440 protein-coding genes, 8 tRNA genes, 3 pseudogenes and 1 riboswitch (2 of these 452 cut by a window edge) are annotated in these 454,381 nt (G+C 66.3%); of the genes and pseudogenes, 164 read left to right on the forward strand and 287 right to left on the reverse strand.

The genetic code is table 11. The features are described 5' to 3' along the window. The 7 genes from F1C58_RS13090 to F1C58_RS13120 form a co-directional block, all read right to left on the reverse strand. Positions 1-533, reverse strand: the beginning of a protein-coding gene (locus tag F1C58_RS13090; RefSeq protein WP_219731976.1) for an ABC transporter ATP-binding protein. 559 nt of this gene lie to the left of the window's left edge; 533 of the gene's 1,092 nt are visible here — the first part of the coding sequence; it begins with the start codon at positions 531-533; the stop codon falls past the left edge of the window. Beyond that, positions 530-2,074 carry an ABC transporter permease gene (locus tag F1C58_RS13095; protein WP_370543660.1) on the reverse strand — a complete coding sequence of 515 codons (1,545 nt, stop codon included), beginning with the start codon at positions 2,072-2,074 and terminating at the stop codon, positions 530-532. The genes F1C58_RS13090 and F1C58_RS13095 overlap by 4 nt, the downstream gene beginning before the upstream one ends. 24 nt (positions 2,075-2,098) lie before the next feature. Next, a complete protein-coding gene (locus tag F1C58_RS13100; protein ID WP_185201512.1) occupies positions 2,099-3,145 on the reverse strand; it encodes an iron ABC transporter substrate-binding protein in 1,047 nt (348 codons plus the stop codon). 66 nt (positions 3,146-3,211) lie between these two features. After that, positions 3,212-4,789, reverse strand: coding sequence for a long-chain fatty acid--CoA ligase (locus F1C58_RS13105; protein ID WP_185201513.1), 1,578 nt, complete (start codon positions 4,787-4,789; stop codon positions 3,212-3,214). A gap of 132 nt (positions 4,790-4,921) precedes the next feature. Beyond that, positions 4,922-5,344, reverse strand: coding sequence for a GNAT family N-acetyltransferase (locus tag F1C58_RS13110; RefSeq protein ID WP_185201514.1), 423 nt, complete (start codon positions 5,342-5,344; stop codon positions 4,922-4,924). 92 nt (positions 5,345-5,436) lie between these two features. Continuing rightward, a complete protein-coding gene (locus tag F1C58_RS13115; protein ID WP_185201515.1) occupies positions 5,437-6,429 on the reverse strand; it encodes a ribonucleotide-diphosphate reductase subunit beta in 993 nt (330 codons plus the stop codon). Between the two features lie 212 nt (positions 6,430-6,641). Beyond that, positions 6,642-9,182, reverse strand: coding sequence for a ribonucleoside-diphosphate reductase subunit alpha (locus tag F1C58_RS13120; RefSeq protein WP_185201516.1), 2,541 nt, complete (start codon positions 9,180-9,182; stop codon positions 6,642-6,644). Between the two features lie 293 nt (positions 9,183-9,475). Between F1C58_RS13120 and F1C58_RS13125 the strand changes: the two genes are divergently transcribed. Beyond that, complete coding sequence (locus F1C58_RS13125; RefSeq protein ID WP_185201517.1) at positions 9,476-10,687, forward strand: MFS transporter; 1,212 nt, start codon at positions 9,476-9,478, stop codon at positions 10,685-10,687. 105 nt (positions 10,688-10,792) lie between these two features. Here F1C58_RS13125 and F1C58_RS13130 read toward each other — a convergent pair whose 3' ends face one another. Further along, on the reverse strand, positions 10,793-11,287 hold the full coding sequence (locus F1C58_RS13130; RefSeq protein WP_219731977.1) for an NAD(P)H-dependent oxidoreductase: 495 nt from the start codon (positions 11,285-11,287) through the stop codon (positions 10,793-10,795). A gap of 182 nt (positions 11,288-11,469) precedes the next feature. On the opposite strand from F1C58_RS13130, the gene F1C58_RS13135 reads away from it, so the two are divergent. Then, a complete protein-coding gene (locus F1C58_RS13135) occupies positions 11,470-12,297 on the forward strand; it encodes an aldo/keto reductase (protein WP_185201518.1) in 828 nt (275 codons plus the stop codon). A 25-nt stretch (positions 12,298-12,322) separates the two neighbouring features. On the opposite strand, the gene F1C58_RS13140 is transcribed toward F1C58_RS13135, so the two are convergent. After that, the gene (locus tag F1C58_RS13140) at positions 12,323-13,321 is read right to left on the reverse strand and encodes an aldo/keto reductase (protein WP_185201519.1); all 999 of its coding nucleotides are present in this window, start codon (positions 13,319-13,321) and stop codon (positions 12,323-12,325) included. A gap of 156 nt (positions 13,322-13,477) precedes the next feature. Continuing rightward, a complete protein-coding gene (locus F1C58_RS13145) occupies positions 13,478-13,693 on the reverse strand; it encodes a hypothetical protein (RefSeq protein WP_185201520.1) in 216 nt (71 codons plus the stop codon). 157 nt (positions 13,694-13,850) lie between these two features. On the opposite strand from F1C58_RS13145, the gene F1C58_RS13150 reads away from it, so the two are divergent. Continuing rightward, positions 13,851-14,702 (forward strand): DUF4349 domain-containing protein, encoded by an 852-nt coding sequence (locus tag F1C58_RS13150; protein WP_185201521.1) that lies wholly within the window; start codon positions 13,851-13,853, stop codon positions 14,700-14,702. 111 nt (positions 14,703-14,813) lie between these two features. Here F1C58_RS13150 and F1C58_RS13155 read toward each other — a convergent pair whose 3' ends face one another. From F1C58_RS13155 to galU, 6 genes are all read right to left on the reverse strand, one after another. Then, positions 14,814-16,382 carry a transporter gene (locus tag F1C58_RS13155; RefSeq protein ID WP_185201522.1) on the reverse strand — a complete coding sequence of 523 codons (1,569 nt, stop codon included), beginning with the start codon at positions 16,380-16,382 and terminating at the stop codon, positions 14,814-14,816. Further along, positions 16,364-17,167, reverse strand: coding sequence for an ABC transporter ATP-binding protein (locus F1C58_RS13160; RefSeq protein WP_255461113.1), 804 nt, complete (start codon positions 17,165-17,167; stop codon positions 16,364-16,366). The genes F1C58_RS13155 and F1C58_RS13160 overlap by 19 nt, the downstream gene beginning before the upstream one ends. A 117-nt stretch (positions 17,168-17,284) precedes the next feature. Next, positions 17,285-17,357 (reverse strand) — tRNA-Ala (locus F1C58_RS13165). 170 nt (positions 17,358-17,527) lie between these two features. Then, complete coding sequence (locus F1C58_RS13170) at positions 17,528-18,436, reverse strand: hypothetical protein (RefSeq protein WP_185201524.1); 909 nt, start codon at positions 18,434-18,436, stop codon at positions 17,528-17,530. A gap of 38 nt (positions 18,437-18,474) precedes the next feature. Continuing rightward, on the reverse strand, positions 18,475-19,131 hold the full coding sequence (locus F1C58_RS13175; RefSeq protein WP_185201525.1) for a GNAT family N-acetyltransferase: 657 nt from the start codon (positions 19,129-19,131) through the stop codon (positions 18,475-18,477). 75 nt (positions 19,132-19,206) lie between these two features. Further along, positions 19,207-20,100, reverse strand: a complete 894-nt coding sequence (galU, locus tag F1C58_RS13180) for a UTP--glucose-1-phosphate uridylyltransferase GalU (RefSeq protein ID WP_185201526.1) — start codon at positions 20,098-20,100, stop codon at positions 19,207-19,209. Between the two features lie 83 nt (positions 20,101-20,183). Between galU and F1C58_RS13185 the strand changes: the two genes are divergently transcribed. Further along, positions 20,184-20,762 (forward strand): 5-formyltetrahydrofolate cyclo-ligase, encoded by a 579-nt coding sequence (locus F1C58_RS13185; RefSeq protein ID WP_185201527.1) that lies wholly within the window; start codon positions 20,184-20,186, stop codon positions 20,760-20,762. Positions 20,763-20,788: 26 nt separating this feature from the next. Further along, a pseudogene (locus F1C58_RS17110) lies at positions 20,789-20,884 on the forward strand (FmdB family zinc ribbon protein); the annotation flags it as partial. Positions 20,885-20,946: 62 nt separating this feature from the next. On the opposite strand, the gene F1C58_RS17115 reads toward F1C58_RS17110, so the two are convergent. Beyond that, entirely contained in the window at positions 20,947-21,186 is a 240-nt protein-coding gene (locus F1C58_RS17115) for a hypothetical protein (protein ID WP_370543724.1), read from the reverse strand. On the opposite strand from F1C58_RS17115, the gene mscL reads away from it, so the two are divergent. Beyond that, positions 21,176-21,682: a large conductance mechanosensitive channel protein MscL gene (mscL, locus tag F1C58_RS13195; protein ID WP_185201529.1), complete on the forward strand. Its 507-nt coding sequence runs from the start codon at positions 21,176-21,178 to the stop codon at positions 21,680-21,682. The two genes, F1C58_RS17115 and mscL, sit on opposite strands and share 11 nt — an antisense overlap. A 305-nt stretch (positions 21,683-21,987) precedes the next feature. On the opposite strand, the gene F1C58_RS13200 is transcribed toward mscL, so the two are convergent. Then, positions 21,988-25,764: an ATP-binding protein gene (locus F1C58_RS13200; protein WP_185201530.1), complete on the reverse strand. Its 3,777-nt coding sequence runs from the start codon at positions 25,762-25,764 to the stop codon at positions 21,988-21,990. Between the two features lie 111 nt (positions 25,765-25,875). On the opposite strand from F1C58_RS13200, the gene F1C58_RS13205 reads away from it, so the two are divergent. Then, a complete protein-coding gene (locus F1C58_RS13205) occupies positions 25,876-27,183 on the forward strand; it encodes a hypothetical protein (protein ID WP_185201531.1) in 1,308 nt (435 codons plus the stop codon). A gap of 46 nt (positions 27,184-27,229) precedes the next feature. Here the strand turns inward: F1C58_RS13205 and F1C58_RS13210 are convergent, their stop codons facing one another. Beyond that, the gene (locus tag F1C58_RS13210; RefSeq protein ID WP_185201532.1) at positions 27,230-28,477 is read right to left on the reverse strand and encodes an aminotransferase class I/II-fold pyridoxal phosphate-dependent enzyme; all 1,248 of its coding nucleotides are present in this window, start codon (positions 28,475-28,477) and stop codon (positions 27,230-27,232) included. A gap of 60 nt (positions 28,478-28,537) precedes the next feature. Between F1C58_RS13210 and F1C58_RS13215 the strand changes: the two genes are divergently transcribed. Then, positions 28,538-29,701, forward strand: a complete 1,164-nt coding sequence (locus F1C58_RS13215) for an MFS transporter (protein ID WP_185201533.1) — start codon at positions 28,538-28,540, stop codon at positions 29,699-29,701. A gap of 177 nt (positions 29,702-29,878) precedes the next feature. Further along, complete coding sequence (locus F1C58_RS13220; protein WP_185201534.1) at positions 29,879-30,523, forward strand: C40 family peptidase; 645 nt, start codon at positions 29,879-29,881, stop codon at positions 30,521-30,523. Positions 30,524-30,639: 116 nt separating this feature from the next. Here F1C58_RS13220 and F1C58_RS13225 read toward each other — a convergent pair whose 3' ends face one another. Beyond that, a complete protein-coding gene (locus F1C58_RS13225) occupies positions 30,640-31,446 on the reverse strand; it encodes a thymidylate synthase (RefSeq protein ID WP_185201535.1) in 807 nt (268 codons plus the stop codon). A 105-nt stretch (positions 31,447-31,551) separates the two neighbouring features. On the opposite strand from F1C58_RS13225, the gene F1C58_RS13230 reads away from it, so the two are divergent. Beyond that, the gene (locus F1C58_RS13230; protein ID WP_185201536.1) at positions 31,552-31,971 is read left to right on the forward strand and encodes a pyridoxamine 5'-phosphate oxidase family protein; all 420 of its coding nucleotides are present in this window, start codon (positions 31,552-31,554) and stop codon (positions 31,969-31,971) included. On the opposite strand, the gene F1C58_RS13235 is transcribed toward F1C58_RS13230, so the two are convergent. Genes F1C58_RS13235 through F1C58_RS13245 form a run of 3 tightly spaced genes read right to left on the reverse strand, consistent with a single transcriptional unit; the run spans position 31,946 to position 34,789 of the window. Then, positions 31,946-34,213, reverse strand: a complete 2,268-nt coding sequence (locus F1C58_RS13235; protein WP_185201537.1) for a cation-translocating P-type ATPase — start codon at positions 34,211-34,213, stop codon at positions 31,946-31,948. The genes F1C58_RS13230 and F1C58_RS13235 overlap by 26 nt on opposite strands. Before the next feature lie 2 nt (positions 34,214-34,215). Further along, positions 34,216-34,449 (reverse strand): heavy-metal-associated domain-containing protein, encoded by a 234-nt coding sequence (locus tag F1C58_RS13240; protein WP_185201538.1) that lies wholly within the window; start codon positions 34,447-34,449, stop codon positions 34,216-34,218. A gap of 58 nt (positions 34,450-34,507) precedes the next feature. Further along, positions 34,508-34,789 carry a metal-sensitive transcriptional regulator gene (locus tag F1C58_RS13245; protein ID WP_185201539.1) on the reverse strand — a complete coding sequence of 94 codons (282 nt, stop codon included), beginning with the start codon at positions 34,787-34,789 and terminating at the stop codon, positions 34,508-34,510. Positions 34,790-34,940: 151 nt separating this feature from the next. Here F1C58_RS13245 and F1C58_RS13250 point away from each other — a divergent pair, with 151 nt between their 5' ends. The 3 genes from F1C58_RS13250 to F1C58_RS13260 all read left to right on the forward strand — a co-directional run bounded on the left by F1C58_RS13250 (position 34,941) and on the right by F1C58_RS13260 (position 37,771). Further along, a complete protein-coding gene (locus F1C58_RS13250) occupies positions 34,941-35,405 on the forward strand; it encodes a nitroreductase/quinone reductase family protein (RefSeq protein ID WP_185201540.1) in 465 nt (154 codons plus the stop codon). Between the two features lie 103 nt (positions 35,406-35,508). Next, the gene (locus F1C58_RS13255) at positions 35,509-36,063 is read left to right on the forward strand and encodes a PadR family transcriptional regulator (RefSeq protein ID WP_185201541.1); all 555 of its coding nucleotides are present in this window, start codon (positions 35,509-35,511) and stop codon (positions 36,061-36,063) included. A 4-nt stretch (positions 36,064-36,067) separates the two neighbouring features. Beyond that, complete coding sequence (locus tag F1C58_RS13260; protein ID WP_185201542.1) at positions 36,068-37,771, forward strand: AarF/ABC1/UbiB kinase family protein; 1,704 nt, start codon at positions 36,068-36,070, stop codon at positions 37,769-37,771. A 54-nt stretch (positions 37,772-37,825) separates the two neighbouring features. On the opposite strand, the gene F1C58_RS13265 is transcribed toward F1C58_RS13260, so the two are convergent. The 3 genes from F1C58_RS13265 to F1C58_RS13275 form a co-directional block, all read right to left on the reverse strand. Beyond that, entirely contained in the window at positions 37,826-38,917 is a 1,092-nt protein-coding gene (locus F1C58_RS13265) for a nuclease-related domain-containing protein (RefSeq protein ID WP_185201543.1), read from the reverse strand. 304 nt (positions 38,918-39,221) lie between these two features. Then, positions 39,222-40,508 carry an SLC13 family permease gene (locus F1C58_RS13270; RefSeq protein ID WP_185201544.1) on the reverse strand — a complete coding sequence of 429 codons (1,287 nt, stop codon included), beginning with the start codon at positions 40,506-40,508 and terminating at the stop codon, positions 39,222-39,224. Next, positions 40,505-40,993 carry a hypothetical protein gene (locus F1C58_RS13275; protein WP_185201545.1) on the reverse strand — a complete coding sequence of 163 codons (489 nt, stop codon included), beginning with the start codon at positions 40,991-40,993 and terminating at the stop codon, positions 40,505-40,507. The genes F1C58_RS13270 and F1C58_RS13275 overlap by 4 nt, the downstream gene beginning before the upstream one ends. A gap of 213 nt (positions 40,994-41,206) precedes the next feature. Between F1C58_RS13275 and F1C58_RS13280 the strand changes: the two genes are divergently transcribed. Beyond that, the gene (locus F1C58_RS13280; RefSeq protein ID WP_185201546.1) at positions 41,207-42,136 is read left to right on the forward strand and encodes a LysR family transcriptional regulator; all 930 of its coding nucleotides are present in this window, start codon (positions 41,207-41,209) and stop codon (positions 42,134-42,136) included. On the opposite strand, the gene F1C58_RS13285 is transcribed toward F1C58_RS13280, so the two are convergent. Continuing rightward, complete coding sequence (locus F1C58_RS13285; RefSeq protein ID WP_185201547.1) at positions 42,079-42,939, reverse strand: aldo/keto reductase; 861 nt, start codon at positions 42,937-42,939, stop codon at positions 42,079-42,081. The two genes, F1C58_RS13280 and F1C58_RS13285, sit on opposite strands and share 58 nt — an antisense overlap. A 31-nt stretch (positions 42,940-42,970) precedes the next feature. Beyond that, entirely contained in the window at positions 42,971-43,942 is a 972-nt protein-coding gene (locus tag F1C58_RS13290; RefSeq protein ID WP_185201548.1) for an aldo/keto reductase, read from the reverse strand. Between the two features lie 118 nt (positions 43,943-44,060). Here F1C58_RS13290 and F1C58_RS13295 point away from each other — a divergent pair, with 118 nt between their 5' ends. The 5 genes from F1C58_RS13295 to F1C58_RS13315 all read left to right on the forward strand — a co-directional run bounded on the left by F1C58_RS13295 (position 44,061) and on the right by F1C58_RS13315 (position 48,873). Then, positions 44,061-46,514 carry a LuxR C-terminal-related transcriptional regulator gene (locus F1C58_RS13295; protein WP_185201549.1) on the forward strand — a complete coding sequence of 818 codons (2,454 nt, stop codon included), beginning with the start codon at positions 44,061-44,063 and terminating at the stop codon, positions 46,512-46,514. Between the two features lie 54 nt (positions 46,515-46,568). Further along, positions 46,569-47,207: a hypothetical protein gene (locus tag F1C58_RS13300; RefSeq protein ID WP_185201550.1), complete on the forward strand. Its 639-nt coding sequence runs from the start codon at positions 46,569-46,571 to the stop codon at positions 47,205-47,207. 3 nt (positions 47,208-47,210) lie between these two features. Next, a complete protein-coding gene (locus F1C58_RS13305) occupies positions 47,211-47,420 on the forward strand; it encodes a hypothetical protein (RefSeq protein WP_185201551.1) in 210 nt (69 codons plus the stop codon). After that, positions 47,417-48,091 (forward strand): DUF2306 domain-containing protein, encoded by a 675-nt coding sequence (locus tag F1C58_RS13310; RefSeq protein WP_185201552.1) that lies wholly within the window; start codon positions 47,417-47,419, stop codon positions 48,089-48,091. Before F1C58_RS13305 ends, F1C58_RS13310 begins: the two co-directional genes overlap by 4 nt. Before the next feature lie 65 nt (positions 48,092-48,156). Further along, entirely contained in the window at positions 48,157-48,873 is a 717-nt protein-coding gene (locus F1C58_RS13315; RefSeq protein ID WP_185201553.1) for a DUF4389 domain-containing protein, read from the forward strand. A gap of 123 nt (positions 48,874-48,996) precedes the next feature. On the opposite strand, the gene F1C58_RS13320 is transcribed toward F1C58_RS13315, so the two are convergent. The 3 genes from F1C58_RS13320 to F1C58_RS13330 all read right to left on the reverse strand — a co-directional run bounded on the left by F1C58_RS13320 (position 48,997) and on the right by F1C58_RS13330 (position 50,663). Continuing rightward, a tRNA-Arg gene (locus tag F1C58_RS13320) sits at positions 48,997-49,068 on the reverse strand. A 66-nt stretch (positions 49,069-49,134) separates the two neighbouring features. Beyond that, positions 49,135-49,629 (reverse strand): HNH endonuclease, encoded by a 495-nt coding sequence (locus F1C58_RS13325; RefSeq protein ID WP_185201554.1) that lies wholly within the window; start codon positions 49,627-49,629, stop codon positions 49,135-49,137. Positions 49,630-49,970: 341 nt separating this feature from the next. Next, the gene (locus F1C58_RS13330) at positions 49,971-50,663 is read right to left on the reverse strand and encodes a metal-dependent transcriptional regulator (protein ID WP_185201555.1); all 693 of its coding nucleotides are present in this window, start codon (positions 50,661-50,663) and stop codon (positions 49,971-49,973) included. A gap of 95 nt (positions 50,664-50,758) precedes the next feature. On the opposite strand from F1C58_RS13330, the gene serC reads away from it, so the two are divergent. Both serC and F1C58_RS13340 read left to right on the forward strand, forming a co-directional pair. Next, positions 50,759-51,871: a phosphoserine transaminase gene (gene serC, locus F1C58_RS13335; RefSeq protein ID WP_185201556.1), complete on the forward strand. Its 1,113-nt coding sequence runs from the start codon at positions 50,759-50,761 to the stop codon at positions 51,869-51,871. A 2-nt stretch (positions 51,872-51,873) separates the two neighbouring features. After that, positions 51,874-52,107, forward strand: a complete 234-nt coding sequence (locus F1C58_RS13340; RefSeq protein ID WP_185201557.1) for a DUF2530 domain-containing protein — start codon at positions 51,874-51,876, stop codon at positions 52,105-52,107. A gap of 52 nt (positions 52,108-52,159) precedes the next feature. Here F1C58_RS13340 and F1C58_RS13345 read toward each other — a convergent pair whose 3' ends face one another. Then, the gene (locus F1C58_RS13345; RefSeq protein ID WP_255461114.1) at positions 52,160-52,801 is read right to left on the reverse strand and encodes a DUF3027 domain-containing protein; all 642 of its coding nucleotides are present in this window, start codon (positions 52,799-52,801) and stop codon (positions 52,160-52,162) included. Positions 52,802-52,838: 37 nt separating this feature from the next. After that, positions 52,839-53,219 carry a cold-shock protein gene (locus tag F1C58_RS13350; RefSeq protein WP_185201559.1) on the reverse strand — a complete coding sequence of 127 codons (381 nt, stop codon included), beginning with the start codon at positions 53,217-53,219 and terminating at the stop codon, positions 52,839-52,841. A gap of 86 nt (positions 53,220-53,305) precedes the next feature. On the opposite strand from F1C58_RS13350, the gene F1C58_RS13355 reads away from it, so the two are divergent. From F1C58_RS13355 to F1C58_RS13375, 5 genes are all read left to right on the forward strand, one after another. Beyond that, positions 53,306-53,599 carry a hypothetical protein gene (locus tag F1C58_RS13355; protein ID WP_185201560.1) on the forward strand — a complete coding sequence of 98 codons (294 nt, stop codon included), beginning with the start codon at positions 53,306-53,308 and terminating at the stop codon, positions 53,597-53,599. 77 nt (positions 53,600-53,676) lie between these two features. Further along, positions 53,677-55,548: a helicase-associated domain-containing protein gene (locus F1C58_RS13360; RefSeq protein ID WP_185201561.1), complete on the forward strand. Its 1,872-nt coding sequence runs from the start codon at positions 53,677-53,679 to the stop codon at positions 55,546-55,548. A 210-nt stretch (positions 55,549-55,758) separates the two neighbouring features. After that, positions 55,759-56,118 (forward strand): PadR family transcriptional regulator, encoded by a 360-nt coding sequence (locus F1C58_RS13365; RefSeq protein ID WP_185201562.1) that lies wholly within the window; start codon positions 55,759-55,761, stop codon positions 56,116-56,118. Next, complete coding sequence (locus F1C58_RS13370; protein ID WP_185201563.1) at positions 56,115-57,173, forward strand: hypothetical protein; 1,059 nt, start codon at positions 56,115-56,117, stop codon at positions 57,171-57,173. Before F1C58_RS13365 ends, F1C58_RS13370 begins: the two co-directional genes overlap by 4 nt. 175 nt (positions 57,174-57,348) lie before the next feature. Further along, positions 57,349-59,016: a DNA repair helicase XPB gene (locus tag F1C58_RS13375; RefSeq protein ID WP_255461115.1), complete on the forward strand. Its 1,668-nt coding sequence runs from the start codon at positions 57,349-57,351 to the stop codon at positions 59,014-59,016. A 161-nt stretch (positions 59,017-59,177) separates the two neighbouring features. On the opposite strand, the gene F1C58_RS13380 is transcribed toward F1C58_RS13375, so the two are convergent. Both F1C58_RS13380 and folP (F1C58_RS13385) read right to left on the reverse strand, forming a co-directional pair. Further along, complete coding sequence (locus tag F1C58_RS13380; RefSeq protein ID WP_185201564.1) at positions 59,178-59,924, reverse strand: pyrimidine reductase family protein; 747 nt, start codon at positions 59,922-59,924, stop codon at positions 59,178-59,180. Continuing rightward, on the reverse strand, positions 59,924-60,784 hold the full coding sequence (gene folP / locus F1C58_RS13385) for a dihydropteroate synthase (RefSeq protein WP_255461387.1): 861 nt from the start codon (positions 60,782-60,784) through the stop codon (positions 59,924-59,926). The genes F1C58_RS13380 and folP (F1C58_RS13385) overlap by 1 nt, the downstream gene beginning before the upstream one ends. 105 nt (positions 60,785-60,889) lie before the next feature. Between folP (F1C58_RS13385) and F1C58_RS13390 the strand changes: the two genes are divergently transcribed. From F1C58_RS13390 to F1C58_RS13400, 3 genes are all read left to right on the forward strand, one after another. Further along, positions 60,890-61,582 carry a response regulator transcription factor gene (locus F1C58_RS13390; RefSeq protein WP_185201565.1) on the forward strand — a complete coding sequence of 231 codons (693 nt, stop codon included), beginning with the start codon at positions 60,890-60,892 and terminating at the stop codon, positions 61,580-61,582. A gap of 67 nt (positions 61,583-61,649) precedes the next feature. Beyond that, entirely contained in the window at positions 61,650-63,302 is a 1,653-nt protein-coding gene (locus tag F1C58_RS13395; RefSeq protein WP_185201566.1) for a cell wall metabolism sensor histidine kinase WalK, read from the forward strand. An 87-nt stretch (positions 63,303-63,389) separates the two neighbouring features. After that, complete coding sequence (locus tag F1C58_RS13400) at positions 63,390-63,680, forward strand: WXG100 family type VII secretion target (protein ID WP_185201567.1); 291 nt, start codon at positions 63,390-63,392, stop codon at positions 63,678-63,680. A 1,337-nt stretch (positions 63,681-65,017) separates the two neighbouring features. On the opposite strand, the gene groL is transcribed toward F1C58_RS13400, so the two are convergent. The 7 genes from groL to F1C58_RS13435 all read right to left on the reverse strand — a co-directional run bounded on the left by groL (position 65,018) and on the right by F1C58_RS13435 (position 70,602). Further along, the gene (groL, locus tag F1C58_RS13405; protein ID WP_185201568.1) at positions 65,018-66,646 is read right to left on the reverse strand and encodes a chaperonin GroEL; all 1,629 of its coding nucleotides are present in this window, start codon (positions 66,644-66,646) and stop codon (positions 65,018-65,020) included. Positions 66,647-66,771: 125 nt separating this feature from the next. Beyond that, positions 66,772-67,812, reverse strand: coding sequence for a DUF3048 domain-containing protein (locus tag F1C58_RS13410; protein ID WP_185201569.1), 1,041 nt, complete (start codon positions 67,810-67,812; stop codon positions 66,772-66,774). 47 nt (positions 67,813-67,859) lie between these two features. Continuing rightward, positions 67,860-68,066, reverse strand: coding sequence for a cold-shock protein (locus F1C58_RS13415; RefSeq protein ID WP_185201570.1), 207 nt, complete (start codon positions 68,064-68,066; stop codon positions 67,860-67,862). Positions 68,067-68,182: 116 nt separating this feature from the next. Then, on the reverse strand, positions 68,183-68,752 hold the full coding sequence (locus F1C58_RS13420) for a LytR C-terminal domain-containing protein (protein WP_185201571.1): 570 nt from the start codon (positions 68,750-68,752) through the stop codon (positions 68,183-68,185). A 21-nt stretch (positions 68,753-68,773) separates the two neighbouring features. Beyond that, positions 68,774-69,088 (reverse strand): DUF3263 domain-containing protein, encoded by a 315-nt coding sequence (locus tag F1C58_RS13425; protein WP_185201572.1) that lies wholly within the window; start codon positions 69,086-69,088, stop codon positions 68,774-68,776. Positions 69,089-69,180: 92 nt separating this feature from the next. Further along, positions 69,181-70,143: a DUF2332 domain-containing protein gene (locus F1C58_RS13430; protein WP_185201573.1), complete on the reverse strand. Its 963-nt coding sequence runs from the start codon at positions 70,141-70,143 to the stop codon at positions 69,181-69,183. Next, positions 70,144-70,602, reverse strand: coding sequence for a GNAT family N-acetyltransferase (locus tag F1C58_RS13435; protein WP_255461116.1), 459 nt, complete (start codon positions 70,600-70,602; stop codon positions 70,144-70,146). It abuts the gene before it with no gap. 70 nt (positions 70,603-70,672) lie between these two features. On the opposite strand from F1C58_RS13435, the gene msrB reads away from it, so the two are divergent. Both msrB and F1C58_RS13445 read left to right on the forward strand, forming a co-directional pair. After that, positions 70,673-71,095: a peptide-methionine (R)-S-oxide reductase MsrB gene (gene msrB / locus F1C58_RS13440; RefSeq protein WP_185201574.1), complete on the forward strand. Its 423-nt coding sequence runs from the start codon at positions 70,673-70,675 to the stop codon at positions 71,093-71,095. 7 nt (positions 71,096-71,102) lie between these two features. Then, positions 71,103-71,648, forward strand: a complete 546-nt coding sequence (locus F1C58_RS13445; RefSeq protein ID WP_185201575.1) for a nitroreductase family protein — start codon at positions 71,103-71,105, stop codon at positions 71,646-71,648. Here F1C58_RS13445 and F1C58_RS13450 read toward each other — a convergent pair. Continuing rightward, positions 71,635-72,609, reverse strand: coding sequence for a DMT family transporter (locus tag F1C58_RS13450; RefSeq protein ID WP_185201576.1), 975 nt, complete (start codon positions 72,607-72,609; stop codon positions 71,635-71,637). The two genes, F1C58_RS13445 and F1C58_RS13450, sit on opposite strands and share 14 nt — an antisense overlap. A 64-nt stretch (positions 72,610-72,673) precedes the next feature. Between F1C58_RS13450 and F1C58_RS13455 the strand changes: the two genes are divergently transcribed. Continuing rightward, positions 72,674-72,750 (forward strand) — tRNA-Thr (locus F1C58_RS13455). Between the two features lie 69 nt (positions 72,751-72,819). On the opposite strand, the gene F1C58_RS13460 is transcribed toward F1C58_RS13455, so the two are convergent. After that, positions 72,820-73,158: a YciI family protein gene (locus F1C58_RS13460; RefSeq protein ID WP_185201577.1), complete on the reverse strand. Its 339-nt coding sequence runs from the start codon at positions 73,156-73,158 to the stop codon at positions 72,820-72,822. 95 nt (positions 73,159-73,253) lie between these two features. Here F1C58_RS13460 and F1C58_RS13465 point away from each other — a divergent pair, with 95 nt between their 5' ends. From F1C58_RS13465 to F1C58_RS13485, 5 genes are all read left to right on the forward strand, one after another. After that, positions 73,254-73,970, forward strand: coding sequence for a hypothetical protein (locus F1C58_RS13465; protein WP_185201578.1), 717 nt, complete (start codon positions 73,254-73,256; stop codon positions 73,968-73,970). Positions 73,971-74,075: 105 nt separating this feature from the next. Beyond that, positions 74,076-74,558 carry a histidine kinase gene (locus F1C58_RS13470; RefSeq protein WP_185201579.1) on the forward strand — a complete coding sequence of 161 codons (483 nt, stop codon included), beginning with the start codon at positions 74,076-74,078 and terminating at the stop codon, positions 74,556-74,558. An 88-nt stretch (positions 74,559-74,646) separates the two neighbouring features. Further along, a complete protein-coding gene (locus F1C58_RS13475; RefSeq protein ID WP_185201580.1) occupies positions 74,647-75,492 on the forward strand; it encodes a DUF4097 family beta strand repeat-containing protein in 846 nt (281 codons plus the stop codon). 31 nt (positions 75,493-75,523) lie between these two features. Beyond that, positions 75,524-76,459: an ATP-binding cassette domain-containing protein gene (locus F1C58_RS13480; RefSeq protein WP_185201581.1), complete on the forward strand. Its 936-nt coding sequence runs from the start codon at positions 75,524-75,526 to the stop codon at positions 76,457-76,459. Beyond that, the gene (locus F1C58_RS13485) at positions 76,456-77,268 is read left to right on the forward strand and encodes an ABC transporter permease (protein ID WP_185201582.1); all 813 of its coding nucleotides are present in this window, start codon (positions 76,456-76,458) and stop codon (positions 77,266-77,268) included. The genes F1C58_RS13480 and F1C58_RS13485 overlap by 4 nt, the downstream gene beginning before the upstream one ends. Positions 77,269-77,274: 6 nt before the next feature. Here F1C58_RS13485 and F1C58_RS13490 read toward each other — a convergent pair whose 3' ends face one another. The 4 genes from F1C58_RS13490 to F1C58_RS13505 all read right to left on the reverse strand — a co-directional run bounded on the left by F1C58_RS13490 (position 77,275) and on the right by F1C58_RS13505 (position 81,829). Continuing rightward, a complete protein-coding gene (locus tag F1C58_RS13490; protein ID WP_185201583.1) occupies positions 77,275-77,712 on the reverse strand; it encodes a BLUF domain-containing protein in 438 nt (145 codons plus the stop codon). Between the two features lie 109 nt (positions 77,713-77,821). Next, on the reverse strand, positions 77,822-78,616 hold the full coding sequence (locus tag F1C58_RS13495) for a ferritin-like domain-containing protein (protein WP_185201584.1): 795 nt from the start codon (positions 78,614-78,616) through the stop codon (positions 77,822-77,824). Between the two features lie 25 nt (positions 78,617-78,641). Beyond that, complete coding sequence (locus F1C58_RS13500; RefSeq protein ID WP_370543662.1) at positions 78,642-80,966, reverse strand: SDR family oxidoreductase; 2,325 nt, start codon at positions 80,964-80,966, stop codon at positions 78,642-78,644. Further along, complete coding sequence (locus tag F1C58_RS13505; protein WP_185201585.1) at positions 80,963-81,829, reverse strand: hypothetical protein; 867 nt, start codon at positions 81,827-81,829, stop codon at positions 80,963-80,965. The genes F1C58_RS13500 and F1C58_RS13505 overlap by 4 nt, the downstream gene beginning before the upstream one ends. Before the next feature lie 74 nt (positions 81,830-81,903). On the opposite strand from F1C58_RS13505, the gene F1C58_RS13510 reads away from it, so the two are divergent. From F1C58_RS13510 to F1C58_RS13520, 3 genes are all read left to right on the forward strand, one after another. Continuing rightward, entirely contained in the window at positions 81,904-82,683 is a 780-nt protein-coding gene (locus F1C58_RS13510; RefSeq protein WP_185201586.1) for an SDR family oxidoreductase, read from the forward strand. 89 nt (positions 82,684-82,772) lie between these two features. Next, a complete protein-coding gene (locus F1C58_RS13515) occupies positions 82,773-83,432 on the forward strand; it encodes a 1-acyl-sn-glycerol-3-phosphate acyltransferase (RefSeq protein ID WP_255461117.1) in 660 nt (219 codons plus the stop codon). A 33-nt stretch (positions 83,433-83,465) separates the two neighbouring features. Then, positions 83,466-85,160 carry an FAD-binding oxidoreductase gene (locus F1C58_RS13520; RefSeq protein ID WP_219731978.1) on the forward strand — a complete coding sequence of 565 codons (1,695 nt, stop codon included), beginning with the start codon at positions 83,466-83,468 and terminating at the stop codon, positions 85,158-85,160. 113 nt (positions 85,161-85,273) lie between these two features. Here F1C58_RS13520 and F1C58_RS13525 read toward each other — a convergent pair whose 3' ends face one another. Next, the gene (locus F1C58_RS13525) at positions 85,274-86,197 is read right to left on the reverse strand and encodes a thioredoxin domain-containing protein (RefSeq protein WP_185201588.1); all 924 of its coding nucleotides are present in this window, start codon (positions 86,195-86,197) and stop codon (positions 85,274-85,276) included. Positions 86,198-86,437: 240 nt separating this feature from the next. Between F1C58_RS13525 and F1C58_RS13530 the strand changes: the two genes are divergently transcribed. Together F1C58_RS13530 and F1C58_RS13535 are read left to right on the forward strand one after the other, a co-directional pair. Continuing rightward, positions 86,438-87,532, forward strand: a complete 1,095-nt coding sequence (locus F1C58_RS13530) for an ABC transporter ATP-binding protein (RefSeq protein ID WP_185201589.1) — start codon at positions 86,438-86,440, stop codon at positions 87,530-87,532. Positions 87,533-87,619: 87 nt separating this feature from the next. Next, positions 87,620-88,897, forward strand: a complete 1,278-nt coding sequence (locus F1C58_RS13535; protein WP_185201590.1) for a DUF4032 domain-containing protein — start codon at positions 87,620-87,622, stop codon at positions 88,895-88,897. Between the two features lie 16 nt (positions 88,898-88,913). Here F1C58_RS13535 and rlmB read toward each other — a convergent pair whose 3' ends face one another. Genes rlmB through F1C58_RS13555 form a run of 4 tightly spaced genes read right to left on the reverse strand, consistent with a single transcriptional unit; the run spans position 88,914 to position 93,024 of the window. Next, positions 88,914-89,936: a 23S rRNA (guanosine(2251)-2'-O)-methyltransferase RlmB gene (gene rlmB / locus F1C58_RS13540; RefSeq protein WP_185201591.1), complete on the reverse strand. Its 1,023-nt coding sequence runs from the start codon at positions 89,934-89,936 to the stop codon at positions 88,914-88,916. Continuing rightward, entirely contained in the window at positions 89,936-91,351 is a 1,416-nt protein-coding gene (gene cysS, locus F1C58_RS13545) for a cysteine--tRNA ligase (RefSeq protein ID WP_185201592.1), read from the reverse strand. Before cysS ends, rlmB begins: the two co-directional genes overlap by 1 nt. A gap of 10 nt (positions 91,352-91,361) precedes the next feature. Next, the gene (gene ispD, locus F1C58_RS13550; RefSeq protein ID WP_255461118.1) at positions 91,362-92,552 is read right to left on the reverse strand and encodes a 2-C-methyl-D-erythritol 4-phosphate cytidylyltransferase; all 1,191 of its coding nucleotides are present in this window, start codon (positions 92,550-92,552) and stop codon (positions 91,362-91,364) included. Continuing rightward, complete coding sequence (locus F1C58_RS13555; RefSeq protein WP_185201594.1) at positions 92,542-93,024, reverse strand: CarD family transcriptional regulator; 483 nt, start codon at positions 93,022-93,024, stop codon at positions 92,542-92,544. The genes ispD and F1C58_RS13555 overlap by 11 nt, the downstream gene beginning before the upstream one ends. A 161-nt stretch (positions 93,025-93,185) precedes the next feature. Here F1C58_RS13555 and F1C58_RS13560 point away from each other — a divergent pair, with 161 nt between their 5' ends. Beyond that, a complete protein-coding gene (locus tag F1C58_RS13560; protein ID WP_185201595.1) occupies positions 93,186-93,746 on the forward strand; it encodes a hypothetical protein in 561 nt (186 codons plus the stop codon). A gap of 54 nt (positions 93,747-93,800) precedes the next feature. Here F1C58_RS13560 and F1C58_RS13565 read toward each other — a convergent pair whose 3' ends face one another. Both F1C58_RS13565 and F1C58_RS13570 read right to left on the reverse strand, forming a co-directional pair. Beyond that, positions 93,801-94,478, reverse strand: coding sequence for a response regulator transcription factor (locus F1C58_RS13565; protein WP_185201596.1), 678 nt, complete (start codon positions 94,476-94,478; stop codon positions 93,801-93,803). A gap of 1 nt (position 94,479) precedes the next feature. Next, the gene (locus F1C58_RS13570; RefSeq protein ID WP_185201597.1) at positions 94,480-95,631 is read right to left on the reverse strand and encodes a cell wall metabolism sensor histidine kinase WalK; all 1,152 of its coding nucleotides are present in this window, start codon (positions 95,629-95,631) and stop codon (positions 94,480-94,482) included. A gap of 169 nt (positions 95,632-95,800) precedes the next feature. On the opposite strand from F1C58_RS13570, the gene phoU reads away from it, so the two are divergent. Next, positions 95,801-96,454: a phosphate signaling complex protein PhoU gene (gene phoU / locus F1C58_RS13575; protein WP_185201598.1), complete on the forward strand. Its 654-nt coding sequence runs from the start codon at positions 95,801-95,803 to the stop codon at positions 96,452-96,454. Between the two features lie 50 nt (positions 96,455-96,504). Here phoU and F1C58_RS13580 read toward each other — a convergent pair whose 3' ends face one another. Next, positions 96,505-97,248, reverse strand: a complete 744-nt coding sequence (locus F1C58_RS13580) for a phosphoglyceromutase (RefSeq protein WP_185201599.1) — start codon at positions 97,246-97,248, stop codon at positions 96,505-96,507. Positions 97,249-97,280: 32 nt separating this feature from the next. Here F1C58_RS13580 and F1C58_RS13585 point away from each other — a divergent pair, with 32 nt between their 5' ends. Further along, positions 97,281-98,066 carry a class I SAM-dependent methyltransferase gene (locus F1C58_RS13585; protein ID WP_185201600.1) on the forward strand — a complete coding sequence of 262 codons (786 nt, stop codon included), beginning with the start codon at positions 97,281-97,283 and terminating at the stop codon, positions 98,064-98,066. A 12-nt stretch (positions 98,067-98,078) separates the two neighbouring features. On the opposite strand, the gene F1C58_RS13590 is transcribed toward F1C58_RS13585, so the two are convergent. From F1C58_RS13590 to F1C58_RS13605, 4 genes are all read right to left on the reverse strand, one after another. Further along, complete coding sequence (locus F1C58_RS13590) at positions 98,079-99,146, reverse strand: aromatic acid exporter family protein (RefSeq protein WP_185201601.1); 1,068 nt, start codon at positions 99,144-99,146, stop codon at positions 98,079-98,081. A gap of 43 nt (positions 99,147-99,189) precedes the next feature. Further along, positions 99,190-100,269: a folate-binding protein YgfZ gene (locus F1C58_RS13595; protein WP_185201602.1), complete on the reverse strand. Its 1,080-nt coding sequence runs from the start codon at positions 100,267-100,269 to the stop codon at positions 99,190-99,192. Further along, positions 100,262-100,858, reverse strand: a complete 597-nt coding sequence (locus tag F1C58_RS13600) for an FABP family protein (protein ID WP_185201603.1) — start codon at positions 100,856-100,858, stop codon at positions 100,262-100,264. The genes F1C58_RS13595 and F1C58_RS13600 overlap by 8 nt, the downstream gene beginning before the upstream one ends. Positions 100,859-100,990: 132 nt before the next feature. Continuing rightward, on the reverse strand, positions 100,991-101,281 hold the full coding sequence (locus tag F1C58_RS13605) for a hypothetical protein (RefSeq protein WP_185201604.1): 291 nt from the start codon (positions 101,279-101,281) through the stop codon (positions 100,991-100,993). A 78-nt stretch (positions 101,282-101,359) separates the two neighbouring features. On the opposite strand from F1C58_RS13605, the gene F1C58_RS13610 reads away from it, so the two are divergent. From F1C58_RS13610 to pstB, 8 genes are all read left to right on the forward strand, one after another. Next, the gene (locus F1C58_RS13610) at positions 101,360-102,052 is read left to right on the forward strand and encodes a response regulator transcription factor (RefSeq protein WP_185201605.1); all 693 of its coding nucleotides are present in this window, start codon (positions 101,360-101,362) and stop codon (positions 102,050-102,052) included. Further along, entirely contained in the window at positions 102,030-102,830 is an 801-nt protein-coding gene (mshD, locus tag F1C58_RS13615) for a mycothiol synthase (RefSeq protein ID WP_185201606.1), read from the forward strand. The genes F1C58_RS13610 and mshD overlap by 23 nt, the downstream gene beginning before the upstream one ends. 64 nt (positions 102,831-102,894) lie before the next feature. Next, complete coding sequence (locus tag F1C58_RS13620; protein ID WP_185201607.1) at positions 102,895-105,072, forward strand: RNA degradosome polyphosphate kinase; 2,178 nt, start codon at positions 102,895-102,897, stop codon at positions 105,070-105,072. Next, positions 105,069-106,019, forward strand: a complete 951-nt coding sequence (locus F1C58_RS13625) for an NUDIX hydrolase (protein WP_185201608.1) — start codon at positions 105,069-105,071, stop codon at positions 106,017-106,019. The genes F1C58_RS13620 and F1C58_RS13625 overlap by 4 nt, the downstream gene beginning before the upstream one ends. Before the next feature lie 171 nt (positions 106,020-106,190). Further along, on the forward strand, positions 106,191-107,315 hold the full coding sequence (gene pstS / locus F1C58_RS13630; RefSeq protein WP_185201609.1) for a phosphate ABC transporter substrate-binding protein PstS: 1,125 nt from the start codon (positions 106,191-106,193) through the stop codon (positions 107,313-107,315). 91 nt (positions 107,316-107,406) lie between these two features. Further along, positions 107,407-108,537 (forward strand): phosphate ABC transporter permease subunit PstC, encoded by a 1,131-nt coding sequence (gene pstC, locus F1C58_RS13635; RefSeq protein ID WP_370543663.1) that lies wholly within the window; start codon positions 107,407-107,409, stop codon positions 108,535-108,537. Next, positions 108,534-109,640: a phosphate ABC transporter permease PstA gene (pstA, locus tag F1C58_RS13640; protein ID WP_185201610.1), complete on the forward strand. Its 1,107-nt coding sequence runs from the start codon at positions 108,534-108,536 to the stop codon at positions 109,638-109,640. Before pstC ends, pstA begins: the two co-directional genes overlap by 4 nt. Positions 109,641-109,670: 30 nt before the next feature. Then, complete coding sequence (gene pstB, locus F1C58_RS13645) at positions 109,671-110,450, forward strand: phosphate ABC transporter ATP-binding protein PstB (protein WP_185201611.1); 780 nt, start codon at positions 109,671-109,673, stop codon at positions 110,448-110,450. A 142-nt stretch (positions 110,451-110,592) separates the two neighbouring features. Here the strand turns inward: pstB and F1C58_RS13650 are convergent, their stop codons facing one another. The 3 genes from F1C58_RS13650 to F1C58_RS13660 form a co-directional block, all read right to left on the reverse strand. Further along, complete coding sequence (locus F1C58_RS13650) at positions 110,593-111,423, reverse strand: anti-sigma factor domain-containing protein (RefSeq protein WP_185201612.1); 831 nt, start codon at positions 111,421-111,423, stop codon at positions 110,593-110,595. After that, positions 111,420-112,025, reverse strand: coding sequence for a sigma-70 family RNA polymerase sigma factor (locus tag F1C58_RS13655; protein WP_185201613.1), 606 nt, complete (start codon positions 112,023-112,025; stop codon positions 111,420-111,422). Before F1C58_RS13655 ends, F1C58_RS13650 begins: the two co-directional genes overlap by 4 nt. Before the next feature lie 413 nt (positions 112,026-112,438). After that, the gene (locus F1C58_RS13660) at positions 112,439-113,068 is read right to left on the reverse strand and encodes a DNA-directed RNA polymerase subunit beta (protein ID WP_185201614.1); all 630 of its coding nucleotides are present in this window, start codon (positions 113,066-113,068) and stop codon (positions 112,439-112,441) included. Between the two features lie 79 nt (positions 113,069-113,147). Here F1C58_RS13660 and F1C58_RS13665 point away from each other — a divergent pair. From F1C58_RS13665 to F1C58_RS13675, 3 genes are all read left to right on the forward strand, one after another. Next, a tRNA-Lys gene (locus F1C58_RS13665) sits at positions 113,148-113,220 on the forward strand. A 150-nt stretch (positions 113,221-113,370) separates the two neighbouring features. Further along, complete coding sequence (locus F1C58_RS13670; RefSeq protein WP_219731979.1) at positions 113,371-114,594, forward strand: cation:proton antiporter; 1,224 nt, start codon at positions 113,371-113,373, stop codon at positions 114,592-114,594. 65 nt (positions 114,595-114,659) lie between these two features. Next, complete coding sequence (locus tag F1C58_RS13675) at positions 114,660-115,313, forward strand: TOPRIM nucleotidyl transferase/hydrolase domain-containing protein (RefSeq protein ID WP_185201615.1); 654 nt, start codon at positions 114,660-114,662, stop codon at positions 115,311-115,313. A gap of 39 nt (positions 115,314-115,352) precedes the next feature. On the opposite strand, the gene sigK is transcribed toward F1C58_RS13675, so the two are convergent. From sigK to F1C58_RS13690, 3 genes are all read right to left on the reverse strand, one after another. Further along, on the reverse strand, positions 115,353-115,964 hold the full coding sequence (sigK, locus tag F1C58_RS13680) for an ECF RNA polymerase sigma factor SigK (protein ID WP_185201616.1): 612 nt from the start codon (positions 115,962-115,964) through the stop codon (positions 115,353-115,355). 199 nt (positions 115,965-116,163) lie between these two features. Further along, a complete protein-coding gene (locus F1C58_RS13685; RefSeq protein WP_185201617.1) occupies positions 116,164-117,603 on the reverse strand; it encodes a diguanylate cyclase in 1,440 nt (479 codons plus the stop codon). Continuing rightward, a complete protein-coding gene (locus F1C58_RS13690) occupies positions 117,600-118,418 on the reverse strand; it encodes an alpha/beta fold hydrolase (protein ID WP_185201618.1) in 819 nt (272 codons plus the stop codon). The genes F1C58_RS13685 and F1C58_RS13690 overlap by 4 nt, the downstream gene beginning before the upstream one ends. Before the next feature lie 245 nt (positions 118,419-118,663). Here F1C58_RS13690 and F1C58_RS13695 point away from each other — a divergent pair, with 245 nt between their 5' ends. Then, positions 118,664-119,473: an EAL domain-containing protein gene (locus F1C58_RS13695; RefSeq protein WP_185201619.1), complete on the forward strand. Its 810-nt coding sequence runs from the start codon at positions 118,664-118,666 to the stop codon at positions 119,471-119,473. On the opposite strand, the gene F1C58_RS13700 is transcribed toward F1C58_RS13695, so the two are convergent. Beyond that, the gene (locus tag F1C58_RS13700) at positions 119,470-119,736 is read right to left on the reverse strand and encodes a hypothetical protein (RefSeq protein WP_255461119.1); all 267 of its coding nucleotides are present in this window, start codon (positions 119,734-119,736) and stop codon (positions 119,470-119,472) included. The genes F1C58_RS13695 and F1C58_RS13700 overlap by 4 nt on opposite strands. A 145-nt stretch (positions 119,737-119,881) precedes the next feature. Here F1C58_RS13700 and F1C58_RS13705 point away from each other — a divergent pair, with 145 nt between their 5' ends. Together F1C58_RS13705 and F1C58_RS13710 are read left to right on the forward strand one after the other, a co-directional pair. Further along, positions 119,882-120,199 carry a hypothetical protein gene (locus F1C58_RS13705; protein ID WP_185201621.1) on the forward strand — a complete coding sequence of 106 codons (318 nt, stop codon included), beginning with the start codon at positions 119,882-119,884 and terminating at the stop codon, positions 120,197-120,199. Positions 120,200-120,267: 68 nt separating this feature from the next. Next, positions 120,268-120,882: a Pr6Pr family membrane protein gene (locus F1C58_RS13710; protein ID WP_185201622.1), complete on the forward strand. Its 615-nt coding sequence runs from the start codon at positions 120,268-120,270 to the stop codon at positions 120,880-120,882. A gap of 27 nt (positions 120,883-120,909) precedes the next feature. Here the strand turns inward: F1C58_RS13710 and F1C58_RS13715 are convergent, their stop codons facing one another. The 3 genes from F1C58_RS13715 to F1C58_RS13725 all read right to left on the reverse strand — a co-directional run bounded on the left by F1C58_RS13715 (position 120,910) and on the right by F1C58_RS13725 (position 123,931). Then, positions 120,910-121,989, reverse strand: coding sequence for a VIT1/CCC1 transporter family protein (locus tag F1C58_RS13715; RefSeq protein WP_185201623.1), 1,080 nt, complete (start codon positions 121,987-121,989; stop codon positions 120,910-120,912). A gap of 181 nt (positions 121,990-122,170) precedes the next feature. Further along, positions 122,171-123,109, reverse strand: a complete 939-nt coding sequence (locus tag F1C58_RS13720; protein ID WP_185201624.1) for an aldose 1-epimerase family protein — start codon at positions 123,107-123,109, stop codon at positions 122,171-122,173. Positions 123,110-123,118: 9 nt separating this feature from the next. Continuing rightward, positions 123,119-123,931, reverse strand: coding sequence for a DeoR/GlpR family DNA-binding transcription regulator (locus F1C58_RS13725; RefSeq protein ID WP_185201625.1), 813 nt, complete (start codon positions 123,929-123,931; stop codon positions 123,119-123,121). Positions 123,932-124,026: 95 nt separating this feature from the next. Here F1C58_RS13725 and galT point away from each other — a divergent pair, with 95 nt between their 5' ends. From galT to F1C58_RS13740, 3 genes are read left to right on the forward strand one after another with little or no spacing between them, the layout of a single operon-like run. Beyond that, positions 124,027-125,133, forward strand: a complete 1,107-nt coding sequence (gene galT, locus F1C58_RS13730; protein ID WP_185201626.1) for a galactose-1-phosphate uridylyltransferase — start codon at positions 124,027-124,029, stop codon at positions 125,131-125,133. A gap of 5 nt (positions 125,134-125,138) precedes the next feature. Further along, positions 125,139-126,296: a galactokinase gene (gene galK, locus F1C58_RS13735; protein WP_185204163.1), complete on the forward strand. Its 1,158-nt coding sequence runs from the start codon at positions 125,139-125,141 to the stop codon at positions 126,294-126,296. 25 nt (positions 126,297-126,321) lie between these two features. Next, the gene (locus F1C58_RS13740; RefSeq protein ID WP_185201627.1) at positions 126,322-127,074 is read left to right on the forward strand and encodes a hypothetical protein; all 753 of its coding nucleotides are present in this window, start codon (positions 126,322-126,324) and stop codon (positions 127,072-127,074) included. An 11-nt stretch (positions 127,075-127,085) separates the two neighbouring features. Here F1C58_RS13740 and F1C58_RS13745 read toward each other — a convergent pair whose 3' ends face one another. From F1C58_RS13745 to F1C58_RS13760, 4 genes are all read right to left on the reverse strand, one after another. Further along, positions 127,086-127,703, reverse strand: coding sequence for a pyridoxamine 5'-phosphate oxidase family protein (locus F1C58_RS13745; RefSeq protein WP_185201628.1), 618 nt, complete (start codon positions 127,701-127,703; stop codon positions 127,086-127,088). A gap of 29 nt (positions 127,704-127,732) precedes the next feature. Further along, positions 127,733-128,608: a bifunctional methylenetetrahydrofolate dehydrogenase/methenyltetrahydrofolate cyclohydrolase gene (locus tag F1C58_RS13750; RefSeq protein ID WP_185201629.1), complete on the reverse strand. Its 876-nt coding sequence runs from the start codon at positions 128,606-128,608 to the stop codon at positions 127,733-127,735. A 76-nt stretch (positions 128,609-128,684) separates the two neighbouring features. Then, positions 128,685-129,971 carry a serine hydroxymethyltransferase gene (gene glyA / locus F1C58_RS13755; RefSeq protein WP_219731980.1) on the reverse strand — a complete coding sequence of 429 codons (1,287 nt, stop codon included), beginning with the start codon at positions 129,969-129,971 and terminating at the stop codon, positions 128,685-128,687. A 45-nt stretch (positions 129,972-130,016) separates the two neighbouring features. Then, positions 130,017-130,102: riboswitch (ZMP/ZTP riboswitch) on the reverse strand. Positions 130,103-130,274: 172 nt separating this feature from the next. Beyond that, entirely contained in the window at positions 130,275-131,528 is a 1,254-nt protein-coding gene (locus F1C58_RS13760; RefSeq protein ID WP_185201630.1) for an MFS transporter, read from the reverse strand. Between the two features lie 134 nt (positions 131,529-131,662). Here F1C58_RS13760 and purU point away from each other — a divergent pair, with 134 nt between their 5' ends. The 3 genes from purU to pdxH all read left to right on the forward strand — a co-directional run bounded on the left by purU (position 131,663) and on the right by pdxH (position 134,138). Beyond that, positions 131,663-132,523, forward strand: coding sequence for a formyltetrahydrofolate deformylase (gene purU / locus F1C58_RS13765; protein ID WP_185201631.1), 861 nt, complete (start codon positions 131,663-131,665; stop codon positions 132,521-132,523). A gap of 49 nt (positions 132,524-132,572) precedes the next feature. After that, entirely contained in the window at positions 132,573-133,385 is an 813-nt protein-coding gene (gene ppk2, locus F1C58_RS13770; RefSeq protein ID WP_255461120.1) for a polyphosphate kinase 2, read from the forward strand. 114 nt (positions 133,386-133,499) lie between these two features. Next, a complete protein-coding gene (pdxH, locus tag F1C58_RS13775) occupies positions 133,500-134,138 on the forward strand; it encodes a pyridoxamine 5'-phosphate oxidase (RefSeq protein ID WP_185201633.1) in 639 nt (212 codons plus the stop codon). On the opposite strand, the gene F1C58_RS13780 is transcribed toward pdxH, so the two are convergent. The 5 genes from F1C58_RS13780 to F1C58_RS13800 are packed head-to-tail and all read right to left on the reverse strand — an operon-like array spanning position 134,135 to position 138,810. Continuing rightward, complete coding sequence (locus tag F1C58_RS13780; RefSeq protein ID WP_185201634.1) at positions 134,135-135,049, reverse strand: PfkB family carbohydrate kinase; 915 nt, start codon at positions 135,047-135,049, stop codon at positions 134,135-134,137. The genes pdxH and F1C58_RS13780 overlap by 4 nt on opposite strands. Continuing rightward, positions 135,046-136,035 (reverse strand): ADP-ribosylglycohydrolase family protein, encoded by a 990-nt coding sequence (locus F1C58_RS13785; RefSeq protein ID WP_255461121.1) that lies wholly within the window; start codon positions 136,033-136,035, stop codon positions 135,046-135,048. The genes F1C58_RS13780 and F1C58_RS13785 overlap by 4 nt, the downstream gene beginning before the upstream one ends. Further along, positions 136,032-136,757 carry a GntR family transcriptional regulator gene (locus tag F1C58_RS13790; RefSeq protein WP_185201635.1) on the reverse strand — a complete coding sequence of 242 codons (726 nt, stop codon included), beginning with the start codon at positions 136,755-136,757 and terminating at the stop codon, positions 136,032-136,034. The genes F1C58_RS13785 and F1C58_RS13790 overlap by 4 nt, the downstream gene beginning before the upstream one ends. Continuing rightward, positions 136,757-137,296 (reverse strand): cysteine hydrolase family protein, encoded by a 540-nt coding sequence (locus F1C58_RS13795; protein ID WP_185201636.1) that lies wholly within the window; start codon positions 137,294-137,296, stop codon positions 136,757-136,759. Before F1C58_RS13795 ends, F1C58_RS13790 begins: the two co-directional genes overlap by 1 nt. Then, positions 137,293-138,810, reverse strand: coding sequence for a cytosine permease (locus F1C58_RS13800; protein WP_185201637.1), 1,518 nt, complete (start codon positions 138,808-138,810; stop codon positions 137,293-137,295). Before F1C58_RS13800 ends, F1C58_RS13795 begins: the two co-directional genes overlap by 4 nt. Before the next feature lie 86 nt (positions 138,811-138,896). Here F1C58_RS13800 and F1C58_RS13805 point away from each other — a divergent pair, with 86 nt between their 5' ends. Together F1C58_RS13805 and nagA are read left to right on the forward strand one after the other, a co-directional pair. Next, positions 138,897-139,289 carry a YrdB family protein gene (locus F1C58_RS13805; RefSeq protein ID WP_255461123.1) on the forward strand — a complete coding sequence of 131 codons (393 nt, stop codon included), beginning with the start codon at positions 138,897-138,899 and terminating at the stop codon, positions 139,287-139,289. After that, a complete protein-coding gene (nagA, locus tag F1C58_RS13810) occupies positions 139,286-140,419 on the forward strand; it encodes an N-acetylglucosamine-6-phosphate deacetylase (protein ID WP_185201639.1) in 1,134 nt (377 codons plus the stop codon). Before F1C58_RS13805 ends, nagA begins: the two co-directional genes overlap by 4 nt. 63 nt (positions 140,420-140,482) lie before the next feature. On the opposite strand, the gene F1C58_RS13815 is transcribed toward nagA, so the two are convergent. From F1C58_RS13815 to F1C58_RS13840, 6 genes are all read right to left on the reverse strand, one after another. Then, a complete protein-coding gene (locus F1C58_RS13815) occupies positions 140,483-141,253 on the reverse strand; it encodes a glucosamine-6-phosphate deaminase (protein ID WP_185201640.1) in 771 nt (256 codons plus the stop codon). After that, positions 141,246-142,241 (reverse strand): ROK family protein, encoded by a 996-nt coding sequence (locus tag F1C58_RS13820; RefSeq protein WP_185201641.1) that lies wholly within the window; start codon positions 142,239-142,241, stop codon positions 141,246-141,248. The genes F1C58_RS13815 and F1C58_RS13820 overlap by 8 nt, the downstream gene beginning before the upstream one ends. Then, the gene (gene nagZ, locus F1C58_RS13825; RefSeq protein WP_255461125.1) at positions 142,238-143,689 is read right to left on the reverse strand and encodes a beta-N-acetylhexosaminidase; all 1,452 of its coding nucleotides are present in this window, start codon (positions 143,687-143,689) and stop codon (positions 142,238-142,240) included. The genes F1C58_RS13820 and nagZ overlap by 4 nt, the downstream gene beginning before the upstream one ends. Positions 143,690-143,762: 73 nt before the next feature. Then, entirely contained in the window at positions 143,763-144,968 is a 1,206-nt protein-coding gene (locus F1C58_RS13830) for an ROK family transcriptional regulator (RefSeq protein ID WP_185201643.1), read from the reverse strand. Between the two features lie 58 nt (positions 144,969-145,026). Further along, entirely contained in the window at positions 145,027-148,617 is a 3,591-nt protein-coding gene (locus F1C58_RS13835; RefSeq protein ID WP_255461126.1) for a S8 family serine peptidase, read from the reverse strand. A gap of 274 nt (positions 148,618-148,891) precedes the next feature. Beyond that, the gene (locus F1C58_RS13840) at positions 148,892-150,055 is read right to left on the reverse strand and encodes an NADP-dependent isocitrate dehydrogenase (RefSeq protein ID WP_370543718.1); all 1,164 of its coding nucleotides are present in this window, start codon (positions 150,053-150,055) and stop codon (positions 148,892-148,894) included. A 209-nt stretch (positions 150,056-150,264) separates the two neighbouring features. On the opposite strand from F1C58_RS13840, the gene F1C58_RS13845 reads away from it, so the two are divergent. Both F1C58_RS13845 and F1C58_RS13850 read left to right on the forward strand, forming a co-directional pair. Beyond that, on the forward strand, positions 150,265-150,717 hold the full coding sequence (locus F1C58_RS13845; RefSeq protein ID WP_185201645.1) for a GNAT family N-acetyltransferase: 453 nt from the start codon (positions 150,265-150,267) through the stop codon (positions 150,715-150,717). 217 nt (positions 150,718-150,934) lie between these two features. Then, positions 150,935-151,240 carry an MGMT family protein gene (locus F1C58_RS13850; RefSeq protein ID WP_185201646.1) on the forward strand — a complete coding sequence of 102 codons (306 nt, stop codon included), beginning with the start codon at positions 150,935-150,937 and terminating at the stop codon, positions 151,238-151,240. A 705-nt stretch (positions 151,241-151,945) separates the two neighbouring features. Here the strand turns inward: F1C58_RS13850 and F1C58_RS13855 are convergent. The 12 genes from F1C58_RS13855 to F1C58_RS13910 form a co-directional block, all read right to left on the reverse strand. Next, complete coding sequence (locus tag F1C58_RS13855; protein WP_185201647.1) at positions 151,946-153,760, reverse strand: ABC transporter ATP-binding protein; 1,815 nt, start codon at positions 153,758-153,760, stop codon at positions 151,946-151,948. Next, positions 153,757-155,475 carry an ABC transporter ATP-binding protein gene (locus F1C58_RS13860; protein WP_185204167.1) on the reverse strand — a complete coding sequence of 573 codons (1,719 nt, stop codon included), beginning with the start codon at positions 155,473-155,475 and terminating at the stop codon, positions 153,757-153,759. The genes F1C58_RS13855 and F1C58_RS13860 overlap by 4 nt, the downstream gene beginning before the upstream one ends. Before the next feature lie 532 nt (positions 155,476-156,007). Continuing rightward, entirely contained in the window at positions 156,008-157,207 is a 1,200-nt protein-coding gene (gene ddaH, locus F1C58_RS17035) for a dimethylargininase (protein WP_185201648.1), read from the reverse strand. Between the two features lie 933 nt (positions 157,208-158,140). After that, complete coding sequence (gene purH, locus F1C58_RS13870; protein ID WP_185201649.1) at positions 158,141-159,745, reverse strand: bifunctional phosphoribosylaminoimidazolecarboxamide formyltransferase/IMP cyclohydrolase; 1,605 nt, start codon at positions 159,743-159,745, stop codon at positions 158,141-158,143. Further along, positions 159,742-160,380 carry a phosphoribosylglycinamide formyltransferase gene (gene purN, locus F1C58_RS13875; protein ID WP_185201650.1) on the reverse strand — a complete coding sequence of 213 codons (639 nt, stop codon included), beginning with the start codon at positions 160,378-160,380 and terminating at the stop codon, positions 159,742-159,744. The genes purH and purN overlap by 4 nt, the downstream gene beginning before the upstream one ends. A 51-nt stretch (positions 160,381-160,431) precedes the next feature. Continuing rightward, positions 160,432-161,649, reverse strand: a complete 1,218-nt coding sequence (locus tag F1C58_RS13880) for a DUF6350 family protein (protein ID WP_185201651.1) — start codon at positions 161,647-161,649, stop codon at positions 160,432-160,434. Between the two features lie 89 nt (positions 161,650-161,738). Beyond that, positions 161,739-162,491, reverse strand: a complete 753-nt coding sequence (gene dhaM / locus F1C58_RS13885; RefSeq protein WP_185201652.1) for a dihydroxyacetone kinase phosphoryl donor subunit DhaM — start codon at positions 162,489-162,491, stop codon at positions 161,739-161,741. After that, positions 162,488-163,126 carry a dihydroxyacetone kinase subunit DhaL gene (gene dhaL, locus F1C58_RS13890; RefSeq protein ID WP_185201653.1) on the reverse strand — a complete coding sequence of 213 codons (639 nt, stop codon included), beginning with the start codon at positions 163,124-163,126 and terminating at the stop codon, positions 162,488-162,490. Before dhaL ends, dhaM begins: the two co-directional genes overlap by 4 nt. Positions 163,127-163,131: 5 nt before the next feature. Continuing rightward, the gene (gene dhaK, locus F1C58_RS13895) at positions 163,132-164,130 is read right to left on the reverse strand and encodes a dihydroxyacetone kinase subunit DhaK (RefSeq protein WP_185201654.1); all 999 of its coding nucleotides are present in this window, start codon (positions 164,128-164,130) and stop codon (positions 163,132-163,134) included. Between the two features lie 286 nt (positions 164,131-164,416). Further along, the gene (sucD, locus tag F1C58_RS13900; RefSeq protein ID WP_185201655.1) at positions 164,417-165,301 is read right to left on the reverse strand and encodes a succinate--CoA ligase subunit alpha; all 885 of its coding nucleotides are present in this window, start codon (positions 165,299-165,301) and stop codon (positions 164,417-164,419) included. A gap of 14 nt (positions 165,302-165,315) precedes the next feature. Continuing rightward, positions 165,316-166,479 carry an ADP-forming succinate--CoA ligase subunit beta gene (sucC, locus tag F1C58_RS13905; protein WP_185201656.1) on the reverse strand — a complete coding sequence of 388 codons (1,164 nt, stop codon included), beginning with the start codon at positions 166,477-166,479 and terminating at the stop codon, positions 165,316-165,318. A gap of 175 nt (positions 166,480-166,654) precedes the next feature. Then, the gene (locus F1C58_RS13910) at positions 166,655-168,070 is read right to left on the reverse strand and encodes an RNB domain-containing ribonuclease (RefSeq protein WP_185201657.1); all 1,416 of its coding nucleotides are present in this window, start codon (positions 168,068-168,070) and stop codon (positions 166,655-166,657) included. 51 nt (positions 168,071-168,121) lie between these two features. On the opposite strand from F1C58_RS13910, the gene F1C58_RS13915 reads away from it, so the two are divergent. Beyond that, entirely contained in the window at positions 168,122-168,874 is a 753-nt protein-coding gene (locus F1C58_RS13915; protein WP_185201658.1) for an oxygenase MpaB family protein, read from the forward strand. A 139-nt stretch (positions 168,875-169,013) separates the two neighbouring features. Here the strand turns inward: F1C58_RS13915 and F1C58_RS13920 are convergent, their stop codons facing one another. Continuing rightward, on the reverse strand, positions 169,014-170,087 hold the full coding sequence (locus F1C58_RS13920) for an alkene reductase (RefSeq protein ID WP_185201659.1): 1,074 nt from the start codon (positions 170,085-170,087) through the stop codon (positions 169,014-169,016). A gap of 103 nt (positions 170,088-170,190) precedes the next feature. Here F1C58_RS13920 and F1C58_RS13925 point away from each other — a divergent pair, with 103 nt between their 5' ends. Beyond that, positions 170,191-171,633 (forward strand): AAA family ATPase, encoded by a 1,443-nt coding sequence (locus tag F1C58_RS13925; RefSeq protein WP_185201660.1) that lies wholly within the window; start codon positions 170,191-170,193, stop codon positions 171,631-171,633. Positions 171,634-171,777: 144 nt separating this feature from the next. On the opposite strand, the gene F1C58_RS13930 is transcribed toward F1C58_RS13925, so the two are convergent. Continuing rightward, on the reverse strand, positions 171,778-174,216 hold the full coding sequence (locus tag F1C58_RS13930) for an ATP-dependent helicase (protein WP_185201661.1): 2,439 nt from the start codon (positions 174,214-174,216) through the stop codon (positions 171,778-171,780). Positions 174,217-174,326: 110 nt separating this feature from the next. On the opposite strand from F1C58_RS13930, the gene F1C58_RS13935 reads away from it, so the two are divergent. Continuing rightward, the gene (locus F1C58_RS13935) at positions 174,327-175,748 is read left to right on the forward strand and encodes an NAD(P)/FAD-dependent oxidoreductase (RefSeq protein ID WP_255461127.1); all 1,422 of its coding nucleotides are present in this window, start codon (positions 174,327-174,329) and stop codon (positions 175,746-175,748) included. Here the strand turns inward: F1C58_RS13935 and F1C58_RS13940 are convergent. Continuing rightward, entirely contained in the window at positions 175,742-176,119 is a 378-nt protein-coding gene (locus F1C58_RS13940) for a hypothetical protein (RefSeq protein WP_185201662.1), read from the reverse strand. The two genes, F1C58_RS13935 and F1C58_RS13940, sit on opposite strands and share 7 nt — an antisense overlap. A 60-nt stretch (positions 176,120-176,179) precedes the next feature. After that, positions 176,180-177,196, reverse strand: a complete 1,017-nt coding sequence (locus tag F1C58_RS13945) for a glycerophosphodiester phosphodiesterase family protein (protein WP_255461128.1) — start codon at positions 177,194-177,196, stop codon at positions 176,180-176,182. A 58-nt stretch (positions 177,197-177,254) separates the two neighbouring features. Here F1C58_RS13945 and F1C58_RS13950 point away from each other — a divergent pair, with 58 nt between their 5' ends. The 4 genes from F1C58_RS13950 (at position 177,255) to F1C58_RS13965 (ending at position 179,617) form a co-directional block, all read left to right on the forward strand. Then, a complete protein-coding gene (locus F1C58_RS13950) occupies positions 177,255-177,536 on the forward strand; it encodes a zinc-ribbon domain-containing protein (RefSeq protein WP_185201664.1) in 282 nt (93 codons plus the stop codon). Between the two features lie 4 nt (positions 177,537-177,540). Next, a complete protein-coding gene (locus tag F1C58_RS13955) occupies positions 177,541-178,038 on the forward strand; it encodes a hypothetical protein (protein WP_185201665.1) in 498 nt (165 codons plus the stop codon). A 49-nt stretch (positions 178,039-178,087) separates the two neighbouring features. Next, positions 178,088-178,918: a Bax inhibitor-1/YccA family protein gene (locus F1C58_RS13960; protein WP_185201666.1), complete on the forward strand. Its 831-nt coding sequence runs from the start codon at positions 178,088-178,090 to the stop codon at positions 178,916-178,918. A gap of 186 nt (positions 178,919-179,104) precedes the next feature. Then, on the forward strand, positions 179,105-179,617 hold the full coding sequence (locus F1C58_RS13965) for a MarR family winged helix-turn-helix transcriptional regulator (RefSeq protein WP_185201667.1): 513 nt from the start codon (positions 179,105-179,107) through the stop codon (positions 179,615-179,617). Between the two features lie 2 nt (positions 179,618-179,619). On the opposite strand, the gene guaA is transcribed toward F1C58_RS13965, so the two are convergent. The 9 genes from guaA to guaB form a co-directional block, all read right to left on the reverse strand. Beyond that, the gene (gene guaA / locus F1C58_RS13970) at positions 179,620-181,206 is read right to left on the reverse strand and encodes a glutamine-hydrolyzing GMP synthase (RefSeq protein ID WP_185204169.1); all 1,587 of its coding nucleotides are present in this window, start codon (positions 181,204-181,206) and stop codon (positions 179,620-179,622) included. Beyond that, positions 181,202-181,657: a DUF3817 domain-containing protein gene (locus F1C58_RS13975; protein WP_185201668.1), complete on the reverse strand. Its 456-nt coding sequence runs from the start codon at positions 181,655-181,657 to the stop codon at positions 181,202-181,204. The genes guaA and F1C58_RS13975 overlap by 5 nt, the downstream gene beginning before the upstream one ends. A 4-nt stretch (positions 181,658-181,661) precedes the next feature. Continuing rightward, positions 181,662-182,489, reverse strand: coding sequence for an SURF1 family cytochrome oxidase biogenesis protein (locus F1C58_RS13980; RefSeq protein ID WP_185201669.1), 828 nt, complete (start codon positions 182,487-182,489; stop codon positions 181,662-181,664). 4 nt (positions 182,490-182,493) lie between these two features. After that, entirely contained in the window at positions 182,494-183,846 is a 1,353-nt protein-coding gene (locus F1C58_RS13985) for a cation:proton antiporter (protein ID WP_185201670.1), read from the reverse strand. A gap of 2 nt (positions 183,847-183,848) precedes the next feature. Beyond that, complete coding sequence (locus tag F1C58_RS13990; RefSeq protein WP_185201671.1) at positions 183,849-184,400, reverse strand: cation:proton antiporter regulatory subunit; 552 nt, start codon at positions 184,398-184,400, stop codon at positions 183,849-183,851. A 96-nt stretch (positions 184,401-184,496) separates the two neighbouring features. Then, complete coding sequence (locus F1C58_RS13995) at positions 184,497-186,227, reverse strand: glycerol-3-phosphate dehydrogenase/oxidase (protein ID WP_185201672.1); 1,731 nt, start codon at positions 186,225-186,227, stop codon at positions 184,497-184,499. 34 nt (positions 186,228-186,261) lie between these two features. Next, on the reverse strand, positions 186,262-187,380 hold the full coding sequence (locus F1C58_RS14000; RefSeq protein ID WP_255461129.1) for a GuaB3 family IMP dehydrogenase-related protein: 1,119 nt from the start codon (positions 187,378-187,380) through the stop codon (positions 186,262-186,264). A 145-nt stretch (positions 187,381-187,525) separates the two neighbouring features. Continuing rightward, complete coding sequence (locus F1C58_RS14005; protein WP_185201674.1) at positions 187,526-188,488, reverse strand: hypothetical protein; 963 nt, start codon at positions 188,486-188,488, stop codon at positions 187,526-187,528. Between the two features lie 216 nt (positions 188,489-188,704). Continuing rightward, positions 188,705-190,207, reverse strand: coding sequence for an IMP dehydrogenase (gene guaB, locus F1C58_RS14010; RefSeq protein ID WP_185201675.1), 1,503 nt, complete (start codon positions 190,205-190,207; stop codon positions 188,705-188,707). A 239-nt stretch (positions 190,208-190,446) separates the two neighbouring features. On the opposite strand from guaB, the gene F1C58_RS14015 reads away from it, so the two are divergent. From F1C58_RS14015 to F1C58_RS14030, 4 genes are read left to right on the forward strand one after another with little or no spacing between them, the layout of a single operon-like run. After that, positions 190,447-191,826 (forward strand): branched-chain amino acid ABC transporter permease, encoded by a 1,380-nt coding sequence (locus tag F1C58_RS14015; RefSeq protein WP_255461130.1) that lies wholly within the window; start codon positions 190,447-190,449, stop codon positions 191,824-191,826. Positions 191,827-191,842: 16 nt separating this feature from the next. After that, positions 191,843-192,817, forward strand: coding sequence for a branched-chain amino acid ABC transporter permease (locus F1C58_RS14020; protein WP_185201676.1), 975 nt, complete (start codon positions 191,843-191,845; stop codon positions 192,815-192,817). Then, positions 192,798-193,796, forward strand: coding sequence for an ABC transporter ATP-binding protein (locus tag F1C58_RS14025; protein ID WP_185201677.1), 999 nt, complete (start codon positions 192,798-192,800; stop codon positions 193,794-193,796). The genes F1C58_RS14020 and F1C58_RS14025 overlap by 20 nt, the downstream gene beginning before the upstream one ends. After that, entirely contained in the window at positions 193,793-194,542 is a 750-nt protein-coding gene (locus tag F1C58_RS14030) for an ABC transporter ATP-binding protein (protein WP_185201678.1), read from the forward strand. Before F1C58_RS14025 ends, F1C58_RS14030 begins: the two co-directional genes overlap by 4 nt. A 280-nt stretch (positions 194,543-194,822) precedes the next feature. On the opposite strand, the gene F1C58_RS14035 is transcribed toward F1C58_RS14030, so the two are convergent. The 4 genes from F1C58_RS14035 to groES all read right to left on the reverse strand — a co-directional run bounded on the left by F1C58_RS14035 (position 194,823) and on the right by groES (position 198,922). Continuing rightward, positions 194,823-196,094, reverse strand: a complete 1,272-nt coding sequence (locus F1C58_RS14035; RefSeq protein ID WP_185201679.1) for an ABC transporter substrate-binding protein — start codon at positions 196,092-196,094, stop codon at positions 194,823-194,825. Between the two features lie 212 nt (positions 196,095-196,306). Beyond that, positions 196,307-197,569, reverse strand: coding sequence for an ABC transporter substrate-binding protein (locus F1C58_RS14040; protein WP_185201680.1), 1,263 nt, complete (start codon positions 197,567-197,569; stop codon positions 196,307-196,309). A 45-nt stretch (positions 197,570-197,614) separates the two neighbouring features. Next, complete coding sequence (gene rarD / locus F1C58_RS14045) at positions 197,615-198,550, reverse strand: EamA family transporter RarD (RefSeq protein WP_370543665.1); 936 nt, start codon at positions 198,548-198,550, stop codon at positions 197,615-197,617. A 75-nt stretch (positions 198,551-198,625) separates the two neighbouring features. Then, complete coding sequence (groES, locus tag F1C58_RS14050; RefSeq protein WP_185201682.1) at positions 198,626-198,922, reverse strand: co-chaperone GroES; 297 nt, start codon at positions 198,920-198,922, stop codon at positions 198,626-198,628. Positions 198,923-199,057: 135 nt separating this feature from the next. Between groES and F1C58_RS14055 the strand changes: the two genes are divergently transcribed. Continuing rightward, positions 199,058-200,257, forward strand: a complete 1,200-nt coding sequence (locus F1C58_RS14055; RefSeq protein WP_185201683.1) for a class I SAM-dependent methyltransferase — start codon at positions 199,058-199,060, stop codon at positions 200,255-200,257. A gap of 85 nt (positions 200,258-200,342) precedes the next feature. Here F1C58_RS14055 and F1C58_RS14060 read toward each other — a convergent pair whose 3' ends face one another. The 8 genes from F1C58_RS14060 to glmS all read right to left on the reverse strand — a co-directional run bounded on the left by F1C58_RS14060 (position 200,343) and on the right by glmS (position 206,915). Next, on the reverse strand, positions 200,343-200,795 hold the full coding sequence (locus tag F1C58_RS14060; RefSeq protein ID WP_185201684.1) for a hypothetical protein: 453 nt from the start codon (positions 200,793-200,795) through the stop codon (positions 200,343-200,345). 99 nt (positions 200,796-200,894) lie between these two features. Next, positions 200,895-201,947, reverse strand: a complete 1,053-nt coding sequence (tsaD, locus tag F1C58_RS14065) for a tRNA (adenosine(37)-N6)-threonylcarbamoyltransferase complex transferase subunit TsaD (RefSeq protein ID WP_185201685.1) — start codon at positions 201,945-201,947, stop codon at positions 200,895-200,897. Beyond that, complete coding sequence (gene rimI / locus F1C58_RS14070; RefSeq protein ID WP_255461132.1) at positions 201,944-202,435, reverse strand: ribosomal protein S18-alanine N-acetyltransferase; 492 nt, start codon at positions 202,433-202,435, stop codon at positions 201,944-201,946. Before rimI ends, tsaD begins: the two co-directional genes overlap by 4 nt. Next, positions 202,436-203,068 carry a tRNA (adenosine(37)-N6)-threonylcarbamoyltransferase complex dimerization subunit type 1 TsaB gene (gene tsaB / locus F1C58_RS14075; RefSeq protein WP_185201686.1) on the reverse strand — a complete coding sequence of 211 codons (633 nt, stop codon included), beginning with the start codon at positions 203,066-203,068 and terminating at the stop codon, positions 202,436-202,438. After that, positions 203,068-203,547 (reverse strand): tRNA (adenosine(37)-N6)-threonylcarbamoyltransferase complex ATPase subunit type 1 TsaE, encoded by a 480-nt coding sequence (gene tsaE / locus F1C58_RS14080; protein WP_219731981.1) that lies wholly within the window; start codon positions 203,545-203,547, stop codon positions 203,068-203,070. Before tsaE ends, tsaB begins: the two co-directional genes overlap by 1 nt. After that, positions 203,531-204,640, reverse strand: a complete 1,110-nt coding sequence (alr, locus tag F1C58_RS14085) for an alanine racemase (RefSeq protein ID WP_185201687.1) — start codon at positions 204,638-204,640, stop codon at positions 203,531-203,533. The genes tsaE and alr overlap by 17 nt, the downstream gene beginning before the upstream one ends. Then, entirely contained in the window at positions 204,637-205,014 is a 378-nt protein-coding gene (locus F1C58_RS14090) for a holo-ACP synthase (RefSeq protein WP_185201688.1), read from the reverse strand. The genes alr and F1C58_RS14090 overlap by 4 nt, the downstream gene beginning before the upstream one ends. 44 nt (positions 205,015-205,058) lie before the next feature. Then, entirely contained in the window at positions 205,059-206,915 is a 1,857-nt protein-coding gene (gene glmS, locus F1C58_RS14095) for a glutamine--fructose-6-phosphate transaminase (isomerizing) (RefSeq protein WP_185201689.1), read from the reverse strand. A 79-nt stretch (positions 206,916-206,994) separates the two neighbouring features. Between glmS and coaA the strand changes: the two genes are divergently transcribed. Then, entirely contained in the window at positions 206,995-207,960 is a 966-nt protein-coding gene (gene coaA, locus F1C58_RS14100) for a type I pantothenate kinase (RefSeq protein WP_185201690.1), read from the forward strand. A gap of 472 nt (positions 207,961-208,432) precedes the next feature. Here the strand turns inward: coaA and glmM are convergent, their stop codons facing one another. From glmM to F1C58_RS14120, 4 genes are all read right to left on the reverse strand, one after another. After that, positions 208,433-209,794 (reverse strand): phosphoglucosamine mutase, encoded by a 1,362-nt coding sequence (gene glmM, locus F1C58_RS14105; RefSeq protein WP_185201691.1) that lies wholly within the window; start codon positions 209,792-209,794, stop codon positions 208,433-208,435. A 24-nt stretch (positions 209,795-209,818) separates the two neighbouring features. Then, positions 209,819-210,307 (reverse strand): 30S ribosomal protein S9, encoded by a 489-nt coding sequence (rpsI, locus tag F1C58_RS14110; RefSeq protein WP_185201692.1) that lies wholly within the window; start codon positions 210,305-210,307, stop codon positions 209,819-209,821. A 32-nt stretch (positions 210,308-210,339) separates the two neighbouring features. Continuing rightward, the gene (rplM, locus tag F1C58_RS14115; protein WP_185201693.1) at positions 210,340-210,786 is read right to left on the reverse strand and encodes a 50S ribosomal protein L13; all 447 of its coding nucleotides are present in this window, start codon (positions 210,784-210,786) and stop codon (positions 210,340-210,342) included. 168 nt (positions 210,787-210,954) lie between these two features. After that, positions 210,955-211,866: a tRNA pseudouridine(38-40) synthase TruA gene (locus tag F1C58_RS14120; protein WP_185204173.1), complete on the reverse strand. Its 912-nt coding sequence runs from the start codon at positions 211,864-211,866 to the stop codon at positions 210,955-210,957. 139 nt (positions 211,867-212,005) lie between these two features. On the opposite strand from F1C58_RS14120, the gene F1C58_RS14125 reads away from it, so the two are divergent. After that, complete coding sequence (locus F1C58_RS14125) at positions 212,006-213,886, forward strand: acyltransferase family protein (RefSeq protein WP_185201694.1); 1,881 nt, start codon at positions 212,006-212,008, stop codon at positions 213,884-213,886. Positions 213,887-213,898: 12 nt separating this feature from the next. Here the strand turns inward: F1C58_RS14125 and ligD are convergent, their stop codons facing one another. The 69 genes and pseudogenes from ligD to F1C58_RS14470 all read right to left on the reverse strand — a co-directional run bounded on the left by ligD (position 213,899) and on the right by F1C58_RS14470 (position 275,190). Then, entirely contained in the window at positions 213,899-214,924 is a 1,026-nt protein-coding gene (ligD, locus tag F1C58_RS14130; RefSeq protein WP_185201695.1) for a non-homologous end-joining DNA ligase, read from the reverse strand. Between the two features lie 86 nt (positions 214,925-215,010). Further along, the gene (rplQ, locus tag F1C58_RS14135) at positions 215,011-215,559 is read right to left on the reverse strand and encodes a 50S ribosomal protein L17 (RefSeq protein WP_185201696.1); all 549 of its coding nucleotides are present in this window, start codon (positions 215,557-215,559) and stop codon (positions 215,011-215,013) included. A gap of 40 nt (positions 215,560-215,599) precedes the next feature. Next, on the reverse strand, positions 215,600-216,595 hold the full coding sequence (locus F1C58_RS14140) for a DNA-directed RNA polymerase subunit alpha (RefSeq protein ID WP_185201697.1): 996 nt from the start codon (positions 216,593-216,595) through the stop codon (positions 215,600-215,602). Between the two features lie 223 nt (positions 216,596-216,818). Beyond that, the gene (gene rpsK, locus F1C58_RS14145; protein ID WP_161885428.1) at positions 216,819-217,217 is read right to left on the reverse strand and encodes a 30S ribosomal protein S11; all 399 of its coding nucleotides are present in this window, start codon (positions 217,215-217,217) and stop codon (positions 216,819-216,821) included. 42 nt (positions 217,218-217,259) lie between these two features. Further along, complete coding sequence (gene rpsM, locus F1C58_RS14150; protein WP_185201698.1) at positions 217,260-217,634, reverse strand: 30S ribosomal protein S13; 375 nt, start codon at positions 217,632-217,634, stop codon at positions 217,260-217,262. A 162-nt stretch (positions 217,635-217,796) separates the two neighbouring features. Beyond that, complete coding sequence (rpmJ, locus tag F1C58_RS14155; protein WP_185201699.1) at positions 217,797-217,913, reverse strand: 50S ribosomal protein L36; 117 nt, start codon at positions 217,911-217,913, stop codon at positions 217,797-217,799. Between the two features lie 85 nt (positions 217,914-217,998). Beyond that, the gene (gene infA / locus F1C58_RS14160; RefSeq protein ID WP_022883252.1) at positions 217,999-218,220 is read right to left on the reverse strand and encodes a translation initiation factor IF-1; all 222 of its coding nucleotides are present in this window, start codon (positions 218,218-218,220) and stop codon (positions 217,999-218,001) included. A 289-nt stretch (positions 218,221-218,509) separates the two neighbouring features. Further along, positions 218,510-219,292: a type I methionyl aminopeptidase gene (gene map, locus F1C58_RS14165; RefSeq protein ID WP_370543719.1), complete on the reverse strand. Its 783-nt coding sequence runs from the start codon at positions 219,290-219,292 to the stop codon at positions 218,510-218,512. A 44-nt stretch (positions 219,293-219,336) separates the two neighbouring features. Beyond that, positions 219,337-219,927, reverse strand: a complete 591-nt coding sequence (locus F1C58_RS14170; RefSeq protein WP_185201701.1) for an adenylate kinase — start codon at positions 219,925-219,927, stop codon at positions 219,337-219,339. Next, positions 219,924-221,249, reverse strand: a complete 1,326-nt coding sequence (gene secY, locus F1C58_RS14175) for a preprotein translocase subunit SecY (protein WP_185201702.1) — start codon at positions 221,247-221,249, stop codon at positions 219,924-219,926. Before secY ends, F1C58_RS14170 begins: the two co-directional genes overlap by 4 nt. Positions 221,250-221,353: 104 nt before the next feature. Further along, positions 221,354-221,962, reverse strand: coding sequence for a 50S ribosomal protein L15 (gene rplO / locus F1C58_RS14180; protein ID WP_185201703.1), 609 nt, complete (start codon positions 221,960-221,962; stop codon positions 221,354-221,356). Beyond that, entirely contained in the window at positions 221,962-222,147 is a 186-nt protein-coding gene (rpmD, locus tag F1C58_RS14185) for a 50S ribosomal protein L30 (protein ID WP_097060176.1), read from the reverse strand. The genes rplO and rpmD overlap by 1 nt, the downstream gene beginning before the upstream one ends. Beyond that, positions 222,147-222,809 carry a 30S ribosomal protein S5 gene (gene rpsE / locus F1C58_RS14190; RefSeq protein ID WP_185204175.1) on the reverse strand — a complete coding sequence of 221 codons (663 nt, stop codon included), beginning with the start codon at positions 222,807-222,809 and terminating at the stop codon, positions 222,147-222,149. Before rpsE ends, rpmD begins: the two co-directional genes overlap by 1 nt. A gap of 32 nt (positions 222,810-222,841) precedes the next feature. Continuing rightward, entirely contained in the window at positions 222,842-223,213 is a 372-nt protein-coding gene (gene rplR, locus F1C58_RS14195) for a 50S ribosomal protein L18 (protein ID WP_185204174.1), read from the reverse strand. A 2-nt stretch (positions 223,214-223,215) separates the two neighbouring features. After that, positions 223,216-223,752 carry a 50S ribosomal protein L6 gene (gene rplF / locus F1C58_RS14200; RefSeq protein ID WP_185201704.1) on the reverse strand — a complete coding sequence of 179 codons (537 nt, stop codon included), beginning with the start codon at positions 223,750-223,752 and terminating at the stop codon, positions 223,216-223,218. Positions 223,753-223,758: 6 nt separating this feature from the next. After that, the gene (rpsH, locus tag F1C58_RS14205) at positions 223,759-224,157 is read right to left on the reverse strand and encodes a 30S ribosomal protein S8 (RefSeq protein WP_185201705.1); all 399 of its coding nucleotides are present in this window, start codon (positions 224,155-224,157) and stop codon (positions 223,759-223,761) included. A gap of 75 nt (positions 224,158-224,232) precedes the next feature. Then, positions 224,233-224,823 (reverse strand): 50S ribosomal protein L5, encoded by a 591-nt coding sequence (gene rplE / locus F1C58_RS14210; RefSeq protein WP_185201706.1) that lies wholly within the window; start codon positions 224,821-224,823, stop codon positions 224,233-224,235. A gap of 275 nt (positions 224,824-225,098) precedes the next feature. Continuing rightward, a pseudogene (rplX, locus tag F1C58_RS14215) lies at positions 225,099-225,434 on the reverse strand (50S ribosomal protein L24); the annotation flags it as partial. Between the two features lie 2 nt (positions 225,435-225,436). Further along, positions 225,437-225,805 carry a 50S ribosomal protein L14 gene (gene rplN, locus F1C58_RS14220; protein WP_185201707.1) on the reverse strand — a complete coding sequence of 123 codons (369 nt, stop codon included), beginning with the start codon at positions 225,803-225,805 and terminating at the stop codon, positions 225,437-225,439. A 32-nt stretch (positions 225,806-225,837) separates the two neighbouring features. Then, entirely contained in the window at positions 225,838-226,134 is a 297-nt protein-coding gene (rpsQ, locus tag F1C58_RS14225; RefSeq protein ID WP_185201708.1) for a 30S ribosomal protein S17, read from the reverse strand. Continuing rightward, the gene (gene rpmC / locus F1C58_RS14230; RefSeq protein WP_185201709.1) at positions 226,134-226,457 is read right to left on the reverse strand and encodes a 50S ribosomal protein L29; all 324 of its coding nucleotides are present in this window, start codon (positions 226,455-226,457) and stop codon (positions 226,134-226,136) included. Before rpmC ends, rpsQ begins: the two co-directional genes overlap by 1 nt. Then, positions 226,457-226,876, reverse strand: coding sequence for a 50S ribosomal protein L16 (gene rplP, locus F1C58_RS14235; RefSeq protein ID WP_147783470.1), 420 nt, complete (start codon positions 226,874-226,876; stop codon positions 226,457-226,459). Before rplP ends, rpmC begins: the two co-directional genes overlap by 1 nt. Before the next feature lie 4 nt (positions 226,877-226,880). Further along, complete coding sequence (rpsC, locus tag F1C58_RS14240) at positions 226,881-227,690, reverse strand: 30S ribosomal protein S3 (protein ID WP_185201710.1); 810 nt, start codon at positions 227,688-227,690, stop codon at positions 226,881-226,883. Then, positions 227,690-228,103, reverse strand: a complete 414-nt coding sequence (gene rplV, locus F1C58_RS14245) for a 50S ribosomal protein L22 (protein WP_185201711.1) — start codon at positions 228,101-228,103, stop codon at positions 227,690-227,692. Before rplV ends, rpsC begins: the two co-directional genes overlap by 1 nt. A 25-nt stretch (positions 228,104-228,128) precedes the next feature. Then, positions 228,129-228,410, reverse strand: coding sequence for a 30S ribosomal protein S19 (rpsS, locus tag F1C58_RS14250; RefSeq protein ID WP_185201712.1), 282 nt, complete (start codon positions 228,408-228,410; stop codon positions 228,129-228,131). A 12-nt stretch (positions 228,411-228,422) separates the two neighbouring features. Continuing rightward, the gene (gene rplB, locus F1C58_RS14255; protein ID WP_185201713.1) at positions 228,423-229,262 is read right to left on the reverse strand and encodes a 50S ribosomal protein L2; all 840 of its coding nucleotides are present in this window, start codon (positions 229,260-229,262) and stop codon (positions 228,423-228,425) included. Between the two features lie 19 nt (positions 229,263-229,281). After that, on the reverse strand, positions 229,282-229,584 hold the full coding sequence (rplW, locus tag F1C58_RS14260) for a 50S ribosomal protein L23 (RefSeq protein ID WP_185201714.1): 303 nt from the start codon (positions 229,582-229,584) through the stop codon (positions 229,282-229,284). After that, positions 229,581-230,312, reverse strand: a complete 732-nt coding sequence (gene rplD / locus F1C58_RS14265; protein ID WP_185201715.1) for a 50S ribosomal protein L4 — start codon at positions 230,310-230,312, stop codon at positions 229,581-229,583. Before rplD ends, rplW begins: the two co-directional genes overlap by 4 nt. A 4-nt stretch (positions 230,313-230,316) precedes the next feature. After that, positions 230,317-230,967: a 50S ribosomal protein L3 gene (rplC, locus tag F1C58_RS14270; protein WP_185201716.1), complete on the reverse strand. Its 651-nt coding sequence runs from the start codon at positions 230,965-230,967 to the stop codon at positions 230,317-230,319. Between the two features lie 8 nt (positions 230,968-230,975). Next, complete coding sequence (gene rpsJ, locus F1C58_RS14275) at positions 230,976-231,284, reverse strand: 30S ribosomal protein S10 (protein ID WP_147783478.1); 309 nt, start codon at positions 231,282-231,284, stop codon at positions 230,976-230,978. A 430-nt stretch (positions 231,285-231,714) separates the two neighbouring features. Next, positions 231,715-232,401 (reverse strand): YoaK family protein, encoded by a 687-nt coding sequence (locus F1C58_RS14280; protein ID WP_185201717.1) that lies wholly within the window; start codon positions 232,399-232,401, stop codon positions 231,715-231,717. Between the two features lie 41 nt (positions 232,402-232,442). Continuing rightward, complete coding sequence (locus F1C58_RS14285) at positions 232,443-232,652, reverse strand: antitoxin (RefSeq protein ID WP_185201718.1); 210 nt, start codon at positions 232,650-232,652, stop codon at positions 232,443-232,445. An 87-nt stretch (positions 232,653-232,739) separates the two neighbouring features. Continuing rightward, positions 232,740-233,708 carry a DNA topoisomerase IB gene (locus tag F1C58_RS14290; protein ID WP_185201719.1) on the reverse strand — a complete coding sequence of 323 codons (969 nt, stop codon included), beginning with the start codon at positions 233,706-233,708 and terminating at the stop codon, positions 232,740-232,742. A 314-nt stretch (positions 233,709-234,022) separates the two neighbouring features. Continuing rightward, positions 234,023-235,216 (reverse strand): elongation factor Tu, encoded by a 1,194-nt coding sequence (gene tuf / locus F1C58_RS14295; RefSeq protein WP_185201720.1) that lies wholly within the window; start codon positions 235,214-235,216, stop codon positions 234,023-234,025. Between the two features lie 108 nt (positions 235,217-235,324). Next, the gene (gene fusA, locus F1C58_RS14300) at positions 235,325-237,442 is read right to left on the reverse strand and encodes an elongation factor G (protein ID WP_185201721.1); all 2,118 of its coding nucleotides are present in this window, start codon (positions 237,440-237,442) and stop codon (positions 235,325-235,327) included. 119 nt (positions 237,443-237,561) lie between these two features. Then, positions 237,562-238,032 carry a 30S ribosomal protein S7 gene (rpsG, locus tag F1C58_RS14305; protein WP_185201722.1) on the reverse strand — a complete coding sequence of 157 codons (471 nt, stop codon included), beginning with the start codon at positions 238,030-238,032 and terminating at the stop codon, positions 237,562-237,564. Further along, a complete protein-coding gene (gene rpsL, locus F1C58_RS14310; RefSeq protein ID WP_130981949.1) occupies positions 238,032-238,406 on the reverse strand; it encodes a 30S ribosomal protein S12 in 375 nt (124 codons plus the stop codon). Before rpsL ends, rpsG begins: the two co-directional genes overlap by 1 nt. A 296-nt stretch (positions 238,407-238,702) precedes the next feature. Next, positions 238,703-239,185: a hypothetical protein gene (locus F1C58_RS14315; RefSeq protein WP_185201723.1), complete on the reverse strand. Its 483-nt coding sequence runs from the start codon at positions 239,183-239,185 to the stop codon at positions 238,703-238,705. Next, positions 239,182-239,823, reverse strand: coding sequence for a hypothetical protein (locus F1C58_RS14320; RefSeq protein ID WP_185201724.1), 642 nt, complete (start codon positions 239,821-239,823; stop codon positions 239,182-239,184). Before F1C58_RS14320 ends, F1C58_RS14315 begins: the two co-directional genes overlap by 4 nt. After that, positions 239,820-240,338 (reverse strand): hypothetical protein, encoded by a 519-nt coding sequence (locus tag F1C58_RS14325; protein ID WP_185201725.1) that lies wholly within the window; start codon positions 240,336-240,338, stop codon positions 239,820-239,822. Before F1C58_RS14325 ends, F1C58_RS14320 begins: the two co-directional genes overlap by 4 nt. A gap of 5 nt (positions 240,339-240,343) precedes the next feature. Further along, the gene (locus F1C58_RS14330; protein ID WP_185201726.1) at positions 240,344-241,000 is read right to left on the reverse strand and encodes a hypothetical protein; all 657 of its coding nucleotides are present in this window, start codon (positions 240,998-241,000) and stop codon (positions 240,344-240,346) included. Positions 241,001-241,050: 50 nt separating this feature from the next. Next, positions 241,051-242,195 (reverse strand): IS3 family transposase gene (locus tag F1C58_RS14335; protein ID WP_185200817.1). Its coding sequence is split into 2 segments (ribosomal slippage): positions 241,051-241,916 and positions 241,916-242,195, totalling 1,146 coding nucleotides; the frame shifts between segments, so codons are not numbered across the junction. A gap of 36 nt (positions 242,196-242,231) precedes the next feature. After that, complete coding sequence (locus tag F1C58_RS14340) at positions 242,232-243,287, reverse strand: hypothetical protein (RefSeq protein WP_185201727.1); 1,056 nt, start codon at positions 243,285-243,287, stop codon at positions 242,232-242,234. After that, complete coding sequence (locus F1C58_RS14345; RefSeq protein ID WP_185201728.1) at positions 243,287-243,604, reverse strand: hypothetical protein; 318 nt, start codon at positions 243,602-243,604, stop codon at positions 243,287-243,289. Before F1C58_RS14345 ends, F1C58_RS14340 begins: the two co-directional genes overlap by 1 nt. Before the next feature lie 105 nt (positions 243,605-243,709). After that, positions 243,710-244,006, reverse strand: a complete 297-nt coding sequence (locus F1C58_RS14350) for a WXG100 family type VII secretion target (RefSeq protein ID WP_185201729.1) — start codon at positions 244,004-244,006, stop codon at positions 243,710-243,712. A 178-nt stretch (positions 244,007-244,184) separates the two neighbouring features. Further along, entirely contained in the window at positions 244,185-244,481 is a 297-nt protein-coding gene (locus tag F1C58_RS14355; RefSeq protein ID WP_185201729.1) for a WXG100 family type VII secretion target, read from the reverse strand. Positions 244,482-244,720: 239 nt separating this feature from the next. Continuing rightward, entirely contained in the window at positions 244,721-245,620 is a 900-nt protein-coding gene (locus tag F1C58_RS14360; RefSeq protein WP_185201730.1) for a hypothetical protein, read from the reverse strand. Between the two features lie 25 nt (positions 245,621-245,645). Beyond that, complete coding sequence (locus tag F1C58_RS14365; protein WP_185201731.1) at positions 245,646-246,248, reverse strand: hypothetical protein; 603 nt, start codon at positions 246,246-246,248, stop codon at positions 245,646-245,648. After that, positions 246,245-246,799: a hypothetical protein gene (locus F1C58_RS14370; RefSeq protein WP_185201732.1), complete on the reverse strand. Its 555-nt coding sequence runs from the start codon at positions 246,797-246,799 to the stop codon at positions 246,245-246,247. Before F1C58_RS14370 ends, F1C58_RS14365 begins: the two co-directional genes overlap by 4 nt. Before the next feature lie 114 nt (positions 246,800-246,913). Beyond that, positions 246,914-248,302, reverse strand: coding sequence for a putative T7SS-secreted protein (locus tag F1C58_RS14375; RefSeq protein WP_185201733.1), 1,389 nt, complete (start codon positions 248,300-248,302; stop codon positions 246,914-246,916). Continuing rightward, positions 248,299-248,661, reverse strand: coding sequence for a hypothetical protein (locus F1C58_RS14380; RefSeq protein WP_185201734.1), 363 nt, complete (start codon positions 248,659-248,661; stop codon positions 248,299-248,301). Before F1C58_RS14380 ends, F1C58_RS14375 begins: the two co-directional genes overlap by 4 nt. A 117-nt stretch (positions 248,662-248,778) precedes the next feature. Beyond that, on the reverse strand, positions 248,779-253,269 hold the full coding sequence (locus F1C58_RS14385) for an FtsK/SpoIIIE domain-containing protein (RefSeq protein ID WP_185201735.1): 4,491 nt from the start codon (positions 253,267-253,269) through the stop codon (positions 248,779-248,781). A 66-nt stretch (positions 253,270-253,335) separates the two neighbouring features. Next, complete coding sequence (locus F1C58_RS14390) at positions 253,336-253,830, reverse strand: DUF6121 family protein (RefSeq protein ID WP_185201736.1); 495 nt, start codon at positions 253,828-253,830, stop codon at positions 253,336-253,338. Between the two features lie 9 nt (positions 253,831-253,839). Further along, the gene (locus tag F1C58_RS14395) at positions 253,840-254,709 is read right to left on the reverse strand and encodes a hypothetical protein (RefSeq protein ID WP_185201737.1); all 870 of its coding nucleotides are present in this window, start codon (positions 254,707-254,709) and stop codon (positions 253,840-253,842) included. Between the two features lie 100 nt (positions 254,710-254,809). Further along, positions 254,810-255,508 (reverse strand): hypothetical protein, encoded by a 699-nt coding sequence (locus F1C58_RS14400; protein ID WP_185201738.1) that lies wholly within the window; start codon positions 255,506-255,508, stop codon positions 254,810-254,812. Continuing rightward, positions 255,505-256,191 (reverse strand): hypothetical protein, encoded by a 687-nt coding sequence (locus F1C58_RS14405; protein WP_185201739.1) that lies wholly within the window; start codon positions 256,189-256,191, stop codon positions 255,505-255,507. The genes F1C58_RS14400 and F1C58_RS14405 overlap by 4 nt, the downstream gene beginning before the upstream one ends. After that, the gene (gene pilM, locus F1C58_RS14410) at positions 256,188-257,240 is read right to left on the reverse strand and encodes a type IV pilus assembly protein PilM (RefSeq protein WP_185201740.1); all 1,053 of its coding nucleotides are present in this window, start codon (positions 257,238-257,240) and stop codon (positions 256,188-256,190) included. Before pilM ends, F1C58_RS14405 begins: the two co-directional genes overlap by 4 nt. Before the next feature lie 24 nt (positions 257,241-257,264). Further along, positions 257,265-258,098 (reverse strand): A24 family peptidase, encoded by an 834-nt coding sequence (locus F1C58_RS14415; protein WP_185201741.1) that lies wholly within the window; start codon positions 258,096-258,098, stop codon positions 257,265-257,267. After that, complete coding sequence (locus F1C58_RS14420) at positions 258,095-259,672, reverse strand: hypothetical protein (RefSeq protein WP_185201742.1); 1,578 nt, start codon at positions 259,670-259,672, stop codon at positions 258,095-258,097. The genes F1C58_RS14415 and F1C58_RS14420 overlap by 4 nt, the downstream gene beginning before the upstream one ends. Beyond that, positions 259,669-260,316, reverse strand: coding sequence for a prepilin-type N-terminal cleavage/methylation domain-containing protein (locus F1C58_RS14425; protein WP_185201743.1), 648 nt, complete (start codon positions 260,314-260,316; stop codon positions 259,669-259,671). The genes F1C58_RS14420 and F1C58_RS14425 overlap by 4 nt, the downstream gene beginning before the upstream one ends. Next, positions 260,309-260,905: a type II secretion system protein gene (locus tag F1C58_RS14430; protein ID WP_185201744.1), complete on the reverse strand. Its 597-nt coding sequence runs from the start codon at positions 260,903-260,905 to the stop codon at positions 260,309-260,311. The genes F1C58_RS14425 and F1C58_RS14430 overlap by 8 nt, the downstream gene beginning before the upstream one ends. Before the next feature lie 156 nt (positions 260,906-261,061). Further along, positions 261,062-261,472 (reverse strand): prepilin-type N-terminal cleavage/methylation domain-containing protein, encoded by a 411-nt coding sequence (locus F1C58_RS17120; RefSeq protein WP_219731982.1) that lies wholly within the window; start codon positions 261,470-261,472, stop codon positions 261,062-261,064. A 224-nt stretch (positions 261,473-261,696) separates the two neighbouring features. After that, complete coding sequence (locus F1C58_RS17040; protein ID WP_185201745.1) at positions 261,697-262,110, reverse strand: type IV pilin protein; 414 nt, start codon at positions 262,108-262,110, stop codon at positions 261,697-261,699. A 30-nt stretch (positions 262,111-262,140) separates the two neighbouring features. After that, a complete protein-coding gene (locus tag F1C58_RS14445; RefSeq protein ID WP_185201746.1) occupies positions 262,141-263,364 on the reverse strand; it encodes a type II secretion system F family protein in 1,224 nt (407 codons plus the stop codon). Then, a complete protein-coding gene (locus tag F1C58_RS14450) occupies positions 263,364-265,145 on the reverse strand; it encodes a type IV pilus twitching motility protein PilT (protein WP_255461134.1) in 1,782 nt (593 codons plus the stop codon). The genes F1C58_RS14445 and F1C58_RS14450 overlap by 1 nt, the downstream gene beginning before the upstream one ends. A gap of 64 nt (positions 265,146-265,209) precedes the next feature. After that, positions 265,210-266,880, reverse strand: coding sequence for a GspE/PulE family protein (locus F1C58_RS14455; protein ID WP_185201747.1), 1,671 nt, complete (start codon positions 266,878-266,880; stop codon positions 265,210-265,212). Positions 266,881-267,065: 185 nt separating this feature from the next. Next, positions 267,066-270,947: a DNA-directed RNA polymerase subunit beta' gene (locus tag F1C58_RS14460; RefSeq protein ID WP_185201748.1), complete on the reverse strand. Its 3,882-nt coding sequence runs from the start codon at positions 270,945-270,947 to the stop codon at positions 267,066-267,068. A 69-nt stretch (positions 270,948-271,016) separates the two neighbouring features. After that, positions 271,017-274,526, reverse strand: a complete 3,510-nt coding sequence (gene rpoB, locus F1C58_RS14465) for a DNA-directed RNA polymerase subunit beta (RefSeq protein WP_185201749.1) — start codon at positions 274,524-274,526, stop codon at positions 271,017-271,019. Positions 274,527-274,830: 304 nt separating this feature from the next. After that, positions 274,831-275,190, reverse strand: coding sequence for a group 1 truncated hemoglobin (locus tag F1C58_RS14470; RefSeq protein ID WP_185201750.1), 360 nt, complete (start codon positions 275,188-275,190; stop codon positions 274,831-274,833). Between the two features lie 133 nt (positions 275,191-275,323). Here F1C58_RS14470 and F1C58_RS14475 point away from each other — a divergent pair, with 133 nt between their 5' ends. From F1C58_RS14475 to F1C58_RS14490, 4 genes are read left to right on the forward strand one after another with little or no spacing between them, the layout of a single operon-like run. Continuing rightward, positions 275,324-276,187, forward strand: a complete 864-nt coding sequence (locus F1C58_RS14475) for a spermidine synthase (RefSeq protein WP_185201751.1) — start codon at positions 275,324-275,326, stop codon at positions 276,185-276,187. Between the two features lie 36 nt (positions 276,188-276,223). Then, positions 276,224-277,345 (forward strand): sorbosone dehydrogenase family protein, encoded by a 1,122-nt coding sequence (locus F1C58_RS14480; protein WP_185201752.1) that lies wholly within the window; start codon positions 276,224-276,226, stop codon positions 277,343-277,345. A gap of 10 nt (positions 277,346-277,355) precedes the next feature. Next, positions 277,356-277,868, forward strand: coding sequence for a hypothetical protein (locus F1C58_RS14485; protein ID WP_185201753.1), 513 nt, complete (start codon positions 277,356-277,358; stop codon positions 277,866-277,868). Then, on the forward strand, positions 277,861-278,325 hold the full coding sequence (locus tag F1C58_RS14490) for a SprT-like domain-containing protein (protein WP_185201754.1): 465 nt from the start codon (positions 277,861-277,863) through the stop codon (positions 278,323-278,325). The genes F1C58_RS14485 and F1C58_RS14490 overlap by 8 nt, the downstream gene beginning before the upstream one ends. Before the next feature lie 29 nt (positions 278,326-278,354). Here F1C58_RS14490 and F1C58_RS14495 read toward each other — a convergent pair whose 3' ends face one another. Continuing rightward, positions 278,355-278,765: an SRPBCC domain-containing protein gene (locus tag F1C58_RS14495; RefSeq protein WP_185201755.1), complete on the reverse strand. Its 411-nt coding sequence runs from the start codon at positions 278,763-278,765 to the stop codon at positions 278,355-278,357. 49 nt (positions 278,766-278,814) lie between these two features. Here F1C58_RS14495 and F1C58_RS14500 point away from each other — a divergent pair, with 49 nt between their 5' ends. After that, the gene (locus tag F1C58_RS14500; protein ID WP_255461135.1) at positions 278,815-279,423 is read left to right on the forward strand and encodes a CGNR zinc finger domain-containing protein; all 609 of its coding nucleotides are present in this window, start codon (positions 278,815-278,817) and stop codon (positions 279,421-279,423) included. A gap of 6 nt (positions 279,424-279,429) precedes the next feature. On the opposite strand, the gene F1C58_RS14505 is transcribed toward F1C58_RS14500, so the two are convergent. Continuing rightward, the gene (locus F1C58_RS14505; RefSeq protein WP_185201756.1) at positions 279,430-279,735 is read right to left on the reverse strand and encodes a DUF427 domain-containing protein; all 306 of its coding nucleotides are present in this window, start codon (positions 279,733-279,735) and stop codon (positions 279,430-279,432) included. Positions 279,736-279,824: 89 nt separating this feature from the next. Between F1C58_RS14505 and F1C58_RS14510 the strand changes: the two genes are divergently transcribed. From F1C58_RS14510 to F1C58_RS14525, 4 genes are all read left to right on the forward strand, one after another. Further along, positions 279,825-280,304, forward strand: coding sequence for a hypothetical protein (locus F1C58_RS14510; RefSeq protein WP_185201757.1), 480 nt, complete (start codon positions 279,825-279,827; stop codon positions 280,302-280,304). Continuing rightward, complete coding sequence (locus F1C58_RS14515) at positions 280,301-281,131, forward strand: SDR family NAD(P)-dependent oxidoreductase (RefSeq protein WP_185201758.1); 831 nt, start codon at positions 280,301-280,303, stop codon at positions 281,129-281,131. Before F1C58_RS14510 ends, F1C58_RS14515 begins: the two co-directional genes overlap by 4 nt. Before the next feature lie 2 nt (positions 281,132-281,133). Next, the gene (locus tag F1C58_RS14520; protein WP_255461136.1) at positions 281,134-281,754 is read left to right on the forward strand and encodes a DUF1684 domain-containing protein; all 621 of its coding nucleotides are present in this window, start codon (positions 281,134-281,136) and stop codon (positions 281,752-281,754) included. Positions 281,755-281,965: 211 nt separating this feature from the next. Continuing rightward, positions 281,966-283,507, forward strand: coding sequence for a DEAD/DEAH box helicase (locus F1C58_RS14525; protein ID WP_185201760.1), 1,542 nt, complete (start codon positions 281,966-281,968; stop codon positions 283,505-283,507). Between the two features lie 148 nt (positions 283,508-283,655). Here F1C58_RS14525 and F1C58_RS14530 read toward each other — a convergent pair whose 3' ends face one another. Both F1C58_RS14530 and F1C58_RS14535 read right to left on the reverse strand, forming a co-directional pair. Next, a complete protein-coding gene (locus F1C58_RS14530; protein ID WP_185201761.1) occupies positions 283,656-284,195 on the reverse strand; it encodes an NUDIX hydrolase family protein in 540 nt (179 codons plus the stop codon). A gap of 52 nt (positions 284,196-284,247) precedes the next feature. Beyond that, a complete protein-coding gene (locus tag F1C58_RS14535) occupies positions 284,248-284,637 on the reverse strand; it encodes a DUF5684 domain-containing protein (protein ID WP_185201762.1) in 390 nt (129 codons plus the stop codon). A gap of 93 nt (positions 284,638-284,730) precedes the next feature. Here F1C58_RS14535 and F1C58_RS14540 point away from each other — a divergent pair, with 93 nt between their 5' ends. From F1C58_RS14540 to F1C58_RS14550, 3 genes are all read left to right on the forward strand, one after another. Beyond that, entirely contained in the window at positions 284,731-289,332 is a 4,602-nt protein-coding gene (locus F1C58_RS14540; protein WP_185201763.1) for an ATP-dependent helicase, read from the forward strand. A 33-nt stretch (positions 289,333-289,365) separates the two neighbouring features. Then, on the forward strand, positions 289,366-290,142 hold the full coding sequence (locus tag F1C58_RS14545; protein WP_185201764.1) for an Fpg/Nei family DNA glycosylase: 777 nt from the start codon (positions 289,366-289,368) through the stop codon (positions 290,140-290,142). A gap of 61 nt (positions 290,143-290,203) precedes the next feature. Further along, entirely contained in the window at positions 290,204-290,749 is a 546-nt protein-coding gene (locus F1C58_RS14550; protein ID WP_185201765.1) for a hypothetical protein, read from the forward strand. A 6-nt stretch (positions 290,750-290,755) separates the two neighbouring features. On the opposite strand, the gene F1C58_RS14555 is transcribed toward F1C58_RS14550, so the two are convergent. Then, entirely contained in the window at positions 290,756-291,205 is a 450-nt protein-coding gene (locus F1C58_RS14555) for a hypothetical protein (RefSeq protein ID WP_185201766.1), read from the reverse strand. A 147-nt stretch (positions 291,206-291,352) separates the two neighbouring features. Here F1C58_RS14555 and F1C58_RS14560 point away from each other — a divergent pair, with 147 nt between their 5' ends. Both F1C58_RS14560 and F1C58_RS14565 read left to right on the forward strand, forming a co-directional pair. After that, positions 291,353-292,141 carry a hypothetical protein gene (locus tag F1C58_RS14560; protein WP_185201767.1) on the forward strand — a complete coding sequence of 263 codons (789 nt, stop codon included), beginning with the start codon at positions 291,353-291,355 and terminating at the stop codon, positions 292,139-292,141. 44 nt (positions 292,142-292,185) lie between these two features. Next, on the forward strand, positions 292,186-292,815 hold the full coding sequence (locus tag F1C58_RS14565) for a DedA family protein (RefSeq protein ID WP_185201768.1): 630 nt from the start codon (positions 292,186-292,188) through the stop codon (positions 292,813-292,815). Between the two features lie 376 nt (positions 292,816-293,191). Here F1C58_RS14565 and F1C58_RS14570 read toward each other — a convergent pair whose 3' ends face one another. Continuing rightward, positions 293,192-293,833 (reverse strand): LysR family substrate-binding domain-containing protein, encoded by a 642-nt coding sequence (locus F1C58_RS14570; RefSeq protein ID WP_185201769.1) that lies wholly within the window; start codon positions 293,831-293,833, stop codon positions 293,192-293,194. A 69-nt stretch (positions 293,834-293,902) separates the two neighbouring features. Between F1C58_RS14570 and F1C58_RS14575 the strand changes: the two genes are divergently transcribed. Then, positions 293,903-294,310 (forward strand): DUF5997 family protein, encoded by a 408-nt coding sequence (locus tag F1C58_RS14575; RefSeq protein WP_185201770.1) that lies wholly within the window; start codon positions 293,903-293,905, stop codon positions 294,308-294,310. A gap of 113 nt (positions 294,311-294,423) precedes the next feature. Here F1C58_RS14575 and F1C58_RS14580 read toward each other — a convergent pair whose 3' ends face one another. The 6 genes from F1C58_RS14580 to F1C58_RS14605 form a co-directional block, all read right to left on the reverse strand. Continuing rightward, entirely contained in the window at positions 294,424-295,956 is a 1,533-nt protein-coding gene (locus F1C58_RS14580; RefSeq protein ID WP_185201771.1) for an FAD-binding oxidoreductase, read from the reverse strand. Positions 295,957-295,981: 25 nt separating this feature from the next. Continuing rightward, entirely contained in the window at positions 295,982-297,028 is a 1,047-nt protein-coding gene (locus F1C58_RS14585; RefSeq protein ID WP_219731983.1) for a medium chain dehydrogenase/reductase family protein, read from the reverse strand. A gap of 79 nt (positions 297,029-297,107) precedes the next feature. Beyond that, entirely contained in the window at positions 297,108-297,689 is a 582-nt protein-coding gene (locus F1C58_RS14590) for a TetR/AcrR family transcriptional regulator (protein WP_185201773.1), read from the reverse strand. A gap of 101 nt (positions 297,690-297,790) precedes the next feature. Beyond that, positions 297,791-298,432, reverse strand: coding sequence for an alpha/beta hydrolase (locus F1C58_RS14595; RefSeq protein WP_185201774.1), 642 nt, complete (start codon positions 298,430-298,432; stop codon positions 297,791-297,793). 4 nt (positions 298,433-298,436) lie between these two features. Continuing rightward, positions 298,437-299,414 carry a ring-cleaving dioxygenase gene (locus F1C58_RS14600; protein ID WP_185201775.1) on the reverse strand — a complete coding sequence of 326 codons (978 nt, stop codon included), beginning with the start codon at positions 299,412-299,414 and terminating at the stop codon, positions 298,437-298,439. Positions 299,415-299,477: 63 nt separating this feature from the next. Next, positions 299,478-299,636, reverse strand: a complete 159-nt coding sequence (locus F1C58_RS14605) for a hypothetical protein (protein ID WP_185201776.1) — start codon at positions 299,634-299,636, stop codon at positions 299,478-299,480. 161 nt (positions 299,637-299,797) lie between these two features. Here F1C58_RS14605 and F1C58_RS14610 point away from each other — a divergent pair, with 161 nt between their 5' ends. Continuing rightward, complete coding sequence (locus tag F1C58_RS14610; protein ID WP_255461137.1) at positions 299,798-300,115, forward strand: DUF4342 domain-containing protein; 318 nt, start codon at positions 299,798-299,800, stop codon at positions 300,113-300,115. Between the two features lie 150 nt (positions 300,116-300,265). On the opposite strand, the gene F1C58_RS14615 is transcribed toward F1C58_RS14610, so the two are convergent. Next, positions 300,266-300,907, reverse strand: coding sequence for a response regulator transcription factor (locus F1C58_RS14615; RefSeq protein ID WP_255461138.1), 642 nt, complete (start codon positions 300,905-300,907; stop codon positions 300,266-300,268). A gap of 206 nt (positions 300,908-301,113) precedes the next feature. Here F1C58_RS14615 and F1C58_RS14620 point away from each other — a divergent pair, with 206 nt between their 5' ends. The 7 genes from F1C58_RS14620 (at position 301,114) to F1C58_RS14650 (ending at position 306,674) form a co-directional block, all read left to right on the forward strand. Continuing rightward, positions 301,114-302,661 carry a GAF domain-containing sensor histidine kinase gene (locus F1C58_RS14620; RefSeq protein ID WP_185201778.1) on the forward strand — a complete coding sequence of 516 codons (1,548 nt, stop codon included), beginning with the start codon at positions 301,114-301,116 and terminating at the stop codon, positions 302,659-302,661. Between the two features lie 164 nt (positions 302,662-302,825). Further along, entirely contained in the window at positions 302,826-303,554 is a 729-nt protein-coding gene (locus tag F1C58_RS14625; RefSeq protein WP_185201779.1) for an alpha/beta fold hydrolase, read from the forward strand. Positions 303,555-303,605: 51 nt separating this feature from the next. Beyond that, a complete protein-coding gene (locus F1C58_RS14630) occupies positions 303,606-303,968 on the forward strand; it encodes a RidA family protein (RefSeq protein ID WP_255461139.1) in 363 nt (120 codons plus the stop codon). 5 nt (positions 303,969-303,973) lie between these two features. Continuing rightward, entirely contained in the window at positions 303,974-304,345 is a 372-nt protein-coding gene (locus F1C58_RS14635) for a cupin domain-containing protein (RefSeq protein ID WP_185201781.1), read from the forward strand. A 10-nt stretch (positions 304,346-304,355) separates the two neighbouring features. Beyond that, on the forward strand, positions 304,356-305,276 hold the full coding sequence (locus tag F1C58_RS14640) for an alpha/beta fold hydrolase (RefSeq protein ID WP_185204180.1): 921 nt from the start codon (positions 304,356-304,358) through the stop codon (positions 305,274-305,276). A gap of 83 nt (positions 305,277-305,359) precedes the next feature. Beyond that, on the forward strand, positions 305,360-306,283 hold the full coding sequence (locus tag F1C58_RS14645) for a transporter (protein WP_370543668.1): 924 nt from the start codon (positions 305,360-305,362) through the stop codon (positions 306,281-306,283). Positions 306,284-306,311: 28 nt separating this feature from the next. Continuing rightward, positions 306,312-306,674, forward strand: coding sequence for a nuclear transport factor 2 family protein (locus F1C58_RS14650; RefSeq protein WP_185201783.1), 363 nt, complete (start codon positions 306,312-306,314; stop codon positions 306,672-306,674). 153 nt (positions 306,675-306,827) lie between these two features. Here the strand turns inward: F1C58_RS14650 and F1C58_RS14655 are convergent. After that, positions 306,828-306,917: transfer RNA gene (locus F1C58_RS14655), tRNA-Ser, on the reverse strand. 60 nt (positions 306,918-306,977) lie between these two features. Here F1C58_RS14655 and F1C58_RS14660 point away from each other — a divergent pair. Both F1C58_RS14660 and radA read left to right on the forward strand, forming a co-directional pair. Further along, positions 306,978-307,754, forward strand: coding sequence for an SGNH/GDSL hydrolase family protein (locus F1C58_RS14660; RefSeq protein ID WP_185201784.1), 777 nt, complete (start codon positions 306,978-306,980; stop codon positions 307,752-307,754). Positions 307,755-307,764: 10 nt separating this feature from the next. Further along, on the forward strand, positions 307,765-309,123 hold the full coding sequence (radA, locus tag F1C58_RS14665; RefSeq protein WP_185201785.1) for a DNA repair protein RadA: 1,359 nt from the start codon (positions 307,765-307,767) through the stop codon (positions 309,121-309,123). Positions 309,124-309,125: 2 nt separating this feature from the next. Here radA and mmuM read toward each other — a convergent pair whose 3' ends face one another. The 6 genes from mmuM to F1C58_RS14695 form a co-directional block, all read right to left on the reverse strand. Then, the gene (gene mmuM / locus F1C58_RS14670; protein WP_185201786.1) at positions 309,126-310,040 is read right to left on the reverse strand and encodes a homocysteine S-methyltransferase; all 915 of its coding nucleotides are present in this window, start codon (positions 310,038-310,040) and stop codon (positions 309,126-309,128) included. Positions 310,041-310,070: 30 nt separating this feature from the next. After that, entirely contained in the window at positions 310,071-310,688 is a 618-nt protein-coding gene (locus F1C58_RS14675) for a hypothetical protein (RefSeq protein WP_185201787.1), read from the reverse strand. 70 nt (positions 310,689-310,758) lie between these two features. Next, positions 310,759-313,359, reverse strand: coding sequence for an ExeM/NucH family extracellular endonuclease (locus F1C58_RS14680; protein WP_255461141.1), 2,601 nt, complete (start codon positions 313,357-313,359; stop codon positions 310,759-310,761). A gap of 138 nt (positions 313,360-313,497) precedes the next feature. Further along, positions 313,498-313,998, reverse strand: a complete 501-nt coding sequence (locus F1C58_RS14685; protein ID WP_185201789.1) for an amino-acid N-acetyltransferase — start codon at positions 313,996-313,998, stop codon at positions 313,498-313,500. Positions 313,999-314,061: 63 nt separating this feature from the next. Continuing rightward, entirely contained in the window at positions 314,062-316,548 is a 2,487-nt protein-coding gene (locus F1C58_RS14690) for an ATP-dependent Clp protease ATP-binding subunit (protein WP_185201790.1), read from the reverse strand. Between the two features lie 102 nt (positions 316,549-316,650). Next, on the reverse strand, positions 316,651-317,667 hold the full coding sequence (locus tag F1C58_RS14695; RefSeq protein ID WP_185201791.1) for a cation transporter: 1,017 nt from the start codon (positions 317,665-317,667) through the stop codon (positions 316,651-316,653). A gap of 160 nt (positions 317,668-317,827) precedes the next feature. On the opposite strand from F1C58_RS14695, the gene F1C58_RS14700 reads away from it, so the two are divergent. The 8 genes from F1C58_RS14700 to F1C58_RS14735 all read left to right on the forward strand — a co-directional run bounded on the left by F1C58_RS14700 (position 317,828) and on the right by F1C58_RS14735 (position 323,640). Beyond that, a complete protein-coding gene (locus tag F1C58_RS14700; protein ID WP_185201792.1) occupies positions 317,828-318,466 on the forward strand; it encodes a hypothetical protein in 639 nt (212 codons plus the stop codon). Next, positions 318,466-319,233 carry a hypothetical protein gene (locus tag F1C58_RS14705; RefSeq protein WP_185201793.1) on the forward strand — a complete coding sequence of 256 codons (768 nt, stop codon included), beginning with the start codon at positions 318,466-318,468 and terminating at the stop codon, positions 319,231-319,233. Before F1C58_RS14700 ends, F1C58_RS14705 begins: the two co-directional genes overlap by 1 nt. After that, a complete protein-coding gene (locus F1C58_RS14710) occupies positions 319,233-319,445 on the forward strand; it encodes a helix-turn-helix transcriptional regulator (protein WP_185201794.1) in 213 nt (70 codons plus the stop codon). The genes F1C58_RS14705 and F1C58_RS14710 overlap by 1 nt, the downstream gene beginning before the upstream one ends. 173 nt (positions 319,446-319,618) lie before the next feature. Next, entirely contained in the window at positions 319,619-320,248 is a 630-nt protein-coding gene (locus F1C58_RS14715; RefSeq protein ID WP_185201795.1) for a TetR/AcrR family transcriptional regulator, read from the forward strand. After that, a complete protein-coding gene (locus F1C58_RS14720) occupies positions 320,245-321,873 on the forward strand; it encodes an MDR family MFS transporter (protein ID WP_185201796.1) in 1,629 nt (542 codons plus the stop codon). The genes F1C58_RS14715 and F1C58_RS14720 overlap by 4 nt, the downstream gene beginning before the upstream one ends. A gap of 146 nt (positions 321,874-322,019) precedes the next feature. Then, the gene (locus F1C58_RS14725) at positions 322,020-322,208 is read left to right on the forward strand and encodes a helix-turn-helix transcriptional regulator (protein ID WP_185201797.1); all 189 of its coding nucleotides are present in this window, start codon (positions 322,020-322,022) and stop codon (positions 322,206-322,208) included. Further along, the gene (locus F1C58_RS14730; RefSeq protein WP_185201798.1) at positions 322,201-322,629 is read left to right on the forward strand and encodes a hypothetical protein; all 429 of its coding nucleotides are present in this window, start codon (positions 322,201-322,203) and stop codon (positions 322,627-322,629) included. Before F1C58_RS14725 ends, F1C58_RS14730 begins: the two co-directional genes overlap by 8 nt. Positions 322,630-322,647: 18 nt before the next feature. After that, complete coding sequence (locus F1C58_RS14735) at positions 322,648-323,640, forward strand: pirin family protein (protein WP_185201799.1); 993 nt, start codon at positions 322,648-322,650, stop codon at positions 323,638-323,640. On the opposite strand, the gene F1C58_RS14740 is transcribed toward F1C58_RS14735, so the two are convergent. From F1C58_RS14740 to tilS, 15 genes are all read right to left on the reverse strand, one after another. Further along, positions 323,624-323,827 (reverse strand): hypothetical protein, encoded by a 204-nt coding sequence (locus tag F1C58_RS14740; RefSeq protein WP_370543669.1) that lies wholly within the window; start codon positions 323,825-323,827, stop codon positions 323,624-323,626. The two genes, F1C58_RS14735 and F1C58_RS14740, sit on opposite strands and share 17 nt — an antisense overlap. A 33-nt stretch (positions 323,828-323,860) precedes the next feature. Continuing rightward, a complete protein-coding gene (locus F1C58_RS17010) occupies positions 323,861-323,989 on the reverse strand; it encodes a hypothetical protein (protein WP_255461142.1) in 129 nt (42 codons plus the stop codon). Then, positions 323,989-325,503, reverse strand: coding sequence for a lysine--tRNA ligase (gene lysS / locus F1C58_RS14745; protein ID WP_185201800.1), 1,515 nt, complete (start codon positions 325,501-325,503; stop codon positions 323,989-323,991). Before lysS ends, F1C58_RS17010 begins: the two co-directional genes overlap by 1 nt. Before the next feature lie 199 nt (positions 325,504-325,702). Continuing rightward, on the reverse strand, positions 325,703-326,566 hold the full coding sequence (panC, locus tag F1C58_RS14750; protein WP_185201801.1) for a pantoate--beta-alanine ligase: 864 nt from the start codon (positions 326,564-326,566) through the stop codon (positions 325,703-325,705). A 25-nt stretch (positions 326,567-326,591) separates the two neighbouring features. Next, a complete protein-coding gene (locus F1C58_RS14755) occupies positions 326,592-327,317 on the reverse strand; it encodes a Rossmann-like and DUF2520 domain-containing protein (RefSeq protein WP_185201802.1) in 726 nt (241 codons plus the stop codon). Next, positions 327,314-328,867, reverse strand: coding sequence for a PH domain-containing protein (locus tag F1C58_RS14760; protein WP_185201803.1), 1,554 nt, complete (start codon positions 328,865-328,867; stop codon positions 327,314-327,316). Before F1C58_RS14760 ends, F1C58_RS14755 begins: the two co-directional genes overlap by 4 nt. Continuing rightward, on the reverse strand, positions 328,864-329,343 hold the full coding sequence (locus F1C58_RS14765) for a PH domain-containing protein (protein WP_185201804.1): 480 nt from the start codon (positions 329,341-329,343) through the stop codon (positions 328,864-328,866). The genes F1C58_RS14760 and F1C58_RS14765 overlap by 4 nt, the downstream gene beginning before the upstream one ends. 10 nt (positions 329,344-329,353) lie before the next feature. Next, positions 329,354-329,836 carry a DUF3180 domain-containing protein gene (locus F1C58_RS14770; protein ID WP_185201805.1) on the reverse strand — a complete coding sequence of 161 codons (483 nt, stop codon included), beginning with the start codon at positions 329,834-329,836 and terminating at the stop codon, positions 329,354-329,356. A 30-nt stretch (positions 329,837-329,866) separates the two neighbouring features. Then, positions 329,867-330,379: a 2-amino-4-hydroxy-6-hydroxymethyldihydropteridine diphosphokinase gene (gene folK, locus F1C58_RS14775; RefSeq protein WP_255461143.1), complete on the reverse strand. Its 513-nt coding sequence runs from the start codon at positions 330,377-330,379 to the stop codon at positions 329,867-329,869. An 11-nt stretch (positions 330,380-330,390) separates the two neighbouring features. Further along, complete coding sequence (gene folB, locus F1C58_RS14780; RefSeq protein ID WP_185201807.1) at positions 330,391-330,786, reverse strand: dihydroneopterin aldolase; 396 nt, start codon at positions 330,784-330,786, stop codon at positions 330,391-330,393. Further along, the gene (gene folP / locus F1C58_RS14785; protein ID WP_255461144.1) at positions 330,783-331,634 is read right to left on the reverse strand and encodes a dihydropteroate synthase; all 852 of its coding nucleotides are present in this window, start codon (positions 331,632-331,634) and stop codon (positions 330,783-330,785) included. The genes folB and folP (F1C58_RS14785) overlap by 4 nt, the downstream gene beginning before the upstream one ends. Further along, positions 331,631-332,209 carry a GTP cyclohydrolase I FolE gene (gene folE / locus F1C58_RS14790; protein ID WP_185201808.1) on the reverse strand — a complete coding sequence of 193 codons (579 nt, stop codon included), beginning with the start codon at positions 332,207-332,209 and terminating at the stop codon, positions 331,631-331,633. The genes folP (F1C58_RS14785) and folE overlap by 4 nt, the downstream gene beginning before the upstream one ends. A gap of 35 nt (positions 332,210-332,244) precedes the next feature. Next, the gene (gene ftsH, locus F1C58_RS14795) at positions 332,245-334,242 is read right to left on the reverse strand and encodes an ATP-dependent zinc metalloprotease FtsH (RefSeq protein WP_185201809.1); all 1,998 of its coding nucleotides are present in this window, start codon (positions 334,240-334,242) and stop codon (positions 332,245-332,247) included. Positions 334,243-334,399: 157 nt separating this feature from the next. Beyond that, positions 334,400-334,951, reverse strand: a complete 552-nt coding sequence (gene hpt, locus F1C58_RS14800) for a hypoxanthine phosphoribosyltransferase (protein ID WP_185201810.1) — start codon at positions 334,949-334,951, stop codon at positions 334,400-334,402. Positions 334,952-334,963: 12 nt separating this feature from the next. After that, positions 334,964-336,049 (reverse strand): tRNA lysidine(34) synthetase TilS, encoded by a 1,086-nt coding sequence (gene tilS, locus F1C58_RS14805; RefSeq protein WP_185201811.1) that lies wholly within the window; start codon positions 336,047-336,049, stop codon positions 334,964-334,966. 45 nt (positions 336,050-336,094) lie between these two features. Here tilS and F1C58_RS14810 point away from each other — a divergent pair, with 45 nt between their 5' ends. Next, complete coding sequence (locus F1C58_RS14810; protein WP_185201812.1) at positions 336,095-336,589, forward strand: inorganic diphosphatase; 495 nt, start codon at positions 336,095-336,097, stop codon at positions 336,587-336,589. 75 nt (positions 336,590-336,664) lie between these two features. Here the strand turns inward: F1C58_RS14810 and F1C58_RS14815 are convergent, their stop codons facing one another. The 3 genes from F1C58_RS14815 to F1C58_RS14825 form a co-directional block, all read right to left on the reverse strand. Then, complete coding sequence (locus F1C58_RS14815; protein WP_185201813.1) at positions 336,665-338,029, reverse strand: M23 family metallopeptidase; 1,365 nt, start codon at positions 338,027-338,029, stop codon at positions 336,665-336,667. Positions 338,030-338,176: 147 nt separating this feature from the next. After that, positions 338,177-339,457: a M23 family metallopeptidase gene (locus F1C58_RS14820; protein WP_185201814.1), complete on the reverse strand. Its 1,281-nt coding sequence runs from the start codon at positions 339,455-339,457 to the stop codon at positions 338,177-338,179. A gap of 224 nt (positions 339,458-339,681) precedes the next feature. Further along, the gene (locus F1C58_RS14825) at positions 339,682-340,929 is read right to left on the reverse strand and encodes a M23 family metallopeptidase (protein ID WP_185201815.1); all 1,248 of its coding nucleotides are present in this window, start codon (positions 340,927-340,929) and stop codon (positions 339,682-339,684) included. Between the two features lie 180 nt (positions 340,930-341,109). Here F1C58_RS14825 and F1C58_RS14830 point away from each other — a divergent pair. From F1C58_RS14830 to F1C58_RS14845, 4 genes are all read left to right on the forward strand, one after another. Continuing rightward, a tRNA-Glu gene (locus tag F1C58_RS14830) sits at positions 341,110-341,182 on the forward strand. Positions 341,183-341,214: 32 nt separating this feature from the next. Next, positions 341,215-341,288, forward strand: a tRNA-Asp gene (locus F1C58_RS14835). A gap of 61 nt (positions 341,289-341,349) precedes the next feature. Then, positions 341,350-341,422, forward strand: a tRNA-Phe gene (locus tag F1C58_RS14840). A gap of 114 nt (positions 341,423-341,536) precedes the next feature. Beyond that, positions 341,537-342,178: a bifunctional 2-polyprenyl-6-hydroxyphenol methylase/3-demethylubiquinol 3-O-methyltransferase UbiG gene (locus F1C58_RS14845; RefSeq protein ID WP_185201816.1), complete on the forward strand. Its 642-nt coding sequence runs from the start codon at positions 341,537-341,539 to the stop codon at positions 342,176-342,178. A 32-nt stretch (positions 342,179-342,210) separates the two neighbouring features. Here F1C58_RS14845 and F1C58_RS14850 read toward each other — a convergent pair whose 3' ends face one another. Beyond that, positions 342,211-343,104 (reverse strand): LysR family transcriptional regulator ArgP, encoded by an 894-nt coding sequence (locus F1C58_RS14850; protein WP_185201817.1) that lies wholly within the window; start codon positions 343,102-343,104, stop codon positions 342,211-342,213. 68 nt (positions 343,105-343,172) lie between these two features. On the opposite strand from F1C58_RS14850, the gene F1C58_RS14855 reads away from it, so the two are divergent. Both F1C58_RS14855 and F1C58_RS14860 read left to right on the forward strand, forming a co-directional pair. Further along, positions 343,173-343,808, forward strand: a complete 636-nt coding sequence (locus F1C58_RS14855) for a LysE/ArgO family amino acid transporter (RefSeq protein ID WP_185201818.1) — start codon at positions 343,173-343,175, stop codon at positions 343,806-343,808. A 46-nt stretch (positions 343,809-343,854) separates the two neighbouring features. Then, complete coding sequence (locus F1C58_RS14860; protein WP_185201819.1) at positions 343,855-344,553, forward strand: SOS response-associated peptidase; 699 nt, start codon at positions 343,855-343,857, stop codon at positions 344,551-344,553. Between the two features lie 3 nt (positions 344,554-344,556). Here F1C58_RS14860 and F1C58_RS14865 read toward each other — a convergent pair whose 3' ends face one another. Beyond that, positions 344,557-345,438, reverse strand: coding sequence for a neutral zinc metallopeptidase (locus F1C58_RS14865; RefSeq protein ID WP_185201820.1), 882 nt, complete (start codon positions 345,436-345,438; stop codon positions 344,557-344,559). A 32-nt stretch (positions 345,439-345,470) separates the two neighbouring features. After that, the gene (locus F1C58_RS14870; RefSeq protein WP_185201821.1) at positions 345,471-347,543 is read right to left on the reverse strand and encodes an acyl-CoA dehydrogenase; all 2,073 of its coding nucleotides are present in this window, start codon (positions 347,541-347,543) and stop codon (positions 345,471-345,473) included. Between the two features lie 189 nt (positions 347,544-347,732). Between F1C58_RS14870 and trxA the strand changes: the two genes are divergently transcribed. After that, positions 347,733-348,110, forward strand: coding sequence for a thioredoxin (gene trxA, locus F1C58_RS14875; protein WP_185201822.1), 378 nt, complete (start codon positions 347,733-347,735; stop codon positions 348,108-348,110). Between the two features lie 26 nt (positions 348,111-348,136). Here trxA and F1C58_RS14880 read toward each other — a convergent pair whose 3' ends face one another. Then, entirely contained in the window at positions 348,137-348,571 is a 435-nt protein-coding gene (locus tag F1C58_RS14880; protein ID WP_185201823.1) for a MarR family winged helix-turn-helix transcriptional regulator, read from the reverse strand. Between the two features lie 75 nt (positions 348,572-348,646). Between F1C58_RS14880 and F1C58_RS14885 the strand changes: the two genes are divergently transcribed. The 4 genes from F1C58_RS14885 to F1C58_RS14900 all read left to right on the forward strand — a co-directional run bounded on the left by F1C58_RS14885 (position 348,647) and on the right by F1C58_RS14900 (position 354,125). Beyond that, positions 348,647-349,456: a TspO/MBR family protein gene (locus F1C58_RS14885; RefSeq protein WP_255461145.1), complete on the forward strand. Its 810-nt coding sequence runs from the start codon at positions 348,647-348,649 to the stop codon at positions 349,454-349,456. Beyond that, positions 349,453-351,087 carry an MFS transporter gene (locus tag F1C58_RS14890; protein ID WP_185201825.1) on the forward strand — a complete coding sequence of 545 codons (1,635 nt, stop codon included), beginning with the start codon at positions 349,453-349,455 and terminating at the stop codon, positions 351,085-351,087. The genes F1C58_RS14885 and F1C58_RS14890 overlap by 4 nt, the downstream gene beginning before the upstream one ends. Before the next feature lie 495 nt (positions 351,088-351,582). Continuing rightward, the gene (locus F1C58_RS14895) at positions 351,583-352,917 is read left to right on the forward strand and encodes a sugar transferase (RefSeq protein WP_370543670.1); all 1,335 of its coding nucleotides are present in this window, start codon (positions 351,583-351,585) and stop codon (positions 352,915-352,917) included. 38 nt (positions 352,918-352,955) lie between these two features. After that, positions 352,956-354,125, forward strand: a complete 1,170-nt coding sequence (locus tag F1C58_RS14900) for a glycosyltransferase family 4 protein (RefSeq protein ID WP_219731984.1) — start codon at positions 352,956-352,958, stop codon at positions 354,123-354,125. Positions 354,126-354,185: 60 nt separating this feature from the next. Here F1C58_RS14900 and F1C58_RS14905 read toward each other — a convergent pair whose 3' ends face one another. Genes F1C58_RS14905 through F1C58_RS14915 form a run of 3 tightly spaced genes read right to left on the reverse strand, consistent with a single transcriptional unit; the run spans position 354,186 to position 357,309 of the window. Continuing rightward, the gene (locus tag F1C58_RS14905) at positions 354,186-355,073 is read right to left on the reverse strand and encodes a hypothetical protein (protein WP_219731985.1); all 888 of its coding nucleotides are present in this window, start codon (positions 355,071-355,073) and stop codon (positions 354,186-354,188) included. Then, positions 355,070-356,131 carry a Gfo/Idh/MocA family protein gene (locus F1C58_RS14910; RefSeq protein WP_219731986.1) on the reverse strand — a complete coding sequence of 354 codons (1,062 nt, stop codon included), beginning with the start codon at positions 356,129-356,131 and terminating at the stop codon, positions 355,070-355,072. The genes F1C58_RS14905 and F1C58_RS14910 overlap by 4 nt, the downstream gene beginning before the upstream one ends. 29 nt (positions 356,132-356,160) lie before the next feature. Further along, positions 356,161-357,309 carry a DUF1972 domain-containing protein gene (locus F1C58_RS14915; protein WP_255461146.1) on the reverse strand — a complete coding sequence of 383 codons (1,149 nt, stop codon included), beginning with the start codon at positions 357,307-357,309 and terminating at the stop codon, positions 356,161-356,163. 1,026 nt (positions 357,310-358,335) lie between these two features. Between F1C58_RS14915 and F1C58_RS14920 the strand changes: the two genes are divergently transcribed. Next, complete coding sequence (locus F1C58_RS14920) at positions 358,336-359,505, forward strand: hypothetical protein (RefSeq protein ID WP_219731987.1); 1,170 nt, start codon at positions 358,336-358,338, stop codon at positions 359,503-359,505. Here F1C58_RS14920 and F1C58_RS14925 read toward each other — a convergent pair. Then, positions 359,412-360,646, reverse strand: a protein-coding gene (locus tag F1C58_RS14925) for an IS3 family transposase (RefSeq protein ID WP_185201831.1) whose coding sequence is annotated in 2 segments (ribosomal slippage) — positions 359,412-360,337 and positions 360,337-360,646 — 1,236 coding nt in all. Because the reading frame shifts where the segments join, the coding sequence is not laid out codon by codon here. The two genes, F1C58_RS14920 and F1C58_RS14925, sit on opposite strands and share 94 nt — an antisense overlap. Positions 360,647-360,742: 96 nt before the next feature. Here F1C58_RS14925 and F1C58_RS14930 point away from each other — a divergent pair. From F1C58_RS14930 to F1C58_RS14940, 3 genes are all read left to right on the forward strand, one after another. After that, the gene (locus tag F1C58_RS14930) at positions 360,743-362,941 is read left to right on the forward strand and encodes a LamG-like jellyroll fold domain-containing protein (RefSeq protein ID WP_185201832.1); all 2,199 of its coding nucleotides are present in this window, start codon (positions 360,743-360,745) and stop codon (positions 362,939-362,941) included. Between the two features lie 326 nt (positions 362,942-363,267). Beyond that, the gene (locus tag F1C58_RS14935; protein ID WP_219731988.1) at positions 363,268-368,970 is read left to right on the forward strand and encodes a PKD domain-containing protein; all 5,703 of its coding nucleotides are present in this window, start codon (positions 363,268-363,270) and stop codon (positions 368,968-368,970) included. Positions 368,971-369,055: 85 nt separating this feature from the next. Then, positions 369,056-370,267, forward strand: a complete 1,212-nt coding sequence (locus F1C58_RS14940; protein WP_185201834.1) for a hypothetical protein — start codon at positions 369,056-369,058, stop codon at positions 370,265-370,267. On the opposite strand, the gene F1C58_RS14945 is transcribed toward F1C58_RS14940, so the two are convergent. Then, entirely contained in the window at positions 370,264-371,784 is a 1,521-nt protein-coding gene (locus F1C58_RS14945; protein ID WP_185201835.1) for a right-handed parallel beta-helix repeat-containing protein, read from the reverse strand. The genes F1C58_RS14940 and F1C58_RS14945 overlap by 4 nt on opposite strands. Before the next feature lie 535 nt (positions 371,785-372,319). Between F1C58_RS14945 and F1C58_RS14950 the strand changes: the two genes are divergently transcribed. Together F1C58_RS14950 and F1C58_RS14955 are read left to right on the forward strand one after the other, a co-directional pair. Further along, positions 372,320-373,984 (forward strand): hypothetical protein, encoded by a 1,665-nt coding sequence (locus F1C58_RS14950; protein WP_185201836.1) that lies wholly within the window; start codon positions 372,320-372,322, stop codon positions 373,982-373,984. Then, positions 373,984-375,246: an O-antigen ligase gene (locus tag F1C58_RS14955; protein ID WP_255461389.1), complete on the forward strand. Its 1,263-nt coding sequence runs from the start codon at positions 373,984-373,986 to the stop codon at positions 375,244-375,246. The genes F1C58_RS14950 and F1C58_RS14955 overlap by 1 nt, the downstream gene beginning before the upstream one ends. 224 nt (positions 375,247-375,470) lie before the next feature. Here F1C58_RS14955 and F1C58_RS17125 read toward each other — a convergent pair. The 9 genes and pseudogenes from F1C58_RS17125 to F1C58_RS15000 form a co-directional block, all read right to left on the reverse strand. Next, positions 375,471-376,061: pseudogene (locus tag F1C58_RS17125) on the reverse strand (hypothetical protein); the annotation flags it as partial. 95 nt (positions 376,062-376,156) lie between these two features. Beyond that, the gene (locus F1C58_RS14965) at positions 376,157-376,948 is read right to left on the reverse strand and encodes a sulfotransferase domain-containing protein (RefSeq protein ID WP_185201839.1); all 792 of its coding nucleotides are present in this window, start codon (positions 376,946-376,948) and stop codon (positions 376,157-376,159) included. Positions 376,949-377,065: 117 nt separating this feature from the next. Continuing rightward, positions 377,066-378,310, reverse strand: coding sequence for a sulfate adenylyltransferase subunit CysN (cysN, locus tag F1C58_RS14970; RefSeq protein WP_185201840.1), 1,245 nt, complete (start codon positions 378,308-378,310; stop codon positions 377,066-377,068). Beyond that, on the reverse strand, positions 378,310-379,236 hold the full coding sequence (gene cysD / locus F1C58_RS14975; protein WP_219732084.1) for a sulfate adenylyltransferase subunit CysD: 927 nt from the start codon (positions 379,234-379,236) through the stop codon (positions 378,310-378,312). The genes cysN and cysD overlap by 1 nt, the downstream gene beginning before the upstream one ends. Continuing rightward, on the reverse strand, positions 379,223-379,954 hold the full coding sequence (locus tag F1C58_RS14980) for a 3'(2'),5'-bisphosphate nucleotidase CysQ (protein ID WP_370543671.1): 732 nt from the start codon (positions 379,952-379,954) through the stop codon (positions 379,223-379,225). Before F1C58_RS14980 ends, cysD begins: the two co-directional genes overlap by 14 nt. Before the next feature lie 129 nt (positions 379,955-380,083). Beyond that, a complete protein-coding gene (locus F1C58_RS14985) occupies positions 380,084-380,578 on the reverse strand; it encodes an Rrf2 family transcriptional regulator (RefSeq protein WP_255461148.1) in 495 nt (164 codons plus the stop codon). A 4-nt stretch (positions 380,579-380,582) separates the two neighbouring features. Next, positions 380,583-381,440, reverse strand: a complete 858-nt coding sequence (locus F1C58_RS14990) for an ABC transporter permease (protein WP_185201842.1) — start codon at positions 381,438-381,440, stop codon at positions 380,583-380,585. After that, positions 381,433-382,218, reverse strand: coding sequence for an ABC transporter ATP-binding protein (locus F1C58_RS14995; RefSeq protein WP_185201843.1), 786 nt, complete (start codon positions 382,216-382,218; stop codon positions 381,433-381,435). Before F1C58_RS14995 ends, F1C58_RS14990 begins: the two co-directional genes overlap by 8 nt. Beyond that, positions 382,215-383,303 carry an aliphatic sulfonate ABC transporter substrate-binding protein gene (locus F1C58_RS15000; RefSeq protein WP_185201844.1) on the reverse strand — a complete coding sequence of 363 codons (1,089 nt, stop codon included), beginning with the start codon at positions 383,301-383,303 and terminating at the stop codon, positions 382,215-382,217. Before F1C58_RS15000 ends, F1C58_RS14995 begins: the two co-directional genes overlap by 4 nt. Positions 383,304-383,419: 116 nt before the next feature. On the opposite strand from F1C58_RS15000, the gene F1C58_RS15005 reads away from it, so the two are divergent. Both F1C58_RS15005 and cysC read left to right on the forward strand, forming a co-directional pair. Then, the gene (locus F1C58_RS15005; protein WP_185201845.1) at positions 383,420-384,403 is read left to right on the forward strand and encodes a sulfite exporter TauE/SafE family protein; all 984 of its coding nucleotides are present in this window, start codon (positions 383,420-383,422) and stop codon (positions 384,401-384,403) included. Further along, positions 384,400-385,605 carry an adenylyl-sulfate kinase gene (cysC, locus tag F1C58_RS17015; RefSeq protein WP_255461149.1) on the forward strand — a complete coding sequence of 402 codons (1,206 nt, stop codon included), beginning with the start codon at positions 384,400-384,402 and terminating at the stop codon, positions 385,603-385,605. Before F1C58_RS15005 ends, cysC begins: the two co-directional genes overlap by 4 nt. Here cysC and pip read toward each other — a convergent pair. Further along, complete coding sequence (gene pip / locus F1C58_RS15015; RefSeq protein WP_185201846.1) at positions 385,602-386,558, reverse strand: prolyl aminopeptidase; 957 nt, start codon at positions 386,556-386,558, stop codon at positions 385,602-385,604. The two genes, cysC and pip, sit on opposite strands and share 4 nt — an antisense overlap. 312 nt (positions 386,559-386,870) lie before the next feature. Between pip and F1C58_RS15020 the strand changes: the two genes are divergently transcribed. Both F1C58_RS15020 and F1C58_RS15025 read left to right on the forward strand, forming a co-directional pair. Further along, positions 386,871-387,581, forward strand: a complete 711-nt coding sequence (locus F1C58_RS15020) for a hypothetical protein (protein WP_185201847.1) — start codon at positions 386,871-386,873, stop codon at positions 387,579-387,581. Between the two features lie 112 nt (positions 387,582-387,693). After that, a complete protein-coding gene (locus F1C58_RS15025) occupies positions 387,694-388,041 on the forward strand; it encodes a LysR family transcriptional regulator (RefSeq protein WP_185201848.1) in 348 nt (115 codons plus the stop codon). 458 nt (positions 388,042-388,499) lie between these two features. Here F1C58_RS15025 and recQ read toward each other — a convergent pair whose 3' ends face one another. The 3 genes from recQ to F1C58_RS15040 form a co-directional block, all read right to left on the reverse strand. Continuing rightward, a complete protein-coding gene (gene recQ, locus F1C58_RS15030; protein WP_219731989.1) occupies positions 388,500-390,437 on the reverse strand; it encodes a DNA helicase RecQ in 1,938 nt (645 codons plus the stop codon). Between the two features lie 43 nt (positions 390,438-390,480). Then, positions 390,481-391,449, reverse strand: coding sequence for a CPBP family intramembrane glutamic endopeptidase (locus F1C58_RS15035; RefSeq protein ID WP_185201849.1), 969 nt, complete (start codon positions 391,447-391,449; stop codon positions 390,481-390,483). A gap of 84 nt (positions 391,450-391,533) precedes the next feature. After that, positions 391,534-394,032: a 5'-nucleotidase C-terminal domain-containing protein gene (locus F1C58_RS15040; protein ID WP_185201850.1), complete on the reverse strand. Its 2,499-nt coding sequence runs from the start codon at positions 394,030-394,032 to the stop codon at positions 391,534-391,536. A 171-nt stretch (positions 394,033-394,203) separates the two neighbouring features. Here F1C58_RS15040 and F1C58_RS15045 point away from each other — a divergent pair, with 171 nt between their 5' ends. Both F1C58_RS15045 and F1C58_RS15050 read left to right on the forward strand, forming a co-directional pair. Beyond that, positions 394,204-395,070 (forward strand): EamA family transporter, encoded by an 867-nt coding sequence (locus tag F1C58_RS15045; RefSeq protein ID WP_185201851.1) that lies wholly within the window; start codon positions 394,204-394,206, stop codon positions 395,068-395,070. 9 nt (positions 395,071-395,079) lie between these two features. Continuing rightward, the gene (locus tag F1C58_RS15050) at positions 395,080-395,934 is read left to right on the forward strand and encodes a DMT family transporter (RefSeq protein ID WP_185201852.1); all 855 of its coding nucleotides are present in this window, start codon (positions 395,080-395,082) and stop codon (positions 395,932-395,934) included. 79 nt (positions 395,935-396,013) lie between these two features. Here the strand turns inward: F1C58_RS15050 and F1C58_RS15055 are convergent, their stop codons facing one another. From F1C58_RS15055 to F1C58_RS15065, 3 genes are all read right to left on the reverse strand, one after another. Next, positions 396,014-396,877: a hypothetical protein gene (locus F1C58_RS15055; RefSeq protein ID WP_185201853.1), complete on the reverse strand. Its 864-nt coding sequence runs from the start codon at positions 396,875-396,877 to the stop codon at positions 396,014-396,016. A gap of 377 nt (positions 396,878-397,254) precedes the next feature. Next, positions 397,255-398,118, reverse strand: a complete 864-nt coding sequence (locus F1C58_RS15060) for a hypothetical protein (RefSeq protein ID WP_185201854.1) — start codon at positions 398,116-398,118, stop codon at positions 397,255-397,257. Between the two features lie 152 nt (positions 398,119-398,270). Further along, on the reverse strand, positions 398,271-400,373 hold the full coding sequence (locus tag F1C58_RS15065; protein ID WP_185201855.1) for a DEAD/DEAH box helicase: 2,103 nt from the start codon (positions 400,371-400,373) through the stop codon (positions 398,271-398,273). 274 nt (positions 400,374-400,647) lie between these two features. Between F1C58_RS15065 and F1C58_RS15070 the strand changes: the two genes are divergently transcribed. Beyond that, positions 400,648-401,607, forward strand: coding sequence for an alpha/beta hydrolase (locus F1C58_RS15070; protein WP_185201856.1), 960 nt, complete (start codon positions 400,648-400,650; stop codon positions 401,605-401,607). A gap of 2 nt (positions 401,608-401,609) precedes the next feature. On the opposite strand, the gene F1C58_RS15075 is transcribed toward F1C58_RS15070, so the two are convergent. From F1C58_RS15075 to F1C58_RS15085, 3 genes are all read right to left on the reverse strand, one after another. Further along, positions 401,610-402,008, reverse strand: a complete 399-nt coding sequence (locus F1C58_RS15075; protein WP_255461150.1) for an NUDIX domain-containing protein — start codon at positions 402,006-402,008, stop codon at positions 401,610-401,612. Positions 402,009-402,085: 77 nt separating this feature from the next. Then, complete coding sequence (locus tag F1C58_RS15080) at positions 402,086-405,199, reverse strand: efflux RND transporter permease subunit (protein WP_185201857.1); 3,114 nt, start codon at positions 405,197-405,199, stop codon at positions 402,086-402,088. A 116-nt stretch (positions 405,200-405,315) separates the two neighbouring features. Beyond that, positions 405,316-406,734, reverse strand: a complete 1,419-nt coding sequence (locus F1C58_RS15085) for a PLP-dependent aminotransferase family protein (RefSeq protein WP_185201858.1) — start codon at positions 406,732-406,734, stop codon at positions 405,316-405,318. Positions 406,735-406,798: 64 nt separating this feature from the next. On the opposite strand from F1C58_RS15085, the gene F1C58_RS15090 reads away from it, so the two are divergent. Then, complete coding sequence (locus F1C58_RS15090) at positions 406,799-407,509, forward strand: YitT family protein (RefSeq protein ID WP_370543720.1); 711 nt, start codon at positions 406,799-406,801, stop codon at positions 407,507-407,509. Positions 407,510-407,535: 26 nt separating this feature from the next. On the opposite strand, the gene F1C58_RS15095 is transcribed toward F1C58_RS15090, so the two are convergent. Continuing rightward, entirely contained in the window at positions 407,536-408,297 is a 762-nt protein-coding gene (locus F1C58_RS15095; RefSeq protein WP_185201859.1) for a MerR family transcriptional regulator, read from the reverse strand. Between the two features lie 191 nt (positions 408,298-408,488). Here F1C58_RS15095 and F1C58_RS15100 point away from each other — a divergent pair, with 191 nt between their 5' ends. The 3 genes from F1C58_RS15100 to F1C58_RS15110 are packed head-to-tail and all read left to right on the forward strand — an operon-like array spanning position 408,489 to position 411,462. Then, positions 408,489-410,648 carry an APC family permease gene (locus tag F1C58_RS15100; RefSeq protein WP_255461151.1) on the forward strand — a complete coding sequence of 720 codons (2,160 nt, stop codon included), beginning with the start codon at positions 408,489-408,491 and terminating at the stop codon, positions 410,646-410,648. A 5-nt stretch (positions 410,649-410,653) separates the two neighbouring features. Next, the gene (locus F1C58_RS15105; protein ID WP_185201860.1) at positions 410,654-411,070 is read left to right on the forward strand and encodes a CrcB family protein; all 417 of its coding nucleotides are present in this window, start codon (positions 410,654-410,656) and stop codon (positions 411,068-411,070) included. Then, a complete protein-coding gene (locus tag F1C58_RS15110) occupies positions 411,067-411,462 on the forward strand; it encodes a CrcB family protein (protein WP_185201861.1) in 396 nt (131 codons plus the stop codon). The genes F1C58_RS15105 and F1C58_RS15110 overlap by 4 nt, the downstream gene beginning before the upstream one ends. Before the next feature lie 82 nt (positions 411,463-411,544). Here F1C58_RS15110 and F1C58_RS15115 read toward each other — a convergent pair whose 3' ends face one another. Further along, complete coding sequence (locus tag F1C58_RS15115) at positions 411,545-412,591, reverse strand: LacI family DNA-binding transcriptional regulator (protein WP_185201862.1); 1,047 nt, start codon at positions 412,589-412,591, stop codon at positions 411,545-411,547. A 381-nt stretch (positions 412,592-412,972) separates the two neighbouring features. Here F1C58_RS15115 and F1C58_RS15120 point away from each other — a divergent pair, with 381 nt between their 5' ends. The 4 genes from F1C58_RS15120 to F1C58_RS15135 all read left to right on the forward strand — a co-directional run bounded on the left by F1C58_RS15120 (position 412,973) and on the right by F1C58_RS15135 (position 418,423). Then, on the forward strand, positions 412,973-414,226 hold the full coding sequence (locus F1C58_RS15120; RefSeq protein WP_185201863.1) for an extracellular solute-binding protein: 1,254 nt from the start codon (positions 412,973-412,975) through the stop codon (positions 414,224-414,226). A 5-nt stretch (positions 414,227-414,231) separates the two neighbouring features. Next, complete coding sequence (locus F1C58_RS15125; RefSeq protein WP_185201864.1) at positions 414,232-415,446, forward strand: carbohydrate ABC transporter permease; 1,215 nt, start codon at positions 414,232-414,234, stop codon at positions 415,444-415,446. A gap of 5 nt (positions 415,447-415,451) precedes the next feature. Beyond that, positions 415,452-416,318 (forward strand): carbohydrate ABC transporter permease, encoded by an 867-nt coding sequence (locus tag F1C58_RS15130; RefSeq protein WP_370543721.1) that lies wholly within the window; start codon positions 415,452-415,454, stop codon positions 416,316-416,318. A gap of 62 nt (positions 416,319-416,380) precedes the next feature. Next, the gene (locus F1C58_RS15135; protein ID WP_185201866.1) at positions 416,381-418,423 is read left to right on the forward strand and encodes a glycogen debranching N-terminal domain-containing protein; all 2,043 of its coding nucleotides are present in this window, start codon (positions 416,381-416,383) and stop codon (positions 418,421-418,423) included. A gap of 217 nt (positions 418,424-418,640) precedes the next feature. On the opposite strand, the gene F1C58_RS15140 is transcribed toward F1C58_RS15135, so the two are convergent. Both F1C58_RS15140 and F1C58_RS15145 read right to left on the reverse strand, forming a co-directional pair. Next, on the reverse strand, positions 418,641-419,210 hold the full coding sequence (locus tag F1C58_RS15140; protein ID WP_185201867.1) for an HdeD family acid-resistance protein: 570 nt from the start codon (positions 419,208-419,210) through the stop codon (positions 418,641-418,643). Positions 419,211-419,273: 63 nt separating this feature from the next. Next, positions 419,274-420,368, reverse strand: coding sequence for an NAD(P)-binding domain-containing protein (locus F1C58_RS15145; protein WP_185201868.1), 1,095 nt, complete (start codon positions 420,366-420,368; stop codon positions 419,274-419,276). A 168-nt stretch (positions 420,369-420,536) separates the two neighbouring features. On the opposite strand from F1C58_RS15145, the gene F1C58_RS15150 reads away from it, so the two are divergent. Continuing rightward, the gene (locus F1C58_RS15150; protein ID WP_185201869.1) at positions 420,537-420,782 is read left to right on the forward strand and encodes a DUF3073 domain-containing protein; all 246 of its coding nucleotides are present in this window, start codon (positions 420,537-420,539) and stop codon (positions 420,780-420,782) included. Positions 420,783-421,327: 545 nt separating this feature from the next. Here F1C58_RS15150 and purM read toward each other — a convergent pair. Continuing rightward, complete coding sequence (gene purM / locus F1C58_RS15155; RefSeq protein WP_185201870.1) at positions 421,328-422,422, reverse strand: phosphoribosylformylglycinamidine cyclo-ligase; 1,095 nt, start codon at positions 422,420-422,422, stop codon at positions 421,328-421,330. 74 nt (positions 422,423-422,496) lie between these two features. On the opposite strand from purM, the gene purF reads away from it, so the two are divergent. Then, complete coding sequence (gene purF / locus F1C58_RS15160) at positions 422,497-423,954, forward strand: amidophosphoribosyltransferase (RefSeq protein WP_185201871.1); 1,458 nt, start codon at positions 422,497-422,499, stop codon at positions 423,952-423,954. Here purF and F1C58_RS15165 read toward each other — a convergent pair. The 7 genes from F1C58_RS15165 to F1C58_RS15195 are packed head-to-tail and all read right to left on the reverse strand — an operon-like array spanning position 423,947 to position 428,231. Continuing rightward, on the reverse strand, positions 423,947-424,897 hold the full coding sequence (locus tag F1C58_RS15165) for a hypothetical protein (protein WP_185201872.1): 951 nt from the start codon (positions 424,895-424,897) through the stop codon (positions 423,947-423,949). The two genes, purF and F1C58_RS15165, sit on opposite strands and share 8 nt — an antisense overlap. 16 nt (positions 424,898-424,913) lie before the next feature. After that, a complete protein-coding gene (locus tag F1C58_RS15170) occupies positions 424,914-425,516 on the reverse strand; it encodes a MerR family transcriptional regulator (protein WP_219731991.1) in 603 nt (200 codons plus the stop codon). 35 nt (positions 425,517-425,551) lie between these two features. Then, positions 425,552-425,989, reverse strand: coding sequence for a hypothetical protein (locus F1C58_RS15175; RefSeq protein WP_185201874.1), 438 nt, complete (start codon positions 425,987-425,989; stop codon positions 425,552-425,554). Beyond that, positions 425,986-426,384, reverse strand: coding sequence for a sterol carrier family protein (locus F1C58_RS15180; RefSeq protein WP_185201875.1), 399 nt, complete (start codon positions 426,382-426,384; stop codon positions 425,986-425,988). Before F1C58_RS15180 ends, F1C58_RS15175 begins: the two co-directional genes overlap by 4 nt. Positions 426,385-426,414: 30 nt before the next feature. Then, positions 426,415-426,903 carry a nucleoside deaminase gene (locus tag F1C58_RS15185; RefSeq protein ID WP_185201876.1) on the reverse strand — a complete coding sequence of 163 codons (489 nt, stop codon included), beginning with the start codon at positions 426,901-426,903 and terminating at the stop codon, positions 426,415-426,417. A 20-nt stretch (positions 426,904-426,923) separates the two neighbouring features. After that, complete coding sequence (locus F1C58_RS15190) at positions 426,924-427,805, reverse strand: EamA family transporter (RefSeq protein ID WP_185201877.1); 882 nt, start codon at positions 427,803-427,805, stop codon at positions 426,924-426,926. Positions 427,806-427,838: 33 nt separating this feature from the next. Continuing rightward, positions 427,839-428,231 carry a DUF2256 and DUF3253 domain-containing protein gene (locus F1C58_RS15195; protein WP_185201878.1) on the reverse strand — a complete coding sequence of 131 codons (393 nt, stop codon included), beginning with the start codon at positions 428,229-428,231 and terminating at the stop codon, positions 427,839-427,841. Positions 428,232-428,301: 70 nt separating this feature from the next. Between F1C58_RS15195 and purD the strand changes: the two genes are divergently transcribed. The 6 genes from purD (at position 428,302) to F1C58_RS15225 (ending at position 432,945) form a co-directional block, all read left to right on the forward strand. Further along, the gene (purD, locus tag F1C58_RS15200) at positions 428,302-429,552 is read left to right on the forward strand and encodes a phosphoribosylamine--glycine ligase (RefSeq protein WP_185201879.1); all 1,251 of its coding nucleotides are present in this window, start codon (positions 428,302-428,304) and stop codon (positions 429,550-429,552) included. Positions 429,553-429,681: 129 nt separating this feature from the next. Beyond that, positions 429,682-430,590 carry a phosphoribosylaminoimidazolesuccinocarboxamide synthase gene (locus F1C58_RS15205; RefSeq protein WP_185201880.1) on the forward strand — a complete coding sequence of 303 codons (909 nt, stop codon included), beginning with the start codon at positions 429,682-429,684 and terminating at the stop codon, positions 430,588-430,590. Continuing rightward, positions 430,587-431,081, forward strand: a complete 495-nt coding sequence (locus F1C58_RS15210; protein WP_185201881.1) for a GNAT family N-acetyltransferase — start codon at positions 430,587-430,589, stop codon at positions 431,079-431,081. Before F1C58_RS15205 ends, F1C58_RS15210 begins: the two co-directional genes overlap by 4 nt. After that, positions 431,078-431,476: a hypothetical protein gene (locus tag F1C58_RS15215; protein WP_185201882.1), complete on the forward strand. Its 399-nt coding sequence runs from the start codon at positions 431,078-431,080 to the stop codon at positions 431,474-431,476. Before F1C58_RS15210 ends, F1C58_RS15215 begins: the two co-directional genes overlap by 4 nt. Before the next feature lie 58 nt (positions 431,477-431,534). Further along, positions 431,535-432,002 (forward strand): DUF1003 domain-containing protein, encoded by a 468-nt coding sequence (locus F1C58_RS15220; RefSeq protein ID WP_185201883.1) that lies wholly within the window; start codon positions 431,535-431,537, stop codon positions 432,000-432,002. 73 nt (positions 432,003-432,075) lie between these two features. Next, a complete protein-coding gene (locus F1C58_RS15225) occupies positions 432,076-432,945 on the forward strand; it encodes a VOC family protein (protein ID WP_255461152.1) in 870 nt (289 codons plus the stop codon). Positions 432,946-432,949: 4 nt separating this feature from the next. Here the strand turns inward: F1C58_RS15225 and F1C58_RS15230 are convergent, their stop codons facing one another. From F1C58_RS15230 to F1C58_RS15245, 4 genes are all read right to left on the reverse strand, one after another. Further along, on the reverse strand, positions 432,950-433,798 hold the full coding sequence (locus F1C58_RS15230; RefSeq protein WP_185201884.1) for an anti-sigma factor domain-containing protein: 849 nt from the start codon (positions 433,796-433,798) through the stop codon (positions 432,950-432,952). Next, positions 433,791-434,348, reverse strand: coding sequence for a sigma-70 family RNA polymerase sigma factor (locus F1C58_RS15235; RefSeq protein WP_255461153.1), 558 nt, complete (start codon positions 434,346-434,348; stop codon positions 433,791-433,793). The genes F1C58_RS15230 and F1C58_RS15235 overlap by 8 nt, the downstream gene beginning before the upstream one ends. A gap of 109 nt (positions 434,349-434,457) precedes the next feature. After that, entirely contained in the window at positions 434,458-435,111 is a 654-nt protein-coding gene (locus F1C58_RS15240; RefSeq protein WP_255461390.1) for a class F sortase, read from the reverse strand. A 34-nt stretch (positions 435,112-435,145) separates the two neighbouring features. Continuing rightward, positions 435,146-435,982, reverse strand: a complete 837-nt coding sequence (locus F1C58_RS15245) for a DUF4397 domain-containing protein (protein WP_370543672.1) — start codon at positions 435,980-435,982, stop codon at positions 435,146-435,148. A 137-nt stretch (positions 435,983-436,119) separates the two neighbouring features. Between F1C58_RS15245 and F1C58_RS15250 the strand changes: the two genes are divergently transcribed. Continuing rightward, positions 436,120-436,884, forward strand: coding sequence for an SGNH/GDSL hydrolase family protein (locus tag F1C58_RS15250; RefSeq protein WP_255461391.1), 765 nt, complete (start codon positions 436,120-436,122; stop codon positions 436,882-436,884). On the opposite strand, the gene F1C58_RS15255 is transcribed toward F1C58_RS15250, so the two are convergent. Continuing rightward, a complete protein-coding gene (locus F1C58_RS15255; RefSeq protein ID WP_185201888.1) occupies positions 436,870-437,997 on the reverse strand; it encodes an AI-2E family transporter in 1,128 nt (375 codons plus the stop codon). The genes F1C58_RS15250 and F1C58_RS15255 overlap by 15 nt on opposite strands. Before the next feature lie 114 nt (positions 437,998-438,111). Between F1C58_RS15255 and purS the strand changes: the two genes are divergently transcribed. Both purS and purQ read left to right on the forward strand, forming a co-directional pair. Then, positions 438,112-438,372, forward strand: coding sequence for a phosphoribosylformylglycinamidine synthase subunit PurS (gene purS, locus F1C58_RS15260; protein ID WP_185201889.1), 261 nt, complete (start codon positions 438,112-438,114; stop codon positions 438,370-438,372). Further along, positions 438,369-439,067 carry a phosphoribosylformylglycinamidine synthase subunit PurQ gene (gene purQ, locus F1C58_RS15265; RefSeq protein ID WP_185201890.1) on the forward strand — a complete coding sequence of 233 codons (699 nt, stop codon included), beginning with the start codon at positions 438,369-438,371 and terminating at the stop codon, positions 439,065-439,067. The genes purS and purQ overlap by 4 nt, the downstream gene beginning before the upstream one ends. A 5-nt stretch (positions 439,068-439,072) precedes the next feature. Here the strand turns inward: purQ and F1C58_RS15270 are convergent, their stop codons facing one another. Further along, positions 439,073-440,233 (reverse strand): mechanosensitive ion channel family protein, encoded by a 1,161-nt coding sequence (locus tag F1C58_RS15270; protein WP_185201891.1) that lies wholly within the window; start codon positions 440,231-440,233, stop codon positions 439,073-439,075. A 97-nt stretch (positions 440,234-440,330) separates the two neighbouring features. Here F1C58_RS15270 and F1C58_RS15275 point away from each other — a divergent pair, with 97 nt between their 5' ends. Continuing rightward, entirely contained in the window at positions 440,331-440,708 is a 378-nt protein-coding gene (locus tag F1C58_RS15275; protein ID WP_185201892.1) for a hypothetical protein, read from the forward strand. 68 nt (positions 440,709-440,776) lie between these two features. Continuing rightward, positions 440,777-443,080 (forward strand): phosphoribosylformylglycinamidine synthase subunit PurL, encoded by a 2,304-nt coding sequence (gene purL / locus F1C58_RS15280; RefSeq protein WP_185201893.1) that lies wholly within the window; start codon positions 440,777-440,779, stop codon positions 443,078-443,080. Between the two features lie 567 nt (positions 443,081-443,647). Here purL and F1C58_RS15285 read toward each other — a convergent pair. After that, complete coding sequence (locus F1C58_RS15285; protein ID WP_185201894.1) at positions 443,648-443,815, reverse strand: hypothetical protein; 168 nt, start codon at positions 443,813-443,815, stop codon at positions 443,648-443,650. 105 nt (positions 443,816-443,920) lie between these two features. Between F1C58_RS15285 and F1C58_RS15290 the strand changes: the two genes are divergently transcribed. After that, entirely contained in the window at positions 443,921-444,508 is a 588-nt protein-coding gene (locus F1C58_RS15290) for a hypothetical protein (protein ID WP_185201895.1), read from the forward strand. Between the two features lie 486 nt (positions 444,509-444,994). Here F1C58_RS15290 and F1C58_RS15295 read toward each other — a convergent pair whose 3' ends face one another. From F1C58_RS15295 to F1C58_RS15310, 4 genes are all read right to left on the reverse strand, one after another. Next, positions 444,995-445,912 carry an SDR family NAD(P)-dependent oxidoreductase gene (locus tag F1C58_RS15295; protein WP_185201896.1) on the reverse strand — a complete coding sequence of 306 codons (918 nt, stop codon included), beginning with the start codon at positions 445,910-445,912 and terminating at the stop codon, positions 444,995-444,997. Next, positions 445,909-446,229 (reverse strand): chorismate mutase, encoded by a 321-nt coding sequence (locus F1C58_RS15300; protein WP_185201897.1) that lies wholly within the window; start codon positions 446,227-446,229, stop codon positions 445,909-445,911. Before F1C58_RS15300 ends, F1C58_RS15295 begins: the two co-directional genes overlap by 4 nt. A 47-nt stretch (positions 446,230-446,276) precedes the next feature. Continuing rightward, positions 446,277-446,696 carry an organic hydroperoxide resistance protein gene (locus F1C58_RS15305; protein WP_185201898.1) on the reverse strand — a complete coding sequence of 140 codons (420 nt, stop codon included), beginning with the start codon at positions 446,694-446,696 and terminating at the stop codon, positions 446,277-446,279. 99 nt (positions 446,697-446,795) lie between these two features. Continuing rightward, positions 446,796-447,443, reverse strand: coding sequence for a GNAT family N-acetyltransferase (locus F1C58_RS15310; protein ID WP_185201899.1), 648 nt, complete (start codon positions 447,441-447,443; stop codon positions 446,796-446,798). A 72-nt stretch (positions 447,444-447,515) separates the two neighbouring features. Here F1C58_RS15310 and F1C58_RS15315 point away from each other — a divergent pair, with 72 nt between their 5' ends. After that, complete coding sequence (locus F1C58_RS15315) at positions 447,516-448,124, forward strand: maleylpyruvate isomerase family mycothiol-dependent enzyme (RefSeq protein ID WP_185201900.1); 609 nt, start codon at positions 447,516-447,518, stop codon at positions 448,122-448,124. A gap of 24 nt (positions 448,125-448,148) precedes the next feature. Here F1C58_RS15315 and F1C58_RS15320 read toward each other — a convergent pair whose 3' ends face one another. The 3 genes in view from F1C58_RS15320 to F1C58_RS17045 are tightly spaced (at most 55 nt apart) and all read right to left on the reverse strand, a layout consistent with a single transcriptional unit that may run on beyond the window. Then, complete coding sequence (locus F1C58_RS15320; protein ID WP_185201901.1) at positions 448,149-448,901, reverse strand: hypothetical protein; 753 nt, start codon at positions 448,899-448,901, stop codon at positions 448,149-448,151. Between the two features lie 3 nt (positions 448,902-448,904). Continuing rightward, positions 448,905-450,191: an adenylosuccinate synthase gene (locus F1C58_RS15325; protein ID WP_185201902.1), complete on the reverse strand. Its 1,287-nt coding sequence runs from the start codon at positions 450,189-450,191 to the stop codon at positions 448,905-448,907. 55 nt (positions 450,192-450,246) lie between these two features. Further along, positions 450,247-454,381, reverse strand: partial view of an Ig-like domain-containing protein gene (locus F1C58_RS17045; RefSeq protein ID WP_185201903.1) — the 3' end only. 11,756 nt of this gene lie beyond the right edge of the window; the window shows 4,135 of its 15,891 coding nt (coding positions 11,757-15,891); the start codon falls outside the window, past its right edge; it ends in the stop codon at positions 450,247-450,249.

A 454,381-nucleotide genomic window follows, 5' to 3' on the forward strand; every position in this document is an offset into this window, starting at 1 on the left:
GGCTCGTCGAGAAGCATGATGCCCGGCTTTCGCGCCATCGCGCGAGCGAGGGCGACCCGCTGCTGCTGCCCTCCCGAGAGCTCATCCGGGCGACGCGAGGCGAGGGAGGGGTCGAGGGAGACCAGATCGAGCAGCTCCGCCACGATCGCCCTGCGATCCCCACGCTCGTGTCGGTCGAGCCCGAAGGACACGTTCTGGCCGACCGTGAGGTGGGGGAACAGCGCGCCGTCCTGAGCGACGTGACCGATACCGCGGCGATGAGCGGGAACCGCGACGTCGGGCCCGGCAACGATGTCGGGCCCGATCCGGATGCTGCCGGCATCCGGGAAGTCGAAGCCGCTCAGCAGCCGGAGCAGGGTGGTCTTTCCCGACCCGGAGGAGCCCACGATCACGGTCTTCGACCCCGCAGGCACATCGAGATCGATGGACTCGAGCACCGGGGTCGCGCCATAGCGCTTGCCGATTCCCCGTATCTGAATGGCACTGTTCTGAATGGCACTGTTCCCAATCGAGGGCGAGGATGAACCGCTCACAGGCTGTTCACCGCCGTTCGGTCTGATCGGGATCTCGCGAAGAGCAGGTAGGTGACCGGCAACGAGAGCAGGATCATGAGACTGGCATACGGCGCCGCCCCCACATAATCGATGTCGTTGACACGCGACCAGAACTGGATAGCGAGGGTGCGCGTGCCGTTCGGCGCCAGCAGCAGGGTGGAGGTCAGCTCCGTGACGATCCCGAGGAAGACCAGCGCCGATCCGGCGAGAGCAGAGGGCATGACGAACCGCAGCGTGACGGTGAAGAAGGCGAGCAGCGGCGGGCGACCGAGCGAACGCGCGGCCTCCTCGAGCCCGGGCGGCACCTGGGCCAGTCCGGAGCGGAGGTTCACAATGGCCCGCGGCAAAAACATCAGGAGGTAGACCACGACCACCAGCGCGGCGGTCTGGTAGAGGGCGGGCACCAGGCGGATGGCGACGGTCACGAAGGCGAGAGCCGTCACGAGCCCGGGGAGCGAGCTGGTGACGTAGTTGATCGATTCCAGGATGCGCGCGACGCGACTGGGGAAACGTACCGCGAGGAGCGCGATCGGAAAGGCGAGCAGGCAGGTGACCACCGCGCCGATGAGCCCGTAGCCGATCGTCTGGCCCAGAGCCGTGAGGAGGTATCGATCGGTCCAGGCGGCGAGCCCCCCGGAGACCAGCCACCGTCCGACACTCGCGAAGGGCACGGCGACGGAGAGAGCGACGAGAAGCCCCAGGAAGAGGTAGGCGACCGGTGCCCACGCGCCGAGAGCAGATCGCTCGGCGGGGCGAGCCGATCCCGAGCCGATGCGGGCGTAGCGAGCTCCTCCGCGCGCTCCGGACTCCCCCACCAGGAGCACGAGGCAGCACAGCACGAGCACGCCGGCGAGGGCGTTCGCTGCCGGTCCGTTGAAGGTGGAACGGAATTGGTCGACGATGGCCGTGGTGAACGTGTCGAAGCGGATCAGGGCGAAGGCCCCGTATTCCGACAGCAGATGGAGCCCGATGATGAGCGATCCGCCCAGGATGGGCAGCCGCAGTTGTGGAAGAACCACGCGGAAGAAGACCCCGACCGGCGCGACGCCGAGAGAACGGGCGGATTCCTCGACGGCGGGGTCGAGGCGCCGAAGGGCTGCGACCGTCGGGAGGTAGACGAGCGGGAAGTAGGAGAGGCCGGCCACGAGCACTCCGGACCACAGCCCGTTGAGCGAGGGAACGGCGCTCACCCAGCCGTAACTGTTGACGAAGGCGGGGATGGCGAGGGGAACAACGAGCAGGACGGCGAAGACCCGGGAGCCGGCGAGTCTGGTGCGCTCCACCAGCCACGCGGCGGCCACACCCGCGAGAGCACACAGCGGCACGGTGATGACGACGAGTCCCGCGGTGTTGGCGAGGAGTTCGCCCACCCGCGCCCGGAAGATGAGCGCGGACAGCGTTGGCCCCCCGGTGAAGATGGCCGTGACCGCGACATAGCCGAGCGGCACGAGGCCCAACAGCGAAACCCCGGCGGCCATCGCGCTGATGGCACCGGGGGTGCGCTGTCGGAGTCGAGTCACCGGCCGAGTCTATTCAGCGCAGCTTCAGAGAAGCCCGGCCGCGGTCATGAGGTCGGTGACCTTGCGACTGTCGAGCTTCGAAGGATCGAGCACCGGGGCATCCAGGTCGACCAGCGGCACGAGCGCCTTGTTGGCGGCGACGTCACTGGCGACCGGGTACTCGAATGAGCTTCCGGTCTGCAGGATGGTCTGGCCGGTCTTTCCGGTGATGAACTTCAGTAAGGCTTGGGCCGCCACCGGGTTCTTCGCCGTCTTCAGCACTCCCCCGCCGGAGGTGCTCACGAAAGCACCGGGGTCCGAGTTCTTGAAGTAGTAGAGCTTGGTGTTGTCGCTGTTCTCGCCGGTGCCGGACTGGTCGCCGAACCAGTAGTAGTGATAGATCACTCCGGCCGGGATCTCTCCCGCGTTGACCGCCTTCATCACCGCGCTGTTGCCCTTGTACGCCGTGGCGTTCTCTTTCATCGATGCGAGCCAGGCGGCTGTGGCCTTCTCCCCCTTCAACGCGAGGAGTGCACTCACGATGGCCTGGAAGTCCGCGCCCGATGGCGAGGCGGCCCACCGCCCCTTCCACTTCGCGTCCGCGAGGTCGAGCAGCGATGCGGGCAGCTGGCTCTCGGAGAGCAACGACGGGTTGTAGACGAAGACCGTGCTGCGCGCGGCGATCCCGGTCCAGTGACCCGAGGAAGGACGGTACGCCTCGGGTACCTGGGCGAGAGTAGCGGCGTCCACCGCGGCGAAGAGCTTCGCATTGTCGACGAGGCTCATCGCCGGGGAGTTCTCGGTGAGGAAGACGTCGGCCGGCGAGGCGTTGCCCTCTTGCACCAGCTGGTTGCCGAGCTCGGAGTCGTCACCGTTGCGCAGCGTGACGGTGACGCCGGTCTGCTTCGTGAATTCGTCGGCCCAGGCCTGCGTGAGCTCTTCGTGCTGCGCGTTGTAGACCGTGATCGCCCCGCTGGGCTTCGCGCCGGGTGTGAAACTGGTGGACGGCGTTGCCGTCGAGCACCCGGCGAGAGTGATCGCGGCCACGAGGGCGAGCGCAGCGACGCCGACCCATTTCGGGGTGGTGATCATGGGGAGGCTCCTCAGGTAAAGACAGGTTCTGTCCGCAGAACCTTTAGGTAAGCCTACCCTAAGCGATCAAGGCTGAGAGCTGACCGCCACTTCCCCCTCGGCCTCGTAGATGGCCACCAGTTCGCGCTTGAGCACCTTGCCGCTCGGACCGAGGGGAAGGGTCTCTACGATCTCCACCCGACGGGGGTACTTGTAGGCGGCCAGCTTCTCTTTCGCGTACTCCGCGAGGGCGGCGGTGTCGACATCCGCTCCGGGCGCCAGCACCACCGCGGCCATGATCTCCTGGCCGTGCGTCTCGTGGGCGACGCCGAATACCGCCGCACTCGAGACCGCCGGATGCGCCACCAGCACCTCTTCGACCTCCCGCGGGTAGACGTTGTAGCCGTTCCGCAGAATCATGTCCTTCTTGCGGTCGACGATCCAGAGATAGCCGTCCGCGTCCTTGGTGCCGAGGTCGCCGGTGCGGAACCAGCCGTCAACGATGGCCTTCGCCGACTCCTCGGGCAGGTTGAGGTAGCCCTTCATGAGGTTGTGCCCGCGGATCACGATCTCGCCGAGCTCGTCGATAGGCAGCAGTTCGATGGAGTCTTCCGTCTCCGCCCGCGCGATCTCCACATCCACTCCCCAGATCGGGGTGCCGATGCTTCCCGCGCGGGGCGTTCGCCCCACATGGTTGAAGCTCGCGACGGGTGAGGTCTCGGTGAGTCCGTAGCCCTCGTAGATCTCCACGCCGAATTCGGCGCGGAATCGTTCGATCACGGCGAGCGGGAGCGAAGCTCCGCCGGAGACCGCGTAGCGCAGCTTCGGGCGCTCGGCGGTCTTCTTCGCGGCCTCGAGCAGTGCGATGTACATGGTCGGAACGCCCATCATGATGGTGCATCCCGAGTCGATGAGCAGGCGAAGGGCGGAGTCCCCGTCGAACTTCGGCAGCAGCACGATCTTCGCCCCGGCGCGTAGTCCAGTGTTGAGCGTGCACGTCTGGCCGAAGGTGTGGAAGAGGGGAAGGCCGCCGAAGACCGTGTCTTCCGCGGTCATGTCGAAGGTGGTGAGCAACAGGGTGTTGGTCTGCTCGACGAGCGCGAAGTGGCTGCCCATCGCCCCCTTCGGTTTACCCGTCGTGCCGCTCGTGTAGAGGATCGTCGCCGTGTCGGAGGGCTGGCGGGGGGTGTAGGTGCGGATCGGTTCCGCCTCCGCGGCGAGCTTCTCCAGCTGCAGGATGCCCTCGACCGGCTCGGGCGCGAGCACCGACAGCACGGGGATTCCGGCTTGCGCTGCTCCCTTCGCTCCCTGTGCGAGAAGCGGCGCTGCGCAGGTGAGCATGGTGGCTCCCGAGTCGCGGAGCACGTATTCGATCTCGTCAGCCTTGAGGAGGGCGTGGATCGGCACGACGATGCCGCCGATGCTGAGGATCGCGAAGTAGGCGCGGGCGAAGTCGGCGACATTCGGAATGAGGATGGCGACCGCGTCTGCCTCGCTTACGCCCTGGCCGAGCAGGGCTCCGGCGTAGGAACGGGTCTCACTCCACAGTTCGGCGTAGGTGAGCTCCTGGCCGCCGACGACGAGCGCAACATTGTCGGGGGTGCGTTCGGCGGATTCCTTGAGGATCGCGGCGACGGAGAGGGTGGAGTAGCTCGGGTCGGTCATGGTGTTCCTGTCATCGTCGACTGGGTGCGCTCGCCTGCGAGCGCTCTTTCGCACGGTACGCCAGAGAATGCGTAAACATCAACTTGAGCACACTCGGTACAGCAAACGTGCAGCGAGGTGAGGTGGGGCAAGCTACAGCGCTTTGGCGTAGCAGAGCGCGTTCGACATCGATTCGAACGGCGGGTACGGAGCGGTGAGCACATAGCCGAGGCTCTCGTATAGGCCGATCGCGGCCCCCTGCAAGGTGCCGGTCTGCAGGATCAGCGTCGTCGATCCGAGCTCCCGGCCGGCGGCCTCCAGGTCGAGCATGAGCGCTCGCGAGATGCCCCTGCCGCGATAGGACTCGTGAATAAAGACTTTCTTGATCTCGAGGATGGCGAGGTCGTCGGAGTCCGCCGGAAAGGGCCGGAGCCCCGCCTGGCCGACGGGCACCTCGCCGCACAGGGCGAGGATCGTGGCGACGATCGTCTCCGGGTCCACCGCGAATGCGGCGGAGAGAGCTCGGGCGATCTCCGGAGGATAGTGGTCCATCGTCGAGCCGTAGAGAGCGGTCATCTCCTCTTCCATGATGTCCCGCAGCGCAGAAGCGCGCGGGTCGACCCAGTCGACCCGCGCGATCCTCAGCAGTTCCTTGGGACCGAAAGCGGCTACTTCGCGCCCACAGTCGCCGAGGCGTTCGACTCGTACGACGTGTTGGTCGACTCGAAGAAATTGACCAGCTGGAGGGTGTCGTTCGCGGTCGCCATCCACTTGGCCGGGTTTGTCACGTTGTACTCGGCTTCGAAGCCGAGCTCCTCGAGACGACGATCCGCCAGGTACTTGACGTACTGGTTGATGTAGTTGGCGTTGAGACCGAGGATGCCACCCGGGAGCAGGTCGCGGTTGTACTGCTCCTCGAGCTCCACCGCATCCAGGATCATCTGCTTGATCTCGGCCGCGAACTCCTCAGTCTGCAGGTCGGGGTTCTCCTCGAGCACGGTCAGGATGAGGTTGATGCCGAACTTGAGGTGAAGGGACTCGTCGCGCACGACCCAGTCCATGAGGGACCCGAAGTTGCGCAGCAGGTTGCGCTGGCGGAACGACAGCGCGACCATGAAGCCAGAGTAGAACCAGAGGCCTTCGAGGATCACGTTGTACGCCACGAGGTTGCGTACGAAGTCCTTCTTGCCCTCCGTGGTGGTGATGTCGAGAGTGTTCTCCGTCATGCGACGGATGTACTTGATCTCGAACTCTTCCTTCTTCGCCATCGAGGGGATGTCGACGTGCGAGTTGTACGCCGCCTCGCGGTCGATCGGGAAGGTCTCGAGCACGTACTCGAACGACATGCAGTGGTTGGCCTCTTCCCACATCTGCTTCGCAAGGTAGATGCTGCACTCCGCCGCGTTCACGTAGGGGTACACGCCGAAGGCGAGCGCCTTGTTCACGAGCAGCTCGTTCGGGTTGAAGTAGCTCATGAGGAAGGTGACCGCGTGGCGCTCTTCATCCGTCATCTTCTTGAAGTCGGCGATGTCCTCGCCGAGCTGGATCTCGTTCGGAAACCAGGTGTTCGCGACGGCCTGGTCGTACAGGTCCATCGCCCACTGGTAACGGATCGGTTTGAGGAGCAGCCCCTCTTGCAGGCCGGTTCCGAGAATTCCCATGTGCTCTACTTCTTCCTGTCGCTGTGTGTGGTGATGCTGTCGTGCTTCTGCAATCGCTGATCGAGTGGGGCGCTCAGCGCCCTTCCCGAGATCGGCCCGTCGAAACCGGCCCGTCGAGATCCGCCCGCCTACTGGCAGCTCTCGCACTGCAGGTCGTCCATCGGATCGACCGGAACTTCGTATTCGAATACCTGGGTGTCGTAGTTCACTGTCTACTCTCCTGACTTGGGAGCGAGCCCACCGAAGCCGAAGCCGCGCTTGGGTGCCGGAGCCTCAGAAGTCGGGCTCGCCGGAGCGGAGGCGATCGGCGCGACGCGGGCGGACTCTACGGCCGGAGCGGCAGCCGGTCCCGCAGAGCCGAAGCCCTTACGCACAGCCCCGCCTGCTCCGCTGCCGATCTGCTCCGACTTGTTCACCTTCACGGTCGACTGCTCGGCCGTATGGCGCGGCTTCATGTGCAGGTAGTAGGTGGTCTTGACGCCACGCTCCCACGCCCCCATGTAGATATCCATCATGTCGCCGAGGTCACGCGTCTCGAGGTACATGTTGCGGCTGATCGACTGGTCGACCCACTTCTGGGCCCGTGCCGCCACCTCGAGGAAGGAGTACGGCGAGAGCTGGAAGCTCGTCTTGTAGGTGGCCTTGATGTGATCCGGAATGGCCTCGATGCCCTGGATATCGCCCTGGCTGCGCAGGATCGACTCACGGGTGGAGTCCCAGATGCCGAGCTCCTGAAGGTCGGACACGAGGTTGCGGTTCACCTCGAGGAACTTGCCGTTGGAGGTCGCGCGGCTGAAGATCTGCGAGAACTGCGGGTCGAGACCCGGAGTCGTGCCGGCGACGAGACCGATGGATGCGGTGGGCGCGATCGCCATGAGCGTCGCGTTGCGCATGCCGCCCTTCACCTTGGTGCGCAGAGCATCCCAGTCGAGCCGCGTGGTGCGGTTGACCTCGATGCTCGTGCCGCGGTCGGCCTCGGTGAGCGCGATCGAGTCGAACGGCACGAGGCCCTTCGACCAGCCCGATCCTTCGAAGTTCGCGTAGGACCCGCGCTCCTGCGCCAGGTTGGCGCTCTCGTCGATCGCCGCATAGGAGACGTGCTCCATGATCTCGTCGATCAGGTCGTAGGCCTCTTCGCTCTCGTAGCTGAATCCGAGACGCTCCACGACATCCGTGAAACCCATCACACCCAGTCCGACGGCGCGGTTCTGCTGGTTCGAGAAGTCCGCCTCCTTCACGGAGGAACGGGTGATGTCGATGAGGTTGTCGAGCTGCCGCACGGCGAGGCGAGCGCTCTCTTCGATCTTCGCCCAGTTCATCGCGAGCACCTGACCCTCGCCGGTCAGCGAGTCGAGGTGGCGCGACAGGTTGATCGACACCAGGTTGCAGACGGAGACGTTGTCCTCATCCTGCGGGAGGGTGATCTCGGTGCAGAGGTTGGAGAGGTGGATCGTTCCCGTGTTGTTGTTGAGCGCACGGAGGTTGATCGTGTCTTTCCAGCACAGCCACGGGTGGCTGGTGGTCTGCAGGGAGATGAGGATCGACTTGAACTGCTCGCGAGCGGTGATCTTCTTGAACATGTGCATCTCGCCGGCTTCGGCCTTGGCGACGTACTCGTTGTACTTCGCCGAGAATTCCTTGCCGTAGAGCTCGTTGAGATCCTGCACCTCGAGCGGGTCGAAGAGGTACCAGTCGTCGTCATTCTGCACGCGCTTCATGAACTCGTCCGAGATCCAGACGGCGGTGTTCGCGGTGCGGGTGCGGCGATACGGGTCTCCGGAGTTCTGGCGCAGGTCGAGGAACTCGGGGAAGTCGAGGTGCCAGTTCTCCATGTAGAAGCAGAGGGCGCCGAACTTCTTGCCACCGCGACTCACCGCCCGCAGGATCGAGTCGATCGTGTGCATGAACGGGATCGGCCCGGTCGAGGTGGTGTTGTTCGAGCGGATCGGCGAACCCTGGGCGCGCAGCTTGGTGACACTGAGGCCGATGCCGCCGGTGCCCTTGGTGAGCCACATCACATCGCGGGTGGTCTTCGCGATGTGCTCCATGTCATCCTGCATCTCCATGACGAAGCAGTTGGCGAGCTGAGGGTAGATGGTGCCCGCGTTGACGAGGGTCGAGCCCGCAGCGATGTATTCGAGGCTCGACATCTTCTCGTAGAACGCGATGGCGTGTTCGGTGGGGTTTGCCTCGTTGAGCGAGAGGCCCATGGCGATGCGCATCCAGAAGTACTGGGGAACCTCGAGGGCGTCGCCGTTGCGTCCCTTGATGCCGTAGCGGTTGTTGAGGGTGACGACGCCGATGTACTTGAGCAACTCGTCATGCGATGGCTCGAGCGCGTTGGCCAGTGCGTCGAGGTCGAAGAGCTGAGTGAGTCGGGAGTCGAGGAGAAGTTCCTCGACGCCACGGGTGACGTTCGCGGCGAAGTGGCTGGCGTGGAGGGCCTTCAGCTCTTCTGCAGTCTCGTAGTCGCCGAGAACGCGCTTGTAGATGGTCTTCAGCAGCAGTCGCGCGGCCACCGTGTCGAATGCCGGGTCGTCCTTGACGTTCTGCAGGGCGACCTGGATGACCGCCTCGTCGAGCTGCTGGGTGGTGATGCCGTCGAACAGGGTCAGCTCCAGCTCACTGGCGATCTGCGTGACCCAGGTGATGTTCTCGTCGAGACCGGCACTGGCGTGCTCGATCGCGAGGTTGATCTTGTTCGCGTCGTACGGCTCTCGCTGCCCATTGCGCTTGACTACGGTGATTGCCACGTTTGCTTCCCCTCGTGCGCCCCTCAGCGGGGCCGAAATAGTGTGCGGAAACCGTAATTTCACGCTCCTCGACCGATGACATCGATGAGCGGGGGTTCCGCGGTTTGACCACTATATAGCGGGCCTCCGACAAAACGGTAACCCCATATGTAGTGGGCGTGTCGTCCACAGCTTGTGGATAAGTTCGCCGGTTTTTGCACAGGCTGTGCACAATCCGCCGGGTCTCGATTGCGACACTATCGCCGACATCCGACCCCGGCGGATCGGCGCCCAACCGATAGGCTTGAAGCCTTGTGAAGACCTACCTGAGCCTCCTGAAAACGCGCGGTGTCGCGCGCATCATGGCGGCCCAGTTGGTGGCGCGATTCCCCAATGGAATGCTCTCCCTCGCATTCCTTCTCCACATCGAGCACATCTCCGGCACCTACTTCGCGGCGGGCCTCGTGCTGGCCGCCACCAGCATCGGCCAGGCGATCGCCGGGCCTCTGACCAGCCGCTGGATGGGCGTGTGGGGGATGCGCCGCGTGCTCATCCTCACGATGATCGTGTGCGCGACCGCCGTCGGCACCATCGCCCTCGCGCCCGCACTTCCGATCGGGCTCTATATGGCGATCGGATTCGTCGGAGGACTCAGCACTCCCCCGATCCAGCCGGCGGTGCGCACCATCTACCCCAAGATGGTCAACTCCCGCCAGCTCACGCCGCTGTTCTCGCTCGATGCGTCCGCGCAGGAGGTGATCTGGGTGCTCGGACCGGTGATCACGACCTTCCTCGCGATCCAGGTGAGCACCGTGCTCGCGATTCTCGTCGCCCTCGCTTTCCTGGTCGGCGGGGGCATCTGGTTCATCTCCTCCCCCGAAGTCGGGCGCGTGCGAATCCCCCGGAGCAAGCGCAATCTCGGAGCGGTGCTGAAGAAGCCCGCGGTGCTGCTCGCGACCACCACCGGGTTCCTTCTGGTCGGCGCCTGCGCCGCGGTCGAGGCCGGGGTGGTATCGGCATTCGGAGACAGCGGATCCGAGGCCGGCCTCGTGCTCGGCCTCTTCGCCGTCGGATCCCTCATCGGCGGACTCGCCCTCGGGCACATCCCCATCGGCCCCTGGGCACTCGCCCGTCGCCTGTTCGCGATCTTCGTCGGGATGTCGCTCGCCGCGGTATCCCTCAACTTCTGGTGGCTCGCCGTCACTCTGCTGGTCGCGGGCATCGGCATCGCTCCCGCCCTCGCGGTGATGTTCGCCATCGTGTCGTCGAGCGTGCGATTCAGCGAGACCGCCGAAGCCTACGGCTGGGTGGGCACCGGCCAGCTCATCGGGGCCGCGATCGGTTCCGCCGTGGCCGGGTTCATGATCGACCGTTTCGATGCCCCCGGCGCATTCTGGGTCGCTGCCGCGTTTGCCGGCTTCGGATTCCTCATCCCCACCATCTTCCATCGGGCGCACCCCGACCTCCGCGGCCGCGACGCCAGCCCCATTCCCGACACGGAACCGATTGCGACCCATCCCGGCTAGCTTCTCGAGGCGCTCGCTTCCCGGCACAGGGCGTGCCCGGAGGAGAGATCCGGGCGACGGCTCCGCAGGGACCTGACGTGGGGGATGACCAGCGCGAGGAGCTGTTCAGCCCTGCAGAGGCGTGAGCGTTGTGGCGAGAAGCGCGGTTTCGTCGAGAAGCTTGCCGAGGACGGCGACCTCTTTGTCGCTCGGCGAAAAGGCCTCGTCGACGATGAGTCGGGAGGCGAAGGGGATCTCCACCGCGGCGCCGACCCGCACCATCCCCAGACAGCTGACGACGGTCTCGAGCGCGGTTACCCCCCGGGTGCCGGCCGAAACGCCGCCGTAGCTGACGAAGGCCACCGGCTTGCGCCACCACTCCGCGGCGAGATAGTCCAGCGCGTTCTTGAGCGCGGGCGAGAAACTGTGGTTGTACTCGGGAGTCACGAGCACGATCGCATCGACGGCATCGACCCGGGCACTCCAGTCGAGAGTGTGCTGCTTCGTGTAGGCGCGGAGCCGGGGATGGTTCGGCTCATCCATGAAGGGAAGACCGAGTTCGACGAGGTCCACGAAATCCACCTCGAAGTCCCCCGGTCGAGTGCGCTGTGACGCACCCATTCGGCGATCGGCAGACCGATGCGACCCGGTCGCACACTGCCGACGATGATCATGAGCTTCAGCATTGTTCTCCCACCGGTCGTCGCCTCGAGCTTCGGGGCTTCTCTCATTCTGCAACCGATCTCGCGGTAAACAGTGGTGAGGCCCAGCCCCGCTCGGCGACAGTCTTCGATAATGGGACGATGACTGCAACGACCTCGCCCCTTCTCACCATGAACGACGGCCGCGGCATCCCGCAACTCGGCCTCGGCGTGTACAAGGTGGCGGATGCGGAAGCGGCGCGCGTCGTGGAGCTCGCCATCGACGCGGGCTACCGTCACGTCGACACCGCGACCCTGTACAACAACGAGCGCGGCGTCGGTGACGGGGTGCGTGCCTCCGGGGTGCCACGAGACGAGATCTTCGTCACCACGAAGGTGTGGGATGACGACCACGGATTCGACAACACCCGCCGCGCCTTTGACACGAGCCTCGAGTTGCTCGGGTTCGACTACGTCGACCTGTACCTCATCCACTGGCCGGTGCCGTCGAAGGACCTTTTCGTGGAGACCTGGCGCGCGCTCGAGGCCATCAAGGCCGACGGCCGGGCACTCTCGATCGGCGTCTCGAACTTCGCACCGCACCACCTCGACCGGCTGCTCGCGGAGACCGAGACGGTTCCGGCGATCAACCAGGTGGAGCTGCACCCCTGGCTGCCCCAGCGCGAGGTGCGCGACTTCGACACGAGCCACGGCATCCTCACCGAGGCGTGGTCGCCCCTTGCCCGCGGGCGACTGATCGGCGACCGGGTGCTCGACGCGATTGCGGCGAAGCACGAGCGCAGCGCCGCTCAGGTGGTGATCCGCTGGCATCTCCAGCTGGGCAACGTGGTGATCCCGAAGTCGGTGACCGCCAGTCGCATCACGGAGAACTTCGAGGTGTTCGACTTCGAACTGGATGCGGCGGATCTCGCGGCGATCGCGGGGCTGGAGTCCGGCGTGCGCACCGGGATGGAACCGGACGCACACTGAGGTCCCGGTGCGGAAGCCCGCTGCCTCACCAGCGATCGTGGATGGCCGCGCGGAACTCACGGTCGTACAGCGCCGTCACGGCGGCAGTGAAGGCCGGGCTCAACTCCGGCACCGAACCGGCCTCGGCGTTGCTCACGGCCTGGGACACATTGCGCGCTCCGGGAATGACCGCACTCACGCCCTCGAGCTGCGCGACCCAGGCGAGGGCGATCTGCGCGGTGCTGAAGCCCGACGCCGCGGCCTCACCGGGCAGAAGTGCGGCGAATTCCTTCGCGGCGGCAACTCCCCGTTCGAAGTCGACTCCCGAGAAGGTCTCTCCCACGTCGAACGCGGAACCGTCACGGTTGTAGTTGCGGTGGTCGTTCGCCGCGAAGGTCGTGTCGGCGGTGTACTTGCCGCTCAGCAGCCCGGAGGCGAGCGGAACCCGGGCGATGACGCCGACGCCGGCCGCGATGGCGGCGGGCAGCACGGCATCCAGCGGCTTCAGCCGGAAGGCATTGAGGATGATCTGCACCGTGGCGACGTTAGGCCGGGCGATGGCCGTAAGTGCCTCATCAGCCGTCTCGACGCTCACGCCGTAGGCGGAGATCGCCCCCTCGGCCACGAGGGTGTCGAGGTCGTCAAAGACCCGATCCGTCGAGAAGACGGCGGTGGGCGGGCAGTGGAGCTGCACGAGATCGAGTGTGTCGGTGCGCAGGTTCGTGCGGGAGCGGTCGGTCCACTCGCGGAACTTCGCGAGGGTGAAGTTGGCCGGGTCCTGGGCCTCTCGTCGACCTATCTTGGTCGCGACAGTGATCGAGTGCCCCTGTCGCTCGGCGAGGTATCCGCCGATCAGCTGTTCACTGCGTCCATCGCCGTAGACGTCCGCCGTATCGAAGAGGGTGACTCCGGCCTCGACGGATGCATCGAGCACGGCGCGGGCATCAGCCTCGGTCACCTCGCCCCAGTCGGCGCCGAGCTGCCAGGTGCCGAGGGCGATGGCGGAGACGGAGCGGTGGGTGCGGCCGAGGGTGCGAGTGTCCATCACTCCAGCCTAGGTCGCCCCCGCCGCGCTCCGCGCAGCGTGATCGCGAATCTCAGTCGCGCAGCGTGATCGCGAATCTCAGTCGCGCAGCGTGATCGCGAATCTCAGCCGTGCAGCGTGATCGCGAATCTCAGCCGCGCAGTTGGGACGCGCAAGTCAGTCGCGCAGTTCTTCCTTGTACTCGTTCTTCGCCTTGGTGGCGTCGCGATCGGCTTCGGCCTTGGAGACCTCACCCTCGGCGCGCTTGACTTCACCCTCGGCTTTCACCTCGTCGACGCGATCGCTCACGCGCTCCTTGGTGTCGTCGGCCCACTCGCCGACCTTCTTACCGGTCGCTTCGGCGGCATCCTTGGCATTGTCCAACAGGCCCATGATTTCTCCTTCGTCTGGGGTTGATTTCACGGTAATCCCCGCCGCGGCACCCTCATGCGACTCCCACACGATTCCCAGAATCGCGTCCCGTGCTGACGAACGAATCGGCAAAAACGTTGGGTGGCGGCTCGCCGGAACCGCGTTCTAGCGTGAGGACATGAGGCGAATCCTGGTCACGACAGTCCTGCTCGTCGCTGCACTCGGTCTCGCGGGATGCACCGCTTCCGCCGGATCCGTGCAGTCCGACAGTCCGGGTGATTCGATCGCGCGCGCTCCGGTGACGGCGCCGGAGAAGGCCACCGGTACCGTCGAAACGGCATCCACGGCGACATCCCCCCGCTCGGCGGTCACGACCGGCACGCTCTCGATCACCGTCGATGAGCCATCGGTCTCGGCAGAGAAGGCCGTGACGATCACGGACGGGGCCGGGGGCCATGTCGACGGGCGGACCGAGCACCCCACGACGGACGGCGTGCCGGGATCCGCCCAGCTGGTGTTGCGCATCCCGTCCGCCGGGCTGGATGCGGCGCTCACGGAATTGAAGAAGCTGGGGCGAGTGGAGAACGTGTCGCTGTCGACCCAGGATGTCACGGGCCAGTCCCAAGACCTGGCGGCGCGCATCACCGCTCTGAGCGCCTCGGTCGACCGACTCGTCGAGCTCATGTCCCGCGCCACCACCACCGCCGACCTCGTCTCCATCGAGACTGCGCTCTCCGACCGGCAGGCCAACCTCGAGAGCCTGCAGGCCCAGAAACGTGGTCTCGACGATCAGGTGGACCTGGCCACGCTCACCGTGGATCTCGGCACGGCCAGCACCGCTCCCGTGCGCCCTCCCGCTACGTTCGTCTCGGGCCTCATCGCCGGCTGGGGCTCGTTGGCAGCCTTCCTCTCCGGACTGCTCGTGGTGCTGGGAGTCGCGCTCCCCTGGATCGCTTGCGCGGCGATCCTCTGCGCATTGGTCGTGTACGTCGTGCGCCGTCGACGCACTCGCGTCGTCTCGCACTCGTGAGCGAGCGCCGGGATGCCTCAGTGCATCTACCTCAGTGCATCTACCTCAGTGCATCTACCTCAGTGCATCTACCTCAGTGCATCTACCTCAGTGCATCTATCCGTGCTGCCGTCAGTGCTGACGGGCGAGGTGCTCCAGTAGTTCCGGTGCCGCCCGGTCCAGTTGGGCACCGCCGAGACGGATGCCGAGCACCATCAGTGCGGAACCGAGGGCTATGCCGACCACGAGCCCGATCCAGCCCAGGAGGGCGACCCCGGTCACCGCTCCGACCACGGCGAGAACGAGTTCGGGAAGCACCAGGAGCCCGAGCACACCCCACGTGGCGAAGGTGGTGAGCGCCGTCGTGAACCCGGCCCCGGGTGCCGCCTTGAACGGGTTGTCGCCCGGTCCCGGCACCGGGATGACGATGCGGGCAGAGGAATAGCTCGAGACGCCGAGTCCGCTGAGGAAGATACCGATGGAGAGCCCGAGCAGGCCGGGGAGCACCGACCAGGATCCGCTGATCCAGACCGAACCGATGCTGAAGACGATCACGATCGGCAAACCGAAGCTGGCGAGGGCGGCGGCCCTGCCGAGGCGGTCATCCCTGCCACGGATGCCGGACGAGATCTGCGTCGCGAAGGCGGTGCCCTCGTACGACAGGTCGGAGAAGATGGACAGCGACAGCAGCAGGGCCACGATCGGACCGACAGAGTGCAGGAGGTCGAGCGCCCCGTTGCGGCTGTAGAAGAACATCAGGGCCGGGATGAGCGGCACGACGAGCAACTGGCGGGCGTATCGAGGGTCCCGGATCCAGTAGGTGAGCGATCGGGCCGCGACCGCCCCGGCCGGCGTCGCCGGAAAGCGGCCGAGCCAGCCGAGCTTGCCGCTGCCGCGGCTTCGCGAGGTGGTGTGGGCCGGCGTGATGAGGGCGAGAGCGAGGCTGCGGCGCCAGAGCAGGAGGAGCAGCGCAAGGATGGCGACACCGATGAGGAGGTGGAGGGCTGCGTCGCGGGGATTTCCCAGCGCGAGATCCGATGGCACGGCCCAGAGAGCACCGAGGGGCGTCCAGGCGAGGGCGTTCGCGAGGCCAGGGAGGGCATCAGTGGCCGTGCGGATGCCGGAGGAGAGCGACACGATGATTGGTCCGAGCAGGATGAGCGGGATGATCGCCAGGAATCCCGCTGCCTCTCGAAAGCGGCGACCAGAGGTGAAGGTGGAACTGAGCGTGGTGACCGCCCGCGAGCCGACGATGCAGGTCGCCGCAGCGATGACCGCGCAGAGGGCCGCGACCAACGCGATCAGCGGATGCTGCCACCACGTGCCAGCGGTCGCCAGCGACGCGAGCATGGTGACGATCCCGGGCACCCCCACGAGCCCGCTCAGGGCGAGTCCGAGCAGCAGGGTGTTCAACGGAATCGGGAAGGTCACGAGCCGGGCGGGTTCGAGGGTCTGGTCGATGCCGGAGGCCAGGAGGGGGATGAGCACCCAGCCGAGCACGAGGGCAGAGCCAGCGAGCACGACGACGGTGCGAGCGATCTCCACCGGCACTCCGCTGAGCGCCACGAGCCCGATCGTGCTGCCGAACAGGATGCCGATGCCGTACAGCGCGCCGAAAATCACCGCGACGAGCTGCCAGGTGCTGCGCAGCAGGGAGTTCTTCAGAACGAGGAGGCGAAGCCTCAGGAGATTCGCAACCACTCGGGGCCTTCCGCGTGGTGTCGCCCGCCGACGAGTTCGACAAACCGGTCTTCCAGCGTCGATCCGCCTCGGACCTCGTCGACAGTTCCCGCCGCAAGCACCCTCCCCGCCGAGATCACCGCGACGTGGTCGCACATGCGCTGCACGAGATCCATGGCGTGACTCGACACGATGACGGTGCCGCCGGATGAGACGTAGCCCTGAAGGATGTCGCGGATGTTCGCCGCCGAGACGGGGTCGACCGACTCGAATGGCTCATCGAGCACCAGCAGTCGGGGCGCGTGCACGAGCGCGCAGGCCAGGGCGATCTTCTTGGTCATGCCCGCCGAGTAATCGACGACGAGGGTCCCGCTCGCCCCCTGCAGGTCGAGCAGCCGGAGCAGGTCGTCCACCCGTTCCGCGACGGTCGACCGGTCCATTCCCGTGAGGAGTCCGGAGTAGGTGACGAGTTGCTCCCCGGTGAGGCGATCGAACAGGCGCACTCCGTCGGAGAGCACCCCGACGAGACGCTTTGCCTCGATGAGGTTGCGCCAGACGTCCACCCCGTGCAGTGTGATGGTGCCGGCATCCGGTCTCAACAGCCCGGTGGCCATCGACAGGGTCGTGGTCTTTCCGGCACCGTTCGGGCCGACGAGGCCGTAGAAGGAGCCGGTGGGAACATCCAGGCTGAGGTCGTCGACCGCGTTCTTCTCGCCGAAACGCTTGTAGAGGCCGCGGATGCTCAGGGCCGCCTGCGGGGAGCCGATAACGGTCTGGGGCGGGGTCTCGGGCGAGTTCTCTGGCACGAGCGCCACCCTAGCCGACGGTGCCGCCAAGGGCCGGTGCGCGGCACCCGGCGCACGAAAAACTCCCCGCGAACATCGGCGGAGATGCCGTGCTGCGGGGAGTTTCTGCGGTACCGGTGGACCCTAGGAGATTCGAACTCCTGACCTCCTCGATGCGAACGAGGCGCGCTACCAACTGCGCCAAGGGCCCGTACTGCGTTGCTACGTTATCACTTTCGCGGCGTGCATCGGCGCAGTGCGCTCTCCTCTGCGTGCCAAGCGAGCGTCGCCGGACCCGCAGCGGAACTCGACCGGGCGATAACGGCGCCGAGATGCCGGAGTCAGCACCGATAATGCCGGTTCGGCAAGGGATCCAGGGAGCTAGGCGCGACGGCGGCGCAACACGGCGTCGAGGTCGGTGTGCGTTTCCGGCTGCTCGTCGACGAAACCCATTCGGGCGAATCGGCTCGGAACCGTGCTGGCAGCGGGCCTGATCGGAGTGACCTCCGGAGCCTCGTGCGCCTCACGCAGGCGGCGCTCGGCATCCGCTGCGGCCTGGCGCAGTTCGGCGGCGGCTTCGAGCGACGCGACGAGCGACCTCTCCGGAGCGGGACGGGACATGTACAGCGGCTTCGGCACGGGAACCGGTGTCCAGGTCGTCTGCACCGGAGCCGGGGCCACGACCACCGCACGCGGGGCTTCGACGACGACGACGGGCCGGGAGCGCAGGCTGCGAGCGAGCGCGGCCCGGGTTCGGCCGACGGATGCCATCTGCCCGAGCATCCCGATGCTGCCCGCCGTCACGGCGGCGCCGACGGCCAGGAGCATCCAGGAGCCGGAGGCGAGAAGCTGAACGACGCCGAAGCCGGAGGCGATGAGGGCGGCGAACAGCACCGCAGAGGTGATCGCCCGCGACCGTCGAAGGCGACGCGAAGCCGGAGAGCTGGCCGCGACATCCGCGGCGATAGCGGGCTGGGTCTCGGCAAGCCGGCGGGCGGCGGCTCGCGCGACCGCGGCATCCTGCGCCTCGGCGATGGCCGCGGTGCGCTGCAGTTGCTTCTTGAGCACTCGCTCCTGCTGGGCGGCACTGCGAGCGGTCGTCTCGGCACGAACCTCGAGCGGCACCTCCGAGGTCTCGGCCATGATGCGCAGGGTCTGCTGGAGGCGGAGAGCGTTGCGCTCGGTCGCCAGATACTCCCGACGCTGCAGCCAGGTGGGCACGAGGTAGGCGAGCCAGAGCACGGCGGCGAGGGCGATGATCACGCCCGACCCGACTCCCTCAGCACCCATAGCCCTACGGTACGAGGGCTTGGCCGATTAACCCTCGATTACCGAGGGTGTGTTCCGCGCTGGAGGGACGCATCCCAGTCGGCTCGGGGCACGATTCCTGCCCCCTCTGGCACGCGCCCGTCGAGCCAGCGCCTCAACACCCCGGAGGGGAGCTCCTCGGCGACGAGGGCGAAACAGAAATGATCACGCCAGTCGCCATTGATGTGGATGTAGCGCCGCCGAAGCCCCTCGTACCGGAAGCCCAGCTTCTCGACCACGCGCAGACTCGGGGCATTCTCCGGACGGATGCAGATCTCCATGCGATGCAGACCCACCTGGAAGAAGGCGTAGTCGCTGGCCAGCGCGACCGCCGTCGGTGTCACTCCTTTGCCGGCGAAGCGTTCCGATACCCAGTACCCGATGGTCGCAGAGGAGAGGGATCCGTAGGTGATCCCCGAAACGTTGAGCTGGCCGGCGAACTCGCCATCGTGTTCGATGGCGAAGGGCAGTCCGAAGCCGGCACGCGCGTTCGCCTGGAGGCTGCGGATGCTGGAGCGCACATCGAAGCTCATCGCCCCGTGCGGGTTGGTCGCTTCCCATTTGCGCAGCCAGCCGCGGTTCTCGAGCAGTTCGCGTTCGAGCACTCGTGCGTCGCGCAGACGGATGGGGCGGATTGTCGTCTTGCCCTCACGGAGGGTAGGGATCGGAGTCGCCACCGCATCAGTCTAGAGCCGGGCCGGGCCCGGTCTCGATACGGCCGTGGACGGCCGACCCGACCACCCGGGCAGCAGCTACTCGAGGGTGCTTGCGAAGTCCTTGAGCCACGGGCGCAGATCCGGACCGAGGTCGTCACGGTCGACCGCGAGCTGCACGATGGCCTTGATGTAGTCGAGCCGATCCCCGGTGTCGTAGCGGCGACCACGGAAGACGACGCCGTACACGCCGCCCGCGATGCTCGGGTTGGCCGCGAGCGTCTGGAGCGCATCCGTGAGCTGGATCTCGCCGCCCTTGCCTGCAGGAGTGTGCTCGAGGATGTCGAAGATCTCGGGCTGCAGAACGTAGCGACCGATGATCGCGTAGTTGGAAGGGGCCTTCTCGCGGGTGGGCTTCTCGACCAGTCCGGTGATCCGCACGACATCCTCGTCGTCGGTGGCCTCGACGGTGGCGATTCCATACATGTGCACTTGCGCGGGGTCGACCTCGAGCAGTGCGACGATCGTGGCGTTGCGCTTGCCCTGCTCTTCGAGCATGCGAGAGAGCAAGACGTCCCGGTCGTCGATGATGTCGTCGCCGAGCAACACGGCGAAGGGCTCGTGGCCCACGTGCATCCGGGCGCGAAGCACCGCGTGTCCGAGTCCCTTGGGGTCGCCCTGGCGCACGTAATGCACCTCGGCGAGATCGGTCGCGTAGTTCACTTTGCGGAGGCGCTCGATGTCGCCCTTCATGAGCAGAGTGGCCTCGAGCTCGCCCACGCGGTCGAAGTGGTTCTCGAGCGCATTCTTGTTTCGACCCGTGATCATCAGTACATCGGTGAGGCCGGCCGCGACAGCCTCCTCCACCACATACTGGATCGCCGGCTTGTCGACGACGGGCAGCATCTCCTTGGGCATCGCTTTCGTCGCGGGCAGGAATCGTGTTCCCAGACCCGCGGCGGGGATGACAGCTTTAGTGATTGTGAAGGCCATGGCGCCAAGGGTATACGACCACCATTTCGAGGGCGTTAACTCGACTCGGACCATAGACTTGGGCGCGTGAACGGGGTAGCGGAGTGACAGGAGACGAGAGCCACCAGAAGCGCGCCCTTCGGGCCGAGCTTCGGGAGCGGCGGCGCATCATGACGACCCGCGAGCGTGAACAGACCACCAGTCAACTGTGCGACCACCTCATCGAGCTGGCCACGCGACTGGGGGTGAGCTCGGTGGCGGCCTACCTTCCGACGACGGAGGAGCCGAACATCCGGCCGTTCCTCAACTGGGCCGATGTGCAGAAGATCCGCATCCTCTACCCGATCTCCCGCGATGACGGTCTGCTCGACTGGACAGCCGGCGACGGCGACACGGAGATCGAAGGCCTGTTCGGCATGCCGGAGCCGGTGGGCGAGCTGCTCGGACCCATTGCCATCAATGACGTCGACCTGATCCTCGTGCCGGCGGCATCCGTCGATCGCACCGGGATGCGCATGGGATGGGGTCGCGGCTACTTCGATCGCACCCTCGGATCCATGGAGAAGTGTCCGCCGGTCTATGCTGTGATCTTCGACAGGGAGTTGGTCGACAGTGTGCCGAGCGAGGTGCACGACAAGCGCGTGGACGGTGTGGTCACCCCCAGCGCCATCGTCAGCTTCTGACTTCCCCCCAACGACTGAGGACCTCCGTGCCCACCTATTCCTATCGCTGTGCGAACTGCGACTACGCGTTCGACCAGTACCAGTCGTTCACGGATGACTCGCTGACCGTCTGCCCGAACTGCGGCCAGTCCCAGCTGCGCAAGGTGTTCAACTCCATCGGCGTGAGCTTCACCGGCTCCGGTTTCTATCGCAACGACAGCCGGGCGGAGAACTCGAAATCCGCCTCGGGTTCGTCGAACTCGTCGTCATCCTCGCCATCGGAGTCGTCCTCTGCGACGAAATCCGATGCTCCCGCCGCGAAGTCCGAAAAAAGTAGCTCGAAGAGTGAAACAAAAGCGCCGAAATCCCCCGCCCCGAAATCCGGCACGGTATCTTCGAATTCCCCCACCGGTCCCGCCGGTTCGTAGCTCTCGATGAGAGACAACAGAGGAGTGCCCGTGCTCAAAGGCTTCAAAGAATTCATTCTCCGCGGTAACGTGATCGACCTCGCGGTCGGTATCATCATCGGCGCGGCGTTCACCGCCATCGTCACCGCCCTGGTGTCGAGTATCTTCAACCCGATCATCGGGGTGCTGTTCAACGCATCAGATCTGACGAAGGCGTTCCAGGTCACCATTCCCGCAATCGGCGGGGGCAAGCCGGGAGTGATCGCATTCGGCGCGGTGCTCGCCGCGATCATCCAGTTCCTGATCATCGCTTTCGTGGTCTACTTCGCGATCGTTCTGCCCATCAACCACCTGGGCAAGATCGCCTTCGCCAAGCAGAAGCAGGAGGAGGAGGCCACCCCGGCCGACCTGCCGCCGACCGAGACCGAGCTGCTCATCCAGATCCGCGACCTCCTCGCCGGACGCCCGTCACCCGAGGGCGACCACACACTGCCCGCGACCGCACCGACCGGTGGAGCGCACGCGGCCCCGTAACGATTCGCCCGGGTTTCTCTCTCGCAGATCCGGGTCGTTGCGGTCACAAGGGGTCGGCACACCGACCCGGAGTGCACGCGATGGCCCGGATCTCGTGCGTTGGCGGAACAGGTGATGCCCCGGTCGAGGATCAGTGCGTCTGACCCCAGTGGGGCGGCTTGTCTGCCTTCAGTCGTTCATCGTTCTCGTTCTCCGCATGGCGGGGAGGTTCCTTCTGCGGGTTCGGATCCGAACCGGCGATCGCCTCGGTCGTCACCCGACGGCGCGGGCGCTCCCGCGGGGTAGGGGCGTCGTGCTTTCCCACGTCAGCCCTGCTGTGCCGCGCCACCGGCCGCGCCGACGATCGGGATGGGCTGGGTCTCCGGAGCGAGGGAGGACGCGCCGAGCATCGTCACGATGCGGTCGGCGACGACATCCGGCTCGCTGAACAGTTCGAAGGCGTGAACGCGCAGGTAGTGCCATCCGAGGCGGCGCAGCATCTCGGGGCGCAGCCGCAGCGACTCTCGAAGGCTCGAGCCGTGCAGCACCGAGTCCGTCTCGATGGTGAGGCACATGCCCTGGTGGGATGCCACGAGCCCGAGCTTGCCGCGGTGACCGAGGGCCACGCGCAGGCCGCGGAGCTGTAGGCGCCTGGCGAGATCGACGAGCATCGGCTCGCTGTCGTCCGAGGATGTTCCGAGCGCGTTGCGAGCCGTCACGTCGGTGAGGATCTCCGCGAGGGCGATCGCGCCGAAGTGCATGCGATCCTCGTCGATGTCCTGCGCTTCGAAGCAGGTGACGATCACCATCGATCGGCGGGCGCGGGTCATCGCGACCGCGAGTAGCCGCTCTCCGCCCGGGCGACCGAGGGCGCCGAAGTCCGAGAGCACCCGACCGTGTGGCGTCCGTCCGTAACCGATGGAGAAGATCACGCGGTCGCGGCTCTGAGCGACGGCCTGTTCGATGGTCGTCACCGTGAAGGGCTCCGGGCGGTCGCCGAGCACGAAGTCGCTGAGCTCGGGACGACCGGAGGTGGCCGCGAGCACTGCCTGCTGCACGCGAACCGCATGGCGGGCGCTGGCGGTGATCACCATGAGGGATTCGTGCGGGCGCGTCGCCGCATGTTCGATGACGAGTTCGACCGCGCGATTGACCTCGGCATCGACGCTCTCGACGCCGCCGGACTCCGGATCGGGCATGCCCGATCCGTCGGCAAGGAAGTCGAGGCGGATGCTCCCGTGCCCGAGGAAGCTGCCCGCCCAGGGGAACGACTCGATCTTGCCTGCATAGAAGCGGCGGTTGACCAGTTCCGCGAGGTCCTCCCCGCCGGCGCGGTAGCTGCGGGTGAGAGCGAGGGTGGGCAGCATGGACGACAGGCGTGCGAGCGCAGAATCGGCGTGGAGGGCGTCGAGCGCTTCGGCGTCGAGCTGTGCGGCGTCGACGGCGCCGGCCAACCCGACCGTGAACGGCGACGGCGTCTGGGTGACCGGATCACCGAAGGCGACGGTCTGCTTGCCACGGCGGATGGCGCCCAGGTTCTCAGCGAGCGTCGTGGCGCCGGCGTCCACAAGCACGACGGTGTCGAACGCCAGAGTGTCGGTGATCCCGGCCACCTCGTAGGGGGACGCGAGCCAGACCGGCGCGATCGTTCGCGAGAGATGCGGGGCGGCCTCCTGCAGGTCTCGGGCATCCACCGCTCCCCCGCGCAGGGCGGTCTTGAGCGCGCTCGCCTCGTCGGGCCAGTCCACCAGACCGATGTTCCAGTTCTCCGCGAGCTGCCAGGCCAGCAACTGGGCACTACCGGCGGCGTGCGCCTCGTCGACGAGCCGGAAGTCCGCCTCGAGACGGTCGAGCACCGAGGTATTCGCGTTGAGCAGGGCGCGATCGGCCTCGAGAAGGGACTCGAGTGCCGACTGCCACCAGGCGAGTTCGAGTTCGGCGGCGACCTGCTCGTCGGGTACGTGGCGCGAGGCGAGGTCGTCGAGAAGCGGGTCGAGCTGGAGGTGACGCAGGGTCGCGAGCAACTCGGCGCGCTCCTGGAGGTTGTTCAGCACGTCCGACTCCGCCGCGAGTGCGGCGACCCGCTCGGTGAGGATGTGGATCGGCAAGTGGATCAGCTGCGTCTCGCGCGTCACTGCACCGAGCGGCTCATCGAGGAATTCGAGGTCCTGCGCCACCTGCTGGTAGGCCACCTGGACGTCCGCGATGCCGACGGGTACCTCCGGCGTGACTCCCGCCGCGACGAAGCGCTGCCACAGGATGCGCTGCTGCTGGATGTGCTGAAGGCTCTCGTTGATGTCTCCGATGTGAACGCCGGGACGCACGTACTCCCGCGCGAGCTTCTTGAGGCGACGGCGATTGGCCGAGGACATCTCCGGGGAATCCTTGCGGGAGGAGGTCGCCGCGATCAGCTCGCTGAGCGATCGGTCGAACACCACGGGCAGGAACCGGTCGAGGGTGTCACGGATGTCGATGAGCAGCCGAAGGTAGATGCCGAGTTCGTTGATCGTCTCGAACGGCCGCATGCGCGTGCCGGAGATGAGGTCGCTGGCCCGTTCGACCAGTCGAGGCAACTCGGTGTGATGGAGCTGCTTGGCGATGGCGTGGGCGCGCGACGCCGCTTCGCTCGTCGCGAAGCTGGCTCCGTACCAGGGCGAATCACCCGGGCCATAGCGGAACTCGCCGAGGCCGGCAGCCTCGACCATGGCACGGGCCGCGCCGGCGCGGTCATCCGCCATCAGCTCTACCGACTGGCGGGACAATCGGGCAGTGGTGGCGGGCGGGTCGGCAAGGAGGGCGAGGCGGGAGAGCTCGGTGAGGCAGTCGAGCACCGAGACACGCAGGGCCGGGTCGGTGCGCGCGACCGCGCCGCGATAGTCGAGCAGCACCTTGCGCAGGCGGACGAGGGCGTCATCCACTTCGCCGATCTGGGGCGCGCGGGACTTCTCGTTGCGACCGATCGAGCGGATGAGGTCGCGGCGAAGCGTGCCGGGAGCGACCGCGAGGCCGGCGAGGCCGACATCCCCGAAACGCTGCGCGATGCCCGCGAGCGAGGAGCGCCGCGCGCTGACCACCAGCACCCGTTTGTTCTGACCGACGAGGGCACCGATGGCGTTCACGATGGTCTGGGTGGCGCCCGTGCCCGGCAGGGTCTTGACGACTACCGAGTTGCCGGCGGCGATCTGGGCGATCACGTGCTCCTGCTCCGCATCCGCATCGAGCAGGAGGGTGTCGGTCTCCGGGGTGCGCCGGTCGGGGCTCTGCGGCTCGACCGGGGCGTAGCTCTCCTCGATGGCCCACTTGGCCGAGGGGTTTCCCGCGAGGGCGTCGAGAAGCGGGTGCTCGAGGTCGCTGGCATCGGACTCCATCGCACGCGACACGTCCGCGAAGGAGGAGACGACCAGTCGCGGCTGCACATTGAACCACTCGAGATGCGAGGTGAGGCCGCGCAGCCGATCGATCACGGGATTCGGCTTAAACGAACCGTCCTCCTCGGCGAGCGCCACGAAGGCTTCCGCATCGAGGGAGATCTGAAACTGTGCCTCGAGCGCCCGGGAGAGCTCCGGGTTGAGGAACGGCGCCCCCTTGAGCTTGAGCTCGAAATTGCTCCCGTAGCGGCGGATGGCCAGTGGTCGCAACAGCACGGGCGCCCGGAACTGCACGCCCTCGAACTGCCACTCGGCGATCCCGATGCCCAGGTGGATCGAGTCGATGCCGCGAGCGGTGGCGAGCTCGAGGCTCTTGTCGGCGATCTCTGCGGCGGCGATCTTCGCTGCCCGCAGGGCGATGTCGTCCCGGATCAGGTTGGAGAGGAGTGTCGACTTGCCGGTGATGAACTGGGCGAGGCCACCCGGATGCGTCGCGCCGAGCTCGATGCGGGTGCGTGGTCCGTCCACGAAATGCAACAGCGGAGATACGCCGCCGATGCCACCGAGCTGAGACCGCCAACCCTGCCAGGTGGGCTCCGCCACGTTGGAGAGCGAGTAGTTGGGGTCGCCGAGGGTCAGCGCGTGCGGCGCGGTCACCTGGCGCTCCGCATGGGCATGGCTATCGCTCGGCTCCGCGAAGAAGTCGTCATCCTGAGATCTATTGGCACGCCACACAGGGCCACCTTAACGGGGGCGCCGCGGAATTTCGGGAGATAGCGGGGAGTTTCGTCGCGCGCCGGGTTTGCGCCCTGCTCGCCACCGGGCGCGAAACGTAAGATACCGGCCATGCTCTTCCTGGCAATCCGCGCCGCTTCGTCAGACCTCGTCCAGGCCGTGACGACAGCACTTGTAACCATTGTCGTCCTCTTCGCCATCGTCGTGATCGTGGGATTCACGATCCTGCGGCGGCGCAGGCGACGCGCAGAGCTCGCGCCAGCCCGGGTGCCCGGCCCTCCCTCGGGCGAGACGGACCTCTCGACCCGCGCGAACATCCTGCTCGTGCGACTGGACGACGCGGTCGCGCAAGCTGACGACAACCTCGGATTCGCTGTCGCACAGTTCGGCGAGGAACGTTCGCGCGCCTTCGCCGAGGCCCTGTCGGCCGCTCGGCGCGATCTCACGGAATCATTCCGGTTGAAGCATCGACTCGATGACTCCCAGCCCGACACGGCGACGCAGCAGCGGGAGTGGAACGCCCGCATCATCCATCTCTGCGAGACCGCGCAAAAGGCTCTCGCCGATGAGGCGGCGGCATTCGACGCCCTCCGCCGACGGGAGACCGACGCCCCGACAGAGCTCGGAAAGGTCCGGATGCTCGTGGTCACCGCCTCGATGCGCGTGCCGGCTGCAGAGAGCGCCCTCTCTGCGCTCGCCGGTCGATACTCCCCCGACGCGATCGCGCCCGTCGCCGGCAACGTCGCCGAGGCCCGCGCGCTGCTCACGACCGCGGGCCAGGGTGCGGAGGCCGCGAACGCCCGCCTCGCCGACCCGTTGGCGACCGATGTCGCCGATCGCGTGCAGGAGGCGCGGGCCACCGCGACCACGGCCCTGAGGCTGCTGGAGGCCGTGGACGCTCTCGGCGCCACCCTCGCCGAGCAGTCCGATCGGCTCGACAACCTCGCGAGCCAGAGCAGGGTCGATCTGACCGAGGCCCGGGTCGCCCGCGATTCCGCTCCGGATCCGAGCTCCGCGGCGGCGATCGGCGGCGCGGTGACCGCAGTCGAGTCCGTGCTCGGATCCCTCGACACCGGTGACCCCGCCGCATCCCTCTCTCGGCTCGAGGGTGCCGTGGCGAGCCTGGACAGCGCCCTCGCGAGCGCCCGAAACCAGACCCAGCGCCTCGAACATGCTGGTGCGGCCCTCGCCGGCGTGTTGGTGAGTGCGCGAAGTCAGATCGCGGCGACGCAGGACTTCATCGCGAGCCGCCGAGGAGGCGTCGGAGCGGATGCCCGCTCCCGCCTGGCCGAAGCGCAGCGGCTCCTCGAGGTGGCGGAAGCGCAGTCCGATCCCGTGGCAGCCCTCGACAGTGCTCGCAGTTCGGCGACGTACTCGCGCGACGCCGACGCCCTGGCGAGGTTCGACGCGCACCGCTGAAATCCGCGGCCCGATGGTCGAGTTGGGCGGACTACCGCCCGGCTCGCTACTCGAACGGCGGCAGCGACATCCGCTCGACGGCGAGCAGCACACAGGTGCAGAGCGCATCGATCGCGGCCTCGAGGTCGGACTGCGACGGGAAGGTCGGAGCGATGCGGATGTTCGTGTCGTCGGGGTCGTCGCCGTAGGGGAAGCTCGAGCCCGCGGGCGTCACGGCGACGCCGATCTGGCCAGCGAGCGCCACCGCCGCCGAGGCCGCGCCGTGCGGAACATCGAGGCTCACGAAGTAGCCACCGGTCGGAGTGGTCCACGTGGCGACACCGGTGAGCCGACGCTCGAGGATCTCGAGCACTGCCGCAAAGCGCGGCTCCACGATGGCGCGGTGGGCGCGCATGAGGCGACGCACGCCGTCGGCGTCCCCGAGCATCCGCACGTGGCGAAGCTGGTTGATCTTGTCGGGACCGATCGTCTGCACGGCCGTGTGGTGCTTCTTCCACGCGATGTTGCTCGCTGATGCCCCGAAGAACGAGACGCCGGATCCCGGGAAGGTGATCTTCGACGTCGACGCGAACACGAAGGGGCGATCGGCATTGCCCGCGGCTTCGGCAAGAGCGAGCACGTCGATGACGGCCGGCTCATCGTCGGTGAGGTGGTGCACCGCATACGCGTTGTCCCAGAACAGTCGGAAATCGGGGGCGGCCGTCGGCATGCTCACGAGCGCCTCGACCTCCTCGACGCTGAAGCTCGTGCCGGTGGGGTTCGCATACATCGGCACCGCCCACATGCCGCGGATGCCCGCATCCTCGGCGACCAGGCGACGGATCGTATCGAGATCGAGCGCGCCGTCGACGAACGGCACCGGGATCATGCGGATGCCGAGAGCCTCGCAGATCGCGAAGTGGCGGTCGTACCCGGGAACCGGGCAGAGGAAGCTGAGTCCCTGCACATCGCGCCACGGCCCCGCCCCGCCGGACACCCCGTGCAGGAGGGCGGCGACGATCGTGTCATGCATGACCGCGAGACTCGCGTTGCCCGAGGCGAGCAACTGGGCGACGGGGATGGCGAGAAGCTCGGAGAAGATCTCGCGCAGTTCGATGAGGCCGTCCGGTCCGCCGTAGTTTCGCAGGTCGACACCCGCGGCGTCGCGGTAATCGTCCGCGCCCGGGAGACCGAGGAGGGCGTTCGACAGGTCGAGCTGGGCCGGTGACGGCTTGCCACGGGTGAGGTCGAGCGAGAGGTTCTTCGCGCGGAGTTCCGCGTACTGGGATTCGAGGACTGTGGTGGTTTCGCTCACCCCTCAAAACTACTGGATGAGGCAACGTGGATCCGCGCCGACGTGCACCATCATGGGGGGATGCTCGAACCCCGGCGGAAAGCGCGAATCGCCGTCTCCGCACTCTTCCTGCTGAATGGTGCGGCCTTCGCCAACATCGTGCCCCGGTTTCCCGACATCAAAGCCGCCCTCGACCTCTCCAACGGTGAATTCGGCATCGCGGTGGCCGCTTATCCACTCGGCGCGCTGGTCGCCGGAACGCTCGGTGGTGCGGTGATCCGGCGGTGGACCTCTGCACGGATCGGACCGCTCGCGGTGCTGCTGCTCTCGCTCAACCTCGTGCTGATCGGGGCCGCGCCGGTCTGGTGGTTGTTCGCGGTCGGTCTCTTCATCGCCGGCGCTCTCGATTCGATCGCGGACATCGCAAACAACGCCCACGGATTGCGGGTCGAGCGGCTGTACGGCACGTCCATCCTCAACTCGATGCACGCGCTGTGGAGCGTCGGAGCAGTGATCGGCGGCGTCATGGGAGCGGTCGCCGCCGGCGCACGCATCCCCCCGGTCTGGCACTTCGCCTCAGCCGCCGTGGTCTTCATCGTGCTCGCCCTCCTGGCCGGCCGGTGGATGCTCGCGGGCTCAGACCTCGCGGACGCAACGATCCCCGCGGTGCCGCACGAGCATCGCGGTCGCTTCGGCCTCGCCCGGCTTCTGGTCGCCCTCGGCCTCGTCGCGGCCGCCGCCAACATGCTGGAGGACGTCACCTCCACCTGGAGCGCGGTCTATCTGCGTGATTCGCTCGGCACCGGTGCCGTGGTCGCCGGCTTCGGCTTCATCGCGCTCCAGGGCGCGCAGACCGTCGGTCGATTCGCCGGCGACTCGCTGGTGACGCGTTTCGGCGACCGGGCCGTGGCGCGAGTCGGGGCATCCCTCGGCCTGATCGGGATGTCTGTCGCGCTCCTCTTTCCGACGGCCGTCACCACCATCGTGGCCTTCGGCCTGGTGGGGGCGGGTATCGGAACGCTGATCCCCGGGGCGATCCGTACCGCGGAAGCCCTCCCTGGTCTGGCGCCCGGCACCGGGCTCACCTGGGTGACCACGACGATCAGGATCGGACTCTTCCTGTCGCCGCCCCTGGTCGGATTCGTCGCGGACATCGCCTCCCTGCGGGTGGCACTCATCCTCATGCCCGTGCTCGCGCTCGTGATTCTCGTGCTCAGTCGCGCCCTCGGTCGCCGCACCGCCTGAGCGTGTCGACCCCGACTCGGGGGTCATGGGATATCGTGGCTGTAGGTCACAACCAGATAACGCTAGCGATTTGGATCTCCCCCGCTCTTGGCTTCACATCACGGCAGGCATTCCCTGCGCGCCTCATCCCGTCGATCGACCCTCTCTCTGAGGCGCGCTGCCGGCACCGCCGGCGCCATGGCCATGGCGATCGGGATGGCCGCGACCATGGCCATACCGGCGGTCTCGGCCTCGGCGACCGCCACCCCCACCGCAGCGTCGTCGAATGCTGTCGCCGACTTCATCCAGCACTCCCAGCAGTCGAAGGCGCAGCAGCTGCGCGTGAGCGCCGCGGTCGCCGAAACCCCGGTGACCCGCGACAAGACGACGGTGTTCTACGCCGCTGCGGTGCAGACCGCCGACGGTGTCTATGCCGGTGGCGCGATGCCGGCCACTCCCCTGTCGGTCGGGGCGAGCATGCACATCAATCCTCCGGACCTCGGCGGCGGCGGCGAAGCTGTCGTGCAGTACGCCCTGCAATTCGTGGGGATGGTGCCCTACATCCTCGGCGGAAATTCGCCGAGCACCGGATTCAGTTGCGACACCTTCGTGCGTTACGTCTACGGCCAGTTCGGCGTCTCCCTTGCGGGCGACGCCGTCGCGGAGGCGAGCAAGGGCACGGTCATCCCCGAGTCAGAGGCCGTCATGGGCGACCTGGTCTACTACTCGCACCAGCACATCGGCTTCTACGACGGCCATGGCGGCATCGTGGATGCGCCGAAACCCGGCACGGACGTCTCGCACCGCGCGATCTGGGGCCACCCGGTCTTCATCCGGCTGTAGTCGCGGCCGCGAGCCGATGCGCTACCCGGCACGTGATCGAGCCGAGTGCGCTGCGCCAGTCAGACCGCGACGGGCAAGTTAAACCGCGCTGTGCCACTCAGACCGCGCTGCGCCAGTCAAACCGCGACGGGCGCCTTGATCGCGGGATGGTGCTGGTAATCCACCACCTCGAAATCCTCGAACACGTAGTCGTCGATGCTGTCCCGCGCGGCGAGACGCAGGGTCGGCGCCGGGAACGGGTGCCGGGTGAGTTGCTCCGTCACCTGATCGACGTGATTGTCGTAGATATGGCAGTCCCCTCCGGTCCAGACGAACTCGCCGACGCCGAGCCCGGCCTGCGCCGCGATCATGTGGGTGAGGAGCGCATAGCTCGCGATGTTGAACGGCACTCCGAGAAACAGATCGGCACTGCGCTGGTACAGCTGGCAGCTCAGCTTGCCGTCGGCAACGTAGAACTGGAACAGAAGGTGACAGGGGGCGAGTGCCATGTCGGGGATGTCCGCCACATTCCACGCGGACACGATGAGGCGTCGAGAGTCGGGGTTCGTCTTAATGGCCTCGATGACCTCGGCGATCTGGTCGATCGTGCCACCATCCCGAGTGGGCCAGGATCGCCACTGCACCCCGTAGACGGGACCGAGGTCGCCCTCGGCATCCGCCCATTCGTCCCAGATGGTCACCCGGTTGTCTTGCAGCCAGCGGGCATTGCCGTCTCCCCGCAGAAACCAGAGCAGTTCGTAGGCGATGGATCGGAAGTGAACCCGCTTGGTCGTGATGAGGGGGAAGCCCTCCGCCAGGTCGAAGCGCAGCTGCCGACCGAACACGCTACGCGTGCCGGTGCCGGTGCGATCGGACTTCTGTGCGCCGTTGGCGAGGGTGTCGCGTAACAGGTCTTCGTAGGGGGTGGGGATCGCCGTAGTCATCACGTTCGAGCGTAGAGCCTGTCGAGCAGATTCGGGACTTTCGACCCGAGGTCCGGCGGCCGGCACTGGTGGACTGGATGCCTTCCCTGACCGTGAGGAGCCCCCATGCCCGATTCCCCCGAATCCCCCGTCGACGTGCTCGGTGACGAAGCCAGCTGGCATCTGTTGGCCTCCGCCGATCTCGGCCGGCTCGCGGTCTCGACCGAGGGCGGTGTCGACATCTTTCCCATCAACTATGTGGTGGCGGATCGGGTGATCTTCTTCCGAACCGCTCCGGGCTCCAAACTCATGGACCTCACCACCCGTCCGATCGTCGCCCTCGAGACCGATGGCACCCACCACCGCCGTCGCTGGAGTGTGGTCGTCAAGGGCACCGCCGTGCGCCTCGGCTCCGACGAGGAGATCGAGGCATCCGGGGTTCTCCGCCTTCATTCGCTCGTGCCGACGGAGAAGTGGAACTACGTGCGCATCACCGCATCGTCGATCACCGGGCGGCAGTTCACGAGCTCGCACCGCGCCGGGTAGTCATCGCCCTGTCCGCGGGCGCGAAACTGCGCAGCCGCAGACTGTTCGTCACGACGAACACCGAGGAGAACGCCATCGCCGCCCCGGCGAGCAGCGGGTTCAGCAGTCCGAGCATCGCGATCGGCAGTGCCGCGACGTTGTAGGCGAAGGCCCAGAACAGGTTGCCCTTGATCGTGCCGAGCGTGCGACGAGCGAGCCGCACCGCGTCGGCCACGACGAGCAGGTCACCACTGACGATCGTGATGTCGCTGGCGGCGATGGCCGCATCCGTGCCGCCGCCCATGGCTATTCCGAGGTCTGCCGCAGCGAGAGCCGCGGAGTCGTTGACCCCGTCGCCGACCATCGCCACCACCCGACCGTCTGCCTGAAGGGCGTGGATCAGGTCGAGCTTGCCCTGGGGGGTCACTCCGGCGTGCACCTCGTCGATGCCCACCTCGGCGGCTACGGTGCGGGCGGATCCGGCGTTGTCCCCGGTGAGGAGCACCGGGCGGAGACCCAGCGCGCGAAACCGCGCAATGGCTTCCGCGCTCGTCGGCTTCACGGAATCCCGCACGGTGATGATGCCGCGCAGCTCGCCATCCCAGGCCACCGCGATGACGGTGGCGGCGGCGTCCTCGCCCGATTGCACGGCGGCGGATGCGGCGGGCGACAGCGCGATGGACCAGGAGTCGGCGAGCCACGACGCACGTCCGGCGAGGGTGAGTCGGCCGTCCACAACGGCCTGAACACCCTGACCGGCCTCGGCGTTGAACGACGTCGATTGCGCGGGGAAGATACCCTCGACCTCCGCCAGCGCCACGATCGCCCGCGCCACCGGATGCTCGGACCCCCTCTCGACCGAGGCGGCCGCGGCAAGCAGGTCGGCCCGGGACGTCGCGCCGAGGGGCTCCACGGAGACCACGGCCATGGTGCCGGTGGTGATCGTGCCGGTCTTATCGAGAACGATGGTGTCGACGGTGCGGGTCTGCTCGAGCACCTGCGGACCCCGGATGAGGATGCCGAGTTGAGATCCACGGCCGGTACCGACCAGCAACGCGGTCGGGGTCGCGAGTCCGAGCGCACACGGGCAGGCGATGATCAGCGTCGCGACCGCGGCGGTGAAGGCCGCTTCGAGCGACCCGCCGAAGAGCAGCCATCCCACGAAGGTGATGAGGGCGAGCCCGAACACCACAGGGACGAAGATGGCGGAGACCCGGTCCGCCAGGCGCTGCGCCTTGGCCTTGCCGCTCTGCGCTTCTTCGACCAGCCGACCGATGCGGGCGAGCTCGGTATCCGCGCCCACCCGGGTCACCTCCACCACGAGCCGCCCACCGACGTTGACCGTCGCTCCGACGACCCGGTCGCCCACCGAGACCTCGACGGGCACCGATTCTCCGGTGATCATGCTGCGATCGACGGCGGATGCGCCCTCGATCACGAGACCGTCGGCGGCGATCTTCTCCCCCGGGCGCACGACGAAGCTGTCGCCGGGCACGAGGGTCGAGACTGCGACGCGAGTCTCCACTCCCCCGCGGAGGAGCGTGGCATCCTTCGCGCCGAGGCGAAGCAGCGCCTTGAGTGCCGCTCCGGATTCTCGCTTCGCTCTGGCTTCGATGTACCGGCCGCCGAGGATGAAGACGGTCACCGCGGAGGCGACCTCGAGGTAGATCTCGCTCGCGCCAGAGCGCGTATTCACCAGCTGGAATGTCATATGCATGCCGGCTTCGCCGGCGGTGCCGAAGAACAGCGCATACAGCGACCAGGCGAAGGCGGCGATGACCCCGACACTCACCAGGGAGTCCATCGAGGCCGAACCGTGCCGCGCATTGAGAACGGCCACCCGGTGGAACGGCCAGGCACCCCAGACCACGATCGGCGCCGAGAGGGTGAGCGCGAGCCACTGCCAGTTGGTGAACTGCAGGGCCGGGATCATCGACAGCAATACGACCGGAGCGGCGAGGCTCGCGGAGATGACGAGGCGTCGACGAAGCTCGGTGGCATCACGATCGACCGGCGGTGCGGCCTGCTCCTCGACCACGATCGGCGCGGGGAGAGCAGCGGTATAGCCGGCCGCTTCGACCGCGGCGACGAGAGTGGCGGCATCCGCCCCATCAGTCTCCACGTGGGCTTTCTCGGTGGCGTAGTTGACGGTGGCCGAGACGCCCTCGATTCGGTTGAGCTTCCGCTCGATTCGCGTGGCGCAGGAGGCGCAGGTCATGCCCCCGATGTCGAGGTTCAGGTCGTGCAGCTCGGTGCCGGCCATGGCTACGCCGAGACCAGCAGGTATCCCGCTTCGGCGATGGCGGCACGGACACCCTCGAGCGGCACCGGGGCCGAGCTCACGACAGTGACATCCGACGCTCCCCCTACCCTGAGGTCGACGGTGACGCTCTCGACGCCTTCGAGCTCGGAGACCTCCTCCGTGACGCTCGCGACGCAGTGGGTGCAGGTCATGCCCTCGACGAGGTAGTGCTGTTCGATGTTCGCGTGTTCTGGCATGGTGAAATCCTTCAGTTTCCGCTCGATGGTCTCTGCTCGCACAGGGGTATTTGGTCTCTCACGAGCGCACGAGTCGCGCAATAGCGGCCGAGGCTTCCTTGATCTTCTCGTCGGCGACGGGCCCGCCTTCTCGAGCGGCTTCGGCGACGCAGTGAGCGAGATGGTCGTCGAGCAGGGCGAGCGCAACGGTCTCGAGGGCCTTGGTCGCTGCCGAGACCTGGGTGAGGATGTCGATGCAGTAGCTGTCGTCCTCGACCATGCGCTGGATGCCGCGCACCTGCCCCTCGGCTCGTCGCAGCCGTTTGACGAGATCGTCCTTGTTCTGGCTGTACCCGACCATGATGCGCCCTCTCTCGATACCCCTATGGGGTATAAATCTACGTCTGCGTCGGCCCGAAGTCAAACTCTCGGAAGTCAGGCATCCGTGAGCGAAGATCTCATCGCGCATGACGCCGGGCATTCTCGCGAACGGCCCGCAGTAGGCTCCGAGCATGCCAAGCACACGGTCGATGAAACTGATGGAATCCGCTCACCGCGTCCTGCAGCGCATCACGGCAGGAAAAGCCGGCTGGAATATCGCCGGGATGCCGGTTATCGAGCTCACGACGACCGGCCGAAAGAGCGGCGAGCGCCGCACGACCATGCTCACCTCTCCGACACGGGATGGCGAGGCCTACGTGGTGGTGGCCTCCCGCGGCGGAGACGACCGCAACCCCGCCTGGTTTCTCAACCTGCGGGACGATCCCCGCGTGGAGGTCGTGATCGAGGGTCATCCGCGGGTTCAGATGCACGCGAGCATCGCCGATCCCGAGCAACGAGCCCGACTCTGGCCACTCATCACGGGAAGGTACGCCAACTACGCCGGCTACCAGAAGAAGACCGACCGGGAGATCCCCCTCGTGCTGTTGAAGCCCCTCTTGAATGCGGCTGACGGTCAGCTTCCGGATGCCGATTAACAGCTCTCGACAATGTGTCGTGACGTATCGTTGAGACGTGAGCGACTGGCATATCACTGCCGTCATTTCGGCATTGGCCACATCCGTCCAGAGAGGACACAACATGCGCACCCCATCTTCCGCCGGCTTCGACCTGTGGGAGGCCGTCGACGGCCTTCGCGAGAACTTCCCCCGCATGGCGGGATACATGAACTCCGGGCAGCCGGGGCAGACCGGCCGGATGGGCCGCGGTGACGTGCGCACCGCCATCCTCATCGCCCTAGCCAAGGAGCCGATGCACGGCTACCAGATCATCCAGTCCATCGAGGCGAGCACCAACGGTGCGTGGAAGCCGAGCGCCGGCTCCATCTACCCCACGCTCCAGCTGCTCTCCGACGAGGGACTCGTCAGCTCGGAACAGGTCGGTGAGCGCAAGGTCTACTCGCTGACCGAAGCGGGCAAGGAAGCCGCCGCCGAGTTCTCCAGCGGCCCGACGCCCTGGGAGCCGCGCCGATCGTGGAACTCAGACCGCAACACCGCCCTGCCGAAGGCCGGGGCGAAGCTCGCCCAGGCTGCCGCGCAGGTCGCGCAGAGCGGCACCGCAGAGCAGAGGGAGCGCGCCGTCGCCGCCATCGACGAGGCACGCCGCACGCTCTACTCCATCCTCGCCGAGGACTGAGGGCATGCCGCCCGATCGCGGCACCAGCACTGCATCGCAGATAGACCCCGCTTACCGCGCGCGGTATCGCCGCATCATGCGGTTCTCCGCGTCCGCACTGGCGCAGACCTGGTGGTTCGAGCTCGTTCTGCCACGATTCGGTCTGCGCCGACTCGCGGCCCGCAGCCGCACCAAGCGGGTGCAGCGCATCGCCCGTCGCTTCTACGTGCTCGCCGCCGATCTCGGCGGACTGATGATCAAGGTGGGCCAGTTCCTGTCGTCGCGCCTCGACATCCTTCCGCCCGAGATCACTAAAGAGCTCGAGGGGTTGCAGGATGAGGTTGAGCCCGAGCTGTTCGAGAGCATCCGCCGCCAGGCCGAAGGGGAACTGGGGATGCCGCTTGAGCAGGCCTACGCCTCGTTCGAGCAGATTCCCATCGCCGCGGCATCCCTCGGCCAGGCCCATCGCGCTCGTCTGACCGCGGGGATCGCCGCGGACGTCGGTTTCGAGAACGTCGTCGTGAAGGTGCAGCGACCGGGCATCGAGAAGATCGTCGAGGTCGATCTCGCGGCGCTCCGTCGGGTGGCCCGCTGGCTCTCCCACGTGAAACTGGTGTCGAACCGCGCCGACGCTCCAGCGCTGGTCGAGGAGTTCGCCGCGACGAGTCTGGAGGAGATCGACTACCTGCACGAGGCCGCGAGCGCCGAGCGCTTCGCGGAGGATTTCGCGAGCGACGCGCGCATCGGCGCACCTGTCATCGTCTGGGACCGCAGCGCCCTTCGCGTGCTCACGCTGTCGGATGTGACCGCGATCAAGATCTCGGATGTCGCGGGCCTCAGCGCTGCGGGAATCGACCCGGCGGAGGTCGCACAGGAGCTCGCGCGATCCACGTTCCAGCAGATCTTCGTCGCCGGGTTCTTCCACGCGGATCCGCATCCGGGCAACATCTTCATCACGCCGGGAAGGCCCGGAACCGACGAGGACTGGCGCCTCACCTACGTGGACTTCGGGATGATGGGCGAGATCTCCGACTCGCTTCGGAGCGGCCTTCGAGACTTCATCCTCGCCGCGGTCGGCCGGGACGGTCGCGCCCTTGTCGCCTCCCTCGAACGCCTCGGGGTGCTGCTCAAGACGGCGGACACCAACGAACTCGAGCGGGCCATGACCGCCCTGTTCGACCGCTTCGGCGGCATGGGTGTCGCCGAGTTGCAGACCGTCGACCCGCGTGAGCTGGAGAAGTTCGCGAGGGGATTCGGCGAGACGATCCGTGCCCTGCCATTCCAGCTGCCGGAGAACTTCCTGCTGCTGGTGCGGAGCATCTCCCTCATCTCGGGGGTGACGAGCGCCCTCAATAAAGACTTCAACATGTGGGATGCGGTCGACCCCTTCGCCCGCACCGTGCTGAGTTCGACCAGTGGCAACGCGCTCCGCGGCATCGGCCAGCAGGCGGTGACCTACGCGAACACCCTCGCTCGGCTTCCGCGGCGCCTCGATGAACTCGCCACCCGCCTCGACCGGGGACAGGTCGCCGTGCGTGCCCCGGAGGTCGACCGCCGCCTGCGGTCGATCGAGCGCTCCGTGAGTCGCCTCGCCTCCGCGCTCGTCTTCGCGACGCTGCTCATCGCCGGGGTGCTGCAGCGCCCGACGGATGAGACGCTCGGCTGGGTGCTGATGGCCGCGTCCACGCTTCCGTTGCTGCACGTGTTGGTGACCGCCCGGCGACGCTGACGATCCGCCCATCGCGCTCGTGGGTGATGGCGACTGGCGCGACCCTGACGGGAGTCAGCGCCGTGCGAGCCGCAGCATCCAGCCGAGCGTTCGGATGATCCCGACGCCGACCGTCGCCACGAGTAACAGTTGGAGCAGGGGCTTGAATCCGAGATAGATGGACGGAATCAGGCAGCCGAGCGGCGTCGTGCACGGTTGATTCGCGAGGTCACGGATCACGAAGATCACCACGACCACGACGGCGATGGACATCCACAGCCTGATCAGGTCGACGGCGGTTCGGCCAGTGGGCCGAGGGCGAGCGGCCGTGCGTCGGCGCGGTGCAGACCGTACGCGTGTGGTCGGGCGCGAAGCCGGGCGGGCTGCCGCGGCTCGGGTGCGCGCCTGCTCGCTCACCGGAGGAGCGGGCGTGCCCACCTGGTCGACGAGTCGCTCGAAGCGCTGCATCACCCGCAGCGTGTCGGCGGCACGGGGGTCACGGTGCCAGGTGGCGGGTTCCTCGGCGGCCAGCTTGATCAGCTCGAGCTGGTTTGCGCTGAGCCGCTGGGGCTGGTCGACGAGCCAGGAGGCCAGCCGCTTCGCGTCGATGACCGCGACGGGGCGGTCGGTCGACTCGCGCTTGTCGGTGATGCTCCGCGCATGGAGAATCGCGACAACGGATCTCACGGGCACAGGGAATTCGACCCTCCCGGTCAGTCGCCGCTTCACATCCTGGCCGTCGGCGAGCGCCTGACGCAGATGATTCGTGTTCGCGTAGTTGATGCGCAGCACGACGTCACCCACCCATACGGAGGCACCGGCGTGATGTTTGGTGTTGATGGCGAAGACTCCGCCAGGGCCGACGACCAGATGGTCGACGTCTTTCGTGCCCGCTCCGATGGGAACCGCGTGTCGCACGAACCAGTCCGGTCCGAGACTCGCGAGCAGTGCGCCGACCTCGATCTCCGCGAGTGCGCCCGTGTACCAGGACCAGGCCTCGTCGGCGAGGGTGAGGCGATCCGTCGTTCGCAGCGAGGGATCGAGCGCCTCGGCATCAGCCTGCACCTGAAGGCACTTCTCGGCGACCGCGTATCCGGCCGCTCGAGATGACAGTGCCTGGATGCCCGCGAAGTCCGTTCGCGCACCCTCCTCCTGAGACAAACTCATCCGTACCCCCGAAGACTCACGCTAGCGGCACCGGGAACGCTTCGTTCACCCCCATTTCGGGATCGGGGGCGCCGCTCTCTTCGGCCGTATTGGCAGCCGTGTCTTCCGATCGGAGCTGTGCCGCTCGAGAGCCAGTATCACCGTCACGATCTCGGAGTCCGGTGATCTCGCCACATCCCGCGCGCCGGTGATCGCCCGGAGGCGTGCCCCGACGGGTTCGCCGCGGCCTCACCGGTCGGGGAGGCGGCTCCCCGGTGTCATTCCGAGGCGATGCGGGCACCAGAGCCGGAGGTGCCGCCCTCGCTCAGGCGAAGTACCTCAACCAGAGGTATGGCAGGCAGAGCGTGACCGTGACGGCGGTCACGATGAGCCCGTACTTGGTGAATGTCCAGAAAGAGATGGGATGACCGTTGCGCATCGCGATGCCGAGCACGACCACGTTGGCACTGGCTCCCACCGCGGTGGCGTTGCCGCCGAGGTCTGCGCCGAGCGTCAGCGCCCACCAGAGCGGTTGGGCGGGCTGGCCACCGGCCTGCACCAGGTCGTTGACGAGCGGCGCGAGAGTGGCGACATAGGGGATGTTGTCCACGATGCCCGAGAACACGGCGGAGCCGAACAGGAGCCCGGCCGTCGCACCGAGGTAGTTGGTGCCCACGGCCTCGATCGCCGCCTGGCCGACGGCTTCGATCACTCCGAGGCTCACCAGCCCGCCCACCATGATGAAGAGACCGGCGAAGAAGAGCAGTGTCTGCCACTCGACATCCGCGAAGATCTTGCGGGTCTCGAGCCGGGTGATGAGCACGAGAAGCCCGGCCCCCAGCAGTGCGACGATCGCCGGCTCGAGGTTGACGAGCGAGTGAAGGATGAAGCCGGCGATCACCAGCGCCAACACGCTCAGCGACTTGACGAGCAGCGGCACATCACGGATCGCCTCCCGCTCATTGAGCGCCATCACCCGCGTGACCCGAGCCGGATCGAAGCTGAGCTGCTTGCGGAACATGAGCCAGCAGAGGCCGATGAAGACCACGAGCAGGATGACGATGATCGGCGCGACGTTCACGATGAAGTCGTTGAAGCTGAGGCCGCCCCGACTGGCGATGATGATGTTGGGCGGATCGCCGATCAGCGTCGCCGCCCCTCCGATGTTGCTGGACATGACCTCGGCGATGAGGAAGGGAATCGGCGAGATGTTGAGTCGGTCGCAGATCAGGAGGGTGACGGGGGCGATGAGCAGAACCGTCGTCACATTGTCGAGGAACGCGGAGAGCACGGCGGTGATCAGCACCAGCATGACCATGATGACGAAGGGTCGGCCCTTCGCCCGTTTCGCCGCCCAGATCGCGAGGAACTCGAACAGACCCGATTGCTGCAGGATGCCGACGATGATCATCATGCCCAGCAGCAGGAAGATGACGTTCCAGTCGATTCCGCTCTCCTGGGAGAAGAAGATCCCCTTCTTATCGGTCGCGCCGATGATCACCATGAGACCGGCGCCGACGAGGGCGACGGTGACGCGTGGCACCTTCTCGGTCGCGATGAGGATGTAGGCGCCGACGAAGACCGCAAGCGCCAGGATGACCTGGATACTCATGCGTCGTCGTGCGAAGTGTCGGACGGTGCACAGAACGTGAGGATGGAATCCATCAGCGCCGTGAGCGTGACGAACTGGGCGTCGGACCCGCTCGATCCCTTGATGAGGGCGATCTGGGCCCGGGCGTTCGCCATGCGCGCCGCCACCTCGAGGATCGTGTCATCCGCATCCACTCGCAGCAGTTCGTAGATGTGAACCCGGTCATCGTCGATCAGCTGCCCGATGGTGTTCTGGCCCGCCTTCGCCCAGACCTCCTCGGCCGCCTGTTCGTCGAGCACTCCGGCGAGCGCCATGTCGTCGACCACATAGCTGGGCACCAGGAGGCCCAACACGTCGACCGCGGAGACCACGGCCGAGGGCACACCGGCCGAATCGGCGATCACCAGACCGACGAGGTCGTCGGCGGCGATGGCACGCGCGGCCTCCAACGCGGTGGTTTCCCGCGCGACCATCGGAAGGCTGACTTGAAGATCGGATGCGCGCATGGGGTCCCCTCAGAAGTTGGCAGCAGTCCTGCTGCGCCGACCAGACTTCCCGGCTCACCTCAGTCGAGCGTAGCGGGGGTTCGCACTTTTCGTGAGGTGGGTCGCTGGGGGTGACCGGGCGCCGGCGGCCGCGCGCCCCGCGTTGGTTGGACCGGGCGCCAGAGAAGACCGCCGACTTCTGGCCGGATATCCATTCATTGCTAAAGTCACTGAATGGAATTGCGTCAACTCGAACACTTCGTCACCGTCGCCGATGAGAGGCACTTCACCCGGGCGGCCGAGCTGCTTCAGATCTCGCAGTCGGGTCTCTCCGCGTCCATCAGGGCCCTCGAAACCGAGCTCGGCATCTCGCTGTTCGTCCGCAGCACGCGCCGCGTCGAACTCACCGCCGCCGGGCAGGCGCTGCTCGCCGACTCCATCCGCACTCTCGCGAGCGCCGCCGCCGCGCAGAACGCGGTCGCAGCGGTGCGCGGCCTCGTGCGCGGGCGCCTCACCGTCGGCGCGGAGCCGTGCATCGGTGCGATCGACCTCCCCGCGGAACTCGGGCGATTCCGGCTCGCGAACCCCGGCGTCGAGGTGCGGCTGCGCTACGAGGGATCCGTCGATCAGCTCGAGAGCGTCGCGAGCGGGCTCCGGGACGTGGCCCTGGTCGTGGTGACCGGTCTCGCCCCGCAGGGGGTGCGACTGCGTCCGGTGAGCTCACAGAAGCTCGTGGTGCTGTGCCACCCGGAGCATCAGTTCGCCTCACGGAGCGTGGTCGACATCGAGTCGCTGCACGACCAGCCGATGATCGGCTTCCAGCCCGGGTGGGGCGCCCACGTGCTGGCGCGCCGGGCGTTCGCGGCGGCGGGATACGACTACCGCACCGCGATGGAGGTCAATGACGTGCATCCGCTGCTCGACCTCGTGGGCTATAACCTCGGGGTCGCGATCGTGCCGGCGAGCTTCGCCGCGAAGCGTCCGGGCACCCTCTGCGCCGTGCCGCTGCCCGAGAACGTGCCGCACTGGACGGTCGCCGTCGCGATGGCGGACGAACCGAGTCCGGCCGCCACCGCATTCCTCGACCAGTTGTTCGAGGAGAGCCCTCAGGCTCCGTCGAGCATCGAGAGCTCGTCGGCGGTCAGGGTGACCTCGGCCGCCTGAACCGAGTTGGTGATGCTCTCCGGTCGAGACGCGCCGGGGATCGGGATCACCCGAGGCGACTTCGCCAACTCCCAGGCGAGACACACGACCTGCGGGGTGACGCCGCGGTCGGCCGCCACCTTTCCGAACGCCGCGAACCTGTCGCCGAGCGATGCGGCGGAGGTGATGCCTCCGAGCGGGCTCCACGGCAGAAATGCGATGCCGAGCTCAGCGCACAGTTCGAGTTCCGGCTCGCTGCTGCGGAAGGCCGGCGAGAACTGGTTCTGCACCGACACGAGTCGGCCGCCGAGCACCTCGTTGGCCAGTCGGATCTGCTCCGGGTTGGCGTTGGAGATCCCCGCCTGTCGAATGGTGCCGGCATCGAGCAGATCGCGGATCGCTCCGACGGAGTCTTCGTAGGGAACCTCGGAGTCGGGCCGATGAAACTGGTAGAGGCCGATCGCGTCGCCGCCCAAGCGCTTCAGCGATGCCTCAGCCGCCTGCTTCAGGTATTCGGGTCGGCCGTTCTGGGTCCAGGAGCCGTCACCCGGGCGCAGGTGTCCGCCCTTGGTGGCGACGAGCACGGCCGACGTGTCCCCACCCCAGGAGGCGATCGCCTTTGCGATGAGGGACTCGTTGTGGCCGACATCCGTCGCGGTCAGATGGTAGGCGTCCGCCGTGTCGAAGAGGGTCACGCCCAGGTCGAGTGCCGCGTGGATGGTTGCGATGGAGCGGGCCTCGTCGGGCCGCCCTTCGATGGACATGGGCATGCCGCCGAGGCCGATCTCGCTGACCTGCACATCGCCGATGGTTCGTGTCTTCATGTTCTCGGGTCTCTCTCTTCTGCTGAACGGGTTACCAGGCGTAGTCTTCGGGCGCAGTCTTGCGACCGGGGAAGATCTCGTCGAGACGTGCGAGGGCGGCAGCGTCGAGCGTGACGTCGAGCGCGCGCACCGCGGCATCCAGCTGGTCCATGGTTCGCGGTCCGACGATGGGCGCGGTCACCGCGGGCTGGTGGAGCAACCAGGCCAGGCCGACATCGCCCGGCTCATGGCCGAGCTCCTCGGCGAAGTCCTCATAACGCTCGATGGCGTCGCGATGAGTCTCGAGCATCTCGGCGGCGCGCCCCTCCAGGCGACGTTTGCCGCCGCGCTCCTTGCGCACCACTCCGCCGAGGAGTCCCCCGTGCAGCGGCGACCACGGGATGATCCCGAGGCCGTTGCCCTGGGCGGAGGGGATCACCTCGAGCTCGATGTCGCGCGTGAGCAGGTTGTAGATGGACTGTTCGCTCACCAGCCCGGTGAAGTTGCGTCGACGGGCCTCGGCCTGGGCCGTGGCGATGTGCCATCCCGCGAAGTTGCTGCTGCCGGCGTACAGGATCTTGCCTTGCGCGACGGCCGTCTCCATCGCCTGCCAGATCTCGTCCCAGGGGGTGTCCCGATCGACATGGTGGAACTGGTAGAGATCGATGTAGTCGGTCTTCAGTCGCGACAGGCTCGCGTCGAGAGCACGACGGATGTTCAGCGCCGAGAGCTTGCCCTCGTTCGGCCGCTGCGTCATGTCGCCGTAGAGCTTTGTGGCGAGCACGGTGTGCTCGCGCCGACCGTTGCCCTGCTCGAACCAGTTGCCGAGGATCGTCTCGGTCGTACCGCGGCCGAGTTCGCCGCCGTACACGTTCGCCGTGTCGAAGAAGTTGATGCCGTAGTCCTGCGCCGAGTCCATGATGGCGAAGGAGTCGGACTCCGTCGTCTGCGGCCCGAAGTTCATGGTTCCGAGGCAGAGGCGGGAGACGGTGAGGCCCGAGCGGCCGAGATGCGTGTATTCCATAGATCTACCGTGCTCTCCACCCGCCCATCTGTCCAATAGGAAACGCGGATGCTACTGAGCAGTCGGGGTTCTCAATGAAGGGATCTCGGCGGTGAGCCCGCGGCCCTAACATGAGCACATGCCGATGCCGGTCCTGGCGACAAAGCTCTTCGTGCCCCTGGCGCGGGCGCAGGCCGTCGCCCGCCCGCGACTCGTCGACCGGCTGGATGCGGGCATCCGGTCTGGCGCAAAACTCACCCTGATCTCCGCCCCGGCCGGATTCGGCAAGACGACCGTTCTCGGTGATTGGGTGTCGCGGATCGGCCAGTCGGAGGCCGGAACGCGGGTCGCCTGGCTATCGATCGAGTCCGGCGACAACGACCCGGTGCGGTTCTTCGGCTACCTCGTTGCCGCGCTGCAGTATGCCGATGCCGCCATCGGCGCGGCGATCCCAGCGGGCGAACAGCCGAACGAAGCGACCTTGACCGCCCTCGTCAACGACCTCGCCGCCAGCACCCACGAGATCCTTCTGGTGCTGGACGACTTCCACCTCATCGAAGACCGCGCGGTGCGCGACGCCATGGTCTTCTTGCTCGACCATCTGCCGCCGACCTCGCACCTGGTGATCGCGAGCCGCTCCGATCCCCTGCTGCCCATTGCGCGCCTGCGGGCGCGGGGCGAGCTCACGGAAGTGCGCGCCGCCGACCTGCGCTTCACGGCCGACGAGGCCGCCGCATTCCTCAATCGGTCCATGGGCCTGGCGCTCTCCCCCGGCGATGTCGCCGCTCTCGAAGCCCGCACGGAAGGATGGATCGCCGGGCTCCAGCTGGCCGCCCTGAGCATGCGGGACCGCACCGACACATCCGCCTTCATCGCTGCATTCGCCGGCAGCAACCGTTTCGTCATCGACTATCTCATCGAGGAGGTACTGGAGCAGGCGCCCCTCGACGTGCGCCGGTTTCTCTGCGACACCGCCATTCTCGAGAGGTTCACCGCGCCACTCTGCGAGGCGGTGAGCGGCCAGAGCGGGGGCGAGGAGATGCTCGAATCGCTCGAACGGGCGAACCTCTTCGTCGTCGAACTCGATGATCGCCGCGAATGGTTCCGCTACCACCACCTCTTCGCGGACGTGCTGCGGGCGCGTCTTCTCTCCGGTGGCCCCGCGCATGTTGCCGCTCTGCACAGCCGCGCCAGCGGATGGTTCGAGGCCAACAACCTGCCGGAGGAGGGCGTTTCCCACGCGCTGGCGGCCTCCGATTTCTCCCGCGCCGCGCGTCTGATCGAGGCCACGATTCCGAGTGTGCGGAAGTCCCGGCAAGACGCGACGCTGCTCGGATGGCTCGCCCTCCTCCCCGACGATACGATCGGTCGTCGGCCCGTGCTCGGGGTGTTCTCCGCTTGGTTCTCGCTGGTCTCCGGCGACGTCGCCGCTGTCGAGGCGAAACTGGCCCGCGCGGAGAACTCCCTCGAAGCCGGGCACGACTCGGAGCCCGGCCAGGAACTCGACACGCTCCCCGTCACGATCGGCCTGTATCGGGCATCCGTCGCGCTCGCCACCGGTGACTTGGCCGGCATCACCCGGCACGCCGCCCGGGCCCTCGCCCTCACCAGCACCTCCGATCACCTCGGGCGGGGTGCGGCCGCCGGGCTCCTCGGCCTGGGTGAGTGGGCCAGCGGCGATCTCGAGGCCGGCGTGAAGGCATTCGGCGACGCATCACGCAGCCTGCGTCTCGCCGGCAACCTGACCGATGCCCTGAGCACGACGATGGTGCTCGCCGACATGCTCATCCCCCTCGGCCGCCTCGCGGAGTCGCGGCGCGCGTACGAGGCGGCGTTGCGAGAGTCGACGACCACGCTGGCCGGTGGCCCACCCACCGCAGATCTCCACGGAGGCTTCGCCGAAGTGCTGGTCGAGCTCGGTGCCCTCGAGGCTGCCGAAGAGCACCTGGCCGCAGGTGCCGCCCTGGGCGACGCGGCGTTTTCGAATGAACACCATCACCGATGGTTCGTATCGAAAGCACTCCTCGCACAGTCCCGGGGTGAGCTCGACGCCGCTCTCGAACTGCTCGAGTCGGCTGAGCGGCACTATCGTCGGGGTTTCTTCGCCGAGGCCCGATCGATCGCGGCCATGAGGGCGCGCATCCTGATTATGCAGGGGCACCTGCCCGAGGCGCAGGCGTGGGCGGATTCTCTCGGCCTGGCCCCGCAGGATGCGCTCAGCTACCTGACCGAGTATTCCCACATCACCTTGGCGCGGCTGCTGATCGCGCAGGGCGACCCCCGCGCGGCCGCGCTGCTCGAACGGCTGCTCGTCGCCGCCGAGGGCGCTGGTCGGGCCGGGGTCGTGAGCGAACTGCGCGCGCTGTCCGGACGCACGGCTGGCGAGGCGAGCGGTGCCAGGCAGGGGCTGAGCAACCGCGAGCTGCAGGTGCTGCGACTGCTCGCCACCGAACTCACCGGCCCCGAGATCGCGCGCGAACTCTACGTCTCGGTGAACACTCTCCGCACCCACACCCGGCACATCTTCGAGAAGCTCGACGTGAACGGTCGCACCGCCGCCGTGCGGCGGGGGCGCGAACTCGGCGTTCTCTGACTATCACCAGATGTGGTGATGCCGGGTCACCAGGTGCGTTCGTAGGTTGCCCCTATGAACATCACCTCAGCCACCTTGACTCGCGCCGCCGCCGTGGCCGCCGCTCTTGCCGGAACCGCCTACATCGTCATCCAGTTCATCCACCCCCTGGATGTCATCGAATCTCTCTCCACCCAGCGCTGGGTGACCGTGCACATCCTCAGCTTCGCGGAGGCGGTTCTCGCACTGATCGGCTTCGCCGGAATCTACCTGCGCCAACTTCGCCAACTGGGACTGCTCGGGCTCATTTCCTACGCGATGCTCGCACTGTTCTTCGTGCTACAGGCGGCCTTCAACTTCGCCGAGGCCCTCATCGCCCCGCTCATCGCCATCGATGCCCCTCGGCTGGCTGTCGACATCGTCGGGCTGTTCGGCCGCTATCCGGCGGTCAATGACCTCGGGATCCTCGCCGGTGTGCCGCTGGTCGGCAGCATCCTCTACGTCGGCGGTGCGCTGCTGTTCGGTATCGCGATCATCCGCGCGCGGGTGCTGTCTCGCGGTGCGGGAATCCTGCTGATCGCTGCGGCCGCCATCACGCCCGTCGCGGGCGCGCTGCTGCCGCACACCCTGGAACGCATGGCCGCGCTGCCCATGGGCGCAGCGATCGTCTGGCTGGGGTGGTCTCTCTGGTCGAACCGGATGCCAGCGGCCTGAGCCATGTACGAGATACGCCTGCAGGGGCAGCTCGACCAACGGTGGCGTGACTGGTTCGAGGGGTTCACGCTCGCCATCGAGAGCGACGGAACAACAACCCTCACCGGCCCGGTCACCGACCAGGCCGCCCTGCACGGACTGCTCAGACGAATCGGTGATCTCGGCGTGACGCTGATTTCCCTCAACGAGCTGCACAAGGAGCACAAGAAATGACCACCTCCATCGCCAGACCGACCGCCGGAGGAATCACGGGCACGCGCCGCCAGTGGCTGGTGCCCGCCGGGCTGATCCTGCTCACCCTCATCCCGATCCTCGCCGGCGAAGTGCGACTGCACGAGATCGCCAGCGGCGCCGTCGAAACCGCGAAGAACGCGCGGTTTCTCGAATCGCCGATCCCGGTCGTGACCCACATCGTGAGCGTCACGATCTTCAGCATCCTCGGTGCGTTCCAGTTCGTCTCCGCGCTGCGGCGCCGTCGGAGCTGGCACCGCATCGCCGGTCGCATCCTGATCCCGGCCGGCCTGCTCACCGCGCTGTCGGGCATGTGGATGGCTGCCTTCTACCCGCACCCCGCCGGCGAGGGCCTCTCCCTCTCCATCATTCGCCTGGCTTTCGGGGCAGCGATGGTGGCGAGCATCGCTTTCGGCATACGCGCGATCGTGAAGCGTGACTTCCCCTCCCACGGGGAGTGGATGACCCGCGCCTACGCCATCGCTGTTGCCGCCGGCACCCAGGCGATCGTCCTCATCCCCGAGACGATCGTCTTCGGGCCCGGCAACGAGTTGCCTCGGACGACGTTCATGGCGGCCGCCTGGGTAATCAACCTCACGATCGCCGAGCTGGTCGTCCGTCGGCGTCGCGGTATCCCCGCGGCGACCCGCTGAGGACCGCGGCCTGCCTGGACATCGACCACAGCATAGTTCTCAGCCGCAACCGAAGGAGCAGAACCATGTCTTATCCGCTACGACTCGAAGCAACTCTCGACCCGCACCTGTCCCGCTGGCTGTGGATCGTCAAGATGTTCCTGGCCATCCCGCACTACGTGATCCTCGTCGTGCTCAATACGGCATTCGTGATCACCAGCCTGGTCGCGGGGATCGCGATTCTCGCGACCGGGCGCTATCCGCGTGCCCTGTTCGACTTCAACGTGGGAGTGCTGCGTTGGAACTGGCGCGTCGGCTTCTCCGTCTACGCGGCGCTCGGCACCGACGCCTATCCGCCATTCACCCTCGCCGCCACCGACTACCCCGCCACCCTCGAAGTCGACTACCCCGAGCGGCTGTCCCGGCCCCGCGTGCTCATCGCATGGCTGCTCGCCATTCCGCACCTCATTGTGGTGGGCTCGTTCGTCGGCATCATCATGCTCTACCCGTGGGATGCCTCCGCGAGCTGGCAGGGCGGGCATCCGGTCGGCGGGTACTCGGTGCTCAATCTGCTCGTCGTGATCGCGGGCGTCATTCTTCTCATCACGGGACGCTACCCGACCTCGCTCTTCGAGTTCCTGGTGGGATTCAGCCGCTGGACGTACCGCGTCGTCGCTTTCGTCGGGCTGATGACGGAGGTGTATCCGCCCTTCCGGCTGGATGCGGGCGGCCAGGAACCCGACCGAGAGTCGCGCTCCCCCGCCAGCCCACTGCACGAGAGCTCTGCGGTTACGGTGCGCTGAGCTGCCGTCACACACCATTGGCGCAGCGCGGTCGCTTCGACGGAAGGCAGCGCGTTGCCGCTCAGGGGTGGGCGCAACCATCTTCGACAGCTCGCAGGGGCTGTGATCGAGGCGTTTGCGAGGTGCCCCTGGAGGGACTCGAACCCCCAACCGTTTCCTTAGGACGGAACTGCTCTTCCATTGAGCTACAGAGGCTGGCGTGACGAGTTTAGCCGGAGCGGGTCTCGATACGGCCGCGGACGGCCTACTCGGCCAGCCAAGCTATGCCGCGGGCAGGAACTCTTCCCACTCGGCCTCTGCGCGCTCGACCCCGCGCACCAGCCAGGCCGTGCCGTGGGGCGGCTTCGGGCGCACGCGCAGGGTCCAGTTCATCTCGGCCGGCGTGCGGTCGCCCTTCACGTTGTTGCACTTGAGGCAGCACGCCACGAGGTTCTCCCAGCTGTCGGCACCCCCACGCGAGCGCGGCAGAACGTGGTCGATCGTGTTGGCAGCTCCCCCGCAGTATCCGCAGCGCTGCCCGTCGCGGCGCAGCACACCGCGGCGCGACACCGGAATCAGCCGACTGTTCGGGATGCGCACGTAGCGTGTCAACAAGATGACAGACGGGCGATCGTAAGAACCGGATGCCGCCCAGACCGGATGCCCGGCATCCGCCGCGACGATCGTGGCCTTCTGGTTCATCACGAGCACGAGCGCTCGTTTGAACGACACCACGGCGAGGGGCTCGAAGCCCGCATTGAGGACCAGCGTGCGCATTGTCATCCTTTCGAAAATGCCTGGACGGCTTCCAGGCAGATCGATGCACCTTGTGTTCTGAGCGTCGTGGTCGAACGCGGTCAGCAGGCGGTTTCGGGCAAACAAAAAGGCACTGTCAGTGAGACAGTGCCTGATGATTACCCGCGTGGAAGCCCACCCGTTGCTGACAGTAGTGCCGTATGAAAAAGTACGCGCGCGCATCCACGGATTGGATGGCTCGTGACTGTGACATCGGGCTCTTTTCGAAAACGACTCTCAGAATTGCAAGAAACCCAGCGTAACCCAGAAAATACGCGCAATCGAAGGCACGGCGCGCACCGAAACGAAGCGTTAACGCGTTGTTAGATTCCCACGTAGACGTGGATGGCGACCTCGGTGGGCAACTCGAGGCCATCCTCGTGTCCCTCCACCTGCACGAGCACATAAGAACCGATGGCGGTGAAGCTCGCCTTCGCGCCCGGCAACACTCCGGCCGTGCGCAACTGTTCGAGCAGCTCCACCTCGTACTGCACAGGCTCACCGAGACGACGGATGACGCCCGTAATCGGTCCGACCGCACCGAGCGTGTAGTTGACGATGTTCACCACGCCGTCGGAGAACTGGCCGACCGCGTGGTCGCCCAGCTCGTCGAGACCCGGGATGGGATTGCCATAGGGAGAGTGTGTGGGGTGCTCGAGCAGCTCGATGATGCGGCGCTCCACCGACTCGCTCATCACATGCTCCCAGCGACATGCTTCCTCGTGCACGAGAGCCCAGTCGAGGCCGATGACATCGGCCAGTAGGCGCTCGGCGAGGCGATGCTTGCGCATGACATGCACGGCCTTGCTGCGACCCTCCGCAGTGAGGGCCAGGTGGCGGTCGCCCTCGACGACAACCAGACCGTCGCGCTCCATGCGGCCGATCGTCTGCGAGACAGTGGGCCCGGAATGGCCGAGTCGCTCGCTGATGCGCGCGCGGAGGGGGAAGATGTTCTCTTCCTCGAGCTCGTAGATCGTGCGGAGGTACATCTCAGTGGTGTCAATGAGATCGGCCATCGTCGCCTCCTAACGCTGCGTGCTTCTCAGGTAAGCCTAACCTGCGGCACTGCCCCGGCATTCCGTGCCGAAACCGCTCCCATAGAATTGGCCCCATGCCGCAACTGACCATTCCCTCGTCCCTCCTGCCCGCCGACGGACGATTCGGCTGCGGCCCGTCCAAGGTGCGGCCGGAACAGCTCGCGCATCTCGCGAGCGCCGGGGCGAGCATCCTCGGTACGTCCCACCGCCAGGCGCCGGTCAAGGACCTCGTGGGGCGGGTGCAGTCCGGGCTGTCGCAGCTCTTCCGTCTTCCCGACGGATACGAGGTCGTCATCGGCAACGGTGGATCGACCGCATTCTGGGATGCTGCCGCGTTCTCGCTCATCGAGAAGCGCAGCCAGAACCTCACCTTCGGCGAGTTCGGCTCCAAGTTCGCACAGGCCGCGGGTGCCCCGTTTCTCAAGGCGCCGATCGTGATCGACGCTCCGGCCGGATCCCGCAGCGAGATCGAGATCACCCCCGGCATCGACGTCTACGCGTGGCCGCACAACGAAACCTCCACGGGAGTGATGGCCCCGGTCATCCGCGCCGCCGGGGACCCGGGCGCGCTCACCGTGGTGGACGCGACGAGCGCGGCCGGCGGCATCGACTTCGAAGCGACCGAGACCGACGTGTACTACTTCGCGCCGCAGAAGAACTTCGCCTCGGACGGCGGCCTGTGGTTCGGCCTCTTCTCGCCCGCCGCGATAGAGCGGGTGGAGCGCATCGCGGCGAGCGAGCGTTGGATCCCGGAGTTCCTCAGCCTCAAGAACGCGGTGGACAACTCCCGCCTCAAGCAGACGCTCAACACCCCGGCGCTCTCGACCCTGCTTCTCATGGAGAACCAGATCGACTGGATCAACGGCAACGGCGGGCTGGCCTGGGCGGATGCCCGCACCAAGGAGTCCTCCGCGGTGCTGTACGACTGGGCCGAGGCGTCCACGTATGCAACTCCCTTCGTCACGAACCCCGACCACCGTTCGCAGGTCGTCGTCACCATCGACTTCGAAGACAGCATCGACGCGGCGGCCATCGCGAAGACCCTGCGTGCCAACGGCATCGTCGACACCGAGCCCTATCGCAAGCTCGGTCGTAACCAGCTGCGCGTGGCCACCTTCACCGCGATCGAGCCGGATGATGTGCGGGCCCTCGTGTCCTCCATCGAGTTCGTCGTGGAGAACAGCTGAGCATGCGGCTCTTCCTGAAGGACTCCGAACGGCGCCCCGACCCGGTGCCGGTGAAGACCGACGACCGCCGCCCGCTGCTGGTTGGGCTCGCGGTCTGGGTGATCGCCGCGATCATCGTGCTGCTCTTCCTGCGACCGCTGAGCGACTCCGGCAACGGCCCCATCCTCTGGACGTGCGCCGTCGGAATCCTGCTCGGACTCGCCGGATTGATCTACGCGGCGAAGCGCCCGAAGTAGCTCCGGGCTGCGGCCCACGAGGTGCGGCCCGGCGGGACCAGGCCCGAGTCACTCAGACCGAGCGCTCGTGCTCGTCCTCAGGCTCATCGTCGTCGGGCTCATCTTCGTCGGCGTCATCGTCGTCGGTGTCATCGTCGTCGGTGTCGTCTTCGTCCGGCTCATCGAGGTCGTCGATATCGACGCCGTCGAGGTCTCCGCCGTGCAGCACGTCACTCCCGAGGTCGTCGTCATCATCATCATCGTCGTCGTCGGACTCATCGTCCGAATCCTCGTCGTCGGATTCGTCATCGTCGGTCTCGTCCGACTCGTCCGACTCGTCGTCATCATCGTCGTCGTCCGAGTCGTCATCGAGCTCGTCGTTGGACTCGTCATCCTCCACCGCGGTGTCCTGGGCAGCGGTGTAGTCGGCGAGGCGATCCACCCACGGCACCCACGCCGGCGACAGCAGGGCATCGTCACCCGGTGTGAGTTCGGTCTCGAGAACGCTCGCCGGAGTGTCCTCGAGATGGGCGATACTCACGGTCCAGCGCCAGCCCGGGTAACCGGAGAGCAGCGTTTCGAAGTAGACCGTGGTCACTCCGTCACCGCTGTCGATCGATCCCGCGGGGTCGCCGATGGACTCGGCCGGGGTGATCTCGAGCAACGCGGTGCGGCCCAGGTCGAAGTCGGAGTCGAGCGCCACAGAAGCAGTCACCGCGGAAACCTCCGGGGTGGAAGAGGATGCCGCCGAATCAGGCATCGAGTTCATCCGCGACCTTGCGCAGCATCGCGGCGATCGTTTTGCCGTGCTTGCTGTCGGGGTAGCGGCCGCGCTTGAGGTTGGTGCCGATCCCGTCGAGGAGCTTGACCAGGTCCTCGATGATGATCGACATGTCATCCGCGGGCTTGCGGCTCAGCTTGGCGAGGCTCGGGGGCGCTTCGAGCACCCGCACCGAGAGCGCCTGAGCGCCGCGCTTGCCATCGGCGATACCGAATTCGAGTTTGGCGCCGGCCTTGACCGTCGTGCCGGCGGGAAGCGCGGAGGCGTGAAGGAAGACCTCCTGGCCGTCATCAGAACTGATGAAGCCGAAGCCCTTTTCTTCGTCGTAGAACTTGACCTTGCCGGTGGGCATGGCGGTACCTCTTTCACTTGGCTGTGCCCGTAAGCCTACGGGGAGTCGGGGGCCGTATCCTTAGGACTGTGGCAAAAGAAACCCCGGTGACCATTCATCGTAACGAACGCGTGCTGGCCTTCATGATCGCAGGGATCGTGGGCCTGTCGATAGTGGCCTTCCTCACGGTGATCATCGCCACAGCGTCGGGCCTGCCGGGCAACCAGTTCCAGGGGGGATTCTGGCAGGCGGTAGCACTGCTTCCGGGTGTCGGCCTGCCCATCGGATTCCTCCTCATCATCGTGCTGATCGTCATCAGTGGCATCCGGCGCAGTCGCGAGGCGAAATCCGTACCGGCCGCACCAGCGCGCACGACCCGCAACACCAGCACGAAGAAATAGCACGCAGCGATTCAGCGGTGCCGCTGATCTGATGCCACCGAACGGGGGCCGCTGGACCGAGGAACGGGTGGGTAGACATGAGTGACACCCTGTCCTTGGCGACGCGCCTCCGCGCAATGGACGACACGGCCCTCGTCGCCGCTCTGCGGGCACGGGAGATCTCGCCCTCCGGGATCAAGGACTTCTTCGACCTCGCCGAGGCATTCCTGGACCGCGCGTCCATCCAGCAGACCCTCATGCGCCTCGACCGGGAGACGCTCGCGGTTCTCGCCGCGATCGGACAGCTCGCCGAGGAGACCGGGCCGCCCGCCGCCACGGATATCGCCACCCGACTCTCCGCGCTCTCCGGGCGCGAGGTATCGCCCGAATCCGTCTCCGACCGTGTATCCGGGGCGACCACCCTTCTCCTGGTGGAGTCCGAGACACAGCGATTCGCCGCCTACGGCAGCGTCCGCGACCAGTTGCGTTCCTGGCCGGCTTTCGGGCTCCCCTCACTGGCCGACCTCGCCCTGGCGAACGCCCCCGCCGCTCTCGAACCGGTGCCGGATGTCGACCGCCGATTCATCGACCGCCTCGGCGCCGAACGCGCCTTCGCCGCCATCACCGCGATCACGGAGCTGCTCGTCGAAGTGGAGCGAGACCCCGCCCGCGAACTGGCGAAGGGCGGTGTCGCCCTGCCCGACAGCAAGCGCCTCGCCCACGCGATGAGCGTCGATCTCGAATCCGTCGCCGTCTTCCTCGCCGTCGCCGACCGTGCCGGGCTGGTGGCTCGCGAGACCGGATCGTGGATGATCACCGACAGCGGCGCCACCTGGCTGCAGCGCTCGACGGGGGCACGCTGGGCCACGCTCGGCGGCGCCTGGTTCGAGCGCCTGCCCGCGGACATCCGCCAGCTCCTCGGCGAGCGCACCCACGCTCTCTGGGGTGCCGGCCTGCGCGGGTACATCGACTGGCTCTATCCCGCGGGCGGCGACTGGATGGACGAACGGATCGGCGCCTACACCCGCGACGCCGAGCTGCTGGGCATCACCGCCAACCAGGCGCCCACCGGACCCGGGTCCCTGCTGCTCGCCGACGGCATTCGCCCCGCGGAACAGGCGATGACCGCGCTGCTGCCCGCAGAGGTCGAGCAGGTCTACCTGCAGCACGATCTCTCCGTGGTCGCTCCCGGGCCGCTGACGCCCCGGGTGGATGCCCGGCTGCGGTCGCTCGCCGACGTGGAGAGTCGCGCGCTCGCCTCGAGCTATCGCGTGTCCACCTCGAGCGTCAATCGAGCAATGGCCGCGGGTGAGACGGCGGAGTCGATCCTGGAGTTTCTCGGCGGCATCTCGCTCACCGGCATCCCGCAGCCGCTCAACTACCTCATCGGCGAGGCATCCAGCCGCTACGGGCAGGTGAGGGTGGGAAGCCTCGCCGATCCGAGACCGGATGCCCGCAGCTACATCCGCTCCGATGACGAGTTGCTCATCGGCACGATCCTCGTGGATCAGAGCCTCTCCTCCCTCGGCTTCGAGCGCACCTCTGCCACCCGGGTACAGAGCCGCTTTCCCCTCGACGTGGTGTTCTGGTCGCTGAGCGACGCGCGCTATCCCGTTGCGGCGGAGGACGCGGCCGGCGAGATCGTGGCATTGCGCCGGCAACGTCACGCCAAGGCTGTCGCTGCTGCGGGCATCAATCCGGTGGACGCGCTCATCGAACGGCTGCGCCTCGGCGGTGAACCGGAGGACGAAGAGACGGGCCACGCCTGGCTGATCCGCCAGCTGGATGCCGCGATCAAGGCCAAGACGCCTCTCACGGTGACAGTGACCATGCCGAACGGCACGCTCGTGGACTACCAACTCGAGCCGACGAGCGTCGCCGGTGGACGCCTGCGCGGCCGCGACAACCGCGCCGCGATCGAGCGCACCCTGCCGCTGTCGCGCATCGCGGGCATCTCCCCGGCGAAGTAGCCCCGCTCCCCCCGGCATAACTCCTGCAGTCTGGGATGCCTCAGGAGCGCACCCCCGTGGTTGTTGCGCATTTTCTGCTGGCGGCACCACATTGCAGGAGTTATGCAATTCGATCGCTCCGGCGTGCCGGAATGTCGTGGTACACAGTAGCGCGCAATGCACAGTAGTGTGGGATCCGTCGGACTCATGGGCACTGGGACAGGGAGATCAATGGACACCACGCAGTTACTGAAGGGGGTACTGGACGTCGCGGTGCTCGCTGCCATCAAAGATGATGACGGATACGGCTACGACATCGTGCGGAGGCTGAGGGGCGCCGGACTCGACGAGGTGGGGGATGCGTCGGTGTACGGAACTCTGCGGCGGCTCTACACCGCGGGGGTCGTTTCGAGCTACGTTGCGCCGTCCGATGGCGGTCCCCACCGCAAGTACTACAGCATCAACGCCCAGGGGCGGCAGATGCTCGCCGACCAGCGCACCAGCTGGGCCAAGTTCGTCGACACCATGTCGGTGCTCCTCGACCAGACCACTCACCACCCACAGCTTCGAACGATCGGGGAGAAATCATGACAACCGCCACTTCCATCGACCAGACGATCGCCGACTTCGCGGCCCGCGTTCGCCGGAGGCTCGATGACCTCCCCGACGAGGAGATCGAAGATCTCACCGAGGGGCTCGAGGCTGACCTCACGGAGAAGGCGCTCGACGAAGAACTCGGCGATCCAGATGCCTACGCCACCGAACTGCGCTCCGCGGCGGGACTTCCGCCCCGTGCGGCCAAGAGCGTGATGCCGTGGTCGATTGACAGCATCAGACTCCTGCAGGCACTCGCGGCGAGCCGCATCCGACGAAATCGCATCGCGGGTGCCGTTCTCGATTTCGCGATCATTCTCCGACCCGCCTGGTGGATGCTCCGCGCCTGGGCGGCCTTCGAACTAGCCATACTCATCGCAGGAGGGCGGGGCATCGTCTCGGCCCTGCCCGACACCCCATTTCGATGGTTCATCTTCGCGGCGCTCGCCATTGTGAGCGTGCAGTGGGGGCGCAATCTCTGGCTCCCACGCTGGATGAATGTGGTCAGAGATCTCGTGAACGTCATGGCGATACTCGCCCTGCCGTTTCTGTTGACCGCGCTTGCCAGCTCGTCGGGCTGGGCCTACGCGCAATCGGTGAACGTGCAACCAGAGCCGGCTCCGGCCGGGCTCACTCGCAATGGCGGGTCGGTCACGAACATCTTCGCCTATGACGCGGACGGCGCCCCGATCACCGGTGTGCAACTGTTCGACCAGAACGGAAAGCCGCTCTCGGCGAAGCCCCCGGGTGAAGACTTCACGACGATGAGCGATGGCAGAATGCTCGTGCCAAGCACAGAGGTCACAAATGGAAACGGGTGGAATGTCTACCCTCTCGAATCGATTCCCCTGAATTCCATCGACAATATGACCGGAAGACCACGAGCGGATGCGACGGCCACCCCGGTGCAGGCACCATTCGCCCGCGTGCAACCGCTACTCACTCCACCGCCCCTGCGCGACGGCAGTGGCGTGACGCCCGCGCCCGCGGCAAGCAACGAACCTCCGGCATCTGCGGAACCGCCGGCATCTTCCGGGCCGCCTACCCCCTGAGCGCCGACCTCTCCCCCGGCATATCTCCTGCAGTTTGGGATGCATCAGGGGCGCACCCCCGTGGTTGTCGCGCATGCACTGGTGCCGGCACCACATTGCAGGAGTTATGCCGGGGCGAGCGTCGAGAGATGGCCCGCGCCGCAGACCACCCACCCGCGTGACCTAGGCTTGCGAGGTGGATGCGCTGTCTGGACCCCTGATCGTGCAGAGCGACCGCACCGTGTTGCTGGAGGTCGCGCACCCCGCCGCTGAGGATGCCCGCCACGACCTCGCCGTCTTCGCCGAACTCGAGCGCGCACCCGAGCACATCCACACGTATCGCATCACCCGCCTCGGCCTCTGGAACGCGCGCGCGGCCGGTCACACCGCCGAGAACATGCTCGACACGCTCGAGAAGTACTCCAAGTTCCCCATCCCCCAGAGCGTCTCCATCGACATCGCCGAGACCGTGGGCCGCTACGGCCGGCTCGTCATCGAGCGCGACGAAAACGGCACTCTCATGCTGCGCTCGACGGATGCTGCAGTGCTGAGCGAGATCGTGCGGGCCAAGCGCATCGCCCCCCTGCTCTTCCTCCCGGAGGACCAGCGCGGCAAGGGTCCGGCGATCGACCGTTACCGGATCCAGGCCTGGGCGCGCGGACAGGTGAAGCAGGAGCTGGTCAAGCTCGGCTGGCCGGCGGAGGACCTCGCCGGGTACACCCCGGGCACGCCGCATCCGATCGCGCTGGATACCAGCGAATGGAACCTGCGCGAGTACCAGAACCACGCCGTGTCGAGCTTCGTGGACGGCGGATCGGGAGTCGTCGTACTGCCCTGTGGCGCGGGCAAGACCCTCGTCGGCGCCGGCGCGATGGCGAGGGTCGAGACCACGACGTTGATCCTCGTGACCAACACCGTCTCGGCGCGGCAGTGGCGGGCCGAGCTGCTGAAGCGCACGACCCTCACCGAGGACGAGATCGGCGAGTACTCGGGTCAGGTCAAAGAGGTGAAGCCCGTCACCATCGCGACGTACCAGATCCTCACGGCCAAGCGGAAAGGCGAGTACGCCCACCTCGCCCTGCTCGACGCCCTGGACTGGGGACTGGTGATCTACGACGAGGTGCACCTTTTACCGGCCCCCGTCTTCAAGCTCACCGCAGAGTTGCAGGCGCGACGCCGCCTCGGCCTCACCGCCACCCTCGTGCGCGAGGACGGTCGCGAGGGGGATGTCTTCAGCCTCATCGGCCCCAAGCGGTTCGACGCTCCGTGGAAGGAGATCGAGGCCCAGGGCTTCATCTCTCCGGCCTCGTGCTTCGAGGTGCGCATCGACCTGCCCCCGCAGGAGCGGCTCGAGTACGCGGCCTCCGCCGACGACGAGCGCTACCGGCTCGCGGCGACCGCGCCGGCCAAGCTCCAGGTCGTGCGCGACCTGGTGAAGAAGCATGCGGGAGAGCGGATTCTGGTGATCGGGCAGTACCTCGACCAGATCGACACTCTCGCCGAGGTTCTCGACGCGCCGAAACTCACCGGATCGACGCCGATCGAGGAACGCGAACGGCTCTATCAGGCATTCCGCGAGGGCGAGATCACCGTGCTCGTGGTCTCGAAGGTCGCCAACTTCTCTGTAGACCTGCCCGAGGCGACCGTGGCCATCCAGGTCTCCGGCAGCTTCGGATCGCGCCAGGAGGAGGCCCAGCGCCTCGGGCGACTTCTCCGCCCCAAGGAGAGCGGGCTCCCCGCCAACTTCTACACGCTGGTCGCGCGCGACACCGTCGACCAGGACTTCGCGCAGAACCGTCAGCGCTTCCTCGCGGAGCAGGGCTACAGCTACACGATCCTGGACGGCGACCAGATCGCGGCTTGAGGCCCAGGGCAGTGCCCGACTTCCCGCAGTGCCACTGTCATCATTCAGGAAGCTGTGGTGCTGGAGTTACCGGTGGGCTCAGTGAGTTCCCGGAAGTTGACTCTTTACCCATGGGCCACAGAACCTCCTGAATGTTGAGGGGAGAGAGGGGTGCGCTCGGTTCAGCGCAGTTCGTAACGCAGCAGCAGGGTGTCGCCCGACGCGAGCACGTGCCCGAGGGCCAGGTCGCGGGGGCTCGAGAGATCACCGGTGATGATGCGACCGGCCTCCCCCGCCACGAGCTGTGGGCTTACGGTGAGGCAGAGCTCGTCCACGGCGCCGGCCGCGAGCAAAGCGCCGAAGAGCGATGGGCCACCCTCGCAGTGCTGCTGAGTGAGTCCGCGCTCGGCCAGTCCAGCGACGAGACGCGCGGGGTCGAGTTGCGAGTCCCCTGCGATCAGGATGTCGGCAACGGCGGACAGCGCATCCCGGCGATCCCGGGGCGCGGCATCCGTCATCACCACGATGGGCCGCACTGGGGCCTCGGTGAAGATGCGCGAGGACGGGTCGAGATCGAGGCGGTTCGACACGATCGCGAACACCGGATGCGGAGCCAGCCCGCGCGACACGCGGCGCTCGACCGATGCGGGCGGCAGCACCATCGGTCCGTAACCTTCCCCGCGCACCGTGCCTGCCCCGACGATCACGACGTCGGTGAGCTCTCTCAACAAGTCAAAGACCCGGTGATCGGCCTCACCGCCGAGTGCGCCGGAGAGCCCGTCCACCGTCGAGGCGCCGTCGACACTGGAGACGAAATTGACCCGCAGCCAGGCCGCCGAACGATCCTCCCGCCCGAAGAGCTCCGAGAGGGCGTCGTCGGAGAGGTCGGATCCCGGCGAGGGGAACAGGCAATCGATCTGCACGCCCATCAGACGTTGTGACGCGCGTAGGCGGGCTGGCGGAATCCCAGTACGGCTTCGGTGAGCCGCACCGCATCGACGGCAGCGGGCACGTCGTGCATCCGCACGATCCGGGCGCCGTTCATGATGCAGATGACGGCGGCGGCGATCGAACCGGACTGCCGCTGCCCCTGCTCCCGGTCGATGGCCTCACCGATGAAGTCCTTGTTCGACACGGCAGCGAGCGTCGGCAACCCGATGGCCGCCACCTCCTGCAGTCGCCGGGTGATCTCCAGGGTGTGCACGGTGTTCTTGTTGAGATCGTGCCCCGGGTCGATGACCAGGCGATCCCGGGGGATGCCTGCGGCCTCCGCCTGCTCCACCCGGGTGCGCAGGTACTCGACCACCTCGGCGATCACGTCGTCGTATTGCGGGCTCTGCGGCTCGCTGCGCGGCACCCCGTTGCTGTGGGTGATCACGAGGGTCGCGCTGCTCTCCGCCACGACTCGTGCCATGTCGGCGTCGGAGAAGCCGCTGGTGTCGTTGATGACGGATGCCCCGGCCTCGATGCTGCGTCGGGCGACCTCCGCGTTGGTGGTATCGACCGAGATCACCACGTCGCTGCGCGCATGGATCGCCGCGATCACCGGCACGACGCGGTCGATCTCCTCCGCGAGGCTCACCGGTTCTCCCCGGCCGAATGGCACGCCTCCGATGTCCACCCAGTCGGCTCCCGCGGCGGCGGCGGCCAGCGCGGCATCCACCGCGCGGTCGAGAGCGAAAGTGGCTCCCTTGTCGAAGAAGGAGTCCGGCGTTCGGTTGATGATCGCCATGACCGCGACCTGCCGGTCGAAGTCGAAAGTGCGGCTTCCGATGATGCGGTTCACGATCACAGACTAGCCACGGGATCCCGGATTCCCGCCGAGAATCGGCACCCCGAGAGATCCGTGCCCCATACTCAGGAAGCGCACAGCTGACGCGCAGATACTGGTGCCATGAGCGATGGCCCGAAGATCCTGATTGTCGATGACGAACCGAATATCCGCGACCTGCTGACGACGAGCCTCCGGTTCGCCGGTTTCGCAGTCCGCGCCGTGGGAAATGGAGCGCAGGCCATCTCGGCCGTGCTCGAAGAGGAGCCCGACCTCATCATCCTCGACGTGATGCTGCCCGACATGAACGGGTTCGGCGTGACCAAGCGCCTCCGCTCGAGCGGCTACACCTCTCCGATTCTCTTCCTCACGGCCAAGGACGACACCGAAGACAAGATCACCGGCCTCACGGTCGGCGGCGACGACTACGTCACCAAGCCATTCAGCCTGGATGAGATCGTTGCCCGCATCAAGGCCATCCTCCGTCGCACCATGCAGGACGAAGAAGACGCGATCATCCGCGCCGGCGAACTGACAATGGACCAGGACACCCACGAGGTGACCATCGGATCGGAGCAGATCGAGCTGAGCCCGACGGAATTCAAACTGCTCCGCTACCTCATGCTCAACCCCAACCGGGTTCTCTCCAAGGCGCAGATCCTCGATCACGTCTGGGAGTACGACTTCAATGGCGACGCCGGCATCGTGGAGAGCTACATCTCCTACCTGCGTCGCAAGCTCGACCAGTACTCGGAAGAGCCGGTGATTCAGACCAAGCGCGGCTTCGGCTACATGCTCAAGGCCGCGCGGGCCTGAGCATCTCCGGCAGAGCCTTCGATACGGGGGTCGCTTTCAGGGTGCGCGCCGTAATCTGGATCTTCTGATGCACGAGAAACTCACGCGATGGTGGAGCGGCGTCTCCCTCCGCACCAAGATCACTGGCGTGACCGTGCTTCTGGTGACCCTCGGACTGCTCGTCGCCGGCGTCGGCACGATGACGGTGCTGCGCACCTACCTGCTCGCGGATGCCGACGCGAAGATGACGAAATACGCCCAGGCCGTGCCCGGGTACACCAAGACCGGCGCGAAGACCTGCGACGCGTTGCCCGGGATCAACGACTACTACCTCGCCGTGCTCGACACCAACGGCGACGAGCTGTGCAATAACGGTGCGCTCACACATTCGGCACCGAACGTGCCATCGATGCCATTCAACACCGTGATCAAGACGGGTGGTGTGCCCTTCACCGTCTGGGACAAAGAGCACGACGACCAGTGGCGCATCGTGGCGGTTCCGCGCAACATCGTCGACTCCGCGGACTACGTCACCGTCGTTGTCGCTGTCGACCTCGTGAGTTCCGACAAACTGATCAACCAGTTCCTCGTGATCTTCCTCGGCTTCGGGCTCGCGGTGATCGTGCTCGGAGCCGCTCTCACCCGCCTGCTCGTGACATCCACCTTCACGCCGCTGCGCGAGGTCGAGGCCACCGCCGCGGCGATCGCCGACGGGGACTTCAGTCAGCGGCTGCAGGGCGCCACGCCGAACACCGAGGTGGGGCGGCTCAATCGTTCGCTCAACACCATGCTCAACCGCATCGACCGGGCCTTCTCCGACCGTGCGCGCACCATCGACCAGATGCGCCGATTCGTCGGGGATGCCAGCCACGAGCTGCGCACTCCGCTCGTCTCGGTGCGCGGCTATGCCGAGCTCTATCGCATGGGCGCACTGCAGAAGCCCGAAGACGTGGCCCAGGCGATGGAACGCATCGAGAAGGAGGCGATCCGCATGGGCGAGCTCGTCTCCGACCTGCTGGAACTCGCCCGCATCGACGAGGCGAAGCCGCTGCAACTCGGCGCCGTCGACCTCGTGCCCATCGCCCATGATGCCGCCCTCGACGCGATGGCCTCCGCGCCGAAGCGCACTGTCAGTGTGATCGTCGCCGAGGCCCTACCCTCGACGACGGATGCCCCCTCCGTGCCGGTCTCTCCGGCACCTCCCACCGGCGCTCCGGCCGCGACCGGCCCGATCCGCTTCGCCGGGGCGCAGCTCGCCCGCCTCCGCCGGCGCCAGGCGCGCGGTGAGCTCACGACGATGCCGATCGAGATCGTCGCGCCCGTCGTGGACGCCGTGGAGCAACCCGCCGTCGTGCTCGCCGAAGAGAACAAGATCCGTCAGGTGGTCACGAACCTGATGGGCAACGCGATGCGCTTCACTCCGGATGACTCGCCGCTCGAGATCGTCGTGTCTGTCGACTCCGCCCGCGGGGTCGGCGTGCTCGAGGTGGTGGATCACGGGGAGGGCATCCCGCCGCAGATCCGCGAGAAGATCTTCCAGCGGTTCTGGCGGGCCGACTCGTCGCGCACCCGCGAGACCGGTGGAAGCGGACTGGGACTCGCGATCGTCTCCGGCATCATCGCCTCCCACAAGGGAGAGGTGACCGTACGGGAGACTCCCGGCGGGGGCGCCACGTTCCGGGTGAGCCTCCCGCTCCTCCCCGAGGGCTACACTCCCGCCGTCGCCCCCAAGCGCGACTGAGTCAGGGTCGCACCGCGCGACCGGAGCTTATTGTCGGGGAACGATCCGACCCATCCGGTGCGCGGACGTGAACCAACGGAGGCAGACATGACGCGCTATCAGGTCGACAGCGAAGCGGTACTCGCGGCGACGACGGCGGCCAAAGGCACCATCGGTCGAATTCAGGGCGAGGTCGGCGCCCTTCACGGCCAGCTCACGAGCCTGCAGGCATCCTGGTCGGGACCCGCGGCCACTGCGTTTCAGGGTGCGGTGACCGAGTGGAAGGGCCTCGAACAGCGTGTCGAGGAGGTGCTCGCGGCCATGGGTACGGCTCTCGGCCATGCGGGCCAGCAGTATGCCGAAATCGAGGCCGCGAACACCCGGTTGTTCGCCCACTGAGTGGTTGCCGGGGCCGGCTCGGGGGGAGCGGCGCCGCTGGGCTGGGTTGCCATTCTGATCGTGCTGGCGCGGGTGCGGCGGCGAACTGCCCGTGCTGGCCGCACTGCCCGTGCTGGCGGGGGTGCCGTGCTGGCGGGGGTGCCCGTGCTGGCGGGGGTGCGTCGGCGCCGGTCGGCCAAGCGTTACGAACCGCTGGCCACCGTGCCCGGACGGGCCGTTGCTGACGGTCCAGCCGGCGGATGACGACCCTTGGCGAACACCACCCCCGCGCCCGGCCGCGAACCCTCGCAAACCGCTGGCCACCACCCCGAAGGAGCTGTTGCTGACGGTACGTCCGCCGGATGCCACCCCTGGCGAACACCCCGCCCCTCGCATGGCCGCCAACCGTCACAAACGGCTGGCTACCCGCCCCCGAACGAGCTGTTGCTGACGGTACGTCCGCCGGATGCCACCCCTGGCGAGCACCCCGCCCCTCGGTCATTGCCGCCAACCGTCACAAACCGGCGGCCACCGCCCCCGAAAGAGCCGTTACTGACAGACTGACACCGGCAACCTGCCCGACCCCAGGGTCAGCGAGAAGGTCACCGCGCCATCCGCCACAAACCGCTGTCCACTGCCGCCCAGAGAGCTTTTACTGACGGACCGGCCGACGGGTGCCCTCTCCTTGCGAGCACCCTGCCCCTCGCATGGCCGCCAACCGTCACTAACGGCTGGCCACCGCCCCCGAAAGAGTTGTTACTGACGGATCGGCCGACGGGTGCACTCCCCTGCCGGGCACCAGCCCCGGGCATGGCCGCCAACCGTCACAAACGGCTGGCCACCCGCCCCCGAAAGAGCCGGTACTGACGGACTTACGCCGGCAACCTGCCCGACCCCAAGGTCAGCGAGAAGGTCACCGCGCCATCCGTCCCAAACGCCCGGCATGAGCGCCCGTCGGAACGATCCCTGACAGTTCAGTAGGCACAAGGGGACCCCTTCACTGCGCAGCCCCATCCCCGCGGGTGAGCCGCGAATCGTCGCAAACTGTCCCGGAGATCGGCCGGGCGAGCAGTTTCTGACGGATCGCCTGGGTGACCTGGACGACCTGGCGCCGTGGCGACCTGGGCGACGTGGAGCCCTACGGCACACGGCACACGGCACACGGCACACGACGCACGACACACGACACACGACACACGACACACGACACACGACACACGACACACGACACACGACACACGGCACACGGCACACGACGCACGACGCAGGGCACACGACGCACGACGCAGGGCACACGACAGCAGGGCGCCTCCCGAAGGAGACGCCCTGCTGTGTGGTTCTTGCCGTGCTGGCGAGACTTAGAAGTCCATGCCGCCCGACGGGTCGCCCATCGGTGCTGCAGCCTTCTCGGGCTTGTCAGCGACGACGACCTCGGTGGTGAGGAACAGGCCGGCGATCGACGCTGCGTTGAGCAGGGCCGAGCGGGTGACCTTCACCGGGTCGTTGATTCCGGCGAGGAGCATGTCGACGTACTCGCCGGTCGCGGCGTTGAGGCCGTGTCCGGTGGGCAGGTTGCGCACCTTCTCGGCGACGACGCCGGACTCGAGACCGGCGTTGAGTGCGATCTGCTTGAGCGGGGCATCCACTGCGACCTTGACGATGTTCGCTCCGGTCGCCTCGTCACCCGTGAGACCGGTGAGGGCCTCGGAGGCGAAGGCGATTGCGCCGGCCTGGATGAGGGCGACGCCACCACCGGCGACGATGCCCTCTTCGACGGCGGCCTTCGCGTTGCGAACGGCGTCCTCGATGCGGTGCTTGCGCTCCTTGAGCTCGACCTCGGTCGCGGCTCCGGCCTTGATGACTGCAACGCCACCGGCGAGCTTCGCGAGACGCTCCTGGAGCTTTTCACGGTCGTAGTCGGAGTCGGTGTTCTCGATCTCTGCACGGATCTGCTTGACGCGACCGGCGATGGCCTCGGCGTCGCCGGATCCCTCGATGATCGTGGTCTCGTCCTTGGTGACGACGACCTTGCGGGCACGGCCGAGCAGGTCGAGGGTGGCGTTCTCGAGCTTGAGTCCGACCTCCTCGGAGATGACCTGACCACCGGTGAGGATGGCGATGTCCTGCAGCTGCGCCTTGCGACGGTCGCCGAAGCCCGGAGCCTTGACGGCGACGGACTTGAAGATGCCGCGGATCTTGTTGACGACGAGAGTCGCGAGAGCCTCGCCATCCACGTCCTCGGCGATGATGAGGAGCTGCTTGCCCGACTGGATGACCTTGTCGACGACCGGGAGGAGGTCCTTGATGTTGGAGACCTTGGAGTTGACGATCAGGATGTAGGGGTCTTCGAAGACCGCTTCCTGACGCTCCGGGTCGGTGACGAAGTACGCCGACAGGTAACCCTTGTCGAAGCGCATTCCCTCGGTGAGTTCGAGCTCGGTGCCGAAGGTGTTCGACTCCTCGACGGTGACAACACCCTCCTTGCCGACCTTGTCGATCGCTTCCGCGATGAGGGCACCGATCTCGGGGTCCCCGGCGGAGATGGATGCGGTGGCCGCGATCTCTTCCTTGGTCTCGATCTCCTTGGCACCGGCGACGAGCGCGGCGATGACGGCCGTGACGGCCTTGTCGATTCCGCGCTTGAGGCTGATCGGGTCGGCGCCGGCCGCGACGTTGCGCAGTCCTTCGCGCACGAGGGCCTGGGCGAGAACAACGGAGGTGGTCGTGCCGTCTCCGGCGACGTCATCCGTCTTCTTCGCTACCTCTTTGACGAGCTCCGCACCGATCTTCTCGTAGGGGTCGTCGAGTTCGATCTCTTTGGCGATGGAGACACCGTCGTTCGTGATGGTGGGGGCGCCCCACTTCTTCTCGAGAACGACGTTGCGGCCGCGCGGGCCGAGGGTCACCTTGACGGCGTCGGCCAGGATGTTGAGGCCGCGCTCGAGGCCGCGACGGGCCTCCTCGTTGAAAGCAATGATCTTTGCCATGTGTGTTTTTCGTCCTTCCGGGACGTCATGTAAGCAACAGCTATTGGCACTCTCAATAAGGGAGTGCTAAATGATTCTGGCACTCTCCCCCTGAGAGTGCAAGTGAGCTTCGAGGTCGTGCGGCTCTAGCCGGGAGCGACGACGGACACGGATCCCGCCGTGGGAACCAGCTCGATCCAGGTGTTGCCGACGGCGAGGAGCACCGGCGCCCCGGCGTCATCGGCGAGATGGATCGGATCCGTCGCCGATGCCTTTGTCCAGCTGGCGTGAACTGTGCGGCCACCGGAGGAGATCCAGGCCTCGCCGGAGCCCATCAGGTTCGTCTTCGGCACGTTCTGGTCGACGGTCACCGTGACCCGCATGACGACGACATTCGTGGTGGAGAGTTGCGCCCCCGCGCTGTCGAGGTCGGGGCCGGTGCCCTGGGACCGGAGGAAGACGGCCTTGGCGGCATCCCACGTCCAGCTTCCGCTGGTCACACCGGAGAACGCGTAGCTGATCGCCGCGGTCGGCGTCCCGGCGGTAGCCGCGGTCGACGTGGGGGCGGAGGCGTACTGGAACTGCTGAGCCGGGGCGGGGATGTCAGCGTGCTGGGCGAGCAATTCCGGGGCCTTGACGAGCACGTTGTGGGGTGCCGCCTTCGTCGGGGTGCGGAAGAAGGTGCTCGCCGTGTCCGCCTGGCCATGGATGGCGTTGTATACGGGAGTCTTGCGCATCAGGTCGACGAAGCGTTGCTGCCCGCCGGAGTAGCAGATGATGCCGCCGAGCGGCGAGACGATGTCCGGATCCATCGGACGGATGGAGCGCACCGGACCGATGAGGGCGGGAATGCTGGACTGCCAGACGGCGACATAGCGGGTGAGGCCGCCCTCGACCAGTTCCTGATAGACGAGGTCGGTGCTCTCGAGGCCGATCTGCGGTCGCGCCGAGGGCAGGTTGTCGATCTTCGCCGCGATCGATGCATGGTCGAGGGATCCCGCGGGCACTGTCGTTCCACGCAGTGGCGCGACCGAGGTGGGCGGCGCGGTGACCGTCGGTGTGAGGCTCGGGGTCGGGCTCGCCGAGGGCGTCGTCTTCTGCGGAACGCAGCCCGACATGCACAGGCCGAGCCCGATCGCGAGAGTCAGCGAGAGCAGTGCGCGCCCCCGTGCCGACGTATCCCCCATGCGCACACCATAGCCGCGCTCGGCGGCGAGGTGCGGGCCATTGGACCCTATTGGGCCAGGCGCACCGATTCGGCCTGCGGGCCCTTGTTTCCGGTGCCGACTTCGAAGGTCACTTTCTGCCCCTCTTCGAGCACCTTGTAGCCACCCATGTCGATCGCGGAGTAGTGGACGAAGACATCCTGCCCGCCACCGTCCTCCGTGATGAAGCCGTAGCCCTTTTCAGCGTTGAACCACTTGACGGTTCCGTTCGCCATCGAATACTCCCTGTGTTTCGCCTCCGGCTGCCGCTGTCAGCAACCAATCCCAGATAGTAATGGCGATTCGGGCAAATCGGAACGAATTAAACCTCAGCGAAACACGGCATGGCGGATCAGCCCGCGGGAAGCACGTAGTCGCTGCCGAGCACCACGGTGATCGGCGATCCGGGGTAGGCCGCGGAGAGGCGGATCTCCCCGATCTTGAGCGACAACACCATCGCGCGTGCCGCCGCTTCGTTCGCGGCGTCGCTGTAGTACACGACGGTCTTGGTGATGTCGGTGGAGCCGGCGTTCGTGCGCGATCCGATCTGCTCGGATGCTCCCGCCCAGCCCTGCTTGACGAGGTCGTTCCCGGCAGCGGTCGCGAGCCCCTTGGTGGTGGTGCCGTTCAGCACGGTGATCGCCAGTGAAGGATCGATCTTCGGCGTGATGGTCGGCGTCGGGGTGGGGGACGGCGTCGAGCTCGGCGCTGCGGTCGCGTTCGCGGTCGCAAAGGGGAGGTCGATGGTGCCCCGGATGACCGCAAGGCCGAACAGTCCCGCGGCCACGAGCACGCCGGTGGCGAGCGCTGCCCAGGCGAACGCGATCCATCCGCGGCCGCGCTTCGGAGCGGAACGGTGCGCGCCGGTGCGCAACAGGTCGTCAGGCACGCTGTCGAAGCGGTCAGTCGATGTGTTCGCCATCAGTTCTTTTCGTCGATTCGGTTACAGGGGCGTGGAGTCGGCGGTGCCGAGTACACGGGCGGATCGCGCGTCGGTGCGGGCATCCCGCAGTCGCTGCAGCCGTCGCACCAGGAGAGGATCGAAGAGGATGGCTTCCGGCAGGTCGAGCGCCGCGTTCAGCAATTGATAGTACCGGGCCGCCGGAAGGTTGAACTCCGCTCGGATTGCGGCCTCCTTCGCCCCGGCGTGCGACCACCACTGGCGTTCGAACACCAGAATGCTCTGTTCGCGAGCGGGAAGAGCCGCGATCTCCGGGGTCGCCGAGGGCAGGTCAGACCGCTCAGATGAGGCTGGCACAGGTTCTCCCTCCGCTCTGCGGCAATACTAGGGCGGCCTTGCTGTGTGCAACCGGAGGCACCGCCCGCGCCGCGAAGATCGGTCGAAACGGCCTACGGAGTGGCGATCCAGTCGAGTGACTGGCCCTGCGCTCCGGTGAAGGCGAGCGGTGTCTCGTCGAGGGCGAGCACGAAGCGACCCTCGGATCCGCCGTCGTCAGGCAGCGCCGCGCGCACGATGGGCAGGCCGCGCAGCCCTTCGAGCGAGATCCAACGGGCATCTAGGGCTCGCACCACATCCACTAATCGCATGCGCTCGGCGAAGGGCAGGTAGACGAGCACGGCACTCGTGATCACGACGAGGGTCGCGTCGTGCGGGGCCTGGGCTGCGAGAGTCGCCAGCTCTGAGGCGTCCCCCCGCACCACTCGCGGCGGGTCCGCTGCGGCGATGCGGATGGCGGCGCGCAACCGTGCGCGGCGCTCGTGCTGCTCCGGCCAGACCAGCGTCTCGAGCCAGCGCATGTCGTCGGCATTCCCCACAGCGAGCGGACGGAGGTCGATGCCCGCGCGCCAGACGACATCCGGCACTTCAGTGGGGCGGGGCACGCCGCCCGTCGTCGCGCATTCGAGCTGCACGGAGCTCGGCCCGGCGGGTGGATCGATCGGCGTGCCGCCGTCGTAGGAGTAGCTGTACCGGTCGGGGAAGAGGCAGAGCCCCGCGCTCGCCCCGACTTCGAGCAGGGCGAGGGGTCCGGGGATGAGAGCAAGGGCAGGCAGGAGCGACGCGCACCGCCGCGCCTCATTGGTCTGGGTGCTGCGGGCCAGGGCCTCGGCCACGACCTCCGACCAGTGCTGCAGAAGCCACCCGCGCAGGCTCTGGTAGTCGGCCTCCGGTGCCCCGAGCAGGCGCGCGCAGGCGAAGATGAGATTGGGTTGCCGCTTCTGCAGGGGCAACTCGTCGATGAGAGCGATCAGCGTCGGGTCATCCGCCACACCGAGCGCCCACTCCTCGTAGATGGCCGACTGGCCCCGCGCCTCGAGTTCGCCGAAACCCCGGTACCAGGTGGCGGTGTCCATTCAGCGCCCTGCGCGGTACATCGAGATATGAGGGATGCCGGCCTCGATGTACTGCTCGCCGAAGCTCTCGAAACCGAACTTGGCATAGAGCGGGGCGATGTACTCCTGAGCGTGCAGAAGCATGGACTCGTGACCGTGCTGCTCCATCACCCGGGCCACGAGCAGCTGCGCCAGGCCCTCGCCGCGACGATCCGCGCGCACGACGACTCGCCCGACGATGTGGCGGGCGTCGAGATAGGTCGCTTCGGCGTCGACGAGCACGCGCAGGTAGGCGGCCGCGCCCGAAGCATCCGCAATCCAGAGGTGCTCGGTGGTCGCCTCCTGGTCGCGATTATCGAGTTCTTCCTCATCGATGCGCTGCTCGACGAAGAAGACGTCGGTGCGAAGCTTGAGTACGGAGTACAGCTCCTCCAGTGTGAGTTGACTCCACGATTTCTGGACGATGGAACATTCGGGCATGCTGCCGAGTTTAATGAGACGTGCACTGAGTTTTATCGGATGCGCACTGAGGCACCGGAAGGAACCGACCATGAGCAAGAACACCGACAACACGCAGTACCCCGTCGCCAAGAGCGATTCGGAATGGCGCGCAGAACTCGACCCCACCCGATTCTCGATCCTGCGTGAGGCGGCTACGGAGCGCCCCTGGTCGGGAGCGCTGCTCGACGAGAAGCGCGCCGGGGTCTACACCTGTGGCGCCTGTCACGCCGAGCTCTTCGCCAGCAACACCAAGTTCGACTCCGGATCGGGATGGCCCAGCTTCTACGAGTCGGTCAACCCCGACGCCGTGATCCTCAAGACCGACAAGAGCCTGTTCATGACCCGCACCGAGGTGCTGTGCGCCAACTGCGGTTCGCACCTCGGGCATCTCTTCGATGACGCCTACCAGACGCCCACCGGCGACCGGTACTGCATGAACTCGCTGTCCCTCGAGTTCACGGAAGAGGGCTAGAGCCCCGATGTCGCTACTGGATGCCGTCAGCCGCCGCCGCTCACAACCGAAGGTCACCGCTGACGCACCCAGTCACGCCGAACTGCTGCCCCTCGTGGCGGCGGCGTCCTCCGTCGCCGACCACGCGGCGCTGCGGCCCTGGCGCCTCATCGAACTCCGCGACGCTGCGCGCGAGCGGCTCGGCGAGGCGTTCGTCGAGGCGAGTGGGCTCGAGGGAGCGGACGCCGCGAAGCTCGCAGCCAAGCCACTGCGGGCATCACTGCTGATCGCCGTAGTGGAGGCAGTGCAGCCCAGCCACAAGGTGGCGGACTGGGAGCAGGAGGCGGTGGCAGCCGGCGTCGCCCACACGCTCAGCCTGTTGCTGGATGACGCGGGCTGGGGCGTGATGTGGCGCACCGGGCACCTCACCCGCTCGCTTCCCGTGCGCGTGATGCACCACCTGGCCGACAACGAACAGCTGCTCGGCTGGCTCTATGTGGGAGGGCGCGAGCACGGCGAGAAAGCCGGCGAACGCAAGCCGTTCCCCGCCGAGGAGTACCTCAGCGCACTCTGAGCGGTGCCGTTCCCAGTGATCGGGACGGGATAGCGGCGATCGCGACGGCCACCAGGGTGAGCAGCGTGCCGACGACGGTGGAGGTCACTACCGCCCGGCCCGCGACCGGCACGACCAGATCGAGCACGAGCGACATCACGAGCTGTCCGGCGACCGAACCGAGACCGAGAAGCAGCACTCCGGTGACCCGCACCACGACCACGGCTCCGCCGATGAAGATCGTGCCGATGAGACCCCCGAGGTAGAGCACGGGAGTGGTCGGCATCCGCTCGGGGAGGCCCACGATCGCTTCGTGGATCAGGCAGGCCACGAGCAGCACGGTGGCACCGACCAGGAAGTTCATGAAGGTGGCGGTGAGGGCGGATCCGGCGACGCGTCGCACCTGGCCGTTGACCGCCTGCTGAAGGCCCACCGCCAGTCCCGCGGCGAAGGGCAGCAGCAGCATCCAGGCCGGGATGTCGCCGCCGAAGCCGGCCGAGACCGCAACGCCGACCGCGATCAGAGCGAGCGCGGAGCCGAGAAGCCGGGTGACGGTGATCGCCGCCGGGGGCGTGTGCCCGATGCCGTTGCGGTCGATCGCGAGTCCGCTGATGGTCTGGCCGCAGACGACGGCCACGGTGAACAGTGCGACACCGAGCACCGCGCCGGTGATGCCTTGCGAGAGCACGAACAGGGCGCCGCCCGCTCCCCCGCACAGGTACCACCACGGTGTTGTGCCCTCGCGTACGGAGGCGAACGCCTTCGAGAGCCCTTGCCGCCCAGGAGCCCACGCCGCCAGTGCGACGAGGAGGATGACGAGCCCGGAGCCGAAAGAGATGACAGCGGCGAGGTAGCCGTCGGAGAGCGCCCGTCCCAACTCCCCGTTGACCCGTGACTGGGTCGCGGTGAGCACGCCGACCAGCACTGCGCCCGCGACTCCGATGGCGACCGCCGATCGGGAGTGCGCGGGTTCGGTCGTCATTGGTCCAAGGTTATCGGCAGCGGCGCCCCACCCTGCGCACGCCAAGTAATATGAATACCCGTTCGCCCCCTTAGCTCAGTTGGCCAGAGCACCGCTCTTGTAAAGCGGGGGTCGTCGGTTCGAATCCGACAGGGGGCTCCACCACCCGTCGTCCACCGCCGTCTGCGGCTCGAGTCGAGACCGGCTTACCGGGCCCTGTGCGTGCCAGAGCTAGCTGGCCGGGTCGTACATGAACTCTCGGAGTTCCTGAGCACACCGGCAGGCGACCGCGATCTTCCTCGACCACTCCACGGCATCGTCGCGCGTCGGCAATTCCAAGACGGTGAACCCGCCCTTGAGTCGACTGCCCGGATAGATCTCGGGAGCGACCGACCCATCGGCAGACACCAACACCGGATCGACCTGTTCGTCGATCCCTCCCCCGAACACGTAGACACCAGCCGCTTTGGCCTCCTCGATCACGGCATGGGAGTCGGCGACGACGAACGGAAACTCCTCCTCGGTGAGCACCATGGCTTCGCTCGGGAAGGAGATCAGGTACTTGGTCATCCCGACATTGTGCTCCGCTCGAGTGCCGGGCATCAAGGGAGGCGAGTGCATCAGCGGTCTGGCGCTCTGTGGATCCCTCGGATACGGTTCGAGGTATGAGCAATGTTCGGCTGAGCGTCGTGGCGGCGAGCGTCATGGTGACCCTCGCTCTCTCGGGTTGCGCCTCGGTCGGCGCCGGGGCTCACCTGCCGAAAGCGGCGTCCTCCTCCACACCGGCGACTGATCGTTTCACCGCGCCCGATCTCGGTGCGAAACCGGCCCCGGCCGCTCCACTGACGGATGCCGAAGCGGAGACCGCCCATCTCGCGGAAGCGGACCGGGAGTGGGCGGACCTGGTCGCGGTGCATCCCTCGGCCGTGCGCCCCGCGGTCGCCCTGATCGCCTACGACACCGGCACTCCCCTGTTCGCCGCTTCGGTACAGTGCATGACGCAGGCTGGGTACCACGCGGCACTCGCCCCCGAGGGCAACGGATGGGAGTCCAGCGGTCCCACCGTCGAAAGTGGGGACGTTCCCGAGGATGACGCGACGGCCTACGCGGTCGCCTCCTATGTGTGTGCCGTCCAACACTCCAGCCGGCCGGAGCCGCCCTACACGCCGGACGAACTCCGCTACGTCTACCGCTATCTCGATCAGTACCTGGTGCCGTGCTGGACCCACTACGGGTTCACGGTCCGCACCGGCGCACCCGGGCTCGATGCCTACCTCGCGTCGCACGGCGCCTGGTACCCGCAGCGATCCGGCTCCGGTTCGATCAGCGAGACCGAGATCAACACAGCCTGCCCCGTTCGCACGCCCCTCCGCGAGCGCTGAAAGCACCCGCTCTCCGACACGGCTCACCGCAGCGGGGGACAACCGATCCCCCACTTGACACCAAAAACATTTGACATGACACCACGATAGTGTCATCCTGATGTCATGGACTTGGGACAATACGTCAGCGACCTGCAACGACAGCTGGTGGATGCCGCTGCGAACGGCGCGGGAGACACCCGCCTCGCCGCAGAGCGGCTCGCCGCCGGGCTTGATGCCGCGACCCGGCTCGTGCTGCTCGACGCCCTCTCGGCTGCGGTCGGCGAAATCACCCGGGACCTCGCACCGGGCTCGGTCGACCTGCGACTCCGCGGGCGCGAGGTCGAATTCGTGGTCACTACAGCCAGCACCGAGACCGACATCGACGAGGTGGCCGCCCTCGACATCGAGGACGCGAGCACCTCGCGCACCACCCTGCGACTGCCCGACGCCCTGAAGGCGCGGGTGGACGACGCGGCGGCCGCCGACGGCCTGTCGGTCAACACCTGGCTGGTGCGGGCTGTCGCCTCCGCCCTGCAGCCCCGACAACGACGGACCGCCCAGCGAACGCTGCGCACCGGCGACAACTTCGCCGGCTGGGCGCGATAGGCACCCGTACCCACCCCTCGCCCGAACCACCCACCTGCCCCCACCCGCGGGGCCTCTCGAGTACGCCTCCCGGAAGGACAGCGCCAGCATGCCCACTTACACGACCACCCTGCCGATCGACCTCGCCATCGACCTGCCCGTCGGCGCAGTCGACGTCATCGCAACCGACCGGGAAGACACGGTCGTGACGGTGACCGCAACGAATCCCGACCGCGCGGTGGACCGCCGGGGCGCGGAGGAGACGAGGGTCGACTTCGACGGCCAGCGACTCACCATCACGGCACCGAAACCCCGACTGAGCTGGATCGGCCCCACCGAGTCCGTCGACGTGCGGGTCGAGCTGCCCACGGGGTCTCGGCTCACCGCGGAGGTCGCGGCCGGCGGCATCCACACCGCCGGGCGCCTCGGCGCCACCCGCATCAAGAGCGGGATGGGGCCCGTCGAGCTCGCCTCCACCGGGGACCTGTGGCTGCGGGCGGGGCACGGAAACGCGACCATCGGAACCGTCGACGGCGAGCTGCAGGTCACCGCCGACCACGGCCAGATCCGAATCGGGGTCGTCAGCGGTGACGCCATCCTCAAGGCCTCGCACGGAACGGTCACGGTCGGCGAGTCGGGCGGAGAGCTTGAGGCGAATCTCTCCTACGGCGACCTCGACATCACCACAGCGCTCGCCTCGGTGACCGCGAAGACCGCCTACGGCAGCATCCAGCTCGGGGCCGTCTCGAGCGGGTCTATCCAGGTCGAGAGCGGTTTCGGCCAGGTGACGATCGGCGTGCGCACCGGGGTGCCGGCGTGGCTCGACCTCGCCTCCAAGAACGGGCACGTGCGCAACCAGCTCGATGGTGACCGCGCCCCCGATCCCTCCGAAGAGACCGTCGCCGTGCGAGCCCGCACGCAGTGGGGCGACATCACCATCACCCGGGCGCCCTGAAAACCGGGAAGACGAAGAGAGTGAGAACGGCATGACCAGCTCAGCGATCGACATTCGCGCCCTGCGCAAGTCCTACGGCGCCAAGGCCGTGCTCGACGGTATCGACCTGAGGGTCGCCGCCGGTACCGTCACCGCGCTACTCGGCGCGAACGGTGCGGGCAAGACGACGACCGTGCACATCCTCTCCACGCTCGTGCGGCCGGACAGCGGCGCAGCGGCGGTGAACGGATGCGACGTGGTCCGCGATCCCGACGGTGTGCGTGCGGCGATCGGGCTCACGGGCCAGTTCTCCGCAGTGGACAAGCTGCTCACCGGCGAGGAGAACCTGTTGCTGATGGCCCGGCTTCGCCACCTCGGCGCGAAGGCCTCGAAGGCACGGGTGTCAGACCTGCTCGAGCAGTTCGACCTCGTCGAGTCCGCCCGAAAGCCTCTCGCCAACTACTCCGGCGGAATGCAGCGTCGCCTCGACCTCGCGATGACCCTCGTGGCGACGCCGAGTGTCATCTTCCTCGACGAGCCCACCACCGGTCTCGACCCGCGCAGCCGCCACACCAGGTGGGACATCGTGCGCGGCCTCGTCGTGGAGGGCACGACGGTGCTGCTCACCACCCAGCACCTCGAGGAGGCAGACGAACTCGCTCACCGCATCGCCGTGCTCGACGGCGGTCGAATCGTCGCCGAGGGCACGCCGGAGGAGCTCAAGCGGCTGGTGCCGGGGGGACACATCCGCCTGCGGTTCGCAGAGCTCGCCTCCCTCGATGCGGCGTCACGGCTCCTCGACAGTTCCGTCCGCGACGATGCCGGGCTCGCCCTGACCGTGCTGAGCGGCGGCGGCGTCGGCACGCTCCGCACCCTGCTCGACCGCCTCGAGGCGGCGGGTGTCTCTCCGGACGACCTCAGCATCCACAGCCCAGACCTCGATGACGTGTTCTTCGCCCTCACCGGCACGAAAGGAACGGAGCAATGACCACCATCACCCTCGGACGACAGTCCCATGTCCTCGCCGACTCGATCACGATGCTGCGCCGCAACCTTCTGCACATCGTCCGTTACCCCGGCCTGTCGATGTTCACCATCCTCGGCCCCGTGGTGATCCTGCTGCTCACTGTGTTCGTCTTCGGTGGCACTCTGGGGGCGGGCCTGCCCGGCGTGGACCCGGCCGGCGGTCGGGACGCCTACCTCGCCTACGTGATGCCGGGCATCCTGCTGATCACGATTGCGGGCACCGCGAACGGTGCGGCCATCACGGTGGCGATGGACATGACCGAGGGAATTACCGCGAGGTTCCGCACGATGGCGATCTCGCGCTCGGCGGTGCTCGCCGGTCACGTGATCGGCAACACCATCCAGGCGATCCTCGCTGTCGCCCTCGTGCTCGGCGTCGGAGTCGCCGTCGGATTCCGCCCGACGGCGGCACCCCTCGAGTGGCTCGCCGCTGCACTCGTCGTGGTGCTGATCGCCTTCGCCGTCAGCTGGATCGGCGTCGCCATGGGGATGCAGTCCAAGACCGTGGAGACGGCGAGCAACCTGCCCCTCATCCTCACGGTGCTCCCGCTGCTCGGCAGCGGTTTCGTCCCGACCTCGTCGATGCCGTCATGGCTGCAGTGGTTCGCTCAGTACCAGCCGTTCACGCCGTTCATCGAGACGCTTCGCGGGCTTCTGCTCACCACTGCGTCGACCGAGAACCTGACTCTCGCGATCGGGTGGAGCATCGCGATCGCGGCCGCCGGGGCCATCTGGTCGATGGTGATCTACGAGCGCAGGTCGGTGCGCTGAGACCCGTCAGGATGCCTGGCCCACCGGAAGCGAGTTGTCACGGAACCAGTCGAGCAATCTGCGCGCCCGCGCAGCGGCCTCGGACGCCGGCATCGGGCTCGACTGCTGATGGAAGAAATCGTCGTAACCCGGGATGGCCCGCGACGAGCTGTCGGTGAGGGCACGGAAGCCCATCCGCCAACTCGGATAACGACGTTCCGCGATGACCTCCACACTGAGCAACTGCACGCCATGGTGCCGGGGATCGACGGAGATGACGGCGTAGCACGCACGGATCGCGTCATCCGGCCCTTCGAGCACCTGCATGAACTGACTGTTGCTGTAGAGCAGAATGCCGGTGATCCCCTGATGCGCGTTGTTCTCGCGGATCTTCGTGAGCAGCTGTGCGAGTTCCTCGTCGGTGTAGGCGCGAGTCGCGGAACTCAGGTAGGCGATCGAGATCATGGGCTCCCCTTTCCTGAACCATGCTCGCCTGCACGGGCGACGACGCACAGACCCCAGAAAGGGTGCAGCGCAGAAAAGGGGCAGCGCCGGAGCGGTCAGGCCGCGGGAATCAGGCGGCGACGCCGAGCTTGTCCAGCGAGTCCTCGACGATCGTGAGGCCCTCCATGCCGGGCAGCCCGGAGATGGCGGCGTCGATCTTGCGCGCACCCTTGCGGCCCTCGGCTCCGCCCATGAGGTGGCCCATCACGTGCTGCACCTCTGTGCGCTCCATGATGCTGGAGCCGACGGGCGCCCAGAAGTTCTTGAGCGCGAAGCGGGCGAGCACCTGAGCCTTGCGGCTCTTGGCGAGGCGATCACGAGCCTGTGAGGTGTAGAAGGCGACGTGGCGGGCCTCCTGCTTCGCGATCCGCTTCAGCAGCTCGGCGAGCACCGGGTCTTCCTCCAGGTCGGCCATGCGGTTGTAGGCGGTAATGGCCGACCACTCGTTCGCCGCACCCCAGGCCATGTGCACGGCCACGAAGTCAGTGCCCACCAGCTTTCCGGCGATGGACTGCTTGATGGGGTCCAGCTTGTCCTTCCACCCGAGCTTCAGGCGGTCGGCCTTGATCTCGTCGAAATCGACGACGATCCCGTGGATGCCGAGAACCGTCGCCAGCGCTTCGCCGTGCCAGAACTCCTCGCGGTTCCACATCGTCATGAATGCGCTCATGTCCGCCTCCTTGTGGGAGGGGGTGGTGAGAAGGTCGCGGGTGTAGCAGACAGTGTGATATTCCACATCCGCCATATAACGGAGGGTGCGAAGCGAGCCAGCCGGAAGAGGATGCTCGCGAAAGCGCTCGAGGTCGAGATCGTCCCAATTCACGTTGACCGAGGTCGCGGTGTACTTGTCTACATCGAATGCCATGTGCTGTGGGGAGAGACCGTGACGGCTACTCTCCCGCTCCTTTCGGGCTTACCGGATCCGTGGGGTGGGATCCGCGCTTCCAGTTGTGGATGCTCCACCTTCTTCGTTGTGCTTCGCGTGACAGATTGGTGTCGGGGTTGACCGCACTGGGGTTTCCCAGCAGTTCGAGCCAGACCAGGTCGGCATGACTGTCACCGTAGCCGTAGCTCTGCGAGAGGTCGAATCCGTTGGTCTCGGCGTAACGCAGCAGCCAGGCGGCTCTAGCCTCGTCCACCAGGGGCGGTTGGGCGAGATAGCCGGTGAGCACGCCGTCGCGCTCGTGCATGGATCCCGCGATCACCTCGTCGAAGAGATCGGCGAGGGGGGCCACGAGAGTGCCGATCGATCCCGTGACGAGCACGGTGCGATGGCCGGCGGCCCGGTGTTCCTTGATGCGCGCGATCGCGGCGGGCATGGTGTGCCGCAGCAGGGTCTCGCGGTAGCCACCGGAGACGACACTTTCGAGCCGCGCCACCGGCATGCCGCTGTAGCGCCGGAGGAACACCCGGATGAACTCCCCGCGGTCCCGGCGTTCGGCGCTCAGGTAGCCCGGCAGCGAGCCGAGCAGGCTGGCCACTTCACCCGGCCAGGCGGCCTTGCGGAAGCCCGCCGAGCGCACCCAGAGGTACTGCTCGACGATGTTCGAGTCGACGACGGTGCCCTCAAGGTCGAAGACTGCCACGACATCGGTGCGTGCTGGCAGCGCCTTCTGCACCTTCTCCGAGGCGGCCGGCCGCACGGCGAAAGCCCGGGTGAGGGTCGTGATGGCGGGGAAATGCACGCGTTGGAGGTAGTCCTCCCAGTCGATCGTCGTCACGTCGAAGCCGGTGTCGTCCCCGGGAGTGAGCGCCAGGGATTCCCCGAGCTCGCGCAGCTTTCGGTCGTCGAAGATGATCTCCGTCTGCACATAGGCGCGATAGAGCTCGGCGAAGTTGCGCAGCGATTCGAGATCGTTGCGACGGGTCGTCACCTTGGCGATCTGGGCGCGGGTGCGGGCCGTGGACGGGAACCTCTCGAGCAGCTGCTCGCGCCGGTCGTTCCACCGCTCCTGGTTGCGCAGGGCACGCTCCACCTTGCGGTCACCGGGAAAACTCCAGGTGGGCACCCGCACCTGACCCTCGCTCGCGTGCGGCATCGGATTGGCCGTGAAGAACTCGTTCATGTTCTGCAACATGCGGTGGATCGGCAGCGGATTGCTCGCCCCGGAGCTCACGTGCACGTACTGGGCGACCGGTGCCGGGCGCGCGGCGATCGCCAGGATGGCGTTGACGACGAAGTCCACGGGAATCACATCGAGCACGCTGTCGGGCAGACCGGGGAACTCGGGCAGCAGGCCGCGGCCGTAGGCGAGAATCAGAGGGTCCGCCACCTTGAAGCCGTCGATCCAGCCGGGGAACGGATGCTGAAGCGCGCTCTCGATGATCGCGGGGCGCACGACGGACAGCCGGTGACCGGCATCCCCCCACATCTCCTCTGCGGCCCGTTCGGCGAAGGCCTTGGTGAGCGTGTAGACGTCGGTCCAGCCCAGGCTCTCGGCGCGGGTGCGGCCGTAGTCGACGAGGCGAGAGCGCACCCACTCGACGCGGGCAGCTTCCGCAGCCTTCGCCACCGCCTGCGGACCCTCCTTGCCGTGCTCGGCCCGGCCCTCCCCGAGGAAGCGACGGAGGGTCTCCGGCTGGCGCGAGGCCATCTCGACACGGACGCGAGCGTCGCGCGCGGCCTCGAACTCGCTGCGCCAGTCCACGCTGTGGGCTAGTCGCGCCTCCGGCACGATCCCCTTGCGGATGCCGCCCACGTACGCCGTCGACACGTGCACGACGTGCGGGTCCGCTCCGCTCTCGAGCAGCGCGGTATAGAGCGTCACCGCTCCGCCCAGGTTCGTCTCGAAGGCCTGGTCGATGGGCGGATCGAACGACACCGATGAAGCGCTGTGGATGACGACATCCAGGTCTGCGGGGAGGGGCGGCACGGAGCCGAGATCCCCCTCGACGACGCGCAGGCGTTCACGCACGGCGCGTTCCACCTCGTCGTCTCCCACCCGCTCCCGCCACAGACGGAAGACCGGCTTGCGCAGCAGAGTGCGCAGGCGGTCGGTCGCACTCGTGCTGCCCTTCGAGCGGATCAGCAGCGAGATGGTGGTGTCCGGATGCGAGGACAGCAGGCGCTCGAGGATCGCCTGGCCGACGAACCCGGTTCCTCCGGTGAGGAAGACGTGGGACGAGCCGAGACCGGATGCGTCGACAGTCTTCTGCACGGCGACCTTTGCCGTGCGTGCGGGAGCCTTCTTCGACGGCTCTGCGGCGGCGTTCACTCGCGCAGCTTCCGGGTCACGGCATCGCCGATGCGGGAATCCATACCGGGCAGTCCGGCGACGCGGCGACCGATGTCTGCGGCACGCTCTCGACCAGAGTCGTCACCGAACACCGAAGTCTCGAAGAAGGAGCGGTCGTCACCGGCGCGGTCGATCGCGCCGAGCGGCCAGGCCTGGCGCTCGAGTGACGTCCGGGTGAGCGAGACGGCTTTCGGGTCATCCGCCAATCGACGCCGAGCCTCGTCGTCGAAGAAGGCGACGTGCCTCTCCTTGACGGCGACGATCGTCGCGATGGTGGCCGAGAGCGCTGGGCTCTGACTCGAGGCGTCAAGGCGGTCGTATGCAGCGCGGGTCACCCATTCGTCCACCAGGCCGGTGGTCACGTGTACGCCGATGATCGGCACCCCCTGGATGAGCCCGGTGATGGCCCGCCGGATGGGTCCCCGTCGTTCGACCGACTCGGTGTGCGAGCGGCGGACCGAGCCTTCGACGGCATCGTGTGACTTGGGTTGACCGTTGGCTTCGAGCACGGCGTCGAGGGCGTCGGCGATCCAGAACTTCTCGAATGCCCAGGTCACGAGAAATGCCGTGATGCGGGCATCTTTGTGCGTCGCCGTCACCAGGAGGTTGCGCAACTGCTCCATCGTGCCGCTCTCCAGGCGGGCCAGATACTGCACCGACCGGATGCTGTCTGCCGAGAGCGGGGCCGTCGTGAATTCGTCGAGGCGCAGTGTGTCGCGGTGATTGCCCTGGGCGGTGCGGGCGAAGCCGCGCACGTCGAATCGCGCGGGAGTGGGGTTCAGGGCGCGATCGCCCGAACCCGCCGGGGATTCAGTGGTGGAATCGCTGTTCGCGAATGTCATGATTTCAAGCCTTTGCTGCCATCGGAGCCCCTGTTTAGGCAACCGCTGCCCCCTGAGCAGCGTAACCTAACGGCATGGGTGTAGCTCTCGTCACTGGCGGGACGTCTGGCATTGGTGCCGCGTTCGCCCGTCTCCTCGCCGCGCGTGGCTATGATCTCGTGCTCGTCGCTCGGTCGACCGATCGGCTCGAAACGATGGCCGCGGAATTGCGGGCGACGGGGCGTACCGTCGAGTTGCTCCCGGCCGACCTGTCGGACCGGAACGCGGTCGCGCGGGTGGCCGAACGGCTGAGCGATCCAGAGCGTCCCATCGACATGCTGGTGAACAATGCCGGATTCGGCATGCATTCCTCGTCGCTCGATCCCGACGTCTCCGAATTCGACCGGGCTTTCGAGGTCATGTGCCGCGCGGTCTTCGTCCTGAGCGGCGCGGCGGCTCGGGGCATGGTCGAGCGCGGTTCCGGCAGCATCCTCAATGTCTCGAGCACTGCCGGTTTCCTCACGATGGGCGCCTACTCGTCGATCAAGGCCTGGGTCACCTCGTACACCGAGGGACTCGCGGTGGAGCTGCGCGGCAGCGGCGTCACGGTCACGGCCCTCTGCCCGGGTTGGGTTCGCACGGAGTTTCATGAGCGAGCCGGCATCCGTTCGGGCAGTATCCCAAACTTTATGTGGCTCGACGCCGAACAACTGGTGAGCGCAGCCCTGCGCGATGTGGATCGAGGCAAAGTGATTTCCATACCTACTCTTCGCTACCGAGCGCTGATCGGCTTGGCCGGGCTCGCTCCGAAGAGCGCCATCCGTTCGTTCTCCGGCGCGATCTCGTCGTCGAGGCGAAAGCCCGTAGTGCGGTGACGGTGCGGATGCCTCTCAGCTCTCGCCCCGCCGGGCCCCGTTCCGCAGCGACGCGTCTTCATGATCGCTTCAATTCTCCCTACCAGGCCGTGGCACGGTTCCTTGCCCAGCGCGCACTGCTCAAGCCGCTCATCTGGTCTCTCACCAGCGTCACTGTGATCCGCAGCGAGAAGTTGAAGGAGGTGAAGGGCGGGTTCGTGGTGATCGCGAACCACTCCAGTCATCTCGACACACCCCTGATCGTGGGATCGCTCCCCCGCCCACTGGCCCGCTACCTCGCCGCCGGTGCCGCCGCGGATTACTTCTTCAACGTCTGGTGGCGCCGCGGGCTCACCGCGCTGTTCTTCAATGCCTTTCCCGTTCGTCGAACCGGAACAGAGACATCGTCGACCAGCGCCCGCTCGCTGCTGATGCGCGGCATCCCCGTGCTGATCTTCCCGGAAGGCACCCGGTCTAAAGACGGCGAGCTCGGCCGCTTCAAGCCGGGAGCCGCGGCCCTCGCCGCCGCCTGCGATGTGCCGTGTATCCCGGTGGCCCTGATCGGGGCACACATCGCGCACCCCCGGGGCACGAACTGGCCGAGGCCCGGCCGGCTGCCGGTCGGAGTCGTCTTCGGAGACCCCCTCCGCGCCGCCGAGGGCGAATCCAAGGCAGACTTCGCCGAGCGCACCCGCCAGGAGATCGTGCGCCTGAGAGACCTGCATTCGGCCGACATCCTCGGCCGACACACACGACCCCGGCAGAAATGACCGCGGTGCCCGCAACACATAAGGAGTACAGAAGTGACCGATGTTCAGCACATGAAGTGGTGGGGCTGGGGACGGGATGGCGTCGCGTTCCATCACGATGACAAGCCAGGGTTCGCCCCATTCCTCACCTTCGCCCTCGGGCTCGAGCCGGGAGCGCCGACCGTCGCGCCGCCCACGTTCGAGGACCTCGACGTGCCGGTCAGCCGGGCGAGCGCGGACTTCATCGCCCAGCTGACAGCCATCGCCGGCGATGAGCACGTGACCACCGACGACATGAGCCGCGTGGTGCACACCTTCGGCAAGAGCATCCGGGACCTGATCCGCGTTCGCGCCGGATCCCTCGCCCGAACCCCCGACGTGGTGATCTACCCCGCCGACGAGTTCGGGGTGCAGCAGGTGGTCGACGCCGCCGTCGCGGCCGACGCCGTGATCATCCCCTTCGGTGGCGGAAGCAACATCGTCGGCAGCCTCGAGCCGCTCGCCGAGGAGACCCGCACCGTGATCTCCCTCGACCTCGGTCGCCTCAACCGCGTGATCGACATCGACGAGGGCTCCGGTCTCGCGCGCATCGAAGCCGGAGCCCAGGGCCCCGACCTCGAAGCCCAGCTCGAGAAGCGCGGCTGGACCATCGGTCACTTCCCCGACAGCTTCACCCACTCCACCGTCGGCGGATGGGTCGCCACGCGATCCTCTGGCATGCAGTCCGACAAGTACGGAGACATCGCCGATATCGCCAAGGGACTCCGCGTCGTACGCCCGGGAGGGGTTCTCGTGATCCGTGCCGTTCCGAGTGCTTCCACCGGCCCGAGCGTGCGGGAGATGATCCTCGGCAGCGAGGGACGCCTCGGCGTGATCACCGAGGTGACAGTGCAGGTGCACCGCGTCCCGGTCAAGCGGGAGATCCAGGCCTACCTCTATCCCACCTGGACCGACGGCCTCGCGGCGATGAAAGAGATCTCGGAAAGCGACGCGACTCCCTCGGTCACCCGGGTCTCCGACGGGCGCGAGACCGTGTTCTCGTTCGCGACCAGCAAGGAGAGCAAAGGGATCTCGAGCCTGGTGACCAAGGGTCTCGGCGTCTTCCTCAAGTCGAAGGGCTGGGACACCGACAAGATGTGCCTGTCGTTCATCGGCTACGAGGGCAGCGAAGAGCACGTGGCCCGCAACGAGAAGCTCGTCGGTCGCATCGTCAAGAAGCACGGCGGCATCGGGGTGGGCAAGGGACCCGGCGCCCTCTACGACCAGAAGAAGTTCGACACTCCGTACATCCGCGACTTCCTGCTCGACCTCGGCGGCTCCGCGGATGTCTCGGAGACCTCGGCCCCCTGGTCGAAGCTCCCCGGCCTGTACGACAACGTGATGGCCGCCGCCAACAAGGCCTTCGACGAGATCGGGGTCAAGGGCTGGATCATGGCCCACCTCTCGCACTCGTACCACTCCGGGGCGTGCCTGTACTTCACCTTCGCCTACCTGCCGAGCGGCGATTCGCTCGACCAGTACGACGTCGTGAAGAGTGCCATCCAGCAGGCGTTCATCGACTCGGGCGGAACCGTGTCGCACCACCACGGCGTCGGCCTCGAGCATGCTCCGTGGCTCGAGCAGGACATCTCTGCGGGGGGTGTCGCGGTGATGCAGGGTCTGTTCGACTCGGCCGACCCGACGAACACCTTCAACCCGGGCAAGATCATCACCTCGGCCCCCGTGCCGGCCGCGGCACTGCAGGACTGACTCCGGCGCAACTGATGGAGAACGAGAAAGGCCGGACCCGCGGGTCCGGCCTTTCTGGTTCGAGCTGATCTCTCCGGCGCGATCCGCTGGTGATCCGCCGGTGCGCCGCTCGGCTAGTTGCCGTCGGCGGCCGACGGCGACGGGCTCGGCGTCGCCGAGGAGTCTTCGCTGAAGCTGTCCCCGGCGGCCTTGGATACCGCGGTCGCGAAGTCCGCGGCGTTGTCGATGGCTCCGCCGTACTTCTTGCCGTTGATGATCACGGTGGGAGTGGAGGAGAGATTCTCCACATCCGTGCCGGCGAGCGGACCGGTTGTGGCCCGGGCGGTCGCGGCATTCGTCCACGACTTGAACTTCTGGTCGGAGATGCAGTTGGCGATCGAGTCCGCCTTGCCTACTTTCGCCTTCTTCGTGAGCGAGATGATCTGGTCATCCGTGAGGCCCTCGGTGTTCTCCTTGGGCTGGTTCTCGAAAAGCAGCGCGCTGAAGTCGAAGAACTGGTCGGGCGAGTAGTTCGCCACGCAAGCGGCCGCGTTCGCGGCTCGCGTGGAGTATTTCTTGCCGAGCGAAGACTGGTCGAGGATGGCGACCGGGTGCACCTCGAGAGTGGCCGCCCCGGTGGAGACCCACTTCTTGATCTGCGCCGCGTTGGTCGCTTCGAAATCACCGCAATACGGGCACTGGTAATCGATGTAGACCCGAAGGTCGATCACGTTGGCGGCGTTGGTCTTGGATGGCACGGGGCTGGCGTCCGGCTGGAGGGCGGCGGTCGGCACGGCCTTGAACCCCTGGCCGATCTTGATGCCGTCGCTGATCATGTTCGCGGGGCCGGGAGAAGGTGGCCGCACGCTGTTGACGATCACGAGACCGATGACGGCGACGATGGCGATCACCAGTACGGCGAGACTCCCTTGCAGAATCACCCGACTGCGGCGATCCTTCTTCTTCTGCTGTTCGCGGAGCGCTCGGGCCTTCTCGCGCGCAGCCTCACGCCGCTCGTTCTTGCTGAGACCTTTGTCACTCGAACCGTCGTAGGTCATCGAACCTCACTCGCTATCAATCAATGCTGTGGCCATCAGCCGCTGCAGTTTGCCGTGAGCGGAGCCCTAAGAACACTAGACACGCAGTCTGGGAAAAAGCCAAAGTGCCCGTCGTTTAAGCCTAGCGAGAGGAATTGGCCCCCTGGTGCACCCCGTTCGAGTGGCATAATGGCAGTGCATTACCATCCATTCACTACGGATCGTCCGGCACGTACCTGCCGGTGAAGGAGTTGTACAACCATGGCATCTGTCACTTTCGACAAAGCTACCCGCCTCTACCCCGGCTCGACGAAGCCCGCGGTCGACGCGCTCGACCTGCACGTCGCGGACGGTGAGTTCCTCGTGCTCGTCGGACCCTCCGGCTGCGGAAAGTCCACGTCCCTCCGCATGCTCGCCGGCCTCGAAGAGGTCAACGACGGCAACATCCTTATCGGCGACCGCAACGTCACAGACGTGCCCCCGAAGGACCGCGACATCGCGATGGTGTTCCAGAACTACGCGCTGTACCCCCACATGACCGTCGCCGAGAACATGGGCTTCGCGCTCAAGATCGCCGGCGTCAACAAAGACGAGCGTGCCACGCGCGTTCTCGAAGCCGCCAAGCTCCTCGACCTCGAGCCGTACCTCGGCCGCAAGCCGAAGGCACTCTCCGGTGGCCAGCGTCAGCGCGTCGCCATGGGCCGCGCAATCGTGCGCCAGCCCCAGGTGTTCCTCATGGACGAGCCGCTGTCGAACCTCGATGCCAAGCTTCGCGTGCAGACCCGCACCCAGATCGCATCGCTCCAGCGTCGGCTCGGCGTCACGACCGTCTACGTCACCCACGACCAGACCGAGGCGCTCACCATGGGCGACCGCATCGCCGTGCTGAAGGACGGTGTGCTGCAGCAGGTGGGAACACCCCGCGACCTGTATGCCAACCCGAAGAACGTCTTCGTGGCCGGCTTCATCGGCTCCCCGGCCATGAACCTCTTTACCGCGGAGCTCGTCGACGGCGGCCTCAAGTTCGGCACGGCAGTCGCCGCGCTCGACCGGGCCACCATGGGCAAGACCGACAACACCAAGGTCACGATCGGTGTGCGCCCGGAAGACGTGCGCGTCTCCACCACTGGCGAAGGCCTGAAGGTCGCTGTCGATCTCGTCGAGGAGCTCGGCGCCGATGGCTACCTCTACGGCCACACCGACATCGACGGAGCGCGAGTCGACCTCGTGGCCCGTGTCGACGGCCGCTCGCACCCGAACGCCGGTGAGACCGTCTTCATCCTTCCGGAGCCGGCTCACGTGCACGCGTTCGACATCGAATCGGGCGACCGCCTGAGCAAGGCAGTGGTCGACTAAGCAGTCGAATACCCTTTGGTGCGGGCGGCGATCACGATCGTCGCCCGCACTTTTTCGTCCGCACCACGATCCCGTTAGGCAACGCACATGAGCGGTTCCCTCAACATCACCTCTGCGACAGTCGATCCCGCACTCCTCGACCTGCCGTGGAACCTGCCGCTCGACACCTGGCCGGACAGCGTGATCGCCGCTCTCCCCAAGGGCATCTCGCGCCACCTCGTGCGGTTCGTGCATCTCAGCGGCTATGTGATCGCGATCAAGGAGACCTCGTCTGAGCTCGCCCGCCGGGAGTACGAGATGCTGCGTACCCTGCAGAAGCTCGATGTGCCCTGTGTCGACCCGGTCGCGGTGATCACCAATCGCACGGATGACGAGGGCAACGAGCTCGATTCCGTGCTCGTCACCCGCCATCTCAAGTTCTCACTGCCGTACCGGGCGCTGTATTCGCAGACCCTGCGCCCCGAGACCGCCACACGCACCGTCTCCGCGCTGGCGGTGCTGCTCGTGCGCCTGCACATCATCGGGTTCTTCTGGGGCGACGTGTCGCTGTCCAACACCCTCTTCCGCCGGGACGCCGGCTCCTTCGCCGCCTACCTGGTGGATGCCGAGACCGGCCAGCTCTACAACGGGCTGTCGAACGGCCAACGCGAGAACGACCTCGAGATCGCCCGGGTGAACATCGCCGGCGAACTGCTCGACCTCGCCGCGGGCGGGCGACTCGAGGAGGGACTGGATCCCGTCGAGGTGTCGAACGGCATCGTCGCGGCCTATCGCAGCCTCTGGGTCGAGCTCACCGGATCCGAATCCTTCTCCTCCTCAGAACGCTGGCGCATCAACGAGCGTGTCGAACGGCTCAACGAGCTCGGCTTCGACATCGAGGAGCTGGCCATCAAGACCGACGACACCGGCTCGCAGGTGCGCATCCAGCCCAAGGTGGTGGATGCCGGGCACCACCAGCGCCGCCTGCTGCGCCTCACCGGTCTCGACGCCCAAGAGAACCAGGCGCGCCGTCTGCTCAATGACCTCGACTCCTACACCGCCACCTTCGACAAGCAGGGTGACGACGAGGAGATGGTGGCCCACGAATGGCTGGCGAAGGTCTTCGAGCCCGTGATCCGCGCCATCCCCCGCGATCTCAAGGGCCGGCTTGAGCCGGCGGAGATGTTCCACCAGCTGCTCGAGCACCGGTGGTACCTGTCGCAGAACGAGAACCGCGACGTTCCCCTCGCCGAGGCCGTCAGTTCCTATATCGACACCGTGTTGCGCCACCGCCGGGACGAGGCGACGGTCATCGCTCCGGCGACCGGCACGATCACCCTGCCGGTGGACGTCATCGCAGAGGACGACTGGCGCTCGAAGGTCTGAGCCGCCGCGCCGCGGGCTACTTCTTCTTGGCGCGCTGCTTCGAGATCTCGTAGAGGGTGACGCTCGCGGCGATACCGGCATTGAGGGATTCGGTCGAGGAGTTGATCGGGATGGAGACCACGGCATCACAGGTCTCGGTCACGAGGCGGGAGAGTCCCTTTCCCTCGCTGCCGACCACGACCACCAGTGGCTCCTTAGCCCACGACAGTTCGGGCAGCGGTGTGTCACCGTCGCCGGCGAGTCCGAGCACGAACACGCCACGCTCCTTGAACGCCTTGAGCGTCTGCGTGAGGTTCGACGCCATCGCGACGGGCGTGCGGGCGGCCGCGCCGGCCGAAGTCTTCCACGCGGCGGCGGTGAGACCCACCGAACGACGCTGCGGCACGATCACGCCGTGGCCACCGAATGCAGCGACCGAGCGGATGATCGCACCGAGGTTGCGGGGGTCGGTCACGCCGTCGAGCGCGACCAGGAGCGGCACGCGCCCGCTTGCCACGATCTTGTCGAGGAGGTCGGTGGGGTGCGCGTACTCATAGGGCGGAACCTTGAGCGCGAGCCCCTGGTGCACGGAGTCGAAGCCGGCGAGGCGATCGAGCTCGGGCCGCATGACCTCGAGGATCGGCAGGCCGCGCTTTGTCGCGATCTGCATGACCTCTTTCACACGGTCGTCGTATTCGATGCGGGTGGCGATATAGAGAGCGGTCGCCGGGATCTTGGCGCGGAGAGCCTCGAGCACCGAGTTGCGTCCGGTGACGACCTCGAACTCGTCGGTCTGCTTCGGACGCTGTGCACGCTGGGGTCCGGCAGCACGCTGCGGGGCGCCCGTGCTCGATGGCTTCTTCGTGCCGCCGGCCGCGGCGAAGCGGTCGTTGGCCGCTTTGCGCTTGCCCGCGGGATGGTACGGACGATCGACGGCCTTCGGGGTCGGCTTCTTGCCCTCGAGCGCCTGGCGACCCTGGCCGCCGGAGCCGACCTGCTTGCCGGTGCTGCTCTTGCGCACGGCACCTGCGCGCGGCTTGTTGGCTCCACTGCTCTTCATTAGTCAAGACTCCAATGCGACCCCGACGGGGTGTCTTCGATCTGGATGCCGGCTGCGGCAAGTTCGTCGCGAATGCGATCGGCGGACGGGAAATCGCGCGCCTTGCGTGCCGCGTCCCTGTCCTCGAGCAATTTCTCGACGAGAGTTGCGAGCGCTACACTCGCCGGATCATCCGCAGCAGTCTGCCACTCTACGGCCATCGGGTTGATTCCGAGAACTTCCGTCATCGCCAATACCTGGCCCTGCAGGGCCGCGGCGCTGCCGAGGTCCTCCGCGTCGAGCGCCGCGTTGCCGGCACGAACCTGCTCGTGGAGCACTGCCATCGCCTGCGGGATGGCGAGATCGTCGTCCATCGCCTCGGCGAATTCGTCGGGAATGGACTCGACGCCCGTGCCGGCGAACTGGGTTCCCTCCAGGCGGCGCGCCGCGCGATCGAGGAATACCTCGATGCGATCGAGGGCGGCTTCCGCTTCGAGAAGCGCCCCGTCGTGATAGTCGATGGTCGAGCGATAGTGGGCGGAGCCGAGGTAGTACCGCACGACGAGGGGGCGAGCCTGATCGAGGAACTCTGCGGCGAAGATCGAGTTGCCGAGTGACTTGGACATCTTCTGTCCGTTCACATTCACCAGCCCGTTGTGCACCCAGGCGCCCGCGAAGCCGTGGCCGGCGGCGGATGACTGGGCCAGCTCGTTCTCGTGGTGCGGGAACCGCAGGTCGAGACCGCCACCGTGGATGTCGAACCGGGTACCGAGATACTGCTGCGACATCGCAGAGCATTCGATGTGCCACCCCGGGCGGCCGTCGCCCCAGGGCGAGGGGTATGCGGCGGAGGCCGGTTCGTCCTCTTTATGCCCCTTCCACAGTGCGAAGTCGCGGGCATCGCGCTTGCCCCGACTCGGCGCATCGGCGGACGCCGCCATGTCTGCGGGTTTCTGGTTGGTGAGCTCGCCGTACGCCGGCCAGGACGCTACGTCGAAGTAGACGTCGCCCGATTCGTCGTCGGCGGCGTAGGCGTGACCGCGCTCTATCAGCTCCGCGATCAATCGCTGCATCTGCGGGATGCTGGCGGTCGCGCGCGGCTCATAGGTGGGTGCGAGGATGCCGAGGCGCTCGTACCCCCGGGTGAACTCGAGCTCGAAGCGGTAGGCGAGGGCCCACCATTCTTCGCTCCCGGTGGCTGCGCTCGCGAGGATCTTGTCGTCGATGTCGGTGACGTTGCGCACGAGGGTGACGTCGTATCCGCGATAGCCGAGCCAGCGTCGCCACTGGTCGTAGACGAGGGCGGAGCGCAGGTGACCGATGTGCGGCGAAGACTGCACGGTTGGTCCGCAGACGTAGATGCCGACCTTGCCTTCGACGATCGGCACGAGGTCGAGAAGCCCCTGCGAGCGGGAATCGTAGAGGCGCACTGTCACGAGCACCAGCCTACCGAGTGCTCCCGGACCCGATGCGCTGCAGGAGGCAGGTTGCGATGACGCTGATCCCGTCGCCCCGCCCGGTGAACCCGAGCCCGTCGGAGGTCGTCGCCGCCACACTCACCGGAGCCCCGACGAGGGAGCTGAGCGTGGTCTCGATCTCGGCTCGCCGGGTGCCGATCTTCGGGTGGTTCGCCACGACCTGCACAGAGACGTTGCCGATCACGAACCCGGCCGCCGCCACGAGGTCAACGGTCGCGGCGAGGAAGACCTCGCCGTGGGCATCCGTGAACCGGGGATCCGAGGTGCCGAAGTTCGACCCGAGGTCACCGAGACCGGAGGCCGAGAGCAGCGCATCGCAGATGGCGTGGCTGATCGCATCCCCATCGCTGTGCCCGGCGAGGCCGACCTCCCCCGGCCAGAAGACACCGCCGAGCCAGAGCGGGCTCGACTCGTCGAAGGCATGAACGTCGATGCCGATGCCGGTGCGGGTCTCCGCCGGCGCGACCGGGGAGAGGAGCGTTTCGGCTCGACGGAGATCCCACGGAGTCGTGATCTTGAAGGCGAGGGCGTCGCCGTCGATCACGACCACCGGGTGGCCGGAGGCAGCGAAGAGCGCGGCATCATCGGTGTGGTCGGCACTCGAGTCGGCGTATGCGGCAGCGAGCTGCTGCCGGGGGAAGCCCTGCGGGGTCTGCACCGCGACGAGCTCCGAGCGATCGACGGTGGCAACCGCGAGGCCGCCCTCCACCCGTTTGATCGTGTCGGCGACAGCGAGGCCGGGGATCACGCCCGAGCCGGTCTGGCGCACCGCCGCGACCACCGCGTCGAACTGGGCAGGCGGCGTGAACGCCCTGGCCGCGTCGTGGACGAGCACGATCCGGATGCCCGGTGCGAGCGCGGCGAGGCCCGCCGCCACGGAACCCTGGCGCGAATCGGAACCGGTGACGACGGTCACCGATTCATGAGCGGTCCCGGCGACCTCTGCCGCGAGCGCGCGTGCTTCGTCGATCCAGTCGGCGGGCGCGACGACAACCACCTGAGCCGACTCGCCACTGCCGAAGACCCCCTCGAGGGCGTGCACCAGGATCGGCCGCCCGGACACCGGCACGAAAGCCTTGGGGTGCGGGTGCCCCAAACGGGAACCGCTGCCGGCGGCGACGACGATGATGCCGACCTCGGGCTCGGGGCTAGGACGCAAGAACCTCATCGAGCACGGTCGAGGCCTTCTCTTCGTCGGTCTTTTCGGCGAGGGCGAGTTCGGAGACGAGAATCTGCCTGGCCTTGGCGAGCATGCTCTTCTCGCCCGCGGACAGCCCCCGATCCTGGTCGCGCCGCCAGAGATCGCGAACGACCTCGGACACCTTGATCACGTCTCCCGACGCGAGCTTCTCCAAGTTGGCCTTGAAACGGCGGGACCAGTTTGTCGGCTCTTCGGTGAACGGAGCTCGCAACACCTCGAAGACGCGGTCGAGGCCGTCTTGCCCAATGACATCCCGAACGCCGACAAGATCGACGTTCTCTGCCGGCACTTCGATCACGAGGCCGCCCTGCGCGACGGCGAGTTTGAGGTAGAGCTTGTCTTCGCCCTTGACCTTGCGCGTCTTCACTTCGGTGATCGTCGCCGCACCGTGGTGGGGGTAAACGACCGTCTCGCCGACCTCGAAAAGCATTGCTGGCACTCCGTTTCAGTGGCCGTCAGTTTATCACAGGGCCTTTTCCGCGGCGGGGGCGGGAGGCCTTGGCGGCCGCCGCCGTAGGCTAAACTTCGAACTGGTTTCGTTGGCCATCCGCTGCGATATCGCCGTGTCTTCGTTTCGTTCTGGAGGGTCCCGTGAGAGCTCGCATCGTCGCAACCGTCGTAGTGGCGGCTTCGCTGTTGCTCTCCACTGCCGGCTGCAGCTTCTTCGCGCCGCAGTCCACACTCAAGAAATACGACCCTAGTGACGGGGTGGGCGCGACCGTCGGCCAGGTCAAGGTGCGCAACGCGCTGCTCCTCACCAAGGACGGTCAGGAGGCGAGCTTCCTCGTCAACCTCGTCAACGACGGCCAGAAGACCGTGAACGTGCTCATCCAGTACGACGGCACGACCGCCGAGGGCACCTCCGGCAAGGTCGACACCCGCGTGCAGCTGGACGCGGGCGAAGTGAAGACGTTCGGATCATCCGACACCCGCCAGCTGATCTTCAGCGGCATCGACTCGAAGCCCGGATCCCTCTTCCCCGTCTTCGTGCAGTACGGCACGGAGACCGGAGATCAGCTGCTCGTGCCGGTGCTCGACGGGTCACTCGCCGAATACTCGAAACTCCTGCCGACGCCGCTGCCGACCGCCACTCCGCCGGTGAACCCCACGGTCATCCCGGTCCCCACCCCTACGGCGACGACCACGCCGTAGCGTTGCGCCCAGCCGCCCGCGTTCGCGGACGCTGCCTCGCATGTAGGAGCCGGGTCAGGGCTCGAAGCGGTAACCCAGCCCGCGAACGGTCAACAGCATCCTCGGGTCGGATGGCTCTTTCTCGATCTTCGACCGGATGCGCTTGATGTGCACGTCGAGCGTCTTCGTGTCGCCGAAGTAGTCTGAGCCCCAGACCCGGTCGATCAGCTGCCCGCGGGTGAGCACCCGGCCGGAGTTGCGGAGAAGCACCTCGAGAAGCTCGTATTCCTTCAGCGGCATGGCCGTGTCAACTCCGCGCACGGCGACGGTGTGACGGTCGACATCCATGCGCACATCGCCGGACTCGAGAATGGCGGTGTCGTCTTCGTCGGTCTCCACCCGGCGTCGCATGACGGCGCGGATGCGCGCGAGCAGCTCGCGGGTGGAGTACGGCTTGGTGACGTAGTCGTCGGCGCCGAGCTCGAGGCCGACCACCACATCCACCTCGCTGTCCTTCGCAGTGAGCATGATGATCGGCACCTGAGAGCGGGTGCGGATCTCGCGGCACACCTCCGTTCCGGCGATGCCGGGCAGCATGAGGTCGAGCAGGATCAGGTCGGCTCCGGTGCGGTCGAATTCCGCGAGGGCGGAGATGCCGTCGGCTGCAATCGAGGTCTCGTAGCCCTCGCGACCGAGCAGGAAGGCGAGGGGCTCGCTCAGGGAGGGTTCGTCTTCGACGATCAGGATGCGCAACTCAAGCCTCTTTCAGGGATGCTGCCGTGGCGTGGGACGCTTCGGGCAGGCGGATGGTGAAGGTCGACCCGTTTCCGGGCTGGGACCAGACGCGGATGTCGCCGCCGTGATTCTGCACGACGTGCTTGACGATGCTGAGGCCGAGCCCCGAACCGCCGGTGTGACGGGAGCGAGCCGGATCGATGCGGAAGAAGCGCTCGAAGACACGGTCGAGTTCGTCGTCGGGAATGCCGATGCCCTGGTCGGTGACGGCGATCTCGACGATGCCGTCGGCATTGCTCACGCCGACGCCGACCCGGGAGCCCTTGGGCGAATACTGGATCGCGTTGGCGATGAGGTTGTGCAGGGCGACGGCGAGCAGCGGCTCGTCGCCGTAGACCTCCGCGCCGGCGTCTCCCCCGCTGACGATGGTGACGCGACTGGACTCCGCCGCCACCCGGTTCTGATCGATGGCGAGGGCAACCACGTGGTCGATCTCCACGACATGGGGACTGGTGAGCGCATCCGCCGCCTGCAGTCGGGAGAGCTCGATGATCTCCTGGGTGATGCGGGCGAGGCGATCCGCCTCCTTGGTGAGCCTCTTGGCGAAGCGGCGCACCTGGTCCGGATCGTCGGAGGCTGCCTGCAACGCCTCGGCGAGGAGGCCGACCGCGCCGATCGGGGTCTTGAGTTCGTGGCTGATGTTGGCCACGAAGTCCCGTCGCACCTCGTCGAGGCGGTAGGACTCCGTGCGGTCCTCTGCGAGCAGCAGGATGTACCGGGCCCCCAGGCGGGCGACCCGCACGAAGAGGTAGATGTTCGCGTCGCCGAACGGGCCGCGGGAGAGCTCGAGCTCCTGAGTGATCGGTTCGCCGTATCGACGGACGCGATCGACGATGGTCACGAGTTCCGGATGCACGAGGGCCTGGTTCCAGACGAGGCCGAAGGCCATCGCCCCGGGGCTTGCCTTCACCACGGTGTTCGAGGGATCGAGCACGATCCCGGCGGACTCGAGCGCCTCGATCACCTGGTCGACCCCGTCGGGTACCGCGGTGCTCACCACCGCAACGGCGCGCTGACCGCGACGGGCCGAGGCGACGAGCAGCGCCGTGACGCCGACGCCGACGGCGATGCCGAAAGCCAGCGCGAGCGGCACCAGCAGGGCGGAGTCCATAGCCACTAGATTAGTTACATCTGGGGGTCCGGCTCGCGCCCGCACGGTAGCCGGCTCCGGCACTTGGCGTGTTGTTCAGGTGCGGTTCCCCCGCTGTTCACCTGCGCGGGGCAGGGTTGCAGCAGAACTGTGCGGGAATCGAAGACTCGCAGCGAAAGGGACGTGAACGATGCGCGAGGTATTCCAGCAGGAACTGGCGGAGGTGCAGGAGCGCCTCGTCGAGATCGCGACCCTCGTGGAGACGTCGATCGACAACGCCACCCGGGCGTTCAACGAATCGAACGTGTCACTCGCCGAGGCCGTCATCGCCGACGACAGCAAGATCGACGAAGCGGCCATCGCACTCGACGAGCTCGCCATCGCCATCCTCGCCCGCCAGCAGCCGGTTGCCCGCGACCTGCGAATCGTAGTAAGCGCCCTGCGCATCAGCGCCTCGCTCGAGCGCATGGGTGACATGTCGGAGCACATCGCCCAGCTGGCCCGCTACCGCTTCCCCGACAAGGTGGTGCCGAAGTCGCTTCGGACCACGTTCGCCGAACTCGGCCACCTCGACGTCCAGATCGCGCGCAAGCTCACCCAGCTGCTCCGCACCGAAGACGTGCGCATCGCAGAGGAGATCCGCAACGACGACGACCGCATCGACGCGCTGCACCTGAGCGTGTTCGACAAGGTGCTCGGCGAGACCTGGAAGGGTGCGGCCGTCGACACGGTGGATGCCACGCTCGCGTCCCGCTACCACGAACGGTTCGCCGACCACGCGGTCTCCATCGCGAAGAAGGTGCAGTATCTGGCTACGGGCGACTGGGTGGCCGCGGAACTGTAGTCCGCGAGCGGCCCGGTGGTCGCCAGAACCGCTGACGCTCGAGAGCGGCGCTACTTCTTTCCCTGCGCCGCCACGGCTGCCGCACCGGCAGCCGCGGCTTCGGGGTCGAGGTATTCGCCGGGCTTCACGGGCGCGAAGGTCTCGTCGAGTGTGTAGACCAGTGGGATTCCGGTCGGGATGTTGAGCTCGGCGATCGCGTCATCCGCGATGTGGTCGAGGTGCTTCACGAGCGCGCGCAGCGAGTTGCCGTGCGCGGTGACGAGCACGGTCTTCCCCGCGGCAAGGTCGATCGTGATGTCGGAGTGCCAGTAAGGGAGCATGCGGTCGATGACCAGCTTGAGGGATTCGGTGCGCGGAAGGTCGTCGCCGAGGCCGGCGTAACGCGGATCGTGGGCCTGCGAGAATTCGCTGTCGTCGTCGAGCGGCGGCGGCGGAACGTCGAACGACCGGCGCCAGGTCATGAACTGTTCCTGGCCGTACTCTGCGAGGGTCTGCGCCTTGTCCTTGCCCTGAAGGGCACCGTAGTGACGCTCATTGAGGCGCCAACTCCGCTTCACGTCGATCCAGTCCCGGTCGGCCACATCGAGCGCGATGTCGGCGGTGTGGATGGCTCGCTTGAGAACGCTCGTGTACTGGATGTCGGGGAGGATGCCGGACTCCGCGAGCAGTTCGCCGGCCCGACGGGCCTCGGTGCGTCCCACATCGCTGAGGTCGACATCCACCCACCCGGTGAAGAGGTTCTTCTGATTCCAGTCTGACTGGCCGTGGCGCAGGAGGATGAGCGTGTACGTCATGCCTCAACTCTAGCGAGCGGGATAATCGACGCATGCCCATCGGTTCGATCACTCGGGGGACCACCGGCACCAACCGGCTCCGCCGTGTCGACCGGTGGATCGCGGAGCTGCCCGCCTTCCGCCGTGCGGCCGAAGCACTCGTGGTCGACCTCGGCTACGGGGCATCCGCCACCACCACCCTCGAACTGCACCAGAGGCTCTCCCGGGTGCGGCCGGGGGTCGAGGTCGTCGGCCTCGAGATAGATCCGGCGCGGGTGGCGCTCGCGAGCCTCTCCGCGCGGCCCGGCGTGCGCTTCGCGCTCGGCGGCTTCGAGGTGCCGCTGCCCGGTGGGCGCTCGGCCACGGTGATCCGGGCGCTCAATGTGCTTCGGCAGTACGACGAATCCGAGGTGCTCAGCGCATGGCACCTGATGGTGTCGCGCCTCGATCCCCTTGGAGTGCTCGTGGAGGGCACCTGCAACGAGGTGGGCCGGGTCGCCAGTTGGGTGGATGTCACGGCAGAGGGTCCCCGCACCCTCACGGTCAGCCTGCGCCTCGCCGACCTCGAACGACCGTCGATCGTGGCGGAGCGACTGCCCAAGGTGCTGATCCATCGCAACGTGCCCGGGGAGGGGGTGCACGCGTTCCTGCGCGATCTCGATCGGCAGTGGCAGCTCAACGCGGCGCTCTCGGTCTACGGCCCGTCCCAGCGGTGGATCGCCACAGCCCAGGGCCTCGCGGAGGCGGGCTGGCCCGTGCAGGGGGGCCGGTCTCGATGGAAGCTCGGGGAGCTCACGGTGCTCTGGGAGGCGGTGGCACCCCAGGGTTTCGCTTGGTGACCGGAAGGGTCGTCACAGCTCTGGGAGCAGCGCTCGAGCCTTCTCGGCCGGCAGGTCCGCGGCCGTCAGCAGGTCGACGAGCAGAGGCCGCATCATCAGGATCACGACGGAATCCGTGACGGGCGCGCCGGAGACGACGGTGTCCGGCCGAAGCCGTTCGGCGACGGCAACCAGTCCGACGCGCACCGTGTCGGCGAGCAGAGGGTCGTCGAGGCTCTGGCCGAGCAACTCCACCGAGGTGCCGAGGCTCGCCATGATCGAGGCTATCCCGGGTCTCGGCGCACCGTCGCGCACCAGGAAGTCGATGCGCCGGGCGATCACCCGCAGGTTGCGCGTGGCGAGATCCATGCCGCGCAACACGCGCGTCTGCGCGAGCAGATCCGGGCGCCGCCGTCGCAGGAACGGTGAGATCCGGGCGATCGCGGCGGCAGAGTCGAGGGATGCCGCCCAACTGTCGATCACCGGCTGGGTGGTGCGTAGCCTCTCGAGAGCGCGCTCGGCGGAGGGCTCGTCCGCCCTCTCCAGCGCGACTACCAGCGAGTCCAGTGCCTCGGTCAGCGACGCGAAGAGCCGCCGGGCATCCTGACGCGCGAGCCGTCGGGGGTCCCGGGGCAGGAGGGCCGTGACGATGAGCGCGACGACCCCCGCGATAATTCCGTCGATGCTGCGCACGAATGGGCCACCGGCGGGCACAGGCAACAACATGACGAGCATCGACTGCACTCCCGCCGCGACCGCAAAAGCGTTGCTCGGCGAGAGGGCGCGCGCCACGATCAGGGTCAGCATCAGTACGAGCGCGACCTGCCAGAGACCCTGACCCACCGTGAGGAGCAGGGCCTCGCTGAGCACGATGCCGATGATGATGCCGATCGCCGTCTCGAGCACCCGAATCGGGCGGGCATCCCGCACGAAACCGAGGCTCGAGATGGTGACGGTGACCGCGAGCAGTGGCACCGCGTGCCCGAGCAGGTAGTGCGCCACGGCGTAGGAGGTCGAGGAGGCGATGACGATCTGCAACGCCGGCACGATCGATTCGAGCGTTCGCCGGCCTGACGACCTCAGGTCGAACACCTGTGGCACGACCGAGCGCAGCCTGCCCGTCTGCATCGTCAGCGCTCGATCGCTAGAGGGGGATCGCGCCGAGACGGGGGAGCCGTGGCACGTTGGCCGCGGCCCCGGCCTCCGGGGGCACGACGATCTCCTGGGCAGCCGGAACCAGGATTCCCTCAGACCGCACCGCGAACTCGGCGAGCGGATCGGCGGTACGCTTCACGACCGCGAGCGCGATCGGCCCCAGCTCGAAATGTCGGGCGGCGGAGGTCACCAGCCCGACGGATTTGTCGCCGAGAAGCACCTCGTCTCCCGGCGATGGCAGTACGGAATCCGAGCCGTCGAGATGCAGCATCACGAGGCGACGGGGCGGATGCCCGAGGTTGTGCACCTTGGCCACGGTCTCTTGTCCGCGGTAACAGCCCTTGCTGAGGTGCACTGCCGAGCGCAGCCAGTCGAGTTCGTGGGGGATCGTCTTCTCATCGCCCTCGGTCGCCAGCCGCGGCCGCCACGCCGCGATCCGCAGCGCCTCGAGTGCGAGGAAACCCGCCAGCGGAAGCTCGAGCTCTTGCAGGGCGGCGCGGGGAACGAGCACCTCGCTGTAGGTCCACCCTTCGGACGGGTGATGGTCCACGGCTGCGTACTGCCAGCCGCCCGGAGCCACGGCTGACCAGGGGTCGATCCAGACGAGAGGCACGCCATTCGGGGAAGCGACCAGGATCTCGGGGGACCCGAGCGTGCCGATCGTGGCGAATTCGGCGGTGCGCTCGTGCACCTCGACCCGCAGTGTGAACACCATCTTCGAGAGCCAGGCGAAGAGCCCCGGCGCCTCCTCGCGTTCCAACAACAGCCACAGTTCCACGCCGTCGTCGAGCAGTCGCACGGCGTATTCGAGCCGGCCCGTGGCATCCAGGAGCAGCGTCTCGCTCGACTGTCCTGGCTTCAGGCCGGTGACGCTCTGCGAGGTGAGCGAATTGATCCAGCTGAGACGGTCGACCCCGGAGATGGACAGCACGGCCCGGTGGGACAGATCCACCACGGCCTCGCCCGCGGCGAGCGCGCGCTGCTCGGCAAGGGGGTTGCCGTAGTGGGCGGCGACACCGGAGTCGGATCCGACGCCGTCGACCGCCCCTGGGCGCTCGAGCTCACTCAAGGCGCGCCAGCCGTCCGGAGGCGTGGGTGGCGAGTTCCTGGCCGAGCGCGGCGAGATCCCAGGCCCAGAGCATGTGATTGTCGACGAGCCCGTAGATTCGGGTCGAGGCGGTGTGCTCCTTCGACGTGACGGATCGCATCACGGCGTCCGTCGCAATGTCGATGCGGGGCCCCTTGACCTGACCGACGTAGAGTTCGCTGACCCCGCCGGGATGCAGGATCGACACCTCGATGTCGAACCCGTCCGATGCGTTGCGCAGCGTCTCGACCGCGCGCGCGGTGGTGAACGGCTGGATGCCGACACCCTGGAGCAGCCCGGGTCCCGGGTCTCCTTCGGTCGCCTGGCGGCTCAGCCGCCAGTAGCCGGTCTCGGTGGCGAGCGGAGTGAGATCGTCGTCGAGGAGCCAGGTGTAAGAGGTGTAGTTGAGGTGGGGAAGCCCGTCATGCGTGAAGCTCATGCGGTGCCCGAACTCGTAGTTGCGGATCTCTTCGCCGACGGCGTAGTTGACAACGCCGGTGCCCTCCCAGACCCCGATGAGCCACGAGAGCGGTACGAGTTCGGCGGGCAGGTTGACCGGGAGGTCGATCACAGCGTGCCTCTACTAGCGCTGGCCGCGGAAGAGGTTGAACAGCACCACAACGGAGACGTAGCCGATGGCTAGGGTGGCGAGGATCAGCAGGCCGATGAAGAACAGCTCAAGACCGAGGTACATGCTTCGATTCTATCCGGCACTGAGCTGCAGAATGCCCAGCACGAGGGTGGCGATGCCGAGAATCACCACCGAGCCGCCGAGGCAGGCCATCATGCGGTCGACGAGGCCCTCTTTCTGCACGATCGCGAGTTGGATGCAGAAGGTGAGCAACACATCGGCGGCGAGCACGAAGGGCACCCAGTCGAGGTAGTGCGCCCGCGGCACGAGCAGCCCGATGAGCACGGAGCCCACGACGGCGACCGACCAGACCGGGACGACGCTCGTGAGGGTGAGGCGAGTGGCGGGCTGGTCGATGGTCACCTTCCCAATTCTGCCCTACCCGCGCCTGACGTGGCCCCCGAGTGCCTTTAGACTGTGGTTCGGCACTTGGAGGACTCGTTGGCGCAGCTGTTGATCCTGACTTCCGCCGTCAACAGCGATGTCTTGCCGGCTCTCGGACTTCTCAGTCACCGGACCCGGCAGATTCCCGCCGAGCCGGCGTCGCTCATCACCGCGCCGAGTTGCGACCTGATCCTCGTGGATGCCCGGCAGGACCTCGCGAGCGCCAAGTCGCTCTGCAAGATCCTCAACACCACCGGTGTGAACGTGCCCCTGCTGTTGATCCTCACCGAGGGCGGCCTCACGGCGGTGAGTGCAGATTGGGGTGTCGACGATGTGATCCTCGAGACGGCCGGCCCCGCGGAGGTCGATGCCCGCATCCGTCTCGTGGTGGGCCGCCAGGCACTCGACAAGACCAGCAACAAGATCCACGCTTCCGGTGTCGTGATCGACGAAGCGAGCTATTCGGCGAAGGTGCACGGGCGGCCGCTCGACCTCACCTTCAAGGAATTCGAGCTGCTGCGCTTCCTCGCCACCCACCCGTCCCGCGTCTTCACGCGTGAGCAGCTGCTCAGCGAGGTGTGGGGCTACGACTATTTCGGCGGCACCCGCACTGTGGACGTGCACGTGCGGCGACTGCGGGCGAAGCTCGGCGACCTCGAGTCGCTGATCGGCACCGTGCGCAACGTTGGATACCGCTTCAACGTATACGAAGACGACACCGAGCGCCTTGCCCAGTCCGTCAATTCCTGAGTCCCTCGCTCGCCTGATCGAGCGGGCCAGGGATGCCGACGGCCAGCCTCCCTTCTCCGACGGCGCGCTCGTGGACCTCCGCACCGGCACCAGGACGATGCTCGAGCTCGACCACGCCGCAGCCGTCTACTCGGGAACGGAGGCCGAGTTCGTCGTGGATCCCGCTCAGCGCGGTGCGGGAATCGGGACCCGCCTTCTCGGACAGCTCCTCGAGCGCTGCGATCCCACCGTCAAGATCTGGGCGCACGGCGACCACCCCGCGGCGCGGGCCCTCGCGGCCAGCCATGGCCTCGTCGCGATGCGGGAACTCCACCAGCTGCGGATGCCGGTGCCGTTCCCCCCGGCGGTCGCGTCGCGCTTCGACCGCTTCCGTCCCGGCGTCGACGAAGAGTCCTGGGTCGCGCTCAACGCGAAGGCCTTCGCCTTCCACCCCGAACAGGGTTCCGTCACGGTCGCCGATCTCACCGAGCTCGAGGCCGAGCCGTGGTTCGAGGCCGACGACTTCATCGTGAGCCGCGACGGAGGAGCGCTCACCGGCTACTGCTGGCTGAAGATCGAAGACGGCATCGGCGAGTTCTACGTGGTGGGCGTCGATCCCGACCGGCAGGGCGAGGGACTCGGCCGTCGGCTCATGGCCGCCGGCTTCGCGCTCCTTGCCGACCGCGGCATCCGCACGGCCGCACTCTATGTGGAGTCCGACAACGTGCCGGCGATAGCGCTGTACCGCTCGCTGGGATTCACCACGCATTCGGTCGACATCCAGTACTCCCGGGCCTGAGCCGTTTACCTGCAGTTAATGCACCTCGCGGTGACGGCAACAGGCGAAGTGCAATGATTTAGGTATGAGCAACGAGACGTATCTTGGCGACGCCGGGTTGGCCACCGACAGTCTCGACGATGACGACTACGAGTCGACGTGGGTGGACGACGGCACTCTGCCCCCGGAGCGCTACCTCGACCGGGAGCTGAGCTGGTTGGCGTTCAACACCCGCGTGCTCGAACTCGCGGAAGACCCGGAGCTGCCGCTGCTCGAGCGCGCGAACTTCCTCGCGATCTTCGCGAGCAACCTCGACGAGTTCTTCATGGTGCGAATCGCCGGCCTCAAACGTCGCATCCTCACCGGGCTCGCCGTGCCGACCAACATCGGGGCCGCGCCGACCGAGGTGCTCGCCGTGATCCAGGATCGCGCGCACGAGCTGCAGGCCCGCCACGCCCTCGCCTTCCGCGAACTGGTGAAACCGGACCTCGACGACGCCGGCATCCACATCGAGACCTGGGCGGATCTCGGTCAGGCCGACCGCGACTCCCTCGACGAGATCTTCGCCGCCCGCATCTTCCCGGTGCTGATGCCGCTGGCCGTCGACCCCGCGCATCCGTTCCCCTACATCTCCGGGCTCTCGCTCAACCTGTCGATCCGGGTGCGCAATCCCAAGATCGGAAAAGACGAATTCGCCCGCCTCAAGGTGCCGCCGATGCTGCCCCGCTTCGTGCAGCTCCCGGATGACGGCAGCGGCCTGCTGCGCTTCATCCCGCTGGAAGACCTCATCTCCAACCACCTCGGCGACCTCTTCCCCGGCATGGAGGTGCTCGATCACCACGAGTTCCGCGTCACGCGCAATGAGGATGTGGTGCTCGAGGAGGACGAGTCGGAGAACCTGATCCAGACCCTCGAGCGCGAGCTGCTTCGCCGCCGCTTCGGTCCGCCCATTCGTCTCGAGATCACCGACGACATGGATGACCTCACGCTGAGCCTTCTCGTGCGCGAGCTCGACATCACCGACTCCGAGGTCTACCGGCTCCCGGCTCCCCTCGACCTCGGCGGACTGTTCGAGCTGAACAAGATCGATCGCCCGACCCTCAAGTACCGCAAGCATGTGCCGACGACCGCATCACAGCTGATGCCGCTCGAGCCCAATGCGACACCGGACATCTTCGGATCGATCGCCCGCCAGGACGTGCTGCTCCACCACCCCTACGAGTCCTTCGCGACGAGCGTGCAGGCCTTCCTCGAACAGGCGGCGACGGATCCCGACGTGCTCGCCATCAAGCAGACCCTGTACCGCACGTCCGGCGACAGTCCGATCGTCGAAGCGCTGATCCAGGCCGCCGAATCCGGCAAGCAGGTGCTCGCTCTCGTGGAGATCAAGGCCCGGTTCGACGAGTCGGCCAACATCTCCTGGGCGCGCAAGCTGGAGAAGGCCGGGGTGCACGTGGTCTACGGGCTGGTCGGGCTCAAGACGCACTGCAAGCTGGCGCTCGTGATCCGCCAGGAGAACGGCGTGCTCAAGCACTACAGTCACATCGGCACCGGCAACTACAACCCCAAGACCAGCCGCATCTACGAGGACTACGGGCTGCTCACCGCGAGCGCCACTGTCGGCAAGGACCTCACGCGGCTGTTCAACGAACTCTCCGGCTATGCCATCGAGAAGAAGTTCAAGCGACTGCTCGTCGCTCCCCTGCACCTGCGCAAGGGACTCATCAAGCGCATCCGCATCGAGGCCGACAACGCCCGCAACGGTATGCCGTCGGGCATCCGCATCAAGCTCAACTCGATAGTCGACGAGGCGATCATCGACGCGCTGTACCGCGCGAGCGAAGCCGGTGTGCCCATCGAGCTGCTCGTGCGCGGCATCTGCGGCGTCAAACCCGGAGTCGAGGGACTGAGCGGCAACATCGAGGTGCGGTCGATCCTCGGCCGCTACCTGGAGCATTCGCGCATCTTCTCCTTCATCAACGGAGGCGATCCGCAGGTTTACATCGGCAGTGCGGACATGATGCATCGAAACCTCGACCGACGGGTCGAAGCGCTCGTGCGCCTCACCTCCCCCGACCACCTTCGGCAGATCGAGGATCTCTTCGACCTCGCCATGTCCGATGACACCGCCCACTGGAAGCTCGCCGCCGACGGGAGCTGGACACGTCACTACCGGGCGGAGGACGGGTCGCTGCTCGAGGACATGCAGAATGTGCTCATGCGGCAGGTGTCACAGAGAAAGCGCACCGGAGTAGTGCGTTGACGCTCACCGGCCCCGCTGTCGTACAGGCGGCGGGAGCGGTGTGCTGGAGGGAGACTCCCACGGGCATAGAACTGCTGGTGATCCACCGCGGGGACCACGCGGACGTCTCCATTCCCAAGGGCAAGGTCGACCCGGGTGAGACTCCCCCGCAGACCGCCGTGCGCGAGATCGCCGAGGAGACCGGGCTCGCCATCGCGCTCGGCGCGCCGCTCGGATCGACCGAATACACCATGCCGGGAGGGCGCGAGAAGATCGTGCACTACTGGTCGGCGGAGGTGTCGGATGAGGCGATCGCCGGGTCGACCTTCGTGCCGAACAAGGAGGTCGCGTCCGTCGAGTGGCTGTCGGTGAAGGCCGCGCGGGCCGCCCTCAGCTACGACCTCGACCGGGATGTGCTCGACCGGTTCTCGGCGCGGGCGAAGGCCCGCACCATCCGCACCTTCCCGATCATCGTGCTTCGCCACGGTCGTGCGGTGCCGCCCGCCAGCTGGGACGGACCGGATGCGACGCGCCCGCTGCTGCATCGCGGGCTCGAGCAGTCCCGCAATGTCGCGCCGGCAATCGCGGCGTGGGCGCCGGAGAAGCTCATCAGCAGCACGGCAGCGCGTTGCCTCGCCACGATCGAACCGGTCGCCGTCCTCACCGGACTGCCGGTCAAGCAGTCGACGGGCATCAGCCAGGATGCCTGGGAGGACGGCGGCGGCCGTGTGCACAAGGCCGTGCGCAAGCGGCTCGCAGCCGGGGTGTCCGCGGTGCTGTGCAGCCACGGTCCCGTGATCCCGGAGATCATCGCGGAGACAGCCGCTCTCACGAATACGCCCCTCGATGCTCCCCTGCGCCGCGCCGGCATGCTGTCGACCTCGGAATTCACGGTGATGCACGTCTCGTCGGAGCATCCGGATGCCCCGCTCGTCGCCGTCGAGACCCACGGCCCGGCGTTCCTCTAAGACCCGCGCGTCGCCCGGGAATTCGAAGCTCGTTAACCTCTTGTTCATCTTCTAGGGAGAGCGTGGACACTCGCCGCACATAGCGTCTTCTCTTGGACCAGCACCGGTCTTCCCGGCGGCCGAGCCCCAAGCTGCTCGCCTGCCGGAGTCACCACCCCCGAAGGGAACACAGTGAAGTTCACTCACGCCGCTTCGGCGGGCGCACTCGCGCTCGTCGCCGCACTCGCACTCTCCTCTTGTGCAAGCACGCCAAGCACCCCCGCCGCGAGCACCACGCCGAAGGCAAGCGCTGCAGCACTCGACAAGACGCTCACCGGCACGATCACGGCTGGTGGATCCAGCGCACAGGCCAATGCCGAGGCAGCATGGACCGCCGCGTTCCAGGCCCAGGTGCCCGGAGTGACCATCAACTACGACAAGTCGCAGGGTTCCGGCGGTGGAGTCACCAACTGGCTCGCCGGAAGCTACGACTTCGCGGGATCCGATGCACCGCTCAGCGCCGAACAGCAGACCTCTGCTGCCGCCCTCTGCGGCACCGGCGGAGCACTCAACCTCCCCGTCTACCTCGACGGCGTCGCCGTTATCTACAACCTCACCGGGGTGTCGAAGCTCAACCTCTCGTCTGCCACGCTCGCCAAGATCTTCAGCCTGCAGGTGAAGACCTGGAACGACCCGGCCATCGCCGCCGACAACCCCGGCGCCACGCTCCCCTCCACCGCGATCACCACCGTGACCCGCTCGGACGGATCGGGAACCACCCAGAACTTCACGAACTACCTCAGCGAGGTCCAGCCCTCCGTCTGGACCTCCCCGGCAAGCAACAAGTGGCCGATCGCCGGATCGAGCGCCCAGCAGGGTGGATCCGGTGTCGTGAACACCGTCAAGGCCGGAGACGGCACCATCGGCTACGCGGACCACAGCGCCATCGGTGACCTCACCGCGGCGTCGATCCAGGTCGGCACCGGCAAGGACTTCGTCGCGTTCAGCCAGAAGGGCGCGACCAACGCCTTCACCGCTGCGGCCGTCGCCGCCGACACCACGGTGAAGGGTGACCTCGCGCAGAAGCTCGACTACACCAAGATCACCGACAAGTCGGCCTACCCGATCCCGCTGGTCTCCTACCAGATCGTCTGCACCACCTTCAAGGACGCGGCCCAGGCCAAGCTCACGAAGGCGTTCATCGGCTACGTCGCCAGCGACATCGGCCAGCAGATCACGGCCAAGAACGCCGGTTCCGCTCCGATCCCGGCGAGCATGCTCGCCTCGATCCAGAAGAGCCTCGCTCTAGTCAAGTAGCGCTTGCTCTGCCAGTCTGTGGTCAGTCCGCAGCGCGGGTCTGACCACAGACTGGCTCATGATGTACCCGGCATCCTCGAGAAAGAAACCAGTGAGTAACACCGAAGCTGTTCCCTCCCCGAGTGCCACCGTATCTTCCGGTCCCCGATCCCCCCTCGGGGGCTCGGGGCCGGCCCGCGTCAAATCCCGGCCCGCCGACCGCATCTTCTTCGGCCTGAGTTTCGCCTCCGCCGTATCGATCATGGTGATCCTGGCCGGGGTGGCCCTCTTCCTTATCGTGCAGGCCGCGCCCGCGATCGCCGCCAACTGGTCGAGCAACACCGACCTCAACTCCGGTCCAACGAGCGGTTACGCCAGCTTCTGGTCGTATGTCGGTCCGCTCATCTGGGGCACGCTCTGGGTCTCGCTCTTCGCCCTCATTCTCGGCGCCCCGGTCGCGATCGGAATCGCGCTCTTCATCTCGCACTACGCCCCGCGCCGCATCGCCGGGGTGCTCGGCTACCTCATCGACCTGCTCGCGGCGGTGCCGTCGATCGTCTTCGGCCTCTGGGGCATCATCGTGATCCGCCCCCTGCTGTTGCCGCTCACCGACTGGCTCAACCAGAATCTCGGCTGGATCCCCATCTTCAGCGGCCAGGCGTCCACCACCGGCTCGACGATCCTCTCAGGGGCCGTCGTGCTCGCGGTGATGATCCTGCCGATCATCAGCTCGATCTCCCGTGAGATCTTCCTGCAGACCCCGCGACTCCACGAAGAGGCCGCCCTCGCCCTGGGCGCGACCAAGTGGGAGATGATCAAGCTCGCGGTCTTCCCCTACGCCCGCTCCGGCGTCGTGAGCGCGACCTTGCTCGGCCTCGGCCGTGCGCTCGGCGAGACCATGGCGATCGCGCTCATCATCTCGCCCTCGATCGAGGTCTCGACCCGCATCCTCACCGAGGGCCAGAACTCGCAGACGATCGCCGCGAACATCGCCCTCAACTTTCCCATCGCCAACCCGCTGCAGCGCTCCGCGCTCATCGGCACCGGCCTCATGCTGTTCGTGATCTCACTCGCGGTCAACATGCTCGCCCGCTTCATCGTGTCGCGCACGAACTCGGGCAGCACCCGCCGCAAGCCGCGCGCAGCGAAGGTCTCGGCTCAGGCCATCCAGCCAGTCTCGGCCGCGACCTCCACCTCCTCCGCGTCGATAGCATCCCCCCGATCCGAAGGAGGCACGGCATGACCGCCGCAGTGCAGTCCGGCACTCGCAAGCCCCAAGGGCCGATGACCAACGCCCTGACGACAGGCCAGCTGCCCCGATTCGTCGAGTTCTACGTGCTCGCCGGGGCCCTCGTCATCAGCGCCGGAGCGCTCCTCCTCATGGGATTCAACTGGGGCGGGTGGATCTTCGTCTCGATCATCGTCTACCTCGTCGGACTCGCGGCCCTCTCCACGGTGGCCGAAAATCGGCGTAAGGCCGTCGACCGCATCGTGCGCAGCCTGGTGTCCATCGCCTTCCTCCTCGCGATCGCCCCGCTGATCTCCACGCTCTACACCGTGACAGCGAAGGGCATCGGCCAGCTCAACTGGGCCTTCATCTCGCAGACCGGAGGTGCCGTCTTCAACGCCGAGACGCTCAAGGTCACCGTCACCTCCGGCGCGTTGCAGGCCATCGTCGGAACTCTCGAGATCACCGGTATCGCGGCGATCATGTCGATCCCGATCGGCATCCTCACCTCGATCTACCTCGTCGAGTACGCCCAGCCCCAGCAGTGGATGGCGCGCACCGTCACATTCCTCGTCGACGTGATGACCGGCATCCCCTCGATCGTCGCCGGGCTCTTCGCGTTCGCACTCTCGACCCTCATCGTCGGCCCCAAGGCGTTCAGCGGTTTCTCGGCCTCTGTCGCGCTGTCGGTGCTGATGATCCCGATCATCGTGCGAGCGTGCGAGGAGATGCTGCGGCTGGTGCCGAACGACCTGCGTGAGGCATCCTTCGCGCTCGGCGTCTCGCGCTTCTCCACGATCGTGAAGATCGTGCTGCCCACGGCGATCGCGGGCATCATCACCGGCGTCATGCTGGCCATCGCCCGGGTCATCGGCGAGACCGCCCCCATCTTCATCGCGGCGAGCTTCACCGACAACTTCAATGCCAACCCGTTCAGCGGGCCGCAACAGACGCTGCCCGTGCTGGCCTACACCGGCTACAAGTTCCCGAGCCAGGACATCGCGGCATCCAACGCCTCGGCCTGGGGTGCTGCCCTGCTACTGATCCTCATCGTCGTTATCCTCAATATCATCGCCCGCATCATTGCCCGGACTTTCGCCCCCAAGGGCGCCCGGTAACGGCACGACGAACAGAACCGAAGGAAGACTGTGTCCAAGCGCATTGAAGTGAACGATCTCAACATCTACTACAGCGACTTCCTCGCGGTGGAAGGCGTGTCGATCTCGATCGAACCCCGCACCGTGACCGCCCTGATCGGGCCGAGTGGATGCGGCAAGTCCACGTTCCTTCGCACGCTCAACCGCATGCACGAGGTGATCCCCGGCGCTCACGTGGAGGGCGAGGTCATCATCGACGGCAACAACCTGTACGGCGAGGGCGTGGATCCGGTGCTCGTGCGCCGCCAGGTTGGCATGGTCTTCCAGCGCGCCAACCCGTTCCCCACGATGTCGATCCGCGACAACGTCCTCGCCGGCGTCACCCTCAACAATCGCAAGCTCTCCAAGGGCGACGGCGATGCCCTGGTCGAGCGGTCCCTTCAGGGGGCCAACCTGTGGAACGAGGTCAAGGACCGCCTCGACAAGCCTGGAATGGGCCTCTCCGGCGGCCAGCAGCAGCGCCTGTGCATCGCGCGGGCCATCGCCGTCTCCCCCGACGTGCTGCTCATGGACGAGCCGTGCTCGGCGCTCGACCCGATCTCGACTCTCGCCATCGAAGACCTGATCGAGGAGCTCAAGCTCGACTACACGATCGTGATCGTGACGCACAACATGCAGCAGGCCTCCCGGGTGTCGGACCGCACCGCATTCTTCAACATCGCCGGCACCGGCAAGCCGGGAAAGCTCATCGAGTACAACGACACCAACACCATCTTCTCGAAGCCGAGCGTTCAGGCGACCGAAGACTACGTCTCCGGCAAATTCGGATAGTCGGTCTCGGCACGGCCGCCGAGCTATCTGTTCGATCCGTCGCGGCCGACTGGTGGCCGCCACGGCGCGTATCGAGGCCGCGTGAAGCCCGAGGTATCGATACGCCGCTGTGCGACCCACTCGACCCGCGGATCCGCAGGCGTCAGGCGCTGGGTACAGCCACTATCGGCGCGGTGGTCGGCGTCTTGGAGCCGCCACTCGGTTCGACGGTGATGCCGAGGGTATCGCCTTCGGTCATCGCGCCCGCGAGCACGCTCACGGTCCTGCCGGATGAGGCGGCGTCGAAGATGCCCGCCGGTGTCGCCTTCGAGGCCGTGTCGATGTACCAGAGTTCGTAGGTCTTGCCGCCAGCGAGTTTCGGGAGCTTGTCGATCACCACTGCAGACTTCTTGAGGCCGACGGACCAGACGAAGGTCGCCTTGCCGCCGCCCGAGACATCCGCCTTGGCCTGCTGGTAGTCGCTCGCCGCGACGATCGCCGAAATAGCCGCCGCCTGCTGCTGGGACTCGTTGCCCGCAGACAGCCCGAGGATATTGCCTCCGACGAAGAGCGCGACCGCAGCGGCCGCAGCCACCAGGATCGACGCCGGGCGCGTGAACCAGCGGGCAGTGGCTTTCGTCGACGCCCGCGTCGGCGTGCCGAGGCTCGCCGTGCGGATCGCTTCAGCGGAAGCATCCTGCTGCGGAGTGGTGACCGCGGGCACCGCGGTGAGAGTCGGACGCGCCGCCGGAAGCGGAGCGAGCTGGGGCGTCACGGCGATCTGGGCCATGAGGCGGGCCTTGAGATCTGCCGGAGGCGCGACCGGGTCGGCCGAGAGTCCGATCAGCACCGCTGTATCCGACAATGAAGCCACCTCCGCCCGTGCCTCTTCGGATGTCAGCAGGTATGCCTCGAACCGAGCCTTCTCGTCACCCTCAAGTGCATTCAACGCGTAAGCGCCGCTGAGGAGGTGTAGTTCTTCGCGGTCAGTCACGATGCCACCCCCAATTCGTCACGCAGACGGATCATGCCGTCGCGCAGTCGTGTCTTCACCGTGCCGATCGGCACGCTGAGCATTGCCGCCACTTCACTGTGGCTATAGCCGCCGTAATACGCAAGGGTGACAGCCTGGCGCTGCAGTTCGGTCAATTGCGACATGGCTTCCTTCACCCTCTCGTGTTCAATAGTCGTTTCCACCGTGTCCGCCACATTGTCGTAGTCGGAGACGAAATCCCTGATGCCGATCTTCACATCACGATCGCGACCGGATTGAGATGACCTGATGCGGTCGACCGCGCGCCGGTGAGCCATGGTGAGGATCCAGGTGGATGCCCCGCCCTTGCTCGGTTCGTACCGGGACGCGTTCTGCCAGATCTCCAGGAACACTTCCTGGGTCACTTCTTCCGATTGCGCGTGATCCACGAGAAGCCTGCGGATCAACCTGAATACTCTCGGGGAGATCTCGTCGTACAGTGCCCCGAAAGCCGCCTGATCGCCGCCCGCGATTTGCGCGAGCAGAGTCTCTTTGGTCGCAGGTTTATCCATGGACTCATAGTCCTGGCTGCGGTCGGTTTCACGGGGCACGAGCTTAAGCATTGCAAACAATCCGTGTGATCGTGCGCGGCACCGAAAAGACACTCATGATGAGCGTCGATTTCGGCACCTCGATGTTCAGTTGTGTGTCACCTGCGCAGCCGGAGCGATTTCGATTCGCTTGCGAGGCCGTTCCGTCTGTGCGGGTCACAACTGGAGTTCGCAACCGAGGGCGAATCGGATTGGTCTGTGGCGGATTCGGCGGCGAATCCGATGGATTCGCGGCATCCCTTTCGAGAAAGAAGGGTGCCAGGCCGCAGAAACGCCTCTCGGCGCTAGGCCGCTCGAAGCGGCGAATATTGGAGCCCGGGGTTACTGCGGCCCGGCGGTGGCCCTTTCGAGCCGTTGACGATTGTACCCGCCGACGCTGGATGCTTGCACTCAGGTCGGGCGGCTGAGCCGGCCCGGTCGCAGCTTCAGTCGAGTGAACCGGCGCGCCAGAGCCGGGCGCAGGAGACGAACTCCGTGGCGGTCTGCGAGAGGCGGAGGGCACGGGTGGTGAGTTCGGATGCTCGCTCCGGCGAGGTGAGGTCTGAGTCGTCCGCGACGCTGGTCGCCCCGAGTGCTGTGATGCGACAGAAGGCCGCCGCGCGGTCGAGGGCCACGCCGAAGTCGCCCTGGAAGAGACCGCGCAGAATCTGGTCGGCGAGCGCGATGATCTCCGCGGGGCCTGTCGGGGCGGTAGCGCCCGCCACGACGGGATCGATGGTGGTGGCGATCTCGGTGCCCCGCTGGAACAGGTAGGCGATGCCCTCCGCATCCTGCCGCACGAGAGCGCGCATGAGGTAGATGCGCCAGAGCGCGCCGGGCAGGCTGCGCGGGCTCGCGCGCGCCCAGAGTTCGGCGACCGCGTCGATGCCGTGCTCGTCCGTGAAGGCCACGAGCCGGTCGACGACCCCCTGGTCGGAGCTCTGCCGCACGCGACTCAGCAGCGCGCCCGCAGTCTCGTGGGCGACGCGACTGATCTGGGCGGGGTCTTCCCCGCCAACGAAACTCTCGAACTTGGCGCCCGAGAACTGTGTCGGCTTATGGAACTCGTCGGTCATCCGATAAAGCCTAAGCGAGCGGATGCCGCACTGCCCTCTCGTTCGCCGGTCGCGCAATCCGCGCTAGATTTAACGGCAGGGGCCTCTAGCTCAGTTGGTAGAGCATCGGACTTTTAATCCGTGGGTCGTCGGTTCGAGCCCGACGGGGCCCACCCCTGAGTGCGGTGTTCGGCGGAGATGTCACGAGGGAGACCGGTCAGCATGCCACCCACCGATCGAACAGCGATTCGTCGCCGGGAGCGGCTCTGCGCTGACGGCCCGATGACCGGCGTCTGTGCCGCCGCACGGGACGGGCGGCAGCCGTGATCCTCAGCTTCGGTCTCGTCCTGGTCGCCGCAATCCTCATCTCCGGCCTCGCCCACCGCACCGTGTTGTCCACCGCGGTGGTATTCCTGTTCGCCGGATTCCTTCTCGGCGACGGCATGGCCAACGTCATCACGCTCACAGCCGGCGATCCGCAGGTCACTCAGATCGCCCAGATCGCGCTGTTCGTGGTGCTCTTCACCGACGGCCAGCATCTCGCGGTGCGCGACCTCGCCCGGGCCTGGCGCCTGCCCGGGCGAGCGCTCCTCCTCGGGATGCCGCTCACGTTCCTCATCACCACCGTGCTCGGAGTCACGCTTCTCGGGTTGCCGCTTCTCGAAGCGCTGCTGATCTCGGCCGTGCTCGCCCCCACCGACCCCGTCTTCGCCTCGGCGATAGTCGGACGCACCGAGATCCCGGCACGCATCCGCGGACTTCTCAACGTCGAATCCGGACTCAATGACGGGCTGGCACTGCCCGTGGTGCTGGTACTGGTGGCGGCGGTCGGAGGACCCACCGTCGAACCGCTCGTGCTCGCGCTCGAGCTCGTGGGCGGAATCGCCCTCGGCGTCGTCGTGCCTCTTCTCGTTTCCCTGTTGCTGCGCATCCGATTCCTCACCACGACGCCGCTCTACGCGTCCCTCGCGCCCGTCGCAATCGCGATCATCATCTACGGCGTCGCGGAGGCCACCGGGGCCAATCTCTATCTGGCAGCCTTCTCCGCGGGCATCACCATCGCCAGCGCGGCTCCCGCTTTGAGGGACGCCTTCAGGGAGTACGGCGAATTCATCGCCGAGAACGTCAAGCTGGTCGCCATCTTCGTCTTCGGCGCTCTCATCACTCCGAGCGTGCTCGGAGACGTGTCTTTGGCCGGCTATGTCTTCGCGCTGCTCACCCTGATCGTCGCCAGGCCCATCGCGGTGGAGTTGGCGTTGATCGGCAGCAAATTGCCCTGGCAGGAAAGAGCGACAGCCGCCTGGTTCGGGCCCAAAGGATTCGCTTCCGTGCTGTACGGCCTGCTGGTGCTCGAGAGCGGAAACCCGGATTCCGAGCACCTCTTTCACCTCATCGTGGTGGCGATCTCACTCTCTATCGTCGCTCACTCCTCGACCGACGTTCCGATCGCCAGCTATTTCGGGCGCATCACCGCGGCGCAACACAAGACCTCCGCCGCGGCCGACTCCCCCTCGATCGCCCCCTCCGAGCCCCGCCAACCCGAGTAGCCTCTCCCGCAGTGAACGCCACCGCCGTGTCCGCTCTAGATTCGCCCGGCTGCGAGACTGGTCGGATGCATGACATGGCGCGCTTCCGCGATGCCGCGGTGTCGTGGGCGGCCGCAGGCGCGGACGCGGATGCCGCTGCCGGGCTCGTTCGCGAGCTCGCCGGGCGCGTCTCGACGGTCGTGCTCGTCGAAGGGCAGAGCGATGCGGCAGCGGTCGACACCTTTGCGACACGTCTGGGCCGGGACCTCGAACTCGAACGCATCAGCATCGTGCCGGTCGGGGGCGCAACCTCCATTCGCCGGTTCCTCGAACCCTTCGGCCCGGCCGGGCTCGATCTGCGGCTCTCCGGGCTCGTGGATGCCGCGGAGGAACGCTTCTTCCGCCAGGCGGTGCAGGGCTCCGACCGTCATCCGGAGCTCACCCGGGGTGAGATGGAGCAGCTCGGCTTCTTCGTCTGCGTACCGGACCTCGAGTTCGAGCTGATTGGCGCGATCGGCACCGACCGCACCATCGACGTGATCTCAGAACAGGGGGACGCGAGAGCCCTGCACAGCTTCCGGAACCAGCCGGCACAGCGCGGACGCCCCCTCGAGCAGCAACTTCATCGCTTCATGGGCACCACCAGCGGCCGGAAGTCCCGGTACGCGATCGCGCTGGCCTCGGCCATCGACCTCTCACGCATGCCCCGTCCGCTCGAGGCGCTTCTCGACTTCGTCTGAGCACGTGCCCACGCGGGGCCGCCTCCGAGGCGTCCCGGGTCAGGCGATCGTTCGCTCGAGAGTCGCTCCGATTCCCAGTTCGTCGCGCAGCCGGATGAGGGCCTCACGCAACCGTGACTTGAGAGTGCCGACCGGGATCTGCAGGCGGGCGGCCAGCTCTGGACCGCTCAGCCCCTCGAAATAGGTCATCGAGATCGCATCGCGCTGGATGGCGGTGAGGCGGGCCATTGCCACCGTCACTCGCGCAGACTCGGCCGAGAGTTCCCCCGCCTCGGACACCGGGTCGAAGTTCACCTCGCGGTCACGCACTCCGACGCGGAGGTCCCGATCCCGGCTGGCCTGTGACGCCCGCACGCGGTCGACGGCGCGGCCGTGGGCCATCATCATGATCCAGCTCACTGCCGAACCCCGTGCGGAGTCGAATCGGGATGCCGACCGCCATACCTCGAAGAAGACGTCCTGCGTCACTTCCTGGGACAGGCCATCGTCCACCAGTGTTCGTCGGATCAGACCGTGAACGCGGGGAGCCAAGGCGTCGTAGAGGTCGCGGAACGCTGCGTGATCGCCCGCTGCGACCCTGCCGAGGAGATCATTGGACACCGTGCGCGCCAATGACACCGATTCGCTGTCGGCTGTCGGTTGAATCGTCATGCTTCTCATCCTCTTGGCAGGTTGATCGGGAGGCTGACGGTCTCTGGGGCAGCGATTCGAAGCTACGGGGCACGGCCGGATCGCGAGGGGGCTTGACAATAGCCTCATGTTTATGCTCTTCCGCGGAGATCAGCGAATCATTGACATGTTCGACTCCGCCTCAACATCACATTTCGCTACACGATTGGGTGAGAGCGTTTCAGGCCTGCAGAACCGTGATCCGGTCTTTGCCGGCCTTCTTCGACTCATACATCGCAGAGTCGGCTGCAGCGATGAGGTCGGCGCCCGAAATGCGATGGCCTTCACGGGGTCGATAGACGGCCACGCCGATACTCACCGTCAGTGTCTGATCAGCGGGCAGACGGCCGTCGGGAGTGCGGACCGCGACGCGCAATCGCTCGGCAACCGCCGAGCCCTCCGCTTGGTCCGAGTCTGCACAGACGATAAGGAACTCGTCGCCGCCCAGCCGACCGACGATATCGTCCTGTCGCACGGCTGCGACCAGCCGGTCGGCCACCACGCGCAGAATGAAGTCCCCGCGGCTGTGGCCCAGGGAGTCGTTTATCGCCTTGAACCCATCGAGGTCGAGGAAGATCACGGTGACGGGGCCTCCGTGGCGGTGAGCTGCCGAGAGGGTCGGCGCGAGACACTCCTCGAGAAGACGCCGGTTGGCCAGCCCGGTGAGCGGATCGTGGAGCGCGAGGTGATGGAGTTCGTCGTGCAGCCGGATCCGGCTGAGCACCAACATCGCCTGCCAGGCGAGAGTGCCCATCAGCAGAGCCCCGGAATCGTCGATCGCACGCTCACGGCCGAAGTAGCAGACCAGCACGCCCACCACGATTCCTTCCGCGATCAAGGGCACCGCCCAGAGCGCATCCACCCGCCCCGCGGCCATGGCGTGCCCCGTCGAGGGGTAGCGCGCAAGCGCCTCGTCGATATTCTTGAGAACGACAATCTGTGAGCTGTCACAGGCATCACGCTCGGGACGTGGGTCGGGGGATTCCGGGATGCTCACCGGTTGAGAGCCACCGGCTCGCTCGAACCCTCCCGACGGGTCGAGGAGTAGAAGCGCGACATCCGGGGCTGCGAACGCGTGACGCGCCACGGCGACGAAGGCCTCAGCGAGCGCACCGACCGTCGTCGTCGCATCGAATGCGGCCGAGGCCTCCTGGATGATGCGAACGCGGGACTCCGACAGCTCTGCAGCACGCTGGGCCGAGAGCAGCTGTCGCTCGTAGTCCTGTCGGGATGTCGAGTCGAAGATCGCGGTCCTGATGAAGATCGGTGCACCGGACGCATCCGTCGCGACGATGGAATTCACCAGCACCGACAGCTCGGAGCCATCGGGCCGCACGAGGATGAGCGCGACCTGGTGGATCTCGTTCGCGAGTCGCAGCACCGGCAGATAGCGCGTTTCGAAGAACAGCTGGCTTGCGGGAGAAAGCAGCTGCCGGAAAGTCGTGCCGATGAGGGCCTCGCGAGACGTAGCCATCCACGCCGCGAGAGTCTGATTGACACTGACGATCACGCCGTCCGTCGTCGTCGAAAGCAGGCCGCACGGAGCCGCGTCGTAGAGCACCTCCGGCGATTCCTCGATCGGCGGCGTCTCTGCGGCGCCCGCCCGCCCCACTGCGCTCATCCGATGAAGTCGAGAATTCGACGCGCGAGTTGAGCCGGGTCTGAGAGATTGGGGCAGTGGCCGCTCGATGTGAGCATCACCAACTGACTCCCGCTGATCTGCTCATGGACATACCGACCGACAGGGGCCGGGGCGATCACGTCCTCCCTGCTTTGAAGTACAAGGGTGGGAACGGACACCCTGGCGAGGTCCCGACGATTGTCTGAGAGGAACGTCACCCTCGCAAAATGCCTGGCGATCGTCGGGTCGGTGGTGCAGAAGTTCTCGGTGAGTTCCCGACCCAATTCTGGTCGATCGGAATTCCCCATCATGAGAGGCGCGATCGTTGCGGACCACCCCAGATAGTTGGAGTCGAGGGTGTCGAGAAGGGAATCGATGTCTGCCCGGGCAAAGCCGCCACGGTATTCGGCGTCGTCGACATAGCGAGCCGAAGGTCCGACCAGCACCAGAGCGCCGAAGCGAGAACTGTCGCGATTTGCCGCGAGGATGCCCACCATCGCGCTGACCGAATGTCCGACGAAGACCGCCTGCGTCAGACCGAGGGCGTCGATTATCTCGAGAACATCCTGCGCGTAGCCATCCAGCGAATCGTATTTTCCGTGATCGTAGGCGGCGAGATTCGACCCTCCCGCACCCACGTGATCGAACAGCACCACTCGATAGTCCCGCTCGAAGAACGGGACCATATGGCGCCAGACTTCCTGGCTGCATCCGAATCCGTGAGAGAAGACGATCGGACGACCGTTCGGGTTGCCCAGGACGCGCACGTTGTTACGAACCAGCGGATCGCCGATGGCTTCTGCGGTGGGGATCATGACAGCTCTCGGGTCGCGGGTAGCGAGCAAATACGATAAATCGCCACGTTCCGGACGAATGGGGCGAATGCCGTCTTCCGCCGGGCCAGAGCCTGCACGCGGTTCGTCGCCACTGGAGAAGCTGGATACGTCGGAGTTGCGCGCGAGTTTATCTTACCGGCGACGACCATGGGGGGCTTTGACAAACTCGCGTGACGACGGGGAGGGTTGCCTCACAGCCATCGGTCGCGCAGAGGAGGAGTCGGGTGAGCTTTCAGCCCTCGACGGTCCCGCTCGGCGAATCCGAGCTATCGGAAGCCATCGCCCGGGGGGAGATCGTCGCGCACTTCCAGCCTCAAGTCGACCTGAGGACGGGGGACATCGTTGCCGTCGAAACTCTCAGTCGCTGGGATCATCCGCACCGCGGTGTCATCGGCCCCGGAGAGTTCATCCCCCTCGCGGAACGAACAGGACTGATCCACCGCATGGGCGCGCACATGATCGAACAGGGTTGTCGGGTCGCCGCTGGCTGGATCGGCCGAGGGCGCCCAGTCGAAGTGTCGATCAATGTCTCGGCGACGCAACTCTCTGCGCCGCTTTTCTTCGCGGACGTCATCTCGAGCCTCGAGCGCACGCGCCTTCCTCCCGGTCTCCTCACCCTGGAGATCACCGAATCGCAGGCGATCACGGACATCCGCCCGGTGCGCGATCACCTCGGCCAATTGCGGGATCGAGGCGTGGGGATCTCGATCGATGATTTCGGCACCGGATACTCCTCGATCGAGCGATTGCTCCGGCTCGGTGCAACCGAACTGAAACTCGATCGCACCTTAATTCAGGCACACAGTGATTCCACACTCGCCCTCGTGGCCGCCGTCGTCTCACTCGTACACGAGCGCGGTATTCGCGTCGTAGCCGAGGGCATCGAGACCGCAGACCACCTGGAACAGACGCGTCGACTGGGATGCGATCGCGCGCAGGGCTTTCTCTTCGCACCGCCCACGCCAAGTACCCGTCTCGAGCAGGTGTTCTCTGCGAACCGTCCCGCCGACTGGATTGCCGCAGAAAGCCTCTAGAAGGTGCTACCGATGTCGCCGCCGAGCTCGACATCAGTGGAATCGATTCGCGCTTCCTCCGCAGACTCGCCCCCGACGTCGAGCCGCGTCCACAACACCGGCATTCCGGGCGAGAACAGGATTTCGACACCGCTGCCCGACTTGAGCGGCGGGATAGTCACGTAGCCCCCGCCCGCCTTGATCGCTTCGAGGATCCGTGATTTGAGCGCGGTAACGGGATCGGGGAGAAAGTAGTCTCGCCCATCGACGGTAAGGCGGTTCACTATCACTGGTTTCCTCAGCTCGGGATCGATCGCGTCGGTCAGTCGACCGCGGTCCAAGGGTACGCCCGTTGATCGCGCCTTCCGACGGCGACTATCCTGCAACCAGCAGGGAATCACCTGTCGTCACAGACCGCAAGGGGGCACCGTGGGCGTTCTCTACTACGGCGACAGCGAATTCGAACTCGATGATCGACTCCTCACTCACCTGCAGATCGTCATCAGCACCAAATTGAGACGGGGCGAGAATTTCTTCCTCTCGTGGATTCAGCCGATGGAGCGGGGCAGCGGGCGTCACGCGATCTGGATTGACAACGGCATCCGCATCCATTTTTTCTTCAGTGGATCCCGGCCCGCAGGCGTAAATCGCGCCTGGGTCGAATCGCTGATGCTCGCGGCAGGCAGGCCATCCGGCCTTCAACTTGGTGATGAGGCAGAGCCGCGCGGCGAAGCTAGCGACAAGTAGGGATCCGTCACGCTACGCTCTTTTCCACGGCGACCAAGATCGCTTCTTCCTAGGAATGGCGGACATCGGTGAAGCAACTCTTCGGGCTCCTTCGGCTGGCGGCCGGGCTCGCTATCCTCGCCGCCATCGCCGGGCAGTTCGCCTACAGCGCTGAGCGCACCACGATCAATCCGTTCAACTTCTTCGGATACTTCACCATCCAGAGCAACATCATCACGATGGTCGCCTTCCTCGCCTCGGCGTATTTCATCTTCAGGCGCACGAGGCAGCCGAGCTGGGTCATCTACCTGAGGGCGGTCGCGACCACGATCATCGTGATTGTGGGGATCGTCTACAACACCCTGCTCGCCGGTGCCTCGCTGGCGGGCTCGTTCGATCTGCGGTGGTCGAGCAATATCCTGCACATCATCATCCCGATCTACGCATTGGTGGACTGGGTGTTCTTCGCCGATCGCACGAAGCTGCCGTACAACCGGCTGTGGGTCGTGCTGATCTATCCGGTCGTCTGGCTGGTCGTCATCCTCATTCGCGGCGCGACCGACGGCTGGGTGCCGTACCCGTTCCTCAACCCGGCGACCGGGTATGCGTCGGTTGCCGCCTACTGCGTCGCCATCTCGGTCTTCACAGTGCTCTTCGGCCTCGCGGTGTTCGCGCTCAGCCGCGTGCGCATCCTCAAGCCGTAGGGAATTCCCGAGCGCAGCGCAGCGCCGCTAGCCCGTCGAGGTGCCGAAGAGCAGGCCGAGCAGGTAGGTGACGGCCGCCGCTCCGAAGCCGATACCGAGCTGGCGGAGGGCGCGACGCAGGGGCGGTCCGCCGGAGAGCAGGCCCACGACCGCGCCGGTACCGAGCAGCGCCAGGCCGACGAGCACGGCCGCGACGGAGAGGGCGGCGATCCCCTCCAGCCCGAAAAGGTAGGGCAGCACCGGGATGACCGCACCGGAGGCGAAGAAACAGAAGCTCGAGATCGCGGCGCCGAATCCCGTACCGACGGCTTCGTGCCTGTCGACCGACCCCTCCTGGTCGGCGAGACTGTGATCGTTGAGCACCTCGGCTGCCCGGGCGGCAGCGTCATCGGGTGTCAGGCCGCGCGCCCGATAGACGAGTGCGAGCTCGTTCGCGTCGACGTCGAGGTGCGGGAGTGCGCTGTTGCTCTCGGGATCGGGGGTGGATGCCTCGAGCAACTCCCGCTGGGACCGCACCGACACGTACTCCCCCGCCCCCATCGACAGGGCCCCGGCGAGGAGTCCGGCGACGCCGGCGAGGAGTACGACATGGTTGGGTACTCCGCTCGCGCTGATGCCGATCACGAGGGCGAGGTTGGAGACCAGCCCGTCATTCGCGCCGAAGACGGCGGCGCGGAAGGTGCCGGAGAGCCGGTTGCGCCCTCGAGCGGCGAGCCCGCGAACGACCTCGGCGTGGATCCGCTCATCGGCAGCCATCGCCGGGGTGGCATCCGAATCCGATTCGTAGGGGGAACGAGCTTCGGCGCGCTGCGCGAGCGCGAGCACGAACACCGACCCGAACCGTCGTGCGAGAAAACCGAGTGAGCGAGTGCGGAAGTCTCCTCGTCGTGGCTTGCCGACCTGGTCACCCAGAAGGTCGAACCAGTGCTGTTCGTGGCGACCCTCCGCTTCGGCGAGCGCGAGCAGGATCGCCCGCTCTTCTCCGGAGCGACGGCCGGCGAGATCGCGGTACACCGCGGCTTCGGCCTTCTCGTCGGCGAGGTATTGGCGCCAGCGACGAAGGTCGGATGCGGTGGGGGCAGAGGGGGACGGGCGCGTGGCGCTCACGGGGATCCTTTCGGTCTCGAAGAATCCGCGGGTCTCGCCGGAGTCTCCTGTGGGACCGAAGGTCTCGTTCGCCGAAGCAACCGCATTCGTCGCTTCGGTGGGGTACCGGGCCGGTCGTCGTGACCCGCCAGTATGTCGATACTCCCGACTACACCGGTGGAAGTGACCCGGTGCGAGGGAACTACTCCCCTTCGTTACTTCCAGAGTAGCGGATGCCCCAGGAACCCGACCAGCTCTCGCCGGGCTCTAGCCACTTCACACCCTGGCCGCTGTTGAGGGCGTTCGGTGGAGCGGTCATCGGCTCCACGGCGATCGCCGTCGCAAGCCCGTCGTCCCGCGGGAAGATGCGAGTGGTGAACACCTGCACGTACGCGAAGTCGGACTCCTGCCACAGCTCCACGAATCGACCGTCCGGAGCCGTGAGCCGGTGATGTGCCACGCCGTCTATCGAGGTGACGCCACCGAAGGCATCGTCGAGGTCGAGGTCCGCCACCAACCGACCGGCTCGTAGGTCGTATTCCGTGCCGTCGACGGTCGTCTCGCGGATCGGGTTGAGCCGGGCATCCGTCTCGAAGCGGGTGCCGGCCGCGACCTCGAGCGTGAGCTCGTAGGTCGGTACCGCACCGACCCGCAGGAACGGGTGGGTCCCCACCGCATAGGGCGCGCGTTCCCCGCCGACGTTCACGACGCCGTGGGTCACGCGGATGCCGTCGTCGACGAGTTCGTAGCGCACCGTGGTGTCGAGGGTGAACGGGTACCCCCGGGTCGGGTGCACCGTCGCCGCGAGGGTCACGGCCTCCGCCGTGCGCTCGACCACGGTGTACGGGCGGTCCCGAAGGAGCCCGTGAAGGGCATTGTGCAGGGCGGGTTCCGTGATGTCGAGCACCTGGGCGGCACCCTCGTGGATCCACAGGCCATCGCGCACCCGATTCGGCCACGGCACGAGCACGGTACCGTCGCCGAAGGGCGGCAGCACGTCTTCGCCGTATGGTTCGGTGAGCTCCACGCCGCCGATGGAGAGCACGCGCAGCGATGCGGCGACCTCCGTGATCACCGCGATCGCCTCGCCGTGAGGAGTCGACTTCGAGAGGGCGAACTGGTCTCCGGTGGGGGCACGCATGCGGTCAGCCTAGCGAGCCAGAAGGATGTGGAGTCCCGCCGCCTCCAGCACCGCCAACTCGCGTGCATCGGCCTCGCTTCCGGTGATGAGGGTGTCGATCTGGCCGATCGGGGCCACCCGGCTGTGCTGGGTGACCCCCAGTTTGGCGCTGTCGGCCACCACGATGCAGCGGGCGGAGGCCTCGAGCATGCGCCTCTTGAGGTCGGCCTCGGGAAGGTTGACGTTCGTGATGCCGGATGCCGCATCCACACCGCTGCAGCCGATGAATGCGAGGTCGGCGCGAATGCGCTCGAACACCACCCCGGCGAGGGGGTCGACGAGGGAGTGCTGCAGCGGTCGCACCGTGCCGCCGGTGACGACGACCGTGAACCGAGGGATCACCGGCTCGAGGAGCAGCGCGATGTTGAGCGCGTTGGTGATCACGACCACACCCTGCAGGTCGTCCCGGTCGAGCAGGGCGGCGGCGATCGCGGTTGTCGTGGTTCCCACGTCGAGCACGATGGTCTGGTGGGATTGCACGAGCGAGGCGGCTGCTCGCCCGATCCGTGCTTTCTCCGGTGAGGAGGCGAGCATGGACTGCTCGAACGGACGCTCGGGCCCGGGCGGCCGGCCGGACGCTGGACCCCCGGTCACCGCACCCCCGTGCACCCGCTGCAGGGCGTTGCCGTCGGCGAGCGCGTCGAGATCCGCTCTGATCGTCACCTCTGAGATGCCGAAGAGCTGGCTGAGTTGTGCCACCTTGGCGAATCCACGCTCGTCGACGATGGACAGGATCTGCTCGCGCCGCGCCGCCGCCGGCGGTCGAGAGCTCGGGTCTGTCATGCGCTCATCTTCGATTACTTGTGTTTTCTTGTCAAACGCCGGTAACGTTTTGTTGTTTTCGAAACTCCTTCCCGCATCCTCCCCAGAGAGTCGCCATGTCATCGATCGTCAAACGCGAATACCGGCTGGCCGACGGGCGGGAGCTCATCTACTTCGACGACGCCGATACGCGCCTCGGCCCCGACCGTGCCCCGGACGCCCGCCACCTCGATCCGCGACCGGATACCGCGTCCATGCGGCAGGACCCGCTCACCGGGGAATGGATCTCCATCGCGGCCGCCCGGCAGAACCGGGTCTTCCTTCCCCCGGCAGACCAGGATCCTCTCGCCCCGGCGAGCGCGAACAATCCCTCGGAGATCCCGGACGTCTACGACGTCGCCGTGTTCGAGAATCGCTCGCCCAGCTTCGGTCCGGGGATCGCGGCACCGTTCGACGCCGAGGAACTCACCAGCATCGGCCTGGGTCGCAGCCTGCCCTCGATCGGTCGGTGCGAGGTCGTCTCCTTCGGGCCGGAACACGAGGGAGCCTTCGGCAGCGTGAGCCGATCGCGGGCGCGCACGGTGATCGAGGCCTGGGCCGACCGCACAGCGGTGCTGTCCGCGCTGCCGGGCATCCAGCAGGTCTTCCCCTTCGAAAACCGCGGCGAGGCCATCGGCGTCACCCTGCGTCATCCGCACGGCCAGATCTACGCCTATCCCTACATCACGCCACGCACGACCCGATTGCTCGAATCGATCGCCCGCTTCGGGCCCGACCTGTTCGGGTCGATCCTCGAATTCGAATCTTCCTCAGACCGCGTGGTGCTGCGCGGCGAACACTGGACGGCGTTCGTGCCCTTCGCTGCGCGCTGGCCCATCGAGGTTCACATGCTGCCCCATCGCCAGATTCCCGACTTCGCCGCGACCTCGCCGGACGAACGGGACGAACTGGCCGGCCTCTACCTGCGATTGCTGCGCGCGATCGACGAACTCTACGACACCCCGACGCCGTACATCGCGGCCTGGCACCAGGCGCCGGTCGCGACCGGGCGAGACGACATCCGTCTCATGCTGCAGATCACTTCGCCGCGCCGCGCGGAGAGCAAGCTGAAGTACCTCGCCGGGTCCGAAGCCGCCATGGGTGCCTGGATCGGCGATGTGACCCCCGAACAGACCGCCGCCTTCGTGCGCGACGCCCTCACCCGAGTAAAGGACCCCCAGTGACCTCGATCGACATCCGCGACGACCTCCAGGCGAAGTTCCTCGCCCTCTTCGGCTACGAGCCGGCCGGGGAATGGTCGGCCCCCGGGCGCGTGAACCTCATCGGGGAACACACCGACTACAACCTCGGCTTCGTGCTACCGTTCGCCATCAACCGCCGCACCTTCGTCGCGCTGGGGCTGCGCGAGGATCGCGTCATCCGGGTCGCGAGCTCTTTCACCGACGAGGTCGTCGAGATCCCCCTCTCGGAGCTCACCCCCGGAGCCCTGCACGGATGGAGTGCATACCCCCTCGGCGTCGCCTGGGCACTCGGCGAGCATGGCGCCGACCTCGCCGCCGTGCCCGGCGTCGACATCTTCATCGAGTCGGATGTGCCGGTGGGCGCCGGGCTCTCCTCCTCGGCCGCCATCGAGAGCGCGGTGGCCATCGCCCTGAACGACGTGTGGCGGCTCACCCTTGCGCGCCCGGTGCTCGCCCAGGTGGGCCAGCGCGCCGAGAACGAGGCGGTGGGGGCACCGACCGGGATCATGGATCAGACCGCGTCCCTGCTCGGGCAGAAGGACTGCGCGGTGTTCCTCGACTGCCGGAGCCTCGAATCGGAGGTCGTAGACCTCGGCCTCGAGGCGGCCGGTCTCGTGGTGCTGATCATCGACACCGGCGTGGGCCACGAGCACGCCACCGGCGGCTACGCCGAGCGGCGCGCATCCTGCGAACTCGGAGCGCGGATGCTCGGGGCGGAGTCCCTGCGCGATGTGAGCGTCGCGGACCTCCCCCGCGCCAGGGAGATCCTCGACGACGTGACCTTCCGCCGGGTCCGCCACGTGGTGACCGAGAACCAGCGGGTGCTCGACACCGTCGAGGTGCTGCGCGACCTCGGGCCCGCCGGCATCGGCGAGCTTCTCGATGCCTCGCACCGGTCGATGCGCGACGACTTCGAGATCTCCGTTCGCGAGCTGGACCTCGCGGTTGAGACGGCACAGGCCAACGGGGCGATCGGCGCCCGGATGACCGGAGGCGGGTTCGGCGGCGCGGCCATCGCCCTCATCCGTTCGGACGATCTTTCGCGCCTTCAGGTTGCGATCGACGGCGCATTCGCGGAACATGGGTTCGGTCAGCCTGATACCTTCGTCGTGACGGCCGCGCAGGGAGCATCGCGCGAGAACTGATCCCCCGAGCACGCAGGAGCCAGCAGTGAGAGCCAAGTCGATCCTCGGTGCGACCACCGGCGCCCTTCTCGTGGTGCTGCTTGCCGGCTGCACGGGCTCTTCGACGAACGCCGGTCCGACCACGACGCCCTCGGCGTCGCCGAGTCCCTCGGCCAGCGCGAGCACCCCCGCGGCGGCGAAGGACGTGCTGTTCACCATTTCGGCGAACGTGCGGGATAAGACCGGCAACACCATCGCAATCGAACTGGTCGCCCACGAGCCACTGCCCTACAGCGACAGCGGCGCCAAGTCCCTGGTCGACGAGTTCGCAAGCGCGTGCGGCACGGGGGTCGGCACCACGCCGGTCACTGCCGACACGCTGGCCGCCAACGGCAGCATCCTGCTGCAGATGGACCTGGCCTCGAGCACCAACGGCAAGCAGTTCGTCTACCCGATCGACGTCACGCTCGGCAACGTCTACTTCGGCCAGTCGGTTCTCGGCAAGGGCATCGCCCCGACGGACTCCGCGCACCCCTGCTCGAGCGGCTTCACCTGGACCACCTCCGGCAGCGGCCGCGCCATCGCCGACTTCGAGAGCGGCAACCCCGGACCGGACCTCACCAGCTGGAAGTATGCGCTGTATGGCTTCAGCGTGCCGGCCGATTCACAGTCTACGATCGAGGCCTGCAGGGTTACTCTGACCGATGCCGCGAAATCGACGGTCGCCGATGTGGCGGGGTGGGACCCCAGCCAGGCCGCAACGGGCTACGCCTGCACGATCGGCTACGTCGGCGAGTAGCCGCAGGCGCGCTAGCTGTCGAGTAGTGCGCGAACGGATTCCGGCTGCGGGATGCCCGCGGCGAGGTCCGGCGTGGGAGTGGCCGTCTCGTACCCGGTGCGGACCGGCAGGACGCCCGCCCAGGCCGCGCCCGCGACATCCGCGGGGCCGTCCTCGGGCCAGCCGTCCGAGACCTTGAGCGTCCACTCGTCGACGGTCAGGCGCAGCACGAGGGTCGCCGCGAGCTCCTTCGCCGAGTGCGCCCGCAGTTCGGCCACCCGCCCCGGAATGAGCCCTTCGGTCACGAGGTCGAGGGCGGCCGCCTTGCCTTCCGGGGTGTCGGCGGCCGGAGCGCAACGGCCGAACAGCACGGCGCTGCGATAGTTCATCGAGGATTCGAAGGCGGATCGCGCCACCACGAGAGCGTCTATCGCTGTCACCGAGAGCGCGACCGGGATGCCCGTCGCCAGCAGTCTCAACCAGTGCGAGCCGGAGGATCCGTGCAGCAGGATCTGCGCGCCATCCGCCACGATCGCGATCGGCAGCACGCGCGGCCTGCCGTCCTCCACGAAAGCGAAGTGGCCGACCCGCGCGTCTCGCACGAGGGCACCGAGTGCCTCGAGATCCGGTGCGACGAACTTCTCGGGCATTCGACTCGGTCGACTGCGCGCGGTGTCGCTCACAGCCGTTCGGCCGCCGCGACCACGTTGTACATCAGCATGGCGCGCGTCATCGGGCCGACCCCGCCGGGCACCGGCGAGAGGAACGCGGCCACCTCGGCGACCGCCGGATCGATGTCTCCGATGAGCTTCGCCTTGCCGGTGTCCGGGTTGATCACGCGCGTGATTCCCACATCGAGCACCGCGGCCCCCGGCTTCACCCAGTCGGCCTTCACGAGCCCGGGCACGCCGACCGCCGCGATCACGATGTCCGCTCGACGCACCTCGGCCGCGAGGTCGACGGTGCGGGAGTGCGTGAGTGTGACCGTGGCATCCACGCCCTTGTTCGTGAGCAGCAGGCCGAGCGGGCGGCCAACGGTGAGGCCGCGGCCGATCACGACCACATGCCTTCCGGCGATCGGCACGTCGTAGCGCCTCAGCATCTCCACGAGACCGGCCGGGGTGCAGGGCAGCGGGGAGTCAAGGTCGCCGCCGACGCCGAGCACGAGCCGTCCGAGATTCGTGGGGTGGAGCCCATCGGCATCCTTCGCCGGGTCCATCAGCTCGAGCATGGCGTTCTCGTCGATACCGGCGGGCAACGGCAGCTGGACGATGTAGCCGGTCACGGCAGGATTATCGTTGAGACCGCGGATGGCCGCCCGCACCTCGTCCTCCGTCGCCTCGGCCGGAAGGTCCACCCGGATCGACTCGATGCCGAGCTCGAGGCTGTCACGGTGTTTGCCCGCCACGTACGACAGCGATCCGGGATCGCTGCCGACCAGCAGCGTGCCGAGACCGGGGTTGACGCCGCGGGTCTTGAGCGCCGCGATCCGGTCGACGAGCTCGTTCTTTACTGCCGTCGCGGTGGCGACGCCGTCCATGCGCACTGCGGTCATCTGTTGAGTCCTTTCGACCCGGGAGTCGACCCTGCCCGTCCGGGCACGCGGTAAACCCTCCCGGCGTGATTCGTGGTCAGGACCAGGTTGCCGGCGACACGAGGCCGGGGTAGAGCGGGTAGCCGTCGGTGAGCTTCAGCGCCCGGGCACGCAGGGCCTCGACATCCGGGGTCGGCTTGAGCGCAGCGGCGATGATGTCGGCGACCTCGGTGAACTCCTCGTCGCCGAATCCGCGAGTCGCGAGTGCCGAGGTTCCGATGCGAACGCCGCTCGGTGTCATCGGCGGACGCGGGTCGAACGGCACCGCGTTGCGGTTGACCGTGATTCCGACGGAGTGCAGGATGTCCTCCGCCTCCTGGCCGTGGATCGCCGCGTTGCGGAGGTCGACGAGCACCAGGTGCACATCTGTGCCGCCGGTGAGCACATCGATACCGGCCGCCGTGGCGTCGGCGGCGACGAGCCGCTCGGCCAGGATCTGCGCCCCGCGGATCGTGCGCTCCTGGCGGTCCTTGAACTCGGGCTCCGCGGCGAGCTTGAACGCGGTCGCCTTGCCGGCGATCACGTGCATGAGGGGCCCGCCCTGCTGGCCGGGGAACACGTTGGAGTTGATCTTCTTCTGCAGGTCGAGATCGTTGTTGAGGATGAAGCCGGAGCGGGGACCGCCGAGGGTCTTGTGCACCGTCGACGAGGTGACGTGAGCGTGCTGCACGGGGTTCGGGTGGAGCCCGGCGGCGACGAGCCCGGCGAAGTGGGCCATGTCCACCCAGAGGGTGGCTCCCACCTCGTCGGCGATGGCGCGGAATGCCGCGAAGTCGAGCTGGCGCGGGTAAGCGCTCCAGCCAGCGATGAGCACGTGAGGACGGGTCTCGAGAGCCTTCTCCCGCACGATATCCATGTCGATGAGGAAGGTCTCCGGGTCGACTCCGTAGGCGTGCGCCTCGTAGAGCTTGCCGGAGAAGTTGAGCTTCATGCCGTGGGTGAGGTGGCCGCCGTGAGCCAGCTCGAGGCCGAGGATGCGATCGCCAGGGCTCGCGATCGCCGCGAGCACCGCCGCGTTGGCGGACGCCCCGGAGTGCGGCTGCACGTTCGCGTAGGCCGCCCCGAAGAGGCTCTTCGCGCGGGAGATCGCCAGGCTCTCCGCGACATCCACGAACTCGCAGCCGCCGTAGTAGCGACGACCGGGATACCCCTCGGCGTACTTGTTCGTGAGAACCGAGCCCTGAGCCTCGAGCACGGCGCGGGGGACGAAGTTCTCGCTGGCGATCATCTCGAGGGTGCCGCGCTGGCGATCGAGCTCCTGCTCGAGAACGCGGGCGATCTCCGGATCGACGTCACTGAGCGGCGAATTGAACATGTTGGACATCTGGATGACTCCTCTTGGCACGACCGGATTGATGAAAAGGTTATCCGGTTCGGCCCAGGCGAACGGCCGAAACGTGGAGGCATGTCACTCCCTGATGGATGCCCATCCGAACGCCAGTTGTGACGTTTTCGAGTGTACCCGGCGGTGAGTCGGAGCGCACCCCGGAAGCGTCTTCAGAGTGTGGGGCTGGCTCCCCGTCGACGGATGCTCTAGCGCGCGAGTTGCACTCTTTTGCGGGTTGCCGGCCGAGGACACCCGCACAAGAATGCAACTCACGCCGGGGCCTCGGACAGAACAGAGGGGTCAGTGGTCGAGCACGCGGCGCGGAGGGCGTTGCCGCAACACCAGTTGCGAGGCGATCACCAGCGCGATCGACAGCACGAGGATGCCGGCATAGACGAAGGGCAGCGATCCGAGGCCGAGGGTGCCGAGCAGCAGCGACCCGAGGAGGGCTCCCCCTCCGATCCCCACGTTGAAAGCGGTGGTGTAGAACGCACTCGCCGTGTCCCGGATGCGCGCCGGAGCCGCGTGCAGCATCCGCGTCTGCAACAGGGGTGGAACCACCCCGATCGCCAGACCCCAGAGGAAGAACGCGGGGAGGGATGCGGCCAGCACTCTCGGTTGCAGGCCGAGCACGAGCACCGAAGCGAGCAACACGATCAGGGCGATGACGAGTCCGAGGTTGGGCCGGCGACCGAGCACGAAGGCCACGAGCACCAGCGAGAGCACCCCGGCGACCCCGTTCGCGAAGAGGGCGGGGCTCACGGCGGAAGCATCCAGGCCGACGGCACGTGTGAGGTAGGGCGCGATGAAGGTGTAGAAGCAGTATTGGCCGATCATGATGATCGCGGCGATCACGCAGACGAAGACGACAGCCATCACGGAGTGGTCGCGGCGCGGAACCGTCGAGGTGCGGAATTGCCCGTCGAGCACGGTGATGCCCCCGGTCGCCGTTCCGACCATCGCGGCACCCGCGAGGTGATCTACCCGGGGCAGGAACCGGTACACGAATCCGGCACCGACGATGAGGAGCGCGCCCAGCACGAAGAAGCTCGCCCGCCAGCCGATGGCCTGGCCGAGGGCGGTGCCGATCGGTACTCCGAGCACGAAGGCGAGCGAGCCGCCGCCGAGAGTGATCGAGACGGCGCGACCGACCTGATGCTTCGGCACGAGGTAGGCGGAATAGGCCCCCACGACTGACCAAAACACCCCGTGGGCAAGCCCGCCGAGCACCCGGGAGGCGACGAGGACGGCGTAGTTGGGAGCGAGGGCGGTCGCAACCGTGCTCACCGCGAGCACCAGCAACACCGACACCACGAGCGCATGGCGAGGGATCCGGCGGGTGACGGCGGTCAGGGGCGCGCTCGACAGCACGACCGTGAAGGCGAACACCGACACCGTGGCCCCGATGAGGGATTCGCTGACACGCAGATCCGCGCTCATCTGGGGCAGCAGACCGGTGGGCAGCATCTCGGTGGTGACACTGAGGAAGATCGCTACCGCGACGGTCAGGAGGGCGAAGTAGGGGAAAGGGGCTGTCGTTCGTGGCGCGGTCATGAGACCGGTTGTCCGTTCGAGGAAGTGGTGGAACGTATCGCCGTCCGCGGGAGGCCGCGGCTCATGCGACATCCCCTCCAGAGTACGGCCATCTCTTCGCCAGTGGGTCGCAATGGAGGCAATAGCCTAAGCAGATGACCTCTGCACTATCGACCCACTGGGTGCTGACCCTCGTCTGCTCCGACCGGCCGGGCATCGTGCACGCGATCAGTGGGGCCATCGTCACCGCCGGTGGCAACATCACCGAGTCGCAGCAGTTCTCGAGTGCCGACACCGGCACCTTCTTCATGAGGCTGCAGGTGGAATCCGCCGTGACCCGTGAGGCATTCGAAGCGGCGATCGCGCCCGTGACCACCCACTACGACGCGACCTGGACGCTGGATGTCGTCGGCCGGCCCCTGCGCACACTGGTGCTGGTCTCGAAGGCCGCCCACTGCCTCAACGATCTGCTGTTCCGCGAACGTGCCGGCCAGCTTCCGGTCGAACTTCCCCTCGTTCTGAGCAATCACCCGGATCTGGGCGGCCTCGCCGAGTTCTACGGGGTTCCGTTCGAGTCGCACCCCGTGGCATCCGAGGGCCAGAAGCTCGCCTTCGAGGATCGCGTGCTCGACGCCGTGGAGCGGTTCGACATCGAGCTCGTGGTGCTCGCGCGCTACATGCAGATCCTGTCTCCCGCACTCTGCGAGCGGCTGTCGGGGCGCATCATCAATATCCACCATTCCTTCCTCCCGGGATTCAAGGGAGCCAATCCCTATCGCCAGGCCCATGCCCGGGGGGTCAAGCTCATCGGGGCTACCGCGCACTTCGTGACCAGCGACCTCGACGAGGGTCCGATCATCGAGCAGAACGTGGTGCGCGTCGACCACTCCCGCACCCCGGCCGAGCTCATGTCCATCGGCCAGGACGAGGAATCCCGCACCCTCACCCAGGCGGTGAAGTGGTTCGCCGAGAACCGCGTGCTGCGTGACGGAGCGCGCACGATCATCTTCCGCTAGCGACGTCAGGAACAGAGGAGCTCATCCCGTGCCGGAAAGAAAGACCTCAGTGAAGCGCACCCCCAAGCGCGCCTACGAAGCGGAACTCGAGCGACTCCAGGTGGAACTCGTGCGAATGCAGCAGTGGATCACCGCAACCGGAACCCGGGTCGTGGTGATCTTCGAGGGGCGGGATGCCGCCGGCAAGGGGGGCGCGATCAAGCGCATCGCGCAGTACCTCAACCCACGGACGGCGCGTGTCGTCGCTCTGCCGACTCCCAGCGAACGCGAGCGCGGCCAATGGTACTTCCAGCGGTACATCGAACGGCTTCCGACGTCGGGCGAAATAGTGCTGATGGATCGCTCTTGGTACAACAGGGCCGGAGTCGAGAGGGTGATGGACTATTGCACGGCCGAGGAACACGCGCGTTTCCTATCCCAGACCCCGACCTTCGAACGGATGCTCATCGAAGATGGCATCCTGCTCATCAAGTACTGGTTCTCGGTCTCCGATACCGAGCAGGAGAAGCGTTTCCGCTCCCGCCTGGAAGATCCGATGCGCCGGTGGAAGCTGTCTGACACCGACCTGCTTTCCATCACCCGCTGGGAAGAGTACTCGCGCGCCAAAGACGAGATGTTCGCTCATACGGATACCGATGAATCCCCCTGGTGGACTATCGAGAGTGATGACAAGCGGTCATCGAGGCTGAACACCATCAGTCACCTCCTGTCCCTCGTGCCCTATGAGCATGTGGAGCCCGCGCCCGTGCAGATTCCTGAGCGACCGCAGGCGGAGGGCTACAACCGGCCACCGCGCGAATTGCAACGCCACGTGCCCGACCATGCGGGTGACCTGAAGAAGAAGAGGAAGAAGCAGGATTGAGTGTGGCCATCCAATGTGGCCATCCAGTGTTGGCATCCAACGTGGCCATCCAGTGTGGGCATCCGCCAGCGAAAACCCGATGACGCTGCCAGCCGAGGTGCCTAGGATCTGCACATGAGCTCACTCGAACGACACACCGACTACGGATCGACCGGCCTCTCGGAGTCGGACGTGCTCCGCGACCCGATGGCACAGTTCGCGGCTTGGCTCTCCGCCGCAGAGGACGCCGAGATCTTCGAGCCCAACGCCATGGTGGTGAGCACCGTGGATTCCGACGGCACGCCGAGCAGCCGCACTGTGCTGCTCAAGGGCCTCGACGGCGAGGCATTCGAGTTCGTCACGAACTACCGGTCACACAAGGGGCACGCGCTGTCCGCGCATCCGGCGGTCTCGTTGCTCTTCCCCTGGTACCAGCTCACCCGCCAGGTGATCGTGCGGGGCGTCGCCCACCGCACGGATGCCGCCACCTCCGACGCGTACTTCGCCGCCCGCCCGCACGGCTCACGCCTGGCCGCGCTCGCCAGCGAGCAGTCCGAGCCGGTCGCCTCTCGCCGGGTTCTCGAAGACCGCATGCGCGAGCTCGAGTCTCGCTATCCGGAGGGATCGATCGTGCCGCGCCCCGAGCACTGGGGCGGATTCCGCGTGGTGCCGAGCACAATCGAGTTCTGGCAGGGCCGCACCTCGCGACTGCACGATCGGCTGGTCTTCACGGCCGTCGACGGCGGCTGGACGCTGGAGCGACTGCAGCCCTAGTCCGCGCCGTCGAGCAGCCGCTGAACCTCTGGCGCGGTCGGAGCGGTGGCCGGGCCGCGCCGGGTGACCGCGATGGCGGCGCAGGCGTTGGCTCTCCGCGCCGCAGCAGGCGGCGGCTCCCCCGATGCGAGCGCGGCGAGGAATGCCCCCGTATGGGCATCACCCGCACCAGTGGTGTCGATGGCCTCGGCGGCGAAGCCGGGAACGAATCGAGCCTCGTCCTCCACGACGAGACACCCCTGCGGACCGAGCCGGATAACGACCGCGCGCCAGCTCTCGCGCAGAGCCGTGGCGGCAGCACCGGCATCCGACTCACCGGTCAGCGAGAGGGCCTCCCGCAGGTTGCAGCTGAGCCAATCGGCACGGCCGGCGACGGTGGCGAGCGCCTCCGCGGGGACCGTTGTCGCGAGCGGGCCGGGATCGAACAGAACCGTGTGCCCGGGGCCGATCCCCGCGATCCACGGGGCAAGCACGCCGGCGTTCGTGCTCTCGAGAAGGCCGTAGCCCGAGACGTGCACGAGATCACCCGCGCCGAGGCTGATGCTCACCAGCTCGCGGGCGGCGAGCCTCGCTTCAGCCCCGAACACCGTGACGAAGGTGCGCTCGCCGTCGTCGTCGACCAGGGCGATGTCGAAGCCGGTGTCGGCATCCGGGGAGGGATCGAGCAACACCGCGATTCCCTCGGCGCTGAGGGCCGATCGCACCCGGTCTCCGTGCGGTCCGACGCCGTGCGCTCCGCCATACGCACTGGCGAGGCCCTGGCGAACGGCCGCCACCAGCGTGTTGAAGGCCCCTCCCGGCGTGCTGCCGGTGTCGCGGGCGAGCACATCGCTGCCTCTTTCGGGAAGCGCGGGGATGCGCAGGGTGAGGTCCACGATCACATTGCCGACGCTCACCAGCCTGCTCGTCATCGCAGCGCCAACAGGCCGTCGGCGACCGACTCGAGGTCGAGTGAGTTCACCGCCCGCACGGTCTCGCGCGCCTCCGCGGGGAATGCTGTGGAGCCTGAGACCGCGCCCCCGATCGCTCCGGCCATCGCGGCCACGGTATCGCTGTCGCCGCCGAGCGAAGCCGCGGCGCAGACGGCCCGCCAGGGATCGTGCGGGAAGGTGGCGAGGATCCCGAACGCGGCCGGCACGGACTCCTGCGTGGCGAGACTCGTGCCGATGACCTCGTACAGGCGGGTGAGACTGCCGTGGGGATCGGCGGGATCGGCCAGGTCGATCGCGAGGCGGATGCGTGCCGACACATCCGCCGCCGCGACCCAGTAGCCCCGGCTCGCGCCCAGCCGGGCCGCCTCGATCGCCGTGTCGAAGGCCTCACCGAGGTCGGCGCCGTCGATTCCGGCGCTGATGGCGGCAGCGACCGCGCTCGCTCCGGCTATCGCGACGCCGGTGTTGTGCGAGACGAGGCTGGTCGACGCGACGAGGTCGACCAGGGTGTCAACAGGCTGCCATGTGCGGATGATGCCGACCGGTGTCACCCGCATGGCGGCACCATTCGTCGTTCCGAACCGACCGGCGGTCGCTATCGGCTCGCCGTCGAGCACGGCGCGCACGGCGCGCTTCGTCGACGGCCCGAGAAGGTCGAGCGAACCTCGCTCTCGCATGTCGTCCTCCCACGCCACGAGAGCGGCGGCGAATGCCCCCGGATCCACCGTGCCCCGCCCCGCGATGAGGAGGTCGGCGAGCAAGAGCGCCTGCTCGGTGTCATCCGTGATGTGTCCCGCCGGGAGCCCACCGGCGAGGGGATGCCCAGGATCCGCGGCCCGGAAGCCATCGATGACGCCATAGCGGCCGGCGATCTCGGCGCGTGACATCTGCTGGGTCGGCATGCCCAGGGCATCGCCGATCGCGAGTCCGTACAGGGCTGCGATGGCGTGCTCGCGAGCGCTCACTCGTGCGCCGAGAACTGGAAGTGCAGGCTGAAGTGAGCGGGATCGAGCAGGCTCTCCACGTGCTCCACGAGCTCGCCGACGGCGTTGCGGGTGACGCAGCGCGACCAGAGGAATGGCGCCGCGGGCGGGCGCTCGAGAAGTGCGGCCTCCGTCGAGTCGAGCATCCTCACCTCCACCCACTGCTCGCCGGTCGACGCGACGAGGTCGCACTCGAGCAGCATGCGAGTGAGCGATCCCGCGGCCTGGCCGGCCGCGACCGCGTCGGCCACCTGAGCCGTCGCCCGCACCCGTGATCTCTCGTAGGAGATCACCGGGCCGTTCACGATGGACCGCAGGCGATCGATCGCGATGAAGCTGTCGCTCGGTTCCCCGAGCGATGCGGCGAGCGCGGCATCCTGCACGGGTTGCGCGCCGATGACCCGCACCGTCGTCTCGAGCCCCTGCTCTTGGAGGGCCCGCGCCCAGCCGAGCCTCACGTTGAGCGGTCGACCATCGTAGGTGACGAAGGATCCCTTGCCCGAGCGCGTGCTGATGAGCCCGGCACGGCCGAGCTCGGTGAGGGCCGCGCGCACAGTGTTGCGGCTCACCGAGAATCTCTCGGCGAGAGTGGTCTCCCCGGGCAGCTGCAGCCCGTACGGCACCTCGCCCGCGCGGATCTCCCCGGTGAGGATGCGCGCGATCTCCTCGTGTTTGAGCCCAGAGACCCGTGCGCCGCCGACCATCAGGACATCACGGCGTCAGCGCTCGTGACCTCGATCAGCGGGCCGTAGAGCGCCATCGCGTCGAGGGCGCGCTGGTGGTCTGCCGCACTCAATCCGGCGCAGGCGTCCTGCGCGACGAGCACGCGCACCCCGGCATCCGCGGCGGCGAGGGCGGTCGAGAGCACGCAGCAGTCGGTGGAGACGCCGGCGAGCACCACCGCCGCATCCGGTCCGATGATCGTGGAGAGTTCATCTCCCCATTTGCCGAAGGTCGTGCGCGAGATCACCGGATGGTCGGTGCCGGAGAACGCCGGCATCAGCTCGTAGAGCGGATCGCTGTGGTGCACGAGGGCGAACGGCCACAGCTCGTAATAGGGCACCCAGGCGCCGGTCGGATGCTCCGGCGCGATGAACCGCGTGTACACGACCCGCTCACCGAAGTGTTCGACGAGACGCGCGACGGTCGGTTCGATCGCCGCGTAGCCCGGGGTGAACCAGGCGCTGCTCGGATCCCCGAACACCACCTGCATGTCGATGACGACCAGCCAGGGACCGTTCATCGCACTACGGTCTCAACGGGCTCCTCGATCGGCAGTGCCTCCTGGCGACGGATTGTCGCCCGGCTGAAGACGATCGTGCCCAAGAAGCCGACGAGCAACGACAGCAGCACCCCGAGGTTGGCGTAGGACCAGTCCTTCGCGAGGCCGAGCGGGCCGAGGAAGTAGCCCTGCCAGTTGAGCCACGGCACGTCGGCGGTGGCCACGACGAGTCCCCAGCCGAGACCGGTGCCCACGACGATGAGCAGGATCGGCACCCAGCGCACGTCGCCGTAGCGCCCGGTGGTCGAGTAGAGCTCTGCCTCCGCGTAGTCCTTGCGGCGCAGGATCACGTCGGCGACCATCACCCCGCACCACACTGCGACCGGCACTCCGAGGGTGATGAGGAAGCCCTGGAACGGACCGATGAAGTTCGTCGCGAAGAAGACGACCACGATCGCGCCGACGATCATCACCACGCCGTCGATGCCGGCGGCGGCGAAGCGGGGGATTCGGATGCCGGCGCTGAGCAGCGCAAGACCGGAGGAGTAGATGTCGAGCACCGCTCCCCCGACGAGGCCGAGCACGGCGACGAGCGCAAACGGAATCAGGAACCAGACCGGGAGGATCGACGTGAGCGCGCCGATCGGGTCACCGCTGATCGCGTCGCTCAGCTTGGAGGAGGATCCGGCGAGGAGCAGTCCGAACACCACGAGCACGATCGGCGCGACGGCGGCTCCGAAGGTGGTCCATCCGACCACGGCCGAGCTGCGGGTGGATCGCGGGAGATAGCGCGAATAGTCCGCCGCGGCATTGACCCAACCGAGGCCGAAGCCAGTCATGACGAGCACGAGAGCGCCGACGACGGCCTGGGGCTGGCCGGCCGGGATGGCCGCGATCTTCGCGAAGTCGATGCTGGGCAGCGCGAGCACGATGTAGACGACGGTGAGCACTCCCGTGATCACGGTGATCCATACCTGAAGACGCATGATGAAGTCGATGCCGACGATGCCCGCGACCACGATGAGGGCCGCGATCACGATCAAAGCGACGATCTTCGTCGCGATCCCCCCGTCGAAGCCGAGCTCCGTGAACACCGTGGAGGTCGCGAGCACGGCGAGAGCGGTCAGCGCCGTCTCCCAGCCCACCGTGAGCACCCAGGACAGCACGGCGGGAACCCGGTTTCCCCGCACCCCGAAGGCCGCCCGGCTGAGCACCATCGTCGGGGCCGAGCCACGCTTGCCGGCGAGCGCGACGATGCCGCAGAGCAGGAACGAGACGATGATGCCGACAAGGCTGACGAAAGTCGCCTGCCAGAACGAGATGCCGAAGCCGAGGATGAAGGATCCGTAGCTGATGCCGAAGACCGAGACGTTCGCGCCGAACCACGGCCAGAACAGGCTGGACGCCGTTCCCTTTCGCTCGGACTCCTGAATCGTGTTGATGCCATTGAGCTCGATGCCCCTGGCTTCCCGCAGGTCTCGTGGGGTGTCGGTGGTGCTCACAGAATTCCTCCGGTTCGTCGTGACAACGCGCATACTGCACCTGTTCAGACCTGTTCAGTCCGTGAGCACACGCTAGTGGGCTCCCCGCCAGGCTGTCAATGCATCGCTACTGTTGGGGTGTGACAACGCCAGGAACTGTTGCGGTGCGAATCGGGCCGAATGACGTGCTTCGCTTCGTCCTCGAGCTGTTCGCCCTGTTCTCCCTCGGATTCTGGGGATACCTCGCCTGGCCGTTTCCGTGGCCCGGAGTGCTCTTCATGGTCGGCGCTCCGCTCTTCGCCGCCGTGGTCTGGGCCCTGTTCCGATCCCCGAAGGCGGTGTTCCCGCTCGATGTCGTCGGCCGCAGCCTCGTGGAGATCTTCGTGATGGGGGCCGCCGTCGCCGTCTGGTTCATGATCGGATACCCCGTAGTCGGCGTGATCTTCGGTGTTGTCGCCGCGATCAGCGGCGTCATCGCGGGCCGCGCGGAAATCGCGGCGGAACTGACAGCACAGGAAGCAGAACCACGATGACCACCCTCTTTCACAGTGCCCGCAAGCTCGATGGCCACGGACAGGTCGACGACTTCTGGGCGCTCGTGCGCGGTGACACGATCGACTCCGTCGGCTCCGGACCGCAGCATCCGCAGGCCGACACCGTGGTCGACGTCGGAGGCCGCTGGTTCGTGCCCGGTTTCATCGACATCCACGCGCACGGAGGAGGAGGGCACTCCTTCGACAACGGCGGGGAGGAGATCGCCGCGGCACTCGATGCTCACCGCGCCCATGGCACCACCCGCTCGGTGATCAGCCTCGTGGCGAATCCGGTCGCACAGTTGCGCGAGAGTCTCGGCGTGATCGCCGAGCTGGCGGCATCCGATCCACTCGTGCTCGGCTCGCACCTCGAGGGGCCGTTCCTCTCTTCCGATCGCCGGGGTGCCCACAACCCGCAGTTCCTCCTCGACCCCCTCCCGTGGGCGGTCGACGAACTGCTCGGCGCCGCTCGCGGCACCCTGCGCCAGATCACGATCGCTCCCGAGCGCGAAGGCGCCCTCGAGGCGATCGACGTGCTGGTGGAGAATCGGGTGACCGTGGCAGTGGGCCACACCGATGCCGGATTCGACCTCACCCGCGAGGCCTTCGACCGGGGAGCGCGCCTGCTCACCCACGTCTTCAATGCCATGGCGCCGATCCATCATCGGGCGCCGGGACCGATCATCGCCGCTTTCGAAGACGAGAGGGTGACCATCGAGCTCATTCTCGACGGCCTCCACGTGCATCCGGATGTCGCTGCGATGGTGTTCCGTTCGGCACCCGGCCGGGTCGCACTGGTGACCGACGCGATGGCCGCGGCGGCATCCGACGACGGAGACTACCGCCTCGGTTCCCTCAATGTGACGGTGAAAGACGGCCTTGCCGTGCTGTCGGGCACCTCGACCATCGCGGGCTCCACCCTCACCCAGGACGCCGCGCTGCGCTGCGCGATCGAGGCGACCGGGATCTCACCACGGGATGCGGTCGCAGCCCTCACCATCACTCCCGCCACCGCGCTCGGCTACGGGCACCGCTTCGGGTACCTCGCTCCCGGCTTCGCCGCCGATGCAGTGCTGCTCGATCACGAGTGGCAGGTCTCCGAGGTGTGGGCGGCCGGCGCGAAGCTGTAGCCTCGCCGGGGCATCCCCCGTCTCCTGCGCCTCGACCGCCATTCGAGCGGGTCGAGGGGCGGGCTACAGGCCCTCCCACTCCGGCTTGTTGGCCCAGGCGTAGCGGTAGTAGTCGACGTTCGCGAGGCCGGAAGCGGCGGCCTCATCGACGATCACCGTGACGTGCGAGTGCAGCTGGATCGCGGATCCGGGAGCACTCGCTGTCACCGGACCCTCCACCGCCGCCGCGATCGCCGCCGCCTTGCCCTCGCCGAAGGCGAGCAGCACCAGGTGACGGGCACGACGGATGGTGCCGAGTCCCTGTGTGATGCAGTTGACCGGCACCTCGTCGACCGAGGCGAAGAACCGGGCATTGTCACGGCGCGTCTGCTGTGTCAGTGTCTTGACACGGGTGAGCGACTCGAACGACGAGCCGGGCTCATTGAAGCCGATGTGCCCGTCGGTGCCGATGCCAAGCACCTGCAGGTCGACTCCCCCGGCAGCCCGGATGGCGAGCTCATAGTCCTCGCCCGCTGTCTCGATCGGCCCGAGGTGGCCGGGCACCGCCACGAGTGATTCGTCGAGCCCGAGCGGTTCGACAACCTCCCGGGTGATCACGGCGCGATAGCTCTCCGGATGGCCGTCGGGCAGTCCGACATACTCGTCGAGGGCGAAGCCGCGCGCCCGGGAGAGATCGGCCCGCCGGCCAGCGAGGGCGCGCCAGACCCCGAGCGGAGTCGATCCGGTCGCGAGGCCGAGCACGGCATCCGCTCTTCTCGCGACGAGCGCGAGGATGGCATCGGCCGCCAACTCGCCCGCCTCTGCGGTGTCTTTCACGATCACGATCTCAGCCATCGGTCGATGCCCTTCCCTGGTCTGCTTCTCTGTTCTGTTGCGGTTCTGGTCGAACGAGCGGGGTCGGCCGCGGGCCATCGCCGATCGATGGCGCCCCGACGAAGGCGGCCCCGACCGCCGACACGGGAGTGCCCGCGGGCACGAGTCGCACTCGCTCGGAGAGTCGCAGCGAGGCGATGAATGGCGAGTGCTCCGACCAACCGTCGAGCGCTGCCCGGATTCCGGCCAACAGCGGGTCTCCGAGCGAACTGATGCCGCCGCCGATCACCACGGTCTCCACATCGACGCTCAACACGAGGATCCGCACCGCGGAGGCCACATTGGCCAGGAAGCGTTGCCTGACCTCGACAGCGAGGGGCTCGCCCGCGAGCGCGGACTCGAAGAGTGCGTGCACCGGGGACGCGGCGTCGCTCGGCCACTGTCGCGAGACCGCCGATCCGGAAGCCACCATCTCGAGGCATCCACGTTGTCCGCACTGGCAGACCGGACCTTCGGTGTCGACCGGGATGTGCCCGATCTCGCCCGCGGTACCGCGGGCACCGCGCCACAGCCGACCCTCGAGAACGAGGCCCGCGGCGAGCCCGGTACCGAGGTTGAGATAGGCCATGGATGTCGTCGGCGGCAGCTCGAGCAGATGGAAGGCTCCCAGAGCCGCGGCATTCACATCGTTCTCCACCCGCACCGCAACCCCGAGCATGCGGGAGAGCTCGCCGCCGAGTTCGAGCTCATCCAGCCCGAGATTGACCGCGTGCGAGACGCGTCCACTCGAGCTGTCGACCGCGCCGGGTACTCCGACTCCCACTGACTCGATGCTGCCGACCGGCACCCGCAAAGCGGTCGCGAGAGACGAGACCACTCCCGCTGTCGTCTGCAGCACCGAGGTGGCGCCGAAGCCGGTGGATACTCTCAACTGGTGCAGGATGCGACCCGTCTCGTCGATGGCCACCGCGTCGGTCTTCGTGCCGCCGACGTCCACTCCGACCCTCATGCGCCGGCCCGCCTCTCCAGCCAGCGGAGCAGGGCGAGGCCCGCGTGACGGGACGCCCCGAAGGTGGCGACATCTGCATAGCGCCGGTCGTCCGACGGCCAGCCCATCTCCACCACGAAGGTGGACGGATGCTGTCGGCGCACCTCGTCGATCAGGCTCCGCACCCAGGCCCGGCGGTGATTGCCCCGACCGACGATCACCGGTTGGACACCGGGAAGCAGGTGAAGTGTCTCTCCGTCCCGCACCACGATCGCCTCCGCGCCGGCCGCGACCGGCCCCCAGGGACAGGCGCCGACGGCGATGTTCGCCTCGGTTTCCAGGACGACGATGGCGCGATCCGGCTCGATCCGATGAGCAGCAGTGTCGAACGCCGCAGTGTCGAATGAGGCGGCGGTCCGTTCGAGCGAGAACCGAAGATCCGCCTCATATGCCGGCAGCGGAATGTGGCGGGCTTCCTCCTCGGAATCCCGAGCCAGCCGCCGCACCCGTGCGGAGGCATCGGCAAGCCGGCCGGGGTCCAGCCGTCCTGACGCCACGGCATCGGCGAGTACCTGCTCGATGTCGTCGAGCTGATCGGCCGTGTTCTCTGTGCCGATGCAGAGGAGGTCGCAGCCCGCGGCCACAGCCCTCACGGCAGCCTCGGGGATGCCGATCTCGCCGCTGGCCCCCGCCATATCGAGGGCGTCGGTGACGATCACCCCGTCGAATCCGAGTTCTCGCCGCAAGAGGTCCCCGAGCACCGTGGGAGAAAAGGTCGCGGGAGACTGCGCATCGAGCTGAGGCACCATGATGTGCGAGGTCATGATCGTACGCACGCCCGCAGCGATCGCGGCGACGAAGGGCGCGAGCTCACGGTCACGGAGCTGGTCGAGCGATCGATCGATCACTGGCAGCGCCAGGTGGGAGTCGAGAGCGGTGTCGCCGTGTCCCGGAAAGTGTTTGGCGCTGCCGGCGATTCCGGTGGCCTGGAGTCCCGCGACCCAGGCGGCGCTATGGCGGGCGACCAGCGAGGGATCCGTTCCGAAGCTGCGCACACCGATCACCGGGTTGTCCGGGTTGGAGTTGATGTCGACATCCGGAGCGAAATCGAGCGTGCACCCGGCCCGGCGCAACTCCCAGCCCACGGTCGTCGCTATGGCCTTCGTGTAGTCGACGTCGTCGGTGCGGCCGAGGATGGCGTTGCCCGGATAGGGCGAGCCGACCCGGTCGTGCAGGCGGGTCACGTCGCCGCCCTCCTCGTCCACGGCGATCACGGCGAGGGGATTGGCGGCACGGATGGCGGCGGTGAGTTCGCTGAGTTGCGCCGCAGAGACGATGTTCTGCCCGAAGAGACAGACGCCGGCGAGACCGCCGCGAAGCCGGACAGCGAGCCAGTCGGGAAGAGCGTGACCGACGAAGCCCGGAAGCAGGATTCCAGCGGTCGTGGCCCGGGAAGGTCGACTGGCCACGCGGTGCTCCCTTCGAATCATGGGACGGGGTTTGTTAGTAGAGCTTACTAACGTGACCGGCTGCGGCGAAAGGTCACGACACCCCCAGTCGCGAAGAGATCACCATGACCGCGGCGCCGCGCAAGACGATGTCGTTCCCGAGGGTCGAGAGGCGCAGGGCGAGACCCCCGTGGAATCTGTCCATCGTTCGGCCGCGAATCGTCTCGAGAGTCGCCTCGGTGAGGGAGCCGCCGAGCAGCGAATCGGGGCCGCTCAGCACCACTTCGCTGAGGTTGAGGGCCCCGACGATCGGCGCGAGCGCGATTCCCAGCCGCGTGCCCGCCTCGCGCAGGATGACGGCGCGGCGCGCCGCGGGATCCGCATCGTCGTCGGCCTGCCGCAGCTTCGCCTCGAGCCGGGGTGCGGCGAGCCAGGTCTCGAGACAACCGTGCTTGCCGCAGCTGCAGAGCTCCCCGCCGTCGGTGCCGACGACGACGTGACCGATCTCGCCCGCCGCGAATCTGCTGCCGTGCAGCAGGGTACCCCCGAGCAGGAGTCCGGCACCGACCCCGCGGCCGACCCGCACGAGCATGAGGTCTCCCTGCGCGTCGCCGTAGCTGTGCTCGGCGAGAACCGCCGCGTTGGCATCGTTGGTCACCACGACCGGCACTCCGAATCGCTCCGAGAGCTTGGCCTGCAACGGCAGCCCGGTCCAGTGGAGGTTGGGGGCGCTCACGACTGACCCCGCGAGGTCGACGATGCCGGGAGATCCGACGCCGATTCCGAGCAGGGGCGCCGTCACCACAGCGAGCAGGTCCTCGATGAGGGAGAACACCTGCTGAAGTGCCGCCTCCCCCGCACTTCCCGCGATCGGAAGCTCCACCCGGTGAAGGATCGTGCCTCCGAGGTCGAGTACGGCCCCGCGGAAGACCTCGGAATCGCTGAGGTCGATGCCCACGATCTGAAACGCTGCGCGATCGATGTCGAGCAGGATCGCCGGCTTGCCCGGCCGGGGTCCGTCACGCTGGCCGGTCTCGACAACAAGGGCCTCCGCCATGAGCTCGGTGACCAGATCGGACACGGTCACCCTGGTGAGCCCGGTGCTGCGCGCGACATCCGCCCGGCTCTGCTGGCCGGCCGTGAAGAGCGTCTGGAGCACGAGAGCACGGTTGTGTCCGCGCGCATGTTCCGGCAGCACTTTGGAGTTCGGTCGAAGCGGGCGCCCTGAAACGCCGGCGCTGCGCTGCGAGAGGAAGGATGCCCGCGAGCGAGCCGCCCCGGTCTCGCCTGGCTGCGTCATGTTTGTTAGTAAAGCTTACGAAGGGGGGTGCCGCAACACACCCCCCTTCGCACTGCGGCTAGAAGATGACCAGATAGCGCTTCGTCGGACTGGTCGAACCGGCGACCGTTTCGGCCGCCGTCGGCACGAAGCTCGCGCGCACAGAGTAGATGCCACTGCCCCTCTTCGGCAATGGATAGCTCACGACGCCCGAGCTACCCGCGGCGATCGGGATGGTGGCGACCGCACGACCGTTCACGGTGACCACCACCTGCCCCGCCGGCAGCGTGGCGGCACCGGATGTCAGCTTCACGGTCGCCGTCGTCTGCTGCCAGGAGAACAGCACGTTGCGGCTCAGGGAGAGGCTCGTCGCGGTGACGAACTTCACCGTGACCGCGGCAGAGGTGGCCGTACCCGGGGGCAGCGTGCCCTTCGTCGCGGTGACCACCACGGTGAGTGTCTTGCCCTGGTCAGCAGTCGCTACGCGATAGTTCGCCCGGGTCGCACCGGGGATGTCCACCCCGTTCGCCTGCCACTGGTAGGCGAAGCGAAGGCCCGCGACATCCCACGTTCCCGGCGTCACGGTGAGCCGCTGACCGACCTCAGGGGTGCCGGTGATGGCCGGCGGAGCGGTGTTGAGGGGCGTACCCGGCTTCACGTCCGCCTGTGTCACCACATTGACGACGGTGTAGGCACCGGTGTCCCCATAATTCACGAGCCCGAGATAGCTGGAGTAGGCCGCGAGACCCGCCCAGGCAGCCGTGTAGGTCGCCGGCACACCCTGCCTCCCCGGCAGGACCGGGGGCGTGAGGGTGAGCGGGGCGCCCCCGTCGGACACTGCGTAGGTGCGCAGGTCGAAGGTGGTCGGCGCGGGTGCCGCGTAGACGGTCACCTCCACGAGATAGCTTCCGGCATCCGGAGCGAGCAGGTTCACCCGCTCGTCGGCCGAGCCGGTCGCCGACTGGAAGGCCGCGACCGGAGTGCCCGCGGCATCCAGCTGGTAGACCACGAGGTCGAGGTCGGCAGCGTTGTCGGTGGTGTCGAGATCGAACCTGGCGTATTTCGATCCGGCGGGCACGGCGACCGTGTAGTCGAAGGTGTCAGCCTCGGCACTCGACCCCGAGTGGCCGGGCGTGCCGCCGGCGGTGGGGTCGGGCTGCAACGTTCCGGCGGTGAGACCGGTGGTCGTCAGCGGGATGTCTCCATCCCCGCCCGGGGTGACGGTCACGTCGACCGATCCATAAGTACCGGTCCCGCTGGCGGATGCGGGTGCCACGATCGTCACGGGCTGTACCGCGATCGGACTGCGGACCGTCGTCGAGCCGCTGGTCCAGGTGAGGGAACCCGTCGCGAAGGCATCCAGCGGCGCGGTCGTGCGGCTGAAGGTGACCGTGAAGCTCTTGGACTCGCCCGCCGCACCGAAGCTGAGGGTCGACGGGGTGACCACCGCGTCGATCCCCGGCACGCTCACCGCAGCGGTGAAGGTGCCTGCCTGGGTCGAGGTGACCGTGCGAGTGACGGTCTGTGAGCCGGTGAGAGATCCGATGCCGATGGAGGCGAGGTTGAGATCACTCGGATCGATCGGGGCGACTCCCACATCGTAGCCGGCACCCTGGATGTAGCCATACCAGTCGTCGAGACCGTTGAGGTACAGGAGTCCCGGCGAGAAGTACCGGGTCGGGTCGGCGTGACCGGCTCCCTGAGTGAATGGATCGGTCACCGCCTTTCCGGCGCCGTCCTTCGTGTCGTAGGCGGTGGTCATCAACGCAGATTTGATCTCCGACGGCGTCGCGGTGGGGTGCACACCGAGGTAGAGCAGGCCGAGACCGGAGATGTGCGGAGCGGCCATCGAGGTTCCGGAGAGGAACTGGAAGGTCGGCTCCGCGCCGGCCGCGTTCGCCCCGTCGGCGATGATCGCCACCCCGGGGGCGGAGATGTCGGGCTTGATGATGTCGCTGCCGTCGGCGAGCACCGGGCCGCGCGACGAGAAGCCCGCGACGATCGGAGTGGGCGGGGTGTCACCGGCGGTGTTGTCCGGGGTGAAGGTGGCCGTGGCTCCTGCGGTCGCCGCGTAGGCGAGCACCTGGTCGTGGTACTGCGCATCCAGATGGACCGTCGGCACCGAGTGCGGGTCGAGATCGAGCGATCCCGGCACCACATTGACGAGGACCATGCCGATTCCTCCAGCACGCGCGACCTCGGCGGACTTGTCCACGCGGGCGTTGGTCCCCCGCTCACAGACCACGATCTTGCCGGCCGCCTTCGCCGGGTCGAGGGAGTTCGCGAAGCAGAGGTTGGGGCTCGTGCCACCCGCGAGTGCCACGCTTGCCGCGGTCACGAGAGGCCCCGTGAGGGGAGTCACCCCCGCGGTGCGGTCGACGGAGACGGATGCACCGCCGAACTTGCTTCCGTCGCCGAGGGTCACTGTCGCCTCGTAGCTCGGGATCGTGCTCGCCGCGACCGTGGTGATCCAGGGAGACGCGTTATCGAGAGTGGATGCGCCCGGGCCGGAGTTGCCCGCCGAGGCGGAGACGAAGACTCCGGCGGCGGCAGCGCCGAGGAAGGCCTGGTCGGTCGGTGACACCGTGGTCTGCGCCGCCCCGCCGCCGATCGAGTAGTTGATCACGTCGACGCCGTCTGCGACCGCCTGGTCGATTCCGGCGAGGAGGTCGGAGGTGGCGCATCCGTCGTCCGTCGTCACCGAGGGATCGGGACCGGACCAGCAGACCTTGTACACCGCGATCTTCGCTGCCGGAGCGACACCGGTGATCGTGCCGTAACTCGTGCCACTGACGGACGCGGGGACTCGGGCGTCACCTGCGGCCGTGCTCGCGGTGTGAGATCCGTGGCCGTCGCCGTCACGGGGCGAGACGTACTCGCCTGTCGCTGCGGTTCCGATCTTGCCGGCGCCGAAGCCGGCGAGGAAGTAGCGGGCGCTGATGATCTTGGTGGAGCAGTCAGCCGCGGTGAATTGCTCTCCGGTCTGGCAGACACCGGTGAAGGTGGCCCCATCGGCCTTCGCGAAGGTGGTGGTGGTGCCGTTGAGGTAGGGGTCCGCACCGGCCGTGGTTCCGAGGGGCGAACCGGCGAAAGAGGGGTTCTCCGGGGCGATGCCGGTGTCGAGATCGCCGAGCACGATGCCCTTGCCCGCCTTGTCGAGACCGCCGATCTTGTCCCACACACCGCCCGTGCCATCGAGGCCGAGGAACGAGGTCGACGGTGTCGCAGTCACGTGCTTGAGTTCGTCCGGCGCGAGCGACGCGACCTTCCGGTCGGAGGAGAGCGCGGCGAGCTGTTTCACCGTGAGGGTCGCGGAGAAGGCGTTGAGCGCGAGTGTGTACGACTGGTCGATCTTGACGGCCGCCGCTCCCGCGACATCCTTCTGCTCGCTGGAGAGGTATTCGGAGTAGGTCTGCACGGCCTTGGCCCGGGCGTTGAGCTGCTTGCCCTCGACGGGCTTCGTGGCCGCATAGCCCTTCACCCCTCCGCGATACGTCGCCACGGCCGGGTCGGCGAGGGTCACGATGTACCGACCGGGAGTGAAAGTGGTCTGGTGTTGACCGCCGATGCCGGTGGGCGCGGCGGTCGCGCTGAGCGCGGTGCCGGCGACGAGGGAGGTGGTGACCAAGCCGACGATGGCCAGGCCCGACAGTGCTTTCCGAATGCTCACAGATAGGTCCTTTTCGTGGAAGGTGAATCTCTGCCGGGCAGTCGGGAACTGCGCGCGATTGTCTCAACCTAGGGTTCTACCCCCGTCCCGGGGGTGCCTCGTTACTATTCCGTTACCGGAATGTCCCCCGTCCGTCCGTGAACGGGGGACACTTCGTCCGGCGCGTCGGCGGTTGGCGTGACGACGGAGGAATCGCGCAGCAACGACGAACGCACGGGCGCCATGCGGCACCCGTGCGTTCGGAAGACGTGCCTGGCGAGCCCAGGCAGGCGGACTAACCCAGTCGCGCGGCGAGGTTCTTGTCGAGCGTGTCCAGGAACTCCTCGGTGGTCTCCCACTTCTGGTCCGGTCCGACGAGCAGCGCGAGGTCCTTCGTCATGTGACCGGCCTCCACGGAGGTGATCACGACATCTTCGAGGGTCGCGGCGAATTCCTCGAGCTCGGGGTTGTTGTCGAGGGTTGCACGGTGCGAGAGACCGCGGGTCCAGGCATAGATCGACGCGATCGGGTTGGTCGAGGTGGGCTTGCCCTGCTGGTGCATCCGGTAGTGACGCGTCACGGTTCCGTGCGCGGCCTCGGCCTCGACGACCGATCCATCCGGAACCGAGAGCACCGACGTCATCAGACCGAGCGAGCCGAAGCCCTGCGCGACGGTGTCGGACTGCACATCACCGTCGTAGTTCTTGCAGGCCCAGACGTAGCCGCCCTCCCACTTCATGGCGGAGGCCACCATGTCGTCGATCAGGCGGTGCTCATAGGTGAGACCGGCAGCATCGAACTTCTCCTTGAACTCGGCCTCGAAGACCTCCTCGAAGATGTCCTTGAAGCGGCCGTCGTAGGCCTTGAGGATGGTGTTCTTGGTCGAGAGGTACACCGGGTAGTTGCGGGTGAGGCCGTAGTTGAGGCTCGAGCGCGCGAAGTCGCGGATCGAGTCGTCCAGGTTGTACTGCACCTGGGCGACGCCATCGCCCGGGGCGTCGTAGACCTCGAACTTGAGCGGCTCGGATCCGTCTTCCGGGGTGAACTCCACGGTGAGCTTTCCCTTGCCCTGAAAACGGAAGTCCGTGGCACGGTACTGGTCGCCGAACGCGTGGCGTCCGATGATGATCGGCTTGTTCCATCCTGGAACCAGTCGCGGGATGTTGGAGATGATGATCGGCTCGCGGAAGATCACACCGCCGAGGATGTTGCGGATGGTGCCGTTCGGCGACTTCCACATCTTCTTCAACCCGAACTCCTCGACGCGGGCCTCATCGGGGGTGATGGTCGCGCACTTCACTCCGACACCGTGCTTCTGGATGGCGTGGGCCGCGTCGATGGTGACCTGGTCGTCGGTCGCGTCGCGGTGCTCGATTCCGAGGTCGTAGTACTCGAGGTCGATGTCGAGGTAGGGGTGGATCAGAGTGTCCTTGATCTTCTGCCAGATGATTCGCGTCATCTCATCGCCGTCGAGTTCGACGACAGTTCCTACGACCTTGATCTTTTCAACCTGGCTCTTGGACAAGCGATTCTCCTTACACGACGGGGCATTCTGCGCACCGCCTATAAGCTTACCGGTTTCTCGAAGTATCTCGACATCAAGATACTTTCCCGACTCTCAGCGACTCCGACTACCCCCGGATCGGTGGCGGGGGTTAGCCTGTGCTCATGGCTGAACTGAGACTGGAAGAGTTGTCGGCGAGAACAATCGTTGCCGCCAACAGCCTCACGCTTCGACGCGGGCAGGAGCAGTTCGTCACTCCCCCGTCTTATGCGATCGCGGATGCGTACCTCAGTCCGGTCACCTCCTGGCCGCGGGTGGTACTCGACGGGGACACCGTCGTGGGCTTCATCCGGGGAAATTTCGACCCGGAGGCCACGCAGGAGGAATTCCGCAGCTGCATCTGGCGCGTCACGGTCTCCGCCGATGCGCAGGGCACCGGAGTCGGGCGTTTCGCCGTCTGGGCCCTCGCAGAGGAGGCCCGCCAGCGCGGCTTCGCTCGCATCACCGCCATCTGGGAAGAGGGCGAGGAAGGTCCGGAGCAGTTCTTCCTCCACACCGGCTTCACCGTGGTCGGCGAGACCCAATACGGCGAGAAGATCGGCGAACTCGGGCTGTGATCCGCTTGCTCCGGGGGATCGGCGCATCGTTTCTTCGCATCACCAGGGCCGTGCTCCCCGGCATCGCGGGCCGCAATCCGGAGCCGGAGCGCGCGACGCCGCGCCCACCGGAGTATCGGCCATAGCCGGGCAACCCTCGGATCGAGCGAGCTTCGACGCGGCAGTCTCTGATGCGGCGGACTTCGACGCGAGGGGCTCTGACGCGCCCGTCTCTGACGTGGCCGCCGACGACTTCGTGTCCCGCGTCCTCGCGGTGGTCGAGGCCATCCCGAGTGGGCGGGTGATGACCTACGGTGATGTCGCCGCCGCCATCGGATCCCGAGCGGCCCGCGCCGTCGGCCAGACGATGGCCTACTACGGGTCGGATGTGACGTGGTGGCGAGTCATCCGGGCGAGCGGCCACCCGGCGGCAGATCACGAGTCAGCGGCCCTCGAACATTTCCGCGCCGAGGGAACGCCGTTGACCTGGTCGGTCTCCGGAGTCTTCCGCGTCGACCTCCCCGCAGCGCGCTGGTCGCCCTGACTCGGGCCTTCCGTGCGCTGTTCGCGCCCCCAGCACTCCGCCGAACCGTCACAAACAGCCCTCCGCCGCACCCAGACGAGCCGATCCTGACGGATGACCCGGAGCATCTCTGCTCACCCTTCGCCGAACTGTCACCAAGTGCGCTCCAGCGTGCCCGTTCCATCGTTGGGTGACGGCGGATCGATCCACCTCTCTCGGCTCTGTACTCAGTTCGCTCAACCGTCGGATGACGGCTGATCGTCGCGGCCGCCCGACGCCCGGGGCCAAGACCTGCCGAACCGTCACAGACTGCCCGTGAATCTGCCTGCGCGAGCTCTTTGTGGCGGATGACACGGACAATCCCGGCACACCACCTCGCCGAACCGTCACAAGCTGCGCTCTAGCGCGCTCGCTCGAGCACTTCTTGACGGGAGACCGTCGCCCGGTCGGCTCAGGCGCCCGGGCTGAGCCACCGGCCGCCGTGCACCACCTCGCAGAACCGTCAGAAACTGCGCTCTAGCGCGCCCGCTCGAGCACTTCTTGACGGGTGACCGCCGCGCGCGGATTCACCCGGCGACCCCGCGGCCCGGCCCCGGCGCGCACGCGGGCCGGCCCCGCGCGCCCGCCCGGCGCCCCCGGCGCCCCGACTACGCCGTGGCCCGCCGCCTCCGCCCTTGGCGCTCGAGAGCGCCAAGGGCGGCATGCCGCAGCCCCGGCGACGCGTCCCTAGACCAGCGACTCCCGCCACGCGGCATGCAGCTTCGCGAAGCGACCGGTTCCGGCGATGAGGTCGCGCGGCGCACCATCCTCCACGATGATGCCGTGTTCCATCACGAGCACACGGTCGGCAATCGCCACAGTCGACAGGCGGTGGGCGATGATGATCGCGGTGCGGTCGGCGAGCAGGGTCTGCAGACCCTCCTGAACGAGGCGTTCTGAAGGGATGTCGAGCGACGCGGTAGCCTCATCGAGAATCAGCACGACGGGATCCGCGAGGAACGCCCGGGCAAACGAGATGAGCTGGCGCTGGCCGGCCGAGACACGACCGCCGCGCTTGTTCACATCGGTGTCGTAGCCATCCGGAAGCGACTGGATGAATTCGTGAGCTCCGACCGCCTTCGCGGCGGCACGTATCTCCTCCGGCGTCGCATCCGGCTTCCCGAGCGCGATGTTGTCGGCGACGGAGCCCGAGAAGAGGTACGCCTCCTGGGTGACCATCACGATCGCCCGCCGCAGGTCCTTCGGGTGCAGCCGGCGAAGGTCGATGCCATCGAGCGACACGACGCCATCCGAGGGGTCGTAGAACCGGGAGATGAGCTTCGCCAGGGTCGACTTGCCCGCTCCCGTCGATCCCACGAGCGCGATGGTCTGCCCGGCAGGGATCTCGAGATCGAAGTGCGGGAGGATCACCCGGTCCGCCTTGTAGGCGAACTCGACCCCCTCGAATTTCAGCTCGCCCTCCGCCTTCCAGAGGTCGATCGGACGCGTCGGGTCCGGCACACTCGGCTGTTCCTCAAGCACCCCGGAGATCTTCTCGAGCGCAGCTGTCGCAGACTGGTAGGAGTTGTAGAACATCGCCATCTCCTGCGCCGGCGCGAAGAACGACCGCGTGTAGAGCAGCGCCGCGAGCAGCACACCGATGGCGAGTCCTCCGCCGGCGACGCGAAGCCCGCCGACGAGCAGCACCACGGCGAGCGCCACGTTGCCGATCAGCACGAGACCGGGATCGAGCACTCCGAAGAGCTTGATGGTGCGCAGGTTGGCGAGGCGGTAGTCCTCCACGAGTTCACCGAACTCGGTCTCGTTGCGCTTCTCCTTGCGGAACGCCTTCACCGCCCGGATTCCGGTCATCGTCTCCACGAACTGCACGATGAGACGAGCGGATGCCGTGCGTGTCTCGCGGAACGCCTTCTGCGAGCGCACCTGGAACCAGCGGATCAGGAAGCCGAGAGGCACGAGCGAACCGAACAGCACGACTCCGCTCACCCAATCGATCGAGAACAGTGCAACGGCGATGAACACCATGTACAACCCACCCTGGATCAGCTGGTTGATGCCCGAATCGAGTAGCTCGCGGATGGCATCCAGGTCACTGGTCTGGCGCGCGATGATGCGGCCGGAGGTGTAGCTCTCGTGGAACTCGAGGCTCAGGCGCTGGGTGTGAAGGAAGACGCGCTTGCGCAGATCGATCAGGATGGCCTGGCTGATGCGCGCCGTGAGCACGGTGTACCAGGCGATCAGAACGGCCCCGATCACCCCGGTGAAGAGGTAGGCACCGACCGCGAAGCCGAGCGGCACCCAGTCGTGCTTCACCAGGGCGGGCAGGCCAGTGTCGATCCCGAACGCGATCAGCGCGGGACCGGCGACCTGCGCGGCGGTCGACACGACCACCACGATGATCGTGAGGGTGACGCGGGCCCAGAGTGGGCGCAGCAGCGAGTTGAGCAGGCGAAGCGAGCGGTCCCGGATCTGCCGGCTCTCCGCCTTGCTGAAGTCGTTGCGCTCTTCGCCTTCGACACCGGTGATGTTGGCGGCGCTCATGCGGTGACCTCCTGCGCTTCGCGCTTCTCTTCATCCTCGAGGCTCGAGATGACGAACCTGTAGTGATCGCTCGATTCGAGCAGTTCGCTGTGCCGACCGACGGCGGCGATGCGGCCGCGTTCGAGCAGTGCGACACGGTCGGCAAGCATGACGGTGGACGGGCGGTGCGCCACGATGAGTGCGGTCGTCGAGGCGAGCACCCGACGGAGCGCCGCCTCCACGAGTGCCTCGGTGTCCACATCCAGTGCGGAGAGGGGGTCGTCGAGCACGAGTACCTCCGGGCGCGCCGCGACCGCACGCGCGAGCGCGAGCCGCTGGCGCTGGCCACCGGAGAGGCTGAGCCCCTCCTCTCCCACCTTCGTGTCGATGCCGAAGGGCAGGTCGTAGACGAAGTCCGCCTGCGCGATGTCGAGGGCCTCGGCGAGGTCGGCATCCGATCCCTCCGGACGCCCGAGCATCACGTTGTCGCGCACGGATGCCGAGAACAGCGTGGCATCCTCGAACGCCATGGCGATGTGGGTGCGAAGGTCGAGTCGCCCGAGGTCCCGGATGTCGACGCCATCCAGCCGGATCGCCCCACCGGTCACGTCGTAGAGCCGCGTGGTGAGCGCGGTGAGAGTCGACTTGCCAGAGCCGGTGAGTCCTACGACCGCCATCGTCTCCCCGGGTTCGAGCTCGAGGTCGATGCCGTCGAGGAGGTCGTCGTACTGGCTCGGCGAATCGGAGTAGCGGAAGTGCACGTCGTCGAAGACCAGACGCCCCTCGGGTTTCGCGATCGTCTTCGGGTGCTCGGGGTCGACGATCGTGTTCTTCGCGTCCATCACCTCGAAGAAGCGATCGGCGGCGGTGCGCGTGTCGAAGGTCATCGACAGCAGAAAGCCGATCGACTCCACAGGGAAGCGCAACACGGTGGCGGTGGCGAAGAACGCGACGAGCTGGCCGACCGAGATCTGGTCGGCAGCGGCGAGCCAGACGCCGCCGAGAAGACAGAGCCCGAACGTGACGTCCGGCACCATCAGCAGCCAGAGCCAGATGCCAGCGATCGCCTTGGCCTTCTCGATTTCGGTGCCGCGCAAGTCCTCCGCCTGGGAGGCGAAGTTCTTGAGCGCGTGGGGACCGCGGCCGAAGGCCTTGAGCACCCGGATGCCGTGCACCGACTCCTCGACGGCGGTCGCGAGGTCGCCGGCCTGGTCCTGGCTGCGGCGTGCGACCACCGAGTATTTCTGTTCAAAGAGGTAGCCGTAGATCCAGAGCGGAATCGAGCAGAGCACGAAGACGACACCGAGGATCCAGCTGATGGAGAGCAGGAACACGAATCCGATGAGGATGGTGATCGTGTTGACGACGAGCAGCACGATGCCGAAGGAGATCCACCGGCGCACCAGGTTGAGGTCGCTCACGGCGCGGGAGAGCAACTGGCCGCTCGCCCAGCGGTCGTGGAAGTTCACCGGCAGGTCCTGGAGCTGCTTGTAGAGCGAGTTGCGCAGATCCGCCTCGACGTGCGTGCCGGGCTGAAGCACGAACCAGCGGCGGAACCAGATCATCACCGCTTCGAGCACACCGAGCCCGAGCACGGCGGCCACGGGCCACCAGATCTGGCTCGAGTCACCGTCTTGGAGCGGGCCGTCGACGAGGGCCCGCAGCACCTGAGGGATGAGCAGCGCGACGAGCGCCGCGATGAGTGCGGACACCATGCCGAGGTAGATGCGCGGCATCGCCGGCTTCGCCCACGGATAGATGCGCACGATCGAGGCGAAGGTGCCCTGGCGTCTCACGGCCGGGGCCTTCGCTATGGGGGCCTTCGCTGTCGGAAGCGAGCGTTTGCGGTTGTCTGCAGACAAAGGATTTCCTTGCGGATTGGATGGCTCGCACCGATGTGGTGGTGGCCGAAAACAAGAGAAGTGGGAGATGTGGAGGATGCCGTGCGGACGCGTCAGTACGGGCCGGGCGACGGACGGTGGAGCTGGCGGGGCAGGCGAGCTACTCGGCGGCCCCGGGTGTTACCGGGTGCCGATGAAGGGGACGAACGGAAGGACGGCACCACGCGTCGCGCCTGCAGTTGCGAGAGATGTGATGGTCATGGTGTCCTCCGGAACAGTTGTGTCTTCACCAGTGTGGCCAGGATTCGGCCCCTCGTAGGGGTCAACCGGACAGCCCTACAGGATATGCCCACTACTTACCCACATACAACCTTTGTCACGAATTCGTCGCAGATTCCCTCTCCGAGGGGACCGACGACCGAGGAGTTCAGCGCACGCGCACCGAGAGGCAGGTGACGCAGCCCTCGAGCTTCTCGAACTCGCTGATGTCGGTGGTGAGCACGCGGTATCCGAGGTCCGCGATGAGCGCGGCGGACTTCGGCGCTGCGGATGACATCAGCACCGTGTCATCCGCCAGCACCACAACGGCCACGCCTTCCGCTTCCGGCACCGCGAGGTAGCGGCCGAACACCGATGGGTCGTCGACGAGGGGCGGGTAGCCGATGACCGTGCCATCCGGAAGCGCCGTCACAGCGCTCTTGAGGTGCAGGGCCTTGGTCACGGGCACCGCGACGACCGTGTAGCCGAGCGGCGTCACGAGGGATCGCAGCTGGCGGATGCCCTCCGCATTCGTGCGGCCGCCGCGACCGACGAAGACGGTGCGATCCACCTTGAGCACGTCGCCGCCGTCGAGGGTGCCGGGCATCTCGATGCGGCGGATGCTGAGGCCGAGCGCCGCGACGGCGCGCTCCGCTTCGACGATCTCCCCGGCACGCGACTCGGCTCCGGGGCTGCCGATGATGGCCGTGCCGCCGAAGATCACCATGGTGTCCTCCACGAACACGGAATCGGGTTGGCCGGTCGCCACCGGCACCTCCACGACGTCCCACCCGGCGTTCGAGAGCAGTGCGACGTATTCGTCCCACTGGGAGTTGGCGAGCTCGAGGTCGACCGGCACTCGTTCTATGTGGGTGACCTGCCCGTCGGCGAGGCTGTCTGCAGGGGCACGAACGAGCACGATGCGACGGCTGGCGGCATCCGCCTGACTTCCCACCAGCAGTCGCCAGACCGCATATCCCGCGGAGACTGTGCCGATGATCGCCGCAAGCACGAAAGGGAGATTCGTACCGATGAGCTGGGTTGCGACAGTTTCGGTGACGGGAGAGGCGCTTCGGGCAACCGTGATCGCCGCCCCGGCGACGGCTCCGACCAGACCGGCGACGATGCCGCCGATGAGCCTGAGGTACCAATAGCGATAGAAGCCGACGAGAGCGAAGACGGTGAGGACGACGAAGACGATGAGGGTCGAGCCGAGGAAGAAGTCGAGCACCTGGCCGAGAGTGGAGATGCTGCCGCCGTAGAACAGCAGGGAGACGGCCACGAGCGAGATCAGGGACACGGTGAGGGCGGAGACGATCGCGCCCGTGAGTCGGCGGAGAAATGGCGAGCGGGCGCTGTCGACGGTCATGGGTCCCGACCCTAGGGGATGTCGGCTATGGATCGGCTGTGCCGGGCCGGTGGGTGGGTACCGAGACGAGGTTGGCTCCGGTGGTGTCGATACGCTCGCAACTCGACCGGCATGGCTGTCGTGGGCGCCACCGCGGGTCACCTGTCGGCGCTCAGCCGGCGGCGCTCTGCCCGTGGCGGCGCGGGTCAGCTGGCGGCGCGCTGGCCCAGCCGACGCAAAGTGCTCTCAGGGACAGGGCTCAGCGCCGAATGTGACGGATGAGCGGGCCGGGCGACGCTGACGCCCGGGGGGGGTGCGATGCCCGCGGCGGGGGGGTCAGCTGGCGGCCCGCTGGCCAACCCGACGCGAAGTGCTCTCTGCCGCATGGCTCAAAGCCGAATATGACGGATGCGCGGGCCGGGCGACGCTGACGCCCGGGGCGGTGCGATGCCCGCGGCCCACGGCGCGGGCTCAGCCGAAGGCGCCGGCCCATCCGACGCAAAGCGTTCTCTGCGGCAGGGCTCAGCGCCGAATGTGGCTGTTGAGCGCCCGGGCGACACCGCCCGCAGCGCTGCGCCTGCCGCCGTGCGGTTCGAACCGGCGCAAACTGCTCTCAGGGGACTAGCAGAGCGCCGAATGTGACGGATGCGCGGGCCGGGCGACGCTGACGCCCGCGGGCGGCGCGGCGCGGCACCGCCGGCGCTGGCGGCGCGGCGCTCGCCGCGGCGGCGGCACCGCCGGCGCGGCGCTCGCCGCGCGGGCCGAACCGGCGCGAAGCGCTCCCGAGGGGCCAGCTCAGCGCCGATTGTGACCGTTGGCGGGTAGGCCCGCCAATCGCCCACTACTCCCCCGGCCGATCGCCTCGCGCGATCCGGCCGAGCGGACGCGAACTGCTCCCCGCGGCGGGCTTCAGCGCGGAGTTCGACGGCTGGGGCACCCGGCCGGGGCAGCGCCCTAGTGGTAGAAGTGACGCTCGGCCGTGAAGTACATGGTGACTCCGGCCGCCTTCGCTGCCTCGATCACATCGGCGTCGCGGATCGACCCACCGGGCTGCACCACCGCGCGCACGTCCGCATCGAGCAGGATCTGCAGGCCGTCGGCGAACGGGAAGAAGGCGTCGGATGCCGCAACCGATCCGGCCGCGCGATCGCCCGCTCGCGATACCGCGAGCCGGCAGGAGTCCACGCGGTTGACCTGGCCCATACCGACGCCGACCGAGGCGCCCTCATCGGCCAGCAGGATCGCGTTGGACTTGACCGCGCGCACCGCACGCCAGGCGAATTCCAGGTCGGCGCGGGTGGCGTCATCCGCCTCTTCACCGGAGACGAGGGTCCAGCCGTCGCTGGAGAATTCGTCGAAGACATCGGGCTGTTGCACCAGGAGCCCCCCGCTGATCTGTTTGAACTCGAGGGCTTCGCGCGTGTAGCCCTCCGGCAGCTTGAGAAGCCGGAGGTTCTTCTTGGTCTGCAGGAGTTCGAGGGCCTCCGGGTCGAAGTCGGGAGCGATCACCACCTCGGTGAAGATGTCCTTCACTGTGCGGGCCATCTCTATGCTGACGGGGCGGTTCGCCGCGATCACCCCGCCGTAGGCCGAGACCGGATCGCAGTCGTGGGCGCGCTGGTGCGCCGAGGCGATGGGATCGCCGGCCCCACGCGCGACCGCGATGCCGCAGGGCTGGGCATGCTTGATGATGGCCACGGCAGGCTCGCGGAAGTCGTAGGCGGTGCGGAGCGCGGCATCCGCGTCCACGTAGTTGTTGTACGACATCTCCTTGCCGCCGAGCTGGGTCGCCTGCGCGATTCCCGCGCCGTGCTCGGTGACGTAGAGCGAGGCGTCCTGGTGCGAATTCTCGCCGTAGCGCAGAACGTTCTTGAGCGACGCGGTCACGCTGAAGGTGTGGGCTTCCTCGCGCGGATGCTCCGCCCGGATCCCCACGTTCGCGGCGAAGAACTCGGCCACAGCGGTGTCGTACGCAGCGGTGTGCGCGAAAGCCTCACCCGCGAGACGCTGTCGCTGAGCGAGAGTAGTGCCGCCAAGGGTCACGGACTTGATCACCTGGGCGTAGCTGTCGGGCGACACGACGATCGCGACGTTGGCGTGGTTCTTGGCCGCCGCGCGCACCATGGCCGGTCCGCCGATGTCGATCTGCTCGATCGCATCGTCGCCGACGATCCCCGAGGCGATGGTCTCGACGAAGGGGTAGAGGTTCACGACGACGAGCTCGAAGGGCCGGATGTCGAGCTCGGCGAGCTGCGCCTCATGGCTCGCGAGCCGCAGGTCCGCCAGGATGCCGGCATGGATGGCGGGATGCAGGGTCTTCACCCTCCCATCGAGGGTCTCCTGGAATCCGGTGACGCTCGCGACCTCGGTGACGGGGTGCCCGGCATCCGCGATCGTCTTCGCGGTCGAGCCGGTGGAGACGATCTCGACCCCCGCGCCCGCGAGGGCTGCGGCAAGCTCGAGGAGACCGGTCTTGTCGCTCACGGAGATGAGGGCGCGGGCGATCGGGATGGCATCCCGCGCGCGGTAGTCGGAGGGGTCGTGGGTCGGTGCGCTCATGGGGCACTCCTCAGGTCTGGCGCAGCCGTTTCGGAAGCTGCTTTGCGTGCGGCGATGGTCGGGAGGTCGATGGCGCTGTTGGCGATGTCGAGCACGGCCTGCACGAGCAGTTCGCGTTCGACCGGCTTGATGCGCTCGTGGAGGGTGGATTCGGTGTCGCCGGGCAGCACGGGAACGCGGCGCTGGGAGATGATCGGTCCGGCATCCACTCCGTTGTCGACGATGATGATGCTGGCTCCGGTCTCGGTGACGCCCGCGGCGAGGGCATCCCGCACGCCATGGGCCCCCGGGAATTCGGGGAGGTAGGCCGGATGCGTGTTGATGAGGTTGGGGCTGAGAGCCGCGATCACCCGCGGCGGCAGCAGCTTCATGAAACCGCTGAGGATCACGAGGTCCGGCTTCCAGACCCGGATCTGGTCCAGGAGCGCATCACCCCAGCTCTCCCGGTCATCGAAGCTCGACAGTGCGGCCGCGAAGGTGGGGATGCCATAGGCCTCGGCATGCTCGAAACCGTCCGCATCCCGGTCCGCTCCCACCGCGATGACCCGGGCCGGGAACTCGGCGTCCTCGGAGGCCTCGAGAAGCGCGCGGAGGTTCGACCCTCCGCCGGAGATCAACACGACCAATGAGAGCACCCACAGAGCCTATCGGAGTGCCCGTCGGTCGAGTATCGAGACCGCGGGCCCTCAGCGGCGAGACGGCCGCCCGGCCAGTAGGCCGATGACCGCGGCGACGCCGATCTCGAGCGCGCCGAACCCGCCGACGAGCCATGGTGACGGCCCGACATCCACCAGTCGCCCGGGGCCGGCAGAACCGGCGGATGCCCAGGCGAGCAGCGCGAGGAGGATTCCGCCGACGACGCCACTCGCGAGTCCGGCGGCGATGAAGGAGCTCACAGAGGCCCGGGGGCCGAGCTCGCGGGCCAGGCGCGGCCGCACGACGAGAGCGACGAAGAAGCCGGCGAGCACGGGCACGAGGAGTCCGAGGAATCCCCACCCGAGGGCGCCCGGGGCGGGAATCGCGCCGAGCACGGGGATGGCGGGAATGGGTCCGAGCGTGGTGCCGAGCGGCGTGACGGAAGAGCCCGTTCCCATGGCGAAGCCGGGCCCGATGAACCACGCGGCGCCCCAGATCACGAGATTGGGCAGCACTGCCAACTGCCCGATGGTGAGCGCGATGCCTCCGAGGACACCCGCGTGCACGCCCTCGTACAGGGAGATGATGGCCGCATAATTCGCGAGGAACAGCACCGCGACGGCGAGGGCGGATGCGGCGATCACCACGCTCGCGGAGCCGACGCCACCGCGCAGCCCCGCCACGATGATCGTGCGCACGTCCGGACGCCAGCCCCGCACGATTCCCCGGGCGCTGTCGCCGAGCACGTCTGCGGCGGCAGTGGGCGGGCGCAGAATCTCGGAGCCGATCACGATCCCGAGGGCGAAGACGAGAGTCGGCAGCAGCGTTCCCTGCCAGATGGAGGGTCGCGCGGCGGGCAGGAGCACGCTGAGCGTGAGCCCGAGCGAGATCACGGCGAAAGCGGCGACGGACACCGCCATCCCCAACAGTCGATGAGGGGTCTCACCGATGCGACGGCCGGCGCGCACCCCGAGCAGCACGGTCACGAGCGCGAACCCCAGCGGGGCGATGGTGACGATGAACGGGGTTCCCGCACCATCGAATCCCAGCCCGGAGGCCATCACCGGGTCGAGGGTGAGCTGGATGTCCACGCCGGAACCGAGCAGCCAGAGGTCGACCGCGGTGCGCCAGAACACGATGAAATCGACTTGGAGTCCGTACTGGAAGGCCCACAGCACCGTGAGCGGCACGAGCGGGATCGCGACCCCGATGGCGGCAACGAGTAGCGCTTCCAGCGCGGAGAAGAGGGCGGTGAGCGGACGATTCATACCGGAGGTGAGCCTACCGGCGGCCTCGCGATCCGCCGGTCCGCCGATCCGTCGTGGCGCAAACGCGATTGCCGCTGAGCTTCACCTCCTCAGACCTCGCCGAATCCCTCCGTCACGAGCTCGGTCACCCGCGCGAGCGCCTCCGCCGCCTGGGCTCCGGATGCGGCCACCGTCAACACGTCGCCGGACTTCGCCCCGAGCGACAGCAGGCCGATGAGGCTATTGGCCGCCACCGGGCCCGTACCGGAGCGCGTATTCACCACGGTGAGTTTCGCGTCGAACCCGGCGAGGGTCGACACCAGCGTCGCAGCCGGCCGGGCGTGCAGCCCGTCGGGATTGACGATCGTGAGCTCGGCGGAAAGCCCGGCTGGTGCGGTTTCCGCACCGGATGCTGTGGCGCCCGAGGTCGTGACTTCTGGGACAGGGGCTTCCGGGGCGGGGGCGTCACCCAGCATCGAGATCTTCGGCTCGAGTGCGCCGCGCGCCTCCCGGTCGACATCGTCGAGGCTCGCTCCCCCGGCCGCTGTGACGACCGCGGCGAGGATCCCCTCGACGAATGGCGCACTCGATAGACGCACCTCCGCCTCGGACGAACGGAAGTCGAGCGCCATCTCCGCGCTCATCACCGCCGAGCCGAGGTCCATGATCACGAGCACCCCATCGGGCGAGGCCACCTCGTCGATCGCTGCAGAGACCGCCGTGGCATCCGTTCCGATCAGTCCCTCGCCCGCTCCGGCGGCGATCGCGATCGCCGGTTTCTCGCCCGGCACCATCTGCAGGGCGAGATCCACGGCGGCATGCGCGAGGGCGGGGCTGTGGGACACCACCACCACTCCGATCACGCGACTGCTTCGGCGAGCGCCTGGAACAGGAACGCGGTGGACGTCGCGCCCGGATCGAGATGACCGGCGCTGCGATCACCCAGGTAGCTCGCCCGGCCCTTTCGGGCGACGAGGGGCTCTGTGGCATCCCGCCCCGCCACTGCGGCCGCCGCCGCGCCCGCGGTCGCGGTGGCGATGTCGGCTCCCGCGGCGATTTCGGCATCGAGCGCATCCACCGCGGGCGACATGGCATCGAACATCGTCTTGTCTCCCAGCTCCGCCTTGCCGCGCGCGAGGATACCGCCGAGGCCGGCCCGCAGGGATGCCGCAAGAGCACCGGCATCCAGCTCCGCCACCGGTCCGGCGGTAGATCCGAAGCGCAGGAAGAAGGTGCCGTAGAGCGGACCGCTTGCCCCGCCGACGGAAGTGACGAGGGTCATGCCGACCTGCTTGAACAGTTCGTCGACGGCGGTCGACGGGGTGGCACCGATCTTCTCCATCACCGCGGTCATGCCCCGAGCCATGTTCGACCCGTGATCGGCATCACCGATCGCCGAGTCCAGCTCCGTGAGATAGCTGCGGTTCTCCGCCATGAGCGCGTCGAAACGACTCAGCCAGCGCACCAGCTGGTCGATGGTCACAGTGCCACCCGCCATGGCGTTCAGACCCCCCAGCGCAGGCCGGCGGTGTTCACCGGTGCGTCCCAGAATCTGAGGATCTCGTCATCCGCCTTCAGGATCGTGACCGAGCATCCCGCCATGTCGAGCGAGGTGATGTAGTTGCCCACGAGGCTGCGGGCCACGGTGATCCCCGACTTCTCGAGGATCTTCTTCACCTCTCCGTACATCAGGTAGAGCTCGATGAGGGGAGATCCGCCCATGCCGTTGAGCATGACGATCGAGGGTCCGTCGGTGAAGTCGAAGTCGTGGAGGATGGGCTCCACCAGCTGCTGGGCGATGGATGCCGCGGGTGCGAGCGGCACGCGATGCCGGCCCGGCTCGCCGTGGATGCCCACGCCCATCTCCATCATGTCGTCGGGGATCTCGAAGGTCGGCTTTCCCGCCGCGGGCACTGTGCAGCTCGTCAGCGCCATTCCCATGGAACGCCCCTGCGCATTCACCTTGCGAGCGAGCGCTCCGACGGCGGTGAGGTCGGCCCCGGCCTCGGCGGCCGCGCCGACGATCTTCTCCAACAGCACCGTCACTCCGACTCCGCGTCGGCCGGCGGTCCAGGTGGAGTCCTCTACGGCGACATCATCGTTGGTGACCACCGTCTCGACCTTGACCCCGGCATCCGCCTCGGCCAGTTCCGCCGCCATCTCGAAGTTCATGACGTCACCCGTGTAGTTCTTCACGATGTGCAGCACGCCCGCCCCGGCATCCGCCACCTTCGTCGCTTCCTGCATCTGGTCGGGGGTGGGGCTGGTGAACACTTCTCCGGCACACGCCGCATCCAGCATCCCGAACCCGACGAATCCGCCGTGCAGCGGTTCGTGCCCGGATCCGCCGCCCGAGATCAGGGCGACTTTGCCCGGTTTCGTCGGCTCGCCGCGATAGATGATGCGGTTGACATGGTCGACCCGCAGTTCCGGATGCGCCGCCTCGACCCCCACGAGGGAATCGGCAAGCACGTTCTCTGGGTCGTTGATGAGCTTTTTCACGGGTGAGACCTCTTCCTCGAGTTTTCCTGGATATCACGCTAGACCCGAGCACTGTGGCGCGCCAGAGCGCAGCCCTCCCCACCAGAAAATCGCGGAAGTCGACCCAGCCGGACGGTGTCGGCCTGGACCGACACGACCGGTCGGTGCGTCTCGATTCGCCCGGGCTGATGCCGGCATCCGTCGGCGTCGCAGGGCGAGTCGGGAGTACCGGTGGGTTCGTCACCAAGACGACGCACCAGTTAACGACGGAAGGCCAGCCGAGGCTGGCCTTCCGTTTCGCACACTGTTACAGCGAGGCGAGAACCTCGCGCATGAGGGTGGCGGTCTCGCTCGGCGTCTTGCCGACCTTGACCCCGGCGGCCTCGAGGGCCTCCTTCTTTCCCTGCGCGGTGCCCGCTCCGGAGGAGACGATGGCGCCGGCGTGGCCCATGGTCTTGCCCTCGGGCGCGGTGAAACCGGCGACGTAGCCGACGACGGGCTTGGTGACGTGCGCCTTGATGTAGTCCGCGGCACGCTCCTCGGCGTCGCCGCCGATCTCACCGATCATGACGATCGCCTTGGTGTCGGGGTCCGCCTCGAACGCGGCGAGCGCGTCGATGTGAGTGGTGCCGATGATCGGGTCGCCGCCGATGCCGATGGCGGTCGAGAATCCGAGGTCGCGCAGCTCGTACATCATCTGGTACGTGAGCGTTCCCGACTTCGAGACGAGCCCGATCGGGCCCTTCCCGGTGATCGTTGCTGGCGTGATGCCCACGAGCGACTCGCCCGGGGTGATGATGCCGGGGCAGTTCGGTCCGATGATCCGGGTCTTGCCCGAGGCCTTCGCCGTGGCCCAGAACTCGGCCGAGTCCTGGATCGGGATGCCCTCGGTGATCACGACGACGAGCGGGATCTCGGCCTCGATGGCCTCGAGCACGGCGTCCTTGGCGAAGGCCGGGGGAACGAAGACGATGGAGACATCCGCTCCGGTCTTCTCGATGGCCTCGGTGACCGTGCCGAAGACGGGCAGTTCCACGTCGCCGTGGGTGACTGTCGTGCCGGCTTTGCGGGCGTTCACGCCCCCGACGACCTGCGTGCCAGCCTTCAGCATGAGGGCGGTGTGCTTGGTGCCCTCACCGCCGGTGATGCCCTGCACGATGACCTTGGAGTCCTTATTGAGGAAGATCGACATTTCTCTGTAGTCCCTTACTTCGAAGCCAGCTCGGCGGCCTTGGCGGCGCCGTCGTCCATGGTGTCGGCGAGCGACACGAGCGGGTGCGCGTATTCGGCGAGGATCGCGCGGCCCTCCTCGACCTTGTTGCCGTCGAGACGAACGACAAGGGGCTTGGATGCGGTGTCGCCCAGTGTCTTGAGTGCACCGACGATGCCGTTGGCCACCGCGTCGCACGCGGTGATGCCACCGAAGACGTTCACAAACACGCTCTTCACCTGCGGGTCGCCGAGGATCACGTCGAGGCCGTTGGCCATCACCTCAGCGGATGCTCCGCCGCCGATGTCGAGGAAGTTGGCCGGCTTCACGCTGCCGAAGTTCTCTCCCGCGTAGCTGACCACGTCGAGGGTGGACATCACGAGGCCGGCACCGTTTCCGATGACACCCACCTCGCCGTCGAGCTTCACGTAGTTGAGACCGAGCTTCTTGGCCTTCGCCTCGAGCGGGTCCTCCGAGTCGATGTCTACGAGCGCCTCGTGGTTGGGGTGACGGAACTCGGCGTTCTCGTCCAGCGAAACCTTGCCGTCGAGCGCGACGATGTCGCCGTCTTCGGTGATCACGAGCGGGTTGACCTCGACGAGCGTGGCATCCTCGCCCTTGTAGACCTCGTAGAGCTTCACGAACACCGGGGCGACCTTCTCGACGATGTCGGCCGGGAACTTGCCCGCGATCGCGATCTCGGTGGCCCTGGCGAGGTCGATGCCGGTGAGCGGGTCGATCTCGATGCGGGCGAGGGCCTCCGGCCGCTCGACGGCGAGCTCTTCGATCTCCATGCCACCCTCGTAGCTGGCGAGCGAGAGGTAGCTGCGGTTCGCGCGGTCGAGCAGCACGGAGAAGTAGTACTCCTCCTTGATGCGGGCTCCGGCGGCGACCATGACCCGCTTGACGGTGTGGCCCTTGATGTCGAGACCGAAGATTCCTTCGGCGGCAGCGGCAGCATCGTCCGGGTTGTGGGCGACCTTCACGCCGCCCGCCTTGCCGCGTCCGCCGGCCTTGACCTGCGCCTTGACGACGACCGTGCCGCCGAGCTTCGTCGCGGCCGCGCGCACCTCTTCCGGCGTATCGGCGATGATGCCGGCGAGCACCGGCACTCCATAGGATTCGAAGAGATCTCGGGCCTGGTACTCAAATAGATCCACGCTGCTGTGTCCAATCCGCAGTTCGTATGTCTGATGTGGCGGCAAGTCTCTCGATATCGAGATAGCTCGACATCAAGATATTTGGGCCACCAAGCACTCTACCCCCGGCGACTCGGGAGCTTGGCTCGAGCGAGGCGGCCACGAGGGAAACTTTGGGGGTTCTTACGCTCGCGATTCAGACGGCGAACTGCACGGTGCCCGTCGGAATGTCCGCCATCACCAGGGTGGCGCGCACCCGGCTGCCCGCCTCGAGCGTGCCGCTGCAGTTGGCCGCCACGGCCGGGTCTGCTAGCTGGATGACTCCCCCGCCCTTTCGCGCGGAGATCACCGTCGCGTCGAAGACCTCGCCCACACGTCCACGCAGCACCGCGGCCTCGACCGCGTCGATCGAGCCGCGGCTGAGACGGGAGGCGATGCCGTCCGACGCAGCCATGATCGCCGGGATCGCCGGCAGCGCCGACCGCACCCAGGACGGCACCGGATTCCCGGCCACGATCGCCTCGCAGGTGACGAGCACGAAGCGGTCGACGAGGCGCCGCAACGGTGCGGTGGTATGCGCGTAGGGCGCCCCGACCGCGGCCTGCAGCGTCACCTCCGGAGCCCCTCCGTCGAACACCGTATAGCCGGCGCCGCGGAAGAGCGAGCCGGCCGCATGGATGATCGCGAGCTGTTTCGGGTCGTCGGAGTCCAGGGTGCGCAGGTATTCGCCGTAGGCGAGCTGAGGCGCCCACGGCCAGCCGAGGGCCACGGTCTGCAGCCGGAAACGGTCGATGGCTGAGGCATCCGGGGCCGGCATGGTGCGCAGGATGCCCACTCCCCCCTCGATCATGATGCCGGCGGCTGCCATGCCGGTCATCAGGGAGAGCTGGGCGTTCCAATCCTCCACCGGAAGTGACCGGCGACGCTCCAGCCGGTAGACGTGATCGACCTCGGTGACCTCCTGGTCGGCGCGATTGAGGCTCGCTCCGCCGCGCTTCCTCTCGAGAGAGATGCGTTTCTCGCCGACCTCGCGCAGCAGCTGCAGTGAATCGCTCGCCGTGCCCGCATCGATCTCCTGCTGCACTTCGGCGTAGTCGCACTGGCGGATGCTGCGAATGCGGGCACGGGCGACGGTGGCGGCGATCACGTCGGCGTCGACGTCGAGCGTGAAGTCCCACACGAAAGCGCCACGCACCTCACCCGGCAGCAGCGACGCGGCATCCTCACTGATGACAGTCGGATGCAAGGGGATGCGGCCGTCCGGCGCGTACATGGTCTGGCCACGCCGGCGGGCCTCCGCGTCGATCGGACCGTTCGGTGCCACGAACGCGGGCACATCGGCGATGGCGTACCGCACGCGGTATCCGTCGGCGCTCCGCTCGAGGTGGAGCGCCTGGTCGAGGTCGGTCGCACCCGCGGGATCGATCGTGACGAAAGGGATCGCCGTGCTGTCCACCTCCGGGAGCACCTGGTGGGCGATCACGGACCGGGCATCCGCCTCGACCACCGCGGGGAATTCCGCGCTGAGTCCCAGCTCCGCGCGCAACTGGGCGAAACGCTCGGCGAGCTGACCGGATGACGGAAGCACGAGGTGCATTGAAGACACGGTCATGCGCGCCAGCCTACGTGGCAACGCTCCTCTGGCACGGCGCACAATGGACGGATGAAACCCGTGGCGCTCACCGACATCGGCGCCGAGGCCGTACTGCTCGCCGGTGGCGGTCGCGCGATCCTGCTGCAGCTGGCCAAGCCCGCGGTGGGTCACGCCGTCGCCGAACACAGCAACTTCGCCGCCGACCCGCTGCGGCGACTACGCAACACGTTGACATACGTGTATGCGCTGGTCTTCGGCACCCCGACTCAGGTCGCGGCGGTGACGGCGATGGTGCAACGTGCCCACGCCCCGGTGCGGTCCGCCAGCTACGACGCGTCGGATGCCGGGCTGCAGCTCTGGGTGGCGGCCACTCTCTACGAGACGGCGACCACGCTGCATGAGCGCGTGTTCGGACCACTCGACGAGGCATCCGCCGACCGGGTCTATCGGGACTATGCGGTCGTGGGCACCGCGCTCGGCATGCCCGCAGAGCTCTGGCCCGCCGACCGGGAGGCCTTCGGTCGCTACTGGCGAGAACAACTGGCGGGGCTCGAGGTCGACGACCGGGTTCGCGCGGTCTCGGTGCAATTGCTACGACCGGCATCCGGTCCGCTCTGGATGCGGGCACTGATGCCGATGGCGCGCCTCGCGACCGCCGGATTGCTCTCTCCTCCGCTTCGCGAGGCCTATGCGCTGCCGTGGGACGACCGCCGCCAGCGCCGCTTCGATCGCCTGATGGATGTCACGGCACGCGTCTACCCGCGGCTGCCCGCCCGGCTGCGGCACTGGCCGAAGAACCACCTGCTCAAACGACTCGGCTGAAGACCGGTCAAACGACGGACCTCCGAGCACAGCAAGCGCCAGAACTGGCAGTCGGTGTTGCGGAAGCTGTCCTTCGGCGACACCAACTGCCAGTCCTGGCGGCGGATGGGGCCACCGTGGGCTACACGGCGGCCCTGGCTCAGATCGCGAGTGCGGGGTAGTCCGTGTAACCCTCGCCGGTCGCACCGTAGAAGGTGCTCGGGTTGGGCTCGTTGAGCTCGCGGTCGTCGCGCCAGCGGGCGACGAGGTCGGGGTTCGCGATAGCCTGGCGGCCGACGGCGACGACATCCGCGTGGTTCGCCTCCACGAACTCCATCGCCTCGTCGCGGGTGGTCAGCTGACCGAATCCGCTGTTCACCATGAGCGGGCCGCCGAAGCGGGAGCGGAGGTCCTGCACGAGCTCGCCGGCCGGATCGCTGTGCAGCACGCTGAGGTAGGCGAGGCCGAGTGGGGCGATGCCGTCGATCAGAGCGTCGTAGGTGGCCTTGGTCTCCGCCTCATCCGTCTCGAAGACGTCCTGGATGTTGTGCGAGGGCGAGATGCGGATGCCCACCCGATCCGCTCCGACCGCTTCGGCTACGGCCGTCACGGTCTCGATTCCGAACCGGGCGCGGTTGGCGGGGGATCCGCCGTAACCATCGGTGCGCACGTTGGACACGGGCGACAGGAACTCGTGCAGCAGGTATCCGTTCGCGGAGTGCACCTCGACGCCGTCGAACCCGGCCTCGATCGCGTTACGGGCCGCCTGCACGATCTCTGCGGTCACGCCGGGGAGTTCGTCGGTCTCGAGGGCGCGGGGCTCGGGGTAGCGCTTCTTGCCGAGAGGGGTGTGCGTCTCGCCGTCGATCGCGATGGCGCTCGGAGCCACCGGCGTGAGGCCGTTGATGATCTCGGGGTGCGTCACGCGGCCGCCGTGCATGAGCTGCATGACGATGATTCCACCCTCGGCGTGCACGGCTTCGGTAACGCGACGCCAGCCCGCGATCTGCTCGGGGGTGACGATGCCGGGCTGTCCCGGGTACGCGCGACTCACCGGGCTCGGGAAGGTGCCCTCGGTCACGATGAGGCCGAGGGTGGCGCGCTGCCGATAGTGCTCGACGAGCAGGTCGTTCGGCACCCCGGCGTCACCGGCACGCAGCCGGGTGAGGGGCGCCATGACGACACGGTTGGACAGGGCGAGGGCCCCGAGGTTCACGGGCGCGAAGAGTTGCACGGTACTTCCTTCTGGACTGGGTTTCAGATACCGAGTCCACAACGGGCACACTCCCCGCACTATTCCCCCGCGTCCCTGTGGCACTCGCAGCTAGCCTGAGACGATGGATGACCCAACACGCGAGTTTCTCTCCACCTTCCAGCGATTCATGTCCGAGGTCGTCAACCAGGTCTCTGTCGACTCGAGCGACCTCACGCCCCTCGGCGCCGTTGTGCAGGACTTTCTCGGAACAGATATCTCCACCCTGCCTGCCATCACCCATGGGCTTCCCGCTCACCGGCTCGTCGATGCCGACCTCGCTCTCGCGGAGCTCGGCCGTGACTCTGGCCAACCTCCCATCGGCGTCAGCGGCGGACAGCAACGCGAGCACCTCCCGCTCTCCGAACTGCTCTTCAGCCCCTACGGCCGCTTCTCTCCTGCGCCGATCGACTACCTCTCGATAGCCGATGGCCCAGAGACCGCGCGACGCGTGATCGCGTTCGGCCTTCACCGCATCACTTTCGAGGGCCACCCTGTTGTCGTTCTCGAACGCGCGGCCCAGCCGCAATTCGGCCGCCCGGGAGCCCAACTCGAGATCCTCTCCCGCGACACCGAGACGTCGTCGCGGTTCCTCGACGAGTTCTCCCGACTCGTGCTGAGTCTCAGTGTGCTGCGTGGCAAGGTGCTGTCATTCACCGGAAATGAATACGGCAATTCGTCGGCGGGCGCTACCTTCCTGCACCGACCGGCTGTCGACGCGGATGATGTCGTCCTTCCGCCTGGCGTGCTAGAGACCGTGGTGCGCCATGTCGTCGGTATCGGCGAGCAGCGCGAGCATCTGCTCGCTGCCGGACAACACCTCAAGCGCGGGGTATTGCTCTATGGGCCTCCCGGTACGGGGAAGACCCTCACTGTGCGTCACCTGCTGTCACGCACCCCCGGCACAACAGCCGTGCTCCTCACCGGATCGAGCATCCAATTCATCACCGAGGCCGCTGAACTGGCACGCGCGATGCAACCCGCCATCGTGGTGCTCGAGGATGTAGACCTGGTCGCCGAAGAGCGCGGAATGCACGGACCGCAGCCTCTGCTCTTCGCAGTGCTGGATGCGCTGGACGGCTTGGAGGGGGATGCCGATGTCACCTTCATCCTGACGACGAACCGCGTCCAGGTGCTGGAGCGAGCGCTCGCGGAGCGCCCTGGGCGCGTGGACCTCGCAGTCGAGATCCCCCTTCCCGACGCGAGCTCGCGGCGACGCCTGTTCCGGCACTATGCCGGCGGTTTGCCCCTCACGACGGAGGCTACCGATGCGGCTGCAGACCGGGCCACCGAGACCACCGGATCCTTCGCGAAAGAGCTGGTGCGTCGCGCCGTCCTCACTGCGGCCGAGCAGCATCGCGCCGTCACCGACGAGGATCTCTCGGCCTCGCTCGATGGGCTCCTGGAGGCGGGCACCCAGCTCGCTCGTAACCTCCTCGGTGGTGGCGCAGCCCCCGAGAATGATGGTCGCTCGCCGCGCCAGTGGGGCGCCTACGCGCCGCTCTCCCCGGGTTCCACGCTGGGGTAGCCCTCAGGACCCACATCATTCAGGAAGGTGTGGGGCGGGAGTGGCCAGAGTGCGTGATGCGTTCCCACACGAGTCATCCCGCCCCTTCAGCCCCACACCTTCCTGAATAATGAAAGGCACAGCGGAGGCAGAGGGACGCGCGAGCTAGAGCTTCTCGATGGGCGCCAGTTTGATCAGCAGGCGTTTGCGCCCGGCGGTGTCGAATTGCACCTCGGCGATCGACTTGGGCCCGATGCCGGTCACGCCGGTCACGCGACCGTCACCGAAGTCGATGTGGCGGATGCGATCCCCCGCCGCGAGCGTGAGGTCGCCGTTGTCCCGCACCACGTTCGTCACCCGGTTGGCCCACTGGGTCTTGGGCTGCGCCGCTCGCTCGGCACGGGCGGCACGGGCGAGAGCCGTCGCCCCCGGTCCACTGGACGCAACATAGCCCGAGCCCAGCGCCGGGGCATCCTCGGCACCGAATCCGCCGCGGCGCGCGTTGAGCGCCCGCGGTTGGGTGCCCCCGCGCGACGTGGCCATGCCGGGCGACTGGCGCCAGTCGATGAGCTCGGGTGGGATCTCCTGCAGGTAGCGCGACGGCATGGCGACGGAGACCTCACCGAACTGCGCCCGGGTCATCGCGAGCGAGAGGTAGAGCTTTCGGCGTGCGCGGGTGATGCCCACGTAGAACAGTCGCCGCTCCTCGGCGGGCCCGCCGGGCTCGTTCGCCGACATCCGGTGCGGGAGCAGGTCTTCCTCGATGCCGGTGAGGAAAACGGCCTCGTACTCCAGGCCCTTCGCGGTGTGGAGCGTCATGAGCGAGACGGTGCCGCTCGAGTCGTCGATGTCGTCTGCCGCGGCCACGAGCGAGGTCTCGGTGAGGAAGTCGAGCAGCGTGCCATCCGGATTGTTCTTGTTGAACTCCTTGGTCACCGCCACAAGCTCCTCGATGTTCTCGGCGCGAGCTTCGTCCTGGGGGTCGCGGGATGCCCGCAGCGCCTCGACGAGCCCCGTCTTGGTGATGAGGGCGGTGAGGATGTCGGCGACCGCTGCGGTGTCGGAGGTGAGCGCCACCTCGTCGAGGATCGCGCCGAGGCCGAGTATCGCTCCGGTGATCTTGGGCCCGAAGCCCATCTCGTCCGCGTGCCGAAGTGACTCGCGCAGGGTGATCCCGTGCGTCTCCGCGTAGCGCTGCAGGGTCGCCTCGGTGACGCCGCCGATGCCGCGTTTCGGGGTGTTGAGGATGCGACGCAGGGCCATCGGGTCCGCCGGGTTCGCGATGGCGATGAGGTAGCCGAAGGCATCCTTGATCTCGGCGCGTTCGTAGAACTTGGTTCCGCCGAGCACCCGATAGGGCAGGGCCGAGCGGATGAAGATCTCTTCCAGCGCTCTCGTCTGGGCGTTGGTGCGGTAGAAGACGGCGATGTCGCGGTACTCGATGTTGCCGGTGGAATGGAGCTCGGTGATCTCGTCCGCGATGAACTGGGCTTCGTCGTGCTGGCTGTAGCCGGTGAAGCCCACGATCTTGTCGCCGTCGCCGACGGTGGTGAAGAGCTTCTTGTCCTTGCGGTCGAAGTTGTTCGAGATCACCGCATTCGCCGCACTCAGGATGTTCTGTGTCGAGCGGTAGTTCTGCTCGAGCAACACCACCTTGGAGTTCGGGAAGTCGCGTTCGAACTCCACGATGTTGCGGATGTCGGCGCCGCGGAACGCGTAGATCGACTGGTCGGAGTCACCGACGACCGTGAGCGAGGCGGGCTCGAGGTATTTCGTGGGGTTGCTGAGCAGCGAGCCGTCGAATCCCGTCGCACCACCGAGCAGGTCGGTGCGCGGCGGCTGGGTGAGCTCCCGGATCAGCGAATACTGCGCGTGGTTCGTGTCCTGATACTCATCGACCAGGATGTGCCGGAAGCGCCGCTGGTAGAGCGCGGCCACCTGCGGGAAGGCCCGGAACAGGTAGACGGTCTGGCCGATGAGGTCGTCGAAGTCGAAGGCGTTGGCGCTCTGCAGGCTGCGCGTGTACTCGCGGAAGATGTCGAGGAACACCCTCTCCTGCGGGTCATTGAAGTTCGCCCCGCGCGCGTAGGACTCCACGTCGTTCAGCTCGTTCTTGAGCTTGGAGATCTTGCCAGCAACGCTCGAGACGGTGAAACCGAAGGTGTCGGCATCCAGGTCCTTGATGATCCGCTTGATCAGCGCACGGGAGTCCGCGGAGTCGTAGATCGTGAAGTTCTTTCCGAAACCGAAGTGCTCGGCCTCCCGGCGCAGGATGCGCACGCAGGCGGAGTGGAAGGTTGAGATCCACATGCCCTGGGACGCCTGCCCCAGTATGGCCTCGACGCGCTCGCGCATCTCGGCGGCGGCCTTGTTGGTGAAGGTGATCGCGAGGATCTGAGACGGCCAGGCATCCTGGCTCTCGATCAGGCTCGCGACCCGCCGGGTCAGCACGCTGGTCTTGCCGGACCCGGCGCCCGCGACGATGAGCAGTGCATGGCCGCGATACTCGACGGCTTCGCGCTGCTGCGGATTGAGTCCGGCGAGCAGAGGCGACTCTCTCGGCTCGGAACGCGAGGACTCGGCCGGATCCAGGATGAAGGTCATAACCGACCCAATTGTAGGGCGAGGCACCGACGGTTCTGCGAAAGTGCTGATGGGCCAGGGGCTCGATCGGGATCGCCTTTACTCTGAGACCGAGCCCCTTGGAGAGAACAGTGCCCGCATCCCCCGTCGATCGTGACTTCGACGTCGTCGTCATCGGAGCCGGGCCCGCCGGCACTGCCGCCGCCCTGCGCGCCGCCGAACTCGGAGCGCGCGTCGCCGTGCTCGAATCGGATCGCACCGGCGGCACCTGCGTGAACACCGGCTGCGTTCCCACCCGGGTTCTCGCCCGGACCGCCCGCATCACCCGCGAGATGCGCACCGCCGGGTCGTGGGGAATCATCCTCACCGAACAGTCTCTCGACTGGCCGGAGACCGTCGCCCGGGTGACGCGCACGGTAGACCGGGTGCGCTCGATCAAAGCCGAGGCCGATCGATTTGCTGCCGCCGGGATCGAGCTGATCCTCGAGGGTCGCGCGCGATTCTCCGACGCCAACACCCTTGTGCTCGACAGCGGTCGCGTGGTCACCGCCGACTCGGTCATCATCTGCGTCGGCGGGCACTCTCGCCGGCTGCCGATTCCCGGGGCTCACCTCGCGACGGTTCCGGAAGACATCCTCTCCCTGCCGGAGTTGCCCGCTCGCCTCGCCGTGATCGGGGCGGGCAACACCGGGGCGCAGCTCGTGACGGTTTTCAATTCCTTCGGCAGCGCCGTCACCGTGTTGGATGTCGCGCCCCGCCTTCTCATGGCGTCGGACGCCGCGATCGCCGAGGCCGTGAGCGAGGCCTTCGTTCAGCAGGGCGTGTCCGTGCGCACCGGTGTCGACGGGGTGGACGGCCTCTCACGGGCTGCCGATGGCTCGATCAGCCTGAGCTGGCGAGAGGGTGGTGCTGAGACATCCGCCGAATTCGATGCCGTGATCATGGCGACCGGCTGGCCCGCGGATGTGGATGACCTCAGTCTCGAGCACGCGGGGATCACCCCGGCCCGATCAGCGATTCCCGTCGACCAGTACTTCCGCACGGCCGTGCCGCACATCTTCGCCGTGGGAGATGCGAACGGACGGGACATGCTCGTGCAGGCCGCACACTTCGAGGGTGAGGCCGCTGCGGAGAACGCGGTGCTCGACGCGAATCGACGCACCCCGCATCACCTCCTGCCCGCGGGCGGCTTCACCGACCCGGACTATGCCGGAGTGGGACTCACCGAGGCCGTGGCGCGCGAGCGCGATCCGCACTGTGTAGTCGCCCGAGTCGATTACTCCACGCTCGACCGGGCCGTGATCGACGACCGGGAGCGCGGATTCCTCATGCTCATCTCCGATCGCCGTCGCGAGCTGATTCTCGGTGCGCACGCCGTCGGCGAGAACGCGATCGAGGTGGTGCAGTCGGTCACCACAGCGATGGCGGCCGGCATCGACGTAGCGACCCTCGCGAACGTCAAGTTCGCCTATCCCACCTACAGTGCGGTGATCGGGCTGGCCGCGAGGGCACTGCTGACGGAGCGGAAAGAGCCGGTTCCCCCGCTTCAGTGAGGCGTGAGGCCGGTCCAGTTGAGCGGCGGCTGGCCATTCGGGGTGGGTGCCCCCGGGTTGTCGAAACGGGTGTTGGCTCGGCCGGAGGAGGACTGCGGATCACCGGTGCCCGCTCGCCGCTGGGTCTGGATGCCGACCACGACGAGGGCGATGCCCGACACGAGCGCCACGATACCTACCGCGACGTCGATCGTTCCGACGGTGGAATCGATCGTGGCTGCGGCGAGCGCGATGATCGACTGCGGCACGAGCCACCAGGATCCGATGACCGCAAGCACGCCGAGCGCGATCAGAAGCCCACCGTTGCGCCGGCCGCGAAGCCGGAGCTCGTCCTGCTGCAGCGCACGTTCGGTGAGGTCGACAGTGTCCATATCGTGAGAGTAGTTCGTCTGTCACCGGGTGTCGAGGATTTCGACACCGCCGCCGGCCTACTAGATGACTAACGCGGATCTCGCCGCGATCGCGAGATCGGGCTGGTCGGTGAAAACCCCGTCGACCCCCATTCCCATCAACTCGAGGAATTCGGTCTTCCAGTCACCGAACCGGCTCGCGGATGTGCCGTTCCTCAGTGCCTTCGCGAGAAATTTGTTCTCCGCGCGGAGCGTCCAACAGAACACGGTGAGTCCTGCGGCGTGGGCGCGCGCGACGAGTTCGGCGCCGACGGGTGAGCCCGAGGCATCCGTGTGCTGCAGCAGATGCTTGTCGAAGCTGATGCCGTCTGCGCCCACAGCCAGTGCCGCCAGGCCGTCGACGGTGAGGTAGGAGGAGAAGGGACGAGCGTCGTCGCCGTACCGGGCGACCTGGTCGGCGGGGGCACCCTCGACGTCGACGAGGAACACATAGCGCGCCCGCACTCCCCGGTCGCGGATCTGCCCGAGCACGGTCTCTTCGAAGCTCTCGACCGTGAGCCTGTCGTCGTCGGCCCAGCCCGCTGCGGCGAGCTCCCTGCCGAAGAGTTCGTCGAGGGGCAGGCCGATCGACGCGAAATAGCTGGCGTGCTTGATCTCCGCGACCATGCCGATTCGCGCGCCGCGAGCGCTCAGCGGTGCCGCATCGAGCAGCACAATCAGGTCGACGAGCCTCAGGATGCGCTCATCCGAGTACTGGGCGTTGTGGGGCCGCACCTTGGCAAGCCGCTCCCGCGCGTGCAGCGTTGCAAGTTCAGCCCAGGTGAAGTCCTCGGTGAACCATCCGGTGAGACTCACCCCGTCGATGTCTCGTGTCGTGCGACGGTCGGCGAACTCGGGATGCGAGTCAACATCAGTCGTGCCAGAGATCTCGTTCTCGTGGCGGATCACGAGCACGCGGTCCTTGGTCGCGACCAGATCGGGCTCCACGGCATCCACCCCCTGTGCGAAGGCGAGCTCATAGGCAGAACGGGTGTGTTCGGGCCGGTAGCCACTCGCTCCACGATGACCGATCACGAGGGGGCCGGGGGCAATAGTCACAGCGCCAACGCTACGGGATGCCGCTGGCGCGCTCGGCGGAGTTGCTACTCTCGTGGCCATGGGGAAATGCGCGAACTGTGGGACGACGCTCGATCCGAGTTGGAAGTTCTGCATCGCGTGCGGGGAGCCCGTCGCGGCCGCCGAGGAGACCGCCGCGGAGGGTGGCACTGCCGCCCAGCCGCGCGAGCCGATCCCCTCGGCCATCCGTCCCGACGAGCCGGACGAACCGATGCCCCGCAAGCGAATGGATGCGGCCGTCATCTTCGGAGTGGCCATGGCCCTCGGTGGCGGTGTGCTGATCATCCTCGTGGCGATCGCCGTCTTCAGCCCCCGGGTCTGAGCCGATGGTGACGGGTCCCGGCTGGCAGGAACCGACCGCACGAATCCCCCTGCGCTGGGGCAGCTACCGCGTGCGCTATCCCGGTGCCCTCGCGCTCATCCTGGCCGGCGCCCTCGTGCTGCAGGCCGGGTCCGCCTATGCCGACTATCTGATCGTCCTCGGCGCCGGAGCACACATCGCCGGCTGGCTGATCCTTCCCGCACGGGGTGCCCGACGGGCGGCCGTCGCGGTGCCGAGTGCGCTTCTCGTCGGTTCCCTGCTGATCGGATCGGTGGCCGCGGTGCTTCTCGTCGGATCACTCGCCTTCTGGCTGTTGCTGCGGGAGCGCCCCGGGCGCAGCTATCTCGCGACGCTTCTTCCGCTGGCCAGCGGTCTCCTCCTCGCGCAGCTCTATCCGCAGTACGGGGACGGGGCGATCGTGGTGGCCGTCTCTCTGGTGGTGATCGTGGCATCCGCCTGGATCGCGCGCGGTATCGCCGTGCGCACAACGCAGGGCCGATAGCGGGGCAATCCCCAGCATTTCGGATGCCTCGGCCGATAAACTCATAGCTATGGCTTCCTCGAACCCGGCATTTAACCGTTCCCCCGCTTTCTCGTCCAATCGCGACGTCGCGGCGAAGATGCAGTCCGGCGCAACTCCCGCGGTCTCGACCGAGGGAATGACTGCGGCTCAGCTCACCGAGCTCTACAGCGCACCCTCGGCGACACCCACCGACACCGACCGCATGACCTATGAAGACACGATGGTCAAGATCGTCGTCTCGTTCGTGATCCTGCTGGTCGGCGCCGCCGTCGGCTGGTTCTTCCCGGTGCTCGCCCTCCCGGCCGCCATCGTCGGATTCGTGCTCGCTCTCGTCAACATCTTCAAGAAGAAGCCCTCTCCCGCCCTGGTGCTCAGCTACGCCGCCGTCGAGGGGATCTTCGTCGGTGGGATCACCGTGTTCTTCGAATCGCGCTTCCCGGGCATCGCCGTCCAGGCGGTTCTCGGCACCCTCGTGGTCGTGGGCGTGACCCTCGCCCTCTTCGTCAGCGGCAAGATCCGCGCATCCAAGCGTGCGACCAAGGTGTTCCTGATCGCGATGATCGGCTACGGCGTCTTCTCGCTGATCAACTTCATCCTCATCGCTACCGGCGTCAACTCCGATGCCTTCGGCCTGCGAGGCAGCGTTCTCGTCTTCGGCATCCCGCTCGGCGTGATCCTCGGCCCGCTCGTGATCATCATGGCGGCGTACTCCCTGGTACTCGACTTCGACAGCATCAAGACGGGGGTGCAGCGTGGAGCGCAGCGCGCCTACGGCTGGACCGCCGCCTTCGGCATCATGGTCACCGTCGTCTGGCTCTACCTCGAGATCCTGCGCCTGCTCGCCCTTCTGCGCCGATAGCTCCAGCAGGGCCCAGGCGACCGCGGGGCATTCTGTCCGTCGGTCCCCCGACGATCAGGTACATCGCGACTGGGCCCGCGTCATGCGAGAAACGACACCCAACTTCTGGGGGTCGTCAGAGCGTGCGCACAGCCCCGGCGGAACCTAGGCTTTATTGCACCGAACCGCCAAGCGAAGGAACCGTCCGTGACATCCGCTGAACTGGCTGCGCGGCAGGCACCCCTCGTGTCGGATGACGCGCATCTCCTCGGCGAGCCGGGGAGCCCCACGCGCCTTCTGGCGCGAGCCCTCCACCATCTCGACATCGAGCATCGTCGCATCCGTGGGGTCTTCGCCGACTCTCTCGGGGTGAGCGCCTCGGAATTCAACGCGCTGATGCATCTGGGCGAGATCGGCGAGGTCACTCCCAAGGCGCTGGCTCAGGAGCTCGGCCTCACCACCGGCGCGATGACCGCGATGGTCGATCGACTCGAGGCGTCTCGATTGGTCTTACGTCGCCCGAACCCGGACGATCGCCGATCCCTCTACGTGCGCCTGTCGCCCACTGGCCAGGAGGCACGCGAGCACGTCTATCGCCGCTACTTCGAGGCCGTGTCGCACGCCGACGGCACCTGGCGACCAGACGATACCGCCTCGGCAATCGATGCGCTCGAGCACATTGCGCAATCGATCCGCAGCACCATCAGCGTGACGGAGTAGGGCTACTCCCACTCGATGGTGCCCGGCGGCTTCGACGTGACGTCGAGCACCACTCGGTTGACGCCGGCGACCTCGTTCGTGATGCGGTTCGAGATGCGCGCGAGCACGTCGTAGGGCAGTCGAGTCCAGTCGGCGGTCATCGCATCTTCCGACGAGACCGGACGGAGCACGATCGGATGCCCGTAGGTGCGTCCGTCGCCCTGCACGCCGACGGAGCGCACATCCGCGAGCAGCACGACCGGGCACTGCCAGATCTCCTGGTCGAGGCCGGCCGCCGTGAGCTCGGCACGAGCGATCGCATCCGCCTTGCGCAGAAGCTCGAGGCGGTCGCGCGTGACCTCGCCGACGATACGGATGCCGAGGCCGGGGCCGGGGAAGGGCTGGCGGCCGACGATGACCTCCGGAAGCCCCAGCTCGCGGCCGATGGCCCGCACCTCGTCCTTGAACAGGGCACGAAGCGGCTCGACGAGCGAGAACTGCAGGTCTTCGGGCAGCCCGCCGACGTTGTGGTGGCTCTTGATGTTCGCGGTGCCGGTCCCGCCGCCCGATTCGACGACGTCGGGATACAGGGTGCCCTGCACGAGGAAGTCGATCGACGTGCCATCCCCGGCCGCTTCGGCGACGAGGTCGGCAGCTGCGGCCTCGAATGACCGGATGAATTCGCGCCCGATGATCTTGCGCTTGGTCTCGGGGTCGCTCACCCCGGCGAGAGCGTCGAGGAACTGGTCGACGGCATCAACGGTGACGAGTCGAACGCCGGTGGACGCGACATAGTCCTCCTCGACCTGGCGGCGCTCATCCTGGCGCAGCAGTCCATGGTCCACGAAGATGCAGACGAGCTGGTCGCCGACGGCCTTGTGCACGATCGCGGCGGCGACGGCGGAGTCGACGCCTCCGGAGAGGCCGCAGATCACCCGCGCGGTTCCCACCTGGGCGCGGATGCGCTCCACCTGTTCGGCGATGACACTCCCGCTGTTCCAGTCCGCCGGGATCCCTGCGGCATCGTGGAGGAAGTTCTCGAGCACCCGCTGGCCGAACTCGGAGTGCTTCACCTCGGGATGCCACTGCACCCCGTACAGCCGCTGCTCGTCGCTGGCAAAGGCCGCGACCGGGGTGGATGCACTCGACGCGAGCACGGTGAAACCCTCCGGCGCCTTCGAGACCGAGTCGCCGTGACTCATCCAGGTGGTCTGTTCCGTCGGCTGGTCGCCGAGCAGCGTCGAGTTGCCGGGCGCGAGGGTCACCGCGGTCGATCCGTATTCGCGCAGACCCGTGTTGGCGACCTCTCCTCCGAGCTGCTGCGCCATCACCTGGAAGCCGTAGCAGATGCCGAGCGTGGGGATGCCGAGCTTGAGGATGCCCGGGTCGAGGCTCGGCGATCCGGCCTCGTACACGCTCGATGGGCCTCCACTCAAGACGATCGCGGAGGGATTGAGAGCGGCGACGTCTGCCGCCGTGATCGTGTGCGGCACGATCTCGGAGTAGACGTTGGCCTCGCGCACCCGGCGGGCGATCAACTGGGCGTACTGGGCGCCGAAGTCCACGACGAGTACTCTCTGGTGGTCGGTCTCGCTGCGTGCCGTGCTAATGATTCGTTACCTCCGAGGGGGCGGCCGGAGCCGGGACGGCCTGTTCGAGCTCGGCGAGCTCGAGACGCACGCGACGCGTGATGAAGTGCTCGACGATGAAAGACAGGAACGGCACGACCCCACCGAGCGCGATCTGGATGAAGCGCAGGAAGGGCCAGCGCATGAAGCTCCACAGGCGGAAGTCGGCGAAGAGATAGACCACGTACAACCAGCCGTGCGCGATGAGGATGCCGGTGGAGAGGTTGATCGCGCGAACCGTGCCATCCGGAACCAGGGCGATGAAACCCTGGCTGCCCCCGAGCTCGATCTCCCGCTGGATCGGCGAGTACTTGAGCACCATCTCGAGCACCAGCAGCAGCAGCAGTGTTCCGGTGACATACGCGGACACCCGGTACCATTTCACCGCTCCGCGGATCTTCGGGATGTCGGACAGTCGGGGTCGAAGCGCCATGGGCCTAGTTTACGTGCGCAGCTTGGGCGTCCGCCGCGCCTCCCTCGACCGCTACGCCCTCTGCGGCCTCCTCGCGCTCACGCTCCCAGGTGTCGCGCACGAGGCGGTACCAGAGGAAGATCGCGAAGCCGGCGAAGACCACCCATTCGACCGCATAGAAGACGTTGAGCAGGTTGACCTCGACATCGGAGGAAGGCTTCGGCGAATCGATCTTGGCGAGACCGGCGGCGGGATCGGCCGCGGTGAGGTAGCCGCCATAGACTCCCGCGACATCCGGTGTCTTCCAGGTGTTGAGGAACGCGCCGGGCGTCATCGTGGAGAGCTTGCCGTGCTCGAAGTCGCTGTCCTGCGGCCCCTCGGCGGGGATGTATCGCCCCTCGATCGGCACCACGGCGACACTCGACTGTTTCTCCAGAGTCTTCATTGTGGATACCGCACCCGCGCGGTCCGCGGACCAGCCGACCGCGACGGCCAGCCCGGCCGAGGTACCGGAGTCGAGCGCGGCCGAGAAATGGCCGACCACCCAATACCCGGCGGTCGCCTTGTTCAGCCGATCGCTCACGATCGAATAATCCCCCGCATTCCAGCGGCCAGACGCGGTCACCAACTGCGCGTTAGCACGATCTGAGACGGGAGACTGTGGCTTCGCCACATCCTCCAACGGCACCGCGGTCTCGGTGTCTCGCTCGATCACCGTACCGGTGGCCACCGCGCGGGCGAGCTGCCACTGGCTGAGCCCGGCGAATCCGGCCGCGACGATGAGCGCCAGAGCGAGGGCGCCGATCCACCGTGGTCGGCGGGCGACGCTCCATACCGTTTCTGTCTCGGTCATGCTGTCAATATTCCGGATCCCTCATGCGTTCGGCCTGCGCGTCAGACTGTTGCATCGCCTGCTCGATCAGCCGGTCGGCTGCGGTCACAGCGTGCTCCGGCTCTCCGGCATCGAGACCGGCAGTCGCGGCTTCGACCAAGGCGATATTCTCCTCCGCCATGATGGGAATCGGCTTTGCGGCGGCTTTCTTCTTCTTCGTGCGCAGCACGACCGCGCCGATCTTCTCCGAGTTCGCGGCGAGGATAGGCCCCATGATCGACATCACGAGCACATAGAGTCCCGCGAACGGCACGATCCGGCTGTCGAGCCCCGCGCTGATCGAGAGTGTCGCGAGGATGAGGGCGAATTCCCCGCGGTTCTGCAGGATGACAGTGGCGTTGATCCCCGCCTGCGGACCGAGCTTGTTGAGCCAGGCGACGAACTGCCCCGCGAGCACGTTCAGCACCACCGTCATCACGACGGCGCCGGCCACCGGTACGAACACCGACGGGAACTCCCCGATGTTCAGCGTGAGACCGAAGTTGAGGAAGAAGAAGGCGCCGAAGACATCCCGCATCGGCAGGGAGAGATGTTCGATCTTCGAGCGGTACTTCGTGGCGCCCAGCACGAGACCGATCAGGAACGCCCCGATGGCATCCGTCACGCCCAGCAGTTCCCCGATGCCGCCGAAGGCGACCGCGAGCCCGAAGAACAGGATGGTGAAGAGCTCATCGTCCTTGGTGCGGAAGAGTTTCGAGACCCACCTGCCACCCCAGCGCGCGATGGTGAACATCACGACGAGGAAGAGGAATGAGATCCCCAGCTTTCCGACCACCGGCCAGATCGCCGTCTCGCCGCTCAGGACGACGCCGACGATCGCGAGGTAGATCGCGATGAAGATGTCTTCGACCACCGTGACGCCCAGGATCATCGGGGTCTCGCGATTGGGCAGCCGATTGAGCTCGATCAGGAGCTTCGTGACAATGGCGCTCGAGGAGGTCGCGGTGATGCCGGCGATGATCAGCGCCTCGCGGGTGCCCCAGCCGACCCAGAATCCGAAGGCGAGGCCCACGGCCATGTTGACGAGGATGTACGAGCCGCCCGAGACGATCAGCTTGCCGGCGTTGCCGAAGAACTCGTCCTGGTCGAACTCCAGACCGAGATTGAACAGCAGCAGGATCAGCCCGAAGATCGCGATGAGCTCGATCTGGCCGGAGTCGAAGTTGAGCGGGAACCATCCGGTGTGCGGGCTCGCCAGCAGACCGACCAGCATGTAGACCGGGATGGCGGGAAGGCCGATCAGCTTGCCCAGCCTGCCGAACACGTAGGCGATGATGAGGAGCGCCCCGAGAATCGCGAGCTCTTCACCCAGATGCACGGCTAGCCTCCGGGCGGTGCGTCGACGGGCGTCGGACCGGCGGGCGTCCGCGCGGCGAGCGTCAGCTCACCCGTGCGGTAGAAATTGAAGGCCTTGTTCACCTTCTCCGGGGAGCCGGCGACCACGAGGGTGTCGCCGGGGAAGACCTTGAAGTCCTCGGCCGGAACCGGATTCGCCGATTCACCACGCACCACCGCGACGACCGTGAGTCCAACCACACCGTGGGAGGCGAGGTTACCGAGTTGCTGGCCCGCGATGTGGTCGTCGTAGTCGACAGTGAACCAGTCGATGGAGAGACCCGGGATCTGGTCGAGCTTGTCGAGGCCCTCGGTGATGCGGGTGCCGCCGAGCAGTTCGGCGAGAGTGTGAGCCTCGTCTTCGCTCAGGCGCAGGGATACCTTGCTGGCATCGGATCCGTCTTCTTCGTCGGCGAAGGTGATCAGATCGCTGTGACCGGAACGGTGGGTGATCACGCCGGCCTTGCCGCCGTCGGCGGTCACGAAGGTGTGGAGCACACCAACACCGGGGAGTTTGACCCGTCGAACATCGACCATCGTGCTGACCCTTTCACCGACCGGACAATCAGGGGCCAGTCTACCGGGGCGCCCCTGGACGACCCCCGGAGGGGCCATCCGAAGGGCGGACGGGACCTACTTGCTCGAGACGATGTCCGGGGCCTCGAGCCGCACGCGGTCGGCGGATTCGTCGTCGGGCTCGAGCTGGCTGTCGCGCTCGGCCTGCACCCGCTTGAGGTAGTTGTTGGTCTCCGCCTCCACCCTCGCGGCGTCCCAGCCGAGCACATCGCCCATCAGCTTCGCCGCGACCGGGGCTGCGGAGATGCCGCGGTCCCAGGCCTCGATCGAGATGCGGGTACGGCGCGCGAGCACGTCCTCCAGGTGGAGGGCGCCCTCGTGGGTGGCCGCGTACACGACCTCTGCTTCGATGTAGTCGTCGGCGCCGGGCAGCGGGGTGTTGAGCGACGGCGTCTCCCGGATGAGATCGAGCAGCTCATCCGTCATCACCCCATAACGGTTGAGGAGGTGCTCGATGCGCACCTTGTGCACGCCGAACGCCCGGGCGATCTTCGCCCGCTTGTTCCACGCCGCCTGATATCCCTCTGCGCCGAGGAGAGCGATGTCCTGGGTGACGCTCTTGGGCACGTTCGCGTCGAGAGCGGCGGCGGCGGCATCGATCGCATCCTTTGCCATGATGCGGTAGGTGGTCCACTTGCCTCCGGCGACCACGACGAGCCCGGGCACGCTGTGCGCGACAATGTGCTCGCGGGAGAGTTTGGAGGTCTGGTCCGATTCCCCGGCGAGCAGCGGACGAAGGCCGGCGTAGACGCCTTCGACGTCGTCGCGCGTCAGCTTCACCGCGAGCACGTCATTCACGTGCTGGAGGATGTAGTCGATGTCGGCCGCGGTCGCAGCCGGGTGCGACTTGTCGAGGTGCCAGTCGGTGTCGGTCGTACCGATCAGCCAGTGACGACCCCACGGGATCACGAAGAGCACACTCTTCTCGGTGCGCAGCAACAGGCCCATGCTCGACTGGAAGCGGTCCCGCGGCACCACGAGGTGCACGCCCTTTGAGGCCCGCACCTTGAACTGGCCGCGCTCGCCCACCATGGACTGCGTGTCATCCGTCCACACACCGGTCGCGTTGACGACCTGCTTGGCGCGGATCTCGAACTTCTCGCCGGTCTCGAGGTCGTGCGCGTTGACGCCGACCACCCGCTCGCCCACCTTGATGAAGCCCTCGACGCGCACCCGGCTGGCGACGTGCGCGCCGTAGAAGGATGCCGTGCGGGCCAAGCTCGCCACATAGCGTGCGTCGTCCACCTGGGCATCGTAGTAGGTGATGCCACCGACGAGCGCGTCGTTCGACAGGCTCGGGATCGAGCGCATCACCTGGGTCTTGGAGAGGTGACGGTGATGCGGCACACCGGGCGGTCGACCGCCGGTGTAGCTGAAGATGTCGTAGAGCAGCATGCCCGCGCCGATGTAGAGACGCTCTATGACGCGCTTCTTGAGCGGGTAGAGGAAGCGCACCGGCTTCACGAGATGAGGGGCGAGCCGCTGCAGCAGAAGGCCACGCTCGATGAGAGCCTCACGCACGAGCCGGAAATCCAGCTGCTCGAGGTAGCGGATGCCGCCGTGCACGAGCTTCGACGACCGGCTCGACGTGCCGCTCGCCCAGTCGCGCGCCTCGACCATGCCCACGCTCAGACCACGGGTCACGGCGTCGAGGGCACTGCCCGTTCCGACGATCCCGCCCCCCACGACGAGGATGTCGAGTTCCTTCTCCTTGAGCGCAGTGATCGCATCAGCGCGCTCCTCCGGTCCCAGTTTCGATGAGCGGGTTACCGTCTTGAGCCTGGCCATCTCTGCCTCCGTCAGTCGTGCTGGTTGTTCGGTGCTACTTCTGGTAGGGCGCGACCACCACTTCGACCCGCTGGAATTCCTTGAGGTCGGAGTACCCGGTGGTCGCCATCGATCGGCGCAATGCGCCGACGAGGTTCACGGTGCCATCCGCAACTGTGGATGGGCCGAAAAGAATCTGTTCGAGGGGCGCGACCTGGCCGACTTCGACCCGGTTGCCGCGCGGGAACTCGCTGTGGTGCGCTTCCGCACCCCAGTGCCATCCGCCGCCCGGAGCCTCGGTGGCGCGTGCGAGCGTCGAGCCGAGCATCACGGCATCCGCTCCTACCGAGAACGCCTTGGCGATGTCGCCGGAGGTTCCGAGCCCGCCGTCGGCGATCACGTGAACGTAACGCCCGCCGGACTCGTCCATGTAGTCGCGGCGTGCGCCCGCGACATCCGCCACCGCGGTGGCCATCGGAGCGTGGATGCCGAGGCTCGCGCGCGTCGACGACGCCGCTCCCCCGCCGAAGCCGACGAGCACACCCGCCGCTCCGGTGCGCATCAGGTGAAGCGCGGGAGTGTATCCGGCGGCTCCACCGACGATCACCGGCACGTCGAGCTCGTAGATGAATTTCTTGAGGTTGAGCGGTTCCTGGTTCTGCGAGACGTGCTCGGCGCTCACGGTCGTACCGCGGATGACGAAGAGGTCGACTCCGGCCTCGACGACAGTCTTGTAGAGCTCCTGGGTGCGTTGCGGTGAGAGGGCAGCGGCGACCGTCACTCCGGCGGCGCGGATCTCGGCCAGGCGGGAGATCACGAGCTCCGGCTTGATCGGCTCCGCGTAGATCTCCTGCATCCGGCGGATTGCCTGCGCATCAGGAAGCGCGCGGATCTCCGCGAACAGCGGTTCCGGGTTCGCGTAGCGCGTCCAGAGCCCCTCGAGGTCGAGCACACCCAGTCCGCCGAGCTTGCCCATGAGGATCGCCGTGGCGGGAGAGACGACCGAGTCCATCGGAGCCGCCAGGAACGGGATCGAGAACTGGTAGGCGTCGATGCCCCAGTTGACCGAGACATCCTGGGGGTCCCGAGTGCGTCGATTCGGCACGATGGCGATGTCATCGAAGGCATACACCCGGCGAGCGCGCTTGGCGCGGCCGATTTCTACGTCACTCACGGGTCCAACCCTACCCGGGGTGCGCGGCTGGGGTAGCCCTCGGCAGTGCGGGTTGGTGGGTGATGATGGCGACCGTCGGTCTCCGGCATCCGTCGCGGCGGGAGACCCGCGCGCTCCCGGACTCTCAACGCCCTCGCGGACGGAGTCACACATCCCTCCACGACGTCATAGCCCCGCCGCGAGGGACACCGGCCTGCAGCAGCATCCGCTCGAGTCGCACAGGAGCTTCCACATGTTCCGTGAGGATGCGGGTCACCCCGACCTCCAGTGCGCGCAACCTGTCCTCCCGCTTCTTCTCCCTCCAGACGACATCTCCGGGGTCGCCCCTGGTGAATTCGTCCCTGGTGTACTTGGACTTACCGTCGAACTCCGCAGCCCTGCGAACCGAGCGCCAGAAGAAGTCGGGCTCGATCCTTCCTTGGGCGTCGACGAATTCGACCTGCAACTCAGGAGCGTCGAATCCCAGCAGATGGATGACGGAACGCGCCGTCGACTCCCCGAAAGAGTCCGACAGGCTGGTCGAGAATCCGATGCACCGCTGCAGGTGACGAATTCCGAATCGCGGATGGAGCCGATCCAGTTCCTCGACGAGCGCGGCCTTCTCGAGTGCCCCGGATCGCTTCCTCCACAGCACCCAGTCCAAAGAACCGATCGCTTTGGTAAAGCTGTGAGTGCGAGCGACATCGATTGCGGTCCGCTCGATCGATGTCACCGGGATTCCGTCCACCACCTGGATGGATGCCGTCCGGAATCCGCTTGCGGTCTTGCGCACTCCCGGCTCTGAGCGGCCGCCGCCTCTCCATTCATCGAGGATCGTGACCTCTGTCGGCCAGGCCTCATCGATGGGCATCCCCCAGACGGCTGCGGCAGAGACACCGGCCAAGGCAGCGGGCCGTTGCACGGCCGCCAGGGCAGCCCGCGCTCGGAGAAGGTGTCGTTCCCGTGTGTCAGCAGCGTCCCAGACTGTCCGGGTGACGAACGCTCCACGGCGGAGTTTCACGAGTATCCCACGCTCGGCGTCGCGGCGAAGAGCTCTCGAATCGCCGAGCACGTCCCGAAGTTGGGTGAAGAGAATCAGTCCGTTGCGGCCGAGAGCGTCGTAGTCCATGTGCAGAAACTGCCGTGAACCGGAATCGCGCGCGCCACGCCAGCGAAGTTCTGGGAGACTTCGCGAACATCCACCGCCTGTCGAGGAGGGGATAAGACGACACGGACGGCGACACGAATCCGTCCACGAGGCCGGCACGACTCCGGGAAGGGGCGTATCCCCCGCCACGGGTTCCGTCGCGACCGAGTTCGGGCCCGCGACCGCGCGCGCCCCGCGTCAGCGCGAGTAGTTCGGCGCTTCCACCGTCATCTGGATGTCGTGAGGGTGCGACTCTTTCAGCCCCGCCGCGGTGATCCGCACGAACTTACCCTTGGCCTTCAGCTCCGGGATGGTGCGAGCGCCGGTGTAGAACATCGACTGGCGCAGGCCTCCGAGCAGCTGGTAGGCCACGGCCGACAGCGGGCCACGATAGGGCACCTGGCCCTCGATCCCCTCCGGGATGAGCTTGTCGTCGGAGGGCACGTCGGCCTGGAAGTAGCGATCCTTCGAGTAGGAGGTCTTCTCTCCGCGGCTCTGCAGCGCGCCCAGGGATCCCATGCCGCGGTACTTCTTGTACTGCTTGCCGTTCACGAAGACCAGGTCGCCCGGGCTCTCGTCACAGCCGGCGAGCAGCGACCCGAGCATCACGGTGTCGGCTCCGGCGACGAGGGCCTTGGCGATGTCACCCGAATACTGCAGCCCGCCGTCGGCGATCACCGGGATGCCCGTCTCACGCGCCGCGAGGGACGCCTCGTAGACCGCGGTCACCTGCGGTACCCCGACGCCGGCCACCACACGAGTGGTGCAGATCGAGCCGGGACCGACGCCCACCTTGATGGCGTCCGCACCGGCATCCACGAGCGCCTGAGCGCCGCCACGGGTCGCCACGTTGCCGCCGATGATGTCCACGTGACGGGCGACCGGGTCGCTCTTCAGCCGACGGATGATGTCGATCACCCCCGCGCTGTCCCCGTTCGCTGTGTCGACCACCAGGGCGTCGACCCCGGCGTCGATGAGCAGCATCGCGCGCTGCCAGGCGTCACCGAAGAAACCGATGGCCGCGCCGACGCGCAAGCGACCGTTCTCGTCTTTCGTGGCCTGCGGATACTTCTCCGACTTGTCGAAATCCTTCACCGTGATCAGACCGCGCAGGCGGCCGGATGCGTCGATGAGAGGCAGCTTCTCGATTTTGTGCTGCGCGAAGATGGCGACCGCGTCATCCGGGTCGATTCCTTCTGGCGCGGTGATCAGGGGGGTGCGGGTCATCACGTCACGCACGAAGGTCGTCGCCTTCTCGAACGGCGAGACGAAGCGCATGTCGCGGTTGGTGATGATGCCGACGAGCGTGCCGTCGCCTTCGACGACCGGAAGGCCGGAGACCCGGAACTGGCCACACAGGGCATCCACCTCCGCGACGGTCGCGTCGGGGGTGGTCGTCACCGGGTTCGTGATCATCCCGGATTCGCTGCGCTTCACCCGATCGACCTGCTCGGCCTGGTCGGCGAGGGAGAGATTCCGGTGCAGCACACCGAAGCCCCCCTGGCGCGCTATGGCGATGGCCATGCGTGATTCCGTCACGGTGTCCATTGCGGAGGAGAGCAGCGGAGCGGCGACGGTGATGCGGCGACTCAGTCGGGCAGTGGTGTCCGCTTCACTCGGGATGACGTCGGTATGGCCCGGAAGCAGCATCACGTCGTCGTAGGTGAGTCCGATGAAACCGAAGGGATCCGGCTGATCCATGAAGTCCTCATTTTTCGCGCGAGTTGGTGGTGAAAATTGCCGGGGTACGACGATGGATTCCGGTAAGCAATGTTAACCGGTTAGACCTCGCGGCTATTCCACGGCCATAATGGGCCAACCACAGATTGTGTCCCTGACGAAACATGGGGGACACAATCCGCCAGTAACGTCAACGACGACGTACGCCAGAACGGCCCGGGAACCCCTTTGTTCCGGCTGGCGCTCGTCTTGGAGGATTCGTGACACTCGTACCCAGTGCCCGCCCACAGCGAACACGCTGGCTGATCGGCATCGCAGCGGTGCTGCTCGCCGTCTTCGCGTTCTCGGCCAGCCCGGCGTTACTGACCGCGGCGAATGCGGCCACGACCACTCCGGTCGACCCCGCGACCGCGAAACAGTCGATGCAGATCTGGGTGCGGCTCGACTCGGACAAGACCGGCGTTCCGAACGTCAGCGTCAACGTCACCGGAAAGAGTGGATTCGACGAAACCGTCGTCACGGGCCCTGACGGCAAGGTGCTCGTCGGCTTCGCCAAGTCCGGCACCTACACCGTCACCGTCGACGAGAAGTCGTTGCCGGCAGGCGCGGGATACCCCAATCTCAACCCGAGAAAAGTGGATGTCTTCGCCCAGGGCATCGAGATTCCCGCCTACTTCCTCGTCTCCCCGTCGAACCCGGCCATCGGCAGCACTCCGACGCCGGGACCCAGCGACGGCATCTCCAACGAGTCCAGCGCCCAGTTCTGGAGCGTCTTCTGGTCGAAGGTCGTCACCGGGCTCATCTTCGGACTGCTTCTCGCCCTCGCGGCGATCGGCCTCTCCCTGATCTACGGCACCACGGGGCTCAACAACTTCGCCCACGGAGAGCTCGTCACCTTCGGTGCGCTCATGGCCTATACCTTCAGCGGAATCCTGCACTGGCCGGCCTGGATTGCGATCATCATCGCGGTGGTTCTCGGCGGCGCGTTCGGCTGGGTGCAGAACGCCGGGCTGTGGGCGCCGTTGCGCAAGCGCAACCTCGGCCTCATCCCCCTGATGATCGTGACGATCGGCCTCTCCCTGGCCCTCCGCTACATCTTCGTGTTCTTCTGGGGAGCCGACCGCCTCACCCTCCCCAACTCCACCAAGCCCTTCCTGGTGATCGGGGCGATCAGCCTCAAGTTCACGGATGTCGCGGGCGCGGTAGTGGCGATCGTGCTCCTGCTCGCCGTGGCCTACGTGCTGCTGCGCACCAAGATCGGCAAAGCGACCCGCGCGGTGGCCGACAACCGCTCGCTCGCCGCGGCATCCGGAATCGACGTCGAAGGCGTCATCCGCACCGTGTGGATCGGAGGAGCGGCCCTCGCCGCCCTCTCCGGCGTCTTCGTCGGGTACTACCAGTCGCTGCGCTGGGACACGGGGGCCTCGATCTTGCTCCTGATCTTCGCCGCCGTCACCCTCGGTGGCCTCGGTACCGCATTCGGAGCCCTCATCGGCTCCATCGTGATCGGCGTCTTCATCAACGTGTCGACAGTCTGGCTTCCGGAGAACCTGAAGTACGTGGCCGCCCTGGTGGTCATGATCCTCATCCTCCTCTTCCGCCCACAGGGCATCCTCGGTCGACGAGACCGCATCGGTTAAGGGAGCGAAACACACCATGGACTACAACTTCATCCCCCTCTCGTTCGGCGAACTGTTCTCGCCGACCACCGCGGCCTATGCGCTGGCGACGATCGGGCTGGCCGTGCACTTCGGCTTCACCGGGCTGCTCAACTTCGGCCAGGCCGGCTTCATGGCCATCGGCGGGTACGCCTTCGCCATCACCTCGGTGAAGTGGCACTGGCCGCTCTACGGCTCTGTGCTCGCCACGATCGTCGCGGCCACGATCTTCGCCCTCATCCTCGGGATCCCCACGCTGAGACTCAGGGCGGACTATCTGAGTATCGTGACGATCGCCGCAGCGGAGATCATCCGACTATCGGTGAAAACACCGGAGTTCTCGAGCGTCACCGGTGGCTCCGAGGGCATCAACGGGTCGGCGATCACCTTCAACGCCACCAACCCGTTGCCCGAGGGCAGATTCGGCTTCGGGGTGCTCACCTACTCGTCCGACCAATGGTGGGTGCGAATAGTCGGCTGGGCGCTCGTCGCTCTCGCCGCTCTCCTGGTGTTCCTGCTCATCCGCAGCCCCTGGGGCCGCGTGATCCGCGGAATCCGTGAGGACGAGGATGCCGTGCGCAGCCTCGGTAAGAACGTGTACTCCTACAAGATGCAGGCCCTCGTGCTCGGTGGCGTGTTCGGCGGACTCGCCGGTGCTCTCTTCATTTTGCCGCGGTCGCTGCAGCCCGACAACTACGGCACGCAGCTCACCTTCTTCCTCTACACGATCCTCTTGCTCGGAGGAGCGGCGACGGTGTTCGGGCCCATCATCGGGTCGATCATCTTCTGGGTGACGCTGTCTCTCTCAGATGGGCTGCTCAGCCTCGGGGTGAATGCTCATGTCATCCCGATCTCCTCGATCCAGCAGGGGCCGATCCGATTCGTCATCGTCGGCGTCGCCCTCATGATCCTGGTGATCTTCCGACCACAGGGAATTTTCGGCAAGAAGAAGGATGCACAGTTCAGTGTCTAATCGAACTCCCACCGCAGAACTCGTTGCCGGCCCCGCGGTGCCCGGTGTAGCCAAGATCGACCCGATCCTCATCGCCGACAAGGTGAGCCGCCACTTCGGCGGACTCATGGCCGTCGAGGTGGACCACCTCGAGATCCCGCGGGGTGCGATCACCGCGCTCATCGGTCCGAACGGTGCCGGCAAGACCACCTTCTTCAACCTGCTCACCGGATTCGACAAACCGAACACCGGCACCTGGAACTTCGGGGGCAAGAACCTCGCCCGGATGCCCGCATTCCGCGTCTCTCGCCTCGGGATGGTGCGCACCTTCCAACTGACCAAGGCGCTCGGTCGGCTCACGGTGCTCGAGAACATGCTGCTCGGCGCGAAGGAGCAGGGGGGCGAGAACCTCTTCGTTGCTCTGGTCCGTCCGTTCTGGCGCAAGCGCGAGGATGCCATCACCGAGCGCGCGATGTCGCTGCTGGCGAAGTTCAAGCTCGACACCAAGTCCGAGGACTACGCGGCAAGCCTCTCCGGCGGCCAGCGCAAGCTCCTCGAGATGGCCCGTGCGCTCATGAGCGAGCCGGAGATGGTCATGCTCGACGAGCCGATGGCCGGGGTGAACCCGGCGCTGACGCAGTCTCTGCTCCACCACATCCAGGATCTGAAGGCCGAGGGTATGACCGTGCTGTTCGTCGAGCACGACATGCACATGGTCAACGAGATCGCGGACTGGGTCGTGGTGATGGCCGAGGGCCGCATCGTCGCAGAGGGCCCTCCGGGTGTGGTGATGAACGACCAGGCCGTGATCGACGCCTACCTCGGGGCGCACCACGAGACCGACCTCGGGACCCTGACAGGGCAGATGGAGATCGCCGAGGGAATGGACTCGGATCTCGTGAAGGACGAGATCGAGACCGACCTCGCTGCGGAACACTCCACGACCGACACAGTCACGCCGAGCGCAGGCGCCCCCGACGCGAAGGCGGACGACAAATGAGCGAGATCGTACTCGAGACCACGGATCTGGTTGCCGGCTACCTGCCCGGTGTCAACATCCTGAACGGCTGCAACGTGCATGTCGGAAAGGGCGAGCTCGTGGGCATCATCGGCCCGAACGGCGCCGGGAAGTCGACGCTGCTGAAGGCGATCTTCGGCCAGGTGAACATCCGCAGCGGAAGCGTCATGCTCAAGGGCGACAACATCACCGGTCTGAAGGCCGACAAACTCGTCTCCAAAGGCGTCGGCATGGTGCCGCAGAACAACAACGTCTTTCCCAGCCTCACCATCGAAGAGAATCTGCAGATGGGCATCTACCAGGAGCCCAAGATGTACAAGCCGAGGCTGGACTTCGTCACGAGTCTGTTCCCCGAGCTCGGTAAGCGACTCAAGCAGCGGGCCGGATCGCTCTCCGGTGGGGAGCGCCAGATGGTGGCGATGTCCCGCGCTCTCATGATGGAACCGAGCGTCCTGCTTCTCGACGAGCCGAGTGCGGGGCTCTCCCCGGTGCGGCAAGACGAGACCTTCATCAACGTGGCCGCCATCAACCGTGCCGGTGTCTCGATCATGATCGTGGAGCAGAACGCGCGGCGCGCCCTGCAGATCTGCGATCGCGGCTACGTGCTCGACCAGGGGACGGATGCCTACACCGGCACCGGCCGCGACCTCATGAAGGACCCGAAGGTCATCGAGCTCTACCTCGGAACCCTTGCGGCCGACCAGGAGAAGTCGAAAGCCGCCAGCTAAGCCAGCGGAACGAGCGCGGGTGGACTCGGTCCGCCCGCGCTTTTCTGTGCGCTGCAGCGCCCTCCAGCACGCTCTGGCGGCTCTCCCTGTGCCGCGCCGCACGGCCCGAGCTGTGCGGGCCGGGATCTGTTGCGAGTTACGAGGCGCACAAATCGCATCCACTCCCGACTCGATGGCGCCGGTCCTCCAGGTGTCGCGGACACGTAGCCGCTGGACCCCACCGCAGACGCGCAAAAGGGGCCCGACCTCGCGGTCGGACCCCTTCTTGCACTAGCGGCGGTTACAGCTTGCCGTAGACCTGCTGCTCGAACGCGTTGGTGTTACCCGTCGCGTACTTGTAGATGGAGACATAGGCCTCGGTCGGGTCGCCGTTCTTGTCGAACGTGATCGGACCGGACAGACCGTCGTAGTTGATGTCCTTCTTGTCTGCGATCAGCTTGGCGCAGTCGGCGTACGACGTGCACTTGGTGCCCTTCTCGGAGACCGACTGCAGGTTCGCCTTGATGGTCGCACCATCGGTCGCGCCACCCTGGAGCGCGGCGAGAGCAGCGACAACCACGGCGTCGTAAGACTCGGCCGCGTAGCTGAAGACGTTCAGTTCTGAACCGCCCTGCTTCTTGACGAGAGTTTGAAGGTCGGCCTGGAACTTCTTGGTCGCCTCGACACCCGGGTTGGTGAACTGCGCGCCGGCGATGTCGACGTTGGTGTCCTTCTCGCCGATGACGCCGTAGTTGCCGTCCGTGCCGTAGAACTTCTTGAAGTCGAAGCCCTTCGCCGCGAGCTGCTCCGCGATCGTCTTGATCTCGTCGAACGAGATCACGACGAGGGCGTCGGGGCTGGTCGCCAGCAGCGAGGTGATCGCACTGTTGAAGTCGGTGGATGCCGGCTCGAAGATCTCTTCACCGGCGATGGTTGCGCCACCGGCGGTGAGGGCCTTCTTGACGTTGGACTCGAGGCCCGTGCCGTACGCGTCGTTCATGTACAGGATGGCGACCTTAGTCGCGCCGTCCTTCAGGATCTTGTTGCCGAGGATGCGGCCCTGGAGAACGTCGGACGGGGCGGTGCGCCAGTAGTAGCCGTCATCCGCGTAGTTGGTGAAGTCCGGCGAGGTGTTCGCACCGGAGATCTGCACGACACCGGCCTGCGTGACCTGGTCGATGAAGGTCTTGGAGACGCCGGAGGAGGCTGCTCCGATGATGACCGAGACGCCATCGGCCAGGAGCGCCGTCGCCGACTGGGTCGCGATGTCGGTGGTGGTGTCGCCCGAGTCCTTGTGGGTGACAGAGATCTTGAGCCCCGCCTTGGCGGCGTTGATGTCCTGCACGGCGAGGTCGACGCCGGCGATCTCGGGCGGGCCGAGAACCGCGAGGGTTCCGGTCTGCGGAAGAATGCTGCCGATTTTGAGGCTCAGGTCCTTGCCGTCAGTGGTGGTGCTGCCCGTGGATGCACAGGCGCTGAGAAGAAGCGCGCTGACACCGAGGATCGCAATACCGCTGATGGTGGACTTGAGGGCCCGTGAGCGGGAGGCCTTAGCCTTCGCGAAAACGCTCATGATGCTCCTTGCGTTGAGTTGTGATGAGGACGTGACAATACGGGGTACTGCACTGCTATCGAAGGTATTGCCCCGGAGGTCTCGAAACAATACGTGCGTGTTACAGCCACGTAACACGGCCGAATCGTTACTTTCCGTTACGTTGAGATCGTTCTCCGGTCGAAAAGCTCCGTTTTCGGCGCGAGCCACGCCGTCTTCTGCCACCAGCGGCGTCAGCCGGCCAGAATGTCGCCGACGCGCGCGAAGCGTCCGGCGGGGTCGTAGCGGTAGAGCCCGAAGTGCACGGGACTCGTGTCGCCGTTGGCGTCGAATGTGGTGGCGCCCGAGATTCCGTCGTAGTCGATGTCGGCGGATGTCTTCAGCACGCCGACACACTCGCTGAAAGTAGTGCACTCGATTCCTCCGCCCGACACCTCTCGCAGGTTGGACGCGATCGCTGAGCCGCTCGCATCCTTCGCCACCGTCGCCGCGAGGGCGGCGAGAATCGTGGCGTCATAGGCTTCCTCGGCATACTGCAGGTCGGTGACCGCCGGTGCGAGAGCCGCGACACGCGCGACGAAGGCGGGAGTCGGCTGCGCCCCCTCGAGGATGCCGTTCACGCCCGCCAGCGTGCCGACCGGCAGGGCCTGGGAGTAGTCCGCGGTGTTCTGTCCGGTGAGCCAGAGTTTCGCTCCGCCGAATCCCGCCGCCGTCAGCTGAGTGATCATTGCCGTGTTCTGCGCCATTGCGCTGAACGGGCTCACGAAGACGACGTCGTCTGGTTTCGAGCTCTTCACCGCGGCGATGATGGGCGCAAGGTCCTTCGTGGTCGCATCGATCTTCTGCACAGCCACCACGCCTCCGGATGCCGCAAGTGCCGCCCGCATCGTGCCGAGAACCGCCCGACCCATGTCGTCATCGAAGTAGACGATCGCGATGCGGGCCCTTCCGCCACCGATGGTCTTCGCGAGGGCGTCCCCTTCCAGGGCTGAAGAGCCGATCGTGCGAAAGAAATAGCCGCCGGATGCCACAGAACTGAGACGCATGGCGGTGGCGGCGGGAGAGATCATCGGCAGCTTCGCCGCGACGAGCTTCGGGATGACCCTCTCGGCCAGCACCGATGACGACGGCCCGACGAGCACGTCGGCCTTCGCGGTCACGAGGTCGGCGATCGACGCCTCGATGGTCGCGGTGGAGACATCGCCGGAGTCCCGGGCGAGCACTTCGACGGGTTTGCCGAGCACGCCACCGGCATCGTTGATCTCCTTGACGGCCACCGCGACACCCGCGGCCTGTGCGCCGCCGAGATAGGACTGGGTGCCGGTGCTGGGGAAGAGAGTGCCGATGCGCAGTACCCCGTCGCCCGATGGCGTAGCCGTCGATGTGGCCGACGGTGCCGACGGAAGTGGCGTGGGGGTTGCGACAGAGCAGGACACGAGCGCAAGGCAGAACACCACTCCAGAGACGGCAGCGAGAAGCGTTCGGGAGCGCGACATGATGGTCCTTCGGGTAGATCGGGTATGTCGAACCCTACAGTTCGGTCACTGGGCCGGCAGCGAGGCGCGACGTGCCCGCGGCGCCGAGACGAAGATGTCGACGGTGAGGATCGTGAGCGCAACCCAGACGAGGGCGAATCCAATCCAGCGCGCGGGCGGCATGTCCTCCCCCAGCACGAAAGCACCCACCACGAACTGGAGCACCGGCGCGAGGTACTGGGTGAGCCCGAGGTAGACGAGGGGCAGTCGTCGCGCGGCGGCGGCGAAGAGCAGAAGGGGAACCGCGGTCACGACACCCGCACTCACGAGGAGAAGCGTGTGGGCGAGGCTCACCGTGCCGAAGGTGAGGCCGGCACTGGTGCCGACGACGGCAAGCTGCACGATCGCGACCGGTGCGAGCCAGGCCGTCTCGAGCGTGAGCCCGCTCACGGCATCCACCGCTGGGCCCACTCGCTTCTTGATGAGCCCGTACAGCCCGAAGGAGAAGGCGAGCACAAGCGAGATCCACGGCAACGTCCCGTAGTTGAATGCGAGCACGACGACCGCGACGAGGCTCGTGCCGACGGCGATCCACTGCGCAATCCGCAATCTCTCCCGCAGGAAGAGCACCCCGAGCAGAACTGTGACGATGGGATTGATGAAGTAGCCGAGGGATGCCTCGATCACCTTGCCATCGAGCGTCGCGAAGACGTAGACCTGCCAGTTGACGAAGATGAAGACCGCGGCGAGACCCATGGTGAAGACGATGCGCGGCTGGCGCAGGATCGCGACGAGCGCGGGCCATTTGCGCGTGACGGTGATGATCATCGCGCAGAACACCAGGGAGAACAGGATGCGAAGCCCAACGATCTCGAAGGCGCCCGAGGGTTGGAGCAACAGGAAGTAGAGCGGCAGGATGCCCCAGAGCGCGTAGGCCGCGACGGCCATCACCACACCCGATCGCTCCGTGGACTGTTCGGGGGTTCGCGAGCTGGACATCATGGGGATGTTACGGCACAAAAGAGAAGGGGCCCATTCCGAGGTGATCGGAATGGGCCCCTTCGTGAAGAAGTGGTCTTAGTGGGTGACGACCGCGAGCACGTCGCGAGCCGAAAGCACGAGCAGGTCTTCCCCGCCGTACTTGACCTCGGTCCCACCGTACTTGGAGTAGATGACCTTGTCGCCGACGGCGATGTCGAGGGGGATGCGGTTGCCGTTGTCGTCGATGCGACCCGGTCCCACAGCGACGACCTCGCCCTCCTGGGGCTTCTCCTTCGCGGTGTCCGGGATGACGAGACCGGATGCAGTGGTCTGCTCGGCTTCGACCTGCTTGATGACAATGCGATCTTCGAGCGGCTTGATGGAGACTGCCACGGTTGACCTCTTTCTTGAAGTACTTCGAAATCTGGAGGGTTAGCACCCTCCCGAGGAGAGTGCCAGATGTAGCTTAGCCGCGCGTTAGCACTCCTGCAAGGTGAGTGCCAATCGGTGGCTTGGTACGGTGGGTCGATGGATTCCTCAGAGCTCGTCGAACTGCTTTCCAGCGACGGCCTGAGACTGCTGGATTCGCTGCCCGAATGGCAGTCCAACTCGGATCTGCTGAAGACGGTGAACGACCTCCGTCGGGCCGGCCACTCTGCCGGCCTCGTGGCAGCGGTGCTCAGCCAGTCGAAACTGCGCGCAAAGGCGGCGGCCAAGTTCGGGCCCTTCGCCGGGCGGATGCTCTTCACCGAGGCCGGGCTAGAGCAGTCGACCCGCCTGCGGGTAGCCGCCCTGCATGCCGGGCGGTTCCAGGCCGCAGGTCTCCAGCGCGTCGCCGACCTGGGCAGCGGGATCGGGGGCGACGCGCTCGCGCTCGCCTCGCTGGATCTCGAGGTGACCGCCGTCGAACTCGACGAGGTGACCGCGGCGATCGCCGCGTACAACCTCGCGCTCTGGCCGAATGCCACGGTCGTGCACGCCGACGTCACCGGCTTCGATCTCGAGGGCTTCGACGGGGTCTACCTCGACCCCGCCCGACGCACCGCCGGCCACCAGAACACCTCGCGCCTCTCGGACCCCGCCGACTATTCGCCGACCCTCGATTTCGCCTTCGGTATCGCCGACCATCTCCCCACCGGGATCAAACTCGGACCCGGCATCGACCGCGACCTCATCCCCCCGGAAGCTGAAGCGCAGTGGGTGTCCGTCGATCGCGACGTGGTCGAACTCGGGCTCTGGTTCGGCAGCCTCGCACGCCCGGGCATCCGGCGCTCCGCCCTCGTGATCGGCGAGCACGGCACCGCAGAGCTCGCCTCCACCGGCGACAGCATCGATGTCGAGACCGGCACACTCGGCAGCTACCTGTACGAGCCGGATGGCGCGGTCATCCGCTCCCGGCTGATCGGCGATCTCGGCCGGCGCATCGGTGCGACCATGCTGAGCGACGGCATCGCCTACCTCACCTGCGACACCGCGATCGAGACGCCTTTTGCGGCGTGCTTCCGCGTGGTCGAGACCTTCCCGCTCGACGAACGTCGACTGAAGAAGGAACTAGCGGCACGAGGGATCGGTTCGCTCGAGATCAAGAAGCGAGGGGTGGATGTCGATCCCGCGGCATTCCGTCGCAAGCTGTCGCTGCACGGCCCGCAGTCCGCGACACTGGTGCTCACCCGGGTGGCGGGTCGGCATACCGCTCTTCTCTGCGAGCGAGTCACCTTCCGTTCCTGAGGCGTCGGCACACGGCACGGGGATGAACACGACGAAGGGTCCGCCTCCCGAAGGAGACGGACCCTGACTGTCGAAAGCGGAGCGTCTAGTAGTTGTTCGAGTCGAACGCGCCGTTGGCTCCGCCGATGGCGAAGAGGGCGATCCAACCGATCAGGGCGATGATCGCAATGACCAGACCCACGATTCCGGTGATGATCGCGGTCATCCAGAATCCCTTGGCCGGCACACCTTCGCGCTTGCGACCGAGGATTCCGAGCACGAGCGCGGCGCCGGGGATGAAGAGCTGCAGTACCGATCCGACGATCGGGATGAAGACGACCCAGAAACCGAGGAGACCGACGATTCCGGCGATCATTCCGATGAGGCTCAGGGTCTTCTTAGGGGCCACGACACCGCTCGCGGCATAGGCGGGAGGGGCGCTCGTATAGCCGTCGCCGGCCGGAGGAGCCGGCGGCATCACGGGAGGCGCGACGGGCGGAGTCACGGGCGAGGCTGGCGGCGGTACCGGCGGCACGGCGCCGTTGTCGGGGTCAGTCATGGTTGCTCCTTTGAGAACGTTGTCAGTGTCAGGCGATTCACAGCATTTCATCGCCGTGGTGGCATGTCAAACAGGCCGGCGGTGAACCCTCTGCTCGAGTCAGGCCTGGATGACCGTGACCGGCAGGGTGGAGTCGGCCCCGAAGGACAGGGCTGAGGGCCCGTGGCCGGCTTCGATCAGCCTCGCCGCGATAGCCGCGATCATCGCTCCGTTGTCGGTGCAGAGGGCAAGCGGGGGGATCCGCAGCTCGATTCCGGCCGCCGCACAGCGCTCCGCTGCGACCTCTCGAACTCTGGCGTTGGCGACGACTCCGCCGCCGAGCAGCAACCGCGCTACTCCGAGGTCCTGGCACGCCGCGACAGCCTTGGTCAGTAGTACATCGGTGACCGCCTCTCGGAAGCTCGCCGCGACATCCGCCACCGGCACCTCTTCGCCCGCGTCACGCTTCTGCTCCACCCAACGCGCGACGGCGGTCTTGAGCCCCGAGAAGGAGAAGTCGTAGCGGTGCTTCGCCATGTCCTTGGGTTGGCTGAGCCCGCGGGGAAAGCGGATCGCCTTCGGGTCACCGCCCACCGCGACCCGGTCGATCTGCGGACCGCCGGGATAGGGCAGCCCGAGCAGACGAGCCACCTTGTCGAATGCCTCGCCGGCGGCGTCGTCGATGGTCTCGCCGAGCAGTTCGACGTCGGAGATCAGGTCGCGCACGTGCAACAGGGAGGTGTGACCGCCCGAGACCAGCAGTGCGATGGTCGGAAGCTCGATGTCGGTGCCGTCGTCTCTCAGAACGTCGGCACCCACATGCCCGACGAGGTGATTGATGGCGTAGAGCGGTTTATCGAGGGCGACGGCGAGCGCCTTTGCCGCCCCGACTCCCACCATGAGGGCACCGGAGAGACCCGGCCCACTGGTGACGGCGATGGCGTCGAGCTCGGCGAGCGTCACTCCGGACTCGGCGAGCGCCGCTGTCAGGGCCGGCGTGAGTGCCTCGAGGTGGGCCCGGGCGGCGATCTCGGGAACGACTCCCCCGTAGCGGGCGTGCTCGTCCATGGAGGAGGCGATCACGTTGGCGAGCAGAGTCGTGCCGCGGACGATGCCTATGCCGGTCTCATCGCAGCTCGTCTCGATGCCCAGGACGAGCGGGCGCGCGCTCATTGGCCCACCGCCGGCCGGGTGACGGGGTCTGGCACGTCGAGCCGCATCACGATCGCATCCACACCGTCCGGCTGGTAATAGCCCACCCGCACCGCGATCTCCTCGAATCCGAGACTGTCGTAGAGCCGTTTCGGCCCCGGGTTGTCTGCACGCACCTCGAGGAACACTTCTTTCGCGCCGCGCTTTCGGGCCTCACCGATCAGCGCATTCATCAGGGCTCGACCGAGCCCTCCCCGGCGGGCGGTCTGTGCAACGGCAATCGTCTGGATGTCCCCCTCGAGGGCACCGCGGGGGGCGAACAATCCGGCATAGCCGTCGAGCTCCCCCGGGAAGCCCACCCGGTCGGCCACGAGGTAATAACACTGCGGATTGCGCAGATCGCTGAGCATCGCGTCGCTCGACCACGCATCCGAGCCGAAGGTGCCGGTCTCGAGCTCCATGATGCGGGCGAGGTCTTCCGTCGTCGCGACACGCAGTTGCCAGCTCACTCAGCTCACCCGCTTTGGACCGGCAGAGATCGTGGCATCCGGTGCCCGCAGATAGAGCGCCTCGGCACCGGCGAAGGCACGCTGGTGCAGGAACAAGCCCTCGGCGAGCAGACCAGCGGATGCCGCGGACACCTCGGCGGCATCGACCCGTTCGTAGCTCCCATAACCCTCGACCGCCGCGGGCAGCTCATCCGGACGGCACAGTCCCGGTGCCTGCGCGCGCACCGGAAGGCCGACCGAATCGGCGCCAGAGTAGGCGGAGAAGTAGACCTCGCGTCGGCGGGCGTCCGTGACGACGAGCAGCGGTGCCGTGTTGCCCGCCGCGAAGTGACCCCAGGCGACGGCATCATGGCTCACCACGCGCACGAGCGGACGGGAGGCCCCGAAGGCGAAGGCCTGAGCCGCCGCGATCCCGACGCGCAGGCCGGTGAACGGACCAGGGCCCATGCCCGCGGTGACCCCGGAGAGCTGGTTGATCGCTATGCCGGACCGCTCGATCGCAAAGAGTATCGCTTCGCCGATCACCTCGGCATGGCGCCGGGTATCGGACTCGTTCACTTCCGAGAGGATGCCCCGGTCCCGGTCGACCACGGCGACACTCGTGCCGGCGGAGGTGTCGATGGCGAGCAGCATCAGTCCAGCCTAAGGTCGCGCCAGCGTGCGCCGTGGCCGGTGATGGTGACGATCCGCGGCTCCACCGGTTCGTCCCCATCCGCGAGGTCGGCACCCGCGCCCGTCGGCCGGCGAATGTCGATCTCGATCCAGTGCTCGGTGACTCCGTCCAGCATCCCCGCCGCCCACTCGACCACCACGATCGACGCCGACCAGTCGATGTCGAGGTCATCGAGCTCGGCAGCGCTACCGAGACGGTAGGCATCCACGTGCACGAGTGGGGGGCCCTCGACGAGTCGCCGGTGTGTGCGAGCGAGCACGAAGGTGGGACTGGTCACCGATCCCCTCACACCGAGCTGTTCGCCGAGACCGCGGGTGAAGGTGGTCTTCCCCGCCCCCAGTTCACCATTGAGCGCGACCAGGTCGCCGGCGGTCAGCTCGAGCGCGAGCCGGGCCCCGAGCTCGGCCATGTGTTCGGGGGTATCAATCTCCAGCTGCATAGGTCCACTCGATCCGGCCGCCGAGGCGGGTGACAATCTCATAGTTGATCGTGTCGGCGGCTCGCGCCCAGTCGTCTACGGACGGCACCCCGGTCGCGGGATCCCCGAACAGCACCGCGCGGTCGCCCACCGCCACCTCGTCGTCACCCACGTCCACCACGAACTGGTCCATTGCGATGCGGCCGGCGACCCGGTACTGGCGACCGTTGATGGACACCGGACCGCGCCCCGATGCGTGGCGAGGGATGCCGTCGCCATACCCGAGGGGCACAAGCGCAAGGCTCGTCTCGGCTGGCGTGCGGTAGTCGAAGCCGTAGGACACGCCACTGCCCGCCGGCGCGCGCTTCACAGAGACGACGGCCGCGCTCAGTTCGAGCGCCGGACGCAACCCGAGATCGGCAGAACTCGCATCGTCGAAGGGTGAAAGGCCGTAGGTACCGATCCCCACCCGGACGAGGCCGAATCGCGCGGACGGCAGCCTCAGCGCTCCGGCGGTCGCGGCGAGATGGCGCAGCTCGGGAGTGAGCCCCGCCGACAGCGCATCGGCGATCGCCCGCTCGAAGGCGGCGACCTGGGCGAGATCCTCCCCCTCGCCGGCATTGGCGAGATGGCTCCAGAGGCCGCGCACCCTCAGCCGCCCGGCGCGCTCGTGCTCGGCAGCCGCCTCGAAGAACTCGCGCCAGTCGGACTCCACGGCGCCATTCCGACCGAGGCCGGTGTCCACCTTGAGCTGCACGGAGGCCGTGCCCGCGGCATCCGCCACCCGGTCGAGCTGTTCGAGGTAGTGCACACCGAGGTCGATGTCTGCGGCGATGGCCTCGTCGAAACCGGCCTCCGGTCCGTGCAACCAGGCGAGGATCGGCGCGCCGATGCCCGCCCGGCGCAACTCGAGCGCCTCCTGGATGTCAACGACGCCGAGCCAGTCCGTGCCGTCGGCGATGGCCGCGCGAGCGACGGCCACGGCACCGTGACCGTAGGCGCGGGACTTGACGACCGTCATGAGCCGAGCATCGCCGATGCTGCGCCGCAGCACGCGGATGTTGTGACCCACCGCATCGAGATCGACACGCGCCTCGCGAAGCGGCCGGTTCATGCCACGCCCGAACCCTCGGCGATCACGTAGGCGATCGCGACCCCGGCATCGTGGCTCATCGACAGGTGGATGGCGGAGATCCCCCGCGCCGCGACGATCTGCGCGAGAGAGTTGTAGACCTCGATCGAGGGGTTGCGAAGGCCATCCGAGACGACGGCCATGTCGTGCCAGCGCACCCCGGTAGAGTCGCCGATCGCCTTGATGACGGCTTCCTTCGCCGCGAACCGCGCGGCCATGGAGTTGAGCGACCTCTTGGTATCCCCCTCCCACTGTTCGCTCTCGGCGAACAAGCGAGTGAGTACCCCCGGCGTTCGGGTGGTGGCACGCTCGAAACGGGCGAGATCGACGACATCCACACCGATGCCGATGATCATTCCGATACCTCCAGGGCGTTACCCGACCGCGTTATTCGACTGTGCTATTCGACTGTGACCGACTTGGCCAGGTTGCGGGGCTGGTCCACGTCGAGCCCCTTGGCCGCGGCGAGCTCCATCGCAAAGATCTGCAGTGGCGCAACGGCCAGCAGTGGCTCGAAGAGCGTGGAGGCGAGCGGGATGCGGATCACGGTGTCGGCGTAGGGAAGCACCGAGACATCCCCTTCTTCGGCGATCGCGAGGATGCGGGCACCGCGGGCGCGGATCTCCTGGATGTTCGACACGACCTTGGGATGTAGGGAATCCTTCGCGCGCGGGCTCGGCACGATGACGAAGACGGGCTGGCCGGGCTCGATGAGCGCGATCGGGCCATGCTTGAGCTCACCGGCCGCGAAACCCTCCGCGTGGATGTAGGCGAGCTCCTTGAGCTTCAGCGCGCCCTCGAGAGCCACGGGGTATCCCGCGTGACGGCCGAGGAAGAGCACGGAACGGGTGTCCGTCATCCAGCCCGCGAGCTGGGTGATCGAGTCGTGCTGCTCGAGCACCGTCGCGAGCTGGTCGGGCAACGCCTGGAGCTCGTCGAGCAGGCCCGCGATCTCCACCGCAGAGAGCGTCTGGCGCACGCGGGCGACGTGCAGTCCGAAGAGGTACAGCGCGGCGACCTGGGCGACGAAGGCCTTCGTGGATGCCACGGCCACCTCCGGTCCGGCGTGCGTGTAGATCACGGCGTCGGATTCACGGGCGATGGTGGCGCCCTGGGTGTTGCAGATCGAGAGCGTCTTCGCGCCGGCCGCAACCGCATACTTCACGGCCATCAGGGTGTCCATGGTCTCACCCGACTGGCTGATCGACACGACGAGGGTGCGGGCATCGATCACCGGATCGCGGTAGCGGAACTCGTGCGAGAGTTCGACATCCACGGGGATACGTGCCCACTTCTCGATCGCATACTTGCCGAGCATCCCGGAGTAGTTGGCGGTGCCGCAGCCGAGGATCACGATGCGGTCGATTTCCCGCAGGGCATCGTCGCCCAGACTGTCGAGCTCGTGCAGGCGCACCGCTCCGTCGGCGATACGACCGAGCAGTGTCTTGGCGATCGCCTCCGGCTCCTCGCTGATCTCCTTGGCCATGAAGCTCGACCATCCACCCTTCTCGGCTGCCGAGGCATCCCAGGCGATCTCGAACTCTTCGGTCTCGACCGGATTGCCGAGGAAGTCGGTGACGGTGACGCTGTCTGCCGTGATGGTGACGAGCTGGTCTTGGCCGATGGCCATCGCGCGACGGGTGTGCTCCACGAAGGCCGCGACATCCGACCCGAGGAAGTTCTCGCCCTCGCCGAGTCCGATCACCAGGGGAGAGTTACGTCGCGCTCCGACGACGACTCCGGGCTGGTCCTTGTGTAGCACGAGCAGCGTGAACGCTCCGTGCAGCCGATCGACGACATTGCGAAGCGCGACGGCGAGATCACCGGTGGTTTGGTACTCGATTCCGACGAGCAGCGCCGCGACCTCGGTGTCGGTCTCGCTGGTGAAGACGGTGTCGGGGTGGGAGGCGAGAAGCTCCGCCTTCAGCTCGGCGAAGTTCTCGATGATTCCGTTGTGGATGAGCGCGAGTCTGCCGTCATCCCCGAGGTGCGGGTGCGCGTTCTGGTCGTTGGGGCCGCCGTGGGTGGCCCACCGTGTGTGCCCGATTCCGGTCGCGCCGTTCGCCATTTCGCGGCCATCCAGATCGTCGATGAGCACCTGCAGCTTGCCCGCGCGTTTGCGCGTGTGCAGAACGCCCTCGGGGTCGATCACGGCGATCCCCGCCGAGTCATAGCCGCGGTATTCGAGCCGACGAAGACCCCCCAGCAGTACTTCGATGCTCTGGTTGCTGCCAACGTAGCCCACGATTCCACACATGGAACCCGATTTTACGGTACCCGCCGACGCATATCCGCCGGGTCGTCGGCGCCCCGGGTCTCCGGTAGCCTGAATTCCTATGTCCGACAAGGCCCATCCCGCCGCGGCCCACTCGACCTCCGCCCACTCCACCCCCTTCGTCGAGATCGAGCGTGCCGACTGGGCGGCACTCGCGCCGACGACCGAGCTCCCGCTCTCGCCGACAGAGATCGTCGGTCTTCGCGGCCTGGGCGACCGCCTCGACCTGAGCGAGGTGACGGATGTCTACCTCCCCCTCAGCAAGCTCATCAGCCTCTACGCGGTGGGCGCTCGCCACCTCCACCGCGATACCAGTCGGTTTCTCGGGCGCGATTCACCCGCGACTCCCTTCGTCATCGGCGTCGCCGGATCCGTCGCGGTCGGCAAGTCGACCAGCGCCCGGCTGCTTCGAGAGCTCCTCTCGCGCTGGGAGGACACCCCCCGCGTCGAGCTCGTGACCACCGACGGGTTCCTGCTTCCCAATGCGGAACTCGAGCGACGCGGCCTGATGGAGCGCAAGGGATTCCCCGAGTCCTACGATCGCCGCGCGCTGCTCCGCTTCGTCACCAAGGTGAAGAGCGGTGCGGAGGAGGTACGTGCCCCGTTCTATTCGCACCTCAGCTACGACATCATCCACGACGCCGAGATCGTGGTGCGGCGGCCGGACATCCTCATCGTCGAGGGCCTGAACGTGCTGCAGCCGCCGTCGTCCGGTCATGGCCTGGCGATCAGTGACCTGTTCGACTTCACCGTCTACGTGGATGCCCGCACCTCCGACATCGCCCGCTGGTATGAGGAACGATTCCTGAAGCTCCAGCAGGGCGCGTTCACCAACCCCAAGTCCTACTTCCATCGCTTCGCGAGCTTGAGCCAGGAGGAGGCGGTGGCTCGCGCCGCCGATATCTGGAAGCGCATCAATGAGCCGAACCTCGTGCAGAATGTGCTTCCCACGCGCTCACGGGCGGACCTCGTGTTGCGCAAGGGCGCGGATCACGCCGTGAACAGTGTTCTCCTGAGGAAGATCTAGCGCAGCCATCGCCGCCGGGTCGGTTCCGGCGCGGCCGGCAACGGTGGAACCGTCACTGGCTGTCCTCGACGGGGCGCGTGCGAGCACTTACTGACCGCCGGGCGGATTGCTCCCAGCGCCGCGACTGTTACCAGCCACCCCCACGCGCGGCGAACTGTCACGAGTCGTCGTCTCCGACGGGCGAAAGAGCACTATTTGACGGCTGAGTGCGACAACCAGACGACAGACGACCATCGCGCGCGACGAACGGTCGACGGGCGACCATCGCGCGCGACGACCAGCCGACGGGCGACCATTGCCCGCGACGACAGTCGGGCCCAACAGGGCCCACGGGCGCACCATCCGGGCGGCGTGCGGCGACGATCCGGCGGCGTGCGCGACGATCCGGGCGGCGTGCCAGGACGATCCGTCACCAGCTGTCGGTTTCGGCCCAGTCCGGAGCTCTTATTGACGGACGAGCGTCCGGCAACGGTCAGTGAGCGAGCTGTTCCCGCACGACCTCAGCCAGCGACTCGGTGATCGCCTGGGCTGTCGCCTGGTCTTCCGCCTCTACCATCACCCGCACCATCGGTTCGGTACCGGACTTGCGCAGCAGCACCCGCCCGGTCTCGCCGAGGCGCTCCTCGGCAGCGCGAATCGCATCCGCGATCACCGTGTTCGTCGCGAGACTGTGGTGATCGACCCCGCGCACGTTGATCATGACCTGCGGATACACCGTCATCACCGCGGCGAGCTCCGCCAGCGACTTGCCGGTGCGTGCCATCTCGGCGAGCAGGTGGAGTCCGGTGAGGATGCCGTCGCCGGTTGTCGCAAACTGGCTCATGATCACATGCCCGGACTGTTCACCCCCGAGGCTCAACTTCTTCTCGGTGAGAGTCTCGAGCACGTAGCGGTCGCCGACGGAGGTCTGCAACAGGGTGATGCCGTGCTCGGCCATCGCGACCTTGAGGCCGAGGTTAGACATCACCGTAGCGACGAGAGTGTCTTCCGCGAGCAGGCCGCGTTCCTTCATGGAGACCGCGAGGATCGCCATGATCTGGTCGCCATCCACGATCTGGCCGAGGTGATCGACGGCGAGGCACCGATCCGCATCCCCGTCGTGGGCGATGCCCACATCGGCGCCGTGTTCGAGCACCGCGCGGGCGAGATTGTCGAGGTGGGTGGAGCCGACTCCCTCGTTGATGTTGTATCCATCGGGATCGGAACCGATCACCGTGACGGTGGCGCCCGCGTCAGTGAAGACCTCCGGGGAGATCCCGGCGGCGGCGCCATTGGCGCAGTCGAGCACCACATGGATGCCCTCGAGCCAGTGAGGGAGCGTCGAGAGCAGATGGAGCACGTAGCGATCTTCGGCATCCGCGAAACGACGGATGCGTCCGACCTCGACCCCGGTCGGAGCGAGCTTCTTCTCCGCCAAGGCGGCTTCGATGCGGTCTTCCACTTCATCGGGCAATTTCGTGCCGCCCACCGCGAAGAACTTGATCCCGTTGTCGGGAGCCGCGTTGTGGGATGCCGAGATCACGACCCCGAAATCGGCCTTGATATCCGAGATGAGGAAGGCCGCAGCCGGGGTGGGAATGATTCCGGCGTCGAGAACATCGACGCCGGAACTGGCGAAACCGGCCATGACGGCCGCCGCGATGAACTCACCGGAGACCCGGGGATCGCGCGCGACGACGCCCACCGGCCGTCGCCCGGAGGCTCGACGACCGTCGGCGAAGCGTCCTTTGCCGAGCACAACGGAGGCGGCCTGGGCAAGCCCGACAGCAAGCTCTACCGTGATGACATCGTTCGCGAGACCCCGAACGCCGTCGGTGCCGAAGAGGCGAGGCATAGAACCCGTGTCAGTTGCGGCGCGTTAGCGCTTGGAGAACTGAGGCGCCTTACGTGCCTTCTTGAGTCCGGCCTTCTTGCGCTCCTTGACGCGAGCGTCACGGCTGAGGAAGCCGGCCTTCTTGAGGGCCGCACGGTTGTTCTCTTCGTCGATCTGGTTGAGCGAACGCGAGATGCCGAGACGCAGGGCGCCGGCCTGGCCCGAGGGGCCACCGCCGGTGATGCGGGCGATCACGTCGTAGCTGCCGAGCAGGTCGAGGATCTTGAAGGGGTCGTTGATGAGCTGCTGGTGCAGCTTGTTGGGGAAATAGTCCTCGAGGGTGCGACCGTTCACGGTGATGACACCGGATCCGGGAGCGATGCGCACGCGGGCGATGGCCTGCTTGCGGCGTCCGACGGCTGCGCCGGGGACGTTCAGAACCGCGCGAGGGGCCTTCGTCTCGACCGCTGCACTGCTCTCGGTGGAATAGCTCTCGAGAACTGCTTCGTCGAGTGAATCTTCGATCTTCGCCATGATGTTGGAAATCCTTATTCTGTCGGTGCGCGCTACTGCGCGACCTGGCCGAGGGTGTAGGTCTTGGGCTGCTGGGCAGCGTGGGGGTGCTCGGCGCCTGCATAGACCTTGAGCTTGGTGAGCTGGGCGCGACCGATCGAGTTCTTCGGCAGCATGCCGCGCACGGCCTTCTCGACGGCACGCGTCGGGTGCTTCTCGAGCATCTCGATATAGGTCATCGAGCTGAGGCCGCCCGGGTAGCCCGAGTGGCGGTAGGCCCGCTTCTGCGCGAGCTTCGCGCCGGTGAGAGCGACCTTCTCGGCGTTGATGATGATGACGAAGTCGCCCATGTCCATGTGGGGAGCGAAGGTCGCCTTGTGCTTGCCGCGCAGCAGGACTGCCGCGTGGGTGGCCAGACGACCGAGGACGATGTCAGTGGCGTCGATGATGACCCACTCACGCTGAACGTCTTCGGGCTTGGGGGAGAAAGTGCGCGTCACAGTAGTACTGCTTTCTTGTGTCGAAATGAGGTGTTCGTGAATCCCACTCCGATGGGTGTTCCGCAGACGATGTCGCGGAACGCTGCCGGTGGAGGGCTCAAGTTCGTGATACCACGCCACACAGCGCAGGCACCAAGGGTCAAGACTAGTCCGTGGGGCCGTGCGGGGTCAAACCGGCCGCCGGTTGCGCGTGGTGTGCGCGCGGGCCGCCATCTCCGCCTCTGGCGGATATCCCACCTCCACGAGCGTCAGCCCCTTGGCCGGCAGCACCTTGAAGTCACTCGGTCGATCGAGCTCGTCTCGCAGCTCGACGAGCCTGCCGGACTCGAGCTTGGACTCCCCCACCGCGATCGTCGCACCGACGAGGGATCGCACCATGCTGTGGCAGAACGCGTCGGCCCGCACCTCTGCCGTGAGCACGCCGTCCTCGGCTCTGGTCCAGAAGAAGCGCTCGAGGCTCCGCACCGTCGTCGCACCCTCTCGGGGCTTACAGAAGGCGGCCCAGTCGTGCAGCCCGAGGAGATCCTCCGCTGCCTGGTTCATGCGATCGAGGTCGAGAACGGCCGGATACCAGAGCGTGTGCCCCCGCAGCAGCGGATTGCGCGGGGCCGAGGCATCCGCGACCCGATACTGGTAACGCCGCCAGGTCGCCGAGAAACGGGCGTCGAATCCCTCTGGAGCGAAGGATCCGCGCGACACGTAGATGTCGGCGTTCAGTCCCGCGATGCCGTTGAGCCGCCGGCCGAGGGCGCGCGGTCCGTCGAAACGAGCCCCGGGCGCCAACGGGGGTGTCTTGCCCCTCGGGCGCGACAAGACACCGAGTTGCTCCTTCGTCACGTCGAGATGCGCGACCTGTCCGGTCGCGTGCACCCCCGCATCCGTCCGTCCAGCGACGGTGAGCGGCTCGACCGGCCCGTGCTTGCCGAAGATGATGGCCAGCGCCGACTCGAGCTCGCCCTGCACGGTGCGCAATCCGGGCTGGGCAGACCAGCCGAGGAAATTGCCCCCGTCATAGGAGAGGTCGAGGCGGATTCGGGTCTTTCCCGGCAGGGGTCCGGACACCTGCGGGGGGCCGTGCATGATGTTCACGCCAGGGAGATTCTCGACGTCCACACCCCAGAGTCTAGATCGAAGTGTGTTCGTCGATCTGCCCGCCGGTCGCCACTCCGAGCGGAGTTGACCTCCCGCCCGGTCACGACGAAACTCGAGTGGTCTCCCTATGACTACCTCCCCCTCAGTCCTCGAATCGACGGCTCCCGCACCAGCGGGGATGCCGCGCTCCGTCGATCCCCGATCGACACGGCTGCCCGGGCTGGACGGCCTCCGCGCCATCGCCGTCACCGCCGTGATCCTCTACCATCTGGGGTTCGGCATCCTCCCGGGTGGATTCGTCGGAGTCGATGTCTTCTTCGTGATCAGTGGATTCCTCATCACGGGGCTCCTGATGCGCGAGAAAGATGCCCGGGGTCGCATCCGCCTCGGGGGGTTCTGGATGCGCCGCGGCCGGCGTCTGCTGCCGGCCCTCGGACTCGTCGTGGTGGTGTCGGCGACCCTCGCCCTCCTGATCGGTGGCAATCCGCTCGTCCACCTGGGGCGCCAGGTGCTCGGGGCCGCGACCTTCAGCAGCAACTGGCTGTCCATCGCCGCCGCCCAGAGCTATTTCGACGAGACCTCGCCGGAGCTGTTCCGCAACCTCTGGTCGCTGGCGGTGGAAGAGCAGTTCTACCTCGTCTGGCCCGTGGTGATCATGCTGGTGCTCGCTCTGCGGTCCCGGCGGGCGCGGTTGGTCGTCGTCGTGGCGATCGGCGCTGCCTCGACAGCAGCCATGATCCTTCTCGCCTCGACCGGTGACCCCACCCGGGTCTACTACGGAAGCGACACGCACAGCTTCGGCCTGGCGATCGGGGCGACGCTCGCGATCCTGCACCGGGACTGGCCGGCGAGCACCGGGCCGACGGCCCGCCGAGTGCTCCCGACGGTGGCGGTGATCTCGGTTCTCGGTATCGTCGCGATCGCGCTGGCGCTTCCGGCGGGTGCGGCTTTCACCTACCGTGGCGGGCTGCTTCTCGTCGCTCTGCTCACCGCGCTGGCGATCGCCGGCGCAGTCGTCTCGCGAGTCGGCACCACCCTCGACTGGGCTCCACTGCGCTGGATCGGCGCGCGCTCCTACGGTCTCTATCTCTGGCACTGGCCGGCGTGGGTGCTGGTGACGGCAGCGCTCCCCTCGGTGTCGCGCGGCGGCAGCGGATGGATGCTCGGCGCGATCGCACTCGTGCTGACCGTCGTCGCCGCCACCGCCTCCTACCGCTTCATCGAGCAGCCGATCCACCGCACCGGGTTCCGTGCTGTCGTTGCCGGATGGCTCGGCTCCCGGCCGCGGACGGCGCGCAGGATCATCGGGATCGTCTCGTCCGTTGCGCTGATTGCGGCGCTCGTCGGCACCACCGGTGTCGCCATCGCCGCCGACCCGGGCACTACCGACGCGCAAGCCGCGATCGAGAAGGGGAGCGAGTCGGTGGCACCGGCGCGCCAAAGGCCCTCCGCCGCCGCTGCGACCCCTCCCGCCTTGCCAGGCGGGGACCAGATCGACGCGATCGGCGACTCGGTCATGCTTGCCTCCGCGCCAGAACTCCAGGCCGGGTTTCCCGGTATCCAGATCGATGCTGTCGTGTCACGGCAGCTCTCTTCAGCGCCCGCGATCGTGCAGGGGATGCGTGACGCCGGCACGCTGCGACCGGTGCTGCTGATCGGGCTCGGCACCAATGGTCCGATCGACCAGCAGTCCCTCGACCAGATCCGGTCCATCGTGGGCCCTCGTCACGAGATTGTCGTCGTGAACGTGCAGGCTCCGCGGGGCTGGACCGACGAGGTCAACGTCACCCTCACGCGGTTCGCCCAGCAGTATCGCTCTGTCGAACTCGCGAACTGGCGTGACGCGATCTCCTCACGACTCGACCTGCTCGCCCGGGACCAGATCCATCCCGGAGCCGCCGGCGGCGCCATCTATGTGCGCGCGGTGACGGATGCCCTGCAGCGGCTGGCCGAACTGCCGCCGTCACGCAGCCCCAATGATTTCGGGCTCGCCGGAGTGCCGCTCTAGCGCGGTCCGGAGTCAGGACTCCGGATGCTTCGCCCGACTGGGCTGCACGCGCGGGGGCTCCCCGGGCATCTTCGGGAAGTCGGGAGGGAAGGGCAACTCGCCGAGGCCGTTCCCGAGGTCCCGCTCCCACCATCCATAGAGCGCGTCTATGGTTCCGGGCTTCTCGCCCATGCGCTGCCAGGGATCGCCCGAGCTCGCCAGTCGTTCGGGAACGGTGAGCACGGTGAGCGCTCGAGGGTCCACGGACTCCAGCTCGCTCCACTCGATCGGGCATGACACCGGTGCGTGGGCGAGCGCCCGGGGACTGTAGGCACCGGCCATGGTGCGATCCCGGTTGGCCTGGTTGAAGTCGACGAAGATCCGCTCTCCGCGCTCCTCCTTCCACCATGCCGTCGTCACCTGTTTCGGCATCCGTCGTTCCAATTCCCTGGCCGCTGCGATCACGGCATGCCTCACGTCGAGAAACTCGCGGCTTGGTTCGATCGGTGCGAAGACGTGCAGCCCGCGATTGCCCGAGGTCTTGATGAACGCGTCGAGCCCGACCTCGGCGAGCAGGGCGCGCAGCTCGATCGCCGCGGGAATCGCGTCGTCGAAGTCGGTGCCGGGCTGTGGGTCGAGATCGATGCGCAACTGGTCTGGATTGTCGGTGTCCTCCGCGCGGGAGGGCCAGGGGTGGAAGACGATCGTGTTCATCTGCACCGCCCAGACGGCCGCCGCGGGCTCATCGATGACGAGTTGCGGATGCGAGCGCCCGCTCGGGTAGACCACCGGAACCGCCCGCACGAAATCGGGCGCCCCCTTGGGCGGGTTCTTCGAGAAGAACTGCTCTCCGTCGATCCCCTCCGCAAATCGCTGGAGGGAGACGGGTCGATCGCCATTCGCCCGGACGAAGGCGTCGCCCACCTCCGCCACGTAGCGCGCGAGGTCGAGCTTGGTGATCCCGAGCTCCGGCCAGAGCACTCGTGACGGGCTCGATACCCGCATCTGCCGAGTGCCGTGGGGTCCGGGGACTTCGAGGGTTGCTGCATCGCTGGCCATGGTGCCACGGTACTCGGGAGTGCGGCTCGCTGGCCGATTAACGGATGATGGCCCCGCCAACAGGCGGGGCCATCATCGGTGAAAACCTACTTCGCGTCTTCTTCCGAAGCGGCGGGCTCCTCAGCAGTGACCTCGGCGGTCTCTGCGTCGATTGCCTCGACCTGGGCCTCCGACTCTTCGACGGGGGACTCGGCCGGGGCTTCGTCCTCGACCGGAGCCTCGGCAACAGGTGCCTGCGCCTTGGCGGACTTCTTCGCCGACTTCGGCTTGGGGCTCACGGGCTCGAGTACGAGTTCGATCTGAACCATCGAGGCGTTGTCGCCCTTGCGGAAGCCGAGCTTGGTGATGCGGGTGTAGCCGCCTTCACGCAACTCGACGAGCGGCGCGATCTCGGTGAAGAGCTCGTGCACGACAGTCTTGTCGCCGATCGTCGCGAGGACGCGACGGCGGGCGTGGAGGTCTCCACGCTTGGCGAAGGTGATGAGCCTCTCGACGAGAGGACGCATGCGCTTGGCCTTCGTCTCGGTCGTCTTGATGCTCTTGTGGGTGAACAGGGCAGCCGCGAGGTTCGCAAGCATGAGGCGCTCGTGCGCCGGTCCACCGCCGAGGCGGGGTCCCTTAGTTGGTGCAGCCATTAGTCATTTCTCCAGGTCTGAAAAGGTAGGTGCCGAGGGCCTAGTTGGCTTCTTCGACGTCGTCGTAGCCGCTGTAGAAGTGCGCGCCGTCGAAGCCGGGCACGGTGTCCTTGAGGCTCAGGCCGAGCTCTACGAGCTTGTCCTTGACCTCGTCCACCGACTTCTGTCCGAAGTTGCGGATGTTCATGAGCTGCGTCTCCGAGAGGGCGACGAGTTCGCTGACGGTGTTGATTCCCTCGCGCTTGAGGCAGTTGTAGCTGCGCACAGACAGGTCGAGGTCCTCGATCGGCATGCTGAGTTCGCTCGAGAGAACGGCGTCAACCGGAGCCGGACCGATCTCGATGCCCTCGGCTGCCGAGTTGAGCTCGCGCGCCAGGCCGAACAGCTCGGTCAGCGTGCGACCCGCGGATGCGATGGCGTCGCGAGGGGTGATCGCGTTCTTGGTCTCGACATCCACCACAAGGCGGTCGAAGTCGGTGCGCTCGCCGGCACGGGTGGCTTCGACGCGGTAGGTGACCTTGAGCACCGGGGAGTAGATCGAGTCGATCGGAATCTGGCCGGCTTCGCTGAATTCGCTGCGGTTCTGGGTCGCGGAGACATAGCCGCGGCCGCGCTCGACGGTGAGCTCGAGTTCGAACTTCGCCTTGTCGTTGAGCGTCGCGATCACGAGCTCCGGGTTGTGGATCTCGACACCGGCCGGAGCCGAGATGTCTGCAGCCGTGACCTGGCCGGCCCCCTGCTTGCGCAGGTAGGCAGTGATCGGCTCGTCGTGCTCGCTCGAGACGACGAGGCCCTTGATGTTCAGGATGATCTCGGTGACGTCTTCCTTCACGCCCGCGATCGTCGAGAACTCGTGCAGCACTCCGTCGATGCGGATGCTCGTGACGGCGGCTCCGGGAATCGAGGAGAGGAGGGTACGACGAAGCGAGTTGCCGAGGGTGTAACCGAAGCCGGGTTCGAGCGGCTCGATGATGAACCGTGAACGGAACTCGGAGATGTTCTCTTCGGTAAGAGTTGGACGCTGTGCAATAAGCACTGGTGATTCCTTTCGGCGAAGTGTCCGCTATTTGACACTTGTGCGTGCGGCGGGTGGCGGGCCCGTCGTTCTATTGAGTTGTGTTCGAAAATCTGTGCTGATGCTGGACGAGTACGCCGCTCACGGCCGTGTCGAGACCCCCGTCACACGGTGGTGGCTGGTGTCTCGACACGCTCGACAAGCGCTCGCTACTCGACCCGCAGGCGAGTGTGGCGCTGTGCGCCTAGACGCGACGGCGCTTGGGCGGACGGCATCCGTTGTGCGCCTGAGGGGTGACGTCGTTGATCGAGCCGACCTCGAGGCCTGCAGCCTGAAGCGAGCGGATCGCGGTCTCGCGGCCGGATCCCGGTCCCTTGACGAAGACGTCGACCTTCTTGACGCCGTGCTCCTGCGCCTGGCGCGCAGCGGACTCGGCGGAGAGCTGGGCGGCGAACGGCGTGGACTTACGCGAACCCTTGAAGCCGACCGTGCCGGACGATGCCCAGCTCAGTACGGCACCGGTGGGGTCGGTGATCGTGACGATGGTGTTGTTGAAGGTCGACTTGATGTGAGCCTGACCGACAGCGACGTTCTTCTTCTCTTTACGACGCGGCTTACGAGCGGCCGATTTTGGTGCTGCCATTGTTTTCTCCTAAAACTTTTATGGCGATACGAGCAGTGCTCGCTATCGGGCCTTCTTCTTGCCTGCGACGGTGCGCTTCGGGCCCTTGCGGGTACGAGCGTTGGTTTTGGTGCGCTGTCCGTGCACCGGGAGACCACGGCGGTGACGAATGCCCTGGTAGCTGCCGATCTCGACCTTGCGACGGATGTCCGCGGCGACCTCGCGACGGAGGTCACCCTCCACCTTGAAGTTTCCTTCGACGTAGTCGCGGAGCGCGATGAGCTGGTCATCGGTCAGATCCTTGACGCGGATCTCCCCGCTGATTTCGGTGTCGGCGAGGGTCTTGAGTGCCCTCGTGCGGCCAACACCGTAGATGTAGGTCAATGCGACCTCGACGCGCTTATCGCGCGGGATGTCGACTCCTGCTAGACGAGCCATAGTGGCTTCTCCTGGTTGTGAGTGGAGGTCTGTAACAGCACCTGTGCAGCGGCCTCCGACCGCTGGTGTCCCCCACCTGCGTGGGATCTGGTGTTGCTATGGGTGGTGCGTTTTCAGTTGTTTCCGGTGCTCGAAAGAGCCGCTCGGCGGCCCGGTCGAGACCTAACCCTGGCGCTGCTTGTGGCGCGGGTTGTTCTTGCAGATGACCATGACGTTTCCGTTGCGACGGATCACGCGGCAGTGCTCGCACATGGGCTTGACGCTCGGGGCGACCTTCATTGATTTCTTCTTTCGCTGTCTTCGTACAGGTTCGACGTCATGCCGAACCAGCCGTTACTTTCCAGCAATCTCGTGCCGGGTGGCACTACTTGTAGCGGTAGACGATCCGGCCGCGGGTCAGGTCATACGGGCTCAGCTCTACGATCACGCGGTCCTCAGGGAGGATACGGATGTAGTGCTGGCGCATCTTCCCCGAAATATGGGCGAGGACTTTGTGGCCGTTGGTCAACTCAACGCGGAACATTGCGTTGGGCAGAGCTTCAACTACTGCACCCTCGATTTCGATGACACCGTCTTTTTTGGCCATAGCCTCTTCGTCGCTAAAAGTATTGTTTACTGGTCGTGCGGATGGATTGTGGCAGTCTGGGCGTGATTAAACAGGCAGCAGACACCAAAGATCGATCTTATGCCAATCCCGGGCGTTTTGCCAACTTGTGCCTATACTCCGCCTCCGCCCACCGCGAACAGATGCTCCCCGGCATCCGTCCCTCTCGAAAACGCAGGAGATTCGCCACCAAAATGGGGCTATCGCCGCAAAGTGGTCGGTTTCGTGGCCGATCTCCTGCGTTTTCGCGAGGTCAGCGGATCGCGGGCGATCAGGGGATGGGGACGGGGACCACACCGAGGGGAGCGAGAGCTGAGGCTCCGCCGTCCTCGGCGGTGAGCACCCAGATGCCTCCGCCGTGTACTGCCACGGAGTGCTCCCAGTGCGCGGCCATCGTGCCGTCCAGGGTCGCGACGGTCCACTCGTCTTCCCGAGTGAAGGTGTCGATTCCCCCCGCAGTGACCATCGGTTCGATTGCAACGACGAGCCCGGGCTTCACCCGCGGCCCTCGGTCACACACCCGGTAGTTGAACACGGGTGGATCCTCGTGCATGGAGCGCCCGATGCCGTGGCCGACATAGTCCTCCAAGATGCCGTAGCTCCCCTGGCTGTCGATGTAGTCCTCCATCTCCCCACCGATGTGGTTGAGATGGGTGGCGGACGCGAGGGAGGCGATGCCCCGCCAGAGCGACTGCTCCGTGACATCCGAGAGCTTCTGCCGCTCCGCAACGAGGGAGGGTCTCGTGGGGTCCGGAACGACGACGGTGATGGCCGCGTCCCCGTTCCAGCCGGCCAGCTCGGCTCCGCTGTCGATGGACACGATGTCGCCGGGCTCGAGCACGCGCGAGCCCGGGATGCCGTGCACGACGTCGTCGTTCACGGAGGCACAGATCGTGTGCCGATATCCGGGCTCCTTCATGAAGTTCGGCACGGCGCCGAGACCCCTGATGGTCGCCTCGGCGATCGCGTCGAGCTCGAGCGTCGTGACGCCCGCCCGGATCGCGGACTTCACTGCGGCGAGGGATGCTGCTGTTGCACGGCCGGGCGAGACCATGAGCCTCAGCTCCGCCGGAGTCTTGTAGATGTTCTTGCGAAGGCTCACTTCGCTGCGGGCACGATTCCGCGAGCGGCCAGTGCCTCGGAGATACGGGAGCTCACGTCATCGATCTCGCCGAGACCATCGACCTCGATCAACAGATCGCGATCGCGGTAGACGGCGATCAATGGAGTGGTCTCGCGGCCGTACACCTGCTGACGATGGCGGATCGCGTCTTCGGTGTCATCGGCTCGACCCTGCTCGATCGCGCGCTTGCGCAACCGGGCGACCACTTCCTCCTGGTCGGCGACGAGCTGGATCACGGCGTCGAGGGACTGCCCCTTCGCGGCGAGCAGGTCGTCGAGGTACGACACCTGCTCGAGGGTGCGGGGGTAGCCGTCGAGCAGGAATCCATCCCGCGCGTCGGCCTCTTCGAGACGACTCTTGACCAGCGCATTCGTGAGGGAATCGGGCACGTAGTCGCCCGCATCCACGATCGCCTTCACCTCGATGCCGAGTGGGGTCTCTTCCTTGATGTTCTTACGGAAGATGTCTCCGGTGGCGATCGCGGGGATCGCGTAGGTCTCGAGGAGACGAGCAGACTGAGTGCCCTTGCCGGCCCCGGGCGGGCCGACGATCAGCAGGCGGGTCAACGGAGCAGGCCCTCGTAGTGGCGCTGCTGCAGCTGGGAGTCGATCTGCTTGACCGTCTCGAGCCCCACACCCACGATGATCAGGATGCTCGCGCCACCGAAGGGGAAGTTCTGGTTCGCACCGAACAGGCCGAGTGCGATCAACGGCACGAGAGCGATCAGGCCGAGGTAGATGGACCCCGGCAGGGTCACGCGGGTGAGCACGTAGTCGAGATACTCGGCGGTCGGGCGGCCGGCACGGATGCCGGGGATGAATCCGCCGTACTTCTTCATGTTGTCGGCGACTTCCTCCGGGTTGAAGGTGATCGCCACATAGAAGTAGGTGAACCCGACGATGAGCAGGAAGTACAGGGCCATGTACAGCGGGTTGTCACCCGTGCGCAGGTTGTCGGTGATCCAGGTGACCCAGGGGGCGGGGGCCTTGCCGGGGGCAGGCTGGTTGAACTGGGCGATCAGCGCCGGCAGGTAGAGCAGCGAGGACGCGAAGATCACCGGCACCACGCCGGCCATGTTGACCTTGATTGGAATGTAGGTGTTGTTGCCGCCGTATGTGCGCCGGCCGACCATCCGCTTGGCATATTGCACCGGGATGCGTCGCTGGGACTGTTCGACGTAGACCACGAGCGCCATGATCACGATGCCCATCGCGATCACCAGCAGGAAGGTCTCGAAGCCCTTCGACTGCTTGATGGCCCAGAGGGATCCGGGGAAGCGGGCGGCGATCGAGGTGAAGATGAGGATCGACATTCCGTTGCCGATGCCGCGCTCGGTGATGAGCTCGCCCATCCACATGATGAGGCCGGTGCCTGCGGTCATGGTGATCACCATGAGCAGGATCGCGTACCAGGCGGAGTTGGTGATGAGGGCCGAGCACTCCGGCGTGCCGGTGGAGGTCGGGAAGAGGGCGCCGCTGCGAGCGACGGTGATCAGGGTCGTGGACTGCAGAACACCGAGAGCGATGGTGAGGTAGCGGGTGTACTGGGTCAGGCGAGCCTGGCCGGACTGGCCCTCTTTGTAGAGGGTGTCGAAGTGGGGGATCACGACGCGCAGCAGCTGCACGATGATCGATGCCGTGATGTAGGGCATGATGCCGAGCGCGAAGATCGACAGCTGGAGCAGAGCCCCGCCACTGAACAGGTTGACCAGCTCGTACAAGCCAGAGGTGCCGGAGTTTGCGGCGAGGCAGGTCTGCACGTTGCCGAAGTTGACGAACGGCGACGGGATGAAGGACCCGAGGCGGAAGAGCGCAATCAGTGCGAGCGTGAAACCGATCTTCTTACGAAGATCGGGGGTGCGGAAGATCCGCGCTACGGCTCTGAACAACGAGGCCTCCTGGTGAGAACGGTCGGGCGAAGCAGGTGGCCCTCTCGGGCCACCTGGACGGCTGCAACTACGTTAGATCACCGGGCCGTGGCCCGGCGGTCGACTTAGTTTACGGAACCGCCCGCTGCAACGATCTTCTGCTCGGCAGAGCCAGAGACCTTGTCAACTGCAACGTTCAGCTTAACTGCAATGTCACCAGCGCCGAGAACCTTGACCTTCTCGTTCTTGCGCACGGCACCCTTGGCGACGAGGTCGCCGATGGTGACGTCTCCACCGGCCGGGTAGAGCTCGGCCAGCTTCTCGAGGTTCACGACCTGGTACTCGACGCGGAACGGGTTCTTGAACCCGCGCAGCTTCGGGGTACGCATGATGCTATTCAGGTTTCCACCCTCGAGTCCGACGCGCACCGTGTAGCGGGCCTTCGTGCCCTTGGTTCCACGGCCTGCAGTCTTACCCTTGGATCCTTCACCGCGTCCGACGCGGGTGCGATCCTTCTTCGCGCCGGGAGCCGGGCGGAGGTGGTGCATCTTTAGCACCTGCGGACGCGCCTCGGCGACGGGCTCTGCAGCCTTCTTCGCCGGAGCGGCCTTCGTGGTGGTCGCCTTGGCAGCGGGCGCCTTCTCAGCAGCAGCCTTGGGGGCTGCAGCCTTCGCCGTGCTGGCCTTTTTGGGGGCTGCGGCGGGGGCCTTGTCGGCCTTCGTTTCTTCAGCCATTAGTCAATCTCCTCGACCTTGACCAGGTGAGCGACGGTGCGGACGTAGCCGCGGTTCTGCGAGTTGTCCTCGCGAACCACGACGTCGCCGATGCGGTGGAGCCCGAGGCTCCGCAACGTGTCGCGCTGGTTCTGCTTCTCACTAATTTTGGACTTGATCTGGGTCACCTTCAGGCGAGCAGCCATCAGACACCTGCCTTTGCGTCAGCCTGGGCACGCAGGAGACGCGCGGGCGCGACATCCTCGAGCGAGAGACCGCGACGTGCGGCGACCGCACTCGGCTCCTCGAGCTGCTTGAGGGCAGCGACGGTAGCGTGCACGATGTTGATCGTGTTGGACGAGCCGAGCGACTTGCTCAGCACGTCATGGATGCCGGCGCACTCGAGCACGGCGCGCACCGGACCACCGGCGATAACACCGGTACCGGCGGATGCCGGACGCAGCAGCACGACGCCGGCTGCGGCTTCACCCTGGACGGGGTGCGGGATGGTCACTCCGACGCGGGGAACGCGGAAGAAGTTCTTCTTCGCCTCCTCGACGCCCTTGGAGATCGCCGTCGGCACCTCGCGGGCCTTGCCGTAGCCGACTCCGACCAGTCCGTTGCCGTCGCCGACGACGACGAGAGCGGTGAAGCTGAAGCGACGACCACCCTTGACGACCTTGGAGACGCGGTTGATGGTGACGACGCGCTCGAGGAACTGGCTCTTCTCAGAGTCACGGCTCCCGCGCTGCTGGTTGGGGTTGCGCTCGCGTCCACCGCGGCGGGCCTCACGAGGCTCGTTTGCAGCGGGCTCGGTTGCGGCCGCAGTCTCGACGACCGTGACGGTCGGTTCGGCTTCGGTTGCCACAGGGGTCTCCTTGCTGGTGTTAGTTGTGTCGCTCACAGGTCCAGTCCACCCTCTCGAGCTCCTTCGGCGATGGCAGCGACGCGTCCCGCGTACTTGCTTCCACCGCGATCGAAAACGACGGCTTCGACGCCGGCGGCCTTCGCGCGCTCGGCGACGAGTTCGCCGACCTTGCGTGCCTTGGCGGTCTTGTCGCCGTCGAACGTGCGCATGTCTGCTTCGAGGGTCGATGCCGAGGCGAGGGTGAAACCCTTGCTGTCGTCGACGACCTGCACGAAGACGTGGCGGGCCGAACGGGTGACCACGAGACGCGGTCGAAGTTCGGTGCCGACGATCTTCTTGCGAAGACGTGCGTGCCTGCGGCCCTTTGCGGCCGACTTGCTCTTGCCTCTAGTTCCGAGAGCCATGATCACTTACCACTCTTTCCGGCCTTGCGGCGGACTACCTCGCCTGCGTAGCGAACGCCCTTGCCCTTGTAGGGCTCCGGCTTGCGCAATTTACGAATGTTGGCGGCGACTTCTCCGACAGCCTGCTTGTCGATGCCGTGCACCGTCAGCTTGTTGTTGCCTTCGACGGCAAAGGAGATGCCGGCCGGGGGATCGACCGTGATCGAGTGCGAGAAGCCGAGAGCGAACTCGAGCGAGCTGCCCTTCGCCTGCACGCGATAACCGGTACCGACGATCTCGAGGCCCTTGGAGTAGCCGGTCGTGACGCCGATGATCTGGTTGGCGATCAGGGTGCGGGTGAGGCCGTGAAGCGAACGCGATTCGCGCTCGTCGTCCGGGCGGGTGACCAGGAGCTGGCCATCCTCGATCTTGACCTCGATCGGGCTTGCGACGGTGAGCGCGAGCTCACCCTTCGGGCCCTTGACGGTGACGGCCGAGCCGGTCACCGTGACATCGACCCCTGTGGGGATCTCAATGGGAAGGCGTCCAATACGTGACATCGGTGGTTACCACACGTAGGCGAGGACTTCCCCACCCACGCCCTTCTTTGACGCCTGGCGATCCGTGAGGAGGCCAGAGGAGGTCGAGAGGATCGCGACACCGAGGCCACCGAGAACGCGAGGGATCTCCGTGGACTTCGCGTAGACGCGGAGGCCGGGCTTCGAGACACGCTTGATTCCAGCGATGGAGCGCTCACGGTTGGGGCCGTACTTGAGGTCGAGGGTCAGGGTCTTGCCGACGCGCGCATCCTCGATCTTCCATCCTCCGATGTAACCCTCGGTCTCGAGGATCTCGGCGATGTGGGACTTGAGCTTGCTATTCGGCATGGACACGGTGTCGTGGTAGGCCGAGTTCGCGTTGCGCAGTCTGGTCAGCAGGTCTGCGACCGGATCTGTCATTGTCATGATGGTGGTGCCTTCCTCACCCGGTTTCGCCAGCTCTTACGGAACTGGCGACCTTGATGATCGGTGATGCATGGGTTAGACGGGAGTGTTCTCCGCGTTACGGAACGGGAACCCGAGGGCCTTGAGCAGTGCGCGGCCCTCATCGTCGGTCTTGGCGGTGGTGACGACGGTGATGTCGAAGCCGCGGACGCGATCGATGCGGTCCTGGTCGATTTCGTGGAACATGGACTGCTCCGTGAGGCCGAAGGTGTAGTTGCCGTTGCCGTCGAACTGCTTGTCCGACAGACCGCGGAAGTCGCGGATGCGGGGAAGCGCGAGCGAGAGCAGACGGTCGAGGAACTCCCAGGCCCGGTCACCACGGAGGGTGACGTGGGCGCCGATCGGCTGGCCCTCGCGGAGCTTGAACTGCGCGATGGACTTGCGAGCGGCGGTGACCTGCGGCTTCTGGCCGGTGATCGCGGTGAGGTCCTTGACGGCCCCATCGATGATCTTGCCGTCGCGGGCGGCCTCGCCGACACCGGTGTTGACGACGATCTTCACGAGCCCGGGCACCTGGTGCACGTTCGTGAAGCCGAAGTCCTTGGCCAGCTGGGCAGAGATCTCGGTCTTGTACTTCTGCTTGAGGCGCGGCTGGATTTTGCCAGCTGCAGTTGCAGTGTCAGTCATTAGTCGGCGTCCTTCTCAGTTGCCTTGGTGGTCTTGGGTGCGGCCTTCGCCTTGGGGGCTGCAGCCTTCGTGGCAGCGGCCTTCGCCTTCGGAGCGGCCTTCGCCTTCGGCTCGACTGCCTCGGTCGCAACGGGAGTCGTGGACTCCTCGTCGCTCACGATTCCGTCGGTGACCACGACGTCGTCGGCCTTGTCGGCCTTCGCGGTGTCAGCCTTCGCGGTGTCTGCCTTCTTCGAGTCGGCCTTCTTCGCAGTCGCCTTCACGGGAGTGCGTCGAGAGTCCTTGAAGTAGCGCGTACGGGTCGTCTTGCCCGAGGCATCCGTCTCCACCGCAAAGCCGACGCGAGCCGGCTGCTTGGTGTCGGGATTGACCAGCTGCACATTCGACACGTGGATCGGCGCTTCGCGCGTCTCGATACCGCCGGTCTTGGTGCCGCGGTCGCTCTGGCCGACGCGGACGTGCTTGGTGATGTAGTTGAGCCCCTCGACGACGACGCGGTTCTTCTCCACGAGCACCTCGATGACGCGGCCCTGCTTGCCACGGTCGCCACCGCGGGCCTGGCTGCGGCCGCTGATGAGCTGGACGAGATCGCCCTTTTTGATGTTCGCCATGGTTACAAGACCTCCGGTGCGAGCGAGATGATCTTCATGAACTTCTTGTCGCGGAGTTCGCGACCGACCGGTCCGAAGATACGAGTGCCACGAGGGTCGCCGTCTGCCTTGAGGATGACGGCGGCGTTCTCGTCGAACTTGATGTAGGAGCCGTCGGGACGACGGGTCTCTTTCTTGGTGCGCACGATGACTGCCTTGACGACGTCACCCTTCTTGACGTTGCCGCCAGGGATCGCATCCTTGACCGTGGCGACGATGATGTCGCCGAGGCCGGCGTAACGACGGCCGGAGCCACCGAGTACGCGAATCGTGAGCAGCTCCTTGGCACCGGTGTTATCGGCGACCTTGAGCCTGGATTCCTGCTGAAGCATTTAGGTGTCCTTATACGAAGTAAGCGCGAGGCCTACTTGGCCTTCTCGAGGATCTCGACCAGGCGCCAGTGCTTTGTGGCACTGAGCGGGCGGGTCTCGCTGATGATGACGAGGTCGCCGATGCCGGCCGCGTTGGCCTCATCGTGCGCCTTGACCTTGGAGGTGCGGCGGATCACCTTGCCGTAGAGGGGGTGCTTTACGCGGTCCTCGACCTCGACGACGATGGTCTTGTCCATCTTGTCGCTCGTGACATAGCCACGACGGGTCTTGCGGTATCCGCGGTCCGCAGCCGTCTCTTGCGGCTCGGTGCTCTTGGTCTCGGTAGCCATTACTTCTTCTCCTCAGCCGACTCGGGGGCTGCTTCCGCAACATCCGCAGTCTTCTTGGTCTTCTTGGCGGCAGCCTTCGGGGCTACCTCGACCGGAGCAGGAGTCGCACGGATGCCCAGCTCGCGCTCACGGATGACCGTGTAGATGCGAGCGATGTCGCGCTTGACAGCGCGAAGGCGACCGTGGCTTTCCAGCTGGCCGGTGGCCGACTGGAAGCGCAGGTTGAACAGCTCTTCCTTGGCCTTCTTGAGTTCGTCGACGAGTCGCTCGTCTTCGAAGGTGTCGAGCTCGTCTGGAGCGAGCTCTTTGGAACCGATCGCCATTATGCGTCGCCCTCCTCGCGCTTGATGATGCGTGCCTTGAGTGGCAGTTTGTGGATGGCGCGGGTGAGCGCCTCGCGAGCGACAACGTCACTGACGCCGGCGAGCTCGAAGAGCACGCGACCCGGCTTGACGTTGGCGATCCACCACTCTGGAGAACCCTTACCGGAACCCATGCGGGTTTCGGCCGGCTTCTTGGTGAGCGGGCGGTCGGGGTAGATGTTGATCCACACCTTTCCACCACGCTTGATGTGACGGGTCATCGCGATTCGAGCTGCCTCGATCTGGCGGTTGGTCACATAGGCGGGAGTGATGGCCTGGATGCCGTACTCGCCGAACGTCACAGTCGTGCCACCGGTCGCCTGGCCGCTACGGCCGGGGTGATGCTGCTTACGGTGCTTGACCCTGCGGGGAATCAACATGGCTCTAGGCCTCCACTGCTACGGCTGCCGGAGCAGCGTCTGCCTTCGGAGCGGCCGCGGCTGCCGGGGCAGCTCCACGACGCGGTCCGCTGTCGCGGGCACCATCACGGCGGTCGTCGCGGCGCTCGGGGCGCGTTGACTTGGCGTTGGCCTGCTCGCGAGCGAGCTCCTTGTTGGTGATGTCGCCCTTGTAGATCCAGACCTTCACGCCGATGCGGCCGAAGGTGGTCTTGGCCTCGTAGAAGCCGTAGTCGATGTTCGCGCGCAACGTGTGCAGCGGAACGCGACCCTCGCGGTAGAACTCGGAGCGGCTCATTTCTGCGCCACCGAGACGACCGGAGACCTGGATTCGAACACCCTTGACCGTGGGAGTGCGCTGAGCACCCTGGAGCCCCTTGCGCATGGCACGACGGAACGCGACGCGAGCGCTGAGCTGCTCCGCGATCCCCTGTGCCACGAGCTGGGCCTCGGCCTCGGGGTTCTTGACCTCGAGGATGTTGAGCTGGATCTGCTTGCCCGAGAGCTTCTCGAGGTCGGTGCGGATGCGCTCGGCCTCGGCGCCACGACGACCGATCACGATGCCCGGACGGGCGGTGTGGATGTCGACGCGAACGCGGTCACGGGTGCGCTCGATCTCGATGCGCGCCACTCCGGCGCGGTCGAGCGAGGTCTTGAGCAGGTTGCGGATCTTGATGTCTTCGGCGACGAAGTCGCTGTAGCGCTGTCCGACCTTGGTGCTGTCCGAGAACCAACGCGACACGTGGTCGGTGGTGATTCCCAGGCGGAACCCGTAGGGGTTTACTTTCTGTCCCATTACTTCTTCCCTGCCTTCGCAGTCGATGGACGCTTGGAAGCCACAACAGCGGTCTCGTTCTCATCCGGCGTTGCTAGGACGATCGTGATGTGGCTGGTGCGCTTCAGGATCTGGAACGCGCGTCCCTGGGCACGAGGCTGGAAGCGCTTGAGGGTCGTTCCCTCGTCGACGTACGCCGACGAGACGAACAGGTCCTGCTCATCCAGGTAGCTGTTGCTGGCATCGGCCTTGACCCGGGCGTTGGCGATAGCCGACTCGACGAGCTTGTAGACCGGGGTGCTGGCACCCTGAGGAGCGAACTTCAGGATGGCCAGGGCCTCATGTGCCTGCTTGCCGCGGATCATGTTGACGACACGACGAGCCTTTGTGGCGGTGACGCGAATGTGCTTCACGCGAGCGATGGATTCAACCATTTCTCTTTACCTTTCCGTCCCCGCGCTAGCGGCGACGACCCTTCTTGTCGTCCTTCTCGTGTCCACGGAAGGTGCGGGTGGGAGCAAACTCTCCGAGCTTGTGCCCAACCATCGTCTCGGTGATGAACACCGGGATGTGCTTGCGGCCGTCGTGCACTGCGATGGTGTGTCCCAGGAAAGACGGGATGATCATCGAGCGACGCGACCAGGTCTTGATAACGCTCTTGCTGCTGGCTTCGTTCGCCTTGGCCACCTTGCGAAACAGGTGGTCGTCGACGAAGGGGCCCTTTTTAAGACTGCGTGGCATCCTTTACAACTCCTACTTGCGCTTCTTGCCGACATTGCGGCGGCGAACGATGAGCTTGTCGCTCTCTTTGTTGATGTGGCGGGTGCGGCCCTCTTTCTGGCCCCACGGGCTGACCGGGTGGCGTCCACCGGAGGTCTTGCCCTCTCCACCACCATGTGGGTGGTCGACCGGGTTCATGGCGACTCCACGCACGGTCGGGCGAACGCCCTTCCAGCGCATACGGCCAGCCTTTCCCCAGTTGATGTTCGACTGCTCGGCGTTGCCGACCTCGCCGATCGTGGCGCGGCAGCGCGCGTCGACGTTGCGGATCTCACCGGACGGCAGGCGGAGCTGCGCGTACGGGCCGTCCTTGGCGACGAGACGAACGGATGCTCCGGCAGAGCGAGCCATCTTGGCTCCCCCGCCCGGCTTCAGCTCGATCGCGTGGATGACGGTGCCGACCGGGATGTTGCGCAGCGGCAGGTTGTTACCCGGCTTGATGTCTGCGCCGGCGCCCGACTCGATGATGTCGCCCTGGTTGAGCTTGTTCGGAGCGATGATGTAGCGCTTCGAGCCATCCACGAAATGAAGCAGCGCGATGCGCGCCGTGCGGTTCGGGTCGTACTCGATCTCGGCGACACGGGCGTTGACGCCGTCCTTGTCGTTGCGCTTGAAGTCGATCACGCGGTATTGGCGCTTGTGGCCACCACCGATGTGACGGGTCGTGATGCGACCGGCGTTGTTACGGCCACCGGTCTTGGGCAGCGGGCGAAGAAGCGACTTCTCCGGGGTCGAACGCGTGATCTCGGCAAAGTCTGCAACCGAGGAACCGCGACGACCGGGAGTCGTGGGCTTGTACTTACGAATAGCCATTGTTTTCTCTCCTCAGTCCCTAGCCGACAGCCGTGAAGATGTCGATGGAACCGGACTTGAGGGTCACGATCGCGCGCTTGGTGTCCTTGCGCTTGCCGAGACCGAACTTGGTACGGCGGGTCTTGCCCTTTTTGTTCAGGGTGTTGATCGACGCAACCTCGACGCTGAAGATCTTCTCGATCGCCAGCTTGATCTCGGTCTTGTTCGACCGCGGGTCGACGATGAAGGTGTACTTGCCCTGGTCGATCAGGCTGTAGCTCTTCTCGGAGACGACCGGCGACAGGATGACGTCGCGGGGGTCCTTCTGGGTCGCGATGCTCATGCGGATGCCTTCTCTCTACGTGCCGCTGCACGCTCAGGGCTGACGCGCTTCTTGCTGACCGGCGCGTCGTCCTCGGTGGTCTCGACCCGTGCGGTCTTGACCGGTCCGGCGACGAAGCCGTCGAAGGCGCTCTTGGTGAACACGATGTCGTCGCTCACGACGACGTCGTAGGCGTTGAGCTGGTCCCAGGTGAGCACGTGCACGCCGGGGATGTTGCGCACGCTCTTCTGGCAGACCAGGTCATCGCGCTCGATGACGATGAGCACGTGGCTCGAGGTGGCGATGCTCGCCAGCAGAGCGACGATGGTCTTGGTCGAGGGCACGTCTCCGACGGAGAGCGAGTCGACGACGTGGATGCGTCCACCGCGGGCGCGGTCCGAGAGGGCGCCGCGCAGTGCTGCCGCGATCATCTTCTTGGGGGTGCGCTGCGCATAGTCGCGAGGGTGGGGTCCGTGGACGATTCCACCACCGGTCATCTGGGGAGCACGGATCGATCCCTGGCGGGCACGACCGGTTCCCTTCTGCTTGAACGGCTTGCGACCGGCACCGGACACCTCACCACGACGGAGCGTGTTGTGCGTGCCCTGGCGGGCTGCGGCGCGCTGGGCGACGACGACCTGGTGGATGAGCGGGACGTTGGTCTGCACGTCGAAGGTCTCTGCGGGGAGGTCGACAGATCCGACCTTCTTTCCCTTGGAGTCGATGACGTCGAGCGTGTTGTCGGCCATGGCCTTACGCTCCCTTCACTGCGTTGCGGACGAAGACGATGCGGCCCTTGGCGCCGGGAACGGCACCCTTGACCAGGATCAGGTTCTTCTCGAGGTCGACCGAGTGCACGATGAGGTTCATCGCGGTGACGCGGTCACCACCCATGCGGCCGGCCATGCGCATTCCCTTGAACACGCGGGAAGGCGTGGAGGATGCACCGATCGAGCCGGGCTTGCGGTGGTTGCGGTGAGAACCGTGGGAGGAGGAGACACCCTTGAAGTTGTGACGCTTCATGACTCCGGCGAAGCCCTTGCCCTTGGAGGTACCGACGACGTCGACCTTCTGGCCGGCCTCGAAGATGTCGACCGCGATCTCCTGGCCGAGCGTGTACTCGGCGGCATCCGCGGTGCGGACCTCGGTGAGGTGACGGCGAGGCGTGACGCCCGCCTTGTCGAAGTGACCGGACGCCGGCTTGTTCACCTTGCGGGGGTCGATCTGGCCGTAGGCGATCTGCACGGCGAGGTAGCCGTCGACCTCCTCTGAGCGCAGCTGGGTCACGACGTTGGGAGTGATCTCCACGACGGTGACGGGGATGAGCTTGTTGTTCGCATCCCAGACCTGGGTCATGCCGAGCTTCTTGCCCAACAGTCCCTTGCTTGTCTTAGTAGTAGCCATGATTCGTCCTACAGCTTGATCTCGATGTTGACGTCGGCGGGGAGGTCGAGTCGCATGAGCGAGTCGACGGCCTTCGGCGTCGGGTCGATGATGTCGATGAGGCGCTTATGGGTGCGCTTCTCGAAGTGCTCGCGGCTGTCCTTGTACTTATGAGGAGAACGGATCACGACGATCACGTTCTTCTCGGTAGGAAGGGGCACCGGGCCGACGACAGTAGCACCGGCACGGGTTACCGTGTCGACGATCTTGCGCGCCGAGCTGTCGATGACCTCGTGATCATACGACTTAAGTCGGATGCGGATCTTTTGTCCCGCCATGTGTGACTCACTCTCTTTAATGCATCTTGGCTTCGCGGCATGCGCTCGGCTATTGGATGCTCGGTTTGCTCAGTCCGCGCCCTTGCGGGGCCCGGTGCTGTCGCACCACTGTTTTTGTGTCAATGAATACTTGAGTCCGGTTGTAGCTTGGACTGCGTCGACCCCCGCGCCCGGGCGTGTTGCCCGCGCACCGAACATGGTTGTGACCACATCCAGGGGATTCGATTAAGTCGTGTTCTGCTACCCGCGGCCCAGATGGTGACGCTGGATCTTGACGATCCGGTCTCGCATCTGTGCACTGCCTGGCAGTGATCCCGGCGCAAAGCCGGTTTTGTTGAACTAGGAGAGTCTGCCACAGGTTTGCCAGTGTCTGCAACCCGGGCGTGTCATGCTGCGGCGTGTCGTATCCGCCCCGGAAAACGAGACTCAGTCAGAGGGAGCGACGATCCGCGGTGACGAGGGTGATCGTTGCCGCGGTAAAGATGATCGTGCCGGCGAGCAGGGCGACAGCACCGCCAGCCCACTGCACGCACACGGCGCCGATGGCCGCGCCCACTCCCATGGCGACCACCGCGGCGAGGCGCGGAAACCAGTTCTTGCTACTTCCCCCGGCGAGCCTGCTGTCCCGGGCGAGGTTGGCGAGAGTGTTCGTGACGACGATCGTCGTGACATCCGAGTTGCCGATCGGCTTGACGGCGGAGACCTGGGCTCCCATGACAACGGCCAGGAGGGCGGTCACCGAGAGCAGCGCGGGGTGATTGAGCTGGTGCACGATCAGCCAGTAGATCGCGAGCACGATCATCAATACCGCTCCCCCGATCAGTACCCCGCGGCTCGAGCGCGGGAGCCCTTTCGGTGCCGATTGGCCGACGATGCGTCCACCCAGGATGGATCCGAGGACGAAGCCGAGAAGCGCGATGATGTTGTTGAGCAGCAGCGACTTGCCCGCTCCGACGAGGCTGAAGCCGATGAACAGCACGTTACCGGTCATGTTGCCGGTGAACACCTTGTCGAGGGCGAGGTAACTCACCGCATCGATGCATCCGGTGGATGCGGTCAGCAGAAGGAGGCCGGTGACGAAGTGGTGGCCGACGGGGAGAAGTGGGGGGCGCGCCATTCCCCTAACGGTAGTGGAATCGCGGGCCCCCCTATCGCCGTCTACTCGGTGCCGACTGCCTTGTCTGCGGCATCCCGGGCGCCGTCGATCTGCTCTTCGAACTTGCCGCCGGTGATTTTGTTCGCGACGTCGGCGATGCCGTCGAGGAGCTTGTCACTGATGTCCTCCGCCTGCTCGCTGTGCAGGGCTCCGGCGACCTTGTCGTCCTTGAGGAACGCTTCTGCTTTACCGGTGATGTCCTCGAGTCCCATGCGTATCTCCTTTGATCCAGTGTCTCCCAGGCGGTCGACAGGGTAATTCTGCACCTCTCGCCCTGCGCGGTAAAGAAGGTCTCGAAGTCAGTCGAAGAGCAGGGCCCGCAGTTCGGACTCCGCGGAATTGAGGCGGTGCGGATCGATCGTGGCGTGCTCCGCGTAGCGGTCGACCAATCGAGGGTCCACGTAGCTCTTGCGTGCGATCGACGGCGTGTTGCCGAGAACCGCCGAGGCATCCCGCATGGCCTGCGCGATGGCGCGGTCCCGGGCGGACTTGCGCTGCTCCGGTCCGTGCTTGGCGAGGCTCACGGCCGCCGCGACCGTGCCGTGCAGCGTGCGGAAGTCCTTTGCGGTGAACTCTCCGCCGGTGCGCTCGCGCACGTAGGCATTGATATCAGGGGCGACCACCGGATGCCACCGGGAGCCCTCCTTCCACGCGAGAAGTCGCGCATTCGGCCCGCGCCTCTTCAGCGACCGCACTACCGCGGCCAGGTCGGGGTCGGTGATCTCCGACTGCCACTCCTGCCCGCTCTTCGCGGGGAAATGCAGAGCCACCGTGTCGCCGCTCACTCTCGCGTGGGAGCAGAGCAGCGTCGCAAGGCCGTGGCTGCCATTGGACTCGGCGTACTGCTCCGAGCCCACCCGCAGCGAGCCGGTGTCGAGCATCCGGAAGGCCGCGGCGAGAGCGCGCTCGCGGGTGGGCTCGTCCAGGCGCAGCTCGATCGTCACCCGGCGTCGCGCGTTGGGAAGCGATTCTGCAAGGCTCAGCGCGCGATCGAACTTGATGCGGTCCTTCTGTTCCCGCCACGTCGGGTGGTAGATGTATTGGCGGCGTCCCGCAGCATCCACTCCCGTCGCCTGGATGTGGCCGTTGGGGTACGGGGCGATCCAGACTTCCGTCCAGGCCGGGGGGATGGCGAGGTGTTCGATCCGTCGCCGGAGTTGCGGGTCGGCGATCGGATGTCCGGCGGCGTCCTTGTAGGAGAAGCCCCGCCCGGCCCGCACTCGCCGCAATCCCGCACCGGAAGAATCACTGCGGCGAAGTCGAGGCATGATTCCAGCCTAGGCAGCGGATATCGGGTGGCAAGCGGGTTGCGCGGAGGGGTGTTCCGTGCGTGGGTGCTCTCCGCTCGCACCGGCCCGCCCCGTCCAGGTTTTCGTGATCGAGACGTCACATTCCGTCCCAAGCGGGGCCGGGAATGACAGTTAGTGCCGGCTCGAAGCGATCGGACTGCACGGAGGACACGGTGAGGCGCGCGGCGAGGCGGGCGGCCGCGTCGGCGCGCGACAGCGGCCGGGAAACGACGAAGGGCCGCGCCCTCTCGGGTGCGGCCCTTCGTGTGCGCTGGATCAGCGCCGAACAGTTACTACTTGAGGATCTTGATTACGGTTCCGGCGCCCACGGTGCGTCCACCCTCGCGAATAGCGAAGCGGAGGCCTTCCTCCATGGCGATCGGCTGAATCAGGTTGACCGTCATCTCGGTGGTGTCGCCGGGCATGACCATCTCGGTGCCCTCGGGCAGCGAGATGACGCCGGTGACGTCCGTGGTGCGGAAGTAGAACTGCGGGCGGTAGTTCGCGTAGAACGGGTTGTGACGGCCACCCTCATCCTTGGAAAGGATGTAGGCGTTCGCCTCGAACTCGGTGTGAGGCGTGACCGAACCGGGCTTGACGACAACCTGGCCACGCTCGACGTCTTCACGCTTGGTTCCACGGAGCAGGAGACCGACGTTCTCACCGGCGCGCGCATCTTCGAGGGTCTTGCGGAACATCTCGATGGCAGTGACGGTGGTCTTGGAGGACTTCTCCTTGATGCCGACGATCTCGACCTCGTCGTTCGGGTGGAGGATTCCACGCTCGACACGGCCGGTGATGACGGTTCCACGACCGGTGATCGTGAAGACGTCCTCGACGGGCATGAGGAAGGGCTTCTCGGTCTCGCGAACGGGCTCGGGGACGAACTCGTCCACCTTGTCCATGAGGTCGGCAACGGTCGCTGCCCACTTCTCGTCGCCCTCGAGGGCCTTGAGTGCAGAGACGCGCACGACGGGAGCGTTGTCCCCGTCGAACTCCTGGCTCGAGAGCAGCTCGCGAACCTCGATCTCGACGAGCTCGAGGATCTCCTCGTCGTCGACGACGTCGGACTTGTTCAGTGCGACGACGATGTACGGCACGCCGACCTGGCGAGCGAGCAGCACGTGCTCACGCGTCTGGGGCATCGGGCCGTCAGTGGCGGCGACGACCAGGATCGCGCCATCCATCTGGGCAGCGCCGGTGATCATGTTCTTGATGTAGTCGGCGTGGCCGGGGGCGTCTACGTGTGCGTAGTGGCGCTTCTCGGTCTGGTACTCCACGTGGGAGATGTTGATCGTGATTCCACGCTGCTTCTCCTCAGGGGAGTTGTCGATCTGGTCAAACGCGTAAGAAGCGTTCAACGTCGGGTACTTGTCGTGCAGCACCTTGGTAATTGCAGCCGTCAACGTGGTCTTACCGTGGTCGACGTGACCGATGGTACCGACGTTGACGTGTGGCTTAGTCCGCTCGAACTTTGCCTTCGCCAATTGGTCCTCCTCAGGACTTAGGTGTAGACGCCCACGGTTCGAATTGTTTCGAACCGCGTGCGCTACGGGGTTTGGATGTAGATATTTTACTTGGGTGAATAGCGGAAGCTATTCGCCCTTGTTCTTCTGGATGATCTCGTCGGCCACCGCGCGCGGCACCTCAGAGTAGCTGTCGAACGACATCGAGTACACCGCCCGCCCGGAAGTCTTCGACCGGAGGTCTCCGACGTATCCGAACATCTCCGACAGGGGCACCTTCGCGGCGATGACCTTCACGCCCGTTGCATCCTCCATCGACTGGATCTGTCCACGGCGCGAATTGAGGTCGCCGATCACGTCACCCATGTACTCCTCCGGGGTGCGCACCTCGACGGCCATGAGCGGCTCGAGCAGCACGGGATCGGCCTTGCGGGCCGCTTCCTTGAATGCCATCGAGCCGGCGATCTTGAATGCCATCTCCGAGGAGTCGACATCGTGAGACGCACCATCGAGCAGGATCGCCATCACGCCGACCATGGGGTATCCCGCGAGCACGCCGACCTGCAGCGCGTCCTGGATTCCGTGGTCGACCGACGGGATGTACTCGCGCGGGATCCGACCACCGGTGACCTTGTTGACGAACTCGTAGCTCTTCTCCGCGGTCACCTCCATCGGCTCGAGCGAGATCTGGATCTTGGCGAACTGGCCAGAACCACCGGTCTGCTTCTTGTGAGTGAAGTCGTGCTTCTCGACGACACGACGAATCGTCTCGCGGTAGGCGACCTGCGGCTTGCCCACGTTCGCTTCCACGCCGAATTCGCGCTTCATGCGGTCGACCAGGATGTCGAGGTGGAGTTCGCCCATGCCCTTGATCACGGTCTGGCCGGTGTCGATGTTCTGCTCCGTGCGGAAGGTCGGGTCCTCTTCAGCGAGCTTCTGGATCGCGAGACCCAGCTTCTCCTGGTCGGCCTTGGTCTTCGGCTCGATGGCGACCTCGATGACCGGCTCCGGGAACGTCATCGACTCGAGAACCACCTGGTTCGTCGGGTCGGTGAGTGTGTCACCCGTTGTCGTGTCTTTGAGGCCGATGACCGCGTAGATGTGACCAGCGGTCACACTGTCCACCGGGTTCTCCTTGTTGGCGTGCATCTGGAAGATCTTGCCGATGCGCTCCTTCTTGCCCTTGGTCGCGTTGACCAGCTGCGCGCCGGAGTCTGCCTTGCCCGAGTAGACCCGGATGTAGGTGAGACGACCGAAGAAGGGGTGCACCGCGACCTTGAAGGCCAGCGCCGCGAAGGGCTCCGTCGAGTCCGGGTGGCGAAGGATTACCTTCTCTTCGTCACGCGGGTCGTGGGCTTCGATGGCCGGCACGTCGAGCGGGGTCGGCAGGTAGTCGACGACTGCATCGAGCATCGGCTGGACACCGCGGTTCTTGAACGCGGAGCCGCAGAGGACGGGGTAGATCTGGCTCGAGATGGTGAGCTTGCGGATCGCAGCCTTGATCTCGGCGACCGAGAAGTCGGTGTCACCCTCCATGAAGCGCTCGAGGAGCGCGTCATCGGTCTCGGCGACGACCTCGAGAAGAGCGGCACGGTACTCGTTGGCCTTCTCGACCAGGTCGGCCGGGATCTCTTCGATGTCGTACTTCGCGCCGAGCTCGACGTCACCCTTTGAGTCTCCACGCCAGGTCAGTGCACGCATCTCGACGAGGTCGACGACGCCTTCGAAGGTGTTCTCGAATCCGATCGGGATCTGGATGACGAGGGGCTTCGCACCGAGGCGCTTGATGATCGTGTCGACGGTGTAGTAGAAGTCGGCTCCGAGCTTGTCCATCTTGTTGACGAAGCAGATGCGCGGAACGTCGTACTTGTCGGCCTGGCGCCAGACGGTCTCGGACTGGGGCTCGACGCCCTCCTTGCCGTCGAACACCGCGACAGCACCATCGAGAACGCGGAGCGAACGCTCCACCTCGACCGTGAAGTCCACGTGACCGGGAGTGTCGATGATGTTGATCTGGTGCTTGTTCCAGAAACAGGTCGTCGCCGCAGACGTGATCGTGATTCCACGCTCCTGCTCCTGCGCCATCCAGTCCATCGTGGCTGCACCATCGTGCACCTCACCGATTTTGTGGGTGATACCCGTGTAATACAGGATGCGCTCGGTGGTGGTGGTCTTGCCGGCATCGATGTGAGCCATGATGCCGATGTTGCGGACCTTGTTCAGGTCGGTGAGCACGTCTTGTGCCACGGGGTGTCCTTACGGTTAAAAAGTGGAATGGATGCCGGGAGGGGCCTGAAACCTCGGTCGTAGGCTCCCTCGGGACTGGCGTCGCGCAATCGCTGGCGCGATTACCACGGCTCCAGCGTCTACCAGCGGTAGTGCGCGAAGGCCTTGTTGGCGTCGGCCATCTTGTGAGTGTCCTCACGACGCTTCACGGCGGCACCGAGGCCGTTGGAAGCGTCGAGGATCTCGTTGGTGAGACGCTCGGTCATGGTCTTCTCGCGACGACCCTTGGCGTAGGTGGTGAGCCAGCGCAGCGCGAGGGTGTTGGCGCGGTGAGGCTTGACCTCGACCGGCACCTGGTAGGTGGATCCACCGACACGGCGGCTCTTGACCTCGATGGTCGGACGAACGTTGTCGAGCGCCTTCTTCAGCGTGACGACGGCATCCGCACCGTTCTTGGTCGATACTCCGACGAGCGCGTCGTACACGATGCGCTCGGCGAGGCCCTTCTTGCCATCAAGAAGGATCTTGTTGACGAGCTGGCTGACGATGGGGGCTCCGTAGACCGGGTCCGCAACTACGGGACGCTTCGGTGCTGGTCCTTTACGAGGCATTACTTCTTGTCCTTCTTCGCGCCGTAGAGGCTACGGGCCTGCTTGCGGTTCTTAACGGCCTGGGTGTCGAGCGCGCCGCGCACGATCTTGTAACGCACACCGGGGAGGTCCTTGACGCGACCGCCGCGGATGAGCACCATCGAGTGCTCCTGCAGGTTGTGGCCCTCGCCGGGAATGTAAGCGGTCACCTCGGTGCCGTTGGAGAGCTTGACGCGCGCGACCTTGCGGAGAGCCGAGTTCGGCTTCTTCGGGGTGGTCGTGTACACGCGGGTGCACACACCGCGCTGCTGCGGGTTGCCCTTGAGGGCGGGCGCCTTGGTCTTGACGACCTTGGGGCTGCGGCCCTTACGGACCAACTGCTGAATGGTGGGCACTACATACTCCTTGTATTTACTGCACGGTGACAGATGTTGCGTAGCATCCGTTCCGACGTTCTGTAGGTCCGTCGGAAACGTTTTGCACCACACGCGAATCTCACGAGAATGTTCGATCCTGAGTGGTATGCCGTGGGGGCTGCTGATCTTTCACAGACCGGCAAACCCAGCTTGTATGGCTGAAATCGAGCCCGATCCACGCCCCGAAACAGCGGGCACGGTTCAAGCGCACGACAAAGCGCACACCTCGTAGATACTAGCCGTCGCGAGGGGTGGCGGTCAAATGATCGACGAGCTCACCCGCGCGCGCCGAACTTCGCAGAGAGGTCTTCTATCGACGCGGTGAGGTCGCCCTTGTAGACCCGCGATGTCGGAAGGTCGAGCTGGTCGAGCACGGGTGTGAGATCCACCCGCTTGGTGTTGTCGTACGGCGGCGACTGGCGGGGGCCATTCCAGACCTGCACGGTGTATGAGACGGGCGTGAATCCGCGGAATCCCCAGGCCAGGCGCAGCGCGTCGGTGGTGATCGCCGCGAGGTCACCCGTTGCCGGCTCATCAAGATAGATGCGGATCCCGAGTCTCTGCGCTGTCGGGGATCCGTCGTAGCTCGGCACGGCTGCGGCATCCTGGACCCCATCGATCTCGGCGACCTTCGCCGCCAGCGCGACCAGGGCCGGGTCAGTCGTGCGGGTGGACGGGACTGCGAAGGCGCAGCCGGAGAGGAGCACCACGAGGGTGGCCGCCATCGCCGCAGACACCACCCGGTGTCGCCTCGTCACGAGCTGCTCCATTCCGCTGTCGAGACGATCGCCCGGTAGAGATTGAAGAGGGGCTCCCGAAGATCGATGGCGGGAGAGGAGGACGACAGCAGCACGACACGACGCTCCCCGGGCACCGTCATCCAGAAATCGATGAGCAGATTGCGAACCTCGTCAGGATCGATGTCCACTCCAGGGGGCATCTCGGGCACCACGACATCTTCTCGGCTCGTCACCAGCACCTCCGACTCGCCGGTCGAATAGCGCTCCGAGCCGTCCTCGCCGGGGAGCGCGCCGAGGGCGGTGATCACCACGCTCATGACCTCGGCCGCGGCCGCTGACGTGGCCGCACTGACATCGAGACCCGGGGTGTAGACGCCGAGGAAGGCGGGGATGGGCAGGCCCGTGACGGCCTCGAGGGCGATGACGAAGCGGTCGGCGTTAGCCGCGCGGGCGGCAGATGCTGCGGACAGGAGCCGTTCCCGCACCTCTGCGCGGAGTCGTGCCCGGTCGTCTGCGCGGCCGATCGACTCGACGACCAGCCGACGTACCGCCTCCGCGGTGACCGCAGCGTCGCGCAACGGAATCTCGCGCCAAGCTCCCGGGAATCGCAGGCGCAGCCCCTCGGCTGCCCCCACAACCGCAGGGGTGGAGTTCATTTCGCGCCATCCGATCGCGGCCCGAAATGCCGCTCGAGATCGCGCGCCGAGACTGAGAGCATCTTCTTGAACACCCGCGCGCCGGGGATGTCCAGCGCCTCGAGCACCGGCGCGAGATCCATCTTCGCCGAGTTGTCGTAGGGCAGCTGCTGGCGCGGGCCGAGCCATAGTTGCACCGAGACGCCGGCTGCCAAGAACTCCCGGAACCCCCAGGCGCGCTCGAGCGCGCCGCCCAGAAGGGGCGCGAGTCGCGTTGCGGGAAGGTCCGCGACGGAGGGATCGAGGTGGAGCCGGAGGTTGAGATTACGGCGTTCGGGCGAGCCGTCGAAACTGCTCGCGGCCACGGCGTCCACTATGACGGGATCGATCGCCACCAACTGGAGGCGCAGGTTCTGGAGCGCCTCCGCGACGGCAACCGCGTCACCGCCACCGCCTGAGCGGAGCGGGTGTCCTTCGGCGAACCCGAGCGCACTCGCTGCGCCGGCGATGATGGCCGCTCTCAGGGGAGATGTCACCGCGTTCATCCTCTCGTCACCGCATAGTCGGTAGAGGTCTCGGTGCTGCCGAAGAACTCCGCCGTGCTGTCTCTGAAGTCTTGCATGCGGGGGTCGGTCGACTCGGAGATGTATTTCTTGGCGCTGGCCGCATAGTCGGCAGCGCCGTGGCCGAGAGGCGCCGGGGCATCCGACAGCGCCTTATCGACAGTCGCGGGTGGAGGCACATCGAAAACGATCCGGTTCGGATAGGGCTGGTGCGGCGCCAGGAGGTCGCCGACGTTCGCCACCGGGTCGGTGTTGTGCTCGAGGGAGACGACCTTGATGTTGGGCGGGATGTACACGTCGTCGAGCGGCGACCCTCCGGTCACCACCGCCTGGACGTTGAACCGCGAGGTGAAGCCGGGGTCGGCCGCGAGCTTGCCGGCGGCGATCCCGCCGAGGCTGAAGCCACCGAGCAGGAGCGGATCACCGGACCCGGGGACATACCCCGCCTGCTGCAGCGACAGTTCGACCGCCTTCATGAGCTGCGTCTGCTGCGCCGGGTTGAGCTTTGACACGAGATCGGAGTTGAGGTCGTTCGGCACTCCGTCGGCGAACGGAGACCACTCCTGGGTGCTCGGAATCTGCACCCGCCAGCGCGTCACTCCGTCGTCGCCGACCACCTTGGTGACGCTGATCACACCGACGTCGGGACTGCCCCGAGTTCAGTTGACTCGGTGGGTTAGTGGTTTCACGCGGCGTTGAGGGCCATGTTTATTGTCTCAAACTCGATCGGGGTGAGTTTGCCGAGGCGGCGTTGCCGACGCTTGCGATGGTAGGTTCGCTCGATCCAGACCACGATCGCGAGGCGTAGCTCTTCCCTCGTGGCCCATCGTTGCCGGTCGAGGACGTTCTTTTGCAGGAGGGCGAAGAAGGACTCCATCGCGGCGTTGTCGCCGCATGCGCCGACGCGGCCCATCGACCCGGTGATGGCGTTGTTCTTCAACACCCGCACGAAGGCGTTGGAGCGGAATTGAGAGCCGCGGTCGGAGTGCAGAATCGTGCCGGCGATGTCGCGTTGCCCGATTGCGTTGCGGGCCGCAGCGACCGCCAGGGATGCTTTCATTCGGGAGTCGATGGAGTAGCCGACGATCTTGTTCGACCACACGTCCTTGATCGCGCAGAGGTAGATTTTGCCTTCGTCGGTGCGATGCTCGGTGATGTCCGTCAACCACAGCTGGTTAGGGCGTGTCGCGGTGAAGTTCCGCTGGACATGGTCGTCATGCACGGGCGGGCCGGCTTTGCCCCTCAGGCCGCGTTTCTTCGCGAACACGGACCAGAGCCGCTGCTGGGAGCAGAGCCGCCAAACCCGGTTCTCGCCCGCCTTCAGGCCAGCCTGGTTGAGTTCGTCGCTGATGAACCGGTAGCCGAACGCGGGGTCGTCCCGGTGGGCGTCCCACGCCGCGTTGGTCAGGTGAGCGTCGTCCCAATCACGTTGCGAGACGGGGTTTCGGAGCCACTGATAGAAGGCTTGTTTGGAGAAGCGCAATACCCGGCAGGTCACCGTGACGGGGACTCCGTCGACGGCCAGTTCGCGGACCAGCGGGTACATCATTTTGGGTTGACATCCCGGGAGAGGTAGGCGACGGCGCGGCGCATTACCTCGGCTTCCTGCTCCAGCAGCCGGATCCGTTTCCGCGCCTCCCGCAGCTCAGCCGACTCCTTCTCCGTCACGCCAGGCTTCACCCCCTCTTCGACGTCGGCTTTCTTCAGCCAGTACGCCAGACACGACTCCGAAATTCCGAAGTCCTTCGCGATCTGGTTCAGCGGGGCTTCGTGCTTGCGAGCGACCGCGACAACATCGCGGCGGAACTCGGGCGGGTAGGGCTTGGGCATGGTGACATCCTTCCAGCGGAGACGAATCTCCACAGGTCAAGAGTCAACCAAACCGGGGGCAGTCCCGTCGGCCACCCCGTCGCCGTCCAAGTCATCCGCCGAATCGATGCGGGCCTGCTCGGCGAAGAGGTCGTAATACGGGTCCCTGTGCTGGTCTCCCGGCCCGTAGTCGGAGGTGCCCGGGATGCGCGGAGGGTACTCATAGGTTTCCGGGCTGCCCATCGGCACGACAGTTGGCGTGCCCGTCTCCTTGATCATCGCGGAGATTGCCAGCCCGACGATGGCGGCGACGAGCAGCGGGGTGACCAGCGCCAACAGCGCGGCGAGAGGAAGAACCAGGCCGGCGAGGGCGGGGAAGACGATCACGATCAACAGGAGGGCCGCCACCACCAGCAACACCAGCGCAATGACGATGATCGCCGCGAGCAGGATCTTCCCGATCGCAGTGGCGATGTCGATGATCGACTGCAGGATCGGGCCGAGCACACCGGTGATCCAGTCGCCGATGCCCTCGACGAATCCCTTTACGTTGTCCCAGAACCCGTCGTTGAGCGGGCTGTCCTTGACGACGTCCTCGATCAGTCCCGCCGCCCGATCCGCCGCCTCGTCGCGATCGTGCACGGCTTGGTTGTAGAGGGCCTCGGCCTCGGCGTTGTCCTGCTCGAGGGCGGCTATGCGGCGATCGAGCAGGTCGAGAGCCTTCTGGTTGGCCAGTTGCTCGGCATCCGGCACCCGGGCCTTGTCCTCGAGATCGGGGCGCCGCGCCAGAAGCCCGGCAAGAGAATGCTGACCGTCGCCCGCGGCGGACGCGGCCCGCAGCGCCTTCTCCTGCGCATCACCGAGCGCCACCGCGTATGCGCTGAGGGCCGTGGCCGTCTGCCGATACCGGGACTCGGCCTGCTGGATGTCTTTGGAGACCTCGTAGGCGAGGTCACGGATGGCGGTGAAGGCCTTACCCACCGAGTCGTCCTGATTGGAAATGGAAATGAGGTCCGCCGCGGCCCGGTTGATGGCATCGGCCGTCACGAGGTACTTCTGAGCGTGGGTGGCGACGGTGACCTGGTTACCAGGGAGGGCGTCGAAGGTGGCCATCAGTGGTTGTCCTTGGTGTGCGTTGTGCCGCCCTGTTCGACGGTCACCGCATCCCGTAACTCCATGTCCACAGAGATAAAAGAGTCGTGGATGCCGTCCACCGCTTGGGCCATCGACCCCACCTTGTCGCCCATCTCGCGCCGCTTGTCGTTCCACTGGCCGGCGAAGTCCTGCACCCTCGAAGAGAGCCTGGCGTGCCCGACGGCGGCGGAGACCTCGTCGCTGAACTTCTCGGCATCATCGAAGTTCGACTTGATCGTGCGAAGATCCGAAATGAGTGTTTCGAGATGAGTCAGGTTGAAGTCGAGATCCGGCACGAGAGTCCCCCACGGTCGCCGAGCGGTGATTGCTGAATGTGTTGTGGAAAGCGCGGGCCGGTCCAGCTGGACCGACCCGCGCCGTCGAATGGTGAGGCGGACGGATTAGCCGCCGATGCCCTTGGCGAGCTCGGAGTCGACGTTCTCCAGAGCGGAGGCCGCCTTGGTGAGGAACTGCGACATTCCATCGAGACCATTCACGGCCTCCGTCGTGCCCTTCGTGAACTGCTCATACGAGGTGTGGAACGCACCGGATGCCGCATCCGTCACGAAACCCCCCTGAACCAGACCGTTGACCAGGGACTGCAGCTCGTGAAGCTTCGAGGTGATGTCGTCCTTGCCCGTGGTGAGACGGTTCGCCGCATCGGTCATCTCGCTGTACGTGACATTCATGTTCGCCATGAGGTAGAACTCCTTCGACTAGTGACGGGCCGACCCCCTGGCCAACCAACTACCGGTAAACCTACCGTCCTGATGGAAACTCGCCAATGGGCAGCGGTGCCCATGACGCCAAGTGCCGCTTAACGGACGAAGAGCCGGCCCCGAAGGGCCGGCTCTTCGTCCGCAAAATGGATCGGGATCAGCCGCCGATGCCCTTAGCGAGCTCGGAGTCGACGTTCTCCAGAGCGGATGCCGCCTTGGTGAGGAACTGAGACATTCCATCGAGACCGTTCACGGCCTCCGTGGTGCCCTTGGTGAACTGCTCATACGAGGTGTGGAACGCACCGGATGCCGCATCCGTCACGAAACCCCCCTGAACCAGACCGTTGACCAGGGACTGCAGCTCGTGAAGCTTCGAGGTGATGTCGTCCTTGCCCGTGGTGAGACGGTTCGCCGCATCGGTCATCTCGCTGTACGTGACATTCATGTTCGCCATGAGGTACTGCTCCTTGGTTTTCGGGGCTGACCTCGAGGCCAACCAGCTTGGTTACTACCTAACTACACGGGTGAAGACGACGGAATGGGCAGGACTACCCATGCGGGAGTCAATGACATCTCGGAGCGATTTCGCACACCTCGGCCGGTGGGCGGCGCGAGCGGTGCGGAGTTCCCCAGACCGTGGCTTCTGGCCATGCGGTGTCGGTCCGCCCAGCACCAATCGAGCCGGTTCCGCGATTATGCGAAGGACTCTCCACTGCCGAGAGTCTCTCCCGCGCGCCAGAACTGGGCGGCCGCAACAAGCGCGAGCACGACGAGCAACGCACCCGCTGCAGCCAACAGAAGGAATGATCGCAGCGCGATTGCGAGTTCAGCCGATGTGACACTCGGGCCGACCGCCCCCGCAAGGAAAGTCACCGAGAGCGCGATGAGGAGTCCTCCGATTCCGCCGATCCAGAGGTCGAAACGCCAGCGATAGTCGAGCCAGCGCCAGAAGGCCTTGCCCGAGCCACCAGCGGGGGTTGCGACTCCACGTCGGAGTGCGGAGAGATACCAGGCCTTCTTGGCCAGAGAGACGAAAGAGGCGATGGTGATCGCAAAGGCGAGTGCGCCGTAGATGACCCAGAAACCGGTGAAATCGTAGGTGGTCCGCAGGGTCGACGGCCACCCGCCACCGAGCCATCCGGACAGGGGGATTCCGATCAACACAGCCGAGATGGCCAGGCCGACCAGCGCCCATCCGAAGTGCCATCCAAAGCCGAGGATGCGGAACTGCGAGACCATGGAGGCAGAAGGCAGAATCCCTTTCTGCGGCTTCGCGCTCGGCCCGATCCATCCTCGTCTCAATTGCTCGCCGGGAATCAAGGCACACATCGCAAACAGCAGGACCACCCCGGGGGCGGCCGTCATCGCGGTCCCGGCAACGCCGGCGATCGGTTCGAGATCCGATCGATTCGCACCCGCGGTCTGTGCGCGATCGAGGGCCGACATGACAATGCCGCCTCCGACCAGAAGCATCAGGGTCACCGTCGAGAGAATGACGCCGACGACCGAGAGCACGCGGCCGAATGTGCGGTTGGATGCCGCTACTTTCGCCCGCCGCGCCTGCTGTTCTTCATCCGTCAGTTCCTGCGGCATGGTGCCCCCTTCAACGTCGCTGAAGTCAAGCCTTCCACGTCAGTGAGTCGACCATCGCATCGAAGAGGGTCGCGTAGAGTTCTGGATCCCGTGCCATCGGCGCGGAGATCGTGAGGGTGAGCACTCCCCCACCGTCCGGGTAAGGCAGTCGATACTCCGCGGAGAGTGAGGGAGTCTCGGCGTCACCGAACCGACCGAGTCCGGCCTCGACCGTGCGGCACATCGGCCCGAATCTGTGCCCGACAATCGAAACGCCGGGAAAGGTCGCGGCCAGTGACTCGGCGAAGGCGGCAGGCGCTGCGGGAATCGACTCTTTCGGCCAGGGCGAATCCGAAGCGATGAGAGCCGCGGGAAATGGCACTCCGGGCAGGATTTCGAGCGAGAGGTGCATGGTGTGCGCCCCGGCATCTCGCGCCCGCTGCGCGGTCGTCAGCAACTCCTCGATCATCATCCGTCGCGTGCGGGCGAGACGGTCGGCGACGCCCACCTGCTTTTTGACGATGCGGCCGATCACCGTCTTCATGATTTCGTCGGCGTCGAGCGGAATCACCGACCAAGTGCCGGGAAATACGATCGAATACCCGGCATCCGGTGCTGTCACCGAGCGGACCGGCGTATCCGTGCTCATACGGCGGCCTCGAGAGTGATGGCGAGAGTTTCGACGAATTCCTGGGTCTCGCGGGGCATGTTGACGAACGCGCCAAGGCTCTCTGCCGAGAAGATGAACTGCACGGCCTGCGCTGCCCCGGGTGGGAAGACAGCGATCACGGCCCGCTCTTCGAGCACCGCGCCTTCCGGCCCATCTGTTGCGTGCGCGATCAGGTTGTGAGAACCGACGAGTTCCCCCACCGCGATCGTGGATCGCCATGTACGCACAGAGTAGTAGCTGAGGCCAGACTCCTCCCGGTCGGTGTAGGACTGCAGAAACTCTTCAAAAACCTCTGGGGCGCCGAGCGCCGCGACAGGCGTCAGCTCGAAGACCACCGCAGCAGAAGCCCGGCCGGTCTCGGGATACGGCACCCAGACCGCGGCGGTCAGACGAGGGTTGTGCATCGAGGAGAGTCGCGTTCGAGCGAAGTCGAGTTCACCGGCGAGGCGGTCACGAACTTCAGGGTCGATGACGAGCGCGGCCGCGAGTTCGATGGACCACTCTGCCGATGACGTCGATGAGAGGGGCATCGGGTACCACCCCTCAGACAATCCCACCCTGAAATCAACGATGTCGCGCAATGACGTGTCGGGCATTCGATCCTCTCCTTGATGATGCGATCCGTTCGAGCCGGAGGTTCCGCATCAGTCTTTCGTCGTTCCCGTCGTGATGATCTGATAGCCGTGTTTGAATACGTCGCCGACACCGGTCACCCCACCGACGACATCCCCATAGTCGCCCGAGACGAAGGAGGTGCCGTTGAAGTCTGGCTTGAAGATGGACTCGAGCCCCTGCCCGACCTTGATTCCCTGGTAGAGGCTCAAGGCTCCGGCCTGGAAACGCATCGGGAGATCGACGAGGCCGGGGTTCTCTGCGGCCATCTTGTAGAAGCTCTTCAGATCCGCGTTGATGTTGAGACCTTTCGCGAAGTCGATGTCGAACTTCGGGAATGCCTCGAGCGCAGCCTCGCGGATGAGAGTCCCCGCGCTCTTCTCACCGGCTTTGAAGGCATCGAAGGCCGCCTTCTGGGTGGCGTTGCGCACGAACGGCGACTTGAACACATCACTCAGCGGCTTCGCCAGGTTGTCGGCGGCTTTCGACGCACTCATGAAGTCTTCACTGTGTGCGCCGACACCCTGCAGCGCGGCAAGAGCGCGGGTCTCGGTGATGCCCGACTTGAGCACGGTGATCGCCTTGAGCTCCTTGGCAGCAGCGGCAAAGATCTTGCCGCCGAACAATGTGAGAACGGCGCCCACCGCCGCGCCGGCGACATCCCACCACGAACCGTCACCCGAGATCGCCTTGACGATCGATTCGATCAGCGTGATGACAGCGCCGATGGCGGCCAGTACGAGCAAGATCTGCCCGAGGATCGGCACCCAGGCCAGGAAGATCGAGAGGATGCCCGCCCAGTCGCAGATCACTTTGAAGATCTCGAAGAGGGTTGCGCCCCAGTCGTCCCACCAGCCGTCCTTCAGCCCGTTGTTCTTCTTTCCGTCGACGACCTCGACGATCGCGGCGATCGCGGCGTCGGCGGCGGAATTCTTGATGCTGAGCGCTGCCCGCCACTCATCGTGCGCCGCGCCGAGGCTTGCCGATGCGGCTTGGGCATCGTCGTGGGCGTCGGTCGCTGCCTTCTTCGCCTCCGTGTCGTCGGGCTGGGCGGAGTCTGCCGCGTGCTGGCTCTGTGTCGCGGTTCGCTGCGCCGACTCCACCGCGGACTGCTTGTCGGCGATGTGCGCGATGGCCGTGCGTGCGGCATCCTGCGCGCTCTTCAGTTCGAAAGAGTAGGTGACGAGAGCCTGCGAAGTCACCGCATAGCGTTCTTTGGCCTTGTCGATGTCACTCGCGACATCGCCAGCCTTGTCCCGGATCGCATCGATCGCCGCGCTCGTCATTCCCTCGACGCTGGAGATGCTCTTCAGGGTGTTGACCGACCTGGCGATGGCATTGGCGATCTCACCGTAGTGTCGCGCCTTCGATCGCAGGAGTGTGTCATTGCCCTCGAGCAGCGCATATTCGTGGTCGCTCATGTGCTGGCTCCCTTGCCGTTTCCGGAGTTTCCGCCGGGACCGGTCGGGGTCGCGGGAATCTTCGCGTTATCGGGAGCGGCGTCCTCAAGCGCTTTCGCCAGACCCGCATCCACCTGTGTGAATCCATCTGAAATCGCCGCGATGGACTTCTGGAGGTCTTCGACCGCTTCGGTCATGCTCTTGCGCTTGTCGTTCCATTTGTGAGCGAAGTCTTCGACGTGGGAGCCGAGCTGGTCGTGCCCGGTCGAGTCTGCAACATCGTTGCTGAAATCGTCGGCGTCCTTGAACTCTGCCGCAATAGCCTCGAGATCGTCTTTGAGTTGCTGGAGCAGCTCGAGATCGAGCTTCAGATCTGCCATGTTCGCTTCTTTCCCCTCGACTGCCGAGTGCTCGCTTACCCCTCTGGTACTGGCGAGCTCTTGCCAAAACTATCGACTAACCCTCGGATGCGACATGGGCAGCACTCCCCATGACTCTCATCCCTCCACCAGCGGCAGCTGCACCCGCGCCGATTTGCCCTTGGCGATGTACATCCCACGTCCCGGCGGGAACTCGGATTTGTTGATCCGCGGCAACGGCGTCTTGAGGATGATGTCTCCCTCGACCGTCTCCGGCTGCAGCAGGAATCCGCGGCGTCCGTTCTTGATCTCACCGAGCAGCGGCCAGGACGATCCCCAGGCCGACATCTCCGCTTCGGCGATGAGCAGGTGATCGCTGCGCTTCGCGGCCCGCGCGAGCTCGACGATGGCGGAGTCGGCCGGGGTCTGGAGGAAATCGCCGATCGACTCGACGATCACGACGATTCGGCCCTCGGTGTCGGTGTCGGAAATGGCGGCGGCGAGGTCCTTGGCGAGCGCGGCCACGGCGTCGACCGTGGTCGCGGCATCCGTCCAGGGCATCGCCTGAGAGAGCGGCGAACGGGTGTTTCCGAGATAGTAGAGCCGGGCATCCGGGTCGAATCTCTTCATCGACTGCGCGAGGCCGTGGAGCGCTGTGCTGCGCCCACTGGCCGGGGGGCCCGCAAGCAGGAAGGTGCCGACGGGATCGAAGCCGAGGGGCCCGAGATCCAGGTCGCTGACCCCGAGCACTGGCTCGCCCCGCACTGCCATGGGCAGATCCGATTCCGGGTACTCCTTCGGCAGGGATCCGATGCCGGGCGCCGATGCGACGCCCGCCCGCACCATGGCCTCGGCGAGAGACTTCGTTGCGTTCGCCTGTTCGGAGACCGACGAGGAACCACCGAGGATGGCGATCTGCGTCTCGAACCCGTCGACGATCGCGCGCCCGGCCGGCGACTTGGAACCGAGGATGTCGCTCGGCACATCGAGCATGCCGTAACCGTCGTCCGCGAGCCGGAGCACCACCTTGCGCTGGATGCTCGATCCAATCGAGGCCGGCACGGCGCCGGCCCGGTCGGCGGTCAGCGCCACGTGGATGCCGAGCTGACGGCCGTCGCTGAGGATGTCCTTGAACACGTCGTACCAGATAGATCGCCCGGCGGGGATCTCGAAGTCGTTGCGGAAGTTCGGGAAACCGTCGATCAGCAGCAAGATGCGGGGCTCTTGCGGTCGGTTCGCGAGCCGACGGTATTCCACGATGCTCGAGGCGTTGGCCGCGGCGAAACGGGGACCGCGGTCCTCGAGCTCGGCCTGCAGCATCCGGAACAGGCGGATGATGCGCTCGGAGTCGTCCCCGGCGATCACCGCGCCGACATGGGGCAGTGCCTCGAGCATACGAAGACTGCCGGAGCCGAAGTCGATGCCGTAGACCTTCACCGGCCCGCCGCGCGGGGTGATCGCCGCCGCCGCAGCGAGGGTGCGCAGCACGGCGCTCTTGCCGGAACCACCGGTGCCGAAGATCGAGAGGTGCCCGTCGACATCCGGACGGAAGTAGGTGGGCAGCTGCTGCTGGCGCTCGGCGATGTCGGAGACCCCGAGAAGCAGCTCGGAATCGGTGCGTTGCGGCAGGCGACCGAGGTCGTAGAGACCCGCGAGTTCGTCGAGCCAGGGCCGGCGCGGCGGAGGGATCTGAGCGTCGCCGTTGGCCTTGACGATGGATGCCACGAGCTTCTGCTGGTCGGTGGGGCCGAGATCCCGAGCCTCGTCGACGGTGCTGGCGGTGAGGTCCTCCCAGCGGTTCTCCCCGCCGAATCGAAGCTCGGCCACCTCGATATCCGCATTCTCCGGTTCGCGACTCGTCCATCCGCCGGCATAGCCGGACTGGAACAGCGCGAGGCGGCCCGGGCCGGTCTTCGCGACACCGCGGCCGGGGATGGCCGGGTCGAAATGCGCGGCGTCCTTGATGCCCACCACGTCCTGGCTGTCGGACTCGTCGGCCATGCGAAGAGCGATGCGCAGGTTGGTGTTTGCCCGCAGGTTGTCTTTGATGACACCGGCCGGGCGCTGGGTCGCCATGATCAGGTGGATGCCGAGCGAGCGACCGCGCTGGGCGATGTCGACGACTCCGTCCACGAACTCCGGCACGTCTCCGACCAGGGCGGCGAACTCGTCGATGACGAGCACGAGGGCTGGCGGGCTGTCCGGGTCGCCGCGCTTCTCCAGCTCGAGCAGGTCCTTGGCCTTCTTGCGGTTGAGCAGGTGCTCCCGGTAGTGCAGTTCGGCGCGGAGGGAGGTGAGCGCGCGACGCACCAGGTGCGGGCTCAGGTCGGTGACAAGGCCGACGGTGTGCGGGAGCGAGACGCAGTCGGCGAAGGCCGAACCGCCCTTGTAGTCCACGAACAGGAAGGTTACGCGGTCGGGACTGTACTCGGCAGCCATGCCGAGAACCCAGGCCTGGAGAAACTCGCTCTTGCCGGCTCCGGTCGTGCCGCCGACGAGCGCGTGCGGCCCCTGGGTGCGCAGGTCGAGGTGCAGCGGATCCACCCCGGCCGATCCGATGATCGCGCGCAGCTTGCCGGCCCGGCGAGGCTTCGGAACCGCGCCGGGAGTGCGGTCGTGCATTGAGGCGTTCTGCCGCCAGCGGTCGATGACCGCGTCGCTGGTCTCGATCAGTTCATGGCCGAGCAGCGTGATCATCGAGACCGAGCGCGGGATATCGCTGGAGTCGGCGACGAGGGCTCCCGCGTCGATCACCGGGGCGAGCTGCTTCGCGAAGTCGAGCGCACGGGCGGAATCCACCTGCTCGGTCTCGACCTCGGTGATGGTCTCGCCGAGACGCACGAGCCCGACCGTGCCGAGCGCGGACTCCGGCTCGAGGTGCAGGTAGGTGCGGCAGACCGCGGGAAGAGCCGGCACACTCGGCGCGACCCAGATCGGGTACACGCCCGCATCGGCGGCCTGCTCAGCGAGCTGCACGAGACGTGCGCGGTCGACCGCCACGTCATCGGAGATGAGCAGCACGATCGCGGGCACCGGTGATGGGGTGCCGACAGTGGTGTTGGCGGAGCCGACCTCCGCGCCACGCTCGAGCGCGGCGCCCTCCTGCTCCATTGCACCGCGGCGCTGGGCGCCCTTGCCCGCAAGGCGGTCGGCGACGAGACCCTCGATCGCGGAGAGGAGCTGGGATCCGCTCGCCGCACTGTCGGCGAGGTGGCTGACCTCGAGCGGGCTGTGCGGCGACGAGGTGTGCGGCATCCACTTGAGCCACTCGAGCTCTCGGGACCAGGCCGGACTCACGAGGGCGGCGACGACGAGCTCCGCCGGGGAGTGCAGCGCGGTGATCTGTACGAGCACGGAGTTGACCGAGCCGAGGGTCGCGGAGGTGGGGCCGGCGATGCCGAGCGCTCCCGAGTCGAAGAGGTTGTCGATGATAGGCACGCCGGCGATCATCCGGTTCTCCTCGACGACGGTGTCGAGGCGGCTCTGGAACTCCGGCAGCATCTCGCCCTTGGGCTGGGTCAACACGACGTTGCGTGAGGCCATGGTGCCGATGCCGATGCGCACGTTGAGGAATGACCAGTGCTCCGGGCGACGGGTCCAGAGCAGCGGACCACGACGGATCGCCTGGTCGAACGCCTGCTCGGTGGAGGGCGACTCGTTGATGCGCAGCTCGATCTCCCTCACCCGCTCCTCTTCGAGCTGGGTGGTGAGCGAGGAGAGATGCACATCGAACTTGCCGATGGCCTTCTTGAGACGCCGTTTCTCGCGGGTCTTGCCGGTGAAGAAGTTGCCGATCAGCATGACCGGGGACATTGCGACGAAGAGGAGCGAGGACGGGTTCTTCGAAATGTAGAACATGGCCCCTCCCATGAGGATCGGGGCGATCATCGCAAGCAGCGGGAATGGCTGGTCGGGCTTCTCCGCCGGCACCGCCGGGCCGGCGAATTCCTGGCCGGCGTAGCGCCGCTCCACCTTCGGGGAGCGGTTGAAGAAGATCGGGCCCGCCGTCGGCGCCACCCCGCTCATCACGGCGGAGTCCGCCACGGTGACACGCACCTCGGAGTCACCGATGAGCAGCGTCTCCTCCTTCTCGATGCGAAGGCGGGTGACGATTCCGCCGTCGACGACGACTCCGTTGGCCGAGCCGAGATCCACGACCTCCACCACGGAGGAGACCTCGAAGCGCACGTGGCGTTTGGAGACGAGCGGATCGTGAAGGGTGATGTCTGCCGCATCCTCCCGCCCGAGCACTGTGGTGCCCGCCGCGAGCGGGAACTCGCGCCCGGCGTCCGGCCCAGCCACGACGGTGAGGGTCGCGATCGTCGGTGCCTTGCCCGATGCTGGGGGCTGGTAGTAGGTGCCGGCATCCGCGATGCTCACGGTGGCTCCGCTGCCGATCCAGGCTTCCCCGAGAGGAGCGTCCGGCGGCAGGAGGAGGGCCTCACTCTGCCCGGGGAGGGTGGCGTGCAGCGTGAGGACGCGCTGTGGATCGGGCTTCGCTGTTGCAGCATGCGGATCGAGCCGAGCGATCGTCGCCGCGACATCCGAGATGCTCGCCGAGGCATCCGCGGTGACGACGATGTCGTCAGTTACTCCGGATGCCCGCCGAAGGGTCAGCTTGAGACGCACGTTTTTCCTCCCCCGAGGCGACCTGCTGGGCGCTCAGGCAAGTATAGGGAGAAGAGAGAGACAAACTCACTCGTTGCGATCGCGGTCATCGCGGTTCTCCCACCACCACTTCGGAGCCTGGCCCGCTCCGCCGCTGTCACGGTAGGAGAGCAGCAGGAAGAAGGCCAGGGCAACGGCGAAGGCGATCACGGCGACGGCGACGGCGAAGGGCCCGACCGCATTCGACCCGAAGAAGAGCAGAGACAGCAGCGGCCGCCCCTTGCCGAGGGAGTAGAGGGTCGATCCGCTGATCAGGAAGAAGAAGTAGGTGAGGACGGCGGTGATGAGGGAGGCCGCAAGCACGGAACCCCGGCGCCGGCCGAAGCTGACGAGCAGGGCGTACAGAGCCGCGGTCGCCACAGCGAACATCGTCGGGGCGATGAGCGGGCCAGCATCCCGCTCGGTGAGCACCTCACGGTCCGCGTACAGGCTGATGATGCCGCTGGCTGCGATCGCGAGCGCAAGGAAGAGCACGACGGCGAACACTGCGATCATGCTCGCGTAGCGCGTTCGTGCATCCACCCGGTCGAGCTAGATCGTCGTGGCGGGCGCCGCGTAGCGCGACTTCTCGTACTCCGCCGTGCGCTCGGCCGACTCCCGGTCGAAGGTGTCGCGCGCCTCTAGGTTGCGCACCTTGACCTTGCGGCCTCGAGCGCTGATGAGCGCGCCCATCCACATGGATACCTCGCGGGCAAGCAGTGCAGCCGCGATGATGAAGGGGCTGGCGAGAGCGGCCGAGAAGAGCCGGGCCGCGCTGTTCGGGGTGAGGGCGAAGACGTTGTTGACCAGCAGGCTGGTGCCGACGGATCCGAAGTAGACGACGAGCCCGACGAACAGGCTCCCCAGCACGTAGCTCCACCAGGAGGCCCGATTGGCGAGCAGCACGACGATGACGAAACCGACGAAGAAGAACGCGATGGGCGTGTAGTACGCCAACGAGCCGAAGAAGTCGAAACGGAAGTCACCGATCTCCACCGCGTGAATCGTCGCGATGGCCACCGCGTACAACGCGGCGAAAACCACGCTCGACAACAGGGCGATCAGAACACCGAATCCGCGGTTGCCCTTGCGGCGAGGCGGCACCGGCGAAGGCACGTAGATCGTCTGCATGGAAGCGGCGGAGGTCGCTGCGAGTGGAACGGATGCCGGCTCGCGCTCGGTCACGGTGGTTTCCGCTGCGGCCGGGTCGGAGGTCGCCACAACCGGTTCAGAATCGGACGGCGAGGCCGTGGTGAGGGTGGCTGGCGGAGCGGCCGGCGGAACCTCGACGAGGTCGTACACCGGCTCCTGCTCCGATGTCGCCGGCAATTCCTCCGCCGGCACGATCTCGCCGTCGATGTCTGGTCCGTCGACGCGTTTCGGCGGCTGGGTCGCAGCAGTCTCGGGCGTGTTGTCGCTCATCGGTGCCACTCCTCACAGGCTGGCCGGGGCGTCCCGGCAGTTCACGTCACTCTAGCAATGACGGGGAACTGCCGGGAGTTCGGCTCGCGCAGGGAGGGTTTTACGGGGTAGTGGTCGCGGCGGCTGCGGCCGGCGTTGCGGTTGCCGGATCCGCCAATGCGTAGACGTTGCCGGCGAGATCGCCGGTAAACACTCCGCCCACACTGGACACGGTGAGGGTCGTCACCAGAAACAGCCGCGGTCCAGACTGCAGTGCCCCGGCGAAGGCCATGACCTGGTCATAACTTCCACTGACAGAGACCTGAATCGGTATCACAAACAGTCCACTTGACGGGTTCGCGGGCGTCACGGAGGGGGCCGCCGTGCCTGCCGCCGGTGCCGAAGGACTCGGGGAGGGGCTGGGGGTAGCAGCTGGCGCTCCAGCGGCGGCTGCAGGAGCCGCCACGACGGGCGCGACGTAAGCGGAGACCCCACTCACGGCGACGCTTCTCAGGGTGATCCCTTGGGCGTCCCCGTACTCCTTGATGGTGCGCAGGAAGACGGGCATGTCCGCGGTAGCCGGTATTGAACCGCGGAGAGTATCGAGCTCCCCCTGTGTAACGCCGATGTTCTCGAACTGCTTCTTCAGAGCGACGAGCTTTGTCGCATTGAGATCGTTCGCCGAAGTGACGCTGGCGCGGTCCTCGTCAGCGGATGCCACCTGAGAGAGGATCGGAGAGACCCCTACGATCCACCCGAGGATTCCAACCAGGGCTATCGCGCCGAGGATTGCCAAAGTGAGGATACGGTCGCGGTTCATTTCTTCGCTGCTTTCACCGGGGCGAAGCGCTCGGAGAGCGCGTCTGAATTGACCAGGAGGTCGACTTCGACCGTGTAGTGACCGGTCACCTCGACCAGGGTCACACTTCCTGGCATTGCGGCGACGAATCCCTTCATCTTGGCTAAGTTGTCGAGCCAGTCTGAGATGGGCTGCTGCGGGCTGTCCGCGGTGATCTTGACGTCGGCGATGTGACTCGGCGTCAGGGTGTCGGTCGAGGCGACCGGTGCGACTGCGGCGACACCTGTCTCTGCGGTGAAAGCTGTGATCGTAGTTCCCGCGGGCAGGGTGGCCCTGATGCTCTCTAGATACGGCGCCCACAGGATTTCGTCTGCAGCGGCAATGGGCTGCGACAACTTGATCTGGTCGACTTGACTCTGAAGCGTCGTCACGTCGCTGTATTTCGCCCGAGCCAGAGTGAGGAGACTGCTACGAGACTGCTCGTTGGCGAGTTGGGCGTTCGCAGTAAAAAGCGCGAATGTCGCGCCGACCGTAGCCAGGATCGCGAGGACGACGACGATCACCAGTCCGGCGAGAAGGCGCCGCCTGAGCGCTCGGGACTTCTGACCCTCGCCGACCTCTCGTGGCAGAAGGTGCACCCGCGGCATCCCTCCGAGGATGAGCGAGGCGTCGACCGAGGGCCGGCCGAGTGTGATGGCGCTCATGCGGCTGTCCCCAGTGCGAGACCGATTGCTACTGTCATGGACGAATCCACGCCTCTCTCTTTCATAGCCTTGTCCGCCTGGCGCCCGATCGCGATGTTGCCGAACGGATCACCCGCCGAGACAGGCAGCCTGGTGTATTCCGAAACCGCTGCACCGAACCCTCCGAGCGCTGAGCCGCCGCCTGAGAGCACGACGCGTTCGATCGTGTTGCTCGCCCCGGTGGAGGCGAAGTAGGTGAGGGTGTTGCGCAGGCTCGTGATGAGCTCGCCGGTCGTCTCGAAGATGATTCCCACGGCGGCGTTCTCCTCGGCGGTCGTGGGTGCGGTCGCGAGCCCGAGCGCTCGTTTCGCCCGCTCCGCAACCTCCATCGACACTCCCATCCGGCTGGATAGAGCATGGGTGAGGTCGTCACCACCGGTGGGGATGATGCGCACGAATCGCGGAACGCCATCGGAAGAGACCACGACGGTCGTCGTCGTGGCGCCGACGTCGATCATCGCGGAGGTACCGCTGAGCTGCGAACCGCGGAGGAGGATGCGGCTGAGGGCGAAGGGGATCAGGTCGACCGCGACGGGGTTGAGTCCGGCGAGCTGCACGGCCTTCACGTTGCCGAGCACCGCCTCCTTGAGCGCGGCGACCAGCAGTCCGTTGATGACCGGACCGTTGGCATCCACCCCTTCACTGATCGGGTAGAAGTCGAGAAGTGCGTCTTCCGTCGGAAAGGGCAGCATCTCCTGCACGTGGAACGGAAGGGATTCGCGGATGCGATTGAGGGGCGCCTTCGGCACGCTCAGGTCGCGCGCGAGCACCCGTGAATTGCCGATTCCCAGCACGACGTTCTTCGTGCTGAAGCCACCCGCGGACCACAGTTGCTTGAGCACCGTCGCGACGGTCGCCGGCTCGGCGACCTCGCCGCGGTTGACCGCTCCGGGCGGTAGGGGAAGCGAGTGGTAGCGCAAGAGCTCCGGGCGCGACTTCGATGCCGCGCCGAGCTCCGCTGCTCGAATGCCATTTGCGCTGATGTCGAGTCCGACAATTGTTTTCGCCATTTTTCCCCCTGGGTGATGCGTGTGCTAGGCGACCGTGAGGTCGAATACTGAAAGGTAACTTGCGAAGACCGCGTTGCCTACGACGATTCCGAGCCAGGCCCCCGCGAACATCCACGGCCCGAAAGGGATTCCGCTCTTGCGGCCCGCGCGCTTCGTCGCGAGAAGAATTATCGAGAAGACCCCCGCCAGCAGGAATGCGCTGAACGCACCGACCGCGACGGCTCCCCAGCCCGCCCAGCCCAGATAGATGCCGAGCACGCCCGCCAGCTTGACGTCCCCGAGACCCATGCCTCCGGGGTAGACGAGAGCCATCACGAGATAGAAGAGGAACAGCCCCGCCATGGCGATGCCCGACCCGATCAGCGGGCCGAAGTCACCCGACAGGAAGCTCGCGGCGCCGAAGAGCGCAGCGCCAACGGCATAGGCGGGAATGACGATCACGTTCGGGAGCTTGTGCACGTCCAGGTCGATCAGTGCGAGCGCGATGGTTATTGCGGCGAGATAGAGGAAGGCAACCATGACGAGTACTGCGGCGACTGCGCCAGCGGATGTCGTGGCCGCAAACGCCGCCGGGGCGAAGCCGAGAGCAACCAGGGCGAATGAGAGTGAGGTGGCGAGTTCGACAAGGGGGTAGCGCGCGGAGATGGGTGCCGCGCAGTTCCGGCACTTGCCGCGGAGGAGCAGCCAGGACAGCACCGGGATGTTGTCGTAGGGCTTGATCTCGTGCTCGCAATTGGGGCACGCGCTCGGCGGCGACACTATGGACTTACCGATCGGCACCCGATAGACCACCACGTTGAGAAAAGATCCGAGGAGAAGACCGAGCACTGCCGCAAGCACGACAGTCACGGCGATCATTTGCTGTACTCCTTGTAACCACTTACGTCCGAGTCGCTGTAGATCGCGGGCGCGTTCCACTTCTGCTCCAGGCCGCCGTTGCAACCGGTGACGATCATCTTCGACCACTGACCGCTCGTGTAGGTGTCAGTAGCATCTACCGCGAGGCAGCGACCGAGGTAGTCGGTGAAGAGATAGCTGGTCGCGTACGTGCCTGTGTTGAGAAAACGTGTCCACCTCTGCGTCGTACTATTCCCGTTGTTGCAGAGGGTGAAAGTGACCAGCTTTCCGCCGGCCGCTGGAGTCGTGAGGCAGTTCTTCTTGGCCGCGTCACCCTGGTCGTAGACCACGATCTGCTGATTGCCAAGGGACTGACTCGGAAGCGTGGGCTCGGTGTAGAACCATTTGTGGTTCCAGTTGAGCTTCGTTCCCGTGCCTGTCGGATCCTGCTTGCACGGGTAGGAGATCATGAAGGCTTTGCTTATCGTCTGGTCCGTTACGTCGGCGCAGCGGCCGAATTCCTTGTAGTTCACCATCTGGTTGGTGTTGTAGCTTGCCGCACCTGCTCCCACGGCCGTCGTCGGTGTGAATCCGCCGCCCGTGCTGGCGCTCACGGTCAGCACCACATCGGCAGCAGGAGTGGCGGAGCTGAGATAGAAGTTGGAATAGTCGGTGTTGTTTGCCTGCTGGCCCTGCCAGGTATTCGAGCCGAACCAGCTCCACAACTGGTTCCAGCGAGTCGCATCCGAGCGACATACCGCAAGTACCGCGTTTCCGGCGAGAGCAGCTGTCTTCCCGGCATTTGTCGGGCTGGAGATGCAAAGCGGCGTGGTGAGGACAGAGCTGGCGAGCTTGATCTCGTAGTCGACGTCGTAAACCCAGAGCTGCAAGGTGTCACTCACCGACGAGCAGTTGGCCGCTGACTTGAAGACGACGGTGGACCCCACGACGGCAGAACTTGCCTGGAGGCAAAAGCCGTTGTTGTAGTCGTAGATACGGCCACCGGCGATGTTGACATTGGACACCTTGAACTTGTAGACCGCTGAGATGTAGCGGTTTCCGTAGGTGGCATCTGCCTGGCCGGGTACTGCCGCCCCGATGCCGTCGGCGAGAGCCAAGACGAAGAGAGGCTGTGTAGTTCCCGAGAGCACGCTGCCCGTACAGTTCATGTCATTCGCGTCTTGCCACGCGATGTCCTTGCCGGTGGGATCGACCATGAAGTATTTCATGACGACGGAGTAGGTCGAGGTTGCGTCGTTCCCATCGACCTTCCCCGCTACCGTGCAGGGCAGCTTCGAGCGGATGCCCGTTGTCTTCCCCGTCGCGATATCCGTCTGCGCCAGGGATCTGACGACTCCAAGTGAAGCTTGAATGCCAGCCTGCGCAGCATAGACAGTGCGAGTGTTCTTCTGCGCGGTGAAGACAGGCGTCGCCTGGGAAAGTATCACGCTGAGCAAAACCACTGACAGTCCCGCCACCAACAGCATGAAAAGGATCGCCGTCAGCAGAGCCACGCCCGCTTCGCTCTGTTCGCGGTCGTGTCGCCGCGCCGCGACAGCGCGGACTGTGTCGAAGAGCCGGGTGATCGCCATCATGACCGATACCCTCCGAAGGTGCAGACGGGAGTCAGCGGATCATTGCTCCGCGACTTGATCGAGGTGTTGCGAGCAATAAACGTCGTCGACATCGATGCTCCCGCATTCTGGGCGTCGGCTCCCGAATTGAGTGACAGAAGAAGTTGTTGGCGTGGAGTGTCGGTTATATTCGCCGGCACCAGCTGGAATGGGTGAGTGGCGACTCCGTCATTCGCCATGTCGGTGAGCTTCACTGACCATGCGGTAGCGCCAGCAGAGTTATTTTCGTCCCACTGGCGGGACTCGAGCCTCAAATTCGTCACCGAAAACCGCCACTGGTAACAGATCGCGACAAGACCGCCAGCGGTGCTCGCTGCGGGCACCCGAAACTCGACGTATTTGTCGCCGGACGCCCCGACCCCCGGGAAGTTGATCGAATCTGAGTAGCGCACTTGCCGATCCATGATCCCGAAGAAGACCAGAGTGCTGTTCGTCGACTGTCCCACAAGTTGCGTGCGGACTTCGCTACGCGAAATCGATGCAACGGACGTAAGCACGATGACCAGGAAAACAGTGAATATCGCCATCGCGACCAACAGCTCGACAAGGCTGAAGCCGGACTGCGAATCCCGTTCCGACCCGTCCGATGAGCGTCGGTCAGCCATTGGTCTTCCATTCCAGGTCGGAGTGGGAATCGATCAGCGTGGAGATCGTGTAGACGCAGGATCCGGCGACGGCGCATTCCTGGCCGGCGGTCCAGCCCACGACTACTATCACCCTCGTGAGCGGCGTGTAACCGGTGTAGATCGCCGGCGCGTAGGCTGCGCCGTCGATTTTTGTGCAGTCTCCGCCTGCAGTCTGTCCCGCGCTCGTGCCGAGCTTCTCGAAGCACGTGCCGATCAGGGTTGTGACCGTATACGCAGTGCCGTTCTGGCTGACCGGATCATCTATCCGAATGGTCTGGGTGCCCGGTAGCGGAAGCGTGTGGTCGTACTCCTGATAGGTGTTGCTGATGCCGCTGATGCCGGAATTTGCGGCAAAGCTGCTTTGAACCAAGGGTTTCGACCTGCCGCCATAGAGGATCGTTGCGGGGAGACCGTTCGCCTTTTCCATCGCCGCGTTCGCGACAGTCACGGCGATCGCCCTGCGCTGCTGGGAAACGGATCCTGTCGTCGCAGAAATTGCAAGGCCGATCGCGGCAGTGGCAACGATGCCCATAATCGCGATAGCAACGATCACCTCGACGAGGGTCATGCCTGTCGAGTCAGCGGCACTGCGCTCGAATCGACGTCTCATGGCTTTCATGGCCCCTCCTCTCGAGTGACTGTCGCATCAGGGATTAAGCGGGAATTGCGAGAACGATGCGGAACATGGACTGGGCCATGTTCCGCATCGTCGCATTGCGTGAAATTACGGTGTGAACTTCCCGAGTCCACCAGCACTGCTGTCGTACGTCTGGCTTCCCGTGACGTTCGCGTTCGATCCGAGGATCGTGTAGGAAGTCGCGCTCGGGGTTACAGTGATCGTGTTGCCATCGCTCACCTTGATGCCGTTGGTCGCGTTGCTCACCGGGAAGGCCGAGAAGGAGCCGCTGTGGCTCGTGCCCCAGGTCTCCACGACGACCGCTGCGTTCTTGAGGTCGGAAGCCACAGAGGCCTTCCAGGCGCTCTGGCGCTGGTTGAGGAACACCGGAATGGCGATCGCGGCGAGGATACCGATGATGATGATGACGACGAGGAGCTCGATGAGCGTGAAGCCCTTCTCCCCATCCTTACGAGCCTCACGGCCGGCCGTCATGGCCTTGTTCATGCGAATGATCATGTGATTGATTCCTGTTCATTGAGAATGTTGATGGACAGGTGGCCCCCAATTGCAATGCCCCCTGAGATCATGTTGGCCGCACCGTTAGCCCCGCGGAATCCCGCAAACAGGGGTAATACAGCCAGAATGCGCCCCCAGTACGGGGGCAAGTCGGCGATTCCGGTTACGCCAAAGCGACAGCATCCGATAGGGGTGCTGTCGCTCTGGCTCACTGGAAGACGGGACTAGGGCGTGAACTTCCCCAGGCCGCCGGCAGCTCGGTCATAGACCTGGCTGCCGGGGCTCACGTTCGCGTTCGACCCGAGAATGGTGAAGGTGGTCGCGCTCGGGCTCACCACGATCGTGTTGCCCTCGGTCGCCTTGATGCAGTTGGTCGCATTGCTCACCGGAAAGTCCGCGAACGACCCGTCGTGGTTCATTCCCCAGGTCTCGACGACGATCGCGGCATTCTTCAGGTCACTCGCCACCGTCGCCTTCCAGGCGCTCTGGCGCTGGTTGAGGAACACCGGGACGGCAATCGCGGCCAGTATGCCGATGATCACGATGACGACCATCAACTCGATCAGCGAGAAGCCGGCCTCACCCTGAATGCGAGCTTCCCGCACCCGGGCCAATTTACGGTTTGTGCGGTTGATCATCTGGTTGGTCCCTGATCGGAGCGGGCGAGACTATTTGTTGATCTCATTGAAGATGGTGAAGATGGGCATGTAGAGCGCCACGATCATGCCGCCGATGACAGTGCCGATCACAGCGATCATCAAGGGCTCGATGAGGGATGTCAGCGCTTCTGCGGTGCTCTGAACCTCTTCTTCGTAGAAGTCGGCGACCTTGGTCAGCATGATCTCCAGTGCCCCCGAATCCTCTCCGACGGCGATCATCTGCACCACCATCGACGGGAAGATCGGCTGTTCTGCGAGCGGTGCAGCGATCGAATTACCCGTACGCACAGACTCCTGGACTTTTTTCAGTGCATTTTCGATCACCCAGTTGCCCGAGGTCTCTCCGACGATACTGAGGGACTGCAGGATCGGAACTCCGGCGGCGATCATCGCTGAGAAATTGCGGGTGAACCGCGCGACAGCCACTTTTGCGAACAGCCCGCCGAACACAGGGATCTTGAGCTTGAGCGGGTCGAATACGCTCCGAACGCTGTCCTTCTCCTTATTCAACCGCCACCAGACGCTGGAGCCCACTATGGCCACGACGAGAAGAGGGAAGATCCAGATCATGTTCTGAGAGAGCGTCACAAGAATCTGCGTCGGCAGCGGCAGGTGTCCACCGAGGCTCGTAAACATCGCCTGGAATACCGGCACGATGAAGATGAGCATGGCGATGACCGCCACGAAGGCCATGATGAGCACGGCGATCGGGTAGGTCAGTGCGGACTTGATGGTCGCGCGCAGCTTCACGTCGGATTCGAAGTTGTTCGCGATCGACTCGAGCGCTCCGTCCAGGAAGCCACCGGTCTCGCCGGCACGCACCAGATGGATCATCAGGCGCGGGAAGACTCGGGGGAACTTCGCGAAGCTCGCCGACAGCGAAGAACCGCCTTCGATGTCGGAGCGGACCTCACCGAGCGTGGACGCGAGGGCCTTGTTCTCGGTCTGGTCGGCGAGGATGGTGAGCGTGCGCAACAGCGAGAGTCCGGCAGCGATCATGGTCGCCATCTGGCGGCTCATGATGGCGAGGTCCTTGAGCCCGACTCCCTTGCTGAGGAACTTGATCTCCATGTTGAGACCGGTGCCCTCTTTGGACTCCTCGATCGAGGTCGGGGAGACCCCCATCGAGCGCAGGCGCATCGCCGCGTTCGATTCGGTGGATGCTTCGAGCCTGCCCTTGACGACCTTGCCCTGTGCATCCCGGCCCTTGTAGGCGTAGGCGAGAGTGGCCATTATTCACCGATCTTTCTCGAGTAGGCGTCCTTGAAGTCGATCCCGGTGGCAGCCATCGCCTGGGCTGCGACATCCGTCGCGCTCTCGTTGCGATGGATGAGCTGCTTCAGCGATTCGGCATCCTGCGCCTTCTCGATCGCGGCGGCCACCGTGATGGTGCCCGCATTGGCGAGGTCGGCGAGGTGCGAGTCCATCGTGTGCATGCCGTGGTCTCGGCCCGCCTGCATCGCGGAGGCGATCTGGTAGGTCTTGCCCTCACGGATGAGGTTGTTGATGGCGGGCGTAGCGATGAGGATCTCGGTGGCCACCACTCGGCCCGATCCGCTCGCCTTCTTTACCAGCGTCTGGCAGACGACGCCCTGAAGCACGGCGGCGAGCTGGGACCGCACCTGGCCCTGCTGGTGCGGGGGGAACACGTCGATGATGCGGTCGATGGTCTGGGCCGCGTCCTGGGTGTGGAGGGTTGCGAACACGAGGTGGCCGGTCTCAGCGGCCGTGAGAGCCACCGAGATCGTCTCGAGGTCTCGGAGCTCACCGATCAGGATCACGTCGGGGTCCTGCCGCAGCACGTGCTTGAGTGCGGCCTGGAAGCTGTGGGTATCGGGACCGACCTCGCGCTGGTTCACGAGCGACTTGTGGTTCTTGTGCATGAACTCGATCGGGTCTTCCACCGTGACGATGTGGTCGGCGCGAGTGCGGTTCACCAGGTCGATGAGCGCCGCGAGAGTGGTGGACTTGCCCGAACCGGTCGGGCCGGTCACGAGCACGAGGCCACGTGGGAGCTTGGCGAATCGGCCGATGGTCTCGGGCACGCCGAGGTCCTTCAGCTGCTTGATCTCGGTGGGGATGAGTCGGAATGCCGCGCCCATCGAGTTGCGCTGCTGGTAGATGTTCACGCGGAATCGGGCGTTGGCCGAGAGCGTGTACGCCAGGTCGAGCTCGAGCTCCTTATCGAAGGCGACGCGCTGCTCCGGCGTCAGGATGCTGAGAAGCGCGGAAGTGACCTTGGCCCGGTTCCAGACCGAGGTGCCGCCCACCTGCCGAAGCACTCCGTCGACCCGGATGGTGGGCGGTGCGTTGACCGTGACGTGGAGGTCGGATGCTCCCGAGTACAGCACGTCGGTGAGCGCGGCGATGAGATCGGCATCGACGTTGAGGCGCGGAGAGGAATTGCCCTCCCCCGCGGTCGGCTCCTCGAAGAACGGTGAGTCGTCTGCATCCTGCTCATCGTCGAGGTCATAGGTCGACGCCGACCCTGAGGTGATATCGGCGAGTGCCTGCTCGAGCAACGTGCTGGTCTCCGAGGGGGCCGGGGGCGGAGTCGGTGCCGCGACCACGGGAGCCGACGCTTCGAAGAGGTCGTAGGCGGGAGGCGCGGTGGGTGCTTCATAGGTGTGGGAGACGGTGGGCGGCGGCGCGGCGGCGTACGCGGGAGGCGAATAGGCGGGTGCGGCACTGGCGGGCGGCACGATCGTGAGGTCCCAGGCATCCGGCTCCACGGTCGGAGAATAGGCTCCGGCGACCGGGGCGACTCCGAAGGGGGAGGTCCCCGCGACGGGCGGCGCGAGGTCGGGCGTGTGCCGGTGCGGCTGGCTGGTGAAGAACTCCTCCGGCGGAAGCTGGCCGGCGGGCTCGACATACTCCGGAGCCGCGTAGGTCGGTGCTGCATAGCCCAACGGATCCGCGTTCATCGCGGCCGCATCGGCGGCGGCCTGCGCAGCCCGGCGCGGCGACAGGATCGGCGTGATGTTGCCCACCGGAATCTCATACGGCTGGTTCATTCGGATTTCCCCCTTGGTACAAAGTGCGGACCGCGACCCCCTCGGACGCGGAAACAGGTGTGAGTTAGGCGACCACGCGCAGAATCTCTTCGATCGAGGTGAGACCCATCTGGGCCTTCGACCAGCCGTCCTGCCGAAGCGTGAGCATGCCCTCGGCCATCGCGACGCTCTTGATCTCGGCGCTCGAGGCACGACGCACGGCCATGCGCTCGATCTCTTCGCTCACCGCCATGATCTCGTGGATCGCGATGCGTCCGCGGTAGCCTGTGTTCGAGCAGACCGAGCATCCGATCGGCTGATGAAGGGTCGGAACCGGCTGTTCGGGATCGATGTAGAACCCGAACGCGGCCATCTCGGTGGCGACCGGCGTGTAGGGCTCCTTGCAGCGATCGCAGAGTCGCCTAGCGAGTCGCTGGGCCACCACGGAGTCGAGTGCGGAACCGACGAGGAACGGCTCGATCTCCATCTCGATGAGACGGGTGATCGCGCTCGGCGCGTCGTTGGTGTGAAGGGTCGAGAGCACGAGGTGGCCGGTGAGTGAGGCTTCGATGGCGATCTGCGCCGTCTCGTGGTCGCGGATCTCACCGAGCAGTACGACGTCGGGGTCGGATCGCAGGATGGATCGGAGGGCGCTGGCGAAGGTCAGACCGGCCTTCGGGTTCACCTGCACCTGGTTGATGCCGGCCATGCGGTATTCCACCGGGTCCTCGACGGTGATCACGTTGATCTCGGGCTTCGCCACAGTGTTGAGCGTCGTGTACAGGGTCGTCGACTTGCCCGATCCCGTCGGCCCGGTGACGAGGATCATGCCGTACGGCTTCGTGTACGACTTCTTGTAGACGTCGAAGTTACGCTTCAACAGTCCGAGGTCGTCGAGGCTCATGCTGGATCCCGAGTTGTCGAGGATTCGCATGACGACCTTCTCGCCCCACACCGTGGGGAGGGTCGCGACGCGCAGGTCGATCTTTCGACCGGCGTGGATGACCGAGAGGCGGCCATCCTGTGGTTTGCGTCGCTCGGCGATGTCGATGTCGCTCATGATCTTGAGGCGGGAGATCACGCCGTTCTGGATCTGCTTTGGCGCGCGTTGCATCTCGTGCAACACTCCGTCGATGCGGTACCGAACGCGCATCTCATGCTCGGCCGGCTCGATGTGGATGTCCGAGGCGCGGTCCTGGATGGCCTGGCTGATGAGCAGGTTGACGAAGCGCACGATCGGCGCATCGTCTTCGAATGATTCGCTTCCCACCGGAACCATGTCGGCGGAGGGCTTGACCTCCTCCTCCAGTGCGGTGGTGAGGTCGCTGAGTTCCCCGTCGGCGCGAAGAAGGCGATTCATGGCGTTGCGCAGGTCCTGGCGCTCCGCGACTACCGCGTTCACACGCATGCGTGTTGCCGCTCGAATATCGTCGAGGGCGAACACGTCGCCGGGGTTGGCCATGGCCACGGTGATGGTGTCTCCGGCAACCGACAGCGGCAGCAGATCGTGGCGGCGGCAGAGGGTGGCGGAGACGAGCGAGACCGCGGTGCGGTCGATGGGGAAGTCCACGAGTTCCACAAAGGGAAGCCCGGCTTGTGCGGCACGTGCTGACGCGACCTGGACGTCGGTGAGCACTCCCTTGTCGATCAGGTTGATGATCTGGAGTTCATCGGTGGCGGGATCTCCACTGATGTCATCGAGACTCTCGATCGGCATGAGGCCACGGATGATGAGGATCTCAGCAACTGAAGACATTCCCGCGCCCTTTCTGTTCGCTTTAAACGGGAAGGCGCAAAACGAAAGTAGGACGATCCCCCCGGAAATCCCACGTTATAGGCGCAGGAGGAGCAAACACAGTCCCGCGATAGGGGGGCACGGCGTGGTTAACCACGAATGGCCCCTCACCGTAGTAAGGGGCCATTCGCGTGGTGGGGTAGTGCTTAGTTGTACGTACCCGGCGTGTAGTCGTCCGACGAGAAGCTGTCGAAGTCGACGAACGAGAGGTCCGCCTCCGAGAACACCGAGTCATCAGTGAAGATGCGGTTCGGGTAGCGCTCGGCCTTCGCCTCTTCCGTCGCCTCGACGGAGACGTTGCGGTACTTCGGCAGGCCGGTTCCGGCAGGAATCAGCTTTCCGATGATCACGTTCTCCTTCAGGCCCATCAGCGGGTCGGACTTGCCCTCCATGGCGGCCTGCGTGAGAACACGCGTGGTCTCCTGGAACGACGCGGCCGACAGCCACGACTCGGTCGCGAGGGATGCCTTGGTGATACCCATGACCTCCTGGCGAGCGGATGCGGTCTTCTTGCCCTCGGTGAGCGCGGAGCGGTTGAGCTCGTTGTACTTGAGGCGGTCGACGAGCTCACCCGGAAGCAGCCCGGTGTCACCGTGGTCGACGACAGTCACCTTGCGGAGCATCTGGCGAACGATGACCTCGATGTGCTTGTCGTGAATCGGCACACCCTGCGAGCGGTAGACGCCCTGCACACCGCTGACGAGGTGGATCTGAACGGCACGGACACCGCGGACTCGAAGAACTTCCTTCGGGTCGATGGCACCGACGTGCAGCTGCTGCCCGAGCTCGACGTGCTGGCCGTCCTCCACGAGGAGGGTCGCGCGCTTGAGCACCGGGTAGGCGATCGGCTCGTCACCGTTGTCGGGGGTCAGGATCAGCTTGCGGCTGCGGTCCGTGTCCTCGATGGTGATGCGACCGGCGGCCTCGGCGATCGGGGACGCACCCTTGGGGGTACGGGCCTCGAACAACTCGGTGACGCGCGGCAGACCCTGGGTGATGTCATCCGCGGATGCCACACCACCGGTGTGGAAGGTACGCATCGTGAGCTGCGTTCCGGGCTCACCGATCGACTGGGCCGCGATGATGCCGACGGCCTCTCCGATGTCGACGAGCTTTCCGGTGGCGAGCGAACGGCCGTAGCAGGTCGCGCACACACCGACAGCGGACTCACACGTGAGCACCGAACGCACCTTGATGTTGTGAACACCGGCCGCGAGCAGGGTGTCGAGCAGCACGTCTCCGACGTCCGCGCCGGCCTGGGCGATGACCTCGCCCTTGTCGTTGACGGCGTCAGCGGCGAGGCTGCGAGCGTAGACCGAGTTCTCGACGTTGACGTCCAGCGACCAGTTGCCTGCGGCATCCTGAACGGCGATCGGCATGTCGAGGCCCTTGGTGGTGCCACAGTCGTCCTCGCGGATGATGACATCCTGCGACACGTCGACCAGTCGACGCGTCAGGTACCCGGAGTCTGCGGTGCGGAGCGCCGTGTCGGCCAGTCCCTTGCGAGCACCGTGAGTCGCGATGAAGTACTCGGCGACCGAGAGTCCTTCGCGGTAGCTCGAGATGATCGGGCGGGGGATGATCTCACCCTTCGGGTTCGACACGAGTCCACGCATACCGGCGATCTGGCGAACCTGCATCCAGTTACCACGGGCACCAGAGGTGACCATGCGGTTGATGGTGTTGTCGGCAGGCATGTTGTCTTCCATCGCCTTGGCGACTTCGGCCGTTGCCTTGTTCCAGATCTCGATGAGCTCCTGGCGACGCTCTGCGTCGGTCGTGAGGCCCTTCTCGAACTGGGTCTGAACCTTCGTGGCCTGCTTCTCGTAGCCCTCGATGATCTGGCGCTTGTTCGGCGGGGTGAGCACGTCGCTGAGCGCGACGGTCACACCGGAACGGGATGCCCAGTGGAATCCGGCGTCCTTGATGCGGTCGAGTGCTGCGGCGACCTCCACCTTGGGGTACCGCTCGGCGAGATCGTTGACGATCGCGGAGAGCTGGCCCTTGTCGGCGACGGCCTCGACGTAGGGGTAGTCCGACGGAAGGGTCTCGTTGAAGATGGCTCGACCGAGGCTCGTGTTCACGAGCACGGGCTTGCCTGCTTCGAATCCTTCCGGCTCCTGTCCCTCGGCGAAGGCGACATCCGACAGGCGGATGCGCACCTTCGCGTTCAGGTCGACCGAGTGCTGGTCGTGAGCGAGGATCGCCTCGGCGATCGAGGAGAACGCGCGGCCTTCGCCGACGACGCCTTCCTTGAGCGTGGTGAGGTGGTGCAGACCGATGATCATGTCCTGCGTGGGCAGGGTGACCGGACGGCCGTCGGAGGGCTTCAGGATGTTGTTCGACGCGAGCATGAGGATGCGCGCCTCGGCCTGGGCCTCGACGGACAGCGGAAGGTGCACAGCCATCTGGTCACCGTCGAAGTCGGCGTTGAACGCCGCACAGACGAGCGGGTGGAGCTGGATGGCCTTGCCCTCGACGAGCTGAGGCTCGAACGCCTGGATACCCAGGCGGTGAAGGGTGGGTGCACGGTTGAGCAGCACGGGGCGCTCGCGGATGATCTCCTCGAGCACGTCCCACACCTGCGGGCGCGAACGCTCGACCATGCGCTTGGCGCTCTTGATGTTCTGAGCGTGGCTGAGGTCGATGAGGCGCTTGATCACGAACGGCTTGAACAGCTCGAGTGCCATCTGCTTGGGCAGACCACACTGGTGCAGCTTGAGCTGCGGGCCGACGATGATCACGGAACGACCGGAGTAGTCCACGCGCTTTCCGAGCAGGTTCTGGCGGAAACGACCCTGCTTTCCCTTGAGCATGTCGCTCAGGGACTTCAGGGCGCGGTTGCCGGTACCGGTGACGGGGCGACCACGGCGACCGTTGTCGAACAGTGCGTCGACGGCCTCCTGCAGCATCCGCTTCTCGTTGTTGACGATGATCTCGGGAGCACCGAGGTCGAGCAGACGACGAAGTCGGTTGTTGCGGTTGATCACACGACGGTAGAGGTCGTTGAGGTCGGAGGTCGCGAAACGTCCACCGTCGAGCTGCACCATCGGGCGCAGTTCCGGCGGGATGACCGGCACGACTTCGAGCACCATGGCGGCCGGCGAGTTGCCGGTCTGGAGGAAGGAGTTGACCACGCGCAGTCGCTTGATCGCGCGGATCTTCTTCTGGCCCTTGCCGTTGGCGATCTGGTCGTGCAGGTCGTCGCTCTCGGTTGCGAGGTCGAAGGCCTGGAGACGCTTCTGGATGGCCTCGGCGCCCATGTAGGCCTCGAAGTACACCCCGAAGCGGTCCTGGAGGTCGTGGAAGACCGCGTCCTCCGGCTTGAGGTCGCCGACCTTGAGGCTGCGGAAGTCATCCCACACGCGCTCGAGCTGGGCGATCTGCTCGTCGAAGGACTTGCGGGCCTGGCCCATCTCCTTTTCGGCGACGTCCTTGGTGCGACGCTTCTGGTCTGCCTTCGCCCCCTCTTCTTCCAGGGCGGCGAGGTCGGTCTCGAGGCGCTGCAGGCGGTCGGCGATGCGGGCATCGCGCTGGCTCTCCAGCTCCTTGATCTCGAGGCGGATCTCGTTCTCGAGTCCGGGCATGTCGTCGTGACGGCCCTCCTCGTCGACGGAGATGACCATGTAGGCAGCGAAGTAGATGACCTTCTCGAGGTCCTTCGGTGCCATGTCGAGAAGGTAACCCAAGCGCGACGGAACGCCCTTGAAGTACCAGATGTGGGTGACCGGGGCAGCGAGCTCGATGTGGCCCATGCGCTCACGGCGCACCGACGACTTCGTGACCTCTACGCCGCAGCGCTCACAGACGATTCCTTTGAAGCGCACGCGCTTGTACTTGCCGCACGAGCACTCCCAGTCACGGCTCGGTCCGAAGATCTGTTCTCCGAAGAGGCCGTCCTTCTCGGGCTTGAGCGTGCGGTAGTTGATCGTTTCGGGCTTCTTGACTTCACCGTGCGACCAACGACGGATGTCGTCAGCGGTTGCGAGGCCGATACGAAGCTCATCGAACGTTGTTACGTCGAGCAATTTTTCTCCTACTTTAGAAAAACTTTGAAAATGGGTGTCGGGGATCGAGACCAAAGAGCCTTAGCGGACTCAGATGTCGTCGATCGACGAGTTCTCGAAGCGCGTGGAGATGTTGATGCCCAGCTCCTCGGCGGCACGGAAGACCTCGTCGTCCGTGTCGCGCAGGCTCACTGCCGTGCCGTCCGCAGAAAGGACTTCGACGTTGAGGCACAGTGACTGCATCTCCTTGATGAGCACCTTGAAGCTCTCGGGGATACCGGGCTCCTGGATGTTCTCGCCCTTGACGATGGCCTCGTACACCTTGACTCGACCGAGGATGTCATCCGACTTGATCGTCAGAAGCTCCTGCAGTGCGTAAGCGGCGCCATAGGCCTCGAGGGCCCAGACCTCCATCTCACCGAATCGCTGTCCACCGAACTGCGCCTTACCACCCAGCGGCTGCTGCGTGATCATCGAGTACGGTCCCGTCGAGCGAGCGTGGATCTTGTCGTCGACGAGGTGGTGGAGCTTGAGGATGTACATGTAACCGACCGACACCGGCTGCGGGAACGGCTCACCGGAGCGGCCGTCGAACAGCTGAGCCTTACCGGAGGAACCGATGAGGCGGTCGCCGTCGCGGGTCGGGGTCGTGGAGTCGAGAAGACCCTCGATCTCGGCCTCGAGCGCACCGTCGAACACCGGGGTCGCGACCTTGGTGCCCGGAGCGGCCGACTTGGCCTCCTCGGAGATCTTGGCTGCCCACTTCGGGTTGCCCTTGATGTCCCAGCCCTGCTTGGCGACCCATCCGAGATGAGTCTCGAGTACCTGGCCGAAGTTCATTCGACCGGGGATACCGAGCGGGTTCAGGATGATGTCGACCGGGGTTCCATCGGCGAGGAACGGCATGTCTTCGACCGGGAGGATCTTGGAGATGACGCCCTTGTTGCCGTGACGGCCGGCGAGCTTGTCGCCCTCGGTGATCTTGCGCTTCTGGGCGATGAACACGACGACGCGCTGGTTGACGCCAGAGCCGAGCTCGTCGTCACCGTCCTGCGAGTCGAACACCTTGACGCCGATGATCGTTCCGGCCTCACCGTGAGGAACCTTGAGCGAGGTGTCGCGCACCTCGCGGCTCTTCTCGTTGAAGATGGCGCGAAGCAGGCGCTCCTCGGCCGAGAGCTCGGTCTCGCCCTTCGGCGTGACCTTTCCGACCAGGATGTCGCCGGGGCGAACCTCGGCTCCGATGCGGATGATGCCGCGCTCGTCCAGGTCTGCAAGCAGCTCCGGGCTCACGTTCGGCAGGTCGCGGGTGATCTCTTCCTTGCCGAGCTTAGTGTCGCGGGCGTCGACCTCGTACTCCTCGATGTGAATCGAGGAGAGGGTGTCGTCCTTCACCAGGTTCTGGCTCAGGATCATCGCGTCCTCGAAGTTGTAGCCCTCCCACGGCATGAATGCCACGAGCAGGTTCTTTCCGAGGGCGAGTTCGCCGTTCTCCGTCGCGGGGCCATCGGCAAGAACCTGGCCGACCTCGATGCGGTCGCCCGCACTGACGATGACGCGATTGTTGTACGAGGTTCCCTGGTTCGAGCGATTGAACTTGCGCAGGTAGTAGTCCTGCGTTCCACCGGCGTCGAGCTGGATGGTGACGACGTCGGCCGAGACCTCGGAGACGACACCCGCGGCATCCGCGGTGATCACGTCTCCGGCGTCGATGGCCGCGTAGCCCTCCATGCCGGTACCGACGAGCGGCGACTCGCTGCGGAGCAGCGGCACAGCCTGGCGCTGCATGTTCGCACCCATGAGGGCGCGGTTCGCATCGTCGTGCTCGAGGAACGGGATGAGCGAGGTCGCGACCGACACCATCTGGCGCGGCGAGACATCCATGTAGCCGATCTCGTCGATGAGGAAGAGGTCGACCTCTCCACCCTTCTTACGAGCAAGCACGCGGGGCTCGGCGAAGCGGGCGTCGGGGGTGAGCGGTGCGTTGGCCTGGGCCACCACGTACTCGTCCTCTTCGCTCGCCGTGAGGTAGTCGATGGTCTCGGAGACGACACCGTTGATGACGCGACGGTAAGGGGTCTCGATGAAACCGAAGGAGTTGATGCGGGCGAACGACGCGAGCGATCCGATCAGGCCGATGTTCGGGCCTTCCGGGGTCTCGATCGGGCACATGCGTCCGTAGTGCGAGGGGTGCACGTCTCGCACCTCGACGCCGGCACGCTCACGGGACAGACCACCCGGGCCGAGCGCCGACAGGCGGCGCTTGTGAGTGAGACCCGCGAGCGGGTTGTTCTGGTCCATGAACTGAGACAACTGCGAGGTACCGAAGAACTCCTTGATCGCGGCGACGACGGGGCGCACGTTGATCAGGGTCTGCGGGGTGATCGCTTCGATGTCCTGCGTGGTCATGCGCTCGCGAACGACGCGCTCCATGCGGGAGAGGCCGGTGCGCACCTGGTTCTGGATGAGCTCGCCGACCGCGCGGATGCGACGGTTGCCGAAGTGGTCGATGTCGTCAACGTCGAGGCGGAGTTCGACAGGCTTGCCATCGCGGATGCCCGGGAGCGTCTTCTGCTCGTCGTGCAGGGCGACCAGGTACTTGATCGTCGCGAGGATGTCCTGCTGGCTGAGCACGGAGTTCGACAGCTGCGCGTCGATACCGAGCTTGCGGTTGATCTTGTAACGACCGACCTTCGCCAGGTCGTAGCGCTTCGAGTTGAAGTAGAAGTTATCGAGGAGCGCACGCGCTGCCTCGGCGGCGACCTGCTCTCCCGGACGGAGCTTGCGGTAGATGTCCTTGAGCGCCTCATCCTTCGTGAGGATGTTGTCCTTCTCGAGCGTCAGCTCGATGGACGCGAAGCCCTTGAACTCCTCGAGGATCTCTTCGCTGGTGAGGCCGAGGGCCTTGAGGAACACGGTGACCGACTGCTTGCGCTTGCGGTCGATGCGCACGCCGACCTGGTCGCGCTTGTCGATCTCGAACTCGAGCCAGGCACCACGGCTCGGGATGATGCGGGCGGAGTAGATGTCCTTGTCGGAGGTCTTTTCCTGCTGGCGCTCGAAGTACACGCCGGGCGAGCGCACGAGCTGCGAGACGACGACACGCTCGGTGCCGTTGATGACGAAGGTGCCCTTGGGGGTCATGAGCGGGAAGTCGCCCATGAAGACGGTCTGAGTCTTGATCTCACCCGTGAGGTGGTTCATGAACTCGGCCTCGACGTACAGCGGTGCGGAGAAGGTCTTGCCCTTCTCCTTGCACTCGTCGATCGAGTACTTCTTCTCTTCGAGGAAGGGGTTCGTGAACGAGAGCTGCATGGTCTCGCCGAGGTCCTCGATCGGGGAGATCTCTTCGAAGATCTCCTCGAGGCCGGTGAGTGCCGGAAGGTCCTGGCGACCGGAGGCTTTTGCCTCGGCAGCGCGTTCCTTCCAGAGGTCGTTGCCGACGAGCCAGTCGAAGCTCTCCGTCTGGAGTGCGAGAAGATCGGGAACCGTCAGCGTGTCGGTGATCTTCGCGAACGAGAGGCGCTCAGCTGAGCGTCCGTTCTTGGGAGATCCGTTTTTCGACGAGTTCGTGGTGGATGCGTTGCGAGCAGCAGCCAAGGAAATAACCTCCGGTGGGCGGTATTACGCGCCCCATTGCCTAATTTGGGAGTTCAGTCGGTGATGAGTGTCGCTCCAGGGGTGTGCTCGAAAGTGAACGAGCGCAGCCGACCGCAATATGAAGGCAGAGATTTCCTGGGAGCGCAAAGAACCATTATAGGCCGGAATTGGTCACAAGTGCAAGTCGATTCTTGACCAATTTCACAAAAGCGAGTATAAACACCACAATTTGTCGAATTCGGGGGCTCGGGCGGCGGATCTGGGGGCCCACCGATGGCTCCGGCAGCGGGCACGACCCACGAACTCAGCTCTCGACTTCGACGATCACCGCACGCAGTTGCGAAAGTCGGGCGTTCACCCGGTGGATGTTCTGGGGAGCGGCGCCCACTGCCTCGAGGGACTCCCCCAACCTGAGTACCAGCAGGTCGAAGGCCTCGCCGGTGACGCGGAGACCCGCATGGGCATGACGCATGCTCCTGCCCTTGTAGAGTTCCGGGCCGTCGAGCGCGACGGTGAGATAGGCATGGAGATGGAACCTCAGTTGGCGGCTGTCGATGGTGGAGAACCAGGGCGAGAGGAGCTCGTCGGTGCTGACCCGGTGCCAGTAATCGGACACGACTGCAGCGATAGCGGCGTCTCCGCCGATCTCGTCATACAACTTCATTGAATTCCCCGCGTCGATTCGATTACGAGAGTCATTCTCATACGAAAGTGAGGATCTCGACAATTCCCCCCAATAAGGGCTCCCCGAATGAGGCACGCTCCCGCCGACGCGGCGAGTGTGACAGGGTCGAGGGGTGACCGAACATCCCTCCGCGATCCTCAAATTCAGCGGCTATCGTGCGGTGATCGAGCCCGATCGGTGGGTGCCGGGCAGTTTCACCCTCATAGTCGATGGCACCCCTCAGTCGCACGTGAACCTCGAGGACCCGAGTCAGCTGTTCTTCGAATACATCCAGCGCATCGGGCATGTGATCGACCAACTCGGGATGCCGGGCGAACCGCTCACCGCCCTGCACCTGGGTGCCGGGGCATTCACCCTTCCGCGCTACATCGAAGCGACCCGGCCGGGATCCCGCCAGCAGGTCGTCGAGATCGAGACCGACCTCGTCGATCTCGTTCGCGCTCACCTGCCGTTGCCGCGCAACGCGTCGATCCGGGTGCGGCACGGGGATGCGAGGGAGGTGCTCGGCAAACTCCCGAGCGGACTCCGCGGCGAAGTCGACCTGCTGGTCGTGGATGTCTTCAGCGGGGCCCGCACGCCGGCCCACGTGACGAGTCTCGAGTTCTATCGTGAGGCCGTCTCGCTGCTGAAGCCGGATGGTGTGGTCGTCGCGAACGTCGCTGACGGCCCCGGACTCGCCTTCGCGCGCGGCCAGGCCGCCACCATGCTCGCCGCCACCGGACATGTCGCCGCTCTCGCGGAGACCCAGATCCTCAAGGGTCGCCGCTTCGGAAACGTGGTGATGGTCGGCTCGCGCGCACCGCTGCCGATGGACTGGATGCCGCGACTCCTGGCCAGCGGACCGCATCCCTCCAAAGTGGTGGAAGGGGCCGAGCTGCGCAACTGGATCGCGGGAGCCTCGATCGTCACCGACGACACGGCGGTGCAATCGCCTCCCCCGGCGAAGAACATCTTCCAGGTGGGCAACCGCGACTGAGGTGAGATTGCCAGCGAGTCGGTTCAGACTCGAGAGATGATGCGCCATTCACTGCCACTCGCCATGGCTTCGCTCCTCGTGCTCGCGGGCTGCGCCGAGGTGCCGGAGCCGAGCGACATCTCATCGACCGCCCCCTCCGCTCCCCCACCGGCCAGCAGCGTGCAACCCCTCGGAGAGCCGAAGGTGCTGGCGACCGGGCTCGAATCGCCGTGGTCGGTCGTGCGCCTCGGGGACTCCGACTCGACCCTGATCAGTGAACGGGATTCCGGCACCGTGGTGGAACGGCTGCCATCGGGCACCCTGCGAGACGTCGGTGTCGTTGCCGGAGTGGTGCATGCGGGCGAAGGCGGGCTACTCGGCCTCGCGGTGCATCCCGCGTCGTCTGGCCCGGGACGCTGGCTCTACGCCTACCTCACGACCGCCACGGACAACCGCATCGTGCGGATGCCCCTGACCGGCGCATCCGGCTCCTACCGCCTCGGCGAGCCGACCTCGATTCTCACCGGTCTCGCCAAGGCGGGCAACCACGACGGCGGTCGTATCGCCTTCGGACCGGACGGCATGCTCTACGCCACCGTCGGCGATGCCGGGCAGCCCAGTCGCGCCCAGGATCCGGCCTCCCTCAACGGAAAGATCCTGCGGATGACGCCCACCGGCGGCGTGCCCAGGGACAACCCCACGAGCGCCTCACTCGTCTATTCGCTCGGCCACCGCAACCCCCAGGGCATCGCCTGGGACGCGGATGGGCAGCTCTGGGCCGCCGAATTCGGCCAGAACACCTGGGACGAGTTCAACCGGATCGAGCCGGGCGGCAACTACGGCTGGCCGGTCGTGGAGGGAATCGGGTCGAGGAGCGGGTTCGTCGATCCGCTCTACCAGTGGCCCACCGCCGACGCCAGCCCGAGCGGACTCGCCTTCGTGGGCGGAACCTTCTTTCTGGCGGCGCTGCGGGGGGAACGACTGTGGGCGATCAATCCGGGAAGCACCACGACGGCGCTGCCCTATTTCACCGGTGATCTCGGACGGCTGAGGGATGCCGTTGCCGGTCCGGACGGTTCGCTCTGGGTACTCACCAACAACACCGACGGGCGCGGAACACCGGGCGAGGGCGACGACAAACTCATGGAAGTGCGACTGGATGCCTCTCGCGCGGGTTAATCTCAGAGGGATGATTACCGGCTACGACCCCGAGACCCTGCGAGAGCGCGTCGACCGTGCCCTCGTCGAATCCCGACTCGCCGAACTGGGCAACGGGCGGAGCACCGCTGCGCTCGGGGAGAAGGCCGAGTTGCTGCGTCTGCTCGGTCGGCACGGCGAGGCACTCGTGGCCGCCGAACAGGCTTTTCGACTCGCTCACTTCAGTGGAGATCGTGAACAACTCACCGCCGCTCGCCTGCGGCGAGCGCGCATCTTCCAGTACCAGGGTGAACTCGACCGGGCTCTCGCCGAGATGACGGCAGTGCGGGCCACCTCCGCCCTCGAAGAATGGGCGACTCTCGAGGGCTCCGCGGCCTACTTCTCGGGTTCCGCGCTGTTCGACCTCGGGCGTTACACGGAGTCCCGGGAGGCATTCGCCGCCGCCCTCGACATCCGCACCGGATCCGAGGCGCCCGTGTCCGAGATCGAATCCGCGCGCTTCGCCCTGGAGGTCGCCACGCGACAGGCAGCGGCATTTGGCTGAGCTTCTTCGGGTGCGACGGTGGGCTGATGCCCTCATCGCCCTGCATCTCGACCCCGCCTGGAGCTTCACCTTCGACTCCGCGAAGACCCGGGCAGGACTCTGCAACTACACCTCGAAGACCATCAGTGTCTCGCGCTACCTCGCCTCGAGATATGAGGACGACGAGATCCACCAGGTGCTGCTGCACGAGGTCGCACACGCGATCGCCGGCACCCGAGCCGGTCATGGGCCGCGCTGGAAGACCGTCGCGGCAGACCTCGGATACGAGGGAAACCGCTTGCACGACGGAGCGATCGCCAGCGAACTAGCCCCCTGGGTGGGAGCCTGCCCGGCGGGACACCTCCACTACCGGTATCGGCGGCCCACCCGCACACTCGCCTGCGGACGCTGTTCCCGGCGCTTCGACGCCGCCCACACGATCGCCTGGACGCAACGCGAGGTGGCGCGGCAGCGCTGACCGCGCCGCTTCACGTTGCCGGGCAGGGATCAGCGGTCGGGGTCGAAGGCGGCCGCCAGGTGCGCCGCGACGTTCTTCCAATGGCCGAGCATCATCCGTCGCTCTTCCCGGTCGGCAAGACGGTCGTGGTGGATGACGATCGTCGTGCCGCCGTCCGCCTCCTTCACCGAGACCTGGAGGGTGGTCTCGTGGGGCCAGTCCTCCGGCTGCCAGGTGAGACGCACCTTGGCGTTCTCCGCATAGGCTCGCACCTCGCCGGCGACGCCATCGGCCGTGCGGTAGGTCTCGCCCTTCTCGTGAGGCAGGGTGGTCTCGCCCAACCACAGGGGGAGGCCCTCGCCGATCAGGAACTGCCAGGCGACATGGAGGCGCGCCGGCACGGCCTGCCTCACGCCGACGTCCCAGCCGGCATCCTTCTTCTTTCCTGGCGTTTCGGTCATTGCTGTCTCCTCCATGAGAGCCAGTCTAGTAACCGGCTACATTGGTTACATGTTCACGACTGATGGCCGCCCGACCGGCCAGGAGATGACCCTGAGCGATGGCCGCGACTGGTGGTTCGACTCCGGCTCACTGGCGATCGATTTCGCCTACACGGGGGCGATGACCTCCGGCAGGGAGACCCTTCATGCCGCGTCCGACCTCACGGCGTGGCTCACCGGCCGATTTCCCGAAGTGGTCGACGGGGCGACCGACCGCGACCTCGTCGACGCACGGGCGCTTCGCGGTTCGCTCGCTCGCGCGGCTCTTGCCCGAAGCAGCGACACCGAGATCCCCTCGGACGACGTCGACGTGATCAACCTCTTCGCTGCGACCCCGGACATCGCTCCGTCTCTGGTCGGCGGCACCCGCCAGGCCGGGCGCTCGCGCGCGAAGGCCAGTCAGGCGCTTTCGGTGCTCGCGAGGGAGGCGGTGGAACTGTTCGCCGCCAACCCGAGCGACCGCATCCGCGAGTGCGCAGCGGATGACTGCGATCTCGTCTTCTACGACGAATCACGGTCCAACAACCGCCGCTGGTGCTCGATGCAGCGCTGTGGCAACAGGGCGAAGGTGCGAGCCCACCGGGCCCGCACCTCCGAAGTCGCTCCCCCGCAGAAGTGAGCGGGACTAGCCGACCTTCACCTCTTTCCAGAAGGCGACGTAGTTGCTGAAGTCCTTGCCTTCCGTGCGCGCGAATGCGGTCTCGTACGGGTGCGGATAGCTCCAAGCACGATCCTGGAGCAGGGTGTCGCCGTCCTTCACGCTGAAATACTGGCACGCGCCCTTCCACGGGCAGGTGTAAGGCGTCGCGCTGTCGACGAGGAACTCGCTCTTCACGCTCGACGGGGGGAAGTACCAGTTGCCCTCGATCTTGATGAGTTCGTCTTGCGGGGCGTCGGCAATGACGACGCCGTTGAGAATTGCCTGGGTCATGATTCCTCCTGGAGGCGATGGGTGGGTAACGAGCACAACGCTACGCACGCAACCTGAATTCCCTCAGGCGCCGGTGGCAGACTTGAGCGATGCGAATCCTCCTCAAGCTCGTGCTGGACTGCACTCCGGATGCCGCGTGGGACGCCGTGCGTTCCCCCCGGGGCATGCAGCAGGTCTCGGCTCCGTTCTCCACCTTCGAGTCCCTCGAACCCGCCGGCTTTCCCGTGTCGTGGTCGGCCGGCGAGCATCCGGTGAAGATCTCGAGCTTCGGCTTCGTGCCCGTCGGAGACCAGGTGATCGGCATCTCCTATCCCGAGCGCGACGACGACGTGCGCGTGCAGGTGGACACCGGCCGCGGGCTCAGTGGCCCGCTCGCCCTCGTGACGAAATGGCAGCACTCGATCGCCATCGCTCCCGCGCCTGGCGGCCGCACGCTCTACCGCGACCAGCTGGTCTTCGAAGCCGGTTCCCTCACGCCCCTCCTCTGGCTGGGGTATTGGGCGTTCTGGCAGTGGCGCGGTGCCCGTATCCGTTCTCTCGCACCCACCTGGAAGGCCCCCCGCTCATGACTGTGACCCTGATCACCGGTACCTCCTCAGGTATCGGCCTCGAGACCGCCGTGCAGGCCGCGGTCGCCGGCCACACGGTCGTCGCGACAATGCGCGACCTCGGCAAGGCGGATGCACTCCGCGCGGCAGCGGCGAGCGCCGACGTGAGCATCGACATCCGCCGCCTCGACGTGACGGATGCCGGGTCCATAGCCTCCTGTATCGCCGAGGTCGTCGCCCATCACGGTTCGATCGACGCCCTGGTGAACAACGCCGGCGCCGGACACGTCGGCACCATCGAGCTCGAGAGCATCGACGAGGTGCGTTCCACGATGGAGGTGAACTTCTTCGGGGTCGTCGCGATGACCAAGGCCGCCATGCCGCATCTGCGCGCGTCCGCCGGCCGTGTCGTGACGGTGACGAGTGTCGGCGGGGTCGTCGGCCAGCCATTCAACGAGGCGTACTGCGCGGCGAAGTTCGCCGTCGAGGGATTCATGGAGGCACTGGCTCCCGTGGCAGGTGCTGTGGGGGTTCGCGTTACGGTGATCGAACCGGGTGCCGTCGGAAGTGAGTTCATCTCCAACGTCGGCATCGATGTGCCCGCACTGATCGAGGCGGCCGGGCCATACGGCACGGCCCTCGGCAACTACCTCGAGCGCACCGCGGGAGCGTTCAGCACAGCTCAGACCTCTGCAGACGCCGCGGCCGCCATCGTGGCGACCCTGCTCGCCGAGTCCCCGGCATTCCGGGTCCAGACCTCGGAGACCGCCCGCAATTTCATTGCGCCGAAGCTCGCCGACCTCGACGGGTCCGCGATCATCGGTGCGACAAGCAGATGGGTCGGCTGAGCATGACGATCACCGCGTTCGACGTGGCCGACTGGCGTCGCCGGGTCTTCGCCCTCTACGCGGAGGTGCGCGCCGCGACCGACCTCTTCGCTGCCCACGACCTGTGGCGGCGCGAACGGGATCGGCTCTTCGCCGAACATCCGTCCTCCCCGCTGCTTCCGGAGGACCTCGCCGTGTTCACGGGACTTCCGGTGAAGCCCTACGACCCGGATTGGCGGTTCGAGGTCGCCCTGACCCCGGTCGAGCCGCGGCACATGGACTTCGAGACGGGCACCGACGGCGTCGTGCCCTTCGAGCTCATCGGGCGAGCCGACGTTCCGGGGGTCGGCTCCCTCGACGTCTGGAGACTCGGCAGCTACGGCGGCGGCATCTTCCTCCCGGTGAAGGACGCCCTTGCCGGGCTCGCCGGGGGCACCTACGGAGGCGGGCGCTACCTCCTCGACACCATCAAGGGAGCGGATCTGGGGCCCGGCCGCGCGCCGGACTCCCTGGTGCTCGACTTCAATTTCGCCTACAACCCCTCGTGCGCCTACGACCCGGCGTGGGCTTGCCCGCTCGCCCAGGCCGGCAACCGCGTGGCGGTGGAGATCCCCGTCGGCGAGCGCTATTCCGGCGTGCACTGAACCCACCTGCTAGGCTTGTAGCACTTGCGAGACCACGATGGTCTCCCTGCGTCGTTGAACGCTCCCTCTTCTCCCCGTCGCATCACCATCGCGAACGGGTTGTAGATACTTTCTGCGGCGATCGATTGCGGCCATCGTCGCTCTCGCCACTTCACACCCGGGTGTCAACAATCTCGATCTCCGGCGTGTGGTTCTATCCGAAAGCTCCACCATGTCTGAATCAACCTCCTCCTTCGGCGCGCTCGGCGTGCCGGCACCACTCGTCGCGGCCCTGGCCGCGCAGGGGATCGACTCCCCGTTCCCCATCCAGGTCGACACCCTTCCTGACACTCTCTCCGGGCGCGACGTTCTCGGCCGCGGCAAGACCGGCAGCGGTAAGACACTCGCGTTCGCCATCCCGATGATCGCCCGCCTCGGAGCCAAGCTCTCCGGCGGCCAGCGCCGCCCGGGACGCCCGCTCGCCCTCATCCTCGCTCCGACGCGCGAACTCGCCACCCAGATCACGGTTGCGCTCACCCCACTCGCGGATGTCTACGGGCTCAAGTCCGTCACCATCTTCGGAGGCGTCTCGCAGCAGCGCCAGGTCGCTGCGCTCAAGGCCGGTGTCGACATCGTCGTCGCCTGCCCCGGCCGCCTCGAAGACCTCATGAAGCAGGGCTTCGTCTCGCTGGATGCCGTCGAGATCTCGATCCTCGACGAGGCCGACCACATGGCAGACCTCGGCTTCCTCCCGGTAGTCACCCGCATCATGGACAAGACCCCCCAGTCCGGGCAGCGCATGCTGTTCAGCGCGACCCTGGACAACGGAGTCGATCGCCTCGTGAACAAGTACCTCCACAACGAGGTGCTGCACTCGGTCGACGAAGCGACCTCACATGTCAGTGCCATGACACATCACGTGTTCGAGGTCGACTCGGTCGAAGCGAAGAACGAACTGATCAAGAAGCTCGCCTCCGGCACCGGTCGCCGCATCCTCTTCATGCGCACCAAACACCACGCCAAGAAGCTGGCAAAGCAGCTCACCGACGCGGGCATCCCCTCCGTCGATCTGCACGGCAACCTCTCCCAGGTGCAGCGCGACCGCAACCTCGCGTCCTTCGCCGCCGGTGACACCCGGGTGCTCGTGGCGACGGATGTCGCCGCCCGCGGCGTTCACGTGGACGACATCGAACTCGTGATCCATGTCGACCCGCCGGCCGAGCACAAGGCCTACCTGCACCGCTCGGGCCGCACCGCCCGCGCCGGCAAGGAGGGCGAGGTCGTCACGATCGTGCTCCCGACCCAGCGTCGAGACACCGCCGCCCTGCTCAAGAAGGCGGAGATCACCGTCACCCCGCAGCAGGTCTCGGCCGAGTCGGCCGCCGTCACCGCCCTCGTGGGAGACGTCGCAGCCTGGGTCAAGCCCGCTCCGCGGGCCGCCGCTCAGGTTCAGGGTGCTCCCCGCGCCCGCTCGGGCGGGCAGCGTCAGTCGCAGGGTGGACGCTCCGCCGGACAGGGTCGCTCTCAGGGCGGTTCGCAGGGCGCGAACGCCCAGCGCAAGCGCGCCAACCGCGACGGCGCACCGGCAGCCGGTGGCTCGCGCAACTTCTACAGCACGGCAAGCGGCGAGAGTGCGTCATCCGGCGCCCCTCGCTCGGGCGGCGCCCCGCGCGGCGGCGCATCATCCGGTGCCGGCCGTGCCGGTTCCGGCGGCGGACTCGTCGGCATGTCACAGGGCGGCGGACGTCGCCGTAGTGGCGGCGGCGGTCGCTAACCGCACGATCTGAGATGGGCCCTCACACTCCGGTGTGGGGGCCCTCTTTTTTCGCTCGCAGGGGCCGAGCCGCCCTCCGCGCCGCAGACTGTCCCGTGCGCTCATGTGTTCGGGTGCCAGTGTCACCCGGACCAGCGGAGCTCTGCCGTCAGTACAGGCGGCCGACCGAGGCGAGGGCCGCGCGAACGAGAGCGCCGCGACCGCCCTCCATCTCGGCGGAGACCGCGTCTGATGCCGCCTCCTGCGGGGTCATCCAGGTGAGCTCGAGGGCGTCCTGCCGTGGGTCGCAAGTGCCTGTCACCGGCACGACGTACGCGAGGGACACCGCGTGCTGGCGGTCATCGGTGAACTGCGATCCCGGAAAGGGGAAGTACTCCGCGACCGAGAACGGGATGGGGCTCGAGGGCAGCAGCGGAAACGCCATGGGGCCGAGATCCTTCTCGAGATGGCGGAACAGCGCATCACGCAGGCTTTCGCCGTACATCACTCGGCCGGAGACGAGCGTGCGCGTGATCGCGCCGGCGGAGTTGGCGCGCAGCAGGATACCGACCTGGGTGACCTGGCCGACGCCGTCCACCCGCACGGGCACCGCTTCCACGTAGAGCAGGGGAAGCCGTCGTCGCGTCTCTGCGAGCTCCTCATCGGACAGCCAGCCGGAATTCGGGTCAGGTGTGCCTACGGAGCTCATGCTCCATTGTCACCCCTCCGCGACCCACCGCATGACTGGCGACCCAGCACGCCTAGGCGGCGAACGACCGGCGATCGCGATACGTGCTCGAATCGAAGCCGAGGATCAGGTACCCGATGATCGTGAACAGCCACAGCAGGAAGACGCCGAAAGCACCGCTCTTGCCGAAACTCTGCGCGAGATGCACGGCCACGACGATCGTCCACACCAGGCCGACGATGGGGATGAGGAACAGCAGAACCGACCATCCGCTATGCCCGGAGACCTGCACGAGCACGATCACGTTGATGATCGGAATGATCGCCAGCCAACCGGGGCGGCCGGCCTTGGCGAAGATTCGCCACAGGGCGATGACGGCAAGCACATAGAACACCAGGGAGATGATGCTCGAGGTGGTCGATTGCTGCTGCGACATCTGGTTGGTGTAGAAGTCGAAGTTCATGAGACCACCGTATCGTCGAGGCGGGTGCGCCTCGGCAGTGTCGGAGCCTCGTGACAATCCGCAACTGTCAGCGGGTTCGGGGAGGATAGGAGCATGAGCGATGTGCTCGGGCGATTCTCCCCGGCGACCCGAGACTGGTTCTCGGGGGCGTTCCCCGCGCCCACTCCGGCGCAGCTGGGCGCCTGGGAGGCGATCACCGCCGGCGCGAACGCCCTCGTCGTGGCGCCGACCGGCTCGGGGAAGACCCTCGCGGCTTTCCTGTGGGCGATCGACCGACTGGCCACGACGCCCGCTCCCGATGACCGCAACCTCCGCACCCGAGTGCTCTATATCTCCCCGCTGAAGGCCCTCGCCGTCGACGTCGAGCGCAACCTGCGCGCCCCGCTCGTTGGCGTCACCCAGACCGCGAAGCGACTCGGGATGTCTCCTCCCGAGGTGACCGTCGGTGTGCGTTCCGGCGACACCACCTCTGGCGATCGCCGGCTGTTGCAACGTCTGCCCCCAGACATCCTGATCACGACCCCGGAGTCGCTCTACCTCATGCTGACGGCCTCCGCCCGGGAGACCCTCAGGGGCGTGGAGACGGTGATCATCGACGAGGTTCATGCCGTCGCCTCGACCAAACGCGGCGCCCACCTCGCCCTCTCGCTCGAACGGCTCGACCTGCTTCTCGACAAGCCGGCCCAGCGGATCGGGCTCTCGGCGACAGTGCGCCCCCGGGAAGAGGTGGCCCGATTCCTCGCCGGTGGCGCACCCGTGACGATCGTCGCTCCCCCCTCGACGAAGAAGTTCGACCTGAGTGTCGTCGTGCCGGTGGAAGACATGACCGAACTGGGCACGGCTCCGGCGGTGCGGGAGGGATCTGCGGCGGCATCGACGGAGGCCGTTCAGGGTTCGATCTGGCCGCACGTCGAGGAACAGATCGTCGATCGCATCCTCGAGCACCGGTCCACGATCGTCTTCGCGAATTCCCGCCGGCTCGCCGAGCGGCTGACCGCGCGACTCAATGAGATCTACACGCTCCGCGTTGAGGAGAGGGAGCTGGAGCCCGCCGGTCGGGTAGCGAGCGCCAGCGATCGTATCGAGACCCCCGCCAGTGTCGAACCCGCGAGCGCGATCCCGGCGCCGGAGCGCCCCACCCAGCCGGCAGAACTGTTGGCCCGCGCGCACCACGGCTCGGTGTCGAAAGAGCAGCGCGCCCTGATCGAAGACGACCTCAAGTCCGGTCGACTGCGCTGCGTGGTCGCGACGAGTTCCCTCGAACTCGGTATCGATATGGGCGAGGTCGACCTCGTGATCCAGGTCGAATCCCCGCCCAGCGTCGCGAGCGGCCTCCAGCGCGTCGGGCGCGCCGGGCACCAGGTCGGCGAAGTGTCGCGGGGCATCATCTTCCCGAAGCACCGGGCCGACCTCATCCACTCCGCGGTCGCGAGCGAACGGATGTCGGCCGGCCTCATCGAGGCGATGCGCATCCCGCAGAATCCCCTCGACGTGCTCGCCCAGCAGACGGTGGCCGCCGTGGCCCTCGACTCGCTCGATGTCGACGAGTGGTTCGACACCGTGCGACGCAGCGCACCCTTTGCCAGCCTGCCGCGCTCGGCCTTCGACGCGACGCTCGACCTGCTCAGTGGGCTGTATCCCTCCGACGAGTTCGCGGAACTGCGCCCGCGCATCGTCTGGGACCGTGTCGGCGGCACGATCACGGGTCGCCCGGGAGCCCAGCGTCTCGCGGTGACCTCTGGCGGCACCATCCCCGATCGCGGTCTGTTCGGCGTCTTCATGGTGGGCTCGGGCACCGGGGATCGGGCGCCAGCGCGAGTCGGTGAGCTCGACGAGGAGATGGTCTACGAATCGCGCGTCGGCGACGTCTTCGCACTCGGGGCCACCAGTTGGCGCATCGAGGACATCACCCACGACCGCGTGATCGTGAGCCCGGCGTTCGGTCAACCGGGCAAGGTGCCGTTCTGGAAGGGCGACGGCATCGGCCGCCCCGCCGAGCTCGGTCGCGCGATCGGGGAATTCACGCGGGAGATCGCGAACGGCTCGACGACGGATGCCCGCACCCGCGCCGTGCTCGGAGGGCTCGACTATCGAGCGGTCAACAACCTCGTCGCCTTCATCGACGACCAGAAGAAGGCGACCGGCCAGGTGCCGAGCGACCGCACCCTGGTCGTCGAGCGTTTCCGTGACGAGCTCGGCGACTGGCGGGTCATCCTCCATTCCCCGTACGGCATGCAAGTTCACGCGCCGTGGGCGCTCGCGATCGGAGCGCGTATCCGCGAGCGCTTCGGTCTCGATGGCGCCGCTATGGCGAGTGACGACGGAGTCATTCTGCGCATCCCCGACACCGAGAGCGAGCCACCCGGTGCGGAACTCTTCGTGTTCGAACCCGCCGAACTGCGCGACATCGTCACAGAGGAGGTGGGGGGTTCGGCGCTGTTCGCCTCCCGGTTCCGCGAGTGCGCAGCCCGGGCACTCCTGTTGCCCCGCTACAACCCTGGGCGGCGGTCCCCGCTCTGGCAGCAGCGCCAGCGGGCTTCACAGTTGTTGGATGTCGCGCGCAAGTACCCGAGTTTTCCCATCGTGCTCGAGGCGGTGCGCGAGGTGCTGCAAGACGTGTACGACCTCCCGGCGCTCACCGAGCTCGCCGAACAGATCGAGAGTCGACGCATCCGGATCATCGAGACGGAGACGGAGCAGGCATCGCCCTTCGCCCGTTCGCTGCTGTTCGGCTATGTCGCGGCCTTCATGTACGAGGGAGATTCGCCCCTCGCCGAACGCCGTGCCGCTGCCCTCTCGCTCGACCCGACGCTGCTTGCCGAGTTGCTCGGCCGCGCCGAGCTGCGCGAGCTGCTCGACCCCGCGGTCATCGAACAGCTCGAGCTCGAACTGCAGAGGCTCGCGTCCGACCGGCGAGCTCGCGACGCGGAGGGCATCGTCGACCTGTTGCGCATGCTCGGTCCACTGAACGAAGCCGAGATCGTGCTCCGTCTCGACCCCGAAAGCGGACTGGTCGGCGCGACTCTCGACACGGCGCTGGCGGGCCTCGCCCGCTCCAACCGGATCTGGCGCGCCGGCAGCGAGCGCTGGGCCATCATCGAGGATGCTGCGCGCCTGCGTGACGCGCTCGGAACCCCCTTGCCCATCGGCATCCCCTCCGCCTTCATCGAGCCGGTGGACGACCCTCTCGGGGATCTCGTGAGTCGCTTCGCCCGCACCCACGCCCCGTTCACCGTCACCGCCGTCGCCGACCGTCTCGGCCTCGGCACGGCTGTCGTGCTCACGGCACTTCGCAGCCTCGCCGGCCAGCGGCGCGTGGTCGAGGGCGAGTTCCGTCCGGGTGCGACCGGCAGCGAGTGGTGCGATGTCGAGGTGCTTCGACGGCTGCGCAGCCGCTCTCTCGCCGCCCTCCGCCACGAGGTCGAACCGGTGGATGCCGCGACTCTCGGTAGGTTCCTCCCCTCATGGCAGCACATTGACGAGCCGCTGCGCGGGGTCGACGGCCTTGCCGCGGTGATCGACCAACTCGCCGGGGTCGCGCTGCCGGCATCCGCGTGGGAGTCGCTGGTGCTTCCCGCCCGGGTGAAGGACTACTCGCCGGTCATGCTCGACGAGCTCACGGCTTCGGGTGAGGTCATCTGGTCGGGAGGTGGCGCACTGCCCGGCAACGACGGCTGGCTCAGCCTTCACCTGACCGACAGCGCGGGCCTCACCCTTCCCGAAGCCACCGGCGCCGAGACCACCGAATTGCAGCGCTCGATCCTGGCGAGCCTCACCGGCGGCGGCGCGTACTTCTTCCGTCAGCTCTCCAACGCCGTCGGAAGCACCGATGACACCGCGCTGCTCGCCGCTCTGTGGGATCTCGTCTGGTCGGGACTGGTGACCAACGACACCCTCTCCCCCTTGCGCTCCTATCTCGGGGGCACGACCACCAAAGCTCGGACGGTTCCGCGGTCGCGCGCCTACCGTGGACGGGCTCGGCCCAGCATGCCGAGCGTCGGCGGGCCACCGAGCGCCGCCGGGCGCTGGTCCCTGCTTCCGCTTGCGGAAGCGGATGCGACGGTGCGCGGCGTCGCGACAGCGGAGCTGCTGCTCGAGCGCTACGGCGTCGTCACCCGTGGTGCGGTGGTGAGCGAGGGCATTCGCGGCGGATTCTCCCTCGCCTACCGCGTGCTCAGCGGTTTTGAGGAGACCGGCCGTGCTCGTCGTGGCTATTTCGTCGAGGGGCTCGGCGCCGCCCAGTTCGCCACCGGGGCGACTGTCGACAGGCTGCGTTCCTTCGCCCGTGAACCCGACTCCGAGCGCGCTCCCGTAGCCATAACGCTGGCCGCGACCGACCCGGCGAACGCCTACGGTGCCGCGCTCGCCTGGCCGGCTGCCCCGGTCGTGGAGGGAGCAGACGACTCCAAGCGCGGTCACCGCCCCGGGCGTAAGGCGGGTGCGCTGGTGGTGATCGTCGACGGTGTGCTCACCCTGTATGTGGAGCGCGGGGGCAAGACGATGCTCACGTTCACGGAAGACGCCCGCGCCGTGACGGCGGCTGCGCAGTCGCTCGCTTCGGTCATCCGTCGCTCGGGCGGTCGGCTCAGGGTCGAGCGGGTGAACGGTGACTTCGTGATCGGTACGACGCTCGGTGACGCCCTTGTCGATGCGGGCTTCAGCGCGACGCCTCAGGGACTCCGGTTACGCGGATGACAACCTCGGCCATACGAATGACAGGACGCTGACGTGCCAGAGGGCGATACCGTCTACCGCACCGCGGTGAACCTGAATGCGGCGTTGGCGGGCGGCGAACTCAAGCGCTGCGACATCCGTGTGCCTGCCTTCGCGACGCTGGATCTGACCGGAGAGGTTGTCGAGGGCGTGGTGAGCCGGGGCAAGCACCTGCTGATCAGGGTGGGCGCGCGCAGCATCCACAGCCATCTCAAGATGGAGGGATCGTGGCACGTCTACCGTCACGGCACGAAGTGGCGGCGACCCGCCTGGCAGGCGCGCGCCGTGCTTGCCACCGTCGAATGGGTCGCCGTGGGGTTCGAGCTCGGCACCCTCGATGTGGTGGCTCGCGACGACGAGGCGAGTGTTGTCGGCTATCTCGGGCCCGATCTGCTCGGAGCAGACTGGAACGCGGATGAGGCGCTCCTTCGCCTCACCGCCGACCCGGCCCGCGCGGTGGGCCTCGCCCTGCTCGACCAGCGCGTGATGGCCGGACTCGGCAACGTCTACCGGAACGAACTCTGCTTTCTCAGCGGTGCCCTTCCCACCCGGCCCGTCGGAGATATCGAGAACCCCGCGAAACTGGTTGGCCTGGCTCACCGGCTCATCGACGCCAACAAAGACCGGGTCGACCGCACCACGACCGGCTCGCTGCGCGGGGAGACGGACTGGGTCTATCGCCGCGAGGGCAAGCCCTGCCTGCGGTGTGGAACCCGAATCGAGCGCGGCGCACTCGGCGAGACGTCACTGCAGCTGCGGGACACCTATTGGTGCCCGAGCTGCCAGAGGTGACATGATCTCATCACACCACTAGGGTAAGGAAATCATCACTTCCTTGGGGGGAACAATGTCCATGTCTTTCACGCCGCCATCAGAGGCGGCAGCAGTGCCGGTGCCGGAGAACGTCGTCAGAGGCGGAATGTTCGCGGCGGTCGCCGTGCCGCTCGGGATCGTGCTCTGGGTAGTCATCTGGAGCATCGGATTCGTCTCCGCGATAGTCGCTTTCGCGGTGGCCGCTTTCGCCGCTTGGCTCTACCGCAAGGGCTCTGGAGGGCTGGTTTCGCGGGTCGGGGCGCTGGTAATCGCGGGAATCGTTCTCGTGACGATCCTGCTCAGTTTCTACTTCGGCCTCGTGTCCGACTATGCGAAGTTCGCCGGTGAACAACTCGGACTCAATCCCTTCGCGGCGGTGCTCGATCCTCTGTTCTGGCCCAACTTCAACGCGGACTTCGGCCTGCTGCTGAATGCCAACCTTCTCAACCTGCTCTTCGCCGTCGCGCTCGGAACCCTCGGCGCGTTCAGCGTGATCCGCAAGGCGTACCGCAGCTCGAGCATTCCCACCCCGGCGCCGGCCGCCCCGGTGATTCCGCCCGTCACCAACCCGGCGGAACCCAGCTAGACCGAGTCAGCGGCGACGGGCCGCCAGCACGAACAGGGTCGCCGTCGCCGTCGCGAGTCCCAAGATCACCAGGAGCGGTGCGGCGATCGTGTAGACGAGCACCAGGTTGTAGTCGAATGCACTGCCACCGCCGGTGGTGTTCAGGCGATCCATCCGGTCGGCGATGTAACGGACGGTCAGCAGTCCGGCCGCGACGAACGCGACACTGAGGGTCCAGAGCGCGGCGAGGTAGGGGTCGAAGCGTCGGGTGGGGGGCATCAGGTCGTCATCAGGCAGTTGCGCGGGAATCTCCCCCGAGACCGGCGCCACCGGGGGCAGCGGATGCTCGACCAGCTCGGGCACCGGGGCACGCCCGGCGGCGACCGTCGGCCCCTCGTGAACGGCGGGGTCGTAGCCGGGCTGGAAGGCGGGGTTGAAGCGGGGGTCGAACCTGCCGCCGGTGGAGGTGTCCGTCATGGTGAGATCGATCCTAAGCTCCCCGCAATCCGGAGGGTCCGAATTTCGGGACTTAAGACCCGGAGTGCCTCGAACCGGGATGTTAGGGTTGCCTAAGTTGGGCCTGTTAAAACGTGCTGGCTCCCTTAACGAAGGGGTTCATTTCAGATGAGCTACGTGAAGTCCGCCCTCCTCGACGAAAAGGGCTACGTCATCCTCGATGCGTACGACCAGGCCGCCGACCCCCGGGAGTGGATGGATCTCGAGTTCGTCGACTGGAAGTCCTCCGGCGTCACCCGGTTCGCCCCCCTCGCCAGCGCGTTCGGAGACATCGAGGTCAACGGATTCTGGAACCACACCCCGCCGCGCACCGATAAAGACGGGGTCTGGATCGATTCCCAGGTCGCGAAGGCTCCCCGTCTCACCGCAAGGGCCACCGAGCCCGGCGCCAACGTCGGCCGGTGCCGCGTGATCGAACTTCAGCCCAACGTCTATTCCGACACGCTCTACAACCTCCACCAGGACGACAACAACCGGCTCAATCCCGACGGCTCCGGATGGATCGTTCGCGGGTTCTTCAACCTCACCGACGATGCCGAATCATTCATGACGCTGCGTGAGGATCGTTTCGACCCCACCAACGAGGTGCGGATCGCGCTGCCCGCGGGCGCCCAGATCATCGTCGACACCCAACGCTTCTGGCACGCGGTGTGGCACAAGGGGCCGGAGCCTCGGTACTGCCTCATCACCTCCTGGGAGTCCGGGCCGCAACTCGACGCCTACATCGCGAAGTACCACGGCACCAACACGCACGAGAACCCCTACCTGGCCCCCGAGGTGATCGCGTCAGCCCAGTCCGACGTGCAGCGCCGCCTCGCCGAGCGCGCTGCCGCACTCGCCGAGCGGGGCGCTGGTGCGAGCGAGACCGACGATGTTCCGAGCGACCCAGAGGCCTGACACCCCTCCTCCCCTTACCCACGGCGATCACTGAAGGACACCGGATGCTCCGACTCGCCGCTCTCGATGGCCAGGTCTCGAGCTGGCTCGACCTGTTCGGTCCGATCGTCTTCTACCTGATCGTCTGGGGGCTCGTCTTCGCGGGCACCGGGCTCTTCGTCGGTGTCTTCATCCCCTTCATCACCGGGGATTCCCTCCTCTTCGCCGCGGGCATCCTCTCCGCCGGACACAGCGGCATCAACATCTGGGTGCTGGCCATCGGCGTGGGCATCGCCGCTTTCCTCGGTGACCAGGTGGGCTTCCTCCTCGGCCGCCACTACGGAAGGCCCTACCTCGACCGGCGCACCGGCGCCTGGGTTCAGCGCAGCATCCGACGCGCGGAGAAGTTCTACACCGACCTCGGCTGGTGGGCGGTCGTCGTGGGGCGGTTCATCCCGTGGGGGCGAGTGCTCGTGCCGCCGATCGCCGGGATCGCCCGGATGGACTACCTCAAATTCGTGGCGGCGAATCTGGTCGGCGCTCTCGTCTGGGGTGTGCTTCTCACGGTGACCGGCTACTTCGCCGCGAGCATCCCCGCGGTCAAGTCGGCCGCCTACGTGATCGGTGGGGCTTTCATCCTCGGAGCGATCATCGCCGGGATCGTGTCGTGGCGGCGCAATCGCGCCGCGGTCTGACGAGCCCCAGCCCAAAGCGTGGGGCAGCAATGCCACGGCGACGAAGGCGGCCGAGAGGATGCCCGTGATCACCACCGCGATGCCCAGCCGGGTGAGGTCCGGATTGCGCCAGGCGATGAGCGCGCCGGCCAGCAGGGTGAGGGCGGCGACCAGCACACTCGGGTAGAACGTGAAATAGCTGAGCAGCGCACCGGCGTCGCCGATCAGGCCGATCTTCGGGTCGACGGTGGACAGCACCACGGCCAACGCGGTGAAGCCCAGATCTGCCGCTGCCAGGACGGCGAGCGCGAGGATCACGCCGGTCGCGATTTTCGCGATCGGGATCCGACGCCAAGCGGAGAGTGCTGTCACACCGCCATGCTAACCATCGGCGGGCTCATCGCCCCCGGGGCTTGCGGGGGCGGCCACGTTGAGCCGTTCGAGGTTTGACCGGCAGGACCTTGCGCGGCTTTTCCGTCTTGGGGGTGGGGACCGCCCGGGAACTGGCAGCGGTGCGGCCGCGGACGATTCCGACGAACTCCTCCACCTCGGGGGTCGTGTGTTCCTCGAGCCAGGCGATCGCGATCGTCGTGACCTCTGCGTCGGTCACGGGGCGCGCGACCACGTCCTTACGGGCATGGAGCCGGGCGATCGACTGCGGCAGAACCACGATTCCACCCCCGGCGGCCACGAGCTCCACGGCATCCTCCGGCGAGAGCGAATCGGCGACCCGTTCCTCTCCCGCGAGGTCGAGGAGAGAAACACTGTCCTCGTCAGCGAACGGATGCTCCTTCGGCACGATCACGACCGCCACCTCGTCGTAGAGGGGGATGATGCTCAGGCCCTGCCTGTCGACGGGAAGCCGCACGAAACTGACGTCGGCGAGACCCTCGTGCAAGGCGGTCACCTGGTTCGCGGCATCCGTCGACAGAAAAGCGAGGGGGATGCGACGCTGCCTCTCCTGCCAGGCGCGAGTCCAACGGGTGAGCGTGACTCCGGCAACGAAGGCGATTGTGAAGGCCGTGGGAACCTCGTCCATGCACTTCTCCCCTCGGTTCCACTGCACCCCGGGCTGAGCGCTGCAGGGGTCTCAGGCTACGCTGGGCGCATGACCCCGGCGAAATCCCCCCAGACCATGAAACCCGCGACGGCGGCCCAGAAACTCGGGATCTACCTCCCGGCCACGCCCGAATCCTTCCAGGCCGAGCCCGTCTCCCGGGAGCAGCTCAACCGGATGATCGCCGATCCGCCGGAATGGCTGGTCGAGCTGCGCAAGTCGGGCCCGCACCCGCGCCCCGTGGTCGCGCACAAGCTCGGCGTCTCCAATGCCGGGCTCACCCGCGGCGAAGTCACCGAGCCGCTCACCACAGACGAGATCTCCGCTCTACTTCAGCAGCCACCGGCCTGGCTGGTGCGCGAGCGCGCGACCCACGCGGAGGTCAACGAGGAGAATGCCCGCGTCAAGGCGGTCAAGGCGTACAAGCGCTCACAGCGTGAAGAGGCCGGACGCGCCTGAGCGATCGTGGGCACACTGTCCGGGTGCTGCATCTGTGGAGGACCGGCGGTGAGGGGTTTCTCTCGCGAGATCGCTACCCCGCTGGGTGGCGGCGGTCCGCGTGACCGACCCTCCTACCAGGGCTGCGGCTGGGTGAAGAGCCCGTTCGGGTCGTACTGGCGGGCGATCTTCTCCAGTCGCTCGGCGTTTGCCCCGAAGTAGGAGGCGCTGGGATCGGCGATGTCGGCGTCCGCATAATTGACATAGGCTGCCGTGCCCCACTGGGGCAGGAGGGCGGTGCGGAACCCCCGCACCCAGCGCGACGGAGGATCGGGGTCCGCACCGTCGGTGAAAGTGGCCGTGTACTGCACGGTCATCAGCGCGTCCCGGTGCGGGAACGCGGTGGCGTCGGCCGCGATGTCCTGCACCGTGCCGCCCAGGGCGTCAAGGGAGACGCCGCCCTCGATCATCCCCGGCACGGACTTCGCGCTCTTCACCGTGTCGATCACGGTCTGGATCCCCGCCGCATCCAGCCTCGTCGTGGCCACGTGCGAGGTACCGGCGAAAGACTCGCGGCTGAGCATGCCGCCCGATCCTGTCGTGCAGGCGGAGGCGGGAGACGAGCCGCATCCCGCGTAGATCATCATGGCGTCGCGGTACTCGTGCGTGGAAGAACCCCTCGACTTCGGTGTGCCCGCCGCGGTGAGGAAGGATTGAAGCTGGCCGTCGAGGTCGCTCGGATCACCGATCCAGGTGCCGGAGACGAAGACTCCGGGTTCCGTGGGGTACCGCGCGCCGTTGAGCAGCTTGAGGGTCGACCACAGCTTGGGGTCGGCGGTCGGCGCCCAGTCCTGCCAGGCCCGGATCACCGCGGAGGCCTCCGCGAAGTGCCAACCCAGGCTGAACATCGTCACATCCGGCGCCGGTCTGGTCGCGAAGGTGAGAGCGGTGACCACACCGACGTGGCCACCCCCGCCGCCGCGGCTCGCCCAGAAGAGATCAGGGTCGGTCGAGGCGTCGGCGGAATGCACGGTGCCGTCCGCGGTGACTATCTCGACGCCGACGAGGGAATCGCAGGTGAGGCCGTAGGCCCGCACCAGCACCCCGACGCCTCCGCCCAGGGTGAGCCCGGCGATGCCGACGGTGGCGCAGGAGCCCGCCGCGATGGCTCGGCCCTTCGAGCCGATGGCGTCATACAGGGCGGCGAGGGATGCGCCGACGCCCACCCGCACCGTGTTGTCGGCGGCGAGCTCGACCTGCGCCATCCGTCTGGTGTCGATCACCAGGGATGGTTTCACACCGGTGCCGGGTGCCCCGCCGGCGGAATAGCCGGGGTAGCTATGCCCGCCGGAGCGCAGGGAGATGGGCACGCGGTAGCGCGCGGCGAACCCGATCGCGACCGCGACATCCGATGCGGTCTCTGCCGAGAGCACCGCGAGAGGTCGAGCCGTGTCCCAGCGCGGGTTCTCGGTGAGCCTCACCGTGTCGTAGGTCGCATCGCCCGGCCGGGAGAGGGTGCCGCCGACGCTGCCGGCGAGCGCCGCCCAGTCCGGCGGTCCTCCCGCCGATGCGCTCGGGGAAGGATTCGGAGTCACCGGAGCGCAGCCGGACGCGACGAGGCCGACCCCCGCCAACGCGAAGAGGTGACGTCGAGAGACTGTGCCCATCAACCCATCGTAGGCACGGTCCGGCTCAGGGCAGCAGGATCACCTTGCCGTTGAGCGTGCGGGATTCGGCGAGGGCGAAGGCCGTGCTCACCTGCTCGAGCGGGAAACGCGCGGCGACGTTGGCCTGGATCGTGCCGTCGGCAAGGAGGGAGAACATCTGGGCGAGGTCGGCTTCGAGGTGCCGGCGGAACCGGGCCGGACGGGTCTTGTGTCCCGCCCAGAGGTCGTAGAACATCGCACGGCGTCGGTTGGGCAGCGCGTTCCAGAGCAGCACTCTGCCGAGCGCAGAGGCGAAGGGCTTGAGCAATCCCCCGGAAGCGCCGATGACCCCCACCAGGGCGTAACACACGAGAGCGCCGCCGGGGGCGAGCAGGTCGAAGGAGGCGCGCGCCATCTCGCCGCCGATGTTGTCGAAGACCGCGTCGACTCCCCCGGGGGCCAGTTCGCGCACGCGCTCGGCAAGGCGCGGGTCGGAGTAGTCGACCGGCTCGACCCCGGCCGCTCGAAGGGCATCGTGGTGTCGGGGTGATGCGCCACCGATCACACGGATGCCTTCACGTTGCGCCAGCTGGATCAGGATGCCGCCCACACCGCCGTTCGCGCCGTGCACGAGAATCGTCTGACCCGGCTTCACCCGCGCGCTGCGGTGGAGCATCTGCCAGGCCGTCACTCCGTTGACGACGACGGTCTCGGCATCCTCCGGATCGATCCCGGGCGGCACCACGACGCTGTCGATCGCCGCGACGACCGCGTGGGTCGCCCATCCTCCGGTCTTCGTCATCGTCGCGACGCGCTGCCCGAGCAGCGCCTCGTCCACGCCCTCCCCCAGCTCTGAGACGATGCCGACGATGTCGTAGCCGGGCACGAAGGGGAAGGCCGGTTGCCCGAAATAGCGCCCGCGGCGCATGGACTGCTCCGCGAAAGAGATCCCGGTCGCTTCCACCCTCACGAGAAGTTGGCCACGACCGGGAGATGCCGGCGCGAAGGTCTCGAGCAGCAGGCCGTCCGGCTCCACAATGCCAGGGAGCACCACTCGGATGCCGGTCGAGAGGGGGTTGGGGGTGACATTCATCGTGTTCTCCATTCGTAGGTGATTGACTGCTCAGTCACATTTTTGGGCAAAGATTGACGCGACGAGGATCGCCGAGGGCTCAGGAGGGGTGGCTCATGCCGGCCGTGATGAGCTCAGCCCAGCTCTCCCGCACCTCGGCGAGGTCGGCCTGCACGATGAGGTGACAGAGCTGGCCGTAGGCGAGGAAGCGCTGCACCGCGAGCGGATCCGAACCGGACACCCGGGAGACCTGTCGCACTATCATCGCGATACCCCGCTGCACGGCCTCCCGAATCTCGGGGACATCACACGCCGCCTGGGCATGCACCTGCAGCATGATCAGGTCGCGGTTGCGGATGAGCTCCACGTAGGCCTCCGACATCGCTTCGAGGATGTCGTCGGGCCTCGATGATCCGGACGCCTCCCCGGCGACGAGCAACGCGGACACCACCCGGTCATAACAGTGGTCGGTCGTCGCGACGAACAGGCCGAGCTTGCCGGGGAATAGTCGGAAGACGTAGGCCGGAGACACCCCTGCCGCCGCCGCGATGTCCGCCACCGGCGTTGCGTGATACCCCGCGGGCGAGAAGCCGGAGAGTGCGTGTTCCACGATGCGGGCGCGCTGGTCTTCCGCGGTGGACCGGGGCGCTCCCGCTTGGGACCGGAGGAGTGGAGAGGACATGTGACTGATTGAACACTTACAAGAGGCGAAAGTCAAGCATGGCCGGCTTCACCGGCTCGGGAATCCCTCCGGCGTCTCCTTTGCCGCGCCCAACCCGACCGCTATCGAGAAGTCGCGGGCCCGAGCCACTCCCGCGCTGTCTGCAGTTCTTCTTCCGTCACACCGTGCCCGCCGGCGCGGGTGCGACGATCCACGGTGGCACCCCTTTCACGAAGCTGCCCCTCCAGCCGGGCCACGCTCGGCTGCGGGGCCATCGCATCGTCCTGCCCGTTGAGAAGCAGGGCCGTCAGCCCACTGAGACCCGTGCTGAGCTCTCGGTCTGCATAGGGGTACATTCCGGAGAACGCCACGACTCCCGTCAGCAGCTCGGGATGACGTGTGGCCAGCGCCAGCGCCATATTGGCTCCGTTGGAGAATCCGACGGCGATGAACCGCCGCTCGCCCAGCGAGTAAGTCTCCTGTGCCCGAAGAACGAAGTCGGCGAGGCGATCCGCCTGCACTTCCACGTCGTCCACGTCGAAGACCCCTTCACCCATACGTCGGAACCACCGCGCGTGTGGCCCCTCCACGACGAGTCCCCGGGGGGCGAGCACGGCGGCATCGTCATCGAGCTGCCGGGCGAAATCCGCCATGGACTCCTCGGAGCCTCCGGTGCCATGAAGCGCGAGCAGCACCGCAGACTCCGGGCCGGCGCCCGGAAGGAATACGTGCGGCCGATCGAGAGAGGCGTCGTCCCGTGTCATCGGACTAGGCCTGCGGAGCGGCGAAGGAGGGGTTGTTTTCCTCGGGCACCGTGATCTTGGCAACCGAACGCTCGATCATCTCGCGGGACGGCTCGAGCCACGGCGGCAGCTTGAGACCACGACCGAGTTCGAGAAGGGGCTCATCGATGTCGAAGCCGGGGGTGTCCGTCGCGATCTCGAAGAGAACTCCACCCGGCTCGCGGAAGTAGATCGAGGTGAAGTACTGCCGGTCGAGCACCTGGGTGACCTGGAGGCCGCGGTTCAGCAGCTCATCCCGCCATTGGAGTTGTGCCGCTGCATCCGGAGCGCGGAAGGCGATGTGGTGCACGGTTCCACCCGCGGTCAGCCCGACCGGTGCAGAACTGTCGGCGACGACATCCACGATTCCGCCGGCCGCGCCCTCACCGGCAGCGAAGCGGAATCGACCCGGCGTCTCCGAGAGCAGCTTCAGCCCGAGATCGTGGGTGAGCACGCTGACGGTCCCCGCGGGGTCTGCGACTGTCAGCACCGACGAGTGCTGGCCGCGAATGGCGTATTCGGCTGGTACTGATGCCGAGTCCCACGGATTCCGCGGATCGGCGACAGACGACGCGACGAGGTCGAGCTGAAGCCCGTCGGGGTCGCGCAGCGAGAGCCGCTCCTCATCGGGGCTCACCTCCACCGCCGAGGAATCGATGCCGAGGTCGGAGAAGTGACGCTTCCACCAACCGATGCTGCCCTGCGGCACGGAGAAGGCGGTGGTCGTCGACTGGCCGCTGCCGATGACGCCCTGGGGCACTCCGTTCCAGGGGAAGAAGGTCATCAGGCTCCCCGGGCTTCCGGCGGCGTCACCGTAGTACAGGTGATAGGTCTTCGAGTCGTCGAAGTTGACGGTCTTCTTGACGAGGCGCAGCCCCATGCCCTTGATGTAGAAATCGATGTTCTTCTGGGGATTGCCACCGATAGCGGTGACGTGGTGTAGGCCCGATGTGATTGAGCTCATGGGATGGATTCCTTCCGCCGTGATTTATATATATGCAAACACATAGATCCGGAATCTATTCCCTCACGCCCGCTCCGGGGCGAGGACGATGTCGAACCGGGTGGAGGTCCAGGTGGTGGTCTGCTGAACGGCCGGATTGCGAGCGAGCGTGGGAGCGGTGTTGCTCGGGAAGTCGCGCCCGGACCGGAGGTGTGCTCGTCCCGAACTCTCGTTGCGCTCCATCGCTGCCTCCAGAGGCCGCAAGCCTACGTTCAGGAGTCGGGCGGAGCAGCGGGACGGATCAGATTACGAGCTTCCGGTTCCGGTGATATCTTCCCGGGGTCTGAGACTGCACTCCAGGGCGGGACCTTCGCCCCTGGCGATTGTCTGACGGGCATTGTTGGATGGGAGTCACCATTCCCATCAAGGCAGAACGGAACATCACCATGAGCACCCAGAACGGCACGGAACCACCGGAAGAACCCTTCGCCGAGAAGCTGCGGGTGAAGGGCGAGGCGATGGTCGCCAAGGTCAGGGAGCTGCTCCACGAGGGCAACGTGCGGCGGATTACCGTGAAAGACGGCGCGGGTCACACCGTGATGGAGATTCCAGTGAACGCGGGGGTGGTCGCCGCCGTAGTCGCGCCGGTGCTCGTGGCGGTCGCCGCCATCGCGGCCCTCGCCAGCGACTGGGAGATCGAGGTCTACCGGTCGACCGTCTAGTCCGTCGGTGTCTTGAAAGCACGCCTCGCGAGGAAAACCCCGCTATCACAGTGGGGGGCATTCGTCGGGCGCAACCGGTGGCAGGTGAACCCACGTTCGCGTAACCGCTCTTCACGATGTGGGCAAACAATCGCATTTCGGCCGAGTTGATCACGCGCGCTCGAGAAAGGCGATCACCGCCAACACCCGCCGATGGTCGGTCTGCTCACCGTCAGCAAATCCAAGCTTCTGAAGTACGTGGTGAACGTGCTTTTCGACGGTGCCCTCCGACACATGCAGGGCCTGGCCGATCCCCAGGTTCGAGCGGCCCTGTGCCATCAACGACAGAACATCGCGCTCGCGACTGGTCAGTTCGAGGAGGGGGTCGACTGTGCGGCGGGCAATAAGCAGCTCCTGCACGAGCTGCGGGTCGATTACCGACTCCCCCGCTGCGACGCGCTCCAATGCGAGCACGAACTCGTCGACGTCAGACACCCGTTGCTTGAGCAGATAACCGATGCCTGATCCGCCGGTGAGCAGCGTGATCGCGTGGTCCACCTCGACGTAGGAGGAGAGCACCATGATTCCTACGGAGGGCAAAGCCCGCCGGATGGCCTGGGCAACTCGCAGCCCCTCGAGGGTGTGGGTCGGAGGCATCCGGATGTCGATGATCAGCAACTCAGGCCCGTGTTCGATGGCGGCCTCGAGCAAGCTCTCTGCATCCCCGAATTGCTCGACCACTTCGAAACCCGCGCTTGTGAGCAGGCTCGCCAGCCCTGCACGAAGCAAGACGTCGTCGTCGGCGATGATCACTCGGGTTCCGCGTCCACGGCCGGCGCTTTCACTACTCGACATTCGACCAGTTTGGGGGTCAACTTGGTTCGAAACAATACGCTGTCACTGGAGCAGTCATTGAAGAGGAGCGACCGATGGCGCAGGCCTCAGCCGAAATTCTCGAGTCAGAACTGGGTGCCCTGCGAGCCGCAGCAGGGTTGGTTGCTCACGGAGCATCGCCACGAGTGGTGCTGGAGACGGTAGCTCGCCACGTGTCCTCCGCGATACCCGCCAATTTTCTTGAGATCTTGCAGTTCACCTCTGGCGCGCACCCGGAGGTTGTGGCGGCCTGGGGCGAAGCGGATGACACGCTCATCGACCTCAACCGGTGGGCCTTGGCCGACGACGAGTTAGCCCAGGTCATTGTCGAAACCGCAGCTCCCACGCGGGTCGAGAGCGTCGTCTTTGACGCCAGTTCCCAGGTCACGCGACATCGATTCGCCATTGCAAGTTCTGTCGGAGTACCCATTGCTGTGGACGACGCGGTGTGGGGCGCGATTCTGGTGCACTCCACTAGTGGGCAAGCTCTTCCGGCCGGCACCGAATCCCGGCTTGTCGCCTTCACCGATCTGATCTCTTCGGTGATCTCGAACTCTCGTGCCCGGGCGGCGTTCGAAGAACTTGCGGCAGAACAGACGGCTCTGTTCCGGGTCGCCGAACTCGTAGCCAGGGGCACCCCACCCGACCATATTTTTGCCACGATCGCCGAGGAACTCGGTCGGTTGATTGACGTCGAGGGCGCGAAGATGGCGCGATTCGAGCCCGACGACATGGCGACCTTCGTGGCCAGCTGGGGAGTATTGGGCGGAAACATCCCCGTGGGCGCGCGCCTGAGTACCCGCGGCACTAGCGTCACGTGTCAGGTGCGCGAGACCGGCAGCCCGGCTCGGGTAGACGACTACACACGAGTGGACGGCGAAATCGCTGAAGTGCAGCGGGGGGCTGGAATGAGCTCGGCTGTCGGCGCACCGATTACCGTGGACGGCGTGCTGTGGGGCGCGCTGATTGTCGGATCCGGTAGGCCGCAGCCATTACCCGCCGATACTGGAGAGCGAATGGTGCGGTTCGCAGACCTGATTGCGATCGCACTCGCGAATCTTCAGAGTCGACTCGAGCTGATCGAGTCTCGCGCGCGAATCGTGAAGACCGCCGACGAGGTGCGTCATCGTTTCGAGCGGGACCTGCACGACGGTATCCAGCAACGACTCATCACCGCCGCGGTGAATCTCAGCTCGGTCGGAACCTCACTGCCGTCAGGGCTTGCGCAGCGTGACGACATCGTCGGCGTCACCGAGCAGCTGAACGATGTTCTGGAGCAACTTCGCGAGCTATCGCGAGGGCTCCACCCCGCGATCCTCTCCGATGGTGGCCTCCCGCCGGCCCTCCGCTCTCTCGCGCGTCATACCGGCACTCCTACCGAAGTCGATTTGGGTTTCGTGCCACGCTTGCCCAGCGCTATCGAGGTGGCTGCCTACTACGTCGTGTCCGAAGCTCTTGCCAACACGAGCAAGCACGGTGGGGATGCGAAAGTTCGCGTGGGCGCGGACTATCGCGACGGCATCTTGATTGTGGATGTCACTGACGACGGTATCGGCGGAGCCGATCCGTCGCGCGGCTCGGGTCTCACCGGCCTGCGCGACAGGGTTGATGCCCTTGGTGGGTCGCTGACCGTGCACAGCATCGACGGAAGTGGAACGACAATCAGCGCACGTTTTCCGTGCGTCGTCACCTAGCCCCCTGCTAGCAGGGGGCACTGCTACCTGCGACCGTGAAACAAGATAGGCGGCTGGCATGGGTTTTCCAGCGGCCCATGCGGCCGAAACTGGCAGGACTGAACCGTCCGCAGGTGCGCAGTCCTCCCGGATTCGAGCACCCCATCCGTGAGGAGAACCACGAAATGAGCATCACGCAACCGTCTAGCAAGCCAACAGTCGTACTCGTTCACGGGGCGTTTGCCGAATCATCCAGCTGGGAAGGCGTGATCTCTGGCCTGCTGGCAGACGGATATCCCGCCATCGCGGTGGCCAACCCCCTTCGAGGTGTCACATTCGACTCGGAATACCTCCGCTCGTTGCTGAAGGATGTCTCTGGCGACATCGTGCTCGTCGGACACTCGTACGGCGGCACGATCATCAGCGGCGGCGGCACCGACAACCCGAACGTGAAAGCGCTCGTCTTCGTGGGTGCATTCGCCCCCGTCGCCGGCGAGACGCCCGGTGACCTCGCGGGCAGGATGCCTGGCTCGACACTCGGGGACACCCTCACCACCGTTGAGGTACCCGGCGGAACGGACCTGTACATCATGCAGGAGAAGTACCACTCCCAGTTCGCGGCGGATTCCTCGGCTGAAGTTGCCGGCGTGATGGCTGTGACGCAGCGCCCCATCCTTCAGTCCGCCTTCGGTGAAGCATCAGGCGAGCCCGCCTGGAAGACGGTCCCTTCGTGGTTCCTGTTCGGCGCCGAAGACCGCAACATCCCTGTGGCAATGCATCGATTCATGGCCGAGCGTGCAGGTTCCCGCAAGACGGTGGAGCTCGTGGGCGGCTCGCACACGGTCGGCATTCCTGAAGCCGGTCAGGTCGTCGACCTGATCAAGCAAGCCGCCGCAGCGACGTCGCAGGCTTAGACGGGCGACCGGGCCGGCCGAGCAGAAGAAAAGACCGTGGAGATAACGCGAGTGGCAAATTCGGCAGACAAGCCATATTCGACGGCGGTGATAGCGGGAGGACGGTTCGTGTTCGTCTCCGGCCAGATCTCCACTCGCGATGGGCAGCTCGTCGGCGGGAGCATCGGTGTGCAGACCGAGGTGGCGCTCGAGAATCTGGCACACGTGCTCGAGTCTGCGGGGGCCACCCTCGACGATGTCACGCGATGCGGTGTCTTCATCGCCGACCTGAACGACCTGCCCGAGTTCAACGTCGCTTATCGGCGCGCCTTCGGCTCACGACTACCCGCACGCACAGCGGTCGGCGCCAACCTGCCCGGCTACGGAATCGAGATCGACTGCATCGCGGTCATCCCAGAACTAGAGAAGAAGTGACGATCATGGATGACACGTCCGCAGACCCGCACGACGCACTCGCGGGCACCCTCAAGCGCACCGAGGTGCAGCACCACTCGTCGTCCATTCCGGGCAGGGAGATCGTGCAGGTTCTGACCGAGATCCCCGTCGGGGTGCAATCGGGATGGCACACTCACCCCGGTGAGGAAGTCGGATACATCGTCGAAGGAACCGTGGAGATGAAGATCGCCCACTCACCGACGCTCGAACTGCACGCCGGTGACGGATTTCTCATCCCGCCAGATACCCCTCACAACGCACTCGATCTCGGGCCAGGAACCGGTCACATGCTCTCGACGTACGTCGTGAAGATTGGTGAACCCATCGCCTCGTTCGTCGAGTCGCCCGAGAACTAGGGGCGGAAAGATGGGTGTGTTCGAGGATGCTTCGCGGCTCAGTGTGAGGACCGACACGCTGAACATCGAATACTTCGATCTGGGACCGCGCGACGCCGACGCAGTGATTCTGCTGCACGGCTTTCCGTACGACGTTCACAGCTTCGGCGAGGTGGCGCCCCTTCTCGTCGAAGCTGGTCGGCGGGTGATCGTGCCGTACCTTCGCGGGCATGGGGGCACGGTGGCCCTCGACGATGCCGGGCGCTCGGGCCAGCAGGCCGCGATCGGCGCCGACCTTGTCGAGTTCATGACAGCCATCGATGTGGAACGAGCCGCCTTCGCCGGGTTTGACTGGGGAGCGAGAGCCGGATGCGTCGCCGCAGCTCTCTGGCCAGAGCGATGCACGGGGCTCGTTTCGGTGAGCGGGTACCTGATCCAAGACATTGCCGCATCGGTCAGGCCGATCGATCCGCACATCGAGGCGGGTCTCTGGTACTTCTATTATTTCGCCACCGAGCGGGGTCGGGCAGGTCTCGAGGAGAACCGCCAAGAGATTGCGAGAGTGATCTGGACGAGAAATTCTCCTCGCTGGTCGTTCACCGACGAGGAGCTGGCCAGGGCCGCCCGGGCTTTCGATAATGCTGACTATGTGGAGGTGGTCATTCACTCCTATCGGCATCGTCTCGGGCTGGCGCCTGGCCACCCCCGCTATGCAGACCTCGAGCTTCGGCTGAGCGAACTGCCATCGATCGCGGTTCCGGTAATCACGCTGGATGGCTCGGCAGACGGCAATTTTCCGGCAACCGACGGGTCCGGCTACGCGAAACACCTGGCGGGATCGCACATCCACCACGTCGTTGCCGACGCAGGGCACAACCTCGCTCAGGAAAAACCGCAGGCATTCGTCGATGCGGTACTCGAACTTGATCGGATGGGCGAGAGGCCATCGTGACGCGAAGTCTTCCCGAAGCACGCGTTCAACGAATCCCGTTGAACACGTTTGCGATTTCGTTCGGCCTGGCCGGACTCGCAGCAGTGTGGTCTATCGCATCGACCGCGCTGTCCTGGCACCCCGCACTCGCGGAGGTGGTTTGGGCGATCGCGGCGGGTGCCTGGGTGTGGTTGATTGTCGCCCACACCGTTCGGGGTGTGCGAAGTCGCGCGACGCTGCTGTCTCAGCTGAAGCATCCCGCTCAGGGTCCGATCGCTTCGATCATGCCAGCCGCAGGAATGCTGCTTGGTGCCCACCTTCACGCCTTCTGGCCAGCGGGCGGAACCGTGCTCGTCGCACTCTCAATCGTCGCCGCTGCACTCTTCGCCGGATGGCTGTTGTCGTTCTGGATCTCCAGCCCTCTCGCGCCGGAGTCAGTACACGGCGCCTATCTCCTGCCCACGGCGGGGTCGAGCCTGATCGCCGCAAGCGCATCGTTCAAGGTAGGGCTCATCGATCTTTCGATGGGTGCCTTCGCTGTTGGCATGTTTTTCTCGGTCGTGATCATCGCAGTGCTGCTGGCGCGGCTGACCTTTCTGACTCCTTTGCCCGGCGCGCTCGCGCCGACCATGGCGATCATGCTCGCACCGCCAGCGGTGGGCGGAACCGCGTGGTTCACCATGCAAGGTCTCATGGCCGATGCGGTATCGATGAGCCTGCTCGGCGTCCTTATTCTCATGATTCTGATCCAGCTGTTTCTCATCGGTGTCTACCGAAAGTTGACTTTCACGCTCGGGTTCTGGTCGTTCACCTTTCCTGTTGCGGCCACCGCTGCTTACTGCATCGAGTGGTTCTCACTCGTTCAATTCTCGGGTTGGCAGGCCGCAACAGTCGTCGCGGTGATTGCCTGCACCGCGCTGGTTGTCGCGGTCGCGGTGCGCTCAGTGATGCTCATCACCCGTAGGCCAGCCGGCGGACGTGCGGCCGAGGCATCGCTGAGAAATGCCGACAACTCTGTCGAACCCTGACCCTCAACGAACACATCAAGGAGACAAGATGCCCACGCCAAGCGAACTGCTTCACGCCAATCTGCACGAAATTTTCGGGGAACGAAATCGCGAGAGGCGACGCGCAGCAATCGAGAGGTTTTATGCAGAAGACGTCACTTTCAGCGACCCTGAGGGCATTCATACGGGATGGGATGCGGTCGACAACGCCGCCGAAGCACTCCTCGCTGGAGCGCCCGCCGAGTTCTCATTCGAAGATGCCGGACCTAGATATCTCGGCGGAGAGACGGCGGCACTCGCGTGGACCTTCGGCCCGCCCGGTTCGCCTGTTGCTCGAGGGCTCGACATCCTGACAATCCGGGACGGGCAGGTTGCCGGCATCCAGACGATTCTTGCTGGGCCGGCGGGCTAGGAGCGGGAGGCCCGGATCGACGAAACTGCGCGTGCAGGATTTCTGGCTCTGCGGCGCGACCGAGTCCGCGAGAGTCGCGGGCGAGACTTGGTTGTGTTGTGGGCAACCGCGCGACTGCGGAAAAGAAAATAGCGCTCAGACCAGAATTTCTATTGGCGGAACCGGTGGGATTTGAACCCACGGTGGGCTCTCACCCACACAACTTTTCGAGAGTTGCACCTTCGGCCGCTCGGACACGGTTCCGCAGATGATCCTAGTACACCCGCTTGATCGGTCACGGATCACCTCCCCTAAAGTGGAACCGTGACCGCGTTTTCCTGGATCGTGACCGGCGTCGCGGTTGCCGCCCTGGTGGTCATCGCCGTCGTCGTGCGGCATCTCGCGGTGCGCCGGCAGCGCGCCGGCGCCGATCGGCTTGCCCGCACCCTGCACCTGAACGCCCGGTGGTGGAAAGAGCAGCGGGCGAAGGGCGGCGAGTTGCTCTACGTCGCGATCGGCGACTCGGCCGCGCAGGGGGTCGGCGCGAGCCAACCGGGGCGCAGCTACGTCGGACTGATCGCCCGGCATCTGCGGGAGCGCACCGGGCGCTCGGTGCGCGTCGTGAATCTGAGCATCTCCGGCGCCCGGCTGCGCGAGGCGATCGCCGTGCAACTGGCCCCGCTGCGACGACTCTCGCCCGACGTCGTGACGGTCGCGGTCGGTGCCAACGACATGCCGGCCTTCGATCGGGACCGCTTCACCCGCGAGCTCACCGAGATCTTCGCCTCCCTGCCCGTCGGCTCGATCGTCGCCGAAGTGCCCTCGTTCTACCTGGGATCAGCGGAACGCAATGTGCGGGTGGCGAATGCCGTTGTGCACCGTCTCGCCGAGGAACACGGATTCCCCGTTGCGCCCCTGTATGCCCGCACCCGCAGACAGGGGGCGGCGCTGTACGCCCTCAACCGGGTGGCGGCCGACTTCTTCCACCCGAACGATCGCGGCTACCGGGTGTGGGCATCCGCGTTCCTCCCCCTCATCGACGAGATCGACCTGTCCACCGAGCGCGACGGTGCCGACGCCGGTGACGGCGGCCTCGCTTAGGCTGTCGATCATGGCACGAGTCCAGTCCACTTTCCGTTGCACCGAGTGTGGTTGGACCACCCCGAAATGGGCCGGCCGCTGCGCCGAATGCCAGGCCTGGGGCACCATCGTGGATGCGGCGGACTCGCCTCCCCCGCTGGGCGGTCGACTGCGAGCCGTCACCCTCACTGAGGATCGCACCGCGAAATCCATCGTCGCGATCAGCGCCGACGAGGTGGCGCATTGGCCGAGCGGCATCGCCGAATTCGACCGGGTGCTCGGCGGCGGAATCGTGCCGGGTGCCACCATCCTGCTGAGCGGGGAGCCGGGGGTCGGCAAGTCCACCCTGCTTCTCGAAGTCGCCTCCAAGGCTGCCGCGAACGGCATGCGCGTGCTCTACGTGACCGCCGAGGAGTCCGTGAGCCAGGTGCGCCTGCGTGCCCAGCGCACCGGCGCACTGCAGCCGCTGCTCTTCCTCGCCGCAGAGGTCGATCTCGCCACCGTGCTCGGCCAGATCGACCAGGTGAAGCCCGACCTGCTCATCGTCGACTCGGTGCAGACGGTGTCGTCGTCGCTGGTCGATGGACTCGCCGGCGGCCCGTCCCAGGTGCGCGAGGTGGCGGCCACTCTCATCCGCGTGTCGAAGGACCGCAACCTGCCGGTGCTGCTCGTTGGTCACGTCACGAAAGACGGCTCGATCGCCGGTCCCCGACTGCTCGAGCACCTGGTGGATGTCGTGTGCCAGTTCGAGGGCGACCGGCAGACCTCGCTGCGCTTCATCCGGGCCCACAAGAACCGCTTCGGACCGACGGACGAGGTGGGCTGCTTCGAGATGACCGGGGACGGTATCGCCGAAGTCGCAGACCCGAGCGGGCTGTTCCTCTCCCGCGGAAAGGTCGCCGTCAGCGGCACCTGTGTGACGGTCGCGGTGGAGGGGCGCCGCGCCCTGCCCGTGGAAGTGCAGGCGTTGATCGTCAAGTCCAGTGCTCCCAATCCCCGGCGGGTGACGAACGGAGTGGACTCCTCGCGGGTCGCGATGCTTCTCGCGGTGCTCGAGCGTCGAGCCGCTCTCAAACTCAGCGAGTGCGATGTCTATGTGTCGACAGTGGGCGGCATCAAGCTCACCGAGCCGGGGGCGGACCTCGCTATCGCGCTGGCGATCGCCAGCGCTCACAGCGGCATCGCACTGCCGGCATCGCTCGCCGCCATCGGGGAGATCAGCCTCGCCGGCGAGATCCGCGCCGTGTCGCAAGCCAAGCAGCGCGTGGCCGAGGCGCGTCGGCTGGGCTACACGACGGTGATCGATGCGGACCACGGTCTGCTCCGCGAGGCCATGCGAAAGGCCTTCGCGGCCGCACCAACCCAGCAGGCGGACGTTCCCGCGTTCTGACGCTAGCTCGCCGTCGCCGCGGCGAGCGATGCTATCTGCGCCGGTCCGATGCGGCAGCAGCCGCCGACTGCCCCGGCGCCGAGTGCGATCCATTCCTGCACCAGGGATCCGGAAAGCCCTGGCTCCCCCGTCCAACGACGCCCGACAGCGTCCCAGTCCTCGCCCGAGTTCGGATACACGATCACCGGAACCGATGTCATTCGCCGTGCGGCCACAATCGCAGCGGCGACATCGCGCGGATGGGTGCAATTGACGCCGACGGCGATCACCTCTTCGATGTCGGAGGCGATCTCGAAGGCCCTCTCGAGGGACTCCCCGGAGCGCAGCAGACCAGCCGCCGACGTGACCGAGATCCAGGCGGGCATCCCGGTGCCATCGATCTCGCTCACGATCGCCTCGACCTCGGCGAGCGACGGGATGGTCTCGACCGCGAGCACGTCGGCCCGGGTGTCGATCAGCACCTGCAGCCGGCGGCGATGCCACTGGCGCAACTCGCCGACGGTGAGTCCGTAGTCTCCGCGGTACTCCGATCCGTCCGCGCGGGAGGCACCGAAGGGCCCGACCGAGGCCGCGACCCAGCCATCCGGACGGATCTCGTCGCGCGCCTGCGAAGCCAGTGACACGCTGAGGCGAAGCAGGTCGTCCACCGCGCCGGCATCGCGCCCGGTTGAAGCGAGTGCGTCGTGGCTCACCTGGTAGGAGGCGGAGATGGCGACATCCGCTCCGGCTCGGAAGTACTCCCGGTGAGCGTCGAGAACCGCGCCCGGATTCTCGAGCAACAGCCGTGCGGACCACAGTGACGACGAGAGATCGTGCCCGCGCGTCTCGAGCTGGGTACCGAGTCCGCCGTCGAGCAGGACACCGCCGAGACGGAGCGCAGCCCCGATCGATCCGGGGGCTGCCGGGCGGATGGACATCCCGTCAGCCTAGGTGACTGCCGAACACACTCAGTTGAGCAGGAACTGCACGGTGGACTTGGAGCTGAGCGCCCCGACCTTCACGCCGAGGTGGTAGCTCGCACCACCGGCGGTCACCGGGGGACGACTCGCGTCACAGGTGGTCTTGGACGAGCGGGTGCGGTCCCAGGCGATCGGCGGGGTGGGCACGACCTCGCCTGGTTTCAACGTGACGGGGGTGTCGACGGGCGCCGTCTGGCAGTCCTTCGAGTCCCAGATGGTCTCGGAGCCGCTGGTGATGATGAGCTCCTGCTGGGTCGAGCCGAGGTTGATCGTGCAGGCGACGCTGCCCGTGTTGGTGATCGACATGCTGATCTGCGGCTGTTCGGTGGACGCGTAGGTGGTCTTGTCGGTCACTGCCACGAGCTTTACCTTGGCCGGCACGCACGGGGCCCCGGCGGCGGGAGCGGACGCTGCGGCGCTCGGCGTCCCGGACGGGGATGCGCCGGGCTTCGCCGAGTTGGACGGGCTCGGGCTTCCCGCTCCCGGGCGCACCACGATCAGGATGATGATCACGATCACTGCGAGCGCGCCGAGACCGAGGATCAGGCGGCGACGCCAGTACACCTTCGGTGGCTGCGGGCCGACAGGAGTTCGAAACGTCGACATGGGCTAAGGGTAGCCAGCGCGCGCCCATTTGCCCGGCATTTGCGGGGGCGTGTGACCGGCTCGCAGCACTCTAGAAGAAGCGATGACCGCAGCCGCCGTGGCCGCCCCCACCATGCCCGTCATGCCCGCCGTGGTGGCCATCGTCTCCACCACCGTGGCCTCCACCCTTGGTCGGCAGATCGAGGCCGAGGATGACCGGGTCATGGTCACTCGACCGGTACGCACTCACCTCGTAGAGGTTCGTCACATTGGCGTTGAAGCGGCTGTATTCCAGGCCGACGGACTCGACGGAGTTGATGTTCCAGACATCCGCACCGGACACGGCTCGATCGGCCGCACGCGACGCGAAGACGTGGTCGAGCGAGCCGACCATGCCATCGAAGGCATACGTCTGCTTGCCCGTCTTCGTCACCTGATCGACATAGCCGGCGGCCGCGAGCGTGAGGATCGGATCCTCCTGCTCGTAGGAGTTGAAGTCACCGACCAACAGCACCTTGTCGGTCTTCGCCGCCTTCTTCTGCTGCTCGGCGAAGGCGATGAGCTCCTGCGCCTGCCGGGTGCGGTCGCCGTTGTAGGCACCCTGGCCGGCATCCACATTGTCCCCGGTGGTTGCGCCCGGGCTCTTTGATTTGAAGTGATTGGCGATGATCAGGAAGGTCGATCCCTTCTTGCCCCGCACCGGCTGGAAGGCCTGGGCCAGCGGCTCACGCGCGTTGGCGAACGCCGGCGATCCGATCAAGATCGAGGATGACCCGACCGGCTTGGCCGCAGCCGTGCGGTAGATGAACGCGGTGCGGATGACGTCCTCATCGGCCGCCGCGGGAACCGTCGCGGGCGAGGGAACGTAGCCCCAGATCTTGCCTTTCGCGTTCAGGGCCGTTACGAGAGTCGCGACCGCGGCATCCCGGTCCTGCCCGAGCTTCGCGGAATTCTCGATCTCTTCGAGCGAGACGATATCCGCGCCGAGCGCTCCGATCGCCGTGACGATCTTGGCTTGCTGGCGTTGGAAGCTGGCCTCGTTAGCCGCGCCGCGCACGCCGCAGCCCGGAGCGTCGCTGTTGTTGACTGTCGTGGGCACGCCCTCGCGGTCGGTGTAGTAGGTGCATCCGACACGCTTCTCCCCCGTGGTGGGGAAGTAGTTGAGCACGTTGAACGTGGCCACCTTCAGGGTGCCGCCGACCTTCTTCGGCGCGGTCGTGCGCGTGTTTGCGAAGACTGCCGGTTGCACAGCGGCGGCGTCGGCGGGAGTCAGTTCGGCCGTCGGCTGCAGCTTCCACAGGCTGTTGCGGAAGTCGAGGATCACCGGCCGCGTGAAGGTGACTGGTGCGCCGATCCGCAGGGGGGAGGCGAGGCTCAGCCACGGGAGTGGCTTGCCGGTGTTCGCCGCGGAGAGGAAATTCGTGCTCGCCCCGTCATCGAGAGTCACGCTGATGGCCGCATTCTTGGCCATCGCGGCGAGGTAGCCGGCCGTGCCCACCGGAGCAACGGCGGTGGGCTGCAGCAGGGGGCTCGTGTCGTGAGCCAGTTCGATCTCGCCGTACTGGTTCGTGGAGTAATTGTCCGTCACGGTGTAGGCGCCCTGCGGTGCAACGAGCATTCCCTCGAGCGACTCGCGCTGGGCATCCGTGGCCGGAAAGCCGACGGTGGTCGGCACCGGTGCGACGATCCCGGACTTGTCGAGTTCGGTGAGCCCGGCGGCGGATGCCACGGAGAGCTCGGTGAGGTGGCTGAACTCGCTCACCGCCCCGGTGACCTTCACGTGGTCACCGATCTCGACGCTGGCGACCGTGCTCGGGGAGTAGACGAAGATGCCGTCGGATGCGGTGTGGGTGTCGAGGTCGAGCGCTCCCCCGGTGCCGGCGGTCTGCAGGTAGAAGCCGTTGAACCCGCCGGTGGGGTAGGCGGCGGTCACGACGCCGGTGGTCTCGACGGTCTTGCCGACCTGGGGACTGACGTCCGTCGTGCCCTGGATCTCGGCGATCGACAGCGCGACGGGCGGATCAGTGGGACCGCCCGGGTCGCTCGGCCCGCCAGCCTTCGGCGTGATCGTCGCCGTGAGCGTGAAGTCGCTGGCATTGCTGTCGGAGTCGGCGAACGCCGTGCGCACGAGCGACTTCACGTCCGTATTGCCGGCCGGAGCTGCGGCATCCGCCGTCTCGAAGGTGTTGGAGGTGCCGTATCCGAGCAGATCGACCACAGCGGGGTTGCCGGTGATCGAGCCCGCCGGCAGCGTGAGGGCAGAGGCCGAGTTGGAGAGGATGATCGTGCCGGCCGAGCCGCTCGGATTGAGAGTGCCGACCACATCCGGGGTCGGCAGCGGCGCGCCATTCACGCCGTTGCTGCCGCCCTGCACGAGGAAGTACGCGGAGGGCGCTATCGACCCCGACAGCGCGACGACACCGGATGCCGCACCCGTGCTGGTCGCGGGGCGATACTGCAGGGACCATTCGGCGAGGCTCACGCTGGAGGCACCGGGGTTATAGAGCTCGATGAACTTGTTGGAGTATGCCGCTCCAGCGCTGCCCCCACTGAGGTAGACCTCGTTGATCACCACGCCGGTGCCGGCGGTGTTCGCCTGGCTCGGCAGCGCCGCGAGCGGAGCCACCACGAGGGCGGTCACCGCCAGGAATCCGATTCCGATCCGTCGCACGAATCTTGAATATGCGGTCATCATTGCCCTCCCCGAGTGAACACAGCTGCGTGATCAGCGCACGCGTATCCCAGCCAACGGTCCTCGGGTGGCCGTAGGAGGGCGTGAAAGCGAACGCTCGGTAAAGACTAAGTGACGACCCTCATTCGGGGGTAGACCCTAGATTCTCTTGATCATCCTGGTGTTGCCGAGGGTGTTGGGTTTCACCCGGGCGAGGTCGAGGAACTCGGCGACGCCCTCGTCGGGCGAGCGAACGAGCTCGAGGTACACCGCCGGATCGATCGGCTCCTCCGTCATCGGTTCGAATCCGTGCCGGGTGAAGAACGGCACCTCGAACGTGAGGCAGAACAGGCGGGTGAGGCCCAGGTCGCGGGCATCCGCCTCCAGCTGCCCCATGAGGGCGTGGCCGACACCGCGGTGAAGCCACTCGTCGATGACGGCGAGAGTGCGCACCTCGGCGAGGTCCTGCCAGATCACGTGCAGGGCACCACAGCCGATGACGTTGCCGGTCTCGTCTTCCGCGATGCGGAACTCCTGGATCGCCTCGTAGAAGACGACGGAATCCTTACCGAGCAGGATGCGACGCTGCACGAGCGGTTCGACGAGAGCCTGGATGAACGGCACGTCACTGGTGCGGGCTGCTCGCACAGAAAAGGTCATCCGTAGAGCTTAAACGCCGAATGAGCCTGCCGAGATCTCGACAGGCTCATTCGTCAGCAGTGCTTAGGCTTCCAGCGCCGCGATCTCCGCTTCGAGCGAATCGCGACCCGGCTGGCGGCCGGTCGTGAAGACGAACTCGTCGTTGACGTAATCGACGTGCACGTGGTCTCCCGCGTTCAGGTCGCCGGTGAGGATGCGCTCGGAGAGCTGGTCCTCGACCTCGTGCTGGATGGCACGGCGCAACGGCCGGGCGCCGAGCGAGGGGTCGAACCCGACCTTGATCAGGTGCTCCTTGGCGGGCACGGTGATCTCCACGGTCATGTCGCGGTCCAGCAGGCGGTCGGAAAGACGCTTGATGAACAGATCCACGATCTGCAGGAGCTCGTCCTTGCTGAGCTGCGGGAAGACGATCGTCTCGTCGACTCGGTTGAGGAACTCCGGCTTGAAGTTCTTCTTCAGCTCCTCGACCACCTTGCCGCGCATCCGGTCGTAGCCGGTTGCGGTGTCGGTGGAGGAGGTGAACCCGAGGGGGGTGCCGGAGATGTCCTTCGTGCCGAGGTTGGTGGTCATGATGATCACCGTGTTCTTGAAGTCGACGACGCGACCCTGGCCATCCGTCAGGCGTCCCTCTTCCAGGATCTGGAGGAGCGAGTTGAAGATGTCGGGGTGGGCCTTCTCGATCTCATCGAACAACACCACGGAGAACGGCTTGCGGCGCACCTTCTCGGTGAGCTGCCCACCCTCTTCGAAGCCGACGAACCCGGGAGGCGCACCGAACAGTCGCGAGACCGTGTGCTTCTCGCCGTACTCCGACATGTCGAGGGAGATCAGGGCGTTCTCATCATCGAAGAGGAACTCGGCAAGCGCCTTCGCGAGCTCCGTCTTACCGACACCGGTCGGACCGGCGAAGATGAACGAGCCGCTCGGACGCTTCGGGTCCTTGAGTCCGGCACGGGTGCGTCGGATGGTCTTGGACAGGGCCGAAATGGCCTCCTCCTGGCCGATGACGCGCTGGTGAAGCGCCTTCTCCATGAAGACGAGACGACTGGTCTCCTCTTCGGTGAGCTTGAAGACCGGGATGCCGGTGGCCGCGGCGAGGACTTCGGCGATCACGCCTTCATCGACGGTGCCAGTCGAGCCGGCCTCTCCGCTCTTCCACTGCTTCTCGAGACGCAGTCGCTCGCCGAGGAGCTTCTTCTCCTCGTCACGGAGAGACGCGGCCTTCTCGAAGTCCTGATCTTCGATGGCGCCTTCCTTGAAGCCACGGACCACGGCGATCTTGTCGTCGAACTCGCGAAGCTCCGGCGGGGCCGAGAGGATCGAGAGACGTAGGCGTGCGCCCGCCTCATCGATCAGGTCGATCGCCTTGTCGGGGAGGAAACGGTCGGCTACGTAGCGGTCGGCCAGGTTCGCGGCGGCGACGATGGCGCCATCCGTGATCGACACCTTGTGGAACGACTCGTACTTGTCGCGAAGCCCCTTGAGGATGTTGATGGTGTGGGCGAGGGAGGGCTCGTGCACCTGCACGGGCTGGAAGCGACGCTCGAGAGCGGCATCCTTCTCGAAGTGCTTGCGGTACTCATCGAGAGTGGTGGCACCGATGGTCTGGAGCTCACCGCGCGCGAGGAGCGGCTTGAGGATGGATGCGGCGTCGATGGCGCCCTCTGCGGCACCGGCCCCGACGAGGGTGTGGATCTCGTCGATGAAGGTGATGATGTCGCCGCGGGTGCGGATCTCCTTGGTGACCTTCTTCAGGCGCTCCTCGAAGTCACCGCGGTAGCGGCTTCCGGCGATGAGCGAGCCGAGGTCGAGTGTGTAGAGCTGCTTGTCTTTGAGGGTCTCCGGCACGTCGCCGCGAACGATCGCCTGGGCGAGGCCCTCGACGACGGCGGTCTTGCCGACGCCGGGCTCACCGATCAGCACGGGGTTGTTCTTGGAGCGACGGGACAGGATCTGCATGACCCGCTCCATCTCCTTCTCGCGCCCGATGACCGGGTCGAGCTTGCCGTCGCGCGCTGCCTGAGTGAGGTTGCGCCCGAACTGGTCGAGGATCTGGCTTCCGCCCTGGGCCGCGGCCTGGGTCTCGCCGCCGACAGCGACCTGCTCCTTGCCCTGGTAGCCGCTGAGCAACTGGATGACCTGCTGGCGCACCCGGTTGAGGTCGGCGCCGAGCTTCACGAGCACCTGGGCCGCAACACCCTCTCCCTCGCGGATGAGACCGAGCAGGATGTGCTCGGTGCCGATGTAGTTGTGACCGAGCTGCAGCGCTTCGCGCAGGCTCAGCTCGAGAACCTTCTTCGCACGCGGCGTGAAGGGGATGTGGCCGGTCGGCTGCTGCTGACCCTGGCCGATGATGTCCTGGACCTGCTCGCGCACGGCGTCCAGGGAGATGTTGAGCGACTCGAGCGCCTTGGCAGCGACGCCCTCACCCTCGTGGATGAGACCGAGCAGGATGTGCTCGGTGCCGATGTAGTTGTGGTTCAGCATCTTGGCTTCTTCTTGCGCCAAAACGACGACCCGGCGGGCTCGGTCTGTGAAACGTTCGAACATGGTTTACTCCTCTGGCACCGATGCAGGTGTGGCGCCGTTATAGAGAGAGTAACCAGCAGACCCTGCGTTTACTGCCTCTGTTCGCCCTAGGCGTGACGGCATCTATCGAAGATCGCACCGGCCGGCTCCTGAACCATCGGGGAGGGTGACACCGGCGGCTCGCAGAGCGGCGGCAAAGGCGGTATCGCCGTCCTGAACTGTAGAGCCAAATGGGCAGGGGCCGAAGAAGACGGCACCCTGGGACACCGTCGAGTCTGGATTCGCGAGGTAGCTGAACTGCAAGTTCGGAAGCCCGGAGGCGATCGCCAATCGCGCTGCGCCGACGATCTGTGGCCAGTCGGTCGATGCCGTGATACTGCCGGGCGCCGACCCGATCGAGAGCCAGAGGTTGGTAATGGGTGCGATTCCCGGTCGCGAAACGAAGCCGACGGCTGGGCCGAGAGCGGGGTCGACGTCGGCTAAGAGGTCGAGCACTTCGATCTGGGGCAGCACTCCGCCAATCTGAAGTCCGGGCAGGTCGAGAGCCTTACTTGCGGCCGAGCTCGTATCGGCAAGAGCCAAGACTCTTGGCCACAGGTCGCGCACCTCTCGCGCTGACGGACCGGCGGTGTTTGGTGACCCGATTCCCCTTACGTATCCGCCCTTTTCTTCAGTCAACTCCATATTGAGCGGAGTCTTCAGGATGCCGATCAGTCGCACCCAGTAGGTCACGTCGGCGGTGAGGTCGGCCCGTGACATGGCGAAGGCACTTTGGACGAGTTGCGAGCCGCCTGCCACCGAGACAGTCGCAACTGGGCGCGAGACTTTGAGTTTGGGGTCGCGAAAGGCGAGGCGCACGGTTTGGGCGATCGTGACGAGCTGCCGGGCTGTGGCATCCGCCGCGGTTACTTCGACTGTCGCTTCCCGACCCGAAACTCCAAATGCGTCAAAGTCTGCGGTCGCTTTCTCCACGCCGGGCAGTGCGTCGAGCGCCACTTCGAGACGCTGGACGATCGCCTCTGACGCGGCATCGTCGACCATTGCACCCAACACGGAGGTCGAATCCCGCACAAAAGAACAACCGGAAACAGCGATCACGACCAAGACGCCGAGAATGACTGCCGGTACAATGCGCTTCATGAGCCCCCTCCCGCTCCACGCTAGTGAACGGTCGTGACAATTACTCGCCCCCGTTTGGGTGCCTCTTGCCGAGCACGATGTCGTCCCGTGGTTGACACGGAGATTCGGTCCCACTAGCTTAACGATTATCGTTGTTATCGATTATCGTTAGGAGAGCATCATGTCGCAGGTCGACCAACTCGCAGGGAAGGGGCCGCTCGTCGCCGTGAGCCGCGCCACCGTATGGGGATTCCTTGCCCTCGCCGTGGCCGCAGGGCTCTTCGCGCTCGCCTTCGGGCTGGGTGGTGTCATCGCCTCACTCACCTCAGGCACGACACCACTCACCCTGGCGCTCGACCACGCCCTTCCCGCAGCGGCAGATCGCGGATCCGCCGCCATCGTGAGCGGCGGCTACGACTCGGCCTCGATGGTGGTCTCCGGTCTCGACTCTGGCACGGTCGCGCTCGCGACGATCGCGCGCGTCGCCGGTGTGCTCACCCAGGCCGCGATCGCGGCATCCGTCGCCCTGCTCGCCTGGCGGCTGCTTCGCGGACGTGCGTTCCGGCAATCGCTCAGTCTCATCGTGGCGATCTCGGGTGCGATCCTGCTGATCGGCGGGCTGCTCTCCGGAGGACTCGGGCTTCTCGCGGCGTGGATGACCGCCGACCAGCTGAACGGCGGCAGCATCGTCAGCGGGTTCTGGCCGATTATCGGCACCGTGGATGGCACGCCCCTTGGCATCGGCGCCTGCCTGATGCTCGTCGGGCTCGCCTTCGAATACGGCGAGCGCCTGCAGCGCGACACCGAGGGGCTCGTCTAGTGACCCAGCCTCCGGAAATCACCTCTCGAGCGGCGCGAGTGACGGCGGCAGCCCGATCCGCCGCCGCGGCCTTCGGTCCCAACTACCGCCGCGCGCGGCAGGAGTCCCGCTGGCTGCGAGTGATCGGCTTCACGCGCGTGATCGCATTCCTATCAATTCTCGGCGGCATCCTCTTCACCGGGTACACCGTGCTGGCCGATTTCCTCGAACCGTCGGTATCGCTCAGCCTTCCCGTCTACGAGTTCTGGCCAACACTGCCGCCCGGAGCCGCCATCACGTCCGGCCCCAGTGCACACGTGACGGGTGGCGGCTTCACCTCGGCGCAGGTGCAGGTCTCCGGACTCGACGGTGCTGCCCGCACGTGGCTCGCCGGCAGTGCACTACTCCAGGGCGCGACCGTCGTCATGATCGCGATAGTCGTCCTGACACTGTGTTCAACCCTCCTCCGCAGCGACCCCTTCCACACGGCGGTGACCCGCGGCATCCGAGTGCTCGGCATCACCGTCATCGTCGGCGGTCTCGGATGGCAGCTGTGCTCCGGGGTGGGCGAGTCACTCGCATCCACCCAGGTACTTCAGCTGGGTTCGGCCGAGTTCCAGAACGTCGTCACCTGGGAAAGCATCACCTCGATAATCGGATTTCCAAGCCCGACTCCCCACGTGCAGGTCGACTTCTGGCCGATCTGGGTTGGCCTGGCGATGCTGGTTCTCGCGGCTGCCTTCCGCTACGGCGAGCGACTGCAGCGCGATACCGCAGGGCTGGTCTGATGGAGGAAGAGACCGGAATCCACTGCCGGCTCGACGAGCTTCTCGCTGAACGGGGGATGACGCTAACGAGGCTCAGCGAGCTGGTGGGGCTGAGCATCGTGAACCTGTCCGTGCTGAAGAACGACCGGGCCCGAGCCATCCGGTTCTCCACGCTCGCGGCGATCTGCAGCGCGCTGGAGTGCGAGGTCGGGGAGCTGCTCGTCGTGACGTGAAACCCGCCCCGGCGCGCCAACGAAAACGCAGGAGATTCGCCACGAAGTGATGCGTCTGGCGGCGTGAGGGCCAATCCGCGGCGATTCTCCTGCATTTTCGGGGTTCACTGAAGCAGTGCACGCCCGCAATTTTGCAGATTGCGTTGTTTTGCAGAGTGTGCAAGAATGCATTCATGAACGAAATAGCAGACGTCGGGATCCGCGAGCGCAAGCGCGCCGCGACCTTCCGCACGATCTACGCCGCGGCGGCGGAGCTCGCGCTCGAAGTCGGGCTCGAGCACGCGACGGTCGACGCCATCAGCGACCGTGCCAACGTGTCATCCCGCACCTTCTTCAACTACTTCGCGTCGAAGGAGGATGCCGTGCTCGGCATCGATTCCGGCGAGGTCAGCGAAGAGGCGATCGCCCACCTGTCGGACAACCGCACCGACGATGTGCTGCACGACGTGGCATCCCTCGTGTACTCGGTGATCGTGGACTCGACCATCGTCGACGAATCGGGAGACCTGCGCCGGCGCGTGCTCGAGAAATACCCGCAGCTGCTCACCCGCCAGATCATGCGGGTGAGTGCGATGGAAGACCGTCTCGGCCTTGTCGTCGGCGACTGGCTCAGCACCGAACACAAATTCGCGAGCTATACGCCGGAGGAACGACTGGAGGCTGCGCAGATCCTGCTCAGCGTCTGCCTTGCGGCGATGCGCGTCGCAATGAAGAAATGGCCGCGCGACACCTCGAGCGACCCACACGAGAACTACACCCGGGCAGTCGACCTGCTCCGCACAGTACTGGAGAGAGTTTCATGACAACCACCACGGTCACCCCGACCGCCAAACGCAACGTGCTGCTGGTCTTCGCCGGCCTCATGGTCGCGATGCTGCTGGCATCGCTCGACCAGACCATCTTCTCCACCGCGCTGCCGACGATCGTCGGTCAGCTCGACGGCGTCAGCCACATGCTCTGGGTGACCACGGCCTACATCCTGGCTTCCACGATCGTGATGCCGGTCTACGGAAAGCTCGGAGACCTGATCGGGCGCAAGTCGCTCTTCATCATCGCCATCGCGCTCTTCCTCGCCGGATCCGTCGTCGGCGGCCTGGCCGACTCGATGACGGCCCTCATCGTCGGTCGCGCCATCCAGGGCCTCGGTGGTGGTGGACTCATGATCCTCGCCCAGGCGATCATCGCGGATGTCGTGCCGGCCCGCGAGCGCGGCAAGTACTCCGGGATCATGGGCGCGGTCTTCGCCGTCTCCTCGGTCGCAGGCCCCCTGCTGGGCGGATTCTTCACCGACGGGCCCGGCTGGCGCTGGGCGTTCTGGATGAACATCCCCCTCGGCGCGGTCGCCATCGCCTCCGCCGTCTTCTTCCTCAAGCTGCCGAAGGGCACGACCCGCAACCCGAAGATCGACTACGCCGGGATGTCAGTGCTCGCCCTCGCGGCCACCTGCCTCGTGCTGTTCACGACCTGGGGCGGCAACACCTACGACTGGAACTCGCCCATCATCATCGGCCTCATCGCCGGCACGGTCGTCGCGGCCGTGGCCTTCGTACTGATCGAGCGCCGGGCCGCCGAGCCGGTGATCCCGCTGCACCTGTTCAAGAACCGCAACTTCAATCTGACCACCGCCGCCGGGCTCATCACCGGAGTCGCGATGTTCGGGGCCCTCGCCTACATGCCCACCTACCTGCAGATGGTGACCGGAGTCGGCGCGACGCAGGCCGGCTTCCTGATGATCCCGATGATGGGCGCGTTGCTCCTGTCCTCCATCGTCTCGGGCCAGATCGTGTCGAAGACCGGACGGTACAAGGCGATCCCGATCATCGGAACCGTGCTGGTCGCCGCGGGGCTTACGCTCCTCTCGACCCTGCTGGCCACCACCGCCGTGTGGATCATCTGCGTCTACCTCGCGATCATGGGACTCGGGCTCGGCATGAGCATGCAGATCCTGATCCTGGTCGTGCAGAACTCGTTCCCGGTCGCACAGGTCGGCACCGCGACCGCGTCGAACAACTTCTTCCGCCAGATCGGTTCCTCCCTCGGGTCGGCCATCGTGGGAAGTCTCTTCGTGTCCCGCCTCACCGCGAGCCTCGCCGAGAACCTCCCGGCCGGAGCGGCGGGCGGATCGGGCACCGACTCGCTGACCCCGGCGGTTGTCAACGCACTGCCCCAGGGCATCCGCAACATCATCGTCGGCGCTTACAACGAGTCGCTCGCGCCGATCTTCCTCTACCTGGTGCCACTCGTGCTCGTCGCCGCGGTGCTCCTCGCGTTCGTGCAGGAGAAGCCGTTGGCCACGACGATCGACCGCGGAGAATTGGATGCCGTCGACTCGACGGCCTCAAAGGTCACGTCCGACATCACTCCGGTGCGAGTACCGGTCCTGGCCGCCACCTCGGTGACAGCGAGCACGGCGGCGTCACCCGCGTAGGTCTAACCTCGGTCTCGCGTCACCGAAGGCCCGGATGCCCTGCGCATCCGGGCCTTCGGTGTGGGCGGGCCAGTCACGCCGCCGCAAGCCTTACGAAGGTAAAGGACCCTTGACACAGGGACAATGCGTAAAGGAAGCTTGTCACCATGGACAACGACGTGCGGGAACTGCGAGAGGGCGTGAACCTGTCCCAGGCCGCCCTCGGCACCGCCCTCGGCGTCTCTCGCCAGACGATCAACGCGATCGAGACCGGACGGTACGATCCGTCGCTACCCCTGGCCTTCGCCATCGCTCGCTACTTCCAGGGCACCATCGAGGAGATCTTCCATGGCTAATCGCCGCGAACTTCCGCTGTCGACACCGAACATCATCCTGGTGAGTGTGTTCCTCGCCACCGCGATCGCCGCGGCGGCGTTCCAGTCGTGGGTGGCCTGTGCCTTCACCCTCTTGCTCGCGGTCGGGATTGTCGTTCAGTCTCGGCTCGCCCGACGAAGCGAGTCGAGCGATCGCGCTCGACTCAACGCGCTGGAGTACCGGGACGAACGGGATCGCGCGCTCGCCCGCTCGCTATTCTCCGTCGTCGGAGGTTTGGCGCTGATCGTCTCCGTGGCCGAATGGATCGTCGCATCGGCGGTGCACTTCACGAACTACGACCTGGGGTGGGCCACCGCGCTGTACTACGTGACCTTATTCCAGATGCTGCTCTTCAACGTCGTCTGGGGCCGCGCGAATCGAGCCGCCACGGAGCTGAACTGACCCGCGTAGCATTCCCGCATGAGCAACCTCGAAAAGCATCCGGCCGAGCTGCTCAAGGATCCGGCACCCCGAGCGTCGAGAGGGATCGAGATCCTCGAGCCTCGGGATGTTCCCCTCGGCGGACCCCGCGCCATGTCCGTGCGCCGCACCCTCCCGCAGCGCAGGAAATCGCTCATCGGTGCCTGGTGCTTCGTGGACCACTACGGGCCCGATGTCGTGGCGGCGACCACCGGGATGGTCGTGCCGCCGCATCCGCACACCGGTCTGCAGACCGTGAGCTGGCTCTTCGCCGGAGTGCAAGGCAACGGCGAGATCGAGCATCGGGACAGCGTCGGCAGCCACGCGCTCGTGCGGCCGGGCGAGCTCAACCTGATGACGGCGGGGCACGGGATCGCCCACTCCGAGGTCTCGACAGCCACCACCGCCCTTCTCCACGGTGCCCAGCTCTGGATCGCGCTGCCGGATGACAGCCGCGACCACGCACCATTCTTCGAGCACTTCGCACCATCGCCGGTCGACTTCGACGGCACTACCGTGCGGGTCTTCATCGGCTCACTGGTGGGGCAACGCTCGCCCGCGACAGTCTTCAGCGGGCTGGTCGGCGCCCAGCTCGACCTGCCGGCCGGAGCATCCCTCGACCTGCCTGTCGATCCGCGCTTCGAACACGCCGTACTCGTGGATGCCGGCGACCTGTTGCTCGACGGCGAGCCGGTGCCCGTGTCACACCTCGGTGCCGTCGGCGTCGGCCGCGACATCCTGCACCTGGAGGCGGGCGACGCGCCCGCCCGCCTGCTGCTGATCGGCGGCGAACCGCTGGGCGAGAGCATCGTGATGTGGTGGAACTTCATCGGCCGCAGCCACGAGGAGATTGTGGCATTCCGCCAGGACTGGCAGGCGGATGTCGTGGGCGGCCAGAACAAGGACGGCCGCTTCGGCACCGTGCGCGGCTACGCGGGCAGCCCACTGCCGGCGCCGGAGCTGCCGAACGTGCGGCTCAGGGCTCGCGAGTAGCCGAGCGGGGAGCGGCCGCGTTCTCGGCATCGAAGCGGGCTCTCTCCTCGGCCTCGATCTCGGCATAGACCTTGCGCTCGGTGCGGTCCGCACGGAAGATCGAACGCATCACGAGCCAGAAGATCAGCCCGAGCAGGATCGTCGGGATCAACGAGTACGCGGCGTTGGCCCAGAAGTTTTGGATCACCTGAACAGGATACGTCGTGAGGCTGGGCGAACGTCAGCCATGCTGCATGATGCCGATGACGCCCTGGATGATGGAATAGACCCCGACTCCGGCAACACCGATCCAGAGCATCAGGCGCGTGTGCGACGGCTTCTTCGGATCCTGGGGTTCGAGGGAGCTCATCACTTGACCAGCGGGAAGAGGATGGTCTCGCGCACGCCGAGGCCCGAGAGAGCCATAAGCAGGCGATCGACGCCCATGCCCATGCCCCCGGAGGGCGGCATCCCGTATTCGAGGGCGCGAAGGAATTCCTCGTCGAGACGCATCGCCTCGGGATCGCCCGCGGCTGCGAGCTTCGCCTGCTCGACGAAGCGTTCGCGCTGGATCACGGGATCGACCAGTTCGGAGTAGCCGGTCGCCAGCTCGAAGCCGCGCACATAGAGGTCCCACTTCTCGACCAGGCCGGCCTCGGTGCGGTGATCGCGCACTAGCGGGGAGGTGTCGACCGGGAAATCCATCACGAACGTGGGCCGGGTGAGACCGGGCTTCACGAAGTGTTCCCACAACTCCTCGATGTATTTACCCGGGGTGGGCTGGCCCACCTCGACGCCCACGCTGTCGGCATAGCCGCGCAGCTCGTCGAGCGGAGTGTGAGCCGTGATCTGCCAGCCGGAGGCCGCGTTGAGCGAGTCGAGCATGGAGATGCGGTCCCACTCCCCGCCGAAGTCGTACTCTGAGCCGTCGGCCAGCGTCACGACCAGGCTGTCGCCGATCGAGAGTGCGGCATTCTGGATCATCTCCTGGGTGAGGTCGGCCATCTGGTTGTAGTCGCCGTAGGCCTGGTATGCCTCGACCATCGCGAACTCGGGCGAATGCGTGGAGTCAGCGCCCTCGTTGCGGAAGTTGCGGTTGATCTCGAACACCCGCTCGATTCCGCCGACGACCGCCCTCTTGAGGAAGAGCTCTGGCGCGATGCGCAGGAAGAGTTCTGTGTCGAAGGCATTGCTGTGGGTGACGAAGGGGCGAGCGGATGCTCCACCGTGCATGGTCTGCAGCATCGGGGTCTCGACCTCGATGTAGCCATGGTCGGCGAAGGTCTTGCGCAGCGAGGCGACGGATGCCGAGCGTTCGCGCACCATGCGGCGCGCACCCTCGCGGGCGATCAGGTCGAGGTACCGGGCCCGCACACGGGTCTCCTCGTTGAGCTCCACGTGGAGGTTGGGGAGGGGGCGCAGCGTCTTCGCGGCGATCTTCCACTCCTTCACGAGAACGCTCAGTTCGCCGCGGCGGCTGGAGATCACTTCTCCGGAGACGAAGAGGTGGTCGCCGAGATCGACGAGGTCCTTCCACTCGGCGAGCGACTCTTCGCCCACCTCGGCGAGGGAGACCATGGCCTGGATGCGGGATCCGTCGCCGGACTGCAGCGACGCGAAGCAGAGCTTGCCCGTGTTGCGGAGGTGCACCACGCGGCCGGCGAGACCGACGGTGACACCGGAGGCGGCATCCGTCTCGAGGTTCTCGTACTCGGCGCGCACCGCCGGGATCGTGGTGGTGATCGGCAGCCCGACGGGATAGGCCTCCGCTCCGGAGGCGATGAGGCGGTCGCGCTTGCCGAGGCGCACACGGGTCTGCTCGGACAGCTCCTCTTCAGAGGGTCCCTCGTCGGAGATTGCTGGCGAGGGGGTCTGGTCGGTCATGCGGGATGTGCTCCTGAGGGTCTGCGGCTCGCCCAAGTTTACGTGCACGGCGAGCTGCCCTCGCGGCGGGGGAGGCGCCCGGTCGCGGCGGGCACATCACCTCGCGGCGGGAGGTGTAACCCTCTCCACGACGGCACTTCGCCGCCGCGAGCGATTGGTGAACTCGTATCCCCCGCCGCGAGAGGGATGGCGAGGCCGCTCAGGAGTGGATGCCCGTGAGGAAGATCTCTTCGTTGTCGATCAGTCTCGTGGTGCCGACCCGGGCGGCGACGAGCACGACGGCCCGCCCCTGGTAGCCGTCGTCGACGGGGAGGAAGGTGCCCGGGTCGACGATCACGAGGTAGTCGAGCTCGACGAGATGCTCCCCCATCAGCACCGATTGGGCGGCGGCGAGCACAGCGTCGATGCCGCGATCGGCGGACGAGTCGGCCGCCTCGAGCGCGAGGGAGAGACCCCGCGCTGCCCGCTTCTCCTTCGCGTCGAGAAACCGGTTGCGGCTGGAGAGGGCGAGACCGTCGTGCTCGCGAACGGTCGGCACGACGTCGACCTCGATCGGGAGGTCGAGATCGACGATCATGCACTTCACGAGGAAGACCTGCTGGGCATCCTTCTGGCCGAACAAGACCACGTCGGGCCGCGCGATGTTCAGCAGCTTGGAGACGACGGTGAGCACGCCGTCGAAGTGGCCGGCGCGGGTGCGGCCCTCATAGAGCGAACCGATGCGGCCGGCGGTGACGCGGGTGTCGCTCGCGCCGCTCGGGTACATCTCGGTGACGCTCGGCGCGAACACCGCCGCGACGCCGAACGGTTCCAGCTGCGCCAGGTCGTCGGGCAGGGTGCGCGGGTAGCGGTCGATGTCCTCGCTCGGGCCGAACTGCAGGGGGTTGATGAAGATCGAGACGATCACGACGTCGGCGATCGTGGATGCCCGCTGCACGAGCGCGAGATGACCGGCGTGGAGTGCGCCCATCGTGGGCACGAGGGCGACGCGCTTGCCCGTGGCGCGAGCCTCCGCGGTGATGGTGCGCAGCTCGGAAATGGTCTCGGCTACGGCGATGGGCATCCCTCGATGCTAGCGCCCACGGCGCTCACCCCCGACGGCGCAGCGCGTTCTCCACGGAGGATCGCACGAGAGGACCGAGCACGGCGCCCGGCATCTCGATGCCGATCGAGGCGAGGAGATCCGTCGCCTGGTCGACGATCGCGCTGGAGAAGCTAGTGGCCGTGGCGATCGCCTCGGCATAGGCGGAGCGATCGTCCTCCGCGATGATGATCGGCTCGCCCCCCATTTCCACGACGAGCGCCTGCCCGATCGGCTGCACCGGGCCGGGCGCGGTCACCGCGAAGTACGCGCCGACGAGCTGCGCGATGTCGATGGTGGTGCCCGTGAAGGAGACGGCGGGATGGATGGCGAGAGGGATCACCCCGGCGGCGACGGCGGGGGCGAGCACCGCCGTTCCGTATTCGGCCGCGGTGTGCAGCACCAGTTGCCCCGGCTGCCACGCTCCGGTGGAGGCGAGCCCGGCCACCAGCGCCGGGAGCTCCGCGGCGGGCACCGCGAGGATCACCAGTTCGCTGCGTTCGATGATGGATGGCACGTCGAGAATGGGCACGCCGTGCAGCATCGCCTCGGCGCGTTCGCGGCTGGACTCCGAGATCGCGGAGATCCCGACGACGGCATGTCCGGCCCCCGCGAGCGCTGCGCCGAGCACCGGGCCGACCCGACCGGCTCCGATGATCCCGATGCCCAGACGACCCGACCGGCGCCGGGCATCCTCCTCGCGGTCTGCGGCGGGAACCGAATCGAAGCTCATGCGGGGAGCTCCCCGGATCGCCAGCGGTGCGAGGTGTCGGCTTGGTCGGCGCGCACGGCGAGCTCGGACACCTCCGTGAAGAACGCGAGGGCGGCGCCCTGGTCGACGGCGCCGAGCTCGGCGGTGATGGGCCCGTGAACGGTGTGCAGGTGCACGGAGGCGAGGCGCAGTCGTCGCAGCAGGGGCCCCTGATGCAGTCCGACGCTCTGCAGCCTCGGCTGCGGCACGATGATCAGGCGACGCCAGGTCGCTCCCTTTCGCAGCACCAGCGATCCGGGCACTGTCGCGAATCCGTTTCGTCTCCAGGAGAAGGGCCGAAACCATGCTGCGCGCCGCGGCGAGTTGGTGAATCCGTCGGCGCCCCTCGAGGTCATCCCGCTCTCGATGAAACGGCTGGTCTCGTCTCCGATGAAGTCCGGCAGCATGAGCTTCAGCACCGCCGTGACATCGGCCAGGTTGCCCACGGGCAGGATGGTGGTGTTCGCCTGGTTCGCCGAGCCGCGGCTCGAGGTATGGCTCGCCCGGTTGACCCGGATCTGCCACCAACCGGCCGGCCGCCAGAGCAGCGGCTGGCTGACCTCGATGGAGTGGATGCGGCCCGGCGGAAGGGTCTCGTTGCTGGTGGAGAACAGTCCGAACCCGACTCGCACGCCATCCGGTGTTCCGGCGATGGTGTAGCGCAGCGACTGGGAGAATTTGCGGGCGTAGTACCCGCCGAATCCGATGATGCTCGGCAGCGCGAAGAACAGCACGAAGAAGTCGCCGCTGAGCGAGATCCAGATCGTGGCACCGACGACCACGAGCACCGCGATCACCGTTCCGGTGCCGAGGAACATCGACCCGAACAGGCGGCCGAGGTGGATCTTCACGACGGACTCTGGCGGGGCGGCATCCGGATCGAGTTCGGGAGCGAGCAGTTCGTTCACCCTCCGGTCGATGAAGGAACCCGTCGCCACAGCGGCGACCCTCTCGGCCGCCCGGGTTCCAGAGGCTCGGCGCAGGATCTCCCGGCGCAGGTCGTCTGCGGCCGCCGAGCTGAGGTAGGAGAGATGCACATTTGCGTCGTTTCCCGCCTGGCTGATCTCGAGCTTCGCCGCCCCGAACAGCCGCGAGATGAAGGGACGCACGATGTTGATGCCCTGGATGCGGTCGATCCGCGCCTTGCGGTTGGTGCGGAAGAGGATGCCCGAACGCACCTCCACTACCTCGTCGGTGATGCGGAAGGTGTGCATGCGCCACGAGACATAGAAGCCCGAAATCAGCACGACCAGCAGCAGCGCGACGCCCCCGAGCACCTGCAGGATGATGCCGTGGCTCACGACGTAGTCCACCGGGTCCCCGCCGTCATCGAATCGCGGAAGGAACATGCCGAGCAGCCGTTCGCGCAGATTGCTGACCACATAACCCAGCACGACGATCAGAGCGAAGCCGCCCTTGAGCAACGGCGTGGCCGGATGGAGCCGATGCCACTCGCCGTCGGTGAGCCGCGCGACTACTTCCGGCACCGCCGCCGGCGCAGCCGCCGGCACCGAGATCTCGGGTTCGCTCACAGTCCCGCCCGGCGGCTCTCCGCAACCGACACCAGATGGTCGCGCAACTCCTCGGCCTCCGCCTCCGGGAGACCCGGGATCGTCACACCCGCGGCCGCGGCGGCGGTCACGAACTTCAGCTCGCTGAGCCCCAGCCCGCGGGCGATCGGGCCACGGTTGATGTCCACGAGCTGCATGCGCCCGTAAGGCACCGCGACGAAGCGCTGCCACATGATTCCGCGGCGGAACAGGAGGTCATCCTCTCGCAGCTGGTAGCCGATGGAACGGACTCGCCGCGGGGTCAATGCGAGGTTCACTATCGAGATGGTCGCGAGCACTCCGAGCACGACCACGGGAATCCAGACCTGCAGCAGGAACATCACCACACCCGCCGCGAGCACCACCAGCAGGAATCCGGCGCCGCCGACCAGTTCGACCCAGACGAGCCGGGGAGAAACGCGCCGCCAGGTCACACCGGGGAGTTCGAGTCGATCCATGCTGCCCACCCTACGGCCGAACCCTCACGGTGCGGCCGCCCTCGTCGTCATCTTCGTCATCCGGCGGGATCGTGCACATGTTTTCGGCGATCAGCCCGCCCGCCAGCAGGCCGGCGGCCCCGACGAGGGTGACGATCGCCTGCGCGACCGAACCGAGGCCGGGCACCACCGAGCGACTGAGGAGGTAGACCAGCACTCCGGCGCCGAAGCCGGCGATCAGCGAGCCGCCCAAGGCGCTCGCCTTGGCGAGCACGAGCACCCGGGTCGAGTAGAACGGGTCGATCGGCTGGGAGGCCTTGCCGCGGGTGAGCCGTCGGATCGGCAGGGCAAGCACCACGACCATCACCCCGATGGCAAGAAGAGCGATCCCGAGGGTGAGTGGCGGAAGCACGATCGGGCGCCCGGACGCGGCGAGCGCGGCCTCGACCAGTCCACCTCCGACGCCGCCGATCAGGGCGAGCAGTATGAGGGTCGCGGCATTCGTGCGTTTCATGGGCGCTGTCGTTTCATCGGAGCTGCCGTTTCATGATCGATCCCACAGCGGTTCGGCGTCGTAGCCCCATACATCCTCGGAGTCGGCGACGGCGAGCGCGTAGATGCGGCCATGCCCCCGCAGCGACGCTTCCGCGTCCACTTGCAGCCACGGCACGACCACGAAGGCCCGCTCCCAGGCCCGCGGATGCGGCAGCGTGAGATCCTCTGAGTCTCGTTCCAGCCCGCCGAAGTCGATGATGTCCAGGTCGAGGGTTCGGTCGCCCCAGCGCTCGACCCGCACGCGCCCGTGGTCGGCTTCGATGCGATTCAGCTCCGCCAGCAGTGCCTCCGGGTGCAGGGCGCTCTGAACGAGCATCACCGCGTTGAGGTAGGCGGGGGCTTCGGCATCCGTTCCGGTCGGTTTGACGGCCTGCGATTGCACGATGCCCGATACCGCGGTCACGTGGACCCCCTCGAGGGCGGCGATGTCGTGCACGGCGGCGCGGAGGTTCTCTTCGCGATCCCCGAGGTTCGAGCCGAGCGCGATCACGGCAGGGAGCACGATCCGACGCCTCACGACGGTGACCCGCTCGGGCGGCTGCGGGTGATGGTCACCGAGACGTCGCCGAAGGGCACGGTGATCGGTGCGGCGGGCTTGTGAATGGTGACCGTGACGCTGTCGGCGCGCTCATACCGCAGGGCGATCGCGGCGACCCGTTCGGCCACGGTCTCGATGAGATCCACCGCGTCCGCCTGGACTGCCGCGTACACCGCCTCGGCGAGTTCGCCGTAGTGGATCGTCTTCGTCACGTCGTCGGAGGCGGCGGCCGGCGCGAGATCCACGGCGATCTCGAGGTCGATGACGAACTCCTGGCCGTTCTCGCGCTCGAAATCCAGCACCCCGTGGTGAGCGAAGATGCGCAGACCGGTCAGGCGGATGATGTCTCCGGACAAGGCTCGATCGCTCATGGCTGCATCGCCTCCCACACGTCGAGGGCGTCCCTGGTGGCCGCCACATTGTGAACACGCACTCCCCACACCCCGGCCTGCGCAGCGAGGGCGCTGATGGTCGCGGTGGCGGGATCGCGCGCGGCGGTGGGCGCATCCGGAGGCACGAGCGCCCCGAGGAATCTCTTGCGGGATGCCCCGATCAACACCGGGTATCCGATGGTGTTGAGGGCGGCGATATTGGACAGCAGCTGCCAGTTCTGCTCGGCGGTCTTCGCGAACCCGATGCCGGGGTCGAGGATGATGCGATCCGGGCGCACCCCGTTGACTATGAGTTCGGCGACGCGGTTCTTCAGCTCGTTGCGCACATCACGCAGCACGTTTCCGTAGTTGGTGCTCGGCCGGCTCGTGTCCCCAGGTGCGTTCGGTCCGCGCCAATGGCTGGCGATGAAGTGCAGCCCGGTCTCGGCGACCACCCGCGCCATACCGGAATCGGCCAGTCCCGCCGAGACGTCGTTGATGATCACTGCGCCGAGTTCGGCCGCCGCCCGGGCGGTGGACGCATTCATCGTGTCGACGCTCACCGGGATGCCGCGATCGGCGAGCGCCTCGATCACCGGCAGAACACGGCGCTGTTCCTCGATGGCCGACACGCGTTCCGCACCGGGGCGGGTCGACTCTCCGCCGACATCCACGAGCTGTGCTCCAGCCGCCACAAGTTCCTCGGCGTGCGCGACCGCGGAATCCAGCTCGAGGTAGTCGCCACCGTCGCTGAACGAGTCGGGGGTCACATTGACGATGCCCATGATGCGGGGGCGGGTAAGGCCGATCGGGCGGTACGGGCGAAGGGAGACGAGTTCACCACTCATGCGGGCACTCCGATCAGCGCCATGATCTCGGCGCGCTCGACGGGCTGGGAGAGGATGCCACGGCTCGCGAGGGTGACCGTCGTGCTGCGGGTCTGGCGTCCGCCGCGGGACGTGACACAGCCGTGCGTTGCGTCGAGCACCACGAGCACGCCGCGGGCATCGAGCCCGGCCTGCAGCGCATCCGCGATCTCCTCGGTGAGGCGCTCCTGCAACTGGGGGCGCGCGGCGAGCGTCTCGACGACCTGCGGGAGGGCCCCGAGCCCCACGATGCGGTCCTTCGGCAGGTAGGCGACATGAGCGACCCCGGTGAACGGCAGCAGGTGGTGTTCGCACATGGAGCGGAACTCGATGTCCCGCAGCAGCACGACCTCACCGATCTCCGGCGAGTCCGCCGTGAAGTCCGCGCTGGGGGCGAGGTGGTCGAGCGGATCCTGCGCGAGCCCGGCGAAGAACTCGCTGTAGGACTGCGCGATCCGCTTCGGCGTGCTCGCGAGGCCGGGCCGTGCCGGATCCTCGCCGATTGCGGCGAGGATCTCCAGCACGGCGGCCTCGATCCGCGCGGTATCGATACTCACGTGTACGAGCGTAGAGGGATGCGAAGGCGGACGGACTACGCCGTGGCGATGTCGGGGCGCTTGCGCGGGCGAGGCTCGCGCGCCTTCTTGGCCGGCTCCGAGGTGACTCCGCCGTCCACCACACCGGCGTCGATCGGCGCCTTCTGGGGAACGAGCACGGGAGGCAACGCCGAGACCGGACGCTTGGCGCTCGACAACCACTGGGGCCGCTCGGGCATCTTCTTCACGTCCTTGAAGATCTCGGCGAGCTCGGTGTGGTCGAGGGTCTCCTTTTCTAGCAGCGCCGTCGCGAGCTTGTCCAGGATGTCCCGGTTCTCGTTGAGAACCTCCCAGGCCTCGTTGTGCGCGTTCTCGATCAGGGTGCGCACCTCGGCGTCGACCTGCTCGGAGAGTCGCTCGGAGTAGTCGCGCTGGCTGCCCATGTCGCGACCGAGGAACATCTCGCCCGATCCGGAACCGAGCTTGACGGATCCGATGTTCGACGACATGCCGAACTCGGTGACCATCTTGCGCGCGGTGGAGGTCGCCTTCTCGATGTCGTTGGACGCACCGGTGGTGGGATCGTGGAACACGACCTCCTCCGCCACCCGGCCGCCCATCGCGTACGCGAGCTGGTCGAGCAGTTCGTTGCGGCTGATCGAGTAGCGGTCTTCGAGAGGAAGCACCATCGTGTAGCCGAGGGCACGCCCCCGCGGAAGGATGGTGACCTTCGTGACCGGGTCGGTGTTGCGCATCGCCGTGGCGACAAGAGCGTGACCGCCCTCGTGGTACGCCGTAATGAGCTTCTCCTGGTCGCGCATCACGCGGGTGCGCCGCTGCGGGCCGGCCATGACGCGGTCGACCGCCTCATCCAGGGCCCGGTTGTCGATGAGCTGGGCGTTGGAGCGTGCGGTGAGCAGCGCGGCCTCATTCAGTACGTTCGCGAGGTCGGCGCCGGTGAACCCGGGGGTCTTTCGGGCGAGCACTTCGAGGTCGACTCCGGCGGCGAGGGGCTTGCCTTTGCCGTGCACCTCGAGGATCTGCTTGCGACCGAGCAGGTCGGGAGCATCCACGCCGATCTGGCGGTCGAAACGACCGGGGCGCAGAAGAGCGGGGTCGAGGATGTCGGGGCGGTTCGTGGCCGCGATCAGAATGACGTTCGTCTTGACGTCGAAGCCGTCCATCTCCACCAGAAGCTGGTTGAGGGTCTGCTCGCGCTCGTCGTGGCCGCCGCCCATGCCGGAGCCACGGTGGCGGCCGACGGCGTCGATCTCGTCGACGAAGATGATCGCGGGCGAGTTCTCCTTGGCCTGCGAGAAGAGGTCGCGCACCCGGCTCGCGCCGACGCCGACGAACATCTCGACGAAGTCCGACCCGCTGATCGAGTAGAAGGGCACATTGGCCTCGCCGGCCACAGCCCGGGCCAACAGGGTCTTCCCGGTGCCGGGAGGGCCGTAGAGCAGAACACCCTTGGGGATGCGAGCGCCGACCGCGAGGAACTTGGCCGGATCCTTGAGGAAGTCCTTGATCTCCTCGAGTTCTTCGATCGCCTCGTCGGCACCCGCGACGTCCGCGAAGGTGACCTTGGGGCTCTCCTTCGACACGAGCTTCGCCTTGGACTTGCCGAACTGCATGACCTTGGATCCGCCGCCCTGCATGCTGGAGAGCAGGAACCAGAAGATCAGGCCGATGATGATGAACGGGATGACCAGCCCGAGCAGTGATGAGAGCCAGTTGCCCTTGTCGACCTGGTCGTCGTACTTGGCTCCCGAAGAGTCGACGGCTTTGACGATGTCGGCGCCACGGGCAGTGGCGTAGTAGAACTGCACCTGCTTGCCGTCGGCACCCGCGGTGGTGAGGGTGAGATCCACCCGCTGTTCGCTGTCGACGATCTTGGCCGAGGCCACCTTGTCGTCCTGCAGGAGGGCGAGACCGTCCTTGGTGGTGATCTCCTTGAATCCGGATCCGCTCAGGAGGCTGAATCCGACCGACACGACGATGACCGCCAGCAGGATGTAGATCAGCGGGCCGCGGAGAAAACGCTTGAAGTCCATAGTGTTCCGGGACTCACGCCCGGCACCTTTCTGACGAAGAATGTGTCGCCAAGGCTACCCGAGCAGGACTGGGTGGCCGCTGCGTGTTTGCCGTGGGCGTAATCCATGCCACCGCTGGTCGGGGAGGAGTGCCACCGGCGGTATCGGTGCCCCGGGGCTACGCGTAGACGTGAGGAGCGAGAACTCCGATGTCCCGGTAGTTGCGGTACTTCTCCGCGTAGTCGAGCCCATAACCCACCACGAAGGCGTTCGGGATCTCGAACCCGACGTACCGCACGTCGACGGCGAGCTTGGCCGCGGCCGGCTTGCGCAACAGTGCGCAGATCTCCACGGAATCCGCGCCGCGCGTGCCGAGGTTTGCCCGCAGCCACGACAGGGTGAGCCCGGAGTCGATGATGTCCTCGACGATGAGCACCTTCCGGCCGTGCAGGTCGGTGTCGAGGTCCTTGAGGATGCGCACGACGCCGGATGATTCGGTGCCCGAGCCATAGGACGACACTGCCATCCAGTCCATCTCGATCGGCAGCGTGAGCTCCCGGGCCAGATCGGCCATCACCATCACGGCGCCGCGGAGCACCCCGACGAGCAGCAGGCGCTCGCCGGCGTAGTCCGCCTCGATGCGGCGGGCCAGTTCGGCGATCTTGTCGCGGATCTCCTGCTCGGTGATGAGCACGCTCTCGAGGTCATCGGCGATGTCGCTGTATTCCATGGCCCCATTCTTTCATCGGCCGGGCTCTGTGCGCGTCGAGCGGAAGTGCAACAGCCCGCCGACCCGCTCGACGCTGATGCCCGGGAGGGCGACGGCCGACTGCCCGTGCCAGTCGGTCACCAGGCGCGACACCTCGAGCGTCTGCGACCGGCTGAGACTCACCCCGAACTCCGCGAGCACGGTTGCGCGGATGATCCGCTGCCGCAGGGCCGGCGGATCGTGCTCCAGCGCGCGCGCCGCGAGCGAGATGCCCGCTTCGGCGTGGTCGGCCAGTTCCTCGAGCTGGTCGGCGGCGAACCGGTCGAGCGCATCGGTGTCTTCACGCGCGAGGTCTGCGGTGCGAGCCAGCGCCTCGGCGAAGCCCGGTCCGAGCTCCCGTTCGAGCATCGGCAGTACGATCTTCCGCACCCGCACCCGGGCGAAGCGCACGTCGTCGTTCTGGGGATCGAGCCATGGTTCGAGGCCCGAATCGGCACAGAACCGCACGGTGGTCTCCCGGCCGACGGACAGCAGCGGTCGAAGGTAGAGGCCCGATTCCCGAGCCATCCCCTTGATGCTGCCCAGCCCGCTTCCCCGGGCGAGACCGAGCAGCACGGACTCGGCCTGGTCGTCGCGGGTGTGCCCGAGCAGCACCGCGGATGCCCCGGACTTGCGCGCCACCTCAGCGAGCGCCGCGTACCGGGCGTCCCGGGCCGCCGACTCCGGTCCGCCGACAATTCCGACCGTGACGGTCCTCACCAGCACCGGGTCGAGTCCGAGCGCCCGTGCCTGCTCGGCGGCGCGGGCCGCGACATCCGCCGAACCCTCCTGGATGCGGTGGTCGATGATCACCGCACCGGCAGTGACGTTGAGCAGTCGCTTCGCCTCGAACGCGGTTGCGGCGGCAAGGGCGAGCGAATCCGGGCCGCCGCTGAGCGCCACAAGGACCCTCACGCTCGTTCCCGGCTCCCGCCGCCCAGGCCTGGCCGCCTGGGACTCCGCGCTCCACTGGGCTAAACGGGTCATCTGGGCGACAGGGGTCATCAGCGGCACGAGCGCGCTGCGCACCGCGGAGCGCACGTCGGCGATCGCGGGAGTCAGGCGGGGGCGTGTGCTCATCCGATAACGTTATTGCGTCATCCACCGAACACGAGGAGCGCCCCCATGGCCAGCTACGACGCGATCATCGAGATCCCCAAGGGCAGCAAGAACAAGTACGAGGTGGATCACGTCACCGGTCGCGTCTTCCTCGACCGGGTGCTGTTCACCGGATTCGTCTACCCGACCGACTACGGCTTCTTCGAGAACACCCTCGGCCTCGACGGCGACCCGGTGGACGTGCTCGTGCTGCTCGACTACCCGCTCTTCCCGGGAGTCGGCGTGAAGGTGCGCCCGGTCGGCGTCTTCAACATGACGGATGACGGCGGTTCAGACGCCAAGGTGATCGCCGTGCAGGCGAAGGACCCGCGCTGGTCGTGGATTCAGGATGTCGACGACATCCCGGAGTACACGCGCAAGGAGATCGAGCACTTCTTCGAGCACTACAAAGACCTCGAGCCTGGCAAGTGGGTCAAGACCGAGGGCTGGGGCAACGCGGCCGAAGCCGAAGCCATCGTGCAGGCCGGCATCACCAAACTCGCCGAAGAGGGCTCCCACTAGTCAGACGCGCTGCTCGGGCCCGGCACTGCCGGGCTCGACCATCGTGCCGGGCTCGACCATCGCTCGGGGTGACGCTTAGAACGACACTCCGCGAGCGGCCATGAACGGTGCGGCATCGATCGCCACACCCCCGGGACGCACCTCGAAGTGCAGGTGGCACCCGGTCGAATTACCCGTGCTGCCGACCTTCGCTATCTGCTGGCCTGCCTGCACCTGCTGGCCGGCCCGCACGAGGAATCCGCCGTTGACGATGTGGCCGTAGCCCGTCGACACGCCGTCGCCGTTGTTCATGAGGATGAAGTTGCCGTAACCGCCGTTCGGGCCAGCGAAGGTGATCGTTCCGGAATGGGCCGCGAAGATCGGCGAATTGCAGCTGGCACCGAGGTCGGTTCCGGAATGCAGCGCCTCTTTGTGGCTGACGGGGTTGATGCGCCATCCGAAGGGACTGGTCACACGGCCGGCCGAGGGCCGCACCCATCCGCTCGGGCTCGCACTCGATCCGCCTCCCCCGCTGCCTCCCGACGACGGCGGATGCGCGGCGGCCCAGTCGGCAGCTGCCTTGGCGGCGGCGGCCTCCTGCGCGGCTTTGAGCTTCTTGGCTTCCTCGGCGCGGTACTCCACGCCCTCGTTGTAGCCGGCCTCGGTGGTGGTGGAATTGGTGGCGAGGATGTCGCGCTGGGCCTCGAGCCTGCCCTTGTTGGCCTCTTGCTCGCTCAGTGCGGTAGCGGCCTTCTCTGAAGCGATGTTGGCTTCTTCGAGCGCTTTCTGCGCCGTGGCCGCCAGCACCTTGAGGGCGTCTTTGGCGACATTGGCCTGGTCGGTGAGCGCCTGTGCGGAGTTGCCGTCCTGCGTGGCCTTGTCGTAGAGGCCCGCCGACTGGTCCTTCACCATGCTGGCGAGACCGAGCTGGGAGAGAAGGCTCTTAGATTCGCCTCCGTTGAAGAAGAGTCGTGCGGAAAGGTCGCTTCCTCCCGCGCGGGCGAGTCGCGCGGCGAGCTGGCCCGCCTGCTGCTTGGACTTCGCGGCTTTCGCCTGGGCGACATCCGCCTGCTTCTGCAGCTCGTCGGCCTTGAAGGAAGACTCGTCGTACTTCTGCTGGGCGGCCTGCCACTCGGCGCCCTTCTGCTGCGCAATGGCCTGGGTGGAATCCACCTGGGCCTGGAGCCCGGTGAGCAGCGCATTCAGCTGGGCGATCTGCGCCTCTTTGGCCTTCACGCTGCTGCGGGCCGCCTGCACATCCGCCCATGTCGGGTAGTCCGCAGCGAAGGCGGATTGGCCGGTCTGGCCCAGGATCGTGCCCGCGACCACGATGGCGAGGGCGGCCGCGATCGCGGTTACCCGAAAGGCCCTCGTGCCGATAGTGGATCGTGAGTCACGCGTTTCCGCGGCATCTGCGGTGGGCGCCGAAGCAGCCCGGTGGCCGAACAAAGTGGATTTCATCAGTCCCCGAGTCGTTCCGCAGATCCCCCCGCGAACACCTGAATAGTCACATGAGTAACACTGTTAACATCTGTCACAGTAGCAAGGGGTCGGCGGCCGCGCCAGTCCCACGAACGGGTGGGACCTCCCGCGGCCCCTCTGATTGCATCAGTTGGCGAGCTCGACACCGTTCGAACGCATGAACGGCACGGGATCCTGGGTTCCGCCGTTGTGGTGGATCTCGAAGTGCAGATGGCACCCCGTGGACATCCCGGTGCTCCCGACGCGGGCGATGTTCTGGCCCACCTCCACATGCTGGCCGATGCGCACGAGGATTCCGCCGTTCACGATGTGACCGTAGGCGGTCTCGTAGCTGCTGTCACCGTCGTTGCGGATGCGGATGTAGTTGCCGTAGCCGCCGTAGGGACCGGCGAGCACGATCGTTCCGGAGTGTGCCGCATAGATCGGCGTGTTGCATCCGGCAGCCAGGTCGGTGCCCGCATGGAGGGCGTACACGCCGTTGTACGGGTCGATCCGGTAACCGTAGGGGCTGGAGATATGGCCGCCGGCCGGGCGCGCCCAGCCCGCCGAGGAGATCTGACCCGCCCGCGGTGCCGCGGCGAGTTGCGCGGCGAGTGCGGCCGCCGCAGCCTGGCGAGCCGCCTCGACGCCGGTCGCGTAGTCCGCTTCCGTCTGGGTGGTATTGGTCACGAGGATGGCCAGCTGGGCGTCGAGCTCGACCTGGTGCGCCTGCTGCTCGGTGAGGGCCGCAGCGGCGGCGACAGCGGCATCGGCAGCCGCCTGTGCGGCCTTCTCCGCTTGGCCCGCGAGCGCCTTGAGCGCCTCTTTCGCGATATCGGCCTGGTCGGTGAGGGCCCTGGCGACATTCTGGTTCTGGATCGCCTTCTCGTAGATGCCCGCGGACTGGTCCTTCACCATGCTTGCGAGGCCGAGTTGGGAGAGGAGGCTCTTCGCGTTCCTGCTGTCGAAGAACAGGGTGCTGCTGAGATCGCTTCCGCCGGACCGCGCGAGCCGGGCCGCGAGCTCGCCCGCCTGTTGCTTCGAGCGGTCGGCCTGGGCCTGGGCTTCATCCGCCTGGCTCTTGAGCTTCACGGCTTTGGCTGCCGCATCGTCGTATTTCGCCTGGGCGGCCTCCGCGGCTGCCCCCTTCTGCACGGCATCAGCCTGGGTCGAATCGACGGCGGACTGAAGGGTCGCGAGAAGCTGGTTGAGGGTGGCGATCTCGGCCTTCTTTGCCGCTTCGCTCCGCTGGGCGTTCTGCACATCGGCGTAGCTCGGGTAGGTGGTGGCGAAGGCCGCAGTGCTCGATCCGACGATGGAGCCGCTCGCCAACACCGAGAAAACTGCCGCCACTGCCGTCCAGCGCCTCAGCCGGCCGAGGGGGCGTCGAGTGCTGCGCCGCGCGGTGCCGCCCGTGTTGGCTGCCATCAGTCCTCGATTCTGTGACACCGAGTTTCCTGAGTCACTCCAGTAACACTGTTAACAGCAGTCACACTAACAACCCGCTTGCGGGATGGCCAGTGTTTGCCCGGGTGCGGCGTGGGCCCCTCCACTCCCGTGGATGCCGCCCGTGCCGGAAAGTGCTCCCGCCCGGTCGATTCTCGGAGTCGGGAGGAGCGGCTCGGCGTGAGTCACACCGAGCCCTGCGGGGCTCAGTTGGCCAGTTCGATCCCGTTGCTGCGCATGAACGGCACGGCGTCGATCGCATTGCCGTTCTGCCGCACCTCGTAGTGAAGGTGGCATCCGGTGGAATGCCCGGTGCTGCCGACCGCCGCGATGGGCTGTCCCGGGCCTACCGGCTGGCCGACGCTCACGTGGATGCCGCCGTTGACGATGTGCCCGTATCCGGTGGAGATCCCGTCGCCGTTGTCGATCAGCACGAAGTTGCCGTAGCCCCCGTTCGGCCCGGCGTAGACGACGGTGCCGCCGTGGGCGGCGAAGATCGGCGAGTTGCAGTTCGCGGCGAGGTCGGTGCCGGCGTGGAGCGCGTAGGAGTGGGTGAAGGGGTTGATGCGGAATCCGAAGGGACTCGAGATGTGACCGCCCGCAGGACGAACCCAGCCCGTGGTGGAGATCTTGCCCGCGCCGAGCCCGGCGAGTTCACCCCAGAGCGCCTTGATGCCGTCCACGTATTCGGACTCGAGGTGGTCGACGTTCGTCGTGAGGGTGGCGAGCTGGGCCTGCAGGCGAGCCGAGTTGTCGCTCTGCTCCGTGTAGGCGGTTGCCGCGGCCTCCGCTGCGGTCGTCGCCTCGGCGAGGGCCTTCTGCGCGGCGTCGGCGAGGATCTTGAGGGCGGCCTTGGCGACATCCGCCTGGTCGGTCAGCGACTGGGCCGTGTTCTGGTCCTGCACGGCCTTCTCGTAGATGCCGGCGGACTGGTCTTTGACCATGCTCTCCAGGCCGAGCTGAGCCAGGTACGCCTTCGAATCCCCGCCACTGAAGAACAGCCGGGTGGAGAGGTCGTTTGCGGCGGAACGGGAGAGCCGCGCGGCGAGCTGGCCGGCCTGCTGCTTCGACTTCGCGGCTTTCGCCTGGGCGGCATCCGCCTGTTTCTTCAACGCTTCAGCCTTGAACGCGGCCTCGTCGTACTTCTGCTGGGCGGCCTGGTATTCGTCGCCCTTCTGCACCGCGACGGCCTGCGTCGAATCCGCGGCGGCTTGCAATCCGGCGAGCAGTCCCTGCACGCGAGTGACCTCGGCCGACGTCGCGGACTGGCTCTGGCGTGCCGCCTGCACGTCATCCCAGCTGGGGTAGTCCGCGGCGAATGCCGGAGCTCCAGCCTGTCCGAGGATCGATCCGGTGGCCAGCACCGCCAGCATGGCGACAGTCGCGATCAACCGGGTCGCGCGCTGCCCGCGGCCGGAGAGAATCGTGCGCTTGTGCCCGCTGGTGTGTGCCATGTTTCCCCGAAGTCTCGACTGCACGTTGAACCTACCGCCGAGGGGTGCCGAATGCACGCAACACTGCGGAGTGGCGAGCGGATGCTTCCGCCCAGGGCAGTCGGTTGCGGGTGTGGTTTGGAAATGGGGCCGGGCTCCCCTATGCTTGACCCTCGGCAGCTATGGAGGATTTTTCTTCACGGCCCCATCGTTTAGTGGCCTAGGACGGCGCCCTTTCACGGCGTTAACACGGGTTCGAATCCCGTTGGGGTCACACAGCACTATCCGAAATGCAGCGAATAGCTAGGCCCTGTAGCGCAGTTGGTTAGCGCGCCGCCCTGTCACGGCGGAGGTCGCCGGTTCAAGTCCGGTCAGGGTCGCAAGGCACGGTCATCTCTCGCCAGACGGCCGTGCCTTATTACGTCTATCGTTAGACGCTAAGGCTCTGTAGCTCAGTTGGTAGAGCGTTCGACTGAAAATCGAGAGGTCACGGGATCGACGCCCGTCGGAGCCACGAAGGCCATCTGCAGGCTTCTACTGCGGGTGGCCTTTTTTGTGCCTGCAGAGCGCCTTTGCCGTTTCAGCAACTCGATTTCCCCCCTTCCTCCGCGGAGCCCACACTGTCACCATGACGATGAGCGCGGCCGAGTATTGGGAGAATCGCTACCGGGAGAACGGCAGGTCCTGGAGTGGGAACGTGAACGCCTCCCTCGAACGCGAGGTCGCCGGCATCCGCCCGGGCACCGCTCTCGACCTGGGGAGCGGCGAAGGGGGCGATGCGCTCTGGCTCGCCCACAACGGGTGGGCGGTGACGGCCGTCGACATCTCTCCGACCGCTCTGGCGATCGGTGCCGCGGCCCAGCAGCCCGGCGACGAGATCACCTGGATCGCTGCCGACCTCGCCGAGTGGCAGCCCGCCACGACCTTCGACCTCGTCACCTCGTGCTTTTTGCACTCCGAGGTCGAAATTCCCCGCGAGTCGATCCTGCAACGCGCGGCCGCCGCAGTCGCCCCCGGCGGAACGCTGCTCATCGTCGGCCACTCCGGTGCGCCGCACTGGCCGCGACTGGACGACAGCGGCCACACGCATCCACGACTCGACCTTCCTACGCCCGACGACGTGTATGCCACCCTGTTCACCGACTCGACGCTCGACCCTCAGGACTGGTCGGTGCTGACGAGCGCCCTCATCGAAAGGGTCGGCGGGGCCCCGGATGGCACGACGCACGCGATCGTCGACAGCGTGCTCACCCTGAGGCGGAACGAGTAGTCGAGTAGGGAGTCGACTGGTCCCGAGATGCCCTACTGGCGCAGTTCGATCGCTGCCCGGTCACGCACCGCCGCCGACACGGCATCGAGCAGAGGTGAAGCCAGATTCCACCGCTGCCAGTAGAGCGGAACATCAACCGGATGCCCGGGAGCCAGCTCCACGAGCACATCCTCGCTGAGCGGCTCGAGGCACTGCTGCTCTGGCAGCAGTCCCCAGCCGAACCCGAGCGTGATCGCCCGGGCGAAGTCGGCGGAGGTCGGCACGTAGTGGGAGGCCGTCGCGGAACGGCCGCAGTACTCCTGCAGGAATGCCGCCTGCAGGTCGTCGTTGCGGTCGAAGGTGACGACCGGCGCATGCGCGAGCGTGACCGGAGCGGACCCGCGAGGCATCCAACGTTCACGAAATGCGGGGGTCGAAACCGCCCGGTACCGCATGACGCCGAGCGGCTCGGTCACGCAGCCCTGGACGGCCTCCCTGGTGGATGTCACGGCCGCGATCACCGTACCGGCTCGCAGCAGCGCCGTCGTGCGCTCCTGGTCTTCGCGGTGGAGATCGAACACGACGCCGAGCGACTCACCGAGACCGGCGAGCGCATCGAGGAACCAGGTAGCGAGGCTGTCGGCGTTCACCGCGAGCGATACCTGGAATGGCCGTCCGGGCTCGGAGTCCACCCGCAGGGTTCGAAGGGTGTCGGCTTCGAGGAGGTCGACCTGTCGTGCGTAGCGCAGCAGCACATCGCCAGCCTCCGTCAGCGTGACGGGCGAGGTGCGCCGCACAACCACCCGACCGGATGCCTGCTCCATCGCCTTCACCCGTTGCGATACGGCCGAGGGGGTGACGTGCAACCGCGCTGCCGCCGCATCGAAGGAGCCCGTATCGACGAGGGCAAGCAGCGTGTCGAGTTGATCGAGCGAAAACAGATGCATTAGCCCAGCTTATGCAGCAATAGAAAGAGTAGTTGGATTACAGCTGGCCCACACCATAGCGTGAGGGCATGACCCTGGCGACGACGATCCTTCCGGCCCTCCTCGGACTGGCGACCGGTCTCTCGCTGATCATCGCGATCGGAGCACAGAACGCCTTCGTGCTGCGGCTCGGCATTGAGGGCCGCACACGCATAGTCCTCCCGGTGGTGGCCATCTGCGCGCTGTCCGACGCGGTGCTGATCCTTGCCGGGGTGCTCGGGCTCGGGGCGCTGATCCGGGCGGCGCCGATCGCGCTGGTGATCATCCGGGTGCTCGGGGCCGGCTTCCTCATCGCCTATGGCCTTCTCGCCGCGCGCCGGGCCATCCGACCCCGGGCCCTGGTGGCCGAACCGGTTTCCGCGGCAGCGACGACGGGGCTGGGTGTCGCAGTGACCACGGTGCTCGCCCTCACCTGGCTCAACCCCCACGTCTACCTGGATACCGTGCTGTTCCTCGGTTCGGTGGCGTCGCAGCAGGGGCCGGCGGAACGCTGGTGGTGGGTCGGGGGCGCGATGATCGCGAGTGTGCTCTGGTTCTCGGCCCTGGGCTTCGGGGCACGCCTGCTTCGCCCGGTCTTCGCCCGGCCGTCGGCCTGGCGGGTGCTCGACGCGAGCATCGCCGTCGTGATGATCGCCCTCGGCATCCGGCTCGCGATCGGCCTGTGACGGCGACCGTCTGGCCATTGTCCGCGGTGCGCGGCACAATGGGCGCATGTGCGGACGCTTCGCGATGGACAAGAGCACCGACGACCTGATCGAGGAGTTCGTGGCCGTCGGCGGCGACTTCCGCGACTGGCGGCCGGGCTGGAACATCCGCCCCACCGACCCGGTGGCCGTGGTGCTGGAGTCGATGAAAGACGCACCGGAGCCCACCCGCCGTCTCGAGGTGGCCCGCTGGTCGCTCACTCCCGGCTGGTCGAAGACGCTCAAGATGAAGGTGCCCACCTTCAACGCCCGTAGCGAGGGCATCACCGAGAAGGCCTCGTTCAAAGCATCGATCCGATCGAAGCGCGCCCTCATTCCGGCTGCCGGGTACTACGAGTGGCAGACCGATCCGGTCACGAAGAAGAAGACCCCGTTCTACCTGAGGGTGCCACAGGGCAAGTCGATGGCCTTCGCCGGCATCTACTCCTGGTGGAAGGATCACTCGCTGGCAGACGACGATCCAGCGGTCTGGACACTCACGACAACCATCCTCACCGCGGACTCGGTGCACACCCTCGATCACATCCATGACCGAAATCCCGTGCCGCTCCCCCGCGACCTGTGGGACGACTGGCTCGACCCCCGTATCGAGGGCACCCAGGAGTTCGTGGATGCCGCGGTCGCCGCCGCCATTCCTGTCGCGGAGTCGCTGGAGATCGTGGAGCTCGCGGCCGTGACCGACGAGGAGCCGGTCGCTCGCGCCTGACGGCTACAGTCGCGCGGTGCTCGGCGCGAAGGTGTCGCAGGACTGGGCGCCGGAGGTACGCCCGGTCGTGAACCAGCGCTGGCGCTGCTCGCTCGACCCGTGCGTCCAGGATTCAGGGTTCACCTGGCCAGAGGCGGCCTGGATGCGGTCGTCACCCACCGCGGATGCCGCGCTCAGGGCATCCGCTATCTCTGCCGTCGTCGGCGGCTTGAGAAACGGTACGCCGTTCGCATCGGGCGTCGTGGAAGCGGCTCCCACCCAGGCGCCGGCGAAACAGTCGGCCTGGAGCTCGGTGCGGATGCTCGTGGATCCCGGCCCGGTGTCGCTGTGCGGCTTGTCGAGCACCCCGTCGAGCTTCTGGATGTGGTGGCCCCACTCGTGAGCGACGACGTAGAGCTGGGCGAGCGGTCCGCCGCTCGATCCGAAGCGGTCGCGGAGGTCGGCGAAGAACGACGTGTCGATGTAGAGGGTCTCGTCGGCCGGACAGTAGAACGGGCCGGTCGCGCTGGACGCGCCACCGCATCCCGTGTTCGTGGATCCGCTGAACAGGGCGATCGGCTGGGGTGCGGAATAGGAGCCACCGAGTGCCGGATATTCCTCGGACCAGTACGCCTCGAGCGACGCCGCGGCAGCCTTCATGCGGCAGTCGATGTCGGAGTTCGCCTGCGCGCCGGTCGTGCACTGGTCGAGACTGTCGGCGCTCGATCCGCCGGATGGCGCGCCGCCCCCGCCGACCAGCCCACTGACGTCGAACCCGGTGAGCTGCGACACGATGTACAGCACGACGATCAGGGCGACACCCCCGCCACCGCCCGCGATCATGCCGGTGCGACCGCGCCTGCTCGCCTTGCCGGAAGAAATGTCGGCGTTGTCGTTGAACGTCATGCTCGAACGCTACCGGGGACTGCCGCGCCGGACTACCGCTTGTTTTTGAGCGACTTCTCCGGGATGGGGTCGAGGCCCGCGTCACGGCGAGCGCGGAAATACTCCGCGGCCTCGTGCTGCCGGTCACGCTCGGCCCCGGACGCGATCGCCGACCGCACGTGTTCGGGTTCGAAACCGAAGGCGTCCACGAGGTCGAGAGCATGCGGGCGCAATCGCGGCAGCAGGCGGTCATCGATGTAGTCGGTGATGGCCGCAGCTCGCTGCGCGGAGAGTCGGCCGTTGATGAGGTACCAGGCGAGGTTCTTCTCGATCAGGCTGAAACCGAACAGGTCGCGGAGCCAGGTGAGCACCTCGCTCGTCTTCCCGTCAGTGATTCCGTCGAGAGCCTCGGTGAACGCCTCCCACTGCAGCAGTTCGGCATGGGCGGCGGCCGCTTCGATGAGTTCGTTCTGGTTGGCGTTGAAGAGCGCCGCCGCCTCGACCGGCGATGCCTTCTGTGCGGCACGCAGCCGTCCGGCGAGCGCGGCGACCATCGTCTCCACCCGGTCGGTGAGCAACTGGCGCTGGGATGCCGCGTCGCGCACGAACCCCACCGAGCGGGCCGTCGAGCCGAAGTCGGCCACGTTCTGCGCCAACTTGCGCAGCCCAGAACGATTCACCGCTGCGGCGCCGACCTGGCCGGCGACATAGCCCGCCATGGCCCCCGCGTCCGCATTCTTGAACTTGCGCGAATAGTCGGTGAGCAGCCGCTTGGCCACGAGCTGGAGCAGCACGTTGTTGTCGCCCTCGAAGGTCACATAGATGTCGAGGTCGGCGCGCAACTGGGTGAGACGGTTCTCGGCGAGGAATCCGGCGCCGCCGCAGGCCTCGCGGGCCTCCTGGAGGATCTCCAGCGCGCTCCAGGTGCTGAGTGGCTTGAGCGCGGCCGCCAGGGTCTCGAGATCTTCGCGGTCGGCATCCGACGCCCGCGCTCCGGAGAAGACGCCGTCGAACGCGGTGAGCAGTTTCTCGTGCGCGAACGACATGGCGTAGGTCGTGGCGAGCTTCGGCAGCAGGCGTCGCTGGTGGCGCTGGTAGTCGAGGATCACCTCTTCCTTCGTGGGGTCGGCCGCGGTGAACTGGCGACGCTGCGATCCGTAGGTGATGGCGATGAAGAGGGCGAGCTTCGAGGCGACGACCGAAGCCCCGTCGAGCGAGACGCGGCCCTGCACCAGGGTGCCGATCATGGTGAAGAAGCGTCGGCCGGGGCTCTGGATGTCAGAGCTGTAGCTGCCGTCCGCGGCCACGTCGCCGTAGCGGTTGAGCAGGTTCTCGCGCGGCACGCGCACCCCGTGGAAGTGGAGACGACCGTTGTCGATGCCGTTGAGTCCGCCCTTCAGCCCGTCGTCTTCACCGCCGATGCCGTCGAGGAAGCCGTTCTCGTCACGGATCGGCACGTAGAAGGCATGAACCCCGTGGTTGACTCCCTTGGTCACGAGCTGCGCGAAGACGACGGCCGCGATGCCGTGCAGGGCGGCGTTGCCGAGGTAGTCCTTCCAGGCCGCGCGGAACGGAGTGTCGAGTACGAACTCCTCCGTGGCCTCGTCGTAGGTGGCCGTCGTACCGATGGCGGCGACATCCGATCCGTGCCCGGTCTCGGTCATCGCGAAGGCGCCCGGCACCTCGAGGCTCATGATGCCGGGCAGGAACTTCTCGTGGTGGCGCAGGGTGCCGAGGTGGAGAACGGCCGCGCCGAAGAGGCCCCACTGCACGCCGGACTTGATCTGCAGCGAGGGATCGGCGGTGACGAGTTCTTCGAAGGAGGCGATGTTTCCGCCGTGGTCGTCGTTACCGCCGAGACCGGACGGGAAGGCCTTGAGCACGGATCCGGAGTCGACGAGCAGCTTGAGCTGGCCGAGCACGCGGGTGCGCTGGGCATCGAGTGCGAGGCTGTCGTCGCGATGGAACGCGCTGTCCTTCATGAGCTCGCGGGACTCGCGGCGAGCCTCCGCCCAGGTGCCGAGCAGGTACTCTCCGAGCCAGGCGGTATCGATGGCGCCGTCCCGGGCGGCGGAAGTGGTGGTCGGCCGGGACTCTGCGGTGATGCGGTCAGCGAGGTTCGTCATGGGATCGTCTTTTCGTCAGGAATTGCGGCCTTCGACGGCCTGCATCGACGGTACGAGCCTCGCGGCCGACTGCAAAAGAGGTGGTGCGGCCCGCACGAAAGGCACGACGGCTGCATGACATCCGTTGTAGAAATCCACAGTCGGAAGCTGTGCGGGAATGCCAACACCTCCTAGGCGGTTGGCCTCCACATGCCTACTCTCACTTTGACCACGGATGCCTTCGAAGAAACGGTGTCCTCATCCGGAATCACCCTCGTGGACTTCTGGGCCGACTGGTGCGGCCCCTGCAAGATGTTCGGGCCGATCTACGAGGCCGCGAGCGAAAAGAATCCCGACATCACCTTCGGCAAGGTGGACACCGAGGCTGAGCAGGCTCTGGCCAGCGCCGCCGGAATCACCTCGATCCCCACCCTGATGGCCTTCCGTGACGGCATCCTCGTGTTCTCGCAGCCCGGAGCCCTGCCCGCGCCCGCCCTCGACCAAGTCATCGACGCCGTCAAGGGTCTCGACATGGACGAGGTGCACCGCAAGATCGCCGAGCAGGAAGCCGCTCAGCCCGGGGCCTGATCCGATCCACCCCGGGTGGGTGAGCGCTACTCGACGTCCCAACGGTCAGCCGCGGTCGCCTGGATGATCTCCAGAAGGGAAGCGCGCATGCCGGCGTTGTCCGCGATGCTCGGGAACAGGTCGGCCTCGAGGGTCCTCGCCGACTCCCAGGCCGCCTCGCCCGCTGCGGTGCGCGTTACCACGTGGCGCCGTCCGTCATCCGGATGCTTCTCTCGCGCGATGTAGCCCTCCCGCTCGAGCCGTTCGAGGGTGCGGGACATCGTCTGCACCTCCACCCGCGCCGACTTGGCGAGCTCTGTCTGGCTGCGTGGCCCGGAGCCGAGAACATGCAGCACGATGAGGCCGGCGTGGCTGAGTCCGAGCTGTTCGAGTGCCTCCACCCACGCATGCTCGACGAGCCGCGCCGCGGTCGACAGCAGTCGGCCCGTCGGCCAGCCCTGCATTCCGACCGGATCAGTCATCGCGTCGCCACTTCCCTCGCCATCATTTAACGCTATCGTGAATTAGTAAGCTAGCTGATGATTCGGGAGATCACCGTGAACGAGACGCGAGATACCGTGCGACAGGCCGTCGTGCTGGTCAGTGCCATAGTCGCCGTGGTCGGCGCCTTCATCGGATCGGGGGCGGCGGGCGGCACTCCGATCCAGGATGCCGCGGGCGGCGCTCTCGCGGCGGATGCCACCCCCATCGCCCCCGGGGGCCCGGCCTTCGCCATCTGGACCCCGATCTATGCGGGGCTGCTGGCCTACGCGGTCTGGCAGTCCCTGCCCAAACAGCGTGCCGACGAGCGGCAGCGCCGACTCGGCTACCCGATCGCGGCATCCCTGATCCTCAACGCGGCCTGGATCCTCAGCATCCAGTTCGGATTCCTCGCCGCCAGCGTTCCGATCATCGCCGGGCTGCTCGTGGTGCTGGTCTGGGCATTCCGCATCACTCTCGCCTCACGTCCGAAGAACCTGGTCGAGACGATCGTCGCCGACGGCACTGTCGGGCTCTACCTGGGTTGGGTGTGTGTGGCGACCGCCGCCAACATCACGGCCCTTCTCGTCGCCTCCGGATTCCGCGGCTTCGGCCTCGGCGCGGATGCCTGGGCCGTGGTGATCGTGGCGGTCGCCGGCCTCGTCGGCGTTCTCGTCGCCATCCGCGGGAACGGACGGCTCGCGCCGGCCGTCTCGCTGTCGTGGGGGCTCGCCTGGGTGGCGGTCGCCCGGCTCACCGGAGACCTGCTCTCCGCTCCGGCAGGGATCGCCGCCATCGTCGCCGTTGCCGTCGTCGTGATCGTCACTGTGGCGCTGCGGATCCGCACCACCCGAAGTGCCTCGAGCCCGAAGGCGGTGTCCGCATGAGCGAGGTCGCGCAGGGTTCCTCCCGCCGCCGGTGGGCCGGGCTCGTCTTCATCAGCATCGCCGTCGCTCTGATCATCGTCGACTCGACGATCGTGAACGTGGCGATCCCGTCGATCATCAAGGATCTTGGCATCACCTCCACGCAGGTGCAGTGGGTGCAAGAGAGCTACACGCTCGTGTTCGCCGCCCTGCTGCTCGTGTTCGGAACGCTCGCCGACCGCTACGGCCGACGCAAGATGCTCATCATCGGCGTCACCATCTTCGCGCTCGCGTCGATCCTCGCGGCGTTCTCGCAAACCGGCGACCTGCTCATCGGATCGCGGGTGATCCAGGGCATCGGCGGTGCGATGGTGCTTCCGACCACCCTCTCGATCATCAATGCCACCTTCCGCGGCCGAGAGCGCGGAATCGCCTTCGCCGTGTGGGGTTCGACGATCGGCGGAATGGTCGCCGTCGGCCCTTTGCTCGGCGGCTGGCTCACCACCTACTTCTCCTGGCGCTGGGCCTTCGGCATCAACATCCCATTCGGCATCCTGATCATCGTCGGCACTCTCCTCTTCGTGATCGAGTCGAAGGCCACCGACGTGCGAAGGATCGATGTCGTCGGCGCGATCCTCTCCATCGTGACCAGCGCGACGCTGGTCTTCGGGCTGATCGAGGGCCGCACCTACGGCTGGTGGCTGGTGAACAAGCCGCTCACGATCGGCAACTGGACCTGGCCCTTCGATCTCTCGATCATCCCGCTCGTCTTCGCCGTGACGATCCTTGCCGGCGCCGCCTTCGTGCTCTGGGGACTCCATCGCCAGCGGGTGGGCAAGACGACGCTTCTCGCCTTCAGCCTCTTCTCCATCCCCTCATTCCGCAACGGAAACATCGCCGCGCTCATCGTCTCCCTCGGCGAATTCGGCATCATCCTCTCCCTCCCACTGTGGCTGCAGAATGTGCTGGGCTACGACGCCCTCCAGACCGGTTTCGTGCTGCTCGCCCTCGCCATCGGCTCCTTCGTCGCGAGCGGCTTCGCGGGTGCTTTCGGCAACCGGGTCTCCCCGGTCACCATCGTGCGCGTAGGCCTGCTCGCCGAGATCATTGGCGTCAGCGGTCTCGGATTCGTTATCTCGGCGAACGCGACCTGGCTCATGATTGTGCCGTTCCTCTTCGTCTACGGCTTCGGAGTTGGTCTCGCCACCGCGCAGCTGACCGGCGTCGTGCTGAAGGACGTGCCGATCGAAGCGAGCGGACAGGGATCCGGCACCTCGAGCACAGCACGCCAGATCGGATCAGCCCTCGGAATCGCCATCCTCGGCACGATCCTCTTCACCTCGGCGGGAACCGCCCTCGACTCGCGGCTGTCGCAGCTGCCGGAGGCCCAGCGCACCCAGATCGTCAACGCCGTGGTCGACAGCGCCGGGGCCGCCATCCCGGGTCTCGAGAAGCAGAGTGCCTCGATCGCAGAAGACGCCCGCATCGCCTTCAGCGACGCCACCCGGTTCTCCGCCTTCTCGGCCGCCGGATTCCTCGTGCTCGGGTTCCTCGCGACCCTGCGACTCAGCGGGGTTTCCCGCGATCGCGAGGAGGAACTCGAGGCTGCGGAATCCGCCGTGCCGGCGGGTCACGAGAGACCAACGTCCTAGCTTCGCAAACCGTGCCTTCACGGTGGGCGCGGAGCGAAGTGCGATGGCAACCGCTCGAAGAATTCGACTGGGCCAGCGACGTGTGACCCCAATGGGGGTCACGTAGAAAAAGGCTTTGGTGTATATTTTTGGTATCCCTCGATGGTGAGGGCGCCACCCGCATTGAGAGACTATCCCGACAGTCTTTCCTTCGCGACGACTACCCGGTCGTCCCGTTTGTTGTTCGTTATGTCCCCCGCTACCCGGCGGTTCTCATACGCGGTTCCCTGTAAGACCCGAAGAACTACAGGACAGTACCCGATGAATGAATTGACGGTCCCCCGACCCGTTAAAAGTTTTACAGCCCGTCGAAGCGCCCGGCTCCACGCGCTTCCCGAGCGACAGCGAATGCTCCCGCGTTCGCTTTCCGGCGTCGCCTGGGCACGTGCGTATCGCACTCGCCTCCGAGTCACAGACACCATTGTGATTCTCGCGTCGGTGTCTCTCGGATACGTGATGCGTCTTCTGTTCGAACCCGACCTGTTCGCTGAGAACGGTTCGCTTCTCCGCTTCGGGCTCGGTTCCGTTGCGGTCGTAGCCCTATGGGCGATCAGCCTCGACGCTTTCCGCTCACGCGACCTCAAGGTAGTGGGAATCGGCCAAGACGAATACCGGCGAATCGTAGCCGCGTGCTTCACTTTCTTCGGAACCCTCGCGATGGTGTTCGTGGTCGGCGGGATCATGAGCGCTCAGTGGTTCTTCGTTGTCGCTGCCCCGCTAGGCACGATCGGACTTCTCCTCGGCCGCTGGTCCTGGCGGAAATGGCTGATTCGACAGCGAGCCTTCGGCCATTTCCTATCGCGGGTGGTCGTCGTCGGCAAACGCAAAGACGTGATCAAGGTCATCCGCCAGATCGACCGTAACTCCAGTGCGAACTATTCGGTCGTCGGCGCCGTCATTGACAAGCACGACACTGAGGCAGACGACGGAGTGCTGCGGGACATCCGCGTGCACCGCGGACTCGACAAGGTGGCTGACTTCGCCGGCTCGATCGAGTGCGACGGCATCGTCGTCGCCGGGCAGCCGACACGCCGGGGGGATTTCATTCAGGATCTGGCGTGGGAGCTCGAGGGCAGGTCGCTCGAGCTGATTCTCGCGACGAGCCTGGCGAATGTCGCCGGACCCAGGATTCACTTTCGACCGGTCGATGGCTTACCGCTTATCCACGTCGAGATCCCGCAGTTCGACGGCGGGAAACACGTCACAAAGCGAGTGATGGATATCGTTCTCGCGACGATCGCACTGGTGGTGCTCTCCCCTCTCCTCGTGGTGATCGGCATCCTCGTGCGACTCGAGAGCGACGGTCCTGCGCTTTTCACTCAGCAGCGCGTCGGCCGAAACGGAGTGCCGTTCCAGATCTTCAAGTTCCGATCAATGACTGCCGATGCGCCCGAACGCCTCTCCGAACTGCGTGATGCCAGTGAAGGCAACGGTGTACTCTTCAAAATCAAAAATGATCCCCGCGTGACCAAACTCGGGCGCGTGCTGCGTAAATACTCGCTTGATGAACTCCCGCAGATCTGGAATGTCTTGATCGGCGACATGAGCCTCGTAGGCCCACGTCCGCCCCTCCCTGTCGAGGTGGACGGGTATGAAGATCGTGTGCGCCGTCGCCTGTACATCAAACCCGGGCTCACCGGAATGTGGCAGATCAACGGTCGATCGACCTTGAGCTGGGAAGACAGTGTGCGCCTCGATCTCTATTACGTGGAGAACTGGTCCGTCGTTGGTGACTTGATGATCATGTGGCGAACCGTGAAAGTAATCATCGCGCCGGTGGGGGCATACTGATTCACGCATCGGCGAACCCAGAAACTACTCTGGGTGTTGTGCGTACAATACTGGTCGCCAATCCGTCTGCCGACGTCTACGGCTCCGATCTCCAGATGCTCGAGAGCATCTCCGCCATGGTCGGTCAGGGCTGGCGAGTGGTTGTCGCCCTGCCAGCCGGTGGTCGGCTAGTGCCGCAGATGGAGGCGCGCGGAGCAGAGGTCCACATCGTCGACTTTCCTGTGCTCAGGCGTGCGAACGCATCCGTTATCGGAGTCTTGACACTTGCGCGCGACGGCCTTCTGGCTCTGGGGCGAATGCGCTCTATGATCATGTCGACGGGCGCAGACCTCGTATATGTCAACACCGTCACCCTTCCCTGGTGGATTCTGGCTACCAGGCTGGCGCGCCGCAAGGTGATCGTGCACGTTCACGAGGCCGAGACGGAAGATAGTCGCGCCATTCGCTTCGCTCTGAATTTCCCCCTGCTGTTTGCGCACGCACTCATCCTCATCAGTCGCTCGACCCGAGATGCGACTACTGGATCGGTCCCAGGGCTCAGAGGCAGGTCCCACCTCATCTATAACGGTGTGGATCGAGCCCCGGCACCGAGAGTTCGTCGTGAGATCGTGGAGAACAGTCCCCTTAATCTGGCAATCGTTTGCCGGCTCTCCCCTCGCAAGGCGCCGGACGTCGCCATTGAGGCGGTCGCGATTCTTCGAGGACGGGGAATCGATGCCCGCCTTGACATTTGCGGCACTCCCTTCGAAGGCTATGAGTGGTTCGAGAAAGCACTTCGCGATCGGGCCGCGCACGCCGACGTAGCCGGAAGCATTTCTTTTTCTGGCTACGTGTCGCCGATCTGGAGCGCGCTGGACGCCGCGGACATCGTTGTGGCTCCCTCACTGAGGGAGCCATTCGGAAACGCCGTCATCGAGGCTCAGCTGTCGGGTCGGCCCATTGTGGCCTCACGGGCTCTAGGCCACACCGAATCGATCGTCAGCGGCACCTCCGGGCTCCTGGTGACCCCCGGTGACCCTGTCGCACTTGCCGACGCTGTCGAGAAGATCTACTCGACACCTCAACTCGCTTCCTCCCTCGCACAGGGCGGGCGACAGAGTGCCCTGAACAATTTCTCCAGCAAACGCTATGCCCGAGATATCGTCGGTCTGATCGATTCGACCGTGTCGGGCAAGCGCGCCTCTACCCCAGAGAAGGCGCGTCGATAGCAGCGGTGCCGGGACACCAATGGCTCAGCGGAACCACCCTCGACCTACATCACCGAACGGTCAGTGGCTGAACTCGTCGACCAGCTGTTTGGTATTGATGATGTTCGCCTTGCTCGATGCACCGAAGACTATCGACTCGATATTGGGCTGCTCACTGATCCACCGGATCGCCTCTCGAGCCGGAATAGCCCCGGAGGCGAAGACCGACATCGCGACCGCCCGGAATCGATGGTTCTCCAATACCTCGTGATATCCCTCGATGCCACCAGACATCCGGAAGCCGATTTTGTTGATGTTCGAGCAGACGATCGGATTCTCGATACCGAGCCGCTCGAACCTCGTGAGAAGCATCGGCAAATTCATCGTGATGAAACCGGGCTCTGCCCCGTACCGCTTCCTCACATGGTTAGCAAAAATCGTGAAAGCATCGTCGAAACCGAGCCCGAGAAGCAGATCCACCACCACGTTCTGGAGCCAGATGACCGGGGTTTTCAGGTCGCGGAACATCGCCATCTCAGCGTCAACGAGAAGCGTGATCAGGCCCTCGACATCCTTCCGCGCCAGCGAGGCACCACCGCGGAGCATCGCATTAACGATGCCTTCCTCTGGGAGGAACTTTCGCACGGCACCCATCATGCCGTTCTCGGTCACCGCGTCGGCATACTTGTGTGCGTAAGGCATTCCCGGGAAAAACGTGAACTCCGAGTATCGTTCCGGGTTATTTCGCACCCGGTCGGCGACCTGCGCGATGCGCTCGTGTGTGGTGCACATAAAGGTGGTGATGCCGGCGTCATAGGCGTCGTCAAGCACCGCCATCACCGCGTCGAGCTCCTGGAATCGCATCGCCTGAGCTCGAGCCTTCTCCTCTGACATGTGGTTCACGCCGAAGAACTGGTTATCTCCGAAAAGCAGGCGATCCATGGCTGTGGTCTCCGTTGTATCGGTCATGAGCGACGCCCGAACAGCCCGCGCTTCACGCCTGGCTTCTCTGCGACGACAACCCCGTCATCCCTCGTCGCTGGTCCGGCTGCAGCATCAATCGTGAGAAGCTCGAGCACGCGGTCAGTCGTCGAAGCGCTGGCAAAACTGTTGATGTCATCGAGTTGATGATTCTCGACGCGTTGGACGAAGTGGTCCAGTTGGGCGCTGTACTCCTCACCGCGCAGATAGAACCAGACATTCTCGGTGAGCTCAGTCGTGTATTTTACATTCCAGCCCTTCTCGTAGCCCTCGATATCCGGGGCTGTGTCGCGAAGGAAGACCTGAACTTCTTGGCGGTCCGCGTGAATTCTGCCCGCCGTGCCGCTGATCGTGATTTGGGTGGTCATCTTCCGATAAGACTCGTCGGACCAGTTGACCGACAGCTGTGCACTCACGTTTTCGGGGTAGTAGAGCGTACTGAACACCTCGTCCTCCGTGTTTTCGGAGAAGATGCTACCGAGAATCGTGCCACCGACTCCGACCGGAGCACCTGCATACCAACTGAGCAGGTCGACGGGATGCGCGGCATAGTCGTAGAGGCATCCGCCGCCCTCCGTGCGCTGGCTGCGCCAGGTCGACCCTTTGGATTTCAGTACCACGGGTCCATATGCCTCTGCGAGTATGTGAGTAACACGGCCGATCGCACCGGCCTCGAGCAAAGCTTTCACCTCTCGGAAGGCTCCAACAAATCGGTTGTGGTACCCCACCTGGGTAACGAGGCCCTTGGCGTCCGCGATCTCTGCTAACTCCGTCGATTCCTTGGAGGTAAGCGTCAACGGCTTCTCACAGAAGACGTTGAGGCCTTTTTCCAACGCCGCCTTCACCATCGGACCGTGAAAGCGGGTGGGGGTAGCAATGAGCAGCGCATCCAATTCGACCTTCTCGAGCATCAATTCAAAGTCCGTGAAGGATTGCAGCCCTGTGTACTTGGAAAGCACGTTAAGGATGTACCCGGTCGAGTCGACCACCGCATCGACCCTCACCTCCGGGTGAGCCTTGATCATCGCAAGGTGGGACAGACCCATCTTTCCGAGCCCTACTACTCCGACGCGTATCACTTGCTTCCCTTCCAGAGGTCTGTGTCAGATGTTGCCAATAACCGCGGATCGACGCGGCGATTCAGAAGTTCCTGATACTGGCCACCGATGCGTTCCCAGGTGAATTCCGCCGCGTGCCGTGCCCGGCTCGCGGAGCCCAGCTCGGCTCGGAGGGCAGAATCACCGAGCAAGCGGGTCACCGCAGAAGCAACGTCCTCGGCGGTCCGGAAGTAGAGCGCACCCTGATCGACGACCCAGCGGTTATAAGGGTTGTCGTGGGCGATCACCGGATTGCCTGCGGCCATCGCCTCCACCAGCGAGGGATTCGTTCCGCCCACCGTGTGGCCGTGCAGGTAGCCGGAGGCATGAAACCGAATTGCCGCCAGGTCTCCGGGGTCATAGATCGCGCCCAGGAAGACTACCTCGTCGCTGGCTGCCTCCATGACTGAGCGGTGGTACTCGTCTGTAGCAGGGGTGTAGTTGCCCAGAACCACCAGGCTGTGTCCGCGATGTTCAGCAGAGAATCCCTCCACGAGTTCGAGAATCGTGTTCTCCGGAATCGGGCGGCAGATCAGCGTGAGGTACTCACCCGGTACCAGCCCGCGAGCCGTCACCGGCGCAATGGATGCCTCAGAGATCGCATTCGCACCGTAAGTGATCGTGGTGAGCTTGGATCGGCGGGCGCGGGTGGCAAGGTAATCCTCGATTACGGGGTGGTCCGCGATGAGGTCGTTCCCCACCCAGCACGCGATCCGCTCGTTGGTCCAGAGAATGGATTGCTTGACCTTGCCCCAGCGGGCGCGCGACCACTCGATGCCATCCATATTGATCACGTTCGGTATGCGCTTTATCCGCTGGATTACGTTGAACACGGCCGTGTTGTAGCCGAAGGTCAAGCAGACGTCACCAAATTTCGAAGCGTGCAAGATGGACTTGAGGTCGAACTGCGCGGTGCCGAGCCACCCTTCGCGCGCCACCGGGATATTGACCCGCTCGATCCCGTGCCAAACGTCCTCCCACATCGCACCGGAGCGCGGGACCTGGCAGTAGATGATGACGCGCCAGCCCTCGTCCCGCAGAAATAGTCCCACGTTCTCGGCCGCAGTCTCGAAGCCCCCATAGTTGGCCGGCACCCCGTGCGTGCCGAGGATGCGCACGGTTCGCATCTTGGTGACGGCGGGTCTTCGGGAATTCATGAGGGGCTACAACTCCAGTCTGTGTCGGCAGCAGTCGGGTATAGCGGCCGGTTTCGTCAGCATCGACGGGAGAGATGAATTCTACGTGAGTGACCCATGCGGCGACGCTCCCCACAACGAGGGGGAGACTCGGATGGCCCCTGTAGTGTTTGCTGTTCTCTACCCCCATTCGAACCCCAGGAGCCCCCGATGGCGAACGAGAAGCCCGGAACTCCGTCGCGAGGGCCCGCCCCGCTTGACCGCGAGCGGAAGTGGACGACACGACGCAAAGCGGTCCTCGAGATCATCGCGGCAGTTTTGCTCGCGGCGATCATCGTCGTGATCGCCATTTTGTCGACCTCCCGCAATTCGAGCGCTCCGTCAGGATCGAGCTCCCCGCCGCCCAGCTCGACCAGTGCGAGCCCGGAGCCAAGCCGCAGCAGCACGCCGGAGTCGAGCCCCTCACCGGGTCCCTCAGGTTCACCGACGGCGGCTCCAATAGCCAGTCCTGGCACCATCAAGCCGGGACTCACTGCGCAGATCACCAAGTTCGAGGCCGTGGATGGCGTCGCTAACACCCCGGGCGAGATTTCGGGCCCGTCAGTGCGTTTCACGGTCACTGTGACGAATACCGGGGCAACCGCTGAGTCACTCGGCACCACGGTTGTGACTGCATACTACGGAGCCGACAGAACGCCAGCGCTCGAGCTGAGCGAGCCCGGTGGGGTCGATATGCCAGGAAGCGTCGCGGTCGGGGGTACCGCCACTGGAATCTACATCTTCTCGATTCCCAAAGACCAACGGAACGATGTGCGTCTCGAGGTCGACTACTCAGTCAAAGTGGCGCCTGTGGTCTTCCAGGGGGCCTTGCCGCTCTAACACCCCGCAAAAGGGGGACAGAAGTATTTACAGACCGAGGCTCGCGCGGCTAACGTATTGGCATTCCTGCATCAGTCCGCTCGCGGAACGAACGGTCCAGTTCGCAAGGTGCCGGTCTTATGGGAACGAGGCTCGCCCATGCCCGTCACGCAGCGCCACGTAGCATCCTTCACAGCCATGGCTTCCGCAGTCGCTCTCGTCATAACCGCAATGGTGGGCCTCGCGCCCGCGCTCGCCGACACGGCCCCGGCAAGTGCGAATGATCCGCAGACTGTTTCGGCGGATTCGCTGCCCACTGCGCAGATCAACGGGGTTGTCTGGGATCAGGAAATCGTCGGCAACACCGTCTATGTCGGCGGCAACTTCAGCAAGGCCCGACCAGCAGGATCGGCCCCGGGCACGAACGAGGTCCCGCGCACAGACTTGATGGCATACAACTTGCAAACAGGGGTGATGACCAGCTTTGCACCGGTACTCAATGGCGAGGTACGCGCCCTCGACTCGTCTCCTGATGGCACCCGGCTCTACGCGGTCGGCACTTTCACGACCGTCAACGGAGTAGCTAAAAACCGTATCGTCGCCTTCGACATGGCAACCGGCGCCATCGTGACGAGTTTCGCCGCAGCAGCCAACGCATCTCTCTACGCGGTCACTGCGAATGCGGCGACGGTGTTTTTCGCGGGCAACCTGACTTCAGCGAATGGAGTTGCAAGACCGGGACACGCAGCCGCAGCGCTGGCGACGACCGGGGGAACCACCGGGTGGGCGCCAAACCTCCAAGGTGGTCGCGCCTACGGCATGGAGGTCTCGCCGGACGGGAGCAAAGTCGTTTTCGGCGGGAGCTTCACCACCTTTAACGGAAGCGGAAACCCGGGATTCGGGTTGGGCGCTGTCAACACCACAACCGGCGCATCACTGCCGTGGGCGACTAATTCGGTCGTGCGGAACGCCGGCACGAAGGCGGCCATTTATGGGCTGTCGTCGGATGCGGACAGCGTCTACGCCTCGGCATACAACTTCGGCGGAACCGGCAACACCGAGGGCACGGCTCGCAGCTCCTGGGATGGCACCCTGATTTGGCTTGCCGATTGCCGTGGCGATAACTACAGCGCGTCCTCGAGCGGTGGTGTTGTGTACATCACCGGACACTCGCACCAGTGCCAGTGGGTTGGTGGGGCCTTGGCCCTTGTTCTTGGACACGGTGTCGTTTCGGTTTATGCCGCTTTCGTGAGCGTAGCGGACACGATGGTTTCGTATGCGTCGGGGCTGATGTTGCCGATCGCGGAGTGCCGGCGACGGGTGTTGTAGCGGGTCGCCCAGCGGAACACGGCCCGGTAGGCGGTCGCTTGGTCGGGAAATGTTGGGACACCGTCGAGGAGCTCGCGTTTCAGCGACGCGTTGAACGACTCCGCGAGGGCGTTGTCCGCACTGGAGCCAACCGCGCCCATCGACTGAGTCACACCCATGCCCGTGCAGAGACGCGCGTAGTCCTTCGAGGTATAGACCGACCCATGATCCGAGTGAAAGACCGCACCGCGCAGCGAGCCGCGTTGATGCCAGGCGGCCCTCAACGCGTCTTCGACAAGCTCGGTGCGCATATGGTCAGCCATCGCCCAGCCGGGCAGCTTCCTGGAACACAGGTCGATCACCGTGGCGAGGTAGAGGTTCGTGCCGTCAGCGATGGGCAGGTAGGTGATGTCGCCCACGTAGCGGAGGTTCGGGCTCTCAGCGGTGAAGTCGCGGCCCACCAGATCGGGGAACTTCCTGCCCGACTGGTCCGGGATTGTGGTCTTCACCCGGCGGCGCAACCGAATCCCCGCCAGTCCTTCCTGGCGCATCACGCGCGCCACACGCTTGTGGTTGACCCGTTGCCCGCCGGCCGCGTTCTCGTTCAGGTCGGCAGTGACTCTGGGGACACCGTAAGCGCGATCACCACCCTGGACCGGGTCCTGCACCTGCCGGATCTTTGCGGCTAATGCCGCGTCCGCGGCAGCCCTGCCGGCCCGAGCGGGCGCGGCGACCAGCCACGCGTAGAACGATGACCTAGACACCTCGACACCCTCACACAACCGCTTCACGCCATAGGCGCCCTTGTGATCCTCGACGAACTGGAAGCGGGTCACCAGTTCGTCTCCCCGGCGAAATACTTCGCCGCCTGACGGAGAATGTCTCGCTCCGTTTCGAGCTTGCGGGCCTCAGCGCGAGACGCAGCCAGCTCCGCCTCCAACCGGACAACCCTCCCAGCGTGCGACTCGGATCGCCTCGCAGACCCGAGGAACGCAGTCCCGGGCACCGTTACTTCGGAGCCGAGCCTGCCCACCCATTCCTTCAACGCACCACGGGAAATTCCCAGATCAGCCGCGATGCCCTTCACCGTCGCACCAGGCGTGGACTCGTATAAATCCACCGCCCGCCGACGAAACTCGTCCGTGTAACTCTTCCTAGCCATCTCTTGAATTCTCGCTTCCCCAGCATCGTGCTGGAATCAGCGTGTCCAAGAACCGGGGTTAAGTCCCGTGGGTTTCCACAGAACAATCCCACGTGGTTGAACCAACGTGCCATCGCCTATTCGAAGACGCCCTCCGGGGTCGTTCGAGCAGACGTGCAAAAAGGTCAGCCGACGAGCAAACAGCTGGATTGGTTTCCCACGATCAATGTCGGATCCTTCACCGGACAGAACCAGGGCGCCTGGACGGTTCAATCGAACACCGAGTACGTGCTGTACGCGGGGGAGTTCACGACGGTGAATAGTGCTGGCCAGCAAGGCCTCTCCCGGTTCGCCGTTCCCGGAGTCGCCCCGAACAAGCGGGGACCCGAGTTGAGCGGCGCGAGCTGGCCATTCAGCACCGCGTCGTACTCGGCGAGCACCGTGCGCATCAGCTGGCCATCCAACATCGACCAAGACAACGAGCTGCTGACATACCGTGTGTACCGGGACGGCTCCGTCGTTCACACGACGACGGGCCTGTCTCGTTTCTGGCAGCAACCCTCCATCAACTGGGTCGATTCGGGCCTCGCAGCCGGTTCCACACACGCCTACCGTGTGACCGCGACTGACCCCTTCGGCAATGTGGAGAGCACGACCACCGTGAACCAGGGCCTTGGCACGAGCGGCACCTACAGCGCGTATTCCCAGTCTGTAACCAACGACAGTCCGACCTTCTATTATCGCCTCGGTGAAACCAGCGGGACCGCTGCGAGCAACCTGTCCGGCCCGGTCGGCAATACCACCCAGACTCTCGGGGTCATCAAGCTGGTGGACGGCATCGCGGGTTCTGGCGTGACAAGAAATGTCGCGGGAGCCATAGCGGGCGATCCAAATCCCGCGTCACAGTTCAACGGAACATCCAACGGCCGGATCGTCACGTCGCAACAGGTGTATTCCGACGATTCGACGAGCGTGGAGACGTGGTTCAAGACCACTTCCGCCAGCGGAAAATTGATCGGATTCGGTGACAACGCGAGCGTTACCGGCAACTCGAGCACCTACGACCAGTCGCTATATCTCACGGGAGGGAAGGTGGCGTGGTCCGTGTACGACTCTGCAATGCGAACAATCTCCAGCCCTGTCTCCTATAACGACGGTAACTGGCATCAGGCGGTCGGCACTCTAGGCACGGACGGAACGCGACTGTACGTGGACGGCTCCCTTGTCGCATCGGGTACCACCAACTACGCGAGGGGTTTCTGGGGCTACTGGAAGATCGGTGGCGATTCCGTGCCCTCGGGAAATCAGAATTTCTCGGGCACGCTGGATGAAGTAGCCATCTATCGCACAACCCTCTCGCCCGCGAGCATCGCGCAGCATTATTCGCTCCGAAGCGGTGGTGTCGTCAACCATCCGCACACAGCGACGTTCTCCCTTGCTGCCAGCGCGCGCACGGTCTCAGTAGACGGCAGAGGGTCAGTTGACCCGGATGGCACGATTTCGACGTTTGCCTGGACGTGGGGCGACGGTGCTTCCTCGGTGGGCTCGACCTCCAGCCACGACTACGCAGCGGCGGGCACCTACACGGTCACACTGACTGTCACCGACAACGCAGGGGCGACGGGCACGACGATCCGGACGGTCGTGGTCTCACCACTGCCACCACCACCACCACCACCACCACCACCACCACCAGGGATGATTGCGCAGGATGACTTCACCCGCGCCGTCGCCGGCGGCTGGGGGTCCGCTCCAACCGGCGGGGTTTGGACAGTTTCCAGTGCTGCGAACTCGTCGGTGAATGGAACATCCGGGCAGCTGGTCCTCGGCCTCGGCACAACGAGACGCGCGGTTCTGACTTCAGTGTCGTCCTCATCCACAGATGCGATCGCCGACATCTCTATCGATCGGATGGCTACGGGCGGTGGAACCTACGCCGGGGTTGTGGTGCGGCAGGTGGGAGCTACTTACTACCAAGCCCGCGCGCGTTTCCAATCCGACGGCTCTGTGAGTCTCCAGATCATGCAGGGTTCGACGGTGCTCGGGAACGTGACAGTGCCCGGGCTTACCTACTCGGTGAGCGGCAGATTCACCCTGCGGATTGTGGCAACCGGTACTGCTCCCACCTCACTCGGGGCAAAGCTATGGCTCGCGGGCTCCGCTGAACCGGCGGCGATGACCCTGACGGCATCCGACTCGACCATCGGCTTGCAGGCGGCGGGATACGTTGGAGTCGAAACATACCTCTCCGCCGTAGCCACCAACGCGCCCGTGACGGTCAGTTTCGCTAATTTTTCGGCGGTCACAGCGCAGTGACGGCGACGATTATGACCCATCCCGGGACATAAACCCCGATCCGAATCGCTCGCTGCATTAAATACCCCCCTTCGGGGGTCGTGTGTGGGCTGTCCGGGGACATGACTCTCGGTTACGATGTGCTACGTCGGCAGATCCCGAAAACTGCCGCATACCCGATAGAGGACACAATGGGTCAACCCAGCCCTGTGTCGACGCGCGGCCGCTTTTTCGCCGCAGCGACGACCCTTGCCGTATTCGCTGCACTTTTCACAGTCGCCTCGCCCGCAGTAGCCGATACTGCTCCTCCAGTGCCGACCGACCCATCGACGGTATCGTCTGACGCCTTGGCCACCCCCCAGATCAACGGGGTCGTGTGGAGCCAGGCAGTCGTCGGCAATGTCGCCTACGTTGCGGGCAACTTCACTTCCGCTCGCCCGTACGGGTCGGCAGCCGGCTCGAACGAGACCCCCCGGTCCTACTTACTGTCCTATGACGTGATCACAGGGGTGCTGTTGTCGTGGGCGCCGACGCTCAACGGTCAGGTACGCCAGATCGCCGTCTCCCCCGACAAAACCCGCCTCTATGCCGTGGGCGACTTCACCACGGTCAACGGCGTGACGCGCAACCGCGTTGTCGCGTTCGATCTTCCCAGCGGTGCGATGAGCACCACGTTCCACCCTTCGGCGAATGCCACGACTTATGCGGTTGCCGCCACCAACTCGACCGTCTACCTCGGCGGCAACTTCTCGGCGATGGCCGGAACTTCGAGAGTCGGAACCGCCGCAGTCTCGGCGTCCGCGGGTGTAGCCACCAGCTGGAATCCCATCCTGAGCTCTGGACGCGCGTTCGCGATGCAGGTCTCTCCCGACACCTCAAAGGTCGTCATCGGTGGGGCATTCATCGCGATCAACGGGTCCGACTCGCCCGGATACGGCCTGGGCCTGGTCGACGCGTCGACGGGCGACAACCTTCCGTTCGGCGCTAACACTGTGGTTCGGGACGGCGGCGCGCACGCAGCCATCTTCAGCCTTTCCAGCGATGCCGACAGCATCTACGGAACGGGCTACGTCTTCGGCGACGGCGGCAACCTCGAAGGAACCTTCCGTTCAGATTGGAACGGAAACCTGAAGTGGATCGAGGATTGCCACGGCGATGAGTATTCGGTTGCGGTGCAGGACCAGACTGTCTACATCGCAGGACACCCGCATTACTGCGGAAACGTCGGCAGCTTCCCCCAGACTGACCCCTGGACCTTCCACCGCGCACTGGCCTTCTCCAAAGAGCCCACCGGCACGATCACTCATGACCCCAACGGGTACTTCGACTTCGCCGGAAACACTTCCCCGACAGCTCTGAACTGGTTCCCAGACATCAACCTCGGCACATTCACCGGCCAGTACCAGGGTCCTTGGAGCGTCGCCGCAAGCTCGACCTACGTGCTCTATGGCGGCGAGTTCACGACTGTCAACGGCAAAGCTCAACAGGGTCTCGTGCGCTTCGCCACCAAGGCGGTCGCCCCGAACCTCGACGGCCCGCGCCTGTCGGGCAACGACCTGATGCCCACGCTGCAATCCGCTGGCTCGACGAGCATGACGGTCAGCTGGCCGGCTGACTGGGATCGCGACAACGAGTCGCTGACCTATCAGGTCTACCGCGATGGCAAGACCGCAACCGCGGCCTACACGACCACCGTCAGTTCTCGATTCTGGAATCAGCCGACCATTTCATGGATCGACACTGGCCTCACTCCGGGCTCCACGCACACCTACCGAGTGCGAGCCACCGATGCATTCGGCAACTCAGCCTGGGGTACGACGGTCTCTGGCACGGTCGCGACCGCAACGAGCCTCAGTCCCTACGCATCGCAGGTGATCACCGACCAACCCACCGATTTCTGGAGGCTGGGTGATGCCGCGGGTGCGACATCTGCGACCGATAGCGTCGGCCGCTACACGGGCACCTCCGGCACAGGAGTGTCCTACGGCACCCCGGGCTCGATCATCGGAGACTCCACCACCGCGGCAACATTCGACGGCACCAGCAACGGTCTCGTCGCATCCAGTGGCCGGGTCTGGAGCAGCAACACATTCTCGATCGAGACGTGGATCAACACCACCAGTTCCACCGGTGGCAAGATCGTCGGCTTTGGGAACAGCAACACCGGAACCTCGAGCAGCTATGACAGGCATGTCTATATGAACGCTCAGGGCAACCTGCTTTTCGGCGTCTACCCGAATAGCTCGCAGGTCGTTCAGTCGGCGAAGACCTACAACGACGGTCAATGGCACCATGTCATCGCGACTCTCAGCACGTCGGGTATGCAACTGTGGGTCGATGGACGTCGCGTCGCCTCCAATTCCAGTGTCATTTCTGGACAGAACTACTGGGGCTACTGGAGGATCGGCGGTGACAGTTCATGGTCGGGCGATCCCTTCATCAAGGCGTCGATCGATGACACTGCTATCTACCCGGTCGCACTGACGAAAGCGCAAATCCAGAATCACTACACGCTCTCGGGACGCACGGTGAACGAACCGACCGCCCCGGCAGACGCCTATGGCGCCGCGGTCTACAACCTGGACCCGACGCTCTACTACCGACTGGGCGAAAGCTCCGGATCGGTGGCAAAAGACTCTGGAGCCCAAGGCAATCCAGGCATCTACGACGGCGACATCACCCTCGGCACCCCCGGGGCAGTGAAGGGGACTGCTGATACCAGCGCGCTCTTCACCAACGGCGGAGTCGCGAGTGGAGCAGCCAGCTCGGGCACCACGACGTATTCGACGCAGATCTGGTTCAACACGACCACGACCGACGGGGGAAAGCTCACCGGCTTCGGCTCCTCCCAGACCGGCAATTCGAACAGCTACGACCGCCACGTGTACATGCAGAACGACGGCTCGCTCGTCTTCGGCACCTACACCGGACAGTTGAACACCGTGGTCTCCCCGCTGACCTACAACGATGGCAAGTGGCACATGGTGACAGCAACCCAGTCATCAGCAGGCATGAAGCTGTACGTCGACGGAGCGCTAGTCGGTACAGACCCACAGACCGGTGCGCAGGACTACTCCGGTTACTGGCGTGCAGGTAACGACACCACGTGGGGATCGAACAGCAACAACTTCAACGGACAGTTGGATGAGTTCGCGGTCTTCCCCACAGCGCTCGACGCTTCGACGGTTTCTGCCCTCTACACCCTCGGCAAGCCGCTTGCTGCGAATGTCCTTCCGACAGCCGCCTTCACGGCGATCTCGACCGGGATGTCCGTCGCATTGGACGCCAGCACCTCCACTGATACTGATGGCACCATCGCTTCTTACGCGTGGGACTTCGGGGACGGCAGCACGCAAGCGCCGTCGGCAGCCGCAACCGCGAGCCACGCCTACGCAACTCCGGGCACCTACACGGTGACATTGACGGTGGTGGACAACAGCGGTGGCAGTGCAACGATCACCCACCTCGCGATTCCAGTCAGGGTCAACCAGGTACCAGTGGCCATCTTCACGTCTTCGTCGAACAACCTGGCAGCGTCGTTCGACGCCACAGGCTCGAGCGACCCTGACGGCACCATCGCCAGCTACGCCTGGGACTTCGGGGATGGCTTGACCGGAGTTGGGTCCACCGCGGATCACACGTATGCGACAGCGAACACCTATCCGGTCACGCTCACGCTCACGGATAACGACGGTGGCGCCACCGTGCTCAGCCACCCGATCACGGTGCAAGCGGCGAATCAGTTACCGATTGCGGCTGTTGCCACGACCAACACGACGGGATCACTCTCGGTGGGGGTCGACGCGAGCGCGTCAAACGACCCGGACGGCACCATCGCCAGCTACGACGTCGACTACGGCGACAACACCGCCCATGGCACGACTGCGATCAGCAGTCACAACTACGCTGCGGCTGGCACGTACACGATTGGACTCGTCGTCACCGACAATCGGGGAGGAACCGCGACTACGACGGCCGTGATAACAATCACCAAGACCAACGTGCTTCCGGTTGCCTCATTCACCAATTCCGTGTCGAACCTCGCTCTCAACGTGAACGCGGGTGCATCGACTGATCCGGATGGCATGATCGCCAGTTACGCCTGGGACTTCGGCGATACCGGAACGGCCTCAGGAGTGACCGCCTCGCACACCTACTCAGTGGCCGGCACCTACACAGTCACTCTGACTGTCACCGACAATCAGTCGGGCTCCACGTCGACCACCCAGTCGGTGACGGTTGCTGCGGCACCCGCCAACACGACGATCGCCGAAGATCACTTCGATCGCACGGCGAACTCTGGCTGGGGAAGCGCGGTGACGGGTGGCCCGTGGACTGTCAACTCGGCATCCAGCTCGAGCGTCGGATCCGGTGTAGGACTCCAATCCCACTCGGCCGGCGCCACCCGGAAGGTGACGCTCAACTCCACCTCAGCGGCGGATGCGGACATCACTACGGACCTCTCCTTCGACAAGGTCATCACCGGTGGTGGGGCCTACGCAGGAATCGTGGCGAGGAACACGGCTACGGACTACTACCAGTCCCGCGTGCGCTTCATCTCTGACGGCACCATGGCCATCCAGATCCTTCAGGGTGGCTCGACGATCCTCGCCAACGCGGTGCTACCGGGAACTTACAACCCGGGCACGATGCTGACGCTCCGCACGCAGATCGCCGGCACATCACCGACGACGATCAAAGCGAAGGTGTGGGTTGCGGGAACGGCCGAGCCGACAGCGTGGGCAGTCACCGCCACTTCCAGTGCGGCGGGGCTTCAGGTCCCGGGTTCGGTTGGAGTCGTCAGTTACGTAGCGGGGAGCATCACGAACGCGCCATTGCTCGCGAAGTACGACAACTTCTTCGCGAGCTCGGGCACCGTCGTGACGCCGCCGGCGAACGTCGCTCCGACGGCCGCATTCACTTCTTCGGTGAACGGCTCGGTTGCAAGTCTGAACGCGGCCGGCTCGGTCGATCCGGACGGAACCATCGCTTCCTATGCATGGGACTTCGGTGATAGCACCACAGGCACCGGAGCGACCGCAGCCCACACCTACGCGGCAGCAGGCACGCACACTGTGACTCTGACCGTCACGGACAACGGCGGTCTGACCGGTTCCAAGACGGGCACCGTTACGACAGTCGGCACCCCTCCGGCCAACGTGCCCCCGACTGCCGCCTTCACGCCGGCGATAACGAATCTGGATGCGAGTTTCAACGCCAGCGCTTCTGCTGATTCGGACGGAACGATTACCGCTTACGGGTGGGACTTCGGAGACAACACGACCGGAACGGGAGTCACTGCAACCCACTCTTACGGGGCAGCGGGCACCTACACGGTCTCGCTGACAGTGACGGACAACGGGGGGCTCACAGCAACGAAAACCGCTACCGTCGTCGCCACCTCCGTAGTCACACCCCCGGTCGACCCGAACATGCTGGCCTCGGATGACTTCAACCGGACCAGCACGTCGGGTTGGGGCACCGCGGTCAAGGGCGGTGTCTGGGCGTCGCCGTCGAACAGCAATTTCGTCATCAACAACGGGTCCGGCGCTCTCCTACTCACGCCGGGGGCGACCAGGCGCGCTCTGCTGAACTCGGTATCCGTGAGAGATGTGGAACTGCAGTCGCAGATCTCTTCAGACAAGCCACCACTGGTCGGAATGGTCGTGGCGGGCCTCGTCGGACGTCAGGTGGGAACGGACTTCTATCTCGGTCGCGCGAGGCTACTGCCAAACGGTGTCGTCGGTCTACAGATCCTGCACGGTTCGACACTGCTGGCCGACACCACAGTCGCCGGATTGAGCTACACCCCCGGGGATCTCTTGAACCTCAAGGTGCGCTTTACCGGAGCCACGCCGACGACGATTCAGGCAAAGCTCTGGGCACTGAACGCGACGGAACCCGCCACGTGGCAGCTGACCGCGACCGACGCTTCCGCAGGGCTTCAGGCCGCAGGTACGGTCGGAGTGGAGAGCTACATCTCCACTTCAGCGAGCAATGCACCCATAACGGTTCGCTTCGACAATTACACGGCGAGCGTGCCCCAGTAATCTGTAAGGATCGAGCCCGGGTCAGATTCCCAATCCGACCCGGGCTCTTCCTGTTGTCAGCGAAAGTCTTGGTGGGGAAGCACGAGTGAAACGAAACGCGGTCGGCGCTATCGGCGCGCAGGGCGCGCAGGCTCTCGGCAGCTTCGTGCTCCAGATTCTGGTCGTACGATTGCTCGGGCTAGAGGGTCTCGGCACTTTTTCGATCCTGTACGGAGTCTTGGTGCTCGTTGCGGGAATTCTGACCGGTTTTGTCGGAGACTCCCTCGTCGTGCTGGATCGGCGCGAAACAGCGGTGCGCTCGGCCCTCCAGCAGTCTGCCATCGGGCTCTCCCTCGTGGCGGGAATTGTCTCTGCGATCGTCCTGCGAGTAACGGGATTGATCACCTGGCCACAAGCTGTGTGGTTCGCCGTCGCCGTGATACTTTTCGGGCTTGAAGAGCTCATGCGTCGCCTTCTCATGGCGAATGTGTTGTTCTGGCGGGTCGCAGCCATCGACCTCTCCGCTTTTTTGGGCTCATTAGCCGTCGTGGGTATGGGGGCTCTCCTGCACCGTATCGACCTCGACCTCTTCCTCATCGCCATCGCGCTCGGCCAGGTTGTCGCTATCCTCCTCGGAGTCGTCTTGCTCCCCCGCGCGGAGCGGTTCTTGGCCGGCTTCGTCCGTGGCGAGTATCGACTGGTCGCGGCATACGGATTGTGGCGCTCGGCCCAGCAATTTCTCCGGCCCGGACTGCTAACCGGCGTGCGCTCGCTTGTCACCATCTTCGTCGGATTGGCGGCAACGGGACTGCTTGAGACGGCTCGCGTCTACGTCGCGCCAGCGATGCTGATCATTTCCGGATTGACCTCTTTTCTGTTTGTCAGCTACGCACGCAACAAAGCTGCGGGAGTGACCTCTCAGCTTCGCCGTGCCGACCGGTCGGTCGGGACACTCCTGGGCATCACCACGCTCATGAGCGTCGTCTTCCTCGTCGCGCTGCCGTTCGTCGGACCGCTTCTCTTCGGCACGACGCCCCAATTGTTGGCGGTGATCGGCTGGCTCGCATACGCGGCGTCCGTCTCAGCGGTGACCCCCTATGGAGCTCTGGCCGCAGTGGGTGGACGCCAGGCTTTCGTCTTCGCAATCAGAGTGAGCGACACGCTCCTTTCCATAATCGCTGTCGCCGTGATCCTCGCCCTTGGCCTACAGCCATCTCTAGCGCCAATCGCCCTTTCCATCGGGTCGATCGCCGGTGGCCTGGCGATCCGTGCTTTCATCCTCAAACCGGAAGCACAACGGGAGCAGTCGAGCCTCTAGTCCGCTCCGTTCCTGTGGTCGGAAGAGTCCCAGCCGAGCAACGCCATCACGGTGCCGGGCACGGCGGGCCGGGAGTCTGTAGTCGTGGCGCTGGTCAGTGCGGCGGTGAGCCAGCTGCGCTTGGCGGCTGGGGCGTTCGTCAGTTGCACGCCTTGCTTCTCCTGTCCGGTGTCTGTGCGGAAGGACGAGAGCGACGCGTAGGCTTTCGCGGCATTATGGCCCTGTTCCCACAGCACCAGTGATTGGGGATCGGATGCCGATGCCCGCTGGTATGCATTACCGCTCATCGTCACCCCCAGCTGTTCGGCAGTGAACTCCCCCGAATAGTCCTGCACCGCCACCAAGGCCGAAATACTGGACCCCGAAAACACGTTGTTTGAGACAGTGATGTTGCCGAGGATCCAGGTCATCGTAGGATCCTTGGGATGCCGCGGATCATGGCCGGGGACCGTTGGGTCGGTTCCCCGTCGAAGATCCTGCGCAATTCGCAGGTCGATGCCGTTGTTGGCCACAGTGTTGTTCCAGATCTGGACGTTGTCCGTATCGTTCAGCTTGATGCCGTTCGCCCCGTTGTTGACTACGGTGTTTCCTGCGACGACGAAGGCGGACGAGATCTCCATGCTCATTCCATGCCAGGTGTTACCGTCCATGATGTTGGAGATGACATTCGCATCGTAGATGGACTGATCGAACCAGAGGCCGGGACCGCGATTTCGGCTGAAGGAACTGTATTCGATGGTCAGGTCTCGACTCCGGGTGATTTTCATCCCACCGGCCACCGGAGCCGTGTTGAAGTGCTGCACATTATTTCCGGTCACCGACAGTCCAGAGATCGTGAGCCGGTCGGCGTAGTTTGCGTAAACGCCGATCAACCCGTTGTCGCTGGAGGTCACATTGCGCACGACGATATCCGAGGCCCCGAGAAAGAGTCCCGCCGTCGCGTTCTGCTCGATAGCGAGATCCTGCAAGGCGGTTTTCGCCGCCTCGATACTGACCGCACCGAAACCTGGCACCGGAGTCGCGTAACGCCGCACTCCGAATCCGCGCAGTACAGTTCCCTCCGCCTGCACGGCGAGCGCCTTTGTCTTATCGCTGGCACGAACCTCGTGTCCGCTTGGGTCGGATCCGACGTAGAGCCGTTGCTGCGCATAGTCGACAGCGAAGGTGCCCGACTTCACTGCTTTGGCATCTTTGACCTGAACCAGTGGCTTGTCGTCGATCCACACCTGGTCCGGGTGCGCCGCGAGCGGAAACTTCGGATCCACGAAGTTGAAAGAGGGCAGTGTGCTTTCCGGCGCGCCGGTCGTGAATGTCGGGCTCGAATCGAACTCCGCTGTCCAGCCTTGGGACACCCAGATCGATCTTTCGGCGGTCCAGGACGACACCACCGTGCTGCCATCAAACCAAGCCGCCTCGTTGGGGTACGACTCGATTGTCACTGGAGTGCTCGCAGGAACCGTGACCCTCTCGTGATAGGTCCCTGCGCGCAGCACGATGGTCTCGACCGGCGAAGCCATGGATATCGCGTGTTGCACGGTCTGGTAGGGCGAGGCCTCTCTACCCGTCCCGGAATTTCGCCCTCGCGGCGAAACGTAAATCGAACCTTCGGGTATCGGATAGCTAGTCGATCCAACGGTCGGAGCGCCGGGCTCGGCACCGGTCGTGTCGGATACCGGCACTGCAGCACCGGGGTGACCGGGACTATCAGGGATCCTCGATACCCGGCCTGGAAGCACCAATACTGCGGCGATGGCACCAACCAGCACAGTCGCGATCACTGCGAGGAGGAGTACCCTGCGCAGCATCCGACGAGGACGAGCATGGCGCCCGCTCGGCTGGTGCGGCTCGCCTACATGGGTCATCGATGCACTTTCGGGTAAGCGGAAGATGGAGGGGTGCGACTCGCGGACGCAGAATGCTGTCGGGGCAGCTTCGTCACCATTGTCCCAGAGTCCCCGGTCTGGGGGTGACTTCGCCCAGCATTCATATCGATCGAAATGGTAGTTTCGATGTTTCAGGTTGCTTTGCTCTACCCGACGAGAACAGGACCGGATGGATCAACAGGCCTATCTGCAGATTTTCCTCGAGCGATGGATCGCCCTCGTCGTGGGCGTATTCGTCGGCCTCGGCCTCTCGGTGGCCGTCAGCGCCTCGATCCCGCCGAGCTATCAAGCCACGTCGACGTCATTCCTCTCTGTGCAGTCGAACACGGGGACGCTCCTGGAACGCTCGCAGTTCGCCCTTGCGCGTATCAGTTCGTATCCCGAACTTGCGCTCAGTTCAGACGTACTCTCAGAGACGATCTCGGACCTGGGCCTCAAGGAATCTGTGCAGCAACTCGCCAATTCGGTGAGCGCGACAAACCCGCCGACCACCGTGCTGCTACAGATCACCTCGAGCGCGGCAGACCCGGAAACCGCTGCGGCCATTTCGAACTCGATCGCGGCGAATCTCGCTGACACGGTCTCCCAACTGGAGAACTCGTCATCCGACAACCGCTACACAGTTTCCCTCGAGCTTCGTGACCGAGCGCAGACCCCTGCAACGCCATCCGCGCCCCAGCGCGGCATCATTCTTGGTCTCGGAGCCCTGGGAGGGCTGGCTCTCGGCCTGATCGGCGCGATTGTCTGGGCGCGCCTTGACACGACAGTGCGCTCATCGAGGGTGGCGCGCCGAATTTCTGGCTTGCCCGTGATCGGTGAACTTACAAAGCCCGCATTGCCCTTCGCGCGATCACGGGCGAAAAATATCGAGCGCACCGAGGCTGCTCTCAGAGAGACGCAGCTCACGATTCGGCAGGCGAACGGGAATGAGCTTCCCCACGTGCTCGCGCTCGTTCCCGCCAGCCGTGCGGCGGCATCCATCGATACCCGTATCGGACTTTCGGAATCTCTCGCCAAGACTGGCCGTTCTGTAGTTCTGGTCGAAGCGGACTTCGATGGTCGAATCAGTTCGGCCGCGCCAGAATCCGCCTCGGCGGAAGGGCTCGCGGAAGTACTGTCCGGGACTCGATCTGTGGTCCAGGTCGCGATCAGGTCTGAGCTGAGGTCCTTCGATCTGATTGCCCCTGGACTTCCGGCGAATGCCCCGAAAGAGAACGTGGCTGAGCGCAACGTGCTCTCCGTCGTACGGCAGCTGGTCGCAGGGTTCGATCTGGCTGTGACCCAACTCACCTCCATCACAAGACCTGCGACCCTCGAGCTGGTTGGTCCATACGCTGATGGAGTCGTCGTGCTGGTTCGACATGGCCGCACCCGCGCCGCAGAGCTTGCCCACGTTCTCGCTCGCCTTCGACTGCTCGAGATCCGCCCGCTCGGAATCGTCATGACAGGAGTGCCGCCCTACCGACGAAGCGACCTTGTCGCCGACTGGCGGCCGAGTGACTTCAACCAGATCCCGCGCTCACCGGTGCGGAAACTTCAGGATCTTGCCTTGCCCGCATCGCCGAGCTCACCAGCCGAGTCGGAACCGGATATGGTCTCGATCCCGGTCGACCTCGCCGCGGAGGCGCTGCCGGTCGAAGCCACCCCCACGGAAACTCCCGCAGGATCGGCGTCACCTCGAGCGCATCGCACTTCTGCTGCACGCAAACCACGAAGTTCTCCTAACACTCGATCCCCAGCCCCGGCCGCAGCGCGAACCCGGAACGCAAAGCGCGCCACAGCCGCGGGCACGGAGTCGGTCGGCCAAGTTCCCAAGGATGCACCAGAGCCGTGATGGCACCCACAGGGGCGGTGAACTCCTCTCGAAAGGTCTGGGCGGCTGTGTTCGCCGTCCTGACGCTCACCGTCGTGAGCGTCGTCCCTTGGCGGATCGGCGATCTCTACGACGGTGGGATCGATCCCGTCGTGATAGCGAAGGCGCTTTTGGGAGGGCTGTCCTTCGGCGCCGGCTTCCTCCTGATGGTTCGCTCGCCGACGCGGAGTTCGATTGGAATTCGCAGTCTCGGGCTTCTGGCCGGAATCGTTCTGGTCTCCCTCGACGGAGCATTCGCTGCCGGGGGACCATTGGCCGCAGTGGTGCTTACCGTGCGCATCGCGTTGGTTGCCGCCACTATCGTCGTCGTCGTGCGTTCCGCACCCCCGATGACCGTGCTGACAGCCCTGCTGGCGGCGATGGCCGTCGTGACCATCGTCGCGGCCGTCACCGGTCTTCAGTCTGGACTGGCCGGTGGTCGACTGGCCGGTGGCACCCCGCAGATGGCTCCGAACGTGCTTGCCGGTCTGGCCGCGCCCCCCGTGATCGGTCTCGCGGCGCATATCGTGCACAAAGGCCTTCGCCCGTGGAACGTGGGGCTTCTGGTGATCCACGTAGCCATCGTGTTCGCCACCGGTTCGCGAACCGCTCTGATTGTCGTCGTGGTGGGAATCGCCCTCGCGTTTCTCTGCGGCGGACGCCTGGCTGCATCCACCGCCATTGTCACCATTGCGGCCATCCCTTTCGCCTATGGGCTGGTGGCGTTCACCGACACCATCTCCACCGTGTTGGCGCGAGGCCAGACGGTCGAGCAGATATCCACTCTGAGCTCTCGCACGGTGGCATGGGAAGCGGTGCTGTCCACCCCGTGGGATTCCTGGGCCAAGTGGATCGGAGTCGGCCTCGCCGCCAAGACCGTCGAGGTGCAGCAACGCTGGCGTGACGTCCAGGTGCTCGACAGCAGCTGGGTCTCGGTCATCGCGCAAGCCGGGATCATCGGAACAGTTCTCCTGCTGATCTGGATGGTGTGGACGACAGTGGAGGCCGTGCGCACTCCCAGCCTGAGCGCACTGGCAGTCCCGCTGATGGTCATACTCATCGTTCGCAGCTTTACCGAAAACGGAGTCATCGAATCGAGCACGACGTTCATGCTCTTTCTCTCGATTTCGCTCCTGTTGGAACCCGGCACCCGATTCCCCAGTCCCCTGAGCCATCCCGTACGGTATCAGATGGTGGAGCCGTTACCGGTGATGAAGCGCGAACCCGCAACGACTGCGTCCTAGAGCCGGAGCTCAAGACCCCGCAGGATCACGAGCATGCGATTGTTCAGGGAGTCGAGGGACTCGTCGGATGCGAGTCTGTTCTGCACGGCAGACTCTATCCACCGCACAACCTCCCCATCGGCCTCCTGGGGAAGTGCTGTGCCGAACGTGAGATGAGCCGTGACAGCGCCATAAAGCAAATCGGCGCCCGGCGGGGCGAAGACTGCGTCCTCCCAATCGATGACCCGCACACGGCCGCCGAGTTCAGTTCGGAGATTCCACGGAGCAAAGTCGCCGTGGCTACCGCGCCATGTCGGCGGCGTCGAGTCCGACCGAGACAGCGCTGTCTCCAGCACATCCCCCATCTCGCCAACGACCCGCTCGCGCACCGCTGCTCGCCGCACGGCTCCGAGTGGGTAATTGGGCACAGACTCAGTGCCAATCCAGGACCAGCCAGGACCGTGTCCGATCCCAACGGGGCGAGCTATTACGAAGGATTCAGGATGCGCCGACCACACGCTCGACATGACGGCGAACTCTTGGGTCGCCCTCTCCGCCTCGGAGGTGATGCGCACGAAGCCGACGCCGCGACCGTCGCGAAGCAAGAGTAGTGAACATCCGGATCGAGAAACCTGGGGTCGCCTGTATAGGGAAACGCGGTCCCACCAACCGAATGTCTCAAACCACTCTGCTTCGAACTGATCCCACGTGTCCCGCGCAATCGGCTCGTCCCATACCCCCCTCACCCCGGGCAGCACCCGCGAACCGAATATGCGCACGGCCGACCACAGCACACGCTGGGCGAATACCGCGGGAATAGTGCACGGAGAATGCATCGACACGCCCGATGCTGCAGCGCGATTGCCACTAGTTGGTACCCAGATGTGCCCAGAGGCAGGAAAGCGCACACTCTCGCGAGAGGCTTCGCGCTCTAATGCCACGGAAGCTTCCGGCCGATCAATAATTCGAGTTCGGCGGTGTCAGACGCGAGCTCCATTGCCAGCCGCGCACGCGTCTTGGCCGAAATGCCCTCCCCTCCGGCCGCGTTCATGTGCTCCCCCTTCGGCAACGTCGCGTGGTCGATCCCCAGGAACTCGGCCACCTGGCGTAGGACCGCGTCCGGATTCTCGTAGTAATCCTCGCTCGCCATCACCAGGATGCGTTCTGCCCCGAAGAGCTCGTACCAGGCGCGAAGGTGACGGACGTAGCGGCTTTGAGTGAGATACGACTGCTGCTCGTGCGCGTAGCTGTAATAGCTCGGGTCATCACGCAGCTTTTGTTCCTCACCGGCCAGCCGGGACTGCTCAGCCGCGAGCGCATCCTCGAATTCGAGCGGCTCCGCCGACCCCCTGCGCCGTTCCTTCCAGTGCGAATACGTCCGCATCACAGGATCACGCAACAGCACGAGGATCTTGGCGTCGGGAGCCATCGCTGCTGCACGTTGGGCTGCGAGCGGGTGGAACATGTAATACGGTGATGCTTCTCCGACCAGTATCGGTTTACCCACAATTTTTTCGGCCCGACGGCGAGACGCGCGAGTCGGCATGAACGACCGGTACCAGCGCTCGCCCTTGCCATAATTCGAGTCGAAAAAGTGCACTCCTTTCGTCTCGTTGGCCTTCGGAAGGTACTTAGCCGACGGAAAGAGGGTGACCACCTGGGGTTCTTTGAGGATGTCGTAGTAGAGCGACGTGGTTCCGCCACGCTTTGTGCCGATGAGCATGAAGTCTGGCAGCGGCCGACTCCCAGACGTAGCTGACCCGTAGATTCTGAAGGCACCGCTTCCGGCCCGCTTGATGGAAGCTTTCAGCCCCCGGTCAGTGCTTTCTACCATCGTTGCTTACGTTTCATTTATCACGCCGGCGCCGACCGTACGGTTGGTTACCTCGTCGATAAGGATGAATGCGCCAGTCATCCTATTCCTTCGATACGGGTCCGCGAGAATCGGCTGCGTCGTGCGGAGCCGAACCCGACCGATCGAGTTGATACCGAGGGAATCGACGCCCTGGTTTCGATGGAGCGAATTGACGTCGAGCTCGTACTGCACCTCTTTGACAAGGGCACGCGAAGTGCGCGTCGTGTGCTTGATCGCGTACTTCTGACCCGGTCGAAGCGGTAGATCGTCCATCCAGCAGATCATCGCGTCGATGTCTTGGGTGACGTTGGGCTGGTTGTGCGGGCGGCAGATCATGTCACCGCGGGAGACATCCACCTCGTCCTCAAGTCGCACGGTCACCGACATCGGCGGGTAGGCCTCCGCCACTTCGCCATCAGCTGTGTCAATGGCCCGGATGCGTGTGGGAAGACCGCTGGGGAGCACGATCACCTCGTCGCCCGGCTTCATCACCCCACCAACGACCTGACCGGCGAACGCACGGTAGTCACCACGGCCGTTCTGTGGACGGATAACGTATTGAACCGGAAATCGCGCGTCGGTGAGGTTACGGTCGCTAGCGATGTAAACGTGCTCGAGGTGGTGGAGCAGCGAAGCACCCTCGTACCACGGCATGTGCTCGGAGCGGCTGACCACATTGTCGCCGGCGAGAGCCGACAGGGGGATCACTGTGACGTCGCTGAAATCCAGTCGAGCAGCGAACTCGAGGAATTCACTTCGAATGGATTCGTAGACCCCTTGAGACCAATCGACCAGATCCATCTTGTTGATGGCGAGCACGATGTGCGGCACACGGAGGAGCGAGACGATTGTCGCGTGGCGGCGGCTCTGTTCCAGCAGTCCCTTACGCGCGTCGACCAGAATGATCGCCAGGTCAGCGGTCGACGCTCCGGTCACCATGTTGCGGGTGTACTGGGTGTGGCCAGGAGTGTCAGCGATGATGAACTTGCGGCGTGGAGTCGCGAAATAACGGTAGGCCACATCGATAGTGATGCCCTGTTCCCGTTCGGCGCGCAGCCCGTCGGTCAGGAGTGCGAGATCGGTGTAATCGTCACCACGCTGACGGCTGGTGCGCTCGACCGCTTCCAGCTGATCTTCAAATACCGACTTCGAGTCGTAGAGCAGACGACCGATCAGCGTGCTCTTGCCATCGTCCACCGATCCAGCAGTCGCAAAACGCAGGATGTCCATTAGAAGTAGCCCTCTTTTTTCCGGTCTTCCATCGCCGCCTCGCTGACCTTGTCGTCTCCGCGAGTCGCTCCTCGTTCGGTGATACGGGACGCCGCAACTTCGATGGCGACCTTCTCCGGAGTATCCGCCTCGGATTCGACCGCCGCGGTGAGGGTCGCGTCGCCGACGGTACGATATCGCACACGCGCCGTGAAGACCTCTTCCCCATCACGGGGCTGCAGGTGCCGGTCGACCGCGAACAGCATCGCATTACGCACGAAGACTTCTCGCTCGTGAGCGTAATAGATGGAAGGAACTTCGATCCGCTCCCGGGCGATGTACTCCCAGATGTCCAACTCTGTCCAGTTCGAGATCGGGAAGACACGAATGCTCTCCCCTTGGTTAATCCGAGTGTTGTAAAGAGACCACAGCTCGGGTCGCTGGTCTTTCGGATCCCACTGGCCGAACTCGTCCCGGAATGAGAAGACCCTTTCCTTGGCGCGCGCCTTCTCCTCGTCACGACGCGCCCCTCCCATGAGGGCGGTGAAACCGTTCGCTTCGGCTGTCTGCAGAAGAACCGGTGTCTGGATCCGGTTGCGGGAACCGCCCGGCGGTTCGCGAACCTGACCGGAGTCAATCGCATCCTGTACCGACCCCACGACGAGACCGATGCCGAGTTCTGCGACCCTTCGATCGCGGAACTCCAGCACTTCTGCGAAGTTATGGCCGGTGTCGACATGCACAAGAGGGAACGGCACAGGGCCGGGCGCGAATGCTTTTACGGCGAGGTGAAGCATGACTATGGAGTCTTTACCCCCCGAAAACAACATCGCGGGATGCTCGTTCTCCGCCGCGACCTCGCGGATGATGAAAATCGCCTCAGACTCGAGGTAGTCGAGTTGGCTGAGGCCATAGCGCGGACTGTCGTTGAATTCAGTCACGGGCACCTTCCTTCGGGTAATTGCCGATTGCGGCAAGCAGGAGGTCTGCGATGTCGGGAGTGCAGACGACGATGTCCGGCAGATAGGGGTTTGGCTGATTGTATCGGAGAGCCGACCCGTCGATTCTGCTCGTGAATAGCCCCGCCGCTCGAGCCACGACGACCGGCGCGGCCGAGTCCCATTCGTACTGGCCCCCGGCGTGAATGTAGGCATCGACCTCGCCACGCACGACGGCGCTGGTCTTATAGCCGGCCGATCCCATGGCGACTACTTCGGCATCCAGGTGCTCGATCAAGTACTCGACGAGCGCGGGAGGCCTACTGCGCGAGACGGCGAGCCGGAGTCGAGCGCTCCTGGTGCGCGGGGAAGGGATATCCGAGCTGGACAGTACTGTTCGCAACCCCGGCAGTGCGACGGCGCCATCGGAGAGCTCACCCTCTTGCCACAGCGCCACATGCACAGCCCAGTCGGGTCGCCCTTCGGAGAACTCGCGGGTTCCATCCAGCGGATCGATGATCCATACCCGGTCGGCCCCCAGGCGCGCCGAACTGTCCTTCGCTTCTTCAGACAGGATGGCGTCGCCGGCCCGCTCGGCCCGAAGGCGCGAGTCGAGGTACGCCTGCGCTGCGGCATCGCCTCTGGCTTTAAGACCGGGCGTGCCAATCTCGTCAGATCGCGCGGATGATTGGATGGAGAGGAGCAGCTCCCCTGCTCTGCGAGCCAAGTCAGTTGCGAGAGCGATGTCGGAGGTTATTGTTGAAATCGACAAATCTTCCTCTCGTCGAGAGCGAGTTCGTTCCACTGTGCCACGGATAAGCCGAGGGCGACTACCCCAGTGTGGGCTACGCCGCCGTCACCGACGCGTCCACGCTCCCGGCTGGCGCAGGAGCTCGGCAACTGCCGCAGGCAGGTCTCCCGTGACGAGCGCATCGACCGTGGTGTCTTCAAGGACACTGCGCATGCTTGACCGCAAGGCAACCCAGATGGCTTGAACCTGTTTGGAGGACTCGGGGTATTCCAGTTGCTCGGGAGGCGCCCCGCGAACCCCGGCGAGAGGTCCGTCAATCGCCCGAACGACGTCCGCGACGGTGATGGAAGCCGGTTCCCGTGCCAGCGAATACCCGCCGAGCGATCCTCGGGTGACCGCGAGCAGGTTGGATCGCACGAGTTGCAGCAATATGTTCTCCAGGAAGCGTGGCGGGATGTCCTGGAGCTCGGAGAGTTCACGCTTGGTAGTGACAGAATCCGGCCGCCGGGCAATCTGAACCACGGCCCTCATCGCATAGTCGACCCTGGCGCTCACCTGCACGGCTGCCCCTTCCCGTTTGCAGGCGATGCCTGCGGTCACGAGTTTATAGGCGCACAATGCCCATGCCACGACGCGCTCTGACCCCGCTCGCGATCCGACTGAAGATGGAGTCGACAACCACGCCGATGACCAGGATCACGATCATGATCGCCAATAGTCCAGGGGCGTTGGCGAATTCTCGATAGAACTGCAGGTTGGCGCCGAGCGACGGACGAGCGGCGATGATGACAAGCAGTTCACCCGCCATCAGACTGCGCCAAGCGAATGCCCACCCCTGTTTGAGGCCGGCGAGATAGGACGGGAGGGCGGCCGGGATCATTACATAGCGATACATGCGCAATCCTTGCGCGCCCAGTACGTGAGCGACCCGTTGAAGCTGGGGGGAGACGTCGTCGACGCCCGACACAACGCCGTTGGCGATCGATGGCGCCGCGCCGAGCACGATGACGAAGGTGATCGCCTGCTCGCTCAACCCGAACAACAGGATGGCGAACGGGAACCAAGCTATCGATGGCATGGTCTGGAGGCCCGTGATCAGGGATCCGATGGCCGATCTGAGGATGCGGGAACGCGAGACCGCCAAGCCGATGAGCGAGCCGACGAGCACCGAGATGCCGAAGCCGATGAGCGCCCTGGTGATTGTCGTTCCCAGAGCGCTCCAGAACTTCGGATCGGCCAACATTCCACTCAGGGCACCGCCTACAGTCGCCGGCGCCGGGAGGACGTACACCGGGCGCCAGCCCATCGCCACGACTATCTGCCAGATCACGAGGACGATGACGACGGCAACGATCGGCGGCCAGATACGGGGCCAGAGCCGCGCACCTGCCCCGACCCCGACATCCGCTCGACGTTCTGTGAAGGGTGGGCGTGCTTCTTGCCTGACCAGTTCGTCAGTCATCTGTCGCCTCCTGTGTGTGAAGCAGGTCGTGGAGCATCGCGGCGGCCCCGGCGACGCGCGGATCCTCCATCCTCCTCGGGCGAGGAATGGTGATCAGGCTTTCTGAGCCGACCCGCCCCGGATTCGGCTTGAAGACGACGATACGGTCGGCCAGTCGCGCGGCCTCGCGCACGTTGTGGGTGACGAACACGACGGTGAGCGAGCGCTCTGCCCAGATCCGCTCCGTCTGTTCGTGCATCGCGTCGCGGGTGATCGCGTCGAGCGCCGCGAAAGGCTCGTCCATCAGCAGGATGTCGCAGTCTTGCGCAAGGCTTCGGGCGAGGGCGACGCGTTGCCGCATGCCGCCGGAAAGTTCGTGGGGCCGTTTGCGGGCAACATGTGGCAGCTGCACAATGTCGAGCAGTTCCCGGATCCGGTCCGGTCGCACCTCGGAGGACACTCCTGAGAGCTTCAGCGCGAGGTCGATGTTGCCGGCAACGGTCAGCCACGGAAACAGATTGGCATCCTGGAACATCATCCCTACCTTGCGACCGCCGACATCGACGGTGCCATCTGTCGGCGTCTCCAAATCGGCGATGACATTCAGCATCGTGCTTTTTCCACACCCGGATCGACCCACGATGCAGAGGAATTCGTGCTCTTTGACGGTGATCGAAACGTCACTGAGTGCGGTGGCCTGCTGCCCGCGCCGCCCGAACCGTTTGGTGAGCCCGTCGATGCGGATGGCCGCACTCTTCTGGGCAGTCAGCGATGGTTCGCCAAACTCCGCAATATTCATGGTGCGCTCACTTTCCCCTCGCCCCGTTTTACTAACGCAGCATTCAGTGCCTTCAGGTCGTACAGCCCCGCGAGGCTGACGGAGTCGAGGAGTCCTACCGAGTGCGCGTGGGCAGCTGATTTCAGCAGCGTGGACGGCAACGGGTCGATCGTGAAGTCCACCTGGCTCCATGCACTGTCGAGATACTTCGGGTCAATCGAACTCCCTGTCACCGACTTGATGTAGCTATTGACCAGCGACTTCGCGTCGGCCGGATGTGCCTTGATGAAGGCGGTCGCGTCGAGCTCAGCCTCGACGACGGCCGAGATCGCCGGCGGATATTTCTGCAGGAATGCGGTGGAGGCGATGGTGTTGGTGACGACGAATTTGCCACCCTTCCAGAGGCTCTTCTCGTTCACCAATTCCTTGCCACCGCCCTCGGCCACCATCCGGCTGACCCAGGGCTCCGGTACCCAGGCTCCATCGATCGTTCCTGCGGTGAACCCCGCGAGCGCCGTCGCGTTGTCCTGCGGCATGACATGCACATCGCCACCACCCTCTGTCGTCGTGGACAGGCCCTTCGTCTTCAGGAAGTAGCGGAGTGCGACGTCCTGGGTGTTGCCCAGCTGGGGTGTTGCGATCGTTTTGCCTTTGAGGTCTGCAACAGAGTCGATGTCAGCCCGGACCACCAAACCTGCACCGCCGGAGGCGCCTCCCGCAATGACCCTGAGTGCGGCGCCAGCGCTTTGGGTATAGCCGGTAATGGTCGGGTTCGGACCGACGAGGGTCACATCGACGGCGTTGCCGAATAAGCCTTCGATGGCTGCCGGGCCGGCGTTGAAGATGACGGGCGTGATTTTCACCCTCTTGCCGAGCCGCTTGGTGAGATAGCCCTTCTCGAGCGCGATGATCCCCACGGCATGAGTGAAGTTGGGGAAATATCCGAACCTCAGCTCGGAGGGCATCGCGACCGCCGCGTTCGCCGACGCACGAGTCGACGACGACGAACATGCTCCGAGCACCAAGACGAGTGCTGCGGCGATCATCGTGATCGACATTCGGCGGCCAAGGGAAAGGGTGTAGCTGGTCTTCTTGGGTCGTGACATGCGTTCGGCTCCTCGGGTAAAGTCGACTAACTTGGTCGACTTTACCGGCATAGTCGGCATTCGCGCCACCCTCTCCCGCAAACCGCTGGCCACTGGCGATATGCGAGAATCGCGAGATGGATCTCGGGCTCATCTTCGGTGCGTTCGGCGTGGGAATTGTCGTCGGACTCACCGGCATGGGCGGGGGTGCCCTCATGACCCCGATGCTGGTGTTGTTCTTCGGAGTGCCCCCGCTTGCGGCCATTTCGAGCGACCTCGTGGCAAGCGCAGTCATGAAGCCCGTCGGAGCGATCGTTCATCTCCGTCGTAAGACGGTGAACATGCGCCTCGTGCTCTTCCTCTGCATCGGCTCCGTTCCAGCGGCCTTTTGTGGGGTACTTATCCTTAAGGCATTCGGTGACGGCGAAGCCGTGCAGAATACGCTCAAGATCGCTTTGGGTTGCGCCCTTCTGCTGACCGCCATGCTGCTCACCGTCCGCGCCTATATGCGTCTTATCGAACGCGCCCGCTCGAGGGATGGCAAAGGCGAACCGCTGCCGCAGGAGCGACCAGAAGTGGTCGTGAAGGTAGTGCCGACGATCATCCTCGGAGCAGCGGGCGGCCTGATCGTCGGAATGACCTCCGTCGGATCAGGCTCCCTCATCATCATCGGGCTCATGGTCATGTACACGGGCCTCAAGGCAAGCCAACTCGTGGGTACCGATCTCGCGCAGGCCGTTCCGCTGGTCGCTTCCGCGGCCATCGGCCATGCACTCTTTGGCGACCTTCAGCTCGGCATCACACTGCCGCTGTTGATCGGTAGCGTTCCGGGAGCGTTCATCGGAGCACAATTGTCGTCCCGGCTGCCGGGAGGTTTCATTCGTCGGGCACTCGCGTTTGTGCTCCTCGCCTCAGCGCTCAAACTTCTCGGTCTCAGCACACCCCTCACGGGGATCGTGCTCGGGGTCGTGCTTATCGCCGCGCCGATCACCTGGATGCAGATTCGTCGGTACCACGGATTTCCCGCCCTCGCGTCAGCCGAAATGCGCGAGTATCGCCGAGCAAAGAGGGACTCCGACCACGTCGACGGTGCCCCGAAGGCTGGAGGGCACGCCGAGTGACCACTCCGACCGCCGTTTATCCGAGCCTTGCGCTCACCGGCCCGCGCCTCGATGCGCTGGGACTCGTGCTCAGTGGGCTCCTCGCCCCGCTCGACGGGTATTGCCTGCCGGGCGCCAAACCCCAAGACTGGCAATTCGAGTCGCATCTGACGGTCAGTGCGGATCTCGCCCGATCCGCAGCAGAAGCCGGAGGATTGGTGCTGCTGGATCCGGATGCAACGCCCCTCGCCTTCCTTCCCGTGACGGCGATCGCCCACAAGGACGACGTCGCATACCTTGCCGGAACTCTCACCGAGTTGAAACGAGCGGAGCATGGTCCCGCGCGTCAGTTGCGGCTCGCTCTGAGGGATCGCGCATCCGTCGTCGGTGTGTTTGCCGGCAGCCCTCGCGCCGAATCGGTCGCCGAGCTCATCCGCCGGGCGGCGGGGCGCCCGGTACTGTGGCTCGCCACGACCTGGAACTCGGCGCACTCTGACTACAGCGCCGCCGGCACTGTGGAGGAGCTGCTCGCCTGTGCGGAACAGCTCCCGGGTTCTCTCGTGCGATTTACGCCATTGGCCTCTCTCACCGCAGAAATGGACGTCGACGACCTGCTTGGAACCGTCCTGTCGCAACTCGAGGCAGACGAGATCTTGGACTTCCGGGCCGACAGCGCTCGCCCGCTGGTAGTCGCGCCAGCGCCCGATGGATGTGTTGTCTTGTTCACCGGGCTATCGGGATCGGGAAAGTCGACAGTCGCCAGGGCAGTGGCCGAACGACTCGCCGCCGCTAGCCTACGGTCGGTCATGCTCGACGGTGACGATGTTAGGCGGGCCCTCTCGCCCGGTTTGGGCTTCACTGCCGCCGACCGAGAAGAGAACCTTCGTCGTATCGGGTGGGTCGCGGCGACAGTCTCCAGAGTCGGGGGGATCGCAATCTGCGCACCTATCGCGCCCTTCGCCTCGACCCGGCGTGAGATCCGGGAGATGGCCGAGGAGGTCGGTCGATTTGTGCTCGTCTTCGTCGCGACTCCGCTCGAGGTCTGCGAAGCGCGAGACCGCAAGGGCCTCTACGCCCGTGCACGTGCGGGCGAGATTTCCGACTTCACCGGGATCGACTCACCCTACGAAGCACCGACCGATGCCGATATCGTCATCGATACCAGCGTGGACGCACTTGATCGCAACGTGGACGACATCCTGCGCCTGCTCACTGCGAGCTAACCGGCGAAGCGGTCCGTCGCCTCTATGAGCGCGTCGAGAATACCCGGCTCATCGAACGCGTGACCGGCATCCGGCACCATCACGAACTCTGCCTCCGGCCAGGCGCGATGCAGATCCCACGCCGTGACAGCGGGCGTACAGATGTCGTATCGTCCCTGAATGATCGCGCCGGGAATGTCCACGAGCGCGCTCGCATCCCGGATGAGTTGCCCGTCGTCGAAGAAGCCACGGTTGACGAAATAATGGTTTTCAATTCGTGCGAACGCGAGTGCGTAATGCGGATCGGCGAATGTCGATACGACATCGGGACGGGGCAGCAGTGTGATTGTGGATGCCTCCCAGACCGACCAGGCGACTGCGGCTGGTCCGTGAACGGCGGGGTCGGGATCGTTCAATAGGCGGTGATATGCCTGGATGAGCGCGTTGCGCTCGTCGATCGGCACGGGGGCGAGGAAACCCTCCCACGCATCCGGAAAGACGGACTCCGCGCCCCCCTCGTAGAACCAGTCCAGCTCGGACTTGCGCAACGTGAAGATCCCCCGCAGGACGAGCTCGGTCACGTGTCCGGGATGTGTCTCCGCGTAGGCGAGCGCGAGCGTGCTGCCCCAGGAACCGCCGAAGACCAGCCAGCGATCGATCCGCAGGAATTGGCGAAGCAGCTCGAGGTCATCCACGAGGTGCCAGGTGGTGTTGGTACTGAGGTCGATGCCGGCATCGCTCGCGTGCGGGAGGCTGCTCCCCGATCCGCGCTGGTCGAGCAGAACGATTCGGTATCTCTCCGGATCGAACAGTCGCCGGTGATTGGGGTGCGACTCGCCGCCCGGCCCACCGTGCAGGAATACAGCCGGTTTTCCATTCGGATTTCCCGAGGTCTCCCAGTAGATACTCTGCCCGTCTCCCACATCAAGCATCCCGGACTCGTAGGGTTCGATTTCGGGATAGAAACTGCGCATGCATCGAGCCTACGGTGCTGCCTTCTGCAATCGAGGTGTCACGACGACACGGTCGGAACTGGGCGGAGTTCCTCTCTTGATGCACGACCATGCAACGGTGCTTGCGATAGCGCTCGCTTGGGCTTAGTTTTAGCACTCTTGCTGGTTTCTTCTAGCCCGAACTGGATGTACCGGATGGCTCCCTTAGCCCTGATCCTCGTTGCGTTGCTAGTCGCGACTCTCGGCGCTGGAATCGCACTGCACCGGTTCATTCCTGAGCGATGGGGCGGGCCCCTCCGCTGGGGACAGAGCCTGGCACTGCGACTGGGCTCTGTGACTGCATTCGTCGTGACTTCGGCGGTCGGCTCAGTGGTGAGCATCCTCGTTTTGATCCCTATCGGCGTAGTCGCAAAGGCTCTGCAACAGGGGCTGGATCTGCCGGTATTCACCTGGACGCATGGCCTCGTCGTACCCGGATCCGCCTTCACCAAGTTCAATACCTACGTCACCTCCCTCGGGGACAGATCGACGGTCGACCTGATCTGCGTGATTGCCGCTCTCATCCTCTGCTTCGCCTATCGCCAGCGCTGGTGGATACCGCTGGTGGCCATCACGGTCACCTTTTTCGTACAGCACGAGGGCCAGTTGCTTCTTGCTCGCCTGCTCGCACGCGATCTTCCACCCGTCGCCAACGCGGGCACCTTCCCGTCGGGCGGAGTGAGCCGAATGCTTGCGGATTACGGAGTGATCATCGTGCTCGTGATCCTCCTGATCGGCACCGTCAGTCGCCAGTGGCGAGCCGGACTGTGGATCGGCCTTGGCACCTTCGCCGCCATCGAAGGCTTCACTCGCGGGTACCTGTCGCTGCACTGGCTCACGGACATCCTCGCTGGGTACGTCTTCGGGTGGCTGCTTTTCGTGACCTTCACGACTGCTGTGGCTGCCCTCGAGACGCGAACCTCGCTTTTCCGGGGCACGGGTCAGACGAGGCACGTCCCGACGGGCAACGAGATCGTGAAGGAGCCCACCGGCTCCGTCTCCTGACGACAGAGCGTCTGAGCAGATCCTCGAGCGCAGCCCGTACTCCATCGGGCGGGGTGGCATCCGCGTACCCTGAAGGCATCCGTCGCGCTGGGCGGGAATCGAGGAGCTGCGCGTGAAGATCACCCACCTGCGACATTTCGTCGCCGTCGCCGAGGAGTTGCACTTCGTGCGAGCCGCCGATTCGCTGGGCATCTCGCGGGCGAAACTCGACTCTTCGATCCGCGCCCTCGAGGCCCAGGTGGGTTCCGACCTCTTCGATCGTCGCCAGGAGTCGACGACTCTCACCGGTGCCGGAGTGGCATTGCTCGACCACGCCCGGATCGAACTCGCGGAATTCGACAAACGCCCGCCCGCTCCCCCGGCCCCGGCCGGCGGGAAGGCGAAGGCCTCGAAGGGCACCGGCCGCGCGCCGATCGTTAAGGGCGAACCCCGCCCATATAGGAACCGGCAGTCGCGATAGCGGCGCGGGGCAGTCGCGGTAGCGACGCGAGCGGCAGCAGTAGCCGGCGGTTAAGCGAGCCAGTCGGCTGAGGATCGGCGGCTCGGAGGAGTCGGCGGGCTCGGCGGAGTCGCCGGCTCGGCTCGCAGCCGACCGCACGCTCACAAACGTGCGAGTTGCATCCATTTGCGGGATGCTGCGTGCGGGAAGCCACCACATGGTGCAACTCGCGGCCGACGGCACTGCGCGGCTGGCAGAGGTCGCGGACGACTGGTCGATCAGACGACTGGACGACCGGATGACCGGACGACCGGACGAATGGATGGTCGGCCTGGTGTCATCCCGGACCGCACAACTGAGACTGGGGCGAGTCAGCCCGGCGAGCGGTGCAGCCCGTCAGGGGAATCGGCCCGATCGGAGGTACGTCGTGGGGGAGGTCGGTCCGGCAGGCGATGCCGGCGCCACATCCGGCACGACGCTCAGTCCGCGAGCACCTCGAGGATCGCCTCGCCGTACTTGGCCAACTTGTTCTCTCCGACCCCACTCATGGTGCCGAGCTCGGCGAGGGTCGTCGGGGTGCCCGTGGCGATCTCGCGCAGGGTCGCATCGTGGAAGATCACGTAGGCCGGAACTCCCTGCTCCTTCGACTCCGCGGCCCTCCACGCGCGGAGGCGCTCGAACAGGGGCGCCGCTCCGGCCGGCAGCTCGACAACCGGGCCGCGACGGGATTTGGTCGGACGAGCCGCACGCTCCGGTTCCCGGCGCAGCATCACCGGACGCGCACCACCGAGCACCGACGCACTGGCTTCCGTCACGACGAGGGTGCCGTACTCCCCCTGGACGGCGAGGAGGCCCTGGGCGAGCAGCTGGCGCACGACGCCCCTCCACTCCTGGTCCGAGAGTTCGGTTCCGATCCCGAAGGTCGACAACGAGGCGTGATCGTTCTGGGTGATGCGAGCGGTGGTGCGGCCGAGAAGGATGTCGACGATCTGCCCGGCCCCGAACTTCTGGTTGCGCTCGCGCTGCAGTCTCACGATCGTAGAGAGCAACTTCTGCGCCAGCACGGTTCCGTCCCACGACTCGGGGGGCGCAAGGCAGTTGTCGCAGTTGCCACAGGCGGTGGAGGTCTCGCCGAAGTACCCGAGCAGCTGCACGCGCCGACACTGAACGGTCTCGCAGAGCGCGAGCATCGCGTCGAGGTGCAGCCCGAGGCGACGGCGGTGCTCGGCGTCACCCTCTGAGCCGTCGATCATGCGGCGCTGCTGCATCACATCCTGCAGCCCGTAAGCGAGCCAGGCTGTGGATGGCAGTCCATCGCGACCGGCACGACCGGTCTCCTGGTAGTAGCCCTCCACCGACTTGGGCAGGTCGAGGTGCGCCACGAAACGCACATCGGGCTTGTCGATCCCCATGCCGAAGGCGATGGTGGCGACCATGACGATGCCGTCTTCGCGAAGGAACCGGGACTGGTTGGCGGCCCTCAGCCGCGAGTCGAGACCCGCGTGATACGGCAGCGCCGCGATGCCGTTCTGCACCAGGAAGTCCGCGGTCTTCTCGACGGAGGCGCGGGAGAGGCAGTACACGATGCCGGCATCTCCGGGGTGTTCACTGCGCAGCAGTTCGAGCAACTGCTGCTGGGGCGCATTCTTGGCCGAGATCCGGTACTGGATGTTGGGGCGGTCGAAGCTTGCGACGAAGTGGCGGGCATCGCTCAGCTGCAGCCGCTTCTGGATCTCGAGGTGGGTCTGCTCGGTCGCGGTCGCGGTGAGGGCGATACGCGGCACGTTCGGCCAGCGCTCGTGCAGCATCGAGAGCTGCAGGTAGTCGGGGCGGAAGTCGTGGCCCCACTGCGAGACACAGTGCGCCTCGTCGATGGCGAAGAGGGAGATGGAGGCCCGGTCGAGCAGGTCGGCGGTCGCCGCTACGCGCAGGCGCTCCGGCGCGAGATAGAGCAGGTCGAGCTCGCCGTTGAGGAGCGCGTGCTCCACCCCCATCCGTTGGGCCTGATCCTGGGTCGAGTTGAGGAACGCGGTGCGCACGCCGACCGCGGACAGCGCATCCACCTGGTCCTGCATGAGGGCGATGAGCGGCGAGATGACCACGCCGGTGCCCTCCCGCACGAGAGCGGGGATCTGGTAGCAGAGCGACTTGCCTCCGCCGGTGGGCATGAGCACAAGGGCGTCTCCGCCATCCACCACCTGCTGGATGATCTCGGCCTGGTCGCCGCGGAAGCTGTCGTAACCGAACACCGTGTGCAGCGCGTCGCTCGCGCTCGAATACTTGGAGGACGAGGGTCGGGCCGGCTCCCGGGCGATGAATTCGCGCTCGCGGTCTTCGACCGACGGGGGCTCGTACTCGAACTCGTCGGGCGGCTCGAGGTCGTCGGGATCCCAGGGGACATCCGCACTCCAGCTCACCGCACAGCCCTCATCCCGTGGCGCTCCTGCCCACCGGGCGATTCTAGCCGCGAGGGGTGACAGCGCCCTGCGGGTCGCCGTCACTGTGCACCAGCGTCGCCGGATCCGGCGGTGGAGGGAGAGTGACGACGCGCACCCGGGCGAGCCCGAATCGCTTGGCCGCGCGCAGCACGAGCCACGCGTAGAGGGCGAGAGTGAGTGCCGAGATCACGACCTCGAGGCCGCTGCCGGTCTTGGAGTTCACGTCGACGAGGCCGAATGCCCCGATCACGAAGATCACCGTGTTGTTGACGACATGCGCCACGATGGATGCTTCGAGCCCACCGGTTCTCCACGCGAGCCATCCGGCCACGACAGCGAACACCGAGACGTCGATCAGCCCCCACACGTCGTACTGGTGGCCGATGGTGAATAGCGGCACGGGCAGCAGGATCGCGAACAGCGGATGCTTCAGCCATCCGCCGATCGTCTGCGCGAGATACCCGCGAAAGAAGACCTCTTCCGCGGTGGCCTGCAGAGGCACCAGCACCACCGCGACGAGCACCACGATCCAGGTGCTCGAGGATACGGTGGCCGGAGGGATGCCCTCGCCGGTCACCAGGGGAAGCAGAACCACCGAGAAGAGCGTCGAGGCACCGTAGGCGATCACAACCGGGAGGATGAGCCGCGCCATCCATCGCCAGCGCATCCGCCCGGCGATCGACCACAGCAGGCCGACCGGGCGCGGCCCCATGATGAGGCGAGCGAGCCAGACAGACGGCAGGATCACCGCGATGGATGACAGTGAGAACGCGAGTACCACCGGGAGGCTGTTGTCGATCTCACCGGTGGTGATGAGCTTCGTGATCACCGGTCGCACCTCGGGGAAGACCAGCGTCGACGCGAGCAGCAGCACGACCAGCACGATGGTGAAGCCGATGAAGATGGCGAGCGCGATCAGGCCCGTGACGAGCGGCTTCCACCAGCGATAGCCGGGGACACTTCTGGCGAGGCGATGATAGGCGAATTCCACGCGGCGAGCCTAACGACTGAAACGGGGAGTCCGGCCAGAGCCGGACTCCCCCTTTCGTGGGACATCCCGAACGGATGAGCCGGGTCAGAACACCAGAACCAGCGACGGCCAGGAGGCGGAATCCACGAGTTGCGCGTCGCCGCCGTAGGTGGCGGTGAGCAGGTGGATGCCGCGGCCGAGCTTCGGCAGCGTCACTGTCACCCGGCCGTTGTCGGCCGCCGTCAGCGTCGCGGAGGCGATGACCGTGCGACCGTCGCGCACCACGACGTCTCCGGTCGGCGCGAGGCCGCGGGCGGACACCACCACCCGGTAGACGACCGGCGAGTTGTGGCGCACGAACACGCGGTCCACGGATGCCCGCGTGGTGGAGGCGAGGCGATCGACCGTCACTGGCGCGGAGGTCGCTGCCCCGGGAGTGGTGCCGGGGGCGCTCGCCGTAACCGTCACGCTGATCGCTGCGCCAGCATCCGCGGGCACCACGGTGTAGGTCGCGGCTGTCGCTGCGTCGATCGGCACCCCGGCGCGATTCCACTGGTACGCGAAGGCCGGCGAGGCGACGCTCCACGTTCCCGGGGAGGCCGTGAGAGTGCGACCGACCTTCGCGACGCCTGTGATCGTCGGGGCAGTGACAGAGGTGATGGCCGGCACCGTGATCGTGAGCGGAACGTCGATCGACGTGCCGGTCTGCGGCACGGCGACCGTGAGCACCAGGGTGCCAGCAGGCGTGTTCGTGGGAACGGTGACTGCGACGGACGCCCGGCCGACCTCATCCGTGAGGTCGACGACCGAGGGATCGATGGCGGACTGCCCGAGCACGACACCGCCCGCACTGACCGTGGCGGTGCCGGAGTTGGGCTCGCCATTGGAGAACAGCAGCGACGAGAGATCGAGGGTCACGCCATCTCCGGGCCGTGCGGTGGCCGAGGAGAGGGTGACGCCCACCGCCCGCTGCGCGTAGTCGGGGGACGCGACCGGGTTCGCCACGAAGTAGTCGACCATGCTCTGCAGGTCGATCTTTCCGGTGTCACCGGCGTTCGTTCCCTTGGCGAGGGTCACGAAGTTGTCACCACCGGAGGCGAGGAACGAGTTCACCACCACCGAGACCGAATCAGTCGCGGCCAGCGGAACGCCGTTCACCGTGATCGCCGTGATGTGACTGCCGGCGGCCGCCGTCGGGTCATAGCGATACTCGAGGGACTTCGACACGCCGAGCTTGAGGAATGGGCGGGTCGATGTCGCCGGCTGCCACTGCTCCTCGAGCACCTGCTTGAGCTGCGCGCCCGTGAGCGTCTCGGTCACGAGCGTGTTGGCGAAGGGCTGCACGCTCGCGGCCTCCTGGTAGGTGACCCGACCGTCGACATCGTTCGGGGTGTTGGCACTGGCCTTGTACTTGAGATCCGTGCGGAGACCGCCCGGATTCATCAGCGCGACCTGTGCCTTGCCGTTTGTTGCCCAGAGCTGCACATCCGCGACGAAGTTGCCGAGCGGGGACTCTCCCCCACGGTTCTCGGTGACTCCGTCTTTCTGGCTCGCCCGGTTGAAGTCGGCGGTGATCGTGCCGACGGGCACCGAGCCCTTGTCCTTCGCGGCGGCCACCGCGGCGGCGACGATGCTCGCGACGGCGGGGTCGGGAGCGAAGGCTCCGAACAGCGGCTTCACCTCGGAGGTGATGCTGAGCAGCGCTTTGGTGGTGGGGTCTACCGAAAGGGAGAGGTGGCCGTAGCTTTCGCCGTATTTGCCCGCCTGCAGCACCGGACGGGTGCGGTCGGTGCCCGGCACCGGCAACTGCCAGTTGTAGGCCTGGTGGGTGTGCCCGGAGACGATGGCGTCGACGTTGGCGTCTACCGTGCTCACGATCTTGCCGAAGGCGGAGTCGCCGGTGGCGCTCGCGAGCGTGGCATCCGCCGCTCCCTCGTGGACTGTCAAGACAATGACATCCGCCTCGCCGTTGGTGGGATCGCCGTCGCTCAGCTGGTCCGCGACTCGATTGACCTCTGTCGGGATGTCCCGGAATTCGAGTTTCGCGACCCCGGCCGGGCTCACCAGCGATGGCGTCTCATCCGTCGTCGCTCCGATGAAGCCGACGGTGATGCCGCCCACCTGCTTGAGGGCGTACTGGGCGAACTCCGGCTGGCCGGTGGTGCGGTTGTAGATATTCGCGCTGAGCAGCGGATAGTTCGTGGCCGGGATCACCCGGCCCTCGAGGTCGGCCTGGCCCTGGTCGAGTTCGTGGTTGCCGATCGCGCTGGCGTCGACGCCGATCGCGTTCAGCGCATCGATGGTTGGTTGGTCTTTCTGGATGAAGCTGGTGAAGGTGGAGGCTCCGATGGAGTCACCGCCGGAGACCAGGAGAGTGTTGGGGTTTGCCGCCCGGAACGAGTTCACCAGGCCGCCGAGCACGGCAGCACCCGCCGAGGGGGACGAGGCTTCGAGGCGACCGTGGAAGTCGTTGAAGCTGAGGATGTCGATGGCGACCGGCGCATCCGCAGCGGTGGCGGAGGATGCGGCGAGCGTCGGGATACCGAGCGCGATAGCGAGCGCGATAGCCGGGATAGTGGATCGGCGGGAACGGAAGAGTGCCATTGCTTCGTGTGTCTCCTTGGGTGCACGGCGCGTGCAGACGATGAGGTCCACCCCCGATCGGGGGGTGATGTGCACCCTATCCGCTCGACCGCCGCCGATGGAAGGTCCTTTACCAAATGGTCATCGGCGGTTACCACTACCGTTGAGTTCTCCCTCCAGAAAAGGTCTCCCGTGCTCGCTGTGTTCGTCGGCGTCACGGCAGCGCTCATTTTCGGATCCGCGGACTTCGCCGGGGGCATGGCGGCGAAGCGCATCAGTGCGGTGCGCGTGACCGCGATCGGCGGACTCTCGGGACTCGTGCTCCTGCTGCTCGCACTTCCGCTGTTCCCGAGCGTGTGGTCAACGAAAGCGGTGCTCCTCGGTGGCATCACCGGCGTCACGGGGGCTCTCGCCGTCGTGCTGCTCTATGCGTGTCTCGCCATCGGACCCATGAGCATCCTGTCGCCGCTCACCGCCGTGATCTCGGCCGTTGTGCCGGTGCTTGCGGGGGTGATCCGGGGCGAACGGCTGACCACCCTCGGTTACGTCGCGATCCCCGTCGCGCTGGTCGCCGTCGTGCTCGTGGGCTTTGTTCCCGAGCGCGGGGCGGTGCGCCCGTCGCTGAAGGCGCTCGCGATGGCGGTCGGATCCGGCGCCCTCATCGGCGTTTTCCTCATCCTGATCGACCTGACCCCGGACGATTCGGGGCTCGTTCCCCTCGTGGTGAGCCGGGCCGTCAATGCCACAGTGATGTTCAGCGCCATCGCGGTCGGCGCGCTGTGGGTGCGCCGCCGGGGAACGTCGACTGCCGGTGCCGCCCGGTGGATGCCCGGCCTGGCGCTGGCCGTCGTCGCCGGTGTGATCGATGCGACCGCGAACGCCCTGCTGCTCGTGGGCCTTCGCCTCGGCGAGCTCACCATCCAGTCCGTGCTCACGGCGCTCTATCCCGCTGGCACGATCATTCTCGCCGCAATCGTGTTGCGCGAACGGATCGCCCCGGTGCAGGTGGTGGGACTCGTTCTGGCCCTCACGGCCGCGGCCATGCTCGCGGTGGCCTAGGAGCATGCGGTGCTGAGCGTCGTTCTCGCCCTTGCGGGCTCCGTCATCTACGGGGCGAGTGACTTCTTCGGAGGCCTCGCCGCCCGCGGCACGAGCGCCGTGAGGGTGACGCTGATCAACTCGATCTCCGGCCTCGCGATATTGATCGTCGCAGCCCTCGTGCTCCCCAGCCGGTGGGGCAGCTCCGTGTTGCTGTGGGGCGGGCTCGCCGGTGCCTGCGGGGCGGTAGCGCTCGTGCTGCTCTATGCCTGTCTCGCCATCGGACCGATGAGCATCCTCTCCCCGATCCTGGCCCTGGTGGCCGCGGTGATCCCGATCGCTGTGGGTTTCGCGCGCGGCGAGCGCCTGAGCGGGCTGGGGTACCTCGGCCTCGCCGTCGGGCTGGTCGCGATCATCCTGATCTGCCTTGTTCCGGGCGAACGCGCCGTTCGCCCGAGCCCCCGCGGCATTGTCATGGCGGTAGGAGCCGGGATCGCGATCGGTGGGTACCTCGTCTTCATCGACCTCACGCCGCCCGACAGTGGGCCGGCGCCGCTGCTCGTCACATTCGTCGTCACCGGCGTGGTGATGTCGGTGGCCCTGTTGGGCCAGCGGCTGGCGCGGCGCGGCGCGCCACGCCCGCCGATCACCAGGGCGACAGTCATCTTCTCCGTCCTCTGTGGGCTGACGGATGCCGCGGCAGCGTTCCTGTTTCTGCTCGCGCTGCGCGCGGGAGAACTCTCGATCGTGTCGGTGCTGAACGCGCTCGCCCCGGCCGGCACCATCGTGCTCGCCGCCCTCGTGCTGCGAGAGCGGATCGCGCCGGTGCAGTGGGTCGGCCTCGCGGTCGCGCTCGTGGCGGCCGCGCTTCTCGCGCTGGCCTGACGCGCTGGCCTGACCGGTCGGGCCGTCGTGTTCCCGGCGGCGGTCGCCGGAGGTGGAGACCCTGGTGGCCCCGGAGCGACTAGCCGATGCGCTGGAGGGCCGTGAAGCGCATGTCGGTGAAACCGGAGGCGCAGGTCTGGAAGAGCAGGTCGTACCCGCGAGGGATGTCCTCGGCGTGGTTGACCTCGCCGTTGAGGTGCGCCACCACTCCGATCACGCGGTAGCGGCCGGCATCCAGACCAGTGATCGTGACGATCGCACCGGCAGCGGTGGGGAATCGGCTGCCTCCGCAGCTGCTGTGCTCTGCGATGACCCGAACCTGGTACACCGCGGTGACGTCCACGGCGCCGCGGCACTGGTTGATCTCATTCTGGAAGCCGCTGGTCCACACGCGCTGTACGAACCCCTGGGCGGCCCGAGCGGCAGCCTCGGCCGCCGCCTGGGCTGCGGCTTGCGCTGCCGCCTGCGCCGCCGCCGCCGCGGCGGCCTGTGCTGCCGCGGCGGCCGCAGCGGCAGCGGCAGCGGCTTCGTGCTCGGCCTTCAGCTGTGCCGCCGCGCGGGCGAGCGCCTCGATGCGGACGTCCCGCTGGGAGAGGAAGTCGCCGAGCACGACGGTGCGGACGACGTGCTCGACAGTGGGTGCCGCCGGGGCGACCGCTGCGGGCTGAGGAGCCTGCGCCACGATTGCGGGCGCGGCCGGGACGACGAGGATGGATGGACGAGCAGTCCACAGCGACGCCGCGCTCACGCTGTTGGTCGTGCCCGCCTCGGCGCCGACGGCCACCGTCTCGCTGCGGGCGGGCTGGGCGCTCTGCGCAGCGGCGCGATCCGCCGGGAAGAGGGGAGCGAGGATGGCGACGCTGGCAGCGGTGACCCCGACGACGAGGGTCGTCAGCGCCCGGCGGAATGCCGTCGCAGATGGTGCGGAGTCGCTGAAAGACATGGAATCCCCGATTCAGTCACAGATGAACATGTGCTGTGTCGGGTGGTTAGTCGCAGCGTTTCTGTGAGTTGCCTAGGGAGCGCCTCACACCTGAAACGCTAACAGAATCCCGCGAGGGGTCAACCCGCATTTGTACCCCGACCAGTCGCGGCAGGCTCGGCGCGGTCTCATTTTCGTACAGCCGCTGAAATACACCACGATCGAGCTACCGCCCATGCGCCATGGTGATATCGATCTCATTCCGGGAAATACCCGGTGAAGGCGAACTTCGAAGAAGCGGGGTACAGGCGCGGTCGTGTACCCCATTCGAACCGATCCGCCGGCCCCGACTGACGCGGCCCCTCCCCTGAATTGGGGGGCTCGCGCCTCCCACGACCTCAGCCTCCGGTCGGTGAACCGAACCACTCGGTGAAAGCGACCCAGAAATTGCGGTTGCCGTAAGAGGAACATGCATCCCCCTGACCGTGCGGATTGGCCAGGGCCGCGGCATTCGGCTGGTACGGCGTGTAGTTGTAGAGCGCGGCGGTCGCCTGATTGCGGATGTCCACCACGGCCGCCCCGCACGTCGCCTGCGGATTGAACTTCACCAGCACCGGCCCCACCCGGTAGCGCCAGTGTGCCGGATCCAGCAGGTAGCTGCGCAGTTGCTTCGCTGCGCGGTACACCTGGGAGGCGAATCCATAGAACTCCGTGTCGCAGGCGGCGGAGTCGGGGCATCCGTACCCCATGGCCACCCGGTACGCACGCTGCGTCGGCGACACCGCCGTGATGAGTCCCTGTTCCTTCTGCAGCATCACGAGCAGCACCTTCGGGTTGATGCGGCAGGCGTGTGCCACCTGCACCACGATTCGGCTGGCGAGAACGCCCGACTCCCGCGGCAGTGCGGCGCACTGCCCGCCGGTCGAAGCCGCACGGGCCGGAAGTTCGGACCGGTAGGCGCGAAGGCAGGTGGTCTCGCTGGTGAAGGCGCATCCGGGTGCCTGTTCGGCGAGGAATGACTGCACCTGCGCTTCGTTCAGCGACCGCGAGTCGGAAAGCACCCGGTCGGAGAGGATGTATCCAGGGTCGAAAACCGCGACGCCGGCGACGGCCAGATCGTGATGCGGCGGGGACGCGGCCTCGGCCTCGGCGGGCCCGCGGCCGGCCGCGAGACCGCCGAGGATCACCGCGAGTATCGAGGCGACCGCGACGGCGCGGAGCACGACGACGGATCGCGGATCGGGCTGACGACGGGACGGCATCCCTCCATCTTCGTCGCCTCGTGCCGCGCCGCCTAGATCTGCCCGTTCGATCCGGCGGGTGGATACCGGGCAACGCCCCCTTCGTCGCACCCCCGCGGAACGACGAAGGGCGCCCATCCGATCGGATGGACGCCCTTCGGCACAACTGGTGGCTACAGCGCGGCGAGTTCCTCGATCACGCGGTCGCCGGGAGCGGCGTTGACCATGGACGCGGTGATCTCGGCGCGGCCGAGCAGCTCGTCCATGCGGCGACGACGCGCCTTCGAGATGAGCGTCACGACGGTACCGACCTTGCCCGCGCGGCCGGTGCGGCCCGAGCGGTGCAGGTAGGTCTTGTACTCGTCGGGGGCGTCGGCCTGGATCACGAGCGAGATGTCGTCCACGTGGATGCCGCGGGCTGCGACATCCGTCGCCACGAGCACGTTGACCCGGCCGCTGGTGAGCAGCTGGAGGTTGCGCGTGCGTCGCGACTGGTTGAGGTCGCCGTGAAGGGAGGTGGCCGGGATTCCGGCGTCCTCGAGCTGGTCGGCCAGCTGCTCGGCGAACGCGCGAGTGCGGGCGAAGATCAGCGTCTTGCCCTCGCCACCGGCGAGCTCCTCGATGATGCGGGTCTTGTCGCGCTGCTCGATGAGCAGCACACGATGGTCGATCGTGGAAGACGCCTGGTCTTCCCCGGCGACCTCGTGCACGGCGGGATCCTTGAGGAACTGCTTGACCAGGGTGGCGACACCCTTGTCGAGAGTTGCCGAGAACAGCAGCTTCTGGCCGCCCGCCTTGGTGGACTCGAGGATGCGCTGCACCGGCTCGAGGAAGCCGAGGTCGCACATGTGGTCGGCCTCGTCGAGCACGGTCACGAAGACCTCGCTCAGGTCGAGACGGCCCTGCTCGATGAGATCTTCGACGCGACCGGGAGTCGCGATGACGATGTCGACTCCGCGCTGGAGGGTGGAGACCTGCTTGTACTGCGGCACGCCGCCGACGATCGTCGTGGTGAACAGGCCGACGCTGCGGGCGATGGGCTGCACCGTGCGGTCGATCTGCATGGCGAGCTCACGGGTCGGGGCGAGGATCAGCGCGCGGGGCTTGCGGCCCGGCTTGCGTCCTGCGCCACCCATGTTCTCCATGAGGCGCTCCACGAGGGGGGCTCCGAAGGCGATGGTCTTGCCGGATCCGGTCTTTCCGCGACCGAGCACGTCCTTGCCGGCGAGCACATCCGGGATGGTGGCGGCTTGGATCGGGAACGGCGTCTCTGCGCCCATCACGATGAGCTGGCGGGTCATGTTGTCGCCGATGCCGAGGTCTTTCCAGCTGACGCCGGCCGCATCACCCGCGGTGATGACCTTGGCCTCGAGACGCTCGAGCACGACGTCTTCGTGGGCCGCGAAAGCCGTCGACTTGGCGTCGTTCTTGGCCGGGTAGTAGTCGCTGTCGCGACGCGGAGCACGATCCTCGAAGGAGCGAGCCGGGCGGTCATTGTATGACGGACGCTCGGTACGCGCCGGACGATCGTTGTACGCGGGACGGTCCGTACGAGCGGGCCGGTCGTTGTACGCGGGACGGTCCGTGCGAGCGGGACGATCGTTGTACGCAGGACGATCCGTGCGCGGGGCGCGGTCGTTGTACGACGGACGCTCGGTACGCGCTGGACGATCGTTGTACGCAGGGCGGTCCGTGCGCGGGGCGCGGTCGTTGTACGACGGACGCTCGGTACGCGCCGGACGGTCGTTGTACGCGGGACGCTCCGTACGCGCCGGGCGATCGTTGTACGCGGGGCGCTCGGTGCGCGGGGCGCGGTCGTTGGTCGCCGGGCGGTCCCCATACGACGGACGCTCGGTGCGAGCCGGGCGGTCGCCGTAGGCCGGGCGCGCCGGACGCTCGGTGCTGTTGTAGGACGGGCGGGCCGGGCGGTCTCCGTAGGAGGGACGCGCGGGGCGGTCGCTGTAGGAGGGACGCTCGGTGCGCTCGCCGTAGGAGGGGCGCTCGGTGCGCTGGGGGCGGTCGCCGTAGGACGGGCGAGCCGGACGCTCATTGGTCGGAGTCCAGTTGGGTCGGCGATCCGTGGATGCCGGGCGCTCGGTGCCGGCGGGACGGTCGCCGGTGCGGGCGGCGCGCTCATCCGCGTTCCAGCGCTTCTTCACCGGGGCGTCATTGTGGAAGCCGCGGTGGCCCTCGCTGCGGCTGCCATTCTTGGCGGGTCCGGCGGAGTTGTACTTTTTGACAGGTCGGCCTGAGGCCGCTTTTTTATCGAAGGGCATAGACGTATTTCCGGGTTGTGTTTAAGTGCATGGCAGCACACTGCCAACAAGCAGTGTTTCTGCTGGAACCCGGGCAGTCTTTGGCCAGGACCGTTTCACATACGTGATTGTTCCCACGTATTCCAGGGAGTAGCTGGAGGCGTTCTCTTATGGTGAGAACTGAGGGAAACCGGCCCGAAAGACTTACAAACCCATTCGCGTTTATGCCGCGATGTCTAGAGCCGACTCGACTACGTTACAGGACACCCGCAGAAAGCGCATTAGATTGGCACGAATGCGTGTTCTGGGAGCGACGGCGACACGGCAGAGGGCGACGTGGGCGACAGCGGCGCTCGCGACCGCCGTCGTGCTGCTGTCGCTGGTCGCGTGCACGCCGACCGGTTCGCAGTCGGAGCGGGTCACTCCCACCGCGCAGCCGCTCTATCCGCAGGTGAAGACCTACCCCCGTATCGTCGTGGCCGAGAACCTCGACTACGGCAGCGACACGGGCGGTCGAGTGGATGTCTGCCTGCCCCCTGACTCGACGCGCTCCTCGACTCCGCGCGCCGCGGTCATCTCCATCCACGGCGGCAGCTGGCGGGCGGGCGACAAGGCCAACATCAACTGGCGCAGCGTCTGCCAGTGGCTCGCGTCGGAGGGTTTCGTCACCTTCTCTGTGGGGTACGGGCTTGCCCCGCAGCATCCGTTCCCCGCCGGAATCGACGATGTGCGGGCGGCGGTGCGCTATATGCGCTCGAGTGCGGTCGTGCAGAAATACGACATCGACCCCAAGCGGATCGGTGCGTTCGGCGGGTCGGCCGGGGGCAACCTCGCGGCACTGCTCGGCGTCGAGGGCACCGGCAGCCTCAGCTCCGGCTCCCGGATCGCGGCGGTCGCCGAGCTCAGTGGCCCGACCAACCTCACCGGAGACGGCATCGAGCTTGCCGACTTCCGCCCTCTCGAGCTCTCCTACCTCGCGTGCGCGAGCTTCGAGGACTGCCCGCAGGCGGTGCGCGCCTCCCCCCTCTTCCAGGTGGATGATTCGGACCCCCCGTTCTTCATCGCACACTCCCTCGACGAACGGATCCCCCTCGAGCAGTCGAGCGCGTTCGTGCGGGCGCTGCGGGAGCACGACATCGACACGACCTTCGTGACAGTGAAGGGGCATCTGCACTCGATCGCGATGCTCAGTGACGACATGCGCTCGCGCATCTCGAATTTCTTCCACAGCGCGCTCGATCAGCCCGCGGGCTGAGCTCAGCGCTCGAAGCGCGCCGCCTCGGCGCCCTCGACCGCCACGCGGATGCGGGCGCTCATGTCCTCGGACAGCTGAGGCAGGGCATCCAACCGGAACCACGCCGCTTCCGTGTTCTCGCCGTCGGCGGGAAACGGATCGCCGGAGACCCAGCTGCAGCGGAAGACGAGGTCGAGATATCTCGACCGGTCGCCGTTGTCGTAGGTAACGGTGTCGATCACCTTGACCCAGGCCAGCGATTCGACGTGCGCGACGACATCCGCCTCTTCGAGCACTTCGCGCTCGGCCGCGACGGCGGGCTCCTCCCCCGGGTCGACGATGCCGGTGACGGGAGTCCATGCGCCGCTGTCGGCCCGTCGCACGAGAAGTACCTCGGCCCCCCGCAACACCACCGCCGTCACCCCGGGAAGCCAGAGCTCGTCGTGCCCGATCTTCTCGCGGAGGGCGAGACGAAGTCTGGGGTGGCCATCAGTCGAGCCTAGCTTCGCGCCTCGGGCAGTGCCGCGGAGTCCGCCGTGGCCGTGCTCCTCGCCGCCTTTTCCGCGCGACGATCGGTGCGACGTTCCTTGGCACCCTCCACCAGGTAGTAGAGCACCGGCAGCACGATGAGGGTGAGCAGGGTGGATGAGACCAGCCCGCCGATCACCACGATCGCGAGCGGCTGCGAGATGAAGCCACCGTGACCGGTGAGACCGATTCCGAGCGGCAACAGCGCGAAGATCGTCGCGAGAGCGGTCATGAGGATCGGCCGCAGACGACGGGAGGCACCGTTCACGATCGCGTCGGCGACCTTCATTCCACGGGTGCGGTACTGGTTGATCAGGTCGACGAGCACGATCGCGTTCGTCACCACGATTCCGATGAGCATGAGCACACCGATGAGCGAGGCGACGCCGAGGGGCACCCCGGAGATCACCTGCAGCACGATCGCGCCGGTCGCCGCGAAGGGGATCGACACGAGCAGCAACAGGGGCTGCCGCAGGCTCTTGAAGGTGGCGACCATCACGACGTAGACGATGAGGATGGCGGCGAGCAGGGCGAGTCCGAGCTGGCTGAACGAGTCGCCCTGCTGGGTGGTGACCCCGCCGAGAGTGGCGGTGGCGCTCGCCGGCAGCTTGGCCTTGGCGACGGCGGCCGACACGATCGCCGAAGCGCTTCCGGTGTTGTCCGTGCTCGGCGTCACCGAGAGAGTGGCGCTGCGCAGACCCTTGATCGTGGTGATGCTCGACGGGCCGTTGACCGTGGAGACTGTGGCGAGGTCGGAGAGGGGCACGATGCCGGTCGCCGTCGGAATCGAGAACGCCTTCAGGGCATCCGTCGTCGTTGGCGCGCTGGAATTGTTCACGTAGATCGAGAGGGTCTTGCCATCGATCACCACGCTTCCGGTGGCGCTCGGGTTCATCGCCTGCGTGACGATGCCCCCCACCTGCACCTCGGTGAGTCCGGCGGCAGCCGCCTTCGCGCGGTCGATCTGCACCGCGATGTAGGGCAGTGAGGCGGAGAGGTTGCTCGATGCCCGCGAGACGACGGAGAGGTTCTTCACCTTGGCCAGGATGGCGTCGGATGCCTCGCGCAGGTCTGCATCGCTGCCGGCGGTGACATCCACCTCGATGTCAGACGACGCGAAACCACCCTGGGCCGCCGCGACCGCGAGCTCGCCCTTGCCGGTGATCTTCTTCAATTCGGAGGTGACCTTCGCCTGGAGCTTGGCCTGGTCGGCGTTCGGGTCGGTCGTGAGCGAGTAGGTGCTCGATCCCCCACCCGAGAACGCCGCTCGCAGGGAGCTGCCCCCGGAGCCGATGGTGAGGAGCACGGTGTCGACGCCCTTGACCCCGCGAAGGGTGGTCTCCACCTCTTTCGATGCGGCATTCTGGGCCTCGAGGCTGGTGCCGAGGGGGAGCGTCTGGGTCACGGTCAGCGTGTTCTGCCCGCTGTTGCCGATGAAGTTGGTCTTGAGGCTCGTGGCGAGCAGGCCGCTGCCGGCCAGGAGCAGCAGCGCGGCAACGAGCACGACCGCGGGGAACTTGAGAGTCCAACGGATCACCGGAAGGTAGATCTTCTGCAGGCGAGTGACCTTCTCCGCCTGTTCGGTGTCGGCGTGCTTGTGAGCCGTCTTCCTGCTGCCGAGGAACCAGTAGGCGAGCACCGGAACGATCGTGAGGGACACGAACAGCGACGCGAGCAACGCCATGGTCACGGTGAGCGCGAACGGCCGGAACAGCTCGCCGGTGAGGCCGCCGACGAGCGCGATGGGGAGGAATACGGCGACGGTCGTCACCGTCGAGGCGGTGACCGCCGTGGCGACCTCACGCACGGCCGCGAGGATGGCGGGCAACTTCTCCTCGCCGAGCCCGATGTGCCGCTTGATGTTCTCGATCACGACGATCGAGTCATCGACGACGCGACCGATCGCGATCGTCAGCGCGGCGAGGGTGATCACATTGAGCGTGTAGCCCGAAGCCTGCATGCCGATGAAGGTGATGAGCACGGAGACGGGTATCGAGATCGCTGTGACGAGAGTCGAGCGCACCGAGAACAGGAAGACGAGGATGATGATCACGGCGAAGACGAGTCCGAGCAGTCCCTCTTGGGCGAGGCTGTCGATCGACTGGGTGATCGACGGGGCCTGGTCGGAGACGACGGTGAACGTGGTGTTCGATCCGAGCTGCTTCTCGAGGGTGGGGATGTCATCCCGCACGGTGTGGGACACCGACACCGTGTTGCCTGCCGCCGATTTGGTGATGTTGAGGGTCACGGCAGGCTTGCCGTTGACGCTGGAGTAGCCGCTCGTCGGGTCGTTGACGACGGCGACGGTGGCGACATCCGCAATGGTGGGTGGCGTCGCCGCCCGGGTGCCGAGCAGCGGAAGGGCGGCGATCTCATCGGTGCTGGTGATGCGCGATCCGGACTGCACGGTGAGCGTCTTGCCGTCCTCGGTGATCGATCCGCTCGCCAGCAGCGTGCCGTTGGCGGTGAGGGCCGATTTGATCGACTGGATGCTGAGGCCCTCGGCGGCGAGTTTGTCCGCATCCGGGGTAATGGTCACCCGCTGGGATGCGGCTCCGAGCAGGCTCACATCGCTCACTCCGTCGAGCTGCTTGAGGTTGGTGACAGTGAGGGAGGAGAGCTTCGCGGCGAGGGTGTTGGCGTCCATGTCGCTCGTGACGGCGAGCTGGATCACCGGGAAGTCGCTGAGGCTGAAGGTGATGACCTGCGGAGTGACGTTGGAGGGAAGGCTCGTCTTGATGCGGTCGAGGGCCAGCTGCACCTTCTGCTCCGAGGTGGCGATGTCGGTGCCATAGGCGAATGATGCCGTGACCGTCGACGCCGAGGTGTTCGACGTCGCGGTGGTGGAGTCGAGGTTCTCGATGCCCTGAAGCGCGCTCTCGATCGGAGTGCTCACGTCGGTGTTGACGACATCGGGCGACGCCCCGGGGTACGACGTGACGATGAAGACGGAAGGCAGTGAGAGGGAGGGGATCAGCTCCTGCTTGAAGGAGGTGAGGGCGATGCCGCCGAAGATGCCGATGACGATCGTGATCAGCGCGATGAGAGCGCGATTGCGCAGGCTGAAAACTGAAAACAAGTGCACGGGGAAGTCTCCTGGGGCTGTGGCAGAGAAGTACGCACGACCTTGTGCTCGTGGAAAGTATCTCAGGGCTGGCTGAAGGTCTGCATACTCTCGGGGGAGTAACCGATCCGCGGGCGCTAGACCACTTCGGCCAGGAAGGACTGATCGAGCAGCGGACCCCGCGCGAGCGAGGTCCAGGCCCGGCCGAGAGCCTCGATGGCGCGATCGGTCTCGTCAGCCGAATGCCCGAAGGGGATGCGCAGGAAGCGCTCGAAGGCGCCGTCGATTCCGAAGCGCGGCCCGGCCGCGAGCAGGAGCCCTTCCGCGCGGGCGGCGAGGGTGAGTTGCGAGCTGACCGGCGCTCCGAGGTTGACCCAGGTGGTGAGGCCGCCATCCGGCGTCGGCACCCGCCACTCCGGGAAGGCAGCCGCGAGGGCTCCGGCGAGGTGGTCCCGGCCCGCCCGCAGCTGCGTCCGGCGGATGTCGAGAATGGCGTCGTACTGATCGAGGAGGTTCTTCACGACGAGCTGTTCGAGAGCCGGAGTGCCGAGGTCACCCGCGCTTCGTGCCCGGGTGAGCTTCTGGATGAGCTGCCGCTCGGCCCGGATCCAGCCGATCCGCACCCCGCCCCACACCGTCTTGCCGACCGATCCGATGGTGACGGCAGCACCGTAGGCCGCGAGCGGCAGCGGGGTATCCGGCCGGTCGATGGTCAGCTCGGCCATGGTCTCATCCGCGACGATCACCGTGCCCTGCCGCTCGGCGAGCGCCAGCATCCGCTGCCGCAGCGCGGCCGGCATGGTCTGCCCGGTGGGATTGTGGAAGTCGGGCATGAGGTAGCCCATCGCCGGGCTGGAGCGTTGGATGGCCTGCTCGAGCGCCGCCTCATCCCAGCCGTCATCACTCGTCACGCTCACCGGAACGAGCCGCGCCCCGGTGAGCCGGAGGGCCTCGTAGGCGTGTGGATAGCTCGGCGATTCGACGAGGGCGCTGTCTCCGCGACCGAGGATGGTGCGCGCGAGCAGTGCGATCGCGTGCTGGGCACCGAGGGTGATCATGATCTGCTCCGGTTCGGTCGGAAGCCCCCTTGCGCTGTACCGGTCAGCGACGGCGGCGCGCAGCACCGGGAGTCCGATCGGGTCGAAGCCCGAGTCGCCGAGATAGGCGGGCAGTTCGGTGGCCGCCTGAATCGCCGCGGCAGCGAGTGCCGGGATCGCGGGCAGCGCCGCCTTGCTGAAGTCGAGGTAGCCGGCCTGATGGTTGTCGACGATGATCGGCGAACGTGAGGGCAGCCTGGCGACACTGCCCGATCCGCGGAGGCTGTCGAGGTATCCCCCGTCCCTCAGCTCGCCATAGATCGCCGTCACCGTGGTGCGACTGACTCCGAGTTGTGCCGCGAGGTCACGCTCTGCGGGCACCCGGGTGCCGAGCGGGATGCGCCCATCGAGGATGAGCAGGCGGATGCGATCGGCGAGCGCCGCGTAGGCCGGCGCGGCAGTGGCCTCGCGCCATCCCCGAAGAAGGGAGGCCAATGACCGGGCGGACAGGGAGTTCATAGAGCCACTCTAAGAGGATTGGCATCTTGCCAGAAGGCCAATCCGCTAATTGGATGGGTAAATGATGATTCGACGCCTGGCCCAGCTGCTCGTCGGCCTGATCCTCTACGGGTTCGCGATCGCGATGATGGTGCAGGCGGGCATCGGAGTCTCGCCGTGGGATGTGCTCACGCAGGGCATCGCGAAGCAGACCGGTCTCGCGTTCGGCCTCATCACGAATGTCGTCGGACTGCTGGTGTTGCTGTTGTGGATCCCCATCCGCCAGAGGCCCGGCCTCGGCACGCTGCTCAACGTGCTGCTCATCGGGCCGAGCGCCCAGTTCGGCCTGTGGCTGCTGCCGGTCGCGCGCGAGCTCTGGGAACAGGTGCTCCTGTTCGCCGGCGGGCTCGCGCTGCTCGCCCTCGCCACCGGCCTGTATATCGGAGCGCGTTTCGGGCCCGGACCCCGCGACGGCCTCATGACGGGCATCCATCGCCGCTGGGGCTGGCGCCCCTGGATCGTGCGCACCTCGATCGAGGTGACCGTGCTGGCCATCGGATGGCTGCTCGGCGGCAATGTCGGCGTCGGCACCGTGCTGTTCGCGGTGCTCATCGGGCCAATGGTCAATGTGACGATCCCGCTGCTCACTGTGCCGACGAGCATCCGGCCGTCCGCCACTCAGCCGTCCGGTTTTGAGGCTCCCGGAGTTCAGGCTTCCGTCATTCAGGACGTTCAGGGACCAGAGATGTCAGAGGGACGGATGTCCGCCGCTCCCGTCTCATCCCTTCCTGAATGACGAAGCGAACCTGCTGACGGAACGCACTAGCTGAGGTAGCGGGAGGCGAAGGCGGCCATCGCGTCTCGCACGAAAGCGGCACCCTCCCTGCCGCCGTAGTTCGCGGCGAAGCGGTCGTCGTCGACGTACATCTCTCCCAATCCCGTGAACTGTTCGGCAGTCGGGGCCTTTCCCTGCCAGGAGGCGGTGATCCAGTCGTAGTGGCGCCGAGTGATCGCCAGTACGGCTTCAGCGTCGGAGTGCGCGCCCGCCGCACAGGCCGAAGCGTAGTCCGCCTGCACCGCCTTCTGCTCGGAGTGGAACCTCTCCTTGTCCCCAGCGTCAAGCGATCTCCACCACCGGTCGCCACCGGCGTAGGCCTGACTACCCCACCGTTCCACCACCTCTTCCTTGTAGACGGTGTGGTCGAATCCGTCGAACATGTCGTCGGCCATGAGTGCTGTTCCTTCCTTCGTGTTGGTGATGGTGAGCTCGATCGAGCGGATCTGCCGGTCGAGACGGTTCTTCTCCTGGCGCAACCACCGCAGATGAGCGGCCAGAGCATCCGCATCGTCGGTGGCACCGGCGAGCACGTCCGCGATCGTCGGCAACCCGAGCCCGAGTTCTCGCAGCATCAGGATGCGCTGGAGTCGCGTGAGCGCGACCGCGTCGTAATAGCGGTAGCCATTTGCGCCGACGCGAGTGGGCGCGAGCAACCCGATGTGGTCGTAGTGGCGCAGGGCGCGTGAGCTTGCGCCCGATAGCCGGGCGATCTCCTGGATCGACCAGTCGGCCGCGGAATTCGTCATGCACCCACGCTAGAGGTTGACGCAGCGTCAAGGTCAAGCGCCTGCTTCCCCCCGCCGCTCGGGCGAGCAACGCCCGATCGGCGGGGCGGGCATCGCGCAGAACGCCCGTTAAGCACGGGAATGCCGGGAGTATTCCCCCGATCGGCGGCTGATTTCAAACAGACCAGAGTTCAGGTGTAGTGTCGCACCTCGTGACTAGCGAAGTTCGTTCGCCGAAGCGTTGGCTGATCGGCGAACCGCTGGCCTCCGAGAAACTGGAGGGCCAGCTCCTCCCGAAGCATCTCGCGCTGCCCATTTTCGCCAGCGACGCGCTGTCTTCCGTGGCCTATGCGCCCCAGGAACTGCTCCTCATCCTCACCCTCGGCGGGCTGGCGTTCCTCAGCTTCGCTCCCTGGGTCGCCGCGGCCGTCGTGCTGCTGCTCATCGTGGTGGTCACCTCTTACCGGCAGCTCATCAAGGCCTACCCCTCCGGCGGCGGGGACTACGAGGTCGCCCACAAGAACCTCGGCGAGAAGGCGGGCCTCGTCGTCGCCTCGGCGCTGCTCGTCGACTACATCCTCACCGTCACCGTGTCGGTGGCATCCGGGGTGGACAACATCATCTCCGCGTTCCCGATGCTCAACACCTACCGGGTGGAGATCGCGGTCGGCTTCGTGATAGTGCTCGCCGCGATCAACCTTCGCGGAGTGGCGGAGTCGAGTAAGGCCTTCGCCCTTCCCACTTATCTCTTCATCGCCTCCACCGGCATCATGATCGTCACCGGGCTGGTTCGCGCCGCGCTGGGTGACACTCCGATCGCGGCATCCTCGGCCTACACCGTCAAGGACCCGGCGAGCCTCACGCAGATCGCCTTCATCCTGTTGCTGCTTCGTGCTTTCGCGAGCGGATGTTCCGCCCTCACCGGCGTCGAAGCGGTGGCGAACGGCGTGCAGGCCTTCCGTCGCCCCAAGATCAAGAACGCGCAGCGCACTCTCGTGCTCATGGGATCCATCGCCATCGTGCTCTTCATCGGCATCATGGCCCTCGCGCTGATCAGCAAGGTGCACTACGCGGAGTCAGCGTGTGACCTCCAGGGCTTCAAAGACTGCACCACCGCGCCGCAGACCAGTGTGATCTCACAGATCGCGGCGGCCACGTTCCCGGGTGCCGGATACTTCATGTTCTACGTGATCCAAGGGGCCACCGCGCTGGTGCTGCTGCTGGCCGCGAACACGGCATTCAACGGCTTCCCGCTGCTGGGCTCCGTGCTCGCGCGTGACTCCTACGCGCCCAAGTCCCTCCAGACCCGCGGCGACCGCTTGGTCTACTCGAACGGCGTGCTCGTGCTGAGCGGCGCGGCCATCCTGCTGCTGGTCATCTACCGCGCCAATCTCACCCAGCTCATCCAGCTCTACATCATTGGCGTCTTCGTCTCCTTCACCCTCGGCCAGACCGGCATGGTGGTGCACTGGACCCGGATGCTGCGCGAGGGCCGCGAGACCCTCAGCAAGGCCCAGCGCGGCCAGGTCTGGCGCAGCCGGGCGATCAACGCCACCGGTGCCACCTTCACGGGCATCGTGCTCATCGTGGTGACGATCACCAAGTTCACCCACGGCGCCTGGCTGGTCTTCGCGATCATGCCCGTGCTGTTCTACCTGATGCTGCGCATCAACCGCTACTACGGGCAGGTGGCCAAGGACATCGAGGTGGACCCCACCACCACCTTCGGTGCCACCGGCGATCACGCCGTCGTGCTCGTCGGCAAGATGCAGAAGCCGACCCTCAAGGCCCTCGACTACGCGATCGCGGCTCGCCACGAGAGCATCGAGGCCGTTCACATCAACATCGACGACCACGCCTCCGAGCTGCTCTCGAAGCAGTGGGACGAGATGAACATCCAGGTGCCGCTGCGCATCGTGCCCTCGCCCTACCGTGACATCAGCATGCCGCTGATCAAGTACATCAAGGCCCGTCGAGCCGAGTTCGGCTCCGAGGTCGTCACGGTCTACACGCCGCAGTACATCGTTGGCCACTGGTGGGAGAACCTGCTGCACAACCACAAGGCCCGGCGCATCCGCCAGAAGCTGATGCTCGTGCACGGCGTGACGATCGCGCTGGTGCCGTGGCTGCTCGACTCCACGCGCAACCTCTACAGCCGGTCGTATCGTCCCCTGCCCGGCGAGTCCCGTCGTGGGGAGCCCCGCCGGCCGATCATGCGCAAGCCGCTTCCCCCGGCTGCTCCCGCGGCTCGCAAGTCGAGCGTGCTCGCCGGCGATGGTCGCGCCGAGAGCCAGGTCGACCGCGCCGCGCGCCTGGCGCGCGAGTCGGCCGCCAAGAAGTCTGCTGCCAGAAACACCCCGGGCCAGAAGTAGGGTTCGTGGCGGGCTGGCGTGAAGTGGTGGCCGTCGCCGCCGGTGGCGTGATCGGCACGGGGCTGAGATTCACCCTCGACACGGTGATCCCCCACACCGACTCTCAATTCCCGCTCAGCACCCTGCTCGTCAACATCGTGGGATCCTTCGCGCTCGGCACCCTCGTCTCCACCCTGTGGAGGCGGGCGCGCACCCCCAACTGGCTCAAGGTGGGGCTCGGCACCGGCACGGTCGGGTCATTCACGACCTTTTCCGCCCTCATCGTCTCCCTCGTGACCGAAGCCCATCATGGCCTCTGGATGCTCGCCGTGCTGTATCTCGTGCTCTCCCTCGTGCTCGGATTCGGCGCCGCCCTGCTCGGGCTGAGCGTGGGGAGACGCCCGAGGCCGGCACCGCTCGAGATCGACATGGTGGACGAGTGAGCCCGGTGGTCGTCGCCGCGGTACTGGGGGCGGGAGCCCTCGGGGCGCTCGCGCGGTACGCGATCTCGCTCGCGTTCATCCGCGCCACCCGCTTCCCGCGTGCGGTACTGGTCGTCAACGTGACCGGTTCGCTGCTCGGCGGCGCGGTGCTCGCCCTCGCGGACTGGGGCATCGTCGACGGTGACCTCCACCTCATCCTCGTCACCGGGATCGCCGGCGGTCTCACCACCTTCAGCACCTGGTCGGTCGAGACCCTGCAGTTCGCCCTGTCGGGGCGGTGGCGCACCGCCATCGCGAACGTGCTTGTCAACCTCGTGCTCGGCCTCGGTGCCGCGACCGCGGCGTACTTCGTCGTGTACTGGTTCTTCCTGCTGCATCAGTACCGGCCGTAGAGGCGCCCCTCTCCCGCGCGGAACGGGCGTACATGACGCTCCCGGGTCCCGCCGAGGCAACTCGTGCGGACGGGCGCGGGCCTCAGGCCAAACGCCCGATCGGCGAGCGCTCGCGCACCACCAGTCGCGGGGTCACCAGCCGGTGACGCCGCTCGGGGGAGGAACTCTCCCAGCCGACGATGCCGTGCGAGCCGTCTCCGAGCAGCAGATCCAAAGCCCCGACGGCCACCTCGTCGAGCGGCTGCTCGACGCTCGACAGCCCGATGGCACCCGCGACCGGAGTGTTGTCATAACCGACAACCGACACCTCGGCCCCGACGACGAGCAGCGCACCGAGGGCGAGGGAGTCGCTGGCGCACGCCACGGCATCCACCCGCACTCCCGATTCGATGAGGGAACGGATGGCCTGGCTCGCCGCGGCGACGTCGTCTTCCGAGTCCGCCTGGAGCGCGTCGAGTTGCGCGGCATCCAGCCCGGAACGTGCCTCCATTGCCTCCCGCCAGCCCCGACGGCGGTCATCGCCGGTACTGAACTTGGTGGGCCAGCCGAGGAATGCGACATGCGACGCCCCTCCGTCGAGCAGGTGATCGGTGGCGTCGCGCACACCGCTGCGCCCGTCGACATCCACCCAGAGGTGCCGCGGGTCGTTCATGTCATCGATACCCCACGGCCGGCCGAAGGTGACGAACGGCACGTTGTTCTCGATTAGCCATTCGGTGCGCGGGTCGTCGACGAAGGTGGCGGTGAGCACGAAGCCGTCGACATCCGCCCCGTCGCGCAGTCGGGCGAACTGACGGATCTCGTCCTCCGGACCGGTCGCCGTGAACAGCATGACCCGGAGCCCCCGACGGTCCGCCTGCTCGGTGAGCGCGTGCAGGAACCGGTCGAGGAGCGACCCGGAGATGCCATTGGTCATGGGATCGAGACGGATGCCGAGGGTCGAGCTCTTCTGAGTACGCAGCCGCCGGGCAGACGCGTGCGGCCGGTAGCCGAGCTGGGCTATCGCCGCTTCGACCTTCTGTCTCGTCTCGGGCTTGACGATCTGCGGCGAATTGAGCACATTCGAGACGGTCTGGCGCGAGACACCCGCGACCCGACCCACGTCGAGCACGGTCGGCAACTGTGACATCGCGGCCTCCAAAGGTCAGTCCGTTCGTGCGGTACCGTCACGTTACCGCAGCGCCCGAGCGGGCGGATGACGGGTGCGCGGTTGACACTCCCCCCAAACGGGCGTTACAGTCGATCTACAATTTGATCGATCAAATAGTAAATGGCTCGATTGATTTGAACGATCTAAGGACATAGTCCGGCGAGCCGCGGGTTTCCGCACGTCGCCGGCATGTCCCGACCGCATCAGCGAACCGACCTGCGACCCAAAGGAGGGCACCGTGGCTAGCATCGAGTCCGCATGCGCCTTCTGCGGTCGAGTCACGCGGTTCGCCCGCGACACCCCCGACTCCGCTGACGAATCACAGCGCCCATCCCGGGCACACCCATCCAAGGAGAAATAATGCAAAGACGCACCAACCGCTGGCTGGCCGCCGGCATCCTCGCCACCGCCGGAGTCCTCGCGCTCAGCGCCTGCAGCTCCGGCTTCGGCGCGGGAAGCTCCGACAGCTCCGGCGGAAAACTCACCTCCTCGAAGAAGGCCCTCACCGTGCTGATCGGCTCGAGCGGAGACGCCGAGACGAAGGCCGTCAACAGTGCCGTCGCGGACTGGTCCAAGTCATCCGGGACCGATGCCAAGGTCTCGGTGGCCAGTGACCTCAACCAGCAGCTCGCGCAGGGATTCTCCGCCGGAAAGCCCGCCGACGTCTTCTACCTGAGCACCGACGCTCTCGCCGGCTATGCCTCGAACGGCTCGCTGCTCGCCTACGGCGACAACCTCAAGAACAAGGCCGACTTCTACCCGAGCCTGGTCAAGTCGTTCACCTACGACAACAAGTTCTATTGCGCCCCGAAGGACTTCTCGACCCTGGCGCTGGAGATCAACACCGACATGTGGAAGGCCGCGGGGCTGACCGATGCGGACATCCCCACCACCTGGGACCAGCTCGAGACCGTGGCAAAGAAGCTCACGACCGATGGGCACGTCGGCCTCGGAATCGGTGGCGAGTACGCCCGCCTCGGCGCCTTCATGACGGAGGCCGGTGGCAACCTGATGAACTCGGATAGCACCAAAGCGACCGCCAACAGCTCCGAGAACATCGCGGGGCTCGACTACGCCAAGAAGCTCATGGCCGACGGCAGCCTCAAGTACGCCAAGGACCTCGGAGCCGGATGGGGCGGTGAGGCCTTCGGTAAGGGTCTCGCGGCGATGACCATCGAGGGCAACTGGATCACCGGTGCGATGACGAGTGACTACCCGACCGTGAACTACACGATCGCGCCGCTGCCCGCAGGCCCGGCCGGCAAGGGAACGCTGCAGTTCACCAACTGCTGGGGAATCGCCGCCGACAGCCCGAACCAGGCCGCGGCGGTCAAGCTGGTGGAGAAGCTGACCAGCTCGAGCGACCAACTCGCGTTCTCGACCGCGTTCGGTCCGATGCCCTCGATCAAGTCGGCAGCCGACACCTGGAAGAAGGACAACCCCAAGCTGGTGCCGTTCCTCGAGGCCGCCGACTACGCCAAGGGCGTTCCCGCGGCTAAGGGAGCGGCGGATGTCGTGACCGACCTCAACTCCAAGCTGGAGAGCCTCGCAACGGGAGATCCCAAGACGATCCTCGATGCCACCCAGAAGAACCTCGAAGCACTGGTCAAGTAGTCACCATGACGACCACCACGAGACGGCCTTCCCGCTCCGGACTCCGGGGCGGGGAGGCCCTCTCGGGCTACCTCTTCACGGCCCCGATGGTCATCCTGCTCGGACTGTTCCTGGTCGTGCCGGTGCTCATGGCGCTCTGGGTGAGCTTCAGCGACTGGACCGGTCGCGGGAGCCCGCTCTCGGGCAACGTGAACTTCGTGGGGTTGAAGAACTATTCCGCGCTCCTCACCGGCGGCGGACTCGCCGAGCAGGACTTCGGCACCGCGCTCAAGAACAACGCCTGGTACGTGGTGCTCGTCGTTCCCTTGCAGACCGCACTCGCCCTGTTCCTGGCGGTGCTCGTCAACCGGCAGATCCTCAAGGGGCGCGGCTTCTTCCGCACCGCCTTCTACTTTCCCTCCGTCACGAGCTCGGTCGCCATCACCGTGCTCTGGCTGTTCCTCTTCAACTCCACGGGTGCCGTCAACAAACTCCTGTCGTACCTCGGGGTGAAGGGACCCAACTGGTTCAACGATCCCGACGGGATCATCCACAACTTCCTGGGGCTGTTCGGCGTGAAGTCCGGGCCGAGCGCGCTCACGAACTCCACGGCGCTTGGCGTCTCCTGGTGGGACTGGCTGGGCGGGCCATCCGTCGCGATGTTCGCGTTCGTGCTTCTCGCGGTATTCACGACCAGCGGCACCTTCATGCTCCTCTTCATCGCCGGGCTGCAGAATCTCGGCGGGGACGTGACCGAAGCCGCGATGATGGATGGCGCAAACGGCTGGCAGCGCTTCTGGCAGGTCACCCTGCCGCAGCTGCGCCCCACCCTCTTCACCGTGCTCACGCTCGGGCTCATCGGCTGCTGGCAGGTCTTCGATCAGATCTACACGGGCACGAAGGGGGCACCGGGCAAGACGACCCTCACCCCGGCATTCCTCTCCTACCAGTCGGCGTTCAATAACCAGGAGTGGGGGCAGGGCGCGGCGATCGCGTTCCTGCTCTTCATCATCATCGTGCTGTTCACTCTCCTCCAGCGCTGGATCCTCGCCGAGCGCAAGGTCTCCAAGAGGCGGATGCGCGGGTACGAGGTCCCGCCGAAGGACGGTGATCCCGACGGCCCGAAGGACGACGGTCCCGAGGGACCCGACGACTGGAAAGACGGCAACGGCCCCCTGAAGGTCGCGACCGGTATCGCCGCGAGCCAGATCATCTCGAAGAACCAGGGAGGCTCGATATGAGCACCATGACCCCCCGCCGAGCTGGACGCACATCCCGGCCGAGTCGCGGCCTGCTCGCCGGCCGGTCTTTCCTCTACGCGCTGCTCGTCGTGCTCGCGATCGTCTACATCTTCCCGTTCCTCATCCAGGTGGCGACCTCGTTTAAGACGGAGGCGGATGCCGCGAGCGATCCACTCTCGCTGATCCCGGCGACCTTCTCGACGGCGGCCTTCGAACGACTGTTCCTGCACTCGGACTTTCCGATCTGGTTCAAGAACTCGGCGATCGTCACGGTCTTCGTGACCGCGGGACGGGTGTTCTTCAACTCGCTCGCCGGCTACGCGCTCGCGCGGCTGAACTTCCGGGGGCGCAACGTGATGTTCGCCGGACTGATCGCGGTGATGTCCGTGCCCGGAGTGGTGCTGCTGATCCCGAAGTTCCTCGTGATCAACCAGATCGGCATCTACGACACCTACGCCGGAATGATCATCCCGCTGCTCACCGACGCCGCGGGCATCTTCATCATGAAGAACTTCTTCGAGTCCATCCCCGCGAGCGTCGAGGAGCAGGCGCGCATCGACGGCGCCGGCACCTTCCGGGTGTTCTGGTCCGTGGTGCTGCCGATGGCGCGCCCCGCGCTCATCACCATCGTCATCCTCTCCTTTCAGGGATCGTGGAACGAGCTCAGCCACTTCATCGTGTCGACCCAGTCGCCCGATCTCGTGACGCTCACGAAGGGAGTCGCCTCCCTCGCATCCGGACAGCTCAGTCAGGGCACGCAGTATCCGATCAAACTGGCAGCTGCAGCCATCATGACGGTTCCCGTGGCGGTCATGTTCTTCATCTTCCAGAGGCAGATCATGAACGCGAGCGACGGGGCGGTGAAGGAGTAGACGAGTCGATCCGGCACATCCCCGCACGCCTTTCGCACCACCACTGAAAGTTCTTGATTCTCATGCTCCCCACGCTGCAGCCGCTGCTCCATGACACGACCGTCCTGCTCCGAGCGCCGTCCCAGGCCTGGTCGGCCGGTGACGGGACCATCGACGGGCGCGGCATCACGGGCATCTATCACTCGGATATCCGGGTCGTGTCACGCAGTGTGGTGACGGTGGGTGGGCAGTCGGCCGAACCGATCGCGACGGTTCCCTCTGGTGCCGCGAGCACCGTCTTCGTCGGCCTGTTGCGCGGCCTCGACGATCGCACCGCCGACCCGCGGGTGCGACTGCTGCACCGCCGCACGGTCTCGACCACGGGGGTTTCCGAGTCGATCACCATCCAGTCGGCGCTCGACACCCCTGTGTCCACGACGGCGACGGTGCAGATCGACAGCGACCTCGCCGAGATGGAGTCCGTGAAGGCCGGCATCGGGGGCGTCGGCGTGCCATTCGACCTGTCCCCCCAGACCGCGACCTGGGGCCGTGGCGCCGTGCGGGCGTCGCTGCACGCCCCGGATGCGACGGTCACCGACCACGCGGACGGCGGCATCCGGCTGGCCTGGGATCTCGACATCCCCGCCAACGGGTCCGTGACGGTCGGCTGGACGATCGACGCGGAGGATGCCGACGCGGTCGTGCGCGGCACTACCGATGACGCCCGCTGGTCGGTTCCGGTGGTCACCGCCGGCGACGATCGCCTCGAACGATGGGTGACCCAAGCCCTCTCCGACCTCGACGCGCTGAGGCTCACGACGGTTTCGGATCCGGCATCCGAATTCCTGGCCGCCGGCGCTCCCTGGTTCTTCACGCTGTTCGGCCGGGACTCGCTCTGGGCAGCACGCTTCATGCTGCCGCTCGGCACGACCCTCGCCGCCGACACCCTGCGGGTGCTCGCATCGCTGCAGGGCACCGAATCCGTCGCCGGAAGCGCCGAGCAGCCCGGCAAGATCATGCACGAGTTGCGCCGGGCGACGCTGTCGATCCCCGGCGAGGGTGTGGTGCTGCCGCCCCTGTACTTCGGCACCGTCGACGCGACTCCTCTCTGGGTGTGCCTGCTGCACGACGCCTGGAAGTGGGGATTGCCAGAGCCCGAGGTCGTGGTGCTCCTCCCGCACCTCGTCGCTGCCCTCGAGTGGATGCGCGACTACGGGGATGCCGACGGCGACGGCCTGCTCGAATACGTCGACGCCACCGGAACCGGCCTCGCGAACCAGGGTTGGAAGGATTCCGGCGATTCGGTGCAGTGGCGCGACGGCACTCTCGCCGAGGGCCCGATCGCCCTCTGCGAGGTGCAGGCCTACGCCTATGAGGCGGCAATGCACGGCGCAGAACTGCTCGACCACTTCGGCGTCTCGGGCGCCGCTGAATGGCGCGAGTGGGCTGCCCGACTGCGAACCCGCTTCCATGAGTCGTTCTGGATCGACGACCCGGCGGGGGCATACCCGGCGATCGCGCTCGACTCCTCCAAGCGACCTGTCGATACCGTCACCAGCAACATCGGGCACCTGCTCGGCACCGGCCTGCTCGACTCGCGCCAGGCCGCCCTCGTCGCCCGTCGCCTCGTCTCACCGCACCTGAATTCGGGCTACGGCCTTCGCACCATGTCCACCGATTCGCAAGGCTACTGGCCGCTCAGCTATCACGGCGGCAGCGTCTGGACCCATGACACCGCCATCGCGATCGCCGGACTCGCGCGCGACGGCTTCACCGCAGAAGCCGCCTCCCTGGCCTCCGGTCTTCTCGCCGCGGCGTCCGGATTCGACTATCGGATGCCCGAGCTGCACTCCGGCGACGCCGCGAGCGAGTTCGGCTCCCCTGTTCCCTACCCGGCCGCGTGCCGTCCGCAGGCCTGGTCTGCGGCCGCCTCGGTCTCGGTGCTGGCATCGACACTCGGACTGCGCGCGGACGCGCCATCCGCCACCCTCGGCGTCTCCCCGATGACCATGGTCGGTGCGCTCGCGGTGAGCGGTCTGAGGTTCGGCGGCGAGGATGTCTCGATCACGGTGAATACGGACGGCGAGGTCACCGCGTCGTCCGGGGCATCCGTGCAGGTGGAGTAGCGCCCGGTACCCCTGCCCTCGTGGCCCTCGTGGCGGGGGCTCTGCCCGCTCGCCTCGTGGCGGGGGACCTGCCTGCTCGCCTCGTGGCGGGGGACCTGCCCGCTCGCCTCGTGGCGGGGGACCTGCCCGCTCGCGGCGGGGAGAGCCCTTCGCGGCGGGAGTTGTGACTCCCTCCGCGGGGCGCTCTCCCCGCCGCGACCGTGGTGACGAGCGCGGTCTATGCGCTCTCGGCCCGTCGGCGCGATCCGCTGATCGCGAGGCTCACGACGCCGACCACACCGATGACGGCGAGGAAGATCGCGGTCACGAAGAGGAAGCCGACGATCGCAGCCCCCGGAAGCAGGATCACTAGGAGGCCGAGCACGAATGACGCGAGCCCCGTGAGCACCAGGGTCGCCCGGGTGCCCCGGCGGAACAGCGCGAACGCGGTGATAATGCAGATGAGCCCGTCGATCATCCAGCCGATTCCGATGATCAGCTCGATGGCGATGAGAGTGCCGAAGGGATTGTTGAGACAGAGCACGCCGGCGACGATCACCACGAGCCCCATCAGTCCGACGAACCAGCGCCAGCCGGTCTGCATCTCCTTGCCGGATACCGCGGTGAAGACCCGGCTGATGCCGGCGACGATGAGGTAGACGCCAAAGAGCAGCGCGACCGAGCGCAACGCGGCCTGGGGGAAGATCAGGCCGAACGCGCCGACGAGGAGGGCGCCGACAGCAGCGATCCATGCCCCGCGGCGGAAGACGGACCGGACCTGGTTATCGAGCGCGTCGTGGCGAGTCATGCTCTCGATCATCGCGGCTGGATGCGAGCGTGTCGAGCATTCGCCGCGCCAACCGTCAGGGCTCTAGAGATTGGACAGCAGCGCGACGACCTGGCGGGCGATCTGCCGCCCGGCTCGGTTGGCCCCGATCGTGCTGGCTTGCGGTCCATACCCGGCAAAGAATATACGACCGTCCTTCCACGACGATCCGCCGCCGACACTGATTCCGCCCTCTTTCTCCCGCAGCTTGAGAGGGGCGAGATGGCGCAGTTCCGGACGGAATCCCGTGGACCAGACGATCGCATCCGCGGGCTGGAATGTTCCGTCCGCCCAGCGCACCCCGTGCGCTTCGATCGAGGAGAACATCGGCTTCGCGACGAGGGTCCCCCGCTCGATCCCGGCTTGGATGCGGCGCGTCCGGGGCACCCCGGTGCCGCTGACGATGCTCGGCAGGGCGCGACCGCTGCGAGCGGCTTCGTCCTGGGCTGCGACCGCGGCCGCCCCCGCCTCCATGTTGAGTTCGCCCTCGTCGAGGAATTCGATGGGTCTCCGGGACACCCAGGTGAGACTCTCAGCACTGCCCTCGAGTTCGAGGAGGAAACCGATCGCCGAGGTCCCCCCGCCCACCACGACGACGTTCTGGCCCGCGAACTCGGCCGCCGACTCGTAGTTCGTGGTGTGGACGTGTCGACCGGCGAAGTCGTTGAATCCCGGGTACCAAGGGATGAATGGCGAGCCCCAGGTGCCGGTGGCGTTGACGACGACATCCGTCTCGAGCGCTCCGATGCCACCGCTCGACTCGAAACCGACCACCAGGTCGGTGCCACGGTTGAAGACGCGCTTCACGTCGACGGGGCGCCTCACGCGCAGCTCGTAGTGCTCTTCGTACCGCGCGTAGTAGTCGGCCACGACATCCTTCGCCGGAAGGGTGCGGTCGGCGGTGTCGAAACTGATGCCGAGTTCGTCCATGCCCGGCAGGTCATTGATGTGGTGGGCCGAGCCGATGCGTAGGGCCTCCCAGCGGTGCTGCCAGGCCCCGCCAGTGCCGGGGCCACGGTCGAGAACGACGAAGTCGGAACCCGGTTCGAGGCCGAGTCGCCTGAGGTAGAAAGAGACGGACAGTCCCGCTTGTCCCGCACCGATCACCACGACAGAGGGGGAGCCAGGTGAGGACGTCACGCGTCTACGTTAGCCGCCACTGGGAGGGCGGATGGCGGACGCGGCCGGGGTGCGCGTGCATGCTAAAGTTGGCCTTTAGTTTTTAGTTCCCTATTTGGTCAATCCCGGGCAGCTGTTCGCCAGTCGAGGCTCCGTTCGTCCGGGCAGGAATCGTGAGGGGGTCAAGCCATGGGGCGCGGCCGTCAAAAAGCAAAGCACACCAAGGTGGCTCGTGAGCTGAAATACTTCAGCCCGGACACCAACTACAACGCGCTCGAACGCGAACTCACGCATCCCGTCACCGGTGCTCCGATCGATCCCAAGCTCGAAGAAGATCTCGAGAAGTGGCCCGAATTCAGCGCGACCGCATACTCGCCGGATGTCTCCGGATTCTCCGAAGACGAGTACGAGTCCGACCAGAACAAGACGGCCTGAGCGTTTCTGCGGCGCGAATTCTCTCGCGCGCGTGAATCCTCTTGTCTGCGCTGATCCTTGGGTGCGCTGATTCTTGTTAGTGCTGCGGCGAGGCATCCGTCGTCCCGGTGACCGGGTAGCACGAGCGATACCCCGCACGCAGTGTTCCCCGGTGCGGCCCGGCCGCGCCCCCGGCGGAGGCGGCGCGTCAAGTGGATCCGGCGCGTCAAGTGGATCCGGCGTGTCAAGTGGATCCGGCGCGTCAAGTGGATCCGGCGCGTCAAGTGGATCCGGCGCGTCAAGTGGATCCGGGGTACTCGCGGCGTTCATCATTCAGGAACCTGTGGAGCGGATGCGGGAGACGAGCGCTCATGGGACCACAGCCGTCCCTCTGTCCACATCAGCCCCAGACCTTCCTGAATGATGGAAACAGGATCAGGAACAGGAACAGGAACAAGAACAAGATGCTCGGTCGGGATGCTCGGTCGCGGAATGCTCCTCGCGAAAGGGGCTCGATCCCGTCGCGCAGCGACCGAACCCACTAGCGGCAGCGCGACCAGCGGCGACTAGTCGCGGTAGCGGCCGACCAGCCGCACTGCACCGCCGTCGACGCCCTTGGCCCCCTGGTCGAAACCCGTGATGTCGCGAGGCACCGTCGAGACCGTGCCGAGTGTCCAGGCCGGGATGCCTTCGGCAGCGAGATGAGCGATTACCGCGTCTACCCGGGACGCTTCCACCACGGCGATCATGCCGATACCGAGATTCCAGGTGCCCTCGGCCTCTTCGAGGTTCATCGATCCCCACTCGGCGAGCACGCGGAAGACCGGGGCCGGCGACCAGGAGCCGCGATCCAGCTCCACCCAGCTGCCCACGGGAAGCACCCGGGCGAGGTTTGCCGCAATGCCGCCACCGGTCACGTGGCTGAGCGCGTGAACGGCACCCGGGGCATCCGCCAGCAGGCTCAGCAGAGGCGAGGTGTAGAGCCGGGTGGGCTCGAGCAGCACCTCGCCGACGGGCCCGCCGAGCTCTTCGGATCGATCGAGGAACGAGATGCCTTTCTGGCGGATGATGCTGCGCACGAGCGAGTAGCCGTTGGAGTGCAGGCCGGATGATTCGAGCGCGATGACCACGTCGCCATCCGTCACGAGGTGGGCACCGAGCTGGGCATCAGCCTCCACCGCGCCCGTCGCTGCGCCGGCAACGTCGTAGTCGTCCGGTGCGAGCAGCCCGGGATGCTCGGCGGTCTCGCCCCCAACGAGGGCGGTGCCGGTCTCGCTGCAGCCGCGCGCGATCCCAGCCACGATGTCGGCGATGCGACTGGGCACCACCTTGCCGCAGGCGATGTAGTCGGTCATGAACAGCGGAGTCGCTCCGACGACCACGATGTCGTCGACGACCATTCCGACCAGGTCGATGCCGATCGTGTCGTGCTTGTCGATGGCCTGGGCGATCGCGACCTTCGTGCCGACCCCGTCGGTGGATGTCGCGAGCAGAGGACGCTGGAAGGAGGTGAGGAACGACACGTCGAAGAGCCCGGCGAAACCGCCGACGCCACCGACGACGCGTGGCCCGTGGGTGGCCGAGACCGCCGACTTCATGAGTTCGACAGCGAGGTCTCCGGCCGCCGTATCGACGCCCGCCTCGGCGTACTTGTCGGCCATTCGTTTTCCGTTCTCAAAGCGTGAAAGACTGGAGTAAATCACCCCCAACTCTACGGTCTGGAGACTCACCGCGAATGTGCGGCATTGTCGGCATCGTTTCTTCGGAACCCGCCAACCAACAGGTCTACGACAGCCTCCTTCTCCTGCAGCACCGCGGCCAGGACTCCACCGGCATCGCCACCGCGGAGGGTCGCACCTTCCACATGGTGAAGGCTCGGGGTCAGGTTCGCGAGGCCTTCCGCACCCGTGACATGCGCGCCCTCCCCGGCAACATGGGGCTCGGTCACGTGCGCTACGCCACCAAGGGCAACGCCGGAAACGAGCAGGAGGCACAGCCCTTCTATGTGAACGCCCCCTACGGCATCGTGCTCGTGCACAACGGCAACCTCACTAACACCAGGGAGCTCACCGACGAGCTCTTCCACATCGACCGACGGCACCTCAACACCAGCTCCGACACCGAGCTGCTGGTGAATGTGCTCGCCCACGAGCTGCAGGAACAGGTCACGGGACTCGACCTCGATCCCGACCAGATCTTCGCCGCCGTCGAACGCGTGCACGAGCGTGTCGAAGGCTCGTACGCCACGATCGCGATGATCCCGGGATACGGCCTGCTGGCGTTCCGGGACCCCTTCGGCATCCGTCCGCTCGTGCTCGGCAAGCGGGCTCGCGGATTCGTCGGGGACGACTGGATCGTGGCATCCGAATCCCTCGTGCTCGAGAGCGGCGGTTACGAGATCGTGCGTGATGTCGCGCCCGGCGAGGCAGTGTTCATCGCACTGGACGGCGAAATGACCTCACGCCAGTGCGCGAAGAACCCCTCCCTCGTGCCGTGCTCGTTCGAATACGTCTACCTCGCCAGACCCGACTCGATCATGAACGGTATCTCGGTCTACGACGCGCGTCTGCGCCTCGGCAACCGGCTCGCGGACACGATCGCGCAGTACACGCCACGCGGCGATATCGACGTGGTCATGCCGATCCCCGACTCCTCGCGGCCGGCCGCCATGCAGGTGGCCCAGAAGCTCGGGATCGAGTACCGCGAGGGCTTCTACAAGAACCGTTATGTCGGCCGCACCTTCATCATGCCCGGCCAGGCCGAGCGCAAGAAGTCGGTGAGGCAGAAGCTCAACGCGATGGGATCCGAGTTCCGTGGCAAGAACATCCTGATCGTGGACGACTCCATAGTGCGCGGCACCACCTCGAAAGAGATCGTGCAGATGGCCCGCGAGGCCGGCGCGAACAAGGTCACCTTCACCTCGGCGGCACCTCCCGTGCGCTTTCCCCACGTCTACGGCATCAACATGCCCAGCCGCCAGGAGCTGATCGCACACAACCGCAAGATCCCGGACATCAACCGGGAGATGGGAAGCGACTACCTCATCTACCAGGAGGTCGCAGACATGCAGGCGGCGATCCTCGAGGGTTCGAACGTGAACGCTCTCGAGATGAGCTGTTTCACCGGCGACTATGTCACCGGCACAGTCTCGCCCGAATACCTCGCCTGGGTGGAGCGCACGCAGCTCAGCTGAGGCGCCTTCCCCGCACCACGATCGCCGCGATGGCGACCGCGGCGGCGACGAACAGCGCCGTCGACACCGTGGCGATCGCGGCATCCGGACTCACGATCGAGCGGCCGGAGAGAGCCTGCGCGGTCAGCACCGCGATCACCCCGAGGTAGAGGGCGGCGGTCACGACGAGGATACCGAGCCGGGTGCGTGAGTCGCGCAAGGCAGGCAGGCGGCGAGAGCCCAGCTCGAGCAGAAGAGCGAGGATGGGGAGCACCTGCATCGCATGCATCCCCACGAAGTGCGGGATGCGCAGGTCGCCGGCGACCGTGCTCCAGCCCAGCAGCGGGAGTCCGGGTCCCCCATCGGCGAGCCCAACGGTGTGGGCTCCGGCGATCCCCTGGAAGTCGGACAGCTGTGCGGCGGTCGGGCTCGTCATCAGGAAGGCGAGGCCCATGCCGATTACCGCGATGATCAGACCGGAACGGATGGCGAAGCTGCGCGCGGGGTCGCCGAGCTCTGCTCGGAACAGCAGCACGGCAACGAGGATGGTGGCGGACCAGACGATCACGATGGACACCGCCATCGTTCCCCAGAGGGCGGTCGAGAACGGGGTCGAGACGTTGAAGTGACTTGTCGTGTCGGCAAAGGCCGCCCCGTAGATCACGATCATCTCGACGGCGAGGAAGAGCGCGGCGACGGTGCCCGACCACCAGGCGATGCGACGGGCGCGGGGCAGCTGGCCGAGAAGCCAGGAGAGCGTGACGCTGTAGATGAGCACGGAGAGCGAGAACTTCAGCGGCTTGGCCCACAGGGGCATCCCGGTGATCGAGCGTTGGTCGACGACCAACCCGACGAGGGCGACCGCGGCGAGCGCGATCATGCCGACGGAGAGCCACAGCAGTGGCCGGTGCCAGCCGAAGCGGGCGATGACGGAGGCGGGGGGTGCATCGATCGTGCGGGTCATGGTGGTCGGTTCTCCTTCAGGAATAGCGCTCGGATGTGACGTGCTCCTGGGCCGCACGACGCAGTCCGGAGATCAGGGCGTCGCCGAGCACGGTGCCGACGACGACGGTCTCTGCCTTGGCGGCGCGGCCCTCCCGCGACTCGATCTCGTCGAGGTCGGCGGCGGCGATGAGCAGGGCGGCCTTGGCGTACCGGGCGAACCAGCCCCGGTCATCCGTCTGCCCGAGACCGCGGAAGACGGAGAGTACTCGTGCGGCGGAGAGGCGCCCGGGGTTGGTGGGTGACACGCGCCAGCCGGTGAGGAGCTCATCGATATCGGTGAGCGACACGGGATCGACATCCTCCGGTGCCACCGCCGCCGAGACTGTGCACTGAGCCACCTCGAAGACCTCGGGAAGCGAGGCTTCCGAGTCGATGGCGTCGATCACGCTGCGAGCGGATGCCACGCTGAGCCCGCCAACCTCGATGAGGGCTCGGATCAGGCGAAGCCGATCCAGGTGGACAGCCCCGTAGCGCGCCTGGTTGGCCGTCTCGCTCTCTCCCGCCGGAAGGAGCTTCTCGCGCAGGTAGTACTTGATCGTCGCCACCGGGATACCGCTGGTGGTGCTGAGCTCGGCCATTCGCATACGGATAGTGTAGCTATCCGATAGTGAAACTATCTAGTGGCAGTTTCCTCTGGAGCGGGCGGAGATTCCGGAGCCTCGGCGCTCTCCGGTTCGTCGTCGAACGGCAGCGGGTCAACCATCGTGCGCTCGGCCAGCACGGTGCGGGCACGACGCGTGAGCCCGACGTCGAGCAGGATCGCGACCACAGCCCCGAGCACCACCCCGATGGGCACCCCGAAGAGAAGGAAGTAACCGAAGAGGGCACCGAACCCCACCTGCGGATCCGAGGGGAACGACGCCGTCAGGATGAATGTGGCGACGGCTCCGAGCCCCGCCCCGATGATGAGGAAGCGAGAGTAGCGCGGAATCCGCCTCACTGTGACCTCGGTCTCCTCGGTGGACTGTGAGGGCTCGGTGGACTGTGAGGGCTCGTTCTCCGCGGTTCGCGGCACCGCTTCCGGCTCGGGCTGCGGCTCGGATGGGGTCATGCCTCTATTGTCCCTGACGCTTCCGGGGTATCCGCCCCATCCCAGAGGAGTGGCAGGTAGGCGGAGAGGTCTGCACGGGAGCCGGAGGCGGCGATGCGACCGTGCTCGAGGGCGTGATCCCAGGCGGTTCCGCCGGTCGCGATGGCGAGCCAGGTGAGCGCGTCGGTCTCGACCACGTTCGGCGGGGTGCCTCGGGTGTGGCCCGGACCCTCGATGCACTGCACCGCACCGAAGGGCGGAACCCGCACCTCGACGGAGTTGCCCGGAGCGCCATCGGCCAGCACCTGCAGCAGGTAACGCACCGCCGTGGCTTCGGTCTCCCGGTCGGCGACCGTCGCGAGCGCTCGCTCCACGGCCTCGCGGCCGGCGTCATCAGTGATGCGTGCTTTGGCCATGGTTCTACGGTAGTGGCGACGTGGGGTCGGTCAGCCCCACATGCCGTCGTGCACCTCGACGGCCCCGTCGATCTCGACCGGACCAAGCACCTCGATGGAGCCGGTACCGCGGGCGAAGACCTCCCGACTGGGGAGGTCGAGGCTGCGCGATTCTGCCCTGGGCGATCCGGATGCCTCGGCGACCAGTTCGACGAGGGCGCTGCCGGACAGCGCGTAGACCATGCGGCCGACGCCCGCCCAGTAGATCGCTCCTGCGCACATCGCGCACGGCTCGGTGCTGGTGTACAACGTGCTCGACGCGAGCACGCCCGCACCAAGGGCGGCCGACGACCGCACGAGATTGGTCTCGGCATGGCCGGTCGGATCGTTCGTCGTCGTCACCGAGTTCATCGCCTCGACGACGGTACCGTCCCGCGTGACGAGCACGGCGCCGAACGGATGATCGCCCCGGGCTCGGGCGTCGCGAGCGAGCTGCACGGCGCGCGCCAGATGGTCGAGGTCGGTCGGCGAAGCATCCATCTGCCGAATGTAGCGCCCTCTCAGTCCACCGGGAAGGCGGGCGCGCGCGGTCGCCAGCTGAGCACCGCGGCCGCGAGTCCGCCGAGCATGATCGCCCCGCCGACGAGCTCGGTGCCGGCCGGTCTCTCGCCGAAGACCGCCCAGGCGGCCAGGATGCCGATCACCGGCACCAGCAGAGTGAACGGCACCACGGCACTCGTCGGATAGCGCGCGAGCAGGGAGTTCCAGATCGTGTAGGCCACGAGCGATGCGGCCACCGCGGTGTACAGGGTGCTGAGGATGGCGATCAAAGAGAGGTGGGCGAGCGCGAATCCGACCGCCTGCGGGCCGTCGACCACCAGGGAGAGCGCGAGGGAGGGGATCGGCACCACCAGCCCCGACCAGACGACGAGCGAGAGACCTGATGCCGCCCGCGCCCGCCTCGACAGCACGTTGCCGATGGCCCAGGAGAGCGCCGCGAGCAGGGTGATCACGAGCGGCAGCCACGGCGCCGCATAGGTATGGCCGATCACCACGACCGCGAGGCCGACCATGCCGATCAGGATGCCGACGAGCTGGCGTCGGGTGGGGTGCTCTCGCAGCAGCAGGGAGGAGACGACCACCGAGAACACGATCTGCGTCTGCAGGAGCAGGGAGGCGAGGCCCGGTGGCATCCCGAGCGAGAGGGCCAGGTACAGCAGGGTGAACTGGCCGAGACTCAGGAACGCGCCGATCAACAGGATGTTGCGCCAGCCGATCGCCGGAGGACGGATGAAGAAGACGGCCGGGATCGCCACGAGCACGAAGCGCATCGCCAGGAAGAGCAGCGGCGGCACGTCGGTGAGACCGAGGTCGATGGCGACGAAGTTGACCCCCCAGATCACCACGACAAGCAGCGCGAGGAGGGTGTGGCGGGGAGTCATCCGACCAGCTTGGCAGCAACGGAGGACCTCCCTTCACCGTCGCCGGAGCTGGAGCGGTCCCTTCGCCGTCGAGGCGTCGACCATCGATCCGGACTGCAGGATGTCTATCTGCCCCGCCGCACTCAGCCGTCGCGCCGCCCGGCGGGCAGGCTCCGCGAGCTGCTGCCAGTCCTCGCCACCGACCTCGCGGGCAGCGTCGGAGTCGAGGATGGTGGCACCGGTCGGGCGCTGGGCCAGCAGTGCGAGGATCGCTGCCTCGAGCATCCGATCGCCCTCGGTCACTCCTCGGCGTCGGCAGGCATCGGAGCAGTACTTCACCGCGTCCCAGTCGCGGGCCCACTTGGCCCGCCATTGGATGCGACGGCCGCACGCCACGCAGGTCTTGTCTGCTGGCGCCGCGCCTTCTGCTCTCTGCCGGTGGGCCATCGCCCCAGTCTGCCCGGCGTTGCTCCGAGCGGGATCAATGGACACCGTGCCGGGTGGGTACGCTTGCCCAGTGAGAATCCTCGTCCTCGGTTCCGGTGCTCGCGAGCATGCCATCATCACCGCCCTTCTTCGTGAAGACGTCGATCACGAGATCATCGCGGCGCCCGGCAACGCCGGCATCGCCGCGGAGGTGCCGGTGATCGCCCTCGACCCCGCGAACCCCGCCGTCGTCACCGAATTCGCCCTCGAGAACGACATCGAACTCGTGATCATCGGACCGGAGGCCCCCCTGGTCGCCGGCGTCGCGGATCGACTTCGCCAGCGCGGCATCGCCGTCTTCGGACCGGGCAAGGCCGCCGCCCAGCTCGAGGGGAGCAAGACCTTCGCGAAACGCATCATGGATGTCGCGGGAGTGCCCACCGGACGTGCGACCCGCGCCGGCAGCCTCGACGAGGCCATCGCCGCGATCGACGCATTCGGGGCGCCCTACGTCGTGAAGGCGGACGGTCTCGCGGCGGGCAAAGGAGTGCTGGTCACGACCGACAGGGATGCTGCCGTCGCCCACGCCGGCTACTGGATCGGGCAGGGCAGCGTGCTCGTCGAGGAGTTCCTCGACGGCCAGGAGGTCTCGCTCTTCCTGCTCAGCGACGGGCACAACGTGCTTCCACTCGAACCGGCCCAGGACTACAAGCGGCTCTCGGACAACGATGAGGGCCCGAACACCGGCGGCATGGGCGCCTACTCGCCCCTCCCCTGGCTGCCGGCCGGATTCGTCGACGAAGTCATCGACACCATCGCCCTGCCGACGGTGCGCACTCTGGCCGAGGAGCAGACGCCCTTCATCGGGCTGCTCTACTGCGGGCTCATCCTCACCGCGGACGGCACCCGCGTCATCGAGTTCAACGCGCGCTTCGGTGACCCGGAGACCCAGGTCGTGCTCCCGCGCCTCATCACCCCGCTCAGCGGCCTCCTGTTCGGCGCGGCGAGCGGAGAACTCGGGGGAATGCCGCGCCCGGAGTTCTCCGACGACGTCGCCGTGACCGTCGTGCTCGCCAGCGAGGGCTACCCGGAGACTCCTCTCACGGGCCGCATCATCACGGGTGTCGACACCGCGCTGGCGATCCACGGGGTGACGGTGGCGCATGCGGCGACTGCCCTCTCCGGCGGCGACCTGGTCGCGACCGGCGGTCGGGTGCTCAGCGTCGTCGCGACCGGCGGCGATTTCGGCGAGGCCCGGTCCCGTGCCTATCTCGCGCTCGAGGCGATCGACCTCGAGGGCGGCCAGTACCGCACCGACATCGCGCAGCGGGTCGCCGAATAGGCCCCTCCGCCCTCACCTGGTCTTTCATCATTCAGGAACGTACGTGGCACGAGGTTCTGGAGAGGCTGATGGGGTCCCGCACGCCGTCATCCGAACCATCCGCCCCGCCCCTTCCTGAATAATGAGGGGGTGAACGCAATCGACCTGACCACGGATGGCTGGACGCACGCCTATTCGGGCAAGGTGCGCGACCTCTACATCGAGACGGGAACGGCGGATCTCGCCAGCGCCCGACGCGTGCTGATGGTCGCCAGCGACCGGGTGAGCGCGTTCGACCACGTGCTCTCCCCCGGCATCCCCGGCAAGGGCGAACTGCTCACGACCCTGAGCCTCTGGTGGTTCGACCGCCTCGTCGGAGTGCCGAACCACCTCGTCGCAGACCACGAGCTGCGCGGTGATGAAGTGCGAGACCTGATTCCGGATGCCGTCGCCGGCCGGTCGATGCTCGCCCGCACCCTCGACATGTTCCCCATCGAATGCGTGGTGCGCGGATACCTCGTCGGCTCCGGCTGGCTGGAGTACCAGGAGCGCCAGACGGTGTGCGGCATCGCCCTGCCTTCCGGCCTCGCCAACGGGGATCGCCTGCCTGAGCCGATCTACACTCCCGCGTGGAAGGCTCCGATGGGCGAACACGACGAGAACATCCCCTTCGAGCGCACGATCGAGCTGGTGGGAGCAGACATCGCGACGGTACTGCGTGATCTCAGCCTCGACGTCTTCACGCGGGCATCCGCCATCGCGGAGTCGCGCGGGGTGATCCTCGCCGACACTAAGTTCGAGTTCGGGGCCAATCGCGACTCCGGTGTCATCACCCTCGCCGACGAGGTGCTGACGAGCGACAGCTCACGTTACTGGGATGCCGAGACCTACGCCGGCGGCGGAGCGGGACGGCTCGCAAGCTTCGACAAGCAGATCGTGCGCAACTGGCTGAGCGCGCACTGGGACCAGACGGGCACACCGCCGTCGCTTCCGCCCGAGATCGTGGCACAGACCGCCGCCCGCTATCGGGAGTTGATCGAGAGGCTCACCGGCTCATGATCGTGCGCCGGGTGCCCTGGTCTGACGCGGGGGCGACGACTCTTCGCGAGGCCCAGCGGGTGGAGATCGAGGCGCGCTACGGCACTCCCGATTCCGAGCCCGGACCCGCTCCGAGTGCCGACGACATCACCGCGTTCTTCGTGGCCTATGACGATCGAAATGCTCCGGTGGGGTGTGGCGGGCTGCGCGAACTGCCAGGCAACGAAGCGGAAGTGAAGCGGATGTTCGTGCTGCCGGAGCACCGCGGCACCGGAGTCTCGCGGGCGATCCTCTTCGAATTAGAACTGTTCGGTCGCGAAAGGGGATGGTCGCGCCTCGTGCTCGAGACGGGCGACCGGCAACCCGACGCCGTGCGGTTCTATGAGCGGGAGGGATTCACCCGCATCCCGAACTTCGCCTACTACGCCGACTCGGCGCATTCGCTCTGTTACGAGAAGCCCCTCTTCGCCGTCGATCCGGCCGCCGAGATCTCCTGCGAGGGGCGCCAGTGATTCCCGCCTCCTGGGAGCCTCGGCACCGGGCAGACGGGGAACTCGTGGGCTATCTCGTTGCCGCCGGTGACGGCGTCGTCGCGACCAGCCTGATCGGGCTGGCCCTCGCCGGCGCCACGTCGCGGGAGGCGGCGATCGACCTGCTCGACACGAGTGGGCTCGCCGTGCTCGACCGCCCATACTATGCACGGCTGCCGAATCCGGTGCCGCTCGGCGGGGTCGATGCCGGTGCGCCAGCCGCCGATTGGACCTGGCGAAGGGTGGTCATCGTCGAATCGAGTGCCACCCGGGTATCGATCCGGCCGGCGATGGCCTACCCGGAGGAGCTGAGATCGCTCGTGGTGATCGAACCCCCGGTCACCGGCACGCTGCGGGAGCGGCATCCGGAGGAGTAATTCACGGCTCGTGCATCGAGTCGATCGCTGGCGGGGCCGGCAGTGCTTACAGTCAGACATGACCGTTCACGCGCCCGATCGCCCGCACATCGTTCCCCGACGCCTCCTCGCGGATGGCCGGGAGCATCATCCCTCGGTTCTCGCCGAGGCGAGGCGACGGGCCGGCAGCCTGCAACTCCGGGTGGCGGATGCGATCACCGCGTTCGCCGGGTCGATGCGGTTCGTCTATGTGCACGTGGCGCTGTTCGCCCTCTGGATGCTGTTCTTCGAGAAGAGCCCGTGGCCCACGCTGACGCTCGTGGTATCGCTCGAGGCGATCTTCCTGTCGACCTTCGTGATGATCGGGCAGAACCGCCAGGCCGCGTTCCAGCAGGTGAAGGCCGATCACGACTTCAGTTCGACGGAGCAGGAGCTGCACGACAACACCACGCTCACCCGCCAGATCGCGGATCTCACCGCCAAGATCGAGCAGCTGACCAGCGAGATCCACACGGAGGTGGTGGGGAAGGGGACTCGTGGTTCGTGAGAGGGCTCGACCGGCGAAGGCTCGGCGCGGGATCTAGCGGAATAGTTGTCGCATCAACTAAGTTGGAACGGACATGACAACGACAGACCTTCTCGCCGCCGACACCTCGATGGGCACGGTGACCCTCCTCGTCGCCGACCTCGACGGGATGACTGCCTACTACCGCGACGCCGTGGCGCTCAGCGTGCTCGCCTCGACCGTCGACACCGTGACTCTCGGCCGCGGAACGACCCCGCTGATCATCCTGCGGGCCGCCCCCGAGCTAGTACAGGCGAGCCCCCGCGACGCGGGCCTCTTCCACACGGCCATCCTCTTCGATTCGGAGGCCGCACTCGCGGCATCCGTCTACTCGGTGGCGACGAAGGCGCCGGGCACCTTCACGGGCAGCTCCGATCACCTGGTGAGCAAGGCCTTCTACTTCACCGACCCGGAGGGCAACGGGGTGGAGCTCTACTGGGACCGGGACCGCGCCGAGTGGGGTTGGGTGCACGGCCAGGTCGAGATGTCCACGCTGTTCCTCGATCCGAACGCGTTTCTGCAGGAGCACCTGACAACGGAAGCGGTGGAGGCCCCGAATTTCGGCGAGGCGGTCGTGGGGCATGTTCACCTCGCGGTCGGGGATATCGATTCCGCACGCGAGTTCTACGTGAACCGGCTCGGCTTCGAACAGACCATCATGTACGGCGACTCCGCGCTCTTCGTGAGTGCGGGCGGCTACCACCACCACATGGCCATGAACACCTGGAACAGCGCGGGCGCCGGGCGACGCGGCCGCACCCTCGGACTCGGTCAGGTCGACATCGTCGTGCCCGGCCCCGACGATCTCGGATCCCTCGCAGAGCGGATGTCACACCACGGCGTCGCGACCCGTCACGACGGGCACACCCTCAGCTTCGACGACCCCTGGGCGAACGTGATCCACGTGACCGCGGCATCCGCCTAGCCTCCTAGAGGGTGCCGCGCACGATCGAGTCTCCCGAGTGTGCCGGGTTGCCGTCCGGCTTCTCGCTCGAGACATCCACGATCGGATAATCGGCCAATTTCACATCGGCGGGGATCGTGAATCTGCCTTCCGTGCCAGCGAGCACCCCCACGCTGATCAGCTTGCTGAGGTCGCTGGAGATGAGCCACACCTCGCGGTAACCGGGCGCGGTCCGTGGCTCCGAGAGAGTGACGACGACCTGCCGTCCGGAGCCCGTCTGCTCGACCACGGCCTCACCGGAGGCGCCGGTCCAATCGGGGAGGGCCTCGAGACGCGCCTCGGCAAGCACCGTCGGCTGCGGCGCCTCCGACTTCGGTGCCAGCACTGTCGTCGCAACGAGAATCGCTCCGGCCGACACGACCACCGCAAGCGCCCCCGCGAGCACGGGAACGACCAGCCGGTTTCGGCCACGATGGCTGCGGCGAGCGCGGCCGGACGAGCGGGAGGCAATGGGCAGAACGGGTTGTGGCTCAAAAGAAACGGGAGTCTCCGAGGATTCGGCCTCCGATTCCTCAGCACTCCCGAAGGCCGCAGCGCTCGCGAACGGAGCGGGCATCACCTCGGTGGCGAGGCCGAGCGTGCGGCTGATGGATCCCCAGACCGCCGGTCCCGGCGCATCGAGCGGATGCTCGAGAGGCGAGCCGGACCGGGCGAGGTTCGCCACCCGCACGAGACTGTTCAGCTCGTCGAGGCACTCGGGGCATTCCTGCACGTGGAGCTCGTCGGCGAGCGGGATATCGGGCTCGCCCATGGCCATCATGGCCAGGATGTCGGGATCGCTGTGTCCGGCATCCGGAACCGCACTGTCATTCATCGTCGCTCACCTCCAATCTGGTTCGTAGCCGGTCGAGACTTCGACGGATATGACTTTTCACCGTGCCGAGCGGCAGGCCGAGCCGTTCGGCGATCTGCGTGTGTGTGAGCCGATCGTAAAACGCGAGTCTCATGATCTGCCTCGGTATCTCCGGCAGGTCGGCGAGGGCGTCCGCCACCACGAGTCGCTCGGCGAGATCGTCGGGCCAGTCCGTGACCTCCCTGTCGAGACTCTGGATGAGGGCCTCGCGATCACGACGATCGCGCGCCCGCCGCTCGTGCGCATCCGCGATCGTGTTCTTGGTGATGCCCACCAGCCAGGCTGACAGGCGCGCGCGTTCGGGATCGAAGCTCGCCCGTCCGAGCCAGGCGGCGACGAAGACGCGCTGGGTCACATCTTCGGCGTCGGCGACATTGGCGAGCGAGCGCATCGACATTCCGTAGACCAACCGCGCCCATCTCTCGTAGACGGTCGCGAGGGCCCGTTCATCACCGGCCTGGAAGCTCGCGACGAGAGAGGACTCGTCGTGGTTCTGGAGCAACTCGGACACGGGGATCCTGACGGCGGCCGGCGAGGGGTGATCGCCGGGAGAAGGGGTTCTGTTGTCGTTCAACCTAGCCTCACCCGCCCGCGGAGTGAATATCTCGGATAGCAGATCGTCAATTGCCCGCGGGGGCCGCGGTGACCGGGGTCGCCGTCACGATGACGTTGTCGAGGTAGTGCCCGGTCTTCGAGTTGAAGACGCCGCCACAGGTCACCAGGGTGAGACGCGGCGCGCCACTGGTATCGAAGACCTCGGCCATCGGGGCGTCGATCTTTCCTACCTGCCGCAACTCGGTCACGGTGTAGGCAACCGTCGAGCCATCCTCGCCCAGCAGCGTGATGGCGTCTCCCGCTGTCGCATTCTTGAGCTTGCTGAATGGTCCGATGCCGTCGTGCCACGAATCGATGTGAGCTGCAATCACGGTCGCGCCATGGCTCGCTGCGAGTCCGGGACTATAGCGATACCACCCCGCGTCCGCGGCGTTGGCCGGAAGAGCCATGGCGCCCTTGGCGTCGACCCCTTCGGCGGTCACGGTCATATCGATGCCCAGCCTGTCGAAGCGGATGCGCACAGGCGCGACGACGGAGGCGACCGAGACGCTGCCGAGTGAGGCATCCGACTTCGGGATGTCGGGAGCCGTCGGCCGCGGGCTCGGCATCGCCGACACTGTCGGTTTGGCCACGGGTGCGGGTGCTGCCGTGCAACCGGCGAGCACGGGAAGGGCCAGGCAGAGCGCCGATGCGGCGCCGATACCGGCCCTTCCCGTCATTCTCACTGCAGGTTCCTCTTCAGGCGCTGCGCCATCAGGCGCGCGACCCGACCTTCCTGCGAGCGACTACCAGCACAGCGGCGGCGGCGAGGAGCAACCCGAATGCTCCGAGGCCGATCGTCGAAAGGGTCTGTGCCGATTCGGCGCGTGCTGCCGCGCCGGTCTCACCGGCGGGGACGCCCGCCGGCGGGGTGTGCAGTCCGGTGATGGTCTGCACGGCGAGGGCGAGTGTGCTGTCCGCAGCACTGCCGTAGGCGTAGACGATGGTGTTCACGCCCTCCTGGATGGCGACATCAGCCGGTCCGATGAGCACGGGAGTCGTCGTTCCCGCCGCCACGACGGAGGCCGAGACCGTGGTCGGAGCGAGGTTGAGGATCTGCTCGTTCGGGTTTGTCAACCCACTGACAACGGGCGACCCGCCCGCGAGCACGTCCACGGCCGGGGCGGCGGCGACATGACGCACGGTGAGGCGGCCCTGGCCCGCCGCGGTCTTGGAGATGTCATTCGTGAACAGGGTGGCGGTGGGGGTGCCGGTTGCCGAGAGGTGCGCGACGGCGGTGTAGTTGCCACCGTCTGCGAGCGGCAGGTCGACCGGGCCGATGACGACGGCATCCGTCGCGGAGGTCGCGGTAGACGAGGTGATCGCGACCGAATAGGTGCCGGGGGCGAGACTGAGGGGGCCGGCGAGCGTGCCTGGGGTGAAGTCGTCGAGGGTGAGGGCCCCGTTCACCCAGACGTCGACGGTGACTCCGGGGACACCGTGCAGCACGGAGAGCTGGGCGTTCGTGGCGGCCGAGGCCGGAAGCGGCGCCGCGAGTGCGACGAGAAGGAATGCACCGGCAGCGCCGCCGGCCATGATTCGAGTTTTCACGTGTCTGCTCCAATTCGCGAGCATGCTGGTCATGCTCTTATCGGGTACTACCGGCGCAAAGACCCGATCGGATGCACCCGGCGCGAAAAAAGTTCTGGCAATTCGCCCGGTGCCCGCAGCCTAAAATCACTGGAGTGATGAATCTCCGCCCGAACCTCCTCAGCCGGGCCGCCGCCATACCCCTCGCCCCGGTGCTGCTCGTGCAGGCGCGACGGGCGCGTGCGAGCATCCCGCGCCTGCCGGATGCGGCCCTTCCCTGGAGCGGCTCGCTGCCCGGCGCCGACCTGATCCGTCTTCTCGTGCTCGGCGACTCCACGGCGGCCGGGGTCGGGGCCGACAGCCAGAGCGAGGCATTGCCGGGCAGCCTCGCCCACGAATTCGGTGACCGCTTCGACCGCGGGACCAGTTGGACGGCCATCGGCGAGAACGGAGCGACCTCCCGCGACATCCTCGATCGCTTCATCGACGACGCCACGGCAGCCACCTACGACGTCGTCTTTCTCACCATCGGCGCCAATGACGCCCTCGGCCTGCGCTCCCGCCGCGCCTTCGCCCAGGATGTGCGGGAGATCGTGCGCCGGCTTCTCGCCGTGAACCCGGATGCACTGCTCCTGGTCTCGCTGATGCCCCGGTTCGACCGCTTCCGCAGTCTCCAGAGCCCCTTGCGCTGGAACCTCGCCCTCCATGCGGCGAGCCTCGACGATGCGGCGCGCGCCGCCGTGCGCGGCCTCGACCGGGTGTTCGCCCTGCCGAAGCCGCCGCCGTACACCCCGACGTTCTGGGCGACGGACCTCTTCCACCCCGGCCCCTCCGGATACCGGGAATGGGCGGAGTTCGTGCTCGACTCTGTGCCGCTCAGCCTGCTCGCGCCGCTGCGGCGCAGGCACTCACGCCGCGGCTGAGGCTCGCTTCGCGGTGTCGACACCGGGGACCGGCGTGATCGGATCATTCCAGCGCTTGATGATCGCCCACGCCACCGCGGCAGCGGGCACCGAGATCAGGGTGCCGAAGATTCCGCCGAGGATCGTGCCGGCGGTGAGCGCAAGCAACACCACGAGTCCGTGCAACTTCAGCGACTTGCCCATCACGAACGGCGAGAGGAAGTTGCCCTCGATCTGCTGCACCGCGATCACGACGATCGCGACCACGATCGCGGCGGTGAGGCCGTTAGTCACGAGCGTGACGAGGGCGGCGATGATGCCCGTCGCCGTCGCACCGACAAGCGGGATGAATGCACCGATGAACACGAGGATCGCCAACGGGATCGCCAACGGCACCTGCAGGATCAGCATGGCGACCCCGATGAACACCGAGTCGACCAGCGCGATGATCGCGGTGCCCCGCACATACCCCCCGAGGGTCTCCACCGCGCTGTCGCCGGCCCGGCGCAGTTTGGCGTGCATGACGGGCTGGAACGGCCGGATGAGGAAGGCCCAGATCATCGGCCCGTCCTTCATGAAATAGAAGAGCACGATCACCGTGAGCACAGCGCCGGTGACGAGCTCGGCCGCTGTCGATACCCCGGCGAGCGCGCCGGAGCCGAACTGGGCACTCGTGACGAAATCGACCAGTGTCTTCTGCACGTCGCTGATCTGCTTCGCGTCGATGTTGAGCGGTCCGTTCTGCACGAAATCGGCGATGGTGTTGATGCCGGAGCTCACCGACTTCTGCAGAGTGGAGAACTGCGACTGCACCTGGAAGACCGCGATGGTGATCACCCCACCGAACACGACCACCCCCGCAAGCAGCGAGATGATCGCGGCGAGCACCCGCGGCATGTGCTTCTCGAGCACTCTGACCACCGGTCGGAACGCGGATGCCACGATCAGGGCGAGAAGCACCGGCACCACCACGAGCTGCAGCTGGGTCGCCGCGAAGACGATGAGCACCACGATCGACAGCACAAGCAGCGCTTGTCCGCAACGCTGGGCGATGCGCCCGAAGGTGTCGCTCCAGACCGCTGAAGAGGTGCGCAGGTCGGGCACGGGCACGGTGATTGGCTTCTTGGTGAACATGGATCGAGCGTACCGATGGCCCACCGATCCGGCGTGGGGCTTGCGCGAAGGGTCCCGGCATGCACTCCGATAGACTGGAGACATCCACCCATAGGCGAACTCCTGGAGTGACTTGTGCCCGTAATCGTCGTCGAGGTCATGCCGAAGCCCGAACTTCTCGACCCTCAGGGCAAGGCCGTCGCCGGTGCTCTTCATCGCCTCGGTCGGTCCGGTGTCGCCGGCGTGCGCATCGGCAAGCGTTTCGAGGTCACTGTCGACGAGGTCACGGATGCGGTACTCGCCGAGGTCACGACGTTGGCGAACGACATGTTCTCCAACTCCGTCATCGAAGATGTCGTCTCGATCTCCGTCGAGTCACCCTCCGCCACGTCATGACCAGCATCGGCGTCATCACCTTCCCCGGTTCGCTCGACGACCGGGATGCCCAGCGCGCTGTGCGACTGGCCGGAGCCACTCCGGTCGCCCTCTGGCACGGCTCCCACTCGCTCGAGGGCGTCGACGCGATCGTGCTGCCGGGTGGCTTCAGCTACGGCGATTACTTGCGCTGCGGCGCCATCGCCTCCCTCTCGCCGATCATGGCGGAGGTCATCGATGCGGCGGGCAAGGGGATGCCGGTTCTGGGCATCTGCAACGGATTCCAGATGCTCACCGAGGCGCACCTGCTCGAGGGCGGCTTGATCCGCAACGATCATGGCAGCTTCATCTGCCGCGACCAGAAACTGCGGGTAGAGAACACCGCCACCGCCTGGACCAATGAGTTCGAATCCGGGGCCGAGATCACCATCCCGCTGAAAAACGGGGAAGGCGGCTTCATCGCCGATGCGGAGACCATCGCCCGGCTCGAAGGCGAAGGGCGGGTGGTCTTCCGCTACCTGGACGTCAACCCCAACGGCTCACTCGACGACATCGCCGGCATCACGAACGCCCGCGGAAACGTCGTCGGCCTGATGCCGCATCCTGAGCACGCGACCGAAGAAGGATTCGGCCCCGATACCGCTCTCGCGATGCGCAACGGAACCGACGGGCTCACCGTCTTCACGAGCGCGATCGCGGCACTCATCTCGGCCTGAGTTTCTCAGGTGTGATCCGGATCGATGACCGGCATCGTGCCGGTGAACTGGCTCGCCCGCTCCTCGGCCTCGCGAGTGCCGGTGAAGAGTCCGATCGGCTCGGTCGACGGTGCACCCTCTCTCGGCCGGGATGCCGGGTCGACGGACTGGATGCGCGTGCGCGGCAGTGCCGCGATATCCGTCTCGTGCAGCCACTGGACCAGCTGTTCGCGCACGTGGCAGCGCAGATCGAAGAGGGTGGGCGCGTCCACCGCCGAGACCAGGACGCGGAAGCGCACGAAGCCACCGACCGCATCCGTCACCTGCAGCACCCCGGTGCGACCGTCCCACAGCGGCGACTCGGCCAGGATCGCCTCGAGCCGTTCGCGCATCTCTGATGGGCTCGCCTGCCAGTCGAGGTCGAACTCGACAGAGCCGAGCAGCTCACTGGAGTGTCTCGTCCAGTTCTCGAACGGAGTGTTGGTGAAATAGGTGGAGGGGAGCACGAGACGCCGATCGTCCCAGATGTGGACCACCACATAGGTGAGCGTGATCTCCTCGATCCGCCCCCACTCGGTCTCGGCGATCACCACGTCATCCACCCGGATGGCATCGCTGAAGGCGAGCTGGATTCCGGCGAATACATTGGCGAGGGTCGACTGCGCGGCGAGACCGGCAACGATCGAAACGACTCCCGCGGAGGCGAGGACGCTCGCCCCGACCGCCTGCACCCCGGGGAAGGTGAGCAGTATCGACGCGATTCCGATGATCACGATGATCACACTCGCCAGACGACGCACGATGGCGATCTGGGTCTGGGCTCGACGGGCACGCTTGTTGTCCGCGACATCCGTGCGGTATCTGCCGGTGGCGAGGCCGAGCCCGAAACTCACCAGGGCTGCCGCGAGCCAGGTGCCCGCGGCGATCGTGGCGATGAGGAATGCGTGGTCGACGGTGGTGAGCGGCACCGCCACCGGCAGGGTGAGATGAACGGCGATCCAGAGTGCGACCACCAGGAGGAACACGCGATACGGCATCCGCGCCCGCAGGATGAGCGCCCGTGCCCAGCTCTCGCGCCGTGCGGTGAGCCGCGCGGCCACCGAAGTGACCACCACCACCACGAGCACGGCGACGAGGGCGATGACCACGGCGATGCCGAGTCCGATCCACGATTTCCAGTCCGACATGACGCCAAGAGTAGGCGGTTTTTGCTCCACGGCAACGGCGAGAATCACCCGCGAGTGGGGGCTGCCGTTCACGGGCGGGGGCCTTTAATGTGAGCGGATGGCCACCAGCCTCACCATCCTCCTTCGCCTCGTCGCCGCCCTCAACGACCCCGAGGAGCCCTACCGTTTCGAGGTGCAGGGCGAGACGATCGTCGGAACCTGGGATGTCAGGCGCGCCGCCGTCGAGGATGTCCCCGACTTGGGCACCGTGGATTGGGACTACCGCCTCAGCGTGCGGCTCGACGAGAACAAGAGCACCTACGAATTCACCGAACACCGCGGCGCGGGCGTGGTCACCGCGACCCGGGCCGCCCCCGCGCCGGTACACAGCCACTCCTACCCCACCAGCCGCATCACCGACCCCCTCTTCACCTTCCTCGAGGGCAACGGCTACTCCCGAAAGAAGGCTTTCCTCCGCCGGTTGCTCAGCCGCTGAATCGCGACCCTCCGCGCCGGTAGAATTGGGGCTTCCGGCACGCCCTCGATCCAGGAGTCTTTGCGCCCGTGAGCACCCCACCAGTTTCCCTCCCCGACACCGTTTCGAACGCCGCAGCCACCCCCGACCGGGAGCAGCCCTACGCGGCCCTCGGCCTGAAGCCCGACGAATACGCGAGCATCCGCGAGATCCTCGGTCGCCGCCCCACCAGCGGTGAACTCGCGATGTACTCGGTCATGTGGAGCGAGCACTGCTCCTACAAGTCCTCGAAGATGTACCTGCGCCAGTTCGGTGACAAGACGACACCGAAGATGCGCGAGAACCTCATGGTGGGCATGGGCGAGAACGCGGGCGTCGTGGATGTCGGCCAGGGCTGGGCCGTGACCTTCAAGATCGAGAGCCACAACCATCCGTCGTACATCGAGCCGTTCCAGGGTGCTGCCACCGGCGTCGGCGGAATCGTGCGCGACATCATCTCGATGGGCGCCCGACCGGTCGCGGTCATGGATGCCCTGCGCTTCGGTGCGATCGACGACCCGGACACCGCGAGAGTCGTGCACGGTGTTGTCGCCGGCATCTCGTTCTACGGCAACTGTCTCGGACTCCCCAACATCGGTGGCGAGACCTGGTTCGACTCCGTCTACCAAGCCAATCCCCTGGTGAATGCGTTGGCCGTCGGTGTGCTTCGCCATGAAGACCTGCACCTCGCGAATGCGCGGGGCGTCGGCAACAAGGTCGTGTTGTTCGGAGCCCGTACCGGCGGGGACGGCATCGGCGGGGCATCCATCCTGGCCTCCGATTCGTTCTCTGCGGGCGGTCCGACCAAGCGCCCCGCCGTGCAGGTGGGCGACCCCTTCGCCGAGAAGGTGCTCATCGAGTGCTGCCTCGAGCTGTTCCAGCAGGAGCTCGTCGAAGGCATCCAGGACCTCGGGGCCGCCGGCATCAGCTGCGCGACCTCGGAGCTCGCCTCCAATGGCGACGGCGGCATGTTCATCGAGCTCGAGAAGGTGCTTCTGCGGGACCCGACTCTCACCGCAGAGGAGATCCTCATGTCGGAGTCGCAGGAGCGCATGATGGCCATCGTGACGCCCGAGAAGCTGGATGGATTTCTCGCCGTCACCGCGAAGTGGGATGTGGAGACCTCTGTGCTCGGTGAGGTCACCGACACCGGGCGCCTCATCATCAACTGGCACGGCGAGGAGATTGTCAACGTGCTGCCACGCACCGTCGCGGTCGATGGCCCGGTGTACGAGCGCCCCGTCGCCTACCCGAGCTGGATCGATGCACTGCAGGCCGATTCCGCGTCGTCGCTGCGGCGCGCGACATCCCCCGCCGAGCTCCGCGAACAGGCGATCGCCCTGCTCGGCAGCGGCAACCTCGCCTCGAAGGACTGGATCACCAACCAGTACGACCGCTATGTGATGGGCAACACGGCGCTGTCGTTCCCGGATGACGGCGGCATGGTGCGCGTCGACGAGGAGACCGGGCTCGGGTTCGCCGTCGCCACCGACGCCAACGGGCGCTACGCCTACCTCGATCCTTACCAGGGCGCGCAGCTCGCCCTCGCCGAGGCCTTCCGCAACGTGGCCGTCACTGGCGCGACCCCGGTGGCCGTCTCCGACTGTCTCAACTTCGGCTCGCCGGAAAACCCCGAGGTGATGTGGCAGTTCTCGAAGGCGGTCGAGGGACTGGCCGACGGATGCCTCGAGCTCGAGATCCCCGTCACGGGCGGCAACGTCTCGTTCTACAACCAGACCGGGGACGTGCCGATCCACCCGACTCCGGTCGTGGCCGTGCTCGGCGTGATCGACGACGTCGCCGACCGCATCCCGAGTGGCTGGCAGGACGAGGGCAACAACATCTACCTGCTCGGCACCACGCGTGACGAGCTCGACGGATCGGCGTGGGCGGGAGTCATCCACTCCCACCTCGGCGGCCATCCTCCGATCGTCGATTTCGCCGCGGAGCAGGCGCTGGCCGGGCTCATCAAGTCGGGTTCGGAGCAGAACATCATCGCCTCGGCGCACGACCTCTCCGACGGGGGCCTCATCCAGGCCGTCTCTGAGTCGGTGCTCCGCTTCGGTATCGGCGCCAGGCTCTGGATCACCGAGCTCATGGAGCGAGACGGCGTCGACGCGACGGCGGCGTTCTTCAGCGAGTCGGGTGCCCGGGCGATCGTCTCGGTTCCGCGTGAAGACGACGTGCGCTTCATCGGTCTCTGCGAGGGGCGCGGCGTGCCCGCATTGCGCGTCGGAGTGACGGATGGCACGGGCCTCGAGGTGCAGGACCAGTTCGCCCTCACGCTCGAGGAGCTGCGCGCCACTCACCGCGGCACCCTCGCGGAGCACTTCGGGCCTGTCGTCGGGTACTGAGTTCTGGGGCGCTGAGTGGCTGCGCCGGTCTGCGGCGGGCGCGGTGCTGGGGCCGGCCCGTCGTCTCTCTCGCGGCCCACCAGCGGCGCCCTTCGTCTCTCTCGACGAACTGTCGCCGCGCACGAGCGGAGCCCTTCGCGGAACTGTCGCCGCGAACCAGCGGCGCTCGTCGTCTCTCCAGACGAACTCTCGCCGCGCACCAGCGGAGCCCCTCGGGGAACTGTCGCCAACGGCTGACTGTGCGCGCCCGGGGGATTGTTTGTGACGGTTCGGCACCGCCATGGGGGGGTCGGGTCGGGGCCGTGGAGCGGTTTCTTGGAGATCGACGGCATCTGGATGGGTCTCCCGGGGCAGAGTTTCGCCACCCGGCACAAATCGCCGAATGACCGCCGTTCCACAGCCATAACCGACGGCCGGCCAGCGGCAGGTCCCGTCCTCCCCCGTCGGGGATTGGCCGCGAAAACCCTCGGTCTGCGAGATGGAGGCCCGGGAGAGCGCTGCACAGTGCATCGTGTTCGCATGCGCCGAAATCATCCGCTTCCACCGGTTCTGGCCTCTCGGCCGTTCTCAGTGGGTGAGGCTGCCCAACTCGGTGTCGGCGCCGGGCGCCTTCGGGGCAGCGACCTCCGCCGTCCATTCCATGGCATCCGGATGCCCCATGAGCTCCCCGAGGACATCGTTGACCTTGCCGCCGCGTACGTCAGCCGGATGCCACCCGACCAGTACTTCAGTCACCGGACTGCCGCCGCACTATGGGGGCTCCGGCTATCCGCGGCCCGGGTGCCGAAATTGCTCGACGTCGCGGTCGCTTCTCCGGGCCGGGCACCAAGGCTTCGCGGTGTGCGCGGCCACGAACTGCTGCCGGGCGTGCGGATTCTCACGCTTCCGAGCGGTCTGAGGGTGAGCGATCCGGTCGAGACCTGGTGTCAACTTGCTGCGCAGCTCTCCCTAGACGAGCTGATCATCATGGGCGACGGGCTCGTGCGTCGCCAGTCCCCCTTTGCAACTCTGGCGAACCTGAATGCCGCAGTGGAGGGATGGGGCGCGAGGCGCGGGGCTCCCAACCTTCGACGAGCGCTTTCTGAGATCCGCTGCCGCACGGACTCGGCGCGCGAGACCGCTCTGCGGCTCCTGATTGTGCGGGCGGGCCTGCCGGAGCCCGGGGTGAATGTGGTGATCCGCAACAGCTTCGGAGTGGTGATCGGCCTCGGCGATCTCGTCGATCCGGAGTACCGGGTGCTGCTCGAATACGACGGGGGCCAGCATCGCTCGGACGAGCGCCAGTTCCACATCGACATTGCCCGCCTCGACGCCTTCATGGAGGAGAGGTGGCGGGTGATCCGCGTCAACAAGAGCCTGATGCAGCAGCGAGCGACTCTGCTCGGCAAGGTGCGGACCGCACTGGAGGCCGCAGGCTGGACGGGCTGACAGGGTCGAGCCACCGCGATGACCGCCGGACCGTCACGTACCGCTGCTACCCGCCCGCTTGGCGACAGTGTGTGACGGGTCGGTCGGGCGCAAGCCCGACCCGCCAGCTGCCCCCGAACGCGAACCGTCACATACTGCTGACAGCCACCCGCCAAGCGACCGTTCGCGACGGATCGCCGCACGAAAGTCTCGACCACCACCAAACCCCGGTCGCGAACCGTCACATACTGCTGACAGCCACCCGCCAAGCGACCGTTCGCGACGGATCGCCGCACGAAAGTCTCGACCACCACCAAACCCTGGCCGCGAACCGTCAGAAACTGCCGACAGACGCCCGCCAGGCGACCGATTGTGACGGATCGGTCGGGGGCGCGGGCGGGAGCCAGCGACGGTGGGAGACCGCGACGGCCGGAGACACCGACGGCAAGCCCCCGCCGACACCCCGACCGCCTAGACCTGCTAGACCTGCTAGACCAGCTAGACCACCTAGACCGCGAACCTCTGCCCGACGAGCTTCTCCGACGCGGACCAGAGGGCCGCCCCGAAGGCCGCGTTGCTGCTGGATGCGGCGGGCTTCTGCCGCACGGCAGGGCCGCTGAAGCCCCCACGCGGGCCCCAGTAGTCGCCGCCGACGGCATCCGGGTCCGTCGCCGCGCGAACCGCGGACCAGGCGGCACGGTCCTTTCCGCCGCCGACGAAGGGGAAGGCCCGGGCGAACATCCGGCCAGCCGCCGAGGGATTCGTCACCCCGGCACGCTGCGGGCTGAGGCCGTCTATGCCGCTGCCCGGATGCGCCACGAGCGAGGTGACGGATCCGCGCGCAGCGCGCAGCCGCCGGTCGAGCTCGAACCCGAAGGACTGGGTCGCGTGCTTGGACTGGCCGTAGGCAGCGAACGGCGCGAAGGAGGATGCGCTCTGAAGGTCGGTGAGGTGCGCCTTGGTCAGGCGTGTGGCACCGCTCCCCATGGCGACCACGCGGGCGCCGGGGGTCGCGGCGAGCGTGGGGTAGAGCAGCGCGGTGAGCAGGAAATGCCCCAGGTGGTTGGTGCCGAACATCACCTCGTTGCCGTCGACGGTGGTCTCTCGCTTCTTGCTCGGCATGATCGAACCGGCGTTCTCGATGAGCGCGTCGATCCGGCGTCCGGCCAAGGCAGCCGCGGCGGACCGGACCGAGGCGTAGGAGGAGAGGTCGAGGGTCACGTGCTCGAGCTGTGCTCCCGGGGTGCGTACGTGGATCGCGGCGATGGCGGCATCCGCTTTGGCCGCGCTGCGGCAGGCGATGATGACGTGCCCGCCGGCCGCTGCGAGCTGTTCACTGATGAAGTAGCCGATTCCGGCGTTGCCCCCGGTCACGACGAAGGTCTTGCCGGCCTGGGACGGGATGGACCGCGGATCCCAGCTCATTCGGAGTGGGTGGCGATCGTGCCGGTGCTGGCGATCTGTTCGTGCTGGTGGATGACCTCCGCGATGATGAAGTTGAGGAACTTCTCGCCGAACGCGGGGTCGAGATGGGACTCGGATGCCAGCGCCTTGAGCTTCGTGATCTGCTCACGTTCCCGGCCCGGGTCGGCCGCCGGCAGGCCGCTCGACGCCTTGAGGCGCCCGACCTGCTGGGTGAACTTGAAGCGCTCGGCGAGAAGGTGCACGAGGGCGGCATCGACATTGTCGATGCTCTGGCGAAGGCTCAGGAGCTGGGCTGCGGAATCGAGAGAGTCGGGCATGGTTCGAGGCTACCGGGCATGGGTCTCGATACGCGCGCCGGCGGGCGCTAGTCGACCAGGGTCAGAGTGACCTCGATGTTGCCCCGGGTGGCGTTGGAGTACGGGCAGACCTGGTGGGCGGCATCCGCGAGTTCCTGCTGGCGGTCCGCCGGCACGTTCGGGGTGTAGATGTCGAGCTCGACCGCGAGGCCGAATCCCCCTTGCCCGTTGCTGCCGATGCCGACGCTCGCGGAGACCGAGGAGTCCGAGGTGTCGAGCTTCAGCGAGCGTCCGACGGCGTGGAGGGCGCTGAGGAAGCAGGCAGAGAATCCCGCCGCGAAGAGCTGCTCCGGGTTGGTGCCCTCACCGCTCCCGCCGAGTTCCTTCGGGGGACGGGTGTCGAAATCGAGACGGTCATCCTCGGAACGGACGTGGCCGTCGCGGCCGCCTCCGGTGGCGTGGGCGATGGCGGTGTAAGAGATTTCCATGGGGCAAGCCGACCATCCCGATCTGGGCGTTGGCCGAGTGCGGCCCTCATCCGGAGGCGCGAGCGCACAAGAGCACTGGGCGTTGGCCGAGTGCGGCCCCTACTCGGTGGCGCGAGTGCGGAAGAGCACCGGCCGGTCGCCGTGGCGCTCGAGGCGCTGCTCGAGCCCGGAGCGCACACGGGGCCAGTCGTCCACGATGATCGAGAAGACCGCGCTGTCTCGCCAGCTGCCATCCGCCCGCGGAAGGTCACGGCGCACGATGCCCTCGAAGGTCGCGCCGATGCCGCCGATCGCGGCACGGGACCGTTCGTTGAGGGCATCCGCCTGGATCTTGACGCGACCGAAACCGTGATCGAAGGCCAGGTCGAGCAACAGCAGCTTCGCCTCCGCGTTCACGGCAGTGCCCCAGACCCGCGGGTCGTAGGCGGTCCAGCCGATGTGGGTGGCTTCCCGAGTGGGCTCGAAGTCGGCGAGGGTCGTGGTGCCGACCAGTTCGCCGTCGTGCGGTCCGCCGACGAGGAACACCGCAGAGGGATTGCAGTCGTCCCAGCGGAAATAGCTCTCCGCCCACTCGATGAAACCCGCCTCGGTGTCTCGGAATCCGGCCAGACCGCCGCCGTATCCCCCGGCGAAGACGATCGGATGCCCGATCGCGAGGAACAGTGCGGGCAGATGCTCCCGGCGCAGCGGTTCGAGACGAACGAAACGCCCTTCGATGAGGCTGGGCACGGGACGGGTTGCGGTCACAGCACCCAGTCTGGCAGGAGGCGCCCGCCCGGCGCGGCCGTCACGGCTCCGCGTTAGTGAATAATTGCACGCGTGACCAACACCGCACTCTTCCTCAGTTCCGCCGACGCGTTCGTGGGCCTGCTCGGCGAGGTGCGGGATGACCAGTGGTCCGAGCCCGGACTCGGAACGTGGACTCTCCGCAGCCTCGCCGGACACACCGCCCGCGCCATCCTCACGGTGGAGAACTACCTGCTGCAGGAGGAGCCCGGCGACGTGACCATCGCCACCGCCGAGGCGTATTACACCTCCGCCTACCTCACCTTCACGGATGACGCGGCCGTCGCCGCCCGGGGAGTCGAGGCCGGAGAGTGGCTGGGCGAGCATCCGGTGGCACAGGTCTCCGCGGCGCTCGCGCGGGTGATCGCGGCGATCGAATCCCAGCCCTCGAATCGCATCGTATCGATCGGGGGGATGGGCATCCGCCTGCCCGAGTACCTGCGCACCCGAGTGTTCGAGCTCGTGGTTCACACGATCGACCTCTCCCGGGCATCCGGTATCCCCCATCGCCTTCCCGAGGCCGCGGTGGAGGATGCTGTGAAGCTCGCGGCGGCGGTGGCCACCCGACGCGGCTCTGGCGTAGACGTGCTTCTCGCGCTCACCGGCCGCAGCGCCCTGCCCGAGGGCTTCAGCGTCGTCTGAGCGAGGGACGGAGCCGGTGGGCCGTCAGCGCACGCGCTGCGAAGCCACCGATGCCAGGAAGCTTCCCCAGCGGCGATAGAGACCCAGATAGCTGAAGGCACCGTCGACGAAATCCGACTTCTCGATGGCGGGCATGGCCACCAGGTGGGTCTTGGGCGAGCGGGCACACGCGGCTTCCGCAATGGCGGAGAACCGCGCGGCGTCGTCGTCGAGGATGCGGCTCAGAGTGCGCCCGACCTGCACGTAGCCCGAGACCCGGGGAATCCTGGTCACCAACACCAGGGCACGGGGCGAGGTATTCTCGGTAAGGAACGCGATCAGGCGCTCGAGCTCGTGACGCCAGAGTCGGACAGAAGAGAAGGAGAGCATGTCCATCGTGCCCGGAGAGAGCACGATGAAGTCGAAGCTGCCCAGTCCGTCGAGCGCGTGGACCGCGGCCGAAGTCGACGCGAGCCGGGGTCGGGCGGTGGCGATGCTCTCCCATTCGACCCCTCGTCCGGTCGCCTTCGCGAGGTTCCTCGCGAACTGGTGTGCGACGCCGAGTTCATAGCTGCGCACGCCGACGGATGAGCCGCTGATCCCTCCCACGACGAGAATATGGAGCACGCGCGGTCCCTCGATCAGCCCATGCGGGTCGTCGTCCGGCACGCCAGCGGCCAGACGCGTCGGCGCGCCGGCCACGTAGTTGAAGGCGATGAGGGGGCGCACCACCCGCAGGCAGGTGCGGAGCACCCGGCGGGCCAGTGGCGGCCGTTCGATCGTCACCGCCTCGGACACCGGTCAGCCCAGGAGGTCGTGCCGAACCACGATCGCCTCGCGGTCGGGACCGACTCCGATGGCAGAAATGCGTGCACCACTCATCTTCTCGACCGCGAGCACATAGTCGCGCGCATTCTTCGGCAGGTCGTCGAATGTGCGGGCGCCGGTGATGTCCTCGGTCCAGCCGGGCAATTCCTCGTAGATCGGCACGGCATGGTGGAAGTCCGACTGCGATACCGGCACCTCGTCGACACGCACGCCGTCGATGTCGTAGGCGACACAGACCGGGATGCGCTCGAGCCCGGTGAGCACATCGAGCTTGGTCAGCACGAAGTCGGTCACCCCGTTGATGCGTGCCGCATACCGCGCGACGGGAGCGTCGTACCATCCACAGCGCCGCGGTCGCCCGGTGGTGGTGCCCCACTCGAAGCCCTTCGAGCGGAGGAACTCGCCGGATTCGTCGTGCAGCTCAGTGGGGAACGGGCCGGAGCCCACCCGGGTCGTGTAGGCCTTCACGACGGCGATGACGCGCTCCAACCGGTTCGGCGCGACGCCGGATCCGGTGGCAGCGCCGCCGCTCGTGGCGTTGGACGAGGTCACGAAGGGGTAGGTGCCGTGATCGACGTCGAGCATGGTGGCTTGGCCGCCCTCGAACAACACAGTCTTCCCGTCATCGAGAGCCTGGTTGAGCACGAGGCTCGTGTCGGCGACCATGGGGCGCAGCCTGTCGACGTAGGAGAGCAGGTCGGCGACGACCTCCTCTGCACCGATAGCGCGCCGGTTGTAGATCTTCACCAGTAGGTGGTTCTTCTGCTCGAGTGCACCCTCCACTTTCTGGCGCAGGATGTTCTCGTCGAACAGGTCCTGGATGCGGATGCCCACGCGGTTGATCTTGTCGGCGTAGGCCGGTCCGATGCCGCGCCCGGTGGTTCCGATCATCCGCTTGCCGAGGAAGCGTTCCGTGACCTTGTCGAGCGTGCGGTGATACTGCGTGATGACGTGGGCGTTCGCGGAGACGAGAAGCCGCGAGACATCCACCCCTCGCGCGGTGAGCGCTTCGAGCTCGTGGAAGAGCACCTCGATGTCGACGACGACACCGTTGGCGATCACCGGGACGACCCCGGGGCTCAGGATGCCGGAGGGCAGCAGGTGCAACGCGTACTTCTCATCACCGACGACCACGGTGTGGCCGGCGTTGTTTCCGCCGTTGAATTTGACGACATAGTCGACACGGGGGCCGAGGAGATCGGTGGCCTTCCCCTTGCCCTCATCGCCCCACTGGGCGCCGATCAAGACAATCGCGGGCATGGCGGATCCTTACGTCAAACGGGGATGAGCCCCAAGTCTACCAATCCGTGCGGTTTCAGGGGTTCGTGCGATTGCGTCGCCCGACGATCACGATCATGACACCGAGCATGAGCAACAGCAGGCCGATGGCCACCATCGACCAGGGGTCCGCCCCGGTGAAGGCGAGGCCCGTGTTGGCGAGACCGATCTTCGTGGAATGGGACTTGGTCGAGCCGGTGAACGCGAGCCCGATGGACGGCGTCACCGTGATCGTGATGGCGGCGGTCGCGGTGCTGCCCGCGGCATCCGTCGTCGTGTAGCTCAGGGTCTCGAGTCCAGACCAGCCGTCGGTGGGCGTGAAGGTGGCGGTTCCGTCGGCGGTGATTGCCATCGTGCCGTGGGTGGACTTCGCGAAGGCCGTGACCGTGAGGCCGGTTCCCACGTCGTTGCCGAGCAGCGCGAAGCTCACGGCCTTGCCGGCGGGGGTCTTCGCCGCATCCGGAGCCGCGGTGGGGCGGATGGTGATGGTGGCGAGGTTCGCTGTGGTGAGGCCGGCCCAGTCGGTGGTGGTGTACTCCATCGTCGCGATACCGGACCAGCCGGTCGGTGGCGTGAACGAAACCGTGCCGTTGCGCTGGATGCTCGCGCGACCGTTGCTCGGGATGCCGATGCTGGTCACCGCAAGGCTCCAGCCGATGTCGTTGCCGTTCAGGTCGATCACGATGGGGGCGTTCGCCGATCCCGTGGCGGTGTCCGGCAGCGAGATCGGCGAGACGAATACCGTGACGAGCGCGGTGCGCAGCACCCCGGCGCCGTCCTGAGCGGTGTAGCTGAAGGTGTCGGTGCCCGAGAAGCCCGCGAGGGGCACGTAGCGGATGCGGCCGTCGACGACACTGGTCGTGCCGTGATCCGGCGTGCCCGGGTCGGTGATCTCGAATCCGGTGCCGACGTCGTTGGCGAGCACGTCGATGTCTACCGGCTGGTCGGCGACGGTGGTTCCGACGTCGCCGGCGGTCGTCGGCGAGACCGCGATGCGCACCGTGGCTGTGGACGTTCCGCCGTCGCCGGCCATCACGTAGGTGAAGACGTCGGCTCCCGAGTAGCCGTCGTTCGGAAGGTAGCTGATGCCGCCGTCGACGATCGTCACGGTGCCGTGCGACGACGGGGAGGCGCTGGTGACGGTGAGGGTGGTGCCGAGGTCGTTGGCGAGAACCGGGACTACCACCGCGATGCCGGTGACGGTGGCATCCACATCACTGACGGCAACGGGGCCGACGGTGACTGTGACCGTGGTGGTGGCGGTGTTGCCCGCGGCATCCCGCACCGTGTAGTCGTAGCCGCCCGTGCCGGAGAAGCCGACTGTCGGCACGAAGTGCACCGAGCCCGAGGCCAGGGTGACGGTGCCGCCAACCGGGTTTGCCACCGAGGTGATTACGAGTGTCGAACCGAGGTCGTTGGCGGTGAGAGCGGATGCGGCGCTCACGAGCTCGATGCCCGCGGAGGTTGCACGGGCGTCGGGAGTGGCGCTCGGGCGTACGGTGACCGCGACCGTCGCGGTCACCGTCTGGCCGGACGCATCCGTCGCCGTGTACGAGAAGCTCGCGTTGCCCGAGAAGCCGGCCGCCGGGGTGAAGGTGACGACGCCGTTCAGCAGTGCGACGGTGCCGTGGGTGGCTGAGGTGACCGCCGTGACGGTGAGCGCGCTTCCCACATCGTTACCGGTGAGCTCGGCGCCGGTGATGGTCGCCGCGGCGCCGGCCGTGGTGGTGAGCGCGTCACCGGCGGCGATCGGTCGCACGGTGACCGTGACCGTGGCGGTAGCGGTATTGCCGGCGGCATCCGTGACGGTGTAGTCGAAGGAGGCCGCCCCGGAGAACCCGGGCGCCGGCGTGAACACCGGGTTGCCGCCGCCGAGCACGACGCTGCCGCCCGCGGCGTTCTGCACCGAGGTCACGGTGAGGGACGAGCCCGCGTCATTGCCGACCAGGGAAGCGCGGGTCACCGTCACCGGCGCACCGGCCAGGGTCGAGGCGGCATCCGCAGCGGCGACCGGAAGCACTGTGACGGTGACCGTCGTCGAGGTGGTGTTGCCCGAGGAGTCGGTGGCCGTGTAGCCGAAGGAGGCCGCACCCGAGAACCCGGCGGTCGGGGTGAACACCGGGTTGCCGGCGTTGAGCGTGACGGCTCCGTGCGACGCGGATCCCACCGAGGTCACGACGAGCGAGCTGCCGGAGTCGTTGGCCAGGAGCGTGGAACCGGGGAGGGTGATCGCCGTGTTGGCGTTGGTGCTGGCGGAGTCGGCGACAGCGAGCGGCAACACCGTGACCGTGACGGTCGCCGTGGAGCTGTTGCCCGCGGAATCCGTGACCGTGTAGGAGAAGCTCGCGGTGCCCGAGAAGCCGGCGGTCGGTGTGAACACCGGGTTGCCCGCGAGATCCAGGGCGACGGCGCCGTTGACCGGGTTGCCGACCGCCGTGAGCGACAGTCCGGAGCCGAGGTCGTCACCGATGAGGCTGGCGGTGGTCACGAGGAGCGGGGCACCGCCTCGTGTGGTCGCGGTGTCTGGCGTGGCGACCGGAAGCACCGTGACCGAGACGGTGGATGTCACGGTGTTGCCGCTGCCGTCGGTGGCGGTGTACGCGAACGAGGCCGGGCCGGAGAAGCCTGCCGCCGGGGTGAAGCGCGGGCTTCCGCCGTTGAGGGTGACGGTGCCACCGACCGCCGACGAGACCGCGGTGATCGTGAGAACGGAGCCGGAGTCGTTGGTGGTGAGGTCGGTCAGCGTGACCGGTGTGCCCGCGGGGGTCGAGGCCTGGTCCGGGGTGGCGGTCGGAAGCACGGTGACGGTGACCGTGGCGGTGGTCTGCTGGCCCGCGGCATCCGTCGCCGTGTAGTCGAAGGTGGCGGTGCCCGAGAAGCCGGAGGCCGGAGTGAACTGCGCGGCGACCGCCGGGCCGGCGAGCAGTGCGACCGATCCGTGGGTCGGGCTGCTCACGTTGGTGAGCTGCAGCGTCGTGCCGGTGTCGTTGGCGAGGAGGGTCGTCGCGCTGAGGGAGACCGGAGTGCCCGCGGTGGTCGAGGCGCTGTCAGCGGTCGCGGTCGGCGTCACGGTGACGTGGACCGTCGCACTGGTCACGCTGTTCGCGCCATCGGTGACGGTGTAGTCGAAGGAGGCCGCCCCGGAGAATCCGGCGGCCGGGGTGAAGCGCGGGTTGCCGCCGTTCAGCGCCACCGAGCCGTTGACCGGGTTGGAGACACCGGTGATCGTGAGTCCGGCACCGGAGTCGTTGGAGAGCAGTACCGCGGCCGGGAAGGTCACCGGGGCGGCGGCCGTGGTGGTGCCGTTGTCGTCCACGGCGCCCGGAGAGACGACGACCGTCACCATCGAGGTGGTGGTGGCGCCGGAGGCATCCGTCGCCGTGTATTGGAAGGATGCGACGCCCGAGAAGCCCGCCGCCGGGGTGAAGCGCGGGTTGCCGCCGTTCAGGGCGACGGAGCCGTTGACTGCGGAGCCGACCGCGGTGACGGTGAGGCCGGTACCGGCATCGTTGGCGGTGAGGATGCTTCCCGTGATCACGAGCGGCACGTCGACGCCGGTGGCGGCGCTGTCGCCGACCGAACTCGGGGTCACGGTGATCGCTACCGTGGCGGTGGCGGTGCGGCCGGAGGCGTCGGTCACGGTATACGTGAAGACTGCGGGTCCCGAGTAGTTGTTGGCCGGAGTGAACGCGGCGTTGCCCGCGGTGAGGCCGACAGTGCCGTGGGTCGCGCCGGAGACCGCGGTGACGGTGAGAGCGGATCCGGAGTCATTGCCCGCGAGGGTGGCACCGGGGATCGTGACCGTGGTGTTCGCCGCGGTGGTGGCGGAATCGGCGGTTGCGGTCGGCCGCACGGTGACGGTGACGGTGGAACCGGTCGTCGAACCGGAGGCGTCGGTGACGGTGTAGTCGAACCCGGCGGTGCCGGAGAAGCCTGCGGCCGGGGTGAAGACCGGGCTGCCTCCGCCGAGGACGACTGTTCCGTTCGTCGGGTTCGCGACGGCGGTGACGGTGAGACCGGTGCCCGCGTCATTGGCGGTGATCGCGCTGCCTGCGATGATCACGGCGGTGTTCGCGGTCGTGCTGGCGGTATCCGTCGCCGCGGTCGGCGTGACAGTGACGGTGACCGTGGCCGAGGTGGTGGCTCCGCTGGAGTCGGTGACGGTGTACAGG

Origin of the sequence: Glaciihabitans sp. INWT7 (genome assembly GCF_014217685.1) — a bacterium.
Lineage (GTDB): Bacteria > Actinomycetota > Actinomycetes > Actinomycetales > Microbacteriaceae > Lacisediminihabitans.

Coding starts and splice junctions, on each gene's coding strand:
- F1C58_RS13100 (WP_185201512.1), bottom strand. CDS start 3,145: ATGATCACCACCCCGAAATGGGTCGGCGTCGCTGCGCTCGCCCTCGTG.
- F1C58_RS13105 (WP_185201513.1), bottom strand. CDS start 4,789: ATGACCGACCCGAGCTACTCCACCCTCTCCGTCGCCGCGATCCTCAAG.
- F1C58_RS13110 (WP_185201514.1), bottom strand. CDS start 5,344: ATGACCGCTCTCTACGGCTCGACGATGGACCACTATCCTCCGGAGATC.
- F1C58_RS13115 (WP_185201515.1), bottom strand. CDS start 6,429: ATGGGAATTCTCGGAACCGGCCTGCAAGAGGGGCTGCTCCTCAAACCG.
- F1C58_RS13130 (WP_219731977.1), bottom strand. CDS start 11,287: ATGGGTGCGTCACAGCGCACTCGACCGGGGGACTTCGAGGTGGATTTC.
- F1C58_RS13135 (WP_185201518.1), top strand. CDS start 11,470: ATGACTGCAACGACCTCGCCCCTTCTCACCATGAACGACGGCCGCGGC.
- F1C58_RS13140 (WP_185201519.1), bottom strand. CDS start 13,321: ATGGACACTCGCACCCTCGGCCGCACCCACCGCTCCGTCTCCGCCATC.
- F1C58_RS13145 (WP_185201520.1), bottom strand. CDS start 13,693: ATGGGCCTGTTGGACAATGCCAAGGATGCCGCCGAAGCGACCGGTAAG.
- F1C58_RS13150 (WP_185201521.1), top strand. CDS start 13,851: ATGAGGCGAATCCTGGTCACGACAGTCCTGCTCGTCGCTGCACTCGGT.
- F1C58_RS13170 (WP_185201524.1), bottom strand. CDS start 18,436: ATGGGTGCTGAGGGAGTCGGGTCGGGCGTGATCATCGCCCTCGCCGCC.
- galU (WP_185201526.1), bottom strand. CDS start 20,100: ATGGCCTTCACAATCACTAAAGCTGTCATCCCCGCCGCGGGTCTGGGA.
- mscL (WP_185201529.1), top strand. CDS start 21,176: ATGAGAGACAACAGAGGAGTGCCCGTGCTCAAAGGCTTCAAAGAATTC.
- F1C58_RS13205 (WP_185201531.1), top strand. CDS start 25,876: ATGCTCTTCCTGGCAATCCGCGCCGCTTCGTCAGACCTCGTCCAGGCC.
- F1C58_RS13215 (WP_185201533.1), top strand. CDS start 28,538: ATGCTCGAACCCCGGCGGAAAGCGCGAATCGCCGTCTCCGCACTCTTC.
- F1C58_RS13220 (WP_185201534.1), top strand. CDS start 29,879: ATGGCCATGGCGATCGGGATGGCCGCGACCATGGCCATACCGGCGGTC.
- F1C58_RS13225 (WP_185201535.1), bottom strand. CDS start 31,446: ATGACTACGGCGATCCCCACCCCCTACGAAGACCTGTTACGCGACACC.
- F1C58_RS13230 (WP_185201536.1), top strand. CDS start 31,552: ATGCCCGATTCCCCCGAATCCCCCGTCGACGTGCTCGGTGACGAAGCC.
- F1C58_RS13235 (WP_185201537.1), bottom strand. CDS start 34,213: ATGGCCGGCACCGAGCTGCACGACCTGAACCTCGACATCGGGGGCATG.
- F1C58_RS13240 (WP_185201538.1), bottom strand. CDS start 34,449: ATGCCAGAACACGCGAACATCGAACAGCACTACCTCGTCGAGGGCATG.
- F1C58_RS13245 (WP_185201539.1), bottom strand. CDS start 34,789: ATGGTCGGGTACAGCCAGAACAAGGACGATCTCGTCAAACGGCTGCGA.
- F1C58_RS13250 (WP_185201540.1), top strand. CDS start 34,941: ATGCCAAGCACACGGTCGATGAAACTGATGGAATCCGCTCACCGCGTC.
- F1C58_RS13255 (WP_185201541.1), top strand. CDS start 35,509: ATGCGCACCCCATCTTCCGCCGGCTTCGACCTGTGGGAGGCCGTCGAC.
- F1C58_RS13260 (WP_185201542.1), top strand. CDS start 36,068: ATGCCGCCCGATCGCGGCACCAGCACTGCATCGCAGATAGACCCCGCT.
- F1C58_RS13265 (WP_185201543.1), bottom strand. CDS start 38,917: ATGAGTTTGTCTCAGGAGGAGGGTGCGCGAACGGACTTCGCGGGCATC.
- F1C58_RS13270 (WP_185201544.1), bottom strand. CDS start 40,508: ATGAGTATCCAGGTCATCCTGGCGCTTGCGGTCTTCGTCGGCGCCTAC.
- F1C58_RS13275 (WP_185201545.1), bottom strand. CDS start 40,993: ATGCGCGCATCCGATCTTCAAGTCAGCCTTCCGATGGTCGCGCGGGAA.
- F1C58_RS13280 (WP_185201546.1), top strand. CDS start 41,207: ATGGAATTGCGTCAACTCGAACACTTCGTCACCGTCGCCGATGAGAGG.
- F1C58_RS13285 (WP_185201547.1), bottom strand. CDS start 42,939: ATGAAGACACGAACCATCGGCGATGTGCAGGTCAGCGAGATCGGCCTC.
- F1C58_RS13290 (WP_185201548.1), bottom strand. CDS start 43,942: ATGGAATACACGCATCTCGGCCGCTCGGGCCTCACCGTCTCCCGCCTC.
- F1C58_RS13295 (WP_185201549.1), top strand. CDS start 44,061: ATGCCGATGCCGGTCCTGGCGACAAAGCTCTTCGTGCCCCTGGCGCGG.
- F1C58_RS13300 (WP_185201550.1), top strand. CDS start 46,569: ATGAACATCACCTCAGCCACCTTGACTCGCGCCGCCGCCGTGGCCGCC.
- F1C58_RS13305 (WP_185201551.1), top strand. CDS start 47,211: ATGTACGAGATACGCCTGCAGGGGCAGCTCGACCAACGGTGGCGTGAC.
- F1C58_RS13310 (WP_185201552.1), top strand. CDS start 47,417: ATGACCACCTCCATCGCCAGACCGACCGCCGGAGGAATCACGGGCACG.
- F1C58_RS13315 (WP_185201553.1), top strand. CDS start 48,157: ATGTCTTATCCGCTACGACTCGAAGCAACTCTCGACCCGCACCTGTCC.
- F1C58_RS13325 (WP_185201554.1), bottom strand. CDS start 49,629: ATGCGCACGCTGGTCCTCAATGCGGGCTTCGAGCCCCTCGCCGTGGTG.
- F1C58_RS13330 (WP_185201555.1), bottom strand. CDS start 50,663: ATGGCCGATCTCATTGACACCACTGAGATGTACCTCCGCACGATCTAC.
- serC (WP_185201556.1), top strand. CDS start 50,759: ATGCCGCAACTGACCATTCCCTCGTCCCTCCTGCCCGCCGACGGACGA.
- F1C58_RS13340 (WP_185201557.1), top strand. CDS start 51,874: ATGCGGCTCTTCCTGAAGGACTCCGAACGGCGCCCCGACCCGGTGCCG.
- F1C58_RS13350 (WP_185201559.1), bottom strand. CDS start 53,219: ATGCCCACCGGCAAGGTCAAGTTCTACGACGAAGAAAAGGGCTTCGGC.
- F1C58_RS13360 (WP_185201561.1), top strand. CDS start 53,677: ATGAGTGACACCCTGTCCTTGGCGACGCGCCTCCGCGCAATGGACGAC.
- F1C58_RS13365 (WP_185201562.1), top strand. CDS start 55,759: ATGGACACCACGCAGTTACTGAAGGGGGTACTGGACGTCGCGGTGCTC.
- F1C58_RS13370 (WP_185201563.1), top strand. CDS start 56,115: ATGACAACCGCCACTTCCATCGACCAGACGATCGCCGACTTCGCGGCC.
- F1C58_RS13380 (WP_185201564.1), bottom strand. CDS start 59,924: ATGGGCGTGCAGATCGATTGCCTGTTCCCCTCGCCGGGATCCGACCTC.
- F1C58_RS13390 (WP_185201565.1), top strand. CDS start 60,890: ATGAGCGATGGCCCGAAGATCCTGATTGTCGATGACGAACCGAATATC.
- F1C58_RS13395 (WP_185201566.1), top strand. CDS start 61,650: ATGCACGAGAAACTCACGCGATGGTGGAGCGGCGTCTCCCTCCGCACC.
- F1C58_RS13400 (WP_185201567.1), top strand. CDS start 63,390: ATGACGCGCTATCAGGTCGACAGCGAAGCGGTACTCGCGGCGACGACG.
- groL (WP_185201568.1), bottom strand. CDS start 66,646: ATGGCAAAGATCATTGCTTTCAACGAGGAGGCCCGTCGCGGCCTCGAG.
- F1C58_RS13410 (WP_185201569.1), bottom strand. CDS start 67,812: ATGGGGGATACGTCGGCACGGGGGCGCGCACTGCTCTCGCTGACTCTC.
- F1C58_RS13415 (WP_185201570.1), bottom strand. CDS start 68,066: ATGGCGAACGGAACCGTCAAGTGGTTCAACGCTGAAAAGGGCTACGGC.
- F1C58_RS13420 (WP_185201571.1), bottom strand. CDS start 68,752: ATGGCGAACACATCGACTGACCGCTTCGACAGCGTGCCTGACGACCTG.
- F1C58_RS13430 (WP_185201573.1), bottom strand. CDS start 70,143: ATGGACACCGCCACCTGGTACCGGGGTTTCGGCGAACTCGAGGCGCGG.
- F1C58_RS13435 (WP_255461116.1), bottom strand. CDS start 70,602: ATGCCCGAATGTTCCATCGTCCAGAAATCGTGGAGTCAACTCACACTG.
- msrB (WP_185201574.1), top strand. CDS start 70,673: ATGAGCAAGAACACCGACAACACGCAGTACCCCGTCGCCAAGAGCGAT.
- F1C58_RS13445 (WP_185201575.1), top strand. CDS start 71,103: ATGTCGCTACTGGATGCCGTCAGCCGCCGCCGCTCACAACCGAAGGTC.
- F1C58_RS13450 (WP_185201576.1), bottom strand. CDS start 72,609: ATGACGACCGAACCCGCGCACTCCCGATCGGCGGTCGCCATCGGAGTC.
- F1C58_RS13460 (WP_185201577.1), bottom strand. CDS start 73,158: ATGACCAAGTACCTGATCTCCTTCCCGAGCGAAGCCATGGTGCTCACC.
- F1C58_RS13465 (WP_185201578.1), top strand. CDS start 73,254: ATGAGCAATGTTCGGCTGAGCGTCGTGGCGGCGAGCGTCATGGTGACC.
- F1C58_RS13470 (WP_185201579.1), top strand. CDS start 74,076: ATGGACTTGGGACAATACGTCAGCGACCTGCAACGACAGCTGGTGGAT.
- F1C58_RS13475 (WP_185201580.1), top strand. CDS start 74,647: ATGCCCACTTACACGACCACCCTGCCGATCGACCTCGCCATCGACCTG.
- F1C58_RS13480 (WP_185201581.1), top strand. CDS start 75,524: ATGACCAGCTCAGCGATCGACATTCGCGCCCTGCGCAAGTCCTACGGC.
- F1C58_RS13485 (WP_185201582.1), top strand. CDS start 76,456: ATGACCACCATCACCCTCGGACGACAGTCCCATGTCCTCGCCGACTCG.
- F1C58_RS13490 (WP_185201583.1), bottom strand. CDS start 77,712: ATGATCTCGATCGCCTACCTGAGTTCCGCGACTCGCGCCTACACCGAC.
- F1C58_RS13495 (WP_185201584.1), bottom strand. CDS start 78,616: ATGGCATTCGATGTAGACAAGTACACCGCGACCTCGGTCAACGTGAAT.
- F1C58_RS13505 (WP_185201585.1), bottom strand. CDS start 81,829: ATGACATTCGCGAACAGCGATTCCACCACTGAATCCCCGGCGGGTTCG.
- F1C58_RS13510 (WP_185201586.1), top strand. CDS start 81,904: ATGGGTGTAGCTCTCGTCACTGGCGGGACGTCTGGCATTGGTGCCGCG.
- F1C58_RS13525 (WP_185201588.1), bottom strand. CDS start 86,197: ATGACCTACGACGGTTCGAGTGACAAAGGTCTCAGCAAGAACGAGCGG.
- F1C58_RS13530 (WP_185201589.1), top strand. CDS start 86,438: ATGGCATCTGTCACTTTCGACAAAGCTACCCGCCTCTACCCCGGCTCG.
- F1C58_RS13535 (WP_185201590.1), top strand. CDS start 87,620: ATGAGCGGTTCCCTCAACATCACCTCTGCGACAGTCGATCCCGCACTC.
- rlmB (WP_185201591.1), bottom strand. CDS start 89,936: ATGAAGAGCAGTGGAGCCAACAAGCCGCGCGCAGGTGCCGTGCGCAAG.
- F1C58_RS13555 (WP_185201594.1), bottom strand. CDS start 93,024: ATGCTTTTCGAGGTCGGCGAGACGGTCGTTTACCCCCACCACGGTGCG.
- F1C58_RS13570 (WP_185201597.1), bottom strand. CDS start 95,631: ATGGACTCCGCCCTGCTGGTGCCGCTCGCGCTGGCTTTCGGCATCGCC.
- phoU (WP_185201598.1), top strand. CDS start 95,801: ATGCGCGAGGTATTCCAGCAGGAACTGGCGGAGGTGCAGGAGCGCCTC.
- F1C58_RS13580 (WP_185201599.1), bottom strand. CDS start 97,248: ATGACGTACACGCTCATCCTCCTGCGCCACGGCCAGTCAGACTGGAAT.
- F1C58_RS13585 (WP_185201600.1), top strand. CDS start 97,281: ATGCCCATCGGTTCGATCACTCGGGGGACCACCGGCACCAACCGGCTC.
- F1C58_RS13620 (WP_185201607.1), top strand. CDS start 102,895: ATGAGCAACGAGACGTATCTTGGCGACGCCGGGTTGGCCACCGACAGT.
- pstA (WP_185201610.1), top strand. CDS start 108,534: ATGACCGCCGCAGTGCAGTCCGGCACTCGCAAGCCCCAAGGGCCGATG.
- F1C58_RS13655 (WP_185201613.1), bottom strand. CDS start 112,025: ATGCTTAAGCTCGTGCCCCGTGAAACCGACCGCAGCCAGGACTATGAG.
- F1C58_RS13660 (WP_185201614.1), bottom strand. CDS start 113,068: ATGACCGACGAGTTCCATAAGCCGACACAGTTCTCGGGCGCCAAGTTC.
- F1C58_RS13675 (WP_185201615.1), top strand. CDS start 114,660: ATGCATGACATGGCGCGCTTCCGCGATGCCGCGGTGTCGTGGGCGGCC.
- sigK (WP_185201616.1), bottom strand. CDS start 115,964: ATGACGATTCAACCGACAGCCGACAGCGAATCGGTGTCATTGGCGCGC.
- F1C58_RS13685 (WP_185201617.1), bottom strand. CDS start 117,603: ATGAGCGCAGTGGGGCGGGCGGGCGCCGCAGAGACGCCGCCGATCGAG.
- F1C58_RS13690 (WP_185201618.1), bottom strand. CDS start 118,418: ATGATCCCCACCGCAGAAGCCATCGGCGATCCGCTGGTTCGTAACAAC.
- F1C58_RS13720 (WP_185201624.1), bottom strand. CDS start 123,109: ATGCGTGCCCCCACCGGAGACCAGTTCGCCCTCTCGAAGTCGACTCCT.
- F1C58_RS13725 (WP_185201625.1), bottom strand. CDS start 123,931: ATGACAGACCCGAGCTCTCGACCGCCGGCGGCGGCGCGGCGCGAGCAG.
- galT (WP_185201626.1), top strand. CDS start 124,027: ATGTCATCGATCGTCAAACGCGAATACCGGCTGGCCGACGGGCGGGAG.
- F1C58_RS13745 (WP_185201628.1), bottom strand. CDS start 127,703: ATGCCCGAGAAGTTCGTCGCACCGGATCTCGAGGCACTCGGTGCCCTC.
- F1C58_RS13750 (WP_185201629.1), bottom strand. CDS start 128,608: ATGACCGCAGTGCGCATGGACGGCGTCGCCACCGCGACGGCAGTAAAG.
- glyA (WP_219731980.1), bottom strand. CDS start 129,971: ATGTCCAACATGTTCAATTCGCCGCTCAGTGACGTCGATCCGGAGATC.
- F1C58_RS13760 (WP_185201630.1), bottom strand. CDS start 131,528: ATGACCGCGCCACGAACGACAGCCCCTTTCCCCTACTTCGCCCTCCTG.
- purU (WP_185201631.1), top strand. CDS start 131,663: ATGACCTCTGCACTATCGACCCACTGGGTGCTGACCCTCGTCTGCTCC.
- pdxH (WP_185201633.1), top strand. CDS start 133,500: ATGAGCTCACTCGAACGACACACCGACTACGGATCGACCGGCCTCTCG.
- F1C58_RS13780 (WP_185201634.1), bottom strand. CDS start 135,049: ATGACGAGCAGGCTGGTGAGCGTCGGCAATGTGATCGTGGACCTCACC.
- F1C58_RS13790 (WP_185201635.1), bottom strand. CDS start 136,757: ATGGTCGGCGGCGCACGGGTCTCTGGGCTCAAACACGAGGAGATCGCG.
- F1C58_RS13795 (WP_185201636.1), bottom strand. CDS start 137,296: ATGAACGGTCCCTGGCTGGTCGTCATCGACATGCAGGTGGTGTTCGGG.
- F1C58_RS13800 (WP_185201637.1), bottom strand. CDS start 138,810: ATGCGCGTTGTCACGACGAACCGGAGGAATTCTGTGAGCACCACCGAC.
- nagA (WP_185201639.1), top strand. CDS start 139,286: ATGACCACCCTCTTTCACAGTGCCCGCAAGCTCGATGGCCACGGACAG.
- F1C58_RS13815 (WP_185201640.1), bottom strand. CDS start 141,253: ATGGCTGAGATCGTGATCGTGAAAGACACCGCAGAGGCGGGCGAGTTG.
- F1C58_RS13820 (WP_185201641.1), bottom strand. CDS start 142,241: ATGAGGGTCGGAGTGGACGTCGGCGGCACGAAGACCGACGCGGTGGCC.
- F1C58_RS13830 (WP_185201643.1), bottom strand. CDS start 144,968: ATGACGCAGCCAGGCGAGACCGGGGCGGCTCGCTCGCGGGCATCCTTC.
- F1C58_RS13840 (WP_370543718.1), bottom strand. CDS start 150,055: ATGACGCGAATCATCTGGCAGAAGATCAAGGACACTCTGATCCACCCC.
- F1C58_RS13845 (WP_185201645.1), top strand. CDS start 150,265: ATGGCTGAACTGAGACTGGAAGAGTTGTCGGCGAGAACAATCGTTGCC.
- F1C58_RS13855 (WP_185201647.1), bottom strand. CDS start 153,760: ATGAGCGCCGCCAACATCACCGGTGTCGAAGGCGAAGAGCGCAACGAC.
- F1C58_RS13860 (WP_185204167.1), bottom strand. CDS start 155,475: ATGCCGCGCATCTACCTCGGCATGGTGTCCGCACTCATCGCGGCGCTC.
- ddaH (WP_185201648.1), bottom strand. CDS start 157,207: ATGACCGTCGACAGCGCCCGCTCGCCATTTCTCCGCCGACTCACGGGC.
- purH (WP_185201649.1), bottom strand. CDS start 159,745: ATGAGCGCACCGACCCACGACCCCTCCGACTACCGCGCGCGGGATGCC.
- F1C58_RS13880 (WP_185201651.1), bottom strand. CDS start 161,649: ATGAATCGTCCGCTCACCGCCCTCTTCTCCGCGCTGGAAGCGCTACTC.
- dhaL (WP_185201653.1), bottom strand. CDS start 163,126: ATGGCGGGTGGCACTGTGACCATCGACCAGCTGGTGCGCTGGCTGAGT.
- sucD (WP_185201655.1), bottom strand. CDS start 165,301: ATGTCGATCTTCCTCAATAAGGACTCCAAGGTCATCGTGCAGGGCATC.
- F1C58_RS13910 (WP_185201657.1), bottom strand. CDS start 168,070: ATGACCGTGTCTTCAATGCACCTCGTGCTTCCGTCATCCGGTCAGCTC.
- F1C58_RS13915 (WP_185201658.1), top strand. CDS start 168,122: ATGAAACCCGTGGCGCTCACCGACATCGGCGCCGAGGCCGTACTGCTC.
- F1C58_RS13925 (WP_185201660.1), top strand. CDS start 170,191: ATGGATGACCCAACACGCGAGTTTCTCTCCACCTTCCAGCGATTCATG.
- F1C58_RS13930 (WP_185201661.1), bottom strand. CDS start 174,216: ATGACCTTCATCCTGGATCCGGCCGAGTCCTCGCGTTCCGAGCCGAGA.
- F1C58_RS13940 (WP_185201662.1), bottom strand. CDS start 176,119: ATGGACACTGTCGACCTCACCGAACGTGCGCTGCAGCAGGACGAGCTC.
- F1C58_RS13950 (WP_185201664.1), top strand. CDS start 177,255: ATGGGGAAATGCGCGAACTGTGGGACGACGCTCGATCCGAGTTGGAAG.
- F1C58_RS13955 (WP_185201665.1), top strand. CDS start 177,541: ATGGTGACGGGTCCCGGCTGGCAGGAACCGACCGCACGAATCCCCCTG.
- F1C58_RS13960 (WP_185201666.1), top strand. CDS start 178,088: ATGGCTTCCTCGAACCCGGCATTTAACCGTTCCCCCGCTTTCTCGTCC.
- F1C58_RS13975 (WP_185201668.1), bottom strand. CDS start 181,657: ATGGCGCTTCGACCCCGACTGTCCGACATCCCGAAGATCCGCGGAGCG.
- F1C58_RS13980 (WP_185201669.1), bottom strand. CDS start 182,489: ATGACCGAGACAGAAACGGTATGGAGCGTCGCCCGCCGACCACGGTGG.
- F1C58_RS13990 (WP_185201671.1), bottom strand. CDS start 184,400: ATGGTCGATGTTCGACGGGTCAAACTCCCCGGTGTTGGTGTGCTCCAC.
- F1C58_RS13995 (WP_185201672.1), bottom strand. CDS start 186,227: ATGGCCAGGCTCAAGACGGTAACCCGCTCATCGAAACTGGGACCGGAG.
- F1C58_RS14005 (WP_185201674.1), bottom strand. CDS start 188,488: ATGGACTACGACGCTCTCGGCCGCAACGGACTGATTCTCTTCACCCAA.
- guaB (WP_185201675.1), bottom strand. CDS start 190,207: ATGGATCAGCCGGATCCCTTCGGTTTCATCGGACTCACCTACGACGAC.
- F1C58_RS14020 (WP_185201676.1), top strand. CDS start 191,843: ATGGACTACAACTTCATCCCCCTCTCGTTCGGCGAACTGTTCTCGCCG.
- F1C58_RS14025 (WP_185201677.1), top strand. CDS start 192,798: ATGCACAGTTCAGTGTCTAATCGAACTCCCACCGCAGAACTCGTTGCC.
- F1C58_RS14030 (WP_185201678.1), top strand. CDS start 193,793: ATGAGCGAGATCGTACTCGAGACCACGGATCTGGTTGCCGGCTACCTG.
- F1C58_RS14035 (WP_185201679.1), bottom strand. CDS start 196,094: ATGAGCGTTTTCGCGAAGGCTAAGGCCTCCCGCTCACGGGCCCTCAAG.
- F1C58_RS14040 (WP_185201680.1), bottom strand. CDS start 197,569: ATGTCGCGCTCCCGAACGCTTCTCGCTGCCGTCTCTGGAGTGGTGTTC.
- rarD (WP_370543665.1), bottom strand. CDS start 198,550: ATGATGTCCAGCTCGCGAACCCCCGAACAGTCCACGGAGCGATCGGGT.
- F1C58_RS14055 (WP_185201683.1), top strand. CDS start 199,058: ATGGATTCCTCAGAGCTCGTCGAACTGCTTTCCAGCGACGGCCTGAGA.
- F1C58_RS14060 (WP_185201684.1), bottom strand. CDS start 200,795: ATGACTGACCCCGACAACGGCGCCGTGCCGCCGGTACCGCCGCCAGCC.
- tsaD (WP_185201685.1), bottom strand. CDS start 201,947: ATGAGCGCGCGCCCGCTCGTCCTGGGCATCGAGACGAGCTGCGATGAG.
- tsaB (WP_185201686.1), bottom strand. CDS start 203,068: ATGCTGCTCGCCATCGACACCTCCGCCGGCACGAGTGTCGCCGTGGTC.
- tsaE (WP_219731981.1), bottom strand. CDS start 203,547: ATGCAGCTGGAGATTGATACCCCCGAACACATGGCCGAGCTCGGGGCC.
- alr (WP_185201687.1), bottom strand. CDS start 204,640: ATGAACCGGCCGCTTCGCGAGGCGCGTGTCGATCTCGATGCGGTGGGT.
- F1C58_RS14090 (WP_185201688.1), bottom strand. CDS start 205,014: ATGATCATCGGCATCGGTGTGGATGTCGTCGATCTCGCCCGTTTCGAG.
- glmS (WP_185201689.1), bottom strand. CDS start 206,915: ATGTGTGGAATCGTGGGCTACGTTGGCAGCAACCAGAGCATCGAAGTA.
- coaA (WP_185201690.1), top strand. CDS start 206,995: ATGTCCGACAAGGCCCATCCCGCCGCGGCCCACTCGACCTCCGCCCAC.
- glmM (WP_185201691.1), bottom strand. CDS start 209,794: ATGCCTCGCCTCTTCGGCACCGACGGCGTTCGGGGTCTCGCGAACGAT.
- rpsI (WP_185201692.1), bottom strand. CDS start 210,307: ATGGCGAAGATCGAAGATTCACTCGACGAAGCAGTTCTCGAGAGCTAT.
- F1C58_RS14120 (WP_185204173.1), bottom strand. CDS start 211,866: ATGCACGGCCCCCCGCAGGTGTCCGGACCCCTGCCGGGAAAGACCCGA.
- F1C58_RS14125 (WP_185201694.1), top strand. CDS start 212,006: ATGACTACCTCCCCCTCAGTCCTCGAATCGACGGCTCCCGCACCAGCG.
- ligD (WP_185201695.1), bottom strand. CDS start 214,924: ATGGCCAGCGATGCAGCAACCCTCGAAGTCCCCGGACCCCACGGCACT.
- rplQ (WP_185201696.1), bottom strand. CDS start 215,559: ATGGCTGCACCAACTAAGGGACCCCGCCTCGGCGGTGGACCGGCGCAC.
- rpsK (WP_161885428.1), bottom strand. CDS start 217,217: ATGGCAGCACCAAAATCGGCCGCTCGTAAGCCGCGTCGTAAAGAGAAG.
- rpsM (WP_185201698.1), bottom strand. CDS start 217,634: ATGGCTCGTCTAGCAGGAGTCGACATCCCGCGCGATAAGCGCGTCGAG.
- rpmJ (WP_185201699.1), bottom strand. CDS start 217,913: ATGAAGGTCGCCCCGAGCGTCAAGCCCATGTGCGAGCACTGCCGCGTG.
- infA (WP_022883252.1), bottom strand. CDS start 218,220: ATGGCCAAAAAAGACGGTGTCATCGAAATCGAGGGTGCAGTAGTTGAA.
- map (WP_370543719.1), bottom strand. CDS start 219,292: ATGGTCTCGCCCGGCCGTGCAACAGCAGCATCCCTCGCCGCAGTGAAG.
- rplO (WP_185201703.1), bottom strand. CDS start 221,962: ATGGCTGAAGAAACGAAGGCCGACAAGGCCCCCGCCGCAGCCCCCAAA.
- rpmD (WP_097060176.1), bottom strand. CDS start 222,147: ATGGCTGCTCGCCTGAAGGTGACCCAGATCAAGTCCAAAATTAGTGAG.
- rplR (WP_185204174.1), bottom strand. CDS start 223,213: ATGGCTCTCGGAACTAGAGGCAAGAGCAAGTCGGCCGCAAAGGGCCGC.
- rplF (WP_185201704.1), bottom strand. CDS start 223,752: ATGTCACGTATTGGACGCCTTCCCATTGAGATCCCCACAGGGGTCGAT.
- rpsH (WP_185201705.1), bottom strand. CDS start 224,157: ATGACAATGACAGATCCGGTCGCAGACCTGCTGACCAGACTGCGCAAC.
- rplE (WP_185201706.1), bottom strand. CDS start 224,823: ATGACTGACACTGCAACTGCAGCTGGCAAAATCCAGCCGCGCCTCAAG.
- rplN (WP_185201707.1), bottom strand. CDS start 225,805: ATGCTTCAGCAGGAATCCAGGCTCAAGGTCGCCGATAACACCGGTGCC.
- rpsQ (WP_185201708.1), bottom strand. CDS start 226,134: ATGGCTACCGAGACCAAGAGCACCGAGCCGCAAGAGACGGCTGCGGAC.
- rpmC (WP_185201709.1), bottom strand. CDS start 226,457: ATGGCGATCGGTTCCAAAGAGCTCGCTCCAGACGAGCTCGACACCTTC.
- rplP (WP_147783470.1), bottom strand. CDS start 226,876: ATGTTGATTCCCCGCAGGGTCAAGCACCGTAAGCAGCATCACCCCGGC.
- rpsC (WP_185201710.1), bottom strand. CDS start 227,690: ATGGGACAGAAAGTAAACCCCTACGGGTTCCGCCTGGGAATCACCACC.
- rplV (WP_185201711.1), bottom strand. CDS start 228,103: ATGGTTGAATCCATCGCTCGCGTGAAGCACATTCGCGTCACCGCCACA.
- rpsS (WP_185201712.1), bottom strand. CDS start 228,410: ATGCCACGCAGTCTTAAAAAGGGCCCCTTCGTCGACGACCACCTGTTT.
- rplB (WP_185201713.1), bottom strand. CDS start 229,262: ATGGCTATTCGTAAGTACAAGCCCACGACTCCCGGTCGTCGCGGTTCC.
- rplW (WP_185201714.1), bottom strand. CDS start 229,584: ATGAGCATCGCGACCCAGAAGGACCCCCGCGACGTCATCCTGTCGCCG.
- rplD (WP_185201715.1), bottom strand. CDS start 230,312: ATGGCCGACAACACGCTCGACGTCATCGACTCCAAGGGAAAGAAGGTC.
- rplC (WP_185201716.1), bottom strand. CDS start 230,967: ATGGCTACTACTAAGACAAGCAAGGGACTGTTGGGCAAGAAGCTCGGC.
- rpsJ (WP_147783478.1), bottom strand. CDS start 231,284: ATGGCGGGACAAAAGATCCGCATCCGACTTAAGTCGTATGATCACGAG.
- F1C58_RS14280 (WP_185201717.1), bottom strand. CDS start 232,401: ATGGCGCGCCCCCCACTTCTCCCCGTCGGCCACCACTTCGTCACCGGC.
- F1C58_RS14285 (WP_185201718.1), bottom strand. CDS start 232,652: ATGGGACTCGAGGACATCACCGGTAAAGCAGAAGCGTTCCTCAAGGAC.
- F1C58_RS14290 (WP_185201719.1), bottom strand. CDS start 233,708: ATGCCTCGACTTCGCCGCAGTGATTCTTCCGGTGCGGGATTGCGGCGA.
- rpsG (WP_185201722.1), bottom strand. CDS start 238,032: ATGCCTCGTAAAGGACCAGCACCGAAGCGTCCCGTAGTTGCGGACCCG.
- F1C58_RS14320 (WP_185201724.1), bottom strand. CDS start 239,823: ATGAACTCCACCCCTGCGGTTGTGGGGGCAGCCGAGGGGCTGCGCCTG.
- F1C58_RS14340 (WP_185201727.1), bottom strand. CDS start 243,287: ATGGCCACCTTCGACGCCCTCCCTGGTAACCAGGTCACCGTCGCCACC.
- F1C58_RS14350 (WP_185201729.1), bottom strand. CDS start 244,006: ATGGCGAACATGAATGTCACGTACAGCGAGATGACCGATGCGGCGAAC.
- F1C58_RS14355 (WP_185201729.1), bottom strand. CDS start 244,481: ATGGCGAACATGAATGTCACGTACAGCGAGATGACCGATGCGGCGAAC.
- F1C58_RS14360 (WP_185201730.1), bottom strand. CDS start 245,620: ATGCCGCAGGAACTGACGGATGAAGAACAGCAGGCGCGGCGGGCGAAA.
- F1C58_RS14365 (WP_185201731.1), bottom strand. CDS start 246,248: ATGAGCACGGATACGCCGGTCCGCTCGGTGACAGCACCGGATGCCGGG.
- F1C58_RS14370 (WP_185201732.1), bottom strand. CDS start 246,799: ATGCCCCTCTCATCGACGTCATCGGCAGAGTGGTCCATCGAACTCGCG.
- F1C58_RS14375 (WP_185201733.1), bottom strand. CDS start 248,302: ATGAGCGACCACGAATATGCGCTGCTCGAGGGCAATGACACACTCCTG.
- F1C58_RS14380 (WP_185201734.1), bottom strand. CDS start 248,661: ATGGCAGATCTGAAGCTCGATCTCGAGCTGCTCCAGCAACTCAAAGAC.
- F1C58_RS14395 (WP_185201737.1), bottom strand. CDS start 254,709: ATGAGCGACAACACGCCCGAGACTGCTGCGACCCAGCCGCCGAAACGC.
- F1C58_RS14400 (WP_185201738.1), bottom strand. CDS start 255,508: ATGAACCGCGACCGTATCCTCACTTTGGCAATCCTCGGCGCGATAGCC.
- F1C58_RS14405 (WP_185201739.1), bottom strand. CDS start 256,191: ATGAGCGCCATCACACTCGGCCGGCCCTCGGTCGACGCCTCGCTCATC.
- pilM (WP_185201740.1), bottom strand. CDS start 257,240: ATGGCGAAAACAATTGTCGGACTCGACATCAGCGCAAATGGCATTCGA.
- F1C58_RS14415 (WP_185201741.1), bottom strand. CDS start 258,098: ATGATCGCCGTGACTGTCGTGCTTGCGGCAGTGCTCGGTCTTCTCCTC.
- F1C58_RS14420 (WP_185201742.1), bottom strand. CDS start 259,672: ATGATGGCGATCACCCGGCTCTTCGACACAGTCCGCGCTGTCGCGGCG.
- F1C58_RS14425 (WP_185201743.1), bottom strand. CDS start 260,316: ATGGCTGACCGACGCTCATCGGACGGGTCGGAACGGGATTCGCAGTCC.
- F1C58_RS14430 (WP_185201744.1), bottom strand. CDS start 260,905: ATGACCCTCGTCGAGGTGATCGTTGCTATCGCGATTATGGGCATCGTT.
- F1C58_RS17120 (WP_219731982.1), bottom strand. CDS start 261,472: ATGATCATTCGCATGAACAAGGCCATGACGGCCGGCCGTGAGGCTCGT.
- F1C58_RS17040 (WP_185201745.1), bottom strand. CDS start 262,110: ATGATCAACCGCACAAACCGTAAATTGGCCCGGGTGCGGGAAGCTCGC.
- F1C58_RS14445 (WP_185201746.1), bottom strand. CDS start 263,364: ATGGCCACTCTCGCCTACGCCTACAAGGGCCGGGATGCACAGGGCAAG.
- F1C58_RS14450 (WP_255461134.1), bottom strand. CDS start 265,145: ATGAACCAGCCGTATGAGATTCCGGTGGGCAACATCACGCCGATCCTG.
- F1C58_RS14455 (WP_185201747.1), bottom strand. CDS start 266,880: ATGTCTTCAGTTGCTGAGATCCTCATCATCCGTGGCCTCATGCCGATC.
- F1C58_RS14470 (WP_185201750.1), bottom strand. CDS start 275,190: ATGAAGTTGTATGACGAGATCGGCGGAGACGCCGCTATCGCTGCAGTC.
- F1C58_RS14480 (WP_185201752.1), top strand. CDS start 276,224: ATGATGCGCCATTCACTGCCACTCGCCATGGCTTCGCTCCTCGTGCTC.
- F1C58_RS14485 (WP_185201753.1), top strand. CDS start 277,356: ATGATTACCGGCTACGACCCCGAGACCCTGCGAGAGCGCGTCGACCGT.
- F1C58_RS14495 (WP_185201755.1), bottom strand. CDS start 278,765: ATGACCGAAACGCCAGGAAAGAAGAAGGATGCCGGCTGGGACGTCGGC.
- F1C58_RS14500 (WP_255461135.1), top strand. CDS start 278,815: ATGTTCACGACTGATGGCCGCCCGACCGGCCAGGAGATGACCCTGAGC.
- F1C58_RS14505 (WP_185201756.1), bottom strand. CDS start 279,735: ATGACCCAGGCAATTCTCAACGGCGTCGTCATTGCCGACGCCCCGCAA.
- F1C58_RS14510 (WP_185201757.1), top strand. CDS start 279,825: ATGCGAATCCTCCTCAAGCTCGTGCTGGACTGCACTCCGGATGCCGCG.
- F1C58_RS14515 (WP_185201758.1), top strand. CDS start 280,301: ATGACTGTGACCCTGATCACCGGTACCTCCTCAGGTATCGGCCTCGAG.
- F1C58_RS14520 (WP_255461136.1), top strand. CDS start 281,134: ATGACGATCACCGCGTTCGACGTGGCCGACTGGCGTCGCCGGGTCTTC.
- F1C58_RS14525 (WP_185201760.1), top strand. CDS start 281,966: ATGTCTGAATCAACCTCCTCCTTCGGCGCGCTCGGCGTGCCGGCACCA.
- F1C58_RS14530 (WP_185201761.1), bottom strand. CDS start 284,195: ATGAGCTCCGTAGGCACACCTGACCCGAATTCCGGCTGGCTGTCCGAT.
- F1C58_RS14535 (WP_185201762.1), bottom strand. CDS start 284,637: ATGAACTTCGACTTCTACACCAACCAGATGTCGCAGCAGCAATCGACC.
- F1C58_RS14540 (WP_185201763.1), top strand. CDS start 284,731: ATGAGCGATGTGCTCGGGCGATTCTCCCCGGCGACCCGAGACTGGTTC.
- F1C58_RS14550 (WP_185201765.1), top strand. CDS start 290,204: ATGTCTTTCACGCCGCCATCAGAGGCGGCAGCAGTGCCGGTGCCGGAG.
- F1C58_RS14555 (WP_185201766.1), bottom strand. CDS start 291,205: ATGACGGACACCTCCACCGGCGGCAGGTTCGACCCCCGCTTCAACCCC.
- F1C58_RS14560 (WP_185201767.1), top strand. CDS start 291,353: ATGAGCTACGTGAAGTCCGCCCTCCTCGACGAAAAGGGCTACGTCATC.
- F1C58_RS14565 (WP_185201768.1), top strand. CDS start 292,186: ATGCTCCGACTCGCCGCTCTCGATGGCCAGGTCTCGAGCTGGCTCGAC.
- F1C58_RS14570 (WP_185201769.1), bottom strand. CDS start 293,833: ATGGACGAGGTTCCCACGGCCTTCACAATCGCCTTCGTTGCCGGAGTC.
- F1C58_RS14575 (WP_185201770.1), top strand. CDS start 293,903: ATGACCCCGGCGAAATCCCCCCAGACCATGAAACCCGCGACGGCGGCC.
- F1C58_RS14580 (WP_185201771.1), bottom strand. CDS start 295,956: ATGGGCACAGTCTCTCGACGTCACCTCTTCGCGTTGGCGGGGGTCGGC.
- F1C58_RS14585 (WP_219731983.1), bottom strand. CDS start 297,028: ATGAATGTCACCCCCAACCCCCTCTCGACCGGCATCCGAGTGGTGCTC.
- F1C58_RS14590 (WP_185201773.1), bottom strand. CDS start 297,689: ATGTCCTCTCCACTCCTCCGGTCCCAAGCGGGAGCGCCCCGGTCCACC.
- F1C58_RS14595 (WP_185201774.1), bottom strand. CDS start 298,432: ATGACACGGGACGACGCCTCTCTCGATCGGCCGCACGTATTCCTTCCG.
- F1C58_RS14600 (WP_185201775.1), bottom strand. CDS start 299,414: ATGAGCTCAATCACATCGGGCCTACACCACGTCACCGCTATCGGTGGC.
- F1C58_RS14605 (WP_185201776.1), bottom strand. CDS start 299,636: ATGGAGCGCAACGAGAGTTCGGGACGAGCACACCTCCGGTCCGGGCGC.
- F1C58_RS14610 (WP_255461137.1), top strand. CDS start 299,798: ATGGGAGTCACCATTCCCATCAAGGCAGAACGGAACATCACCATGAGC.
- F1C58_RS14625 (WP_185201779.1), top strand. CDS start 302,826: ATGAGCATCACGCAACCGTCTAGCAAGCCAACAGTCGTACTCGTTCAC.
- F1C58_RS14635 (WP_185201781.1), top strand. CDS start 303,974: ATGGATGACACGTCCGCAGACCCGCACGACGCACTCGCGGGCACCCTC.
- F1C58_RS14640 (WP_185204180.1), top strand. CDS start 304,356: ATGGGTGTGTTCGAGGATGCTTCGCGGCTCAGTGTGAGGACCGACACG.
- F1C58_RS14650 (WP_185201783.1), top strand. CDS start 306,312: ATGCCCACGCCAAGCGAACTGCTTCACGCCAATCTGCACGAAATTTTC.
- radA (WP_185201785.1), top strand. CDS start 307,765: ATGGCACGAGTCCAGTCCACTTTCCGTTGCACCGAGTGTGGTTGGACC.
- mmuM (WP_185201786.1), bottom strand. CDS start 310,040: ATGTCCATCCGCCCGGCAGCCCCCGGATCGATCGGGGCTGCGCTCCGT.
- F1C58_RS14675 (WP_185201787.1), bottom strand. CDS start 310,688: ATGTCGACGTTTCGAACTCCTGTCGGCCCGCAGCCACCGAAGGTGTAC.
- F1C58_RS14680 (WP_255461141.1), bottom strand. CDS start 313,359: ATGACCGCATATTCAAGATTCGTGCGACGGATCGGAATCGGATTCCTG.
- F1C58_RS14685 (WP_185201789.1), bottom strand. CDS start 313,998: ATGACCTTTTCTGTGCGAGCAGCCCGCACCAGTGACGTGCCGTTCATC.
- F1C58_RS14690 (WP_185201790.1), bottom strand. CDS start 316,548: ATGTTCGAACGTTTCACAGACCGAGCCCGCCGGGTCGTCGTTTTGGCG.
- F1C58_RS14695 (WP_185201791.1), bottom strand. CDS start 317,667: ATGAAGCGCATTGTACCGGCAGTCATTCTCGGCGTCTTGGTCGTGATC.
- F1C58_RS14700 (WP_185201792.1), top strand. CDS start 317,828: ATGTCGCAGGTCGACCAACTCGCAGGGAAGGGGCCGCTCGTCGCCGTG.
- F1C58_RS14710 (WP_185201794.1), top strand. CDS start 319,233: ATGGAGGAAGAGACCGGAATCCACTGCCGGCTCGACGAGCTTCTCGCT.
- F1C58_RS14715 (WP_185201795.1), top strand. CDS start 319,619: ATGAACGAAATAGCAGACGTCGGGATCCGCGAGCGCAAGCGCGCCGCG.
- F1C58_RS14720 (WP_185201796.1), top strand. CDS start 320,245: ATGACAACCACCACGGTCACCCCGACCGCCAAACGCAACGTGCTGCTG.
- F1C58_RS14725 (WP_185201797.1), top strand. CDS start 322,020: ATGGACAACGACGTGCGGGAACTGCGAGAGGGCGTGAACCTGTCCCAG.
- F1C58_RS14730 (WP_185201798.1), top strand. CDS start 322,201: ATGGCTAATCGCCGCGAACTTCCGCTGTCGACACCGAACATCATCCTG.
- F1C58_RS14735 (WP_185201799.1), top strand. CDS start 322,648: ATGAGCAACCTCGAAAAGCATCCGGCCGAGCTGCTCAAGGATCCGGCA.
- F1C58_RS17010 (WP_255461142.1), bottom strand. CDS start 323,989: ATGAGCTCCCTCGAACCCCAGGATCCGAAGAAGCCGTCGCACACGCGC.
- lysS (WP_185201800.1), bottom strand. CDS start 325,503: ATGACCGACCAGACCCCCTCGCCAGCAATCTCCGACGAGGGACCCTCT.
- panC (WP_185201801.1), bottom strand. CDS start 326,566: ATGCCCATCGCCGTAGCCGAGACCATTTCCGAGCTGCGCACCATCACC.
- F1C58_RS14755 (WP_185201802.1), bottom strand. CDS start 327,317: ATGAGCTTCGATTCGGTTCCCGCCGCAGACCGCGAGGAGGATGCCCGG.
- F1C58_RS14765 (WP_185201804.1), bottom strand. CDS start 329,343: ATGGATCGACTCGAACTCCCCGGTGTGACCTGGCGGCGCGTTTCTCCC.
- F1C58_RS14770 (WP_185201805.1), bottom strand. CDS start 329,836: ATGAAACGCACGAATGCCGCGACCCTCATACTGCTCGCCCTGATCGGC.
- folB (WP_185201807.1), bottom strand. CDS start 330,786: ATGAGCGATCGAGCCTTGTCCGGAGACATCATCCGCCTGACCGGTCTG.
- folP (WP_255461144.1), bottom strand. CDS start 331,634: ATGAGTGGTGAACTCGTCTCCCTTCGCCCGTACCGCCCGATCGGCCTT.
- ftsH (WP_185201809.1), bottom strand. CDS start 334,242: ATGGACTTCAAGCGTTTTCTCCGCGGCCCGCTGATCTACATCCTGCTG.
- hpt (WP_185201810.1), bottom strand. CDS start 334,951: ATGGAATACAGCGACATCGCCGATGACCTCGAGAGCGTGCTCATCACC.
- tilS (WP_185201811.1), bottom strand. CDS start 336,049: ATGAGCACACGCCCCCGCCTGACTCCCGCGATCGCCGACGTGCGCTCC.
- F1C58_RS14810 (WP_185201812.1), top strand. CDS start 336,095: ATGGCCAGCTACGACGCGATCATCGAGATCCCCAAGGGCAGCAAGAAC.
- F1C58_RS14815 (WP_185201813.1), bottom strand. CDS start 338,029: ATGAAATCCACTTTGTTCGGCCACCGGGCTGCTTCGGCGCCCACCGCA.
- F1C58_RS14820 (WP_185201814.1), bottom strand. CDS start 339,457: ATGGCAGCCAACACGGGCGGCACCGCGCGGCGCAGCACTCGACGCCCC.
- F1C58_RS14825 (WP_185201815.1), bottom strand. CDS start 340,929: ATGGCACACACCAGCGGGCACAAGCGCACGATTCTCTCCGGCCGCGGG.
- F1C58_RS14845 (WP_185201816.1), top strand. CDS start 341,537: ATGACGATGAGCGCGGCCGAGTATTGGGAGAATCGCTACCGGGAGAAC.
- F1C58_RS14850 (WP_185201817.1), bottom strand. CDS start 343,104: ATGCATCTGTTTTCGCTCGATCAACTCGACACGCTGCTTGCCCTCGTC.
- F1C58_RS14855 (WP_185201818.1), top strand. CDS start 343,173: ATGACCCTGGCGACGACGATCCTTCCGGCCCTCCTCGGACTGGCGACC.
- F1C58_RS14860 (WP_185201819.1), top strand. CDS start 343,855: ATGTGCGGACGCTTCGCGATGGACAAGAGCACCGACGACCTGATCGAG.
- F1C58_RS14865 (WP_185201820.1), bottom strand. CDS start 345,438: ATGACGTTCAACGACAACGCCGACATTTCTTCCGGCAAGGCGAGCAGG.
- F1C58_RS14870 (WP_185201821.1), bottom strand. CDS start 347,543: ATGACGAACCTCGCTGACCGCATCACCGCAGAGTCCCGGCCGACCACC.
- trxA (WP_185201822.1), top strand. CDS start 347,733: ATGCCTACTCTCACTTTGACCACGGATGCCTTCGAAGAAACGGTGTCC.
- F1C58_RS14880 (WP_185201823.1), bottom strand. CDS start 348,571: ATGACTGATCCGGTCGGAATGCAGGGCTGGCCGACGGGCCGACTGCTG.
- F1C58_RS14890 (WP_185201825.1), top strand. CDS start 349,453: ATGAGCGAGGTCGCGCAGGGTTCCTCCCGCCGCCGGTGGGCCGGGCTC.
- F1C58_RS14895 (WP_370543670.1), top strand. CDS start 351,583: ATGCGTCTTCTGTTCGAACCCGACCTGTTCGCTGAGAACGGTTCGCTT.
- F1C58_RS14905 (WP_219731985.1), bottom strand. CDS start 355,073: ATGACCGATACAACGGAGACCACAGCCATGGATCGCCTGCTTTTCGGA.
- F1C58_RS14910 (WP_219731986.1), bottom strand. CDS start 356,131: ATGGGTCTGTCCCACCTTGCGATGATCAAGGCTCACCCGGAGGTGAGG.
- F1C58_RS14915 (WP_255461146.1), bottom strand. CDS start 357,309: ATGCGAACCGTGCGCATCCTCGGCACGCACGGGGTGCCGGCCAACTAT.
- F1C58_RS14920 (WP_219731987.1), top strand. CDS start 358,336: ATGCCCGTCACGCAGCGCCACGTAGCATCCTTCACAGCCATGGCTTCC.
- F1C58_RS14945 (WP_185201835.1), bottom strand. CDS start 371,784: ATGGCTTCGCCGGTCGAGACCATCGTGCTGCGCGCAGGGACCTATCAC.
- F1C58_RS14950 (WP_185201836.1), top strand. CDS start 372,320: ATGGATCAACAGGCCTATCTGCAGATTTTCCTCGAGCGATGGATCGCC.
- F1C58_RS14955 (WP_255461389.1), top strand. CDS start 373,984: ATGGCACCCACAGGGGCGGTGAACTCCTCTCGAAAGGTCTGGGCGGCT.
- F1C58_RS14965 (WP_185201839.1), bottom strand. CDS start 376,948: ATGCTCATCGGCACAAAGCGTGGCGGAACCACGTCGCTCTACTACGAC.
- cysN (WP_185201840.1), bottom strand. CDS start 378,310: ATGGACATCCTGCGTTTTGCGACTGCTGGATCGGTGGACGATGGCAAG.
- F1C58_RS14990 (WP_185201842.1), bottom strand. CDS start 381,440: ATGACTGACGAACTGGTCAGGCAAGAAGCACGCCCACCCTTCACAGAA.
- F1C58_RS14995 (WP_185201843.1), bottom strand. CDS start 382,218: ATGAATATTGCGGAGTTTGGCGAACCATCGCTGACTGCCCAGAAGAGT.
- F1C58_RS15000 (WP_185201844.1), bottom strand. CDS start 383,303: ATGTCACGACCCAAGAAGACCAGCTACACCCTTTCCCTTGGCCGCCGA.
- F1C58_RS15005 (WP_185201845.1), top strand. CDS start 383,420: ATGGATCTCGGGCTCATCTTCGGTGCGTTCGGCGTGGGAATTGTCGTC.
- pip (WP_185201846.1), bottom strand. CDS start 386,558: ATGCGCAGTTTCTATCCCGAAATCGAACCCTACGAGTCCGGGATGCTT.
- F1C58_RS15040 (WP_185201850.1), bottom strand. CDS start 394,032: ATGGCACTCTTCCGTTCCCGCCGATCCACTATCCCGGCTATCGCGCTC.
- F1C58_RS15055 (WP_185201853.1), bottom strand. CDS start 396,877: ATGTCTTTCAGCGACTCCGCACCATCTGCGACGGCATTCCGCCGGGCG.
- F1C58_RS15060 (WP_185201854.1), bottom strand. CDS start 398,118: ATGCCGTCCCGTCGTCAGCCCGATCCGCGATCCGTCGTCGTGCTCCGC.
- F1C58_RS15065 (WP_185201855.1), bottom strand. CDS start 400,373: ATGCCCTTCGATAAAAAAGCGGCCTCAGGCCGACCTGTCAAAAAGTAC.
- F1C58_RS15070 (WP_185201856.1), top strand. CDS start 400,648: ATGCGTGTTCTGGGAGCGACGGCGACACGGCAGAGGGCGACGTGGGCG.
- F1C58_RS15085 (WP_185201858.1), bottom strand. CDS start 406,734: ATGAACTCCCTGTCCGCCCGGTCATTGGCCTCCCTTCTTCGGGGATGG.
- F1C58_RS15090 (WP_370543720.1), top strand. CDS start 406,799: ATGATTCGACGCCTGGCCCAGCTGCTCGTCGGCCTGATCCTCTACGGG.
- F1C58_RS15095 (WP_185201859.1), bottom strand. CDS start 408,297: ATGACGAATTCCGCGGCCGACTGGTCGATCCAGGAGATCGCCCGGCTA.
- F1C58_RS15115 (WP_185201862.1), bottom strand. CDS start 412,591: ATGTCACAGTTGCCGACCGTGCTCGACGTGGGTCGGGTCGCGGGTGTC.
- F1C58_RS15120 (WP_185201863.1), top strand. CDS start 412,973: ATGCAAAGACGCACCAACCGCTGGCTGGCCGCCGGCATCCTCGCCACC.
- F1C58_RS15125 (WP_185201864.1), top strand. CDS start 414,232: ATGACGACCACCACGAGACGGCCTTCCCGCTCCGGACTCCGGGGCGGG.
- F1C58_RS15130 (WP_370543721.1), top strand. CDS start 415,452: ATGACCCCCCGCCGAGCTGGACGCACATCCCGGCCGAGTCGCGGCCTG.
- F1C58_RS15135 (WP_185201866.1), top strand. CDS start 416,381: ATGCTCCCCACGCTGCAGCCGCTGCTCCATGACACGACCGTCCTGCTC.
- F1C58_RS15140 (WP_185201867.1), bottom strand. CDS start 419,210: ATGACTCGCCACGACGCGCTCGATAACCAGGTCCGGTCCGTCTTCCGC.
- F1C58_RS15150 (WP_185201869.1), top strand. CDS start 420,537: ATGGGGCGCGGCCGTCAAAAAGCAAAGCACACCAAGGTGGCTCGTGAG.
- purM (WP_185201870.1), bottom strand. CDS start 422,422: ATGGCCGACAAGTACGCCGAGGCGGGCGTCGATACGGCGGCCGGAGAC.
- purF (WP_185201871.1), top strand. CDS start 422,497: ATGTGCGGCATTGTCGGCATCGTTTCTTCGGAACCCGCCAACCAACAG.
- F1C58_RS15165 (WP_185201872.1), bottom strand. CDS start 424,897: ATGACCCGCACGATCGATGCACCCCCCGCCTCCGTCATCGCCCGCTTC.
- F1C58_RS15170 (WP_219731991.1), bottom strand. CDS start 425,516: ATGGCCGAGCTCAGCACCACCAGCGGTATCCCGGTGGCGACGATCAAG.
- F1C58_RS15175 (WP_185201874.1), bottom strand. CDS start 425,989: ATGACCCCATCCGAGCCGCAGCCCGAGCCGGAAGCGGTGCCGCGAACC.
- F1C58_RS15180 (WP_185201875.1), bottom strand. CDS start 426,384: ATGGCCAAAGCACGCATCACTGATGACGCCGGCCGCGAGGCCGTGGAG.
- F1C58_RS15185 (WP_185201876.1), bottom strand. CDS start 426,903: ATGGATGCTTCGCCGACCGACCTCGACCATCTGGCGCGCGCCGTGCAG.
- F1C58_RS15190 (WP_185201877.1), bottom strand. CDS start 427,805: ATGACTCCCCGCCACACCCTCCTCGCGCTGCTTGTCGTGGTGATCTGG.
- F1C58_RS15195 (WP_185201878.1), bottom strand. CDS start 428,231: ATGGCCCACCGGCAGAGAGCAGAAGGCGCGGCGCCAGCAGACAAGACC.
- F1C58_RS15210 (WP_185201881.1), top strand. CDS start 430,587: ATGATCGTGCGCCGGGTGCCCTGGTCTGACGCGGGGGCGACGACTCTT.
- F1C58_RS15220 (WP_185201883.1), top strand. CDS start 431,535: ATGACCGTTCACGCGCCCGATCGCCCGCACATCGTTCCCCGACGCCTC.
- F1C58_RS15225 (WP_255461152.1), top strand. CDS start 432,076: ATGACAACGACAGACCTTCTCGCCGCCGACACCTCGATGGGCACGGTG.
- F1C58_RS15230 (WP_185201884.1), bottom strand. CDS start 433,798: ATGAATGACAGTGCGGTTCCGGATGCCGGACACAGCGATCCCGACATC.
- F1C58_RS15240 (WP_255461390.1), bottom strand. CDS start 435,111: ATGACGGGAAGGGCCGGTATCGGCGCCGCATCGGCGCTCTGCCTGGCC.
- F1C58_RS15250 (WP_255461391.1), top strand. CDS start 436,120: ATGAATCTCCGCCCGAACCTCCTCAGCCGGGCCGCCGCCATACCCCTC.
- F1C58_RS15255 (WP_185201888.1), bottom strand. CDS start 437,997: ATGTTCACCAAGAAGCCAATCACCGTGCCCGTGCCCGACCTGCGCACC.
- purQ (WP_185201890.1), top strand. CDS start 438,369: ATGACCAGCATCGGCGTCATCACCTTCCCCGGTTCGCTCGACGACCGG.
- F1C58_RS15270 (WP_185201891.1), bottom strand. CDS start 440,233: ATGTCGGACTGGAAATCGTGGATCGGACTCGGCATCGCCGTGGTCATC.
- F1C58_RS15275 (WP_185201892.1), top strand. CDS start 440,331: ATGGCCACCAGCCTCACCATCCTCCTTCGCCTCGTCGCCGCCCTCAAC.
- F1C58_RS15295 (WP_185201896.1), bottom strand. CDS start 445,912: ATGAGCTGGGATCCGCGGTCCATCCCGTCCCAGGCCGGCAAGACCTTC.
- F1C58_RS15300 (WP_185201897.1), bottom strand. CDS start 446,229: ATGCCCGACTCTCTCGATTCCGCAGCCCAGCTCCTGAGCCTTCGCCAG.
- F1C58_RS15305 (WP_185201898.1), bottom strand. CDS start 446,696: ATGGAAATCTCTTACACCGCCATCGCCCACGCCACCGGAGGCGGCCGC.
- F1C58_RS15325 (WP_185201902.1), bottom strand. CDS start 450,191: ATGCCCGCGATTGTCTTGATCGGCGCCCAGTGGGGCGATGAGGGCAAG.